376 protein-coding genes, 2 tRNA genes and 1 riboswitch (2 of these 379 only partly in view) are annotated in these 461,373 nt (G+C 50.0%); of the genes, 213 read left to right on the top strand and 165 right to left on the bottom strand.

Annotated features, from left to right (window positions below; genetic code table 11):
- Together IE117_RS17960 and IE117_RS17955 are read right to left on the bottom strand one after the other, a co-directional pair.
- A protein-coding gene (locus IE117_RS17960; protein WP_189565852.1) for an arylsulfatase crosses the window boundary here: on the bottom strand, positions 1-963 show its 5' portion. Its footprint begins 825 nt before the window's first position; 963 of the gene's 1,788 nt are visible here — the first part of the coding sequence; it begins with the start codon at positions 961-963; its stop codon lies off the left edge, out of view.
- A 47-nt stretch (positions 964-1,010) separates the two neighbouring features.
- The gene (locus IE117_RS17955; RefSeq protein WP_189565851.1) at positions 1,011-2,000 is read right to left on the bottom strand and encodes a 3-hydroxyacyl-CoA dehydrogenase family protein; all 990 of its coding nucleotides are present in this window, start codon (positions 1,998-2,000) and stop codon (positions 1,011-1,013) included.
- Positions 2,001-2,114: 114 nt separating this feature from the next.
- Between IE117_RS17955 and IE117_RS17950 the strand changes: the two genes are divergently transcribed.
- Both IE117_RS17950 and IE117_RS17945 read left to right on the top strand, forming a co-directional pair.
- A complete protein-coding gene (locus IE117_RS17950; protein WP_189565850.1) occupies positions 2,115-3,578 on the top strand; it encodes an arylsulfatase in 1,464 nt (487 codons plus the stop codon).
- 21 nt (positions 3,579-3,599) lie between these two features.
- The gene (locus tag IE117_RS17945; RefSeq protein WP_189565849.1) at positions 3,600-4,736 is read left to right on the top strand and encodes a hypothetical protein; all 1,137 of its coding nucleotides are present in this window, start codon (positions 3,600-3,602) and stop codon (positions 4,734-4,736) included.
- Between the two features lie 85 nt (positions 4,737-4,821).
- Here IE117_RS17945 and IE117_RS17940 read toward each other — a convergent pair whose 3' ends face one another.
- Positions 4,822-5,157: a LytR/AlgR family response regulator transcription factor gene (locus IE117_RS17940; RefSeq protein ID WP_189565848.1), complete on the bottom strand. Its 336-nt coding sequence runs from the start codon at positions 5,155-5,157 to the stop codon at positions 4,822-4,824.
- A gap of 175 nt (positions 5,158-5,332) precedes the next feature.
- On the opposite strand from IE117_RS17940, the gene IE117_RS17935 reads away from it, so the two are divergent.
- The 4 genes from IE117_RS17935 (at position 5,333) to IE117_RS17920 (ending at position 10,245) form a co-directional block, all read left to right on the top strand.
- Positions 5,333-7,081, top strand: a complete 1,749-nt coding sequence (locus IE117_RS17935) for a sensor histidine kinase (protein ID WP_189565847.1) — start codon at positions 5,333-5,335, stop codon at positions 7,079-7,081.
- Positions 7,078-7,812 carry a response regulator transcription factor gene (locus IE117_RS17930; protein WP_189565846.1) on the top strand — a complete coding sequence of 245 codons (735 nt, stop codon included), beginning with the start codon at positions 7,078-7,080 and terminating at the stop codon, positions 7,810-7,812. The genes IE117_RS17935 and IE117_RS17930 overlap by 4 nt, the downstream gene beginning before the upstream one ends.
- A 157-nt stretch (positions 7,813-7,969) precedes the next feature.
- Positions 7,970-8,491: a gluconate 2-dehydrogenase subunit 3 family protein gene (locus IE117_RS17925; RefSeq protein ID WP_189565845.1), complete on the top strand. Its 522-nt coding sequence runs from the start codon at positions 7,970-7,972 to the stop codon at positions 8,489-8,491.
- A 26-nt stretch (positions 8,492-8,517) separates the two neighbouring features.
- Positions 8,518-10,245 (top strand): GMC oxidoreductase, encoded by a 1,728-nt coding sequence (locus tag IE117_RS17920; RefSeq protein ID WP_189565844.1) that lies wholly within the window; start codon positions 8,518-8,520, stop codon positions 10,243-10,245.
- 360 nt (positions 10,246-10,605) lie between these two features.
- On the opposite strand, the gene IE117_RS17915 is transcribed toward IE117_RS17920, so the two are convergent.
- Positions 10,606-11,562, bottom strand: coding sequence for a phytanoyl-CoA dioxygenase family protein (locus IE117_RS17915; protein WP_189565843.1), 957 nt, complete (start codon positions 11,560-11,562; stop codon positions 10,606-10,608).
- A gap of 205 nt (positions 11,563-11,767) precedes the next feature.
- Between IE117_RS17915 and IE117_RS17910 the strand changes: the two genes are divergently transcribed.
- From IE117_RS17910 to IE117_RS17885, 6 genes are all read left to right on the top strand, one after another.
- Complete coding sequence (locus tag IE117_RS17910) at positions 11,768-12,364, top strand: RNA polymerase sigma factor (protein ID WP_189565842.1); 597 nt, start codon at positions 11,768-11,770, stop codon at positions 12,362-12,364.
- A gap of 21 nt (positions 12,365-12,385) precedes the next feature.
- On the top strand, positions 12,386-13,483 hold the full coding sequence (locus tag IE117_RS17905; protein ID WP_189565841.1) for a FecR family protein: 1,098 nt from the start codon (positions 12,386-12,388) through the stop codon (positions 13,481-13,483).
- 240 nt (positions 13,484-13,723) lie between these two features.
- Complete coding sequence (locus IE117_RS17900) at positions 13,724-17,017, top strand: TonB-dependent receptor (protein ID WP_229581096.1); 3,294 nt, start codon at positions 13,724-13,726, stop codon at positions 17,015-17,017.
- A gap of 55 nt (positions 17,018-17,072) precedes the next feature.
- Entirely contained in the window at positions 17,073-18,713 is a 1,641-nt protein-coding gene (locus IE117_RS17895) for a RagB/SusD family nutrient uptake outer membrane protein (RefSeq protein ID WP_189565839.1), read from the top strand.
- 134 nt (positions 18,714-18,847) lie between these two features.
- A complete protein-coding gene (locus IE117_RS17890) occupies positions 18,848-20,341 on the top strand; it encodes a sulfatase (RefSeq protein ID WP_189565838.1) in 1,494 nt (497 codons plus the stop codon).
- A 45-nt stretch (positions 20,342-20,386) separates the two neighbouring features.
- Positions 20,387-21,241, top strand: coding sequence for an alpha/beta hydrolase (locus tag IE117_RS17885; protein WP_189565837.1), 855 nt, complete (start codon positions 20,387-20,389; stop codon positions 21,239-21,241).
- A gap of 85 nt (positions 21,242-21,326) precedes the next feature.
- Here IE117_RS17885 and IE117_RS17880 read toward each other — a convergent pair whose 3' ends face one another.
- The 3 genes from IE117_RS17880 to IE117_RS17870 form a co-directional block, all read right to left on the bottom strand.
- Positions 21,327-21,488, bottom strand: a complete 162-nt coding sequence (locus IE117_RS17880) for a lmo0937 family membrane protein (protein ID WP_189565836.1) — start codon at positions 21,486-21,488, stop codon at positions 21,327-21,329.
- Positions 21,489-21,763: 275 nt separating this feature from the next.
- Positions 21,764-22,207: a GNAT family N-acetyltransferase gene (locus IE117_RS17875; RefSeq protein ID WP_189565835.1), complete on the bottom strand. Its 444-nt coding sequence runs from the start codon at positions 22,205-22,207 to the stop codon at positions 21,764-21,766.
- 36 nt (positions 22,208-22,243) lie between these two features.
- Complete coding sequence (locus IE117_RS17870; RefSeq protein ID WP_229581094.1) at positions 22,244-23,266, bottom strand: RluA family pseudouridine synthase; 1,023 nt, start codon at positions 23,264-23,266, stop codon at positions 22,244-22,246.
- A gap of 114 nt (positions 23,267-23,380) precedes the next feature.
- Here IE117_RS17870 and IE117_RS17865 point away from each other — a divergent pair, with 114 nt between their 5' ends.
- Positions 23,381-24,277, top strand: coding sequence for a 1-aminocyclopropane-1-carboxylate deaminase/D-cysteine desulfhydrase (locus tag IE117_RS17865; protein WP_229581092.1), 897 nt, complete (start codon positions 23,381-23,383; stop codon positions 24,275-24,277).
- Positions 24,278-24,368: 91 nt separating this feature from the next.
- Here IE117_RS17865 and sufB read toward each other — a convergent pair whose 3' ends face one another.
- Together sufB and rfaD are read right to left on the bottom strand one after the other, a co-directional pair.
- A complete protein-coding gene (sufB, locus tag IE117_RS17860; RefSeq protein WP_189565834.1) occupies positions 24,369-25,814 on the bottom strand; it encodes a Fe-S cluster assembly protein SufB in 1,446 nt (481 codons plus the stop codon).
- A 180-nt stretch (positions 25,815-25,994) separates the two neighbouring features.
- Positions 25,995-26,960: an ADP-glyceromanno-heptose 6-epimerase gene (gene rfaD / locus IE117_RS17855; protein WP_189565833.1), complete on the bottom strand. Its 966-nt coding sequence runs from the start codon at positions 26,958-26,960 to the stop codon at positions 25,995-25,997.
- 181 nt (positions 26,961-27,141) lie between these two features.
- Here rfaD and IE117_RS17850 point away from each other — a divergent pair, with 181 nt between their 5' ends.
- A complete protein-coding gene (locus IE117_RS17850; RefSeq protein ID WP_189565982.1) occupies positions 27,142-27,561 on the top strand; it encodes a 6-pyruvoyl trahydropterin synthase family protein in 420 nt (139 codons plus the stop codon).
- Positions 27,558-28,667: a lipid-A-disaccharide synthase gene (lpxB, locus tag IE117_RS17845; RefSeq protein WP_189565832.1), complete on the top strand. Its 1,110-nt coding sequence runs from the start codon at positions 27,558-27,560 to the stop codon at positions 28,665-28,667. Before IE117_RS17850 ends, lpxB begins: the two co-directional genes overlap by 4 nt.
- A gap of 84 nt (positions 28,668-28,751) precedes the next feature.
- On the opposite strand, the gene IE117_RS17840 is transcribed toward lpxB, so the two are convergent.
- Together IE117_RS17840 and purN are read right to left on the bottom strand one after the other, a co-directional pair.
- Positions 28,752-28,997: a DUF4834 domain-containing protein gene (locus tag IE117_RS17840; RefSeq protein WP_189565831.1), complete on the bottom strand. Its 246-nt coding sequence runs from the start codon at positions 28,995-28,997 to the stop codon at positions 28,752-28,754.
- Positions 28,998-29,132: 135 nt separating this feature from the next.
- Positions 29,133-29,708 carry a phosphoribosylglycinamide formyltransferase gene (purN, locus tag IE117_RS17835; RefSeq protein WP_189565830.1) on the bottom strand — a complete coding sequence of 192 codons (576 nt, stop codon included), beginning with the start codon at positions 29,706-29,708 and terminating at the stop codon, positions 29,133-29,135.
- 202 nt (positions 29,709-29,910) lie between these two features.
- Between purN and IE117_RS17830 the strand changes: the two genes are divergently transcribed.
- Both IE117_RS17830 and IE117_RS17825 read left to right on the top strand, forming a co-directional pair.
- Positions 29,911-32,844, top strand: a complete 2,934-nt coding sequence (locus tag IE117_RS17830; protein ID WP_189565829.1) for a DEAD/DEAH box helicase — start codon at positions 29,911-29,913, stop codon at positions 32,842-32,844.
- 23 nt (positions 32,845-32,867) lie between these two features.
- Entirely contained in the window at positions 32,868-33,857 is a 990-nt protein-coding gene (locus IE117_RS17825; RefSeq protein WP_189565828.1) for a glycosyltransferase, read from the top strand.
- A 10-nt stretch (positions 33,858-33,867) separates the two neighbouring features.
- On the opposite strand, the gene IE117_RS17820 is transcribed toward IE117_RS17825, so the two are convergent.
- The 3 genes from IE117_RS17820 to IE117_RS17810 all read right to left on the bottom strand — a co-directional run bounded on the left by IE117_RS17820 (position 33,868) and on the right by IE117_RS17810 (position 38,344).
- Positions 33,868-34,368: a phosphoribosyltransferase family protein gene (locus IE117_RS17820; protein WP_189565827.1), complete on the bottom strand. Its 501-nt coding sequence runs from the start codon at positions 34,366-34,368 to the stop codon at positions 33,868-33,870.
- A 153-nt stretch (positions 34,369-34,521) separates the two neighbouring features.
- Entirely contained in the window at positions 34,522-35,442 is a 921-nt protein-coding gene (locus tag IE117_RS17815; RefSeq protein WP_189565981.1) for a hydroxypyruvate isomerase family protein, read from the bottom strand.
- A 202-nt stretch (positions 35,443-35,644) separates the two neighbouring features.
- Positions 35,645-38,344: a PVC-type heme-binding CxxCH protein gene (locus IE117_RS17810; RefSeq protein ID WP_189565826.1), complete on the bottom strand. Its 2,700-nt coding sequence runs from the start codon at positions 38,342-38,344 to the stop codon at positions 35,645-35,647.
- 500 nt (positions 38,345-38,844) lie between these two features.
- Here IE117_RS17810 and IE117_RS26275 point away from each other — a divergent pair, with 500 nt between their 5' ends.
- Complete coding sequence (locus IE117_RS26275; protein ID WP_229581090.1) at positions 38,845-39,210, top strand: cupredoxin domain-containing protein; 366 nt, start codon at positions 38,845-38,847, stop codon at positions 39,208-39,210.
- A 22-nt stretch (positions 39,211-39,232) separates the two neighbouring features.
- Positions 39,233-41,740 carry a T9SS type B sorting domain-containing protein gene (locus IE117_RS17805; RefSeq protein WP_229581088.1) on the top strand — a complete coding sequence of 836 codons (2,508 nt, stop codon included), beginning with the start codon at positions 39,233-39,235 and terminating at the stop codon, positions 41,738-41,740.
- Positions 41,741-41,743: 3 nt separating this feature from the next.
- Here IE117_RS17805 and IE117_RS17800 read toward each other — a convergent pair whose 3' ends face one another.
- Entirely contained in the window at positions 41,744-42,787 is a 1,044-nt protein-coding gene (locus tag IE117_RS17800; protein ID WP_189565825.1) for a homoserine O-acetyltransferase family protein, read from the bottom strand.
- Positions 42,788-42,923: 136 nt separating this feature from the next.
- On the bottom strand, positions 42,924-44,228 hold the full coding sequence (locus tag IE117_RS17795) for an O-acetylhomoserine aminocarboxypropyltransferase/cysteine synthase family protein (protein WP_189565824.1): 1,305 nt from the start codon (positions 44,226-44,228) through the stop codon (positions 42,924-42,926).
- Between the two features lie 303 nt (positions 44,229-44,531).
- Positions 44,532-44,645, bottom strand: a riboswitch (SAM riboswitch).
- A gap of 211 nt (positions 44,646-44,856) precedes the next feature.
- Here IE117_RS17795 and IE117_RS17790 point away from each other — a divergent pair.
- From IE117_RS17790 to IE117_RS17730, 13 genes are all read left to right on the top strand, one after another.
- Positions 44,857-45,183, top strand: a complete 327-nt coding sequence (locus IE117_RS17790) for a DciA family protein (protein ID WP_189565823.1) — start codon at positions 44,857-44,859, stop codon at positions 45,181-45,183.
- Between the two features lie 92 nt (positions 45,184-45,275).
- Positions 45,276-46,256: an ion channel gene (locus IE117_RS17785; RefSeq protein ID WP_229581086.1), complete on the top strand. Its 981-nt coding sequence runs from the start codon at positions 45,276-45,278 to the stop codon at positions 46,254-46,256.
- Between the two features lie 11 nt (positions 46,257-46,267).
- Complete coding sequence (locus tag IE117_RS17780; RefSeq protein WP_229581084.1) at positions 46,268-47,188, top strand: S66 peptidase family protein; 921 nt, start codon at positions 46,268-46,270, stop codon at positions 47,186-47,188.
- Between the two features lie 63 nt (positions 47,189-47,251).
- A complete protein-coding gene (locus IE117_RS17775; protein WP_189565822.1) occupies positions 47,252-48,055 on the top strand; it encodes an SDR family oxidoreductase in 804 nt (267 codons plus the stop codon).
- A 468-nt stretch (positions 48,056-48,523) separates the two neighbouring features.
- Positions 48,524-51,739: a SusC/RagA family TonB-linked outer membrane protein gene (locus IE117_RS17770; protein ID WP_189565821.1), complete on the top strand. Its 3,216-nt coding sequence runs from the start codon at positions 48,524-48,526 to the stop codon at positions 51,737-51,739.
- Between the two features lie 82 nt (positions 51,740-51,821).
- Entirely contained in the window at positions 51,822-53,273 is a 1,452-nt protein-coding gene (locus IE117_RS17765) for a SusD/RagB family nutrient-binding outer membrane lipoprotein (RefSeq protein ID WP_189565820.1), read from the top strand.
- 462 nt (positions 53,274-53,735) lie between these two features.
- Positions 53,736-56,894, top strand: a complete 3,159-nt coding sequence (locus IE117_RS17760; RefSeq protein ID WP_189565819.1) for a SusC/RagA family TonB-linked outer membrane protein — start codon at positions 53,736-53,738, stop codon at positions 56,892-56,894.
- A 31-nt stretch (positions 56,895-56,925) separates the two neighbouring features.
- Positions 56,926-58,362 carry a SusD/RagB family nutrient-binding outer membrane lipoprotein gene (locus IE117_RS17755; RefSeq protein WP_189565818.1) on the top strand — a complete coding sequence of 479 codons (1,437 nt, stop codon included), beginning with the start codon at positions 56,926-56,928 and terminating at the stop codon, positions 58,360-58,362.
- Positions 58,363-58,526: 164 nt separating this feature from the next.
- Positions 58,527-59,636: an efflux RND transporter periplasmic adaptor subunit gene (locus tag IE117_RS17750; protein ID WP_189565817.1), complete on the top strand. Its 1,110-nt coding sequence runs from the start codon at positions 58,527-58,529 to the stop codon at positions 59,634-59,636.
- A gap of 58 nt (positions 59,637-59,694) precedes the next feature.
- Positions 59,695-60,051 (top strand): four helix bundle protein, encoded by a 357-nt coding sequence (locus tag IE117_RS17745; protein WP_189565816.1) that lies wholly within the window; start codon positions 59,695-59,697, stop codon positions 60,049-60,051.
- A 24-nt stretch (positions 60,052-60,075) separates the two neighbouring features.
- Positions 60,076-63,177 carry an efflux RND transporter permease subunit gene (locus IE117_RS17740; protein ID WP_189565815.1) on the top strand — a complete coding sequence of 1,034 codons (3,102 nt, stop codon included), beginning with the start codon at positions 60,076-60,078 and terminating at the stop codon, positions 63,175-63,177.
- Between the two features lie 294 nt (positions 63,178-63,471).
- A complete protein-coding gene (locus IE117_RS17735) occupies positions 63,472-63,756 on the top strand; it encodes a hypothetical protein (protein WP_229581082.1) in 285 nt (94 codons plus the stop codon).
- A gap of 88 nt (positions 63,757-63,844) precedes the next feature.
- The gene (locus tag IE117_RS17730) at positions 63,845-64,600 is read left to right on the top strand and encodes a methyltransferase family protein (RefSeq protein WP_189565813.1); all 756 of its coding nucleotides are present in this window, start codon (positions 63,845-63,847) and stop codon (positions 64,598-64,600) included.
- Here IE117_RS17730 and IE117_RS17725 read toward each other — a convergent pair whose 3' ends face one another.
- From IE117_RS17725 to IE117_RS17710, 4 genes are all read right to left on the bottom strand, one after another.
- A complete protein-coding gene (locus IE117_RS17725) occupies positions 64,601-65,848 on the bottom strand; it encodes an NAD(P)/FAD-dependent oxidoreductase (protein ID WP_189565812.1) in 1,248 nt (415 codons plus the stop codon).
- A 19-nt stretch (positions 65,849-65,867) separates the two neighbouring features.
- The gene (locus tag IE117_RS17720) at positions 65,868-66,869 is read right to left on the bottom strand and encodes a 4-hydroxyproline epimerase (protein ID WP_189565811.1); all 1,002 of its coding nucleotides are present in this window, start codon (positions 66,867-66,869) and stop codon (positions 65,868-65,870) included.
- Between the two features lie 106 nt (positions 66,870-66,975).
- Positions 66,976-67,890: a dihydrodipicolinate synthase family protein gene (locus IE117_RS17715; RefSeq protein WP_189565810.1), complete on the bottom strand. Its 915-nt coding sequence runs from the start codon at positions 67,888-67,890 to the stop codon at positions 66,976-66,978.
- Between the two features lie 165 nt (positions 67,891-68,055).
- Positions 68,056-68,229 carry a hypothetical protein gene (locus IE117_RS17710; protein WP_189565809.1) on the bottom strand — a complete coding sequence of 58 codons (174 nt, stop codon included), beginning with the start codon at positions 68,227-68,229 and terminating at the stop codon, positions 68,056-68,058.
- Between the two features lie 246 nt (positions 68,230-68,475).
- Here IE117_RS17710 and IE117_RS17705 point away from each other — a divergent pair, with 246 nt between their 5' ends.
- The 3 genes from IE117_RS17705 to IE117_RS17695 all read left to right on the top strand — a co-directional run bounded on the left by IE117_RS17705 (position 68,476) and on the right by IE117_RS17695 (position 76,653).
- On the top strand, positions 68,476-71,559 hold the full coding sequence (locus IE117_RS17705) for a SusC/RagA family TonB-linked outer membrane protein (RefSeq protein WP_189565808.1): 3,084 nt from the start codon (positions 68,476-68,478) through the stop codon (positions 71,557-71,559).
- A 58-nt stretch (positions 71,560-71,617) separates the two neighbouring features.
- Positions 71,618-73,171, top strand: coding sequence for a SusD/RagB family nutrient-binding outer membrane lipoprotein (locus IE117_RS17700; protein ID WP_189565807.1), 1,554 nt, complete (start codon positions 71,618-71,620; stop codon positions 73,169-73,171).
- Positions 73,172-73,296: 125 nt separating this feature from the next.
- On the top strand, positions 73,297-76,653 hold the full coding sequence (locus IE117_RS17695; protein ID WP_229581080.1) for a VCBS repeat-containing protein: 3,357 nt from the start codon (positions 73,297-73,299) through the stop codon (positions 76,651-76,653).
- Positions 76,654-76,668: 15 nt separating this feature from the next.
- On the opposite strand, the gene IE117_RS17690 is transcribed toward IE117_RS17695, so the two are convergent.
- Genes IE117_RS17690 through rpoN form a run of 4 tightly spaced genes read right to left on the bottom strand, consistent with a single transcriptional unit; the run spans position 76,669 to position 82,568 of the window.
- Entirely contained in the window at positions 76,669-78,111 is a 1,443-nt protein-coding gene (locus IE117_RS17690) for a hybrid sensor histidine kinase/response regulator (protein WP_189565805.1), read from the bottom strand.
- Positions 78,112-78,140: 29 nt separating this feature from the next.
- Positions 78,141-79,649 carry a sensor histidine kinase gene (locus IE117_RS17685; protein ID WP_189565804.1) on the bottom strand — a complete coding sequence of 503 codons (1,509 nt, stop codon included), beginning with the start codon at positions 79,647-79,649 and terminating at the stop codon, positions 78,141-78,143.
- A gap of 11 nt (positions 79,650-79,660) precedes the next feature.
- On the bottom strand, positions 79,661-81,088 hold the full coding sequence (locus tag IE117_RS17680; protein ID WP_189565803.1) for a sigma-54-dependent transcriptional regulator: 1,428 nt from the start codon (positions 81,086-81,088) through the stop codon (positions 79,661-79,663).
- Between the two features lie 25 nt (positions 81,089-81,113).
- Positions 81,114-82,568: an RNA polymerase factor sigma-54 gene (gene rpoN, locus IE117_RS17675; RefSeq protein WP_189565802.1), complete on the bottom strand. Its 1,455-nt coding sequence runs from the start codon at positions 82,566-82,568 to the stop codon at positions 81,114-81,116.
- Between the two features lie 224 nt (positions 82,569-82,792).
- Between rpoN and IE117_RS17670 the strand changes: the two genes are divergently transcribed.
- Both IE117_RS17670 and IE117_RS17665 read left to right on the top strand, forming a co-directional pair.
- The gene (locus IE117_RS17670) at positions 82,793-84,271 is read left to right on the top strand and encodes a sensor histidine kinase (protein WP_189565801.1); all 1,479 of its coding nucleotides are present in this window, start codon (positions 82,793-82,795) and stop codon (positions 84,269-84,271) included.
- Between the two features lie 33 nt (positions 84,272-84,304).
- The gene (locus IE117_RS17665) at positions 84,305-84,697 is read left to right on the top strand and encodes a response regulator (protein WP_189565800.1); all 393 of its coding nucleotides are present in this window, start codon (positions 84,305-84,307) and stop codon (positions 84,695-84,697) included.
- A gap of 1 nt (position 84,698) precedes the next feature.
- On the opposite strand, the gene IE117_RS17660 is transcribed toward IE117_RS17665, so the two are convergent.
- From IE117_RS17660 to IE117_RS17650, 3 genes are all read right to left on the bottom strand, one after another.
- Entirely contained in the window at positions 84,699-85,235 is a 537-nt protein-coding gene (locus IE117_RS17660; protein ID WP_189565799.1) for a hypothetical protein, read from the bottom strand.
- Positions 85,219-85,587 (bottom strand): phage holin family protein, encoded by a 369-nt coding sequence (locus tag IE117_RS17655; RefSeq protein WP_189565798.1) that lies wholly within the window; start codon positions 85,585-85,587, stop codon positions 85,219-85,221. Before IE117_RS17655 ends, IE117_RS17660 begins: the two co-directional genes overlap by 17 nt.
- A 113-nt stretch (positions 85,588-85,700) precedes the next feature.
- Complete coding sequence (locus tag IE117_RS17650) at positions 85,701-85,988, bottom strand: YtxH domain-containing protein (RefSeq protein ID WP_189565797.1); 288 nt, start codon at positions 85,986-85,988, stop codon at positions 85,701-85,703.
- A gap of 309 nt (positions 85,989-86,297) precedes the next feature.
- Between IE117_RS17650 and IE117_RS17645 the strand changes: the two genes are divergently transcribed.
- On the top strand, positions 86,298-86,639 hold the full coding sequence (locus tag IE117_RS17645; protein ID WP_189565796.1) for a response regulator: 342 nt from the start codon (positions 86,298-86,300) through the stop codon (positions 86,637-86,639).
- 56 nt (positions 86,640-86,695) lie between these two features.
- Here IE117_RS17645 and IE117_RS17640 read toward each other — a convergent pair whose 3' ends face one another.
- Complete coding sequence (locus tag IE117_RS17640; protein ID WP_189565795.1) at positions 86,696-87,874, bottom strand: AI-2E family transporter; 1,179 nt, start codon at positions 87,872-87,874, stop codon at positions 86,696-86,698.
- Between the two features lie 259 nt (positions 87,875-88,133).
- Between IE117_RS17640 and IE117_RS17635 the strand changes: the two genes are divergently transcribed.
- The 12 genes from IE117_RS17635 to IE117_RS17580 all read left to right on the top strand — a co-directional run bounded on the left by IE117_RS17635 (position 88,134) and on the right by IE117_RS17580 (position 105,606).
- Positions 88,134-88,559: a sll1863 family stress response protein gene (locus IE117_RS17635; RefSeq protein WP_189565794.1), complete on the top strand. Its 426-nt coding sequence runs from the start codon at positions 88,134-88,136 to the stop codon at positions 88,557-88,559.
- A gap of 153 nt (positions 88,560-88,712) precedes the next feature.
- The gene (locus tag IE117_RS17630; RefSeq protein ID WP_189565793.1) at positions 88,713-90,263 is read left to right on the top strand and encodes a sulfatase family protein; all 1,551 of its coding nucleotides are present in this window, start codon (positions 88,713-88,715) and stop codon (positions 90,261-90,263) included.
- 5 nt (positions 90,264-90,268) lie between these two features.
- Positions 90,269-91,702, top strand: coding sequence for a sulfatase family protein (locus IE117_RS17625; protein WP_189565792.1), 1,434 nt, complete (start codon positions 90,269-90,271; stop codon positions 91,700-91,702).
- A 107-nt stretch (positions 91,703-91,809) separates the two neighbouring features.
- A complete protein-coding gene (locus IE117_RS17620) occupies positions 91,810-92,472 on the top strand; it encodes an RNA polymerase sigma-70 factor (RefSeq protein ID WP_189565791.1) in 663 nt (220 codons plus the stop codon).
- Positions 92,473-92,552: 80 nt separating this feature from the next.
- Positions 92,553-93,551 carry a FecR family protein gene (locus tag IE117_RS17615; RefSeq protein ID WP_189565790.1) on the top strand — a complete coding sequence of 333 codons (999 nt, stop codon included), beginning with the start codon at positions 92,553-92,555 and terminating at the stop codon, positions 93,549-93,551.
- 28 nt (positions 93,552-93,579) lie between these two features.
- A complete protein-coding gene (locus IE117_RS17610; protein ID WP_189565789.1) occupies positions 93,580-96,999 on the top strand; it encodes a SusC/RagA family TonB-linked outer membrane protein in 3,420 nt (1,139 codons plus the stop codon).
- A gap of 89 nt (positions 97,000-97,088) precedes the next feature.
- Positions 97,089-98,543 carry a RagB/SusD family nutrient uptake outer membrane protein gene (locus IE117_RS17605; RefSeq protein WP_229581078.1) on the top strand — a complete coding sequence of 485 codons (1,455 nt, stop codon included), beginning with the start codon at positions 97,089-97,091 and terminating at the stop codon, positions 98,541-98,543.
- 64 nt (positions 98,544-98,607) lie between these two features.
- Positions 98,608-100,137 (top strand): sulfatase, encoded by a 1,530-nt coding sequence (locus IE117_RS17600; RefSeq protein ID WP_189565788.1) that lies wholly within the window; start codon positions 98,608-98,610, stop codon positions 100,135-100,137.
- A gap of 199 nt (positions 100,138-100,336) precedes the next feature.
- Positions 100,337-101,767, top strand: a complete 1,431-nt coding sequence (locus tag IE117_RS17595) for a glycoside hydrolase family protein (protein WP_189565787.1) — start codon at positions 100,337-100,339, stop codon at positions 101,765-101,767.
- Positions 101,768-101,851: 84 nt separating this feature from the next.
- Entirely contained in the window at positions 101,852-104,485 is a 2,634-nt protein-coding gene (locus IE117_RS17590) for a glycoside hydrolase family 95 protein (protein ID WP_189565786.1), read from the top strand.
- A 15-nt stretch (positions 104,486-104,500) separates the two neighbouring features.
- Positions 104,501-105,073 (top strand): Crp/Fnr family transcriptional regulator, encoded by a 573-nt coding sequence (locus IE117_RS17585; protein ID WP_189565785.1) that lies wholly within the window; start codon positions 104,501-104,503, stop codon positions 105,071-105,073.
- A gap of 89 nt (positions 105,074-105,162) precedes the next feature.
- A complete protein-coding gene (locus IE117_RS17580) occupies positions 105,163-105,606 on the top strand; it encodes an SRPBCC domain-containing protein (RefSeq protein ID WP_189565784.1) in 444 nt (147 codons plus the stop codon).
- Between the two features lie 3 nt (positions 105,607-105,609).
- Here the strand turns inward: IE117_RS17580 and IE117_RS17575 are convergent, their stop codons facing one another.
- From IE117_RS17575 to rho, 10 genes are all read right to left on the bottom strand, one after another.
- Positions 105,610-106,668 carry an NHL repeat-containing protein gene (locus tag IE117_RS17575; protein WP_189565783.1) on the bottom strand — a complete coding sequence of 353 codons (1,059 nt, stop codon included), beginning with the start codon at positions 106,666-106,668 and terminating at the stop codon, positions 105,610-105,612.
- Between the two features lie 3 nt (positions 106,669-106,671).
- Positions 106,672-108,135 (bottom strand): DUF1501 domain-containing protein, encoded by a 1,464-nt coding sequence (locus tag IE117_RS17570; RefSeq protein ID WP_189565782.1) that lies wholly within the window; start codon positions 108,133-108,135, stop codon positions 106,672-106,674.
- Positions 108,136-108,140: 5 nt separating this feature from the next.
- A complete protein-coding gene (locus IE117_RS17565; RefSeq protein WP_189565781.1) occupies positions 108,141-111,353 on the bottom strand; it encodes a DUF1553 domain-containing protein in 3,213 nt (1,070 codons plus the stop codon).
- Positions 111,354-111,429: 76 nt separating this feature from the next.
- Entirely contained in the window at positions 111,430-111,669 is a 240-nt protein-coding gene (locus tag IE117_RS26270) for a hypothetical protein (protein ID WP_229581076.1), read from the bottom strand.
- A gap of 141 nt (positions 111,670-111,810) precedes the next feature.
- Entirely contained in the window at positions 111,811-113,481 is a 1,671-nt protein-coding gene (locus IE117_RS17560; RefSeq protein WP_189565780.1) for a hypothetical protein, read from the bottom strand.
- A gap of 1 nt (position 113,482) precedes the next feature.
- The gene (locus tag IE117_RS17555; RefSeq protein WP_189565779.1) at positions 113,483-114,256 is read right to left on the bottom strand and encodes an ABC transporter ATP-binding protein; all 774 of its coding nucleotides are present in this window, start codon (positions 114,254-114,256) and stop codon (positions 113,483-113,485) included.
- 41 nt (positions 114,257-114,297) lie between these two features.
- Positions 114,298-114,864 (bottom strand): helix-hairpin-helix domain-containing protein, encoded by a 567-nt coding sequence (locus IE117_RS17550; RefSeq protein ID WP_189565778.1) that lies wholly within the window; start codon positions 114,862-114,864, stop codon positions 114,298-114,300.
- A gap of 19 nt (positions 114,865-114,883) precedes the next feature.
- Positions 114,884-115,486: a helix-hairpin-helix domain-containing protein gene (locus tag IE117_RS17545; RefSeq protein ID WP_189565777.1), complete on the bottom strand. Its 603-nt coding sequence runs from the start codon at positions 115,484-115,486 to the stop codon at positions 114,884-114,886.
- A 94-nt stretch (positions 115,487-115,580) separates the two neighbouring features.
- Positions 115,581-116,471, bottom strand: coding sequence for an OmpA family protein (locus tag IE117_RS17540; protein WP_189565776.1), 891 nt, complete (start codon positions 116,469-116,471; stop codon positions 115,581-115,583).
- Between the two features lie 162 nt (positions 116,472-116,633).
- Complete coding sequence (gene rho, locus IE117_RS17535; RefSeq protein WP_189565775.1) at positions 116,634-118,448, bottom strand: transcription termination factor Rho; 1,815 nt, start codon at positions 118,446-118,448, stop codon at positions 116,634-116,636.
- 543 nt (positions 118,449-118,991) lie between these two features.
- Between rho and IE117_RS17530 the strand changes: the two genes are divergently transcribed.
- The 3 genes from IE117_RS17530 (at position 118,992) to lptC (ending at position 121,704) form a co-directional block, all read left to right on the top strand.
- A complete protein-coding gene (locus tag IE117_RS17530) occupies positions 118,992-119,720 on the top strand; it encodes a type III pantothenate kinase (protein WP_189565774.1) in 729 nt (242 codons plus the stop codon).
- Positions 119,698-121,005, top strand: coding sequence for a BamG family beta-barrel-assembly machinery protein (bamG, locus tag IE117_RS17525; RefSeq protein WP_229581074.1), 1,308 nt, complete (start codon positions 119,698-119,700; stop codon positions 121,003-121,005). Before IE117_RS17530 ends, bamG begins: the two co-directional genes overlap by 23 nt.
- A gap of 144 nt (positions 121,006-121,149) precedes the next feature.
- Positions 121,150-121,704 carry an LPS export ABC transporter periplasmic protein LptC gene (gene lptC / locus IE117_RS17520; RefSeq protein ID WP_229581072.1) on the top strand — a complete coding sequence of 185 codons (555 nt, stop codon included), beginning with the start codon at positions 121,150-121,152 and terminating at the stop codon, positions 121,702-121,704.
- 54 nt (positions 121,705-121,758) lie between these two features.
- On the opposite strand, the gene IE117_RS17515 is transcribed toward lptC, so the two are convergent.
- The 3 genes from IE117_RS17515 to IE117_RS17505 are packed head-to-tail and all read right to left on the bottom strand — an operon-like array spanning position 121,759 to position 123,360.
- Positions 121,759-122,253: a c-type cytochrome gene (locus tag IE117_RS17515; protein ID WP_229581070.1), complete on the bottom strand. Its 495-nt coding sequence runs from the start codon at positions 122,251-122,253 to the stop codon at positions 121,759-121,761.
- Positions 122,246-122,893 carry an SCO family protein gene (locus IE117_RS17510; RefSeq protein ID WP_189565772.1) on the bottom strand — a complete coding sequence of 216 codons (648 nt, stop codon included), beginning with the start codon at positions 122,891-122,893 and terminating at the stop codon, positions 122,246-122,248. The genes IE117_RS17515 and IE117_RS17510 overlap by 8 nt, the downstream gene beginning before the upstream one ends.
- Positions 122,894-122,925: 32 nt before the next feature.
- Positions 122,926-123,360, bottom strand: coding sequence for a viral A-type inclusion protein (locus IE117_RS17505; RefSeq protein ID WP_189565771.1), 435 nt, complete (start codon positions 123,358-123,360; stop codon positions 122,926-122,928).
- A gap of 316 nt (positions 123,361-123,676) precedes the next feature.
- Here IE117_RS17505 and IE117_RS17500 point away from each other — a divergent pair, with 316 nt between their 5' ends.
- Entirely contained in the window at positions 123,677-125,209 is a 1,533-nt protein-coding gene (locus IE117_RS17500) for a DUF4394 domain-containing protein (RefSeq protein WP_189565770.1), read from the top strand.
- A 105-nt stretch (positions 125,210-125,314) separates the two neighbouring features.
- On the opposite strand, the gene IE117_RS17495 is transcribed toward IE117_RS17500, so the two are convergent.
- Positions 125,315-126,052: a cupin domain-containing protein gene (locus IE117_RS17495; RefSeq protein WP_229581067.1), complete on the bottom strand. Its 738-nt coding sequence runs from the start codon at positions 126,050-126,052 to the stop codon at positions 125,315-125,317.
- Between the two features lie 131 nt (positions 126,053-126,183).
- Here IE117_RS17495 and IE117_RS17490 point away from each other — a divergent pair, with 131 nt between their 5' ends.
- Entirely contained in the window at positions 126,184-128,670 is a 2,487-nt protein-coding gene (locus IE117_RS17490; protein ID WP_189565769.1) for a zinc-dependent metalloprotease, read from the top strand.
- A gap of 46 nt (positions 128,671-128,716) precedes the next feature.
- On the opposite strand, the gene IE117_RS17485 is transcribed toward IE117_RS17490, so the two are convergent.
- A complete protein-coding gene (locus IE117_RS17485) occupies positions 128,717-129,853 on the bottom strand; it encodes a cellulase family glycosylhydrolase (RefSeq protein WP_189565768.1) in 1,137 nt (378 codons plus the stop codon).
- A 254-nt stretch (positions 129,854-130,107) separates the two neighbouring features.
- On the opposite strand from IE117_RS17485, the gene IE117_RS17480 reads away from it, so the two are divergent.
- Both IE117_RS17480 and IE117_RS17475 read left to right on the top strand, forming a co-directional pair.
- Entirely contained in the window at positions 130,108-131,190 is a 1,083-nt protein-coding gene (locus IE117_RS17480; protein ID WP_189565767.1) for a Gfo/Idh/MocA family protein, read from the top strand.
- A 236-nt stretch (positions 131,191-131,426) separates the two neighbouring features.
- Positions 131,427-131,618 (top strand): cold-shock protein, encoded by a 192-nt coding sequence (locus IE117_RS17475; protein WP_189565766.1) that lies wholly within the window; start codon positions 131,427-131,429, stop codon positions 131,616-131,618.
- Between the two features lie 70 nt (positions 131,619-131,688).
- On the opposite strand, the gene IE117_RS17470 is transcribed toward IE117_RS17475, so the two are convergent.
- A complete protein-coding gene (locus tag IE117_RS17470; protein ID WP_189565765.1) occupies positions 131,689-132,480 on the bottom strand; it encodes a hypothetical protein in 792 nt (263 codons plus the stop codon).
- Positions 132,481-132,650: 170 nt separating this feature from the next.
- Here IE117_RS17470 and IE117_RS17465 point away from each other — a divergent pair, with 170 nt between their 5' ends.
- Both IE117_RS17465 and IE117_RS17460 read left to right on the top strand, forming a co-directional pair.
- Positions 132,651-134,885 carry a DUF5916 domain-containing protein gene (locus IE117_RS17465; protein ID WP_189565764.1) on the top strand — a complete coding sequence of 745 codons (2,235 nt, stop codon included), beginning with the start codon at positions 132,651-132,653 and terminating at the stop codon, positions 134,883-134,885.
- 69 nt (positions 134,886-134,954) lie between these two features.
- Complete coding sequence (locus IE117_RS17460) at positions 134,955-135,737, top strand: M90 family metallopeptidase (protein WP_189565763.1); 783 nt, start codon at positions 134,955-134,957, stop codon at positions 135,735-135,737.
- Positions 135,738-135,796: 59 nt separating this feature from the next.
- Here IE117_RS17460 and IE117_RS17455 read toward each other — a convergent pair whose 3' ends face one another.
- Together IE117_RS17455 and IE117_RS17450 are read right to left on the bottom strand one after the other, a co-directional pair.
- Positions 135,797-137,239 carry a SusD/RagB family nutrient-binding outer membrane lipoprotein gene (locus IE117_RS17455; RefSeq protein ID WP_189565762.1) on the bottom strand — a complete coding sequence of 481 codons (1,443 nt, stop codon included), beginning with the start codon at positions 137,237-137,239 and terminating at the stop codon, positions 135,797-135,799.
- A gap of 65 nt (positions 137,240-137,304) precedes the next feature.
- Positions 137,305-140,424 carry a SusC/RagA family TonB-linked outer membrane protein gene (locus tag IE117_RS17450; protein WP_189565761.1) on the bottom strand — a complete coding sequence of 1,040 codons (3,120 nt, stop codon included), beginning with the start codon at positions 140,422-140,424 and terminating at the stop codon, positions 137,305-137,307.
- A gap of 505 nt (positions 140,425-140,929) precedes the next feature.
- Between IE117_RS17450 and IE117_RS17445 the strand changes: the two genes are divergently transcribed.
- From IE117_RS17445 to IE117_RS17425, 5 genes are all read left to right on the top strand, one after another.
- Positions 140,930-141,655, top strand: a complete 726-nt coding sequence (locus IE117_RS17445; RefSeq protein ID WP_189565760.1) for a flavodoxin family protein — start codon at positions 140,930-140,932, stop codon at positions 141,653-141,655.
- A 61-nt stretch (positions 141,656-141,716) separates the two neighbouring features.
- Positions 141,717-142,004 (top strand): hypothetical protein, encoded by a 288-nt coding sequence (locus IE117_RS17440; protein WP_189565759.1) that lies wholly within the window; start codon positions 141,717-141,719, stop codon positions 142,002-142,004.
- Positions 142,005-142,201: 197 nt separating this feature from the next.
- The gene (locus IE117_RS17435; protein WP_189565758.1) at positions 142,202-146,044 is read left to right on the top strand and encodes a PVC-type heme-binding CxxCH protein; all 3,843 of its coding nucleotides are present in this window, start codon (positions 142,202-142,204) and stop codon (positions 146,042-146,044) included.
- Positions 146,045-146,072: 28 nt separating this feature from the next.
- Positions 146,073-146,963 (top strand): metallophosphoesterase, encoded by an 891-nt coding sequence (locus IE117_RS17430; RefSeq protein WP_189565757.1) that lies wholly within the window; start codon positions 146,073-146,075, stop codon positions 146,961-146,963.
- Between the two features lie 85 nt (positions 146,964-147,048).
- On the top strand, positions 147,049-147,813 hold the full coding sequence (locus tag IE117_RS17425; RefSeq protein ID WP_189565756.1) for a ThuA domain-containing protein: 765 nt from the start codon (positions 147,049-147,051) through the stop codon (positions 147,811-147,813).
- A gap of 3 nt (positions 147,814-147,816) precedes the next feature.
- Here IE117_RS17425 and IE117_RS17420 read toward each other — a convergent pair whose 3' ends face one another.
- Positions 147,817-148,659, bottom strand: a complete 843-nt coding sequence (locus tag IE117_RS17420; RefSeq protein WP_189565755.1) for a TlpA family protein disulfide reductase — start codon at positions 148,657-148,659, stop codon at positions 147,817-147,819.
- A gap of 148 nt (positions 148,660-148,807) precedes the next feature.
- Here IE117_RS17420 and IE117_RS17415 point away from each other — a divergent pair, with 148 nt between their 5' ends.
- Positions 148,808-149,311 (top strand): YdeI/OmpD-associated family protein, encoded by a 504-nt coding sequence (locus IE117_RS17415; RefSeq protein WP_189565754.1) that lies wholly within the window; start codon positions 148,808-148,810, stop codon positions 149,309-149,311.
- On the opposite strand, the gene IE117_RS17410 is transcribed toward IE117_RS17415, so the two are convergent.
- A complete protein-coding gene (locus IE117_RS17410) occupies positions 149,312-149,866 on the bottom strand; it encodes a hypothetical protein (RefSeq protein ID WP_189565753.1) in 555 nt (184 codons plus the stop codon).
- Positions 149,867-150,066: 200 nt separating this feature from the next.
- Between IE117_RS17410 and htpG the strand changes: the two genes are divergently transcribed.
- From htpG to IE117_RS17390, 4 genes are all read left to right on the top strand, one after another.
- Positions 150,067-151,896, top strand: a complete 1,830-nt coding sequence (gene htpG, locus IE117_RS17405; RefSeq protein ID WP_189565752.1) for a molecular chaperone HtpG — start codon at positions 150,067-150,069, stop codon at positions 151,894-151,896.
- Between the two features lie 553 nt (positions 151,897-152,449).
- Positions 152,450-153,226 (top strand): hypothetical protein, encoded by a 777-nt coding sequence (locus tag IE117_RS17400; protein ID WP_189565751.1) that lies wholly within the window; start codon positions 152,450-152,452, stop codon positions 153,224-153,226.
- 196 nt (positions 153,227-153,422) lie between these two features.
- Positions 153,423-154,616: a DUF4249 domain-containing protein gene (locus IE117_RS17395; RefSeq protein ID WP_189565750.1), complete on the top strand. Its 1,194-nt coding sequence runs from the start codon at positions 153,423-153,425 to the stop codon at positions 154,614-154,616.
- On the top strand, positions 154,562-157,018 hold the full coding sequence (locus tag IE117_RS17390) for a TonB-dependent receptor (RefSeq protein ID WP_229581064.1): 2,457 nt from the start codon (positions 154,562-154,564) through the stop codon (positions 157,016-157,018). Before IE117_RS17395 ends, IE117_RS17390 begins: the two co-directional genes overlap by 55 nt.
- Positions 157,019-157,083: 65 nt before the next feature.
- Here the strand turns inward: IE117_RS17390 and IE117_RS17385 are convergent, their stop codons facing one another.
- From IE117_RS17385 to IE117_RS17360, 6 genes are all read right to left on the bottom strand, one after another.
- Positions 157,084-160,392, bottom strand: coding sequence for a VCBS repeat-containing protein (locus tag IE117_RS17385; protein WP_189565749.1), 3,309 nt, complete (start codon positions 160,390-160,392; stop codon positions 157,084-157,086).
- On the bottom strand, positions 160,389-163,745 hold the full coding sequence (locus tag IE117_RS17380) for a VCBS repeat-containing protein (RefSeq protein WP_189565748.1): 3,357 nt from the start codon (positions 163,743-163,745) through the stop codon (positions 160,389-160,391). The genes IE117_RS17385 and IE117_RS17380 overlap by 4 nt, the downstream gene beginning before the upstream one ends.
- Positions 163,735-164,340 (bottom strand): hypothetical protein, encoded by a 606-nt coding sequence (locus IE117_RS17375; RefSeq protein WP_189565747.1) that lies wholly within the window; start codon positions 164,338-164,340, stop codon positions 163,735-163,737. The genes IE117_RS17380 and IE117_RS17375 overlap by 11 nt, the downstream gene beginning before the upstream one ends.
- Positions 164,341-164,414: 74 nt before the next feature.
- Positions 164,415-165,923 carry a RagB/SusD family nutrient uptake outer membrane protein gene (locus IE117_RS17370; protein WP_189565746.1) on the bottom strand — a complete coding sequence of 503 codons (1,509 nt, stop codon included), beginning with the start codon at positions 165,921-165,923 and terminating at the stop codon, positions 164,415-164,417.
- A gap of 23 nt (positions 165,924-165,946) precedes the next feature.
- Positions 165,947-168,883, bottom strand: a complete 2,937-nt coding sequence (locus tag IE117_RS17365) for a SusC/RagA family TonB-linked outer membrane protein (protein WP_229581062.1) — start codon at positions 168,881-168,883, stop codon at positions 165,947-165,949.
- 760 nt (positions 168,884-169,643) lie between these two features.
- A complete protein-coding gene (locus IE117_RS17360) occupies positions 169,644-170,201 on the bottom strand; it encodes a YcxB family protein (protein WP_189565744.1) in 558 nt (185 codons plus the stop codon).
- 272 nt (positions 170,202-170,473) lie between these two features.
- Here IE117_RS17360 and IE117_RS17355 point away from each other — a divergent pair, with 272 nt between their 5' ends.
- Entirely contained in the window at positions 170,474-172,537 is a 2,064-nt protein-coding gene (locus IE117_RS17355; protein ID WP_189565743.1) for a BatA domain-containing protein, read from the top strand.
- Here the strand turns inward: IE117_RS17355 and IE117_RS17350 are convergent, their stop codons facing one another.
- Positions 172,538-173,305: a S1/P1 nuclease gene (locus IE117_RS17350; RefSeq protein ID WP_189565742.1), complete on the bottom strand. Its 768-nt coding sequence runs from the start codon at positions 173,303-173,305 to the stop codon at positions 172,538-172,540.
- A gap of 205 nt (positions 173,306-173,510) precedes the next feature.
- Here IE117_RS17350 and IE117_RS17345 point away from each other — a divergent pair, with 205 nt between their 5' ends.
- Both IE117_RS17345 and IE117_RS17340 read left to right on the top strand, forming a co-directional pair.
- Complete coding sequence (locus IE117_RS17345) at positions 173,511-174,101, top strand: hypothetical protein (RefSeq protein ID WP_189565741.1); 591 nt, start codon at positions 173,511-173,513, stop codon at positions 174,099-174,101.
- On the top strand, positions 174,098-174,574 hold the full coding sequence (locus IE117_RS17340; RefSeq protein WP_189565740.1) for a hypothetical protein: 477 nt from the start codon (positions 174,098-174,100) through the stop codon (positions 174,572-174,574). Before IE117_RS17345 ends, IE117_RS17340 begins: the two co-directional genes overlap by 4 nt.
- 85 nt (positions 174,575-174,659) lie before the next feature.
- On the opposite strand, the gene IE117_RS17335 is transcribed toward IE117_RS17340, so the two are convergent.
- The 8 genes from IE117_RS17335 to IE117_RS17300 all read right to left on the bottom strand — a co-directional run bounded on the left by IE117_RS17335 (position 174,660) and on the right by IE117_RS17300 (position 186,437).
- Positions 174,660-176,423 carry a phospho-sugar mutase gene (locus IE117_RS17335; protein ID WP_189565739.1) on the bottom strand — a complete coding sequence of 588 codons (1,764 nt, stop codon included), beginning with the start codon at positions 176,421-176,423 and terminating at the stop codon, positions 174,660-174,662.
- Positions 176,424-176,539: 116 nt separating this feature from the next.
- Complete coding sequence (locus IE117_RS17330; RefSeq protein ID WP_189565738.1) at positions 176,540-179,260, bottom strand: MGH1-like glycoside hydrolase domain-containing protein; 2,721 nt, start codon at positions 179,258-179,260, stop codon at positions 176,540-176,542.
- 148 nt (positions 179,261-179,408) lie between these two features.
- The gene (locus IE117_RS17325; RefSeq protein ID WP_189565737.1) at positions 179,409-181,145 is read right to left on the bottom strand and encodes a D-alanine--D-alanine ligase family protein; all 1,737 of its coding nucleotides are present in this window, start codon (positions 181,143-181,145) and stop codon (positions 179,409-179,411) included.
- 241 nt (positions 181,146-181,386) lie between these two features.
- On the bottom strand, positions 181,387-181,653 hold the full coding sequence (locus IE117_RS17320; RefSeq protein ID WP_189565736.1) for a NifU family protein: 267 nt from the start codon (positions 181,651-181,653) through the stop codon (positions 181,387-181,389).
- A 56-nt stretch (positions 181,654-181,709) separates the two neighbouring features.
- Positions 181,710-182,816: an Mrp/NBP35 family ATP-binding protein gene (locus tag IE117_RS17315; protein ID WP_189565735.1), complete on the bottom strand. Its 1,107-nt coding sequence runs from the start codon at positions 182,814-182,816 to the stop codon at positions 181,710-181,712.
- Between the two features lie 94 nt (positions 182,817-182,910).
- A complete protein-coding gene (gene dnaJ / locus IE117_RS17310) occupies positions 182,911-184,068 on the bottom strand; it encodes a molecular chaperone DnaJ (RefSeq protein ID WP_189565734.1) in 1,158 nt (385 codons plus the stop codon).
- 179 nt (positions 184,069-184,247) lie between these two features.
- Positions 184,248-184,859 (bottom strand): nucleotide exchange factor GrpE, encoded by a 612-nt coding sequence (locus IE117_RS17305; protein WP_189565733.1) that lies wholly within the window; start codon positions 184,857-184,859, stop codon positions 184,248-184,250.
- 234 nt (positions 184,860-185,093) lie between these two features.
- On the bottom strand, positions 185,094-186,437 hold the full coding sequence (locus IE117_RS17300; RefSeq protein WP_189565732.1) for a sensor histidine kinase: 1,344 nt from the start codon (positions 186,435-186,437) through the stop codon (positions 185,094-185,096).
- Between the two features lie 164 nt (positions 186,438-186,601).
- Here IE117_RS17300 and queG point away from each other — a divergent pair, with 164 nt between their 5' ends.
- The 7 genes from queG to IE117_RS17265 all read left to right on the top strand — a co-directional run bounded on the left by queG (position 186,602) and on the right by IE117_RS17265 (position 197,592).
- Positions 186,602-187,546, top strand: coding sequence for a tRNA epoxyqueuosine(34) reductase QueG (gene queG, locus IE117_RS17295; RefSeq protein ID WP_189565731.1), 945 nt, complete (start codon positions 186,602-186,604; stop codon positions 187,544-187,546).
- Between the two features lie 208 nt (positions 187,547-187,754).
- Entirely contained in the window at positions 187,755-190,889 is a 3,135-nt protein-coding gene (locus IE117_RS17290) for a YCF48-related protein (protein WP_189565730.1), read from the top strand.
- An 85-nt stretch (positions 190,890-190,974) separates the two neighbouring features.
- A complete protein-coding gene (locus IE117_RS17285) occupies positions 190,975-192,231 on the top strand; it encodes a PQQ-dependent sugar dehydrogenase (RefSeq protein ID WP_189565729.1) in 1,257 nt (418 codons plus the stop codon).
- 91 nt (positions 192,232-192,322) lie between these two features.
- A complete protein-coding gene (locus tag IE117_RS17280; protein ID WP_189565728.1) occupies positions 192,323-193,168 on the top strand; it encodes a universal stress protein in 846 nt (281 codons plus the stop codon).
- Between the two features lie 54 nt (positions 193,169-193,222).
- Entirely contained in the window at positions 193,223-194,314 is a 1,092-nt protein-coding gene (corA, locus tag IE117_RS17275; protein WP_189565727.1) for a magnesium/cobalt transporter CorA, read from the top strand.
- Positions 194,315-194,351: 37 nt separating this feature from the next.
- Positions 194,352-196,823, top strand: a complete 2,472-nt coding sequence (locus IE117_RS17270) for a bifunctional UDP-N-acetylmuramoyl-tripeptide:D-alanyl-D-alanine ligase/alanine racemase (protein ID WP_189565726.1) — start codon at positions 194,352-194,354, stop codon at positions 196,821-196,823.
- A gap of 190 nt (positions 196,824-197,013) precedes the next feature.
- Complete coding sequence (locus tag IE117_RS17265) at positions 197,014-197,592, top strand: collagen-like protein (protein ID WP_189565725.1); 579 nt, start codon at positions 197,014-197,016, stop codon at positions 197,590-197,592.
- Between the two features lie 94 nt (positions 197,593-197,686).
- On the opposite strand, the gene IE117_RS17260 is transcribed toward IE117_RS17265, so the two are convergent.
- The 4 genes from IE117_RS17260 to IE117_RS17245 all read right to left on the bottom strand — a co-directional run bounded on the left by IE117_RS17260 (position 197,687) and on the right by IE117_RS17245 (position 205,638).
- Positions 197,687-199,840 (bottom strand): FN3 associated domain-containing protein, encoded by a 2,154-nt coding sequence (locus tag IE117_RS17260; protein WP_229581060.1) that lies wholly within the window; start codon positions 199,838-199,840, stop codon positions 197,687-197,689.
- A 133-nt stretch (positions 199,841-199,973) separates the two neighbouring features.
- The gene (locus tag IE117_RS17255; RefSeq protein WP_189565723.1) at positions 199,974-201,428 is read right to left on the bottom strand and encodes a DUF1501 domain-containing protein; all 1,455 of its coding nucleotides are present in this window, start codon (positions 201,426-201,428) and stop codon (positions 199,974-199,976) included.
- A 111-nt stretch (positions 201,429-201,539) separates the two neighbouring features.
- Positions 201,540-203,864: a PSD1 and planctomycete cytochrome C domain-containing protein gene (locus IE117_RS17250; RefSeq protein WP_189565722.1), complete on the bottom strand. Its 2,325-nt coding sequence runs from the start codon at positions 203,862-203,864 to the stop codon at positions 201,540-201,542.
- 202 nt (positions 203,865-204,066) lie between these two features.
- A complete protein-coding gene (locus tag IE117_RS17245) occupies positions 204,067-205,638 on the bottom strand; it encodes a glycoside hydrolase (protein WP_189565721.1) in 1,572 nt (523 codons plus the stop codon).
- A gap of 308 nt (positions 205,639-205,946) precedes the next feature.
- Here IE117_RS17245 and IE117_RS17240 point away from each other — a divergent pair, with 308 nt between their 5' ends.
- The 4 genes from IE117_RS17240 to IE117_RS17225 all read left to right on the top strand — a co-directional run bounded on the left by IE117_RS17240 (position 205,947) and on the right by IE117_RS17225 (position 210,718).
- Positions 205,947-207,191: a pyridoxal phosphate-dependent aminotransferase gene (locus tag IE117_RS17240; RefSeq protein WP_189565720.1), complete on the top strand. Its 1,245-nt coding sequence runs from the start codon at positions 205,947-205,949 to the stop codon at positions 207,189-207,191.
- 1 nt (position 207,192) lies between these two features.
- Entirely contained in the window at positions 207,193-207,993 is an 801-nt protein-coding gene (locus tag IE117_RS17235; RefSeq protein WP_189565719.1) for a queuosine precursor transporter, read from the top strand.
- Positions 207,994-208,149: 156 nt separating this feature from the next.
- Positions 208,150-208,896 carry a class I SAM-dependent methyltransferase gene (locus tag IE117_RS17230; RefSeq protein WP_189565718.1) on the top strand — a complete coding sequence of 249 codons (747 nt, stop codon included), beginning with the start codon at positions 208,150-208,152 and terminating at the stop codon, positions 208,894-208,896.
- Between the two features lie 49 nt (positions 208,897-208,945).
- Positions 208,946-210,718, top strand: coding sequence for a glycosyltransferase family 39 protein (locus tag IE117_RS17225; protein WP_189565717.1), 1,773 nt, complete (start codon positions 208,946-208,948; stop codon positions 210,716-210,718).
- 243 nt (positions 210,719-210,961) lie between these two features.
- On the opposite strand, the gene IE117_RS17220 is transcribed toward IE117_RS17225, so the two are convergent.
- Positions 210,962-211,717, bottom strand: a complete 756-nt coding sequence (locus IE117_RS17220) for an RNA methyltransferase (RefSeq protein ID WP_189565716.1) — start codon at positions 211,715-211,717, stop codon at positions 210,962-210,964.
- On the opposite strand from IE117_RS17220, the gene tamL reads away from it, so the two are divergent.
- The 6 genes from tamL to secG all read left to right on the top strand — a co-directional run bounded on the left by tamL (position 211,708) and on the right by secG (position 219,173).
- The gene (tamL, locus tag IE117_RS17215) at positions 211,708-214,191 is read left to right on the top strand and encodes a translocation and assembly module lipoprotein TamL (protein WP_445482618.1); all 2,484 of its coding nucleotides are present in this window, start codon (positions 211,708-211,710) and stop codon (positions 214,189-214,191) included. The two genes, IE117_RS17220 and tamL, sit on opposite strands and share 10 nt — an antisense overlap.
- Positions 214,192-214,336: 145 nt before the next feature.
- Complete coding sequence (gene miaB, locus IE117_RS17210) at positions 214,337-215,770, top strand: tRNA (N6-isopentenyl adenosine(37)-C2)-methylthiotransferase MiaB (RefSeq protein WP_189565715.1); 1,434 nt, start codon at positions 214,337-214,339, stop codon at positions 215,768-215,770.
- Between the two features lie 72 nt (positions 215,771-215,842).
- The gene (locus IE117_RS17205) at positions 215,843-217,192 is read left to right on the top strand and encodes a sigma-54 interaction domain-containing protein (RefSeq protein ID WP_189565714.1); all 1,350 of its coding nucleotides are present in this window, start codon (positions 215,843-215,845) and stop codon (positions 217,190-217,192) included.
- A 13-nt stretch (positions 217,193-217,205) separates the two neighbouring features.
- Positions 217,206-217,754, top strand: coding sequence for an LptE family protein (locus tag IE117_RS17200; protein WP_229581056.1), 549 nt, complete (start codon positions 217,206-217,208; stop codon positions 217,752-217,754).
- Between the two features lie 61 nt (positions 217,755-217,815).
- Positions 217,816-218,649 (top strand): DUF8458 domain-containing protein, encoded by an 834-nt coding sequence (locus tag IE117_RS17195; protein WP_189565712.1) that lies wholly within the window; start codon positions 217,816-217,818, stop codon positions 218,647-218,649.
- A 167-nt stretch (positions 218,650-218,816) separates the two neighbouring features.
- Positions 218,817-219,173, top strand: coding sequence for a preprotein translocase subunit SecG (gene secG / locus IE117_RS17190; protein ID WP_189565711.1), 357 nt, complete (start codon positions 218,817-218,819; stop codon positions 219,171-219,173).
- Between the two features lie 105 nt (positions 219,174-219,278).
- On the opposite strand, the gene IE117_RS17185 is transcribed toward secG, so the two are convergent.
- Positions 219,279-219,986 (bottom strand): hypothetical protein, encoded by a 708-nt coding sequence (locus tag IE117_RS17185; RefSeq protein WP_189565710.1) that lies wholly within the window; start codon positions 219,984-219,986, stop codon positions 219,279-219,281.
- A gap of 223 nt (positions 219,987-220,209) precedes the next feature.
- Here IE117_RS17185 and IE117_RS17180 point away from each other — a divergent pair, with 223 nt between their 5' ends.
- The 4 genes from IE117_RS17180 to IE117_RS17165 all read left to right on the top strand — a co-directional run bounded on the left by IE117_RS17180 (position 220,210) and on the right by IE117_RS17165 (position 224,855).
- Positions 220,210-220,509: a co-chaperone GroES gene (locus IE117_RS17180; RefSeq protein WP_189565709.1), complete on the top strand. Its 300-nt coding sequence runs from the start codon at positions 220,210-220,212 to the stop codon at positions 220,507-220,509.
- A gap of 100 nt (positions 220,510-220,609) precedes the next feature.
- Positions 220,610-222,247, top strand: coding sequence for a chaperonin GroEL (groL, locus tag IE117_RS17175; RefSeq protein WP_189565708.1), 1,638 nt, complete (start codon positions 220,610-220,612; stop codon positions 222,245-222,247).
- Between the two features lie 304 nt (positions 222,248-222,551).
- Positions 222,552-222,998: a DUF4174 domain-containing protein gene (locus IE117_RS17170; RefSeq protein ID WP_189565707.1), complete on the top strand. Its 447-nt coding sequence runs from the start codon at positions 222,552-222,554 to the stop codon at positions 222,996-222,998.
- 81 nt (positions 222,999-223,079) lie between these two features.
- Entirely contained in the window at positions 223,080-224,855 is a 1,776-nt protein-coding gene (locus IE117_RS17165) for a DNA polymerase III subunit gamma/tau (RefSeq protein ID WP_189565706.1), read from the top strand.
- Here IE117_RS17165 and coaE read toward each other — a convergent pair.
- From coaE to nusB, 6 genes are all read right to left on the bottom strand, one after another.
- Complete coding sequence (gene coaE / locus IE117_RS17160; RefSeq protein ID WP_189565705.1) at positions 224,852-225,466, bottom strand: dephospho-CoA kinase; 615 nt, start codon at positions 225,464-225,466, stop codon at positions 224,852-224,854. The two genes, IE117_RS17165 and coaE, sit on opposite strands and share 4 nt — an antisense overlap.
- Positions 225,466-226,086 (bottom strand): YbbR-like domain-containing protein, encoded by a 621-nt coding sequence (locus IE117_RS17155; RefSeq protein ID WP_189565704.1) that lies wholly within the window; start codon positions 226,084-226,086, stop codon positions 225,466-225,468. Before IE117_RS17155 ends, coaE begins: the two co-directional genes overlap by 1 nt.
- 49 nt (positions 226,087-226,135) lie before the next feature.
- Positions 226,136-226,435 carry a preprotein translocase subunit YajC gene (yajC, locus tag IE117_RS17150; protein ID WP_189565703.1) on the bottom strand — a complete coding sequence of 100 codons (300 nt, stop codon included), beginning with the start codon at positions 226,433-226,435 and terminating at the stop codon, positions 226,136-226,138.
- Positions 226,436-226,476: 41 nt separating this feature from the next.
- The gene (locus IE117_RS17145; protein ID WP_229581054.1) at positions 226,477-226,932 is read right to left on the bottom strand and encodes a DUF1573 domain-containing protein; all 456 of its coding nucleotides are present in this window, start codon (positions 226,930-226,932) and stop codon (positions 226,477-226,479) included.
- 26 nt (positions 226,933-226,958) lie between these two features.
- Positions 226,959-227,261 carry a YtxH domain-containing protein gene (locus tag IE117_RS17140; protein ID WP_189565702.1) on the bottom strand — a complete coding sequence of 101 codons (303 nt, stop codon included), beginning with the start codon at positions 227,259-227,261 and terminating at the stop codon, positions 226,959-226,961.
- Between the two features lie 77 nt (positions 227,262-227,338).
- Positions 227,339-228,502 (bottom strand): transcription antitermination factor NusB, encoded by a 1,164-nt coding sequence (gene nusB, locus IE117_RS17135; RefSeq protein WP_189565701.1) that lies wholly within the window; start codon positions 228,500-228,502, stop codon positions 227,339-227,341.
- Between the two features lie 265 nt (positions 228,503-228,767).
- Between nusB and IE117_RS17130 the strand changes: the two genes are divergently transcribed.
- Complete coding sequence (locus tag IE117_RS17130) at positions 228,768-230,552, top strand: ABC transporter ATP-binding protein (protein ID WP_189565700.1); 1,785 nt, start codon at positions 228,768-228,770, stop codon at positions 230,550-230,552.
- Between the two features lie 19 nt (positions 230,553-230,571).
- Here IE117_RS17130 and bla read toward each other — a convergent pair whose 3' ends face one another.
- From bla to IE117_RS17115, 3 genes are all read right to left on the bottom strand, one after another.
- Entirely contained in the window at positions 230,572-231,369 is a 798-nt protein-coding gene (gene bla, locus IE117_RS17125) for a subclass B1 metallo-beta-lactamase (protein ID WP_189565699.1), read from the bottom strand.
- Positions 231,370-231,529: 160 nt separating this feature from the next.
- Positions 231,530-234,340, bottom strand: a complete 2,811-nt coding sequence (locus IE117_RS17120) for a M16 family metallopeptidase (RefSeq protein WP_189565698.1) — start codon at positions 234,338-234,340, stop codon at positions 231,530-231,532.
- Between the two features lie 179 nt (positions 234,341-234,519).
- Complete coding sequence (locus IE117_RS17115; protein WP_189565697.1) at positions 234,520-234,984, bottom strand: DUF2147 domain-containing protein; 465 nt, start codon at positions 234,982-234,984, stop codon at positions 234,520-234,522.
- Positions 234,985-235,010: 26 nt separating this feature from the next.
- Between IE117_RS17115 and IE117_RS17110 the strand changes: the two genes are divergently transcribed.
- A complete protein-coding gene (locus IE117_RS17110; RefSeq protein ID WP_229581052.1) occupies positions 235,011-235,448 on the top strand; it encodes a hypothetical protein in 438 nt (145 codons plus the stop codon).
- A gap of 47 nt (positions 235,449-235,495) precedes the next feature.
- Here the strand turns inward: IE117_RS17110 and IE117_RS17105 are convergent, their stop codons facing one another.
- Positions 235,496-240,061, bottom strand: a complete 4,566-nt coding sequence (locus IE117_RS17105; RefSeq protein WP_189565695.1) for a translocation/assembly module TamB domain-containing protein — start codon at positions 240,059-240,061, stop codon at positions 235,496-235,498.
- 74 nt (positions 240,062-240,135) lie between these two features.
- On the opposite strand from IE117_RS17105, the gene tsaD reads away from it, so the two are divergent.
- The 3 genes from tsaD to IE117_RS17090 all read left to right on the top strand — a co-directional run bounded on the left by tsaD (position 240,136) and on the right by IE117_RS17090 (position 243,762).
- Entirely contained in the window at positions 240,136-241,134 is a 999-nt protein-coding gene (gene tsaD, locus IE117_RS17100) for a tRNA (adenosine(37)-N6)-threonylcarbamoyltransferase complex transferase subunit TsaD (protein ID WP_189565694.1), read from the top strand.
- A 58-nt stretch (positions 241,135-241,192) separates the two neighbouring features.
- On the top strand, positions 241,193-243,196 hold the full coding sequence (locus IE117_RS17095; protein WP_189565693.1) for a heavy metal translocating P-type ATPase: 2,004 nt from the start codon (positions 241,193-241,195) through the stop codon (positions 243,194-243,196).
- Positions 243,197-243,258: 62 nt separating this feature from the next.
- Positions 243,259-243,762 carry a C40 family peptidase gene (locus IE117_RS17090; protein ID WP_189565692.1) on the top strand — a complete coding sequence of 168 codons (504 nt, stop codon included), beginning with the start codon at positions 243,259-243,261 and terminating at the stop codon, positions 243,760-243,762.
- Between the two features lie 122 nt (positions 243,763-243,884).
- Here IE117_RS17090 and IE117_RS17085 read toward each other — a convergent pair whose 3' ends face one another.
- Positions 243,885-244,553: a hypothetical protein gene (locus IE117_RS17085; RefSeq protein WP_189565691.1), complete on the bottom strand. Its 669-nt coding sequence runs from the start codon at positions 244,551-244,553 to the stop codon at positions 243,885-243,887.
- 21 nt (positions 244,554-244,574) lie between these two features.
- On the opposite strand from IE117_RS17085, the gene IE117_RS17080 reads away from it, so the two are divergent.
- Positions 244,575-247,220, top strand: coding sequence for a DUF7133 domain-containing protein (locus IE117_RS17080; protein WP_189565690.1), 2,646 nt, complete (start codon positions 244,575-244,577; stop codon positions 247,218-247,220).
- 56 nt (positions 247,221-247,276) lie between these two features.
- Here the strand turns inward: IE117_RS17080 and IE117_RS17075 are convergent, their stop codons facing one another.
- Both IE117_RS17075 and IE117_RS17070 read right to left on the bottom strand, forming a co-directional pair.
- The gene (locus IE117_RS17075; protein WP_189565689.1) at positions 247,277-247,936 is read right to left on the bottom strand and encodes an HAD family hydrolase; all 660 of its coding nucleotides are present in this window, start codon (positions 247,934-247,936) and stop codon (positions 247,277-247,279) included.
- A gap of 30 nt (positions 247,937-247,966) precedes the next feature.
- Positions 247,967-249,496: a S8 family serine peptidase gene (locus IE117_RS17070; RefSeq protein WP_189565688.1), complete on the bottom strand. Its 1,530-nt coding sequence runs from the start codon at positions 249,494-249,496 to the stop codon at positions 247,967-247,969.
- Positions 249,497-249,667: 171 nt separating this feature from the next.
- On the opposite strand from IE117_RS17070, the gene IE117_RS17065 reads away from it, so the two are divergent.
- From IE117_RS17065 to IE117_RS17030, 8 genes are all read left to right on the top strand, one after another.
- Positions 249,668-250,960 (top strand): aminopeptidase P family protein, encoded by a 1,293-nt coding sequence (locus IE117_RS17065; RefSeq protein ID WP_189565687.1) that lies wholly within the window; start codon positions 249,668-249,670, stop codon positions 250,958-250,960.
- Entirely contained in the window at positions 250,960-251,592 is a 633-nt protein-coding gene (locus tag IE117_RS17060; protein WP_189565686.1) for an MgtC/SapB family protein, read from the top strand. The genes IE117_RS17065 and IE117_RS17060 overlap by 1 nt, the downstream gene beginning before the upstream one ends.
- 66 nt (positions 251,593-251,658) lie before the next feature.
- Entirely contained in the window at positions 251,659-252,540 is an 882-nt protein-coding gene (locus tag IE117_RS17055) for an EboA domain-containing protein (protein ID WP_189565685.1), read from the top strand.
- Between the two features lie 61 nt (positions 252,541-252,601).
- On the top strand, positions 252,602-253,561 hold the full coding sequence (locus IE117_RS17050; RefSeq protein ID WP_374757973.1) for a TatD family hydrolase: 960 nt from the start codon (positions 252,602-252,604) through the stop codon (positions 253,559-253,561).
- A gap of 96 nt (positions 253,562-253,657) precedes the next feature.
- The gene (gene eboC / locus IE117_RS17045; protein WP_189565683.1) at positions 253,658-254,527 is read left to right on the top strand and encodes a UbiA-like protein EboC; all 870 of its coding nucleotides are present in this window, start codon (positions 253,658-253,660) and stop codon (positions 254,525-254,527) included.
- A 12-nt stretch (positions 254,528-254,539) separates the two neighbouring features.
- On the top strand, positions 254,540-255,691 hold the full coding sequence (locus IE117_RS17040; protein ID WP_189565682.1) for a 3-dehydroquinate synthase: 1,152 nt from the start codon (positions 254,540-254,542) through the stop codon (positions 255,689-255,691).
- A 9-nt stretch (positions 255,692-255,700) separates the two neighbouring features.
- A complete protein-coding gene (gene eboE, locus IE117_RS17035; protein WP_189565681.1) occupies positions 255,701-256,900 on the top strand; it encodes a metabolite traffic protein EboE in 1,200 nt (399 codons plus the stop codon).
- A 134-nt stretch (positions 256,901-257,034) separates the two neighbouring features.
- The gene (locus IE117_RS17030) at positions 257,035-258,411 is read left to right on the top strand and encodes an alkaline phosphatase family protein (RefSeq protein WP_189565680.1); all 1,377 of its coding nucleotides are present in this window, start codon (positions 257,035-257,037) and stop codon (positions 258,409-258,411) included.
- Positions 258,412-258,414: 3 nt separating this feature from the next.
- On the opposite strand, the gene IE117_RS17025 is transcribed toward IE117_RS17030, so the two are convergent.
- The 7 genes from IE117_RS17025 to IE117_RS16995 form a co-directional block, all read right to left on the bottom strand.
- On the bottom strand, positions 258,415-259,032 hold the full coding sequence (locus tag IE117_RS17025) for an SCO family protein (RefSeq protein WP_189565679.1): 618 nt from the start codon (positions 259,030-259,032) through the stop codon (positions 258,415-258,417).
- Complete coding sequence (locus tag IE117_RS17020) at positions 259,029-259,661, bottom strand: toxin-antitoxin system YwqK family antitoxin (protein WP_229581050.1); 633 nt, start codon at positions 259,659-259,661, stop codon at positions 259,029-259,031. The genes IE117_RS17025 and IE117_RS17020 overlap by 4 nt, the downstream gene beginning before the upstream one ends.
- Positions 259,633-260,406 carry a YHYH protein gene (locus IE117_RS17015; RefSeq protein WP_229581048.1) on the bottom strand — a complete coding sequence of 258 codons (774 nt, stop codon included), beginning with the start codon at positions 260,404-260,406 and terminating at the stop codon, positions 259,633-259,635. The genes IE117_RS17020 and IE117_RS17015 overlap by 29 nt, the downstream gene beginning before the upstream one ends.
- 38 nt (positions 260,407-260,444) lie before the next feature.
- The gene (locus IE117_RS17010; protein ID WP_189565678.1) at positions 260,445-260,930 is read right to left on the bottom strand and encodes a periplasmic heavy metal sensor; all 486 of its coding nucleotides are present in this window, start codon (positions 260,928-260,930) and stop codon (positions 260,445-260,447) included.
- Positions 260,923-261,201 carry a hypothetical protein gene (locus tag IE117_RS17005; protein WP_189565677.1) on the bottom strand — a complete coding sequence of 93 codons (279 nt, stop codon included), beginning with the start codon at positions 261,199-261,201 and terminating at the stop codon, positions 260,923-260,925. Before IE117_RS17005 ends, IE117_RS17010 begins: the two co-directional genes overlap by 8 nt.
- 35 nt (positions 261,202-261,236) lie before the next feature.
- On the bottom strand, positions 261,237-261,773 hold the full coding sequence (locus IE117_RS17000) for an RNA polymerase sigma factor (RefSeq protein ID WP_189565676.1): 537 nt from the start codon (positions 261,771-261,773) through the stop codon (positions 261,237-261,239).
- A gap of 74 nt (positions 261,774-261,847) precedes the next feature.
- Positions 261,848-262,330, bottom strand: coding sequence for a DUF456 domain-containing protein (locus IE117_RS16995; RefSeq protein WP_189565675.1), 483 nt, complete (start codon positions 262,328-262,330; stop codon positions 261,848-261,850).
- Between the two features lie 194 nt (positions 262,331-262,524).
- On the opposite strand from IE117_RS16995, the gene IE117_RS16990 reads away from it, so the two are divergent.
- The 3 genes from IE117_RS16990 to IE117_RS16980 all read left to right on the top strand — a co-directional run bounded on the left by IE117_RS16990 (position 262,525) and on the right by IE117_RS16980 (position 268,338).
- Positions 262,525-263,742 (top strand): saccharopine dehydrogenase family protein, encoded by a 1,218-nt coding sequence (locus IE117_RS16990; protein ID WP_189565674.1) that lies wholly within the window; start codon positions 262,525-262,527, stop codon positions 263,740-263,742.
- A 214-nt stretch (positions 263,743-263,956) separates the two neighbouring features.
- Positions 263,957-266,992 (top strand): amidohydrolase family protein, encoded by a 3,036-nt coding sequence (locus tag IE117_RS16985; RefSeq protein WP_189565673.1) that lies wholly within the window; start codon positions 263,957-263,959, stop codon positions 266,990-266,992.
- Between the two features lie 47 nt (positions 266,993-267,039).
- On the top strand, positions 267,040-268,338 hold the full coding sequence (locus tag IE117_RS16980; RefSeq protein ID WP_189565672.1) for an amidohydrolase family protein: 1,299 nt from the start codon (positions 267,040-267,042) through the stop codon (positions 268,336-268,338).
- Between the two features lie 67 nt (positions 268,339-268,405).
- Here IE117_RS16980 and IE117_RS16975 read toward each other — a convergent pair whose 3' ends face one another.
- The 3 genes from IE117_RS16975 to IE117_RS16965 are packed head-to-tail and all read right to left on the bottom strand — an operon-like array spanning position 268,406 to position 270,975.
- Positions 268,406-269,236 (bottom strand): CvfB family protein, encoded by an 831-nt coding sequence (locus tag IE117_RS16975; RefSeq protein ID WP_189565671.1) that lies wholly within the window; start codon positions 269,234-269,236, stop codon positions 268,406-268,408.
- Positions 269,237-269,282: 46 nt separating this feature from the next.
- Entirely contained in the window at positions 269,283-270,506 is a 1,224-nt protein-coding gene (locus IE117_RS16970; protein ID WP_189565670.1) for a chorismate-binding protein, read from the bottom strand.
- A gap of 46 nt (positions 270,507-270,552) precedes the next feature.
- A complete protein-coding gene (locus IE117_RS16965; protein WP_189565669.1) occupies positions 270,553-270,975 on the bottom strand; it encodes a hotdog fold thioesterase in 423 nt (140 codons plus the stop codon).
- Between the two features lie 86 nt (positions 270,976-271,061).
- Between IE117_RS16965 and IE117_RS16960 the strand changes: the two genes are divergently transcribed.
- The 3 genes from IE117_RS16960 (at position 271,062) to IE117_RS16950 (ending at position 273,712) form a co-directional block, all read left to right on the top strand.
- The gene (locus tag IE117_RS16960) at positions 271,062-271,703 is read left to right on the top strand and encodes a histidine phosphatase family protein (RefSeq protein WP_189565668.1); all 642 of its coding nucleotides are present in this window, start codon (positions 271,062-271,064) and stop codon (positions 271,701-271,703) included.
- Positions 271,704-271,859: 156 nt separating this feature from the next.
- Positions 271,860-272,936 carry a sensor histidine kinase gene (locus IE117_RS16955; protein WP_189565667.1) on the top strand — a complete coding sequence of 359 codons (1,077 nt, stop codon included), beginning with the start codon at positions 271,860-271,862 and terminating at the stop codon, positions 272,934-272,936.
- Between the two features lie 38 nt (positions 272,937-272,974).
- Positions 272,975-273,712 (top strand): LytR/AlgR family response regulator transcription factor, encoded by a 738-nt coding sequence (locus tag IE117_RS16950; RefSeq protein ID WP_189565666.1) that lies wholly within the window; start codon positions 272,975-272,977, stop codon positions 273,710-273,712.
- A gap of 140 nt (positions 273,713-273,852) precedes the next feature.
- Here the strand turns inward: IE117_RS16950 and pafA are convergent, their stop codons facing one another.
- From pafA to IE117_RS16930, 4 genes are all read right to left on the bottom strand, one after another.
- Positions 273,853-275,454, bottom strand: coding sequence for an alkaline phosphatase PafA (gene pafA, locus IE117_RS16945; RefSeq protein WP_189565969.1), 1,602 nt, complete (start codon positions 275,452-275,454; stop codon positions 273,853-273,855).
- A gap of 212 nt (positions 275,455-275,666) precedes the next feature.
- On the bottom strand, positions 275,667-276,575 hold the full coding sequence (locus tag IE117_RS16940) for an FKBP-type peptidyl-prolyl cis-trans isomerase (protein WP_189565665.1): 909 nt from the start codon (positions 276,573-276,575) through the stop codon (positions 275,667-275,669).
- A gap of 79 nt (positions 276,576-276,654) precedes the next feature.
- Complete coding sequence (locus tag IE117_RS16935; protein WP_189565664.1) at positions 276,655-277,578, bottom strand: FKBP-type peptidyl-prolyl cis-trans isomerase; 924 nt, start codon at positions 277,576-277,578, stop codon at positions 276,655-276,657.
- Between the two features lie 110 nt (positions 277,579-277,688).
- Positions 277,689-278,717, bottom strand: a complete 1,029-nt coding sequence (locus IE117_RS16930) for a DHH family phosphoesterase (protein ID WP_189565663.1) — start codon at positions 278,715-278,717, stop codon at positions 277,689-277,691.
- Between the two features lie 186 nt (positions 278,718-278,903).
- On the opposite strand from IE117_RS16930, the gene IE117_RS16925 reads away from it, so the two are divergent.
- Entirely contained in the window at positions 278,904-279,323 is a 420-nt protein-coding gene (locus IE117_RS16925; protein ID WP_189565662.1) for a nucleoside-diphosphate kinase, read from the top strand.
- Between the two features lie 113 nt (positions 279,324-279,436).
- Here the strand turns inward: IE117_RS16925 and IE117_RS16920 are convergent, their stop codons facing one another.
- Together IE117_RS16920 and IE117_RS16915 are read right to left on the bottom strand one after the other, a co-directional pair.
- Positions 279,437-280,381 (bottom strand): alpha/beta fold hydrolase, encoded by a 945-nt coding sequence (locus tag IE117_RS16920; RefSeq protein ID WP_189565661.1) that lies wholly within the window; start codon positions 280,379-280,381, stop codon positions 279,437-279,439.
- A gap of 72 nt (positions 280,382-280,453) precedes the next feature.
- On the bottom strand, positions 280,454-281,407 hold the full coding sequence (locus IE117_RS16915) for a fasciclin domain-containing protein (RefSeq protein WP_189565660.1): 954 nt from the start codon (positions 281,405-281,407) through the stop codon (positions 280,454-280,456).
- Positions 281,408-281,601: 194 nt separating this feature from the next.
- Between IE117_RS16915 and IE117_RS16910 the strand changes: the two genes are divergently transcribed.
- The 3 genes from IE117_RS16910 (at position 281,602) to msrA (ending at position 286,070) form a co-directional block, all read left to right on the top strand.
- The gene (locus tag IE117_RS16910; protein ID WP_189565659.1) at positions 281,602-282,219 is read left to right on the top strand and encodes a 3-keto-disaccharide hydrolase; all 618 of its coding nucleotides are present in this window, start codon (positions 281,602-281,604) and stop codon (positions 282,217-282,219) included.
- Between the two features lie 109 nt (positions 282,220-282,328).
- Positions 282,329-285,268 carry a ligand-binding sensor domain-containing protein gene (locus IE117_RS16905; RefSeq protein WP_189565658.1) on the top strand — a complete coding sequence of 980 codons (2,940 nt, stop codon included), beginning with the start codon at positions 282,329-282,331 and terminating at the stop codon, positions 285,266-285,268.
- A 133-nt stretch (positions 285,269-285,401) separates the two neighbouring features.
- The gene (gene msrA / locus IE117_RS16900; RefSeq protein ID WP_229581046.1) at positions 285,402-286,070 is read left to right on the top strand and encodes a peptide-methionine (S)-S-oxide reductase MsrA; all 669 of its coding nucleotides are present in this window, start codon (positions 285,402-285,404) and stop codon (positions 286,068-286,070) included.
- 161 nt (positions 286,071-286,231) lie between these two features.
- On the opposite strand, the gene IE117_RS16895 is transcribed toward msrA, so the two are convergent.
- Complete coding sequence (locus IE117_RS16895) at positions 286,232-286,861, bottom strand: hypothetical protein (RefSeq protein ID WP_189565657.1); 630 nt, start codon at positions 286,859-286,861, stop codon at positions 286,232-286,234.
- A 290-nt stretch (positions 286,862-287,151) separates the two neighbouring features.
- On the opposite strand from IE117_RS16895, the gene IE117_RS16890 reads away from it, so the two are divergent.
- On the top strand, positions 287,152-287,349 hold the full coding sequence (locus IE117_RS16890; RefSeq protein WP_189565656.1) for a DUF2188 domain-containing protein: 198 nt from the start codon (positions 287,152-287,154) through the stop codon (positions 287,347-287,349).
- 198 nt (positions 287,350-287,547) lie between these two features.
- Positions 287,548-288,048, top strand: a complete 501-nt coding sequence (locus IE117_RS16885; protein WP_189565655.1) for a DUF4494 domain-containing protein — start codon at positions 287,548-287,550, stop codon at positions 288,046-288,048.
- 149 nt (positions 288,049-288,197) lie between these two features.
- Here IE117_RS16885 and IE117_RS16880 read toward each other — a convergent pair whose 3' ends face one another.
- The 3 genes from IE117_RS16880 to IE117_RS16870 form a co-directional block, all read right to left on the bottom strand.
- Positions 288,198-289,649, bottom strand: coding sequence for a hypothetical protein (locus IE117_RS16880; protein WP_189565654.1), 1,452 nt, complete (start codon positions 289,647-289,649; stop codon positions 288,198-288,200).
- Between the two features lie 32 nt (positions 289,650-289,681).
- Complete coding sequence (locus tag IE117_RS16875) at positions 289,682-292,024, bottom strand: GEVED domain-containing protein (RefSeq protein WP_189565653.1); 2,343 nt, start codon at positions 292,022-292,024, stop codon at positions 289,682-289,684.
- A gap of 221 nt (positions 292,025-292,245) precedes the next feature.
- Positions 292,246-292,989: a hypothetical protein gene (locus IE117_RS16870; protein ID WP_189565652.1), complete on the bottom strand. Its 744-nt coding sequence runs from the start codon at positions 292,987-292,989 to the stop codon at positions 292,246-292,248.
- A gap of 143 nt (positions 292,990-293,132) precedes the next feature.
- Here IE117_RS16870 and IE117_RS16865 point away from each other — a divergent pair, with 143 nt between their 5' ends.
- Positions 293,133-295,190 carry a histidine kinase gene (locus tag IE117_RS16865; RefSeq protein ID WP_189565651.1) on the top strand — a complete coding sequence of 686 codons (2,058 nt, stop codon included), beginning with the start codon at positions 293,133-293,135 and terminating at the stop codon, positions 295,188-295,190.
- A gap of 22 nt (positions 295,191-295,212) precedes the next feature.
- Here the strand turns inward: IE117_RS16865 and IE117_RS16860 are convergent, their stop codons facing one another.
- From IE117_RS16860 to IE117_RS16850, 3 genes are all read right to left on the bottom strand, one after another.
- Positions 295,213-296,613, bottom strand: a complete 1,401-nt coding sequence (locus IE117_RS16860; RefSeq protein ID WP_189565650.1) for an OmpA family protein — start codon at positions 296,611-296,613, stop codon at positions 295,213-295,215.
- 96 nt (positions 296,614-296,709) lie between these two features.
- Complete coding sequence (locus IE117_RS16855) at positions 296,710-297,468, bottom strand: LytR/AlgR family response regulator transcription factor (RefSeq protein WP_189565649.1); 759 nt, start codon at positions 297,466-297,468, stop codon at positions 296,710-296,712.
- Between the two features lie 27 nt (positions 297,469-297,495).
- Positions 297,496-298,158 (bottom strand): sensor histidine kinase, encoded by a 663-nt coding sequence (locus tag IE117_RS16850; protein WP_189565648.1) that lies wholly within the window; start codon positions 298,156-298,158, stop codon positions 297,496-297,498.
- A gap of 207 nt (positions 298,159-298,365) precedes the next feature.
- On the opposite strand from IE117_RS16850, the gene IE117_RS16845 reads away from it, so the two are divergent.
- Positions 298,366-299,184, top strand: a complete 819-nt coding sequence (locus IE117_RS16845; RefSeq protein ID WP_189565647.1) for a UDP-2,3-diacylglucosamine diphosphatase — start codon at positions 298,366-298,368, stop codon at positions 299,182-299,184.
- 84 nt (positions 299,185-299,268) lie between these two features.
- On the opposite strand, the gene IE117_RS16840 is transcribed toward IE117_RS16845, so the two are convergent.
- From IE117_RS16840 to IE117_RS16825, 4 genes are all read right to left on the bottom strand, one after another.
- Entirely contained in the window at positions 299,269-299,982 is a 714-nt protein-coding gene (locus IE117_RS16840) for a carboxypeptidase-like regulatory domain-containing protein (RefSeq protein WP_189565646.1), read from the bottom strand.
- A 125-nt stretch (positions 299,983-300,107) separates the two neighbouring features.
- Positions 300,108-300,941: a phosphatidate cytidylyltransferase gene (locus IE117_RS16835; RefSeq protein WP_189565645.1), complete on the bottom strand. Its 834-nt coding sequence runs from the start codon at positions 300,939-300,941 to the stop codon at positions 300,108-300,110.
- Positions 300,913-301,131 carry a putative signal transducing protein gene (locus IE117_RS16830; protein ID WP_189565644.1) on the bottom strand — a complete coding sequence of 73 codons (219 nt, stop codon included), beginning with the start codon at positions 301,129-301,131 and terminating at the stop codon, positions 300,913-300,915. Before IE117_RS16830 ends, IE117_RS16835 begins: the two co-directional genes overlap by 29 nt.
- A gap of 114 nt (positions 301,132-301,245) precedes the next feature.
- Entirely contained in the window at positions 301,246-302,379 is a 1,134-nt protein-coding gene (locus IE117_RS16825) for a Gfo/Idh/MocA family protein (protein WP_189565967.1), read from the bottom strand.
- A 238-nt stretch (positions 302,380-302,617) separates the two neighbouring features.
- Here IE117_RS16825 and IE117_RS16820 point away from each other — a divergent pair, with 238 nt between their 5' ends.
- Entirely contained in the window at positions 302,618-303,877 is a 1,260-nt protein-coding gene (locus IE117_RS16820; RefSeq protein ID WP_189565643.1) for an MFS transporter, read from the top strand.
- Positions 303,878-304,001: 124 nt separating this feature from the next.
- Here IE117_RS16820 and IE117_RS16815 read toward each other — a convergent pair whose 3' ends face one another.
- On the bottom strand, positions 304,002-306,407 hold the full coding sequence (locus tag IE117_RS16815) for an endonuclease MutS2 (RefSeq protein WP_189565642.1): 2,406 nt from the start codon (positions 306,405-306,407) through the stop codon (positions 304,002-304,004).
- A 108-nt stretch (positions 306,408-306,515) separates the two neighbouring features.
- Positions 306,516-307,034, bottom strand: coding sequence for a DUF7935 family protein (locus tag IE117_RS16810; protein ID WP_189565641.1), 519 nt, complete (start codon positions 307,032-307,034; stop codon positions 306,516-306,518).
- An 89-nt stretch (positions 307,035-307,123) separates the two neighbouring features.
- Here IE117_RS16810 and IE117_RS16805 point away from each other — a divergent pair, with 89 nt between their 5' ends.
- Both IE117_RS16805 and IE117_RS16800 read left to right on the top strand, forming a co-directional pair.
- Positions 307,124-307,489, top strand: a complete 366-nt coding sequence (locus IE117_RS16805; protein WP_189565640.1) for a HesB/IscA family protein — start codon at positions 307,124-307,126, stop codon at positions 307,487-307,489.
- A gap of 98 nt (positions 307,490-307,587) precedes the next feature.
- Positions 307,588-311,298, top strand: a complete 3,711-nt coding sequence (locus tag IE117_RS16800) for a sensor histidine kinase (protein ID WP_189565639.1) — start codon at positions 307,588-307,590, stop codon at positions 311,296-311,298.
- A 78-nt stretch (positions 311,299-311,376) separates the two neighbouring features.
- Here the strand turns inward: IE117_RS16800 and IE117_RS16795 are convergent, their stop codons facing one another.
- Positions 311,377-312,507, bottom strand: coding sequence for a 5-(carboxyamino)imidazole ribonucleotide synthase (locus tag IE117_RS16795; protein ID WP_189565638.1), 1,131 nt, complete (start codon positions 312,505-312,507; stop codon positions 311,377-311,379).
- A gap of 115 nt (positions 312,508-312,622) precedes the next feature.
- Positions 312,623-312,832 carry a hypothetical protein gene (locus IE117_RS16790; protein ID WP_189565637.1) on the bottom strand — a complete coding sequence of 70 codons (210 nt, stop codon included), beginning with the start codon at positions 312,830-312,832 and terminating at the stop codon, positions 312,623-312,625.
- A gap of 266 nt (positions 312,833-313,098) precedes the next feature.
- Here IE117_RS16790 and IE117_RS16785 point away from each other — a divergent pair, with 266 nt between their 5' ends.
- From IE117_RS16785 to IE117_RS16720, 14 genes are all read left to right on the top strand, one after another.
- Positions 313,099-316,332, top strand: a complete 3,234-nt coding sequence (locus IE117_RS16785; protein ID WP_189565636.1) for a SusC/RagA family TonB-linked outer membrane protein — start codon at positions 313,099-313,101, stop codon at positions 316,330-316,332.
- A 101-nt stretch (positions 316,333-316,433) separates the two neighbouring features.
- Positions 316,434-318,029, top strand: a complete 1,596-nt coding sequence (locus IE117_RS16780; RefSeq protein WP_189565635.1) for a SusD/RagB family nutrient-binding outer membrane lipoprotein — start codon at positions 316,434-316,436, stop codon at positions 318,027-318,029.
- A 160-nt stretch (positions 318,030-318,189) separates the two neighbouring features.
- Entirely contained in the window at positions 318,190-319,059 is an 870-nt protein-coding gene (locus IE117_RS16775) for an alkaline phosphatase family protein (protein ID WP_189565634.1), read from the top strand.
- A gap of 9 nt (positions 319,060-319,068) precedes the next feature.
- Positions 319,069-319,656: an HD domain-containing protein gene (locus tag IE117_RS16770; protein ID WP_189565633.1), complete on the top strand. Its 588-nt coding sequence runs from the start codon at positions 319,069-319,071 to the stop codon at positions 319,654-319,656.
- A 35-nt stretch (positions 319,657-319,691) separates the two neighbouring features.
- Positions 319,692-322,502 carry a bifunctional YncE family protein/alkaline phosphatase family protein gene (locus tag IE117_RS16765; RefSeq protein WP_189565632.1) on the top strand — a complete coding sequence of 937 codons (2,811 nt, stop codon included), beginning with the start codon at positions 319,692-319,694 and terminating at the stop codon, positions 322,500-322,502.
- Positions 322,503-322,627: 125 nt separating this feature from the next.
- The gene (locus IE117_RS16760; RefSeq protein ID WP_189565631.1) at positions 322,628-322,921 is read left to right on the top strand and encodes a type II toxin-antitoxin system HigB family toxin; all 294 of its coding nucleotides are present in this window, start codon (positions 322,628-322,630) and stop codon (positions 322,919-322,921) included.
- A gap of 1 nt (position 322,922) precedes the next feature.
- Positions 322,923-323,279 (top strand): helix-turn-helix domain-containing protein, encoded by a 357-nt coding sequence (locus tag IE117_RS16755; RefSeq protein WP_189565630.1) that lies wholly within the window; start codon positions 322,923-322,925, stop codon positions 323,277-323,279.
- Between the two features lie 303 nt (positions 323,280-323,582).
- Positions 323,583-324,140 carry a glutathione peroxidase gene (locus tag IE117_RS16750; RefSeq protein ID WP_189565629.1) on the top strand — a complete coding sequence of 186 codons (558 nt, stop codon included), beginning with the start codon at positions 323,583-323,585 and terminating at the stop codon, positions 324,138-324,140.
- Positions 324,141-324,430: 290 nt separating this feature from the next.
- Positions 324,431-325,657: an ABC transporter permease gene (locus tag IE117_RS16745; RefSeq protein WP_189565628.1), complete on the top strand. Its 1,227-nt coding sequence runs from the start codon at positions 324,431-324,433 to the stop codon at positions 325,655-325,657.
- 88 nt (positions 325,658-325,745) lie between these two features.
- Positions 325,746-326,159 (top strand): hypothetical protein, encoded by a 414-nt coding sequence (locus IE117_RS16740; RefSeq protein ID WP_189565627.1) that lies wholly within the window; start codon positions 325,746-325,748, stop codon positions 326,157-326,159.
- Between the two features lie 92 nt (positions 326,160-326,251).
- Positions 326,252-326,680: an SRPBCC domain-containing protein gene (locus tag IE117_RS16735; protein ID WP_189565626.1), complete on the top strand. Its 429-nt coding sequence runs from the start codon at positions 326,252-326,254 to the stop codon at positions 326,678-326,680.
- A 120-nt stretch (positions 326,681-326,800) separates the two neighbouring features.
- Complete coding sequence (locus tag IE117_RS16730) at positions 326,801-327,784, top strand: NAD(P)-dependent alcohol dehydrogenase (RefSeq protein ID WP_189565625.1); 984 nt, start codon at positions 326,801-326,803, stop codon at positions 327,782-327,784.
- Positions 327,785-327,898: 114 nt separating this feature from the next.
- Positions 327,899-328,705, top strand: a complete 807-nt coding sequence (locus IE117_RS16725; RefSeq protein ID WP_189565624.1) for a DUF3667 domain-containing protein — start codon at positions 327,899-327,901, stop codon at positions 328,703-328,705.
- Positions 328,706-329,042: 337 nt separating this feature from the next.
- Positions 329,043-329,471: a GNAT family N-acetyltransferase gene (locus IE117_RS16720; protein ID WP_189565623.1), complete on the top strand. Its 429-nt coding sequence runs from the start codon at positions 329,043-329,045 to the stop codon at positions 329,469-329,471.
- A gap of 36 nt (positions 329,472-329,507) precedes the next feature.
- On the opposite strand, the gene IE117_RS16715 is transcribed toward IE117_RS16720, so the two are convergent.
- Entirely contained in the window at positions 329,508-329,714 is a 207-nt protein-coding gene (locus IE117_RS16715) for a DUF4177 domain-containing protein (protein ID WP_189565622.1), read from the bottom strand.
- Positions 329,715-329,814: 100 nt separating this feature from the next.
- Here IE117_RS16715 and IE117_RS16710 point away from each other — a divergent pair, with 100 nt between their 5' ends.
- A complete protein-coding gene (locus IE117_RS16710) occupies positions 329,815-330,600 on the top strand; it encodes a hypothetical protein (RefSeq protein ID WP_189565621.1) in 786 nt (261 codons plus the stop codon).
- A 29-nt stretch (positions 330,601-330,629) separates the two neighbouring features.
- Positions 330,630-331,343, top strand: a complete 714-nt coding sequence (locus tag IE117_RS16705; RefSeq protein WP_189565620.1) for a TVP38/TMEM64 family protein — start codon at positions 330,630-330,632, stop codon at positions 331,341-331,343.
- 82 nt (positions 331,344-331,425) lie between these two features.
- On the opposite strand, the gene IE117_RS16700 is transcribed toward IE117_RS16705, so the two are convergent.
- The 3 genes from IE117_RS16700 to ruvB all read right to left on the bottom strand — a co-directional run bounded on the left by IE117_RS16700 (position 331,426) and on the right by ruvB (position 333,823).
- Positions 331,426-331,674, bottom strand: a complete 249-nt coding sequence (locus IE117_RS16700) for a hypothetical protein (protein ID WP_189565619.1) — start codon at positions 331,672-331,674, stop codon at positions 331,426-331,428.
- 29 nt (positions 331,675-331,703) lie between these two features.
- Positions 331,704-332,708 carry a hypothetical protein gene (locus tag IE117_RS16695; RefSeq protein WP_189565618.1) on the bottom strand — a complete coding sequence of 335 codons (1,005 nt, stop codon included), beginning with the start codon at positions 332,706-332,708 and terminating at the stop codon, positions 331,704-331,706.
- A gap of 98 nt (positions 332,709-332,806) precedes the next feature.
- A complete protein-coding gene (gene ruvB / locus IE117_RS16690; RefSeq protein ID WP_189565617.1) occupies positions 332,807-333,823 on the bottom strand; it encodes a Holliday junction branch migration DNA helicase RuvB in 1,017 nt (338 codons plus the stop codon).
- Positions 333,824-333,934: 111 nt separating this feature from the next.
- Between ruvB and IE117_RS16685 the strand changes: the two genes are divergently transcribed.
- The 3 genes from IE117_RS16685 to IE117_RS16675 all read left to right on the top strand — a co-directional run bounded on the left by IE117_RS16685 (position 333,935) and on the right by IE117_RS16675 (position 335,839).
- Positions 333,935-334,126, top strand: coding sequence for a hypothetical protein (locus tag IE117_RS16685; RefSeq protein WP_189565616.1), 192 nt, complete (start codon positions 333,935-333,937; stop codon positions 334,124-334,126).
- Between the two features lie 87 nt (positions 334,127-334,213).
- Positions 334,214-334,717 (top strand): very short patch repair endonuclease, encoded by a 504-nt coding sequence (locus IE117_RS16680; RefSeq protein ID WP_229581042.1) that lies wholly within the window; start codon positions 334,214-334,216, stop codon positions 334,715-334,717.
- Between the two features lie 156 nt (positions 334,718-334,873).
- A complete protein-coding gene (locus IE117_RS16675) occupies positions 334,874-335,839 on the top strand; it encodes a hypothetical protein (RefSeq protein WP_189565615.1) in 966 nt (321 codons plus the stop codon).
- Between the two features lie 46 nt (positions 335,840-335,885).
- On the opposite strand, the gene IE117_RS16670 is transcribed toward IE117_RS16675, so the two are convergent.
- Positions 335,886-336,917: a type II toxin-antitoxin system VapC family toxin gene (locus tag IE117_RS16670; RefSeq protein WP_189565614.1), complete on the bottom strand. Its 1,032-nt coding sequence runs from the start codon at positions 336,915-336,917 to the stop codon at positions 335,886-335,888.
- A complete protein-coding gene (locus tag IE117_RS16665; RefSeq protein WP_189565613.1) occupies positions 336,889-337,479 on the bottom strand; it encodes a hypothetical protein in 591 nt (196 codons plus the stop codon). Before IE117_RS16665 ends, IE117_RS16670 begins: the two co-directional genes overlap by 29 nt.
- A 108-nt stretch (positions 337,480-337,587) precedes the next feature.
- Between IE117_RS16665 and IE117_RS16660 the strand changes: the two genes are divergently transcribed.
- Positions 337,588-338,007 (top strand): hypothetical protein, encoded by a 420-nt coding sequence (locus tag IE117_RS16660; RefSeq protein WP_189565612.1) that lies wholly within the window; start codon positions 337,588-337,590, stop codon positions 338,005-338,007.
- Between the two features lie 109 nt (positions 338,008-338,116).
- Here the strand turns inward: IE117_RS16660 and IE117_RS16655 are convergent, their stop codons facing one another.
- Both IE117_RS16655 and IE117_RS16650 read right to left on the bottom strand, forming a co-directional pair.
- Positions 338,117-338,371: a hypothetical protein gene (locus IE117_RS16655; protein WP_189565611.1), complete on the bottom strand. Its 255-nt coding sequence runs from the start codon at positions 338,369-338,371 to the stop codon at positions 338,117-338,119.
- 75 nt (positions 338,372-338,446) lie between these two features.
- Entirely contained in the window at positions 338,447-339,109 is a 663-nt protein-coding gene (locus IE117_RS16650) for a hypothetical protein (RefSeq protein WP_189565610.1), read from the bottom strand.
- Positions 339,110-339,319: 210 nt separating this feature from the next.
- Here IE117_RS16650 and IE117_RS16645 point away from each other — a divergent pair, with 210 nt between their 5' ends.
- Together IE117_RS16645 and IE117_RS16640 are read left to right on the top strand one after the other, a co-directional pair.
- Positions 339,320-339,829 carry an NADH-quinone oxidoreductase subunit A gene (locus IE117_RS16645; RefSeq protein WP_189565609.1) on the top strand — a complete coding sequence of 170 codons (510 nt, stop codon included), beginning with the start codon at positions 339,320-339,322 and terminating at the stop codon, positions 339,827-339,829.
- Between the two features lie 72 nt (positions 339,830-339,901).
- The gene (locus IE117_RS16640) at positions 339,902-340,873 is read left to right on the top strand and encodes a lipid A deacylase LpxR family protein (RefSeq protein ID WP_189565608.1); all 972 of its coding nucleotides are present in this window, start codon (positions 339,902-339,904) and stop codon (positions 340,871-340,873) included.
- Here IE117_RS16640 and IE117_RS16635 read toward each other — a convergent pair.
- On the bottom strand, positions 340,870-341,079 hold the full coding sequence (locus IE117_RS16635) for a helix-turn-helix domain-containing protein (protein ID WP_189565607.1): 210 nt from the start codon (positions 341,077-341,079) through the stop codon (positions 340,870-340,872). The genes IE117_RS16640 and IE117_RS16635 overlap by 4 nt on opposite strands.
- Before the next feature lie 3 nt (positions 341,080-341,082).
- Positions 341,083-341,883, bottom strand: coding sequence for a DUF2975 domain-containing protein (locus IE117_RS16630; protein ID WP_189565606.1), 801 nt, complete (start codon positions 341,881-341,883; stop codon positions 341,083-341,085).
- Between the two features lie 58 nt (positions 341,884-341,941).
- Here IE117_RS16630 and IE117_RS16625 point away from each other — a divergent pair, with 58 nt between their 5' ends.
- A complete protein-coding gene (locus tag IE117_RS16625; RefSeq protein ID WP_189565605.1) occupies positions 341,942-343,483 on the top strand; it encodes a M20/M25/M40 family metallo-hydrolase in 1,542 nt (513 codons plus the stop codon).
- Between the two features lie 107 nt (positions 343,484-343,590).
- The gene (locus IE117_RS16620) at positions 343,591-343,905 is read left to right on the top strand and encodes an HPF/RaiA family ribosome-associated protein (RefSeq protein ID WP_189565604.1); all 315 of its coding nucleotides are present in this window, start codon (positions 343,591-343,593) and stop codon (positions 343,903-343,905) included.
- 58 nt (positions 343,906-343,963) lie between these two features.
- Here IE117_RS16620 and nfi read toward each other — a convergent pair whose 3' ends face one another.
- The 4 genes from nfi to uvsE all read right to left on the bottom strand — a co-directional run bounded on the left by nfi (position 343,964) and on the right by uvsE (position 346,641).
- Entirely contained in the window at positions 343,964-344,650 is a 687-nt protein-coding gene (nfi, locus tag IE117_RS16615; protein WP_189565603.1) for a deoxyribonuclease V, read from the bottom strand.
- A gap of 94 nt (positions 344,651-344,744) precedes the next feature.
- Positions 344,745-345,407 (bottom strand): endonuclease III domain-containing protein, encoded by a 663-nt coding sequence (locus IE117_RS16610; RefSeq protein WP_189565602.1) that lies wholly within the window; start codon positions 345,405-345,407, stop codon positions 344,745-344,747.
- Positions 345,408-345,418: 11 nt separating this feature from the next.
- The gene (locus IE117_RS16605) at positions 345,419-345,667 is read right to left on the bottom strand and encodes a hypothetical protein (protein WP_189565601.1); all 249 of its coding nucleotides are present in this window, start codon (positions 345,665-345,667) and stop codon (positions 345,419-345,421) included.
- A gap of 47 nt (positions 345,668-345,714) precedes the next feature.
- Positions 345,715-346,641, bottom strand: a complete 927-nt coding sequence (gene uvsE, locus IE117_RS16600) for a UV DNA damage repair endonuclease UvsE (protein ID WP_189565600.1) — start codon at positions 346,639-346,641, stop codon at positions 345,715-345,717.
- A 145-nt stretch (positions 346,642-346,786) separates the two neighbouring features.
- Here uvsE and IE117_RS16595 point away from each other — a divergent pair, with 145 nt between their 5' ends.
- On the top strand, positions 346,787-348,595 hold the full coding sequence (locus tag IE117_RS16595) for a M61 family metallopeptidase (protein ID WP_189565599.1): 1,809 nt from the start codon (positions 346,787-346,789) through the stop codon (positions 348,593-348,595).
- Between the two features lie 48 nt (positions 348,596-348,643).
- On the opposite strand, the gene IE117_RS16590 is transcribed toward IE117_RS16595, so the two are convergent.
- On the bottom strand, positions 348,644-349,603 hold the full coding sequence (locus IE117_RS16590; protein WP_189565598.1) for an MBL fold metallo-hydrolase: 960 nt from the start codon (positions 349,601-349,603) through the stop codon (positions 348,644-348,646).
- 210 nt (positions 349,604-349,813) lie between these two features.
- On the opposite strand from IE117_RS16590, the gene IE117_RS16585 reads away from it, so the two are divergent.
- Positions 349,814-351,100 carry a M20/M25/M40 family metallo-hydrolase gene (locus tag IE117_RS16585; protein ID WP_189565597.1) on the top strand — a complete coding sequence of 429 codons (1,287 nt, stop codon included), beginning with the start codon at positions 349,814-349,816 and terminating at the stop codon, positions 351,098-351,100.
- Between the two features lie 26 nt (positions 351,101-351,126).
- On the opposite strand, the gene IE117_RS16580 is transcribed toward IE117_RS16585, so the two are convergent.
- Entirely contained in the window at positions 351,127-352,116 is a 990-nt protein-coding gene (locus IE117_RS16580) for a c-type cytochrome (protein ID WP_229581040.1), read from the bottom strand.
- A 68-nt stretch (positions 352,117-352,184) separates the two neighbouring features.
- Positions 352,185-352,817 (bottom strand): autotransporter outer membrane beta-barrel domain-containing protein, encoded by a 633-nt coding sequence (locus tag IE117_RS16575; protein WP_189565596.1) that lies wholly within the window; start codon positions 352,815-352,817, stop codon positions 352,185-352,187.
- A gap of 160 nt (positions 352,818-352,977) precedes the next feature.
- On the opposite strand from IE117_RS16575, the gene IE117_RS16570 reads away from it, so the two are divergent.
- From IE117_RS16570 to IE117_RS16545, 6 genes are all read left to right on the top strand, one after another.
- Positions 352,978-353,718: a class I SAM-dependent methyltransferase gene (locus IE117_RS16570; protein WP_229581038.1), complete on the top strand. Its 741-nt coding sequence runs from the start codon at positions 352,978-352,980 to the stop codon at positions 353,716-353,718.
- 74 nt (positions 353,719-353,792) lie between these two features.
- Positions 353,793-355,754: a tetratricopeptide repeat-containing sensor histidine kinase gene (locus tag IE117_RS16565; RefSeq protein WP_189565595.1), complete on the top strand. Its 1,962-nt coding sequence runs from the start codon at positions 353,793-353,795 to the stop codon at positions 355,752-355,754.
- A gap of 25 nt (positions 355,755-355,779) precedes the next feature.
- Positions 355,780-356,412: a response regulator gene (locus tag IE117_RS16560; protein ID WP_189565594.1), complete on the top strand. Its 633-nt coding sequence runs from the start codon at positions 355,780-355,782 to the stop codon at positions 356,410-356,412.
- A 106-nt stretch (positions 356,413-356,518) separates the two neighbouring features.
- Positions 356,519-356,962: a hypothetical protein gene (locus IE117_RS16555; RefSeq protein WP_189565593.1), complete on the top strand. Its 444-nt coding sequence runs from the start codon at positions 356,519-356,521 to the stop codon at positions 356,960-356,962.
- A gap of 320 nt (positions 356,963-357,282) precedes the next feature.
- Complete coding sequence (locus IE117_RS16550) at positions 357,283-359,703, top strand: immunoglobulin domain-containing protein (RefSeq protein WP_189565592.1); 2,421 nt, start codon at positions 357,283-357,285, stop codon at positions 359,701-359,703.
- 242 nt (positions 359,704-359,945) lie between these two features.
- Positions 359,946-363,323 (top strand): ThuA domain-containing protein, encoded by a 3,378-nt coding sequence (locus IE117_RS16545; protein WP_189565591.1) that lies wholly within the window; start codon positions 359,946-359,948, stop codon positions 363,321-363,323.
- Positions 363,324-363,457: 134 nt separating this feature from the next.
- Here IE117_RS16545 and IE117_RS16540 read toward each other — a convergent pair whose 3' ends face one another.
- From IE117_RS16540 to IE117_RS16525, 4 genes are all read right to left on the bottom strand, one after another.
- The gene (locus IE117_RS16540; protein ID WP_189565590.1) at positions 363,458-364,510 is read right to left on the bottom strand and encodes a sugar phosphate isomerase/epimerase family protein; all 1,053 of its coding nucleotides are present in this window, start codon (positions 364,508-364,510) and stop codon (positions 363,458-363,460) included.
- Between the two features lie 72 nt (positions 364,511-364,582).
- A complete protein-coding gene (locus IE117_RS16535; protein ID WP_189565589.1) occupies positions 364,583-364,993 on the bottom strand; it encodes a four helix bundle protein in 411 nt (136 codons plus the stop codon).
- A 98-nt stretch (positions 364,994-365,091) separates the two neighbouring features.
- Positions 365,092-366,237, bottom strand: coding sequence for a Gfo/Idh/MocA family protein (locus tag IE117_RS16530; RefSeq protein ID WP_189565588.1), 1,146 nt, complete (start codon positions 366,235-366,237; stop codon positions 365,092-365,094).
- A 74-nt stretch (positions 366,238-366,311) separates the two neighbouring features.
- Positions 366,312-367,256 carry a CPBP family intramembrane glutamic endopeptidase gene (locus tag IE117_RS16525; protein WP_189565587.1) on the bottom strand — a complete coding sequence of 315 codons (945 nt, stop codon included), beginning with the start codon at positions 367,254-367,256 and terminating at the stop codon, positions 366,312-366,314.
- A gap of 238 nt (positions 367,257-367,494) precedes the next feature.
- Here IE117_RS16525 and dusB point away from each other — a divergent pair, with 238 nt between their 5' ends.
- From dusB to frr, 5 genes are all read left to right on the top strand, one after another.
- A complete protein-coding gene (gene dusB / locus IE117_RS16520; RefSeq protein ID WP_189565586.1) occupies positions 367,495-368,493 on the top strand; it encodes a tRNA dihydrouridine synthase DusB in 999 nt (332 codons plus the stop codon).
- Positions 368,490-369,425 (top strand): DMT family transporter, encoded by a 936-nt coding sequence (locus tag IE117_RS16515; protein ID WP_189565585.1) that lies wholly within the window; start codon positions 368,490-368,492, stop codon positions 369,423-369,425. The genes dusB and IE117_RS16515 overlap by 4 nt, the downstream gene beginning before the upstream one ends.
- Before the next feature lie 14 nt (positions 369,426-369,439).
- Complete coding sequence (locus IE117_RS16510) at positions 369,440-369,940, top strand: acyl-CoA carboxylase biotin carboxyl carrier protein subunit (RefSeq protein ID WP_189565584.1); 501 nt, start codon at positions 369,440-369,442, stop codon at positions 369,938-369,940.
- 61 nt (positions 369,941-370,001) lie between these two features.
- Positions 370,002-370,727 (top strand): UMP kinase, encoded by a 726-nt coding sequence (gene pyrH / locus IE117_RS16505; RefSeq protein ID WP_189565583.1) that lies wholly within the window; start codon positions 370,002-370,004, stop codon positions 370,725-370,727.
- A 96-nt stretch (positions 370,728-370,823) separates the two neighbouring features.
- Positions 370,824-371,384 carry a ribosome recycling factor gene (frr, locus tag IE117_RS16500; RefSeq protein WP_189565582.1) on the top strand — a complete coding sequence of 187 codons (561 nt, stop codon included), beginning with the start codon at positions 370,824-370,826 and terminating at the stop codon, positions 371,382-371,384.
- 177 nt (positions 371,385-371,561) lie between these two features.
- Here frr and IE117_RS16495 read toward each other — a convergent pair whose 3' ends face one another.
- The 3 genes from IE117_RS16495 to IE117_RS16485 all read right to left on the bottom strand — a co-directional run bounded on the left by IE117_RS16495 (position 371,562) and on the right by IE117_RS16485 (position 374,983).
- A complete protein-coding gene (locus IE117_RS16495) occupies positions 371,562-372,164 on the bottom strand; it encodes a DUF4136 domain-containing protein (RefSeq protein ID WP_189565581.1) in 603 nt (200 codons plus the stop codon).
- 424 nt (positions 372,165-372,588) lie between these two features.
- Positions 372,589-373,581 carry a UDP-glucuronic acid decarboxylase family protein gene (locus IE117_RS16490; protein ID WP_189565580.1) on the bottom strand — a complete coding sequence of 331 codons (993 nt, stop codon included), beginning with the start codon at positions 373,579-373,581 and terminating at the stop codon, positions 372,589-372,591.
- A 58-nt stretch (positions 373,582-373,639) separates the two neighbouring features.
- Positions 373,640-374,983, bottom strand: a complete 1,344-nt coding sequence (locus IE117_RS16485; RefSeq protein ID WP_189565579.1) for a UDP-glucose dehydrogenase family protein — start codon at positions 374,981-374,983, stop codon at positions 373,640-373,642.
- Between the two features lie 309 nt (positions 374,984-375,292).
- Here IE117_RS16485 and IE117_RS16480 point away from each other — a divergent pair, with 309 nt between their 5' ends.
- The 3 genes from IE117_RS16480 to IE117_RS16470 all read left to right on the top strand — a co-directional run bounded on the left by IE117_RS16480 (position 375,293) and on the right by IE117_RS16470 (position 378,048).
- Positions 375,293-376,435, top strand: coding sequence for an acyl-CoA dehydrogenase family protein (locus IE117_RS16480; protein ID WP_189565578.1), 1,143 nt, complete (start codon positions 375,293-375,295; stop codon positions 376,433-376,435).
- Positions 376,436-376,601: 166 nt separating this feature from the next.
- Entirely contained in the window at positions 376,602-377,519 is a 918-nt protein-coding gene (locus tag IE117_RS16475; protein ID WP_189565577.1) for an SPFH domain-containing protein, read from the top strand.
- Between the two features lie 91 nt (positions 377,520-377,610).
- Positions 377,611-378,048 (top strand): NfeD family protein, encoded by a 438-nt coding sequence (locus IE117_RS16470; RefSeq protein WP_189565576.1) that lies wholly within the window; start codon positions 377,611-377,613, stop codon positions 378,046-378,048.
- Between the two features lie 84 nt (positions 378,049-378,132).
- On the opposite strand, the gene radC is transcribed toward IE117_RS16470, so the two are convergent.
- From radC to IE117_RS16450, 4 genes are all read right to left on the bottom strand, one after another.
- A complete protein-coding gene (gene radC / locus IE117_RS16465; protein WP_189565575.1) occupies positions 378,133-378,834 on the bottom strand; it encodes a RadC family protein in 702 nt (233 codons plus the stop codon).
- Between the two features lie 144 nt (positions 378,835-378,978).
- Positions 378,979-380,493, bottom strand: coding sequence for a tetratricopeptide repeat protein (locus IE117_RS16460; protein ID WP_229581035.1), 1,515 nt, complete (start codon positions 380,491-380,493; stop codon positions 378,979-378,981).
- A gap of 158 nt (positions 380,494-380,651) precedes the next feature.
- Positions 380,652-381,404 carry a zinc ribbon domain-containing protein gene (locus tag IE117_RS16455; protein WP_189565574.1) on the bottom strand — a complete coding sequence of 251 codons (753 nt, stop codon included), beginning with the start codon at positions 381,402-381,404 and terminating at the stop codon, positions 380,652-380,654.
- A 70-nt stretch (positions 381,405-381,474) separates the two neighbouring features.
- Positions 381,475-382,575: a Nif3-like dinuclear metal center hexameric protein gene (locus IE117_RS16450; RefSeq protein ID WP_189565573.1), complete on the bottom strand. Its 1,101-nt coding sequence runs from the start codon at positions 382,573-382,575 to the stop codon at positions 381,475-381,477.
- Positions 382,576-382,740: 165 nt separating this feature from the next.
- Here IE117_RS16450 and IE117_RS16445 point away from each other — a divergent pair, with 165 nt between their 5' ends.
- On the top strand, positions 382,741-383,070 hold the full coding sequence (locus IE117_RS16445) for a hypothetical protein (protein WP_189565572.1): 330 nt from the start codon (positions 382,741-382,743) through the stop codon (positions 383,068-383,070).
- Positions 383,071-383,142: 72 nt separating this feature from the next.
- Here the strand turns inward: IE117_RS16445 and IE117_RS16440 are convergent.
- Both IE117_RS16440 and IE117_RS16435 read right to left on the bottom strand, forming a co-directional pair.
- Positions 383,143-383,216 (bottom strand) — tRNA-Asp (locus IE117_RS16440).
- A 144-nt stretch (positions 383,217-383,360) separates the two neighbouring features.
- Complete coding sequence (locus IE117_RS16435) at positions 383,361-383,912, bottom strand: DsrE family protein (RefSeq protein WP_189565571.1); 552 nt, start codon at positions 383,910-383,912, stop codon at positions 383,361-383,363.
- 173 nt (positions 383,913-384,085) lie between these two features.
- On the opposite strand from IE117_RS16435, the gene IE117_RS16430 reads away from it, so the two are divergent.
- Both IE117_RS16430 and IE117_RS16425 read left to right on the top strand, forming a co-directional pair.
- Positions 384,086-385,252 carry an AGE family epimerase/isomerase gene (locus tag IE117_RS16430; RefSeq protein ID WP_189565962.1) on the top strand — a complete coding sequence of 389 codons (1,167 nt, stop codon included), beginning with the start codon at positions 384,086-384,088 and terminating at the stop codon, positions 385,250-385,252.
- A 139-nt stretch (positions 385,253-385,391) separates the two neighbouring features.
- Positions 385,392-386,801, top strand: coding sequence for a hypothetical protein (locus tag IE117_RS16425; RefSeq protein ID WP_189565570.1), 1,410 nt, complete (start codon positions 385,392-385,394; stop codon positions 386,799-386,801).
- Positions 386,802-386,883: 82 nt separating this feature from the next.
- Here the strand turns inward: IE117_RS16425 and rpiB are convergent, their stop codons facing one another.
- The gene (gene rpiB / locus IE117_RS16420; RefSeq protein WP_229581032.1) at positions 386,884-387,318 is read right to left on the bottom strand and encodes a ribose 5-phosphate isomerase B; all 435 of its coding nucleotides are present in this window, start codon (positions 387,316-387,318) and stop codon (positions 386,884-386,886) included.
- A 274-nt stretch (positions 387,319-387,592) separates the two neighbouring features.
- Here rpiB and IE117_RS16415 point away from each other — a divergent pair, with 274 nt between their 5' ends.
- Positions 387,593-388,315, top strand: a complete 723-nt coding sequence (locus tag IE117_RS16415; protein ID WP_229581118.1) for an LOG family protein — start codon at positions 387,593-387,595, stop codon at positions 388,313-388,315.
- 39 nt (positions 388,316-388,354) lie between these two features.
- Here IE117_RS16415 and IE117_RS16410 read toward each other — a convergent pair whose 3' ends face one another.
- Positions 388,355-389,344 (bottom strand): ComEA family DNA-binding protein, encoded by a 990-nt coding sequence (locus IE117_RS16410; protein ID WP_189565568.1) that lies wholly within the window; start codon positions 389,342-389,344, stop codon positions 388,355-388,357.
- A 491-nt stretch (positions 389,345-389,835) separates the two neighbouring features.
- Between IE117_RS16410 and IE117_RS16405 the strand changes: the two genes are divergently transcribed.
- The 5 genes from IE117_RS16405 to IE117_RS16385 all read left to right on the top strand — a co-directional run bounded on the left by IE117_RS16405 (position 389,836) and on the right by IE117_RS16385 (position 399,312).
- Positions 389,836-391,326 carry a glycine--tRNA ligase gene (locus tag IE117_RS16405; protein WP_189565567.1) on the top strand — a complete coding sequence of 497 codons (1,491 nt, stop codon included), beginning with the start codon at positions 389,836-389,838 and terminating at the stop codon, positions 391,324-391,326.
- Between the two features lie 52 nt (positions 391,327-391,378).
- Positions 391,379-391,888, top strand: a complete 510-nt coding sequence (locus IE117_RS16400) for a SixA phosphatase family protein (protein ID WP_189565566.1) — start codon at positions 391,379-391,381, stop codon at positions 391,886-391,888.
- 30 nt (positions 391,889-391,918) lie between these two features.
- Positions 391,919-392,830: a ribonuclease Z gene (locus IE117_RS16395; protein WP_189565565.1), complete on the top strand. Its 912-nt coding sequence runs from the start codon at positions 391,919-391,921 to the stop codon at positions 392,828-392,830.
- A 303-nt stretch (positions 392,831-393,133) separates the two neighbouring features.
- On the top strand, positions 393,134-397,711 hold the full coding sequence (gene gltB, locus IE117_RS16390; protein WP_189565564.1) for a glutamate synthase large subunit: 4,578 nt from the start codon (positions 393,134-393,136) through the stop codon (positions 397,709-397,711).
- 80 nt (positions 397,712-397,791) lie between these two features.
- Entirely contained in the window at positions 397,792-399,312 is a 1,521-nt protein-coding gene (locus tag IE117_RS16385) for a glutamate synthase subunit beta (RefSeq protein ID WP_189565563.1), read from the top strand.
- An 84-nt stretch (positions 399,313-399,396) separates the two neighbouring features.
- Here IE117_RS16385 and IE117_RS16380 read toward each other — a convergent pair whose 3' ends face one another.
- The 6 genes from IE117_RS16380 to IE117_RS16355 all read right to left on the bottom strand — a co-directional run bounded on the left by IE117_RS16380 (position 399,397) and on the right by IE117_RS16355 (position 404,177).
- Positions 399,397-399,909: a DinB family protein gene (locus tag IE117_RS16380; RefSeq protein ID WP_189565562.1), complete on the bottom strand. Its 513-nt coding sequence runs from the start codon at positions 399,907-399,909 to the stop codon at positions 399,397-399,399.
- Between the two features lie 110 nt (positions 399,910-400,019).
- The gene (locus IE117_RS16375; RefSeq protein ID WP_189565561.1) at positions 400,020-400,442 is read right to left on the bottom strand and encodes an OsmC family protein; all 423 of its coding nucleotides are present in this window, start codon (positions 400,440-400,442) and stop codon (positions 400,020-400,022) included.
- A 222-nt stretch (positions 400,443-400,664) separates the two neighbouring features.
- The gene (locus IE117_RS16370; RefSeq protein ID WP_189565560.1) at positions 400,665-401,906 is read right to left on the bottom strand and encodes an ammonium transporter; all 1,242 of its coding nucleotides are present in this window, start codon (positions 401,904-401,906) and stop codon (positions 400,665-400,667) included.
- Positions 401,907-402,091: 185 nt separating this feature from the next.
- A complete protein-coding gene (locus IE117_RS16365; protein ID WP_189565559.1) occupies positions 402,092-402,430 on the bottom strand; it encodes a P-II family nitrogen regulator in 339 nt (112 codons plus the stop codon).
- Between the two features lie 342 nt (positions 402,431-402,772).
- Positions 402,773-402,856, bottom strand: a tRNA-Leu gene (locus IE117_RS16360).
- A gap of 76 nt (positions 402,857-402,932) precedes the next feature.
- Entirely contained in the window at positions 402,933-404,177 is a 1,245-nt protein-coding gene (locus IE117_RS16355; protein ID WP_189565558.1) for an ABC transporter permease, read from the bottom strand.
- 107 nt (positions 404,178-404,284) lie between these two features.
- Between IE117_RS16355 and IE117_RS16350 the strand changes: the two genes are divergently transcribed.
- A complete protein-coding gene (locus IE117_RS16350; RefSeq protein WP_189565960.1) occupies positions 404,285-405,547 on the top strand; it encodes an asparagine synthetase B in 1,263 nt (420 codons plus the stop codon).
- Between the two features lie 46 nt (positions 405,548-405,593).
- Here the strand turns inward: IE117_RS16350 and IE117_RS16345 are convergent, their stop codons facing one another.
- On the bottom strand, positions 405,594-406,625 hold the full coding sequence (locus tag IE117_RS16345) for a DNA/RNA non-specific endonuclease (protein WP_189565557.1): 1,032 nt from the start codon (positions 406,623-406,625) through the stop codon (positions 405,594-405,596).
- Positions 406,626-406,741: 116 nt separating this feature from the next.
- Here IE117_RS16345 and IE117_RS16340 point away from each other — a divergent pair, with 116 nt between their 5' ends.
- The 3 genes from IE117_RS16340 (at position 406,742) to IE117_RS16330 (ending at position 409,822) form a co-directional block, all read left to right on the top strand.
- Positions 406,742-407,983, top strand: coding sequence for a BaiN/RdsA family NAD(P)/FAD-dependent oxidoreductase (locus IE117_RS16340; protein WP_229581029.1), 1,242 nt, complete (start codon positions 406,742-406,744; stop codon positions 407,981-407,983).
- A 117-nt stretch (positions 407,984-408,100) separates the two neighbouring features.
- Positions 408,101-408,922: a purine-nucleoside phosphorylase gene (locus tag IE117_RS16335; RefSeq protein ID WP_189565556.1), complete on the top strand. Its 822-nt coding sequence runs from the start codon at positions 408,101-408,103 to the stop codon at positions 408,920-408,922.
- Between the two features lie 66 nt (positions 408,923-408,988).
- Positions 408,989-409,822: an SUMF1/EgtB/PvdO family nonheme iron enzyme gene (locus IE117_RS16330; RefSeq protein WP_189565555.1), complete on the top strand. Its 834-nt coding sequence runs from the start codon at positions 408,989-408,991 to the stop codon at positions 409,820-409,822.
- Here IE117_RS16330 and IE117_RS16325 read toward each other — a convergent pair.
- The 3 genes from IE117_RS16325 to IE117_RS16315 all read right to left on the bottom strand — a co-directional run bounded on the left by IE117_RS16325 (position 409,815) and on the right by IE117_RS16315 (position 411,646).
- Positions 409,815-410,171, bottom strand: a complete 357-nt coding sequence (locus tag IE117_RS16325) for a hypothetical protein (protein ID WP_189565554.1) — start codon at positions 410,169-410,171, stop codon at positions 409,815-409,817. The two genes, IE117_RS16330 and IE117_RS16325, sit on opposite strands and share 8 nt — an antisense overlap.
- Positions 410,172-410,356: 185 nt before the next feature.
- On the bottom strand, positions 410,357-411,283 hold the full coding sequence (locus IE117_RS16320) for a YihY/virulence factor BrkB family protein (RefSeq protein ID WP_189565553.1): 927 nt from the start codon (positions 411,281-411,283) through the stop codon (positions 410,357-410,359).
- Positions 411,284-411,316: 33 nt separating this feature from the next.
- A complete protein-coding gene (locus IE117_RS16315) occupies positions 411,317-411,646 on the bottom strand; it encodes a tetratricopeptide repeat protein (protein WP_189565552.1) in 330 nt (109 codons plus the stop codon).
- Positions 411,647-411,744: 98 nt separating this feature from the next.
- Here IE117_RS16315 and IE117_RS16310 point away from each other — a divergent pair, with 98 nt between their 5' ends.
- From IE117_RS16310 to IE117_RS16275, 8 genes are all read left to right on the top strand, one after another.
- Positions 411,745-412,482: an electron transfer flavoprotein subunit beta/FixA family protein gene (locus tag IE117_RS16310; RefSeq protein ID WP_189565551.1), complete on the top strand. Its 738-nt coding sequence runs from the start codon at positions 411,745-411,747 to the stop codon at positions 412,480-412,482.
- 86 nt (positions 412,483-412,568) lie between these two features.
- Complete coding sequence (locus IE117_RS16305) at positions 412,569-413,534, top strand: electron transfer flavoprotein subunit alpha/FixB family protein (protein WP_189565550.1); 966 nt, start codon at positions 412,569-412,571, stop codon at positions 413,532-413,534.
- A 128-nt stretch (positions 413,535-413,662) separates the two neighbouring features.
- Positions 413,663-414,262 carry a bifunctional nuclease family protein gene (locus tag IE117_RS16300; protein ID WP_189565549.1) on the top strand — a complete coding sequence of 200 codons (600 nt, stop codon included), beginning with the start codon at positions 413,663-413,665 and terminating at the stop codon, positions 414,260-414,262.
- Positions 414,263-414,545: 283 nt separating this feature from the next.
- A complete protein-coding gene (locus IE117_RS16295; RefSeq protein WP_189565548.1) occupies positions 414,546-415,424 on the top strand; it encodes a cell division protein FtsX in 879 nt (292 codons plus the stop codon).
- A 119-nt stretch (positions 415,425-415,543) separates the two neighbouring features.
- Positions 415,544-415,759, top strand: coding sequence for a DUF3098 domain-containing protein (locus IE117_RS16290; RefSeq protein ID WP_189565547.1), 216 nt, complete (start codon positions 415,544-415,546; stop codon positions 415,757-415,759).
- A complete protein-coding gene (locus IE117_RS16285) occupies positions 415,756-416,535 on the top strand; it encodes an undecaprenyl-diphosphate phosphatase (protein ID WP_189565546.1) in 780 nt (259 codons plus the stop codon). The genes IE117_RS16290 and IE117_RS16285 overlap by 4 nt, the downstream gene beginning before the upstream one ends.
- A gap of 2 nt (positions 416,536-416,537) precedes the next feature.
- Positions 416,538-417,248: a tRNA pseudouridine(55) synthase TruB gene (gene truB, locus IE117_RS16280; RefSeq protein ID WP_189565545.1), complete on the top strand. Its 711-nt coding sequence runs from the start codon at positions 416,538-416,540 to the stop codon at positions 417,246-417,248.
- Complete coding sequence (locus IE117_RS16275; RefSeq protein ID WP_189565544.1) at positions 417,245-418,174, top strand: bifunctional riboflavin kinase/FAD synthetase; 930 nt, start codon at positions 417,245-417,247, stop codon at positions 418,172-418,174. Before truB ends, IE117_RS16275 begins: the two co-directional genes overlap by 4 nt.
- Positions 418,175-418,212: 38 nt before the next feature.
- On the opposite strand, the gene pheA is transcribed toward IE117_RS16275, so the two are convergent.
- Positions 418,213-419,286, bottom strand: coding sequence for a prephenate dehydratase (gene pheA / locus IE117_RS16270; protein ID WP_189565543.1), 1,074 nt, complete (start codon positions 419,284-419,286; stop codon positions 418,213-418,215).
- 132 nt (positions 419,287-419,418) lie between these two features.
- Complete coding sequence (locus IE117_RS16265; protein ID WP_189565542.1) at positions 419,419-421,287, bottom strand: DNA topoisomerase IV subunit B; 1,869 nt, start codon at positions 421,285-421,287, stop codon at positions 419,419-419,421.
- A 256-nt stretch (positions 421,288-421,543) separates the two neighbouring features.
- On the opposite strand from IE117_RS16265, the gene IE117_RS16260 reads away from it, so the two are divergent.
- From IE117_RS16260 to IE117_RS16205, 12 genes are all read left to right on the top strand, one after another.
- The gene (locus IE117_RS16260) at positions 421,544-424,150 is read left to right on the top strand and encodes an SLBB domain-containing protein (RefSeq protein ID WP_189565541.1); all 2,607 of its coding nucleotides are present in this window, start codon (positions 421,544-421,546) and stop codon (positions 424,148-424,150) included.
- Positions 424,151-424,172: 22 nt separating this feature from the next.
- Positions 424,173-425,264: a GumC domain-containing protein gene (locus IE117_RS16255; RefSeq protein WP_189565540.1), complete on the top strand. Its 1,092-nt coding sequence runs from the start codon at positions 424,173-424,175 to the stop codon at positions 425,262-425,264.
- Positions 425,265-425,267: 3 nt separating this feature from the next.
- Positions 425,268-426,104, top strand: a complete 837-nt coding sequence (locus IE117_RS16250; RefSeq protein WP_374757972.1) for an ABC transporter permease — start codon at positions 425,268-425,270, stop codon at positions 426,102-426,104.
- 16 nt (positions 426,105-426,120) lie between these two features.
- Entirely contained in the window at positions 426,121-427,380 is a 1,260-nt protein-coding gene (locus IE117_RS16245) for an ABC transporter ATP-binding protein (protein ID WP_189565538.1), read from the top strand.
- Complete coding sequence (locus tag IE117_RS16240) at positions 427,373-428,449, top strand: DegT/DnrJ/EryC1/StrS family aminotransferase (protein WP_189565537.1); 1,077 nt, start codon at positions 427,373-427,375, stop codon at positions 428,447-428,449. The genes IE117_RS16245 and IE117_RS16240 overlap by 8 nt, the downstream gene beginning before the upstream one ends.
- Positions 428,450-428,459: 10 nt before the next feature.
- Positions 428,460-430,490 (top strand): ArnT family glycosyltransferase, encoded by a 2,031-nt coding sequence (locus tag IE117_RS16235; protein WP_189565536.1) that lies wholly within the window; start codon positions 428,460-428,462, stop codon positions 430,488-430,490.
- A 157-nt stretch (positions 430,491-430,647) separates the two neighbouring features.
- On the top strand, positions 430,648-431,331 hold the full coding sequence (locus IE117_RS16230) for a WbqC family protein (RefSeq protein WP_229581027.1): 684 nt from the start codon (positions 430,648-430,650) through the stop codon (positions 431,329-431,331).
- Between the two features lie 75 nt (positions 431,332-431,406).
- Positions 431,407-432,066, top strand: a complete 660-nt coding sequence (locus IE117_RS16225; protein ID WP_189565534.1) for an acetyltransferase — start codon at positions 431,407-431,409, stop codon at positions 432,064-432,066.
- A 37-nt stretch (positions 432,067-432,103) separates the two neighbouring features.
- The gene (locus IE117_RS16220) at positions 432,104-433,342 is read left to right on the top strand and encodes a glycosyltransferase family 4 protein (protein ID WP_189565533.1); all 1,239 of its coding nucleotides are present in this window, start codon (positions 432,104-432,106) and stop codon (positions 433,340-433,342) included.
- Complete coding sequence (locus tag IE117_RS16215; protein ID WP_189565532.1) at positions 433,339-434,322, top strand: glycosyltransferase family protein; 984 nt, start codon at positions 433,339-433,341, stop codon at positions 434,320-434,322. Before IE117_RS16220 ends, IE117_RS16215 begins: the two co-directional genes overlap by 4 nt.
- On the top strand, positions 434,322-435,074 hold the full coding sequence (locus IE117_RS16210) for a DUF5672 family protein (protein WP_189565531.1): 753 nt from the start codon (positions 434,322-434,324) through the stop codon (positions 435,072-435,074). Before IE117_RS16215 ends, IE117_RS16210 begins: the two co-directional genes overlap by 1 nt.
- Positions 435,071-436,048, top strand: coding sequence for a hypothetical protein (locus IE117_RS16205; RefSeq protein ID WP_189565530.1), 978 nt, complete (start codon positions 435,071-435,073; stop codon positions 436,046-436,048). The genes IE117_RS16210 and IE117_RS16205 overlap by 4 nt, the downstream gene beginning before the upstream one ends.
- A gap of 51 nt (positions 436,049-436,099) precedes the next feature.
- Here IE117_RS16205 and IE117_RS16200 read toward each other — a convergent pair whose 3' ends face one another.
- The gene (locus tag IE117_RS16200) at positions 436,100-436,666 is read right to left on the bottom strand and encodes a hypothetical protein (protein WP_229581024.1); all 567 of its coding nucleotides are present in this window, start codon (positions 436,664-436,666) and stop codon (positions 436,100-436,102) included.
- Between the two features lie 209 nt (positions 436,667-436,875).
- Here IE117_RS16200 and IE117_RS16195 point away from each other — a divergent pair, with 209 nt between their 5' ends.
- From IE117_RS16195 to IE117_RS16150, 10 genes are all read left to right on the top strand, one after another.
- Entirely contained in the window at positions 436,876-438,078 is a 1,203-nt protein-coding gene (locus tag IE117_RS16195) for a hypothetical protein (RefSeq protein ID WP_189565529.1), read from the top strand.
- Between the two features lie 282 nt (positions 438,079-438,360).
- Positions 438,361-439,683, top strand: a complete 1,323-nt coding sequence (locus IE117_RS16190) for an O-antigen ligase family protein (RefSeq protein ID WP_189565528.1) — start codon at positions 438,361-438,363, stop codon at positions 439,681-439,683.
- 31 nt (positions 439,684-439,714) lie between these two features.
- Positions 439,715-440,683, top strand: a complete 969-nt coding sequence (locus tag IE117_RS16185) for a hypothetical protein (protein WP_229581022.1) — start codon at positions 439,715-439,717, stop codon at positions 440,681-440,683.
- Entirely contained in the window at positions 440,683-441,837 is a 1,155-nt protein-coding gene (locus IE117_RS16180) for a glycosyltransferase family 4 protein (RefSeq protein ID WP_189565527.1), read from the top strand. The genes IE117_RS16185 and IE117_RS16180 overlap by 1 nt, the downstream gene beginning before the upstream one ends.
- Position 441,838: 1 nt before the next feature.
- Entirely contained in the window at positions 441,839-442,987 is a 1,149-nt protein-coding gene (locus IE117_RS16175; protein ID WP_189565526.1) for a glycosyltransferase, read from the top strand.
- 43 nt (positions 442,988-443,030) lie between these two features.
- A complete protein-coding gene (locus tag IE117_RS16170) occupies positions 443,031-443,957 on the top strand; it encodes a glycosyltransferase family 2 protein (RefSeq protein WP_189565525.1) in 927 nt (308 codons plus the stop codon).
- Complete coding sequence (locus IE117_RS16165) at positions 443,914-444,486, top strand: WcaF family extracellular polysaccharide biosynthesis acetyltransferase (protein WP_189565524.1); 573 nt, start codon at positions 443,914-443,916, stop codon at positions 444,484-444,486. Before IE117_RS16170 ends, IE117_RS16165 begins: the two co-directional genes overlap by 44 nt.
- A complete protein-coding gene (locus IE117_RS16160; RefSeq protein ID WP_189565523.1) occupies positions 444,476-445,219 on the top strand; it encodes a glycosyltransferase family 2 protein in 744 nt (247 codons plus the stop codon). Before IE117_RS16165 ends, IE117_RS16160 begins: the two co-directional genes overlap by 11 nt.
- A gap of 164 nt (positions 445,220-445,383) precedes the next feature.
- The gene (locus tag IE117_RS16155) at positions 445,384-446,592 is read left to right on the top strand and encodes a glycosyltransferase family 4 protein (RefSeq protein ID WP_189565522.1); all 1,209 of its coding nucleotides are present in this window, start codon (positions 445,384-445,386) and stop codon (positions 446,590-446,592) included.
- Positions 446,593-446,698: 106 nt separating this feature from the next.
- Positions 446,699-448,966: an NADP-dependent malic enzyme gene (locus IE117_RS16150; protein WP_189565521.1), complete on the top strand. Its 2,268-nt coding sequence runs from the start codon at positions 446,699-446,701 to the stop codon at positions 448,964-448,966.
- An 83-nt stretch (positions 448,967-449,049) separates the two neighbouring features.
- Here IE117_RS16150 and IE117_RS16145 read toward each other — a convergent pair whose 3' ends face one another.
- A complete protein-coding gene (locus IE117_RS16145; protein ID WP_189565520.1) occupies positions 449,050-449,934 on the bottom strand; it encodes an alpha/beta fold hydrolase in 885 nt (294 codons plus the stop codon).
- A gap of 205 nt (positions 449,935-450,139) precedes the next feature.
- Here IE117_RS16145 and epsC point away from each other — a divergent pair, with 205 nt between their 5' ends.
- On the top strand, positions 450,140-450,964 hold the full coding sequence (gene epsC, locus IE117_RS16140; protein WP_189565519.1) for a serine O-acetyltransferase EpsC: 825 nt from the start codon (positions 450,140-450,142) through the stop codon (positions 450,962-450,964).
- A gap of 22 nt (positions 450,965-450,986) precedes the next feature.
- Here epsC and IE117_RS16135 read toward each other — a convergent pair whose 3' ends face one another.
- Positions 450,987-451,580, bottom strand: coding sequence for a TetR/AcrR family transcriptional regulator (locus tag IE117_RS16135; protein ID WP_189565518.1), 594 nt, complete (start codon positions 451,578-451,580; stop codon positions 450,987-450,989).
- 170 nt (positions 451,581-451,750) lie between these two features.
- Positions 451,751-452,218 carry a redoxin domain-containing protein gene (locus IE117_RS16130; RefSeq protein ID WP_189565517.1) on the bottom strand — a complete coding sequence of 156 codons (468 nt, stop codon included), beginning with the start codon at positions 452,216-452,218 and terminating at the stop codon, positions 451,751-451,753.
- 102 nt (positions 452,219-452,320) lie between these two features.
- On the opposite strand from IE117_RS16130, the gene IE117_RS16125 reads away from it, so the two are divergent.
- The gene (locus tag IE117_RS16125) at positions 452,321-453,244 is read left to right on the top strand and encodes an ROK family protein (protein WP_189565516.1); all 924 of its coding nucleotides are present in this window, start codon (positions 452,321-452,323) and stop codon (positions 453,242-453,244) included.
- Between the two features lie 54 nt (positions 453,245-453,298).
- Here the strand turns inward: IE117_RS16125 and ppk1 are convergent, their stop codons facing one another.
- The 3 genes from ppk1 to IE117_RS16110 form a co-directional block, all read right to left on the bottom strand.
- Complete coding sequence (ppk1, locus tag IE117_RS16120) at positions 453,299-455,392, bottom strand: polyphosphate kinase 1 (protein ID WP_189565956.1); 2,094 nt, start codon at positions 455,390-455,392, stop codon at positions 453,299-453,301.
- Between the two features lie 95 nt (positions 455,393-455,487).
- Positions 455,488-456,132: an orotate phosphoribosyltransferase gene (pyrE, locus tag IE117_RS16115; RefSeq protein ID WP_308439292.1), complete on the bottom strand. Its 645-nt coding sequence runs from the start codon at positions 456,130-456,132 to the stop codon at positions 455,488-455,490.
- Entirely contained in the window at positions 456,133-457,434 is a 1,302-nt protein-coding gene (locus IE117_RS16110; RefSeq protein WP_189565515.1) for a hemolysin family protein, read from the bottom strand. It lies immediately after the preceding gene.
- A gap of 98 nt (positions 457,435-457,532) precedes the next feature.
- Here IE117_RS16110 and IE117_RS16105 point away from each other — a divergent pair, with 98 nt between their 5' ends.
- Entirely contained in the window at positions 457,533-458,216 is a 684-nt protein-coding gene (locus IE117_RS16105; RefSeq protein ID WP_189565514.1) for an NUDIX hydrolase, read from the top strand.
- 59 nt (positions 458,217-458,275) lie between these two features.
- Here IE117_RS16105 and IE117_RS16100 read toward each other — a convergent pair whose 3' ends face one another.
- Positions 458,276-459,163 carry a diacylglycerol/lipid kinase family protein gene (locus tag IE117_RS16100; RefSeq protein ID WP_189565513.1) on the bottom strand — a complete coding sequence of 296 codons (888 nt, stop codon included), beginning with the start codon at positions 459,161-459,163 and terminating at the stop codon, positions 458,276-458,278.
- 49 nt (positions 459,164-459,212) lie between these two features.
- Here IE117_RS16100 and IE117_RS16095 point away from each other — a divergent pair, with 49 nt between their 5' ends.
- From IE117_RS16095 to IE117_RS16085, 3 genes are all read left to right on the top strand, one after another.
- Entirely contained in the window at positions 459,213-460,250 is a 1,038-nt protein-coding gene (locus IE117_RS16095) for an App1 family protein phosphatidate phosphatase (RefSeq protein WP_189565512.1), read from the top strand.
- Positions 460,251-460,336: 86 nt separating this feature from the next.
- Entirely contained in the window at positions 460,337-460,762 is a 426-nt protein-coding gene (locus IE117_RS16090; RefSeq protein WP_189565511.1) for a PH domain-containing protein, read from the top strand.
- A 1-nt stretch (position 460,763) separates the two neighbouring features.
- Positions 460,764-461,373 carry the 5' portion of a trans-sulfuration enzyme family protein gene (locus IE117_RS16085; protein WP_189565510.1) on the top strand. It continues 551 nt past the right edge of the window, so 610 of the gene's 1,161 nt are visible here — the first part of the coding sequence; it begins with the start codon at positions 460,764-460,766; the stop codon falls past the right edge of the window.

Here is a 461,373-nt window from a genome sequence, read left to right as displayed (position 1 = left end):
AGGGCGGGCGGGCAGTTTTTTGGCGGGCCAATGCAAAAAGAAAGGGACGCGGTGGCCGCCTTCGTATTGAGAGCCTTTGGTGGCCCGCATTCCGGCGTTATACCCTTTGTCCACATTTCCTGCTTTATCGAACTTCACTCCGGCGGCGGTACCGTTGTCAGACATGAAAATAAAGATGGTATTCTCATACACACCCGCCTTTTTCAGATTTTCAATAAACACCCCCATTTGCTCGTCGGCATTGGTGATCATACCATAAAAGTCGGGGTTGGGGATTTTCGGGTTGTCCTTGTAAGGCTGACTGTATTTGGGAGCGACGTGGTACGGGCCATGCGGAGCATTCAGGGCAATGTAACACAGGAAGGGCTGACGCTTGTTCTTGTTGACGAATTTCGTTGCCTCCCGAAACCAGACATCGGTGCAGTAGCCCTGGTACTTTTCGGGCTTGCCGTTATGAAAATAGGTATCGTTAAAATAATCATTGTTCCAATAATCAGGGGTTTGGGTCACCCCGCCGCCACCGTGGATAAGCACTTCGTCAAATCCCCGATCCTGCGGACGGAAGGGGTAGTTGTCGCCCAGATGCCACTTGCCAAAAATCGCCGTGGAGTAGCCCGCCGTTTTGAATAATTCAGCCATTGTGGTTTCCCCGGCTCGCAAATATTCACGACCGATGATGGTATGCCATACACCGACTTTATTGCTGTTTTTGCCTGTCATCAGGCTCGCGCGAGTCGGGGCGCAGGTAGTTCCCGAATGAAAATTGGTAAAACGAACGCTGCTCGCGTGGAGCACGTCCATCGTGGGAGTTTTGATCCAAGGATTGCCATGACAGGCTATATCGCCGTAGCCCTGGTCGTCGGTCATGACGATGACAATGTTAGGAGAGGAAGCCGGGCGGGCTTCCCGGTTCTGAGCAATAGTGAGAACCGGCAACAACAGTAGCAAAAGAACAAAACGCATATATCAGAATTTGCAGCAAAAAAATTTAAATAAAAAATATGAATCAACTAGGCCTTACCTTCTTCCCGTTCTTTCAACTTCCTTTTCACTACGTCCCCCGGATATTTCAGGGCCAGTTTCCGGATGTCATAAGTGAACTCGGTAAAAGTTTCCTCCCATAGCTTTGCCTCTTCGGGCGTATACTCATGGAAACCGTGGGCATTGGCAACTCCCCGTCCCCCTTCGCGAACAATTCTATCGATCAGTTCAGGTACTTCAGTGCTGTTGTTAAGTGTGGGCAGCAAGCGCTGCATCACGGTATGGTAGGCCGGTACTCCCGTCAGATCCATCCAGCGGAATACGCCCGCGATGGTCATGAAATATCCGGCATTGTTGCGGCATGAGCGGTCGACATCCTCCACGGTGGCATAGCCGCCTTCCACCAGGCTGATCGCCTCGCGGTACATGGCATACATCAGCCGATTGGTTATGAACCCGGCGATGTCTTTCCGTACCAATATTGGCTCCTTGCCCCATTTGTGCGACAACTCATAGAGGTACTCGCCGTTCTTCAGGTCGGTTTCGTCGCCACAAATAATTTCCAGAAAACGCGTGGTGTGGGCGGGTTCCGTCCAGTGCAATCCCAGGAAACGAGCCGGGTGCTGTGTCAACTGCTGCAGGGTACTTATCGGGATGGCCGAAGTATTGCTGGTCAGCAGCGCATCAGCTGGCAGATGGGCCTCTATTTTTTTGTAGACCTGCTCCTTAATCAATACGTTTTCGATGGTACATTCAATGGCCAGGCGGCAGGTGGCTAGGTCCGCATAGTCTTCGGTGATGATCAGATTTTCAAAATAAAAATCGGGCTGTTCGTCTACCAAACCGTTTTCAACCGATTTTTCCAGATGCTCCCTAATGCGGGCTTCGGCGTGATCGAGATCGGCAGCGATGGGGGCTATTGCCACTACGGGGTGGCCGGCGATTAACAGGCAGGTTGCAATGCTGCATCCCATCAGGCCCAAACCCACCACGCTTACTGGAATTTCCTGGGTAATCATGCGTGTTAAATTGCTTTCTTTGGAAAGCCAACAAAACGCTGCATATACTGTCTCGGAGCCAGCCGCTCCTTTTTTGTATTATTGTCAATAAACAACTACCCCTTTCTACTCACAATGACCCGATTTTTCCTCCTTCTACTTTTCCATGCGGTGACCGTACTGTCGGCCCTTGGCCAGTCTGCCCGGCCTAATATCGTTTATATCTACGCTGATGACCTGGGCTACGCCGAACTTGGCTGTTACGGCCAGAAGAAGATCCGCACGCCCAATATCGACCGGATCGCCAAAGAAGGCATCCTGTTCACTGACTACTACACGAGCACACCCGTCTGCGCACCGTCGCGCTGCCAGCTACTTACCGGTAAGCACGCCGGGCATTCCTACATCCGGGGCAATTACGAACTGGGTGGGTTCCCTGATTCTACCGAACGCGGACAAATGCCCCTTCCGGCAGGCACGGTCACGATTGGCACTGTGCTCCAAAAGGAAGGGTACCGCACAGCCGCCATTGGCAAGTGGGGCCTGGGTATGGGGTATAGCAGTGGGAGCCCCAATAAACAGGGCTTCGACTATTTCTACGGCTACTACGATCAGAAACAGGCGCACAACTACTACCCTACCCACCTGTGGGAAAATGAAAAATGGGACACCCTCAACAATCCCGTTATTAACGTACACCGTCGGCTCGACCCTAAAACGGCGACCATGAAGGATTTTGACTACTACAAAGGCAACGACTACGCCATCGACAAAATGGCCGAAAAGGCGGTCCGCTTTGTACGGGAAAATAAGGACAGGCCCTTTTTCCTGTATCTTCCCTTCACTATTCCACACGTATCGCTGCAGGCGCCGGATGAAGCCGTGGCAGAATACAAGGGCCTCTTTCCTGAAAAGCCCTACTACGGCGGGCAGAGTTATGCCTCGACCCCCTACCCCCTCTCCACTTACGCAGCCATGATTACCTACATGGATAGCAAAGTCGGAGAAATAATGACTTTATTGAAAGAGCTGGGGATCGACGATAATACTTTGGTAATTTTCACATCCGATAATGGTACCACTTTTAACGGAGGCGTCGATGCCAAGTTTTTTGAAAGTGTGGGTCCGTACCGGGGCCTCAAAATGGATGTGTACGAAGGTGGTATTCGCATGCCGATGGTAGCCCGCTGGCCCGGGCGCATCACGCCCGGCAGCGTAACCGACCATGTGGGGGTGCACTATGATGTACTTGCCACCTTGCTGGACGTTGTAAAGACGGACCCCGTTCCCAGCGACGGAATTTCATTTTTACCCACCTTGCTGGGCAAGAACGATGAACAGGAAAAACACGAGTACCTCTATTGGGAGTATCCGGAGAAGGGCGGCCAACTTGCCATCCGGATGGGCAAATGGAAGGGAGTCAAGGTAGATATGAAGAAAAACAAAAATGCCAAATGGGAACTTTACGATCTGCAAAAGGACGAAAGCGAAACAACCGACCTCGCCGCCCGGCACCCTGAACTCATTACCCGATTCGACCAGATCGTAAAGAAAGAGCATAGCCCCTCGCATGTTGAGGCTTGGGAATTTGTAGAGTAGTTAGAATTCAATGAGAAAGTTATGAAAGCAACCCCTACGCCCCTGTTTTCAGGGCTGATATTTGGTATGCTATTGTTTTCCAAAAGCATTCTTGCCCAGTCCAATTGGAGGGTCGCCAGGGATTCTACTCAATTCAACCTGAATGATACGGCCAAAATCTGGCGAAGTGGGGCGGTTTCCATTTCTCAACAGCACAGTACGCCCCTTCGGAATATGGTGCTCGTCAGCACCAGGTACGATTCACTTCTTTCGCGCGGAATGTATTTAGGGGTTAATGAGCCCAGGTACGATCTTGAAACTCCTGACTCTACCGCGGTGGGCATGGTAGTTCGTCCGCAAGACAGCGCCCAGGGGCTGGTAGTTAATAACTACGCTAATTTCAAATCGGGTGTTGACTTCACCGACGTACACACCAGCGCGGGTGAATTCAATCTGTTCCGAGGCTTGCCGGATACCCTGGGGTACCGCGATGGAGGCAATGTAGCCAAGCTGGCAGCCGTGAAGGTATCGGGTACTTTTGGCAACAACGACCGTCCCTACCGGACGGATGACTTTGACTTCATCAATCTCAGGCTTTTTACCAGTAACGATGCGGGCAATGCCGCCCACATCGAAAACTTTTACGGACTCAGGCTCGAAGGTTTCCGCGGAGTCAATTCCGGCATAATAAAAAACGGCTGGGGAATTTATATTGCGCCCTCCCAGCTGAAAAACTATTTTTCGGGCCAGGTGGGCATCGGCACCACCGTCATCGCCCATGCGCTTACAGTTTCGTCCCCAGCCGACCCAATTCAGGTTAGCGGTCTCCAATACAGCAATGAGGATTCCGATGTGTTGACTGTGGACCAACAAGGGGTAGTTCACAAGAAATCGCTACCATCGATCCGGCAAAATTTTGTTACCACCCTGACCGACACCAATCTCTCGGCTGAGACTTCTATGTATATCCATAAGGGCGGGGATGCGTTCTTTACTTTACCACCCGCTAGTGAGCGAAAAGGCCAAAGCTGGCAAATCGTTAACATGGGTTCAGGAATTATCACGCTGTCGGAGCCCTTTTGTGTCGGCAATGAGTCGCGCCTCTATATTTTGAACACGCCTGGCCAGTATTCCTACGAGTTGTTTTCGGATGGGGAAATGTATATTTCCATCAGATAGATTGCACAGAATTAACAGCAGCGAATCGCTGATAGTCTTCGAGTTATCCAATCAACGCGAATTCAATCCGTGATATCGGCTAATTTCAGGACATATTCAATGATAAGTATACTTCATGCCGCCGCCGCCGGGCTACTTCAACGGTCTGGCCATTGCTGAGCGTTACTGAAGTACCATCGAAGTCACGGATATGATACTTATTTACCAACCAGCCGCGGGTAAGCCGAAGAAAATGACTTGATGCCAGCCTCGATTCCAAAACGCCTAATGTCAGTGATACCAAAACTTTCCGGTCGTTAGTTAAATAAATGTGTGTATAGTTACGATCGCCCTGACAGGAGAGAATTTCATTGGGATAGGCACGCTTGTAAGCGCCAATGGGGACTTGTTCAAAGGTGTTGAGTAGAGCAGTTACCGCCATGATAGAGGGGGTTAATTTGTGGAGGCTCCAATTTCCCAAAAGGTTATCCAAAGAGCAACGATGAACTCACGAGCTGGTACTATTGACTTGTGAACCAGCAAAAAAAGTTATCGAAAGCTACAGTAGGATTTTCCGAAATCGGATTATCTTTGTGAGTCAAGGTCCCACACACACTATGTTGAAACACCTTTCCATACAGATCGTATTGTACCTTGTGGCAATGCTATCCATAGGTCGGGTACTGGCACAGGATCCGGCCTTTCCGCCAATCGCCGAGAAGCGTCAACATGCACAAGAAGTAGAGCGGGAAGCACGGGCAAAAAATGACTCCCTCCTACTGGCTGAGGCTTATTACCTCTACGGCAAACTATATGCATTCGCCGGTGACCACGTCGCCTCCAAAACTGCATTTCTTAACTCCCTGCGGATTCTTGAACCCCGGGGAGATTCCTATGATTTGGGCAGACTTTACGTGAGGCTCTGTGAAAATTCCAGGCAGATTTCTCAAACACGGGATGAAATCCGATACGCCTACCGGGCCAAGGCGCTATTTGAACGCATAAAATCATTAAAGGGACAGGTACTGGCCAATGCAACCCTGGCGCAGGTCTTTGAGCGCAGGTACCCCTACAATCCAAAGAGCCAACGCCCTGACAGCGCGGTGATATTTCTCAAAACTGCCGAACGACTAAATCGTCAGATAGAGGATTCGCTGGGCATGGCCGATATTAATCTGAAATTGGGAGAGCTTTTTCTTTTTCGGCACGATCCGAGGGCTATTACCCATTTGCTGGAAGCGCAAAAATGGCTTCATGTTAAAAAAAATCTTCGAACCCGACTTAACACCCAAATTCTGCTGGGGCGAGCGTACATCGATGCGGGACAGCCAGAAAAAGGCCTGTCCGAAATCCAGTCAGCAGCGCAGCTGTACAAGACTAACGGACTTAACGATCATTTGCTGGACGTCACCATGGACCGGGCAATGCTGGACTACTATGAGCACACGAATCAATGGCAGAGCGCACACAAGCGATTTGGAGAACTTTATAGAAAGGAAAATCTGCAGTTCGCCGCTGAACGTGATGGGGTACTTGCCCGGCTTCAAGTGGAATATGAAACGGAGAAAAAAGAAAACCTGCTTAAAATCCAACAACTGGAACTGGATATCTCGAATCGCAATCACCGCCAGGATAGAATAGTCATTGGGGTCGTTTTATTCCTATTTTTAGTCGCGGGCGTTCTTAGTGTGTTATTTTTTCAGCTTTTCAAGAAATATCAGGGATTGAGCTTGAAAAATGAACACCTGGTTCGGGAGCAAAACCACCGGGCAATCAGCAACCTTCAGCAGATTTCAAGCCTGCTCAATCTGCAGGCCCGGCAACTGTCCGATATCGATGCCCGTCAGGCTATGGAGGAAAGTCAGTTGCGGGTGCAATCCATGTCCCTCATTCAGAGCAGACTCTTCGGTTCCATCGATTCGCCGCTCATCGACCTTACTGAGTTTATTCCGGCGCTTGCCAATGGTGTACTGCTTGCCTATGGGTACGCGAAAATTGACACCACCTACAGGTTCGACCCACTGCACCTCAGCCCGGAACAAACCATTCCACTCGGATTGATCCTGACCGAACTCGTTACAAATGCCTGTAAATATGCCTTTCCCGGCAGTATTGACCCATGCCTGATTATTGGTTGTCATCGCAATGCGAACCAAATCGAACTGACTGTGTCTGACAATGGCCCCGGCCTGGATTTTGATTCAGGCCCGGGAAATACTGCCACTACGATCACTCCCACCAATTCCTACGGCCTGGAAATGATCCGTATGCAGGTACGCCAGTTGCGTGGGAATTATTACTTTGCTGAATCAAAGCCAGGTAGTGGTACTCTCTTTACTTTGAATTTTACCGATTCTGTCGCATGACTCCGCTCAAGATACTACTCGTCGAGGACGACATTCTAACGGCTACCGATCTGGCTGCTCAGCTTGAAGACGCCGGCCACACCGTCGTTGGCTCGGCACGGGATGCTACCGAAGCGAAAAAAATCCTCAAAGTCAATCCTCCCGACCTGGCTGTCATCGACATCACCCTTGGCGGGATGTCTTTTGCGGGTATTCAACTAGCTCAGGATCTGCTGGCCCAGCACTGGATGCCCTTTCTTTACCTGACATCCAGCACCGATCAGTCTACCATTGACCGGGCAAGTGCCACTTTGCCTTCCGCCTACCTGCTGAAGCCTTTCCGGATAATGGAACTTTTGATACAAATTGACTTGGCCCACGCCAGATTTTTAAGACTAGAGCCGGGCTTGCCTTCCGGCGGCCAGGTACTTTTCCTCCCAATCGACAACGGCCATGAACAGATTTCGTCCAAGGACGTGCTGTACCTGCAGGCCGATGGCGCAAGCGTTTCGATCCGTCTGCGCCATCAGGAAAAACCGTCGAAGGTTTGGATGACTTTGGGAAAATTAACGCAGCACTTCGATGATCCGGATTTCTTTCGTCTTTCCCGATCCCTGGTTGTCAACCTGGCCCACCTGCGTCGCGTGGAGCGTCATGCTATTCATCTGGGCGATGAGCGAGTCACTGTCGATATTTCGGAAGCCAACCGCAAAACACTATTGCAGAAAATCCAGGTGATAAAGACAAAGTAATATTGACAATCTTACGCTTTTCTGCGCGTTTGGGGTATATCACTGCGATAATCACCTTTCTTTGCAGAGAAGTCAGATTCTCCTGAAAAGAGAATCCGTCAGCCAATTTCGTTTGAAAGAAATCAAGCCTTTTTATTAAAACCTATAAAATAAAACCATGCAAAGACGCACGGCTCTTAAAAACGTAGCCGCCTCCATGGGCGCGATGGTAGCCCTGCCCGCCTGGGCCAGCAATTGGAACCAAAAGAGTATAAAAAAAATCGGATTTCTGACAATTGCCGAGGATGAAATGCTGGCCGAAGTGGTCGAAACTTTTATTCCCGTTACCGACACGCCGGGTGCCAAAGAATTGAATGTCCACCGTTTTGTGCAAAAAATGGTAGCCGAATGCTACGAACCCGAAGTTAAAAAGACGTTGAACGATGGCCTTGCCTCACTGGATAAATACAGTCAGCAGACTTTTAAGAAACCTTTTGCTGCCGGTACTCCCCCCCAGCGCATTCATATTCTGGAAGGTCTGGAACTGAGCGACGATCCATCGGTGAGAGCATTCTTTCCGTTGGTAAAGAATCTTACCATTCAGGGCTACATGAACTCCGAGTATGTCATGACCAATCTTACGCACTACGAGATGATTCCCGGGAGATTTCACGGTTGTGTTCCCATTAAAGAAGCCTAAATTAACTTTCACCGATACTGGTACAAATGCCTTATTTTAACATTGATTCTCAAAAAGCCCGGACTTACGACGCTATCGTAATAGGTTCGGGAATCAGCGGTGGCTGGGCAGCCAAAGAACTTACCGAAAAAGGACTCAAGACGCTGGTGCTTGAAAGGGGCCGTGACGTAAAACACAATGTGGACTACCCTACGACCAACATGATGCCGTGGGAGTTTGAACACAGGGAGAAGATGCCCTTAGCGGCCCGGGAGCAAAATCCTATTCAAAGCAAATGCTACAACTGGAAGGAATCATCGTCGCACTTTTTCATCAAAGACAAAGACCAGCCTTATGTTCAGGAAAAACCTTTCGACTGGATTCAGGGCTATCAGGTAGGCGGTAAATCTTTGCTGTGGGCCCGTCAGACCCAGCGGTGGAGCAAGTATGATTTTGAGGGCCCCGGCCGCGATGGTTTTGCCGTAGAATGGCCCATTGGCTACGACGACATCGCGCCATGGTACAGCCACGTGGAAAAATTTGCCGGGATTACAGGCAATAAAGATGGCATTGACGCTCTGCCTGACGGCGAGTTTCTGACGCCCCACGAGATGTCCTGCGTGGAAAAGTACTTCAAAGAAAAAGTAGCCGGCAACTACAAAGACCGTCACATTATCATTGGCCGGGCGGCCCATATCACCGACCCGCAGCAGATCCACTACGACCAAGGCCGTGCCAAGTGTCAGCACCGGGTTATGTGCGAACGCGGCTGTCCGTTTGGCGGGTACTTTAGTAGTAACGCTTCTACGATTCCGTGGGCCATGAAAACCGGAAATATGATCCTCCGCCCCCATTCGGTGGTGCATTCGATTATTTATGATGAAAAGAGCAGCGGGGCCACGTCCGGCAAAGCCACGGGGGTGCGGGTAATCGATGCCAATACAAAGGAGATGATGGAGTTTTATGCCAAAATCATTTTTGTAAATGCCGCGGCTATTAACACCAACATGATCCTGCTCAACTCCACTTCGTCCCGCTTCCCCAACGGACTCGGCAACGACAGTGGTACTTTGGGTAAGTACTTCGCCTTTCACAACTACCGCGCCCGTGTTTCGGGCGAGTACGATGGATTTCTGGATATGACGACCGATGGCCGACGGCCCAATGGTAGTTATATTCCCCGGTTCAGGAATGTGTACAAGCAGGAGACAGATTTTCTTCGCGGCTACGCCGCTGGATTCAGCGCCAGCCGCACTTCCCGCTCGGATTATAGCCAGGAAGGTATTGCTTTAAAAGAAAGCCTGCTCAATCCACAACCGGGAAATTGGCGGGTGGGCTCCCACATGATGGGGGAAACGATCCCAAAGGAAACTAACTACGTAGCGCTGGATCCCAATCTGAAAGATCCCTATGGACTGCCGCAAGTCAGGATGTCGGTGGATTACGACGATAATGACGAAAAAATGGTAAAGGATTATCTGGAACAGCTGACGGAGATGTTTACCATGGCGGGCTTCACCAACATCCGCACCAGCGACAGCAAGCAGGCACCCGGTCTGGATATTCACGAAATGGGTGGTGTTCGCATGGGCAAGGACCCCAAAACCTCGATGCTGAATAAGTACCATCAGCTCCACGCCGTACCCAATGTTTTCGTGACTGATGGTGCCAGCATGACTTCCACTTCCACTCAGAATCCGTCGCTGACCTACATGGCCTTCACGGCCCGAGCAGCGGACTACGCGGTGAAGGAGATGAAGAAAAAGAATTTGTAAGCTAAGTACATGTAGTAATAGAAATGCCAGGCTTTTGATATCCTGGCATTTCTATTTAATACCTTTACAGCAGCGCAGGCATGTGAGGATGCCGCTAACTCCTGTATATACGAAAGTTTTGCAGTGTTTTCTAGATATATTTCGTACTTCTCTTATTTTTCATTGCCCTTTTGATGCCGTATTTATTTTAGGGATCGGAGTTTAATAATTCGTAATGCTTGCCGTTTAATACCTTTATCTTTTGCGAGATTTAGAGCATCGAATGTGCTTTTGATAGCATCGAGCGTTTTTTTAGCGATATGGAAATACGGAAAGGAAGTTTTTAACGAGCCCCCGCCACAGTCATCGTCCCCCCTCGCCCTACCCTCTCAACTTTTTGACCCACTGCCTTACGCCCGAAGGTACCAAGGATCGCATGAGTCCGGCAGGTAGGTACACTTTATAAGAATAGCCGATGTGATCAATGTCTTTTTCAAGATATTGGCTTTTCACTTCTTTCCCCGTAGCGATGTTGACGACTTTTTGAATCGAAATCCGTTCGATGGCCATGTCGGTGAGCATGGGACGGTAGTAGGCGCAGCCCTCGAAGTAGAAGTGATTCACCTGCGTAAAGCGGGTACTACCTGCATGCGAAATCGGCTCGCCACCGTGCAGCAGGTTCGCCGACCAGATCAGGGCTTGCCCTTTCTTGATGTTCAGTACCTTCTTGTCCAATTTCTTATTTTCCACCAGCTCAGCGATGAAATCCTCGTAGCGGGTATAGTACTTTGTGAGCATCTCTTCGATCGACTTGCTGGTAGAACCTTTCAAACCCAGAATCGACAAGTCGTAAAAGGGTAGTTTGTGGCTCTTGGGATAATAGTGCAAAGGTCCGTTGCCATTGTGGACGTCTTCCAGCGCCACCCACACGCCACACATAAACCGCTCGGGGATGGAATTGAAGTGGATGGAATCGCTGTGGGTCCGCTGCTGACTACCTGTGCTGAAATTCAGCGTCTGAAAGGGAATCGGTTCCCGGCGATAAAGCAATTTAAGCACTTCCAGCACCCGGGGCGCGGCGGCTATCTGCTTGACGGCATCGTTGTACTCCCAGGCATCCTGAATGCGGTTGGTGTGCTCCGCCTCAAACTTCGGTTTGAGACCATTTACCACGGCATCGATCACCGATCCATCGATTTGTGGGTCAAATACTACGTACCCATCTTCGGCGTAGCGGCGAATAAGTTCTTCGGTCGCGGAATCGTAGCCCGCCTGCTCAATTTCTTGCTCAAAAAACGGTGATTCCACCCAGGGGGTGTTGAGGGTAGTAGTGGCCATACGCAGTGAGAAGTTAAGGTTAAGATGGTAAAGATTCACAAAAAAGTACTCGTTCTCAATAGCTTTCGAAAATTTGAACACTAAGTCAAGGCATATCTCTGCGTATTTACTATTAGAAATTGCCCATTTTCAAAAAATATTTAGAAAAAATTGGATTAAAAAGCACTGATTGTGGCATTAGTATATAGAATACAACGCAAACCGAGTGGGTCAGGCACAAACCAGAAACCAGAATGTAGCTTTATGGAGTGCTTTTCGGGAGGGAAACCGAGAGGCGTTCAAGCGAATCTATGACTTACACGCCGATGAGTTATTGTGTTACGGGCATCAGATTACCACCAATGTTCAATTAATTGAGGACAGCATTCACGATCTGTTCGTTGAGCTATGGCAAAGTCGCGCCGGACTGAGCGACACGGATTCGATTAAGTTTTACCTGTTTAGGGCACTGCGCAACAAAATATTCCGTGTTTACAAACGGGATGAATTTTACAGAGCGACTGATCTTGAAAATTGCCAGGAGCTTGAAGAACAGGGAAATTGGAGGGAAAAGCAAATAATTCAAAACGACGGCCACGAAGAATTGATGCGACAACTCCGTGCCGGGTACCGTCAGCTAAGTCCCCGCCAGCAGCAAGCTATCGACCTTCGCTTCACGCATCATTTTAGCAACGAAGAAATTGCCCAGATCATGGGTATCAATTATCAATCAGCTTGCAAGTTCATTTATTCAGGGCTTAAAGTACTACGGCAGGTAGTGCGGATACTTTCGGTGGTTATTATACTTGGGTATTTATTCTGAGCTGGATTTCAACCTACATCAATGGCATACCATCAATATTTAGCGGAAGATTTTGCTGCGGATGACCGTTTCAAGGAGTGGGTCCACGCTCCTACTCCCGAGAATATTCGATTCTGGCACAACTTCCTGCACGAACATCCTGATAGGTTTGATTACGTAGAAGAAGGACGCCGTTTGGTTCAGGGGCTTCAGAGTATTCATTCCGCAGAAAGCGAAGAATCAAACTTTGCTGCTCTATTTTCAACGAGGGACATTTGGACACGGATCGAGGCTTCGCTTAGTGACTTGGAAAGTCCAGAAGGGAGAAAAATCAATTGGAATATCTCCCTCAAAATTGCTGCCTCTTTGGCACTGTTGCTTTCTATGGGATGGTTGGGATGGCGCTATCTGCCAACCAATACTATCACTTCCGACCCCAACCCCGTCTTAGTGGTGAACAAATGGAATGAATCAGTCAATTCCGCCAGCGTGATCATGGATATCCAACTCGCCGATGGCACCCGGGTAAAACTTGGGAAAAATAGTCATTTAAAGTACCCGCAAAAGTTCGAAGGAAACGAACGCATAGTATACTTAACGGGTGAAGCCTTCTTTGATGTAGCCAAAAACCGGCATTTGCCCTTCTTGGTATATGCTGGCAATACGGTAACGAAAGTGCTCGGCACGAGTTTCGAAATCGAAGCATTTGCCGATTCACCCGATGTTACTGTTTCCGTAAAAACCGGAAGGGTATCAGTGTACGCCGATGCCACAGATCACCCTCATAATGATCCCGAAGCGAGCGGCATTGTCCTCACGCCTAATCAAAAGGCCATTTTTAAGCGTAGTGATGCTACTATTCATAAAGCCGTAGTTGCAAAACCCCAGCTGGTAATTCCCACGATCGATAAATCGCTTTTTGTCTTCGAAGATATGCCTGCTGCTCAGGTTTTTGAAGCTATCAGAAAGGCGTATGGTATTGAGGTAATATATAGTGAAGCAGCATTTGGACAGTGCAGGCTCACGCTCAATCTGACCGATGAAGATATGTACCAAAAATTAGAAGTAATCTGCAAAGTGGTGAACGCCCATTATAAACTCGTTGACGGACAAGTGATTGTATACGGGACAGGGTGTTGATTAGTAAAGAATCGAGTTATTTCACTAACAATGAGTGATTAGAAAATGCCAATACCTGTCACCTAACCCGTAAAAAGGCATCGGCTGTGTTGCGACCACAACCGATGCTGAATCCTTGCTCCTGTGTAGAAAACTACGCCCAGACCGGGCGTGAAGAAGGAGTTTTTGCTCAATTATTCACAAAAACAACTAAAACTAATGAAAAAACCATTACGGTTCAATACGTTCATTTTACACCTTATGAAAATCTCATTGATCCAGTGTCTGCTAGGGATTATTCTTGCGGGGGTATCGATAGCTCATGATACCAGCGGGCAGGAATTACTTGACCAACGGATCACACTGCGGGTAGAGAACCGCAGCGTCAGAAAAGTACTTGGAGAAATCGAAAAGCAAGTCAAAGTACGGTTTGCTTACCGGCCTGTTTCGGTGCCCGCGGAGCATAAAATTTCGCTCGACGCCAACAACGAATCGCTGGGCATCCTGCTGGACAAGCTATTAGATCCCCTACGTTTGCATTACGAAGTTGTAGGAAGGCAGATTGTTTTGAGTCCAAGAGAAGCAGAAAATCTAGCCCTGAGGAGCCTGTCGAAAATTCAGGTTATCCCTATCGACCGAACTTTGACGGGTACCGTAACCGACAAAGACGGCGTAGGCCTGCCCGGCGTGAGCGTGGTGTTGAAAAATACCTCACGTGGTACGACAACTAACAGTGAAGGAAATTTTACGCTGGAAGCACCTGGAAACGGCCCTGACGTCCTGGTTCTCAGCTTTGTGGGATATATATCGCAGGAGGTCACGATGGGTAGTCGCACCCAGGTCGATGTCACATTAATGGAAGACACAAAAGCATTGGAAGAGGTGATTGTGGTGGGTTATGGTACCCAGAAAAAGCGAGATTTAACGGGTGCAATTTCCAGTATATCCAGTAAAGAGATCGCCGAAACACCTGCCGCAAACCTTTTACAAAACGCACAGGGTCGCCTTGCCGGCGTAGACATTGTGCGGGCCAATGGAAATCCCGGCTCTGAACCGGTAATCCGTATCAGGGGTAACCGATCCATCACTGCGGGCAATGGTCCACTTTACGTGATCGATGGCATACCAACAGACGTGAGCATCAATGATTTCAACCCCAACGACATTGAGTCAATGGAGGTACTGAAAGACGCCAGTGCAGTGGCAATCTACGGGTCGCGCGGGGCCAACGGGGTCATCCTGATTACGACCAAGCGTGGCAAAGCGGGGAAGGCTGTAATCAGCTACGATGGGTACTTTGGGATAAAGGAAGCTCAAAAGGATCTCAACCTTATGAACGGCGAGCAATTTGCGCGCTATTCGCGCGCGGCAAGAAATATAGATCCCACCGACGCCAGCCAGGATGCCACCTTTTTCGACCCGCTCGAGATCGCCAACCTTAACAACGGAACGGAGACCGACTGGCTGAGCCTGATTTTGCGCAACGGCCAGCAGCAGCAGCACCAGCTTTCAGCCAGTGGCGGCTCGGACAAAACTACCTACTACTTGTCAGGGGCCTTCTTCGACGAGAAAGGAATTATGCAAAAGAGCGACTACCAGAGGTACTCGTTCCGGGTCAATCTCGAAACAAAACTCACTAGTCGACTGCGCGTTGGAGTAAGCTCAACGGTATCCAGTGATTTACAAAATATAATGGCAAATGGTCCATACTCCGATGCACTTCGGTTCTCACCTTTGATAGAGCCTTACGATGCTGAAGGGAATTTTTTGGCTTACCCAAGCCCTCGTGAGGGTTTGCTTACCAGCCCTCTCCTGGAATACCAGCCTGGTCAGTATACAGACGAGCGTAAAAAGTACCGGATATTTGCCAATATCTTCGCAGAATACAATTTGGCCGAGGGGCTCAACTATCGCCTCAACTATGGACCGGATTTCAGCAGCTATCGGCAGGGGCAATATAATGGTACTTTGGCTGGTAGTGCTAATACTGCTGAGATCAATAATCGCCAGATCTTCGCTTTTACACTCGAAAATATTCTGACCTATAAAAAGAACTTCGGCAAACACGCATTGGATGTCGTGGGGCTGTTCAGTTCTCAGCAGAACCGAACCGAATTGTCTGGTGCACGGGCAAGAAATATTCCCGTCGAAACTTCTCTTTTCTACAATCTCGGTAGTGCACAAGATATACTGGGCATCAGTAGCTCATTGTCCAAATGGGGATTACTTTCGTACATGGGACGTATCAATTATAGTTTTAATAATCGCTACCTTCTCACACTGACTGGCCGCGCTGATGGCTCCTCTCGTCTGTCACCTGCCAATAAGTGGGCATTTTTTCCTTCCGTATCGGCTGGCTGGATATTGTCAGATGAAACCTTCCTCAGTGGCAACAAAACATTGTCATTCTTGAAACTTCGTGCGGGATATGGATCGGTGGGTAATACCGCCATTGATCCCTACCAGACACTGGGAGGGCTCGAACGCTCTATCTACGCTTACGGCAACGATCCGGCTTTTGGTTATGGACTAAACATCATTCCTAACCCTGATCTGCGCTGGGAGATATCCAGCACGCTGAATGTTGGGGTGGATTTCGGCTTTTTAAGCGATCGTATTACTGGTTCGCTGGAAGTTTACAAGACAAACACGAAAGATTTGTTGCTGGAACGACTGATCCCCATTACCTCAGGGTACGGGTCTGTTTTGCAGAATATTGGGGCTACCAGCAATCAAGGTTGGGAATTGACCCTGAACGGCAATGTCCTCCCTGCAAATAGTGCCTTTCGCTGGGAGGCCGGACTGAATGTGTTCAGTAATAAAGAAAAGATTGTTGAGCTTTTCAACGATAGTGACGATGTTGGGAACGGCTGGTTTATAGGGCAACCGATCCGCGTCTTTTACAACTATCAGCAAGAGGGTATCTGGCAGACCAGCCAAGCCGATGAGGCCGCCAAGGTAAATCAAAAGCCAGGAGATATTCGTATAGCGGATGTGAACGGGCGCGATGCCGACGGCAACCTGACGAAGCAGCCCGACGGACAGATCAATGCCGACGACCGCACAGTACTTGGATCAACAGTTCCGAAATGGAGTGGCGGGTTGACCAACCGCTTCAATTTCAAAGGAATTGACTTTTCTTTTCTGATTTACGCACGGCAGGGCCAGATGATCCGCAGCGATTTCCACAACCTGGGAGGAAACAACTGGCAGGGACGATATAGCGCAATCAACTTCGATTACTGGACACCGACAAATCCCGTCAACAAAATCCCCAAACCTTCTGCTGCCAGTGCTCCCCTGTATGATGATGCCGTTCAATTCTACGATGGCTCATTTGTAAAAATCCGCAATATCGTTTTGGGCTACACGATCCCTAAAACGCTCAGCTCAAAGATTGGTCTGAGCAGCTTGCGCGTGTATGCCACGGCTGACAATGCTTTCATATTTTCACCTTACAAACTAGTGGACCCTGAAACCTCAAACGGTGTAGTAGGTGGCTCATCTCCCATGACATCTGCCACTTACGTTTTTGGTTTAAACTTAAAATTCTGAATGGTTTTCCAGCTAAAACTGATATAGCTTTTGACTCATTGATATCCCGAAAAACATGAAATATTACAGATACTTATCCCTTTGTGTTCTCTCTTCCTTTTGCCTATCCTCTTGCCAGGGAATTTTGGAAGAAAATCCCGTCGGCCTAGCCACCGCAGAAAGCTATTACACTACCCCCAAGGGAATTGAGGATGGATTGAAAGCTGCTTACACTCCGTTGCGGGGATTTTATGGAAGGCAGGAGGCTTACTTCCTGACCGTAACGGGTACCGATATGTACACCAACGGCTTTGGTGGGGCCACGAACATTCCGGATATCAACAACTACTCCCCGAATTTTTTGGGGTCACACCCTTATGTTAGGGTAATCTGGGACAATTTTTACGTTGGCATCAACCAAACCAATGCTATAATAAGTCGCGCGCCCCAGGTACAGGGCATCAATGAAGCTACCCGTAGTCGCATTGTTGCTGAAGCTCGTTTTTTGCGGGCTTTGTATTATTTTCACCTGGTGCGGCAATTTGGGGATGTGCATTTTACGCTGGAAGAAACTCAAGGCGTAGAGACAGAGGCGCGGCGTACACCAGTGGCTACAGTCTACCAAGAGGGTATTGTACCCGATCTTCAGTATGCTGTGTCCAATTTACCCGCTAAGGCTCAGGAGTACGGCCGAGCAACTAAACATGCGGCTGAGGGTTTACTGGCAAGTGTACAGCTGACTCTGGGCAATTGGGCGGAAGCCGAAAAAATGGCGTCAGCAGTCATCAATAGTAATGACTTCCAACTGGTTAAAAATTACATTGATTTATGGGATATCAACAATGACGTTAATTCGGAGGTAATCTGGTCAGTGCAGTATACTGATGATCCCCTAACCAATGGGCCTGGAAACGAAGGTCACCTTTATTTTCAGTTTGACTATACCCGAAACCCGGCAATGATTCGAGACATCGAAAATGGGCGGCCTTTTCAGCGTTTCATGCCAACCAACTATACACTTAAACTATTTGATCTTAGCAAGGATAGTCGTTTCGACGGTTCGTTCAAAACTGTCTGGATTGCAAATCGCGAAGGCACCATCAATGGAAAGAAAGTTGTACCAGGCGACACTGCAATTAAGATTGTATTGAACCCGGTGTCCGACGCTGTGCAAAAAAGCGTTCCCTACTGGCTGATCGATTTTAATGATAAATGGGTGGCAGCAGTAACCGACCCTTTGGAAATCGGCGGGGCCAGTCGGCGTCAGTTCCCAACCTTGAGGAAATACTTAGATCCGCTTCGTACAAGTGTCAACGCCACCGATGGTCGTCGTGACTTCCTGGTCATGCGACTGGCCGAAATGTACCTCATCGCGGGCGAAGCCGCCTTTAAGCAAGGGAACAATGCAAAGGCCGCGGAGTACGTCAACGTAGTTCGAACCCGCGCCGCTCTACCTGGCAAAGTAGCCGACATGCAGGTAAAGGCTACCGATATGAGTCAGGATTTTTTTCTTGACGAACGGGGTCGGGAACTCGCTGGCGAAATGCACCGCTGGTACGACATCAAACGCTCGGGGAAATTTATCGAACGCCTCATGAAGTATAACCTCGATGCCGCCGAAAATGTAAAAGCGACACACATCGTGCGGCCTATTCCTCAGACTCAAATTGACCGTGTAAGCAATCCGGGCGACTTTTTACAGAATCCGGGATATTAGCTTTTAACGGTGGGTTATCAGGTCCCGCCCGATAATGAATCAGAAAAATGATAGATTCTGAGAACGCGCGACTTTGTACATTTTAGTGCAAGTCGCGCATTTCTTTTTCAAAACAGAGTATAATACCTAAACCAATGTTCAAAAAAAGTCTGTTACCAGGTTTGGTTTCTCTTGGAGCTGTTTTGTTGCTAAACAGTTTTTACAGCCACGAGCAATCCCCCGACAGCCAGCCTCCCAATATCCTCTTCATCGCCGTGGATGACCTGCGGCCTGAGTTGGGTTGTTATGGAAAGGAATACATCAAAAGCCCGAATATCGACAGGCTGGCTGCCCAAGGGCAGCTGTTCAAAAATCATTTCGTGGCCGTCCCCACCTGCGGGGCATCACGCCATGCGCTGCTTACCGGGCGGCATCCGCTATCGAAAAAGTACCTGAGCAATAACATATCGGCGGAGGTACTTTCAGGAAAGCCCGAAACGGAAACCCCGGAAACTTTTATCCACTTACTGAAAAGGAATCAATACTACACGGTCGGTATCGGCAAAATCAGCCACCATCCTGATGGACACGTGTACGGCTACCTTGATTCGCCGAAGGATGCCCCGCTGGAACTACCCCATAGCTGGAACGAGATGCTGCTCGATGATGAAAAGTGGGGCAGCGGGCACAATGCCTTCTTTGGCTATGCCGACGGTACCAACCGTAATACGCTCAAAGGCCAGGTGAAGCCCTACGAAGCTGCTGCCGTGGATGACGAGGCCTATGTGGATGGCCTGACTGCAAAACTAGCGGTACAAAAGCTGGGGGAATTGAAAAAACGCGAACAGCCCTTTGTGCTTGCCGTCGGTTTTTTCAAGCCCCATCTGCCTTTCACGGCACCGAAAAAATATTGGGATTTGTACGATGAAGATAAATTACCCATTTCGCCGACCCCTGATATTCCGGAAAATATCAATAAAGCCAGTCTGTTAAATAGCGGGGAGTTCAACAACTATCAGTTGGGTGAGGAGGAAGCATCGCTGGACCATCAGGTATCGGATGCCTACGCCCGCAAGTTGCGCCACGCCTATTTTGCCAGCATAAGTTACGTGGATGCGCAGATCGGGAAAGTACTGGACGAATTAGAGAAACAGGGTTTGGCCGAAAACACCATCGTGGTGCTCTGGGGCGACCACGGCTGGCAACTCGGCGACTATCGGGTATGGGGCAAGCACACCTGCTTTGAGCGCGCGCTGCACAGTCCGCTCATCATCAAAAACCCAAAAATGGAGAAGGGGATTAAGCACGAGCAGGTAGTTGGCACGGTGGATATTTACCCAACGCTCATGGAATTCTGTGGGGTCACTCCGCCAAAGAATGTCGATGGTTCTAGCCTGACAAATCTGATGAAAAAGTCTTCAGGCAAGGATTGGAAAAACGTTGCTTACAGCTACTTCAATAATGGAATTACGCTTCGCACACCGCGCTATCGCCTGACCAAGTACTTCCGGCAGGCACGGCCCGCAATCGAATTGTATGACCACAAGACCGATCCCTTGGAAAGCAAGAACATCGCTATGGGTAATCCCGCCACAGTATCCAGGCTTATGCCGTTACTGGAAAAAGGAAATACGGGATTGTATGATTGATCAACAAATGAAAGTACGTGACCTTCTGATAATGAAAACAATACCATGAAAATAAAAATCACATTGCTATTATTGTTAGGGTTCGCCACCCAAACAATTGCCCAAAAATCGCTGGAAGTAGTTTACAAAAAAGTAGACAGCACGTTACTCACCATCACCATTGACTACCCGCCGGATTACCAGCCGGGCCGTAGTTACCCCACAATCCTCTTCTTTTTCGGGGGGGGCTGGAATAGTGGCAGCATTGCTCAGTTCGAGCCCCATGCCAGGTACTTTGCCAGTCGGGGCATGGTGTGCGCCCGTGCCGATTACCGGGTCAAGGCCAGGCAAAAGACCACACCTTTTGAGTCGGTTGCGGACGCCAAATCGGCCATGCGATTCCTGCGCCAACATGCCGATCAGTTGGGGATTGATGAAGGTCGGCTTATAGCGGCCGGCGGCAGCGCGGGGGGACATCTGGCCGCTGCCCTGGCTCACTTACCCGGCTTGGACGATCCGAAAGATGATTTATCCATCAGCACTGCACCGCAGGCGCTGATTTTATACAATCCAGTGATTGACAACGGTCCTGAGGGCTACGGCTACGAGAGAGTTGGCGAACGCTACACAGCGTTCTCTCCTATTCACAATCTGGACACGGTTTCCCCACCCACCCTCTTTTTCCTGGGTACCGAGGATAAACTGATTCCGGTGAGTACTGCGAAAGCGTACAAGAAGAAAGTGGAAGCAAAAGGCGGGCGGTGCGATCTGCACCTGTATGAGGGCCAGCCTCATGGTTTCTTTAACTACAAAAACCTGGAATACTTTAAAGATACCGTGCTAAAAACGGATGCTTTTTTGCAGTCTTTGGGGTACCTTGAAGGAAAAGAAACGCTTACCCAATTCCTGAGCGAGCGATAGAAATTCGTGATTTTCTACAAATGAAAAACGCCACCGAACTATGTTTCGGTGGCGTCTGCATATTTAATTATCCTTAGCGTCAGGGCTAAATCCCGCCGCCTCTGATGAGACGAAGAACTACCGCTATCACCGCAATGACCAGCAAGATGTGAATAATGTTACCCATTCCGAAGCTGTCAAAGCCGAGGAAGCCAAGCAACCAGATAATGACCAAAATAACGGCAACCGTGTACAGGATGTTTCCCATTGTTGTGTTTGGTTAGAGTGAACGATCGTATTGGGTGATTGCCTTAAAAACAAAGTACCAGTGTAGTTATACTCGCAACTCCCGAGCGTTTCGCTCTCATTTCGCCCCAAACTGTTTATTGACTGGGGAATTAATACCCCTAAATAGTGGCAAATCCCAGTTTTTAAGAAAATAATTCTATAAAAAATTAGAAAAGCTTTATTTGCAATCTCCTCAGGCTGTATTATGCCTGGTCATGTTCAGGCCTGATCCGGTTATTCTCCCCTGTCAGAGTCCTAAAAATCCAGATGGCAATTCAACCATTCGTCGTCGAAGCGAGTACCGTATTTACGGTAGAAGCCTACTGCTGAGGTGTTCCAGTCGAGCACCTGCCACATCATGCCAGTGCAATCGGTGTCTTTGGCGGTTTTGACCACCGCATCGAAAAGGGTTTTACCCAGACCATTCCCCCGGATGGATTCTGTGATTACAATGTCTTCCAGATACAAACGCTTGCCTTTCCAAGTTGAATAGCGATAGTAGTACAAAGCCAACCCGACAGTCTCACCGTCTGATTCAGCCACGTGGAAATCATAAAGTTTATTATCATAATCCCTCTCCATGCGTTCGACGGAGTTTGAAACCTGATCGAGTGCTTTTTCGTAAACGGCTAATTCTTTAACCAATTCGAAAATAGCGGGGATGTCGGTGCGGGTGCCGGGGCGGGTGGTGATTGTCATAATTTTGAATGTCGGAGTGTATCTACTAATTCACAGTTAGCTGTATTGAACATAATTCCGCCACCTTTCCAGTACTTCCAGGAAATCTTCGGGCAGGTCGGTGTCGAAGGGCATGAGTTCTTTCGTCTTCGGATGAATGATTCCCAGCGACTTGGCATGCAGTGCCTGACGGGGCATAATTTTGAAACAATTATCGACAAAAGCCTTGTAGCTGCCACTGGCGGCCCCGCGACGGATGCGGTCGCCACCATAGGTACTGTCACCAAAAATGGGGTGCCCGATGTGCTTCATATGGGCTCGAATCTGGTGGGTTCGGCCCGTTTCCAGATTGCACTTTACCAAAGATACGTATCGCAGGTTTTCAAGCACCTCGTAGTGCGTTACGGCTCGCTTGCCTTGAGAACCGTCCGGATATACTTCCATCATCCGTCGGTCTTTGCTACTACGGCCAATGTGGCCTTCGATCGTTCCTCTGGAATCTTTAAGTTCACCCCACACCAGCGCATAGTAGGTACGCTCGATGGAATGGTCGGCGAATTGCTTCGCCAGATGCGTCATGCCATATTCGGAGCGGGCAATGACCAGCAGGCCTGAGGTGTCCTTATCTATGCGATGGACCAGGCCAGGGCGAATGTCGCCATTGCGGCCCGTGGGCAAGTTTTCAAAATGGTGGACCAGCGCATTGACCAGCGTTCCGGACCAATTGCCGAATGCCGGATGTACGACCATCCCGGCGGGTTTGTTGACAAGGGTAATTTCCTCGTCTTCAAAAATGATGTCCAGAGCAATATCTTCACCCACGATTTCGGTGCTGCGCGGTGGCTGCGGCAGGGCCAGCACAATCACATCCTCAGGTTTTACCTTGTAGCTGGCTTTGGAAGGGCTGTCGTTTACCTTTACAGCTTCAGCTTCAATGCCGTTCTGTATCTTCGTGCGTGTTGCATTAGGTACGTGCAGACTCAGAAATTTGTCGAGCCGCATAGGACTCTGCCCGGCATCGACTTCGATGCGGTAGTGTTCGTAAAGCTCTTCGTCTTCTTCTGTTTCCTCTTGATTCAATTTTGAATGGTAAAATGGGTGAATTTATTGCGGACGAAACCAATACTTGCTAGCACCTCGTAGCTTAGGCCTGTTGCTCTTAAAAAAATCAAAAATACCGAAAATTACCCGGACTTGCTTATCCCCAACCTACCCACCCCCTTACAGCCCTTGATCGATGAAGTCACGCTACGGGCAGATCTCCAACTTTTCATAAAGCGTGACGACCTGATTCACCCTACGGTATCAGGCAATAAATGGCGAAAACTGAAGTACGTCCTGGATGACGCCCGGAGAAAAGGCCATCCCGCTCTGCTCACATTCGGCGGGGCCTGGTCCAATCATTTGTACGCTACTGCCGCCGCCGGAAAAATGCTGGGTAAAAAGACGATCGGAGTCGTCCGTGGCGAAGAATATGAAGCCAAACCAACCGGTACTTTAGCCTATTGCAGGGAGCAAGGCATGGAGCTGCATTATATTTCAAGAGAGAATTATCGCAGTAAAGACACGCCCGATTTTCGTGAATATTTGAATCAAAAATTCAACTACCCTTACATTATTCCCGAAGGAGGCAGCACAGCGCTTGCCCTACCCGGAGTTGGGGAGGTAGTTTTTGAAACAGAAATTCAGTTAAACGCCAAACCTGACCACTTCGCCGTTGCCGCCGGAACGGGCGGAACGGCAGCAGGTCTCCTGGCCACTTCCTCGCCTACCTTGGCGTTCTCCGCGTTAAAAAATGGTAGTTTCCTGAGAAAGGAAATCCTGGACCTGGCCCAAACACCAGACGTTGAGGATAAACTACACCTCTTTACCGACTACCATTTTGGCGGATATGCCAGGCACCGGCCTGAATTGCTGACCTTCATGCAGGATTTTGAACGAAAACATAAAATCTTAATTGAGCACGTGTATACCGGCAAAATGCTCTTCGGTCTCTACGATTTAATAAAAAAAGGTTTCTTCAAAAAAGGAACGACCATCGTCGCTATCCATACCGGCGGCCTGCAAGGGCGCTCGCATGAAAAAGCCTAGCGATAAAAAAAGCTGCTGATTCCGGATTCAGCAGCTTTCAAGTATATTCAGTTGTCGTTACAAAATGGGCAAAAGTACCCAATATGAATTCTTATCCTACGCTGCCCTCCAAGCTGATTGCCAACAGTTTTTGTGCTTCTACGGCAAATTCCATAGGGAGCTGATTGAGCACTTCCTTAGCGTAGCCGTTTACGATCAGCGCTACCGCCTGCTCGGTACCGATGCCACGCTGATTGCAGTAGAAAAGGATATCTTCCCCAATTTTAGACGTCGTCGCCTCGTGTTCTACCGTGGCGGTTGGGTTACTGACCTCAATGTATGGGAAAGTGTGCGCGCCGCAACGATCACCCAGCAGCAGCGAGTCGCACTGCGAGAAATTGCGGGCATTGTCAGCGCGTTTCATCACATCCACTAAGCCCCGGTAGGAGTTTTGGCTTTTGCCGGCCGAAATACCTTTCGAAACAATGCGGCTTTTAGTATTCTTGCCAATGTGAATCATCTTGGTGCCCGTGTCGGCCTGCTGCATGTTGTTAGTAACGGCCACGGAGTAAAACTCACCGATGGAATTGTCGCCTTTCAGAATTACCGAAGGGTACTTCCATGTAATGGCCGAACCCGTCTCCACCTGAGTCCAGGATATTTTGGAGTTGGCACCATCGCATAGACCACGCTTGGTCACGAAATTGTAAATGCCGCCTTTGCCGTCCTTGTCGCCGGGATACCAGTTCTGGACAGTGGAGTACTTCACCTCTGCGCCTTCGTGTGTAAAAATCTCTACCACAGCGGCGTGAAGTTGGTTTTCATCCCGCATGGGGGCCGTACAGCCTTCCAGGTAGCTGACATAGCTACCTTCATCGGCAATGATAAGCGTCCGCTCAAACTGCCCCGTTCCTGCTGCATTGATGCGGAAATAAGTGGAAAGCTCCATCGGGCAGCGAACGCCCTTGGGGATGTACACGAACGATCCGTCAGAAAAAACCGCCGAGTTGAGGCCCGCGTAAAAATTATCTTTTGGCGGCACTACCGACCCGAGGTACTTCTTAACCAATTCAGGGTGGTCTTTAATGGCCTCCGTGATCGAGCAGAAGATAATGCCTTTTTCTTTGAGGGATTCTTTGAAAGTCGTGAAGACAGACTCCGAGTCCATTACGGCATCCACGGCCACGTTGGAGATACGTTTCTGCTCATCCAATGAAATGCCCAGCCGCTCGAAAGTATCGCGTAGTTGAGGATCGATTTCGTCGAGACTGTTGAGCTGCTTCTTTTTCTTGGGAGCTGAATAGTACTTTATCGACTGCAAATCGATGGGCGGGTAATGCACATTGGCCCAGGTCGGCTCGCTGGTTTTCAGCCAGGCACGGTATGATTTCAACCGCCATTCCAACATCCATTCCGGCTCATTTTTCTTGGCTGAGATGAAGCGGACGATATCCTCGTCCAACCCGGGAGGGGCTTCGTCGGCTTCGATGTCCGTTACAAATCCGTATTTATATTCAGTACTGGTTATTTCTTCCAACAATTCAGTTTCCTTACTCATATAGCTTTTTTTGTTACCTTTTTAGGATACGGTCAGATAACAACCGATCGCTTCGTTCAGTTTGGCAATCTTACAAAAATATAGAAAAATTCTAAATAAGTCCGCGTTCAGCCTCTATGCGGCCACCGGAGTCAAACCAAATAGGATTATTTCCGGCAATTCGGCAGCAGAACTACCCAATCAATAGTACGCGTCCGGAATAAGGTAATTCGTCACGTAATCCTCGATCCCCTGTTCCAGCGAATGGAAAGGCTTGTCATAGCCAATTGAACGCAGCTTATCCATCGAGGCTTCGGTGAAATACTGGTACTTGTCGCGGATGTCTTCGGGAGTGTCAACGTAATCTACGATCGGGCCGAGCTGCATGGATTGAAAAGTATCGCTCACCAGGTCTTTGAAAGTACGGGCCTGGCCGCTCCCGAGGTTATAGATTCCCGAGTTCTTGCGGTGATTCATCAGAAACAGACAAACGTCAAGCAGATCTTTGACATACACAAAGTCACGCATTTGTTCGCCATCCTTGAAGTCGGGATTGTGCGAGCGGAAAAGTTTCATTTTCCCGGTTTTCTTAATCTGGTGATAGGCATGAAAAATCACCGATGCCATGCGTCCCTTATGGTATTCGTTGGGGCCATACACATTGAAGAATTTCAACCCCGCCCAGAAAAACGGCTTTTTTTCCTGCTGCAGAGCCCAGATATCAAATTCGTTCTTGGAATCTCCGTAGGCATTCAACGGCTGCAGATTCGGGATTTGGGATTCATCGTCCACGTATCCCAATTCACCGAGCCCGTAGGTTGCTGCCGACGACGCGTACACGAGCGGAATTTGGTAGTCTACGCAACGGTGCCATATTTCTTTGGAGTACGAAACGTTCAGCTCTTCAAAAATGGCGCGGTCAAACTCGGTCGTGTCGGTGCGGGCACCGATGTGAAAAATAAACTCGACCTCCTCCTGGTTCTTATCGAGCCAATCGAAAAACGCATTGCGTTCCACACGCTCCTGAATGGTTTTCCCTTCCAGATTATGCGCTTTTTCGACCTTGGAGAAGTCGTCTACGGCGATAATGAAATTAAAACCTTCCTTATTCAGTTTGCTGACAAGGCAGCTCCCGATAAATCCTGCGGCACCTGTTACTACGATCAATTTGTTGAATGGATAATGGATAGCGGACAATGTCTGCTATCACGATAGTAGAAATAAACGAAACGTAAAGATAAAGACTATACTCCCTCCCTTGTCAAACAAATTGTATTTTTGCGCGATGGAAGTCAGCTGCTCAACCGTGGTAGCTTTTCCTGTTCCATTGCCCACTATCCGTTAAATGATGGTTTACGTTACCAGAAAAGAGCATTTCAACGCCGCGCATCGGCTGCATAACCCCAATTGGTCGGACGAGAAAAACCGGGAGGTGTTCGGGCCCTGCGCCAACCTTAACTTCCACGGACACAACTTCGAGCTGATTGTGACGGTGAAGGGTACGCCCGCCCCCGATACGGGCTTCGTGATTGATTTGAAGGTGTTGGGCGACCTCATCAAGCAGCGAATCATTGATAAGGTGGATCATAAAAACCTGAACATCGACGTGGATTTCATGGCGGGCAAAATGGCTTCCTGCGAAATTTTCGTGATGGAAATCTGGAAGCTTCTGGCCCCGGCCATCGCGGAAAAGGCACCCAATGCGCAACTGCACTACATCAAGCTGGTCGAGACGCCGAAGAACTTCGTGGAATACTACGGCGAATGAAATACTACCTCATCGCCGGTGAACGATCGGGCGACCTGCACGGCGCCAACCTGATGAAGGGTATCCGCCAGCACGATCCCGATGCGGAGTTTCGTGCCTGGGGCGGTGACCTCATGCAGGCACAAGGCGCAGCGCTCGTGATGTATTACACCGATCTTGCGTTTATGGGTTTCCTGGAAGTGGCCAGGAACATTACCACCATCTTGGGATTCCTGAAAAAATGCAAAGCCGATATCCTCGACTACCGGCCCGATGTCCTCATCCTGATCGACTACCCTGGCTTTAACCTACGTATTGCGGCTTTCGCCAAAAAGAAAGGGGTCAAAGTCTGTTACTATATTTCACCCAAAGTATGGGCCTGGAATCAGAAGCGGGCCTGGAAGATCAAAGCAAGCGTCGATCGGATGTTCGTGATATTTCCCTTTGAAGTGGACTTTTACAAAAAGTACGGCTACGAAGTGACTTACGTGGGTAACCCACTGATGGACGCCATCGAAAGTTTCACCCCGAACCCGGATTTCCTAAGTCAAAATCGTCTCGACAATAAACGAATCATTGCGCTGCTACCCGGCAGCCGCAAGCAGGAAGTAACAGGAATGCTGGATACGATGCTGAGCATCAAATCGGCTTTCCCCCAACACGAATTTGTGGTGGCTGGTGTGAATAGCCTGCCGGCTTCCCTCTACGAGCCATACCGGAATCTCACGAATGTCACCATCGTTTTTGAAGCTACTTATGATTTGTTATCGGTAGCCGAAGCCGCGCTGGTCGCTTCCGGGACAGCCACGCTGGAAACGGCCCTGTTTGCTGTACCGGAGGTAGTTTGCTACCAAACCAGCGGAATCTCCTATGCCATCGCCAAACGGCTCATACGGGTACCGTTTATTTCTCTGGTCAATTTGATTATGGAAAAAGAATCCGTCCGCGAACTTATTCAGGACGATTTTTCGGAGGAGAAGCTTACTACCGAACTGCAGGCCATAGTACCGGATGGTCATAAGCGTAAAGCCATTGAAGCGGATTACCGAATTCTCCGGGACAAAGTTGGCGCAGCCGGTGCTTCCCAACGAGCCGGAGCCGAGATCGTATCTTACCTGCGGGGGTAGTTTTCGGCAAAGAACACATTAAAAAATCCCGTCTGCGTTGGTAACCTCCAACGCAGACGGGATTTTTTAATGACTGGCCATGTCTTATTTCACCTCCTCATAGTCAACGTATTCGCCACCACGGAAGCGGGTGTCATTGTCCGATTTTTTGGCAGTCGGATCAACGCGGATACTACCCTCGCGCTGGGGTGGGCGACCGCCGTTTTGGTACTTGCGTTGCTCTTTCATCAGTTGCCGTCCCACCAACAGATGGAAAAGGAAACGCCGGAAAGGCGGCACGAAGGCGATAAGAAGAGATAAAATAAGAAATATATTAAATACAATTTTCATGGGTCTCAGGATATCAGTAGTCGGCTTGAATTTGAACGTTCACACGAATATAACGAAAAATTGTTGGTAGAGTTTCACGGCTTGCGGAAGAAAGGCCCTGATTGTTGACGGGCGGTGATCCGGTTTATAAAACAATCATTCCGTAAAATTGGAAATAAGTCTGTCGATAACAACGGGGTAATGCTCATGTTCCAGCGCCTGCACTTTTCGGGCAACGTCCTCGGGCGAATCTTTGGCTTCCAGGTCGCAGGTAGCCTGAAAAATCACTTCACCATCGTCATACACCTCATTCACAAAATGGATTGTAATCCCGGATTGGGGCTCTCCGGCGGCCACGACTGCTTCATGCACAAAGTGACCGTACATCCCCTTTCCGCCATACCGCGGAAGTAGCGCCGGATGAATGTTCACCATTTTTTCTGGAAAAGCATGAATGAGCTTTTCAGGGATCAGCATCATGAACCCCGCCAAAACTACCAGATCGATTTTCTGATTCACCAGCAATTCCAGAACACGGTCTGTTTCATAAAAAGCGTGTCTGTCGAATACTACCGCCGGAATGTGCAGCCGCCTGGCGCGTTTGATCACGCCCGCTTCGGGGTTGTTGGTCAGGATAAGCGAGATCTGCACATCGGTGCGCGCCTGAAAATGCCGGACGATGGCCTCGGCATTGGAGCCCGAACCCGAGGCAAAAATGGCAATGCTCTTCATGAATAGGTACTTTGTAGGGTTAGTCAATCGAAATGGGGTGGGGCAAAGATAGGAGCAGGGGCCTTACTCCTGTACCGGATCGGAAAATTTGTTTTCATTCTTCATCGGCCTATATTTGAAATTTTTCTTTTTGGCTTGTGGTCGGTAAGGGGCTCTTGTCAACCTTTTCCCTTATCAGCTTTTTGCACAACTCTTCCAGTAAATGAAGGTCTCTACTACGGAACCCTACCAGATCATCTATTCTTTGCTTCGGCATGAGTACCTCGGCTACCTGTTCGAATCCTTTGTCATTCAGCTCAATGAAAACAAAGAACTGACTTTTCTATACCAGAATATATCTTCAAAAAACGTCCAGGAATTTGCCGCCGGCCTGGACGAAACCGACTTTGAATTGGTAAAACTCATCGACGAGATGCAGCAGGAAGTCATCTTGCAAAAATTCGACGTCCGCAAACGCAAACCAGTTGATTTTTTTCTGAAAATATATGATCCCCAAAAAGGCGATAAGGGTTTACAAGGTGCGATCGCCGGTTATTTTGAAATGATAAAGGCCAAAATTCTGCCCCAGCTGGCGCAAAAAAGGCTGTTTATTATGGGGAATGACGGTAACCCTACCTGGCAACCCATCACCTGGATGCCCGCCCCTACCAGGGTGCGCTTCCATTTTGTGCGCAACGAGGAGAATACCCATTATTTCCCTACAATGCGGTACGAGGGAGAAAAACTGCATTTCAGGTACGCCGGGGGCATGGTACTTTGCGATGAACCCGCTTTTCTGCTCGTAAACGGCGGCTTGTATCATTTTGAAGAGGGGGTGGACGGGAAAAAGATCAGGCCTTTTCTGGATAAAAAATTTATCGCAATCCCGCGGGAGATGGAGGATGTCTACTACCGCCGGTTTGTGGCACCCCTGATTGCCGGTTACGACGTGGTATCGAAAGGCCTCGAAATTCGGCAGGAATCTTTTCCGGCGCGGCCCGTGCTCAACATTTCCGAAAATTTTAAGAAAAATGGTAATGCAGGAACAGCTAAAAACAGCTTAGTGGCAGACCCGGTCACGGACAGTGACGTAATTCTCTCCCTATCCTTTCAATATGGCCAACACGCATTTGCCTTCGATAGTCTGGCCCACGATGCTCACGTGAATCTGGAGAGAATCGGTAACGACTATGTGTTCCATAAGGTACGGCGCAGTCTGGCTTTTGAAAAACAAAGGGTCGATGACCTCCGGGAATGGGGGCTCGACCTACGAAACCACCGGGTGACCTGGCCCAAAGCGCAGGCGTTCGACTGGTTGAATGAGAACGTGGCCAGACTGAAGCAGAAGAATATCAGTCTGCAGCAAAACGTCGAAAACGAAAAAAGGTACTTTTTAGGGTATTCTTCCCTCGATCTCTCGATTGAGGAAGGTCGCGACTGGTTTGACATCCGCGCTAAGGTTAAGTTCGGGGATTTTGAAATTCCGTTCGTTCAGTTGCGCCGCCACATTTTGCAGCGAAAAAGGGAATTCACGTTGCCCAACGGCGAAATCGCCGTAATTCCAGAGTCATGGTTCACCAGGTATTCCGAACTTTTCAACCTGGTGGATGCCAATACTAAGGACGAGCAGATCCGGTTGAAAAAGTACCACATGATGCTCGTGCAGGAATTGGAGCGCGATAGCCTGGCGACGACCGTTTTGAGTCGCAAGCTTGAAAACCTCCGGGACTTTCAGGAAATAGAAACCTACGACCCGCCCAAAAACTTCCGGGGCGAACTGCGCCGCTACCAAAAGGCGGGCTACGACTGGCTGCGCTTCCTGAACCAGTACCGCTTCGGTGGCTGCCTGGCGGATGACATGGGATTGGGCAAGACCATTCAGACGCTGGCATTGCTTCAATCAGAAAAAGAGGCCGGGACTGACAGGCCTTCGCTGCTGGTCATGCCCACGTCGCTGCTTTACAACTGGCGGCTGGAAGCCGAACGCTTTACTCCCGGTTTGAGGGCTTTCCTCTACACCGGGACCTATCGGGAGAAGAACACGGATATTTTTAATGAATACGACCTCATCCTGACTTCGTACGGAATCGTTAGAATGGATGTGGATCTGCTAAAAAATTTTCGATTCAACTACCTTATTCTGGATGAATCACAGGCGATCAAAAATCCGACTTCCGGAGTCTCCAAAGCGGTTATGAAGTTGCAGGCAGCGCATCGTCTGATTTTAACCGGAACTCCGCTCGAAAACAGCACCATGGATCTGTGGACCCAGCTGACGTTCATAAATCCGGGGCTGCTGGGTACCCAGTCTTTTTTCAAGAAAGAGTACCTGATTCCTATCGAAAAGAAAAACGATGCCGATAAACGGCAACGCCTCTACGATCACATCAAGCCTTTTATTCTCCGCCGCCACAAGTCGCAGGTAGCTACCGATTTGCCTGAAAAAGTGGAGAGTGTCCAGTACTGCGACATGAGCGAAGATCAGGAGAAAAAGTACGAGGAGGCAAAGTCGTACTACCGGAATTTGATTCTGGAACAAATTGACAATGAGGGATTCTCACGTTCTCAAATGGCCGTTTTGCAGGGGCTGTCCAAGCTCCGCCAATTGGCCAATCACCCGCGACTGGTTGATGAAGGGTACGATAGCGACTCGGGAAAGTTTGACGATGTGATTCACAAATTGGAAACGGCCATCAGTGAAAATCACAAAATATTAGTTTTCAGTCAATTCGTTAAGCATCTGACGCTGCTTCGCCACCACCTCGATCGGAAGAAAATTCGCTACGCCTATCTCGATGGCTCTACCAAAGACCGCCAGCGGGAAGTGGAGACGTTCCAGAATGACCCGACGCTTAAGCTATTCCTGATTTCCCTTAAAGCGGGCGGTGTGGGACTCAACCTCACCGCTGCCGATTACGTTTTCATACTCGACCCCTGGTGGAATCCCGCTGTGGAGGCGCAGGCAATTGACCGCGCGCACCGCATCGGACAGGAGCAAACGGTTTTCACCTATAAATTCATCACCAAAAATACAGTGGAAGAAAAAATTCTGGCCTTGCAGCAATCCAAACGCCAACTGGCCGATGAGTTGATTTCCAATGAAGAGGGATTCTTCAAGTCGCTTTCCAGGGAAGATGTCCTGGGCCTGCTCGGGTAATACTTTTTAATAACTGGGTGTCGATGAAAATATTAATTGTCCATAAAGCGGTCATTCCTGTGCATCTATACGGAGGCATCGAACGAGTGATCTGGGATTTAGGAAGAGAATTGGTAAGGCTTGGTCACCAGGTGGTATATCTCGTGAAAAGTGGGTCTCATTGTGAATTTGCGGAAGTACTACCCATTGATGATGCGATCGATATAACTGCCCAGATTCCCGAAGCCATCGATTTGGTCCATTTTCATTTCGCTCCCAAAAACATCGATAGAGTCAGGAAGCCTTATCTGATCACGATTCACGAAAATATTATCACCTCAAAACCCTTTGACTTAAATACCGTCTTCATATCCCGAAATCATGCCGAAAGGCACGGATCGTCCGCATTTGTGTACAACGGCCTGGACTGGAACCAGTATTCCAAACCAAATTTCAACCGGAAGCGCGACTATTTTCATTTTCTGGGTAAAGCTGCCTGGCGCGTGAAAAATGTCAAGGGAGCTATCGATATCATTAAGCAAACCAAGTCGGAAAAGCTTAAAGTGCTGGGTGGCAAAAGATTCAATATAAAAATGGGGCTGAGGCTTACTTTTTCGCCCAGGATCAGTTTCTACGGAATGGTAGGGGGCAGGGAAAAGAATGAGCTATTGAACGGGTCAAAAGGCTTGATCTTTCCCGTTCGCTGGCATGAGCCATTCGGTCTGGCCATAATCGAAAGCCTTTACTTCGGCTGCCCGGTGTTCGGCACACCTTACGGTGCCTTGCCAGAGATCGTCGGTAGCGAATTTGGCGAATTGTCCAATAAGGCGAATGATCTTGTCGCTGCGATTGAAGCAAGCGGATCCTACAATGCAAAACACTGCCATGAGTATGCCTCAACTACCTTTAACAGCAACCAGATGACCCTTGCGTATCTGGCCAAGTACGAACAGGTTTTGTCAGGGAAAAATATAAATAAAGTACCCCCTGTGTTGGAAAATCTTCCCAAGGAGACGTTTTTGGAATGGCACTAATTTCTTCGCCCTATTTCAGATAAACCCCCTCCTCCCCTTCCCGGCTGAGTACTACCTCCACGTGTTCATTGAAAGTGGTACTCAGCGCGTAGCCGACGTAATCGGCAGAAACGGGAAAGTTGCGGTGGTCACGATCCACGATCACGGCCACCTGCAATTTTTTCAGGCGGTGCTGCAGAAAGGGCTGTAAGGCAAAGGCCAGAGTACGACCGGTGTTCAGGACATCGTCGGCCATAATGACGACTTTGCCGTCGGTCAGTACCAGTTCATTGCGAAAAGTAATCTCGCTTTTATGCGGTTTTTCCTTATCGAACAGCATTTCGGCCAGACTGGTCTTTATGGGCGAAATATCCTGCAATTCTTTGGCCAACAGCCGCGCAAACTCGTAGCCCTGTCCGGCAATACCGGCAAGGACAATTTCTTCCTCCTCGAAATTTCGTTCGTAAATTTCGTAAGCTATCCGCCTGATTTTCTGACGAGTCTGCTCGATACTGAGAATCTGCTGTCTCATGGTGGCAACGTTATTTCTTGGGCTAAAAGGATTAATAGTCAAAAGGCCAGCAGCAGGAAGATTTCAATCTCGTAAGTAGAAATTAAAATCAGAAAACGCCGCTCGACCTTTTGACTATTGACCGTTCACACTTTTTTAAAAACTACCTAATCCCTAAACGCTAAATCCGTCGCTCTCCTGGTACGCCTTGATAAGTTTCATTTCGCCTTCTTTTCCTGGGTAGAAATTGCCATGTTCCATACCCATGATGAAGCTTTTATTCTCCTTTTTACTGCGGTCGTAAATATGCTTGAAAATATTCTTGTAGTTGATCTCACCGGTAGTTGGCTCCTTACGTCCAGGATTGTCGCCGATCTGGAAATAGTCGATTTCGGACCAGGTCCAGTCGATATGAGGGATGATGTGGCCCTCATTTTTTTGCATGTGGTAAATGTCGAACAAGATCTTGCAAGAAGGACTGTTAACACCGCGGCAAATTTCATAGGTCTGGTCTGACGTACGCAGGAAAAGATTCGGCGAGTCGCTGAGCGGCTCAAGTACCATGACCAAGCCGCTTTTTTCCAAAATCTCTGATCCCCGACGCAGAGCGTCGATGACGTTACCCGTCTGCACACCAATGGGCAGATTACGCTCGAAATCGCCCGGTACCACGGTAGCCCATTTGGCATTGACGCGCTTGCCTACTTCCACCGCCCTGCGGCACCCATCCAGAAAAATATCGATGTACTCTTGCTTGCCTGCTGCCAGCGTGTTGGCACCGTTGCCGCCTTTGTCGATCACAAACACGCCCATCTCCATTCCCAGACGCGACATCTCCTTGGCAATTCGTTCCTGTTCTTCCACAGGACGTTTCATCATTCCATTGTCTTCAAGGGCCGTAAAACCCTGGTCAGCCATAAATTTCAACTGGTCGATCAGGTCGTTCCCGGCTGAATTTTTGAACATTCCAAAGTGAGGAGCGTATTTTAGATGGTAGTCAAACTTGGCGGTAGGATTGGCGGCAGCACTACTACCAACCAGAGTCGCTGCCCCGGCCAGGCCTAAGGAGGATTTTACAAAATTTCTTCGACGCATCATTTTTTATTGAGAAATTGACGGTAAACAATGAATGATTTTTGAACGCTGTCGGCCAAACCGGAAATTTTCACTCAGGTAGAAAATGCTAAGAGCGAGACAATCTGTGCCGACGCTTTTAATAAAGTACGTGGAGTAGAAAATATACCAGTGTTTTTCAGATGGTGAGGGACCCAGAGTTCTATTGTCTGATAATTCAGGGTTAGAAGACATTCTTGTTGGCCCCTCCATTGTTAAAATCAAGGTACTTGTCGGCTTCGTCGCGGATTTCCTTACGGTAGGCCTGACTGATGCCATCCAGGGCAGCCGCTTTCACTTCACCATTAAGGCGGTTTTCCTTCAACAATTTCAATACGAACTCCTCCCCTTCCCAACTACCGCCGAGATACCGGGCGGCCCGTAGCCGGACAGGGAGGGTATAAACCGAACCTGCGGCGACACTGGCTAGAACTGTGAGGGAATTCTGGCTACCAACGGCCTTGATGGAAGCCAGCAGGGCCAGTTGTTTTTCACTATTGCTATGCTCCAACTTGTACCAAATGTAAGAATTCGGGGCCTGCCGGAGCAACTGCCTGCCCGCTTCACGTCCCAGGTCGGTGTCAGGACGTTCGATGGCGAGTTGGTAAAGGCGTTCATTCTCAAAGGCGGGCTCATAGCGCGCTACCAGTTCCATATAGTCTTCAGTACCGTAGGTTTCATTCAGTAACCTGACCAGCGCAATTTTGCCCCAATAGGAATCCTGAATGAAATCTTTCCCCAAATGGTACAAGGCGTATTTGCTCACGGGGATATGATCAGGTATTTTTTTCTGGGTAATGCCCAATAGCGCCATTGACTTGTCGTAACTGGTAGGAACGAAATCGAAGGCGCGGAAGTACCGGAGCCTACTCTTAAGTGACGAATCAGACTCGGCCGTGAGGCGGGCCAGGTAGGGAATGGTGTACTTGGAGCGCGAACGCCAGACAATGTCGCGGTAAGCAGGATTTTTCAGCGGGTCACCGACTTTATTAAGCCATGCTTTAAACAATCTGTCCCATTGTTTGTAGCCTCCGATACCGAGCGCTTCCAGATACCAGCGGTCATTTCCCTCGTATTGATCAGCAAGCTGAAGCCACACGTCGAGGGCTTCGTAAGTATGGTTGCGGTAGATCGCCAGGGCACACTCACGACGCACCGCCGGGTCACGGTCGGTAGTGAGGCGCTTGATGTATTCAGTAGGGTCTGAGTTGCGCTGCCGCACCGCCCGAAGGGCCGTGATGCGCAGGTTGGGGTTGATATTTCGGAAAGAGTTTTCCAGATGCCGGCTACTAACCCCCTCAATATTGTTCAGTACCCACAATGCCCTGGCCCGCAGCCGGGGCTCGGCATTGTAGCGATGCAGCAATTCGCTCAGCGGCGGTTCGGCCTTGAAACTCATTTTCACCAGGGCATTCCAGGCCAGGTACCGGGTGGCCATGTTGGCGCTTTGCAGGGCGTCGGTCGCTTCCTGAGGCGAGGTAAGATCGTACTTTGGTGAAACATAAGGTGTTTTGGGTGGCGCGATCCGGTATATCCGCCCTCTGTTTCGGTCCAGAGGACCTATGTCGGCATCCGGTTCGCCGGGATCATACCAATCGGACACAATCAGCGAGCCATCCGGAGCGGCACACACGTCCGATGGACGAAACCACTTGTCTCTGGTGCCTTTCACCAGGTCAATGATAGTTGCCTTGTAGCCCGCACCATCCGGTACGGTCGGATAGCCGCGCACTACGTTAGGTCCCGCATCGGCGTGAATGATCTGGTTCTGAAACTGGCGCGGAAGCAATTGGCCTTCGTACACAGTCATTCCAGCCGGGGAACCCGAACCCGTGTGCAGCAAGTCAGGCACTACGCCGGGGTCATTCTGGTGCCAGTGGCGGCGGGCGATATCGTCTTCGAGGTTGGTGCGGTTGATCCGCCAGGTGGTACCGTCCATCTCGTCCGTATAGCCAAAGTTGCCGTTTTCCATTACGTAGTTGATGCGCACGCTCTCATTGCCATCTTCATCGTGATCTGACGTCCATACCGACCCGTAGCTATCCACCGCTACTTCCAGGCCGTTCCGGAAGTTATCACCCAACACTTCCAGATTCTTAAAATTCTGGTCGCAGCGAAACACCATGCCTTCACGGTAATTCCTGAAATTGATAGGCTGGTCGTATTTGTCATAGAAACCACGCCCTCGCGCATCAAGCAGTTGGCGGCCTTCGCTACCAAAGTTGAAGTAGAATTTTCCATCGGGGCCAAACACGAAGGAATGTACCCCGTGGTCGTGCTTGGAGCCACTGATGCCCCGGAAAATAATTTCTTTCCGGTCAGCTTTATCGTCGCCATCGTCGTCGGTGAACAGCCATACGTAGGGGCTCTGCGACACTATCACGCGGTTTCCCAGAACTGCTATGCCCAGAGGCGCGTCGAGTTCGGGGCCTTCATAAAAAACCTTTGTGAGGTCTGCCTTGCCGTCGCCATCGGTATCTTCAAGAATCAGGATGCGGTCACCGGTCAGGCGGTCCTGCTTTGAACGCGGCTGGGCATCGCCATGAATATTGGGGCGGAAGTTGTAGGCATCGCAAACCCAAACACGGCCCCGGTGATCCACATCGATGCTGGTCGGGTTGGAAATGGTTGGCTCCGAGGCAAAAAGAGTGGCTTCCAGCCCTTCGGCTACGTCCAGTCCGGCGATCGCAAACTCTGGAAAACGCTTTTCTTTTTCCGTCAGGGAATCATAAACAAAGGGTTTATCCACGACCGGAATCGTGTCACTCGGATAACTGGATAAAGGAGGAGGAGTAAGACGGAAAGCGCTGCTGCTGAAAAATATTCCTAGTGTGGCAAAAAAGGCAATGGTGCTTTTCTTGTAAAAGACTAACCTACGAAGCATAAATAATTTAGCGAATGCGGAATTTTGAATTTAAAATTAAGAAAAGTCTGGCACAGAACATCAGACTTTTTCTATAAATAGCTATTTCGTTCTCCTGCTTTCACTTGCAACCTTTAAATTTTCTTATCTGTCAGCCTCTCGCCAGCGATTAAATTAAAATCTGGCTTCTTGATTTCCACGAAACCAGATATCAGGTGCCGCCCAAACTCTTTCGATTAGTGATGAATTCCAGATTGTTCAGCAGTAGGAAAATCATAAGGTACCCAGGATTGCCTTCATGCAACCTTGCCAGACTCTATTTCTTAACGTGTACGACCTAAACTACCTTCGACGCCTATGCTAACGTGGCCTTTGGCGGCGACGATGAGAAATATTTCTAAGTGGGTAGTTATCAGAATGTCCATCTACTATAAAGCTAAATCAAAATTCCCCGATCGCACATTTTTTCAAACAGGTGATCGTTCAAAAAGGAGTATGGTTACCCTAATCCTTCGATCGCTATGAGAAAGTACCTACCCGCTGCGCTTCTTTTGACACTTATCGGAACAATTTATCACGATGTCTGCGCCTCCCATGTGCGGGCGGGTGAAATAACCGCCAGGCGGATTTCCGGCAGTTCGCTGACGTATGAGATTACCTTTACAGGCTGTTACGACCAGGTGGGTGGTTCTGATGCGGCCAGAACACAGAACTCTGTACGTTTTTACGTAGGTAGTGTAGGGCCCATTGAGGTTGCCCGAAAAACGCCCATCGCCAATATTGGCAATGGCACCAGCCGCAATGAATATGTTTTCACATATACTTTCCCAGCCCCCGGTACTTTCACTATTTCCACCTCTATTATTAACAGAAACATCTATTATTAACAGAAACAGAGGAATCGACAATTTGGGTGGAATAGGGTCAGGAGATATTGATTTCTTTGTCCGTTCGACCCTGGTGATCAATGCCGGTTTGGGATTGAATCGCACGCCCGTTCTTCTTAATCCCCCCATCGACTTAGCCGCAGTAGGCCAGCGGTACATTCATAATCCTGGTGCGTTCGATGCAGATGGCGATAGTTTGGCCTACCGCCTCATTGAACCCCAGCGAAGCCAGACTCCCGGCCAGGGAGTAAATATAACCAGCTATGTACAGCCTAATTTGGTACCACCCTTTGGCAACATTGAGGGCGGCTCCTCTCCTTCGACTTTCACACTCGACTCTATTACAGGCGATTTGGTTTGGGACGCTCCTGCCAAAACTGGCTTTTACAATGTCGCCTTCGTCGTAGAAGAATGGCGCAATGGGGTGCTGATTGGTGAGATCGTCCGTGACATGCAGATCATCGTCATCGACAGCCCTAACGACCGACCCAAACTGGCCGCCATTCCTGACCTTTGCGTGGAAGCCGGAACGCTCGTCCAGCAAAGCATCACGGCCACCGACCCAAACGGCGACATCCTGACGCTCACCTCCAACAGCGGTGTCTATCTCCCTGATCTGGTACCCGTTCAAAATGCGCAGTTTAGTGTGACCAATTCTAATAATCCGGGCCAAGTGACAGGGGTTTTCCGCTGGCAGACGGGCTGCGACCACATCCGGCTGGAACCATACGACGTGCTGGTGAAAGTTGAGGATGGCCCCGCCCCTACCCGCCCCAATCCTTCGCTTTTCCGCAAACTAGTGGACATCCGAACGTTTAAAATTCGCGTATACGGGCCCAAGCCGCAAAATCTGCGGGCCGAACCTGTGGCCGATGCGGCGGACCGCGCCTTCCGGCTGACGTGGAGCAGCTACCGCTGTCAGGTACCGGGAGCACAAATCGCGATTTATCGCAAAGTCGGCTGTTCTGACTTCGACGCCGGAGCCTGCCAGCCCGGCTTGCCGCTGGGGCTGGGTTATGAAGAAATTGCGCGCGTAGGTGTGGGGGAAACGTTTTACTTAGACTCCAATGCCGGGCAAGGTTTGCAGCCGGGCGTAAATTACAGTTATCGCATCGTGACGTTGTTTCCGCGTCGGGGGACTACGCCCAACGAGCCGGGGCGCCTGAATGGCGGCGGCAGTAGCCTGCCCTCCGCTGAGTTCTGCGCCGATCTGCCGCAGCTTGCCCCATTAATCACCAATGTAACGGTAGACTCTACCAGCCAGAGCAAAGGCGTCATCACTGTACGCTGGACACGCCCCGCCGGAGCTTTGCCAGGGCTTGTCGCACAATACCGTCTGCTGAGGGCTACGGGACTGGACGGTACTGATTTCACTCAGGTCGCCAGCATCAATACGACTTTTCAGCCCAACGTAGCCGACACGCTCTTTGTGGATCGGAGTCTGAACACAGAGCAAAACGCCTATCGTTATAAAATCGATTACTACGTCACTACGAATGGTACTTTGGGCAAATTGGACGAATCGCAGCCCGCCAGCAGCGTGCGCCTGGCGCAAGTCGGTGGGGCCAATAACCAGGTGCGGCTGACCTGGACGGCCAATGTACCCTGGAAGAACACCGATCGCATTCACCGCGTCTATCGCGAGGAGCGGGGGCGACCTGGCGTATTCAACCGCATCGCCGATGTTCCCGTGCAAGACGTGCAGTCGTTCACTTTTACCGACGATGGTACCGACCGCTATACAGCTGATGGTACGACCTCGCTCACACTATCACCCGACTCGACCTACTGTTATAAAGTAGAAACGGTGGGAGCCTACGAAAGCGCACGGCTACAATCACTGACCTTGTACAATTTCTCCCAAATCCTTTGCGCTTCGCCCAGCGACACCACGCGCCCCTGCGCTCCGCTGCTGGCGATTGATACGCTGGATTGCAGCAAACTTTCGCCTGATGCCTTTTGCAATCCATCGACCTTTACCAATAATCTTTCCTGGACCCTAAGTACCTCCAACCCCGCAATCTGCAATCCCAATGTGGTGGCTTACCGTGTGTACTACGCCCGCTATACCGACGAAAATCCTGCGTTCCTGGCCTCAGTCACAGCCCCTGTTCCTCCAGCCATGGCATACGCCCATATCGGGCTTAACTCTTTCGCGGGCTGCTACTATGTAACGGCCGTAAACCGTTTTGGCGTAGAGAGTGCGCCCAGTAACACGGTCTGTAAGGACAACTGCCCGCAGTACGCGCTACCCAACGTATTCACACCTAACAAAGACGGTAAGAACGACAGCTTTACGCCGCTCAACTGCCCGGAGTTTTTGGACAAAACGGAGTTTACCGTCTTCAACCGCTGGGGCGTGAAAGTATTCGAGACGATAGATTTGGGTATTAACTGGGATGGTCGAAGCAGTGCCGGACAAGACCTACCCGCCGGCCAGTATTTCTACGAAGCGAAGGTACGTTTCCAGTCAGTGCAACGCGACGCGGAGCCGCTGGCGTTTAAAGGATGGGTGCAGCTGCTTCGGTAATCATTATGCCACCTCCAGCTTCCCTTTACTCTCCTGCCAGGCTTTGATAATCTGAGTCAATTGCTTGTATTCAATCAGAAAGCCATCGTGGCCATATAGTGAATCGATTTCCTGATACTCCGCATCGGGAATATGGCGTGCCAGAAACTGTTGCTCCACAACCGGAAACAGCATGTCGGACTTAATCCCCAGAACCAGCGTTTTGGTTTTGACCTTACCCAAAGCATTGACAATGCCTCCGCGATTACGGCCCACATTGTGGGTGTCCATCATTTTCGACAACGTCCAGTAGGAGAAGGCATTGAATCGCTTCATAAACTTGTCGCCCTGGTAGCGCTGATACGATGAAGCCCGGAATTCGTCTGTCTGATCAGGATTATCGCGGGCCTGCGTGAAGTTGTAAGTGTCGTAGTTTCGGTAAGAAAGCAGCGCAAAAGAACGCGCGGCGGCCATGCCCAACAGCCCGGCATCGGGCGATTTTCGCTGCCAGGTTGTATCGGCCTGAATCGCCATGCGCTGTGATTCATTGAAGGCAATGCCCCAGGAAGAATGTACGGCGTTCGTGGCGATCAGGATAAGCTCATCGAACAAATCGGGTTGCTGAATAGCCCACTCCAACGACTGCTGACCACCCAGAGAACCACCCAGACAAACCTTGATTCGCTTGATTTCCAATTCCTGACGCAACAGGTCAAGCGCATTCACTACATCACGCACTGTTACGTTTGGAAAGTCATGGTAGTATGGCTGCTTCGTAAGCGGATCGACAGACAATGGTCCCGTTGAGCCATAGGCAGAGCCCAGCACGTTGGCACAAACCACGAAATGCCGGCTCGGATCGAAGTGCGTGTTCGGCCCCACCAGCCCGTCCCACCACTCGGAAGCATTGGCGCTGCCTGTCAGGGCGTGGCATACCCACACGATATTGTCGTCGTTTTCAGCGCGGGTGCCGCTGGTAGTATAGGCCAGCTCGAAGCCAGGCAATGTCTGGCCCGATTCCAGCGAAAAAGAATAGGGGTACTTAAATACTTTTTTCTCGGGCTGCATTTAATGAACAGTTGACAATGGAAGGTGACCAGGGTCCACTTTGTAAAGTAAGCTCCCGTCCCGGTCCGCTACTTTTTTGAATTCTGTATAAAAAAGAAAAATCAGTTCCGGCCATTTGCCGGAACTGATTTTCAAGCTAGGCTTGAACCGAAATTTGGGCAAATGCCTGCTCCATATCAGCCTTGATGTCATCGATGTGCTCGATACCAACCGACACACGCAGCTCACCGGGGATCACGCCGGCATTAAGCTGGTCAGCTGCGGTCAATTGCGAGTGGGTAGTGCTGGATGGATGAATGATAAGGGTCTTCGAATCACCCACGTTGGCCAGGTGACTGATCAACCCCAATGAATTCACAAAGTGATCCGCCGCCTCTTTTCCTGCCTTGAGCTTGAATGAAAGCACGGCGCCGGACCCACGCGTGAGGTACTTGGCGGCAACTTTGTGGTACTTGCTGCTTTCAAGACCCGAGTAGTTCACCGATTCCACAGCTTTATGAGTTTGAAGCCACTGAGCCAGTTTGAGTGCGTTTTCGCAGGCGCGTTCTACCCGGAGCGTCAATGTTTCGAGGCCTTGCAGCAACATGAAGGCATTGAACGGACTCTGGCACGGCCCCCAGTCGCGCAGTCCCTCCACGCGGGCGCGGATGATAAACTGGATATTGCCGAATGGTCCGTCCATACCAAAAACATCGTTGTACACCAGGCCGTGGTAGCTGTCCGATGGCTCCGTGAACTGGGGGTACTTTCCATTGCCCCAGTTGAACTTACCGGAATCCACGATTACCCCGCCCATGGAATTTCCGTGGCCACCAACCCACTTCGTAGCCGACTCGACTACAATGTGCGCTCCCCACTTGATCGGCTGACAGATTGCACCTCCCGCCCCAAAGGTATTGTCCACTATGATGGGCAGGTCGTGCTTTTCGGCCAGTTTGGCGAAAGCTTCAAAATCGGGAACGCTGAAACTCGGATTGCCGATCGTTTCGAGATAAATGGCCTTAGTTTTATCGTCGATCAGCTTTTCAAAGCTAGCGGGATCGTCACCGTCGGCAAAGCGGGCCTCGACGCCGATATTCTTGAACGAGTTTCTGAACTGATTGTAGCTGCCGCCGTACAAAAATGAAGTGGTCACGAAATTGTCGCCAACGCTGGTGATATTGTTAATCGCCAGGAACTGCGCCGCGTGGCCTGAGGCGGTAGCCAAAGCCGCTACCCCGCCTTCCAGTGCCGCCATGCGTTTCTCGAACACATCAGTGGTCGGATTCATGATCCGGGTATAAATATTCCCGAATTCTTTCAGTGCGAACAGATTGGCCCCATGTTCGGAATCATTGAAAGTGTAGGAGGTCGTTTGATAAATAGGCACGGCCCGTGATTTCGTCGTGGGGTCTGGTTCCTGGCCAGCGTGCAGTTGAAGGGTTTCGAATTGCTGAGACATTAGTGTTAAGTGTTTAATTGTTGAATTGTATTATCGTGAATTGTGCCGGATGAGCATTCATTTCTGCTCATCAAATTTCGAATTGTTGTCTGACCGTCTTTAGCTTTGATCGCATAGCGTCAATCTGCCACCTGTGTACAATAGCGGGAAAAGTACCTCAAAAAGGAAGTCTTCCGCGTTAGGCGCACATGCAACAAAAAATACCGTCGAGCCTGGCCTGAACCAGATTGAACGGTAGTGTGGGGTGGCAGTTAGCCACTCCGAAAACGGAATGCGGGTGATTCTGACTCATGCGCGGGTTTTGGTTTATATTTCCTAAATACGATTAGGTGGGAGTTAGCACCTTGTCCCGGTTGCGCGTGGGATAGGTTGCCAGAGGTTCTATGAGCCCATTCTCTAGCCTCTTCTCTATAAATCAACCGCTGTACTGCGAAGCAATTGACTTGATGGCACAATATTAAGCCCCAATCGAGGGAATTCCAAGCCCGACCCTGTTTTTTTGGCAAATCAGAAAGGAACAAAACCTTTCAAAGTTTAGGTTTTCCTATTCCCTACGTATAAATTCCGGCAGAAGCACATTGTTTCTATCTTTGTAAAAACCCATCGTAGGGCAGGAAATCTCCAGTGCATGGCTCAGTATTATAAATTCGATAAGGAACGGGCTTCGCGCAAGCCTGGCATTACGCCATTGAAGGAGGCAATCGAGCAGGTATTTGGCAGGCCCCACATGAAAAAGGGCTTTGAGGAGAGCTATGTCACGGCACACTGGGCAAAAATCATGGGGCATCCGATTTCGTCGCGCACTCAGAAGGTCTATGTCCGGGATCGCATTTTATTCCTGCAAATAGAATCCGCCCCACTACGGAATGAACTTGTACACGCCAAAAAGAAAATAATCGAACTCATAAACCGGGAAATGAACGTGGAACTGGTGGAGGATGTAGTCTTTATTTAACTGGGGGCGACTGGTTGAATTCACCATACGTTTTCCCGCGTTCAATCTATTTCTCTCAACAAACGGGTGCGCCCATCAACAACCAACCATACGTGGCTAAAAAACTACCTGTTGCCCACAGAAGCGCAATGCTCAACCAGGAGGAAAGCCGTAAAGACCTCGGGTTTGGCACAAAAATCACCAGTGAGCAAAGCCGCCTTATCAATAAGGACGGCAGTTTCAATGTGCGGCGTGTTGGCGATTCTTCTCTGAACAGCGTAAACTGGTACCACAGGCTGATCACCTTTAAATGGACGAAGTTTTTGGGATTGGTATTCCTTTTCTACTTCATTCTAAATCTGATTTTCGCCAGTCTGTATCTGCTCATCGGGGTCGAATACCTGGAAGGCATCAGCAACGATCACCAGCAGCACCCCTTTTGGGAAGCCTTTTTCTTCAGCGCCCAGACCCTGACTACCGTCGGCTACGGTCGGATCAGCCCGACAGGCTTCTGGACAAACGCCGTAGCTGCTTTCGAAGCTCTGGTAGGCCTGCTGCTCATCGCCCTGGCGACGGGTTTGCTCTACGGCCGGTTTTCGCGTTCCGTTCCCCGCATCCGGTTCAGTGGTCACGCTCTCATCGCTCCTTACCTGGACATTAACGGTTTGATGTTTCGCATCATTCACGAGCGCGACAGTGAGCTGATTGATCTCGACGTCGAAATGACCCTTTCGTGTCTGGACGTGCTGCCGAGCGGGGCCAAAACCCGCAAATATTACCCGCTGGAACTGGAACGCAGCCACGTCAATTACTTCCCGTTGAACTGGACTATTGTGCACCCTATTACGGAAGAAAGCCCACTGCACAACGCCACAGCGAAAAGTCTGAACGAGACAGATGCCGAATTCCTGATTATCATCCGGGCGACGGACGAGACTTTCATGCAACAAGTCCACGCCCGCTATTCTTATCATCACGAAGAAATCCTTTGGGGCGCCAAGTTCGAACCCATGTTTGATACCAGTGCCCAGGGCAATATAGCCGTGCGGGTTTCTGATATCGACCGGCATCGCTCAGCTTCCCTTAACACTTGAAATCCTGAATTTTGAATAACAATTTAATTCTCCCCCCCTACCTCAGGCCCGACGATATGGTAGGGGTAGTTGCGCCCGCCAGCCGGGTGCGCTATGAAGACTGTGAGGCGGGCCTGCAGGTACTTAGAAACCAATGGGACCTGGAAATCTTTGAAGGAACGACCCTGCACGAAGAGTACTTTCAATACTCGGCCCCCGACAATCAGCGCCTGGAAGATTTTCAGGCCCTGCTCAACAACCCCAATGTCAGGGCTATTTTAGCGGCGCGCGGCGGTTATGGCTGTTCGAGGATTGTGGATAAGCTGGACTTTACAATGTTCAAAAAATCGCCTAAATGGCTGGTCGGATTCAGCGACCTGACGGTTTTCCTCTCCCACATTAACCAACTGGGCTTTGCCGCACTACATGCTCCGATGGTTAAAACCATGACCAAGCAGGGGGGCGAAGTAAGTATGGAATCGCTGAGGAAAGCACTCTTTGGCGAACCGCTCTCTTACGAAATCCCCGGACACCTGTTTAATCGCTCGGGAACAGGACATGGCCGGATTACGGGCGGAAACCTTTGCCTGTTGGCCCATTTGATTGGATCTGACTCTGCGGTGAATACGGCGGGCAAAATCTTGTTCATCGAAGATATCAATGAATACCTTTATAATATCGATCGAATGATGATTCAGTTGAAAAGGGCCGGCCAATTGCAGAATCTTGCGGGTTTGATTGTCGGACAATTTACCGATTCTCGTGACAATCCTGAACCGGCCTTTGGGAAAACCGCCTATGAAATCGTGCTCGATCACACCTCAACCTACGAGTACCCGGTCTGCTTCGACTTTCCCGTAGGTCATGTGGCCGACAACCGTGCCCTGCCGGTTGGAGTGATGGCAACCCTGGATGTTGGTGAGAATGGCGCGCTTCTAAGTTACGCGACGTAAGTCCCGACATTCAACTTTTTCCCTTTTCAATTCCCATGATTCAAAACGCTAACCACCCTCCAATTGAAAAATTATTTTGCCGATAAAGTTGTCTGGATTACCGGAGCCTCTTCCGGTATTGGTGAAGCACTGGCGCTGGAATTGGCCCGGCAAGGTGCAAAACTCGTACTGAGCGCACGGCGGGCTGATGAACTCGAGCGCGTTAAGGCGGCGACCACTCTGCCCGCGGACAACGTGCTGGTGCTACCCATGGATGTTACGGACTTCGGCCTCGCTCCGGTCAGCGCGGCCAAAGTCATTGCCAGGTTTGGGAGGATAGATATGATGGTTCACAATGCCGGGATAAGCCAGCGCTCCTTTGTAAAGGACACCTCGCTGGAGGTGTATCAGAAGCTGATGGACGTCGACTTTTTTAGTACCGTAGCCTTGACAAAAGCAGTTTTGCCCTATATGACCCGCCAGAAAAGTGGGCATTTTATTGTCATCAGCAGCGTCGCCGGCAAAGTCGGGACACCGATGCGTTCGGGATACAACGCGGCCAAACACGCCTTACACGGTTTTTATGATTCTTTGCGTTCAGAAGTGTTTGACGATAATATCAGGGTGACGGTAGCCTGCCCCGGCTATATCAAAACAAACGTGTCTGTCAATGCCCTGGATGAAAAAGGCAATAAATACGGGCAAATGGACGCAAACCAGGCCAAGGGAATGCCCGCCGCCGAGTGCGCACGGAAGGTTCTCAAAGCTGCTCAACAAGACCGCAAAGAAGTATTCATTGGTGGTGTCACCGAGAAAGCAGCAGTGTACTTAAGACGTTTTTTCCCTTCTTTCCTATTTAAAATGGTTCGCAGAAACGTTCCAGAATAAAGGATACATATATTTTATTTATCAGCAACAGCCGCCGTGGTATACCTACGGCGGCTGTTTTCGTATCGATCCGTTTCAAACTACTTTTTTTTAGATAGGCACTTCACCCTCAACACTATTCACCATAACTGCTGGGTCATCCCATTTTGCTCCTCATCATTCGACGTATATATAGCTTTTCTATCTATCAGCCTGTATATGAATCTATTCAGTAGTTAATGTCCTCGTATCCCATATTCAGCTACAATAATGAAGAATAATCTAACATTTTGATGAATTTTTTGTAACTATGTATTGATAGCAAATAGTCACCGCTTTTCAAGATATAAGCACTTGTAACACACTAATTTTTAATTATATACCTCCTACAAAACATTTTACCAAATATTATCGTTTTGTTAAATAATGCAGAGGCAAATTCCTTTACCTTTGCAACTTTCTATTTTTTCCACATACCAACCTAATTGTATGAGAAAGTTTTTCGCATTATTCCTTGGCGGCTTGCTCTTCCTTGGATCGCAGGCTATTGCCCAGGACCGTACCGTGAGCGGTAAGGTAACGGCAGAAGACGGCTCGGTGCTACCGGGCGTCAACATTTCGATTAAGGGTACCACGCGCGGTACCAACACTAATGGAGAGGGTACATACTCGATAAGTGCCCCGGCTAACAGCACTCTTATTTTCAGCTTTATCGGTTTCAAGAATACGGAGGTGCCGGTGGGCAACCAATCCACGATCAATGTATCGCTAACTACCGATGTCAATCAGTTGAACGAAGTCGTGGTGACAGCCTTGGGCATATCGCGCGACAAGAAGGCGCTTGGCTACTCCGTGCAGGAGGTGAAAGGCGAAAACCTGACCGTGGCCCGGGATCAAAACGTAGGTAATGCGCTCGCCGGAAAGGTAGCAGGCGTGCAGGTGCTCGGGCAATCGGGCGCCAAATTTGGCACACCCAACATCCGGATCCGGGGTATCAACTCGCTGACAGGCAACGATCCGCTTTATGTGGTAGATGGTACGCCCACGGATATCAGCCAGGTAAACATGGATGACGTGGAATCATTGACTGTGCTGAAAGGTCCGTCAGCTACGGCCCTTTACGGAAACCGTGCTTCGGCGGGCGTTATTGTCGTCACGACCAAACGTGCCAAAGCGGGCGAAACAAGCCTGACTGTCAATCACAGCTCCACGCTGGATATGGTGGCTCTGCTCCCAAAGTACCAGAACGAGTACGGCGGTGGTTATTCCCAGGACTTTGAGACTTTCCAGTATGATGCCCGCATTCACCCCGCCGATTGGCAGGCATTCAACGGACAGCGTATCCTGGACTATTCGGCTGATGAAAGCTGGGGGCCCAAGCTAGACGGACAGCCACACCGCTCCGCAGCTTCATGGCTGCCCGGACCGCAGTTTGGTCAGCTGACACCCTATGAGGCACATCCCAACAACGTGCGTGACTTCTTTGAGAAACCTGTCAGCAGCAACACCAACTTTGCGTTCGCGCGGGGCGGCGAGTTTTACAACAGCCGTATTTCGTACACCCACATTATTAACAATGGTATTGTGCCTAACAGTAGCCAAACGAAGGACTACATAAGCGCAAAAAACTCGATTTCGTTTTCAAAGCGGTTGATTGCCGACCTGAACATTAATTATACTGCTACAAAGAGCAACAACATTCCCGCCGACCGTTACGGTTCTTCGGGAGGAACCGGTACGAGCAATAGCCTTTTCGGGGTTACCAATGCCACATTGAGCGGCTATAACCAGACGGTCGGTTCGTTTAACCAATGGTTCCAGCGTCAGTTATCCATTGAGGACCTGCGAAACTATAAAAATGAAGACGGTAGCTACCGGAGCTGGAACATCGGCGGTCCGCTCGATGCAAAGCCCAAGTACTGGGACAGTCCCTACACTCAGGTTTATGACAACACTAACCTGGCCAGGCAGCAGCGCCTGTTCGGTGACATTGGCCTGACGTACAACATTCTGGACAACCTGACGGCCACCGCCAAGGTTCGTCGTGACTACGGTTCCTATGTGAACGAGGGGCGCATAGCCTACGGGACGCTTAATGCGGGTGGCAAAGGGGCTTACGCTTTTCTGACGGGTCTTTCTTTGGAAAACAACTATGAGGGGCTGCTGAGCTATAACCGCGATTTTGCTAAAATCTCGCTGGTAGCTAACGGAGGGGGCAACATTCGCTACAACCGCACGGAAGGCAGCTTCCAGTCGACCGTGGGCGGATTGGCATCACCCGGTTTCTATAACATTGCGGCTTCTAACGATCGCCCCATCAGTAACAACTACTTGTTTGAAAGAAGGGTCAATAGTCTGTTTGCCAACGTGAGCCTTGGTTACGATAACATTTTATTCATCGAGGGATCGGTGCGTAACGACTGGTCTTCGACCTTACCCAAAGCCAACAATTCGTACCTGTACCCTTCCGTTTCAGCCAGCTTTGTGTTCTCGGAATTCATTCCTCAGAACAATATCCTTTCCTTTGGTAAGCTGCGGGGCGGATACGCACAAGTGGGTACCGATGTGGGACCATACCAAACAGCTCTTACCTATACGGTGGGAACGGTGTACGGGGCCAATTCTACCACCTTTCTTCCCAACTTGTTGCCTAATACCAACCTGAAGCCAGGCCTTTCGTCCTCTTATGAAGGCGGTGTAGATTTGAAGTTTTTCAATAATGCTTTAAGCCTTGAATTCACAGCGTATCAGAACAACAACAAAAATCAGATTATTCCATTGGCAGTATCACCCGAGAGTGGCTATACCAATGCCTACGTGAACGCTGGATTGATTAAAACTTCCGGTTTGGAACTGCACCTGGGGGCTACGCCGATCAGCAATAAAAACTTTACCTGGCAGTTGGACTTGAACGCCGATCGCAATAAATCGCAGGTAGTAGAACTGGCTGAAGGGCAGCAAAACTACCAAATTGATGGCCCGCAATGGCGCTCACTTACGCTCAATGCCCGTGTAGGTCAACCTTGGGGAATTCTGGAAGGCCAGGGCATCAAGAAAGATGCCAATGGCAACAACGTAGTGTATTCTCCCACGGCTGAAAACATTGAGGCAGGTTTGGCAGGGATGTATGTAAAGGAGAACAATGTCAAGTTAGGTTCGGTACTTCCTAAGTTTAAAGGTGGTTTGCTGAATACTTTCACTTACCGTGATTTCACCCTACGCGTCAACACTGATTTCGTAGTTGGTGGCAAGTTCTTCTCCGTTACCCGGATGTTCAATGCTTACTCGGGCTTGTCGGCCGAAACCGCAGGTCTGAACGAACTTGGCAATCCGAAGCGTGATGATCCTGCCAACGGAGGTGGAATCATTCTGGATGCCGTGACTCAGGATGGCCAACCCAACACCTATCGCGTAAACACGCAGGATTTGTACGAAGGCCAGTTGTTCGCCCTGAACGAAAATTGGATTTACGACAAGACTTATGCCAAACTGCGTGAGGTGTCATTTGGATATAATTTCCCCTCGCGGGTGCTGGGCCGCTTTATCAAAACGGCCAACGTATCATTGATCGGTCGTAACCTGCTGCTGATTTACAGCGCAGTGGGCGGCGGTATCGACATTTCCGAGACTGAAACACTCTGGTACGAAGGAGGCCAGTTGCCCCCCGTGCGCTCTATGGGTGTCAATGTTCGTCTGGGATTTTAATCTAGCCAGCGCCTGCCCGGGCTGACAGTAGCTATGAGGCAGGCCATTCAACAAAACATAATGAATTAACTATAAGATTGATATGAAAAATATTTGGTATAAATCAGCCACCGCATCACTGGTCATGCTGACCGTAGTGGGTTGTAATGATTTCGGGGACATGAACGTCAATCCCAACAACCCGTCGGTACCGGTAACGGCCAGCCTGCTCTCGGGAGCGGAACGTTCCGTGGGCACACTCAACGGCCAGGTTGGGCCCGGAGCCACCAATAGCGCACCAGCTTTGTACGTCCAGCAGATCTCCGACGTGACCTATATTGAGGAATCGCGCTATAAGACTATTAATTTTAATTATAGCGGCTGGTATACCGGTCCGCTGAATAGTTTCCAGCAGATTATCAACCTGAACTCCGATGCTGATACAAAGGTGGCTGCCGCCGCATACGGCTCCAACGCCAACCAGATCGCGACAGCGCGAATAATGAAAGCGTACGTGTTTCAATGGTTGACCGACCGTTGGGGAGACATCCCCTACTCGCAGGCCCTGAAGGGCGACGAGAACTTCTCCCCTGCTTTCGATAAGCAGCAGGAGATTTACAACGACCTGTTCAAGGAGTGGAAGGAAGCGGCAGCCCAGTTTGACAACGGGGCCAAAGTACAGGGGGACATTATTCTCAACGGCGACATCAGCCGCTGGAAAAAGTTTGCCAACTCGCTGCGCCTGATTGCCGCCCTGCGTATTTCGGAAGCCGATGCGGCAAAAGGTGCCACGGAGTTCAAGGCCGCAATGGCCGACGGCGTACTCGCATCGAATGCCGACAATGTTCAGTACAAGTACCTCACTGACCTGAACAACGAAAACCCGCTTTACAACAACTACCAGACTACCAACCGTAAAGACTTTGGGGTAAGCGATACGTTTGTGAAATATCTTCTGAAAGTGAATGACCCTCGCCTGCCTTTCATTGCATCCAAAAACAATTTGGGTGAGTACAAGGGTGTTCCTTACGCGGTATTCCCCGTGACCTGGAAGGCACAGGATATTTCATTGATTGCGCCTACGCTCAGTGCCCAGAATGCGCCCCTCAATATCTTGACTTACGCACAGGTTCTGTTTGCAGAAGCGGAGGCAGCCAGCCGCGGCTGGATCACGGATGACGCCAAGAAATTGTACGAAGCTGCGATTCAAGCCTCTATGAAACAGTGGATGGGTGCAAGCTACACCGATGCGGCCTACATGGCCTATATTGCTCAGCCCGAAGTAGCTTATGATAGTACTAAAGCGTTAGAGAGAATCGGGAACCAGCGTTGGATTGCTTTGTTCTTCCAGGGTACTGAAGCCTGGAATTCATGGAGGCGAATTGGCTTCCCAAAACTGACTCCGGCTGCCTCTCCGCTTAACGGAGGAACGCAAATTCCACTCAGATTGGCCTATCCGGTTACTTCGAATACCCTGAATCAGGCAAACTACCTAGAAGTAGTCGCCCGCCAGGGAGCGGACACCCAGTATACCCCCGTATGGTGGGACAAGTAGTATTTTTTGGTTTAGTTTAAATCGAAAAGGCCCGACGATCGTCGGGCCTTTTTTTGTTTTGTCCTAACGCCAGGATATACCGTAAAATAAGTTATAGAGAAGCTCTAAGGCCGATTTTATAGCGTTTCAGGTACTTATTCAGATCCCAAAATTGTGATTATTTTAAGTTTGATCTTGAAAGAGTCAGCCACTGCCAGAATAGCTGGGAATGGAAAATCATTTACAATGAAAAAGGGATTACTGCTACAAGGCAATGTCTGTAAAATTTTGGTTACAAATTAAAATATATCAATTTAAAAATTTTAACGATGCCTCCATAAAAAAAACTCCTTAAAAAATTCACTTTTTCTCAAAAAGCGGAATAAAATTCTGTCTTATATCACTACGATAGTTGTTTAAACAATTCGATTGGGTTATATTTGCATTTTATCAATATTTCATCAATCACCATAACCTAATCGTATGAGAAAGTTTTTAGCACTATTTCTGGTCGGGATTTTGTCCTTTGGGATGCAAGCCTTTGCCCAGGAGAGGACGGTGACCGGGAAGGTCACTGCCGATGATGGCTCATCTTTACCGGGCGTCAACATTTCAGTAAAAGGCACTACGCGCGGTACCAACTCCGACGTTAGCGGTAACTACACCCTCACAGCCGTACCGAATAACGCTACTTTGGTATTCAGCTATATCGGTTTCAAAGCACAGGAGGTAGAAGTTGGCAATCGTTCCACCGTCAATGTGACCCTGGAAACAGATGTGTCTCTGCTCAATGAAGTAGTAGTAACTGGTCTGGGAGTCTCGCGCGAAAGCAAGGCAGTAGGGCACGCACTTCAACAAATCGATGGTGAGAAACTCACTTTTTCGAAAGATGCCAACCTGGCCAACTCCCTCGCAGGTAAAATAGCAGGAGTACAAATTCAGGGTGCTCCGTCATCATCATTCCGTAGCGGCAATATCCGGATTCGCGGTGTCACCGGGCTTTCGATTTATGCCAACCCACTTTACATCGTGGACGGCACCCCCATCGACGACCTCAACGCCGTGAACATGGACAACGTCGAGACGATCACCGTACTGAAAGGAGCATCTGCCACAGCAATCTACGGCCAGCGCGCCTCGGAAGGCGTAGTGGTAATCACGTCAAAAAAATCTGTTCGTGGTAAAATACAGGTTGACATCAACTCCGCTACTACCATGGATGTGGTTTCTAACTTGCCCAACTACCAGAACAGTTATGGTGGTGGTTACGACCAAAGCTTTATTCCGTTCGAATTTAACCCGGCCATTCACCCCGCCGAGTGGCAGGCATTTCAGGGCCAAAACCTGATTGACTACTCTGCTGACGAAAGCTGGGGACCTAAACTGGATGGCACCCTGTACCGTCCGTATTATAGCTGGTTTCCTTCACACCCTGATTTCGGCAAGCAGATTCCTTTCTCGCCGCAGCCTGACAACGTGAAGAATTACTTTGACACAGGTCACACTTACAACAACAACGTATCAATCAGCGGTGGTAGCGACAAAGCCTCTTTCCGGGCGTCAGTTACCAATATCAAACGCAATCTGATAGTACCCAATACGGACCAGACCCGTAACTACATCAACCTGGGTGGCAGCTACGACATTTCGAAGAAGCTGACTTTCACAACCAACATCAACGTTGTGGACGAGAAAACCAAGGGACGCCCGCTCGAAGGGTACGGCCAGGGATTGACGGGTAGCTTTAACCAGTGGTTTCAGCGTCAGATCGACATTGACATACTCCGGGATTACAAAAACCCTGACGGATCGTTCAACTCGTGGAATATCAAGGGCCCCGAAGATACCAAGCCACTCTACTGGGACAACCCTTACTACGATGTGTATGAGAATATTTTTAATGCGGGTCAGAACCGGGTCTTCGGCGACATCGGCCTTACCTACGAAATCATGCCAGGTCTGAAATTGGGAGGCTGGGTACGCGACAACACCCTCAACAGCCGCTACGATTTCCGTATTGCCTCGGGTGGTCTTAATCCGGACGGCTTCTTTACGGGAACTGACAAGCGTAATGAGCGTAACTATGAATTCCTGGGTACTTATAACAAGACTTTTGGTGAGTTCAATTTCGACGCCAATCTGGGTGCAAACATTCGTCGGAACACCCGGGAAGTCCAGAATTTGAGCACCAATGGTGGACTTAGCATTCCTAACTTCTATAATATCTCTGCTTCCAAGGACCGCCCCAACACGCAGAACTTTACTTCGGAAAAGGAAGTTCGCAGCGTTTACGGAACGGTTTCACTTGGCTACCGTGGCTTTATCTATGTCGATGGGTCGTTGCGTAACGACTGGTCGTCCTCGCTGCCTGTTGCCAACAATTCGTACTTGTACCCCTCTATATCGGGTAGCTTCGTGTTCAGTGAATTCCTGAAGAACCAGCGAATCTTGTCTTTCGGTAAACTGAAAGCAGGTTGGGCAAAAGTTGGTAGCGATACCGACCCCTACCAGATCTTCAACACGTTCTCGGTCAACAATCCTTACGGATCACTACCTACGCAGTCGCTGCCTGGCCGCCTGCCCAATGCCAACTTGCTGCCCACCCTTTCTACTTCGTACGATTTGGGCATCGAGGTCAAATTCCTGGACAACCGGATTGGATTTGACTTCACGGTATACAACCGTGATAACACCAATCAGATTCTTCCTTTGAGTGTTTCGGCCGCGAGTGGCTACACACAGGCAATGGTCAATGCTGGTAAAATCAACAACAGCGGTGTAGAATTGGCCACTACTTTCATTCCCGTTCAGAAGGATGATTTCGACTGGACCATCAACGTGAACCTGGCTAAGGCCCGGACGAAGGTAGTTGAGCTGGCCGACGGCCTGGACAACTACGTGCTTCCCACTTTTGCAGTGTATTCAGCCGGAGCCAACCTTTCCGGTTCCAGCGTTGCTTTCGGACCGACTGTTAACGCTAAGGTGGGCGAGCCATTCGGTGAATTGGTCGGACGGGCGTTCCAACGTGATGAGAATGGAAACCGCATCGTCAACGCCGATGGTGCCTTCGTATTCGACAACAACGTGAACCTTGGTTCATTTTTGCCTGATTGGTCGGGTGGTGTCATCAACACGTTGAACTACAAAAACTTTGTCTTGAATTTCAGCGTAGATTTCCAGAAAGGCGGACTCGTGTATTCTGTTACTCAGATGTTCAATGCTTATTCAGGCCTAGGTGCAGCTACGGTTGGACCAAACGACAAAGGAATCGAGCAGCGTGATCCGGTAGCCGATGGTGGCGGAATTCGTGCCGACGGTGTCTTGGCTGATGGCTCTCAAAACCAGCAGTATGTCGAGGCTATCGACTACTACAAGTCGCTCTTCCGCCTGCACGAAAACTGGATTTACGATGCCAGCTATGCCAAGTTGCGTGAATTGAGCCTCGGCTACAAATTCAATTCCGAATTGCTCAATAAAGTTGGAATCCGTTCGGCTTACGTGGCCTTGGTAGGTCGCAACCTGTGGCGCATTCAGCAGCCTGTAAAGGGTCTTGATCCCTCCGAGATCGAGAGCGTATGGGCTGAGGGCGGACAATTGCCCGGCACTACGACTTTCGGTGTGAACGTAAAGCTTGGCTTCTAATTAAAGACACTTCCAAAAGACAACTATCAATATGAAAAAGAACTTGAAAATCTCAATTATGAGCGCCCTAATGGCCACCGCGATGGTGGCTTGCGATCCGGGCGACTTCGGGGATATGAATTTAGACCCCAACAACCCGTCGGTACCGGTAACCGCCAACCTTCTCACTTCTGCCGAGACTGCTTTGGTCGGACCCATCACCGATACGCAACCCACGCTGTACTCTCAGCAGATTTCAGAGAAGTTCTACACCGAAGCTTCGCGCTACGGCACGCTGAATTTCAGCTTCAATGGTTTCTACTCCGGCCCTCTGGTCAATCTGCAGGAAATCATCAAGCTCAACACGGATGAAGCTACCAAATCGACCGCCGCGCAGAATGGCCCCAATGCCAATCAGATTGCGGTAGCCCGCATTTTGAAAGCCTTCTTCTTCTGGCACATGACCGACCGCTGGGGACCAATCCCCTACTCGCAAGCCTTGCAGGGACGGGACAACTTCAAGCCTGCGTATGATACCCAGGAGGCGATCTATACCGATTTGTTTAAGGAGTTGAAAGAGGCGACAGCGCAAATGACTTCTGGTTCCATCGACGGAGATCTTCTGCTTGATGGAGACATGGATCGTTGGAAGACTTTTGCCAACTCCATGCGGTTGGTAATGGCGCTGCGCCTTTCTGAGGTGAAGCCTGACGTGGCCAAAGCGGAGTTTGTAAGTGCCATGCAAGCTGGCGTTATTTCCAGCAATGCCGGTAATGTGGTCTACGACTTTCTTGCTGACGAGAACAATGACAATCCCTGGGAGGACCGTTTTCAGACCCGTCTGGATTTCAATATCAGCAAGCCAATGGCCGATCTGCTATTGGCGACTAATGATCCGCGCCTGCCGGTTTTTGCCGATCCTGCGGTTTTGACTCAAAAGTATGTGGGCATGCCCTACGGACTCGAGCAGGGAGCGGCGGGAGCCATTCCTAATGGACAGGTTTCTTTTCTGGGTACGGATCTTCGTCAGCAGACCTCTCCTGGCTATATCATGACCTACGCCCAGATGCAGTTCTCGATGGCCGAGGCAGCCTTGCGCGGCTGGATCACGGGCAGTGCTAAGACTTTCTATGAAGAAGGGATTAAAGCATCTTTCCAGCAATACGGAGTTTACAATGAAGCTGAATACAAGGCATTCATCGCTCAGCCGGAGGTCGCCTACACTCCTGCCAAAGGACTGGAGCAGATTATCACTCAGAAGTGGGTGTCTCTTTACACTTACGGCTACGAGGCTTGGGCAGAATTCCGTCGGACGGGTTTCCCTAAGCTGACTCCACCGGCCAACCCGATCAGCGTAAGCAAGATCATTCCGTTGCGTCAGGGCTACCCGACTACCGAGCGTGACCTGAATGGAGGCAACTACGATGCTGCTCTCACAATGCTGGGCGGAAAGGATGAATTGGATATGCCCGTATGGTGGGACAAATAACCAAAAAGTCCATAAGGTTTTACTTAAAAAATGCCCGGCTGATGCCGGGCATTTTTTTTGTCGGAAAATACAGCTGTTGGTAGGTAAACATTCCGTTATTAACTACCCTTTCCCGACATTTATACACTAAATTTGCTACCAATAAAATATTCTTAAGACATTCAATGAACAAACCCACTAAACGCCTGATTACGGTCCTGATAGTTGTAATGCTTTTAGGCCTTGTCTTTTATCCACGTCTGAAAGAGTTTTTCAATAAGCCTGATCAGACTGAAGCATCGGCAGATGCGCCAAAGAAAGGAAGTGGCGGCAAAACAGTTGTGTCAGTGATGGTCGTCCAGCCATCATCGCTCGATGACGTAGTTAAAACTACGGGCAGTATCCTGGCCAACGAGGAGGTGGAAATCAGAAGCGAGGTTTCAGGGAAAATCACCCAACTGCTATTCAAGGAAGGTCAGTATGTTCAAAAAGGAGCAACCCTGCTGAAAATCTATGATGACGACCTGCAGGCTCAGCTGCAAAAACTGGAATACGCAAAGAAACTCTCCGAAGACAACGAGTTTCGTCAGCGAAGGTTGCTCGAAAAAGAGGCCATCAGCCAACGCGAGTACGACATTAGCCTTACGACAGTTAAAACCAATCAGGCTGACATCGACAACATTAAAGCACAGCTTACCAGAACTACCATCAAAGCCCCTTTTTCAGGGCGATTGGGGTTGCGGTATATCAGTGAGGGTAGTTACGTGACCCCAACCTCCCGCATCACCACCCTCACCAACACCAATCCGGCGAAGGTAGAATTTTCGGTACCTGCCAAATACGCGGATAGAATCCGGACAGGCAGCATGATCACATACACCACCGAAAGTTCTGATGTCGAGCATACGGGCCGCGTCTATGCCGTGGATCCCAAAATTGACCCCCAAACCCGCACGCTGCAAATGCGGGCGACCAGTCCAAACGGCAACGGTGCCTTGCTACCCGGGGCATTCGCCCGCATTGAGCTTGTCACCGGTTCAAAAGGTGCAGCAATTACGGTCCCCAACGAGGCGGTTGTCCCCGAGCAGGAAGGCCATAAAGTTTTCCTGGTGAAAGATGGCAAAGCTACCCCCAGGGAAGTTAAAGTCGGGGTACGGGGTGAGGCACAAATGGAAATACTGGGAGGACTTGCGGCCGGAGATACCCTGATCACCACAGGTATTTTACAGGTAAAACCAGGTGGTTCAGTAGAAATCCGTGAAACGATACGAGATAAGGTGAAAGCAGCGTTATGATTGAGTTCATGAGTTAGAAGTTTTTGAGTTTAGGAGTTCTATTAGATCAAGAACAATTATGCAATCCTACAAAACGCTAAAAGTCTGGCAGAAGGCACATGAACTCGTGCTTTGGATTTACGAAATGACTAACTCCTTTCCGAAGCAGGAAATTTTCGGACTTACTCCTCAGATCAGACGATCCAGTGTATCGATCGCAGCTAATCTAGCCGAAGGTTGTGGCAAGTCAACAAGCAAAGACATCGCCAACTTTTTTCAAGTATCACTCGGATCGCTTCATGAGACAGAGTATTATATACTATTGGCAAAAGACCTTGCATATATTTCAATTCAAGATTTCCAAAAGAGCGACGATAAAACACGAGAGGTAAAAGCTATGTTAGTTTCTCTAATCAAGACTGTTCGAAACTCATAAACTTAAAACTCATATACCCCACCTATGGCTTCATTATCAGACATTAGCATTAAACGCCCGGTATTGGCGATCGTGATGTCGCTGGTCATTATCCTTTTTGGTGTCATCGGCTTCCTGTATCTGGGCATTCGGGAATTTCCGAGCGTGGACCCGCCGGTAGTTACGGTAAGTACCAGCTACACGGGGGCCAATGCCGAGATCATCGAATCCCAGATTACCGAGCCGCTGGAAGAGTCAATCAATGGCATCGCGGGGATTCGTACACTCTCCTCCTCAAGCAGTGATGGCCGCAGTAGGATCACCGTTGAGTTTGACCTGGGGGTGGATATGGAAGCCGCCGCTAATGATGTGCGCGACCGCGTTTCGGGAGCTCAGCGCAATCTCCCCCCCGATGTGGAACCGCCCATTGTTTCGAAGGCTGACGCCGATTCTTCGCCGATCTGGTTTATCAACGTGCAGAGTAGCACCCGCCCCCTGCTCGACCTGAACGACATAGTCACCCGACAGTTTAAAGAGAAGTTCCAGACCATCAAAGGAGTAAGTAGCGTACAAATCTGGGGAGAGCAAAAATACTCCATGCGATTGCGCATCGATCCGGCCAAAATGGCGGCTTACCGGCTTACATCCATTGATATTTCATCGGCCCTGGCCCGCCAGAATGTAGAACTACCCTCGGGTAGTATCGAAGGGCAGATGATGGAGCTTTCGGTCCGTACCTTGGGCAGGCTCAGAACGGTTGAAGACTTCGATAACATGATCATTAAGGAGGAGACCAATCGCATTGTTCGCTTCCGGGACGTGGGTCGAGCCGAGTTGGCCGCGGAGAATGAACGCACCTCTTTCAAGCGGGACGGCATTCCAATGATAGCCGTGGCAGTTATCCCCCAGCCTGGCGCCAATCACATCAGTATTGTCAACGACCTGAATAAAAAACTGGAACAAATTGAGGCCGACCTACCGCCCGATGTGAAGGTGGAACTGGGCAGCGACTACACCAAATTTGTGAAAGCTTCCATCTCCGAGGTAGAGGAAACCATCTTGATTGCCTTTTTACTGGTGGCCCTCATTATTTTTGTTTTTCTCCGAGACTGGCGCTCTACCCTCATTCCCCTGACGGCCATTCCAATCTCTCTGGTCGGTACATTTTTCATCATGTACCTCTTCGGCTTCTCAATTAATGTTCTTACCCTTTTAGGAATCGTTTTGGCCATTGGCCTGGTAGTTGACGATGCCATTGTAGTACTTGAGAATATCTACGCCAAAATTGAGGAAGGGATGAATCCTGCTCAGGCTGCATTTATCGGCTCACGTGAAATTTATTTTGCAGTCATTTCCACCACCATCACGCTGGCGGCGGTATTCCTGCCCGTTATTTTTCTGGATGGCGTTACCGGTCAGCTATTCCGGGAGTTCGGGATTGTAGTGGCGGGAGCCGTTATCATTTCAGCTTTCGTATCGCTTACCCTGACTCCCATGCTGAGTTCCAGGCTCCTGAAAACCCGGCAGCGGCAACCCTGGCTCTATCGGAAAACCGAGCCATTTTTTGTCTGGCTCACGGAAGGATACGAGTCGGCATTAATGGGTTTCATGCGTTACCGCTGGATGGCCTGGATCCTCATGCTCGGCTTTATCGGCATCAGCTACTACCTGCTGACTGGCAAGCGGCTGCCTGCCGAACTGGCCCCACTGGAAGACCGGAGCAATATCCGTATCAACAGTACGGCCCAGGAAGGGGCGACATTTGAGTACATGACCCAATACATGAACGAGGTGAGTCAGTTTGTATACGACGAACTGGCCCCCAACGAGCGTGTGGGTGTCGTGGCCATTACTTCACCGGGCTTCGGGTCTGGCTCCACCAATTCGGGCTATTTGAGACTTACCCTTTCTACACCTGAGCAGCGCAGCCGTTCTCAGCAGGAAATCGTGGAGGACTTGACCACCAAGCTCAAAAAGTTTTCGGGAGCGCGCACCATCGTTTCTCAGGATCAGACCATCAACGCCGGGCGCTCACGGGGCCAGCCCATCCAATATGTAATACAGGCGCCCAATTTTGAGAAGCTGAAAGAGTACTTGCCTAAGGTACTTGAAAAAGCACAAGCCAGTCCGCTACTGGAAGGAGCCGATGCCAACCTGAAATTCACCAAACCCGAAATCCGGGTAGAAATTGATCGTGAGAAGGCGCAAAGCCTTGGTGTTTCTATTCAGGACGTTGGCCAAACCCTGCAGCTTGCCCTGAGCGGTCGCCGCTTCGGGTACTACATTCAGGATGGTAAGCAATACCAGGTCATCGGACAGCTGGAACGGGCCGAACGCAATGACCTGCTGGATTTAAAGTCCCTTTATGTCAAGAGCAAATCCGGCGAACTCATCCAAATGGATAACCTGGTGAGGTTAACCGAACAAAGTTCACCGCCACAGTTGTTGCGCTTCAACCGCTATATTTCGGCGACAATCTCAGCAAATACGGCCAAAGGCGTGACCCTCGGCGAGGGAATTGCCGAAATCGAACGCATTGGAAAAGAGGAGCTGGATGACACCTTCAATACCGCTTTAGACGGCAACTCCCGCGAATTCAAGGAAAGTTCCAATAGCCTCCTTTTCGCTTTTCTGCTATCGTTGGTACTTATTTTCCTGATTCTGGCGGCACAGTTTGAGAGTTTTATCGATCCCATTATCATTCTGCTTACCGTACCACTTGCCGTTTGTGGAGCCCTGCTATCCCTCTGGGATTTTGGACAGACCATGAATATTTTCAGCCAAATCGGCATCATTGTTCTTGTCGGTCTGGTAACCAAAAACGGTATCCTGATCGTGGAATTTGCCAATCAGCGAAAGGAAGAGGGCCTCGACAAAACGCAGGCTGCTATCGAAGCCGCCGTGTCGCGCTTCCGGCCCATCCTGATGACCAGCCTTTGCACGATTCTCGGCATCCTACCCATCGCTCTTGCGCTGGGTGCAGGTTCCGAGAGCCGCGTATCGATGGGTATCGCCGTGGTGGGTGGAATGCTGTTCTCCACTGCGTTGACACTGTTTGTCATTCCAGCGGTATACTCTTACATGTCTCGCAATTACGTGGCACCGCCCGTGGAAGAGCGGCAGGATGCGGAGCTGGTTGGGGTGTAGTGGACAATTGCTTAGTTTGAGATTGTGCCTGATTTTCCTTTATTTGAGGGGATGAAAAGTACCTTCGCTGATCTTTTCCAGAATTTCAAAAAAGCTACAGGGCTCAGAGTTGTACTTTTGGGCCTTGTGGCTTTTTTTTCATTTCAAGAAGCAAACGCCCAAACTCAATCGGCCAGCGATGTCTCTGAGTTGAATTCGGGATTTTATTCTGAGCTATTTAATAGAGTATCTACTAGCGAAAAGAACAAGCAATCGCTATTGAGTTATGCCGAGAAATGCATTCGCTGCCAGGAAATGGCTTTGCGGAAAAGCGATTCGGGCAAAAGCACGGCATTATCCGGACTGCTGGGAAAAGCACTCATATCGCTCATTCTTTCCTATTATTTTGCCAATGTTCTCTATAAACCCAACGAACTTTTCTCATTCGCAAATACCGAAAAACCCAAAAAGTATGCATTTCTGACAGGTAGTGTAGTGGCTGGTTTCTTCCTAGCATTAACGGTATCGTCCTATTTCCTTCAATTGGATGTTGCCGAAGCCCAGTACATCATGGATTTGACAAAGTGTCTGTGCGATTGATCTGTTGAGATTTCTCCCCTCTCGATTGCCCCATATTGACCCTATAGTATTAATTTCGCCGCCAACGTACTATTTGGGGATCAGTAAAATGGAGTTAGTAAAAGAGTTTGACCGCCAGGGCAACTGGCTTTTTAAGTATAGAGGTACCCTCCCCCTGGTGATTCTGGGGATGGGATTGGCGGTCTATGCTTACATGGTCTGGCAGCACGCCCAGGTTTCCGATCTACCGTATACCTCGACTGAATACCAGTTTTTGTGCCTTGCCGTGGGGCTGTTTGGTCAGTTGATCAGGATCCTGACGGTGGGTTTTACCCCAAAAAACACTTCGGGCCGCAATACGGAGGAGCAAGTGGCCGATACACTCAACACTTCGGGTATCTACTCGGTAGTACGGCATCCGTTATACGTAGGAAACTTCTTCATGTTTCTGGGCGTAGCCATGCTAACGGCCAACACCTGGTTCATCGTCGCCTTCGTACTGGCATACTGGCTGTATTACGAGCGCATTATGTACACGGAGGAGCAATTCATTGAAGGCAAATTTGGGGATAATTTCCGGGCCTGGGCCGGAGTGACACCCGCCATTATTCCCTATTTTGGCCAGTGGAAGAACCCGAATTTGGAGTTCAGTCTGAAAAAAGTACTTCGGCAGGAGAAGAATGGCTTTGCGGCTTTGTTTATTCTTTTTTTCATTTTTGATGCCGTAGGGGAATACATCCTTTACGGTGAGATCACCTTCCGCAATCGGCATTGGCTTATTCTTGGCGTAGCAGGTGCGGTACTCTACCTCATTTTAAAGGTATTGAAAAACAACACGAAGGTATTATCGGTAGAAGGACGATAACTAGTTGAACCTTCCTGGCGCAAAAGCTTCGACGCCTACGCTTGCTTTGTTTCCTGCAATGGTATCCGCTACTAATTTTCCGGTGGCCGGACCAAGACTGAGGCCCATCATGCCATGGCCCGTTGCCAGGGTAAGATTGTTGAAATTCTTCACCCGGCCAATGTAGGGTAAACCATCCGGCGAGCAGGGCCGCAGACCGCTCCACACTTTTTCTTCTTCCGGAAAATCAACTTCCAAATCTGGGTAGTATTGCCGGATTGAGTGATGGATGCCACGCACGCGATTCATATTAATCGTTTCGTCTGTCCCGGCGATTTCCAGCGTCCCGGCAAAGCGGACACCGCCGCCCATGGGTGTGGCGGTAGTACGGGCTTCCAGCATAATGGCAGGTATTTGCATTTTGGTTTCCAGGCCTTCCGCAAGAAAGCTATATCCTTTACCACCTTGGAGTGAAAGCGAAATGCCTAGTTTCTGGGTCAAAATTGGCGACCAGGCTCCGGCGGCAATAACGAATTCGTCGAAAGAATAGCTGCCGCTGTCGGTCTTTACCGACTTGACTTTTTCATTTTGGATTTCGAAATCTTCCACCACATTATCTTCCAGGAAGCGCACGCCACTCTTTTTCAGATAACTAACCAAACCGGCAATCAACTGATTGGGGTAAATATGGGCGTCGCCGGGATAAAATACAGACCCTTCCACAGTCAACTGAACGTGCGGTTCCAATGCCTGGGTTTCCTTACCCGACAATAGCCGCGCTTCGATGCCCGAACGGTTGGCCACAGCAGCTTCCTCCTCCATCTCGTGGCGGGTACCGGGATTTTTGAAGAGCATAAGCAGGCCTTTCTCTTCCCAGCCAAAAGCGAAATCATCCTGGCTGGCCAACTCCTGATACAGTTCTTTGCTTAGCAAACTCAGGTCGCGCAGGTGAGGGATGGCGTAATGAACGTGCTTTTCGGTCGACTTTTTCCAAAAAAGATAGCCCCATTTTACCAGAGCGCTGCTTATACGCGGCTTGACGTAAAAGGGACTTTGGGCATCCAGCATCCAGCGCATCCCCTTGGCAATCATCCCCGGCTGGGCTAGTGGAATAATGTGACTTGGTACAATCATACCCGCATTGCCAAAAGAGCAACCGTCGGCGAAGTTGCCCCGCTCGATAATGGTCACCTCGCAGCCTTCCTGCAAAAGATAATAGGCCGAAAACAATCCGCTTACTCCGCCTCCAACGATCCCTACACTTTTCATCTATTCCGATATTCAGAAATTAAATTACCTGAAAACCATGCACATACGGATCTTCATCATCCAGAATAAGATGGTTATAACCATGGATAATCGCCCAACCTTCGATGCTGGGGACGATGGCGGGATGGCCGTCCAACTCGGTTTCATCTTCAATTCGCCCAATGAATTTGGAGCCGATGATGCTCTCGTGCACAAATTCCTCCCCCGGTCGCAGCTTGCCTTTCGCGTACCATTGTGCCATCCGGGCCGAAGTACCCGTGCCACAAGGCGACCGGTCAATAGCCTTGTCACCGTAAAATACCGCATTGCGGGCAGTGGAACTGGCATCCAATGGCTCACCCGTCCAGAGAATGTGGCTCAGGCCATTGATCGAAGGGTTTTCGGGATGCACGAAGCTATGACTGGCGTTGATCCTCTCGCGCAGTGTCCGTGCCCAGGCGATGAGCTGCTCAGCTTTGAAGTGTTCCAGACCCGGAAAATTGGTCTGGACATCGACGATGGCATAAAAATTCCCACCGTAGGCCACATCGACGGTAAGCATTCCCAAATCAGGGCATTCGACCGTGATCCCTTCGGCGGCGAGATATGATTTGATATTGGTAATTTTAACAGATTTGACCTTGTTCCCTACCTGCGTATAGTCAGCTACGATCAACCCCGCCGGTACTTCCAGTCGCAAAGTACCCGGTACTTTGGGCGTGACCAGCCCCTGCTCAATGGCCACCGTGACCGTACCGATGGTTCCATGCCCACACATGGGCAGGCAACCCGACGTTTCGATGAAAAGTACCGCCGCGTCATTGGCCGGATCAGAAGGTTCGTACAATATACTGCCCGACATCATGTCGTGACCACGAGGCTCGAACATCAGGCCGCGCCGAATCCAGTCGAATTCACGCATGAAATGCAGGCGTTTCTCACTCATAGTTGCCCCCTCCAAATGAGGGATAGCTCCACCGGTCACTACCCGTACGGGATTGCCGCAGGTGTGGGCATCGATGCAGAAAAAGTGTTTTTGCAAAGGTCTGAAGCAGTTAAAGACAGAATGTTTTTATAAAATTTGATCGAATTTCCGGAAAGAAATTACGGCCTGAATTTCAGGATGCAGCTCGCCCGGTTCGGAAGCTTCATAAATATAAATAATCAGGTAAATTGGGCCGATTGGCCAAACCTGTCTTGATGATTCCTTCCACCCGGTTACGCTCCTCCCCTACCAGCGGAAGCCGTGGCGCGCGCACCCGTTCAGTACCAATTCCCGTATGAACTTCGGCGAGTTTGATATACTGGACAAGTTTAGGGTGAAGATCCAGTTCCAGAAGCGGCAGAAACCAGCGGAAAATCTGGCGAGCTTCTTCCAGCCTGCCCGCTTTGATCAGGCGGTAGATGGCCACAGTCTCACGCGGGAAGGCGCAGACCAGCCCGGCCACCCAGCCGTCGGCGCCCATGAGTAGTTCCTCAACGGCCAGAGTATCTACACCGCATAAGATTTTCAGACGGTCGCCGAATCTATTACGGAGGCGGGTCACATTTGTCACCTCACGAGTCGATTCCTTGACGGCTTGAATGTTATCAAGTTCAAGCAATTCTTCGAACATATCCGGGGTAGTTTCGATTTTATAGTCGACCGGATTATTGTAGATCATGATTGGCAGAGAGGTAGATTGGGCGATCGCTTTAAAGAAAGCAACCGTTTCCCGATCATCCGCCTTATAGCGCATGGGAGGAAGCAACATCAACCCGCTGGCGCCCAGGTCGGCAGCAGATTCTGCCACCTTTATTCCGTCTTTGGTTGATGCTTCGGAAATATTAAGGATTACTGGTATTTTACCCCCAACCTTACCAACGGCATGTTTTACCAGACTTTCCTTTTCTTCATGGGTGAGCGTACTGGCTTCTCCCAGGGATCCGCCAAGTATAATTCCGTCGACACCTGCCTCAATTTGGGCTTCCAGGTTATGATCGAAGGCCGGCAGGTCAAGGGTGTCATCTGGGGTGAATTTGGTAGTGAGGGCGGGAAAGACGCCTTGCCAATTGAATGTCATGGAGAAAGTGATTGATTGATGGATTCAATAAGTTCGAAAAGTACGAACCCCTGAGCCCAAACACAAAAAAGCCATCACTGGGATGGCTTGAAATTGATGCAATCGTAAGATATATTTTCAGTTGACTTTCCCATGGATTACCAAAACGGTACCCTGGTCAAAAAGTCAGGCTGATTTCAAATGACGGGAAATCCTCAGCAGGCGTTCAGTATTTGACTGGTTGTTTGGTTTTTTCTGAAAATGATAAACATCACTTTGTTTCTGGCGGTTCTGCTCAACCAAGTAGGCGGCTAACACACCGGCAATAAGACTAATAAAGAAGAAGATGAGCATTTCCATAGCAGATCGTGGTTTTGTTGATTTTCAAACCAATATCAAATTCCTGTACCACCGTATTTTGTGCCCTTTATACTGGGGAATTCCACAATTTGAGTGGTAAAAAGTTCCCCAATAAATTTAAGTATCATTAAATCATCCCTAAAAAGCACTATTTCGGCTTTTTAAACCGCAGGTTACCTATGCTAGATTTTATTTTGTACTTTGAAATCCAATTGAACCTCCTTTATCACCCTATTATCAAACTTTATGAAAAAACAGCTATTCACATTGCTTTCCATACTTATTCTATCGGTGGGAAGTGTTTTCGGTCAGGATCGCGCCCTGAGTGGTACGATCAACGATGAGAACGGCCAACCCCTCCCCGGGGCCAGCGTTCTTTTGAAAGGCACCACCCGGGGTACCAACACGAATGCGGAGGGCAATTTTACCCTTAATGTCAACGGAGCAGGTACTCTTACCATCTCCACTGTGGGGTACGCCACCAAAGAACTACCTTTTACGGCTAGCCAAACCACGGTAACTACCAATCTCGACACGGATGTTCGTAGTTTGGGTGAGGTAGTTGTGACTGCCCTGGGTATTACGAAGGAGGAAAAAACCCTCAGCTACGCCACCCAACAGATCGACACCAAGACCTTTTCCAAGGCAAAGGAGCTCAACGTAGCCAACTCGCTTATTGGTCGGGTGGCAGGTCTCGACGTGGCTCGTTCGGCTTCAGGCCCCGGTAGTTCATCCCGGATCGTTCTTCGCGGCGACCGCTCCATCTCAGGCAACAACCAGGCCCTGATCGTGGTAGATGGCGTGCCCATGGACAACAGCAATTTCAGCCCCGGCAATGCCAACGGCGGACGCGATGGTGGCGACGGCCTGAGCAGTGTCAACCCCGACGATATCGAAGCCATGAACATCCTGCGCGGTGCGGCGGCTACGGCCCTGTATGGTAGCCGGGCGTCGAACGGTGCTATACTTATCACGACGAAGCGCGGCTCTTCCCGCAAAGGTTTGGGAGTTAGCATCAATAGCTCGTTTATGGCAGAACAGCCCATGTACCTGCGGAAATTGCAAAACGAATACGGCCAGGGTAGCGCCGGACAGTACAGCCCCCGCTCGGAATTTAGCTGGGGTCCTAAAATGACTGGTCAGTCGGTGGCGCTGTGGGGAAACGATCCCGAAACGGCAGGTCAAACTTATAATATGACTCCGCAGCCCAACAACTACGAGGATTTTTACTCAACGGGTAGTCAGTTATCGAATTCTCTTGCCGTAACGGGTGGCAATGACAAGGCCCAGACGTACTTTTCCTACACAAACGTGGGGGCCAAAGGCATTGTGGATAATAACAAATTGAAGCGCAACATATTCAACCTGCGTTTGACCAATAATCTGGGTTCAAAACTGACGCTCGACTCGAAGATTACGTACCTTAACGAGAAAATCGACAATCGGCAGTTTACGGGAGAGGCATTTGAAAACTTACAGCGACACGTGCTCCGTCTTCCCCGAAACATCAGGACGGAGGACGCCATGAACTACGATTACATTGACCCAAGTACCGGAAAGCTGCGTCAGAACTACTGGAACCCCGGGTCGAATGGTGGCCAGAACCCCTATTGGATCAAAAATCGGGTACTTACCAACGATCAACGCGACCGGATTACTGGTTTTTCCAGTCTGAAGTACCAGATTACGCCCGCCTTAAGCATCATGGGCCGCGCCGGACTTGACCGGTATGTGGATAAGTACGAGGGCAAATATTACAACGATACCTACACGATCGCCGACAACGGAAACTACCTTACTAGCTGGCGCGAAATTTCGGAATTAAACCTGGATATTTTCGCCATCTATCGTAAGGAGATTACGCCTGATTTCTCCATCGATGCCACCGTTGGAGCCAACCGCCTCACTCGCGATCGCCTCGATCAGAACACTAACAACAGCGGCCTCAACCGTGACAATCTTTTCATCACGACCAATGCCCGCAGCCCTCAGTCCAATCGGTCGGTGATTCAGACCGAGAAACAGGGAGTGTTTGCTACGGCGGATTTCACGTTTAAGAACGCGATTACCCTCTCGGCTTCGGGTCGCAATGACTGGTCATCCACGCTGCCGAAAGACAATCAATCTTACTTTTATCCTTCGGTAGGTTTCTCGGCGGTCATTTCCAGTTTGGTCACCCTTCCACAGGCAGTGTCTTTTCTCAAACTTCGTGGTACTTACGCCCAAACGGGTAACGACGCTGCCCCCTACCTGCTGAATCAGACTTACACTTTTTCAACGGGTGGCCCGAACGGGTTTATCTCCCGTGATAACGTCAAGCCGTTTCCCAGCTTGAAGCCTGAGCTTACTACCTCCCTCGAAGCAGGGATCCAGATGAAGTTTTTTGGCGATCGGATTGGCTTTGACCTCGGCTACTACACCAGTGATTCCAAAAATCAGTTGTTCCGGGTGGCGATTCCTCCGGCTTCGGGCTGGTCCACGGAGTATATCAACGCGGGTTTGGTACGTAACTCCGGGATTGAGCTGACGTTCAACGTTACGCCATTGCGACTGGACAAGCTTCGTTGGGACATCGATGTCAATTACTCCGCCAACAAAAATAAGCTGATTGAGCTCACGCCCGATTTGAAAACATACACCCTGGCCGGCGACTTCATGAATAGCGTTCGCGCGATTGAAGGCCGTCCGTTGGGTGAAGTTTACAGCCGGGGGTATGAGCGCAACGATCAGGGCCAAATTCTGGTCGATCAATTCGGGCTTCCCCGCATCACCAGCGGTACTTCGGTATATATGGGCAACACCCGCCCGACCTGGATCGGTGGTATCAGCAACCGAATCTCCTACGGAAGCTTTTCACTCAACTTCCTCATCAGTGCGCGCATTGGCGGCATCGTGTCGTCGTTCTCCAACGCCGTCCTTTACGCAGATGGCATCCCGGAAGGTACTTTGGAGGGACGTGAGTCTTATATCTTCCCTGGTGTGCTGGAAGACGGCACCGCCAACAACATCACAACTACCGCCGAGAAATACTGGCTGCGCGTCGGCGGCAGAAACACGCCGGCGGGCGAGGTGTTCACATATAGCGCGTCTAATATTCGCCTTCGTGAGCTCACGTTGAGTTATGCTTTGCCGGCCGATTTGGTTCAGAAATCACCTTTTCAAGGTGCATCTCTCTCCCTTGTGGGTCGTAACTTATTCTTCCTGATGAACAAAGCCGATGGCTTTGACCCTGAACTGACGGCGGGCGCCCAGAATACTACGGTGGGATTAGAGTCCTTCTCCCTGCCATCTACCCGCACCATTGGAGTCAACCTCAGCTTATCCTTCTAAAATCCGTACTGTCTCTCTTAGTTAAGTCTAAGAATTGTCAACCCAAAAAATCAAGAAAATGAAAAGATTGAAATTTTTTACCATCCCGGCTCTGCTTTTGGTGATGACGATCTGCTTCAATGCCTGTACCGATGGCTTTGAAGAACTGAACACCGATAAGTCCAAGCTTACGTCGCTCGATGCGGCTGGCGTCGGAAACGCCTTTGCAGCCGCGCAGTATCGCTCCATCCAGGCCAGTTGGCAAACCTTTCAAAGTCTGTTTGCCGACCTGCAGTCCCAATTCTTTGCCAACACTGCTGTCAACTTCCCCTCCGACCGCAACGTGATGGTAGGTGGCTGGCTCAACGGCGCCTGGAATGGTTTCTACGGCAACGCTATTTCGCCCATGCTGGGCGTGCTGGAAAGTACCAGGCCGGGCGGTGCAAGCGAAAATGCGGCGGTTTACGCCATGATGAATATCTGGAAAGTACAGATGTTCCTTCCCCGAACCGACTACTGGGGGCCGATCCCCTATTCGCAGGTTGGGAATGGCGAAAAGAGCGTTGCCTACGATTCGCAGGAATCCATATACAAGGATTTCTTAAAGCTACTAAAAGAGGGAGCTGCCAGTCTGCAAGCATTTGAGGGAAAAAACGTTTTGGGCAGCAACGACCAGGTGTACGGGGGCAATGTCGATAAGTGGATCCTATTTGCCAATACTATGCGACTGCGGGTGGCCATGCGGATGTCCAAGGTAGAACCCGCCTTGGCTAAGTCTGAGGCCGAGTCGGCTGCCGCTGGCGGACTCCTGTCCACCAACGACCACGATGCATTTCTGACGGTAACCCAAAATTCCCTCAACCCGATGGCCCAGGCCACAGCCTGGAATGAGTTCAGGATGAGCGCGGCAATGGAAAGTACCTTGAAAGGCTATAATGATCCCCGCATGAGCAAGTATTACGCACCCGTTCCCGGAACCAATACCTTCAAAGGCCTGCGCAATGGCTTTTCGCAGGCCGAGCTGGGAAATGATTTGAATGCTCCCGGTAATAATTCGAATGTAAATGACCGATTCCTGCCAGACAATCAGTTCACGACCCCCTTCCTGATTATGAATGCCGCCGAGGCTCATTTCCTGAAGGCGGAAGGCGCCTTGAAAGGCTGGAACATGGGACCGGGGACGGCCAAGGAATTTTACGAAAAGGGCATTGAAACCTCCATGAAGCAATGGGGAATCACGGACGCCGCCGCCATTCAGGCTTACATCAATGGCACAACTACCCCCATCGCCCTGGACGCGGGTCACGCCGTGAAGTCGGCACCGGTATCGGACATTCCCGTAAAATGGGCTGCCACACCTGAGAAGCAGCTACAGCAGGTCATTACCCAAAAATGGCTCTCGCTTTACCCTAACGGCCACGAGGCATGGGCAGAGTATCGCCGTACGGGTTATCCCAAGCTTTACCCAAGAATTAATTCAGAAAATCCTGAAGTACCTGCCGACGCTGTCGTAAGGCGTACTCCCTACACGCAAGGCGAGTCTAATACGAATGCCCCTGGCGTGGAGTCAGGTATCAAACTGCTCGGTGGACCGGATAATTCGGCCACTCGACTTTGGTGGGACAAGCAGTAAATAACAGATTTGCGATGTTTTGCCATACAAGAAGAGCCGCTTTGTACTAAGAGCGGCTCTTCTTGTAATCATCTCCAATATAGACAAGCTATATTATTAAGTACGCCCTGGCATGTTTCGATAAAATGATGGTATTCAATAGCTTTTGGCGCAAATGTGCGATAATACTGTTTGGGGTCTCAGTTCTGGGCTGCCAGTCAGAAGAAAGTACGCGATTTTCATTACTCAATGGTACCGATACGGGGGTAGACTTTGTCAATACCGTGACCGAAACCGAACAGATCAACGTCCTGAAATACGGGTATTTTTATAATGGAGGTGGCGTGGCAGCCGGCGACTTTAACAATGACGGGCTGATTGACCTGTATTTTACCGGAAACATGGTAGCTGACCGTCTTTATTTGAATCAGGGAAATTGGAAATTCGAGGACGTGACGGCCTCAGCAGGAATCGAACATGGTGGCTGGAAAACGGGGGTATCGCTGGTAGATATAAATAGCGATGGCTGGCTTGATATCTATGTCTGTCGTTCTGCCGCGGATAATCCTGAACTACGCCGAAATCTCCTTTACATCAACCAAGGTGCGGCCTCATCTTCGCCCAACGAATCGGGAGGGTCAATTGCGCCAGTCCGATTTAAGGAAAGCGCCGCTGACTACGGCCTTGAGGACGACTCTTACTCTACCCAGGCTGCCTTTTTCGACTTTGACCACGATGGCGACCTGGATTGTTTCCTGCTGAATCACTCCCTTCAAGAGTACGCAGGATTCAGTAACCTTATCGGTGCTTTCCGCGAGAAAACAGATACACGATTTGGGAGCAAACTACTTCGCAACGACAATGGAAAATTCACGGATATTTCGGGCGATGCAGGTCTCAAGAGTAATGTACTGAGCTTTGGTCTGGGCTTAAACGTCAGCGACCTTAATAATGATGGGTGGCTGGACCTGTACGTTACGAACGACTACAACGAGAATGACTACCTCTACCTGAATCAACAGGACGGGACTTTTAAGGAAGTCGTCCGTGAGGCGATGGGACACACTTCATTCTATTCGATGGGTACCGACGCCGCCGATGTCAATAATGACGGTCTCATGGATATCGTCACCCTTGATATGCTGCCCGAAACGAATGATCGCATCAAGCTTACGGCAGGTGACGACAACTACGAAAAGTACCAAATGCTTCTCCGCTCAGGCTTCCACGACCAGACCATGCGGAATATGCTCCAGCTGAATCTGGGCAATGCAGAAACTACCATCGTTTCAGGCAAGACTCCGGTACCTGCATTTTCAGAAGTAGGTCAATTGGCCGGGATTTCCAATACAGATTGGAGTTGGTCCGCTTTGTTTGCCGATTTTGACAACGATGGCCTGAAAGATCTTTTCGTGACCAATGGCTACGCCCGGGATTATACTAATATGGAGTTTTTGAAATTTTCTACGGATAAGCAAATCGAAATCCAGAATGGTGCACCAATGCCCACTGAGATGGAAATAATAAACTCAATGCCGGCTATCAGCGTACCCAATTACATCTATAAAAATAAAGACGGACTGTCATTTGAGAAAATGACGAAGCCATGGGGTTTTAGTCAGAACAGCCAGTCCAATGGCGCTGCCTATGCTGACCTGGATAATGACGGAGACCTGGATCTGATTGTGAATAATATAAACGAGCAGGCATTTCTCTACCAGAATAACACCCGTTCGAACGAATACACACCCGATAGCACCCTATTCACCCAAATCACCTTGAAATCCCCAGTTGAGGCTTTCAAAATCGGGGCAAAAGTAAGCGTATGGGTGTCAGGAAAACCTTACTACCAGGAATTCCAGCCCGTACGTGGTTTTCAGTCGGCCACTTACGGGCCACTGCACTTTGGGCTGGGTCGGGCAAATAAAATTGATTCTGTGACAGTTAGCTGGACGGATGGCAAAAAGACGGTTTTATCTAATCCAGTAGCAAACCAAAAACTAGTCGTCGAGTATCAGCTGGCTAAGCTGTCGGGCACGAAGCATATTTCGCGCCCTCTTCCCTACTTCACGCTTGAAAACACCACTTATCAGCACGAGCAAATTCAAATCAACGATTTTGGAATCCAGCCTTTGCTGCCCGAAATGCGTTCCTATTCCGGACCATGTGTGGCGCAGGGCGATGTCAATGGTGATGGACGCTCCGACATTTACGCGGGAGGGGGGCGTGGTCAGGCGGCAGTATTGTTTTTACAAACTGACAACGGTTTCGAAAAATCTCCTCAGCTTTCCTTTGACGACGACCTGGATTTCGAAGACGGTGCCGCGCAATTTTTCGACGCTGATGGAGATGGTGACCAGGATTTGATAGTTGTTAGTTCTGGCTACGCTCTGGCAGTTGGTGATCCGCTATTACAGCCTCGCCTTTATCTCAATCATAACGGGAAATTTGTAAAATCCAATAAAATTCCTGTCTCCCCGGTGAATGCAAGAGCCGTAGTAACGGCCGATGTGGATGGTGACGGTGATGAGGATGTATTCATTGGTGCCAATTGTGTTCCGGGACGTTATCCCGAATCTCAGCCGTCATCCCTGTGGCTGAACGACGGACGCGGGAACTTTACCATTAGCGATGCTATCCGGTTCTCAGGATTAGTGACAGGTGTTGTTTTCACCGACCTCAATCGTGACCAACTACCTGATCTCCTGATTACGGGGGAATGGATGAAACCGACCGTTTTTTTGAATAACAAGGGCAGATTTAGCGAGAGTCAGAATTCTACGAAAAATTTGACTACCACCCTGAGCTACACGGTGTACAAAGCTGACCTGGATGGAGATGGGGACGATGATTTCGTTCTGGCAAACGCTGGACTAAATACCCAATACAATATCACAAGCAGCGATGGACTGAAAATGTACTACGGGGATTTTGGGCAAAACGGCCAGATAGTACCTCTAATGAGCCAGGTGATTGACGGGAAGGAATACCCTTACGCCAGCCGTGATGAAATTCTCAATCAAATTCCAAACCTGAAAAAGACATTTCAGAACTATATGGGTTACTCGAAAGCCACGATGGGGGATATTTTGAATACCAACCAGTTAGAGAAGGCACGCCAGATATCAGCTCACGAACTTCGGACGGGTATTCTTTGGAATGACGAGGGGCAGCTTACTTTTAAACCATTGCCTACTGTCGCACAATTCTCACCCGTACATGCCATTGCAGTAGGTGATGTAAACGGCGACGGCAAGTACGACTTGGTTTTGGTTGGTAACGTCACGCACACGCGGGTCCGGCTCGGCAAGAGTGATGCTAATAAAGGACAGGTATTTTTGAACCGGGGAGAGAAAAAATTCACTTTTCTCCCACAGACAGAATCCGGCCTTTGGGTGAATGGGGATGTCAGGGCAGCAACCATGACTAAGGGTTATCTGTGGCTGGGCATCAATGGAGGAGTATGGCATCAGTACTCACTGCAATCCAAATCTTTGCCGTGACCTGTCCCTGAAAACTTAGGTTGTTACTGCAATCGGGAAGCTTAGGGTAAATACCGTCCCGATTCCTTCCTGAGACTGCACATCTATGCGGCCGCCATGCGTCTGCACAATGTTTAAGGTACTTGCCAGCCCAATTCCCATTCCCGATTTTTTATCTGTGAAGTAAGGTTCGAAAACTTTCGTCATGTTTTCTTCGCTGATACCGGAACCGTTGTCAGCAACCAGAACCTGCACCTCATCGTCCACATTGCGGGTCGTTATTTTCAATATTCCGGAACCTTCCTCCATAGCCTCAATGGCATTCGTAATCAGGTTGAGAACCGCGATGCCGAGCATATCAGCATTCATTTCGATCTGGAAATCATCCGCTTCGTAGTGTTTTTCGATTTGAATTTTCTTCAATTTCAACCGATCGTGCGCGGATGCCAGTGTGGAGTCCAGAGCTTCATGCAGCGAGCCGCTTGTCAGCGCGAACTCACCGGGCCGGGAAGATTGGAGCAGTTGGGTGATAAGGTCATTGATGCGACCACAGTTACGCTTGATTATATCCGTGTAGAACTTCAGGTCCTCGTCTTCCAACTCTGACTCAAGCTGTTCGGCCGATAGATTGACATTGGTGAGCGGGTTACGCACTTCGTGAGCCAACATGCGTACCAGGCGGCTGGTTACAGCTAGTTTCTCCGAAAAAAGCCTCTCCCGCTCCGACTGCTTCTGATTGGTCGCATCGCGCAGCCGTCCCTGTACGTATGGAGCCAAATTTTCATTTTCAATGGTGGCAGAAAGCACGCCGAACTTTCGTTCCCCATCCTGATTAATGAATCTTATCTCTTGCTCCGTTACGTCTTTCTTGGCCCGAATGACTTCCCAAACCGGATTGATTTCGTACGGTTCAAAAAAAGCCTGAACTTCCCGGCCTCGCAACTCGCTCTCCTCTACGCCAGTAACGCTTACCGCCGCATCATTAAAATCCAGAATCCTGCCATCCAGATCGCTTATGAAAAGCATATCCTTCGATTCTTCGAAAATGCGTCGATAGCGACGTTCGCTTTGCCGCAACGCTTTTACGACTTTTGTTCTTTCCAGGGAATAGCGAAGGCTGCGCTCGAGCATAGGCGCATCCAGATCGCTTTTAACGAGGTAGTCCGCCGCTCCCAAACGGAGGGACTCAACAGCGATTTTTTCGTCGCCCTTGCCAGTCAACAAAATGATGGGTTCCTGACAATTGAGCGATACTGCTTCCTTGATTAAATCAATTCCGCTTTTTGAGCCCAGCAGGTAGTCGAAAATATATAGGTCATGTTTGCAGTGGGTCAGGCTGTCCACTGCCTTTTCGTAGGTAGGGCACCACTCCAATTTGAATGACCAGCCGGCCAACTCATTAAAACACGCACTTGTTAGAATAAAATCATCCTCATCGTCATCAACCAACAGGACATGGAGTGACTTTTCTTGCTTCATATTGGATTCAGATAGCGTTGCGTATAGTATCAGGACAATTGGGTGAGAGGAAGTATTATGGTAAAAGTAGCCCCTGCGCCGGGTCTGGCGGAGGCCATTATAATTCCAGCATGGTTTTCAACTACTTTTTTACAAACTGACAATCCGATACCGGCACCTTCATATTCCGACCGTCCTCTGAGCCGCTGAAAAATGGTAAAGATACGGCTGGCATCGTCGTCATCGAAACCAATGCCATTGTCACTGAATGTCAGCCGGATGTAGGCCCGATCGGACGGCAGTCCGTAGTTAATTTGTTCAGTTGGACTTAACTCCTCAGATTGAACGGTAATGACGGGAAGAATCGCTTCGTTGGTGAATTTCAAAGAATTCGACAGCAGATTCTGAAAGAGTTGCGCTATTTGGCTCGGAATAGCTTCTATTGTGGGCATCTCATCAATGCGGATCACAGCCTCTTTTTGTCTGGTGATCAGTTCAAGATCACTAAGTACCCCTTTGGCAATGATATTAAGATCCGTCTTTTCAAAGCCCTGCCGGGTCCGGGTAAGGCGGGAAAACTCGAGCAGATTGCTAATCATACTCTGCATTCTGCGGGTAGCATTAAGAATACGGTCGAGATACATTCCCATCTCTTCATCCAGCGTTTCCTTTCCTTTCTTTTCAAGACGTTCTCCGAAAGAAACGATTTTCCGAAGAGGCTCCTGAAGGTCATGTGAGGCTACGTAGGCGAATTGTTCCAGATCACCGTTGGACCGGTTTAATTCCTCGACTTTCTCCATCAATTGGCTCCGAACTCGCTTGATAGAGGTGACATCAACCACACAGCCGGTAATTTTAGGAGGATTTGCATCATCGCCCGGATGATATAGCGAACGGCTTTGGATGTACTTTTCCTGGCCCGTAAGTGTAATGACCCGGTATTCCAGCTCAGAAGGCTGGTCAATTTCAAAACTATCAGGCATACGCGCCAACACGCGCTCACGATCATCAGGGTGAATGTGTTCGATGTACCGATCGATACTCGCCGGGCATTGATTGGCCTCGGCTGGACTATAACCAAGCAAAACGTAGAGCCCTTCAGACCACTCTACCTGTTGACTGGTGTGATACCAGATATACGTGCCGAATTGTACTGTTTTCTCTGCATCACGCAGGATTTCCAGCACAATATCCTCCTTATTCTCAATTTCCTTGTAGCGGGTGATGTCGGTAAGCGTGCACAGAAAATGGTTTTCGTTGACGGGCGTATTGCTCAACCGGCACCAGGTACTTGTCTCAGCAAAGTAGGATTCAAAATCCAGCCCGGAAATCACGCCGTCTCCTGCAGCCATGTTTTCAGCCCTTTTCCCTGCAATGCTGTCCCAGCTTGCTCCATTAAGCTTTTTCAGGCCCGTCATCCGACGCGCCGATTCGTTTTCTACCGTACACTCGTACCCATCGCCATCGGCCTGTTTTTTGAATAGCAGGAGCCCGCTCGTAGATGCGTTCAAGAGGTGATTGATCCCGAACGAATGAAATATTTTTTTCAGGTCAGTCATGTCATTGTCCATTACTGCATGTCAAATTGCTTCATCTTATTGTAAAGTGTCTTACGATCAATATTCAACAACCGGGCAGCTTTACTCTTATTAAAATTTACCTGACGAAGCACTTGAAGTATCATGTCATATTCTGCTTCACTTGCTACTGTTTTCAAACTCGGATTAGGATCAAGATCAGAAACGGTCGGAAGCTCATCGGGTTCAGGACGTATCGTGAATTCCTCATCCATCTCCCGCAATTTCTGAAAATTTGCAATCTCGAAAGGGAGTGATTTTTCTTCGATGTAATCGCCCGCTGAAAGCAAAGTTGCCCGCTTGATCACGTTCTTTAACTCACGTAAATTGCCCGGCCATTCGTAATTCATGAAGTCTTCGACCACTTCCTTCGAAAAACCTTTGATTTTTTTTCCTAATTCCTGGTTGGTAGAATCGAGAAACGCATTGGCAAAAAGCATCAAATCGTCCTTGCGGTCGCGCAGGGCAGGTACTTCCATGCTGAACTCATTGAAACGGTAGTACAGGTCCTCGCGGAACTTCCCTTCTTTGGCAAGTTCCAGCAAACGCTCGTTACTGGCCACCACAATGCGCACGTCGAGGTCGATCTCCTTATTACTTCCTATGCGCCTCACTTTCCGCTCCTGTACGACGCGCAGCAATGCCATCTGAATTTCGTAAGTAAGGTTGGATACCTCATCCAAAAACAGTGTCCCGCCGTTGGCGAGCTCAAAGTGTCCGATTTTGGTTTGTAAAGCGCCGGTAAAAGACCCTTTTTCGTGCCCAAACAGCTCACTGCCGGCCAGCTCTTTGGAAATAGCGCCGCAGTCCATAGCCACAAAAGGCTTTTTGCTTCGATGTGATCGGTTGTGAATTTCGTGAGCGATGGCTTCTTTCCCCGCACCACTTTCGCCGTAAAGTATCACGCTAAAATTAGTGGGAGCCACCAGATCGATCTGGCGGTAGAGTTCGTTTGACACCTCACTGTTGCCGATGATATAGTCCGAAGAGAATTTCGACTTTCTTTTGGAGGTACTTTTGCCGGTAGATACCTGCCCGGTACTTTCTTCCTCTTCGTTGTCTGCATCAGCAAGCGCTTTTTTAACCGTAACCAAGATTTCGTCAGGGAAGAGCGGCTTGGTGATGTAGTCATATGCCCCCTGCCTCATCACGCTGATGGCAGTTTTGATATCAGAATAGCCGGTAATAATAAGAACCGGAACCTGGGGGAGTTTTTTCTTTATGCTGACGAGCAGATCGGCTCCTGTAATATCACCCAAACGAAAATCGGTCATCACCAGATCGGGCTTAAACTCTTCAACCAATTGAAGACCCCGTTTTCCGTTCTGAGCCGTCTCAACCTCAAATCCGCTTTTGGTAAGAAAGCGCTTCAACAACATGCAAATATCCGCCTCATCGTCAACTACCAGTACTTTTTTCATCAATAACTTTGTTTGGAATTATATTCTATATCTCTACACGTAGTCGCGAAGTCGGAATACCGAGTTGTTCGCGATATTTCGCCACCGTTCTCCGGGCTACCAGATAATCCCGCTTAGCGAGTAAATCAGTGATTTGCTGATCATTCAATGGGTGACGTTTGTCTTCCGCTTCCACAATTTCCCTGATAGCCTCCTGAATGGCCCGGTTAGACACCTCGGTTCCATCCTCCCTGGCAACTCCCTCAGTGAAGAGGTCTTTTAACAAAACAATGCCAAACGGCGTCTGCACATATTTATTCGTAGTGACCCGTGACACCGTCGAAATATCCATGTCAATAATCTCGGCCACATCCTTGAGGATCATCGGCTGGAGCTTCTTTACGTTTCCGGTCTGGAAGTACTCATATTGTAATTTCACAATGGCCTTCATCGTATTCAGCATCGTGTTTTCGCGCTGCTTGATGGCATCGATAAACCACTTGGCTGAATTGATCTTGTTTTTTAGAAACTGGCGGGTGGCCCGATCTGTTTTCTCTTCGGCCATTTTGGTAAACACCCGACTCATGCGCAATGCGGGGCTATTTCCCCAGGCAAGCTGCACCTCAATGTCGCCATCGTTAAGATAGCGCATCAAGAAATCGGGTTTGATGGAATGGTTCAAACTGGAATCACTGCGCAGCCCGGAAGCGGGCTTGGGATTGAGGGAAACTACCACCTGCAGGGCATCTTTAAGCTCATCCTCCTCGATCTCGAGCGTCCTTATAATTTTATCGTAATTACGGGTGCCCAGTTCATGAAAATAGTCGGCCACCAGTTTCCTGGCCAGTTTCCACTGAGAGGTATCGACATTGCGCCGGTCGAGCTGAAGCAACAGGTTTTCCTGCAAGTCGCGGGCCGCAATACCAGCTGGTTCAAGCTGCTGAATCAGGTGCAACATTTGCTCCACTTCCTCGGCCTTGATGTAAAGGCTGTTCGCGAAGGAAATATCGTCGGCAATGATGTCGCACTCCCGGCGCAAAAACCCGTCTTCGTCAAGGGAATCAAGAATAAAATCGGCAATGAGTTCCTGCCTTTCGTTCAGGTCCAGGAAATGGATCTGCTCTTTGAGTTCTTCCCGAAAAGACACAATCTCGACCATGGGACGAGTATACACTTCATCGTCAGGCGAGTAATTATTGGCATAAGTCTTATAATCGGGGATGTCGTTATCCCGAATTTCGTCCCAGTCATAGTAATCCTGCACTTCCGGAACTTCATCATTCCCCACCCCGACAGTTTCACCTAAGTCGGGTATATCTTCCAGGTCTTCCTTTTCTTTGGCAGCTTCATCTTTTCCCTCTTCAAGAACCGGATTTTCTTCCATCTCTTCTTTAATTCGGTTCTCTAATTCGAGGGTGGTCAGATGCAGCAAGTTAAGCATCTGAATCTGGAGGGGGGAGTACTTTAACGTCTGGCGTTGAACCTGCGTTTGTCTCTGCATATTGCTCAGTAGTAGGTAAGTTTTTAAGTTGGTTAGAAAATCTGGTTCCAGCACTTGTCTTCCGGGCCGTGTTTTTAACCCATTACTAACCGAAGTGTTTGAGTACAACCATCAAACGCGGCCTCGCTAGCGGATCGTAAACATTTTCAGAGCCGACACGATGCTGGACAATTTTTTGTAAGTTAAACAAATTGGGCAGGTTTTTTCCCAAATTGAGTAGTTTTGTGGAGAATCTCCGTCAGCATCCCACCTACATGAACATCTCCCCCGAAAGGCATTTTTTGAAACGTTCCCTTTCTGAGGAGCAACTCTCATGGGCGATCAGATTCCTTTTTGGCATCTCCGTTTTTCTGATCGTCATCCTGTCTATCAGCTACCATTCCATCAATCAAGAGCTCATTTTTTACTCTGAGAAAGTTGATCATACCCATGAGGTACTTGATAATGTGCAGGATATACGCACCAGACTTTATCAGGTGACTTACTATGGAAGGGGGTATTTGGTCATGATCGATTCGGTCAACCGCAGAAACATGCTGGAAAGGCTAGCCTCCGTACCCCACAGAATTGATTACCTATCCGAGCTGACCCAGGATAGCCCTACCCAACATGCCAAGGTCGATTCGCTCCGCCATTACTTTGCACTATATGAAAAATCGGTGGTGAATTTCGGCATGTCGGATCCTGCCAAATTGGATCTGAGCAGCAAACTGACATTGCTCAGAAACGGCACAAGCAAAACGGAGAATCTTAACGAAATTCTGGATCGAATAGCTTCTGTGGAAAACAAGCTTATGCAGGAGCGCATCATCAGCCGCGACAATTACAAGCAGCAGATTTTCCGGTTCAACTGGGTAATCATGGGTGTGGCCCTGGCCTTTCTGCTCTGTTCGTTTCTGCTTCTCGAACGCGAACTCAAACGCACGAAAGGGTACCGGATCGAACTCGAAAATCAGGTAGAAAACCTCAATCGCTCAAATGCCGAACTCGAACAGTTCGCTTACGTCGCCTCTCATGATTTGCAGGAACCGCTCAGGAAAATTCGTTCGTTTGCTGACTTATTGAAAACCAAGAATAAAGACAACCTGACAGAGGAGTCAAAGCAAATCGTGGGGAAGATAATAAAGTCAGCCTCACGTATGCAGCTGCTGATCGACGATTTACTGGCTTTTTCCCGCAGTATCGATTCTCCCAGGGAAATTGAGCAGGTCGACCTGAACGATATCCTTAGGGATGTGCGGGCAAACATCAAGGGCAAGATGCAAGAACATAATGCGGATATACGATCGGATACGCTTCCCACAGTGACTGGCTACGGCAACCAGCTTACTCAGCTTTTCGAAAATATTTTATCCAATTCCCTGAAGTACTGCAAGCCGGGTCTGTGTCCGGAAATAGTGATCACCAGTTCTGAAATTTCAGGGAGTTCGATTGCCGGAATCAGGGAGTCGCAGCTCGAAGATATTTTTCACCAGATTGTGATCAAGGACAACGGAATAGGATTCCGGAATGAATATGCCGAGAAAATTTTTGTGATTTTCCAGCGCCTGCACGGGCAGGACGACTACCAGGGATCAGGCATTGGGCTGGCTATTTGCCGGAAGGTAGTTGCCAACCACAATGGCTACATTATGGCCGACGGAGAGGAAGGAAAAGGTGCAAGATTTTACATATATTTGCCCCAAAATTCATCAACAGTGTAAAGGGTAAGAATGGAGGAGTTCAATATAATTTTGATGGCTGACGATGATGCAGACGATCGCTTTTTGGTACAGGCTGCCTTCGAGGACAACGACATTCATCATGAGATGATGTTCTTCGAAGATGGTGAGCAACTTCTCGAACACCTGAATGCCACACCCATCGAAGGCAAGACCCGTTTTATTCTTCTTGACCTCAACATGCCAAAAAAGGATGGCAGGGAAGTCTTGCGTGCTTTGAAATCAGATAAGATGCTGAGCAAAATACCAGTGATTGTCTTCAGCACGTCCAAGGCTCCGGACGATATACTCTCTTCCTATGAGCTTGGCGCCAATAGTTATGTCGTGAAGCCTTCCAGCTATGAGCACCTGAAGGAGGTCGTAAAAAAAATCAGTGATTTCTGGCTTAACACCGCCATTACCCCCTGACTCAGTTAACCGGAGGAATCATATCAGAGGGTGGGTAGGTATCTGAAACAGCGTTGGGCACGGGTTGATCTTCGACTGGCGTGGGAAGCGTTTCGACCGGCGGCTCCACTAAGACTGGGGGAATGGTTGACTCGACCAACACCAACTCCGTTGTTTCGGGAATCTCCTCGTCTTCTTCCGTAACGTCCTTGATCCAGTGTAATGCCTTGATCAATACTTCGCGGCCATACTTGTCCGTGTAGTTGAAGGCAAGATTCTGGGCCATGTGAGGAACAAACAAATTGAACGGAAAAGGCAATTTCTTCAAAACTGTCCTGGCAAGTACAGCATTGATTCCCATTTGCAATCCCATTCCAACCGGCCCCTTCTTACCCGTTTTACTTTTAACCATTTTCTTGGCTACCGAGGAAACAATCGCCAGTGGCTTTGCTTCTTCCTTCCATTCCCTTTGATCTGCGTCAAGCTGTGATTTGGCCAGCTGCAAATCATTATGAGCCTTGGCCCGCTGCGCCTTCAGATCATCATATGAGTTTATCATCTTTGTTTCGGTAAAGTTTTTTCAAAAAATTATTCATTAACGGCAGGAATAGCCAATTGTTACGATTAACAAACACCAACCCTCCGATCAAACCATACAACACCGCAACCAGCAAAAATCCCAACGCACTACTATCCGTCAATTCTCCTAACCACAACGCGAGCGAAATGCTGGCGAAGACCAGAAAGAACAGACCCAGAACCGCCAGTATGAGCCCCATTACAATAGAGGTAACAAGATTGGCAGTTTTATCAGAAACGTCCAGGGCAATCAGATTCCAACGAGCTTCGGCGTAATCGATCAGATGCTGATACGTGAGCTCCACTTTCTCTTTGGCATCTTTAAATATCATAGATCAGTTGTTTAGAGATGAGTAAATATTCCGCTAAGCTCTTACCAAAAGAGGTAACACTAGCTTGGCACTTAGTGTTACCTCTTTTTAATTGGCAAAGCTGCATACCAGCATTACTTCATCTTATTGACGGTGCTTTTGGCTTCGTCCATCTGCTCGTCAGCGGCATCAACAGCATCGTTTTTAAAGCTGCTTGCCTTGCTCACTACACGGTCAGCCGTATCCTGAACCTTGGCCTTGCCTTTTTCGAGCGCTTCAAGGGCTTCATTAGCCCAATCATTCGCCGATTTCTTTATTTTTTTACGAGTCTTGGTTCCGTCTTCAGGTGCGAATAGCATACCAACAGTGGCACCAACGGCGGCGGCGATAAATATGCTGAAGAAAACTTTGCTGTTATTCATGGTAATCCAGTTTAGATAAATGGGTGATTAAAAATAGAGGTGATAATTATCAAATTTACGTTTATTGGGACTAAAAACCTATACCAAACGCTATCGAGCCGTTTTGAACGGTGTTTATTACGAGAGTGTGTATTTTTTTACACACCGTGAAGATCAATTTGCTGAAACCAGGAATCAACGTCCAGCGATTAACAAATCCAGGGCTGGCAGGATTCTTTACTTATAGCAGGAAGTGGTACGCTTTTCTGTACAGAATGCGCAATTACTAGGGCAGTAATAAATCCACACCCACCTTTGTGCAGAGAAAATATGAAAGTCGTTATAATTGAGGATGAAGTAGAACTAGGTCAGTTGATTGGTAATTTTATTCGTCGCAAGGCAACTACCAACACTGTCAAGACAGCTACGACAATTCACGACGGACTCCTGTACGTGGAAGAATTCCACCCCGATCTGGTTTTCCTTGATAATAACTTGCCGGATGGTAAAGGAATTAACATCATCGGCGATATAAAGCGGATGGGCGATTTACGAATCGTCATGATGAGTGCCATGACCAACCTTCGGGAGGAAGCATTGAAAAAGGGGGTAGATTTCTTTATTGATAAGCCTATCAGCTTTGTAGAGATCCAGAAAATTCTTAATGAGTAGAAACCGTGAGCACTCAGGCAGGTAAGCCTTCGTGTCGATCATGCTCCATTCCTATCTCAAACTACCCCTACATCCAAAGATTCTTTCTCTCTTTTGAGGTCGTCAGATCCGACTACCTCGGCCGAACCCGCGTCTTCTGGAGTTTCATGCTCAGGCTCGACCTGGAATCGCGCGTCAATTTCATCTTTCTGAGGTTCTCCCAGTACATAACCGAAGGCTTTGAGCCGTTGGGAATGGTCGAATATGACTTTAAGAATGGCAATTGACGGAAGTGCCAGGATCATTCCCGGAATCCCCCACATCATTCCTCCCAGAAGCAAAGCCACAATGGCCATCAACGGATTTATGCTGATCTTGGAACCGACGATGTAAGGTGTAATGAAATTCCCCTCCAGAAACTGAATGCAGAGGAATACGGCCCCTACTCCTACTGCGTACATGGCAGAGTCTTTAGTAACCAATGCCATCATTATCGGTAGAGAGGAACCAATAATTACCCCCACATAAGGAATGAGGAGCAGCAGTGCGGCAAAAAAGCCAAAGAATACGGCATATTTAATCCCGAAAACAAGCAGGGTAATGGTGTTGAGCGTTCCGACAATAACCATCACCGTGAACAATCCGGCCAGGTAGTTGTGGATGACATCATAAATACGGAACAGAATCCGGTTCACTCTTTTTTTCTCCTTCTCGCCTAACAGGTTGTAGAGGAAGTTACAGAAAAAGGTACGGTAATAAAGCATGAAAAACATGTACAACGGGATAAGCGCGATGTCCGCGATAATCGCGGTTGTAGTCAGCAGGGCAGACGATCCCGTATTTTTAAGCAGGTTGGCCGACATATTTTCCAAATCATCGATCTGGGTAGTTGTCTGGAAACCGAAGGTTTGGCCCACCCATACTTCGAATTGCTGAAACATGATATTGGCTTTTTCGTAAAAGGTAGGCCACATATAAATCATGTCCGAAATCTGCATGAAGGAAACGTACAATATACCGGCTATCAGGCCCAGAAAAAGAGTGAGCGTGAGTACAATGGCCGGGATCCTTTTCAGGCCCCTGTCTTCGAGCTGCAAAGTAATAGGGGAAACCAGGATAGAGAGTAGCACGGAGACCAGCAACGGGACTAGAAAAGATTGCAGAATGATGAGCCAATACACTGTGATAGTGACGATGATCATCATGGCGCAAACCTGTACTGGTTTGGAACTCTCGGAAGTTTTGAAAGAAATCATTGGAAGAATATTCGCTCACGCCTGCTGACACAATTCCCACGCCAGGTTTAGTATCTGACCTGCGTTCGGTCACTTTACAAAGAAACGATCAAAATTGAGTAAATAGGTGCCCGTAAAGTAAATCTTCGTGAACTTCTTTCCACAGTTTGTCCTGACGGCGTAGGGTCGAGGCAATGGTTTGGTTTTGGATAGGCCGTTTGGTAATGAAAGTTAAAACAGACTTTCACTTTCGTAACTTTAACAATAACACTACAACAAAATGAAAAAAGTAACCCTACTAGTCTCCGCTCTGTTATTGGGAGCCTCCCTCACATTTACCTCATGCTCCGAAAAAGCGGAAAATGACGCTGAAGAAACCACCGAGCAAATCGGTGAGGACATGGACGACGCCGCCGACAACATGGGCGACGAGTTCGAGCAAGGTCGTAATGAACTCCGGAACGAAATAAACGACGGAGTGGACAAGCTGGATAAGAAAATAGAAGAAGTGGACGCTGAAATCGAAAAAGCTACGGCTAACGAAAAAGCGCGCTGGGAAAAGCGTAAAGCTGAACTTGAAGAGGAACGGCAGGACCTTAAGGCTTCATTGGACGATCTCGGCGATCGGACGGAAGCGAACTGGGAGGAATTTAAAAGCGACGTAGATCGTAAAATGGAGAAGATCAAGGCCGATCTGGAAAGCTAGACTTTCTTGATTCTCTTTTTTTAGACCGGGTTGGAAAGATTCCCTTTCCAACCCGGTTTTTTTTGGCCACATCACGGGAAAAGACAGGTAACAAAAATTTACCATTTGAGGACGAGCAGTAGGTATATTTTACGCTATTACTCTTTTATTGCCATGAAATCCCTGCATGCTCATTCTCTCTGCCTCTTCCTTGTACTGCTGCTATTAGGCGGATGCACCGCGAAAACCCGCTCGCTACGGCAGAAAGACCGGCCCAATATCCTGTTCATTATGTCTGACGACCATACCGCGCAGGCATGGGGAATTTACGGAGGCATTTTGAAAGACTATGTGAAAAACGACAACATTGAGTGGTTGGCTGCCCGTGGTGTCGTGCTGGAAAACGCCTTCTGCACCAATTCGATATGCGTGCCCAGCCGGGCGTCGATATTGAGCGGTCAATACAGCCATCGCAATGGGGTGTATGATCTGGACGACGTTTACGAACCCGACAGCGCCAACTTCGCCAAGCTACTCCAGACCAGCGGATATCAAACGGCCATCATCGGCAAATGGCACCTGAAAAAAGAGCCCACGGGCTTTGACTACTATATGGTACTTCCCGGACAGGGACGCTACCAGAACCCTGTCCTGAAAACGAAAGACAACTGGCAGGATGGTAACGAAGGCGGCAAGGAGTATCCGGGATTCTCGGCGGACGTCATTGCTGACCAATCCATCGCCTGGCTCAAAAGCAGAAACACGGACAAGCCGTTCTATCTCTCTACGCACTTCAAAGCCACCCACGAGCCATACGATTATCCTGACCGTTATAAAAACTACCTGGCAGATATCGAGCTCCCCTACCCTGCTAACTTTGAAGATTGGGGCGCCGCCACCACGCAACGCACCCACGACGGCTGGCCCCTTGACTTATTGGGAAAACGCTACGAGGAAGGCGCCGGCACCAAATATCCGGGGACACCTTTCTCCCTCGAAGGGCTGGATTCACTCGCTGCCCGTAAAAAGACCTACCAGAAATTCATCAAAGATTTTCTCCGTTCGGGCGCAGCCATCGACGACAACATCGGTAAGTTGATCACCTACCTGCGGGAGAGTGGCGAGTTAGAAAATACGGTCATTATCTACACCGCCGATCAGGGGTACTTTTTGGGAGAGCATGGCTTTTTCGACAAACGCTTTATATACGAACCCTCCCTGCGAATGCCCTTCGTGATTTCTTATCCTAAGGAATTCAAAGGGGGCAACCGGATCGACGACATCATATTGAACATAGATTTCCCTTCGCTCTTTATCGATTTCGCAGGTATGGAGCCTGTGAAAAACATGCAAGGCCGTAGCTTTCGGGATAACCTGGCTGGCCATACGCCAGCTGACTGGCGCAAAGACATGTACTACCGCTACTGGAGCAATGAACCTCGTCGCCCGGCCCATTTCGGCATACGGAACGACCGGTATAAACTGGCGCTTTTTTACGGGCAATCCCGCACTAAAATTCAGCGCGACAAAATGCAGTATCCGCCCGGCTGGGAGTTTTACGACCTTCAAAAGGATCCCGGGGAAAACCATAACGCTATTGCCGACCCTGAGTACCAGGACGTAATAAAAATCATGAAGGCTCGGCTCAAAGTGATCAAAGCCGAAAGTGGCGATGGCGTGGAAGCGAACGAAACAATCAGTCAAATAATCGAAAGTAATTGGTGAATAATATGAAGCGTAAACTAGTAGTTCTCTCACTTCTGGCAGTTGGTGCTGTCTCGTTGCTGGCCTTTAATTTCTTTGATGCTCCTAAGGCTGACCGCATGCCAAACATCGTGCTGGTGTATATCGACGACATGGGTTTCGGCGATCTGGGGCGCACAGGCGCAGTAGATTACACGACGCCTAATTTCGACGATATGGCCAGCAAAGGCATGTTCCTTTCGCAGTACTACACCCCGCAGGCCGTTTGCACCGCCTCGCGGGCCGGCCTCCTGACAGGCTGCTACCCCAACCGCCTCGGCTTTGCCGGCGCTACCGACCACTCGGCCAAAACAGGTATTAACGCCGACGAAGAAACGATCGCCGAGCTCCTCAAGGCCAAAGGCTATGCCACCGCTGCGTATGGCAAATGGCATTTGGGTTTTCAGAAGCAATTCCTTCCTTTACAGCATGGCTTCGACGAGTACTTTGGCATTCCGTACTCCAATGATATGTGGCCCAACCACCCTCTCAATAAAAACTACTATCCGCCATTACCCCTCATTGAGGGCAACGAAACCATAGCCACCAATCCCGATCAAAGCCAGTTTACCACCTGGTTCACAGAGCGCACCATGGGGTTCATTAAGAAAAACAAAGACAAGCCCTTCTTCGTATACCTTGCCCACCCCATGCCGCACGTGCCGCTGTTTGTTTCCGATAAGTTCAAGGGAAAATCAAAGCAGGGATTGTACGGTGACGTGATCATGGAGCTGGACTGGAGTATCGGTCAACTACGGAAGACTTTGAAGGAGCAGGGATTAGCCGAGAACACCTTGTTCATCGTAACCTCCGACAACGGCCCCTGGCTTACCTATGGCAATCACGCCGGTAGTTCAGGCGGGTTTCGCGAGGGAAAAGGCACCACATTCGAAGGCGGACACCGGGTGCCGTTTATCGCTGAATGGCCGGGCGTGATCCCGGCGGGCGTTGTCTCCAACAATTTGTCGGCCGGCATTGATGTTCTGCCCACCATCGTGGAGGCCACTGGCGCAAAACTACCCGTAAAACGCATCGATGGAGTAAGCCTGCTGGCCAACCTGAAAGGCGACCTGAGTGTGAAGCCGCGCGACGCCTTCTATTTTTATTACCGTCGGAACAATCTGGAAGCTGTGCGTCAAGGTACCTGGAAATTGGTTTTCCCACATCCCGGCCGCACCAATGAAGGCTTTGAACCCGGCAACGACGGCCAGCCGGGCCGGGCAAATGAAAACTTCAACCACCCCGGTGGACTTTACGACCTGCGCCGCGATCCGGGAGAGCGGTACAATGTCATGTTCGACTACCCGGAGGTAATGGCCGAGTTGACCAAAACTGCCGAAAAAGCCAGAAAAGATCTGGGCGACGATTTGACGGGGCATCCCGGCGAAAACCGCCGGCCTTTGGGACGGGTGTCTCAATAAAAGCCAAAAAATTCTTTTCGGCGACTACGTAGTTTAGCAGGTTCATTTGTCTGTATTTAAACGAATCTTGAATAATTTCAGGAAAAAGTAGTTTAAATCACCGCCCAATGCCCCAAAAACTACCTTCTGATCTACCTGCCTCTGTCGATCGTTCCGAGAACCTAAGCCTCAAATTGGCCCCTCTTTCTGCAAAGGAGGCCAGTAATGAGGTATCCGGGCATCCGGCGACCGACACAGAACTTTTTGTTCGTAAAATTTTTGAGGAAAACCCTAAAAAAGGTTGCGAACTGCTATTCCGGCTGTACTATCGGGCCATGTGCACTCACGCGGTCCGGTTTGTCTACTCCAAAGAGATTGCCGAGGACTTAGTCAGCGAGATTTTCTTCAAGTTTTGGGAAAAGAACACGTATCTGGCAGTAACTACCTCTTACCGTGCCTATCTCTTCCAATCGGTGCGCAATCGGGCCTACAACTACCTTTCAAACGATTTACGAAAATCCGACTCACTGTCAGCAGCCCAGTCCATCGAATCCCAGACGGCTGATTCGCCTGAGCAGATCATGCAGCTTGAGGAGCTACATCAGTCTATCGACAAACTCATCGCCTCTCTGCCACCCCAGTGCCGGAAAATATTTTTGATGAACCGCTTCGAAGGACGGAAGAGCCGAGAAATCGCCAATGAGCTCCACCTTTCGGTTCGAACGGTGGAAACGCACATTTTCAAAGCCCTAGGCATTTTAAAAAATGGCCTGAAAAATCACTGGCTGTAAATCCACCCTCACTATTTTCGACTATCCACTACGTAGGTCGCCCGGAAAGACTGTCTATTAAAAAAGCCAGCTAACAGAATATGGAACCATCGATCAACAAGCAACTTATTTTGGATCACCTGGCGGGAAAGAGCAGCCCAATGCAAAAGCGATCCATCGAGGTCTGGTTGCAGGACATCGGAAATCAGGAGCTTTTTTACCAATGGCTGGCCGAATGGGAGAATCAGTCACCGCAGTATTTTCCCGAATTGGAACATAAACTTTCCGATTACGTCAGATTTCTGGAAAAAGACCCGGAGTCGATCGAAACATCTGAAAAGGAAAATCAGTCTGTCGTTCATAAAAAGTCATGGCTTCACTGGCTCTCGGCGGCAGCATTGGTGCTACTACTTGGTGGGGCGGCTTGGTACGGACAGAACAAGCTGTTTTACAAAGCCTACCACACCAGCTATAACGAAACCCAGTCCATCGAGCTATCGGACGGATCAACGGTAGTTTTAAATTCAAATTCCTGTCTTCGCGTGCCGCGCTTCGGTTTTGGCGCCAAAACCCGGGAGGTGCACCTGATGGGGGAAGCAAGTTTCTCCGTGACCCACACGACAGACGATAAAAAATTCATCGTAAAGGCCGACAACAACCTAGATGTTGTAGTTCTGGGAACTGAGTTCACCATCTTCTCCCGTCCTCGCGGAGCGAAAATAGTTCTGAATACAGGAAAAGTCAGACTTCACTATGGCGAAGACAATGCCAGGAAGGAAGTCACGATGGCCCCCGGGCAATTAGTAACCTTGGATAAAACGGGCCACGCCAAATTCAGCAAAGCGACCAATCTGCAACCCCAGAAAGCCTGGGCCGCCCACCGGTTTGTGTTTGAGGGTACTTCCCTGGAAGAACTCAGCTACCTGTTTGCTGAAAACTTCGGCTTGAAAATAAGCATCGAGGATGAAGAGCTTAAGCAGTTGACCCTCTTCGGTTCATTCAGGGCTGAAACCGCCGAGCAACTTCTGAAAGAGTTGTCTGATGCAGCCAGACTCAATTTTACGACCAAAGGCGACACCATTGTCATCACCCAAAATTGATTTCACTATTCCTAAACCTATCCTTTCAATGAATAAAAAAATACAGTTCATTATTTCGGCCGGGCTATTCCTCGGAATGGCACAGCCGATGCAGGCGCAGCTACTGGCCAAAGCTACAAACCTTAACCGCGCCCAAGGCAGTACGCAAACCAGAATGATCAAGCTCAAAGACGCCCTGGCCGAGCTTAAGAAAATCCACAAGGTGGACATCCTGTTTTTTGGCAAAAACATCGAGCACTACGAGGTTCCGGCCCGACAGTACCGGCCCTCCCAATCCGTTGAGCATGATCTGGAACAATTGCTTGAACCAATGAACCTTAATTTCAAGAAGTCAGGGAAGGGCGGATACGTGATTACGGAAAAACGCGTGGAGCAAAAAAGCAGTCCTGACCGTAAAGAGACTTCGGGTGCCGAACCCAGCCAGCAGGCCGACCAGTCAGAACTACCGGCCAACTCCATCCAGCTATTGGCAAGAAGGGAGGTTTCAGCCGAAGTGGCCGAGATTTCTGTTTCTGGAAAAATTACGGCTTCGGACAACAATGAGCCGCTCCCGGGCGTGAGCGTGCTGGTGAAAGGTACTTCCCAGGGAACAACTACCAACCAATCGGGCGAGTATACGGTGAGCGTACCCAATTCCTCTGCGGTTCTCGTGTTTAGTTTTGTCGGGTATGTTTCGCAGGAAGTTCCCGTGGGCGGCCAAACCCGAATCAACCTTAGTTTGCAGCCTGATACCAAAGCGCTGAGTGAAGTGGTGGTGGTTGGGTACGGTACTCAGCGAAAGAGCGACTTAACCGGTTCCGTGGCTTCCATCGGCGAGAAAGACTTTACACAGGGTGTCAACAACTCAGCGCTGCAGCTATTGAACGGCAGGGCGTCAGGGGTGCAGATCAGCCAGTCCAGTTCGGCACCGGGTGGCGGCATCGCGATTCGTATTCGGGGCGCGGGGTCTATCAACAGCAGCAACGAGCCCCTGATCGTGATCGATGGATTTCCCGGCGCCACAACCACATCCATCAGTCCCGAAGACATTGAGTCCATTCAAATTTTAAAAGACGCCTCGGCGGCAGCCATTTACGGTTCCAGGGCCGCCAATGGCGTGGTACTTATTACCACTAAAAAAGGCAAAGCCGGCACACCGCGGGTCAATTACAGCGCTTATCTGGGCGTACAGACAGTGGCCAAACGGATGGATTTGCTCAATACCGAGCAGTACATCGAGGTGTTGAATGATCTCTCAGTAGAACAGACGGGCAAACCGAAGTTCACTCCCGACCAGATCAACGGTATCGGCAGCGGCACCGACTGGCAGGATCAGATTTTTCGCACTGCGCTGGCCCAGAACCACCAATTGTCGTTTTCGGGCGGCTCCGACAAATCCAATTACTACATGGGTCTCAACTACCTCAATCAGGACGGCGTAGTGCTGGGATCGGGATTGAAAAAGTATAACATCCGGCTCAACTATCAGGTAAATCCGACCGATAAACTTAAAGTCTCGCTCAACCTGAACGCGAACCGCTCCGCAACCACAAACATCCTCACGACCAACTCGGGTAATGAGAATGCCGGACCTATCAACGGAGCTTTGCAATTCGACCCCACTATTTCTCCCGAAAAAGACGAAAACGGCCAGTATCGGTTCAATCCGCTGATTTCCCTGGAAAACCCGTTGGCCCTCATCAATGGCTTCACGCAGAAGTACGTAAACAACCGAACCTTTGGCACCCTGGCAGCAGATTATACAATTCTGAAAGGCTGGACCACCACACTACGCCTGGGCGGTGACATCGCCAACGACCGTCGGGACAGCTACAATAGCACCATTACGCAGAAAGGCCTTTCTTCAGGGGGGATCGGCAGCATCAACGCGGGGGAAGACACGCACTGGATCAGCGAACTTTTCACTACCTACAATCACACCTTCAATGGCATCCACCAACTTTCGATTCTGGGCGGGGCTACGCTGGAAAAATATGACAATACCGATGTGGGTGCCTCCTCGATCGGCTTTCTGTCTGACGCCAGCCTTACCAACCTATTGCAGAGCGGCGACGGTGACCGTGGGGATAATGTGAGCAGCGGACGCTCCACCAACCAATTGAATTCGTATCTGGGCCGGGTGAATTACACCTTGAAAGACAAGTACCTGCTCACGGCCTCCATCCGCGCAGATGGTACGTCCCGCTTCTCTGATACGAATAAGTACGCCATCTTTCCCTCATTTGCACTGGGCTGGCGTGTCTCCGAGGAGTCGTTTCTGCAAAACAACAATCTGTTTAGTGACTTGAAGCTGCGGATGAGTTATGGACAAAGCGGCAACCAGGCCATCGGCAATTTTCAGACGCTCACTACTTTTATCGCGGGCGGCCGTGCCGTGCTCGGCGGCGGTCTGGTGCAAGGCGTGGAGCCCGCGCGCATACCCAATCCCGACCTTCGCTGGGAAACAACGGAAGAACTCGACTTGGGCCTTGATTTTGCAATCATTAATGGCCGGGTGAGCGGATCTTTGGAGTACTACATCAAAAGTACCCGTGACCAATTATTTAACAAGCCTTTGCCCACTACCTCCGGTTTTGGTAGCCTTCTGGTGAACTTTGGTAAAGTACGAAACCAGGGAATCGATCTTATGCTGGAAAGTCGCAACCTGGTCAATGACTTTAAGTGGAATACCAATTTCACTTTTTCGACCCTAAAGAACACAGTGGTTGAGTTGCCGGATTTTATCTCTCAGGTACTGACAGGCGGCGTGGGTTTCACGGGCAACTACGCCATCGTGCAGGAGGGCTCCGCAATGCGGTCTTTTTACGGTTATCAGGTCGACGGGATTTACCAGACGGCAGACGAGGTCAAGAACTCGCCTTCACCGACTTTCAAGCCAGGGTACCCCCGCTTTGTGGACCAGAATGGGGATGGAAAAATCACTCCCGATGACCGTGTGATTCTGGGTAGTCCTTTTCCGAAGCTTCTTTTCGGGTTGAACAACTCCTTCTCTTACCGGGGTTTCAACCTGGAAGCGCTCATCACGGCTGTACAGGGAATCAGTGCACTGGATAACAACATCGTCGAGTCCCTTTACCCAATTAACTTCGACCGCAATCGCATTGCAGAACACTACCTTGATCGCTGGACGCCAGACAATCCTGGCGCTCAGTACCCATCCGGCGTTAATCCGAGCGTGTATGGCGGTGCTTTGGCGGTTAACTCGCTTACGATCAACGACGCTTCTTTCGTGCGGTTAAAAACCGTTTCCCTCAGCTACGCCATTCCGGTCAGTAAGAAAATTCGCTCAGCGTCGGTTTATGTGGCGGCCGACAATTTGCTGACCATCACAAAATTTCTAGGTTTCGATCCCGACGCCAACGCCTCCGGTACGGGCATCGAACGCGCCAGCTACAACAGCTACCCGCTGAACCGCACTGTTCGGTTTGGGGTGAATCTTGGATTTTAAATCAATCAGGACCTCTGCCTCGGCTATTCCGGTAGCATGGAACGCCTGAAGTCACAGCTCGAGTCAAAAAAAATTATACTATTTAAAATATGAAAAAGGTATTAAATCTAGTCACAGGTATTGCTCTTGTAATCAGCTGTCTGGTACCCATGGGTTGTCAGGAATTCCTGGCCGAAGAAGTCTTTACCCAATACGATCCTCAAAGCTTTTTGCAAAGCGAGGACGGAATCAAAAAGGTACTTTACGGCGCTTACAGCCGCTCACAGGTAAACAACGGTATGCGGGAAGATCAGTGGACGCTTTCGGAATTTCCCACGGATATGACGCTGGAAAGCGGCGGGCAATTCGAAAAGGACGCTCTTCCCTACATTAATTTCCAATGGGACGCCTCCTCGGGCTTTCTGCGTAATATCTGGGTGCAGATGTACACTGCCGTACGGGACGCCAATGTGCTGCTGGAAAACATCGACAATGTAACGTCCATTCCGCCCGCCCGGCTGGCGCAGTACAAAGGAGAGGCGCAGTTCATCCGGTCGGAAGCTTTTGCCCACCTGTACCGTTACTTTGGCCCGGTTCCTCTGGTACTTACCACCAGCACCGACGACCTGCAGCCGGCCCGGCCCACCGATGCGGAATTCATTGCCTTTGTGGCTAATGAGCTGACCGAGGCCGCCAAAAACCTACCCGTCAATCAGGCATTGCGTGGCCAGGCAGACAAGGGCGCCGCATTGGCTGTGCTGACCAAATTCTATCTGAATACCAAGCAATGGCAGAAAAGCGCAGACACGGCCAAAGAGTTAATTGCCCTGAACAAGTACAAGCTCTATCCGCAGATTGAAAACCTGTTTGCCACCGAAAACGAAAACAACGACGAGTTCATTTTTATCTATCCCTGCCTCGCGCAGGGTCCCGGTAATGTGTACATGGCTCATGCTTTCCCGCCCAACTACCCCATTCTGCCTAATTGGATCAACTATGGGGCGCAGTTCAGGACCTACACGGCTTTTTACAAGACCTTCGACCCCACCGACCGGCGGCTGCGGATGTTTGTTACGGAATACACTGATACGAAGGGAGTCAAACAAAAATTGCTGGAAGACGCCAGCGGTAAGCCACTCGACAATGCCCGCAGCTTCAAATACACCCCTGACCCTAATGCTATTTCCCAGAATAATGGCAACGACATCCCGGTGATCCGCTATGCCGATATTCTGCTCAGCCGGGCCGAAGCACTTAATGAAGTGCAGGGGCCCAATCAGGAATCCATCGATCTGATCAACCAGGTAAGGGCACGCGCCGGCGTACCCGCTCTTAAGCTGGCTGATTTTGCGAGTAAAGAAAAACTACGCGACCATTTGTTAAAAGAGCGCGGATGGGAGTTTTTCACGGAAGGAAAGCGTCGTGAAGACCAGATTCGCATGGGCACATTCATTTCGAGTGCCGTGGCGCGCGGTAAAAACGCCCAGCCTTTCCAGGTTTTGTACCCCCTCCCCCAATCGGAAATCGAGGCCAATCCCAATTTGACGCAAAACGAAGGGTATTGATTTGGTTTCTTTAAGTTTGTGAAGTCACCAGTGCCCATACCTTCTTTTTAAATCCATTTGATTGATGAATACGAAAGCACCTGTTGCCGGTTTTAAGGTGGCGCTTTATTTCTCATGTCTTGCATTTTATTTGCTGACTGGCTGTGCCAAACAAACGAAAAGCTCAGAATCTGCCAGGCAAAACGCTACCCGCCAAAATTCCGCCCCACCTAATATTGTCTTCTTCCTGGTAGATGATCTGGGTTGGTCGGATATAGGCGCTTTTGGAAGCAGCTTTTACGAAACCCCGAATATTGATGCGCTTGCGGCCCAAGGAATGAAATTCACCAATGCCTACGCAGCCTGTCCCGTCTGCTCCCCCACGCGCGCCAGCATCATGAGCGGAAAGTACCCCGCGCGGCTAAATACCACCGATTGGTTCGGTGCGCCGCAGCCCACGACCGTGGGTAAGCACTGGACCAAAAACAAACCGTTGCTGCCCGCCGAATACCTGGAAAATCTACCCTTGGAAGAAACCACACTGGCCGAGGCCTTCAAAGCCAATGGCTACGGTACGTTTTTCGCAGGCAAGTGGCACTTGGGCGAGTCGCCGGAATACTGGCCGGAAAAACAGGGCTTTGACGTGAATAAAGGGGGGTACTGGGCGGGATCACCTCGCGGAAATCATTACTTCACACCTTACGACAATTCACGCCTCTCCGATGGTCCGTCAGGGGAAAACCTCACGCTTCGACTGGCGGACGAAACGGTCTCGTACATCGGGCAACACAAAAACAGCCCGTTTCTGGCCTACCTGTCTTTCTACGCCGTGCATAACCCGCTTGGTGCACCGGAGGCATTGGTAGACAAATACACCGAAAAAAAGAAGCGGCTGGGGCTGGAAGACCAATGGGGCAATGAGGGGGAAAGCAAAGTGAGGCTCAACCAGACGCTACCCGTGTACGCCGCGCTGGTGGAAACAATGGATCAGGCGGTTGGAAAAGTACTAGCTTCTTTAAAAGCCAACGGACTGGACAAAAACACGATCATCGTTTTCATGTCCGACAATGGCGGATTATCTACTGCCGAAGGCCAACCTACCACCAACCTGCCTTTGCGGGCCGGCAAAGGGTGGCTCTACGAAGGGGGTATCCGTGAGCCGATGGTCATTCATTGGCCGGGGGTAACGAAAGTAGGGTCAGTTACCGATCAGGTAATGATAAGTACCGACTTCTACCCTACCCTGCTTGAGATGGCCGGGCTACCCAGTTTACCTGATCAACATGTCGATGGCATCAGCCTGGTGCCAGCCCTGAAAGGAAAAAATATGAAACGTGGACCCGTGTACTGGCACTATCCGCATTACGGCAATCAGGGCGGTTCGCCCGGCTCGGTAGTCCGCGCCGGTGACTGGAAACTGATCGAGTGGTTTGAGGATGGGCGCGGCCTGGAACTCTACAACCTCAAGAATGACATTGGCGAAAAAAACAACCTGGCAGCCAGCAACCCTGGAAAAACGCAGGAACTACATACCCTCTTGCAAAATTGGCGTCAGGAGGTCGGGGCCAATATGCCAAGCAAGAATCCCATGGCGGCTCAGAATGCAGGGAAATAGCCATCGTCTCATGCGCATCGTGCTGTTCCGACGAGCGCTTTTTTAACTACCTCTGGCCCGGAAGCAATCAGGTCATTCCCGTAGTCCTCTATTCCGTAGCATCTTACTGGTTACTAATCAGAGTATATCTAACAATCACCCCTCTTCTAAAAAATGGAATGAGGGGTGATTTCTTTTTATTCGCAAAAACGACTTTACATTGATTTTAAGATTTCTGGTATTAGGTACTTTACTGATTTTGTCAACCCTGGTAATGGGCCAGAATCAGGGTTTTTCCAACGCCGCCGACTTTGGATTTTCGCCGGATGCCAGCGGCACAGAAAACGTGGCTGCTCTTCAAAAGGCAGTGGATCAGACGGGGACGATCATCGTAAGTAAACCCGGTACGTATAAGGTGGCAGGTACCACCTACATCGGCAGTAATACTACCCTCGATTTTGGCAATGGAGTCATATTGCAGAAAGTGAACGAAGTGGGGCCATTTTCCCACGTACTTCTTAATAAAGGAGCCCTGACAAAAACCTACGACGAGCACATCACCGTACGAGGTTTGCAGGTAAGTGTGAACGGCCTGGACTTGGTCTTCAACGAAGTTTTTGGTCTCAGGGGACAAATTGCATTCTTCTACGTTAAGGATTTAAAGATCGAAGGATTTCGGTGTAAGGACATCATGACCGCGCAATTTGGGATCCATGTATGCACTTTTGAAGATTTGATTATCGATGATACCATTCTCAAAGGCGGTAAAGACGGCATTCACCTGGGTCGTGGCAACCGGTTTCGTATATCCAATGCCGTTTTTGAAACCATAGATGACGGACTTGCGCTCAATGCGCACGATTACGCAACATCAAATCCTGAATTAGGATGGATAGAGAATGGGGTAGTTGAAAAATGCTGGGATTTGAGAGGGGATCAGAAATTGGTCGGTTATTTCTGCCGGATACTCGCCGGGGGCTGGATAGACTGGAAGGAAGGTATGGAGGTCCAGCAGGCCGACGCGGTAGTTTCCAACGGACGTGTATATCGGGTGAATGCGCAGCCGGATGGCACCGTTTATAAATCAGCAACCCGTCCTACGCACACCAAAGGCATTGTAGAGCTGGATGGCATCAAGTGGGTGATGGTACAGGAAGACGTTCAGTATGTAGCCGGGGTACGGAATGTTACCTTCCGGGATATCTACCTAGAAAAACCTAGAACGAGCTTTTCGATCCACTTTGATAATGGAAAGTGGAGTCGCTCTTATTATCCAGGTGCACAAATACCCATGCAGAAACAGTTGGTTTTTGATAACATCAGGGTTTTGCACGAGGGTACCAATGAGTTTCTGGGAGTCGACACGCCCATCGATGTCATCACCATCAGTAACTCCAGCCTGAAAAACGGGGGGATAAAGTTCCGGTCCAATAAAGCCATGACCGACTACCGACCCACGAAGATCAATATATATGGCACCGTGTTCAATGCCGAGAAGAGCATGAATTTAATCGAGAACACGGTAGAAAATAAAATCATCGATCTGAATACCTCCAACAACATTGAGGTCAGCGACGATTTTTCAGCAATTGTGAGCCCGGGAAATGGCAAGATCACCATCAATTCCGATCTTACTGGCCTGAAAAAGTAGCTGGTACTTCAGATCATCCTCAAACCAAGGAGTATGGGTACTTTCCGGGCTTTCTTTCCTATGAAAGTACCTTCCAAAACCGTCATGAGAAAAGCAATTTCCAACATCCTTACTTTCGGAATTTGTATAATTCCGCTACTTACGCAAGCGCAGAGTACAAAAAATAGCGGTATCAACATCCCGCAACAAGACCTCACCCTCTGGTACGACAAACCCGCCAAAGTATGGACCGAAGCCATACCCATGGGAAATGGGCACATGGGGGCTATGCTTTTCGGAGGAGTCGAGCGTGAGCACCTGCAGCTCAATGAGGTAACGCTGTACTCCGGCGATCCCAAGCGCACCTACACCAGTATCGACGTCAGGAAAAATTACCCGGAGGTGAGCAAGTTGATGGAAGAAGGAAAATACAGCGAGGCACAGCGTGTGGTAGCCGGAGAGTGGCTGGGACGAAACCATCAGTGCTATCAGCCGCTGGGCGATCTTTGGCTGGATTTCCAGCACGAAGGCCCGGTGACAAACTACCGAAGGTCGCTGGATCTGGGCAATGCCGTGGCGCAGGTTCAGTACCAGACGGAAGGCACCACCTATACCCGCCAGTACTTCGCCAGTTTTCCCGATAGGGTGATGGTGATTAAACTGAGCGCCCAGGGAAAAGGCAAAATCAACGGCAGTGTCAATTTTTCTACCCTCCACGAACCCGTTGCCAGGTACTTTTCCCAAAATAACCAGCTTATCATGACGGCCAAAGCACCGGGATTCGTGCTGCGCCGTACTTTGGATCAGGTCGAGAAAGCGAATGACCAGCACAAGTACCCCGAGGTTTTTGCCAAAGACGGCACACGTTTGCCCAATGCTGCTCAGGTACTTTACGGGGAGGAAGCCGATGGCCTGGGGATGGATTTTGATGCCCGGATAAGGGCTACCCACAAGGGCGGAACCATTACCCTTCAACAGGACAAAATCCTTATCAAAAATGCCAGCGAAGTCGTGCTGATTCTGGCGTGTGCCACCAGTTTCAACGGTTTTGATAAGAGTCCGGCAACCGAAGGCATAGATGCGTCGGCTCTGTCGGCCGGGTTCATCGCCAAAGCCGCCAGCAAAGGTCACTCCGCATTGTACCGAACCCACCTGACCGACTACCGACACCTTTTTGACCGATCCAGAATCCAGCTTGAAAGCCTCACATCGCAGTCTGCCCTGCCCACCGACCAGCGCATCGAGCAATTTGCCAATGGAAATGACCCGTCGCTGGCCGGGCTGTATTTTCAGTTTGGCAGGTACCTGATGATTGCCGGATCGCGGCCCGGCGGTCAGCCCCTTAACCTTCAGGGTATCTGGAACGACAAAATCATCCCCCCCTGGAACGGAGCCTATACGGTCAACATCAACGCCGAGATGAACTACTGGCCGGCTGAGCTGACCAACCTTTCCGAATGCCACGAACCATTCTTTAAAATGGTTAAGGAACTGGCAGTGAATGGAACCACTACCGCCCGTACCATGTACGGCAACGAAGGTTGGGTGGCCCATCACAACACCGACATCTGGCGGCATGCAGAACCAGTCGATATCTGCATATGCTCATTCTGGCCCATGGCAGCCGGTTGGATGGTCAGCCACTATTGGGAGCGGTACTTATTCCACGGGGATAAGGGTTTTCTACGAGATGAGGTGTACCCTTTGCTGAAAGGGGCCGTACTCTTCTACAAAGATTGGCTCCAACCCAACGAAAAAGGGTACCTCGTCACGCCCGTCGGACATTCGCCCGAGCATAATTTCAAGTATGGAGAAGGAAAGACGGCGTCCCTTAGTCCGGGCCCCACAATGGACATCGCCATAATTCGTGAGTCTTTTGAGCGGTATCTGGAAGCCGCCCGTCTCCTGAATATGTCAGACCCGCTGGTAACCGAAATCGGGCAAAAGCTGGCCAAACTACTTCCTTATCAGATAGGAAAATACGGTCAGCTGCAGGAGTGGCAGGTTGATTTCGAGGATGGCGAACCAGAGCACCGGCACATTTCTCATCTTTATGGGTTTCATCCCGGCAACCAAATCAACCCGCAGGCTTCCCCGCAATTGACAGCGGCAGTCAAGCGCTCCATGGAACGCCGGGGCGACAAGGCAACGGGCTGGTCAATGGGCTGGAAAATGAACGTCAATGCACGGCTGCTGGACGGAGAAAAAGCCTACACCCTGCTTTCCAATCTGTTGCACCTGATTCGGGAAGATGACACCAAGAACCGGGGCGGCGGCAGCTACCCCAATCTCTTCGACGCTCATCCTCCTTTCCAGATCGACGGCAATTTCGGGGCGACGGCAGGCATTGCCGAGATGCTGGTGCAAAGCCACGCGGGCGAACTATACCTCCTGCCCGCCCTGCCCAAAGCATGGAGCACGGGCAAAGTGAGTGGCCTGAAAGCGCGGGGTGGATTTGAGGTAGATTTAGAATGGGAGAATGGCCAGCTGACCAAAGCCGTGGTCCACTCGACACTGGGTGGCAACTGCCGGATCAGAACCAACACGGCCGTGCAGGTACTTGGCTCGAACACCCAACCCGCAACAGGCCCTAATCCCAACCCGCTGTTCACATTTATCGACCCCGGCAAACCCACAGTATCAGATGCCGCGCAGTCAGGAAATTTCCCCACCCTGCCACTTTCAGTCATTGATTTTGAAACAGTGGGCGGGAAATCGTACGTAATCATTGAAAAATAAAACAAGCCCTTTGTCGTGACAGAGCTTAAACGATATATAACCTCCTACTTCGGGATTCAGCCCACCAGTCTGGAAAGCATTGCCTCGTTATTCCAACCAGGGACGCTGGGCAAGGGAGACTTCATGCTCAAAACAGGAGAGCATTGCGAACACCTGAGTTTCATCCGTTCAGGTTTGGTGCGAATTTACGTACCCACCGAGAGCGGGGTTGAGGTTACCCAGTGGATTTCCAACCAAGGCTCCTTCATCACCGATTTATCGAGTTTCATTTTCGACACTCCGGCCCGCTGGACCATTCAGGCTCTGACCGACACTGAACTTTTTACCATCAGCCAGGCAGACTACCGATCCATGGGAAAACTTGTTCCGGAGTGGAACGCGCTTGAAGTACGGTTTCTTGCCCGTTGTTTTGCCACGATGGAAGACCGTATTTTCGCGCATCTCTCCATGACGGCTGAGGAAAGGTATTGGGCGTTTTTCGAAAACAACAAAGACCTCTTCAATCAAGTACCCCTGCAGTATATCGCATCGATGCTCGGCATGACACCCGAGACTTTCAGCCGGATCAGGAAAAAAGCCACGTTGTGATTTCTTGATATTTATCAAGAGCTTATGACCAGCGATGTCGGAATTTTGTGATGTTCTATTAACTCACTAAAATTCTTAACCGCTGGATCATGGCAAAAGAGCTCAAAACCCAAATCCGTATCGAGGCCGCGCCCGACCAGGTGTGGGATGTCCTCACAGATTTCGAAAAGTACCCCGCCTGGAACCCATTCATAAAATCGCTGACAGGCCAGGTTGCCGTTGGTCACACCATCAATGTTAGGCTCGAACCACCCGAAGGCAGCGGAATGACCTTCAAGCCGAAGGTATTGGCCATGGAAAAAAATAAAGAATTCCGTTGGCTTGGGCAGCTGTTTTTCAAAGGATTATTCGATGGAGAGCACCGCTTTGCGTTGGTAGATAACGGCGACGGAAGCACTACTTTTCTACACAGTGAGCGGTTTGAGGGCATTTTGGTGCCGCTTTTCAATGAAATGATTGAAGTAAATACTCGGAACGGCTTCGAGGATATGAATCAACAATTGAAGATCAGAGTCGAAGGCCTATATAAGTAGCCATTATACCCGCTCTAATTTGTAAGGGTAAACCCCACCCGCATTCCACTGGCAGACGTACAGATTTTTATCACGATCCACGCACACGTCGTGACAGTGCTTGAAAACGGGTTGCTCCTGCAAAAGGAGCTCAAGTTTACCATTCGTATATACAGGCGCATTGCCACCGGGATTGGAAACTACCCGGTTATCTTTATCCAAAATTGTCACGAATCCCCGGTCCAGTTTCGGATTGTAGTCGCCCGGCAGCATTCCGAAGCACACGCCGCTATATAGATGATCGTCGTCGAAAACTGGGCGGCTGACGTAGGCCCCTGGCAGGTAATACGTTTCGAGGTACTTGCCTTCCAGGGTAAATCTTTTGAAAGCGTTTTTCATGCGGGCCGTGCACATCAGAGTAGGATTGGCTTTGTCACGGTAGTCGATTGCCACGCCATGAGCCTGCTTAAATTTGGCGTCCTGCAAGTAGCTGTCCCCGCCGAATTTTGAGATAAAACTACCCTTGGCATCGTAACGCAATATAAACTGTGAGCCGTAGCCATCGGCCACGTAGATGTCGCCATTGGGTCCGATGGCCGTTTCGGTAGGAATATATTTACTGTTTTCGTCATAAATACCATCCGCCCGCGGGTTGGTCAATTCCATGACAACCTTGCCCTTCAAGGTACACTTGACAACCCTTCCCGATGATATATCCGTAATGTAGAGGAATTCTTCCCCGCCTTCGTCATGAAGTGTAAGACCGTGACCGCCTTTCAGATTCAGAGTCCAGTTATCCAGCAACTTACCGGACTGGTCGTAGATGAGAGTATTGTTCTTCGGTTCATCCGTAAGCATGAAGAGGCGCCCATCGCGAGCCTGCACCATTTCGTGACAATTAGTGACAGGGTACTTGCCGGCATCCAGCGTCCCCCACTGTTCATGCACTTTATACCGGAAATCCCCATGTCCGATAATTTCTTCAGAAAGCCGGGGTTTGGATTTCAGAATAAAAAACGGGGTGAAAGCCGCTGCCATCGCCCCAGTGCCGGCGGCTAAAAAATCCCTTCTGCTCTGCTGCATAATTCAAGAAAGGATATCGTGAACTACCTTCCCATGGACATCCGTCAGACGAAATCGACGGCCCTGGTGTTTGAAGGTCAGTTGCTCATGATCCACACCCAATATGTGCAGTAAGGTGGCTTGAAAGTCATGCACATGGACGCCTTTCTCAGCGACGTTGTAGCTGAAATCGTCGGTTTTCCCATAAACCAAACCCGCTTTTACACCCGCGCCGGCCATCCACATCGTGAAGCAACCGGGATGATGGTCACGACCGTAGTCGGTTGGCGTCAGTCGCCCCTGCGAGAAGCTCGTCCGGCCGAATTCTCCCCCCCATACGACAAGGGTATCATCCAGCAAACCTCTCTGCTTCAAGTCCTGAATCAAAGCGGCGTTGGCCTGGTCAGTGAGCTTGGCCTGGTTTTTCATCCCCCCGGGAAGTCCACCATGGTGATCCCATCCCATGTGATACAGTTGAATGAATTTTACGTCTTTTTCCGCCAGTTTGCGGGCTTGCAGGCAGTTGGCAGCGTAGGTTCCGGGAATACGTGCGTCCTGGCCGTAGAGGTCGTAGATGTAGTCAGGCTCGTCGGCGGTGGAGACGGCATCGGGAACCGACGCCTGCATTTTATAGGCCATTTCGTACTGACTGATTTTGGAATGAATCTCAGGGTCGCCCCAGATGTCGAACTGGTGCTCGTTCATAGATTTAATGAAGTCCAGTTCTTCGCGACGGTCATTTTCGTGCACGCCGTAAGGATTCTGCAGGTACAGCACCGGCTCATTCCCCGCCCGGAACTGCACGCCCTGATGGTGTGAAGGCAGAAAACCATTGCCCCAGGCCGCCGAGCTCAATGGCTGGGCGCCTCCTCCTTTTGAAATCATGACCACAAAAGAGGGTAAGTTCTGGTTGTCGGAACCGAGACCGTAGCTCATCCATGAACCAATGGATGGCCGTCCCGTTTGCTGCGACCCGGTTTGCACCAGCATCACCGCAGGTTCATGATTGATGGCATCGGTATACATGGAATTAACCACACACAAATCATCCACCATGGCGGCCGTGTAGGGAAACAGCTCGGAAACCCATGCTCCCGATTGTCCGTACTGCCGGAAATCATAGATAGACTTCACCAGCGGAAAGCTGGACTGACCAGCCACCATGCCTGAATTACGTTGGGTCTTCTTGATCGAGTCAGGAATTTCCTGTCCGTGCCATTTGGCTAGTTCAGGCTTATAATCGAAAGACTCCAGCTGAGAAGGCCCGCCGCTCTGAAAAAGGTAGATTACCCGTTTTGCGCGTGGAGGGAAATGGGAAGTGCCAAGGACACCCTTCCCGGCACTTTCGGCTACTTTTTTATTTCCGCTACCAAAAGTGGAGGAATGCAGCAAACTTCCCAACGCCAGCGAGCCGAAGCCCAGTGAGGCTGTTTTGAGAAAACCCCGGCGCGATTCTATCAGGTTGATTGTTTTTCTTAATTCATTCATTTTGGTCAGTTCCTGGAATACCCTTCCGAAGTATTCATTAATCCGTTGATTACAAAAGCCAATGCGGCTGTTTCTGCGGGATTGAGATTCTGATTTCTTTCAGAATCTCCCGTTTCGAGATAAGCGATGGCATCTTCTTTTCTCCGGGCATATTTCTCTTTTTGGCTCTTATAAAAATCGCCCATCATTTTCTTCTCCTTACTGTCCGGTTGCCGGCCGAGCAACGTACGAAAAGCCACCCTGAGTTGCTTCTCAGCGGTTGGTTCCGTCATTTTTATTTTTTCGGCAAGTACCCGGGCGGCCTCGATCATTTGCGGGTCGTTCAGCAATACCAGCGCTTGTAACGGCGTGCTAGTGGAGCGACGCTTCACGGTGCAAAATGTGCGGTCGGTCGCATCAAAAATCATCATGGTGGGGGGGGGGGAGGTGCGCTTCCAGACCGTATAGAGACTGCGGCGGTATAGTCCCTCGCCAGATTCCTGCAGGTATTTGTACCGCCAGGATTTGTTCGATATTTCGTCCCAAAGGCCGGGCGGCTGGTACGGATAGACACTCTTTCCGCCTTGCTTTTGTACCAGCAGCCCACTCACTGCCAGCGCATTGTCCCGGATCATCTCCGCAGATAACCGAAAACTCGGCCCGCGCGCCAACCAAACATTTTCGGGGTCTTTTTCGTAAAGATCAGGGCGAATGACAGAGGACTGCTGGTAGGTGGCCGATAGCATGATTTGTTTGTGCAGTTGCTTCATATCCCAGCCCGATTCTACGAAGGAAACCGCCAGATAATCCAATAGTCCGGGGTTGGTGGGAAGCTCTCCCTGATTGCCAAAATCATCCGGCGTTTTGACAAGACCGTTGCCGAAGTGCATGGCCCAAATTCGGTTGACGATGACACGAGCCGTTAGTGGGTTTTCTTCGTCGAATAGCCATTGAGTAAGGCCCAGCCTGTTTTTAGGGTACTTTTCGGTGTAAGGAAGTACTGAACTCAACGCCGCAGGTTGCACCTCGTCCGTCGGACTGTCGTAAACGCCCCGGTTCAACACAAATGTTTTGCGGGGTTTGGGCAAATCTCCCATAACCATAATTTCCGGAATACGGTCGAGTACCTGAGTCAGGCTATCGCGCCAAAACCTTACTTCCCGGTAAGCTGGATTTTGTATTTTCCTTTGCAGGGCGTAGTGATCGGTAACAAGGCCGGGTTTGATAGCTATTGCTTTAGAACTAGCCTTCGGGCTGTATAAATGAAGAACTTCCAAGGCCGAAAGTTCCTTGTCGAACAGCCGCAACTCGTCAATGCCGCCGTTTTCAAAAGTAATGATACGGCCCACTACGCCCAGTTGCAGACCACGAAAGCCATAAGTATGGATGTTGGGCTCGAACAATATGGATTTATATACCTCCTTTCCCAAAACCTCGACTGCAATCGGTAAGCCGTTAACGTAAATATGCACTCCATCCGCCCTCCCGGAACCATCATAGGTAATGCTCACGTCCGACCATTTTTTGATCGCCAAAGGTCGTTTCGCCACCACTTCGATTGCGTTTTGTGGCCAGGAATGAGCAATGACGAATCGTGGCTTATTGTCTTTCAGAAGCAGTGAGTACCCTTTCATACCCAGACGATCGTCCTCAGCGTGTACGAATACGCTGACATCTTTATACAGGGTATCCGGAAAAACCGAAAGACTCGTTGAGAAAGGTACGGTATGATCGTACCAACCAAGATTGTTAGGTAAGGCTGCCGTCGTAAATTCATTGATGAAAAGCGCATTTCCACGCCTGCCCGGTTTTAGCAAAGGTTCTTTGATTTCCAGCGCATTCGCTGCGCTCTTCACCTCAGCCGTCCTGAACACCTTATCTTTAACAGGCGAAACACTGTTAAAGGGATAATGCGCAACGGTACTGCGATCTAATTCTTGGTTTAAGTCTGCCAGAATCGCCTTTGCATCTTTTTTCACCGGAATTACTTTCTGAAGCCTGTTTAGCTTTTGCTCAGAATCCTCGATTTTATCTTTGATGAAATTAATGACCGATTCGTTTTTGTCACTGGTCAACAACAGTGAAGGGCCGGGCGTTTGGTCGGGCCCATAAACAGCCGTCCCGATTTCATTGGTACTGTTGAAGAACCCGAACATCCGATAGTAGTCTTTCTGACTGATGGGATCGTACTTGTGGTCGTGGCATCTGGCACATTCCACTGACAAGCCCAGAAAGGCTTTGCCAAGCGTGTTGGCACGATCGGCCACGTACTCTACCCTATATTCTTCATAGATGATGCCGGCCTCCGAGTTGCGGCGATGCAGACGATTGAAGGCCGTAGCCAGTACGCTCTCCTTGGTTTTGTTCTCTATCAGGTCGCCCGCCAGTTGCCAGGTTACGAATTGACGGTAGCTCATGTTTTTATTAAAGGCCTGGATAACCCAGTCGCGCCAGGGGCTTACTTCCCGGTGCTTATCGTCAAGGTACCCGTCGCTATCCGTGTAGCGGGCCACATCCATCCAGTCCACGGCCATGCGCTCGCCATAAGCGGGTGATGCCAGATAACGGTCGATCATTTTCTCGTAAGCATCAGGCGACTCATCGGCTACAAAGCGATCGATTTCGGCCAGGGTAGGCGGCAGACCGCAGAGGTCAAAACTTGCCCGGCGAATCAGCGTTTCCCTAGTAGCAACGTCGGCAGGTTCGATGCCCTTGGCTTCCAGTTTGTCGAGGACGTAGTTATCGATCGGATTTTTCGGCCAATCTCTGTCTTTTACCCTGGGTGCGTTCCCCTTTTCGGGTTTCATGAAAGACCAGTGCGGTTGGTATTCGGCACCTTCTTCAATCCATTTGACCAGGATGGCTTTTTCCTGCACAGTGAGCGAAAGGTGTGACTCCGGGGTTGGCATCACCATCTCGGGATCGTGCGAGAGAATGCGCTCGACCGCAGTGCTTTTGGCGGAATTTCCGGGAACGATGGCGTGGTAATCCTTGGCTTTGCCCAGTGCGCGATAGGCTTCTTCGGCTATGTCCAGCCGCAGGTCGGCCTTGCGTTTTTTTGCGTCCGGCCCGTGACAGGCAAAACACTTGTCGGAGAGGATTGGCTTGACGTCGTAGTTAAAGTCGAGGTCCGAAGGCAGGAGGTTGTAGGCTTGCTGTACCTCGTCCGGAAGATCAGGACTGCAGGAGAAACACAGTAATGCCAAAAGTACGCCCGAAGCTTGGAAAATTGTCTTCATGTCAGATATAGTCGAAGCCACAATTTACCAGTTTTCAGCGAGATAGTTCAACTACATATTTGAATACCTATACATTTCACTTTTTAGTTTTGTCTATTCCGTTCCTGAATGAGGTGATAAAATCTCTTATCCATTTCATTTCTGCGCCATACCCGACCTTTGAATCCAGGATGTATTGGCCTGTTTTGGTATCCAGGATAATGAACCCCCGTTCGCCGGCAACTCCCTGGTATCGACCAATGTCGTTATCGGCCAGCACCTTATCTTTTGAAATAAACCCAGCAATAGAAATGGCCGCCCCTAAGAGCGGCAACAAATAAAAACCTTTGGATCAAGTCCAATATTAATCTTTTTCATTTTCCGAATGCTTATTTTTTCAAGCAAGATGATGCTAATTTCATCACCCCTTTTCAAAGCAAGTGACTCAACCCCTACGCTTAATCATTCACTTTTTCTCTCAAACTTCCACTTTGTCCCAGCCTAGTTTTCTGATTTCTCTATTTAAAAACAACACCAGAAAAAACGCAAAAGGAACCATCACTAAGATCACATAGGAGGTTTGGCTTAACGCCCAGTGCGCCCAACCAAAGATTCCCACGAAAATGCTCAGGGCCAGCACCCGAATGAACTTCCCGCTCCCCGATTTGGTAAACTCGCGACTGAAAGGCAGCACGCTGCGGGTGGCCAGAATTTCTGTTTGCTGGAAAACCAGCACCACCAGAGCACCAAGGATTACATCGTCGAGACTATCCACCCCCCAAACGAAAGTTACCACCAGAGCCACAACGAGGTAGATGGGCAGAATGAATTTGGCCACCACCGACCACATCATGCCGCTGAGAAATTCACCGGGCCGAGGCATTGGAACCACGTGGTAAACCCAGGCCGCTTTAAATTGGTCGGAAAAAGGAAGGTTCTGGTTGACGGCGACCATCGTCAATGCGGAAACGTAAATCAACAGGATGCGCAGGTACTCTGATTGGGCAGTGGCTTCCATCATTTGTGTAAGTGTCTCCCCCGGCCGGTTAAAAAACATCAGGGGACCGATTATCAGGAAATAGGCCATACTTGGGTACACTCTTAGCTTAAATTTCCGGTCGCGGGAGCCAATTTTCCATACCAGCTCGAACGCGGCGCGTTCCGTGGCCGTACGAGTAAAAACCCCGGACAGAAGTTCAGGAACACTGCGCTTAGGACCCACCTCAACTTCTTCCTTTTTCTTTGTGTCTACTGCGTCAAGGTTGCCGACCTGGTTTCCGAAGCTTCGGACGAGGCCACCGCTCATGGATCGGACGGCCAGAATGGGAACCACCACTAAAAGAGCTGCAAAAAGTAGTGTCGGCACGCCAAAGTACCCGCCTATGGTGGCACTCATCACGTGTCCCACCCACATCGGCGGAGCCAGGTAGTGCCACCAGGCAACAGAAAGCGCCTTAGTGTTTGCAAAGTCCTCGAAATCAATCAGCCTTCCAATGAACTGATAGCCAACTGTAACCAAGATTACAACGATGATCTGTAAGCCGTTGATGATGTTCTGCATTCGCTCTACGGAAGAAAACCGCATGATCAATAAATACAGAACTGTGGTAAACAGCACCGATAAGATTGAAACCAGCAGCGAAGAAATTAAAAAAATGAGCCCCGCCCCCAGGCCAAATTTCAACAACGTGGCAAAAAAGCTTGGCAAAGCCACCGCTAAGGCTAATTGCAATAGGTACACTGCCGCGTGCACGATTCGGGAGGTGAACAGGGTTTTGCTGGTGACGGGCCGGGTCAGGATGATGAGGCCGTCGGAGCCATCGAGGATGACCTGAGAGAAATCAGTGATTAAGATCATCGTGACGATGATCATCCCGTATGCCGTGACTACGGCGTAGGCCTGAGCATGGGCGGGCCAAAAGTACACCAGAAGGGCAATGAAGCTGGACATGGCAAAAGTGATGACCAGCGTCCAGACAAAACCCCAGTTGCTGTTTTTGGTTTCCTGTCCGTTGAAGCCTGTCCGCGAGCGGCGGTTGTCCATGGTTAGCTTCACATCCAGAATAGCCCGAAGTTGGGGGTAGTCTACCCCCATCCGCCTGAACAAAGGACCAAAAAGATCGAGCAACCCAAGGATAAGTCGGTTCATATCATTCGCTGAGGATTTGGACAAACTCATCCGCCAGCGCCAGGTGCTCGTTGTTGCCAGTCAGCTGGTTGAAGAGCTGTTCCAATGTACCCGAGTGCTGCTGCTTCTGCAATTCCTGAAAAGTACCATGGGCAATTACCACACCTTCTTTGAGCAGCACGATCCGGTCACAGATTTTCTCAACCACTTCCATAATGTGCGAGCTATAAAAAAGTGTTTTTCCGGTTTGGCTCAGCCGTTGCAGGATTTCTTTCAGGAGAATAACCGAGTTGGCGTCCAGCCCGGAAAGTGGCTCATCGAGGAAAATAATCTGGGGGTTGTGGATCATGCCTGAAATCAGCAATACCTTCTGCTTCATGCCTTTGGAGAACGAAGTCATGCGGCTGTTACGGTTGTCATACAAGCCAAAAATCCGCAACAGCTCGCCCCCTTTCTGTTCTGTATCTCTACGATCCAAGCCGTAAAGACTCCCCAAAAACCGGAAGTACTCCGCCGGGCTCAGGGTGTCATACATTACGGCATTCTCGGGAACATAGCCGAGCATCTGCTTTATTTCAAGAGGATGCTGACTCACTTCCAGACCCGCAATTTTGGCCGATCCTCCGTATTCGGTCAGCAGGCCCGTCAGAATTTTGATTGTAGTGGACTTTCCTGCGCCGTTGGGGCCAATGTAGCCAATGATTTGCCCTGACTGCACGTCCAGGTCAATCCCTTTCAGCACAAGATTGTTGCCGTAAGACTTGGTAAGATTCTGTATCTGGATAATGGAGTCCACGGAAGCTGATTGAGGGTAAGAAACCTGGCCAAACTACCTGTTCAACCCCTCCCTCCCGTGAGCTGTTCCTGCAAGGCTTTCAGCTCATCCCACTTGCCATCGCGGGCGAGCGAGGCTTGCTGTGGCCAGGTCTTGGGGTTATGGATTTGGAAGCGTGCCCCAGCCGCCTGGAGTAATGAAGCCAAATGCCCGGAATCTGTTGCCGCCAGTTTGGCAAATGTCCGGATGCCATCGGCATTGAGCAATTCTTCAATCTTGGGACCAATCCCTTCGATTAATTTGAGGTTATCAGCCGCTGATTGGATGGGGGGCACTGTGGCCACCGTACTCACGGATTCGGTCGGCAAAGTCACCTTTGGGGCAACGGGCGCCGCATAACTACTCACTACCGGTGCAGCCGCCCCAACCGGGGTGGTTACGGCCAGGGTTGCCTGGCAATCATTGACCTCAGTACGACGCTCGGCAATGGAGGCACGCAGCCCGCTGATTTGTCCGGACAAAAGCAAGCGTGCCAGCAGCCATCCAATGAAAGCAGCCGAGGCTAACAGAATCAGGATTTCTGATATCGCGACCGGGCGGGTTAGAGGTTCGAGTTGTAGAAGAAACATACTTGGATAGAATTATTATTTAGGATTGGCGACCCTTGTTCAATGCTTCCTGTCGGGCTTTGAGCTCATCCCATTTGCAGTCGGCAGCCAGTTCAGCCTGCTGCGGCCATGATTCAGGGTCGTGCATATGAAACCGGGATCCTCCCGCCCGCAGAATGTCTACCAGGCGCTCATTGGTGGCTTCGCTCAAATGGCGAAATGTGATGATTCCCTCCTTGTTCAGCAACTGTTCGATTTTCGGGCCGATTCCCTCCACTATTTTCAGGTTATCATGTTTTAATGGTGCTGCGGGCAAATCGGCCACAGGGGCAACAATCGTATCCATTGGCTCAGGTGCAACCACGGCTGGCACTTCCATCACGGGAAGTGGAGCGGGTTGTTCTGCCTCTGCAGCAACCGGGGGAACAGTCACCGCCGGGCCTTCAGGCGGGGCAACGTTTTTCTGAGATTTCTGGCAGTCATCAAGCTGTTCATCCAGGCCTGCGAGTTCTTCTTCCAGTTCTGCAATCGTACCGCGCCGACTCCGGTAACCGATGATATAGCCGAGTATGCCGGCTCCAACCAGCATCAACACATGCTGCCACCAGGCATTGGAATTGTTAAGAGGGTTCAGATCAAACATAGCAGGGATGGTTTGTTAGTTAAGTGGTCGAGGCGGAGGGTCGTATTCGTGCGCAAATCATCTGATAAACTCTTCCACAGGTACAACACAAATTCTACTGAACTACAATATCGACGCGACGGTTGGCACGGCGCCCCTCCGGAGTGTCATTGGATTCTTTGGGCTGATTTTCGCCTTTACCGTCGGTCACGAGTTGCTGGGCAGAAATCCCCAGGCGAATCAATTGTCTTTTCACTGCCTCGGCCCGCTGTTTGGACAACTTCATATTCGTATCGTCGTCACCATCGTTGTCGGTATGGCCGGTGAGCAGAAGTTTCTTGCCTTGATTTGCGGCCAGGTACTTTTGGGCCTCCTCGACAAACTTCCGGTTGGCATCTGTCTTGATGTAGCTGGCACTAGCGGTCGGAAAGTACAAATCCATCGGCTTGAACACGCTCTCGTATTTCTGCGCATTGGCAAGGCCTTCTTCCGAGTCTGGAAGGGGATCTCTGACAACGAAATCAATTCCGCCACGCAAAGAATCAGCACCGAATCCCGTACCGTCCACGAGCTGGCTGCTGGTTGCGAGCACGTCTGCATTGGCGCCCTGGCTCACAAGGTATGCTTTGACATTTTCAGCGCGGGCGATACCCAAATCTGTAAAAGTTGTCGCGTTGGTTTCGGCAGAAGAATAGGAGCCGACGATGTTGAGTCTTTTGCCGGGATTAGCCGCGAGGTACGCCGCCAGCGAATCAAGTTCAGCCCTGACGCGGCTCATATCGGCCTCTGCACCGGACTTCGCAAATCCGAAATTACCATTCGCCCGCAAATCAAGTCCACCGCCATCCCTGATGTAAAGCGGATCCGTTTCCGGTGTCTCTACTACTACTGTCGTGGCAGGAGCCGGTTCGTAGCAGAGTTCCTTGATCTGGCAGACGTGCCAATAGGCAGCCAGGCCCATCCATACGACCAGCGCAATCCACCAGGGTGCATTATTATTTGACATAATTTTACAGGAAATCAGGGTAGCTTCTAAAGACGGGCAGTCTGGCAAAATGTCACCCAAAGAATTGAATTACTCCCTATAAAGCAAAGCATTGAGCGTATATAATCAAAAAAAGCCCGCTTCTCGAAGAAAAAGCGGGCTTTTTTTTGAAAAAATGGAAACTCAACGGTTCATCGAGATCAAAAACTCTTCGTTGTTGCGCGTTCCTTTCATATTATCGAGCAGGAAGTCCATGGATTCCATGGCGTTCATGTCCGACATGTGCTTGCGCAGTATCCACACTTTTTGCATGGTTTCTTTGTCGAGCAGCAGGTCTTCGCGGCGGGTGCCCGAGGCAACCACATCGATAGCAGGATATACTCTTTTGTTGGCAAGCTTGCGGTCCAGTTGCAGTTCCATGTTGCCGGTTCCCTTAAATTCTTCAAAAATCACCTCGTCCATTTTGGAGCCGGTGTCGATCAGAGCCGTAGCGATAATGGTCAGTGAACCGCCTTTTTCCACGTTGCGGGCCGCTCCGAAAAAGCGTTTGGGCTTATGTAACGCGTTAGCGTCCACACCACCCGAAAGAATCTTACCCGACGAAGGAACCACGGTGTTGTAAGCCCGCGCCAGGCGCGTAATAGAGTCCAACAGTATCACGACGTCGTGACCGCACTCCACCATACGTTTGGCTTTTTCCAGCACAATGCTGGCCACTTTCACGTGGCGATCGGCCTGTTCGTCAAACGTAGATGAGATCACTTCGGCCCGCACACTGCGTTGCATGTCGGTCACCTCTTCGGGGCGTTCGTCGATCAATAGTATGATCAGAAAAACCTCCGGGTGGTTGCGGGTGATCGCGTTGGCAATTTCTTTCAGAAGCACCGTCTTACCCGTTTTGGGCTGGGCCACGATCATACCCCGCTGTCCCTTACCTATGGGCGCAAACAGGTCGAGCACCCGGGTAGAGTACTGGTCAGGGCGCGTACTCAGATTAAGCCTTTCTTCGGGAAATAATGGCGTCAGGTACTCGAAAGGCACCCGGTCGCGGATTTCCTCCGTGGTTTTACCATTGACCAGTTCCACACGCAACAAAGCGAAATATTTTTCACCTTCCTTCGGTGGGCGAATCTGCCCTTTAATCGTGTCGCCCGTTTTCAAACCAAAAAGTTTGATCTGCGAAGGTGACACGTAGATATCGTCAGGGCTGGCCAGGTAGTTGTAATCCGCCGAGCGCATGAAGCCGTAGCCTCCATCCTGCATGATCTCCAGAACCCCCTCGTTGGTAATGAGGCCATCAAACTCACGCACATAATTGTTGTAGTTGCGCTTTATCTTGTTGGTTTGGTCCTCGCGGGATTGACTGTGTTGCCGGTCGTTACTACTCGGCCGATCGGCATTCGGTTGACGGTCGTTGTTTTTGTGACGAGGTACTTTGTCTGTATTGACCGTTTTTGCGTCTCCCTCTTTCGACTCCCCTTCCTGCTCATCAGCACCGGCACTGGGCCTGTCCTTTTTTTCTCTCGTTGGGACTTCTTTCGCTGGCGCTGCTTCCTGCTTTTTAGCTTTGGGTGGATCGGCTACCGGTGTAGGATTGGTTTCTTCCGGAGATTCCCCTCTTTCGGCGGTCACAGGTGTTGGTTCTTCCTGATCGGCAGCCTTTACCGAGCGTGAGGAAACCTTGACCGTTGCCTTGCGGCGGGCCGGCGCTTTGGGTTTCTTTCTATCATCAGATTCTTCAGAATCCGGCTTATCCGCCTTGTCTGACCCTTCGATGTCAGCTGCAGGCGGACGGCGGGCACGCTTTTTCTTGGGTTCGGCCACGGCGGCTTCAACCCCTTCTGACCCGATTTCACCAGGCATCACGGCCTGTTGACCAAGTATCTTGTAAACGAGTTCTTTTTTAGAAAGCTTGCCGTAGTCTTTAATGGCAAATTTTTCCGCGATCGTGCGCAACTCCGAGAGGAGCTTCAAATTCAATTCATCAATTGTAAGCATAGGGGAATTGGGAGTAAAGAAAGACTTTACCGGGTAGGGTATTAGTAATGATTAGATTGACTGTTTAATCGGTTGAAACAATGACTGTAAAAATCGCATCCAATACGGATGATGAAGTAAACGGGAGTGAATCAGGTAAGGAGGTAGGCAACCCTGGGGAAGTCCGCACGAGGGTTAGGGAAAAGTGTCTTGGGAATGGCAAATGCTGGAATCGGGTGCAATGATAACGCAATTTCGCCAAATTACAATTTTGGACGCTTTTGTTTGGATTGAAGTTGCCCCGAAAATTTAATGGATAACGTAAAAGAACGAAACAAGTTGTTTCAAAAACTAGATTTGGCTTCTTGGAATATAGGTGGGAGACGCTGGTCGCTAATATATGCTTATGTTTTCACAAATGCAAATCCCGCGTATTTCGTTCCGGGCTACTGGTGTATGTGGAATATCCCCTGCTCTGAAAGTGCTTGGGAATGGTTCAAATCCATATTCCTTTTACGCAATCAGTTAGTTTATGTCCAAATAAAAGGGGACTTTTGCGGAATTATGAACTTAGTGGTGGACGCAGGCAATACATTTTCCAAAGTCGGCTGGTTCGAAGGCAACGAACTCCGGCGCCATGAATCACAGCTGACTTTCCCTGAATTGTTGGATACACTTCGTTCGGTAGCAGTAAAACACGTGATTTTTTCGTCGGTGAGCCACGAAGTGGAAAAAATTCGGGAGGCGCTCCAACCAAATGTCCCTGTTTTGACTCTAAACAGCCTGACACCCTTACCCATTGTGAGGGACTATGACACTCCGGACACGTTGGGTGCCGACCGCATCGCGGCGGCAGTGGGGGCGGTAGAGATTTTTCCAGAGGAAGATTGTCTGGTGATCGACATGGGAACCTGCATCACCTACGACCTGGTGGATCGGGCGGGACGCTTTCAGGGTGGGGCCATTTCTCCGGGAATGCGTATGCGATTCAAAGCCATGCATTCGTTTACCCAGCGGCTTCCGCTTGTTGAACCGGAAAGGGCAGCACCGCTGGTGGGGAAAAGTACCCGGAAAGCTCTGCTAAGTGGTGTCATGAACGGCCTGGCTGCCGAATTGAACGGCCTTATTCTGGCGCACCGCGCCGCTACCCCCGAATGCCGGGTGGTACTTTGCGGCGGCGACGCTTCTTATTTTACCAATATTTTCCAGGTACCTGTATCGGTGGTGCCTGAACTGGTACTCATTGGATTGAACCGTATTTTAATTTATAATGTCAATTTACAGAAACAATAAGTCAATTACGGCCCTGGTGATAGGTGCCTTAATTTTTGTGGGTAGCAATGCAAGTGTCCAGGCGCAAGGGCTCGGCAACTCCCCCTACAGCGTTTTAGGGGTCGGAGAATCGTACAGCGATGCCTTCTCGACCAACCAGGGGATGGGAGGTGCCGGGGTCAGCACCAGCAACGGCATCCATATCAACAATCTCAACCCTGCGCTATGGGTGCGCAACCGGTACACGACTTTCGAGTTCGGAGCCATCAGCCAGTATAAGGAGATCAAAGCACCTAATGCCTCCCAGCGGGACTTCGGGGCCAACATCGGTTACCTGGCCTTATCGCTTCCGGCGGGAAAGCGCTGGTCGCTTGGTCTTAGCTTGAAACCTTACAGCTTTGTCGATTTCGAAAGCCGAAGCAGCGGCAAGGTGTCAGGTACCATTTACGATACTTATTACTATTACTCGGGCAAAGGCGCCATCAATCAGGTGTCGCTCACCAATGCCTTCCAACTGGGCAAATACGTCAGCGTTGGCCTGGAATCCTCTTACCTGTTCGGCAACGTGCGCCGGGCTTCTGAGTCGCAGTTACTCATCGGTGACGGGGCCGACTATCTGGTAAGCCGCACCGAACGCAACAGCTACTCGGATTTCTTCTTTCGTGCCGGAACGGCAGTAAGGATACCCATCAAAAAAGACAATAAGTTGAACCTGAACCTGGGGGGTACTTACAGCTTCGGCACCGATCTGAAAGCCCGGCAGACGACGAGTTTCGAGCTAACCAACAACAGCTTTGCCGTCGGCCTGCCCGATACCCTTTCCAATAACGCGAAAGGCGGCATTCATCTCCCCTCGCAGTACAGAATCGGGGCAAGCTTGGAGTGGCCCTACAAACTCACGCTTGCCGTGGACTATTCGCGGCAGAACTGGTCGCAGTACCGCAGCTTTGCCGGGAACAACGATGGGCTGGTCGATGCGGGACGCGTTCACCTCGGCCTGGAATACATTCCCGACCTGGTGGCCAGCGCGGGTTACTTTAAGAAAGTGGAGTATCGGCTGGGTTTCAGTACCGGAAGTATGCCGTACAGTCCTGATGGAGCGCAGTTGAAAGATACGAACCTGTCCATTGGCGGTACTTTCCCGGTGGGCCTGAACGGTAACTCTCCCAACTCGTTCACACTTTCGTTCATTGCGGGCCAACGTGGGGTCGTCAGCAACCAGGCTATTCAGGAACGTTACGGTAAGATAGTTCTGGGCATTACACTGGTCGATAATTCCTGGTTCTCAAAAGTGAGAATCGATTAAGGAACCACGGAGCGACAAAGCTCAGGGGAGTGAATGTTTACACCAATTTCCATAGTTCAGAAGCTTCAAAAACCCGGTCTGGTTTGGAAACCATACTTTATGCGGTCTAGTAACACAATAACGAAACTTAAGTACTCCGGCACTTTGCCGCTTTGGCGCTTTGGCGCTTTGCTACTTTGCAGCTTTGTCGCCGTGTCGCTTATTGGCTGTGCGGAGAAACCAGAACCCGAAGTGGAGTTGTATCAGGGGCCTCTGGAAGAAATCTTCGATGTACAATTGCTATACAGTGAAGAAGGTCAGCAGCGGGTAGAAGTCGAAACGCCCATTCAGTACCGGTATCAGAACGAGGACAAGGTTTTTCCCGACACGGTCAATATTAAGTTTTTTGATACCAAAAATGGACAGGTAGTTACGACTTTACGATCGGATTCCGGTCGCTTTGATAACGCTCGGAATCTGTACATCGTGAAAGGAAATGTAGTGGTAATCAATAAAGTAGAACAGCGTCGTTTAAAAACGCCGGAACTTTACTGGAACCCCACGACCCGCAAGGTTTTTACCGAGGAGAATGTGGTGATTGATAATCTGATCACGGGTTCTTACACAAAAGGGAAAGGTATGGATGCGAACCAGGATTTCACCGCCATGACCATCCGCAAACCCTACGGTATTTTCGACGTGGACCCCGGTTTGCAGTAGTGGCCAATTTAATTTGATCACTTCCGACCAGCATTCAAACTTCTCACAAACACCCTACTCCTGGTTGATTTCGCAGCGGCTGAGTATGGCGGTCACCGAATCCGTTGGCGTGTAGGTGGAATCCCCCCCCCAGGTAATGTTTACGTAGGTCACGATTTCGGCAATCTCGATGTCGGCTAGTTTGGGGTTGGCTGGCATGGGACGATTGTACGTCTTACCCGCCACCTGGATTTCACCGGCCAGGCCATTTTTGATGATACAGATTAAGTCAGCATTTCTGTCCAGGTAGCTAGACCCCTTAATGGGCGGATATAGATTGGCCAGCCCCGTACCATCAGCCTGATGGCAGTTGGCACAATTCGCCGTATACAGCTGGTATCCCTCCGAATAATACTGCTCCTTCTTTAACTCATCCGTACTTTGACAAGAAGAAAAGGCCATTATGAAGAAAGCTCCTGCAAAAAATCCTGACGAGCCTTTCAGCAATGAAGCAATGCATTGAGCAATGAGTCCACAAAGTACCTTGACAATCATAGAAGCGTTACTCATATTCAGCCAGCAAGACCTTAATATCCTGTATCAGTTTCTCAGTGCCTTCTTCACTGGTACCATCGTACATGCCTCTTACGCGGCGGTCTTTATCTACTAACACAAATGCCCCGCTGTGAATGTAGCCCCCCTCGGCGGCTTCATCTTCTTTGGCCGTCACGAGGTAGTGCCCCTGACCGATGTCGTAGATTTTCTCTTTGGGTCCCGTCAAAAATTCCCATTGGGTACCTTCCACGCCTAAATCCGAGGCATATTTGTTCAGGACTTCAGGGGTGTCATGGTCGGGATCTATGCTGTGGGACAAAATCATGAAGTCAGGATTGTCCTTATACTCGTCGTAAACCTTAATCATCTGCCGTTTCATTACGGGACAGATCGTAGGGCAGGAAGTAAAGAAAAAGTCCGTAACGTAGATTTTTCCCGCCACATCTCTCTGCGTAACCGTATCGCCATTCTGATTGACGAATGCAAAGTCAGGTATGGTATTGTAAATTGTGTCTGTAACCACTTTACCATCCACTTCTTTGGTCACAGCATCCCTCTCTCCCAAAATCGGCAGCCTCTTGGGTTCGTTATCGCACCCCAGGATTGCAACCAACATCACCAGCAAAGTCAAACTACCATTCAGTATTTTCTTCATCACGTATCGGCCTACTATTATTTTTTTAAAAATCATTTCAAAAAATCCCGTGCGGCTTCCAGGCTCTGGTTGGTTCTTTTCTGCACATCGGTGATTTTGTCTTTTTCCAAACGGAAGTACACCAGGGCATCGCCCGCCGGAAGCGCCTTGGCAGAATCCCCCCGGTATTGATACATCCACTCCATCATCAGGCTGTCCGCCGTGGTGAGTTCTTGGCTGAGCTCCATGGCTTTCATTTTTTGCTCAGCCAGCGTTGTGCTGCTCACGCCCTCCTGTTGCAGACTATCCAGCTCCACCATTTTGGCCGAAAGCTGTTTTTTCAAAGACATGATGTCGCTCATTTTTGGCATTACCTGATCGTGGATCGCCATCACCTCTTCTTCAATTTCTTTAACCTGTTCTGCGCTCTTATTGCAGGCGGCAAGTGAAACAATGAATAATAGAGCGGCTGAAAGTATGGTTTTCATTTTGATTGGAGAGAAAATTAGGTACTTACAATTCTGGTGCAAAGGTAACCCCCAAATCCCCGGCAGCCAAAGTTCTCTTAAAGCAACTTACATTATCTGAAATTGATCTCTGACGCTCTTCTAGTAAGAAGGAGCAACTCCCGCATACCGTCCGATCGCCTGGCAGAATACGCTCTTACCACCATAATTAGTCACCTTTATAATCGTACTCCGGCGGAAAATTTCAAAAAATGCCGATCTGAAAAATCCATTTTTAAACAATGTACGTATATCGGCGAACTACCATCTCTAAACACAATTAACTAACCACATTACTATGAAAAAATCCTTGCAAAAATGGGTTCTGACCCTACCGATTGGCCTATTCCTCATGGCCCTGGTACTCCAGTCGTGTGAAGACCACCGTCTCCCACCCGCTGCACCGACCCTTCCAGATCAGATTTTTTACGCGCTTACCGACAACAATCAACTCTACGAGTTAAACGTTCGGAACACTTCGGCTCCCCTGCGCACCCTTACGATTAGTGGCCTGCAGCCCGGTGAAACGATTCTGGGTATTGATTTTCGTCCCGCTACCGGACAGCTTTACAGCGTAGGCTCATCAAGCCGGCTTTATCACATCAACCTTCAATCCGGCGCGGCTACCGCACTTGGCACGGGCCCCTTCACGCCTGCCATTGAAGGTACCATGTTTGGTTTCGATTTCAACCCTACCGTCGATCGCATCAGGCTGGTTAGCAACACGACCCAGGATTTGCGTCTGCACCCCGAAACCGGAGCGGTAGTTTCCATTGACGGTAACCTGAACGGCTATCCAAACCCGATGGTGGCAGCGGTGGCTTACAGCAACAGCTTTGCCGGAACTACCACGACCAGGCTTTATGATATCGACGCAACTACGGACAGATTGTACCTGCAGGATCCGCCCAACGATGGCGGGTTGAAAGATATCGGCCCCCTGGGCATCGATATCAGCGCGGTCGGTGGGTTTGACCTTTCCGCTGATGATAACTACGGCATTGCATCAGTGATGTTTAACGGCAAATGGGAGCTTTCTTACGTTGATCTAGCGACTGGTAAACTTCAAAAATTGGGCGATCTGCCCTCAGGAACGATCACCGGAATTGCTATTCCAACGAACCCTGTGGCGTACGCTGTCGATCTTAACAATACACTTCATATCTTCAATCCTAAGAAGTTTCCGATAACCAGCCTCACCCGGAGCATCACCGGTCTGCCAACTGGCGTAACGATCGAAGGAATCGATTTCCGGCCCGTAAATGGCCAGCTCCACGCGCTGGGTAGCAACGGAAATTTGTACGCAATCAACCTGTCTAACGGTGCGGCCTCCATGCTGTCGGTACTTAGTGTGGCATTGGACGGCACTAGTTTCGGAGTGGACTTCAACCCCGTGGCGGATCGCCTGCGAATCGTAAGTAACACCCGCCAGAACCTGCGCGTGAACGTAACTACGGGAGCGGCTATCACAGATGGCACCCTTACGCCTGTATCGGGCACCGTTACACCATTTATCAACGGAGCCGCGTACACCAACAGCTTTGCCGGCACTACCTCAACGGTTTTATACGACATTGACAGCCAGACCAACAAGCTATATAAGCAAAATCCGCCCAACGATGGGGGTCTTGAGGAGATCGGCAGCCTGGGCGTGACAGTAGATGCAGCCAATGGCTTCGACATCGGAGGGACTACCGGGGATGCTTATGCGCTGTTGACCGTAGGTGGCGTTTCTGGCCTTTATAAGATTAACCTTACCAACGGTTCGGCATTCCGGATTTCTGATTTCCCAGCTGGCGTTAAAGGCTTTGCTCTCGGATTCGGCTTGTAAAATTTTGATTCTTAGTGGAAAAGGCGTTGGAATTCATCCAACGCCTTTTTTTGTTTTCTTCACTCCAAAAACAAACTCGCTTTCACTTAAAGTTGGGTCTATAACTTATTCAAACTGAAAAGCAAAGTAGGTACAGGCACCCTTACCGGTATTGCGGATGGCGTGCGGAACCTGCGATTGCAGGAAGATGATGTCCCCCACCCCAGCGGATATCCATTTTCCATTAATACTTTCCTCGGCCTCGCCTTCGATCAGCAGCAGGATTTCGGCGGCCTTGTGAGTGTGGGGAGGATGGCTCATCAGGCCCTCGTTCAATGTAGTGATGTGCATTTCAAAGCGCTCGGACTGCGGTGTGGCCATATCAAAAACATTACGGCGGCCTCCCTTATCATGTGCCTTATACTCCATGTCGTTCCAGTGCCTTACAAATGATTGCCCCGCATTGGCAGCCCGTTTGGGGTCTGGAGCCCTAGCCTCATAGCGCATAATGTAGTAGCTCACGGGCTGGTCTCCCCGATTTTCAAAGCCATGAAAGTCATCAGGCAAAATCAGGGCCACGCTTCCAGCTTTGAGGGTCTCAGTTTTTCCGGCGATAGTGACCGTGAGCTGGCCTGCTTTCACAATGATGAGCTCCTCATCGGGGTGGGCATGTCCGGGATGAGCGGCTTGTCCTGCGGGTACCGTAGTAGCGTGTACTTTCAAGTGCCGGAATGCGGGTGTAGTGCCTTCCAGAAAAGTACGTTGCTGCGAATGCGTGTTCCTGGTTACAGGAACCTCGTTCCACCGGTAGACATCTGCCGGGATCAGGTCAGGCTGGGCACTACCACAAATTGAAAACATCATGGTTACTAGGAATAAAAACAGACGCATGTGAAGTATAAAGCGAAAATTCATGGATTTTTTCGAGAAAGGCGACCTATATTTATCGCACCAAATCAAGTACCACTTTTTTCTTTAAATAACCCAAAAAACTCATGTCAATATTTTACCGGACAGCTAGTTTGGCCTGCTTACTGGCTTTGCTACAGTTTTCCTGTTCTACCACAAAGGCCCCGCAGACGGCCACGACTACCTCCGCTACAAAATCTGACAGTACGGATAAGGCTAAACCCAAAACGGGCATGAAGTCTTACAAAGCGGTCATTACCAAAGAGGCCGTATCCGATTCAGGCGTATTCACCATTCATAAAGTGGGTGAAAAGTACTTTTATGAAATACCGGACTCTTTACTCAAGCGTGACTTTCTCTGGGTCAGTCGCTTCGTCAACCTACCTTCCGGGCTGGGCGGCGGTTATGTCAATGCGGGTTCGTCGGTGAACGAGCAGATGGTGGAGTGGCAAAAATTTGGCGATAAAATTGTGCTGAAAACCAAATCGTACCGTTCGGTGGCCGCCGATTCGTTACCCATCAATCTTTCGGTGCAGGCCAACAACTACCAGCCAACGATCTACGCCTTTGACATCGCCGCGCTATCCAGGGATTCTTCCGCCTACGTCATTGATGTGACGAAGTTTCTGAGTAGCGATATAAAAACATTCAGCGGCCTTGATTCCGAGATGCGTAAGACTTACAAAGTGAGTAAGCTGGACGACAGCCGTAGTTTCATTCAGAGTGCCAAGAGTTTTCCATTGAACATCGAAGTGAAACAGGACTTCACTTTCGATGCTGCCGAGCCACCTACCAATTCCGAGACGGGAGCCATTAGTTTGCTGATGAATCAGTCGATGGTACTTTTGCCGAAAGTACCCATGCAGCCGCGCATTGACGATTACCGCGTAGGCTACTTCAACATCAGGCAAATCGATTACGGCTCCGAGGCCCTCAAAGCCGACGAGAAATCCTACATTCGTCGCTGGAATCTGGTTCCGAAAGACATCGCTGCCTACCGCCGTGGCGAGTTGGTGGAACCTGTCAAGCCGATCGTCTATTACCTCGACCCGGCCACGCCCGAAAAGCTGCGCCCTTACATTAAAGCAGGCGTGGAGCAGTGGCAGGAAGCTTTCGAAACAGCCGGCTTCAAGAATGCCATCATCGCCAAAGATCCTCCTACCGCAGCAGAAGACCCCGATTTCAGTCCGGAGGACGTTCGCTATTCGGTGATCAGATATGTAGCAAGTACCACCCGCAACGCAGTCGGGCCGAGCGTGTCAGATCCACGTTCGGGCGAGATCATCGAGAGCGACATCATCTGGTACCACAACCACCTTCGCTCCTACCGAAACCGCTATCTTTTGGAAACGGGCGCGGCCAATCCCTCCGCCCGCACCCTCGATACGCCGATGGACGACCTTGGCGAGATGATGAAGGAGGTTATTACGCACGAGGTCGGCCACGCTCTGGGCCTGCCGCACAATATGAAAGCCAGTTCAGCCTATCCCACGGATTCGTTACGTTCGGGAGCCTTTACCCAGAAATACGGCATTGCGGCTACCATCATGGACTACGCCCGCTACAACTACGTGGCGCAGCCTGGCGACAAAGGAATTCGCTTTGTCCGGCAACTTGGCCCTTACGATCACTACGTCATCAACTGGGGCTACCGCTATCTGCCCGACGCTAAAAGCGCCGAAGCCGAAGTACCGACGCTCTCGAAGTGGATCAATGAAAAATCGGGCGACCCAATCTACCAATTTGGCAGTGGAAGCGGAGGTTACGACCCGGAAAGTCAAACCGAAAATGTGGGAGCAGATCTGGTATTGGCCAGTACTTATGGCTTGAAAAACCTGAAACTCGTGGCTCCAAAACTTTACGAATGGACGGCTGAGAAAACGAATGATTACGATGATTTGGAAGAATTGTACGACGAGTTGCTGGGCGTTTGGAGCCGCTACATCGGCCATGTAGCGACCAACGTTGGCGGAGTACATGAAAATCGCCTGAAACCCAATCAGGAAGGATTTATTTTTGTTCCGGTGGATGCCAAAACGCAAACTACCTCCGTGAACTGGCTACTCGACAACGCCTTCTCTTCACCAGAATGGCTGCACGAAGCTAAAATTTCGCGCAATATTCATCACGCCAACTACGTGGACGAGATTCGGTCCCTCCAAGTGCGGCACCTGAACGGCCTGCTCTCACCCGATCGGCTGGCCCGGCTCATGGAAAACGAAGTAAACGATGTAAAATACAACGCGCTTGACATGGTCAATCAACTCCAGCGCGGGATTTGGAAAGAAGTGTATACAGGCTCAGCCATCGACATTTACCGCCGTAATCTGCAAAAGGCCTACCTCGATCGGATAAACTACCTGCTCAACGAAACACCGCCCTCTGGCCGCAGAACGGTCACCCCGGTGGATATCAGTCAATCGGACATCCGTTCCATCGCCCGCGGTGAACTGGTGAAGTTACAGCAACAGTTGAAGAGCGCCCAAAATCGCTACAAAGACGATCTTTCCCGCTACCATATTCAGGATGCATTGGTGCGGATTGACAACATTCTGAATCCTGCAAAAGGGTAAAAAGAGAGTGATGAGTGATGAAAGTTAAATCATTCATCACTCATAATTATTTACCCGTGGCTTTCTTGATTGCCGCCGTTTCCTCGGGATCAATGGCTGTCCCGTCGCTTTTCAGAATTTCGTGGAACCAGATTTTTGGCACACGGCCATTGGTGTACGGGTTCTGCCAGCTATCCCAGGGCAGGTAGGTTTGGGTTTTCCCGGCCACAAAGCCCCAGTTGATCATACCTACATTGTACTTTTTGGCAATGGGCAGGTGCGTCTGAAACTTGCTGCCGTTACCCCGCGCCATAAACTCAGTGCAGATCATCGGGCGGTTTTGGGTTTTCAATTGCTTGATAACCTGCTCAAATTCTGCGGGACCGTTATAATGATGGAAAGTCAGAATGTCGGAGTTTTCGTACTGAATTTTTTCCATGGCGCTCCAATTCTTCGGATCGCTTACATCGCGGTTTTTATTAAAAATCCAGGTGCCGGACGATAGCGGCTGCGTCGGGTTAACGGCGCGCGCCCAGGCAAACACGTCAGGTAGTAGCCTGGTGATGATTTCCCGCTTACGCTCGGGTTCCTGTTTGAGTTTGTTTTTGCCATAACTACTATCGTTGGTGTTATCGGGTTCGTTCCAAACATCCCAAAGCAATATTCGGGGATCATTGGCAAATGCCCCAACTACCCCTTGTACGTAAGCTTTCAAGCGAGGATATTGTGAAACATCGGTGAGCGCATCCGCGCCGGGGCTTTGCAGCCAGCCAGAATTATGCACGCCGGGCGTAGGCTCATGCTGCTTGCCCAGTTTCGGGAAAGGGTCCCAGCAGGAGTCGAAAAGTACCAGCATAGGTTTGATCTTATGTTTGGCGGCGATGTCCAGAAATTGATCAAGGCGCTTCTTGAAGCCCGTCGAATCCTGCCATAGCAGATCATGCAAATAGACTCGAGCGGTAGTTGCTCCCAAATCCTCCGCCCAACCCAGCTCTTTATCTATTTCTTTGGGATTGAAAGTTTCGGCCTGAAACATTTCCAACTGATTGATGGCGCTGGCCGGGTTATAATTGGAGCCGAACAGCCAGGGTTGTTTGGCGTACCAGGCCTCGGCTTTGGCCTGGCTCCAGCGTTCGGGCATTTTAGTTTGGGCAATACTTAGACTAACGGTGCAGACAAAGAATAGAACAAGTAGTTTTTTCATGCGATGGATTATAAAAATAAGGTTGCTACCTAATAAAAGCAGGATGCTATAAATTTCACCTCTTTCTTTAAAAAGAAGTTGACCTCAGCTTTTTGCATCATGAGCGATTGGGAGTTCCACCTGGATAACGACTTTTAAGTGGGCTTTTGATTTTTAGCTGAATATCAAGGAATGTTGATACATGTCGCATCAAGGCCGGGCAAGTATTAATCCATCTGCATGACCTTTTACAGGAAAGCAAATTTCCTTTTTTCATGAAAACACCTGCCATCCTGCTCCTCGCTATCCTTTCCCTCCCAACCTTTGCCCAAACGCCCGTCCGGCTCGCCGTGGCTGGCCTCAGCCACGGCCACGTAGGTTGGGTATTCAACCGAAAAGAGAAAAAAGACACCGAATTGGTGGGGATTTACGAAAAAGACAAAGCTCTGGTGGAGAAATTTATCAAACGATATAATCTGGACCCAAAGCTCTTCTACGATGATTTGGACAAGATGCTGGCCGAAACCAAACCGGTGGCTGTTTCTGCCTTTGGGCCAATTAACGAGCATATTACCGTCGCTCGCGCCGCCGCGCCGCGTAAGATTCATGTGATGGTAGAAAAGCCGCTGGCAACTACCTACAAAGACGCGCAGGAAATGGCTGCCCTGGCCAAAAAATACAACGTAAAAATCCTGACCAATTATGAGACTTCCTGGTACTCCAGCAACCAGCATGTACAGCAACTCTACACCGACGGGAAGCTGGGGGAAATCCGAAAAGTAATGGTGAACGACGGGCATCAGGGCCCACGTGAGATCGGTGTAAGCGATGAGTTCTTCGCTTTCCTCACCGACCCGGTACAAAACGGTGCGGGAGCTCTCACCGACTTCGGCTGTTACGGGGCCAACCTGATGACCTGGCTGATGCGGGGGGACAAGCCTCTTTCGGTCACGGCCGTTACGCATCAGAACAAACCAGAGATTTATCCCAAAGTGGACGACGAGGCCACAATTATCCTGCAATACCCTAAGGCCCAGTGCGTCATTCAAGCTTCCTGGAACTGGACGTTTGGGCGGAAGGATATGGAAGTGTATGGTACCAAAGGATACGCTGTTGCTGTGGATCGCACCACCGTCCGGCAGCGACTTGCCGAGAAGAGTCCCGAACAAACGCTGAAACTTGACCCCCGACCCGCGCCTTATGAAGATCCTTTTTCGGTTTTGGCCCAGGTTGTGCGTGGGCAATTGACTCTGGATCAGAACGACCTTTACGAACTACCTATCAACGTGACAGTGGTTCAGATTTTGGAAGCAGCCAAAAAATCAGCCGATACGGGGCGTCAGGTACTAGTGGAGTAGAAGTAAGAAAGGGCCGCCTAAGCGTGTAAAAATGCAATTATAGTATTTAAGTGTTCAATTTTTGTTAATTCTCCCAAAGACTAACATTGAACATAAATTACTGGCTTTCAAAGAACTGAGTAAATACTATAAATTAATTTCGACTGAAAGTCACCTAATTGTTAAATGATAATTTGGAATTTCAAACAATAATTCTCTCCTTTGTCGTCTAATTTTTATCTTATAATAACAATACAATGCAAGAAGGAACAGTTAAGTTTTTCAATGACACCAAAGGATTTGGTTTCATTTCCCCATCCGATGGAGGTCAAGACATTTTCGTACACGTTTCCGGCCTGGCCGACGACATCCGCGAAAATGACCGCGTGTCCTACGAAGTTGAACAAGGCAAAAAAGGTCTAAATGCAGTTAACGTAAAAGTTATCTAATATTTATCCCGAGTAATTTGAAGGGGCGTACCAATTCGGTACGCCCCTTTTTTGTGTCTTAAGTATTTTATTACCGCAGATCCTCCCGGAAACTATCCTTCGCCAGACGAACCTGCAGCCGGAGGTTCACCGAACGGTCATTTGGATTGTTGCGACCGCCGCCGGTACCGAGGCTGATGCCTCCGCCACCGAAGCCGCCACCGCCAAAGCCCCCACTACCCATCCCGATGCTTACGCCCGGAGCAATACCACCCAGCCCGTTGCCGCTGCCTTCGGTCTTGATGCCCACTTCCATCATCCGGGCCTGCCGGGGGTCTACGCCCAGCTGGGCGAAAGGAATACTGAATTGCTGAGTCAGTTCCTGGTTTTCATCCAATGCAATGCGTGCCCGAATACCCGCCTGATTTTCGACCAGGTTAATAAAACGCTCACCCTGCTTATCCTTCCAGAGGGCTTCCTTATTAAAGGCCTCCATCATCCGGCTCAGGCTAAGGCTATTGGGCAAGTCTATCTGCATTTTGCTTAGAGCTTTTTTGTCGTCACGAGTCACAACGGGGAATAAGATAGATCGATCCTCGCGGCTGTTTTCAGGACTGAACGTCAGGCGTATCCCATTCGTAAGAATTTGTTTTGTGGTCAGCGGATCTCGTGTTTTGAGGGTAATGTACATGAATTGGTCATCGTTGATCACTCCAAACCGCAACCGCGACTGTTGATCAAGGCCATCGAGCGTGCCCTGATCCACATAAGTAAAAGGCGCATTCCATTTGGCGTCATAAGGTACTTTCTTGGCTGAATTACAACCTGCGATTATCTGTGAAATTGCCAGCAGGAACAAGGCAGAAATTATGGTATTTTTCATTAAAGCATAGATTAATTTATTAGTGTAGAACTAACGTAATTTACCGCTCAACATTACAAATAATCTTAAAAATCAGTGCGAATCAGAACTAAAATACGGTCATTCTAAGGGAAATAGGCTATTTTTGGCTAAGGCTCGTTATGATGAATTTCTTACGCCGTATCCCTCATATGAAAAAAATTTACCTACTGTTTTTTTGGATTATTACCATTTGCACCCTCTCTTTTACTTCCAGGGCCCAGAAAACTTACCCAACCCCTTCCTTCAACCTGACTGCTACGGCATCCAAATACACCATCGACGGAGAGCTCAACGAAGCGGAATGGATTCAGCATAGGGTCATTGATCAGTTCTGGCAATTTTTCCCGGTCGATACCATTGTGGCGAAGCGGCAGACGGAAATATTCATGACTTACGACGAAAACTTTCTTTACGTGGCAGCCAAGTGTCATACCGAGAGCGACAAGTTCATTATCCCTTCCTATCGACGCGACTTCCGGGCAGGCGGAAACGATAACATAAGCTTTCTGTTCGATACGTTCCAGGATAAAACCAATGCCTTTCTGTTCGGCATGAATCCCTACGGTGTGATGCGGGAAGCCTTAATCAGCAATGGCGGCTCAGACACCCAGTTTTTTAATTCATATTGGGACAATAAGTGGGAAGGCGAATCGAAAATTTATGACAACTACTGGACCTGCGAATTAAAAATCCCGTTCAGGACGTTGCGCTATCTCGACGGTGGTACTACCTGGAACTTCATGAGTTACCGCTTCGATACTCAAAACAATGAGCAGTCGACCTGGGTCAGAATCCCCCAGAATCAGCTTATTTTTAATCTGGCTTTTTCAGGACCGATGGAGTTTGAGAAACCCTTGCGTAAGCCGGGTGCAAACCTGGCCATCATTCCTTACGTACGGGCCGGGCAAGCCCGGGACTTCCTGAAAGAGCCCACCGCCAAAACGCCTCTGAATTCCGTGGGTGCCGACCTGAAAGTAGGGATCACGCCGGGATTGATCCTGGATGCTACGATCAATCCCGATTTCTCTACCGTTGAAGCCGACCGTCAGGTACAGAATCTTACCCGTTTCGATATCTCACTTTCGTTCCCGGAACAACGCCAGTTTTTTCTGGAAAACTCTGATCTTTTTGGAACCTTCGGCAGTCAGGAGGTTTTCAGTTCCTCGATGGGCAACCAGAATTTCACGCCCTTTTATTCGCGGCGCGTGGGGCTGGAAGTGGACACCACCACCGGAACCTACACGCCCATACGCATTCTTTCCGGCGTGCGGCTCAACGGCAAAGTGAGCAAGAACCTGCGGGTAGGCCTCCTGAATGTGCAGACCGCCCGCGATGAGGAACGCGGTATTTCGAGCGCCAATACTACCGTGGCGGTGGTACAGCAAAAGGTGTTCAGCCGCTCCAACATCACGGGCCTTTTTATCGACAAGGAAATTTTCAATCCGGCAGCAGGCCGTGACCGCTTCAATCGGGTGGCCGGTTTGGAATACAACCACGCCTCCGCCAGCAATCAGTGGCTGGGGAAATTTTATTACCATCAAGCGTTTACCCCCACTGGTGGCAAGAATCAGTTTGCGTCGGGAGCATCTCTGACATTGAACAAGTACCGGTATCAAATCACCTGGAATAGCTATTATATCGGTGATGATTTTCAGGCCGAGGTCGGCGTGGTGCCGCGCCGGAACGTGTACCGGATCAATCCGATTGCGCAGGTAAATTTATACCCCAACAACAAAATCCTCAACCGCCACAGTGTGGGCGTCAGCTACGAGGAATACCGCAAGCCGGGCTTGGGCATTACAGATCAGGCTATTGGATTGGTGGGAGACATGACTTTCCAGAGCTACGCCCAACTCACCTGGCAGGTGGCCAGTACTTACACCTATCTTTTCACCGACTTTGACCCCACCCGAAGCGGTAACGAGCCATTACGACGCGGAACCGACTACCGCTACACGAATGCCCAATTCAACTTCCGTTCCGACCGCCGAAAAAAGCTAAATACGGAGATTAAGGGTACTTTCGGACAAAATTTCAATGGTACCATCGCCAGTCTTACCGGGCTCCTGCTTTACCGATTCCAGCCGTATGGCGATCTGACGATGAATTTCAGTTACAGCCGCATCACCACTTCCGAAGGCAAGGGGACGCTGTTTCTCATTGGGCCCCGCACGGACGTAACTTTTTCCAAGAAACTGTTCTGGACTACTTTTTTTCAGTACAATAATTTGAGTAACAACGTCAATATAAACAGCCGGCTGCAATGGCGTTTCCGCCCGGTTTCGGATTTTTTTCTGGTGTATTCAGACAACTATTTTGCGGATAGCTTTGTGGCAAAGAACCGGGCTATTATCGCCAAGCTGACCTATTGGTTCAATTTGTGATTTGGGGCGTTTCGCCACTACCCTACCCGGCAATCAATCTTACTGCTCTATTTCAACAGTTTCATTCCCATGTCCACGTACTGGCTCTTCATCGTTTTTTCGGCCTTAATCTTCGGATTTGTTATCTGGATGCTCTTTTTCAGAAAGAAAAAAAAGATGGACATTCCCCCGGATTTTCCGGAAGATTGGAGGAAAATCCTTACCCAGAAAGTGTCTTTCTATGAACACTTAGGCTCAGCGGAGCGGTCGCGCTTCGAAGAGGAAATTAGTCATTTCTTTGAGAAAACGGCCGTTACCGGTGTCGAAATGGAAATCGATGATACCGACCGTCTGCTGGTGGCAGCCAGTGCCGTCATTCCGTTGTTCGGGTTCCCGCAGCTGCGCTACCGGAACATCAGCGAGGTACTTTTGTACAGAGGCACCTTCAATGCCGACTACCAAACCGAAGGTGAGGCACGGAATATTTTGGGGCAGGTAGGTTCCGGCACTATGAATCGCCTGATGATTCTTTCATTACCCGCTTTGCACCAGGGTTTTGAAAACGAAAAAAGCAAAAGTAATGTCGGCATCCACGAGTTTGTCCACCTGATCGACAAAGCCGATGGCGGCACCGACGGTGTGCCGGAAAACCTGATGCAGAAGCAGTACGTACTACCCTGGCTGCAACTCGTTCATCAGGAAATTGAAAAAATAAAAGAGGACGAATCGGACATTAATCCATATGCTGCCACCAACGAAGCGGAGTTTCTGAGTGTGGCGAGCGAATATTTTTTCAGTCAGCCAGAGCTATTCGAAAATCGGCATCCCGAACTCTATGCGTTGATGACGAAAATGTACAGGCAAGAACCGTAAAAAAGAAATCCCCCTCATCTTTTCCGATAAGGGGGATTGGCAACTTTTCAACCAGTAGTTTACTTCGCAAACCACAGTTTCAACCGCATCGTATTCTGCCCGCCCTGGCGCGTCAACGCCTCCGTGAAATTGGCAAAATTCAACGATTCCTCCGAGCCGGGATATGCCAGGCGCGTGGGAACTACGTCGTTGTTGGCATTAGAAACCGGGGCTTTCAACGCAGGAATCCCTGTGCGACGGTATTCGGTCCACGCTTCGAGACCCTGGCCATAGAGCGCAATCCACTTTTGCTCCATAATCTGCGTGTAGCCATCGGCACCGCTTTTCAGCGCATTGGCCGCCAGATACTCGGCCGTCGGCGTGAGGTTGTACTGCTTGTAGGACGCTGTGATGGCATCTTTGTAATTAGTAGAAGCATCGCCCGCTGAAGCAATGCCCTTGCTGGCCAGTTCAGCTTTGATGAATAGCAACTCGGCATAGGTCATGATGACACCCGGCGCGGTGGCGGCAGTAAAATAAGCCCCAACTTTGGAGGTTTTCGACAAGCCAAGGGCGTTGGCGTCGGAATTGGAAAGCCCGTTGGGTACTCCTTTGTACTCACCACCGTCGGCGGGCAAATCGGCATATACCGCCAGCCGGGCATCGTTCAGACTTTTTAATTTGTTCACGATCGTCGCGCTGATCCGGTGATCGTCGCGGGTTTTGCGATTTTCATTTACCGGGTTATTGTTGGGCACACCGGACAGATAGGCAAGTTGGACGTTATCGGCGTTGGAAGCCAGTACCGGATACTGACTGGCGTCTCCAAGGATCCGATTGATGTCTGCGGAAACGTCCACTTTGCCATTCATGCGATTCAGAATGCGAAGGCTGAGCGAATTGGCAAATTTCTTCCATTTCAGCATATTGCCTGAAAAAAGTATATCCCCCGAAACAGCCAGATTGGTGTTGTTGAGCACGATCATGTCGTTAGCCGACTTCAAGGTTTTTACCAGATCGGCGTACACGTCTTTCTGCGCATCGTAGGTCGGCTTCAAAGTACCCTCGATTCCTTTGATCGCGTCGTTGTAAGGAATATCGCCGTACAAGTCGGTCAGCACACTGAACACCCAGGAGCGCAGGATCAACGCTACGGCTTTATAATTAGGGTTCTGAGTTTCGTCCGCAATCTTGATGATGCGCTGGTAGTTGGCCAGCGGCTCGACGTAGAAATCCCGCCAGCCATTGGAAATAACGTCGTTGGTCACGATGTAACGGTCAGCGTCAGTATACTGGATTCGGGCCCAGTGCTGAGCAAAAAGATTACCGACATCCTGCCCCAAAGAACCACCCACGTACATATCGACCGCGCTTTGAATGCCATACGGCAAAAAGAGGTCCGCCGATGCCGAGGTCGGGTTATTGGGGTTGGTGTTGATTGTTTCGAAGTCCTTCGTACACGAACCGAAGCCTACAAGCAGCAATGATAATAAAGCCGCTTTTTTAAAAATTGTTGATTTCATTGCGATTAAAATTTATGTTTTTGAAGTACCTGGTACTTTATTCTGATTTTGGCTTTGCCGCTTTTTTAAAGCTTGAAACTAACATTGAACCCTACTGACTTTGTCGTAGGAATCTGCCCGTTTTCGATGCCTTGCAGGTTACCATCGTTATAGTAGCTCGTCTCGGGATCGATATGCGGTACGTTGCTGTGCAAAATCGCCAGGTTGCGTCCCACGACCGATAGCGCCAGATCCCGGAATGGCAATTTCTTCACCAGTTTGCCGGAAATCATGTAGGTGAATTTCACCTCCCTCAATTTCACGTAACTACCATCGAAAATCGTCGTTTCGTTGTTGGTCAGGCCATAATAGCTGTGGTGCCAGGCCTCGGACGAAATATTGGTCGTATTGGGCACATAGTTGGGACTTTCGGCCGTGCCAGTGTTCACTACCCCCTCGCCAACAATGCCGTCTTCCCGACCAACGGTCGTTTCGGCAAGTACACCCGTGAAACGGCCAATATTGATAGACTGCGAGAAGATGTCTCCACCTTGTTTCATATCAATTAGCGAGCTGAGCGAGAAGCGCTTGTAGCTGAATGTATTCTGAATACCACCAATCCACTTCGGTGTAAAATTGCCCAGAATGCGGCGAACCGGATTGATTTGCGGCAGTCCGGCACTGTTATAGACGATGTTGCCGGATGGGTCACGCAGGAAGCCCTGACCAAAGAAAGTACCGTAGGGTTGCCCTACGCGGGCCTCCACTGCCATCCCCCGAATGTTGGTTGTGCCATTCAACTGGTAGACGTCCAGCCCCTCTGCCAATTCCACTACTTTGTTGCGGTTCTGCGCCCAGTTGAGATTAATGTCCCAGCTGAAATCTCCCGCAACGATCGGCGTAGCGCGCAACTGAACCTCGATGCCCTTGTTCTGAAGCCGCCCGGCGTTCAACAGCTTCGACGTAAATCCGGTGGCGTTCGAAATATTGACATTCAGGATCTGGTTGTAAGAATCTTGCTTATAGTACGTCACGTCCAGCCCTACGCGATTTTTCCAGAGACGCAGTTCAGCGCCCACCTCGAACGAATTGGTCAGCTCGGGCTTCAGATTGGCATTCAGGAGCGTGTTGCTCTCGGCCAGCGTGGGGGTACTTCCCCAGGCACTTTTGTAGTCGTAGGTTTGCGCCGTCCGGTAAGGGTCGGTATCGTTACCGACGCGGGCCGCACCCGCACGAAGTTTGGCAAAGGAAAGTACATTCGATTCGACCTGGAAAATGTCGGTAAGTACCGCGCTCACCGAAGCCGAAGGATAGAAATACGAATTATTGCCGGCGGGTAGGGTACTCGACCAGTCGTTCCGTGCCGTCAAATCCGCAAAAATGTAGTTTCTAAACCCAATGTTGGCCGAAGCGTAGGCACTGTTCACGATTTTTTCCGAAAACGAATTCTCTACGACTGGCCGCTGCCGGGAGTTGCCCAGGTTCCACACACGGGGAATGGCCAGCTCGGTAGCCCCCATGTAGTTGCGCTGGTAGTAGTTGCGCCGATGGTTGCCGCCGAAATTGGCTGTAATATCGAACTCACCGAATTTGTGCATGGCCGTCAGCAGGAAGTCTGAGTTTGACTCGCGCACGAAAATCTGTTCTTCGTTATAGCTGTCGTAGAGCTTGTTGCCATTGATATTATCCTTCCGGGCTGCACCTTTGGTTTTGCGACGATCTTCGTAGAAATCAGTTCCCGAGCGGGCGGTAAGCGAAAGCCAGTCGGTAAACTTGTAGGTAGCAGCCAGGTTACCGTAGAGTCGGTCGCGTTCGTTGGCTCTGGTGCTGTTATTCAGTACGTAATAGGGATTCGTCCAGTAGTTGTTGTTCCAGTTATTTTGATAAATACTACCCGGTGCGGTGTAGTTCACCAAATCCGCCATATCTACCTGACGGCCAAACCAGATGAAGTACAACCCCCAGTTGGAGCGATTGTCACTGCCGTCGTTCACGTAGTTTCCCGTGGCCCGGATATTCAGTTTCTTAGTCAGATTCCAGCCAGCATTAATTGACACCGTGCGGCGCTTGTAGTCGGTATTTGGCAGAATCCCCTTTTGGTTGAGATCAGTGTAGGAAAGGCGGAAATCGCCGTTTTCATTGCCACCCGTGATGGACACGTTATTGGTCAACGTGCGGCCCGTTTCGAAAAACTGGTTGACGTTATCAGGATGCGCCACCCAGGGAGTCGGTGTGCGGGTACCGTCAGCAGCAATCGGTGAATTGAACTGCGGAATCAACCGACCGTCCAGTTTTGGTCCCCAGCTTTCATCAACACCGTCGTTTACACCTTTGCCCGTGCCGTCTACGAATGAAAAAAGCCCTTTGGCTCCCTGCCCGTACTCGTTCTGCCAGCTAGGTAGTTTCAATGGTGATTCAAAAGTGGTATTCGTATTGAAGGAAACGCCGATCCCCTTACTGCCCTTGCCGCTTTTTGTGGTAACCAGCACCACGCCATTGGCACCGCGCGAGCCATAAAGGGCCGCCGCGCTGGGGCCTTTCAGCACGCTGATGTTTTCAATGTCATCCGGGTTGAGGGAAGCTGCGCCGTTGCCATAGTCTACGCCCGTTCCGGAGCCGTAGTTGCCGTTGTCAATCGGCATGCCATCCACTACGAACAGCGGTTGGTTGTTGCTGCCTATGGAACTGGAACCCCGGATAATCATCCGCGACGAAGCGCCCGGTGCACCATTGGAGCCCGTGACCTGTACCCCGGCGATTTTTCCGGTGAGGGCATTCACGATATTGGTTTCGCGGGCCTGGGTCAGTTGCGTACCTTGTATTTCCTGCACCGAATAGCCCAGCGCCTTTTTCTCCCGGGAAATACCCAAAGCAGTTACGACGATTTCGCTGAGTTGCGCGGCATCATCCGCTAGCGTGATTTCCAGCGTTTTCTTTCCCGCGACGGGGATCTCCTGCGAAACGTATCCGATAAAAGATACGACGAGCGTCGAATTGGGCGAAACCATCAATGTAAAATCTCCATCGGAATTGGCACTGGTCCCACGGTTGGTGCCTTTAATCAGCACACTGGCGCCCGGTAGTCCGGCACCATCCGTTTTCGAAACAATCTTACCCGAAAGGGAATAATCCTGAGACTGCGCATGGGACGTTGCTATAAGTAATACGCCCGCCAGCAGGTAAATGAATGCAAACGTTTTTTTCATAAAAATGTAGTTTTAAAAATTGTATAATTAGAAGTTTCTTTAAAACACAAAATTCATTTCATTGCCCTTAAATAGTGATAAGTACCTACAATATTCATATTTCTGGGACTTTGTTTCATTTGGCTGAATGCCTACATTTCATAATTTTATTTCAATGTTATGCATTTGTTAATTATTAAGTATCGCAAAGCATGAAAATTTTAAAATATATTTTTCAAAGCGTGAAAATTTATTTTATAAAACACATTAAATATAATTTTTCCAATTTCCAATATTAGAAACATGGATTTATACTCTCCGATTTTTCATGAATAATTATCCCACGCCAGCATCAAGTTTTGACCTACCGGGGTGACCAGCCCCCAAGTGACTTAATCTGAGTAAGCCTTTACGAAGTGACTTATAGTCAAAAATAGCTATGAGCTGGTGTGCCTATTTTCGTATAAAAGATACAATCGCTATCTTGGAGAAATCTGAGATTTACACCAGACCCGAAACACCAACCATGTCTGAGTCCAAAGCGCCCAATTTTTCCGGGCTGAAAGCATTGTATATCAATTGTACCCTCAAAAAATCCCCCCGGCAAAGTCACACCGCCGGTCTGATGGAAGTATCGCGCCACATCATGGATGCGGAGGGTGTCGGCACTGAGCTGCTCCGGCTTGTGGACTACGACATAGCCCCCGGTGTGCAGCCCGACATGACCGAAGTGGAAGACTCGGGAATCGAGACCGATGACTGGCCGAAAATCTATGAGAAAGTAAAGGCCGCCGATATTCTGGTAATCGGCACGCCGATATGGTTAGGTGAAAGATCCTCGGTGGCAACGCAACTCATTGAGCGGCTATACGCCATGAGCGCAATGCGTAACGATAAGGGACAATACGTGTATTATGGCAAAGTAGGTGGCTGTGTCATCACGGGCAATGAAGACGGCATTAAGCATTGCGCGATGGGGGTACTTTATGCCATGCAGCATGTCGGATACAGCATCCCACCTCAGGCCGACTGTGGCTGGATCGGTGAAGTGGGACCAGGGCCAAGCTATCTTGACCAAAAGGCCCATGCCCTTGACAACAGTTTCACCAATCGTAATACAACGTTTATGACCTATAATCTGCTCCATCTTGCCAGGATGCTGAAAGAAAATGGTGGCTATCCTACCTATGGCAACTCTGTAAAAGACTGGGAAGAGGGAGAACGCTGGGAATTTAAACAGGTAAATAAATAGAGGGCATGGTTTTTTCGCGAACGTTGTTTCAAACGATTTTCAACCACCAACCTTAACTGCTATGATTTACGACCAGAATTCCAATATACCCGCACCCGGCGTACCGACGCCCGGAGGTGTGCCGACGCCCGACATAACGCCGCCGGTCGGCCCGCCCGAGACGCCTGCCCAGCCCAACCTACCCGATACGCCACAGCCCGTCGTGCCGGATGAGAACCCTATAACAAATCCGCCTTCCGAAACGCCCGACCTCGATCCGGCTCCCGAGCGCGACCCGGTTGATCCGGGTATTCCTGAACTTGACCCCGATCCTATCCCGGGCACAGATCCTGTGTATCCGATGAAATAGAGAACGGCCAATGGAAACCAACCATTGGCCGTTTTTCAGTACAATCTCCTAGATCGACCTTTGCTAAATGCGTGCTCAATGGCTCCTACCCGAGTTTTTCCAAAAAGTTCACACCTCGCAGTGAATCAAGTCGAAGTCAACTAATAGCGGGTAAATAGCTCTATCAGAATACTTTTATTCACAAAAGTACCTCTGCTATGCGCTTACTTGTCCTCCTTGCCTTCCTCTTGACCGCAACCGGCTATTTCCTTGATTTTTCCGGTTCTGAAACGCCAATCGTTCTTGCCCCATCTGAAACGATGCTTACAATCCGGCAGGATGAGGCGGCGGGTACAATCGGAATCTTTCGTCAGGGCGAAGCCAAGCCCATCGTCACCCAGGTTGCCAGGGCCGACTTCCGGCCCTACCTCCACCCCATCATCGCGCCGGATGGCAAAGGGCTGCTTACAGAATACAGCCCCGGCCACCACAAGCACCAGACCGGGCTATACTGGGGCTTCACCCGCGTGAATGGCCGCGACTATTTTCACCATCCCACCGATGGCTACTGGCGTCGAGTATCGGCCAAAGTACTGGAAGGCAAAGGCGAGGAAGTGAAATGGCAGACCGTGTATGACCTTCTGGACTCGACTGGACATGCCACGCTCACTGAAACCCAAACCTGGACGATGCGCGAGGAGGATGGCAAGTACTTCCTGGATTTGACCTGGAATGGCGAAGCTAAAACCGACGTGACCATCGGAAAATACGACTACGGCGGGCTCTTTCTGCGGATGCCGTGGAAGGATGGCATCAAAGGCGAGGTAGTTAATGCCGCCCGGCAGCGCAACGAGAAAGCCGAAGGCCAGCGTGCGATGTGGGTGGATGCCGGTATGCAGGTGGAAGGCCGTAAGGATCTGGCTCACGTCGCTATTTTCGATCATCCTTCCAATAAAGGATATCCGCAGCCCTGGCGGGTGGACGGCCAACTCGGCATCGGTCCGGCCCGCGCCCGTAGTGGCGATTGGACGATCAAAAAAGGCGAAACCGAGACAATCCGTCACGGGATTGTGGTCTATACCGGCGAGCTCAACGATGTAGAGCTGACCCGGCACTGGGAAAAATTCACGGGTAAGGCAGGTACTTACTCCACCGCCGACCTTTGGAACCTGGCCCGGCAGGAAGGCCGCGACGCTAAGTTTCTGAGTCCCGACGAAGCTGTGGTAGCCATGACCATCAAGGACGGGTTTCAGGTGAACGCCTGGGCGGGCGAGCCGATGGTGACGCAGCCGATGGCATTCTGCTGGGATGATCGGGGCCGACTGTGGGTGGCCGAAAACCGGGATTACGAAAATCGAGGCAAGGGCTTTTCCAATGACGGGAACAGCCGCATCGTCATTCTGGAAGACACCGACCGCGATGGCAAAGCCGATTCTCGCAAAGTTTTTATGGAAGGCATTGCTTTCCCGGCAGCCCTGGCCGTGGGTTTCGATGGGGTGTTCGTGGGCGCGCCGCCCAATTTGCTCTTCGTGCCCGACAAAAACCACGACGATAAGGCCGAAGTGGAGGATATCGAGGTACGGCTCACGGGCTGGGGCATCCGTGACCGCCACGAAACCCTGAATAGCTTTCACTGGGGACCCGACGGCTGGCTCTACGGTTTGCAGGGCTTCGCCACGCCGTCCAAAATCAGGAAACCCAACGGCAAAGGGCGCATTTACCGCCACAATGACCCATTTCCCGAAAATATCCTGGAAGGGGAAGGCACCGACATCAACGGCGGCGTATGGCGCTACCATCCCACCAAAGAGAAATTCGAGGTAGTTGCGCACGGGTTCAGCAATCCCTGGGGCATCGACTTCGACGCCAGGGGGCAAATGTTCATCTCGGCTTGCGTGATTCCGCATTTGTGGCACGTCATCCCCGGCGGAATTTATCACCGACAGGGCGGGCAGCACTTTAACCCTTACATTTATGACGACATCAAAACCATCGCCGACCACCGCCATCGCTCCGCCCACGGCGGGGCACGGATCTATCAGTCAGATGCCTTTCCCGCAGCAGAAAAGGGCAAGATTTTCATGGCTAATATTCATGAACACGCGGTACTTTCGGACGTTTTGGAGCCCAAAGGCTCAGGCTTCGTTGGCCACCACGGCGACGACTTTATGCTGGCCAACAACGCGCAATGGGTTGGATTCAGCCTGGAAGTAGGGCCGGAAGGCGGTCTGTACGTACTCGACTGGCACGATGCCGACATATGTGGCTCCGACGTGCTGAACAAAGAATCGGGACGTATTTTCCGAATTATGCCTAAAACATCCCAAGCTAAGAACTGGCCGGACCGGTATGCGGATTTAGGCAAGATGACCGACGCCCAGCTCGTAGCCCTTCAAACCAGCCCCAGTGAGTGGCATGCCCGCCGGGCACGGGTGATCCTGCAGAATCGGGCCTTCAAGCGTCAGCTTTCCCCAACCGTATACGCTGATCTGAAAAAGATGTTTGAAAACCCGCAGAATTCCGATTGGCGACTAAGGGCCATGTGGACGCTGTACACTACGGGTGGATTCCAAAAGTACGAGATGGTCCGTGCCCTAACAGACAAAGACCCATACATCCGGGCCTGGGCAGTGCAAATGCTGGTGCAGGAGGGAGACTTGCCTTCCGACGCAATACCTCAGTTCACCCGTCTGGCCAGAGAAGACGCCTCGCCCGTTGTTCGGCTCTACCTGGCGTCTGCCCTGCAACATCTTGACTACCACGCGCGGCTATCCATTGCAGAAGGACTGCTACGCCATGGCGAAGACGCCAACGATCATAACCTCCCTAAAATGATCTGGTACGGCCTGGAACCGTTGGTAGCCGCGGGCAAAGGTCTTTCCTACCGTGCGCTGGAAATGGCTACCCGATCCAAAATTCCGATAGTCACGCAGCTTATGGCCCGCCGGGCCGTGGATGCCGACACTACCTCGGCACTCTCGTCGCTCTTTGTCATTCTGGACCTATCGCCGCCCAACAAGCTACACCTACTCTACGGAATACGGGATGCACTGGAAGGCAGGTACGACATGAAAGCACCAATCGAGTGGAAAAACCTTTATCCTAAACTCATTAAAAACAATGATGCTAGTGCTCAGGTAGCTCGGGAAATTAACCAACACTTCGGCGACACCGAGGCAGCGAAAAATCAGCTGGTAGTTTTGAAAAATCGAAAAGCTCCTGCCGCGGAACGCTCCAAGGCGCTGCAAGCCCTGAGTCGGCGCCAACGGCCTGAGCTGGCCGCCGAACTACCCGCCTTATTAAACGAACCGTCACTGCGCCAGGAAGCCATCCGGGCCATTGCCAGTTATGACGACGAACCCCTGGGTAAGTTGCTGCTCGAACGCTACCCTTCGCTCAGTCCAGCGGAGAAAGCCGAAGCCGTCCAGACCTTAGCCTCCCGGCCCAAGTACGGTTGGCTGCTGACCCAGGCGATTGCCAAACAAAGAATACCTAAAAGGGACATTCCGGCCTACATCGCGCGGCAATTACGCCGCGTGGTGGGTAGCGGCTTTGTGGAAGTCTGGGGTCCCATCGACCATGTGGCTTTCGACGAGAAAGCCTATACTAAGTACCGGAATCTACTGACAGACAAAACGCTGGCAACCGCCGATTTGGCAAAGGGAAAACTCATTTTCAAAAGTACCTGCGGTCCCTGCCACACGCTCTACGGCGAAGGTGGCGTCATTGGCCCCGACCTCACGGGCTCCAACCGCACGAATGTGGACTACCTGCTGGGCAACATCCTCGATCCCAGCGGCGAAATTCAGGACGACTACAAAATGGTGGTTGTCACGACCCGCGACGGCCGTACTTACGTGGGCAACGTCGCCAAGGAAACCGACCGTCAACTAACGTTGCGCGTGGTGGGGCAGGATGCCGTGGTACTTAACAAGTCGGACGTCCAGTCGCGGGAGGTAACGCCCACTTCCATGATGCCGACCGGACTTTTGGAGCCACTGTCAGATCAGGAGGTCACGGATTTAGTGGGGTATTTACGGACGCGGGAGAAAATCAAGTAGTTTGTTCAGGAGTTTAACCCGATTAGTCGTGAAATATTTAAAAGTCATCCTGGTGCTTGCCTCCGCACTGGTATTTGCTGCCTGTACCGCCAACAAGCCGATAGTAAGCCTGGGTTTGGTAGCCGATCCTCAATACGCCGATCAGCCCACCGCTGGTAAGCGCTACTACCGCGAGTCGGTCTGGAAGCTGAAAGAGGCAGTCGATACTTTCAATCATTATAAGGTAGATTTTGTACAAACGCTTGGTGATGTAATCGATACGAAATGGGAAAGCTACGATTCGATTCTTCCGGTGTACCGACGCCTGGACCCACACATCGAAAACTACCACTCCTTGGGCAATCACGATTTTTCAATAGACTCGACTCACATGCCCCAGTTGCTGGACCGCTTGTCCATGCCCGCCTTTTACTACTCCTACACCAGGAAAGGCTGGCGTTTCATTGTGTTAGACGCGACTGATTACGCCTTTTTCTCCAACCCTTTCCATAACTACCCGCTCGATGATGTAGATGGCTACTACCAAAGTACCCAGGGCCAACCCAACCATTATGCGTGGAACAGCGCCATTGGGCGAGCCCAGCAGGAATGGCTCAAAAGTGAGTTGGCTTTGGCCGAATCGGCCGGCCAGAAGGTGATTCTTTTTGCCCACATGCCTTTACTACCCGAAGAGGATTCCCACAATTTGTGGAACGGAGAAGAAATTTTGACTATCATCCAGCAAAATCCGAGTGTAGTCGCCTACATCAACGGCCACAACCATGCGGGTAGTTATCACTTTCAAGATGGAGTACATTATGTGACCGTCTTTGGGATGGTCGATACTGAAATAAGTTCTTATGCCATCCTAAATCTTTACAAGAACAGTATTGAACTAAAAGGTTTCGGCAACCAGAGAAGTTTCAGGCTGAAAATGTAGGTCTTGCTTTCTACATAATTGATTCATATTCAATTATGTATTCTAAACAACCGCACTCATAATTTTTACTAAGTTCCCCTATCCCATGATTTTGAAGAAAACGCTAATCACTTTCGCCTTTGTGGCACTTACCTCTGTGCACCTGATGGCCCAGGAAATCCTGATGGTCGCCGACGAATTTCCCGCGATGGAGGTACTTGCCAAATCTTTAAAACAAATGGAAGGCCTCTCTTCCCAGATTATTTCTCAGAAAGAATTGCCAAACGATTTGTCAGGTTTCCAGGCGGTGGTGGTATACATTCACAAAGATCTGGATGCGGGGCCCGAGGAGGCTTTCATACAATACGCCAAAGCCGGTGGAAAACTCATCTTGCTGCACCACACCATCAGTTCAGGCAAAAGGAAGAATAAGGATTGGTTTTCGTTCCTGGGCCTGGAACTACCCCTGGCGAACCAGACGGCCCCCGCTTACAAGTACATCGACGATATGAATATGGACATCGTCAACCTGGCCCCCAGCCACTTCATCACTACACACAAGGTAGTTTATCCCAAAAAAATCAAGTACCAGCCGGAAGGTACTTCAAAGCCCAAAAAACTTGCCGGCTTCAATTTTCCCAAAACCGAAGTCTACATGAATCATCACCTGGTAACTCCCCGCACGCTTTTGCTCGGTTTCAAATTCACGGATCCGGAGGGCAGGGAATGGACGCAGGACCGGTCGGCATGGTGCATGAACACCGGAAAAGGCTGGGTATTTTATAGCCAGGCCGGACACTATGCGCAGGATTTCGAAGACCCTACCTACGCACGGATTCTGGCGAATGCAGTAGTTTACAATCCCGAGTAGACGCTAGTATAAAGCAGCTTTTTCCGTTTCTTTTCTGAGGGCAGGGATCAAATCGTTTGCATGGTTAACGACTTTTACGATTTTTCCCTCTTTGTTGATCAAGAGGTGCGTAGGATACATCTTGATCGACAACTCCTTCTCCATGAATATAGCCTGATCCGATACCGTGGCATATTTGAAGGGCTTCTTTGTCAAAAATGATTCCAGTTGCGGTTTGGTGTCGGATGCCAAACTTACGAATTGAATGTCGGGATTTGCCCGGTATTCATCCACAAGCAGATTCAACTCCGGAAACTCTTTCACGCACGCCACACAGCCAATGAACCAGCATTTCAATACCAGTACTTTCCCTTTGGTCGAATTATTGTCGTACACGTTCCCCTCTAAATCCGTGAAGCTGAACGCTGGCATTTGTTCCCCTTCCCAACTCAGGTTTTTCAATTCGATGGAAGCCAGGTTTTTGATTGTCCGTTGCACACTGGGATCGTTACGGAATGATTTGTACAGGGTATAAACTGGTACCCCAGCCTTCACTTTCGTTTTGAGCGCGATGTAGTTTCCGGTGGCTAATTTTGTTAGAAAATCCTGTTTCGATAATTGGGTCGAATCCGTGTCGAGTGCCGTAAAATCCTGGGCTAGATGAATGGTTCGGTAGTGGTAGCCATACCAGGTCAAATAATCCTTCAAAAGGGCTTCCGCATCTACTTTAAAGTTCTGATCTGGCAAGGCCGGAACACCTTCTACCGTTCTCATTTCTTCCTGATGGTTTTCAGCTTGTTCATTTTGTTGGCAGGACCACAAAATCGACAGCACACCCAACACCAGAGAAACAGGTACTATTTTCATGATCAGGAAGATAAGAGTATGGAGTAAAGATATATATTTCTTCACTTTGTGCTGTTGCGAAATGATGAAAAATCTTTGTAGTTTCATGCTGTTTCCAAACCCCCCAGCCCCTCCCCGGTGTGGCTGGCCCGCCAAGCTGACCTAAACAATGATTTCATTTGAAGCCACTCTGCAGAAGTTTGAAGAAAAAGGCGAGAAGTCTGGCTGGATATTTATTGCAATACCCGTAAACGTGACCGAATCCCTTAATCCCGGTATAAAAACCTCCTTCCGGGTAAAGGGAAAAGTCGATGACCTTGGTATAATACAAACGGCCCTGATTCCGATGGGGGATGGTACCTTTATCCTGCCGACCAACGCCGGGATGCGTCGTTCCATTCGTAAACGCGAAGGGGCCAGGGTAAAATTGGCGTTTGAGCTCGACGACTCCCCAATACCAGTATCGGAAGATTTGGTTATATGCCTGGAAGACGAACCAGCCGCCCTGGAATTTTTCAATTCCCTGCCCAAAGGCCACCAGAACTACTTTTCCAAATGGGTTGAGAGTGCCAAAACTTCCGAAACCAAAGTCAAAAGAATAACCCAGGCCGTGCGGGGACTCGCGATGGGCCTGGGTTATGGCGAAACGATAAGGTACTTCAGAAAGCAGTGACTACTGCCCTCCCCCAACGCGACGGCCTTTTTGCGTCTCGTTCTGACGGTTGACCTGATTCAGTAAATCTTTGCTGACGAACAACCGGGAGCCGGTACCTGCCGGAATATCGAATACATTTCCGTTATAGCTGAATTTGTTCCCGTCCATCGTCTCGATGTAGTATTGATTGCCCTGCAGAATGAAGTGCATTCCCTGCTTGTCTTTCTGGGTATCGTCAAAAGAAACATTGATCGAACCCGCTGTGCTGCTCATCACCACTCCCGGCGTGAAAGGCCGCACGTTGATCGTCTGTACGGTCTTACCGTTCTGAATGCTGATCTGCCCCTCGGCGTCTACGCTGATGTCGTTGGCGTTAGTGCCCTGCCGCTTAATCGTAATGGGCTTATCGTTATAGAACTGCACCTTGGCCAGCGGTATACCCGCACTTTCCAAAGTACCACGCAAATCCTCGGTAAAGACGGTGAAGTTGGTGAAGGGAACGGTACTGGGAGCGCAGGCTGACAGACAGACCGCAAACAAAATGACTAATAAAGGGGCTTTGGCTAATTTCATTTTTTTCGAAAAAATTTTGGATAGTGCAATATTACTTAAAATGCGTCTCACATACCAACCGCTGGCTCATCGGAAAGCGTAGGCGCTGTCAATCTGTCAGCGAAGACGATTTTTTTGGTATTGGAACGCAATTTTCGGATGGCTAGTATCAGCAAGAAATTCATTTCCCAAAACAAAAACCAAGCAATTCAAAAAACAATATGGAAGCAGTAGCACAAGAAAAGGGGACACTCAGTATTCATACCGAGAATATTTTCCCGATTATCAAGAAATTCCTCTACTCCGACCACGAGATATTTTTGCGGGAATTGGTATCCAACGCCGTCGATGCCACCCAAAAGGTGAAGCAGTTGAGTTCTTACGGTGAGTTCAACGGCGAGTTGGGCGACCTGAAAGTGACCGTTAAACTCGATAAGGAAGCCAAGACGATCACCGTAAGCGACCGGGGCATCGGCATGACAGCCGAAGAAATCAAAAAATACATCAACCAGATCGCGTTCTCCGGGGCTACCGAATTTGTCGAGAAATACAAAGACAAAGAAGGAGGCAAGGAAAACATCATCGGCCATTTTGGCCTGGGTTTCTACTCCGCCTACATGGTGGCGTCTAACGTTGAAATCGTAACGCGGTCTTACAAAGAAGATGCTGAGGCGGTTCGCTGGGAATGCGATGGCTCCACCGAATTCGAAATCGGACCGGCAGAACGGGAACATCGTGGCACTGACATCATCCTCCACATTGCGGCCGATTCAGAAGAGTTTCTGAATGAACACCGCCTGAGCGAAATTTTGGAGAAATATGGCAAATTCCTTCCCGTCGAGATTGAGTTTGAGGATAAGGTAATCAACAACCCCAATCCGATCTGGACGAAGAATCCGGCCGATTTGACCGACGAGGACTACCTCGCTTTCTACAAAGAGCTTTATCCGTACAGCGAAGACCCGCTCTTCTGGATTCACCTGAACGTCGATTACCCATTCAACCTGACGGGGGTACTTTACTTCCCGAAATTGAAGAACGATTTCCAGATGCAGCGCGAGAAAATCAAGCTGTACAGCCGCCAGGTATTCATTACCGACGAGGTAAAGGACATCGTCCCGGACTTCCTGCAACTGCTGCACGGTGTCATCGACTCACCCGATATTCCGCTGAACGTGTCGCGAAGCTACCTTCAGGCCGATAGCAACGTGAAGAAAATCAACGGCTACATTACCCGCAAAGTAGCTGATAAGCTGTCTGAAATTTTCAAAAATGACCGCGAAGGCTTCGAGAAGAAATTCGACGACATCGGGCTGTTCGTGAAGTACGGCGTCATCAGTGATGACAAGTTTTACGATAAAGCCAAGGATTTTTGCCTGTTGAAAAATACCGAAGGCAAGTACTTCACTTTCGATGAGTACCGCGAGTCTGTCAAAGACAACCAAACCGACAAAAACGACACCCAGATCTGGCTTTACACCAATGATCCCGAAAAGCAGGATGCTTTCGTGGATACCGCCAAGAAACGCAGCTACGACGTGCTGGTGATGGATACCGTCATTGATCCGCACTTTATTGGTGTTCTGGAACAGAAACTCGAAAAGGTAAACATCAAACGCGTGGATGCCGATCCGGTGGACAAGCTGATCGAGAAGGACGTCGCGCTGGAAAGCGTGCTTTCCGACGAGCAGAAAGAGAAGGCAAAAACATTGTACGAAGGCCTGATCGGCTCCAAAATGGCCACCGTGCAGGTAGAGGCGATGCCGACCGACGAACTACCCGTCGTGATTACTTTCCCCGAGTTCATGCGCCGCATGACGGATATGCAGGCCACCTCGGGACAACCCTCGATGTTTGGCAACATGCCGATGATGTACACCGTTTCGGTCAATGCCAATCACCCGCTAACGCAGAAAATTCTGGACACGGAAGATGAGGCACAGCAAAAGACGCTGGCCAAGCAAGCTTACGACCTCGCGCTGCTGGCACAGGGAATGCTGAGTGGCAAGGCGCTGACTACCTTTGTGCAGCGGACGGTGGAGGGCTTGTAACATCAGTGAGTTATAGCATTTATTAAAAAGGAGTGCGATGATTATATCGCACTCCTTTTTTTATATTATTTCTTGGCATATTACTTAACTGTTTGAGAAACAGTTAAGTAATATGCCAAGAAATAAAAGATCAAGTAACTTGACTTTGAAATCTATTATTAGTACTATTGTCTTAATAAATATCTCATCCTAAACTCTTTAACCTCATGGGAGACATAGTAAAAAAGAATATTGCAGCTTTCACTTTACTATTAATGTGCGTACTTGCTACAAACCCGACAAGGTCGCAAGGACCTGACGGATTCATGTGTTGATGCTGCATGGATGGTCATTTTGGCGGCTTTTATAGCACGTACTGTTATTGTATGGCTTGCGTGCCACCTGCAGTTCCACCTGGCACAGCTGCCAGAGATGACTATTGGATGGGAAATCATATTAGTGGCCCTCATTGGATGACTGCCTCCAATGCTTACTACTTCTGCCAGCTTTGCTAAGCCAGTCGTCCAAAAACCTTCAAAGATTAATTAATCTCATCGTCTAATATTTCCAAATCATGAAACGAATCATAATCTTTCCGCTCTTGCTCGCATCAGTATTTTGTCTGTTTAGATGCAATCCCCCAAGCGATGGTGCATCTAACACAGCAAGCCCGAACTACGAGAAAGCGGCGCGCTTGGCAAATGCTTCATCTTACGATCCGCAATTTGAATTTCAGAATATCAATATTTCTACGAGCTATAATCTGCCTGGAGAAAGCCTTGACTTACCCGTAGAAGTATTCCAAGATAGGGTGATAAAACGCAAAGAATTTGTTGCTAAAAGTGGCCTCCCCCTCCTCGATCCTTTCCATCCGATTTCTCCTGAGGGTAGCGACTGGAAAAAGGCAGATAGGCAGTACCGTCAGTTTCTGATTGCCCAACAAGGTCACCAATACCTGCCCGTTTTTCGCCGTGTAGGCAGCACGACGATCCTAAAAGACTTTGCTCTACTTGCCGACAACAGCGAGGAAGGCAAACAGGCAATCGCCTTTTATACTAATGAGCTTTTCGAGTCGGGTGGACACACCACAGCGCCGCTGGTGTATTATTGCCTGGAAGCACTGGAAGGTACCTGGGGCGACGATAAAATAAAAGAATACGCACAGCAAGCAATTTCAGCAAGCACTCAAAATCCTGAACTGGCCCAGATGCGCGATATGCCAGAACGTATGGAGCGGGAAAAATCCACCGCAACCACCGAGGAGATCAAACAAGTGGAGCCCATGATGGCGAAATTGGCAGAAATTGTGGCTGAGCAGGACGAATACGTACAAAAACTACGTAATATTTGAACAGCTAAATTTATAGTCAGAACCTTCGGAATTTTGCCCGGGCGATTACGCCCGGGCTTTTTTGTTTCGATTTTCCAGCAGCCGTAAATCTGGAATTTCTGCCGTGATTATGCCAAAAATCGATTATCTTGCCAAGCTACAAGCCCGATGAATGCTGGTTCAACACCGAAGAATGCGTATGAATTTTTGTGAAAGAATGAAAGCTTCGGCACCCGTGATGGGTCTGGTGTTGCTGTCCGGCATTTTACTGGCCGCCTGTGTGGATCTTTACAAAGTGGAGATCGAAACCGACAAGTCGTATCTTATCGTTGAAGGTACCGTCAACAATCTTCCCGATCGCCAGGTAGTTTCCATTTTCCGCACCAAAACAGATGCTGTTTTCAAAAGCTCAGAATTCACATCCACTATCGTGGCTCAAAAAGGCGGCTCGGAACCCGTGGCAGAGGCCCGGGTCGTGGTAATCGAAAACGGCCAGACCCGCTATGACCTGACCGAAACAGAACCCGGTTATTACGAAATGCCCGCTTCCTTCCTCGGCCGGGTGGGAAGTACCTATCAACTCTCCATCGAAACCGCAGCGGGGCAGAAGTACCTTTCTTCAATTGAAACAATAAGTCCTGTGCCGCCGATCGCCCGTATTTACGATCGGTACAATGCTAAAGGAATTTTCGACCGAAGTACCAGCGTGGGCCAAATCGCCACTAACGACTTCTACGTTGATTTCCAGGACCCCGCCGACCAGCGCAATTTTTACCGCTGGACATCCATCACCTACGAAATTCAGAAGATTTGTGCTACCTGCCGGGGCGGACGGTACTACGTAACCACCAACGACGGAGAATGTCGGACGGACAGCGATCTTTCCGTCAACAACTTCTTCGACTACGAATGCAAGTCGCTTTGCTGGGATATTTTCTACGGTAGTTCACTCGATATTTTTTCGGACGTTTACACCAACGGTAAGTTGCAAAAAGACAAACTGGTGGCCCAAATTCCGGTGTACCAGTCAAACCCTGCCCTGGTCGTGGTGCGGCAGATGAGCCTCTCGCCCGACGCTTACCGCTACTACAAGCTGGTGCAGGATCAGTCGGTCAATACCGGCTCCCTGGCTGACACCCCGCCTGCCCCGATCCGGGGAAACATTTCCAATACTTCGGACGAAGCAGAACTGGTGCTGGGTTATTTTTCGGCTAGCGAAGTGGCTGAAAATAGGTACTGGCTCGAACGCAGGAATACAGTGAACGCTCAGCCCAACGGGCTTTTCGCTTCTAAAAATGGCCGAGATCCTAATTTCGAACTGCCTTCCTCTCTGCGGAGCGTCATTCCGTTGGCAGATTGCCTACCCAGCAATTCCCGCACCCCCAATTCACCTTCCGGCTGGCGATTTTGATGATTAGAATAACGATTCTCGGCTTCCTTCTGCTGTTCCTGCCCGTGGTTGTTCAGGCGCAAACAATCGTGTCGGTAAAAGGCCTGGTCACCGATTCCCTAACCAACCAGCCGTTATCAGGCGTGGCAGTCTCCACCAGCATCGACAGCGACATTTACGGGCAGATTACGGACGAAAACGGACGTTTCCAGTTGTTTTTCCCCGCAGGGAGGCGGGGGATTACCTTCAAGATGCTGGGTTATGTGCCGCAGTACTTTTTTCTGGATGAGAATTCTCAAAGTCAGAGCCTCAGCATTCGGATGGAGAAGGTGGAAAATCAGCTGGAGCAGGTAGTTGTAAGCACCAAGGGTTACGACGAAACGGTAAAAAAACCGTTACTGGGCGTCAATCAGATCAATATTAAGACCTTAAGTAAAATTCCTGCCGCCTTCGGCGAGTTGGATTTCCTGCGGGGCGTGCAGATGCTGCCTGGCGTGTCGAGCGTGGGTGAGGCATCCAACGGGGTCAACATCCGCGGCGGCACTACCGATCAGAACCTCATCCTGCTGGACGGAACGCCGATTTTCAACCCAACCCACATGTTCGGCCTGTTTTCAGTCGTTCCTCCTGACGCGCTGAGCAATCTGGATTTGTACAAAGGCAACGTTCCCGCCCGCTACGGGGGCCGGGCGGCGGCGGTAATGGACATCACGCTCAAAACGCCGGACGTGAATAAGTTCCGGCTGTCGGGCGGACTGGGCTTGATCTCCGAAAAACTCATGGTAAATGTGCCGGTGATCAAGGAAAAGCTGGCATTTTACGTCGCGGCTCGTGGTGCGTTTCATGACTTTCTGCTTCCTTACATCAGCCAGGATCTCGACAGCGTGAAGACCCGGTTCGGCGAGGTAGTCGGTAAGGTATTCTGGCGAATCAACACAAAGAACACCCTTTCGGCAATGGGGTACCTCAGCACCGATTACTTCCAGACCAATCTGCTGGCCAATTTGCCCAATGTGGTGGGAGAAACTACCTTTTTCGATCACCAAACCAAGAATTTTTCACTGAAATGGGTGTCCCTCATCAGCCCTAATCTCGACTGGCAAACGACGATTTCTTCGGCCAACTACGACCCCACGATTGGCACCATCGAAACTGCCACCCTCAACAAGGTGCGCCTTGAGTCGGGCATCTACCAGCATCAAGTCACGTCAAGCCTCAACTACCAGCGCAACCGCCAGAAATGGGAGGTGGGCGCAAGCATTACCAAGTACCGCATCAGGCCCGGCATCCTGAATCCGGGCAATAGTCAGAGTGTTAACCGCATCGCCGTACCTGACGAATTCGCTAATGAACTGGCGGCATTTGCCGACAATGAGATTTCCTTTACGCCTCGTCTGGCGGCGACTTTCGGTTTGAGATACTCGTACTTTCAGAACAGGGGGCCAACGACCGTACGATCCTACCAACCTGGCGAACCGCGCGACGAATTTTCGGTACTGGAAACCACTCGCTATGAAAAAGGGCAAACTACCAAATCTTATGGAGGGTTTGAACCGCGGGTCGGCGTACGTTACGCCCCCAATCCCGATCTGTCGTTCAAGCTTGGCTACAACCTTATGCGTCAGTATCTCCAGATCGTTTCTAACACAACTACCCCCATTCCCACCTCACGTTGGAAAACAAGCGATACGCACATTCGTCCGCAGATTAGCCACTTGATTACGGGTGGCGTTTATCAGTCATTTGACAGTAATATTTACGAAGTCACTCTGGAAGCGTATTTGAGGCAGTCCAAGAATATCATCGATTACAAGCCGGGGGCCGATTTCCTATTGCAGGAATTTCCCGAAACCCAGCTGGTACAGGGACGCAGCCTGGCCTATGGAATCGAAACCATGCTTTCGAAAAAGAAGGGAAACTTTACGGGTTGGGTCAACTACACCTACGCCCGAACCTTCAACCAGACCTATGCCGACCTGAATGTGCTCGAACGGGTTAACAACGGCAACCGCTACCCTGCCAATTACGATCGCCCCCACAGCTTCAACGCATCCGTCGACCTGGTGGCGGACAGCCGGAATTCCTTTTCATTCAGCTTCGTGTACTCCACCGGACGCCCCTATACGCAGCCGGTGGGCTTCGTGGAATACCTTAATAATTTTTACCCCTATTTCGACGAGCGAAACAATCAGCGTATCCCTGACTACCACCGCCTGGACTTGGCCTGGCATATCAAAAATCCCTCAAAAAAGGTAGACCAGCGGTGGAAAGGAAACTGGTCGTTCACGGTGTACAACCTCTATGGCCGAAAGAATGCCTATTCGGTTTTTTTCAAATCAGAATCAGGTGTGGCCCGTGCGTATAAGTTGCAGATTTTCGGCGCGCCGATCATTGCGCTTTCCTACAACTTTGTTTTTGAATAAGTTTTATTCGCCGCTCCGATGCTGTTTCGGCTGCACTGAATTATAAAACAGCCCCCGCAAATTCATCATTTTCTTGGCGCCAACGCCATCAGCGTATCGTTATTCCGCACGACAATGTACACGACTCGATCCCCTACCCGTATTTTTTTGATGCTGCGGACCTGGCCTTCCATCCTGGTGTCCAGCAGGGGTCGAGGTGTCAGCCAGCTCTTTTTATTTAAGTCAAACAGACTACCGTTATCAGCGTCGTAGAGCCCGAGCTGAATGTTACAATCGAAGAAATTTCCGAGCAATAAGAGTCCAGGCTGATTGGTTCGATTGTTTTTCACCAATTCGGCAGCATGGTACGATGTGTACTGCGCCGGGTCACCCAGAGTTTTCAGTTCAAAACTACCATTGCCCTTATTTTCGAGCCAGGCATTCTCAAAGTAATTGGCCTCAAGTACCGCCGCCTGCGCTATCTTTTCCTGGCCAAATACTTCCGCCAGCGACGCTTCGGCGAAGTCCTTGGCGCGAAGGATGCTTTTTCGGACGTATGGCAATTGCCGTTCCACTTCGCGCTTATCGGCAAAAATCGTCTCTTTACCCTGTAGATAATAGGTGACGATCTGGTCGGGGCGACCATTGTCGTCGAAATCGTTGACGTACATTCTGACAGGCTCCTTATCGGAGGCATGAAGGCGGCTATTAAGCCCCACGTTTCCACTTACCAAATCAAGATCGCCATCCTGGTCTACATCGATGGCTTTGATAAAATTCCACCAGCCTTTTTTATTGGTCAAAGGCTTCCTGACAAGCTTTCCATCCTGATTTTCAAAAAGTACAATGCTTCCCCATTCGTATGCTACCACTAAATCAGCATCCCGGTCGGCATCCAGATCAACCCATTGGGCATCTTTAACCAAACCTCCTGTTTTGAGTTCAGGGGCGGTGCCATCTGTTTTCTCGACGAGCTTCCCTTGGCCATTGTTGATGAAAAGGTACGATTCGGGCGTTTTGCCGTAGGCAAAGGGCACCGAACGCGCGCCTACGAAGAGGTCAGGCGAACCGTCTTTATTCACGTCCGCCACGCGGACGACCTGCGCATTGATGTATATTCCGGCAAAGGCGGTGGTGTCTTTTTGGAGTTTGCCCTTACCATCGTTCAGATACAGGCGGGGCCGCAAAAATTCAGATTTTCCGAAGTACTCGTTACCGCCCGAACCCACGATCAGGTCTGCCGCTCCGTCTCCGTTTACATCAGCCCAGGCAGCGTCAATATCCTCAAAATCAGCGTCGGCATCGAGAGCCGGTTGCGGTAGTTTTGTAAATTGTCCACCAGCCTGCTGGACATACACCTTTGGGGTAAACCCCCGTGATGCCCCCATAAAGACGTCATCGCGGCCATCACCATTGACATCACCTACGGCCAGCGCGGGCCCTTCGGTCGACATCATGTTGGGAATTAATGCTTCGCGGTCGAATTCGTTAAAGCGGTTTTCCTCGTGTTTGATGTCAAGGCCAATCTGCGGGGCAATATCTTCAAATTCTCCACGCTGGCTTTTCAGGTGTTCGTAGTTGAATTTGGGCAGATCCTGTGCGTAACTGACCGTCAGCGGTTTCTCCAAATTTGGATTCTTGATTGTTTCAAACCCATTGTCCGGCCAAACCACAACTACCGAATCCACTCGCGCTGAATCGCCAAGGCCAAACAGCAGCGGAATTTCGGTGCTGCTCTGAAAACCCCGCACCGGGAATTTTTCCTGGTATTGAACATTCCCATTGCTGTACACCATACACTTCGTACCGATGGCGTCACGATTTTCCGCCGCCCCTTTCAGGTCGATGACCAGGCTTTTGTTGGCGGGCGCGTAGGTTTCAGCCATATTTTCGTAAATAAAGACCGCCTCATTGATGTTATTTGTGATAATATCAAGGTCGCCGTCGTTGTCAAGGTCGGCATAGGTGGCACCATTGGAGTAGGAATCCACATTACCCGCGATGCGGTCCGACTGGTCTGTAAAATGCAATGATGGGGTATTGGAAAAAAACTTGTTCGGGATTTTCACTTCGGGCAGCAGATCACTGAGTGAGGCATCCGACTCGTCGAAGTTTTTCTCATTGATGCGCCGCTGAATGTCGTCAGAAGCCACGAAGTTGATGTAGTCCATATCGTTCATCCGCTTGTTGATCCCGTTTGAGATAAACAAATCCTTACTTCCGTCGTTTTCAAAATCCAGCAGTAGCGCCGACCACGACCAATCGGTCGAATAGACTCCCGAATACATTCCAACTTCCGAAAAAACGCCCTGCCGGGTATTAAGTTGAAGATTGTTACGGGCAAACTGCACGTTGTAGCCCTGATCGAGCTTGAATTTAAAATTATAGTAGGCATCCTCACCTTCCGACCGCTTCAGAATCTGCGGATCATAGGGCATCATGTCAAGTGACATGATTTCGGGAAAAATGTCGTTGTTCAGGTCGGCAATGTCCACGCCCATCGTAAAGCGACTGGTGTGGCGCGTGCGGGCATCGATTTCGTCGCGAAAAGTACCGTTCTGCTGGTTGATATACAGGTAATCGTTTTCATGAAAGTCGTTGCCAACGTAAAAATCAGGGTACCCGTCCAGGTTTACATCGCCCAGTGAGAGTCCCAGTCCGTAGCCGAGGGCAGATGAATTAATGCCGACTTTGGAACTACCTTCGACGTACCTGCCATTCTGATTCTCAAAGAAACGATCACCCGCCAATGGGTGAACAGTCCCCATGAACTGGTCTCGCTTGCCGAATGTGCCGTTCTGATGGACGGAATGGTTGAGCTGAAAAAAGTCCAGGTCACCATCCAGATCGTAATCGAAAAATGCGGCCTGCGTACCGAATCCCACCAAATCCAGACCATACTCCCGCGACCGCTCCACAAAATGCGGAATACCCTTATCATCGATTTCCTCACAGACATACAACAGATTGTGACTCCCCGCCCCACTGTACTTTGATACGCAACTCACATAAAAATCGAGCATGCCATCCTGATTGACGTCCACCACCGACACGCCAGTATGCCAGCCCTTGATCGAACCTAATCCCGCGGCCTCAGTAATATCCGTAAACTTCAAACCGCCCTGATTCAGGTAAAGCCGGTCGGTGGCCTGATTCGACGTAAAAAGAAGATCTACCAGGCCGTCATTGTTGAAATCGCCGGCCCCGACACCCCCGCCATTGTAGAAATACATATAACTGAAAATGTTGAACTCGGGCGTCGGTTGGACTTTGTTCACGAAATTGACACCCGTGCTACTGCCTTCCAATAGTCGAAACATAGGTTCCGGCGCGGAATGGCAGGCCAGTAATCCGCCCAGAATAACCCAAGAAAAGTATTTGATCCAAGACTTCATTGAAGGGATTGTCTGTTAACAAAAACGCTCGGTTTTTTGCCATTGACAAGGAACATTAGCGCGTCGGTATTTTTAAGCCGAAGTTTTACAATCTGCTTTAACTCCCCCGGCACATCAATGCCCGACGCAGCTGCGCCAACGGCTTTGAACTGGTCATTTTTCGAGTTGAGCAGCACCATACCCCGGCTGGCATCGAGCCGCCCCAGTTGAGGTATGAAGTTATAGGAGTTTCCTCCCGCCACGATATCCGGCAGGCCATCGTGGTTTACGTCTTCAATGAGAATGGCATTGACACAGCTTATCTGCGCCGCAAGAGGCAATTCCCGAATCGTAAAAGTACCCTTCCCGTCATTTACAGCGATGATGGACTTCAGGTAGTTGACCTGTTTTACCTGAGCCCCGCTCAGAGTTTCAGAATCAAACAGATCTGCCAGCGAACGCCTGGCATAATCGGCGTGCTTCAGATTTTTTGCTTTCAGGTAAGGAAACTGCTCCATCAGTTCCCGCTTCAAAAATACCGGCACATCCTGTCCCTGGTACGTTTTGGTAAGCACCTTGTCCAGGCTTTGGTTTTTGTCAAAATCACCGAGGTAAACTTTCATAGGCCGCTGCTGATCGATCGTCAGGCCGAAATTCTCGCCGATATTTCCAAGGACAAGATCCAAATCCTGATCATTGTCCAAGTCGGCGAAAGCCAAACTACCCCAGAAACCGGACAGATTTTCCAATCCTGACGGAACGCGTTCAATTTTATTTTTCTGCACCCGCAGAACCACGGGCGCCATCCAGTCGCCCACAACCACCAGCTCTTTTCCACCCTGTCCGTCAAGATCGACCCAGGCAGCATCGCGGACCATGCCTAATGCCAACTGATCGCTTGGAGCAGGAGTGACGCTTTTGAATTGACCTTTGCCGTCGTTTTCGTACAAATAACTGGGCGGAGCAACGCCATACTTCTTCGGGTAGCTGCGGCTGCCGACAAAGAGGTCCAGATCGCCGTCGCCATCATAATCATTGGGTGCAGCCACGGCTGTATTCATTGAATGGTTGGGTAGTTTTAGCGAGCCGATGCTGAAATTGCCCTGGCCGTCATTCGCATAGAGCCGATCCATGAGTTCCTGGGCTCCGGTTTCGTACTCATTACCGCCCGAACCCACATACAAATCCAAGTCACCATCGCTGTCGGCGTCGAAGAAAGTACATGCCGTATCCTCAAAGCGGGCGAAACGCTCCATGACGGGCTGCGTAGTTTTTGAAAACTGTCCGTTCTTCTGAATATACAATTGTCCAGCTTGGTCCCGGGCCCCGCAAATGAACACGTCTTCCTGTCCATCACCGTTCACATCACCTACGGCGGCCTTTGGTCCCTCAGCCGATAGTTTTACCGGAATGTTCTTTTCTCCGTAAAAATCTTCGTAATCGTTTTCAACCGGCAACTCAAAAGTGCCCTCGGTGCGACTGAACATCGGCTTGGAGAATTCAACCGGTGCGGGGACATTCATGGCTGCATCGCGTTGCACCAGCTTTAATGTCTGATTTGGCTTCACATTCCGCAATACAGTCATCTTGCGGTTTGGAAAAATGACCCTCAAAGAATCTACCTGGGTGAATTCTCCCAGTCCGAACGTAAGCGGGTACTCGGTGCTGGACTGAAACCCCCGGGCAGGATTTTGTTGGCGGCTAATGATCTGATCCGCGCAGAACAGCTCCACTTTGGCACCAATTGCCTTGGTGTTTTGCCCCTCGCCTTCCAGATTGATTTTGATGAAATTCTTAGGTTTAGGTTGCTCGCTGGCTTTGTTCTGATACACAAAGGCGGGCTGGTTCAGATTATTGACTACCAAATCAAGATCACCATCATTATCGAGGTCGGCATAGGCAGCCCCGTTGGAAAACGATGGAGTACCCAACCCAAACTCTTCCCCTTTTTCTGCAAACTTCAATTGGCCTTCATTGTGGAAAAAGTTGTTTGGCACAGGCGTCGAGGGCATCTGTCCGATGATTTTGTCAAATTTTTCCCGTTCACCCGACAGGACCATGCTTTGATTCACCTCATTCGCAAAGAAATCAATGAAGTCCTGATTGATGACATCGTGAAAAATGCCATTACACACGAAGATGTCGGTCTTAGCGTCGTTGTCAGCGTCGAACAAGAGGGCGCCCCAGCTCCAGTCGCTCGCCTGAACGCCCGCAAAGGCGGCTATTTCACTAAACGTTCCATCCTGATTGTTGAGTTGAAGGGTGTTTTGGGTGAACTGCTGATATAAACCACGCTTGGCCTTCATGTTGTGGACATAATGATTCTCAAAGGTCGTGGTAGTTTTGAGCCGGTATTCATCTCGAGGCAGCATGTCAGTCACGAAGATCTCCGGTTCGCCATCATTGTTTATGTCTGCCAGATCGGCTCCCATCGAGGCCATACTGCTATGGCCTAACCGGTTTTCAAGATCTTCACGGAAAGTACCGTCACGCTGATTGACGTACAGATAATCTTTCTCGAAAAAATCATTCGAAACATACAGGTCGGGGTAGTTATCGCCGTTGATGTCGCCTACCGTAACTCCCAGACCGAACCCGATCAGGCTGCTGTAAATCCCTGCCTGCTCAGTCACTTCGGTGAATCTCGGCACGAAAGGTTGCCCTTGGGTCGCCAGACGGCTGTCGTTACGATATAGTTTATCGCCACCGCCCTTGAAGAGTTCCGGCACGTCCCAATCGGCCGCCCGGCGATTGCGCTCGTTGGAATTATTCAATGAGCTGACGGGGATAAAGCTATTGTTCAGAACATACACATCGAGGTCACCGTCCATGTCATAGTCGAAGAATGCGGCATGGGTCGTATACCCATTATCAGCCAGGCCGTACTCGGCAGCTTTTTCGGTGAAAGTTAAATCGTGGTTATTGATATAGAGCGTATTTTCCTGGCCAACGCCTTTCTGATAGCCCGCATTGCAGACGTAAATATCCAGCCAGCCATCGGCATTAATATCTACCATCACTACGCCCGCCGACCACCTCGTACTATCCGCAATGCCCGCTTTGGTCGAGATATCCTCGAAACGGAGCCAGGCTTTTTCACTCTTACCTTTATTCAGGTAGAGTGTATTGGCGCCCATATTGGCCGTAAAAAACACATCGGCCAGGCCATCATTGTTTACATCCCCTATGGCTACCCCCCCCCCATTATAAAAGTTGCGGTAGTTGAAAATGTTGAAGTCCTCCGTATTCTTGACTGTGTTCTGGAATGAAATGCCCGTTTCCGCCCCATCCATTTGCTCGAACAACGGCTCAGTTTGAGGGCCGCAGGCAATCAGCATTAATGCAGAAACGAGAATTAAAAAACTACTTTTCATCAATTTTCTTTAATAGTTCGGCGGAACTCTGTTCAGTGTAGTCCGGCTCTTTTACCACGATCCAGCCTTTGACCGGGACGTAGTTTTCTTCGGTACTTGCCAGCCCGGGTTTCACAAGATTTCCCTCAAGCGCTATTGTAATGAACTGACGACTCAACTCCAGTACTTCGACTTTCCCATTAACCAGGAAATAGCCTTCACCCTGCATCGCCATTTTATCCCTCAGCCTCCCGACCATCACAATTACCTGATCGCCGCCAGTTTCACCTATGATATCGTTGGCAAGATTGAATGTCCGAGACTTCTGGTCAAACCAACCGTCCTTGATCATTTCCATTTCTACATTGCCTCCTTCTTCGTTTAAAAAACCGAGCTTGAGGGACTGAGGCAACATAAGCACGTTAGTTTTGAAGGCCAAATTATCCGAATAAAAATCCTGCCCCCCTACTTCAATCTTCATCAGTGCCTGGTCGGCACTGAGGTCGGCGAGGTTTCCTTTCAGTTCAGAGATTTCCGCTGTTTCCGAAGGGTTAGAATCGGCGCAGGAGAGCAAGAAGACCGACCAGAAAGCGAGCCAGAAAAAATTTTTTTTCATCAATACAATAGGGCTAAAAAAGGCAATGCCCGAAACATAACGTTCGGGCATTGCCAAGATTTTACTGATAATTATCAATACCCGGCGTTCTGCGTCAGGTTGGTGTTGGAAGCAATTGCCGTCGAAGGAATTGGGAACAATACTGTGTAAGGTTCCAGATTCACTATGTCCTGGTATTGGCGGTTAAATTTGCCAAAGCGTACTTCGTCAGTGCGGGCAATTCCCTCCCAGTACAACTCGTAGCCGCGCTCTTTCCACATCGCTTCATCAGTGAGTGAGGCCAAAGGAGTAGCCTTGCGCATTGTACGAAGATCATTGATCATCTTCAATGCTCCGGCGGCATCGCCACCGCGCATCATGGCCTCAGCCTTCATCAGATAGACGTCAGAATAACGCAGAATCAGGTACTTTCCGAAATCGGCCGGGTGGTACTTTATCGCCCTGATACCCTTATTGGTGGCGGCACCCGCAAGAGGCACATCCTTGGTGAACACCAGGGGCTCCTTGGAACGCGAGTCTATGATTGGGGTTTTGTCCTCTCTGAACTGAGGACCAATCAAAAATCCTTTGTGAACTCCACCGTATCCTGGGTTGAAACCGACTTCTTTAAAACGACGGTTGTCATTAGCCTCAAATTTTTCGTAAAACTCCGCAAGGGTAGTAAAACCGTTCCAAGGACCATCCCGCTCAGCAGGAAAGCCCCCCTGGTCATAGTGCATGGTCATCATCCACCGGTTCCGGGGCGTGCCCTGTAGGTCTGTGAAGATTTTGTCCGTGCTGGCTCCGGCAGTGAAGGGGTTGAAAAAATCCGCATCCAGTGCAAAGCCATCTGCCGCCACGGCATTGCAATACGCCACCACTTTATCCATATCGGCCTTGTCAAAAGTATAAGGGCCTTCGGGTTTCGCGGATTTGTAAACAGCTTTGTTCAGGTATAGGCGTGCCAACAGCGTGTTTGCCATGGCCTTTGAAGCACGGGCATTGATGGGAGCCGGGCCGAGTTTTGGCAAGTTGGGCAATGCTTCCTCTAGATCTTTGACGATGAAGTCAAAAGCTTCGGAACGGGTCATCACCATGGGCAGAGCTTCCACACCCTGATCTACAGTACGGCGTGGTACCTGACCCCAAAGGTCCATTACGTGGTGCATGAAGAGTGCTCGCAAAGCCTTGGTTTCGGCGGCTTGGACCGCGCTGGGATTGGAAGCAAGCAACTGTTCGCAACGGTAGCTGCGGCTATTCAACGTGTTCCAGGCGTTCAGGATCTGGGGGTGAGTAGCATCCCAAGTATGGGCGTGGAGGGTGCGCCATACGCCGTTATCACCCCAGTCCACCCCACGCGTTGGCGGAATCATTTCGCCGGAAGGATGCTGACCCAGAGAGTACAGGTTGGCCTGATCGTTGTAAAAGCCAAGGTCGTTGTAAAGCCCGTTGAGCAATTCAGTGGGGTTGCCGGCGGTAAAGCCGTCACCCGTCGATTCAATTACGATCGAGTCTTTCTCATTGACTTCCAGATCCGTGCAGGACGTCAGGACAAGCGCCCCGACCATTCCGCTGAATAGGAATTTTAAAGATGTCTTTTTCATATCAGATAGGTTCTTAGATGATTTTAGAATGATAAGCTGGCGCCGAAAGTTACAGTCCGTGCGCGTGGATAGGGGGTATAGTCAATACCTAGTGAAGGGACACCGTCAATGGCTTTGTTAGTGTTCACTTCCGGGTCTTGTCCTGAGTATTTGGTGAACAGCAGCAGGTTCTGCCCCGTGACAAACAGACGTACGTTGCGGAAAGCACTTTCTCCCGTATTTAACCGATAACTCAGGTTAAGGTTTTGCAGACGAACAAAATCACCCTTCTCGAGGAAGCGGGTAGATACGTCAGGTGCATTCAACGGTCCTTCCTGACTACCGACTACGTCTGTGGTTACGTTCCGGCCGTTGGCGAAAGATCCCTTGGTGAAGTAGGCGTTGGCGGTGTTGTTGTAGATGTAGTTGCCGAAGACGCCATTAAAGAACGTGCTCAAATCGAAACGCTTGTAGCGAAAGTTGAGGGTAAGACCGCCCGTAACTGTGGGGATGGGACTCTTGCCATCCAGGAACCGCTGGAAGTCGCCGCCCGGATAAATGGAGTTACCGGCCTCATCGTAACCACCAAATTCGCGAAGGAAGAAGGCATATAATGGCTGACCGCTGGCGATGCGCTGAGCGAAAGCACCAGTAAGCCCCTGACCACTGATTGCACCGGTGTCATAAGTACCTAGCAAATTTTTGACCGTGTTTTTGTTGAAAGCAACATTTGCGTTTACATCAAACCCAAAGTCATTTTTGTCCACTACGATCCCGTTGACGTTAATCTCTACTCCTGAATTGACAATGTCTGCGTCGAGGTTTGTCCAAACGAAGGGAGAAATGGCTGGCTGGGCCGATTGGATTTGAATCAGCAGGTCGTTAGTGTTCTTGGTGTAATATTCCAACGATCCCGACACACGGTTGTTAAGGAATGCATAGTCGAGACCTACATTGAGCTGAGCCGTAGATTCCCATTTCAAGTTAGGGTTGGGGAAAGCTACCGAACTCAGGCCACCATTGTTAATGTTTGTACCGCCGCCGCCAATGCTTGCGCCGCCGTAACGCTGCCGCTCAGTGTAAAGGTTATGAGGTATTTCCTGGTTACCCGTAATGCCATAGCCCACACGCAGACCCAAATCGGAGAAAACGTTCTTGGGAACGAAATCCTCTTCGATCAGACGCCATTTGGCTGCAAAAGACGGAAAATAACCGTACTTATTGCCCGAGCCGAAGCGGGTCGAGCCATCGGCTCGCAGGGTAGCTGTCAACAAATAACGATCATTGATGCCCAAATTCACCCGACCGAAGTATGATTGCAACTCGTTGAAATTGGAGTTAGATCCCTGGATGATACTTCCCTTGCCGTCTGCATTATCGGCAGATGAGATGTTGTTAATCATCAAATCCAAGTCACTCACCCGAAAGTTGGTAGCTTGAGAATTCTTGGAGTAGTAATCGAAACTTTGGTAAGAGTACCCAAGCAGCCCGTCGAAGCTAATATTACCAAACTTCTTGTTATAGGTAAAATAGTTTTCCATCAAACGGTTTTCCACCTCGATATCACTCAGGTATAGCTGCCCGTTGTTGGCAATGTCCTCCGCCACCAAAAGCCGCGAAAAGGCCGACTTGCGTCCCGAAAAGGACTGGTCGAGGCCAATCACCGTTTTGAACTTCAATCCTTCCAGAATCTCGTACTCAGCGTTGATATTTCCCAGAACCCGTAATGTATTGGTGAAGTCTTTGGTGTATTGAATGATCGCCATCGGGTTGGGTTCTACCGAAGTGGTCTGGAATGGGGTTCCGTCAGCATTGTAGACCGCATTGGTAGGATTCGTCTTCAAAATGGCTCCCAGCAGGTCACCTGAGAATCCTGCATTGTCGGTAACGGGCACTCCTGTATCAGTAGTTTTGGCAAAATTGACACTTGCCCCAACCGTCAGTTTATCATTTATAAACTTCTTGCCGCCACTAAATGAACCGGACAAACGCTTGATGCCAGAATTCAGGATAATTCCTTCCTGGTCAAAATAGCCCATCGAGAAACGATAGTTACTGCCATTTTCTCCGCCGCTGAAGGAAAGGTTGTGCTGGTTGGTCTTTCCCGTGCGAAATAGTTGCTCCTGCCAGTCTGTTCTGGCTCCATTATCAGTGCCACCCGCAGCTACATAGGCTTCCGGGCTTAACAAATCGTACTTTTTAGTAATGGTGCTTAGACCCAGCGAATAGGAATAATCGACCGAGCCTTTCCCCTTCCCTTTCTTAGTGGTAATGAGCACGACCCCGTTGGCACCACGCGCACCGTAGATGGCAGTTGCTGAAGCATCTTTGAGGATGTCCATGCTGGCGATGTCGTCAGGGTTAAGGAAGTTAAGCGGGTTACGAGCCGTACTGCTACCTAGACCACCGGCACTTCCGCCGCCCGAAACGTCGTTTCCGGCCAAGGGCACACCATCCACCACGAAGAGCGGACCATTGCCACCGCGCACTGAAGAAGTACCACGGATACGTACGTTGATTCCACTACCGGGTTCGCCACTGCTCTGGGTGACCGCTACCCCGGCCACGCGGCCTTGAAGCAATTGCTCAGTTGAAGTAATTACACCTTTGTTAAAGTCTTTGGCTGCGATAGCCGCCACTGCTCCGGTCGCATCACTTTTCTTCACGGTACCGTAGCCGATTACGACCACTTCTTCGAGCGCTGCGGCGTCCTCCTGCAAGGATACGCTTATAGATGTTCGGCCGTTCACCGCTACTTCCTGCGCTTTCATGCCCACAAAACTAAAAACGAGTGTACCATTCGAAGGCACATTGGCGACATTAAAACCACCATTGATATCAGAAGTGGTCCCTACGGTAGTTCCCTTAACCTGAATCGTGACGCCGGGCAGTCCACTCCCTCCTGTATCGGTCACTTTACCCGAAACCGCAATATTCTGAGCAACAGATACATAGGAGAAAAATATTGAAAGAAACGCCAAAATTGACGCTTTTTGTGAAAAATGGTTGGGCCATCTCTTGGGCCAACCTGAAAGAAGAACTTTTTCCATAGGTTTTTTAGGTTATTATTTAGAACGATTGCTTTATAAACGTACAAATATAGAAGTATGTTAGCATAACGCTTGAATTTTTTAAGATTATTTTGATCAAAAACAGACAAAACCATGTAGTATTTTTCCATTTTTTTCTAATGGTTTCGATTAGTTCCGAACCTGGATAATATGGTATTATATCTGCAAAAATGAATACTAGTATCTTGTATCATAGTTTATTAAAAAAAAATAATATATACGAGCATCTACGCTTTATATAACCGTTGTTATTCGATTAATACAATATTTTCTAATATGATCCTTTTCATATTAAATCTAACGAGTGCTGAAAGGGATAAGTAGTTCGGTCTGGTAACTGAAAGGGCCTGCATTTTTAATGAAGGAAAATAGCCTTTTGATTCAAATGATTCTAATCACCAGAGTCTCGTGGTAAATACGGTTTATAATAACTTTCTCTACTGCCAGCGGAGGCTTGAAAACCGGCAATAAAATACCCCTTCGAACACTTTTTAAAAGTACTCAAAGGGGCTGAGGGCCTGCACGAAAAAGGAAGTCAACTGTGGTTAAAACACAGTGTTCGTACCATCAAAGAATAAAAGGCTTTCGTAGCTTCGAAGCGCAGTTGCCTCGAAAATGTGTTTGTTGACCGATATTCAAGAGCATGAGAAATACTTGAAATAAATTTGCCCTATTTTCCATCCTCGACCAGTCCCTTCTGCCGCAAAATCCGGTCGAAAAGCTTCATGTCGTGATCAGAATTAAATATGGTGTACGGTAGATATATAAACTGACCACGTGACATGACAAGGACATAAGCCTCTTTATCCTTATAGGCCTCCTTAATCATGTCCCATTTCATGACGCCGCCTTCCTTGGCGTTGATTTTCATCAGAATTTGCCGCTGATCTATTTCGTAGATATACTTGTCGAACATCGGTTTGTATTGCTCCAATTGGGTAATTCCGGTAAATTGAATCACCCAGAATAATATATACAGAATTACGCCCACAAGTATGACTATATAAATCCAGATATTAGGGTAAACCCCTGTCAGGCTGATAATGGCGTTGACCATGAGCAGAAAAAGCGGGAGCAGCAGCCATTTCATTTGGGCCTTAAAGAACTGCTTCATCGCCAGCCAGATATATTTTTTGGTATCCAGGGCATAGCGCTTGGTGCGAATAGCTGCCGGATTGGCCGAAACCTGGGGATTGGACTGGTACTTATTGGAAGGCATTTTTGCCATTTGGTTGGTATTAAATTGTTAGTTATTAGGTTCTTGTACGCGGTTTACTATTCTCGAAAAGAGGGGTCTGTGCAGAGGGCAGGCATTTGTTCGCTTATGCGTGCATCCTGCTTTTCGGTGACTGCAAAGTTAGGAAAAAGCCCCCAACTTCGCCGAAACCGGAAGGATTTAAAACGGGATGACGTATTTTGGCGTTATTTGTATTTAAAACCAATTGTGAATGAGTGGCGGCGGGCGGCCTCGTCAATTTTTCACCTACTCAAAATTAGTAAATGAGTTTCCTTTTTCCTTCATTTCTCTGGGGTTTACTGGCGGTTTCGGTTCCCATTGCCATTCACTTTTTCAACTTTCGTCGCACCAAGCGCGTTTTTTTCACCAACGTGGCTTTTCTGAAAGCGGTCGAGACACAGACGAGTTCTTTCCGAAAGGTCAAGCATTGGCTTATTCTGGCTGCAAGGGTACTGGCAGTGACCTGTCTGGTGCTGGCCTTCGCCCAGCCGTTTCTACCTAGTAAGAGTGAATTAGGCATCAGCCGTCAAGGCATTACCAGCCTGTACCTCGACAACTCGTACAGTATGCAGAATGAGGAAAACAACAAACGCTACCTAGACATTGCCACGGGGCGTTTGGGCGATTTGTTGTCCGTCTTCCGAAATGCCACCACGCTGCAGCTCATGACCAATGATTTCTCGGCCCCCGAGCAAACGCTGGCTACAGCGGACAAAATCCGTGATCGCCTGACGACCGTAGGCCTGTCGCATACACCGCGAACATTGACGGAGGTTTACCGGCGCCAGCAGAACCTGATGGCACGCCACGCCACGGCTGGTGAAAATCAATTGTTCTGGTTTTCAGATTTCCAGAAAAGTACGGTCGGCGACCTTTCCAAAATTGAGGTAGACTCGACAAACCGATTGTTTATCGTACCGGTTCAGGCCACTCCCGAGAAGAATATTTACGTGGATTCGGTATGGCTCAACACCCCTTTCATTCGCGAACTGCAAAACAACATCCTCTATGTCAAGGTTAGCAATTCGGGGACCGAGGTGGCCGAGAATACCGTTGTCAAGCTGTACCTTGATGATGCACAGGTTTCGACCGCTTCGGTGGATGTTCCTGCCAATGGCTCGGCCAATGCCTCCTTCAATTTCAGTATAAAGGGCCGGGGCTACAAAAAAGGACGCATTACCTTCGACGACTTTCCTGTCACATTCGACAATGATTATTATTTTGTGCTGAATGCCTCGCCAGTGATCAATATTGTCCATGTGTACGGGCAGCCAACCGGAGGCAGGTACATTGAAAACGTTTTTGATAATGACAGTTTGTTTTCCACTCAGAGCTTCAGTGTCCAGAATGTGGACGTCGGCCAGCTCCGCTCCGCTGACCTCGTTGTGCTGGAAGGCGTCGAGCAACCATCGGGCTCAATACGGACGGCACTGGAAGATTTTGTCAAGAAAGGCGGCAGCCTGGCAATTATTCCACCAACGAGCCCAGATGCGGGTAGTTACAGCTCCTTTCTGGCTAATCTGCGAATAAACGGCTTGCAACCCCGCCAGGGTGCTCCGCAACCTGTACCCATGAACCTTCCGGACAGAGGCACCCCTTTCTTCAGCGATGTGTTCGAGGAATCTGTTCGTCAGGAAACCAACCTAAGCTTACCCTCCGCTTCGCCGACCTGGCAATGGACCAACAGCGGCAATACCCTACTTACCCTCCGAAATGGGCAAACCTACCTGAGCCAAACCTCAGTGGGGCAGGGAAAGCTATATCTTTTTGCCGCTCCCTTATCGGCGGCTTATGGCAATGTGGCGCAGCATGCGCTATTCGTACCTGTCATGTACAAGTTGGCTTCGCTGAGTGTCCGGGCCCAGCGTACGGCTTACTCATTCGATGAAAACAGTCTGGCCATGACAGTAAGCGACCCAAAACCCAATGCCGTCTATAAACTCCGCCGGGGCAAGACAGAGCTTATTCCCGTGCAGCGGCTCAATGGCAATCAGCTAGTGCTGGAACTCCCTAAAAGCAATCAACTAAGCGATGACCAGTCGGTGGATGCGGGCTACTACGAGCTCATGAATGAAGACAATACAGAGCAACTCCTGGCTCTGAACCATGATAATTCCGAGTCGAAGCTGGAATATTACACCCCTGATGAACTGCGGGCGGCATTTTCAGGCAATAAAAATGTGGAAGTATTCGACAAGATCGACGATGCAGCTTTCGCCCGCGAGTTTGAAGATCAGAATCTTGGCACCAGCCTTTGGAAATATTTCCTGATCGCAGCGCTGGTGTTTTTGCTAATGGAGATTTTGCTGATTCGGTTTTTGAAATAACTACCCATAAATCTCATTCAGCAATCCTGCCAGGTGAATCCCGGCTTGCATCAGCACCCGCTGCACAGTGTCGAAGTTATCGTAGGAATAGCGGTAGCTCAGTTTCTTGTCCTCGGGAAGGGTATATACCTGAGGCAAAAGCCCCTGCGATACGGCAGCCCATTCGAGCGTACTCATCGCCTGCCATTGCTTGATCTGGGATTTTGACGGCTCGTCGAGAAAACCTGCCAAGTCAGAATAGCTGAGTTGCTTGCCTTCGATCATGTCGCTGTCCCACACGCGGTGAAGGTTGGAGTTCTGGCCAAACCAAGTCACCCGCTCGCGGTTGCCACCCTGATCGTCGCGGTCTCCGACATGTAGCGGTTGATGTAAGTCACCCACCAAGTGAACCAGAAATTTCAGGTTTTCAGCCTCCTGCGCTGGCGTCAGCGTGTGGGCTTTAAGAGCGGCGGTGATTTCCTCAATTTTCATAAGAATGTCCCCCTTCGGATTTTTCACACTTTGTTCGTACGTCTGTCCTGGCAGGATCGTCACCCAATGCCAGTCGTGGGTGTGATTATAGGCCGTATCCGACTTTACATCATCCATGTAGTTGGAGACCTCTGCCAGCGAATTGCAATTCAGGATCGAGGCAATTTTACGCTTAGCCCTTTTGTCAAGGTGATTTTGGGCCACCAGTCCCACCACGCGGTGCCCCGTGACACCCCATGCTGCTGCTGGCAGGTTTAAAACGACTAAAACAAAGCATAAAGTGAAGTACTTTTTCATTTTTCCCTATAGAAAATTACGTGGCCATTGGCCTGTTTGTTTTTTTTGCAAAAGTACATTTCTTAACTGCCAATAGGCATGTCAGGATCTATTTTTTTAGTAAACCGAAGGCAGCCTAAGTTTGGGAACCGGGCGTTTTGTTTCAATCTTTGCATAGAAACCAACCTTGAGGTATCACACCTTAGGGTTCGCAACCAAGATATTCATGAACTCAGCCCGCATCAATGTCACTACCTTTCTGCTGATTGGCCTAGCAGCAGGGTGTGGATCTGCCGACAAAGATCAAGGTACTAATGATTCGATTTTCTCTCGAAGTACCACCGAAGCCTCCATCGCTGATGCCAATTCGCTGGATATCATCTCCCCAAGTTCTTTTCAAGGCATTTCGCCGGGAGATAAAATTGCCACGCATGAATCCAGATTAAGTAAAGGCGAAATGGTCAACGGTGAGGGAGACTTCAAGGTGTACTTCCTGATGGGAGAGCAAGGAAACAAAATGGGCTATTTGCTGCCTGATCCTGTTGACGAAACCAGGGTAGGCGATATTGTCATCACTTCTTCAATGCCCGAAACAACGGAAGGCATGAAAGTCGGTATGACACTCGGCGACCTCTTCGACCGGTACCGGAATCTGGAAATTCACGGTTCAGAGATAGAAGGTCGGACAAGCGCGATTAAAGGCCGATTGTCCTTTCGACTTGATATAAACACCTATTCCTACGAGGTAGATTCTGAGAAAATTCCACTGGATACCAAAATCACTGAAATAACCATTAACCGTTCTCCTGCCAAATGAAAACCTGTAAAAAATGGGTAGTCCTGCTTTTTGTTGTATTGGTCGCAGCCTGCAATCCGGCAGCTGACTCGCCTGAAACCGCCCGAAAGTACCTGCTTGCCTCGCCATCCTGGAAAATCACCGAGGTTTACGTCAATGATGCCCTAAGCTACAAAGATGGCAAGGTAGTAGAGAATTTTGGAGGCCCGGTGTTCAACCGCTATATGCAAAGCGTGCAATTCAGGGAAGATGGTGCTTTTGTCGGCCAGTACGAGGAGAAGGAAGAACCCAACGTTCTGCATTGGGAAATCGATCAAAAGGATGATATCATTCTGGTGACTGCTGCTGACAGCACCCAGGATAACAGAAGCGGCTGGTCGATTGCGCCCCGGGATGTACGCAAAGACTACTTTGAGATGACCACTGAAACCGCGGCATTCAGTTACCCAAATGTGCTGAGAATAAGGTTGGTGTTTGTAAACAAGGATTTATAAAAGGTTAAAGGTGAAAAGGTCCACGGTTCGCGGACTGTGAGGAACGGTACTTTGAATGAAACCCTTTGACCTTTAACCATTCGACCTAAACTAATCCTAATTCTTTCCCTATCGTCTGTACCTTCTCTTTTAGACCCGCGTACACCGCGTCAAAATCTGCGTTGTCTTCGAGATTGGCCCGCACACCAACGTAAAATTTGATTTTTGGCTCAGTACCCGACGGGCGGCAGGTGAACTTAGTGCCGTCGTTTGTGAAGAATTGCAGAACATTGGACTCCTCAATTCCCATTTGTCCGGCCGGGATATTGAATATTGCTCCGCTACGCGTATCCACGTTTTTCAAAGATTTATAGTCGTCCATCCGGATGACAGGGGCACCCGCCAGGGTTTTGGGCGGATTCGCCCGGAAGTCCGCCATCATCTGCTGGATTTCGTCGGCCCCGCTCTTTCCCTTTTTGGTAATGGAGATAAGGCCCTCGTAGTAGAACCCGTACTGCTTGTAAATCTCCATGAGCATGTCAAACAAACTGAGTCCTTTGTCCTTGGCATAAGCCGTAACTTCGGCCATGATTGCGCAGGAAGCAATCGCATCCTTATCGCGCACGGCATCGCCGATCAGATAGCCGTAGCTTTCCTCGCCGCCACCGATAAACTCCTCCTGGCCTTCCTTTTCGCGGATCACCTGGGCGATGTACTTAAAGCCCGTCAATGTATTGTAACACTTCACCCCGAATCCGTCGGCCATGTTGTCAATCAGGTCCGTCGTCACGATGGTTTTACAAACAAACTGATTCCCCGTAAGCTTTCCTGCTTCCTTCCAGGCCGATAACAGATAGTATATCAGCAAGCTCGCGGTTTGGTTACCGTTTAACAACTGCAATTCACCATGATGGTTTTTGGCACCAATGCCCACCCGGTCAGCATCCGGGTCGGTCCCCATGATCAGGTCGGCGTCTATTTCTTTGGCTTTCTCCAGCGCCAGACTCATCGCCTCGCTTTCCTCGGGATTAGGGTAAACTACCGTCGGAAACTGACCATTGCCATTGGGTTCGGCCTGTTTGTCGATCACCGTTACATTCGTGAAGCCCATCTCTTTCAGGACACGGGGCACCAATTTCACGCCCGTACCGTGAATAGGCGTAAATACAATTTTAGTGTCCTTTTGATTTGCAATGGCCTCTTTCGAGATGGATAACGAGAGTATATGATCAATGTATTTTTTGTCAATATCCTCACCGATGCTGTGGATGAGATCAGAGTTGCCCTCGAACTTGATTTGCTCCACTGATTCGATAGCGTTCACTTCATTGATAATGTTGCGGTCGTGAGGAGCCACCACCTGCGAACCATCCACCCAATAGGCCTTATAGCCGTTATATTCTTTCGGATTATGTGAGGCAGTCACAACTACCCCACTTTGGCAATCCAGTTCGCGTATGGCAAAAGACAACTCCGGCGTTGGCCGCAGCGAATCAAAGAGGTACACGGTTATTCCATTACCCGAAAAAATGTCCGCGATGATTTGGGAAAACTCATCTGATTTGATACGCGAATCGTAAGCAATTGCGACTTTTACTTCCTCGTCCGGGAAGTTCTTAGTAAGGTAATTGGCCAGCCCCTGCGTAGCCTTACCGACGGTATATCGGTTCATGCGATTGGAACCGATTCCAATGAGCCCCCGCAAGCCTCCCGTACCAAATTCCAAATCCTTATAAAAGGCATCCGTTAACTCGGTAGTACTACCTTCATCGATCAACTTCTGGATGGAGGCTTTAGTGTCGTCATCATAATTTCCTTCCAGCCAGGAATTTACCTTTTTTTCTACGTTTTCTTCGAGTTGTACAGACATTTTTCAGTTGAAAGTTGAATATGAATAGATGGCTCTGAACCTGACATTAAAAAGGTGCCAACCCTGGAATACCTGAAGCTGACACCAATTCAATAAAGGCATTGACTAGGTATTTCTCATCCTTTATCTACCGCTAAATTTTCTAATTCAGGTTCCGGGTCTTCTTTGAAAGTAGCAGCTGCACGGGCTTTAATTTGGGAAGTTTTCAGAATAATCTCCGCGATCAGGCCTGTCCAGCCCGTCTGGTGTTCGGCTCCACAGCCCCGGCCATTGTCGCCATGGAAATACTCATAAAACAGAATATTGTCACGGAAATGTGGGTCTTTCTGCATCTTCTCGTTATCGCCAAACACGGCACGCCGGTCGTTTTCGTCTTTTTTGAAAATCCCAATCAGTCGCTCACCAAGGGCCACAGCCACTTCGTCGATCTTCACCAGGTTACCTGAGTTGGTGGGATACTCAACCTCGTAGTCATCACCATAGTAAGAATGGAATTTAATCAGCGAGTCAAAAATCAGGAAATTCAGCGGGAACCAGATCGGCCCGCGCCAGTTGGAGTTGCCGCCCATGATATTGGTCAGCGCCTCAGCGGGCGTGTAACCTACCTGCAGTACTTCACCATTTATGTAGAACTTGTAGGGATTCTCCTCATGAAACTTCGACATGGCCCTAATTCCATAGTCTGAAAGAAACTCCTGCGCGTCGAGCATGCGTTTCAGAATCATCTTCATGCGGTGGCCGCGCAAAATGGCCAGCAAGCGGTTTTCACCTTTTCCAGACTCAAACCAGCGCGAAATCAAACGTGCCAGGTCGGGCCGGTTGGCTAGTACCCACTCAACACGCCGCTTGAATACCGGCATTTTTTCCAGCATTTGCGGATCAAGAATTTCGACGGCAAACAGTGGAATGAGCCCTACAATGGACCGCACTTTCAGCAGAATACTCTGTCCATTGGGGATATGAATTACGTCGTAGTAAAACTGATCCTCTTCGTCCCAAAGGCTGATCGTTGAATTCTTGTCGCCCATTGCCTCCATGGCTCCGGCGATGTAAAGGAAATGCTCGAAAAATTTCGAAGCCATGTCCTGATAAACGGGCTGTTTCAGTGAAATTTCAACCGAAATCCGCAACATATTCAGGGTATACATTGCCATCCAGCCCGTGGCATCAGCCTGTTCCAGCTTTCCTCCGAAAGGCATGGGCGTAGAGCGGTCGAATACCCCAATGTTGTCCAGTCCCAGAAAGCCACCACTGAAAATGTTATTGCCCGTGTCGTCCTTTTGGTTTACCCACCAGGTGAAATTGAGGAGCAGCTTGTGAAATATTTTTTCCAAAAACTCGATATCCCCCACTCCGTCATTTTGCTCGCGGTCAATTTCATACACTTTCCAAGTGGCCCATGCATGGACTGGCGGATTCACATCCGAGAAATTCCACTCATAGGCAGGAATCTGCCCGTTGGGGTGCATGTAGTATTCACGAAGCAAAATTTCCAACTGCCGTTTGGCGAAATCGGCATCGATCCGGGCCAGCGGTATGCAGTGAAAAGCTGAGTCCCAGGCCGCAAACCAGGGATATTCCCACTTATCGGGCATCGAAATCAGGTTGGCAGAATAAAGGTGTTTCCAGCCTGAATTACGTCCCCACTTCCGGGCGGGTGCAGGACCAGGGTGCGCCGGATCGCCTTTTAGCCACTCATATACATTGTAATAGTAGAACTGCTTGTTCCACATCATCCCGGCGTAGGCCTGCCGCTGAATTGACAATAATTCCTTATCCTTAACGTCGCGCTGAATCTCTTCGTAGAACTCATCGGCTTCCCGGATACGCTTGTCGAACATATCGTCAAAACCACCGAAAGGCTCTGAAATGCTATGGTTCACGAAACGCATCCGCACCGTGACACTCTCCCCGGCTTTAACGATGCGCGAAAATTTGCCCGATGCTTTGGTGCCTATCTGGTTCGGGTTAACCGTTTTGGCCTTACGCCCACTGACGATATAATCGTTGATGCCATCCTTAGGATAGGGCGAGGCATTGGGCGTACCGTAGAGTTTCTTGAAATTTGTTTCGTTCTCGCAAAAAAGTATTTCGTCGGTTTTATCCAGATAGTAGTTGAACTTCCCGTGTTTGCGGTGATTCACTTCGATGATGCGGTTGCCGACGCCATTCATCATCGGCTTGTAATCAAAATCGGGATAGCCCCATGACCAGGTATTACGAAAAGCGATAGTCGGCAAAATGGTAATCGGAGCGTCTTTCGGGCCACGATTGTGCGCCGTTACCCTTATCATGAAGTCCTCTTCGTCAGCCTTGGCGTATTCAATGTAAATATCAAAGTACTCGTCGTTATCGAAAACTCCCGTATCTGTAATCTCGTATTCCAGTTCGGATTTCCCACGCCGGGCGTTTTCCTGTCGTATTTTCTCGTAAGGAAAAAGATTCTGCGGGTACTTATACAGCATCTTCATGTACGAATGGGTAGGCGTGCTGTCAAGATAATAGTATAAATCCTTGACGTCCTCGCCGTGATTGGCCTCGGTATTGGTAAGGCCGAATATTCTCTCTTTCAGCAGTTTGTCCTTATGATTCCAGAAGGCAAAAGAAAGGCATATATGCTGTTTGCTGTCCGAAAATCCCCCAATTCCTTCCTCTCCCCAGCGGTAGGCTTTGGAACGGGCCATCTCATGAGTGATGTAGTTCCAGGCGTCACCATTCCGGCTATAATCCTCCCGCACGGTACCCCACTGCCGTTCCGTCAGGTAAGGTCCCCATTTTTTCCATCCCCTGTTTTCCTTCTGAAGGGTAAGTCTTACTCTTTCTGCGCTATTGGCCATGTCAAATCGATAATTTATATGGGGAGGGTCAAACTATTTTTAAATGCTCAGTCAAAGACTGACTCCAATTAAATCACCCGGATTGTGCAAATAAATGTGATTCTGGAAATAGTAGCACGTCTTACTACGGTTTAATCACTAAAATGGGTTATTTGCCAAGAATTATCCAATCTTCTACTTCACCAATCCCATTGAGCGATTCGAATCGGTGGACCTCTAAATCCACATCGCCCACATAAAACTCGGCCAACGCCCTTCCCTCTTCCGACGTCTGCACAAGCAGTGGGTCACGAGTTTTACGGCATTCCTGCAAAATATCTTCTACATACTCCTTGAACATCAACTGAACGGGCAATTGATAGTATTCTGCTTCATTCACTTTCAATACCGGAACCGCCCGGTACTTTCCAGCCGCATTAATCAGGCCATACACGCGCTGCGCTGCAGCATATTGGGTGTCGTCTTTGCCAAAAACGATGCCTTTCCGCGGTAGTTCTGCTTGCACGCCGGCCGTGATTTCAGCGTCCAGTTCGGCTAATAAAGCCCGCAACTGCCATACTTCTTTACCTGTGCGAATACGCTCTCGGATCGATTGGCGGATAAAATAGGTTAACGACTGCGTCACGTTTAAGCCTATTTCTGCCATTTGCTTAAAGATGAGCGAGGTCGGCGACATGCCCGGAATTGTATTGGGATCATGAAGCAAAATATCGCCCCCGGGCGTCAGGAACCCATCGATTCGGGCGCAAACGTTGATGCCCAAACGGTGGAACACCAATGCTATAACCTCCCGAATTTTTTGATTGTTTTCGAACGTCGTATCCACCGGAATCCGCTTGCGGGTAGCACCGGGCTTGTATTTGGAATTAAAATCGAACACTTCCACCACCTTGATGACTTCCGTTGGAGGGAGGGCGAGAGGAGTACCATCCGATAACTGAATACACCCGCAGGAGAATTCCTGACCGCGTACAAAGGTTTCCAGAAGTACCTGGTCTTCGGCGTTGTTGCTGGAAAGGGTTATTTTCTGGCTGTCTTTTGCAAATTCCTGATCCAGATGCTCTATCAGCAAGTCAGGCAGATAAAAAGTCTGGTCTCCGGATATTACAGGAAATCCGATTCCCTCGTCGAGATTAGCCAGGCTCTGCGCCCAGGCTTTCTTTTCGGTGTCTGAGCGTTTCAGCCAATCGTCCACATTTACTTCTACCTGAAAGAAGCACTGGTTAATAGCCTTCACAAACTCCCGAAGGTCGTCTTTCTGGACAATAGCCACACCAATAGAGGAGCCCTGATGCGGGGCTTTCACCACGATCGGCAAGCCAAGACTACTTTTCACCTTTTCAAATATCTCCTCACGATCCTGGCCCTGCCAGGTTTCATGCCGAAGCACATCCGTCTTTTTCTGCTGCCCGTTGGCCAGGGCAATCATTTCATTCTGCAGGATTTTGTCAATACCCACCGCTGACCCCATTAACCCAGGCCCGCTGTATGGGATGCGGTACCATTCGAGCAGCCCTTGAATCGCGCCATCCTCGCAGTCGGGACCGTGCATTGCCAGAAAGGCAAAATCAAAGTAGTGAGTAAATTCCGAGGGTTGAATCAGCTGGCCGACTTCGCTTTCAATTTCCTTAGTAGCCAATTCGGGAAATGATTCAGTGTACAGGCGGTAGCCTCCTTCATCCTGTTTGTAAGATGGAAAAAAATCTCTGATTTCCTTTTTATACAAAACCTCGGGCTGCACTTTGATAAAGCGGCCAAAGCTGTCTACGAAAACGGGTACTGCCTCAAAGAGCTTTTTGTCAAGATGTTCATAAGCTGTTTTGCCCCCGGCAAAAGAAATTTCACGCTCGCGGGAAGGTCCGCCAAAAAAAATACCTATTCTCATTTTGTGAAGAGTTATTGCAGGGAACGGCCCGTCATAGGAGTTGACAATTCGGGATTGTCGCAGCTGACGAGACAGTAAGTGCTTCCAGTCTCAAAAGTATATAATTCATTAACCTAACCGCAAGATAAGGTCCGTCAATTGAATTATATAGCAAGGATAGAAAAGATCGCAGGAAAACCGGCTTTTGAAGATTTGTCCCGGAGAGCCCGGAACAAGCGATATGAGCCTGGAAGTCTAGAATCTAGGAGGCAAGCGCTGGTACATTGATCGCTTCGACACGCAGAACATGCGGAACAGCTTTGCGAATAGACTCTTCAAGACCAGCGCGGAAGGTCATAGCATTCATTGGACAGGTTTGGCAGGAGCCTATCAGCTCAAGACGGACAATCAGATCATCAGTAACCTCAGAAAGTACGACATTACCGCCGTCGGCTTCGAGATAGGGGCGCACCGAGTCGAGCGCCTGCTCTATCAAACCTTCAATTCTTATTTTTTCGTCTACACCCATTATGTCAAAATATGCGCTAAAATGCACTATTTTATCCGAAATTCAAACTTCTGCCCTTATAACCGCATCTCGACAACTTTGGTTTTCTCAACTTTGGCATTCCTGATGGCGACCTGCTGTGCCAAGGCTTCAGCCGTCTCCCGAAAAGCTTCCGAAGCAGGGGTCTCCGTGGTCATTACCGCCGGACGCCCTTCGTCGCCTGCTTCACGGATACTTTGCACCAACGGAATCTGCCCCAAAAATGGAACATCATACCGCTCGGCTAACTTGCTGCCTCCTCCTTGTCCGAAAATATAGTATTTGTTATCGGGTAGTTCAGCCGGGGTGAAGTACGCCATATTTTCGATTACCCCCAAAATCGGGACGTTAATCTGGGGCTGCCGGAACATGGCCAATCCCTTATTGGCATCAGCAATGGCGACCTTCTGCGGTGTAGTGACGATGACCGCTCCCGTAACGGGGACGGTTTGCACCAGGGTGAGGTGAATATCGCTGGTGCCCGGTGGCAGATCAATCAGCAAATAATCCAGTTCGCCCCAGTCGGTATCGCCAAAAAATTGCTTCAACGCCTGACTCGCCATCGGGCCGCGCCATACCACAGCGCTGTCGGGCGGAGTAAGGAATCCAATGGAGATAAGCTTGATACCGTATTGCCGGATCGGGTTGATGTAGTTCTTGCCGTCTTTGGGCGTGATGGTCGGCTGCATCTCTTCTGCCCCAAACATAACCGGAATCGAAGGTCCGTATATATCGGCATCAATGATACCAACTTTCGCACCAGAGCGGTGCAACGCCATCGCCAGGTTGGCAGTGACGGTCGACTTACCCACTCCGCCCTTGCCCGAAGCAATGGCGATTACATTTTTAACCCCGGGTATTACAGCAGCGCCGCTTCGCGTAGAGGTGACATCGGAAGTCAGGTTTACAGTAACATCAATATCGGCAGAGAAATGGCTATGGATTGCCTCGATGCACCGGGAGCGAATCAACTCTTTCAAAGGGCAAGCCGGGGTCGTAAGCACCACGGTGAAGCTCACCTGGTTTACGCCTACCTCAACATCCCGCACCATGCCCAGAGTGACCAGATCTTTTTTCAGGTCAGGCTCTTCCACAGTACCCAGCGCAAGCAGTACCTTCTCCTTATTTATCGTGAATTCTCCCAATTCTTTCTATATATAACTTCGTGAAGCGACAAATCCACACGGGACAGCCCCGTACTTGGCGGATTGGCGCGAGAAAACTTGAACAACTACATTCTCAATGAAAAAAGTCTTTCATTTTATCGAAAAACCCTTTTTCATTCTTGCCGGGCTTGGGCTGGAAATTGGGCGAGTCCCGCAGGGCTTCAAGGGTACTGCGTTCATCACTTGACAGTTGCTGGGGAGTCCAGACGTTGACGTGAACGAGCTGGTCACCTCTTCCATACCCATTGAGATCCTTAACCCCTTTCCCTTTCAGACGCAGGATTTTCCCGGCCTGGGTGCCCGGCTCAATGGTGATGCGGGCCTTGCCATCAATAGTCGGGATCTCCATGGAAGTGCCCAGGGCAGCATCAATAAAACTCAGGTGCATATCGAAAACCACATTGTTGCCGTCGCGCTTGAGGTGTTCGTTTTCTTCTTCCTCGATGACAATCAGCAGATCACCCGCCACGCCGCCGCGCTGCGGCACGTTGCCCTTACCAGACATGGACAGTTGCATTCCGTCGCCCACCCCACCCGGAATATTGAGTGTGATAAGATCGTCCTGCATAAGGCGGCCTTCACCGGCGCAAACCTCGCAGCGTTCGATAACAGTTTTACCTTCCCCCTGGCAGGTTGGGCAGGTGCTGCTCGACACCATTTGGCCCAGCATGGTATTTACTACCTTTCTCACCTGACCATTGCCCTGGCAGGTTGAGCAGGTTTCCAGTGCCGTACCGTTTTTGGCACCGTTCCCGCCACAAGTATCACAGGCAACGTGGCGCTTGACTTTAATCTTTTTTTCCGCTCCATTGGCAACCTCGTTAAGGTCGAGCTTCAGCTTGATGCGCAAATCTGACCCGCGTCTTTGCCGACCACCGCCCCCAAACATATCGCCGAATGGACTGCCGCCGCCCCGGGCTCCGCCCCCGAAAATATCGCCGAACTGGGAGAAGATGTCCTCCATGGTGAAACCACCACTGAACCCGCCAGCGCCGGCAGAACTACCCACGCCACGATGACCAAAGCGGTCGTACTGGCTACGCTTGTTCTCGTCGCTAAGTACACTGTAAGCCTCGGCAGCCTCCTTAAACTTATCCTCGGCGGTAGGGTCGTCGGGGTTTTTGTCGGGGTGGAACTTGATCGCCATCTTACGATAGGCTTTCTTAATGTCCTCGACGGCGGCCTTGCGGTCTACGCCCAGTATTTCGTAATAATCTCTCTTAGTTGCCATGTTTATCTAAATAGACAATGGTAGCCAGAAAACTAAGAATGCTGATTTCCATGCTAACTGACGATTGTCTTTTTCTATTTTTCAGGTTCGGAAGGTTGCGCTCTGGTATAAATCGATTGCACCTTGAAAATATAAGATATGAAGAGCGGGAAAATTGTCCGCTATCCTTTGCCTATTCATTACGCTCCCACCACGACCTTCGCGTAGCGAATGACTTTGTCGTTCAGAAAGTACCCTTTCTCGACTTCATCTACGACCATGCCCTTCAACTCAGGATTGGGAGCAGGATACTGAGCGATAGATTCGTGCAATTCGGCGTCGAATGGCAATCCAACGGTTTTCATTGGCTTCAGCCCTTTCGATTCCAGCGTTTTATATAATTTTTGGTAAATCAAATCCACGCCTTCCTTCAAGGGTTTTACCTCGGTAGTTTCATCGAATGATTTGATCGCCCGCTCGAAGTCGTCCACAACAGGGAGAATATTCTTCATCGTGTCGGCATTGGCAGTACTGATCAGTTCCAGTCGTTCTTTGGCGGTACGGCGGCGGAAGTTTTCGAAATCCGCGTACAAGCGAAGGTACTTGTCCTTCATCTCGGCCAATTCGATTTTCAACTTTTCCTCAGCCGTCATCTCAAAAGATTCTTCATCTATTGCCTGATTCTCGGCTATCTCTTCTTCAGAAGCCAGCTTGTCGGCCTCGATTCCGTTGTTTATTTCTCTTTCCACTTTGTCAGAAAAGCCCATTGGCTCCTGCGACATATCTTCCAGATTTTCGTTGTTCTCTGCCATAGTTCACTGTGTGGTTTCGCGGGTAAATCAAAGTCATGGTTGAAAACTACCCCTTGATTTATTCACAAAAATCTAATAACCAATAAATTATATATGATTTGTCAGTATTTTTTAGAATTCAGTTCTGTAAAGTAAAATAAACCTGCCAGGGACCTGCGGCTGACAGATTGACATTTTGAATTCACTTCGAATTCAGAAACATTACACTAGCATGACGCGGAGTAGTATTACTGACTATGAATAGGCTTGCAGCTGACAGGTTAGGGTTGTGCTGGTGCCAGTGTTGCCATTCTTGCCAATGCAGAGCTGCCCGTTAAGCGATTCGGCGCGTTTTTTCAGGTTGATCAACCCGTTGCCTGTGTGTGGCAGCGCCGGGTCAAACCCTTTACCATCATCCTTTACGCATAAAAAGACGGTGGCATTCGAAAACTGAAATTGAACATACACATTGTTGGCCCCGGAATGTCGCAGAGCATTGTGCACAAGCTCCTTATATACTAAATACAAGTCGCGCCGCATGTGCGAGGGCACGGGTTGCCCGTCGGTATTGAATTCAAAATGGAGCTTTGCCGGGTGGTGCTCGTATAGGCTGAGGCCCGTCTCCCGAAGTCTGTCCGTGAACTGCTGAGCAGAATCGTGGGCCGAGTGCAGACTCCAGACAATCTCGCGCATGACCTGAATGACCTTCCGGGCCGTTTCACCAATTTGCTTAAGCGATTGCAAAGCCTGAGCCGGATCCGTGGTCATCTGATGGGCCGTCGCGTGACTCACCATACTGATACTGGCAAGGTCGGCCCCCAGCTCATCGTGCAGGTCGCGGGCTATATCGTCACGAATTCTCAAAAGTTTCTGATTTTTAAGATCGTTTTCCCTAAGCTGGGCAATCAATTGCTCCTGCACCCGAATTTTTTCCAGCTCGTTCTGCCGATTCCGAAGCGACATCCCCAATGTAAAGCAAAGTACCTCTCCCACTACGCCCAATTGCATGAAGGTAACTGAAAAGGTAAACGGGTTGTCGGGATTACGGTTGAAAACGGACGGGAAGTAGTTGACGACTAACGCCACCAGGCAACCTGCCACAAACAGCAATGAACCCGTGATGAAGTAGGAGACGACGGGCTGCCGCAGCCGCATGATGCGTGGCACGACCACAAGTGCTGCTCCCGCCACAGAAAAGCGGAACACGGCGTAACTCAAACTTTTGATTTCGTCGTTAGTCCCAAAGAGGAAAAGCAACCCTTCGAAAATGGTTTCTCCCGCCAGGAGCAAAGTCATTACGCGAAGAATGCGGTAACTTAGAGGATCGTTTTCCTGTATGCGGATGAGTTGCACCGCAAAGCTGATGTACATTACAAAAGCCAACGATTCCAAACTGGTAATCCAATAATTGGTGCCCGGAATGTATTCAGAGCTGGTGTCGGCGTCGTCGAGGTAAAAGGTGAGCGTGATGCAAACGATGTACACTGCATATTGCCAGTAAATGGCTTTTCTTTGCTGAAAGTAGCTCAGCAATGAAAACAGGGCCATCATGTAAAGCATCCCATCCAGGAAAAACCGCAGTCTCTCGTAAGATTGCATAATTATATGTGTGTGCGTTTTCATGCAAAGTAGCCACCATACCAGATATTCGCAATTGAAAGGCGGGGCAGTTGAGTAGAAAAGAACAAAAGTACCGGTTACATGCATCAACCTAAGAAAGTATCTTTTTCACGCTCATCATACTGAAACCTTCACTACCTAAAATGACCACCAACGACCTACTTCAACAAGAGCGCACAAACCTGATTAAAGTAAAGGCCCAGGAACTCGGATTTGACTTTTGCGGCGTGTCTCGGGCAGAATTTCTGGAAGAGGAGGCGCCTCGTCTGGAAGATTGGCTCAACCGGAATTGCCACGGTAAAATGGGCTATATGGCCAACCATTTTGATAAACGCCTCGACCCGCGCAAGCTAATGGACGGAGCCAAATCCATCGTGTCGGTACTTCTTAACTACTACCCCGGAGAACGCCTGCCCGAAGGATCTGACGACTTCAAACTTTCCAAGTACGCCTACGGCACCGACTACCATTTCGTACTGAAAGACAAACTCAAAGATCTTCTTGCCTTCATCCAAACCGAAATCGGCGAAGTGGCAGGCCGCGCTTTTGTGGACTCTGCCCCGGTTATGGACAAAGTGTGGGCGGCCCGCAGCGGCCTGGGCTGGGTAGGCAAGCACTCCAACCTACTCAACCGCGATATGGGTAGTTTTTTCTTCATCGGCGAACTCATCCTCGACCTTGATCTGGCTCCCGATGGCCCGATAGCAGACTACTGTGGCACCTGCACCCGCTGTGTGGACGCCTGCCCCACCGACGCCATCACCGAACCCTACGTGGTGGACGGCAGCAAGTGCATCAGCTACTTCACCATTGAACTCAAAGAAGCCATCCCTGACGAAGTAAAGGGTAAATTTGAGAACTGGATATTCGGCTGCGATATCTGTCAGGATGTCTGTCCGTGGAACCGCTTCTCCCGCCCTCATACTACGCCGGAATTCGATCTCTCGCCGGAACTGAAGGCTTTTACCAATTCAGATTGGAAAGAGATTACGGAGGAAGTTTTCAAAGAAGTCTTCCGCCGCTCACCCGTGAAGCGGACGAAGCTGGAAGGATTGAGGCGGAATGTAGGGTTTGTTCGAGGAGAGTAAAGAAGATTGTGAAGTATCGGGCTGCTTACCTTTTCATGTGTAGGCGGATATAGGGTGGCAATCCAGCAATATAAATTCTGGATTACAGCCATCCATTTTAGCAATCCACCTTTTTGCACCTGATCCGATGAATTTACTTTTTCCGCTCCATTTTTTTCGTTTGTCTTTCTTTACCTTTTGGGGCATAGTCCAAATTATTTTATGCTCTTTGCTCCTTGGGTTTCCTGCACACGCTCAACCAGGGCTGGTAGCACACTATTCCTTCAACGGTGTATTTTTCGATCAAACTACCAACGCCAACCACGCCATCGCTACGGGCAACCCGGCCTTTACCGCCGACCGCAACGGACAGGCAAACAGCGCCATCAACTTCGGCGGCTGCGGCAATCCGCAGTTTCTGCGCATTCCCAACTCCCCCAGCCTACAAGTTAACGACGCCATGACGGTGGCGTTCTGGGCCAAGGTCGATTTGAGCAGCGGTATGGACCCCGGAACAGGTACTTGCGATGCCAATGGGCGCCACGTATTTTTTGCCAAGGGGGGCGATGGTTACGGCGTGTCGCCACCGGGCATTTTGGGGATGACCTACCCGGCCGACGGGCAGCAAAAAGTCTCGTTTGAAGCCAACGCCGGCCAGGTCAACACGGTCATAACGAAGGAATTTCCCGGCCCTACCTGGCATCACTACGCCTACGTGCTGACCACCAACGAAGTAAAACTTTTTATCGACGCCCAGCTGGTGCATACTTCGAAAGGTACCCTGTCTTTCGCGCAAGCCAATCAACAGGACTTGTACCTGGGCGTGATGGGACCGAAATCGTCTCCCGTCCTGGGAATCACCTACTGGTACCCACTGAATGGGGCGCTGGACGACGTCAGGATTTTCAACCGCGGATTGGGGGCAACGGAGATTGGCACCGTGTTCGCTTCCGATGATGCGGGTAGTTGCGCCCCTGCTGCTACCACGATTCTCCCGGCTAGCAACACCCTGTTCTGCGACGGCCAACCGCTCACGCTTAAAGCGGCTTCCATTTCGCCGGGGGTGCAGTTGCAATGGCAGCGCGACGGACAGCCCCTCCCCCAGGCCACGCTCGACAGTCTCGTCGTCACTCAGCCGGGTACCTATCAGCTTGAAACTACCAAGCGGCAGGATATGTGGAAGAGTGATATCGGAGGTTTCAAGACGACGATGAACGATGTGCAGTTTGTTGGAAATACGGGTTGGATCGTGGGCGAGTACGGACTGGTGCTGAAAACTACCGATGGGGGCGGTACTTTCGATACGCTGGCGACGGGGCGGCAGGAAAAACTCACCACCGTTAGTTTTGTGAATGCACAAGTTGGCTACATTGGCGGGGCGAGTGGGTTGATACTGAAAACGGAAAACGGCGGCACGTCTTGGTTTCCGTTAAGTTTTCCGAGCATCGGTGCGGTCAGGAAAGTACAGTTCCTGAATGAGAATACTGGCTATGTACTTGCTTCCCAACCCGGCTTCGTTTCAGACAGCTTTCTGTACAAAACTACTAACGGAGGCACTGACTGGGTTCAGGTTGGCTTACCTAACGCCGACAAGATTATAGATATAGCCTTCGTGGATGCTGACTTCGGCTGGATCGCATCAGCAAAGGATATTCACTCGACCAGCGATGGTGGGATCAACTGGACGCTCAGGAAAAGAATATCCGATTGCTACTCCAAGCGTTTCAACATGATTCATGCCTTCGACAAGAGTACCGCTTGGGCCATGTACTACCCTGACGGATATTGTAACAATAGCACCAATACACTTATGAGAACGACCGATGGTGGCACAACCTGGACAGAGCATAATCTTTCGTTCCCTTACGCCTCCACTCCGCTGAGTTCATACTTGTCTCCCACCGATATTAATTTTCGTGACGCCCAGAACGGGTATGTTGTCGCACAGTTTTCCAGCAAAAGGGGTGGTTCAAACACCTGGGGCGGCAGCGTCATTTACCGTACCCAAAATGGTGGACAAACCTGGACAGACATCTACAACAGCATCCTTCAAGCTGACTTCTATGCCATAGACTTCACTAACTCACAAGCATTGGCAGTTGGAAAAGGAGGATTGTTGTTCGACATTTCAAGTACCGGAACTATTTCAGCCAAAAATCCCCAGAACCGAACCTACCTCCCGCTCAAAACCGTAGGCGGCAATTCGAACCGAGTATTCGTAGGCGGAGGTACAATCAACTTTCCCCAGCAGTATGTGAGTAATCCAAGGAGTGCTTTGCTCACTAAAATTCCAAATCAAGACTGGGAGAAGACAGAAACCGTAATTACCTACAGTACCGATTATTATGTGACTGGTACCGTATTCAATCAGATAAAATTCAAAGACGATAAGTTTGGTTGGCGGGTCGCCTACCAAACGTTAAGCACCACCCACGATGGCGGCAACACCTGGGCACCCATTTTTGACAATTCTGGTCAGCAAAACCCTCCCTGGTATTATTTTTATTCTATTGAAAAAGCTCACTTCCAGAATGATAGTACGGGTTTTGTACTGGCAGCCGTCCCACAAGCCGGACTTAGTCTGATAAGTTTCAAAGGAAAGTCGCGCAGCAATGTGGAAATTCCATTCAAAGATCAAGGTGCACCATACAGTTCGGGAATGCTCGATCTCCAATTCATCGACAACAACACCGGATTTATCACCACTTACAACGGCAAGCTCATCAAAACTACCGATGGTGGCAACTCGTGGAGCGTCCAGTTGGCTAAAGCTAGTACGCCACTCTATCGGGTCTTCTTTGTCAATGCCCAAACAGGCTGGGTCATTGGTGACGGTGGCCTGATCCTGAAAACAAACGATGGAGGAAGTACCTGGACGGAACAAACCTCTGGTACTTTGGCCGATTTGCGCGGGGTTTATTTCCATTCGGCGCAGGAAGGCTACGTAGTCGGAGGTAACGGCACTTTGCTAAAGACCTCAAACGGAGGTACTACTTGGATCAGGATAGTAACTGATACACGATACACACTCAGAGACATAAATTTTACCTCCCGTAACGAAGCTTATGCCGTAGGGGAATCGGGTACAATCCTCTCTTTTGATCCGACCCTCCTACCCGATTGCAAAACTACCTCGGCGGCAGTCAATGTGAGCCAAACTACCGGCATGGTTTGCGAATCAACGGCTAGTGGCGAGTGGAACAATGCTTCTACCTGGAGTTGCGGCCACGTGCCGTTGAGTTGCGACCAGGTCGTAGTCGGTCACGTCGTCACCCTGAGCCAATCCGTGCAGGTGCGGGCCGTCGAGATACGGCAGAACGGGCAGTTGGCCGTGCAGGGTGGGAATGTCCTGGTACAAAACTAGGGAAAGAGGGTTTGGCATTATTCTTTTCGCCTCAATCGGATTGAAAAATCAACCGACTTACCCATTTAAAGGCCCGAAAAGAACTATGAACTACCAACTCAACACCCTTGCTGTCGGAATTTTGGCGGTATCTTCCCTACTCAGCAGTTGCCAATCTCAGGAAAAGCAAGAGGCTGCCAATCAAGACCCTGACTCCGTGCAGACTCAGGTTGCCTCCCTTACGCTTCCCCCACCCTATGCTACCGAATCGGTACGAAACGAAGGAAAAGCCATTGGCTGGGAGGATGGGCAAATGCCTCAGGCTCCCGCTGGTTTCAAAGTGGAGAAATTCGCTGCTGACCTGGAACACCCTCGCTGGATTTACCAGGCTCCTAATGGCGATGTTTTTGTGGCCGAATCCAATACTAAAAAATCGGCCAACCGTATCACGCTTTTCCGGGGTGGTAATCCCGCAGCTAAAACCGCATTCCTGGAAGACCTCGACCAACCATTTGGAATGCTGGTCCTCGGCAACTACTTCTATGTCGCTAACACCGGAGGGCTGATGCGCTTTCCCTACCAGGCCAGTCAAACAAAAATGACTGCCAAAGGCGAGAAAATTCTCGATCTGCCCGCGGGGGGCTACAATAACCACTGGACCCGCAACTTGTTGGCGAGCCCTGATGGTAGCAAGATTTACATTTCCGTCGGCTCTGCCAGCAATGTAGCCGAGCACGGCATGGACGAAGAGAAACGTCGCGCAAACATCCTGGTCATCAATCCCGACGGCTCAGGAGAAGAAATTTACGCAAGCGGCCTGCGCAATCCTGTTGGTATGGATTGGGTTCCGGGCACCAGTACGCTATGGACGGCAGTAAATGAACGCGACGAACTTGGTGATGACCTGGTACCCGATTACCTGACGAGTGTCAAGAAAGGAGGGTTCTACGGATGGCCTTATTCCTACTACGGCCAAAACGTCGATCCACGCAGGAAGGATGAAGCTCCCGAGTTAGTTAAGCAGGCCATCGTACCGGATGTACCGCTCGGGTCGCACACGGCTTCGCTGGGGCTGGCTTTTTATGACAAAGACAAGTTTCCTTCCAAGTACCAGGGCGGGGCTTTCATTGGGCAGCACGGTTCCTGGAACCGCTCACAGCTTTCGGGATATAAGGTAGTTTTTGTTCCTTTCAAAGACGGTAAGCCAAGCGGCAAGATGGAGGATTTCCTGACAGGCTTCATTGCCAATTCTGAGGATAGCAAAGTATATGGCCGTCCCGTCGGGGTAACCGTGCTGGACGATGGCTCAATGCTGGTGGCCGATGACGACAGTGGGACAATCTGGCGGATCAGCGCTCAATGATTTTTTGTTTGATTATTCTGATTAACAATTTAGTAACAGCCCCTACGGCACAAATTTGCTAAATTGGGCAAAAAATCAACCTTCTGACCTCATGAAAAAAATCCTCATTCCCATTGACCTTTCGGAACATTCTGCCCGTCCGATCGCGGCTGCGAAGTTGCTTGCCGACCGTACTGACACCGAATTGCTGCTGCTGCACGCCTACCAGCCTTATGCGCCTGACATGCCCGACATGACTGTTCCGGGAGCCGTGGGCATGGTGCCACTTTCACCCGAATTAGAAAAAAGTTTCAAAAAACGCCTCAACGATCAGGTAGCCGCTCTGGAGAGCGAGGGGTTCCGCGTCGAGGGGTTATGGTCAGTCGGGGGTATTGAACCCGCCGTTACAGAAGCCATAGCTGAGTATCAGCCCGACCTGGTAATTATGGGACGTAGCGGCGAAGGAGGGTTCCTCGACAGTCTGATCGGTAGTTCGGCCACGGACATCGGACTCGATGCCAAGTGCCCTGTATTGATCGTGCCGCCTCAGGCATCACCAGCCAAATTCAAGGAAATCGTATACGCAACACAATTGGAGTACGATGAAAACGACGTTTTGCGGCAGGCCCTGCCCGTTTTCGAACGAATGGCCGGAAGGGTGACATTCCTGAAAATAAGCTCACCCGCTCAGCCTGATGTACAACCGGACGATCAATATATGGACCAGATCATGGGTGAGTTTGGCGTTCCCCGTCAGGCTTTTGTGGTGAGGGAATCCGGAGCGGTATTGCAGGGCATTGAGGATTATTGTGACGAAATCGATGCTGACCTGCTGGTGATGTCCACCCGCAAGCGAGGGTTTATAGAAGCCTTCATCACCAATCCCAGTCTTACCAAGAAAATGATTCTGCACACGCACATTCCCCTGTTGGTTTACCATATTGAGGATAGCGAGTAGGTTTGGTACCTTTGTCAGGTCGGGAAATTTCCTGACCTGACAAATTGAAGTAAAATGGCTACCCGAATCAGAACGCACCGGAAACAACGCAAAAATCTTCTTACTTCCCCCGGCACGCTTACCTACGTCGGCAAATCGGTCGACATCAAGACTCAGATCAAACGGATCGAGTATAATGCTTCATTCTACCACGAAGCCATCGATTCGAACCTTGACGTTTGTTTACCCCGAGCAGAATCCACCGACCAGCCATTCGTTACCTGGCTCAACGTCACCGGCATCCATGAACCCGACGTGATCGGACAAATCGGGAAGATGTACCAGCTACACCCCCTGATGCTGGAAGATGTGATGAACACCGACCAGAAGCCCAAGGTCGAAACCTACGAAAATGGCCACTTGTTCGTCACGCTCAAAATGCTGCACTTTGATGAAAACTCCCCTACTGAACTGTGGGCAGAACACATTTCCTTTGTTTTGGGAAAAAACTACCTGATTTCTTTCCAGGAAGAGCAGTCTGGCGACGTACTGACCCCCGTGATCGACCGACTGAAGGCATCGGTAGGCAAAACCCGCCGCAGCGGACCAGACTACCTGCTTTACGCGTTGGTTGATGTCATTGTGGACAATTATTTTCTTGTACTTGAGAACTTCGGCGATCAGCTGGATCAACTGGAAGATCAGGTCATTTCCGGCTACCAATCGCAATCGCTCTCTGAACTCTATTCAATCAAACGCGAGCTGACGTTCGCACGGCGGCTCATCTGGCCGCTTCGCGACATGGTAGCGCAGCTCGTTCGGCCCGACGACCCGCTGGTGTCCAAGCGCGTCCACCCCTACATGCGCGATGTGAATGACCATGTGATGCAGATCATCGAAAGCCTCGACGCCTACCGGGAACTACTGGCGAGCCTGGTCGATGTGCATCTTTCGACCATCAGCAACCGCATGAACCAGGTCATGAAAACGTTGACTATTTTCTCGGCTATTTTTATGCCCATTACCTTTATTGTCGGGGTTTACGGAATGAATTTTGACAATATCCCTGAGCTCCACACCCGGAACGGCTACTTTATTACCTGGGGAGTCATGGGCATGGTTACTTTGGGCATGCTTGGTTACTTTCGCTGGAAAAAGTGGCTCTGACAATTCCTTTCCTTCCTAGTTTTTCTAATACTTTTCCATGAGTCTAATCGACGCCCAACCTTCTGAAATCACCACCCAGGCTCATTACCTGCTTACCGACAGTCGCCAACTCAGCTTTGCAGCCCGCAGCATGTTCTTTGCCTTGACCGGCGAGCGCCACGACGGTCACCATTTTTTAAAAGAGGTACATGAGCGGGGTGTCCGGGAATTCGTTGTGGAAAAATCTTCCTTGACACCCGTCTTAAAATCAGAGATGGAAGCATGGAAGGATGCCACAGTCTGGGTAGTGCCCGACAGTCTGAAAGCATTGCAAAATATCGTCGCCAGGCACCGGGCCCAGTTCACCATCCCGATTGTGGGAATTACAGGCAGCAACGGCAAGACGATCGTCAAAGAATGGCTAGCGCAACTGCTCGCGCCCTCTGAGCGCGTGGTGGCTAGTCCCAAAAGCTATAATTCGCAAATTGGGGTTCCTCTGTCGGTTTGGAACCTGAACGATACGCACTCCATTGGCCTGTTTGAAGCGGGCCTGTCCCGACCTCACGAAATGGAGCAACTGGAACCGATCATCCGGCCCACGGTAGGCATTTTCACCAATATTGGCTCGGCCCACGATGAAGGTTTCCGCAGTCGCAAGCAAAAAATTACCGAAAAGCTCCGCCTTTTCACCCACGCCAGAAAGCTGATCTATCGCCATGATTATCAGGAGGTGGATGAGGAGGTTCGCCTTATTCTGCAGCGCGTTAATCCAGCGCTGCAAACCATTTCCTGGGGCACTGCCGATTCCGCCGAAGTACTTGTCCGATACGAGTCTCTGGAAAGCTTCACCCGGGTGTCTTTGACAGGTACCTTGGGTACGCATCAGTTTGATACCCATTTCCGGAATGAAGCAGCGCTTGAAAACCTGACGCACTGCCTGGTATTCCTGCTGGATTTTGGTCTCAAACCTGACGTGATTCAGGATCGTATCCGAGCATTACGGCCCGTTTCGATGCGACTCCAACTAAAAGAGGGAATTCATCATTCTTACGTCATCGACGATACCTACAATAATGATTTCCAGGGGTTGGTGATGGCGCTCAATTTTCTGGGCCAGCAGGAGAATCGAAGCCGACGCGCGGTAATTCTTTCCGATGTGCTGCAAAGCGGCCGACCTGCCGAAGAGTTGTACGGCACGATCAATCAATTGATTATTGAAAAGAAAATTGATCTTCTGGTTGGAATCGGCCCAGAAATTACTCGGCAAGCCGGACATTTTAAGATGTCGGAGAAATACTTTTTCCAAAGTACCGAGGCTTTTTTACAAACCTTTCCCCTCGATAAGATAACCGACAGCGTAGTTTTGGTCAAAGGGGCCCGGCCCTTTCATTTTGAAAAAATAGTTAACCGGCTCCAACAGAAAGTGCACGGAACCGTACTGGAAATTAATCTGGACGCCCTGACACATAACCTCAATTACTACCGCAATAAAGTGGGCTCAGGCACCAAAATCATGGTAATGGTCAAAGCCTTTGCTTATGGCAGCGGCAGCGCGGAAGTGGCCAATTTATTACAATTTCACCGTGTGGACTATCTGGCTGTAGCCTACGCTGATGAAGGCGTGGCCTTGCGCCAGAGCGGCATCACACTTCCCATAATGGTGATGAATCCCGATCGGAGCACTTTCGAAAATCTGCTCGAATACGGTCTTGAACCTGAACTTTACAGTCGTCGCATCCTGGACGAGTGGCTCAGTTTTGCCAATAATCAAAAAGAAGAAACCGTTTTTCCCGGTGTACACATCAAACTAGACACGGGAATGCACCGGCTGGGATTCGAGGAAAATGACTACGACTGGCTGGCGGAAAGATTGTCCAGCAACCCGACTCTCAGGATTCAAAGTGTATTCAGCCACCTTGTTGGTGCTGACGAGGGAGAACTGAACGCTTTTTCGAAGCAGCAATTTGAACGGTTCATCGTTGGAGCTACCCATCTGGAGACTGCGCTGGGTTATTCATTCATCAAGCATATCCTCAATTCTGCCGGTATCGTCCGCTTTCCTGAGTACAAATTGGATATGGTTCGGCTGGGCATCGGGCTGTATGGCCTTGAAGCCACCGGGCAGGACCAGCGATTCCTGCAAACGGTAGGTACGTTGAAAACTACCATCTCACAAATCAAGTACCTGAAAGCCGGCCAAACCGTTGGCTACGGGCGCCGCGGCCAGCTCTCCCGCGACGCAACCATCGGCACGATTGCCTTGGGCTATGCCGACGGGTATGATCGGGGTCTGGGCAATGGCGTAGGCCAGGTGAGCGTCAATGGCACGCTTTGCCCTACTATCGGAAACGTTTGTATGGATATGACCATGATCGATCTGACCGAAGCCAACGCTGAAGAAAGCGATGAGGTCATTGTTTTCGGTAAGGAAATTCCCATCACTGATTTGGCGCAACGTGTTGGCACGATTCCTTACGAGATCTTAACCGGAGTGAGCGAGCGCGTGAAGCGGGTTTTCTTTAAGGAGTAGCTGATACTCCCCGTTCCGTCAATCGTGCAGCATTCATTCTGGTTTATTTAATGGCTTTCGACTTTAAACCCACTTCTTCCGTAGGGGTCGTACCAGCAACAAATTGTCGCAGGAGCAGTTTTCAAGTTGTATAGTTTTTATTTACATGTCCCTTGTTATATTTTCATTCACCTCAAAATCTATTTAAGCTATGAAAAAGATCCTCATGTCCCTTTCGTTGTTGGCCACTGTATTCCTGTTAAGTTGTGATGGACCAGCCGGCCCGGCTGGTTTCGATGGCCCTCCCGGTCCCCAAGGACCACAAGGCCCCGCTGGTCCAGCCGGCCCCCAAACCCTCGGTACCGTATTTGATGTTACGGGAAACTTCACTACCGCTAACGATTTCCGTATTTATTTTGATTTTCCAGTTGATAAAATTGAGGTATTCGATACCGATGTCGTGCTGGTGTACCGTTTGTGGGAAATAGTAGATAATGATTTGCCGGTGTACCGCCCGCTACCACAAACGGTATTTATGTCCAACGGAGCCATGCAGTACAGTTTTGACCATACTTTTCGTGACGTCAGCATGTTTCTCGACACTCAGTTTGACCGTACAACGCTGGAATCCAAGTGGACGACCAACCAGACTTTCCGAGTTGTGGTGATTCCGGCCGACTTTGCTGCGAACGGTCGCCTGAGTGAACCAGTTGATTTTAACAATTACGATGAAGTCAGCGAACTGTTGCAAATCGGCCAGCGGAAAGTCGAAAAATATAAAGCCAAGTAAAAGGTAGCTGATAGTCAAAATAAAAGGCTTCGTGAAATGATTCACGAAGCCTTTTATTTTGACTGATCCAAGCGAGGCCTCAACCATTCCCTGGTCAGTTCACCAGGATTTCGTCCATAAACACCCACCCTTTGTTTCCTTTGTTGCCGTGCCAGGCCGGAATTTTGGCTAGTGGCACTGCTACCACTTTAAGGTACTTGACCTGAGTTGGGTCAAATTCGAAATCATAGAGCTTGTCTTCATTGCCAGGGTCTTTCTCACCGGGCATTTCTGGTTTCTGAGTACCCAGCAGTTTTAATTTATCAACTTCCATTCCGCCCCAGATTTCCATTTTTACGGGAGGGAATATGGATGAACCGACATTTTGAAAAATACTCAACGAAACTTTCCGGGCCGTTACGGGCCGATCGTAAGACAGCAATGCAATCAACGGCTCTTCCTGAATCCCAATCCATTTTTTGCTGTTCTGGTCGCGGTTGCTCTTGATGCCGTCGATCAGCACCCGGTTGCCGATCCCTTTGTAACGATCGCTGGGCTTGGTCAACAACCTCATACTATCGGGCGGGTAGGTAGTGCGATAGAATTTGCGGCTCATCACTTCGCTGCCGTACCAGCCCGGCGGCTTGAAGGCACGGGCTTTAAGAGTGGTCGTGTTATTTATCCTGATGCCGTCTTTATAAACGAGAGAATTGACGCTGTCGGGTTCGGTGTCGTCCAGGGTATACCGGATAACCGCGCCCTTAATCTGATGTTCGAGTTTGAGGACAGCTTCCCCTTTCAGGATTTGCTCTTTGTTAATAACATTGGGTGGGTTTAGCTTCAAAACTACGGTATCACTGCGAAAGCCCGATTCCAGCGACACGCCCCGCAACTCTTTCTTCAACTGACTGAACTCTTCCGGCTTTATGCCCGTATTCCAAACATAGAGGTTGCGCAATGCATTGGCATTTTTCAGTGCAAGGAGTTGAGTAGCTTTGACCGGGGTACCTGTTAAGGAAAGTTCGCGAAGGTGCGGGAGTTTGGCTAATTCGCCCAGGGTACTTCCGGTAATGTCGGTGAAGTTGAGCAGCAGTTTACGCAAATTGCCAAACTGCGCGATCAGCTTCAAATCTTCATCCCGAACCGGCATCTTGCTGGCGTCCAGTTCTACAATCTGATCTTTGATGGGAGTCAGGTCGCTGAGGTCGGAACTTTGAAAGGCGGATTCACTAAAAAAACTCACCGAAAGTGCGGGCGACTCCTCCGAAAGTGGTGTGATGACCCGATAATCCGTGTTTAGTTCTTGAATTTTCTTATCATCCGCCGCCGCAAACTCATAGCTATTTTCATCTTCTGCCACGGTCAGCCGATTGGAAGCAAAACGGTACAGGGGATCGTCGGCGGGAAACTCAACTACCCTGGCCGTGAAACTCGACCCTCGCCTGATCCAGCTTTCCAGTACCTGAATTTCATCATCGGTCAGCTGTACTTTACCTCGTGGAGGCATATGTTTCTTATCGTCCAGCGGAAGATGTGCCCGAGTCAATAGCAGTCCCAGGTCAGCCTTGGTAGTATCCCAGGGTGTCCCGTTTTTCCCGCCTTTGGCAAACAATTCGGTGGTGGTCATGATGAGTTCACCTTTGGCTTTCTGTGGGTTGTGGCAGCTGACACACTTTTCTTCCAGAATGGGCTGCACCACGTGTGCGTATACCAGCGCGTCGTTCATTGCCACCAGCGGGGCCTGATTGTCTGACATGAGTGGGGCCAACAGAAATTCTTCGCCATGAGTAATGTTGGCGCCCAGGTGTCCGGCGACCAGCAGCACAACCATGGTCAGGCCGGACAGTACCTTAGCGGGCAGAAGGTGCCTGGGCAGTCGGTTTCGGAAAGCATACCAGCCAAAACTTACAAAGGCGGTCGCAATTCCGGTCCATTTATGCCAGTAAAGGGCACTGGCGTCGTAGCCCGGCTCCTTAGAAAGCATAAAGCCCATCATGGCCGTAAGCGTAGCCGTAAACGCCCCCAAAAGCAGCACGTTATCCGCCCAGTACTTTACAGGGGAACCCGCTTCGGGCCGGGGCGCAATGATCACCCATACTCCATACAGCATCAACACTGTGATGGGAAAGTGCAGAAGCAACGGATGCATTCTTCCCGCCACTTGCAGCCACTGCGGCACGACCAATAGATTCTCAAAAACCAACAGAAAAGCCAGCAGGCAAACCAGAAAGAAAGTGGCGTTATAGACGAGGGTTATTAAGCGGCTCAATTTGGAATGATGGGATTGGTAGTGAATGTCGGAATAAGCAAATGCAGTATCGGGGATATGAAGCGAAAGCAATGTCCGTCGACCACCGCCTTGGGGCGATCCGCCGTTCGACATTCGCTCCTTCACACTTATTTTAAGCAATAATTCCCTTTACAACTTTTCCCGCCACATCGGTGAGACGATAGCGGCGGCCGAGGTGCTTGTAGGTAAGCTTCTCGTGGTCGATGCCCATTTGATGGAGGATCGTCGCATGGAAATCGTTGACGTGCACCGGATCTTTGACAATGTTATAGCCAAACTCGTCCGTTTCGCCATAAACACCCGGCTTGACGCCACCACCCGCCATCCAGACCGTGAAGGCACGCGGGTGATGGTCGCGGCCATAGTTGTCCGGAGCAAGCTTTCCCTGGCAATAGTTGGTGCGACCAAATTCACCGCCCCAGATGACCAGGGTTTCATCTAGCAATCCCCTCTGTTTCAAATCAGTAATAAGCGCAGCCGACGACTGATCCACATCCCTGGCCTGGCCCAGAATCTCGCGGGGCAAGTTGCCATGGGCATCCCAGCCCTGATGGTAAAGTTGTACGAAACGAACGCCTTTTTCGGAAAGTTTTCTGGCCAGAAGCACATTGGCGGCATAAGTACCCGGCACCAGACATTCGGGGCCGTAAAGTTTGATGGTACTTTCTGGTTCACGGCTGACATCCGTTATTTCCGGCATGGCGGTCTGCATGCGGTAAGCCATCTCGTATTGCTGAATCTTGGTATTGATCTCCGGGTCGCCGAATTCGTCATAAGTACCCTGGTTCAACTCGGCCAGTTTGTCAAGCATTTTCCGCCGCTCGGCCATATCCATGCCATCGGGATTATTGAGGTAAAGTACCGGGTTTTCGCCACTGCTAAACTGCACGCCCTGATGCACGGAATCCAGAAAACCGTTGGTCCAGAGCTTGGAATAAACCCCCTGCCCATTGCCCTTTCCACGTGACAGCAACACGCAGTAGGCGGGTAAATTCTTATTCTCACTGCCCAACCCATAACTTAGCCAGGCACCCATGCTGGGGCGGTTGCCTACCTGAGCTCCGGTCTGAAAAAAGGTCAGGGCCGGGTCATGGTTGATGGCTTCGGTGTGGATCGTTTTGATAAAACAAATATCATCGGCGACGTTGGCGATGTTCGGCAGCAATTCGCTCACCCACATTCCCGACTGGCCATGCTGCTTAAATTTGAAATAGCTACCCGCCAGCGGAAAAGAAGACTGGCCGGAGGTCATGCCGGTAAGCCGTTGCTCGCCCCGGATGGAAGGGGGTAGTTCTTCCCCTTGCATTTTGTTCAGCATGGGCTTGTAGTCAAACAAGTCCAATTGGGAGGGCGCGCCGTTTTGAAATAAATAAATGATTCGCTTGGCTTTGGGGGCAAAGTGCGCCAGGCCAGCCAAAGCGGCATCAGCGTCTGCCTCCGGGTCGCCCTTAAAAAGATCGGGCATGAGCAGCGAACCCAACGCCACGCTTCCCAAACCTAAACTTAGTTTGGACAGAAAGTGCCGACGATTCTGGTTGAGGCCGAATTCGAATATGTCTTTTTCCATTGGGGATCAATTTTGAATTAGTGAATCAGTAAATGTCGGAATCTCGCTTCCGGTCAATTGATGAAGGCCGTAATTGCAAATTCCGACATTCCTTGATTCCAAATTGTTTTCCTACGTCTTGGTAATCGCCTCTTCCATATTGTAAATCGTGCTTACAACCTGCATCAGGGCGGCCCAGGAAGCGCGGTCGGCGATTTTGGCCGCGGGGTACTCCCCTACGTCGAGGGTTTTGGCGGCATTCAATTTCTTTTGTCTGAAAAGGCTGGCCTGTTCATTATAGTAGTCTTTGAGAATTGCGAGCTCTTTTTCGGTGGGCTTGCGGCAGACGATGCGGCGGAAGGCTTCCGAAATTTTCGTTTCCGGATCACCTTTTTCCTGCATAAGTTTTTGCGAAAGGACGCGGGAGGCTTCCAGGACCGTTGGGTCATTCATCATCACCAAGGCTTGAAGCGGAGTATTAGTTTTGGAGCGCACCACTTCGCACTGGTCGCGGTTGCTGGCGTCAAAGATACCCATTGAGGGTGGTGGCACGGTGAGTTTGATGAAAGTATACATGCCACGGCGGTACAGGGCGTCCCCCTTGTCCTGAAAGTACTCCTTCAATTCGCCGCGCCCCGAGCTGGCCGATTCCCACAGGCCCGCTGGCTGGTAGGGTTTCACACTCGGACCACCGATTTTTTCCACCAGTAGCCCGCTGCTCGACAAGACCACGTCGCGAACGAATTCCGCCGGAATGCGGTAGCGCGCGCCGCGCGACAGGTAAATATTGTCGGGATCAATGGCCATTTTCTTCGGATCGACCTTAGCCGACTGGCGGTAGGTTGCCGAGGTGACGATCTGCTTTACGAGCCGCTTGATGTCCCAGCCATGCTCCATAAAATCCACCGCCAACCAGTCTAGTAGTTCGGGATGCGTGGGCAGGTCGCCCTGCATACCAAAGTCGCCAGTGGTCCGCACCAGGCCCCGGCCGAAGAACTGCTGCCAGGTATGGTTGACAAACACACGTGCGGTGAGAGGATTATTCTTATCAACCGTCCATTTAGCCAATCCGAGGCGATTACGGGGGTACTTTGTCGTATCGAACTTCATGACGGCAGGCAGCGGTTGGGCGTACACCTGCGTGGTAGGCGCATCGTATACGCCGCGGTTAAGAATGTAGGTGGGACGTAATGTGTCGCGTTCACCCAGAACCGACACGGTAAGAGCGCTGGTGTCCTGCCGGTTCAAAAATGAGAGCAGATCACTTGCATCCGAATTTGAAATAGTAACGATTGGCTTCTTTGCGGGCCTTGACTGGCTCACGTCCCCCTCATAGCCAACCTCAGGCGTATTGTTGAAGAACGCAAACATGGAGTAGTAGTCCTTCTGCGAGATGGGGTCATATTTGTGATCATGGCACTGGGCGCACTCGGCGGTCATAGCCAATATACCCTTGGTGTAGGTTTTGGTCTTGTCCAGGATGTACTCGATACGGTACTCCTCAGGAATCACGCCGCCTTCTTCGGTGTATTTGTGGTTCCGATAGAATCCAGTCGCCAGAATTTTCTCCTTATCCGTGTTTGGCAGCATATCCCCGGCCAGTGTCCAGGTCACGAACTTGTCATAGGAAAGATTTTTATTGAAGGCATGAATCAGCCAATCGCGCCATGGCCACTGGGTGCGGATGTTATCGTCCTGATAGCCGTAGGAGTCAGCGTAACGCGATACGTCCAGCCAATGCAGGGCCATCTTCTCGCCATAAGCCGGTTGCTTCAGTACTTCATCCACAATTTTGGAGTAGGCGTTCTCGCTGTTGTCGGCCATGAATTTATCCTGCAGTTGCAGCGATGGCACAAGTCCGGTCAGATCCAGCGATACGCGTTTGAGCAGGTACTCCTCATCGGCGGTTTCATTGGGTGCCAGCCCCTTTTCCTCCATTTTGGCCAGCACGAAGCGGTCGATTTCATTTCGGGGCCACTCCTCGTTGTCCACTTCGGGAAGTGGGGCCTTTTTAGGCGGCACAAAAGCCCAGTGCTTTTCGTACTTCGCCCCTTGCTCGATCCATTTTTTCATCAACTTCACCTCATGCTCGCTCAGCAGCCCCAGGTGTGATTCGGGTGTAGGCATTTGGTAGGCAGGATCGTCAGAAGTAATGCGCCGGTAGACCTCCGATTGCTCGGGCTTGCCCTCCACAAAGGCATAGGCCCCCTTGGTTTCGCGAAGGGGCAAAAACGCCGCCTCGGCCAGGTCAAGCCGCAGCCCGGCTTCCCGCTTCTTAGCATCAGGGCCATGGCAGGCAAAGCATTTGTCCGACAACATGGGCCGGATGTGGAAATTGTAGCTAACGACGTCGGGGATGCTTTCCTGGTTGGCCGGGCTATTTTTCTGAAAACAGGAACCAACGGCGAGTGCCAAAGCTCCTATAAAAGTCAGGAAAAGGATTAGTCGGATTTTCATAAGGTTCAGGCAGTTTCATGCTTTTTTAAAGTAATTTAAAAAAGCTATTTACTGATCTTTTAACGGTTTAGAGCCACTTTCCGTTCCTAAGCACTGATCATCAGCATAATAAAATACTCTGCCGATGGTAAAATCCCATGAAAAGGAAACGGTTCTCGAGCAGCATTCGTCATGAGTTTCGTACAGGTGTTGTCGCATCTGACTAATTGTAGTGTCCCACGAACGTTGTCACTGACTTGGGTTCCATTTGCAGCGTATTGCCGGACAAGGTATCCTTCGCCAGGTTTTTTTCTCGGCTGGTCGTATAGGTCGTGAAGGTTTGGTTTTTGAGCGATAGGCCGGAAAGCGGTAAAGCAACCGCTTGCTCTGTCATATTAACCCCAATAAAAACGATCTTGCGGCTGGCTTCCTCTTTATAAGCCGATACCATGTAAGTACCCGCTTGCGCAATGGGGTCAGGATGGTCTTTGAGCTGTACGTTCACCCGTTTCATTCCAGGCCGGACGAAGCGCGAAAAATTGCCGAAAGACCACAGCTGCTTGGATTCGACGACATTGCCTGACATGCGGGCATTGTCGTGATTTTTGAATTGTCCGTCGGGACCATTGATGTACACCAACCCGTCGCTGTAATCATACGGATTGATCGCCAGCCACCATTGCCACGAAGAAACGTTGGTAATGGTCAGGTCATTATGTATGACTTTGGCGACGTAAAGCCCGTAGTCGATACCGGTATTGCGCGGATAGCCATTGTATTGATCACAAATATTCCCCAGAATTCCGAACTCACTCTGCCACAACTCGGGGCTATCCACCGATTTTGCCGCCTGAATCGCTGCCCTTCGCGTGTTGACCAGATTGGCATCATCACAGGTTGTAAAGTAGCTGTGGAACGCCAGAATATTTTCCACCTTTGGCAGATCGTGCAGTGAATTACTTCCGGTATATAGCTGCTTCATTTGGTCACCCCGGCCTGACTCCGCCCGCTCGTAAAGAAAATTGAGCTGCGCCGTTTCCCCGTTTACTACCGTAGTATTTACATTTTGGGTGGACAGCGTTTTGGATAATGCCCTGGCCACATCCAGAATTTCGCTGTTTTGGGCGGGCGTACCTTCCTGGTTGGCTTTGCCGTTTTTGCCCGCTTTCCAGTCCCATTGAGGTTCGTTGAGCGGGCTGAGGTAATCAAAACCAAAATGCTCGGAGACTTTCGTTAGAAAATCGGCAAATGCGGGCATGAGTCCGGGCTTCAGGTTCAGCGAACCACCGCCCGGCGAGAAGGCTTTGCCGTTGACTGTCATGTGCACTGGGGGCGATATGGAAAAACCGAGCGTGTACCTGACGCCACGTTGTTTTGCCGCCCGCAAAAACCACTGGCTACCCGCTTGCTTGGTCCAATCGTATTGGCCCTTCGCATCTTGAAAACACTCTTCGCGGCGCCACGGATCCTTGATGTCGCTGGCTTCACCCTGCTCATAACTACCCGCGCCAATATTCATACGCCACAAGGAAAGCCCGATCCCTTTGGGCTGGCCATTCGTAAGTGTGTCCTGACTGAAAAGTAAATCGGCGATATGATTCTTTTTTGTTTCGTCTTCCCATTCCCCCACAAATTTGGCAGACCAGCAATCGGAGGCTCCGAAGCTATGGATTGTCTGGAACTCGCGGCTGAGATCAACCACGACTTTGGTTTGGGGCACCGGTACATCCGGAGTACCGCTTCTTTGAGTACAACACAGCAGTAAGGTTGCTCCGTACAAGAATAATTTATTCATAGTTTAGAGGATGATCTGGACCATCCGGATCGGTCTTCCGGTTCTAAAATAAAGAATCTGATAAACAACCCGACTTATCAGATGCGCTTAGTACATAGACCACACAGTGCTCGGGCAAAGAATGTGGACAAAAAGTATTCATTCCTGAGCAGATAGCGAACAAAACTGCTTCTCCGGCAAAGATTTGAGAGCATTCAGCTACTTCATGAAGTTTTGTACATTTGTCTTTTCAGTCAATAAATAAGGCGATGAAGCCAATATACTGTTGTACATCCGCATTAAGTAAGTATCCGTAGCCACCCACCTGCATGGAATTTCTAAAAAGTCACCGTCTCGATAATCTGAAATATGATATTCGCGGCCCGGTATACAATAAAGCCCAGGAGCTCGAAAGCCAGGGGTACAAAATCATCAACCTGAACATAGGCAATCCCGCGCCTTTCGGGTTTGATGCGCCGGATGAGATTGTTCACGATATCATCATGAATATCCGGAATGCTCAGGGCTACGCTGACTCGCGCGGATTGTTTGCAGCCCGGAAGGCGGTGATGCATTATACTCAAACACAGGGCATTCCCGGTGTCGAAATCAATGACATCTTTATCGGAAATGGCGTCAGTGAGCTGATTCTGCTCTCGATGCAGGCGCTGCTCAATACAGGAGACGAAATCCTCGTCCCTTCTCCGGACTACCCGCTATGGACCACATCCATTGCGCTAAGTGGCGGCAAACCTGTACACTACATCTGTGATGAAAGCAATGAGTGGAATCCCGATCTGGATGATCTGGAAAGTAAAATCACTCCACGCACCAAGGGCGTCGTCCTGATCAACCCCAACAATCCGACTGGGGCGGTGTACGATCGGGAAATTGTGGAGCGAATCGCCCGCATTGCCGAGGAACACGGTCTTATCATTTTTTCGGATGAGATTTACGACCGGATCCTGTATGATGACGCGGTACATTATCCCATCGCCACGATGGTGGAGCACACGCTGTGCGTGACATTTGGCGGCTTGTCCAAGAATTACCGGGCAGCGGGCTTCCGCGGCGGCTGGATGATTCTGAGCGGCGCGAAAAAGCGCGCCAAGTCCTATGTAGAAGGAATTCTGCTCCTGGCCAGCATGCGCCTTTGCGCCAATGTCCCCACCCAATATGCAATTCAGACTGCCCTGGGCGGCTACCAGAGTATCCACGATCTGGTACTTCCCACGGGGCGGCTGCACAAGCAGATGAATGCCGTGCATGACCGCCTCACCCAAATTCCGGGCATCAGCTGTGTGAAGCCAAGCGGTGCGCTTTACCTGTTCCCAAAAATCGATTTGGAATTGTTCGATTTTCAGGATGACAATGATTTTGTGTATCGCCTTTTGAGTGAACAGAAAGTGCTGGTCGTGTCGGGGACGGGATTCAATTATGTGCGCAACGACCACTTCCGCATTGTGTTCCTGCCCACGATGGACGAGCTTAACGAGGCGGTGGATCGGATTGCCCTTTTTCTGGAAGCGCACCGGGTTCCCGCGCTTCTAACGGTAGGAGAAGTCCTGAGTTAGTATGACCTCAATCGCCGCCACCGCCGATCAGAAAGGGCAACGACTGTTTCTTTTTCTGTGCGGACTTTTTCTGACCAATGCCCTGATTGCCGAGATCATTGGGGCCAAGATTTTCTCCGTGGAAAGTCTGTTGGGCATAGCTCCTGCGCAAATAGCTCTTGGCGGGCAGTTGCTGGACTTCAACATGTCGGCGGGGGTACTCAACTGGCCCATCGTTTTTATTACCTCCGACCTGATCAATGAGTACTTTGGCCGGCGTGGCGTACGACGGATTTCTTTCCTTACAGCGGGCTTTATCGTGTACATGTTCGGCACCATCTACATCACCACCATGCTGCCGCCCGCCCAGTTCTGGCTCGACCTCAATAGTACCGATACCGCCGGTAATTCTTTCAATATCAACGAAGCTTTTTCACTGATTTTCCGGCAGGGCCTGGGCATCATGATCGGGTCGATCGTGGCATTCCTGCTAGGCCAGTTGCTCGATATTTCGGTGTTTTCCTGGTTGCGCCGCCGCACGGGACCCAAGCACATTTGGCTGAGAGCTACGGGGTCGACACTCTTTTCCCAACTGGTCGACAGCTTCGTCGTGATTGGGGTGGCTTTTTACATTTTTGGCAATTGGAGCATTGCGCAGGTACTGGCCGTCGGTTCGGTCAACTACTTATACAAAGGTGCGGTGGCCATTCTGACTACTCCCCTGCTCTATGTGGCGCATTACTTTATTGATAATTATCTGGGAAAGGAGCACGCCGAAAAAATGGTAAACGACGCGGCAGCAACGGCCTACATCGGAGTCTAGCGCTCAAAAGATGGATGTACCTGTTTCAGCAATAGCATTTTGAGGTCCCAGAGTTAGATTTTACCACTCTGCACTATGACAAATTGGTCATAATTCGTTGTCTTTAGCCATAAACCTTATATGTTTGTCCTCTCAAAATATCATCAGACTAATTAAATGAGCACGTCACTTAAAGAGAACGTTAAAGCCTTCAACCAAAATGTCCAGGAAAATGAAGGTTTTCTGTACACCACTAATGCCCAGTTTTCTTCCCATGTCGCCAACAAGCGAATTTCGGATGAAATATTCAAATTCATCAAGCCTGAGTACCAAACGCTGATTGACATTGGCTGTGGGGACGGAGTGTACACCAATAATATCAAGCAAAATTTTCCGCATCTGGAAGTAACGGGCTTCGACCCGGCCGATAAGGCCATCGAAATCGCCTCCAAAAACTACCCTGATGTCACGTTCAGCACCCTTAATCTTCTGGACGAAAACCTGCCCGTCCCGGAGAAAAAGTACGACGTTGGTGTCATTCGTGGTGTACTTCATCACCTGGCTGACCAGCAACTGGCGTTGCGAAATGCCTTCAAGCTGGCGGATAACATCATCATTATGGAGCCCAACGGCAATAATCCCATCCTGAAACTGATCGAAAAAACCTCAAAGTACCATATCGAACACGAGGAGCAGTCGTTTTTTGAGTGGCAGCTTAAGAAATGGATTCGCCACGCCGGTGGACAGGTGGATCAGTGGTCTTATGTGGGTTTCGTCCCTTTCTTTTTCCCGACCGGCCCAGCCAAGATCATTTACAAATTGCAGCCCTTTCTGGAAAAAGTACCCATCGTCAAGCACGTGTTTTCAGCGCAGTTCATTATTGCCTGCTCTTTGAACAAGTTGCCCGTACATTCCAAAAAATAAGAAGGCCTGAATTGGCCCGGACTTCGCTGCCTCCCTCCTGTCTATACGGATGAAATTCCCACCAAAGTACCTCCTGCTCATTATCGTTGCGCTGGCTTTTGTCTTGCGCGTATACAAATCGGACAGCTACGGGGTATTTCTGGATGAGAAATACACGCTCGTCATTTCACAGGGAATCGTGATGGAAGGCGCGAATCAGAAGGACGTGTTCTTCACGCCGGGCAAGCGGTATTTTACTCCGAAAGAGTTCTGGAAAGAAAAAACGTTCAATGACTTCATCGAGGCCAACATCCGGGGAGATATTGGCAATAGTCCGGCCTATTACGGTGTGTTTTGGCTCTGGACGAAGCTGTTCGGACTTAGCGATTTTTCGGTCCGATTCCTTTCCGTTCTCTTCAGTACCGCCATCGTCGCCCTGGTTTACGTGTTCGTAAAAAGGCATTTCCGCTCCGAATCGCTGGCTTTGATCAGTGCGTCCATCACCGCGTTCGAGCCGTTTTTTGTCGCGTACAGCCACCAGGCCCGCAACTACTCCATGAGCTTTTTTCTGACTTTGCTGGCTACACACCTCTTTTTATTGGTCGTGAGGCCAAGAAGTAGTTCCACCTCAGAAAAAACCTCAGCGTGGCTTTACCTGGCCTATGGATTGGTATTCGTGTTGAGTTTACTCTCACATTACCTTACCCTTACCGTTTTTCTCTGTCACGGGTTGTATGCCCTGTTTTTTTTGAGGCCCTTCAAGCGCTGGATTCCTTTTGTAGCCACGGCACTGGTGGGTATCGGCCTTGTGGCGCTTTGGTTTGTGTTTGGTGGCGGGAAGTACACCTTTCAAACCCTGGCTTATCAGGCCAAGCTTTACGGAGAACTGGCCCAGACCCACCCTTATGATAATCCGTTCGCTATCATTCTGCCCGCCACGTTCGCGAATGTGGCCATAAAATCAGCACCGCTCTGGGCCGATTTACTGATGTTTACCAATGGCCTGGGCCAAATTGAATTCCTGGGTCTGAGGAATATTCTCCTGTCGCTCGTATTGGGAGGGGTAGCTGCCTGGTGCCTGCATAGGTACCTGACTTCCCAAAAGTACCCCGCCGTTTATTTGGCAGCTTTCGCGCTGCTGCTGGTAACGGGTATGCCGTTTTACACTGTCCCCAAGTTGCAGTACGTGGTTTTGGCAGCCGCTCCATCTTTCCTTTATCTTCTGGCTGGTTTCCTAAAAAACCATACTGCCGAAACTCCCCGTTCGCTGCTGTGGTTCATGGCCATGCTGGCCATCGTTCCGACGCTGTTTCTGGTGATTATGTCCTTCAAGAACAACCACACCTATGGACTAACCCAACGCTACTCCGGCTTCTCGTTCCCGTACTCCATTCTGTTTGTCGCGATGATGCTGAAGCAGTTCTGGAAGCTGCCTGCTGCGCCTAAGGCAATCCTCGGGGTAGTGCTAGGCATACAGCTGTACTTTATCGGGAATCTGCTGGTGCGTATTTATCAGGACCGCGACCCAAAGTACACTTACTTTGTGAACCCACGCGGTCCCAACCCTTACATGACCACCGCCGGAAAAATTGTTGAACAGTACGCTCCCGGAGATACCATTCTCTACCCCTCGGTCAAGCTTCATCCGCGCGATGAAATCGAGCGGACCCACTCGCCCTACGCTATTCAGGACGCTCAACTGACCAACCTCTACCTGCCCAAGGACGCTGAATATTACCAGCGCATGGACACGACGCAAACCGATAAAGTCATATTGATTAAAGGCGCCACCGGAAAACGGGAGGTACTTTTTGACTTTGAAGGCCGAAAATACCGGTACTGATAAAAAAAGTCCGGGACTTTCGGCGCTTTCGAACACAACTCCCCTTCTTTCAAGACGTTGCCGGTATTCTGCACTGGTTGGTCCCAAGCCTTCTGCTAAACCCTTTTTGTGGCATTGGCCCCGGCATTCCGGGTAAGGGATTCGCCGTTTAACGTCAGAGTGTTTGGTGCTCGGGGAAATTGAATTATTAATTGAAGAAAATAATTCAAACGCTGGCTTTTAAATTACAAATTGTGCGATCGACTACTTCATCCCCCGCCGCCATCCATCACACAACACTGCCGTGGCAATCCCTACGTTCAGTGATTCTGCCCCGCCGAAGCGGGGAATCGTGACGCGGTGCGTAATATGCTGAGCGACCTCCGGCCCAATGCCTCTTGACTCGTTACCCATCACGATGTACCCACCCTGCCTGGGGAACGAAAAATCGTACAAAGACTCTCCATCCAAAAATGCGCCGATGAGCTTTTGCTGGTCGGGCAGATCTTCAACAAACTTCGGTAAGTCAGTATAGTGAGCCTGCACTCGGGTAAACGAACCTTTGCTGGCAGCGATAACCTTGGGATTATAAAAATCGGTGGTACTGGGCGAGCAAATGATTTTCGTGATTCCGTACCAGTCGGCAATGCGGAGGATGGTGCCGAGATTGCCCGGGTCGCGCACATCATCAAGCATAAGGCCATATTCACCCAGCTGTACACGCAAAAAAACGTTTTCCTTCGTTTTGGCTACGGCCAGGCAGGCGTCATTGCTTTGGAAAGTACCCAGCCGATCCATCTCGGCGGTTGTGGCCACGATCCAGTTAGCGGCAGTGTGGGACGAATTACTTCCGTATTTTTGCAAAAATTCCTGAGTGGCAACCACGAATTCGGTCTGATAATCGGAGGCAAGCAGTTCTAGGACGCTCTTGGACCCTTCCACGACGAAAGCTCCGGACTGCTGACGGTACTTTTTGATTTTCAGCGAATTGATATACTTGATTTGATTTTTTGAGAGCATTGAACAGAGGGCGTGTTTTTTCAGGTATCGGATTTTTTTGCTTCGTCGCAGCAGTTTGGCTGTCGGGCTGCGTCCGGCTATCGCCTGGCAATGAGAAAAAATATTTGCTGGGGACAACTACTTTTAAAGGCAACAAAATTATTAAGGATAGCGAGTTTGAGGCCCTAATTCCGCAGAAACCGAACCGCCGTTTCCTGGGTTTGCCGCTTTATCCCTACCTAGCATTCTACCAGGCCGCCAGTGTGACCTACGACAGTGCCTACCATCACCGCAAGTTAGATTCTCTGACGCTGGAATACCAAAGAAAAAGCGATAGTCTTGAAGGCAATCCCCGCCAGCTGAAAATTGTACAGCGCAAATATGCCCGCAAAATTGCCCGTACCAGACGCCGATTGACCGAGGGAAACGACTTCATGCGTATTTTCGGCGAGCCACCTGTGTATTTCGACTCGTTAGCGATTACCAAAAACGCTGAGAAGCTGCGCGGCTACCTGTTTAACAACGGCTTTTTTGAAAATGAAGTCCGCTTTACCACTGACACTGCCTTCCGCCGCATAAGAACTACCTATTTAATACAGGAAAATCGACCAACCCGCCTGCGAAATGTACAGTACAGCATTTCTGACCTGCGGGTGGATAGCCTGGTGTTGTCTGCAAAAGACCAGTCTACCCTCAAAAGCAGCGCCCGCTACAAGGGAGATGCGTTTGAAGAAGAACGCATCCGGCTGGAAATCCTGCTCAGGAACAACGGCTATTATGGCTTTTCCAGGCAGTCGATTACGTATCTGATCAACGACACCATCTCGGCTCCGGCCACCGACAGTCTTTTCCGGCAAGTTGACGTTTTCGTAAGGCTGGAAGCACCCAATGGACAGGAATCTTTTAAAGCCTATCCCGTCGAATCCGTGCAATTCGAGGTTCTGCCACCGGACAATTCGCCCGATTCTTTGTTTCAGAGAGACACGACAAGGTTTCAGGATATTCGTTACGTTTTTACCGACAAAAAATTCTCACCCCGCATCCTGAACAGTAAGATGCTGATACGCCCGGGGAAATTGTATAGCCAGGAGGACGAACGCGAAACACAGAGGCAACTCTCGCTCACCGACCAGTTCCGCTTTGTAAACTACGGCTTCGATACCACCGCTCAGGGGCTAAAAAGCTATTTCCGTGCCATTCCGCTTGATAAGTACCAGGTTACGGCCGACGTGGGAATGAACGTCATTCAGCTCCAGCAGGCACCTGGGCCGTTTGCCAACCTTTCCTACAAAATCAGAAATATCTTCCACGGGCTGGAAAATTTCGAGGTCAACCTGCGCGGTGGTGTTGAAGCAGTGACGGGGTTCAACGACGGGAACCTCTACCGCAGCCAGGAAATGAGCGTAAACACCTCGTTGCTTTTTCCTCAACTACTGTTTCCGGGCAATTTTCGCTACCGGTTCGGACGTTACAACCCGCGGACTCAGGTCGGGCTGGGATTCAACTACGTCAACCGGCCGGAGTATGCCCGTTCGAGTGCCAAGGCGGCGATGACCTACACACTTCAGCCTTCCACCACAACGTTTATCAACCTCTCGCTCCTGGACCTGAATGTGCTGAACACAACCCGACTTGCTCCGGAGTTTGAGCGTTTACTGGACACGCTGCAGATGCAGGGCAATAATCTTTTCAACAGCTTCCGTCGCTCGTTCGTGTCTGACGTGAATTTCACCTTTGTCCGCAACACCAACCTGTTCATAGGCCCACCCAAAAAAGCCAGCTATCTTCGCGTAGCCCTGGAATCGGGGGGTACCAGTATCGGCATCCTACCCAAACAGCAGCAATTCATTGAAAACGTTTTTGGCAACAACCTCCAGTTTTTCCAGTACCTCCGCTGGAATGTTGACTACCGCCGGTACTTGCCCGTGGGTCGCCGCGCCTCTCTTGTGGCCCGTCTCAACACGGGTAGTGTGTATAGCTACGGCGTGAACTCGGTGCCGCCTTATGAAAAGTACTTCTTTGCGGGTGGTTCCAACAGCGTACGGGCGTGGCTGCCGCGCCGACTGGGACCGGGGTCCTCGCCACCACGCATCACCTCTGCCAACTTCACGGTGGAGGCTCCCGGCGAACTGCTCATGGAAGGGAACCTGGAATACCGGGGGCACCTGGTGCACTTTTTCGGCGATATCAACTACGCCATCTTTCTTGATGCAGGCAACGTATGGACGCTGCCCACTACGACAAGCGCAAAAACGGGCGAATATGCCGCGGGCGATTTTCGCTGGGACAAATTTGGCAAGCAGATTGCCCTGGGTACCGGCTTCGGACTCCGCTACGATCTGCAATATTTTGTACTTCGGTTCGATTTTGGTTTAAAACTCTACGACCCGAATCGCCAGGAGTTTGTCCTGGACGAATTCTCCTGGCGCAAGCCTTTCAACACCCGCCAACCTAATTATCTCAATTTCAATCTGGGTGTCGGATATCCTTTCTGATCAGCTGTAATGAGCAGGAATCCCTCCGCCCGGGTAAGCATTAATATTCGTTAAACAGCCCGTAAATTGAGTATCAAACTGCCACTTTGTCAGTTATTTTATTAATTTTGCTGTTTGAAATTACCTATCAACACATCGACCCCAGATGAGTATTGCCTTAAAAATATTGACCTCCGAAGACAAAGAAGCTTGTGAGACAGTCAAAGTGAGCGAAGAGGAGGTATCCCTGGATAAAAAAAAGCTGTTCATCGAGAGCTACGGCTGCCAGATGAATTTTTCGGATAGCGAGATCGTCGCCTCCGTGATGCGGGGCGCGGGTTTCGCCACGACTGCAAGCGAGCAGGATGCGGACCTGATTTTTCTTAATACCTGCGCCATTCGTGACAACGCCGAGCAGAAAGTTCGCAACCGCCTTCAGCAACTCAATCACCTGAAGAAAAAGAAACCCGGCCTGCTCATCGGTGTGCTGGGTTGCATGGCCGAACGGCTGAAAGCCAAGTTGCTGGAAGAGGAAAAAATGGTGGACATCGTCACCGGCCCTGATGCCTATCGGGACCTGCCTCGCCTGATCGAAGAAGCCGAAACGGGACAAAAGGCGGTAAACGTGTTGCTGTCCCGCGAAGAGACATACGCCGACATTTCGCCCATTCGCCTGAATTCCAATGGCGTAACGGCCTTTATATCAATCATGCGAGGTTGCAACAATATGTGCAGCTTCTGCGTGGTACCCTTCACACGGGGCCGCGAGCGCAGCCGCGATCCGCACAGCATCGTCCGTGAAGCAGAGGAGCTGTTCGCCCAAGGCTACCGGGAGGTAACGTTGCTGGGTCAAAACGTTGATTCCTACCATTACGGCAACGCCCAGAACGGTGAACAGTCCTACGATTTTGCCGAACTACTCGGGATGGTCGCGCGGGTGCACCCCGATCTGCGCGTTCGGTTCAGCACTTCTCATCCCAAGGATATCACGGATCGGGTACTCTACGCCATGCGGGATCACGAAAACGTTTGCAACTACATTCACCTCCCTGCCCAAAGTGGCAACAGCCGGATTCTGGAATTAATGAACCGCACGTACGACCGCGAATGGTACATGCAGAAAATTGATCGTATCCGCGCCATTCTGGGCGAAGACTGCGGGATTTCGCATGATATGATCACGGGCTTCTGCACCGAAACCGAAGCCGAACACCAGGACACGCTTACCCTGATGGAGTATGTCCGCTACGACTATGGCTATATGTTTGCCTATTCCGAGCGTCCTGGTACTCCGGCAGCCAAAAAGCTGCAAGATGACATACCCTACGACGTAAAGCTTCGCCGCCTCAACGAGGTTATCGCCCTGCAACAAAAGCATTCCCTTGAACGTAATCAACGGCTTGTGGGACGGGTTCACAAGGTACTGGTAGAAGGTACTTCCAAGCGTTCCGACGGAGACTTGCAGGGTCGGAATGACCAAAACAAAGTCGTCGTTTTCCCTCGTAAAGACTTCAATAAAGGCGATTACGTCCACGTCCTGGTCACTGAATGTACTGCAGCTACCTTAATCGGCCATTCAGTAGAAGAAGTGGCAGCGTGACGCTGCTTGTCCGCATTTGCACCGCCAACTGTTCACCTGCACCGGCGTACCGGTCAACTTTCCATCTACAACTTGGATTTATCAGAAATACAATCCGTCAAAAATCGCTTCGGCATTATCGGAGCCGCGCCTGCGCTTAACTACGCCATTAATGTAGCCATGCAGGTGGCGGCTACTGACCTTACGGTGCTCATAACGGGAGAAAGCGGCAGCGGTAAGGAATCTTTTTCCAAAATAATCCACAGCCTGAGCGTACGTAAACACGGAAACTTTATTGCTATCAACTGTGGAGCCATCCCCGAGGGAACGATCGACTCCGAGCTGTTCGGACATGAGAAAGGGGCCTTTACAGGAGCTTTGGATGCTCGTAAAGGGTACTTCGAGACTACCAACGGCGGCACAATCTTCCTGGACGAAATTGGTGAAATGCCCCTGGGAACGCAGGCCCGATTGCTACGGGTACTTGAAAATGGCGAATACATCCGGGTAGGGGCGTCAAAAACCCAAAAAACCGATGTACGGGTGGTGGCGGCCACCAATGTCAATCTTCTGGATGCGGTCAATAAGGGAAAATTCCGGGAAGACCTATACTACCGCCTTAACACTGTCCCGATCTACGTGCCGCCGCTGCGTGAGCGCGACGAAGATGTGCTGATGCTTTTCCGCAAATTCACCAACGACTTCGCCGAACGCTACCGCACCCGACCAGTCCGGTTATCCCCTGACGCGCGCCAAACCCTGCTATCCTTTGACTTTCCCGGCAACATCCGGCAGTTGAAAAACATTGCCGAGCAAATCACCATTCTGGAAACGGACAAGGAGGAACCCATCGATGCCGATACGCTCTGGCGGTATCTCAATCCTGTCAACCCGTCGTCGCGGCGAACGGTGAGCCAGGCACTGGTGCCATTGAGTCTGGGAGAAGATGCCACTTCTTTTTCGGAACGGGAAATCTTGTACAAGGTACTTTTCGAGATGCGCCGTGACGTGACCGAACTGAAAAAACTAGTGAGGGAAGTACTGAAAGACGAACAGTCCAATCATGAAATCCTGAAAAATCATCAGGACTTATTTGATAACATTAACCCTGCCGACGCTCCCGTAACGGAGACTTCACGATTGCTCGCAGCGCATGAGGAGCGCCTTTCGAACAATGCAAGAAACGACAGCTCAAGCCGTGAATATACTCCGGCTAGCCGGGTAGTCGACCTTGACCGCTATTCTCAGGCCCGCAGCCAAATCGAGGATGTAGAGCATATTGCCGAAGAGGAAGAATCGCTTTCTCTGGAAGACCAGGAAAAAGATCTCATCATAAAGGCGCTTCGGCGGAATAATAACAAACGAAAGTATGCTGCCCAGGCGTTGGGTATTTCGGAAAGAACGCTGTACCGGAAGATTAAGCAGTATGATATCGACGAGTAGGCAGACAGCAGTTATGAGAAATAAGATTTTGCCTAAAAAAACACTTTATGTGAAGTACCTGCGCTATCGCACTATGATGTCGGTTCTGTGCCTTTGTTTCATCAGTGTTGGCTGCGGAGTGTATTCTTTCACCGGAACCAGCCTTTCTCCTGATATAAAGACCTTTACGGTACTTAATTTCAGCACGGGCGTGGCGGGTGGTCCGGCGAACTTGCCAATTCAGGTGAATGAAAAATTGAAAGAATATTTTCAAAGAAACACCAACCTGACACTATTGCCGACGGGCGGGGATCTGATTCTGGAAGGAACACTGACAGGCTATGATGTGATCCCGGTAGCCCCCACGGCCAACGATCAGGCAGGCTTCAACCGACTGACCGTCACCGTACAGATCCGCTTTACCAATACGCTGGATGAAACCAAAGACTTCGATCAGTCCTTTTCTTTTTATGCCGACTTCCCGCAGGGGCAAACCCTAAATCAAAACGAGTCTCGGTTACTACCTGGCATTCTGGATCAGATCGTACAAAATATCTTTAACAAATCTGCCGCTGACTGGTAGGCTCCGCTCGTTTTTCGTAATTTTGGGGCTTTTCTCCTGACACCAAGCCCTACATACTTCAATGAACAAGGTCGATAAAGAAACCTTCGCCTATTGGGTGACGCACCCCCAGGACATCGGGTCGGGCAATCTCCTCCGACTGGAAGAAACGACCAAGGCTTTTCCGTACTGCCAAATCAGCTACGCCCTGCTCGCGAAGGCCGCCGCGGATAGTGGTTCCTCGCGCCTGACTGAGCTGGTGCCGCTCGCAGCAGCATATACCCTTAACCGGGGCGCATTGCGCCGATTGGTGGAAAACGATTCGGCCTGGTCGGGCGCATTACTTGATCGCCTCACAGAGCTGCCCCAGAGCAGAAACGGCTCACGTGACCGTGCCACCCCCTACGGGCGGGACAACCCCATTTCCCTGGTCCGCTTCGAAGATCGTTTTGTTAAAACTTCCGACCACGCCGGATTGCAGGAAGAAAAGCTTCCCGAAACTCCACCCGTGGACGAAACAGTACTGACCGAAAAATCGCTGGAAAACGACCTAACTTACAAGCGCCTCAAACCAACCCCAATGCCTACCATCGAGCTACTGCCGCTCCCCACACCACGCGCCGATGAACGTCGTAAACAACAGGAAATAATTGAGGCATTCATCCGGAAAGACCCTCGCATCGGCCCCATCAGGCCTGATGCCAACGCGCCCGACCCCGAAGTAACGGACCTGTCGCAACGCACTCAGGGTGTCGCCCTTGGCGGTTTGGTCACCGAATCATTTGCCAAAATCCTTATAAAACAAGGTAAAACGGATAAGGCAATCGAGATCTACGAAAAACTAATATTGAAAAACCCGGAAAAAAGCGATTACTTTGCGCAAAAAATCAAAGAACTGGGAGGAAGCAGCGAATGATAGCTATTGAATGACAATGGGGTGCCTGTCAATAATTCTATACACTCTGTCGTTCAAGAATTCACAATTGTCAGATTGACTTTTCGCTGACCTGATCCGGCGCTCTATTTTTTTTGTGTGAACGTTACGTATTGAAATTTTATCACTCATAATACATTATAACAGAAATGTACTTAGCTCTTGTAATTCTGGTGGCCATTATCGCCGTACTTCTCATTCTTATTGTTCTCGTGCAAAATTCCAAGGGCGGCGGTCTTTCCAGCGAATTTAGCGGTGGAGCAGGCGGCCAAATGTTTGGCGTCAAAAAAACGACCGACTTGTTGGAACAAGTTACCTGGGGAATGGCCGGAGCCATTATGATTATCTCCCTTGCGTCGTATGTCATGGTCGGCAATGGCTCCGATGCCAGCCAAACCATCAATAGTGTGAACGTGGAAAAAGCCCAGAACTCTGCTGTTCCCGGTGGCAATATCGCCCCGCTGCCTGCACCGGCTCCTGCCACAACGCCTGGCGACACCAACTGATAATCGACATCTTGTATTTATTAAAGGCCACGGGGTCCTTCGATTGTCGAAGGACCCCGTGGCCTTTTTCATGGCAGGTTTTGCCTCAAATATCCAATGAGGGCTTTACTCTTTACTCAAATACTTTGCCATCAAATGCTTAGCCGCTGGAAGCAGGGTTTCGTTGACTGGGTATTCCCGAGGTGACTCCACCATGTATGTGGCTGGGTTGGGCAATTGTGTATAGCGTCGGGTGAGCTCCACTTTCATGTTTTCAAATGTAGTACTAAGGTTTTTACGCATGGAATCGATTCGCTGAGTTTGGATGATTCTTTCGCGTCGGGCGTCAAAGAGCGTTACCTGATAGCGATAAATCGTTGCCTCGCGACTGGATTGCCGGTAAACAAAGAGGTAGCCTTCCTCCGTTCGCAGCGGTACGATGCCAATTGGCATTATCTTCAAACTGGCTTTCACTTCATCGTATCGCGATTGTCCTTCCTGCATAAGTTGGGAAAACTGCGGAATAGCAAATTCCAGAATATCACCTATCTCCTCCAAGTGCGCTCCGTCCTGGTGAGTATTTTGATAAATCCACCGCAATTGGGCAGGATCTACTCCGGTGAGATCCTTCGGAAATTGGGCACGCATCGAAATCTGCGACTCTTTGAGGGTGACGCTACTGTCATAATGTTCCCTGACCTGTACCAGGTGAGGAAACAGAACATGTTTGTTGAATTCCTCCCGCACATGCTGCAAATATGCCAGTAAGACATACTTTTTGTACTCAAAGTCAAGAATTCCGTCAGTGAGCCACTGGCTGGATAATTTTGTCATGTTATAAAAACGATGATTAACGACGAAAATTTAGTCATTTCTGGTAAAAAACAAAATCATATTTTCTCCCGGACGTTCAGAGGCCCATTTTCTTCTAGATATGATCAAAAATAGGATTGTCATATTCTCCCTGTAAATATGACAGACATTCCGGCTGGCACAAATTCTGCCTGTATAGTTCATGTCAAGAATATTTTGTGACAACTTAAAACTGTAAATTAATATGTCAACCTTAATCGAAGAAAAAGTGAGCGTACAACCCCTGGCCGACCGGGTGCTGGTAGAACCTGCCCCCGCCGAAGAAAAAACTGCATTTGGTATCATCATCCCAGATACCGCCAAAGAAAAGCCTCAGCGCGGTACCGTAATGGCGGCTGGTCCTGGTAAAACCGACGAGCCAATGACTGTGAAAGTAGGCGATACCGTCCTTTATGGCAAGTACTCCGGCACTGAACTGACCGTCGATGGCAAAGATTGCCTGATCATGCGCGAGTCGGATATCTTCGCTGTTATCAACAACTAATTGTGACAGGGCTTTCTGCCCATTCCATTAGAGAATTGTGAATGAGAGGATACTATCATTCACTCATTAAAAACAAAAACTACTTAAAAAGAAACTAGTTATGTCTAAGCAAATATTTTTTGATTCAGAAGCCCGCGATAAGATCAAGCGGGGTGTAGATACTCTGGCTGACGCGGTGAAGGTAACACTCGGCCCACGTGGTCGCAACGTCGTTATCGATAAGAAGTTCGGTTCACCTACCATCACGAAAGATGGCGTGACCGTGGCCAAAGAAATTGAACTGAAAGATGCCATGGAGAACATGGGCGCTCAGTTGGTAAAGGAAGTAGCTTCTAAAACGGCCGATTCGGCTGGTGACGGAACTACTACTGCTACCGTTCTGGCTCAGGCCATTTACACTATCGGTGTGAAAAACGTTGCTGCCGGTGCCAATCCAATGGATTTGAAGCGCGGTATCGACAAGGCTGTCAGTGCCATCGTAAAAAATCTGGAAGAGCAGAAGAAAAACATCTCTACTTCCAAGGAAATCGCCCAGGTAGCTACCATTTCTGCCAACCACGACGAGGAAATCGGTAAAATGATTGCTGAGGCGATGGAGAAAGTAGGGAAGGAAGGTGTTATCACCGTAGAAGAAGCGCGTGGTACCGAAACCGAAGTTAAAACGGTGGAAGGTATGCAGTTCGATCGCGGGTACCTTTCTCCTTACTTCGTGACCAACACGGAGAAAATGGAGGTTGAAATGGAGCGCCCTTACATCCTGATTTCTGAGAAGAAAGTTTCTTCCATGAAAGAATTGCTCCCTGTATTGGAGGCCGTAGCCCAGACGGGCCGTCCTTTGATCATCCTTGCTGAGGATGTGGACGGCGAAGCCCTTGCTACGCTGGTAGTGAACAAAATCCGTGGTGCTTTGAAAGTAGCCGCCGTAAAAGCTCCTGGCTTCGGCGACCGCCGCAAAGCTATGCTGGAAGACATCGCCATCCTGACGGGCGGCCAGGTTATCAGCGAAGAGCGTGGTTTCAAACTTGAGAACGCAACTCTTGAGTACCTTGGTAGCTGCGACAAGGCAATTATCGATAAAGACAACACTACCCTGATCAATGGTGAAGGTGCCAAGGATGATATCGACGGCCGCGTAAACCAGATCAAGGCGCAAATCGAAAACACAACTTCTGACTACGACCGTGAGAAGCTGCAGGAGCGTCTGGCTAAATTGTCAGGCGGTGTAGCTATCCTGTACATCGGTGCAGCTACGGAAGTGGAAATGAAAGAGAAGAAAGACCGCGTCGATGACGCCCTTCACGCTACCCGCGCTGCCGTTGAGGAAGGCGTAGTAGCTGGTGGTGGTGTGGCATTGATCCGTGCCGTAGAAGCGTTGAATGACCTGAAAGGCAGCAACGAAGACGAGAACACGGGTATCAATATCATCCGCATGGCGGTTGAGTCGCCGCTCCGTACGATCGTTGCCAACTCAGGTGGAGAAGGTTCCGTAGTAATCCAGAAAGTGAAAGAAGGTAAGGGCGCCTACGGCTATAACGCCAAGGACAATACTTACGAAGACTTGCTGGAGGCGGGTATCATCGACCCTAAGAAAGTGACTCGCCTGGCGCTTGAAAACGCCGCTTCGGTAGCAGGTATGTTGCTCACGACTGAGTGCGTGATTGCTGACGAGCCTGAAGAAGACAAAGGTGGCGGCATGGGCGGCCATGGACATGGCGGCGGCATGGGTGGAATGATGTAATTCCAGCCAAATACCGAATGCCGGGAGCGGCGCAGAATTAATTCTGCGCCGCTCCTTTTTTTATGCCCTGACTTTCCTTGGCGGGAAGTAAGCGTCTTTTTTTTTAAAATTTGGATTTCTCGATTTAACCAGACCCCGTAAAACCACAAATATATTACACTGATAATTAAATACTTAAAGAAAATATCTTATAGAATCTGTTCAACCACTCACCGAAAATGAGGCCTGAGATTTGTATTTGAGCTACACAATCGTTAAACTTAACAATAATTTAACATTGGCATAACATACAAGTAATACAGCTATGAAACTCTTCACACCTCTGTCGCGAATATTGATCATTCTCTCCTTCGTTTTTATTATGGTACCGGCCGCTTTTGCCCAACATCAGGACATTCCTGATTTCTTGAAAGAAAAACTGAGCTGGCAGGAGAAACTGGTGGTGATCTATGCTCCTGAGGATCAGAAAAACATTCTCAAAGAACAGATAGAAGCTCTCTACCCGTACATTGACACCCTGCGTCATGAGAAAATAACTGTCGTCCAAATTCCAATGCTGCTCTCAGCAAATAATCGACTGTACCTGAAGAACAAGTTGCGTTACCAAAAAAACCGGATGAACATTTGGGTGATCGACGAAAAAGGGCATTTGCGCATGAGTAGCACCAAGGCGGCCTCCGCGGAACAGTTTCTACGTATTTTAGACTCCGACACGCGCCCTGTTTTGGCAGGGAAGGCACGCTTGCTCTAAAAGCAGAGAACTACCCCGAATATGGATTGTAAGACAAACGGCCTCCTTTGAAAATCCTCCCCCTAGCCGTAACTTGCAGGCATGGAACATTTCGTAGTATCGGCCCGCAAGTATAGGCCCGTCACCTTTGATTCGGTGGTCGGGCAGTCGCACATTACTACCACACTCAAGAACGCCATTCGCACCAATCACCTGGCGCAGGCCTTCCTTTTCTGCGGTCCACGCGGCGTGGGCAAAACTACCTGCGCCCGCATCCTGGCAAAGACGATCAATTGCCAGAATCTCAGCGACGATGTCGAGCCATGCGGCGAATGCGAATCCTGCGTAAGCTTCCAGAATAACGCCTCCTTTAACATACACGAGCTTGACGCGGCTTCCAACAACTCCGTCGATGACATTCGCAATTTGATTGATCAGGTGCGTTATCCGCCTCAGACGGGCAAGTACAAAATCTATATCATCGACGAGGTTCATATGCTTTCTCCGGCGGCATTTAATGCCTTCCTGAAAACGCTTGAGGAACCGCCGAGCTACGCGATATTTATCCTGGCCACTACGGAAAAGCACAAAATTCTGCCAACGATTTTGTCGCGCTGCCAGATTTTTGACTTTAACAGGATCCGGACAAACGACATCGCCGACCATTTGGAGCAAATTGCGCGCAAGGAAGGCATCATTGCCGATCGTGAGGCGCTGGAATTGATAGGCCGTAAGGCAGACGGTGGCTTGCGCGACGCGCTTTCCATGTTCGATCTGAACGTGACGTTCTCGCCGGATAACGAACTGTCATATACCGATGTACTTGAAAACCTTCACATCCTGGACTATGATTATTACTTCAAGATCACGGATGCGTTATTGAAAGGCAGTATTGCCGAATCGCTGCTGTTGTTCGATGAGATAGTCCGAAAAGGATTTGACGGCCATTTGTTTATCATTGGTCTGCTGGAACATCTTCGCAACCTGTTGGTTACCAAAGATCCAATAACGGTGTCGCTTCTGGAAGTGTCGGAAGTAGCCCGAAACAAGTACCTCGACCAATCCCAGCGTTCAGGGATGAGCTTTCTGCTCTCGGCCATGAGTGTAGGCAGTCAGTGCGATATTCACTATAAAACTTCGAAGAATCAGCGACTGCACGTGGAGTTGTGCCTCATGAAAATGGCCAAACTACCTGATTTATTGTCGCTCCAGGCTTTGCCAATAAACGGAGAAACCGGTGCAGAAGTAAAAAAAAAAGCTGAGTCCGGAACCGAGTCTGGTGTAGCCTTAACTACCGAATCGCCGTCACCAGCATACGAAGCAAAACCAACGGCTCAGGTAGCTTCGGTAGATACACCTTCGGCAGCACCCACGGTCACGCCAAGTCTGTCTACGCATAGCAAGCTCCGCAGTACGGCGCATATTACGACGCCCAGCACTGAAGTACCGGCCATCACGACGCAAGTACTGGAAAAAACCGAATCGCCACAACCTGTGGAAAAACGGGAAAAGCTCCCGCTGACATATGATAACCTCTATGAATTCTGGGGGGAATTCGCAAGAAAAAGAAAGATAGAGCGTGATTCAGCTACCGAGGAGTTGATTTTCAATCGCGAATTCAAACTGGACGGTCAGGTAATCCGCATTGCCCTCGACAACGAATTGCAAAAGGAGGCAATGGCCGCCATCCGAAACGAGTTGATTCAGTTTTTGCGAGAAAGGATAGAAGCTCCCTTACTTTCGCTGGATTTTCCGGTCAACCAGCAGGCAGCCAAAAAAGTAGCCTATACCGATAAAGAAAAGTTTGCGGTAATGGCCGAAAAAAACCCCCATCTGCTGGAATTGCAGCAACTGCTGGGGCTGGACATTGAGTTTTAATTTGTCAGGCCGAGTAAGATTTTATGTAAGGCTAAAACTTGCGGTATCAAGGCTACATCCTCTCCATTGTCGACCACATGATCAGCCAGTGTCAAACGCTCCTCATCAGAAATCTGATTTTTGACAATCGCCTCAATTTCTTCTACCGACCGCTGGGGATCACGCCATTTTATCCTGTTGATTCTAAGTGACAAAGGGGCAGTGACTACTAGTACTTTGTCCAGCAGATTCCCCTCTCCTGCCCTGTTCATCAGGGCCGCTTCCCGGATCACGTAGGGATGCGACACATGTAGCTGAAGCCAATGGTTGCTATCGGCAAGTACGCGGGGATGAATGATTTGATTGAGTTTTTGAAGAAGCAGGGCGTCGGAGAAAACCCGTGAAGCCACATATTTTCGGTTGTAGGTACCGTCGGCAGTGAAGGATTCATCCCCCAACAGCGCGACTACTTCCTTCCTGATAACCGGGTCATGATTTGTCAGCCACCTGGCCCGGGAATCAGCCTCATAAACGGGAATCCCCAAACAAGAAAAAATCCGGCAAACGGTACTTTTACCGGAGCCGATACCGCCCGTTACCCCAATCTGTAAGGGCTTTTTAGGCACATTCATTATTGCAGAGCCGGAATGTTTCGCAATATCCGGGCCACCTCAAAACTTACCAGAACATTGGAATGGCTGACTTCAACAGACTGAACCTTGGGAATGTTGAGCGGGAGAATTTCGTCGTAGTTATTCTGGATTTTGCGGGTCGGAATGCGTACTACGATCGTATCGGGATAGGTATTCAGCATTGAAGCTGGGCCCTCGACTGAAATTAACGAAGGAGATACGTTTATCAGACTTGATATAACATATCCCTGCCGCATGTTGATGCCTGAACTATCCACTCGAACGGGAATGATACGAGTCTTTTTTCGCTCAAAATCCAGTTCAAGGGTATCGGCGACTACATAGTTGACCTGGATGCCAGGAAAATGCTCAGCCAGGTTGTCAGTCAGGGAAATCGTGTTGATGAAGTTAGCTTTTAGTGGATTGCTCACCTTATATTCAAGAGGGCGTTCAGCAAAACTTAGCCAGGATTTCCGCAGTAGATTCCAACCATTACCCGACACATTTACCGATACCGTTTTCGGCAATGGCTCTACCGGGACGAATTCCGTTTCATCATAGTCAAAATGAATTGGATAATCCAGTCGTAATGAATAGCCATCCTTATTTAGGGCGGTCATCAGCCAAAAAAAAGCTGCAGCCAAAAAACAGACGGCGAAGACCTTCATTTTATTTTACCGTGCGGCTTACGGCTGATTTGTCAAAAGTGAGCTTAACGCCCTTATCCAAGTCTAATGTCACGGTCGTTTCGTCAACCAGGAATACTTTGCCGTGCATACCACCGATGGTCACTACCTCATCACCCTTTTTAATTCCAGCTAATAACTCCTTTTGTTCACGAGCCTTCTTCTGCTGGGGGCGAATCATAAAGAAATAAAATACACCGATGATCCCGACCCACATTATGACCTGATATATCATGGCCTGAGAGCCGCCGGGTTGTGCTTGAGCAAGAATTACGTTTAACATTTAATTGAAGGAAGGTTAATAATGATAAGTAACAGTTCTACTTAAATTGAAGAGGTCGAATCGGGAGCTTCCGCCACCATACCCTGAATGCGTAATTCGGAGTAGGCGGGCTCGGTGTTGGCAAACACAGTAATAGTCTTCACCTGCGGACCGGGTTTGCCTTTGCTATTGAAGCGTACCTGAATCGAAGATTCAGCTCCAGGTGCAATGGGTTCGCGTGGCCATTCAGGAATAGTACACCCGCAAGATGCCGTTACGTTGTTAATGATCAATGGAAACTGACCATCATTTTTAAATTTGAATTCGTGTTCTACGACATCCCCTTCTGTAATGTCACCAAATTGATAAGTCGAATCGCTCAACATAGTGATGACCGGAATCTTGCTTTTCAAGTCATCTCTCCCTTCTTCGGCTTCATTACTCTTGGCACCGCAGCCAGCCAAGAGCGCCATTACAAACAGGGAGAAAAACAGTGTAAAGATTGAATTACTTTTCATAAGAAAATTATTCTTTAAACAATGAATCAATTACTCTGATTCTTGATTTGTGCCATAAGCTTGTCCACATCTTCAAGCAGACGCTCTGCCTTTTCTCGGGCATCACTCACGACTCTTTCTCCCTCGGCTTTGGCCATACTTTCAGGAAAATCATCGCGTTCCATCAGATCGGCAATTAGTTTTTCGATCTGTTCCTTGTATTTGGAAAGCCTGAAAGTCAGGCGATCGCGGGTGATCTCACCTTTTTGGGGAGCATACAGAATGCCTAAAAAAATACCCGTAGCGCAGCCCGTTATATAGAAGAATAAATTGCTGGTTGACTTGCTCATTGATCGTTTCGTTAGTCGTTATGTGTTGAGAATAGTTTGCCAAAAAGGCATAAAAAACGTGCCTATACGCAGCCGTTCTACTTATTGTCAATCAATCCCCGGCCACTTTTGCGAATTACACCTGTTTCGGCCAGCCGCTTGGCTAGTCGATCCAGGTTTCCGTTTACAAAACTACCACTTTTCAGGGTACTGTACCGCTTTGCTATCTCGATAAATTCGTTTATTGTCACTTTCACCGGGATTCCAGGAAAGTGAATCAGTTCGGCCAGAGCAGCTTTCAGGATAATCATATCCAATAGAGCGACTCGATCCAGATCCCAGTTTTTTAGCTGCTCTAGTATATAGCCTTCATATTCGGCATCGTTCTCCACCGCTTTCTTGAATAATTCTTCCACAAAAAAACGATCTTCGTCCCAATCTTCGGTCAGTTGGGCCAATTGTATTTTTCCGTCATTAGCCGACCGCAATGTTTTAATGGACATACTGCGGATAATATCGAAGTGTTCCTCCCAGTACAGGTCGTTTTGCTCAAAATGCTCGACGGGAATTTCGTGTTTCAGAATCACATTTCTCAGCACGTGCTGAGCCATTTTCTGGTCTTCTTCGGGTGTATGCGCTGGCTGCTCGCAGTAGTTAATGTAATCCTCGTCTTTACATAGTGCCTCACGGTATGTCTTTCGCACTATGCTCATGTCGTTCCCCCAGGAAATGCCCCGCCGGATGATCTCCACTTCCAACTCAGTGTCGGCGCGCATGAGCCGGACCACTTCGTTATCGTTCAAACCGGAGGCTGTCGGAAAGGGGTTGTCAGGATTACGGACAATGCGCTCCCGATCGAGCTCCGACTGGTGAGCGAGTTCCAGCATAAGCGCCAGAATGCGCAAAAATTCATCGTAGATTCCCTCAGTTTCCTGCAAGACCCTTTTTACGACCAATGGGCGATCTACTTTGTTTTGTTGCACAAAGTTCTGATAAGCCCGGTGAGCGGTCTGAATCACTTCGCGAGGCACCTGCTCGTCGCTGGCAGGCTGACCGTTTTCCACATACTCATCCAGTGTCAGCAACGCCAATCGCTTCAAGCCTTCCAGCTTTTCAAGATTTTGTGGCTGCATCGAGTTGAGATCGGGAACGTAGTAGGCTGCGATTTCATCTTTGGCAAGTTGCAAATTGGCATCCGCCGATATCCGGCTGGCGTAAAGTGCCTGCACAGCCTTGGAACGTAGTAATCTTCGGTTAAGCATATTTTGTAAGTTCGAAGTTTATGACGGGGCAGCCCGTGCTGTTCAATGTTTACAGTTCGGTGGGTGGCAGAGACTGTTTCAGCCGTTTACTATGCTAAACTCTAAACATTGAACCTTAAACTCCCTTTCGGGCTGCAAAATTAGACTATTTCTATAACAATAAGAAGCTGGTGGAGGAATGAGTGACGTCACGGTGCAACGTTTTGCCTGGGTGGTGTGTTAAAAGGCAAGCACAAATTAAAACCTTACCTACCAGCCTCTGCACGTGAAAGCACTCGCGTATCTCAACAAGTATCTCGTCAAATACAAGTGGTACCTCATTCTGGGGACGCTCTTTACGATCATCTCCAATCTTTTTGGCATTATACCGGCACAACTCGTACGCTACGCGCTCGATTTGGTTGGCGAAACCCTCGACATATACTATCTATTTGACGGTTCAGCCATTCAGGCTGACATGTACGAGGTCTTTACGAACACTATTCTGCTTTACGGGCTGCTCATTCTGGCGATGGCTCTCCTGAAAGGTTTTTTCCTTTTTCTGGTACGGCAGACAATCATCGTGATGTCCCGGCATATTGAGTATGATCTTAAAAACGAGATCTACGAGCATTATCAGACCCTTCCGATGAGCTTTTACCGTCAGCACAACACAGGCGACCTGATGGCCCGGGTATCGGAGGACGTAAGTAAGGTGCGGATGTACGTAGGTCCGGCGATGATGTACGGCATCAACCTGATTGTACTTTTTGTACTCGTGATATCCTATATGGTGTCCGTCAACGGTAAGCTGACATTTTATGTTCTTCTGCCATTGCCTCTGCTTTCGGTCAGTATTTACGTGGTCAACAGCATCATCATGAGGCGGTCGGAGGAAATTCAGCGACAGCTGTCCGCCATGTCCACTTATGTGCAGGAAGCGTTTTCAGGGATCAGGGTGATCAAAGCTTTCGTACAGGAGAAATATTCATTTCTCAATTTCCAGAAGGAAACAGAGGATTTCAAGACCAAGTCGCTGAATCTGACGAAAGTAGACGCGTTGTTTTTTCCAATCATCATGCTCCTGGTCGGTCTGAGCAACGTGCTGGTAATCTATGTCGGCGGACAAGAAATCATTAACGGCAATCTGACGCCCGGCAACATCACAGAGTTTATCATCTATGTAAACATGCTTACCTGGCCGGTGATGGCTCTGGGTTGGACAACCAGTCAAATCCAACGCGCGGCGGCATCTCAGGCACGGATCAATGAGTACCTGAATATAAAAACGCACATCACTTCCGACAAAAAACTGAAACCCGAGATCGAGGGGGCGTTACGATTTGAAAACGTCAGTTTTCATTATCCCGATTCGGGAATTCGGGCTTTGCAACATTTTAATCTGGATGTGAAACCCGGTGAAAGTATCGCCGTGCTGGGCACGACCGGCTCGGGCAAAAGTACCCTCGCCAACCTCATTTGCCGCCTCTACGACCCAACGGAAGGGAAGATCTACCTGGATGGTCAGCCACTGAAAGACTACGATGTTCAGTATGTCCGCCGTCAGATGGGGTATGTACCGCAGGATGTGTTCCTGTTTTCCGACACGATTGCCAACAATGTGCAATTTGGCACCGACGGTCTGCCGCAGGAAAAAATCGAGCAAGCCGTGCGTGATGCCGACCTATCCGCCAACATCGAAGAATTTCCGCAGGGCTACGACACCCGCCTTGGCGAACGTGGGGTGACGCTTTCGGGTGGACAGAAACAACGGCTCTCAATTGCCCGCGCCATTGCCCGCGAACCGAAAATACTTATCTTGGACGACTGCCTGTCGGCGGTGGATACGAGTACGGAAAACATTATCCTGAACAACCTCAAAAGAATTATGCAGAATCGCACATCGGTGATTATCTCCCACCGCGTGTCATCTGCCAAACTGGCTGACCGCATCGTGATGCTCGACGATGGTCATGTTGTCCAGCAAGGTACCCACGCGGAATTAATCGGGGTGGATGGCGCCTATAAGGAACTGTATGAGAAGCAGCTGGCAGTTGAGGAAATTGGCTAAATTATGAAAAGTACCCTTTTCACTTTTCGAAAAGCGTAGCTGTAAAATCGAACAATTCTTGCCCGCCCGCTTTGCCGTGACCTGGAATCACCACAAATGTTTGTGGGTATTTCGATTTGACCTTTCTGGCAGTTTCGGGCCAGGCAGCCACGTTGGCGTCTTCCAGATTTCCTTTTGTTGCCCCTATTTCCTTGATCAGGCAACCACCGAACAGCACTCTGTCGGTCGGGGAGTAGCCGATAACGTTGTCTTTGGTATGGCCCTCGCCGATGAATTGCGCATACACTTTTTGATCTCCTACTTCAAGCGCCAGAGAATCATTAAAACTGTTTTTTGGTAGCGGCGATCCCTTTAATTTCAGAAATTCGATTGTCCTTTCACTGGCGTAGGACGGAATATTGTTTTGGTGGAATGCGTCGATCCCACCTACGCAATCGGCGTGAAAATGGGTGGCTACGACACCTTTGATCTGACAACCCATTTCTTTGGCCAGAAAATCGATGAGTTCCTGAGAACCTCTATCGTCGGTTGGCGTATCGAAGACAACGGCTTCGTTTCCGTTCACAACGACCATCCCGTTGCAGGCGACTCGGCCAAAACTGTCCGTATCAAGGAAGGAGATGTGCTGGTAGGTATGTCCGGAAATTTGATTGACAATCAGATTTTCAGAGTTGTAAACTTCTTTTCCGCTGATCGAAAACTGGGTAATCTCTGATTTTACCGAATCTGCCGCCTGTCCCTGACTGTCATTTTTACTTTGGCAGGAAAGAAAAGTAAGCGCCACGAATGCGGCAATAAGTAAGGTTGGTTTTGTCATAGTTTTAGAAAATGATTGGTTTTCGGCAACCGGATCGGAATTCAATGAGTGAAAAAGGAAGATGATGACTGTTATCAGCAAAACAACATACTGCAACAATAGCAAACAAGCCCGACATCCATGAATGAATGTCGGGCTTGTCGTCACGTTTGGCTATTGGTTATTTTTTAGGGTTGCCGCCCATTGAAGCCGGCGAATTGTCCGTTTTGGGCTGTTCCTTCCGCGCTTTCTCAAAATCTCCGGCTTTAATGACCGTGATTTTATCGTAGTCGATGTACTTGGCAGCGGCGGCTTTCACGTCGGCGGGTGTAAGGGCTTCAATTTTTTTCTCGAAGTCAGCGTCCCAATCCATCGTGCGATCAAGGTACAAGTTGTTGCTGAGCGTTCCGGCCAAGGAGGCGTCCTGAGCCCGGCTAACCTGCCGCTGCTGCAGATAGCCCGATTTGGCCGCCTTCAGCTCATCGGCCGTAAAGCCCTCCTTCACGGCCTTTTCAATTTCTTCCTTGAAGGCCTGTTCCAGTTTCTCGGCGTTCTGCGGCGCGTAGATGGCATAAGCCAGGAAACTACCGTTTTTATCCAGCGAGCTAGCGTTGAACTGCGAACCTACACCGTAACTCAAACCTTCTTTCTGACGAATGCGGGTGGCCAGGCGCGAGTTGATAAAGCCACCGCCAAGCATAAAGTTGGCCATTACCAGCGCCGGATAGTCAGGGTCGCTGTCTTGCAGTGGCATATTCAGTCCCGCCACAAACATTGAGTTTGCTTTGTCCGGTGTTTCAAAGGATTTATTCTGAGGCTTTACCGCCTGGTAAGGCGATGCAATGCGGGTAAAGGGTTTGGCACTTTTCCATGAACCAAACTGGTTGTCGATGATTTTCTGAACCTCATCTTTATCAAAATCTCCTACCACGGCGATGGAGGCATTGTTGGCCCCGTAGAAATCTTTGTAAAACTCCTTCACCTGGTCGATAGTGGCAGCCTTAAGATCGGCCACGTCTTCGTCGAAAGTCGCTACGTAGCGAATGTCTCCCTTTGGATAGGGAGACGTTATCCGACGGTACTCGTTGATGGCAATGGCCTGCGGCTCGCTACGCTGCGCTTCGATTTGCGCCAATTCTTCCTGCTTCAATTTTTCAAATTCGCTGGCTTCAAACGACGGATTTTTCAGTACATCGGCCACCAGCTTCATCACAGCGGGCAGATTTTCGCGGGTAGTTTCGATATTCACCCCTGCCTGATTGTTACCACCGAAGAAATTCACACGGGCGTTCAGTCGGTCAAACTCATCTTTGATTTCCTGACGAGTCTTGTCCTTGGTTCCTTTGTTCAGCATTGAAGCAGTCAGGCTGGCAATAGTACCTTTTTTCATCAGACTCTTTTCATCCCCCAGGCGGAGGGTCATGCGGGCAGCGACCACGTTTCCGCGCGTTTGCTTGGGTAGCAAGGCGATTTCGATAGTGTTTGGCTTTTCGATGCGGGTAGTGCGCGTCTCAATATTTTCAGGAGAGGGATCAAATGCCTCTCCCTGCGCCATGGCAGCCTCACCTTTATAATCCTTTACAAGCGCAGCCACATCAGGTGCTTCCGGAACCTCGGTGCGGTCGGGCTTGGCGGTAGGAATGAAAGTACCCACGGTGCGGTTGGAAGGCTTCAAATACTGCTGGGCCACCCGGAACACATCATCAGCGGTTACCTTCCTTACATTGTCGCGAAAGAGATAAGCCAGCCGCCAGTCGCCCTCTGCGATGTACTCACTGATCCCCAACCCTACGCGCTCCGAACTACGGAATTGCAAATCCCAGTTTTTCAATATGGCCGCTTTGGCACGCTCCACATCTTCGCCCGAAGGCTTCTTCATTGCGGCGGAATCCAGCGTGGCCAGCATAGCGGCACGGGCTTCTTCCAACGAATTTTCCTTCAGTACCTCGGCTCCGAAATAGACAAAGCCGGGATCATGCAGGGCAAATCCAAAGCCATACTGACTCGATGCTTTTTTGGTGTCCACAAGATTTTTGTACAGTTTTCCATTGGGTTCGGCAGTCAGCACTTCCACCAGCACATCCATTGCGGGGTAGTCGGGGTGCGAGCCGGGCATGATGTGGTAGGCGCAGGCGACCATCTGTACATCGCCCGTGCGGCGCACGACCGTATTGCGTTCGCCATCCTGTACGGGTTCCACGGTGTAGCTCACGGGTAGTTGGCGGGTAGGCTTCGGGATCTTGCCAAACTTTTCCTGAATCAGAGCCAACGTTTTGCCCTCATCGATTTTACCGGACACCATCAGTACGGCGTTATCGGGCTGGTAATATTTCTGATAAAAGGCTTTCAAATTTTCAATGGGTACATTTTCGATATCGGAACGGTTGCCGATGGTAGTTTTGCCGTAGTTGTGCCACTCGAAAGCGGCTGAAGCTACCCGCTGCAACAGCACGCGAAAGGGGCTGTTTTCACCCGACTCGAACTCGTTCCGCACTACGCTAAACTCACTCTCAAGGTCTTTCTTGGCTATATATGAATTCACCATGCGGTCAGCTTCGAGGTCGAGCGCCCATTTCAGGTTTTCATCCGTGGCCGAGAAGGTTTCGAAGTAGTTCGTACGGTCGTACCAGGTGGTGCCATTTGGCCGGGCACCGTGCTCGGTAAGTTCCTGGGGGATATTGGGGTGGCCTGGCGTTCCTTTGAATACCATGTGTTCAAGCAAGTGCGCCATTCCAGTCTCTCCATACCCTTCATGTCTTGAACCTACCAAATAGGTGATGTTAACGGTAGCGGTCGGTTTGGACGGGTCAGGAAACATCAGGACTTTTAGCCCGTTGTCCATCTGGTATTCAGTAATACCCTCCACAGAAGTAATTTTCTTCATACCCTTGGGCACGTCCTGAGCCTGCGCATGGGGTGCAGCGATAAAGGCCAATAAACCAGCCCCAAGCGCGAGCCGCAAAGTTTTACATGTAAATTTAGCTAGGTACATAGATTGGGAATTAGGTTGTTTTGTCGATTTTGGTTATAAAAATAGCAAGTGGTTCAGTGGATGACAAATGCTTAGTGACAAACGGCAATGCCCGACTATGAGTGAGACCAATACCTGATCTCACTATTCAACCACCGAGGAGCCGGTCGCTTGAGGAAGTCCCGTCATGACTCGCTTTGTTATTGTTTGACCCGTTGCCAGGTTTCAGTTCGTCCGATGAGAGAAATACCTACATATCCCCTGACTTCGAGCGTATTGTTACCGCGCAAGGTCATTTTGCAGCTATATACCTTCCCACTTTCAGGATCATATATTTTTCCGCTATCCCAGACATTTTCACCATCGTAGCGAAAATCACGCAGCAACTCGAGGCCAAGCAGCGGCTGATTTCTTTTTTGGGGGTCGGGATTATTATTGTCAACTTTCGGACGTTTTGTCTGGGGATCGTTGGGCATATCCATCCAGACGAGCTTTCCACAATACTTATGGCCTTCTTTATAAATTTGAATTTTGCCATTTTTGCCACCGGTTAGCCAGGTACCCACTATCGCATCAGGATTGTCGGCCGGAATGAATGAGAAAGATGCGATAGTGACGCAAATCAGCGTTGAAATGATATAGTAGTTTTGTTTTCTAGTTTCCACAAGCACTCATTATTAACAGATAACAATTGGATTTTTCAAAAAACCAAACGAAAAGAAAGTACGATATGGTACGCAGTAAAGCAGTTAGTGGCGCTTGTGTGGCGCTATTGTTCCTTTTGATGGTGGCCTGTTTCCGGCCCAGTATCCCGATATCCACGGGTACCGTTTACCCCATCGACGTATTCATGGAGAACCAGACGCCCGATCGTCCTTATTCTGAAATCGAGTGGGTGGCGATCAGCCAGGACGACACGCTCAGTGCTAAGCAAAAGGCTGACAACACCCGGATGACAAGCCGGGGCAACGATGCCCAAACCAAGGACTTGCTCACCGCACGTCTTGTGCTGAAAGCGCAAAAACTTGGCGCGGACGCTATCATGAAGGTGAATTACCAATACTATACCTCTGCTACCATGGAGGGGTATACCATGAAAGGGCTGGCAATTAAATATCGGGGAGATTAAAAAAAGTACTGCGTGATGAGTTAGAAAAACCTATCTCGCAGCATTGATTACCGCTCCGATGTCAATCGCGAAGCGGGTTCCGGATTCTCGTTCGGAAAATTAATCTCTGGCTTAGGCAGTGGTTTGAAGCGATTGAAGCTGTGGGTGAATTGCATGCTCACGCCGCCGGTAGTGATAGCATTGTTCAACAAAAGGGCATTCTGAATATTCCGGTTGTAGGCTTTCAGGCGGACATTACCGCTCTGGGCCAGCCAGTATTCCAGAGTCCACTCTCCCAGCAAACTTGTGGCATTAAACTGGGTGGCACCAGCCTGCGAAGTACCATAGGCAAAGCGCCCATCGCGTGTGATACGGAAGCGATCATTCAAAAAGCGGTAGGAAAGCCGCAACTGAAGATTGGTCAGGGTACTTTGGTCAAGCGATAAGCCTGATACGCCCACTTCCAGGTTCTCGTCCAGAGCCGACGCCCAGCGGCTGATCTGGTTGGACACCAGCTCGCTCACGCTGTTACCCAGCAGAGTAGCCCCCTGATTGGCTTCGCCCAGTAGGGCGTCCTGCGGACTCAGTAGCTGGTTGAATAAAATCAGGCTACTGACCTGACGGCTCAATTCCTGTTCGTTGCTGCGCAGGCGATTTTCGAAAGCCGCCACCGCCGAGCGATACTCACCGGAAGAAGGGTATTGCTTCACTTCAAGATTGTAGGCAATCGTCGGTGTCATCAACCGATCAGTAAGCGTAATGGTAACTTCGACGGGATAGCGGCGCGATAATTCGCTGCTATTCCCTGTAGCGTTGCTCAGGACAGAGAGTTCGGGTAATACAGCCAGGGAGGCCATCTGGGTGTAGCTGGCCTGAACATTCAGCAGGGCATCGTACGGATCACCCGACCAGGTGATGCGACTGCCGGGGTTTATCGTGAATTTTTTATTCAGAGCGTTCTGAAAAGTAAAGGTGTAGTCTCCCCGATCGATCTCGTAGTTTCCGGTCATTGTAAAGTCGCCCTTGGTATCGACTTTCATGTTCAGCAGGCCCCTTCCATACGCTTTGATAATATCGCCGGCCTGGCGATCGAGCTGGATCTCGCAGTAAGCGTCGGGCGTGATATTGAAATTAAAATCCATCTTAACGCCGCCGATACTACCTCCCCTGCGGGCCACACCTTGCGCTTCAAGACTATCCTCGATTATCTTTTGACTTACGAATTGAATGTACTCCTGGGTCGCCACTTCGGTTGGCCCGTCAAGCGGGATATACATCCGGGTACCTTTGTTGCTCGTAACGTTGGCTTCAATGTTGAGGTTGTCGATCGGACCCGACAAGCCGGCCTTCCCTGTAACGTACGCGGTACCATAGAATAAATCATTATCGTTTTCCGTGGTGTTCAGGATTTTGAAATTGCGCATATCGGCGTCAAACCCCAGCGAAAAATCACGGAATCCCTCGTGGCGAACACCCCCGCTTACTGAGGCTATGTTCCCTTCTTCATCCCTCACTTCCATATTCTGCGCCGAAATCCCGGTTTCGCTAAAAGTGATCTCATCGCTGAATGACAAAACCGACTGCAGGTAGTCGATCTTTAATTTTCCGTCCTCCACCTTGACCTGACCTTTCACTACCGGATGCTTGGGGGTGCCGCTGATTGCCAATGATCCGGCGACCCGACCGCTGACGTCGCTCACCAGTTCCTGACTGAAAGGCTCTATCATTTTCAGGTCGGAGCGGTCAAAAATGGCTCTCAAATTGAGGGAATTCTCCGTTTTCTCGGGATTGAAAGTACCATTGACGGCAAAGACCCTCGATTGATTGCGGTCCAGATGCACTTCGAGATTGAATTGCTCAATCATTTCATCCCACTCGCCCCTTCCGCTCATGTTTCCCAGATCGGTGCCATCGTAACTCAGGCCAGTGACACTAAAATGACCGTTTACCTCGCTCAGGTTCTTGCGGTCGCGCAGGGTAGCGGCCCCCTCCATAGTACCCCCCAATTTTGTCTCAAGTACCGGATTGAGCGTGCCCAATTGCAGATTATCGATTTCAAATGAAAGGTTGCGGCTGGAATCGGCATACATTTCACCATCCAGCGAAACCCGCTGATTGTCATGGGCAAGGGCCAGATTTTCAAACCTGGTTTTTTGGTTGATAACCGATACAAGGTTGTTGGGGTTCACTTCCCATACCTCATCCAGAAGAACAAGATTTGACTTGGTCAGATGCAGGTTCAGGCCTGAGGGAACAAAACTGATGTCGCCGTTCAGATTAGCTTCATTTGTGCTCTTGGTCTGGTGAATATCGCTGGTGAAATGGATATGATCTTCATCCCAGGCCGCTTCGATACTTAGCCGTTCTGTGGGTGTCAAAACACTGATCTTGTGCTCTCTGGACGTCACCAGAGCCGAGGCAAGCACTTCGGCATTATTTACAAATTTAGAGGTCGTGACATCCAACTCGTTGCCCACAAACCGAGAATCCTGCACCCGGACCGTATCGGCCTGTGCATTGAGCGTGATAAAGGCCGTATTGCCCATGCGCAACACCCCTTCAACCTTGCTATTGGGTGAAACGTAGACATCGGGGCGCAGAAAATCCAGTAGTGGAGTCAGGTTATGACCATCTACCTCGTAGTTAATCGTGTATACCCGCGGCTGAATAGTCACCGTTTTCCTGGCGTAGTAGTTATCCCGTTCCGCCTGGTCCCTCATAAAATAGAGTTGATATTCTGTAAGCAGCCGATTCAGGTCATCGGCTGCCTCACTCAACAAGAAATCACCGTTCAGAGAAGCCGTCAGAACATCGCTCTGGACATCGATGGTCCGTTCACTGGAAATCTGGGAAGAAGTTATCAGCAAGCTATCCAGCAGAAGCGAACGCTGATTCTCCGGAGTTTGTAATGACGTGTTCTGAAAAAAAGCGCGGCCCACTAATTCATCCCCTGTATTTCCTTCCACCTGAACGTCAATCCGGGTACCTATGGTGAGGGGCTGCCGTGAAAAGCCCAACTCCTTGAGGTTAGCCTTCACCAGGATTCCCTGGAAGTCAAAACGATTTTTAGGATTGGAAAGGTCGATTTCTCCGTCAAGGATAAAGGTCAGGTTGTCGTCACGGGAACTGACTTGTCCGTTAAAGTAGGCTTTCTGCAGGTTACCCCGCATCTGTACATTCCGGTAATCATAGTTCCGGAACCCGAGCCGGTTGACCGTAGCATCCAGGTTGGCCGAGGCCGTGGAAATATCGAACCCCTTACCAATGACCTTACCCGAGAAGTCGAGCTTTTGGAATTTTTCCGGTTCCTCAAAAAGTACTCCCAGATCCAGATCAGCCGTCTTGAGCAGACCGTCGTACGTGGATGTGTAGCGGTCGGCGATGTGAAAAGCCATGTCGGTGTCCAGTTGCCCGATTTCGGTCCGGACTCGGCTTTTCAGATCAAAGTCCACCGCCGTCCCCCGGAATGTACCATCGATGGCAACCAGCCCAAACTTCTTGAAAGTTTCGTGCAGATCAGTTTCGGGGTAGTATTGCACAAGATCGTTGGTTTCGATCCGTGAGCTCACCAGCTTGAAATCCATGGTGGTGCGGCTGAATTCCGGCAGACCTTTAAATCCGAACTCTCCCGCCAATCGGCTCCCTTTGCCAAACCTCAGGTTGGTGTTGTTCACCCGAAAGTCGTGCACTGTCCCGTCAAAGTCACCCGAAACGCGCCAGGTTTCGGTAAGGGTCAACAGATATTCCTGAAAAAGACCAAGGTCATCGGAATACACCCGGCTATCGCGGAAGTGCGCTATCATCCGCACTTCTTCGTTAAAGTCGCCAAAGGCCGAGGGATGGTCGTAATTGAAACTGAGGTAGTTGGTCAGATATGATCCGCCAATGTAGGCACTCAACTCAGCAAGTTCGGTCTTCTTGGCGCAATACATGAAGCGCGTGTCAAGATCATGTACCTTCAGCGCAGACTGGCGGTCGATCGTCGTCAGGTCATTGGCGACGAATTTTATGGTATCCCCAAGGACCAGAAAATCCTGCAACTGAGCGCTCAGATGCCGCAGTTCAAAGTGGTAATAATCGAAAACACTGTTTTTTTTGTTGTAAGGTTCGCGCGGGTCGTCATAGTGAAACGCACCTTCCGTTAGAGTAGCCTTACCGATTGTGAAGGGGATATTCTGATCGGGCACATAGCCGGTGGTGTCGCCCGAGTTGGCCATTTCGTTGATGCGCGCAATGAACAGGTCCATGTTCGTATCGCCCGTACTGGTCTTCACCAGCCGCACCTCGGGACGATAAACATTCACTTCATCCAGATGAATTTCGTGGGCGAAGTTTTCAAGAATGTTTTCTATGTCGAAATTAATATCAAGTCTGGCCACGTCGATCATCTGCCGGTTGTCAGCATCTTTGATCGAGACCCCTTCTAATGAAATGACATCGAACCACTTAACGTTGATCTTCTGAACCGAGAGCGGGTACCCCATCCGGCCCGAGAGTTCACGCACCACCCGCTGCGTAGCCCAGGTCTGTACGGCAGGAAACTGGAAGGCGATGGTCGTGACACCGAGCGCGAAAAGCGCCAGTATCAAGACCATTACAAGGCCATTACCAATATTCCTGAGTACGTTCAGCATGTACGTTTTTGGGGGTGGGCTCTCGTCGGCCTTGCGTTAATTTAACTACTTTTGGGTAAATCTTCCCGCTTTACATGAATATTCTGGCCATAGAATCATCCTGCGACGAAACCTCGGCGTCTGTAATTTCAAACGGCAAAATTCGCTCCAATGTTGTCACCACGCAACTCATTCACGAACAGTATGGCGGCGTGGTGCCGGAATTAGCCTCGCGCGCCCATCAGCAGATGATTCTGCCGGTGGTCGAAAAAGCCTTGAAGGACGCAAAAATAGCGAAAAATGCGCTGCAAGCCATCGCCTTCACGCGTGGACCGGGCCTAATGGGCGCATTGCTGGTAGGAACCTCTTTCGCCAAGGCGATGGCCCTGGGCCTTGCTATTCCGCTGATCGAGGTCAACCATATGCAGGCCCACGTACTGGCGCATTTCATCGAGGAGCCACGGCCCTCCTTTCCCTTCCTCTGCCTGACCGTCAGCGGCGGCCATACCCAAATCGTGCGGGTGAACAGCCCCCTTGAAATGGAGATCATCGGCCAGACGCTGGACGATGCTGTGGGCGAAGCCTTCGACAAATCGGCCAAGCTGCTGGGCCTGCCCTACCCTGGCGGTCCCTTAATTGACAAGTACGCTAAGGAAGGCAATCCCATGGCGTACGATTTCCCGATTCCCGATGTGCCGGATTTGAATTTTTCGTTCAGTGGGATCAAGACTTCAATCATGTACTTTTTACAAAAACAAATCAGGCAAAACCCCGATTTCGTAAAAGAGAACCTCACGGATATTTGCGCCAGCATTCAACACACCCTGATCAAGATTTTATTAAAGAAGCTTACCAAAGCCACCCGGCAAACGGGAATTCGGGAGGTAGCCATCGCCGGTGGTGTTTCGGCAAACTCGGGATTGAGAAAAACCCTGGGAGAAGTGGGCCAAAAGGAAGGTTGGCAAGTGTATATTCCCCGCTTCGAGTACTGTACAGACAACGCCGCCATGATCGCGATGGCCGCGCACTTTAAGTACCTGGCAGAGGATTTTACAGACCAGACTGTGAGTCCGCTGGCGCGGATGGAATGGTAATTTTAGCGATGATCTGCTTTCCCTTCGTATCACCGTATATTCCCCTAGCATTAAACAAATGGCTCACGACCACGATCACTCCCATGGAGACGTTGAAATAATCGAGCAAGGCATCACGCCCGCGGCCGAAGCGCTGGCCCATAAAAAGACGCCCGTCCAACCCTGGCGGGAATACCTGCCGGTTTTTACCAGTCTGGTACTTTTACTGGTGGGAATTGCTTTGGATCAGTTCGGAGCGGCCTGGTTCGCTGATCCGTGGCGATTTCTGCTGTATGCCGCGGCCTACCTGCCCGTCGGCTGGCCCGTGTTGCGCCGGGCCTGGAGCCGGATACTACATAAAGATGTTTTCACCGAATTTTTTCTGATGGGCATAGCCACTTTGGGTGCTTTCGCCATTCGCGAATACCCCGAAGGGGTAGCCGTCATGCTTTTCTATACCATTGGCGAGTTGTTTCAGGAATCTGCCGTATTGCGGGCCAGGCGCTCGATCAAGGCGCTGCTCGACGTTCGTCCCGACGAAGTTACTGTGGTGCGCGACGGGAAGTACCAGGTTGTTAAGGCTGCTCAGGTACAAGTGGGGGAAATGGTTCAGGTTAAGCCGGGCGAAAAAGTGGGGCTGGATGGCATCATGCGCTATGATAGCGGATCATTCGACACAGCAGCCCTCACGGGAGAGAGCGTGCCGCGCACCATCAGGCGCGGCGAGGCTGTGCTGGCCGGGATGATCAACCGCCAGTCGCTGGTAGAGATGGAAGTAACTACCCCCTTTCAGGATTCCAAGCTGTCGCGCATCCTCAAACTCGTGCAGGAAGCCACGGGCCGCAAAGCCCAAACGCAGGAATTCATCGCCCGCTTCGCCAAAATCTACACGCCCATCATCTGTGCTCTGGCGGTACTGATTACCCTGCTTCCTTACTTTTTTGTGGATGACTACGTTTTTCGCGACTGGCTCTACCGCGGACTCGTATTCTTGGTTATCGGCTGTCCGTGCGCCTTAGTCATTTCCATTCCGCTGGGGTACTTTGGTGGCATCGGGGCGGCTTCGCGGCATGGTATTCTCGTGAAAGGATCGGTTTTCCTGGATTTGCTGACCCAGCTAAAAACCGTCGTGATGGACAAGACGGGCACAATGACCAAAGGGGTCTTCGCGGTACAGGATGTGCAGGCAATCGGCATTGAACCTAAGCAGCTCGCCCAGCTAACTGCCGCGCTGGAAACCAAATCGACCCACCCGATCGCCACCGCTATTATTGAATACGCCGGACGAGGGGGAGAAATTTGGGAAGAACAGAAGGAAAAGGAATACGAAACTTTTTCAGTTGAAAACGTCGAAGAAATTCCTGGTCACGGTTTGAAAGGAACTGTGGAAGGCCGGACAATGCTGGTGGGTAACGCCAAACTACTTCAAAAATTCGGTGTTGAATTCGATGAAGCCCTGACCAAAATTCCCTACACAATCGTCATGACCGCGCTGGACGGGAAGTTTTCCGGGTACTTCACCATTGCTGACGAGATCAAATCAGATGCGGCGGAAGTCATAAAACGATTGAAGAGCGAAGGCATCCGCACCGTTATGCTTTCGGGCGACAAGTCGGCGGTGGTGGAGGAAGTGGGCCGGGCAGTGGGCGTGGATGAATGGCACGGCGACCTGCTGCCCGAAGACAAAGTAACGCAGGTGGAGCGGCTGCAAAAATCGCTGGCCGAAAGCCCCAAAGCGAAGCTGGCCTTCGTTGGCGATGGCGTCAACGATGCCCCGGTGGTGGCATTGGCCGACGTAGGTATGGCCATGGGCGGCTTAGGCTCCGACGCCACCATTGAAACCGCCGACGTAATCATCCAAAACGACGAACCCGCCAAAATCGCGACAGCCATCGCGATTGGCCGCGCTACACGCCGCATCGTATGGCAGAACATCGGCCTGGCGATGGGCGTGAAAGCGATCGTGCTCATTTTGGGCGCGGGTGGCATCGCTACCATGTGGGAGGCCGTTTTTGCGGATGTTGGCGTGGCACTACTGGCCATCCTCAACGCTGTGCGCGTACAGAATTTGAAGTTTGACTAAGGAGACAACGCAAAAAGGACGGTAAGGCGATGCTCCCTCAGAAACCATTCAATACCCTGATCATGAAATTTACTGCTTTCCTTTTGTTGCTGCACATCTTCTCTGGTTGTCATCAGCAATCAGCTGATTCTGACGCTCAACCACCCGCTGAAACTTCCGAAACGCAGGAACCCACCCTATCCCAGAAAATCGTCAAATACGCCAAAACACTTCGTGGGGTTCCTTACAAATACGCTGCGAGCGATCCGAAAGTAGGCTTCGATTGCTCGGGCTTCGTCAATCATGTATATGGTAGCTTTGGAGTGGAGGTTCCGCGCAGCTCGGTCAACTTTAAGGACGCTGGCCCTACCATCCCGGTGACGGAGGCGATGCCGGGCGACATCGTGCTTTTTACGGGAACCAGTCCTGACAGCCAACAGATCGGACATTTGGGGATCGTTACAAAGAATGACCAGGACGGAATCAAATTCATTCATTCTACTTCGGGCAAGAAGTATTCCGTCGTCATTACGCCACTTTCGGGCCATTACGAAAGGCGCTTTGTGAAGGTAATCCGCGTGCTTTAATAAGTAAGGATTCCTGATGGCCTATATTAAGCATGTGCAGATGTGCAAAATTGGACAAAGGCAATCCGTCGTAATAAGCGTCAGACTGAGGTGTCATTTGGACCATCGGTTCGGGAAGTTGTTTACTGATTGACAATTTTGCGCTGCTTTACCACGACTTGAAATGCCCCACGCTCAAACCGCGCCAACCGTCCGGTACTATCCGCAAAAGTACCTTTAAAACGCCCTTCGACCAATCCGGTTTTAGAATCGTAACGTTTTACGCGCACCCATCCTGCCTTTCGATCTTCAAGAAAGAACGCTCTAACTAAGCCACCCGAGTATCCGCTCCAAAAATATAGGTAGTTTGTGAATGGCAGGCCGCAACGACTCAACCTGGTTATTTGGAATTTTCCTTTCTTGATCGGGATATTGAAAATAGTCAACATTTGGCTTGGCCGACATTCTCCAGTGCACCCCGTTATTGAATCTTGAATAAAACCTTTACCCAGAAACCCAGGGTAAGGAATATCAGTCTTAATGAAAAGATCGAATCTGTGTGAGATGCAAGGTTTGGCTAATGTATCAGTTTGCTCAACTGCTTCTCCGGTAGCAAACCAGATCGAATCATTGAGCATACTTGAAACGTTATATTCTGCAAAGGGCAAAATAGGCCGCTTAGAGCAAGCCATACAAGTCAATAGAAAAACCAGCAACAATAGAGGAATTTTCATGGTGAATCCAAACGGTAGTTTTGCCTCAGATTTTCTTTTGTAATCAGTGCAAAGCAAACAGCATTTTTTTTCTTTCAATATATTTAGTTCTCGATACCCATGCATAAAGTCTTTCTCAGTCTGTTTTTCGCCTTCGTTTTCCTGTATTGGAATAATTTAGGCCCGACGCAAGTACCTACCTCCGGTAAGTACGCACGAGTTTCGGTTGCAGACTCCCTGCCCAATGCCGCCAAATGGCCCGCCGAAATTACGATTACCAATTTCTCCAGCCCCAACATTACGCCCAGCCCGGCCTGCCTCGCGGTGGCGCCCACGGGTGAAGTTTTTGTCGGCGTGGACATGATCGGTTCCTTAGGCAAGAAGCCAGGTCAGGGCAGCATCATGAAATTGGAAGACACTGACAATGACGGAAAACTGGATCGCCACAGTACCTTCGCCATGATGGACAACCCACGCGGTATCATTGCCCAGGGTCATCAGGTTTTTGTGCTGCATACCGTGTTTGGCGAGGAAACTGGTATCGCGGAAGGAATGGATCTGGTCGTTTTTGAGGATAAAAACCAGGACGGTAAGGCTGACGGTCCACCAAAACCTCTAATTAAGCATATCAGCTCGCCCAAATTCCTGCAAAGTCGCGGGACCGACCACTCCACTAATGGTATCAGGATGGGTATCGACGGCTGGATTTATATCGCCGTCGGCGACTTTGGTTTTGTTGACGCCGAGGATCGCTCGGGCAAGAAACTTACGCAATTGGGCGGCGGTATTCTCCGCGTCCGGCCGGATGGAACCGAAATGGAAGTGTATACCCACGGGCTGCGGAATATCTATGACGTAGCCATTGACCCCTACATGAACATTTTTACGCGTGGCAACACCAATGACGGTGGCGGCTGGAATGTTCGCTTCATCCATCAAATTCAATCAGGAGAGTATGGGTACCCCGTTCTTTTCAAGCACTTTACCGAAGAAATATTACCTGCTTTGGTAGATGTCGGCGGCGGTTCAGGCACGGGAGCATTGTTCATGGACGACCCTACCTGGCCTGCCAAGTACAACCATGTCCCGATGATGTCGGACTGGGGTCGCAGCCAACTGTATATTCACCGTGTAACACCCGATGGGCCCAGCTATACACAACAGGAGGAAGAATTCGTCAAGCTGGCCCAGATTACCGACGTGGATATCGACGCCTCGGGCCGCGTATATATGTCGGCCTGGGATGGGGCGGGGTATTCCGGAAACCCGGATAAGGGTTTTGTGGTACGAGCCGTACCGAATGATTGGAAATACAAGGCTTTCCCCGACGTAAGAAAACTGTCGGTCAATGAATTGGCCGTGCTTTTGAAGTCCGAAAGCGGCGTGGCGCGGCTGGCAGCCCAACAGGAAATGCTCACACGCCCCGCCAGCCAGACCACGGCGGCAGCCTGGAAAATTGCTTCGGATAAAAGTAATCCTGATCATGTCCGGGTGGCCGCGATGTACACGTACGCTCAGGCCGCCAAGGCTGACGGAATCAGCAATTTGGCAAAACTTGCTACGGAACCTGCCATGCGCGAGTACGCCCTGCGGGCATTAGCTGACCGCAAGCAGTTTATGGACAAAGTCCCGCTGGCCACTTTCACGCAAGCTTTGAAAGACGGCACCCCACGGGTTCAGGCAGCAGCGATTATTGGCATGGGCAGGTTGGGCCGGAAGGAGGCTGCTCCCGCGTTGTTGTCGGTGAAAGTACCCTCCTCTTTTGTTGCCCCCACGGGTAACATCGAAGGTCCGCACGCGACGCCCAACTCAGCCATCGTATTGCCGCATTTGGCGGTGCGGGCGCTGGTAAGCCTTGACGCCGTGGACGCGAGTGTGAAAGCAGTCGGTTCGGGAAATTCTACTTTGGCATTATGGGCGTTGCGTTACATGCATGATCCCAAAGCCGTGAACGGATTGATCGGTGCCTATGGCAAAGCAACGGACAAAGCGCTGAAAACTCAGATTCTCAGCACCCTCGCGCGGCTGTATCATAAGGAAGCTCCTTACGACGGCTCTTGGTGGTGGAGTACCCGTCCCGACACGCACGGCCCATACTACAAAACGGTTACCTGGGAATCCTCGCCCGAAATAAAGAGTTTCCTGATGAAAGAATGGAAAAATTCTCCGGATAAGGAGTTCTACACATCACTGAATGACAAACTTCGACTGGATATTCCTGAATTCGGCACATACGAAGTTGCGGGGGTGAAGGAGGAAGTGAAAGTAGATTTGGATAAAATCAAAAGCCGAAAGGGTCAGGTTGGCGACGCCTCCATTGAGGATGTAATGCTGGCCATGGATGACCTGAAAGGTGATCCGGCTCAGGGTAAAAAATTATTTACCCGGCAGGGATGCGTCGCTTGTCACAGCATCGATAAGGGGGAGGTCATGAAAGGTCCCTTCATGGGCCAAATCGGCTCGATTATGAACCGTCAGCAAATCGCTGAGTCCATCCTGAAACCGAATGCCTCCATTTCTCAGGGCTTCGCGACGGTTATGATTACCGCCAAGGGCGACAGAACATTTATGGGCTTCGTCACGGAAGAGTCCGCCGATCAACTGGTGCTGCGTGACATTGCCGGACAGGTTTCCTACATCAAGGCTTCTGATATTCTGACGCGGAAGGAGATGGAGAATTCGATGATGCCCGAGGGGCTTGCCAATGCTTTGTCGTACGAAGAATTTGCGTCGCTGATTACGTTTTTGTCCCAGCAGAAGAAGTAGCGAATGTTGACTTCCCGAAGGTCATGCCGTTCTAAGTGGCCTTTCTTTCGGGAAGTTTAGTTAAACAGCGCCGCCACCCGCCCAAAAGACATTTCCCGGTAGTCCTCGATATAATCATCGCAGGGGGGTAGTTCTTCCTTAGTGTGCGAGCTAAGTACCCCAACTACCTTCATTCCCGCATTGATTGCCGCCGATACGCCCGAAAATGAATCTTCAAACACGAGGCAATTTTCTGGCTTTATGCCCAGCCGCTCGGCGGAAGTGAGATACACCTGAGGATCGGGTTTGTGTTTGGTAACATCCTCACTGGCCATGAAAGAGTCTATGGATGAAGGCAGGTCCAGTTTGCCTGAAATTAAATCAAGGTTGGCGCGGGGAGCAGAAGTAGCTACGGCGGTTTTAACACCGTGGTTTTTTAAATCCACCAAGAACCCAGAAAATCCGGCAATAGGATCTACGTAAGGCTCGTACAGTTCCCGGAACAGGCTCTCTTTCTCATCTTCCAATTGTGCGAATTCCTCGCCCACGATTTCGCGTTGCAGGAAATGCTTAAGAATATAGCTGTTGCTTTTCCCAAACATGTGCTGGGCAAATTCCCCGTCGGTGGGATTGAGCCCCCGCTTGGCAAAAAAGGCGCGGAAGGCGCGGGAGTGGTACGGGTTGGTATGGCAGATGACGCCATCCATATCGAAGATTACGGCAAATTCTGTTTTCATGCCGCAAAGGTAATCCACAAAAGGGAAACCTTACTCCCAAACTACCTCGATCGCGTGATCTTTCAGGTCAATGGTCGTGTGGGATTCGCCACTCTCTTTTTTCAACGCAACTTCGCCATCCTGCACCCTGACCACCCCCTGAGAGATGACGTCCTTCTGATTTTTCTTGTGATATACCACCAGCAATGATTCCTCCGTAGACACCAGAACAGTGAGTTTTTTTCCTTTTGTTTTGATCACGGTACTTTTTGCCGGGAGATAGGGGGCCTTTGCCAGAGTCATGGCTCGCTCCGCCGAGGGTACTCCATACCCCACATAGTTATTGCCGTAAGGATAAAGGTGCGCCGATTTTTCGATCAAAGACATTAACTCCTTGTTGGAAAGGGCAGGATTCGCTTCCATCAGACAAGCCGCAAAACCCGTAATGACCGGGGCAGACAGCGAAGTACCATACAGTGAAAAACAGGATACGTTGGGTTTGAGATAGGGCAAAAATTCCGGCCCGATGCTGCTGTACCCGATACGGTTCCAGAGCTTGCGATTGGTCGCTCCCACGGCTAATACCCCCTGAGCGTCAGCGGGCGTCGAAATAATGCGCCACTTTTTGTCCTCGCCTTCATTACCAGCCGAAACGACGAGCAGGATGCCCTTTTTGTCTACGGCGATCTGCGCGGCCTTACTGATGGCACTCGTTTTTCCATCCATTTGTTCAGGAAGGTAGTTTTCGTTAGGGTCGGTGAAGCCACGCGCGTACCCCAGCGAGGTATTGATCAGCCGTACCCCCAGGCTATCCATCCATTCCATCGCCGCGATCCAGTTATCCTCCTCACCGCGCCATTCACGGAGTGAGTAGTCCGTACGGGCCAGGTAGAATTTGGCGTTCAGCGCCATGCCGTATTGTGTCTGGTCGTCCGTATCCAGACCCGCGATGGCGGCCATTACCTCAGTGCCGTGCATATCGGAGTAAGATTCGGCCGTCGTGAAAAGCCACTCGCCGGGCTGATTGGGCTTCACATAATCCCGAATGCCGAGGATACGCTTATTGCCAAAAACCTGCCGCAGCGAGTGCGACGAGTCGGCACCATAAAATCCGGCATCGATGATGCCTACCGTCACTCCTTTGGCCGTAATGTTCGCTTTGGTAAATGCCTGTGAACGTACCTGCTCCATCACCGGAGCGAGTTCAGGTTTTGCATCAGATTGTGTCCTGGCAACAATGAAACCGGCGTCCATAGGCACTACCTCTTTCACAAATTCCAGTTTTTTTAACTCCTGAACTTGTTCGTAGGTTAATTTCGCGGAAACGGCATTGAGCCAGCGTGAGGCATAAACCGGCTCAACGTTATTCTTCTGCAATTGTGCGAGGTAACTTTTCCTTACGGGCAAATCCGTTTCTTCCCAAAGCGGCAAGCCTACCAATCGGCGGTTTTCTTTTGTGGTTTCCGAAATTGCCGGGCGGGCGGTGGCATCTTTATCTTTTAAGTATACCCAGTACTTGGGCTGGGCGGAGAGGGAAGCAGAAAAAATCAGAAGTAGCAACAGCAGTTTCGCGATGCGCATTGTGTCTAGGATTTTTAGTAATATTTTAACTTTGGCAAGATACAACGTAATTTTACGAAATGTGGTACGGACCTGGCCGCGTTCGGCTGCCAGCCCGTCTTCTCTATTAGCTAATAGTGTCATAACCTTATTTTCATTCTGCAAACGGGCGAGCCGCCCGTATCATAAGCAATGCGTTATTCTCCTATCGATACTGACCTCTTCATAGAAAACCGCCGCCGTCTCGCTAAGGTAATGGCTCCTAAGTCAATGGCTATTCTGCAGGCCAACGATATCATGCCTACCAACGCCGATGGCACGATGGGATTCCGGCAAAGCTCCGACTTGTTTTATCTTTCCGGCGTGGACCAGGAAGAGACCGTCCTGCTTATTTTCCCCGAGCATCCTGACGAAAAGTACCGCCAAGTTCTGTTCGTTCGCGAAACCAACGAGCACATCGCCGTCTGGGAAGGCGAAAAACTCACTAAGGAACAGGCGAGAGAGGTTTCAGGCATCCAAACCATCTTTTGGACGCACCAATACGAGGCCACTATGCGACAAATCGTTTTTGAAGCAGACCTAGTGTACCTGAACACCAACGAACACACCCGTAACGAATCGCCGGTGCAAACCCGCGACGCGCGCTTTATCGGGGAATTTCGGGAAAAGTACCCGCTGCATTCTCTGGCCCGCCTGGCTCCGCTCATGCATCAGCTTCGCGCCATCAAGCAACCGCAAGAGGTGCAGCTGCTGACACAAGCTTGTGACATCACCAAGAAAGGACTTGAGCGCTTGTTGGCTTTCGTGAAGCCGGGCGTAATGGAATATGAAATTGAGGCTGAATTACTGCACGAGTTCGTCCGCAACCGGTCACGGGGCTTTGCCTACACGCCCATTGTGGCTTCGGGGGCTAATGCTTGCGTACTGCATTACGTTCAGAACGATCAGGAGTGTAAAGACGGCGACGTCATTTTGCTGGACGTAGGAGCCGAATACGCCAATTATGGCGCAGACCTGACGCGCTCCATCCCGGTGAACGGACGTTTCACCAAAAGGCAGCGGCAGGTTTACGACGCCGTGCTTCGTGTTTTCAGATTCGCTTCCAGCCGCCTGATCGTGGGAAATATCTGGGATGAATACCACGCGGAGGTAGGCGAATTCATGGAAAAAGAACTGGTGGATTTGGGATTGATCAGCACGGAAGCTATCAAAAATCAGGATCCCGATTGGCCTGCTTACAAAAAGTACTTCCCCCACGGCACCTCGCATTTTCTGGGCCTGGATGTGCATGACGTAGGCAACAAGTACCGCCGTTTCGAACCCGGGATGGTCTTCACCTGCGAGCCGGGAATTTACATTCGGGAAGAGGGTCTGGGCATTCGCCTGGAAAATGACATCCTCATCATAGCCGACGGCAACCGGGATTTGATGGAAAATATTCCTATTGAAGCGGAAGAGATTGAAGATTTGATGAATCAAAGCTGATGGATTTCTTCTGGGACGATATTGTCAAATTATTGATCGCCTTCGGGACGGGAGCCATCATCGGCTTTGAGCGCGAATACCGAAGCAAATCAGCGGGTCTGCGAACAATGATCCTAATTTCTCTGGGATCCACGATGTTCACCATTGTCTCGGTTCGGATCGGAGCAGACCCCTCGCGCATGGCCGCCAATGTAGTCACTGGCATTGGTTTTCTAGGCGGGGGCATCATCTTTCGGGAAACCAACCGGGTCCATGGCACTACGACTGCCGCGACGGTTTGGGCGGTGGCTGCCCTGGGCGTAAGCATTGGGTCAGGACTGTATGACTTGCTGATCGTGGCCTCCTTTATGCTTCTTTTCGCACTGATCGTTATGAATATTTTTGAGAAAAGATTTATTCATTACAAAAACCAGGTACGCAACTACCGGATCGTATCGCCCTATCGGCATAAAATGCTGAAACAGTACGAAAAGCTCTTCGAAGAACACGGTTTGAGGGTAAAGAGGGGCAAGCAAAACCTAGCAGGTGAACGGATTTCGGGTAATTGGGTGCTGGAAGGTTCGGAGAAAGAACATGAAAAACTCATCAGGCGGCTCCTGAACGAACCCGACATAATCGAGCTTGACTTTTGAAGAAAGAGATAGTCTCATTTTTCAAGCCGTGCCGAATCTTATTCCAATCAGCATCGTTATTTTTTCATGGTACTTACAGAAGATATAAATCGGCTTTTTGCAGATCTGCTGCGGGCGCAGCTTACGGAGGCCGAATGGCGGTGGCTGGAAGAAAAAAGTACTGCTTCCCCACTCGAACTGATGACCGCCTTTGTAGCGGTGCCCCGTTTCATTGGGCGGCAGACAGTGGCGCTCTCGACCGAACAAGCCATTGAACTCGCTGAAACAGCAACGGGCCTTTCCCTGGAAAACTGGACAACCGTCCGCTTGAGCCGGGTATTTTTGTTAACGAGCCTGAGCGTCTCAGATGAAGCAACCTACATCCGCCATATCGAAACGCTGTTTGATACCGCCGAGATGAACGAACTGGTGGCGTTATACTCGGCACTGCCGATGCTGGCCTTCCCCGGGAAATGGCTGTTCAGGGCCACCGAGGCAGTGCGCTCCAACGTGGGCGACGTATTCGATGCGTTGGTGATGCACAACCCGTATCCTGCCAAACATTTCCATGAAGCTGCCTGGAACCAGCTGGTACTCAAAACGATTTTCAACGATAAGCCTATCCACAAAATCGTCGGGTTGGCCGAAAGAAACAACGCTGACCTGGCCCGGATGCTCTCCGATTTTGCCCACGAGCGCTGGGCAGCGGGCCGCGCGGTGGCTCCGGAAGTGTGGCGGCTAACACCAGGTTTTATGAATGATCGATTATTGGATGACATGAAACATTTGTTTGCTTCGAAGAACTCCGACGATCAGAAAGCAGCCGCACTGGCCTGTTTCCATTCAAACTACGGTCCTGCCCTCGCTTTGCTGGACAATCACGAAAACCTAAAGAACCAAGTCGGGCACGGACAATTAACTTGGGCCGATTTGGAATTCAATGATCTGAACACCTATGAATCAAAATAATAATTCAGACGAACGCAACCCTTCGCACTTTGAGGAAGGCGGCGGACTCGCTGCCCAGGAAATGCCCGAACACAGCGACCTGAACTGGGAAGAATACCGGGAGGCCATCCGCGGGATGCGTTTCTTCGACCCGCATATTCACATGACTTCCCGGACCACCGACGATTATCAGGCGATGTTCGATGCGGGCATCGTGGCCCTGATCGAGCCCGCCTTCTGGCTGGGACAACCTCGCACGGGCTTGTCGTCGTTTAAGGATTATTACAGCAGTCTGGTGAACTGGGAGCGTTTTCGATCGTCACAGTTCGGCATCAAGCACTATTGCACCATTGGCCTCAACTCCCGTGAGGCCAATAATGAACCACTGGCCGAGCAGGTGATGGAAATCCTGCCTCTTTTTCTATACAAGGAAGGCGTAGTGGGCGTGGGCGAAATCGGCTTTGACGACCAAACCGCCGCCGAGGAAAAGTACTACCGCGCCCAGCTTGAATTGGCCAAACAAGCCAAACTACCCGTACAGGTTCACACCCCGCACCGCGACAAGAAGAACGGGACCGAACGCAGCATGGCCATCGCGCTGGAACACGGACTGGACCCGGCCTGGGTCATCATCGACCATAATAATGAGGAAACGGTCGAGAGCGTCCTGGATCAGGGATTTTATGCCGGATTCACTATTTATCCATTTACCAAAATGGGCAACGAACGCATGGTGAAAGTGGTGGAACGCTACGGTCCCGAGCGAATCATGGTGAATTCTGCCGCCGATTGGGGTATTTCCGATCCGCTGGCTCTACCCAAAACCGCCGCTCTGATGAAAATGCGGGGGATTCCCGATGATGTCATCAAAAAAGTCACCTACCAGAACGCTATCGAAGCCTTCGGGCAAAGCGGCCAGATCGACGAATCTGTTTTTGCCAATGGCCTGGCAATCGACCAGAGTCAGAAGATGAACGGCAACACCATTCTGCGCGGCGGACAGCAACCCCGCATTGCCAAAGATTCGCTGTTGATTAAATGAGAACGTTAGACATTGGATACTGGATTCTGGATTCAACCCAGCGTCCAAAGTCCAGTAGCCAGCGTCCAGCATCCAAAATCTAACTAAACTCTTTTCGTGGGGAACATTAAGCCCTATCTACAACTTACCCGCCCGGCCAATCTGTTAACCGCTCTGGCCGATATTCTGGCAGGCATGGCCATTGCCGGATTTTCTTTCACGGGTGGTAATTACTTTTATTTACTACTCGCAACGCTGGGTCTGTACGGCGGTGGTGTGGTACTCAACGACGTGTTCGATGCCGAACTCGACGCCATCGAACGGCCCGAGCGCCCCATTCCCAGCGGAAAAGTACCCTTGCGGGCAGCCACTCTTTTTGGAGGAGTACTACTCGCGCTCGGAATACTTTGCGCCAGATTTTTCGCACTCGAAAGCGGACTCATTGCTCTCGGCATTGCGATGTTGGTAATTCTCTACGATCGCAATGCCAAGCACAGCAAAATCTGGGGCCCTATCGTGATGGGCATGTGCCGGGGCGGAAATTTATTACTAGGGATCAGTGTGTTACCTGCCGCTTTATCTCACTATTCATGGGTAGGCTTCGTTCCTATCGTCTATATTGGTGCTATCACCATGATCAGTCAGGATGAAGTGCATGGTGGTAAGCGACGAACCTTATATCTGGCAGGAATCTTTTATGCGACCGTACATTTGGTTCAGCTACTGGTAGCTTACGCACAAGGAAATCTTTTGCTGGCGATTCCATGGGTGGCGCTGCACGTGTTTCTGGTAGCCAGGCCACTGTGGGCTGCCATCCAGAACCCCGTCGGACCCATGATTGGCAAAGCTGTGAAAGCCGGGGTACTTTCGCTCATCGTTATGGATGCCGCCTGGTGCGTGGCCTTCGGGTATTGGCCGCTGGCCCTACTCGTCCTATTACTGTTGCCTTTTTCAATTTATCTAGCCAAAATTTTCGCCGTGACCTGAGTCACGAATACCATGCATACGATTCACCAGAAGTTTGAGATCTCATACTCCTATTCCGTTTTTTTTACCCAAAATATCTTTTCCCCCGAAAACCCCGTACTGGCCAACTTTCTGAATACCTTCGGAGCGGGCGATTTTCAGCGTAAGGCGCTGTTTGTTCTGGATGAAGGTTTTGTGAGCCATTATCCGCAGTTGCAGGAAAACATAAACCGGTACTTCACCCTTGGCAATACTTCCATCCGGCTCAGCGGTCCCATGCTGGTCGTCCCAGGGGGGGAAGCCGCCAAAAACGATCCGGCCCTATTCGACGAAATTGTCCGGGCAATCGACGAACAAGGCATTGACCGCCATTCGCTGGTCGTAGCCGTGGGCGGTGGAGCGGTGCTCGACCTGGTAGGCTATGCGGCAGCGGTTTCGCATCGCGGCATCCGTCACATTCGCATTCCTACGACCGTACTTTCTCAGAACGACTCCGGTGTGGGCGTTAAAAACGGCATCAACTACCGGGGCAAGAAAAATTTCCTCGGCACATTTGCGCCACCCGTCGCTGTATTCAACGACAGCACTTTTTTGAAAACCCTTGACGACCGCGACTGGCGGGGCGGTATTTCGGAAGCAGTCAAGGTAGCTTTGATTAAAGATGAAGCTTTTTTCACCTGGATAGAGCAAAACTCGGCTGCCCTGGCCAGTCGCGACTTGCCGACGATGGAGAAACTGATCCACCGTTGCGCCGAGATGCACACGGAACATATTCGCAGCGGTGATCCCTTCGAGTTCGGGTCTTCCCGTCCGCTGGATTTCGGACACTGGGCAGCGCATAAGTTGGAGTACCTGACCGACTTTCAAGTTCGCCACGGCGAGGCCGTTGCCATCGGCATTGCGCTTGACAGCGTGTATTCGTGGAAGGTTGGGGGCATCAAAGAGCCGGATTTAAAACGAATTCTGGACCTTTTTGAGAAGCTAGGTTTCAGACTTTTCAATGAAAAGCTCTCAGAAAATGACAAAATCAACCTGCGCCAGGGGTTATCGGAATTCCGCGAGCACCTGGGAGGCCGACTCACTATCATGCTGTTGTCCGCCATTGGCCGGGGCGTCGAAGTCCACGAGATGGACGATGCCCTCATCGCCGAATCGGTGGATTATCTGGAAAAACATTATTTATAAACCAATCGAATGAAAACCACCTACGGCCACCTGACCTACTGTAGTAACATCCATCCGGGCGAGGCCTGGAACGCGCATTTCAAGGAATTAAAGGACAACCTGCCCTACATCAGAAAAGAGCTGGCTGACGGTCAGCCCTTCGCACTGGGCCTGCGCCTGGCTAATGATGCTTCCATTGAACTGAGCAACCCCGACCGCCTACAGGAGTTCAAGGATTGGTTATCCGAACATGATTTGTATGTATTCACGATGAACGGCTTCCCCTACGGCGGCTTTCACGATACCGTCGTCAAGGATCAGGTGCACGCACCCGACTGGACTACCCTGGACCGCACCGAGTACACCAAACGGCTTTTTTCAATTTTAGCCCAACTTCTGCCCAATGGCATGGATGGCGGCGTGTCCACCTCGCCCCTCTCCTACCGTTTCTGGTGGAATGACGAAGGAGCCACGGATAATGCTTTCCAAACGGCCACCCAGAATATCCTGCAAATAGCCGATTACCTTGTCGAGATCAAGCGGGAAACGGGTAAACTCATGCACCTCGACATCGAGCCGGAACCCGACGGGCTGCTGGAAAACTCTACGGAATTTGTAAACTGGTACCGGGATCATCTGCTGCCAATGGGCATTCCTTATTTGCAGGAAAAGTACGGGTTCACTGATTCTCAGGCCAAGGATGCTTTGCTGGATCATATCCGGCTTTGCTTCGATGTCTGCCACGTTGCGGTGGCTTATGAAGAACCAAAAGAAGTACTCGAACGCCTGAATTCCGAAGGTATTAAAGTGGGCAAAATCCAGATTAGTTCGGCGCTGAAAATGGATTTGAAAGAAAATAAAGCGGAAAAGATTCAGTCACTCCGCTCGTTCAACGAGCCGGTGTACCTGCATCAGGTCGTAGCCCGCGCGTCCAACGGTACTTTTGAAAAGTACCCCGACTTGCCGGAAGCCCTGGCCGACGAAAGTGCGGCTAATGCCGACGAATGGCGCATTCATTTTCACGTGCCGCTCTTCGTAGATTCGTATGGAAAGCTGAATTCCACCCAGGCGGAAATCGTTAAAACGCTGGACTTACTGAAAGAAAAACCATTTACCCAGCACATGGAAGTGGAAACCTACACCTGGGGCGTACTACCCGATGAAATCCAGAAACCCATCGGCCAATCCATCGTCCGCGAATTGCAATGGGTGTTGGAGCGGTTGGGATGATATTGGATTTTCGGAAATGTAGCAGAACGAATATTGGAAATCCCTCAGTGAGTTGTGAACCGCTTCACTGTCTCCTATTCCGAAAGCCTATTGTTTAACGTCCAACGTCTAGAATCTAAAATCCAGAATCAACTATGCAAAAAACCGTCGTCATCGACATCGTGGGCCTAAGCGTCAACCTCATCGGCGAGCATACGCCTTTTTTGAAAAAGTACCTCGAAAGCCGTGTATTGACCCCCCTGAAGCCCGTACTCCCCGCCGTAACCACTACGGCCCAATCGACCTACGTTACGGGAAAATGGCCTGCTGAAAACGGCATCGTGGGCAACGGCTGGTACGATCGCGAAGATGCGGAGGTCAAATTCTGGAAGCAGTCGAATCATCTGGTGCACGGCGAAAAAATCTGGGATGCCGCCAAAAAGCGCAACCCGTCGTTTACCTGCTCCAAGATGTTCTGGTGGTACAACATGTACTCGTCTGCCGACTACTCGGCCACGCCCCGGCCACAGTACCACGCCGATGGTGTGAAAGCCCCCGACTGCTACACCCACCCGCCCGAGTTGCGGGACCGCCTGCAAAAAGAATTGGGACAGTTTCCACTGTTCAATTTCTGGGGACCGAATGCCAATATCAAATCATCCAAGTGGATCGCCGACGCTTCCCTGCTGGTCGACGAATGGCACGATCCTACCCTCACGCTGATCTACCTGCCGCACCTGGATTATTGCCTGCAAAAATTCGGACCCGATTTTGGCAAAATAGCTACTGAGTTGGGGGAAATCGACCATCTGGTTGACAGACTCGTTTCCTATTATGAGCAGAAAGGTGCCCAAATCATGCTGCTTTCGGAATATGGCATCAATCCCGTTTCCCGGCCCATACACATTAACCGTATCCTGCGGGAAGAAGGATTAATTAATGTACGGCAGGAACGCTGGTATGAGCTGCTGGATGCCGGAGCATCGAAGGCCTTCGCCACCGCTGATCACCAGATCGCGCACGTGTACGTAAACGATAAGATGAAGGTTGCCGAAATAAAAAAACGTCTGGAAAGTACCCCCGGTATTGCCCTGGTACTGGACGAAGCGGGCAAAAAAGAACATCACCTCAACCACGAACGCTCGGGCGACTTGATAGCCGTGGCCGAACCCGACAGCTGGTTCACCTACTACTACTGGCTCGACGACGCCAAAGCACCTGATTATGCCAAGCTGGTGGATATTCACCGAAAACCGGGCTACGACCCGGCAGAGATGTTCATGGACCCAAAAAATCCGTTGATCAAGCTACGGGCGGGCTACAAGCTGGGGCGCAAACTGGTAGGTATGAGGTACCTGATGGACGTCATCCCGTTGGATGCCACACTGGTGAAGGGATCGCACGGGAGTCATTTGGTGGATGAGCAGTACTATCCGGTTTTAATTACAGATCAAAAACCAGAAAAGAGCTCACTGGAAGCCACTGATATTTACGGGATGATATGGAACCGTCTGTTTCCCACAAATCAATAGTTTTCATTCCAGTTTCAGTACTTTGATGTCTGCGGTCAAGGCCTGCATGCTGTTCGGATCGAGACCATTATATATTCCGCGAATTCTCCTGTTTTGATCAATCAGGACAAAATTTTCGGTGTGCAGAAATACGTCATTGTCGCGCTTTAACCCTTCGTCTTCCTCCACGAAATAATACTTCCTGCCCAGTTCATAAATTTCATCCCGCTTGCCCGTAAGTAGTTTCCATTTGCTAAAATCCACCTGTTTGTCGGTAGCGTATTTTTGCAGAACTGCGGGCGTATCACGATCAGGCATCACGCTATGGGAAAGAAGCAGTACCTGATCGTCTTGCAGGAATTCAGCTTGCAAACCAGCCATACTGACGGCCAACTTGGGACATATCCCCGGACAGGACGTAAAGAAAAAATCCACAACACAAATTTTTCCTTCTATGTCCTGCTCCGTAAACTTTCCTTCCTTCTGGTCAATCAGAGCGAAAGGCCGAATCTGATGGAAAGTATCGGCAGAAATGTCCCAGCGCGGCGTAAAGTCAGCGGAATCATAATAGGGTAGTTTTCTATCGGCCTTATCGCAGGAAAGTAGTGGTATGGCTAGCAACACAGGAAGTAGGTACTTCATTTCAGTTTTTCGTCCTTAAGCGTGTAGCATAGCGCGGCCTTCTGCAGGCCATAACGGATTCCGTCTTTCACTTCGTAGTTGATGTAGGGCTTGCCATTAATGCGCCAGGCGCGCTGCATTCCCTCTTCGCGATCGTCCTTAAAACTCAGGAACGCGTACTGCTCACCGCTCTCATACCACTGTTTTTGCAAGCCTTCTCTTTTGTCGTTGTAATAGACAAAGTCGAACTTTCTGTTCCCATTTTCCCAGTAGCCAAAATGCCGCCCGTAGCTGACGTTTTCCTTGTACATCCTGCTATCTCGCAGTTTCCCGTTCGGATAAAAAGATTTTGAGACACCATGCTGCATTCCCTGAAAGTACGATCCGACAGAATTCACAGAGCCGTTCTCGTACTTTTTCAGGATAAAACCAGAGAAGGGCTCTCCCGCGAGATAATACACGCCGTTCTCCAATTTTAACCCGGCGTGATTCCATGACACCGTGTCTTTTGGTATTTGAGAAACATCCACTGTCCCAAAAGCCTGGCCCACGTCCCCCTCATCGGAATCGGTTAAGCCAACCCCAATAATGAAAGCGATAAAAAGCGCATCCACGATCATGTTAAAAAGTAAAAGTCCCCTTAGTCCCATGATAGCTGCCTGCCTTCAAAATGTAATAGCCTGAGTTTAGATAATTCATCGCCGAACTGTGGTAATGGTAAACCCCGTTGGGAAAATCGGCGGTGGCAGCCGTGTGCCCACCATTCGTATCCAGGTTGGATGGATAGCTGCCATCCATGTCTTTTCGACCATAGATTGGGAAACCATCACGCAAAAAGCCGATTAGTTTGGCATCGTCTTTTGAGGTAAAATCGCCGTCGAAATGGTAATGATATAGCCCGCCAGGTCCACTATGGGCGCCACCCCGGTCCATCGTTTGGAGCACTGCGGCATCCACGGGTACATTGCCTCCTTCGCGATCGTTATAGATGGCCACACCGTTCAGCGCCATACCAATCGGCCCCAGCGAGGTGGCTTCTTTAGTAGTCGCTTCCGTCGGCGTGGCGGTGAGCGTCATCACGAAGTTTTGCGAGCGCAAACTACCCGGAGTCAGGGCGCCATCACTCTTCTGGGCTTCGTACAGGGCATTACCCACTCCCCAATAGGGTGTGACGTGGTCCGGGACGCCTTCGGATTTTAGCGTGATGGTATTCCCACTGGTCGAAACGGTGACCATGCTTTTGTAATTCGCTTTGACTACCTCGGTAATGGTGGTAGTGCTTGCAGCAGGATCCACCGTGGTGGCGTCATCATTTTTCGTACAGGCGGCAATGAACGTTACGAAAGCACAAACGCCTAGTGCCAGGTTTGATTTAAACATAATTGTCTTATTCATTTGATTTATCGGTAAGTGTTCTTTGAAATTTGGGAAGCCTAATTCTGTCTGTGGGGAGGAGTATTTTTAGGCCCGCCAAAATACCCGGCTAGTTCCTGGGTCAATGCTTGAAATTGCTCCCGCTGCTCAGGCCGGCAAAGCCCTCTCAGATCGGTAAAGTGATTGTAATGCACTTGTTCAATTTGCTCCTGCAAGTCGCCCAGGCGGCTGATTAGGGAATCCTTTTTCGATTGATTTTCATCCGCCAGGGTGGAATAAAGATTATTCTTGGTATCCCCCGTTTCCCGGTTCAGCTCTTCCACCAGCTCTTGATGGCGACCAATCAACTGCTCATAGGCAGTCACCTGATCTTTATCAAAATCCAGTCTTTTTATAATAAGCATCTTCGGCCCCTCCTTTCCCGGCCCTGGCCCACCCCGACCCGGCGGACGCATTGGCTTGCTCATAAGCAGAAAAGCCAGGAGTCCCAGATTGACGATCAGCAGCCCTACCACAGCGGCGGTCAGCAGTTTTATTTTACTCATTGTAAAAGCTGTTTTGATTGGACAATTGCATCGAGGAGACAATCTCAGAAACACCGCTTTCTTGTTGGCTAGTCAGCTTTGCTACAAGTATTCCTGTATTGAGCGCCAGGACAATCATGGCAGCCGTCGCGAACGACCATCTCCATGGCAGAGGGGCTTCGGCTACTGGGTTTAGTGATTCTATTTGTCCTTTGATTCGCGTAAACAGAAAGGGCGGTGCGTCCACCCGGCTGATTTTTTTCAGTCCGTCAAGTTTGTCGTGGTTTTTCATGATCGGGTCTTATGGTTAGTGATACGAGATGAATTTCAAAATCCTTCGGTGCGTCCTGATTTTTTTGAAAAATTATTTTTTGCCCGCTGCACCAGTGACTCTACGGCCTTGGGAGTAAGGCTCATAATATCGGCCACTTCCTTGACCGAGCGGTCTTCAATCTTGGTCAGAATCAAGGCAGTGCGCTGATTATCGGGCAGCGTATCGATGATCGAAAAAAGACGTTGAACTTCTTCTTTGTCTTCCAGAGCCACGCCGGGATGGTCGAAATGACTGGCTTCGGCAATAGGCTCATTGGTGATCGGACTGAACAATCCGGTCAGGAAGCCGAATCGTTTTTGGGCTTTTTGCGCTTTAAGGAAATCCAGACAGTGATTGATCGTGATCTGGTAAACCCAGGTTTTTAGCGACGATTTATCAGCGTCATAACTTCCATAGCGCTGGTAAATCTTGACAAAAACTTCCTGCGTAATGTCCTGCGCGTCCTCCTGATTATGGATGTAGCTCAGCGCCAGGTTATAGACCAGCCCCTTGAATTCTTCGTAAATTTCCTCGAATCGGGCATCGTTCATCAATAGGGCGTTGGGAAAAGTGAAGCGTAATTGGAGTCAATGAGTTACGCCAGGAGCACGAGATTCATTGCAGGCTACATCTGCATATATAAACCGTAACCCGCGTAAAAGATCATCGCCAGGCAGAGCACTATCTGCACGAATACTCCCGAAACAAATCCCAGGAATGAACCAAAAGCGGCTCGCAAAGCCGCCTGAAATGTAGCTTTGCCAATCAACTCGCCTACCAAAGCTCCCAGGAAAGTACCGATAAAAATTCCAATGGCTGGAATGAAAAACAATCCGCCTAGTCCGCCCAAGATGGCTCCGATGCTACCGTAGCGCGTTCCGCCAAATCGCTTGACGCCCCAAATCGGAATGAAATAATCCAGAAAAACCAGCACGACCGTCAGCACCCCGAAGGTGACCAGGGTAGTTTGGCTGAATTCAGCATAATGACTGAAATGAATCAAAAGTAATCCGCCAAAACTAAGTCCAGGCCCCGGTAATGGTAGTATGGCCCCAGCCAGCCCAACGAGCAGACAAATAATTCCCAGAACTAGCAAAACGACTTCCATAAAATTTGTCTTTGAAGCTGGATTTTTAATATTGCAGTTGAGTAGTTGCAGTTCCTCAAGCCAGATAATTATCGGTTTGATTTACGGATAACCGTTTTAACGAATATATATACCTTTGTCAAGTACCCGCTATCTTTCAGAATTATCAATATAAAAAGTCCAATATCCAAAGTCCAGAATCTAAAATCCAAAAAATGAACAAAGTACTTATCATTGGCGCGGGTGGCGTCGGCAGCGTGGTGGCCCACAAGTGCGCCATGAACAACGACGTTTTCGGCGAAATCATGCTGGCCAGCCGTACCAAAGCCAAATGCGATAAAATTGCCGCCGAAATCAGGGAAATGCACGGCGTTGAAATAAAAACGGCTCAGGTAGACGCTGACATCGTAGCCGAAACGGTGATCCTCATCAAGCAGTTTCAGCCCAAGATGCTGATCAACGTGGCCCTGCCCTACCAGGATCTTACGCTGATGGAGGCCTGTCTGGCGACGGGAATCCATTACCTCGACACCGCCAACTACGAACCCAAAGACGTGGCGAAGTTCGAGTATAGCTGGCAGTGGGCTTATCAGGAGCGCTTTAAGGAAGCGGGTCTGATGGCACTGCTGGGCTGCGGCTTCGACCCCGGCGTGACGCAGGTGTTTACAGCCTACGCCAACAAGCACTACTTCGACGAAATGCACTACCTCGACATCATCGACTGCAATGCGGGCGACCATGGGAAGGCATTTGCCACCAACTTCAACCCTGAAATCAACATCCGTGAAATCACCCAGCCGGGCCGCTACTGGGAAAACGGCGAGTGGGTCGAAATCGAGGCCATGAGTATCCACAAGCCCATCGACTACCCCGGCATCGGCCCGAAGGAAAGCTACGTATTATACCACGAGGAACTGGAGTCGCTGGTGAAGCACTTCCCGACGCTGAAACGTGCCCGTTTCTGGATGACCTTCGGCCAGGCGTACATCACGCACCTCAACGTGCTGGAAAACGTGGGTATGACCAGCATCGCGCCGATCAACTTCAAAGGTATCGACATCGTGCCTCTTGAATTCCTGAAAGCCGTGCTTCCTGCGCCCGACACCTTGGGCGAAAACTACTCCGGCCAAACGTCCATCGGCTGCCAGATCAAGGGTATTCAGAATGGTGAAGAAAAAACCTACTACGTCTGGAATAACTGCGACCACGCCGAAACCTACCGTGAAGTACGCGGACAGGCCGTAAGCTATACCACGGGTGTCCCGGCGATGATCGGAGCCATGCTGATGTTGACCAACCCCGAGTGGATGCAACCCGGGGTGTGGAACACCGAGCAGTTGAACCCCGATCCGTTTATGGAGAAACTTAATGAGCATGGGCTGCCTTGGCATGAAAAAGTGAACGTAGAGCTTCCTCACGAGTACCCCGCCTGAAATTTGAAAGCTTAAACAAAAAGAGGCTTCGTATCATACGAGGCCTCTTTTTGTTTGTCAGATAAATACCCGGGCAGCAAATATTGACTGGAAGCTAAAGGCCGTAAGATTCATTTTTAAAAATTATTAATTCTGCAAAACTTCTATATTTGCCAGCATTATTAGGGCAACTATTGATTCACCAACTATTTTTATTACCAAACCTGTACATTTCATGAGAAAATTGGTTTGGACGTGGCTGTCCCTGCTGGCTGTTTCGACAGTTGGCATGGCTCAGCAAACGTTCCCTCGCAACGGCGCCTACGACGAACGGCCCGGACGCTACGCTTTTACAAACGCGACCATCGTCGCCGACCCACAGACAACCATTGCCAAAGGCACGCTGCTGATTGAAAACGGTAAAATCGTGGACATCGGCACGAACATTAAAATTCCCAAGGGTACTGTCGTGACGGACCTCTCGGGCAAATTCATCTACCCCTCCCTCATCGATCTCGATTCAGATTATGGAATGCCGGAAGTGAAGCGCGCCTCGGGCGGGCGGCGTAGCGGTCAGCAGTTGGAATCAAATAAGAAAGGGGCCTACGGCTGGAACCAGGCTGTACAGCCCGAAATGCGGGCGGCAGAGCTGTTCGTAGTGGATGGTAAGAAGGCTACCGATTTCCGCAAGTATGGCTGGGGTACTTTACTGGTGCATCCGCACGACGGCATCGTGCGCGGTACCGGAGCATTGGTAACCCTCGACGACGAATCGGCCAACAAGGCCCTGCTGCGCGATCAGGCTTCGGCGCACTTTTCTCTGGACAAAGGAAGCTCGTCCCAGAGTTATCCAAGTTCTGTGATGGGAAGCGTAGCGTTGTTGCGGCAGACCTACTACGACGCCGACTGGTTCGCCAAAGGCGGTAAGAATGCGGAGTCTAACCTGTCGCTGGCATCTTTCAACCAAATCAAAACGCTCCCCTCTTTCTTCGACAATTCCGACAAGCTGGGCATTCTTCGTGCCGATAACATCGGCGACGAGTTTGGCATTCAGTATATTATCAAGAGCGGCGGCGATGAGTACCAGCGTATTGGAGAGGTAAAGGCCACGGGTGCTTCATTACTGGTCCCCCTTAATTTTCCGGCGGCTCCCGATGTAGAAGACCCCTGGGATGCCGACATCATTTCTTTGGCCGAATTGAAAAGCTGGGAAATGGCTCCGTCCAACCCCGCCGCACTGGTGAAGGCTGGCATCCCCTTCGCCCTTACCGCCGATGGCCTGAAAAACAAGGGTGATTTCTGGACCAATCTCCGTAAAGCCATCGAGTTTGGCCTTTCTAAAGAAAAGGCATTAGAAGCTATCACGCTGGCCCCGGCCCGACTTGCCAGAGCCGACGATATGCTAGGTAGTTTGAAAAAAGGAAAACTCGCCAACTTCCTTATCACTTCCAGCGACCTTTTCGATGAGGATAACTTGATTCACGAGAACTGGATACAGGGCAAGAAATTCATCATCAATGACCTGAACGCTGCAGACCTCCGGGGCGAATACAAGCTTACCGTTGGTAGTAATTCCGCACTGCGGATGCGGGTCACTGGCAAAGCCAATAAACCAGAGTACCAAATCACCCAGGATACTCTGAAACTGGGCCCGAAAGTGACGCTCAACGGCGAGCAAGTCACGGTAACTTATCAGCCCGACAAGAAAAAGCCGGGCACTGTGCGTTTGTCAGGTTACATCAATGGCCGTGATATTCAAGGCCAGGGAACGCTGCCCGACGGAGCACCCGTCGAATGGTCGGCGACGCTGGACACTACCCGTGCGACTTCGTCTTCCGACACAGTGAAGGCGGGCAGGCCTACCCCCAAACAGCCCACATTCAGCGATATGGGCAAGCTGCTTTATCCATTTGTCGGATTTGGAAACGAAGAAATGCCCAAGTCCGAAACTATTCTGATCAAAAACGCCACCGTCTGGACCAACGAGGCGGACGGCGTCGTGACCAATACCGATGTTCTGGTACAAAAGGGAAAAATCGCGAAAATCGGTAAGAACCTCTCCGCCTCCGGCGCGCGTGAAATCGATGGCACCGGCAAGCACCTGACCAACGGAATCATTGACGAACACTCGCACATTGCGCTGTTTTCGGTCAACGAAGGCGGACAAACCAGTTCGGCGGAAGTGCGGCAGAGCGATGTTATCAATTCGGAAGATATCAATATTTACCGCCAGTTGGCCGGAGGGGTAACGACTTCGCAGCTGCTACACGGCTCGGCAAACTCGATCGGTGGTCAGAGCGCGGTGATCAAATTGAAGTGGGGCGCTGCTCCTGCCGAATTATGGATTCCCGAAGCAAAGTACATCAAGTTTGCGCTGGGCGAAAACGTGAAGCAATCCAACTGGGGCGACGCCGCCCGCTCACGCTTCCCACAAACCCGTATGGGTGTTGAGCAGGTTTTCTACGATCATTTCATCCGGGCCAGGGAATACGATAAGGCCATGAAGGCGTACAACAACTCACGTAATAAAAATAACGTGACGCCGCCACGTCGCGATCTAGAACTGGACGCGCTGGCCGAAATCCTGAATAACGAACGCTTCATCACCTGTCACTCCTACGTTCAGTCGGAAATCAATATGCTGCTGAGTGTAGCCGACTCGCTCGATTTCAAGGTAAACACTTTTACCCACATTCTGGAAGGCTACAAAGTGGCCGACAAAATGGCCAAACACGGCGCGGGTGGCTCAACCTTCTCTGACTGGTGGGCCTACAAAATGGAGGTTAAAGAAGCGATCCCCTACAATGCCGCACTCATGGCCAGGGAGGGCGTAGTAGTTGCTATCAACTCCGACGACGCCGAAATGGCGCGCCGCCTCAACCAGGAAGCGGCCAAGACGATGACCTTCGGCGGCATGAGCGAGCAGGAAGCCTGGAAAATGGTGACGCTCAACCCAGCCAAGTTATTGCACCTCGATAACCGCCTCGGTAGTATCAAAACCGGTAAAGACGCCGACTTAGTGCTGTGGAACGACCATCCGCTGTCGATCTACGCGCGCCCCGACTACACCATGATAGAGGGAACGATCTATTTCGACTACAAGGCCGATCAGGAAAAGCAGGAGCGCATTGCGAAGGAAAAAGCACGGATCGTGCAGAAAGCCCTATCCGCCAAATCAAAAGGTGCGGAGACGAAAAAGCCGGAGGGCAGATCCTCTAAGCTGTTGCAGTGTGACGATATCATTGGGGTACATGCAGAAGAGATAAAATAGCTCTTGGCTTAACGTATTCTTCTCCATCTTTATAGGAAAATCATATCATGAAAAAAATACTTTTCGCCTTCATCGCCTTACTGCCATTCGGTGGACAGGCGCAGAATTCGGCTCCGGCGAAGCCACAGGCAAAACCCATGGTGCTGACGGGTGCCACAATTCACCTGGGCAACGGTGTCGTTGTCGAAAACGGGCTGATTGCTTTTGACAATGGCTTAATTACGGCCGTCGGGCCTTCCTCCACCGCCGTAAACCGGACAGGAGCGGACGTCATCGACTTGGCGGGAAAGCATATCTTCCCGGGAGTGATTGCCATGGGTTCCACCATCGGAATTCAGGAAATCGCTTCCGTCCGGGCTACGCTGGATTTTGAGGAAATCGGCGAAATCAATCCGCATGTGCGATCACTGGTGGCGTATAGTACCGACTCGGAAGTAACCCCGACCCTGCGGGCCAGCGGCGTGCTGATGGCACAGTCGGTACCGCAGGGCGGACTGGTGTCAGGTTCGTCGTCGGTATTCAATACCGATGGCTGGAACTGGGAAGACGCCGTTCTAAGAAAAGACGACGGTATCTGGCTCTCCTGGCCATCGTATCTGGCGCGCAGCTTCAATTACGATGACTTCTCGTTCACTACAAAGAAGAATGAAAAACGCGCCGAAACGATCAGTCTTTTGGAATCGACATTTGCCGATGCCAAGGCTTACAGCGAGATCGACAAACCTGAAATGACCAATATTCGCCTTGATGCGATGAAGAACCTATTTACGGGAAAACAAAACCTGTACGTCAGAGCCAATTACGCGAAGGACATCATCGACGCGGTGAAGTTTGCGAAGAAAATGGGCGTCAGCAAGGTCGTCATTGTGGGGGGCAACGAAGCGGCCAAGGTAGCGCCGTTTCTGAAAGAGAATAATGTACCAGTAGTTTTGGGAGCTTTGCACAGCCTTCCCAGCCGCCCGGACGACGATGTGTATGCGGTGTACGAGCTTCCCGCCAAACTACACAAAGCGGGTGTGAAGGTTGCCCTGAGCTACGACGACGAATGGTGGCGGGTGCGTAATCTTCCCTATCAGGCTGGGACAGCAGCGGCCTTTGGGGATGTTTCCAAGGAAGAAGCCCTGATGTTCCTGACCCAGAACCCTGCCCAAATCATGGGTGTCGATGCCATGGTGGGTACTTTGGAAAAGGGCAAGCACGCGACGCTGATCGTGACCAACGGAAACATGATGGATATGCGCGGCAATGTGGTCGAGCACGCATTCATCAAAGGCGCGAAAGTGAACCTGGACAACAAGCAGAGTCGGCTGTACGAGAAGTACAAGGAGAAATACGGGCAGGAATAAAGCCCTGTTCAAAAAAAATAGAGTTTCCCGCAGTCCAGTGCCACTTGGTACCTGACTGCGGGAAATTTTATTTTAGACGTATTCCGGTTTCTTCAAACTGAATGACGCCTTTCTTCCAGAGATTCCCAATGGATTTTTTAAAATTCCGCTTACTCATGCCCAAGACTTTCGAAATTTCTTCGGGGTTGCTGTCATCGTGCAGGGGCAGGAAGCCGCCGTTCGCATTGAGAGCATCCACGATGCGCTGGATGAGTGGTTCGAAGCGTTCGACACCAATTTTCTCAAGCGTGATATCCAGCTTGTTTTCCTCCCGGATTTTTTTAACGTAACCCTTCATCCGGTCACCGACCTTAATCTCTTTGAATATATCGCTTTCGAAGATCAAACCCTTGTGAAATTCATTGACGATCACATTGAAGCCTAAGTCGGTACGCTCCCAGATGATGAGATCGACCTCGTCGCCCTCAGCGATGGTAAGGCGCTCGTTGTCAATGAATCGGTTAAGACGAGGCGAGGCTATCAAGCGGGAGGTCACGCGATCGAGATAAATGAAGACGAGGTACTTTTTCCCGCGCTCCATCGGCGTTAATTGCTCGCTGAACGGCACAAGGATATCTTTCGTAAGGCCCATATCTAAGAAAGCGCCTTTACTATTGACATCGACTGCCTCCAGATAAGCAAATTCGTCGCGCAGGGCAAGTGGCTTTTCGGTGGTAGCGACGGGGCGGTCTTCGGAGTCGTTGTAGACGAAGACGCGGATACGGTCGTCGAGCTGCATGTCGTCGGTGACGTAACGATTGGGAAGCAGCACCTCCTCCCCCTGCTGATCTTCAAGATAAAGCCCTTGATCCGTGTTGCGGGTGATGGTCAGGTCGTTGTATTTTCCTAAAAAAAGCATAGCGATGGGATTCGTAAAGAATCGCAAAGATAGGCTTTTTGGCGCATCAGCGAAGTACTGAAAGAAGCGTGTCGCACTTCATTTCGGTTTCGTCCCACTCACGCTGCGGGTCGGAGTCTTCGGTGATCCCCGCCCCGGCAAAGAAAGTAGCCAGGCCGTCGGCCAGCCTAAGGCTACGGAGATTGACAAAAAGCGCACTCTCTCCATCCACATTCACTGGACCCAGATAGCCGCTATAAAAGGAGCGATCATAGCCTTCCACGGCTTTGATGAATCGCAAAGCCGATTCTTTAGGCATCCCGCAAACGGCGGAAGTGGGGTGCAGGAGTTTCAGCATCACCGTACCCAGTTCAGGGAAATTGACATCATGCGTATTCACCGCGAAATCGGTGCGCAGGTGATACAGATTGCCCGCGCGTACGGTACGCGGACCTCGTTCCTGGTATTCGCGCAAGCGAATTTTCTTAAAGCATTCAATGATATAGCGGCTCACCAGCGCCTGTTCCTGAATTTCCTTTTGTCCCCAGCGGATATCGTGGGCCGAAACAAGCGCTCCGTTTTCCAAGGCCGACTGCGTACCCGCAAGGGAAGTCGTGCTGAAAGTACCCTCTCCATTTACCCCAACAAGCGTTTCGGGCGTTGCTCCCAGCCACATCTCATCGCGATCGGCCAGGTTTACCAGCGAAACGAAAGCCGAAGGATAAGCCACACAAAGCTTCTTGAAGGCTTTAAAAAACTGAAATTCCGGGGAATAGGTCAGCGTTTTGGTCCGGGAAAGTACAATTTTGGCAAAGTCGCCTCGGCTGATCGCCGCCACGGCTTCGGTCACGGCTTTTTCGAAGTGATTTTTTTCTTCGGGATCGACTTCAGGGTTCAAAGCAAAGCCTATCCAAGAGGAAGTACCCCCTGGGTTTTCGTCGGACATTTCATCCGCTTTTTCCAATAAACGCTTTACAAATGGATGTTCCTGTCCCAGGTTTCCGGCTACTTCTTTACAGGACCAATCTTCCGAAAAAGTAAAAATCAAGTCCCCTTCCAGCACAAATGCCTCGCCGCTTTCCAAAGGTTCGAAAGGATGAATGACAAAACAGGCAGGTAGTTCCTCCAGGTCGGGCAGCCTGCGCTGCATTCCATCCTGTAATGAAATCAGTAGGTTAACCTCATGGCTGTGGGGAAGCCGCCATACAGCCGCGGGAAAACCGAGGTTAAGGGCAGCCTCGAACAACGACTCTGCCTGAAAAATTCTGGTGGGATTATGTGTTTTTAACATCGGTTAAATAACACACCAAGTCCCCTAAATTGTTTCTTACAACGCATCATTTTGCATCAATAACTGCCACCGTCAGCCGACTTACGCACACAAGCTTTCCGGCTTCGTTGGTGATTTTGATATCCCACACGTGCGTCGAGCGGCCCACGTGCAGGGCCGTCACCCGCCCGTACACCCAGCCTTCCCGCACTGCCCGAATATGGTTGGCGCTGATTTCCAGCCCGACGGCCCGCTGCTTCTCGGGATCGGGCAGACTCAGCAGGGAGGCCACACTGCCAAGCGACTCCGCCAGTACCACCGACGCCCCGCCGTGCAGAATCCCGAAAGGCTGATGAGTGCGATGATCCACCGGCATTTTGGCAGTGATAAAGTCCTCGCCAATTTCGGTAAATTCAATACCAAGCTGTTTGTCAATGGTGTTTGGATTTAGGTTCCGGAGGAAGCCAAGATCAAATGATTTGTTAAACATTCTTTTTTTTGTCTAAATTTGTATGGGCAAATTACGCTAGAAAACGACTTTTTGACAAAATATTTATCAATAAAGTACAAATTCGATTGAAAAGGAAAACGATCTACCTCATCCGTCACGGCGAAACTGACCACAATCGCAACGGTATCGTGCAGGGCAGCGGTGTCGACACTACGCTCAATGAATGGGGCAAAGCGCAGGCCGAAGCTTTCTACGACGCTTACCAGCACGTGCCCTTTGACAAAATTTACACCTCCAAATTGCAGCGCACTGTACAATCGGTGCAAAATTTTATTGATTCCGGAATTCCCTGGGAAAGTCACGCAGGTTTGAACGAGATCAGTTGGGGCTGCCGGGAGGGCCGGATGCCCAATGATAAAGACCAGGGTTACTACCGGGAGCTGATTGTCGCCTGGCAAAATGGTGACGTTGACATGCCTTGCGAAGAAGGCGAAAGCCCCGCTCAGGTTCGACTCCGGCAAAAACCCGTCATGGATCTGATTCTCTCCCGCCCTCAGGAACGCACTATCCTGATTGCCATGCACGGGCGGGCCATGCGGATTCTGCTTACTTTGCTTTTTGATGAACCTTTGACCGCTATGGACAAGTACGAACACAGCAACCTGTGTCTATACCGTATCAATTACTCTTACGACGAACAAAAATTCGCCTTTGTCTCAGGCAATGACATTACACACCTCCTCTCACTCGACGTTCCGTACAACTGATTCCAACCGTCTGTAAAGGTTCTTTCCCTTTGGTGTAATTGGCCTCCCTTTTGCTCAGAATCTTTTCCTAGCTTGCCTGTTGTTCTTAGACATTGAGCGGCCATAGCCCCTTTTTGCTCTTTATCGCTAAAAATTCAAGTTATCAGGCAAGCTAAAATGTCCAAATCAAGGATATACTGGACGCTCCAAATTGTAGGCTGGACGGCCCTGATGATGTACGAATTTGTCATCTACACGGCCGAGTACGGATTCGATCTAGAGTACTTTCTGCTCAGCGTGGCCAATATATTCCTGGCTATCGGGCTTACGCATATCTATCGGCTTATTGTCCGGCGCTGGAACTGGTCCACACTGCCGCTTCCAAGGCTGGCCTTCAGAGTCATAGCTTCGGTCATTATTCTGGGGGCGATCATGTCGATGGTCAATATCCGGCTTGATCACGAAACCATTGCCTACAATCTGGCCAACCAGCCTTTTGCCTTCTGGGGGTACATTTCGGCCTGGTGTAAGAATATGCTTACATGGGTGCTTGCCTACACGGTGTATCACTATGTAGAGCAGACCCGGCTGACCGAGCTGGAAAAAATCATGCTGAAAACCTCCATGCGTGAGGCCGAAGCCAAGGTACTTCGCTCCCAGCTCAACCCGCACTTTACCTTCAACGCACTTAACAGCATCCGGGCTCTGGTGTCCGAAGATCCTACGAAAGCACAGCACAGTATCACCCAACTATCGAATATTTTAAGAAATTCTTTGCTGGCCGACCGTCGAAAGACGGTGGAACTCCGGGAAGAGCTCAAAACGGTGGAGGATTACCTCGAACTGGAAAAAGTTCGTTACGAAGAGCGCCTCAACTACAAGATAATCGCTGATCCGAAAACGCTTTACTGGCAAGTACCACCCATGATGTTGCAGACGCTGGTCGAAAACGGTATCAAACATGGTGTATCCAAACTTGCCAAAGGAGGCAAGCTGACTGTGGAGTCCTCCTTGGAAAACAATGAATTGATGATCTGCATCAAGAATACGGGTACCCTCGGCAACACCGATTCAGGGGGCGTTGGACTTTTGAACACTGCCGAACGGCTGTCCATTCTGTACGGAAAAGAAGCTTCGTTCAGAATTTACCAGGAAAAGGACGACATCGTTTGCTCCGAAATTATTATCCCTATGCTCTCCGAAGGCCTGATGCGCTACAATGGCCAGGTTCCTGAGCGAACCCAGGCAGAGTAACCAGAACCGTCTATCTTAAACCTCCAAATACATAAGCCATGAGAACCCTAATCATCGACGATGAGCGGCTCGCCCGCAATGAACTGAAACGCTTGCTTGAACCCTACCACAAAATTGAGATTGTGGGTGAAGCTGCTAATGCAGAAGAAGCCCTGGGTTTAATTACCGAATTACAGCCCGAACTGCTTTTCCTGGATATTCAGATGCCCGGAAAGAACGGTTTCGAACTACTTACTTCCATAGAAGGCAAAGCTCCTGATGTGATTTTCACTACCGCCTACGACGATTACGCTATCAAGGCGTTTGAGTTCAACGCGCTGGACTACCTGCTGAAACCCATCGATAGCGAACGATTGAAGGACGCTATTCAGCGGGTTGAGGAGGACCGCGAGCATCACGAAGAGTCCACCGCCGAAACACCCGAGCGCGCCAGTCGGGTACTGGGGCAGAACGACAAAGTTTTTATTAAAGACGGAGAGAAATGCTGGTTCGTGTTGTTGGGAAAAATTCGTCTATTCGAGTCGATGGGTAACTACGTGCGGCTGCACTTCGACGATCAGAAACCGCTTGTTCTTAAATCGCTCAACAGCCTGGAAGACCGGCTAGATCCCGAAAACTATTTCCGCGCTAACCGCAAACACATTATCAACCTGCAATGGGTTGAAAAAATTGAACCGTGGTTTAGCGGCGGCTTGCTTGTCACCCTCCAAGGCGGCGACCGTATCGAAATCTCCCGTAGGCAGGCGATTCGATTCAAAGACTTGATGAGTTTGTAGCGCTTCGCGTGTCCAAATGTCAAAGTAACAGCCCATAAGTACAGCAAGTTTGCTGTACTTATGGGCTGTTACTTTTTGGCCAGAAGGCCAGATTTATAGGTGAGTAAGAGCTTCGAATCTCAGGTTTTGCAGTATTTAGCTCATTTCAATGCTTCCGGGATCGGATTTCCCACCGTTCCGCTGGGCGCCAGAATATGCAGCAGGGCGGCTACTGTCGGCGCGATATCGGCAATAGAGGTACGGCGGAGAGTTTCGCCTTTCGGTATGCCCCAGCCGTAGAACAACAGCGGCACATGCGTGTCGTAGTTATAGGGAGAGCCGTGGGTAGTTCCGGTGGAGCGGCCGGCAAACCAGCCCGGCTGTAATACAATCTGAATATCACCGCTCCGCTTCGCATTGGTGCCATTCTTATACAATTCCAGCTGGAAGCTGTTAAGATGGCTTTCACCCAGGTCTTTAAGATTGATAACATCGGCAACACCGGACAGGGGCAACAAAGCCTCCCGCACTACCTCGTACACATCTTCCACCTCTATTTTTTTGTCTTTCAACGTAGTCTTGTTCAGGTAAAGCTGGTAATTGTCGTTAGCCCGAATGTAGTCTCCTTTGCCAAATGCACCTTCCAGTGCCTGTTTCAACGTGCTGTTCATATCGCCCGTATTCAGCAAGCCGGCAGGCAGGCGATGCTCCGTCCAAAAGCCGGGCACGTCCATCACGCCATGGTCTGCCGTCAGGAAAACAGTGTAGTTGCCTTTACCGGTCCAGCTGTCCAGAAATGCAAAAAACTCAGCAAACTCTCTGTCCAATCGCAAATAGATATCCTCTGCCTCAATCGAATTAGGACCAAAAGCGTGACCGACGTAGTCGGGTGACGAAAAACTCACCGCCAGAAAATCGGTTTGCTGGCCTTTCCCCATATTCTCGCCTTTAATGGCGGCGATGGCCATGTCTTTGGTAATCGTGTTGCCAAACGGCGTGGATGCCACCTGCCCAAAGCCGTTTTCTCCAAAATTATAAGGGAAAGCAGAAGTCTTGTTGCCCGCCATTTTGGTTTCATAAGGTTTGTCGTCGGGCGTACTTTCCACGTACTGATCGAGCGGCAGCAGCGTTTTCCAGCCTTCCTTCATGTAGGCAGCAGGCAGCTTTTTATCATTCATGTCCTGCACCCACTTGGGTAGTTCGTTGGTATAAAAAGTACTGGTGATCCAGTTCCCCGTCTTGGCATCGAACCAGTAGGCACCCGTGGCCGCATGGCCGGCTGGCAGGATAGCGCCACGGTCTTTAATAGCGATACCCACCGTCTTGGATCGGAAATTGGTACCGATCTGCAATTGATCAGTGATGGTGCTGGTGAGTAAGTTCTTGGGGGACATTTTTCCGGCGGAGGCGTTGGAACTACCCACAGTCGTCACGGTGCTATCTTCGGCGCAGTATACGCTCTGGCCCACAATGGGGTCGAACCACTCGTTCCCAACGATGCCGTTGATAGCGGGCACCGAACCCGTGTACACCGCGGAATGCCCCGCTGCTGTGACTGTGAGCGCATAGGGATAGTGGTTGTTACGGCAGTTGAAGCCTTCGTTCATCAGCCGTTTCAGTCCGCCTTCGCCATATTTATCGTAAAAGCGGTAGAGATAATCGTACCGCATCTGATCTACTACGATACCCACTACCATTTTGGGACGTGCCAGCGGGGCGGTCTTTTTAGCAGGACTTTGGGCAACGGCAGGGAGCGTCGCCATACTAAGCATAATGAGCACAATGGCTGATTTCAGACGGTCAATTGACATAAGGAGTAAGGACTAAAAGGCTTTTGGATTCTATTTTGGGCAAAGGTATTGCCAATTTATCGAATAAGCCCGGCTGAAAACCGCATTTTACACAACCATGACATATCTACTAACAAAAAAAGGGCTGCAAATTGCAGCCCTTTCACCAAAATCGTGAAGAATAGTTATTGCGTTTTGGAAAGTACCTCGACCTCAAAGTACAGGGCAGATAAACCAGGAATTCCTGCCTCTGGCCTTCCCGGGGCACCGTAGCCAAGCGAAGAAGGAAAAATCAGATTGGCTTTTTCACCCACACGCATCTTCGCAATGCCTTCTGCAAAACCCTTCACCGAACTGGAACTACCTATTGTTTCGGTGATGGTACCCGAGTCGAAAATCGTATTGTTGAGCAAACGGCCCGTATACTTGACCGATGCCTTGTCACCCGTTTTCAGCAGTACCGAATCAGGCTTCGAAACGGTTTTGCCAAAGCGAAGACCGCTTTCGGTCGTCTCGCTGATGAAAATCCCCTGCTCCCGAATGAAAGCATCGATCTGCTCAGCTTCTGTATTGATTGAAACTACTTTCAGGTCAACCCGTAAGGGAGTGTATGCCGGGAACAATAAATTTCCATCGATGCCCGCGGGTCTCTGTACCAGATGCGATGGTACCAGAAGAGTAGCCGAGTCACCCTCCGCCAGCAAAGGCGTGCCAAATACCAGCGCCATTGCCTCATCGGACAAATAGGGAAGTCTCGAAATGGAGTAAATGGCACGGGAAGGAATGTTCAGTCGCAGTTGGCTGCTATCCACCAATACCCCGTCCAGTCGCCGGGCGATGTACGATACCTTGATTTCGTCGCCAACTACTGCTTTCTGCCCGCTCGCACCTTTCGATACCACCTTATAATACAGCCCTTCCTTTGTGCTTTGCGCTGTGATGTTATTCGCAGCCAGATAGGCACGAATTTCCTCGTCGTTTTGCACTTTTTTGTCGTTACCGATCTGGTTAGACACATCTTTGCAAGCCGACAGGTAACAACCCAGCATCAAACTCAACCCTACAATCCAGCCGTATTTTCGCAATTCAAGCATTCAGCAAAGTAATTAAATAGTATTGGAGATTGGATCATTTCCAATCTCCAACGTCTAAAATCTAAAATCTGGTATCTCCTTATTGTGGCACACTGCCCGGCATTCCTGGTCCGGGGTTGGCACTCGGCGGAGGCGTAGAGAAATCGACCAGTTCGACATCAAACAGTAGTACCGCGTTGGGTGGAATACCCTGATTGCCTTCGGTGCCGTACGCCAGACCCGACGGGATAATCATCATCCGCTTTTCGCCTTTTTTCATCGACATGATGCCTTCTTCCCAGCCGGGAATTACCATACCTACGCCAACACGGAAGTCGATGGGTTCGCCATTGGTCTGCGGATTGCCCTTGGAGCTATCGAAGACAGTGCCATCAAGCAGCTTTCCGGTATAATGTACTTTCACGACGTCGCCTGCTTTGGGCGTACCACCCGAGCCGGGGCTTTCGACGACATAAGCCAGACCCGAGTCGGTGCGCTGAATTTTGTCGCCCAGCTTATTGTCGGCGATGTACTTGTCGATTGTCTTGGCGTCAATACCTTTCTGGGCAGCACTCAGTTCGCCCTGTTTTTTCTGAAATTCTTCGGAAGTCTGTATGTCCAGTACCTTTACCGTAAATGCCAGATCAGTGCCTTTCTTCACCATGGGAGGCATGGGTTGCATCATCTTGGCAAAAAGCGTATCGGCACTTACGTAAAATGTAGCACTGTCGCCAACTGCCAGCATGGCCAGCCCTTCCTCGAAACTACCTTTGAAGGGAGGCTGCTGAAGAACCAGTTTCACGGGCATATTTTCTTCATACGTGTTCCGCAGGGTGGAGTCCTCACTGTTTTTGAGAACGAGGTGGAAGGACATTATTTCACCCATTTTTGCTTTGCGGGCGTCTTCGTCGTGTTCGTGGAATTGGTACTTCAGGCCGTCTTCCGTTACCTGCATTCGGTATTTATTGCAGGCAGCAGCCAGGAAACAGATGCCCAGCAAGAGGCCGATCGATTTGAGGTTCATTGTTTTTTGGTTATAAATGAAATAGAGTGGTTTATGGGTTCTTGGCTAAAATAATACTTGCTATAACGCGCTTCCCCCGTTTTTTGTGCAAAGGAAGCAAAAAAAGGTCCTTATTTCTCTACACTCAGGAGTTGAGACTTATAAAAGGGTAAGAATTTCAGAAATTGCTCGACGGTGTCATCCAGCGACATGGTCGTACGCCCGCCCGAGGCATTGCGATGGCCACCGCCGTTGAAATGAGCATTGGCCAGATCGCGCACTGAGAACTCTCCAAACGACCGGAAAGAGATTTTCACCTCTCCCTTACGCTCGATGAACAATACGGACATCACCACATCTTCGACCTGAAGGCCGTAGTTCACGATTCCGTCCGTATCACCCGCACCGGATTTGTACTTTTCGAGTTCAGTGGCAGTCAAGGTCATGTAAGCCGTGCGGTACTCGGGCAACACATGCAGCTTTTCGCTCAGCACATGGCCCACCAATTTCATACGCAGCAGTGGCGAATTGTCAAAAATCATGCGATGCACCTTGTTTACCTCGAAACCCGTGCGCATCAGATCGGCCACGGCCAGGTGAACCTCCGGCGTAGTGTTTCCGTGCCGGAACGAACCGGTATCGGTCATGATGCCCGCGTAAAGACACTCGGCCATCGGTACATCGAAAAAGTCCGGACCGTCGATTTCACTGACAATCTTATAAATTAATTGCGCCGTCGCTGCTGCCTCTGTGTCCCAGACCATAATGTCGGCGAAAGTTTCGGGCTCAATGTGGTGGTCCACCAGCAGCTTTGCCCCCTGAGCTTCGTTGACCCACCGCCCAAGCTCCTTCAAACGGGAGAGAGCCGAAAAGTCGAGACAGCACACCAGGGTGGCATCCTGAATCAGCTCCCTGCAGACTTTGGGTTTTGATTTGTTCCCTTCGTACGTAAGTACCCGCCCGGCAGTAGGCATCCACATAAGATTAGGTGCGATATCGGTGGGGCTGATGACGTTCACGCTGTGCCCTTTCGCTTCCAGGTACAAAGCCCAGCCCAGAGAAGACCCCATGGCATCGGCGTCAGGGTCGCGGTGCATGGTAATGACGACTTTCTGAGGGGAGGTAAGCAGGGCGCGTAAAGCGTCGATTTGTTGATTCACAATGAGTTAAATTCGATAGGCAGAAGTACTTCCGGCTATTTTTGCAAAAGAGAGATAGCCAAAACCGAGGTAAAGTGCCCGTATTGGGCGCACAAAAGTAGTAAAACTACCGGGATTTGTGACGTCAAGTCCTTTTTGTGGAGAAATTGGATTAGTTTTGCGGCCGAATAAAATTTCGTATATAGAATGTCAGGAAACAAGACTTTTACCATGATTAAGCCCGACGCAGTGGCGGACGGCAACACGGGAGCAATTATTAAAATGATCGAAGAAGCGGGATTCAAGATCATTGCCATGAAAAAAACGCTGCTCACATCCGAGCGGGCGGGCGAATTTTACGCCGTGCATAAGGAGCGGCCTTTCTACGGCGACCTTTGCAAGTACATGTCATCGGGGCCCATCGTCCCTATGATTTTGGAAAAGGACAATGCCGTGACGGACTTCCGGACACTGATTGGCGCTACCAACCCTGCCAATGCCGATGAAGGGACGATCCGGAAATTGTTTGCCAAGTCCATTGAAGCCAATGCCGTTCACGGATCGGACTCAGACGAGAATGCAGCAATCGAAGGTAGTTTTTTCTTCTCCGAGACTGAGAAGTTCTAGTTTCCAGCCTGCACTGAAAACGATGTAAATTCGCAGAGGGGCAGCGACCCACGGTCACTTCGCCCTCTGCGAATTTCTGGTCAATCACTCACCGCCTGATAATCTCCTGGTGGTCAATTGCTAGCCAATTGATCCGCTTTCGGCTTCTTAAGCAGGTCCAATAAACTTTGTTTGATCAATTCCGGGCGGTCCCACATCAACGTATGTCCGACGCCGTTTACCGGAATAAGCGTGAACGACGGCGCATTGACGAGTTGTTTACGGGCAAACTCCGCATTGGAGAAATAAATCAGCTCGTCGGCATTGCCATGGAGCATGATAATGCGGGCCCTGATACGGTGCCATCCATCCTGAATATCTTCCAGCGCTTTCCGGTGATGTAGTTTTTCATCATTTGCCACACGCAAGATGGTCGGAAAGAACCACGCGAACCAGGGTGAGTCGATCATGTAGCTGATTGGGTAGGTATATTCTTCCCCGGGGGCTAAGGACGAAGAAATGAATAAAATACCTCCTACTTTGTCGGGGTTATCCATTGCCAGTTTGGCAATTACCGCACCACCGTAGGAGGACGCCGCCAGGTTGACCTTTCTCCCTTGCGTCGCATAGTGATTGATGAGCGGTTGCAGAATACGCGCCTGCTCTTTGACCGAAATGACCGACTTGCCAAAGCCCGAATATCCGTATCCGGGACGATCGACCCCGACAAGCATTGTATGGTTGGTAAGGGCCGTATCCGCATAGAGTGAACTGAAAAAGCTGAGCGAACTGGGGGCACCGTGTACCAGAATCGTCACCGGAAGGCTATCGCGCCCAAACTCCACGAACCGCACTTTCCGGTCTTTTACCTTATAACGATGGATGGCAATCGGTGTCATGTGCGACTTGAAGGTGACGGAAAGCTCCTTATCACTGATGCGCAGATCCACGCGCTGCGCCATCCACCAGCCGCCGGCCAAGAGGAGCAAAACTACCCCAATGAGCCACCGAAGCCAAATTCGCTTCTTCGATTCGTTCTCTTTTTCCTTCTCCTCTGATAATTCTCCCTCTTTCTTCATACTACCATCAACATAAAAAACGGACCACGAGTTGTCGCAGTCCGCTTTTCATCCCAATAAACAACTGGAACGTCAAGGGCGAAGCACCCGATCGGTAACGTGAATTACGCCGTTGGTGGCCAGGATGTTAGTCTGACCTACGTTCGTAACTTTTCCACCATTGCCATTGCCGGTTATCTTGATCCCATTGCTTGTATCGACTTTGATGGATTTATTGGCAGCGGCGGTAGCCAGAGTTCCCGTAGCAAAATTATTGGCCAACAGCCTGCCCGGTACAATGTTGTAGAGCAGAATATCCGCCAGAACCGAGGGACTTGCGGCACTGAGCGAGCCCGGAGAAGGGAATCCCAAGTCGATAAACGCCTGGTTGTTGGGCGCCAGAAAGGTGTACTGTGAACTGGAAGTTGTAAAAATATTCCTGAGCGTGCTGTTAGCTTCCGCCGCCCGTTCTGCTGCCGCCAGAGCAAAACTCAGGTCGGAATGCACTTTCAGCTCTTCCACCAGATTTCGCGAAATGGGTTGAAGTACCCGCTCGACCACGTGAATCGTGCCGTTGTCGGCCTTCCGGTCGGGCGTGATAATCCGTACTCCATTGATAAGTACCTCACCTGCTCCGTTGACCGTGACATAGGCGGGTTTTTCAGCCAAGTTGGCTACGGTTTTGGCGTTGGCGATTTCGGCCTGGCTTTGCGAAGTACTCAAGATGTGGTACTTCAGCAGGTCGCGCACTTCACCGGCAGGCCGGGCAGTAACAGCTGCAACGTCAGCAAAGCCCGACGCCCGGAAAGCGGCGTCGTTGGGAGCCAGTAAGGTAAGCGAACTTGACCGCAGGGCGTCGCTCAAGTCGGCATGGCGGATAGCAGCGGCCAGAATGGTAAAATCGCCGTCGCCCGCGATGACATCGGCGATTGTCATAGGCTTCACCCGATTTTTATCCTTGTCCTTGCAAGCCGTCACCAGGCCGAAGAGCAGCCCCACCATCACCAACTTCACCCACATCGTACCGAAGACACTCATTTTTTTCATAACTTAGATTTGTTTTGAATGGTAAATCCTATTAATAACTCCACTTTAAGGGTGGATAGTATTACCTTTCTGAATAAGCAAAAAGTAGATAATGCGCGGTTGGTCATTTTACTTTGCTCTGACTGATTTAGTTGAAACAAATATTTTCACATTTATTCACCCAAGATTTTTTTTCAATCCTCTAAACAAACAAAATGAAAGCACGTTTTCGGTTAGCTACCCTGATATTAGCAGCATTTGCGGCAGTATTTCTCATTTCGACCACTCCTGCAAAGAAAAAGGTAAAACTCTTCAACGGCAAGAACCTCGACGGTTGGAAAATTCACGGTACTGAAAAATGGTACGTGGAGGATGGCCTCCTGGTCTGCGAAAGCGGTCCCGACAAAGCCTACGGCTACCTGTCTACCGATAAATTTTACAAGAATTTCGATCTGACGGTAGAATTTCAGCAGGAGGCAAACGGTAACAGCGGGATTTTCTTTCGTTCTACCTTTGAAGGCACCAAAGTGAGTGGCTGGCAAGTGGAAGTGGCTCCGCCCAATCACGATTCGGGTGGCGTGTATGAGTCTTACGGGCGCGGCTGGCTCAAACAGATTCCTGATGAAGAAGAAGGGTACCTGAAAATGGGCGAGTGGAATAAGATGCGAATTCGCGTCGAAGGCGACCACGTCCAGACCTGGCTCAATGGTCACCCGATGGTGGATTTTGAAGACGAAAAAATCGGGAAAGGCGAAGGTGCCATTGCTTTGCAAATTCACGACGGTGGCGGAATCAAAGTACGCTGGAAGAACCTGATATTGACTCAAATCTAAATTTGAATTAGTGAATGTCAGAATGGGTGACTGGAAGGTACTTCGGCGAGTTCTGGGAATTTGCCAGGTACTTTTTTTCGCCCATTTTTTGGATCTGCATGGCCAACCCATGCAGATCCAACACCTGACCGTGCGTGACGGGCTTTCGCAAAGCTCTCCTTATCACATGCTTAAGGATTCACGCGGCTTCCTTTGGTTAGGTACGCAGGATGGTGTCAACCGCTTCGACGGCCATCGGTTCCGCGTATATAAGCCTGATGTCCACGACCCTCATGCGCTCAAAGGCGTAAACGTGGCAGGGATCGTGGAGGACAAGCAGGGCAACATTTGGGTTGGGACTGAAGAGGGCCTCAACCGTTACGACCGTGCCACTGACCGATTTTCCCTTTATCGTCCCTCGGCCCAAAAGCACCGCACCTCGCCCTTCCATGCGACCGAAACCGAACTGTGGTTCTCCTCCGAAGGGCAAGGGCTCATGGCCTATAATTTCAAAAGTCGCAGGTTGCGGCAGGTCGGTAGCTATGCCTACATCAACCGTGACTTCGATTTTGTCGACTGGACCACCTATACCGAATCCGGGGATATCTGGCTTCAATGCCCGAAGGGTATCGCGCAGTTCGATGTAAAAAGCCGGACGTATCACTATTATTTCTCCAATAATGTCCTGAACGAATATGGGGAAGTTTTCAATGTTTACTCTTTCGTCATTGACAAAGACGAAGTCGCCTGGTTAGGTACCGACCGTGGACTGCTGCGGTTTGACTACCGTAGAAAGAAGCATCAATTATTCGCCTGGGCATCGGAAGAGCGAGCCCTCGGCGTGGTGTTCAGCCTGGCTGCGGATCATAATGGACGGCTTTGGTTGGGAACGCAGCGGAACGGTCTGTGGCTTTTCGACAAAAAAAGTCAAACTTTCCGAGAAGTTCAGTACCGGGACAACTCTTCGGAAAGTTTCGATAACTACGAGTTTTACCGCGTGTATGTGGATCAGGCAGGCATCGTTTGGGCCAACAGCGATCCCGATGGCCTGGTCAAGATCGTTCCCAACGCATCAATGTTCGGCTACTTCGGACAGCCTGATCCATCACAGCCTGAGCGCAATCTAAGCGACCTGTCCGTTCGCAGCATGGCCGAGGACGGCCGCGGCCGAATCTGGTTGGGTACCGAAGGGGGACTGGACATTTTCAATCGCAAAAAAGGGATTGTCGAAGCAAGGTACTTTACCGAGCAGGACAACATTCTGAAATTTATTTTTCGCGACAGCCGACAACGAATGTGGGTAGGCACCTACGGTGGGTTGATGCTATTCGACCGTAAAAATAAACGGTTCGAGACCTTTTCTTTCCACAGTGACCCCGGCACCCGGGCCTATACGCGCAATATTCTGGAGCTTCCCGACCACCGTTTACTCCTGGGAACGCAGCTGGGCATGTGGATTTTTGATCCTGAAACCAGAACTTTCGAACGGGTGCCTCATCTGGGCGATCAGAACATCTTTGCCACTTTCCTTGACCATGAAGGCACCCTGTGGCTGGGGTCTTATTTTAATCGATTGTACGCTTTCAAAATAAAAAAAGACGGATGGCAGAGTTGTTTCAATGGTTTCAAAGATTACAATATCAATGCAATACGAGAAGACACCGCCCGAAACATCCTTTGGGTCGCGACGGAAAAAGGTCTGCTGGCATACTACAAGAATTTAAATAAATACCGCTTGTATGACGAAAGGGATGGTTTGGCTAACTCTTATATCTACGGGCTGGTGATAGCTCCGGACGGCAACGTTTTCGTAAGTACCAACCACGGCATTTCGAACCTGGAATTATCAACGGGGCGAATACGCAACTTCGACCTCTCCGATGGCTTGCAGGGGCTGGAATTCAATGGCAATGCCTTTTTAAAAACCTCATCAGGGGAGTGCTATTTTGGCGGCATCAAAGGGCTTAATTACTTTTATCCTAAACAATTTCAGACCCTTTCCTATCAGCCACGCATTCATTTATTCAACTTCCTGATCAATGAAGAGCCCTATGAATCGCCCCGCTATATCGACGAGATTGATATAGTGACGCTACCTTACAAGCAAAATACTTTTTCCCTGGAATTTGCCTCCATTGACTATTACAGCAATGGGAAAAACTTCTATAAATACCAGCTGGAAGGTCAGGACCCGGAGTGGGTGGAGGCAGGCGACCGCACCTATGCGCGTTACGCCAACCTCGCGCCCGGGCAATACGTTTTCAAGGTTAAATCAGCGAATCGCGACGGTGTCTGGAGCGACCAGGAAAGAAAGCTCTACATCAATATAGACTCTCCTTTCTGGCGCTCCTGGTGGTTTACCATTCTGTACCTCATGTTGATTGCCGGTGTCTCCTATTATCTGTCTAAAAAGAGAATTGAAGGCATAGCCGGAAAACAGCGTGATCGGCTCAAAATAGCCTTGGATGCGCAGGAACAGGAACGCCGCAACATCGCTCAGGATCTGCACGATGAGGTAGGTTCCCGGCTGGCCACGCTAAAGCTGTATGTCTCCTCGTTGACCAACTACCTGAAGAAAAGTCCTGAGGCAGAAAAAATCAAGAAGGAAGTATTTGATATTATCCACGTATCGCTGGTGGATATTCGTCGCCTGCTGCGAGAACTGAGTCCGCGCACGCTGGAGCAATATGGTTATGTGGCGGCAGTAGAAGAGCTGGTAGACAAGATCAATGCCACCGACCAGATTCATGTGACATTCGAGTGTCGTAAGTTGGTGGCCCAACTGCCCAAAAATATTGAAACGGGGCTGTATCGTATTACGCAGGAACTGCTCAACAACACGATAAAGCACGCCGAAGCATCCGAAATCATTATCTCGGTTGTCCCTTCCGGCAAAGCTATTTCTTTTTTCTATTCCGATAACGGCAAGGGCTTTGACTTTGAGAAAGCCAAAAAAGGCCTCGGAATAGGCAACGTGAGGTCCCGGGTTTCGGTGTTGGAAGGCCAGATGAAATGGTTCGCCAAACCTGGCGAAGGGCTTGAGGTGACGATTGAGATTCCCCTGAGTTAGTGGGTACCCAATGGTAGTGTTTCGTTTTTGAATCAGATAGCTGAGCAATGGGTTTTCATGCACGAACCAGCTACTGCAATGAAACACAAACCCACCGCATCGCGTTTACTCTCAAAAACCAATCTTTAAATAAATGAGACTCTACAAAATCATCGGCGTAGCCGCGGCCAGCTTAATGTTGGGTGCCGCTTCGTGCGAAACCACGAATAATCAACAGGGAAAAGATAACAGCGCCGTACGGGATGTGGCGCTGGAAAACTCGGCCGGGCAGGCCACGGCAGCTTTTGCCGAAGGCTGCTTTTGGTGTACCGAAGAAATTTTTGAAGCTGTCGTAGGCGTTGACTCGGTTATTTCGGGTTATGCCGGGGGCCACACGCAAAATCCGACGTACGATCTGGTCAATACTGAAACTACCGGGCACGCCGAAACAGTGCTGGTCTACTATGACCCTGCGAAGATCAGCTATGAAGAATTAGTGAACGTATTTTATCTTTCGCACGATCCTACCACGCTCAATCAGCAAGGGCCCGATCGGGGCACTTCGTACCGCTCGATTCTTTTTTATCAAACTCCGGAAGAAAAAGCGACCGCCGAGCGGCTCACAGCTCAGTTGAATAAAGACCGCTTCGATGGCAGAATCACCACGGAAGTAAAAAAACTCGACAAGTTCTACCGCGCCGAGGGGTACCACCAGGACTATATCGAGCATAACCCCGGAAACCCATACGTGCAAAACGTATCGATCCCCCGCTTCAAGAAATTCAAAGCCGCATACAAAGGAGCATTGAAAGAAGGGGTTTAAAGTTCTGATCAGGCAGAACAGGCTGTCACCAAAAGAAGAGAGGGACAAAGGCAAAGCCGTTCGCAGCTTTACCTTTGTCCCTCCCTTCTTTTAAGCGAAGAAAAGTCTCGACTGGAAACCGATTTCGCTGTTTCAGGACGAAACCATTTCCTTAGGGACTCTTATTTTCCGATGACCATGTTAGGAGTTATCTCCTGCTCGAAGGTGATGTACCCAGGGTAGTTCACGGCCTTATCGCCGACGGCGAGGGTGGGTTTGATTTTAACCGTGAGGACAGCAGGCTTGCTGTCATCTTTGCCTGAAAGTGATTGGATCATGGCCACGAAGCTATCGCGGGTCTGGTCGTTGGCGATCAGGTCGTAGGCATTGGTACTTAGTTGCACCGGAACCTGAGTACTTCCTGTACCGGGGTACACCTCGATGCGGCGATTCAGGACCCCTTTGAAAACCTCACTTTTGGAAAGCAACACAATGTACTCCAACTGATTGATGGCTGCCAGACGATTGGTCGGGTTAACGATATCCAGGTTGACGCGCAGATCGAGGGGTACTTTTTTGCGCAATAGCGCCAAACCCAATTGCGGGTACTTTGTAGGATCGAGATCCTTCACACTCTTTATATTCCTGAATTCGCGGACGTCGGTCCCGGCCAGGAAAATACTATCGACGGAAGAGATGGCATAACGGCAATCGCCGAAAGTTTTGGCTTCCTTTATTTGATTACTTACCCCACACTGGGTGAGAAACAAGGCTAGTGTAAGAAGACCGAGAGTGGCGGTTATTTTTTTCATGGGATAACTGGATTGATAGAAACTGGTGGTTAGCAATTCTGTAAACAGGGGATAGAACGTCTTTATGATATCATAACGTTCGTAATGCGTACATTTTCGTTCATAAATACACAGCTTCCCCGATCGGCAGCACCGTTCTGACCACAGACGCTACGAGCGGTTTAATACTTTGGCATAAAGTTTTAAACCAGGTTCAGGGACAGGCATGACGAGCAGACAAACCATGGAAGGGACCTACTGTTCCGAAGCCTGGTTCACTCAGTATCTACCATTATATAATCGATCGAACAATGCCCTGGACAAAGACCGAATATCCGCCATCGCTGAAAAACTTCATGGCGCCCGTACGCAACAAGGCCATCGAGATTGCCAATGCCCTACTGGATGATGGCTATGAAGAAGACCGCGCGATCCCCATTGCCACGGCCAAGGCCGAGGAGTGGGCCAAGAACCGAAATAAGAAAATTCGGAAGGACAAAGCACCGTAATGGTGAAAACTACGAGAAATTTCTCTGGTAAGAAAGTGAGAAAAAACGTACTTTTGCAATCATCGAAGAGGCAAGACGGCCAACCCCGCCTGCCTCTTTTTTATTGGTAAAAGGTGGGGTATCACACCAAGATTCAACCCACACTATCCATCATTCATCATCGCACGGGCGACCCCGTCATAATTCATCATCACCCACATGGCAAGCTGGTATTTAGGAAAAATACGTTATCAGAAAGAAGACGAAAACGGAAGGCTGAAAACAACCAATGAGGCGTATCTCGTGGATGCCCTGACATACACCGAGGCTGAAGCAAGGCTTTACGGGCAAATTGTAACAGGTGTAACGGATTTCACGGTTACGGCCATCACGCGGATGCGCCTGGCGGATTTGCTGACCTTTGAAGGCGGAGAAAAATGGTTCAAAGCCAAGGTAGTTTTCTATTCGATCGACGAAAAGAGCGGCAAGGAAAAAAAGGTGGTCAATTACGTGCTACTGAACGCCGAGGATATCACTCAGGCCCTGGAACGGATTACCGAGAGCCAGCGAACCATGCTGATTCCTTACGAAACCACCGACATGAACCTCACACCAATTCTGGACGTATTTCCCTACGAGGCGGGTGCGACTGAGGAAGCGGTCCCCCCCAATTTTCGTCCGTTGGCCGAAGTACAGGCCGAACAGGAAGCAAACGCCTGATCTCCTGGAAAACGAGACATTCGTGATTTAATCAAGATGTCCGCCAGCCCTGCCTTTTATGGGGGGCGGAAAAGATAAGGACGAAACAATCAGGGTCGGTCGATTGGTAAAGCAACTACCAATCGACCGACCCTGATTGTTTACAGTCATTATTTTTTGATAATAGCCACGGTCACCGGAACGCAAAGGGTTGTGCAGGGTTCACCATCCGGCAGCACGGTAACGGTAGCGGTTCCCGAACCAAGACCCTCGATGCAGGCATCTTCCAACGCAGTGAGGGAGTAGGTGGTTGTTTGAGTGGGGAATACAGGAATAGTAAAAGGATTGACCGAAGTAGTGAACTCACTGCCATCCGAAAGTTGGATTTTCCAGGGGCCTCTTCCAGTGAAGTTCACCGTAAGATTGGCCGAGTCCCCACTCGTAATGGTAGCGTTACCCGAAAGCGTGGCGGTGGGGGCATCCGCTATGACAAAAGGGGCCGACGCTGTGCCCGTGATGCCCGGCCCTGTGGAGACCACCCGCACGCGGTAACCCGCCCCCCCTGGCAGGTTGGCCGGAATAGTCGCATTGAGCGGACCAGGCGTGGCAGTGCCGGTGCTGGAAATATCCGTAAAGTTTGAACCGTTTGCGTCAGAAAGCTGAACTTTGAACGCATTGGCGGAATTGAAAAAAGCATTGGTAGTGAACGCAACCTGGATGTCACTCCCTAAGCAGACAGTATCGGCGGCAACATCAAGCGTGGCAATCGTATCGGCAGGTGGAACGGCCGCTATGGTTACCGTGGCACTCCCTGACACTGTTCCTCGCCCGCAGGCATTGCTGACAGAGTCAATAGTGTACGTGGTAGTTTGGTCGGGAAACACATTGATATTTAATGGACTCACCGACAAATTATTATAAACTACCCCGGCAACACTGATTGAAGTGGGCGGGCTGCCATCGAAACTGACTTTCAGCGTAGCCTGTTGGCCGCTATTAACAACCGTGTCTCCCGTGATGGTGGCTGTGGGGAGGCTGGCCGCAAAGGCACATCCAGCGGCATCGCCCAGCGTGCCCGAAATAGCCGGAACCTCTGTGGCCACTGGTCCTTCAATAACTACCTGCGAAACCCTGGCACTGGGAAAAGCACCCGGACCATTCCAGGTGGCAGTGTAACATCCATCAGTTCCCACCGGAATATCAAACGTCAGGTGTGCAATATCAGACCAGGAAGTAGTTACATTGACCGTATCATCAAAAGGGGCGCTACCATTATACAGCACATTGAGTGTAAGGACAGAACCCTGTGCGACTAAGGTTAGCAACCCGTACCTGCCACCAGAGTAGTTGTCGATGGAGGACAGGACGGGATTGGTGAGAGTACCCGGCGAAACTGTGAAGGGCAGATTTGATGTTCCTAAAATAAAGGCACTGTCAAGATTAGAGGCTTTGATTTGTGCCACGAAGGTAATCTTGCGGGTACCGCAATCCACGGATTCCTGAATCAGCCTGAGATCGTACTTTCCGTTTTGTGCTATGGCTATTCCACAGGAGCATACCAGAAAGAGTACAATAGTGCAGGTAGTCAGCCGCCAAAACATTCGAAAGGTAGAGTTTATCATTTTTATCAGATAAGAATCTTTGCTTGTAGCCGCTATTGTCTCCCGACCAGAGTGAACTTGCCATTGTTTGTATTCCAAACCAATTTATCGAAGGCTGAGATTTGGGCGTCCATGTCAAAATCAGCTTTGGAGTAGATGTCGAATGCCCCGTTGGCACTAAGCCACAGCAAATAATCGCTGGCGTTTATTACGAAATCTTCGTCGGGCAGGTTTTTGTTGCCGTCACAGCAATGCATCGCAAACACCATGCCGATTTGCTTCTGGCCGACGGAGATCGGATTCGTATCGGTATACGAATTCTGGGTGGTAAAGTCGTAGGAAAGCGTACCATTTTGTATTGGTACGGCTGTTTCTGAAAGTACCCCCAGATGATTACGATGCTCAATTACAATGTAATAAGCCTGTCCTTCCGGAAGATTAGGCGAGGTGCCAATCATAGCGACCTGGCCATTGTTCAACACCAGGGCAGCTGTTCTAAACACCGTATTGTTAACCGAAGGAGAATTGGCTCGCAAGGAAACAAGTACCCAATCCACCGCATTGGCCTGATAGTTGCTTACGCTCTCGCTGCCGGTATAATTCCACGGGCTGCCCTGGTATGGCTGCCCGGGAGGTGTCGCCGTAGCCGAGGAACCCACGGGAGTCTGACCAGGCAATAACCCACGCTGGTTGAGGGTGGTAATCATCAAGCCTGTATTCGCTCGATAGGCCCCTTCCAGCAGCACTTTGAGATCAAGGGTAGTTGGAGCTGGCCCGGGCGCCTGTATATTCAGCGTGTAATCTTCTGCCTCCCCAAATTGCAATGGCCCGCAGGGATCCTCTACCAACCCTTCGTCGCGAAAACGGGAGCGTACCCGCAGTCGGGTCGGGCCGATTGCCGCGGAGGCGGGAATACTGATGGATCCCGAAACATTTGGCGACATATTGTTGCTGCTTGTCGACTGAAACAGCAGCTCTGAGGCTTCAAATATGCCGTTCGCATTTGCATCCAGCCAAATGGACAAATGCTGTGGAAAAAACGTGCCGTTCCCACCTGAGACGGCGCGGGCTGTAAAACTATAATTCTGTCCTGCAACTACCGGTGCCGCAGCAGAAGTAAAATCGCTATAACTGGCCGTGCCACAACCGGAATTTAGGCGGGAAACGAGCGTCTCGGCGTTTTTTGTTAATAAAAAATCAGCAATATAAACGGGCGAACATGGTGAAGAATAGCTGGGTTTGCAGTAGAACAGATCAACCATCGCCGTATCCTCGGCGCTGTATTGAACGCCGTTGGCTACGCGTACTCTATAATAGTATAGCGTATTGGTACTCACGGTAGCGTCAAGATACGCGGTCACGTCGGGATTTAGGCCGACTATTGGAGTGTAAGACGCAGCATTCCCCACGGATCGCTCCAGAATAAAACCGCTTTCGCCGCTACCCGGATCGCTGAACGTTACCTGTACCCCACTGCTAGTCTGGGTAGCGATCAATTGAGTAGGGACTAAGGGCAAAGCAGGAAAATCAAGGGTGTATTCATTGTTACTGGCAGTGCGCAATAACAGGCCATCCTGTATTCGATCGTACTGACCCGCTGTAAAACTGTTGCCGCAGAGGTAGTAGTACGACATCATATTGTTGAGCGCAGGCTGGTAGAGATCCCCGTTGGCATCCCTGACGGTACCCGTATACGAACAACCTGAGGTATTGGCCCCCACCAGGCCGTATGGGTCGGCCGGGGTGTCGCAAAGCAAGTCACCTGCTGTGTCACAATTTGCTCCTGCTGTGCGTGTAACCAGTTCACGCAGCGACACGTTTGGATTGGTATTATTATAAAAAGTGTGCAGCAGATTGAAGTAGTGCCCCAGCTCATGAGGAAGTGTCCGTCCGTCGGCAAGGCGGTCAGCCCGGACAAAAACCCGGTTACTGCTAGCCAGCACGGATGGGTAGTAAGCATAACCGGTTACGTTGGATGACTGAAAGTTCAAGGTTCCTACCACATAGACATTGACGGCATCGTTGACGTCATTGACTTGCGTCAGGTCATCTTCTTCTGAGTATTCGTAATCGTAGAAAGTATTGCTGTTTATATAATGCGGCCCGCTACCCGCCAGATAGAACTGCAAACCGCTCTGCCTGTATTCCCGGTTAATGGCAAGCAGCGCATTATTCACGTCGCCTCCGGTAGCTCCGCCGGTTCCGTTACTCCGCCGGATCACATGAAACCGGATAGGTACAAAAGTGTAGTAATCAGACGTCAACCGTCCTCCTACCCTCCCTCTCTTGATCTCCTTGATCCTGGCCTCTCTTGCCGCTACCTCCTGTGGAGTTGGTTCCGGACTACGGCATTCCAGTACCTGCCCATTCCCATTGAAAGGCAATGATAAAAACATAAGCAGCCCAACGGCCACCCTACCAAGTCGGAAATGAAAAATAGCTAAAAAAATCACGGACGCTTCTGGTCTTTATCAGTTACAATAATGCAAACCAGAGCAAATAAAGTGCCATTTCTACCGCCTTGATTAAGGCGGCAGAAATTGTCGGGTATGAAGGATTTTTTTTATTTCGTACTTTTCAAACAAACCGGGTTATGCTCTTTCTCCTTCCATGCCTCTTAGTATTGTTTTGCGTACTGGTTTAAATCCAAAAACAGTGGATTAGGCTCATAGCTCAATAACTTCAACGAGCCATACTGGTCGTCCGATTCGGTGACGAGCTGGTTGGGACCAAGCAAATAAATGTAGCTGAATGAAACCGGCAACTGGGCGTCGCCCTCCCACTCATCGAAAGCATAAAGAGGATACACTTTGAAAGGTACTTCAGCCACCCACAGTTTGGTACTTTCATTGGTCTTTAGGTAGGACAATACGTATTCCTGGCTCTCCCAACCGAATTCCGGACGTTTGTTTCCGGTGGGCTTGCATTGCTCCCGAAATGTTTGCTGCTGATCCTTGACTTCATCAGGTTCGGGCTTTACCGAGCTATTCTGAAAAGCGGCCTGGATTTTTTTGCCTGATTCGGTCGTACCGCAGGCAATCATCTTCCCATTGGGCAGAGCCAGGATCAGCTCATTCATATCGTCGGTGGCTCCAAAACTACTTTCACGCTGGAAGCACATCGTGCCCGTAACCGGATCAATGAAAATCCATATCTCGCCTTTGGTCTCGTCGCGTTTGCGGGTGTACTCATAGATCAGCGCGTGACTGAAATAATACTTGCCCTTCTCAGGTTTCCACTGTGCATTCCGGTAAGCATCAGTGGCTGGCTTCGCGGCAGGTTTGGTTTGAGCGATGGCAGTTGAACGGACTGACCAGGTACCGATAGTGGCAAGTAGAATAAGTAGTTTTATTTTAGACATGGGAAAGTGGAAATTTTGTAGGAAGTACCAAATACTTTTCCAAAAATAAACAATTTGCCGCAAGGCCAAAGCAGAAAGTAACCAGCGAAAAACTGCGATTGCGTATATTGTGGTTCGAATCAATGAACGGAAGAAATCCAGTCATGCGGAAACTCTTATCTCTGACGCTCCTGCTCTTTTCTCACCAGTTTTTACTGGCTCAAACCGTTCCCACCATCAGGCTCTCAGAGATTGCGGGCGATCGCGACACGTCGCTGCACCAACTAGCAGCCAGGCGAGTTACCGCAGTACGCAACGCTCATGGCGACACACTTGACGCAGGGACATTCCACCGGACAGAATTCGACGGAATTGTGGGCAGGGACAGTGTACAATGGCTTCGTTTCGATCTATTGAATGACCTGGACACTCCGCAACGCCGCATTTTCCAGTCCAGCAGTCAGAACGATCTGGTGGATTTTTATTACTCCAAGGACAATTTCAACTCCTGGACACACCGGCAAATCGGTGCTTTTGCCTCCTACCACATAGCAGACTATCGCTTCGATAACTGCCGCCTGCCGGTGGATATGCAGGCGGGTGAGCGACTATCATTTCTGGTAAAATTGGAAAATTACTATTATCCCCAGTCTGACGCTAAAATTTGGCTTCAAACCAGAAGTGGCCTGAGAAACGATTTCTGGTCGATGTATTCAGGAAATTTCAACGGGGTTTACCTTAGCGTACTCATTCTGGGTTCGGTGCTGGCGATTTTCCTATTCGTCGCTTTCTTATACATCACTACCCGCGACTCACTCTACCTATATTATGGTCTGTACCTGGGTGGAGTAGCCCTGTATTTTTCTGCCAAAACCGATTCTCTGTTTTTTCTGGGATATTGGGTCGGAGGATTCCCCAAACTTGTAGCGGTACTTAACGAGCCTATTCAGATGCTTTATACTGCGCTCTACATCCGGTTCAGTATGGGGTTGTTAAGGATCCGGGATTATGATGCCAGGCTTCACCGCTTCCTGAACTTTTGCTGGAAAGCGCTTCTCACCTACGGTCTCTTTCTGATTCCGGTTTCGGCAATCATTTGGAAACGGGAATTCGAAGCGGGACTGCTCGCCTTCGACCGGGCAGTGCTCCTGCTCTTCACTCTGGTGATGCTGGCAAGGATTATTCAGAAAAATCGCTCACCGCTACTGGGGTATTTTTTGATTGGCAACGCGCTGTTCCTCATGGGTGTAGTCGTCTCAACGCTATTAAGTTTAGGGATAGCCGGCAATCCGGAATTCTCAACCCTCTCCCCGATCAGTTATTTTCAGATTGGTGTACTGGCCGAAATTATGTGCTTTTCATTTGCCCTAGGGTACAATGTGCGGGTATTGGAGCGTGAACGCAACGAAAACCAGAAGGCTTACGTCAGTCAGCTGCATCTGAATCAAGAAATAACAGAAACCGCCAACCGGGAACTGACCGAAAAACTGGAAGAACGCACCAAGGAGGTGATGGCCATGTCAGAGGCGATGCAGGTACAGAAGGAGGCGCACCTGCGTTCAGAATTTGAGTTTCAGCTAGGTGAAATGGAAATGCAGGCTCTTCGGGCGCAGATGAATCCACACTTTATTTTCAACAGTCTGAACACAATCCGGTACTTCGTACTGAACAATGAAAACGAAAAGGCGAGCGACTACCTCGGCAAGTTCGCCCGTTTACTACGAATGGTGTTGCAGAATTCACGTGAGAACACTATTCCATTAAGTGAAGAACTGGAAGCGCTGCGTCTATATCTGGAAATCGAAGCCCGACGCTTTGGTGAAAGTTTCAAGTACCGTATTATTGTTGCCGACGACCTGGACACCGACGGAATTATCGTCCCCCCCCTACTATTGCAGCCTTTCGCCGAGAATGCGATCTGGCATGGGTTATTGCACAGCGATAAACCCGACAAGCAGCTTACGGTCCGGATTTCGGAAGAGAAGGACGCCTGCATTTTCACCATTGAAGACAATGGCGTCGGCCGAGACCGGGCCCGCGACATGAAGAGTCGCTCGGCTACTCACAAGAAGTCGTTCGGGATGCAAATCACCAATAAGCGCGTTGAGCTTTTCAATAAAAACTTTTCCTCCCAAATCAAAATAGAAGTCCGTGACCTGGTTGACCCCGGCGGGGAAGTCGCCGGAACAGCCGTGGAAATTCGGTATCAGTTGCCGGAGTGAATGAACAGGCCGAATTCGCCCGTCACATTTTCACAAATTCCACCCGGCGATTGTTGGCCTTACCCTCAGGAGTGGTATTCTCGGCCGCAGGAGCAGTTTCGCCTTTACCATCGGTTTCGATGCGGCTCTTATCAATGCCAAATTCGCTCACCAGGTTTTCCTTCACCGACTCGGCGCGTTTTTTGGAAAGGGCCAGATTAGCGGCTTCTTCGCCGTCAGAATCGGTGTGGCCGATGATTTTGACCTTAACCGAAGCATTTTCTTTCAGAGTCTCGGCGATGTCTTTCAATACTGCGTAGGACTCAGGTTTGATATTGGCGGAATTGACATCAAAAGTAATACCCGTGGTAACGAATTTCCCTTCGGTGATTAGCTTGGAGCGAGTGTCGGGTGCGCCTACTGCCAGGCGAATATTCGAGAGAAACATCTGATCGTCGTCTTCAGAAAGTTCAGAGTGAAGCCGCAAGGCATTTAGATTTATGTCTGTCGGAAAAATGCGGGGCAAGTCGAACACCTTGAGTTCGTCCACGTAAACCCGCAGCCGCTGCTTCTGGCGCCACATGGCTATATGAAATACCTTGCCGTTGTTGTCTGGATTAATGATGTTGTCCATTTCCCTTTCTCCTGCCAGGTCGGTGCGGCCACCGGTCAAATTCGTCTGAAACAAACTCACTTTGCCAGATCCCATTGCGCCGTCAAAAACAAAGCCTGCCCCCCGGCCCGCTGCTTCGCTCTGGATTTTGGCATCGCTCTTTTCGGTTTCGTGCATTACCACGTAGAGACGCTGCTGGTACGCATACGCTTTCTCCCAGTTATTGTAGATCAAGTCAAACTCCAATGTAAAGTTCTCGGGCAAGTCTTTTATAAAATCCGGGATGTACGAGGTGTTTTTGGTTTGCTTTAGCATCAGCCACTTGCCATCGTAACCTTCGATGGTTACTACTTCTGCGGTGCCGTTGGTGTTCCATTTAGCGGGAAAATCCCCAACCGCATCCTGCGAAAAATCCTCAGAGGCTACCACCCTCTCACCCGGTACAAAATCAAACTTACTATATGAGGCAAAAGCCGCCTTCGCTGGCTCAGTTTCCGTACCACTACCAGAGTTCACATCTCCGCCCGACATTCGCCCACCACCGTTAGAATTGCCAGAATTACTTTCTGTTCCGGCGTTTTCACGGTTGTTCTCTTGCTCTTTATTTTCTTCTTTTTCTTTCTTGTCTTTTTTCTTAAAAATACTACCAATTCCTTCTTCCAGTTTATCAAAACCTCTGTCGATGGTTTGATCGATACGACGGTTGGCCCGGTTTTCAGCCTGCCGCTCTACGGTAGTTTTGGGGTTGCGGATCACTATCTGAGCCGATACTTCGACCACCGAACAAACAAGAACGAGAAATAGTAGCGTACTGGTTTCAAATCGTTTCATTATTGAATTTTTTATTGTGTCGATTATCAAATATAAATAATATCCGGTAGAATAGTGGCAGGATTCGAGTAAACGGCAAGTACTAAAACCATAAAGTCAATTCCGGAAAGACCTTACTTTCAACAGATTATTCAGCACATCTTTCCGGCTGCGGGAGATGGCGATCTCACTGCCATCGGACATCACGACGTAGCCGCCATCGGAGCGCACGTGCTTTTTGAGATGATCCAGATTAATGAGATGAGAATGGTGGATCCGGGCAAAATTGGCCCCTTCCAGCAGTTCCTCCACTTCCTTTAAGGTTCGGCAAATTAAAGTGGGATTGTCGCCAGCCTGGAATATCCGGGTATAGTTACTATCCGATTCGCAGCGGATAATCTCGGCAATCTCCACATATTCCAGCCCCGAGGTAGTTGGCAGCGCGATTTTCTGTGGTACCTGCTGTTCCCTCACCAGCACCGAACGCAGAAAATTGAGTTGGTCTTCAAGATCGCCCTGGCGTCGTTTCTCCCCAAGTTTGGCAACACACTCCTTCAATTCCGTCGAATCGATTGGTTTCAACAGGTAGTCGAATGCACTGTACTTGAACGCTTTGACCGCAAACTGGTCGTATGCGGTAGTAAATACCACATCGAAAGATTTGTTGGTGAGCCGATTGAGGAGTTCGAAGCCATTATATACGGGCATTTCGATATCCAGAAACAACACGTCAAAAGTCTCCCGATTGAGCACGGGCAGGGCTTCTTCCGATCGGTTGTATTTGCCGACCACTTCCACTTCGGGGCAATGGCTTCTCAAAAGGATAGCGAGGCTTTCGGTGCAATGTGTCTCGTCATCAACAAGTATAGCTCTCATGAATTCCGGAGGGTTAAATTGTAGGGTTCAGGGCAAAGTCTGGGACGCGAATGGTGAAAAAGAAAGATCGACTCCAATGATTTTGCGAAAAGCATCCTTTTTGGTCATTCTTAATTCCAGGTCAGTACCATGCCGTTCGTTCAGGAGCTGCAGCCGCTTCACAGTCAGCTCCAGCTTACTCTCCCGGGCGCCGGGCTTGGCACGCAAATCAGTAGTTTCAGAACTTGCTCCATTTGTTTCCAGTAAGATGTGAATCTTTCCTGACTTCTTTTGCACTGCCAGTGTCAATACGCCCCGGTCGGCACGCGCATCCAGATTATGCCAGATCATGTTTTCAATGTGGCTGTGCAAAATTAAGGATGGAACCAGTACCCCATCCGTTTCGATACCGGGCTCGACCGTAACCACCAGCTGAATGGCACGGGCGAAGCGCAACTTTTCGATCTGAACATATTGGTGGAGGGTCTCGATTTCATCAGTCAGTTTAACAAAATCCCTCTGCGAATGCCCGGCGATGCGTCTTAAAAACCGGGAAAATAGCGTAAGATAAGAGGATGCCTTCTGATTGTCGTTTTGAAGAATACAATAATTAATGGCATTCAAATTATTAAAAAGAAAATGCGAGTTGAACTGCGCCCGCAGCAACTTCACTTCCAGTTGAGCCATTTGCAAATCTAGATCGATGATCATTTCGGTGTTACAAGCCTCATCCTGTGGAACGATGAAGGCCTGGTGGTTTCTCCGAAACTAAGGCATATCTGCTAATTGTGAAACACCGAGTGAGCGATTTGCCACTCCGGGACAATAATCGGCGCCAGTGGGTTATCGCCCGGCTAATCGAAATTTGCGCGCGACCACCATAAACTCCTAACTTGCGGTTTCGTTTGGACGACCTACATGACTGCAAATTTCCCTACCGAGACCGTTTCGCTACAAGCCGGAAAGCGTATTTATTTTTCTTCTGATTTTCATCTCGGTGCCCCTGACACGGCTACGAGCCGCACCCGGGAGCAGACCATCGTCCGCTGGCTGGAACACATTCGGCCCAATGCGCAGGTGATTTTCCTGGTGGGCGACATTTTTGACTTCTGGTTTGAGTACAAGTATGCCGTTCCCAAAGGCTTTATCCGGCTGCTGGGAAAACTGGCCGAGCTCGCCGATGCGGGAATCGGGCTGGTTTTCTTTACCGGGAATCACGATATGTGGATGTCGAACTACTTTACCCACGAACTTGGCGCAGTGATCCATCGCGCTCCCGTACGCTATCGCATTATCGACGCGAAAGGCAACGAACGTACATTGTTAGTGGGTCATGGCGATGGTCTTGGGCCGGGTGACCACTTCTACAAAGGATTGAAAAAAGTCTTTGAAAATCCGCTGGCGCGGTGGTCTTTCCGGCAACTCCACCCTGATGTGGGGCTGCGGATCGCACACACTTGGTCGAAACAGAGCCGGATTTCAAATATGAAAAAAGGGGAAGAAATCTTTAAAGGCGAAGAGCAGGAGTGGCTATTGCTGTATTGCAGAGAAGTTGAACAAACCAGTCCGCATGACTACTACATTTTCGGCCACCGTCACTTGCCCCTTGACCTCAAAGTGTCGGCCACGAGCCGATACATCAATTTGGGCGAGTGGGTGAACCTGCAAACGTATGCGGTTTTCGACGGGAAGACGGTGGAGTTGTTGGAGTGGAAGGGTGGCAAAGTACCTAAGTGAAGGTAGGTTAAACAAACCTGATACCCTGACCGATGATGCAATTAGCCATGCTGTCACCGCCGGGCGTGCCCGTTACAGGGCCCCTTATTTTTCAATAAAATCCTGCCGAGACATACTTTCCCTGGGTGTTTGGTTCAATTCCTTGCGGTAGTCTTTCTTTTTGAGGTCGCCATCCTGTACTGACTTGATAAAACGTCCCCAGGCAAATGGGTTCAGGAATGGGAAAGTGGTAGCAAAGCCCTTGTTGGCGGCCGATTCCCGACCAAATAAGAGCTGATCCATCGTGTATCGGTAATTGGTTTGAGCGTTGTTAGGCATCTGAGCGGCCATTCGGGTGATGTATTCCAGATCAGTACTACGCGCCAGAGCATCGCGGTCTGCCTGGTCGGGTAGGCGAAGAGCTAGGAAAGCCTTCTTGAACTCTTCTTCGGTAGCATACGGGTACACACGTACCTCGGCCAGCATAGTCACAGATTCCTGCATCTGGATGATGGCCGAGTAGGTCGGCTCATTATAGTCCCGCGGAATAAAATGGTATTGCGTACGGTAGCCCACGTAGCTATACAATATACTATCGCCGGGAAACACCGGAATAGTAAAAACTCCCAAGTTGTTGGTCAGGGTACCTCGCCCCGCTCGAGGAATAAAAACGTAAGCTCCCGGCAGTCGCTCCGTGTTTTTTCCGGCTACTACCACGCCCGTAAACATAATTGCCTTTTGCTCACCTTGGGCAATGGCAATCTGACTACCTAGGCTTAGGGAGGCAGTTAAAAAGAACACAAGGAGAAAATTCTTCATTTATTATATAAATTAGCACCAGATCACCGATGCGATTGATAATGGGCATTGAGGAGAAACGCTACCTAACAAACGCTATGCATCCACCCTCATTGTTCCCTCTGGGGGTTAAAAGGTTGCCCCCTCTAGGAAAAAAGCTTTAAAAAGGTAACAATAAAAGGCGCGGAAAGCAGCAATCCATCAAAGCGATCGAGAAAACCACCGTGGCCGGGAATACTGCTCCCCGAGTCTTTAATGGCGATGCTCCGCTTGAAAAGCGATTCCACCAGGTCACCGTAGGTACCCGTTACGACGATAATGGCACCAATGCAAAACCACTGCCAGGGTTGGTAGGTCTGGAAGTACAACCCCAGCAGGAATGCAATAAATGCGGCAGAAAAGGCGCCGCCGACCGCGCCTTCCCAGGATTTCTTGGGCGATACCCGCTCGAACAACTTGCGGCGTCCGAACTTTGTTCCGGCAAAATAAGCCCCGATATCGGTCGCCCACAGCAGCAGCAGGCTGCCGAGAATAATCTCAGGATTGTAGTTTTGTCCCCGCATCGCCATCACGATGATAAGCGAAAACGGAAGGGCGACGTAAATGAGCCCTAAAAACGTGAATCCAATATTTGTAAAGGGTTTCAGATCATTCTTCTTATATAGTTTTATAAAAAAAATCATTGCCAGGAAAGGGCTTATCAGGAAGTAGTTCTCAAAGCCGATAAGCCCTTTTTCCACTACATAGGTCAGTACCACCAGGGATACACCGCAAATAGTGCCGTAATAAGTGAGCGGCAGATTACCATCCAACCCCAGCAATTTGTAAAATTCCAACTGCGTGAGCATACTCAGCAAGCCGATCATCAGCACAAACGTCAGGTCGCTGTAAAGGATCGAACTCACGATGACCACTACCCCGAATATCCCCGCAACAATCCGCTGTTCAAGATTATTGAGGCTGTTCAGGCGTGATCTCATTGGCTAGGAGGGTTTTGGCTGCTTCGGCATTCTCGGTCGGTACCCTCACTTCGACATACCCGAAGTGATTGGAGTAGTTATCAATCTTGTCCATCAAAACGGCGTTGATGCCATTCTGTTCCAAAATCCCCCGGGCAATCTCTGCCCGCGCAGAATTGTTGGTAGTCATTACGTTTATCCAGTTGTCCATTGGTGTTGATTTAGTTAGTTGTTGACATACTTGGTTGTTTATAGTTCAGGCGGTTGCATGCTGGCCTTTGAAACCTTGAATAGTAGCCAACCAAATGATTGAATACCTAAACTGCTAAACAAAATCGGTCCATTTTTCCCCCGACTTGTCCGAAGCCAGGACAGTATCTATGAATTTCATGCCGCGCAGCCCGTCGTGTACATCAGGGAAATCATAAAGTGGGTCTTGCTCTTTTCCTTCCCAATGGGCGCGAACGGCCATCGCAAAATTCCGATAGAGGTTGGCGAAAGCTTCCAGATAGCCTTCGGGATGTCCCGCCGGGAATCGTGTGTTGACCTGCGCTGCCTCCGATAGCTCGCCTACGCCCGTCCGTAAAATGCGCGTGGGACTGCCCTGTACTTTGTGAAAAAGCGTATTGGGTTCCATCTGATTCCATTCCAGGCCGCCAAGTTCGCCATAAACCCGGATATTCAGGTCATTTTCTTCGCCATTGCAGATTTGGCTGTTCTGCAGGATGCCTTTCGCCCCGTTGTCAAACCGCAGCAGTACGTTGGCGTCGTCATCGAGCTTGCGGCCTTCGACGAAGATCGTCAGGTCGGCGCAGACCTGGGTTATTTTCAGACCTGTAATGTACTCGGCCAGATTCTCGGCGTGAGTGCCTATGTCGCCCAGACCGCCCGCTGCTCCGGAACGTTCGGGGTCGGTGCGCCAGGAGGCTTGTTTTTGGCCAGTCGCCTCAACCAGCGTAGAAAGCCAGCCCTGGGGGTACTCCACAATGACTTTGCGGATTTCGCCCAATACGCCAGCCTCGATAAGCGCTTTGGCTTCCTTGACCATCGGGTACCCCGTGTAGTTATGGGTCAGGCAGAAAACCAGTCCGCTGTCCTCTACAATTTTTACCAGTTTTTCAGCATCGTCAGTCTGATGCGTAACGGGCTTATCGCATACCACGTGGAAGCCATTTTCCAGAGCCAGCTTGGCAGGAGCGAAATGCACATGGTTGGGCGTCACGATCGAAACAAAATCCATACGCTCCCCTTCCGGCAGTTCTTTCTCTTTTTGAATCATTTCCTCAAAGTTACCGTACACGCGGTCTTCGGGCAGATATAGGGCGGCGCCGGTAGCTTTGGATTTCTCGGGGCTGGAACTGAAAGCCCCGCAGACGAGCTCGATTTCGCCATCCATGATCGCGGCACGGCGGTGCACCGCCCCGATGAAGGCGTCGAGGCTGCCACCTACCATTCCCATGCGGATTTTTCTAGGCATTGCTTGTTGATTGTGGGTTTTAGTAAAAAGAATAATGGGGGAAAAGAGTAGCCTGGGCCACTCTTACTACTTACAAAGGTAGCAAGATAAAAAAATTGGCCCTAGCCTTCCCAAATATTAGTAGAAATGGGGGCGTTTCCGTTTTTTTACGAAAAAATTGCGCGAAACCCACTTACCCGAAACCATCTAAACTATCCTTTTCAACTAAATCCGTTTAACTATGAATCAAAATGTCAATGCGAATCGCCTATTCCTGGGCAGTTGCTTTGCGCTCATCACCACGGCTTTCTCTTTCGCCATTCGGGCGGGTATTCTGCCGCAGCTTGGCGAAGAATTCGGACTGAATGCCGAGCAGTTGGGCTTCATTAATTCCATGTGGTTTTATGGCTTCCCCATTGCTATGATTATCGGCGGATTGGTATATCATACGGTTGGCCCGCGCATTATCATGATGGTCGCCTTTGTCATGCACACACTCGGGATTATCCTGACCATCTATTCTGGCGGCTATAATGGTCTGTTGCTTTCCACTCTTTTCATTGGCATTGGCAACGGCTGCACCGAAGCGGCCTGTAACCCCATGATTGCCGACTCCTATGCAGGAGCGAAAATGAATAAGATGCTCAGTCGCTTCCACATGTGGTTCCCCGGCGGTATCGTGCTGGGTAGTTTGATCTCCCTGGCGATGACCAAAATGGAGATGGGCTGGCAGGCTCAAATCTGGATCATCATGATCCCGACCCTGATTTACGCTTTTCTCTTCTGGGGTCAGACTTTCCCCAAAGCAGTGGTGGAAGGAGCCACCTCGCTCTCTGCCAACTTCAAGGGAATGCTCAATCCGCTATTCCTTTTCATTTTTGTATTTATGGCGCTTACGGCCATTTCTGAATTTGGCCCGCAGCAGTGGACCGCCATTATTCTTAGCAAGAGCGGAGCAGAACCTCTGTTGATTCTAGCCCTGGTAACTGGTTTGATGGCCGTGGGTCGCTTTTTCGCCGGAGATGTCATTGGCAAGTTCGGCCAAACCGGCGTGCTGCTTGGATCGGCCGTTTTCGCCACGATCGGCATTTACCTGTTCAGCAGCGTGACTGGCCCGATGGCGTACCTTGCTGCCATTTGCTTTGCACTGGGAGTATGCTATTTCTGGCCGACTATGCTGGGTTTTGTAGCCGAAAAAGTACCCCTGAGCGGTGCATTGGGACTTTCGCTGGTCGGTGGCATGGGCATGTTCTCTACGGCCATTTTCCAGCCGATTATCGGTAGCTGGATCGACGACCATACGGCTGCTTTCAGGGCCGAAGGTCTCTCCGGCGATGCGCTGGAATTAGCGGCAGGCCAAGCCACGCTATTGAATATGACTACTTTTCCGATTATTCTGGTCGTAGCCTTTACTGTCCTGTTCTTCTGGGTAAAGGCACGGAAAGCAAAAGGGTTGCACAACCTTCCAGAGTCGGAAGTAATGCAGCAGCCGCAGTTGTAATTTGGGCGGTCGGCTATCAGCACTCGGCTTTTCTTTTTATTTCAACTTCCCGAAAGCTCCAAAGCTTTCGGGAAGTTTTGTTTCTGGTCAAAAGCATCCTACTGCCGGTAGCCGAAAGCTTCAGCTACCTCATCTTCACGACCGTCACACCCGCGCCACCACGGTCGGCGTGCTCGTCCTGCATGGTGGCCACCTGCTTGTAGCCCCGCAGATGGTTTCTGACCAGGGTACGGAGGATGCCGTCGCCCTTGCCGTGGACTATGCGGATTTCGTCGTAGCCCAGCATCACGGCATTGTCAAAGAATTGGTCTACGACCCCCATGGCTTCCTCGCCGCGTTTCCCACGAATGTCCAGATTGAAGCTAAAATTCTGCTGTCGCTCGTTCATATCTACCCCCGTCATGGAGGGGCGCGTCTTGGTTTCCCCCGTGACTTCCCGGTAGGTCTTGTTGGATACCTTTTCCAGGCGATTGAGCTTGATGTTGGATTTCAGTTCGCCAATGCGTACCTCGGCATCTTTGCCTTTCAGTGCCATTACTTCCGCAAGGGCAGTCTGGCCCTTGATCCTGACAAAACTACCTACCTCAATCGCCCCGCTTTCCGGCTCGATTTTCACCTTTGAAGGTAGGTCGGCCACGGGTTCAGGTTTGAGTTCTTTTTTGGTGAACCTTTCCAACTCGACCCGGGCCTGCTTGGTAGTTTCGCGCTCCGCTTTGCTTTCTTTTATTTCGCGAATAGTATTTTCAATGCGCTGGTTGGTGTCGCTAAGCAGTAGTTTTGCTTTCTGCTTGGCTTCGTTCAGGATACGTTTTTCGTTGTTTTCCAGCGTAGTTTTCTGAGCTGTGTACTCCGCGAGTTGCTGGGCGAGCTTGCGCTCTTTGATGCCCAACTCCATGTTTTTCTCGGAGAACACCCGACGCTCGATATCCAGTTCTTTCAGGAGTTTTTCAAAATTCACCTGCTGCGTTCCCAGCTTTTGCTTGGCTTGTTCAACTACCTCCCTGGGAAGTCCGATTTTTGACGCAATCTCGAAAGCGAACGAACTACCCGGCTTGCCGATTTCCAGCTGATACATAGGCTCCAGATGCTCACCATCGAAGCGCATAGCCCCGTTGATTAGTCCTTCGGTCTTGTCGGCCAGTACTTTCAGGTTGGTGTAGTGCGTATTGATGACACCATAGGCGCCCGACCGCGTCAGATTTTCCAGAATAGCCTCGGCGATGGCCCCGCCCAGTCCCGGCTCGGTTCCTGTGCCAAACTCGTCGATCAGGAAAAGGGTGCGTTTATTGGCCATGGCCAGGAAGTGCCGCATATTGGTGAGATGCGAACTGTAGGTACTTAGGTCATTTTCCAGCGACTGCTCGTCACCGATGTCAATGAAAATATTTTGAAAAAACCCCATCGTCGAGTCCTCCCGCATGGGCACCAGCAACCCGCACTGGTACATGTACTGAATCAGCCCGACGGTTTTCAGCGAAACAGATTTACCGCCCGCGTTCGGTCCCGAAATAATGAGAATGCGCTGCTTCGGGTTCAGTTCCAGGCCTAGCGGAACCACACTTTTGCCTTGTTTCTGGAAAGCGAGGTGCAGCAATGGGTGTCGCGCTGCCCGCCAGTCCACCATTGTTTTATTTTCAAACTTAGGGGCGATGGCGTTCATCTGCGAAGCCAGTTTTGCCTTGGCCCTCAGAAAATCCATTAAACCCAAAAACTGGTAGGCCTTGTGCAGTTCCGGCAAGAAAGGTCGCAGATGATCGGTCAGGCGGATGAGGATACGATTGATTTCGCGGCGCTCCTCGTATTCCAGCTCGCGGATGGCGTTGTTGGCTTCCAGTACGTCCGTCGGTTCTATGAATACCGTTTGACCGGTAGAGGATTCATCGTGGATAAAGCCTTTGAATTTACGTTTATGCTCGGCGGCAATCGGAATCACCAGCCGTCCGTTGCGAACCGTCAGCGACACGTCGTCCCCCACCCAGCCACTACTTTTGGCCGTTCGCAGCATTCCGTCCAGTTTTTTGCGGACGGCGATTTGCTCCGAAATAAGCCGTCGCCGAATCTGCGCCAATTCGGGCGAAGCGTTATCGCGGATCAGGCCGCGTTCGTCAATGATGCGGTCGATGGCGTCCGTCACGCTGCGCTCCACACGAACGGTGGCAGCGTACTCACCCAGCAAAGGGTAGGTTTCGGGAGGCTGATTGGCAAAAAACCGAAGACAGCCACTGATGGTATTCAGGGAAGATTTGAGGTTAAAAAATTCCTCCTCTACCAGCATAGTACCTTCGATGGCCGCGCGGCGCAGATAAGGTGTGACATCGAGGTAGTTTTGCGACGGAAAATCGCCGCCCGACTGCATGATGCGCTTCATTTCGGCGGTCTGTCCCACCAGTTTTTCAACCAGGCCGAAATTATCCGAGAAGCGAATTTTATCTACGAATGCACGACCCAATGGACTGATGCAAGCCTCTTTCAGCCATTCACGCAGCCGGTCAAAGCCGAGTTTTTGTTCTAAATTTATTGGATAAAGCAAGATATCAATGTGAAATTAGTGAATGTCGGAATTAGTGAATTTGGAATAGGACTGCCGGAGGGTTTGAAATAATTTCATTCCGACAATCCCCAGTTCACTAATTCAAAATTAAAATACTCGCTGCACTTCCTCTTTCACGATCTTCAACGCTACTGTGCAAGGCTGGGTTTCCTGCTGGATGACACGCTCAAAGATGCGCTTACCGAGTTCGTTGGCGGGAGCTTCCGCCTCCACATCCAATGCGGCCTGATTGATGAGCGACTGTACTTCGTTGACCGCTTTCTTGACCTGCTCCCAGGCGTCGTTGCTCATATATACTTGCTGGGCCAGGTTATGGTTGAACTCTTCCCGGATTTCCCGCAGCAGAATTTGCTGGAATTCCAGCGCGTTGCTGGCCGATCCTGCGGTGCGAAGCAGCAATTGATTGGGTGTGATACGTTCCAGAAACAGACAGATGCGCTCGTATGCCTGCAAGCGGAGGGGCAGAACGATCTCGGCATTTTTGGACTTTATGTCCCATCTTTGTTTTTCAAAAATCTTTTCGGCCAGTGTGGTCAGAATCAGGTAAAGTCCGAACATTACGACCAGTGCGACGGCCACAATGCCAAGGAGTGAATACAATGCCATGGTTTTTGTTTGATTACAAGTACGATATAAGGCGCAAAATTAGACTTTACACCCCGGGTATGATGCCGATTGAACAATAAAACTTAAAAATGGAAACGAAGGAATCCAGAAATACAGTGTCGAAAACGCCAGTGGTAAACAACATCGTGGCTGCCCCGGTTCACATTTCCGAACGGGCTCAGTTTGAAATAAGGGAAACGTTTCAAGCCAATAAAATTCCTGACGAATACGGCATACGTGTAGGGCTGCGCGGCGGAGCCTGCAGTGCCACCTTTCTGCTGGGTTTCGATGTACCTACCCCGGATGACCAGCTTTACGAAGTGGAAGGTATAAAGGTACTGATTGACCGCCGGCACCTGATGTATGTCCTCGGTGTTACGGTGGACTACGAGGATGGTACTCAGGGCGCTGGCTTCACCATTACGGCAGAAAGTGAGAACCCGACAGCTGAGTAGAGTTAGGTTACCTTTTTTTTGGCACGGTTTTAGGTCCATGGTCAGTTGTCAATAGCCCCACTACGGTGTCCGAATTCCTTAAAAAATATATTTTTCTCTTGGCAGCAATTTTGGCCTTAATGGCAGCGGGTGGGCTGTATTTCGCAGAAAAGGGTGGAGCAAACCGCGAGACCTACCTCGATGCGGTGCAGCATCGTGTAGCGGATAGGCTAGTTGAGGCGCAAGGAATAATGGACCAGGTCCTTGGCCTGTTGCCTCCTTCGGGCGATAAGCCATTTACAGACCTTCTGCTGGAAAGTCATCTTCCCTACTTCCTGTATAAAGATTCCACGTTGTTGATGTGGTCGGATTACCGCTACGTCTTTGACCAGCGAATGCTGGCTGCGCCCCCCAACGAAACAAGCGCCGTCACAACCCCGCAGGGGCAGTTTTTACTTTTAACCAAATACAAGGAGACGGGTGGCTCACGCTACAGGTTGTTTGCGCTGATACCGCTTCATTCGACTTTCGGGGATGACAAAAGCATCCCTGGCTTGGCTTACAACACCGACATTTTCCATGTTGCGCCACAATCGCTCAGCTTACAAACGGGCGGTGAGCCGGTTGTCGGCCCCAACGGTAACGCCCTATTTTATATCGTTAGTCCCGATGCAGCGATCTATCAAAGCCGCTCGGTGCCCCAACAAAGCTTATGGTTGGTTTCGCTGGCCATGCTTCTTCTTGGCGTGCATGTGGTACTTTCTGTGCGGTTTTTCAAAAATCGACACCGCTACGGACTTGGGCTGGCTCTGTTACTGGCATTTATGCTGCTGGTACGCTGGCTGATGCTGCGCTTTTCCATTCCCCTGGCCTTTCATGAGAGTACAATATTCAACCCCCAGAATTACCAGGGATCGCCTTTGGCTCCCTCGCTGGGTGACCTGCTGCTCAACTGCGTGTGTGTGCTGTTTGTGCTGATGTACGTCAATGGAATTTACTTCCGGACGATCACCTACCGGCTGCTCGCTCGCAGCGGTGGTGCTTTCCAGACCCTGTTCTCCCTGTTGATTCTGATGGTCGGCTACGTCGCCTATTATTTATACTACCTGGAATTAGTCAACATTTATGAAAAGTCACTTTTCACGCTCGACATTACCCTGAGCATCCATTTCAGCGCATTAAAAATTTCCTCTCTTGCGGTGTTCGTCATTTTGTCAGCCATCTATTTCATGGTGGTGCATCTGGTGGTGAGCCTGTTCATACGGCTCACCCCTAACCGAATTACCGGGCTGGCAGTCATCCTGTCAAGCGCATTGCTTGCCGCGCTCATGTCGTGGTTTCTCGGAATCCATTTTGAGTGGATTTTCCCTGCGCACCTTGCCTATATCCTCATTCTGTACCTTTCTCGTCTTACCCGCTCATTCTACGGATTCAGGTACCCCACTACGGTCTATTACTTTTTGGGGGCAATGGTATGCGCCGTAATGGCCACTTTCGTGGTGGAAAAACAAGAAGCCAGGAAGGACACGCTCAATAAAAAGGAATTTGGACGCCGGCTCGTAAGCGACAACGATCTGTACACGGAATTTCTGCTGGGGAAAACCGGGGATGTCATCGTTAAAGACCCTGAACTCATAACTCTGTTGTCGGGAAAAGTACCACTAGCCAGGGAAATCATCCGGCAGCGTGTCAAAACAAACTACCTGGACGATTATCTGAACCAATATGATGTTGAAGTCATTCCGTTTGACAGTGCCGGAAAGCCTTTGGATAGCGTCGATAAAGTCCAGGATTATGCCTACTACCGTAACAAGTACGCCAGGCCTGCCATTGCCACAGCGAACCCTACCGTTTTCCTGGCTTCCGATATGCCACCGCTTTCTACCAGTGACACGGTAAGTAAGACTGCTTTCAAACCGGGGAATCGGATGCACTACATTAGTTTCGTCCGATTTGGTGTTAGTGGGCAGCCGACAGGCTACATTGTCCTGGATCTTCGGCAGCGTCGATCAACACCGCTGAGCCGTAATCCCGAGTTGATTCTGGACGATCGCTTTATTCAGACTCACGAAACCCGCGAGTACAGCTACGCTATTTATGAGAAAGGACAGCAGCTTTACAGCAATGGTACTTTTAACTACGAGCGGAAATTCCCTACCAGCAATCTCAAAAATCCGGAACTCTATCAAAATGGATTGACCCTCAGCAACTACCGTCACGTGGGAGAAATGGGGACCCGTGACCGGGTAATCGTCGTGTCTTCCAAAGCCTGGGAATTACGCGGTTTGCTAGCTAATTTCTCGTTCCTCTATCTCATTCTGGTGGTTGTGGTGTCGCTGGTTATTTTGGCCCATGCGCTACGTTACGGGTTCATGAATCTGCCTCTTACCTTCTCCACCAAGATTCAGGTGTTGCTCAATGCCGCCTTCATTTTGCCTTTGCTGATCGTGCTTTTCTTCGTTCTTCGCGTAATCAGTGACAACTACAAAGAAAACCAGAAAAATGCCCATCTAGACAATAGCCGGAACCTTTCAGCCAATGTACTCAGCTTGCTCGACAACTACGAGCAAAGCCGGATGAGTCAGGCTTACTTTGGGCAGCAGATACAGCAAATTGCGCGTGATGCCGATCTTGACATCAACCTGTACGACACCACGGGGCACCTGATTCTGTCGTCTCAGCCACTGGTTTATCAAAGCGGACTAATCTCCAAACTCATCAATCCCCTTGCCCGCAAGCAGATTATCGAGCAGAAGGAATATCAGGTTCTGCTCGACGAATCCCTGGGCAGAAAAGAGTACAGCACGGCTTACACGGGCCTGAAATCTTACGACCAACAGTTACTGGGCATCCTCAGTATTCCCTATTTCGACGCCAAGCCCAGCCTCGACCGCCAGATTATTGACATCGTAGCCTCGGTACTGATCGTGTTTACGGTTATGCTCCTGGTGTTCCTGTTTGTGTCCTACGTGGCGGCCAACTTGCTGATCGATCCGCTGCGCGTGCTCACAAAAAAAATAAGCACCACCAATCTCGATCAGCTCAACGAGCCACTGCCCTGGCATTCCAATGACGAGATCGGCACGCTCATCAAGAAATACAATAAGATGTTGCTGAATCTTGACATGAGCAAGCAGACCCTATCTTCCACCGAAAAGCAGTCGGCCTGGCGGGATATGGCCCGGCAGGTAGCGCATGAGATCAAGAATCCTCTCACGCCCATGAAGCTCAAGATACAGCAGCTTCAGCGCACCATTCGGCGTGACGATCCCGAGGCGCTGGCCAAGGTCAATCTGGCAATGGAATCCATCATCGAGCAGATTGATAACATCGGATATATAGCGCAGTCGTTTTCAGATATTGCCAAGATGCCCCCACCCCAGAACGAGGTTTTTGAAGTAACAGGAGTCCTCAATAAAGCTTACGAACTGCATTCCAACGATAAGAGTCTGGCGATCAGCCGGGAGTTCGCCCCTGGTCCGCTCTTCGTAAGCGGCGATAGCAAACAATTTGGGGCTAGCATCAACAACCTCATCATCAATGCCCAGCAATCTGTCCCCGAATCGCGACTCGCCGAAATCGTTCTGAAACTTTACACGCACAATGATACGGTGATTGTGGAGGTAAAAGACAATGGTTCAGGGATTGCCCAAAACATCAGGAGCCGGGTTTTCCTGCCTAACTTCACTACGCGGGAAGACGGCACGGGCCTTGGCCTGGCGATGGCCAAACGAATTATCGAATATGCCGGAGGCAGCATCTGGTTTGAAACGGAGGAAGGCACCGGAACGACTTTCTTCCTGTCGCTGCCTTTGGCGGAGCCGATCTGAGAATTCCGGTAAACAAGCCTAAAAATCCTGCGTTTCCAGACCGGTGCCCGTACTGCCTGGCTAAAAAACAGCAGCAACCTACATGCTGAGTACTTTCACGCTGGATTTTACCAAGGCTACCTTATCCCGCAAACTTTCCAGGTTTTCGTCCATGATCGTCACGTGGCCCATTTTGCGGTGGGGTTTTGTCACGGCTTTGCCGTACAGGAATGGAAAAACCTGCTCCGTGGCCAGCAGCGTATCCATACCCTCGTAACGAGCCGGGCCGGTATGGCCTGCTTCGCCCAGTAAATTGACCATTGCTGCCGGGGCATACTGAACGGTACTACCCAGCGGCAGCCCCAGGATCGCCCGCCAGTGCTGCTCGTATTGTGAGGTGGCATTGGCCTGAATGGTATGGTGGCCGCTGTTGTGCGGACGCGGAGCCACTTCATTGATCAGGATTTCACCTGTCTTGGTCACGAACATTTCCACCGCCAGCACGCCCACGATCCCAAAGGCTTCGGCCGTGCGGGTCGCGATCTCTTCGGCCTTGAAGCGAATGGCTTCGGAAATTTCCGCCGGGGCAAATAGATAATCGACCAGGTTATGCTCGGGGTGAAAGACCATCTCTACAACCGGAAAAGTCTTGATGACCCCCGCCGGGTTCCGGGCCACGATCACGGCGATTTCTTTCTCAAAATCCACCGCTTTTTCCAGAAGTCCCGGTGCGTCGAAAGCTTTGTCCAGATCATTCTCTGATTCTATACGCTGTACGCCGCGCCCGTCGTAGCCATCTTTACCCAATTTGTGGAAAGCCGGAAGAAAATCGGCATGTTTCGCCACGTCAGCCCGGGTTTTGGTCAGACGGAATTCGGCCGTGGGCAACCCGTTTTCCTTGTAGAACTGCTTCTGAATACGCTTGTCCTGTATTTTCCGAATGACCGAAGGCTGCGGATATATCTTTTTGCCCTCCTCCGTAAGGGCCGCCAACGCGTCTACGTTGACTTTTTCTATTTCGATGGTAATGACATCGAGGTTTTTGCCGAAATTATAAACCGTGTCGTAATCCTGTAAAGAACCTTGCTGAAAATGCGGCGCAATGCTTCGGCACGGGGCTTCGGGATCAGGGTCGAGGATGTGGATATCGAGGTGCCAGTCGATGGCGGCTTGCAGGAGCATCAGACCGAGTTGGCCGCCGCCAAGGATGCCGATTTTTTGGGAAAACATTCTTGAATGATGAGGGGTCCGCCCCCGCGGTGGTGAGGGATGAATGATGAAATGTGTCATTCTCCATAAATAGCTTCTCCCGCAAAGTTGCGGGAAAAAGCGCAGACTTGAAACCTTACAGCCCCATTTCCGCCGGGTCATAACCGAAGCGCCGGGCGGAGTCCTTCATGATTTCCAGCATTTCGGTGTAGCTGAATAGCCGCCCGGCGAGGTAGTTGAGTTCCTCAGGCTCGGCGTAAACTTTCTTGCCCTGCAGGTCACAGATATTTTCATGAAGCGTGATCAGGATGTCTTGAAAAAATTCATGGCTATATGCGTTCGGCATATTCTATGTTTTGTCTATTATGGAAATGTTAAAATGTAATACGCTGAATTACAAGAGTACTTGGTCCTGTATTATCCCAAAGTGAAGATGCTATTACCCTGGTGTTACCTTAAAATTCCTTTTTTCTATAAAACTTAAAAAACTCTTGATATTCTCTTAACCGTCCCTGCGAGCGGGTTTGGCGACTTTTGCGGCGTGAAAGATTGGGGCCCTCCCAATGTTCCTTCACTTCGTAAAAATCACTCCAACCAAACCAACCGCAACGTATGCAACTACGTGTATCTCGCCCTCCACTCGGGTTCATCCGACTCCCGCTAATTTTGCTATTCCTCAGCCTGATTTGTTTGCAAAGCTACGCCCAAACGATCGTGAAGGGCACAGTCACCGACGTAGCCACGGGCGAAGCCATCCCCGGCGCGAGCGTGGTGGCCAAAGGTACTACCGTCGGCACAAGCACTTCAATTGATGGTACTTACAGCCTGAATGTACCTACTAATTCCAGCACTCTGGTATTTTCGTTTGTGGGTTTTGGTACCAAAGAAGTACCTCTCCAAAATCGCTCGACAATCAACGTCGAGCTTGCCACCGACCTTCGGCAGTTGCAGGAAGTAGTTGTAACGGCACTGGGAATCAAGAAAGACATCCGCCGCACAGGCGTTGCCATCCAAACCGTTGACGGCGCCTCAACCGTAAAGGCTCGCGAACCCAACGCCATTAACGCCTTGGCGGGCAAAGTGGCCGGCCTGACGGTTGGTGCGCAGCCCGAACTACTTCGCCGCCCCAACGTAATGCTGCGCGGCAATTCCGATATACTCTTCGTGGTCGATGGCGTGCCCGTGAATTCGGATACCTGGAACATCTCGCCCGATGACATCGAAACCTATTCCGTGCTCAAAGGAGCAACTGCTTCGGCACTTTACGGCTTCCGGGGCAAGAACGGCGCGATCCTGATTACGACCAAACGCGGTACGAAAGACAAGCGCGGCTTTTCGGTGGACGTGAATTCGTCCACGATGATCGACAATGGATTCTACGCGATTCCCAAAGTACAGGACCAATACGGCCCCGGCGACCATGGTCGCTACGCTTTCGTGGACGGGAAAGGCGGCGGCCTCAACGACGGCGACTACGACGCAGGTTGGGGGCCTAAGTTCGAAGGTCAGCCGATCCCGCAGTACGACAGCCCTATCGATCCCGCCACGGGTCAGCGCATCCCGACGCCCTATCTTGCCCGTGGTAAAGACAATTTGAGTCGCTTCCTGAATCCCGGCGTCCTTTCCACCAATAACGTTTCGATCGGTGCGACTAGCGATAAGTACAATTTGCGCTTTTCGACCTCGCACATTTTTCAGAAAGGTATTGTACCAAACACGAAGCTAAACATTACGAACTTTAACGTTACAGCGGATTATAATTTTTCCAAAAAACTAACCTTCCAATCGGGTTTGCAGTACAACCGCCAGTACACCCCCAATATTCCCGACATCAACTACGGTCCCAACTCGATCATTTATAACATGACGCTTTGGGGCGGGGCCGACTGGGATGTGGACGATATGCGCAACTACTGGCAGCCGGGAAAGGAAGGCATTCAGCAGATTTATGCGGAGTACCAACGCTACAACAACCCGTACTTTATGAGCTACGAGTGGCTGCGAGGGCACCAGAAAACGGATGTGATCGGGCAGGCTTCCGTGAATTATAAAATCACCGACTTCCTCGACGTGATGTTGCGCACCCAGGTGACGACCTGGAACCTCTTCCGTAACGAGAAGATGCCTTACTCAGCGGGTGCCTACGGCCGCGACGAGCGGCGCGGCGACTACCGCGAAGATCGTCGCAACCTGTTTGAAAACAATACCGATGTGCTGGTGAAGTTTGACAAAGATTTGTTCAAAGATTTCAACGCCAAAATATGGGCGGGCGGTAACATCCGCAGCTTTGAGTATAATTCGCAATATGGCTCGACGGACTACCTGAACGTACCTGGTCTTTACAATTTCAGCAACTCAGCCCGCCCGGTCATTACGTCCAACTACGCCTCGGCGATGCGCGTCAACTCAGCCTACTACTCGGCGGATTTCACCTACCGCAACCTTTTCACGATTTCGACCACAGGTCGGGTGGACAAGCTCTCGACGCTCCCCACGGGCAATAACACCTTCTTTTATCCCTCGGTGGCGGTTTCGACGGTACTTTCGGATTATTTCAAACTACCCGAAATCATTTCCTTCTTCAAGTTGCGCGGATCGTACGCCAATGTGAAAGATGCCCTTACCCGCTCGACCATCGGCACTACCCCCGCCCTGGGCGACGGCAATCCGCTCGGCTACGGTGACCAGTACTACTCACCTTACGACGGCCCTACCTACCAGAACGCGGCGGTATACTCCACGCCTTTTGCCTACAACAATACACCCGCTGCCTACTACACCAACACGCTGAGCAATCCTGATTTGCAACCTAGTTCGACCTCGCAGTCGGAGTTTGGTCTGGACTTCCGCGTTCTGGAAAACCGTATCGGTCTGGATGCGACCTACTTCGTTTCCAATGAAGGGCCACGCATCTTCTCGCTACCTGTTTCAACTACCACAGGCTATTCTTCGGCCCTGGTGAACGGAATCAAAACCCAAAAGACGGGTTGGGAAGTAGCCCTGACGGGTCAGCCGCTGCGCTCGGCTACGGGTCTGAACTGGAATGTGGTCGCCAACTACTCGACCTTCAAAGAGGTACTTACGGAGATTTACCCCGGCGTAGACGCCCTGAATACCTTCTTCAAAGTGGGTGATCGTCTGGATAAATTTTATGGCCGCGCCTTCGCTCATGCGCCCGACGGACAGATTATCAACGATGCCTCGGGTCGTCCGGTGTACTCGCCCGTGAATCAGTTTTTGGGCTACATTAACCCCAAGTTTGTCTTTGGCATCAACAACAAATTCAGCTACCGAGATCTCACTTTCAGCTTCCAGTTCGACGGTCGTATTGGTGGCGTGATTTCCAACTACGTACAGCGGCAGACTTTCCGGGGTGGTCGCCACATTGCGCTGGTACAAGGAGATATGGAAGAAGCGCGCTACCAGGATTATCTGGGTAATAAAACCTGGGTCGGCGAAGGCGTTCAGATTGTCAACGACGGGGTTCTCAACTTCGACGCCGACGGCAAAATCACGAACCTCAGCGAGCTGACTTTTACGCCCAACACCACGAAGCAGTTTTTACAAGACTGGGTAAGCCGCTATTACAACTCTGACGAAGGAAACCTGATGAGCCGCTCGTTCGGGATGCTGCGCGAGGTAGTTATTGGCTACGCCCTTCCGGCGGGCTTGCTGGAAAGAAGCAAATTCATCAAAACTGCCTCCGTCTCGCTGGTAGGACGCAATCTGCTCTATTTTGCCGAGAAGAAGGACATCGATCTCAACCAGTACGTTTCCGGCGGCGGATCGGGCTTGCAGACGCCTTCCACCAGAAGGTACGGGGTGAATTTGAGTTTGACTTTTTAGGAAAGTGGCAGAGAGACAAAGTTCCAAAGTGGGCTGCGCCAAAGTACCATTGAAAAGCCAAATGCTAGTGGTAAATCAAAAACTTTAAAATCATTTCAATCGTGAAAATATTCAATAAAATATTCTTTGCATTCCTCGCCCTTGGCTTGACGCTGAGTAGTTGCGAGAAATCATTCGAGGAACTCGAAAAAGATCCGAACCGCGCCATTACGGCTCCCGCCTCACTGGTGTTGCAGGGAATCGAGTACGATCTTTATAACAATACGGGCCGTCCGTTCAGCTCAGAGATGCGCTGGAACCAGTTTTACGCGATTAACTACAATTACTACGGCACCAACGAGTACCAATGGGGCGAGATGCCGAACCACTACTTTACGTTGAAAAACGTAGTGAAGATGGAGGAAGAAGCCAGGCGGGCCGGAGCCGCCGACGTAAACGGCTATTCGGCTTTGGGAAAATTCTTTCGGGCGTTTTTCTACGATCAGATGTCGGCCCGAGTGGGCGATTTGCCCGCGATGGAAGCCCTGGAAGGCAGTACCAACCTAACGCCAAAATACGACACGCAGAAACAAATTTATGTGCAAATCCTGAAATGGCTGGATGAAGCCAATGCCGACATTTCTACGCTCGTAGCCAAAGGTGAAACCTCCGTGCAGGGGGATTTCTACTTCGGCGGCGACCTGCGCAAGTGGCAGAAAGCCACCAATGCCCTGAAACTGCGCATCCTGATGCGGCTTAGCAAAAAAGCCGACGACGCCGACCTGAAGGTGAAAAGCCGCTTCGCCGAGGTAGTGGGCAATCCCGCGAAATTCCCATTACTGGAAGGCATGGGCGATAACCTGCAATTCATTTCCAACACATTTAACAAGTACCCGTCCAATCCCGACAACTTCGGCTTCGACGCCACGCGCCAGAACATGGCCAAGACCTACATCGACCTCGCCGTAGCCCGTCAGGATCCGCGCGTGATGGTAGTTGCCGAACCCGCCGGAGCAGAGTTAAAAGCGGGTAAGAAGCCCTCGGATTTCACTGCCTTCGCAGGAGCGAGTTCGGGCGAAGACCTGACCGACATGGCCGAAAAGGCTGGCCGCGACAATGGCGCGGGCTTCGCACCGGGTGCTTACTCGTTCCAAAGCCGCTCGCGCTACTACACTAATTACGTAGGTGAAGCAGTGTTCATTTTGGGCTATCCCGAGCTGTGCTTCAACCTGGCCGAGGGTATCAATCGCGGCTGGGCCGGCGGCGACGCCGAAACCTGGTATAAGAAAGGGATCAAAGCTTCGCAGGAATTCTACGGGGTGAAAGACGGTACGCTCACCATGCGCTACTCGCGCACCGGAGGCCGCGATGCCGCCGACTTCGGTACCTATACAATCGACTATGCCTTCGATACCTATTACGCCCAGCCGCTGGTGAAGTATGACGGCAACAACGCCGCCGGACTGGAAAAAATCCTGACGCAAAAGTACCTGGCCTTTTTCATGAACTCGGGGATCGAAGCCTATTTCAACTACCGGCGTACGAGTATTCCGAAGTTCTTCACGGGTGTTGGCACAGGCAATTCGGGCCGCATTGCGGTACGCTGGCTGTATCCGTTCTCCGAGCGCACAACCAACGAAACCAACTATAAAGAAGCTGTTCAACGCCAGTTCGGTGGCAACGACGGCATCAACGAATCACTCTGGATCTCGAAATAAAGACATTTCTCCCATCATAGGTTTGGTGATTTTAAAAAGCGGGAGTAGTTTACTCTCGCTTTTTTTTATTCATCAACCTCAGCCCAGCAAACTACCATCTCCTGCCCTTTTTGAGTCAAAAAGAGGCGGCATAAAAAATCCCCTTTAACTCTCTCCTCGTATGCGCTACCTACTCCTGTTAGTATTCCTCCCCTGTCTCGCCTTCGCTCAAACCCACGTCGTCGTCATCGGCCTCGACGGACTCAGCCCCGACGGTATCCAGAATGCGCCCACGCCCGTTCTGGACTCGCTTATGGAAAACGGTAGTTATTCCATGACGGCCAAGGCCGTGTACCCCAGCTCGAGCAGCCCCAACTGGGCGGCGATGATTACGGGTACTTCACCCGCGCACAACGAGATCTGGTCGAACGATTGGAAACGCGCCGACATCGCTGACAAGACATACTGTGGCGGCGCGAAAGGCCAGCTTTTCCCAACCATTTTCCGGGCCGTGCGCGAGCAGAACAAAAATGCCAGGATCGCCTGCTTTTACGATTGGGATGATTTTGGCCGACTCCTCGAAGACGACGTTTGCACGGTCAAAGTGGATGGAAAAGGCGAGGACGACACCGCCGACCAGGCCGCCAACTACATCGCTGCCAACGCGCCACTTTTCACTTTCGTCCATCTCGACCACGTGGACCACGCCGGGCATGATGCCGGGCACGGTACGCCCGCTTATTATCAATCGGTCAGCAAAGCCGACAGCCTGATTGGCAAAATCCTGGATGCCATCCGCGCTTCGGGGCAAGCGGATCAAACGACCGTTATCATTACCGCCGACCACGGCGGTGTGGGCAAAGGACACGGTGGTCATAGCGCGGCGGAAATGAATATCCCCTGGATTATTTCGGGCAAAGGCATCCGGAAAAATCACGAACTTAGCACGCCCGTCGATACCTTTGACACCGCAGTAACGGTAGCTAAGCTTTTGAATGTAAAGCCGTTCGAATGCTGGACGGGAAAGGCGATCGTAGAAGCTCTAAATTAATGATGAAGGATGAGCGATGAATTGTTAGGTACTTCCGCAGGATCTCTGACCGAGATCCGTAAATTATTCGAGCAGTTCGGAACCGAACCCTACTACGGCGAAGACGTATCGCAATTTGAGCACGCCGCCCAGGCTGCCGAACTTGCCAAACGCGACGGCTACGATGCTGAGGTCCAGATCGCCGCGTTCCTGCACGACGTCGGCCACATGCTGCCGACCGACGATCCGGACGAACTCATGGACGACTACGGTCGCCGCGACCACGAGGGCGTCGCCGCCGATTGGCTGCGTCGGCGAGGATTTTCGGATAAAGTGGGAGTTTTGATCGAAAACCATGTCAACGCCAAGCGGTACTTGACTTTCAAGAATCCCGCTTACTTCGCTGCCCTCTCCCCCGCCAGCGTCCAGACGCTCGCTTTTCAGGGCGGGCCGATGGAATTGGACGAGGCCGAAGCCTTTGAAAAAAATCCGTACTTTGACCTGATCATCCGCATGCGCCGCTGGGACGAAGCCGCCAAGCTGCAAAACTACCCCACGCCAGATTTAGCGCATTATTTAGGATTAATTGAGAATTATTTAAAAACCCATTCCGCCTGACTTTTCGAGATTTCTGAAAAGTTATCCTCTCTCTCATGAAAAAAATCGTCTCTCTCCTCTGTCTAAGTCTCCTTGCCTTTACTACCCAAGCCCAAAAATGGGTCGCCGGAACACCCGCCGGAACGGAGTACTTAACGATTGATAAAAACGGCACAAGTACTATTCCCAATGGCCGCCACATAACCCCTTATGGCCGGCAGATTAGCACCGCTCCGCATCCTTACGGTCTGGCGTTAAGTCCCGATGGCAGCGTGGCCGTTACGGCTAATTCCGGTACTGCCCCGATTTCAATCAGCATCATTAAAAATGTTTTGGCCAATAACGCCAGCGTGCAGCAGGTACCTGACAAGTCCAGCACTGACAAAGGCGTTCTGGAAGCCTGTTTTATGGGCCTGGCCATTACGCCCGACAACAAATCGGTCTACGTTTCGGGTGGGCAAACCAACAAGATATTCCTGTTTGATCTGGAAACGGGGAAGCAGAAGACTACCATCAACTGCGCTACCAAAGCCAATGGCATCAACTACTACCATGGCTACATCGGCGACATGGTCTTGTCCAATGACGGAAAAACGCTTTACGCCGTGGATCAGATTGGCTTCCGGTTAGTGGTCATCGACACGCAATCCGGGAAAATCCGGCATAACATCCCGACGGGCCGCTACCCTTTCGGAATATGTCTGTCGCCCGACGGGCAGCGGGTGTATGTGGCCAACGTGGGGGTGTTCGAATACAAGCCATTCACGGATCTGGACATGGACGACCTGAAAGAAACCGCCCACAAATGGCCCGCAACCAGGTACAATTCCAAAGAAATGAAGGAAGGTATTCCTGACGAAGGAGTACCCGCCCTGGGCGATCCGAACGCTCCTGAGGCCTTTTCGGTGTGGAGCTACGCGGTACAAAATGGTAAACCGGTGGTACAGGCCAAGATCAAAACCGGCATTCTGGTGGGGCAAATGGTGGAAGACTTCCCTGCCGTCGGTGGCAGTAGTCCCAATTCCGTGGTCGCCACGGATCAGTACGTTTTCGTGACTAATGGCAACAACGATTGCGTGTCGGTCATTGACATGAAGCAGGATACGGTCGTGAATACCATCTACCTCAACCCTGAACCGCGCCTGGGCAAGTTACGCGGGCTGATTCCCTTCGGCGTGGCAGTTTCGCCCGACCAAAAGCGGCTCTACGTCGCTGAAGCCGGGCTGAACGCCGTGGCGGTGGTCGATGTCCCTACCCTCAAAGTACTGGGGCATATTCCTACGGGCTGGTTTCCTTCCAAACTGAAAGTAAGCCCTGATGGGAAGCAGTTGATCGTGACCAACGCCAAAGGCTACGGCAGCGGCCCCAACGGCGGAACTACCTTTACGCTCGGGCCGGAAGGGAGCTACATCGGAAGCCTGATGAAAGGCACCGTATCGGTCATGGACATTCCAGCAGACGACGAACTCCCTGCTTTGACCCAAAAAGTACTGGACAACAACTACCGTTTTACGCAGGTAGCCGCCAGCGACGACAACCCGATCCCGCCCTACCCCGGTGCCTCCGAATCTCCCATCAAGCACATCGTTTTTATCTCCAAGGAAAACCGGACCTACGACGAGGTATTCGGGCAGTTTGAGGGTGCCAATGGCGATTCCACCATCGCCCGCTACGGCCTGAACCGGGATTTCGCGAGTCGGGATAAAAAACGTTCCGTGACGGGTGGCGACGTGATGCCCAATCACCACGCCCTGTCCCGGCAGTTTGCCATGTCCGACAACTACTATTGCGACTCCGACGTGTCGGCTGACGGTCACCGGTGGCTGGTAAACACATACCCCAACGAATGGGTCGAGACGGGTACCACGGCGGCTTATGGCGGACAGCGGAGTATGCGCGATACCTCACAGGCGCCCGGCAACCTTTCTTTCTACGGCTCGTCGGGTAGTATTTATCCTGAAGACTACAACGAGGCCGGCTCGATATGGGAGCATTTGGAGCGCAACAAAAAGGATTTCTTTAACTGGGGCTTTGGTGTGGAAATGGCGGCGGCTTATTCCGATAGTACCATGAAGTACATCGGTGAACTCTACACCGTAAACTACCCCCTGCCCGCGCCGCTGTTCGACAAATCGTCGCAGAAATTCCCGACCTACAATATGGCCATTCCCGACCAGTTCCGGGCCGATGTTTTCATGAAGGAATTCAACGAAAAATGGGGGGGCGATGGCAAAACCCTCCCATCGCTCCTGACGCTGATGCTGCCCAACGACCACGGTACCCGGGAGCGCCCGGCGGCGGGCTACCCGTTCGTGGAAAGCTACATGGCCGACAACGATCTGGCGCTGGGCCGGGCCATCGAGTTTCTTTCGCACACGCCCTACTGGAAAAATATGATGATTGTCGTGACCGAGGACGATCCGCAGGGCGGCGTGGACCACGTAGATGCGCACCGTAGCCTGCTGATGGTGATTTCGCCCTACGTCAAGAAGAATTACGTCGGCCACCAGCATTACAGTTTCGGTAGTATTTTCAAGACTTTCTGGCACGTGCTGGGTACCCCTTACCTTAACCAATACGACGCCACGGCCACGGATATGAGTGATATGTTCACGAACACACCCGACTTCACGCCCTACAACGCCATGCCCGCCGACCCGCGCATCTTCGATCCGCAAAAAGCCCTCGACCCCTTCGACGAGAAGTTCGACTGGAAAGCCTTCGCCGAATCTGAAGAACTCGACCGCACCGAAACCATGCAAAAACGCCGGGCGGAAGATGACGAAGATTTACGGGAGAAACGCGGGAAGAAGGTTAATAAAGTAAAGAAGAAGAAGCGGGTGAAGATCTCGCCGAGGGAGTTTTGAATGTGGAAAAGACCCCATTCCATGGTATATAAGCTATTCAGTTCAGCAACAAGAAATTGAGTAAATCTATGATCGTTCCCATATTGGTAACAAATTGAACTATATTTGTACAAATCCGCCCAAAGGTGAAAGTAATTGCCAAACGAACACTACGCGAATTCTGGGAAAAGCACAACGATTGCGAACAGCAGTTGAAATCCTGGTATCGGGAGACGGAAAAAACGGAATGGGCGAACCTCAACCAATTGAAATCCGAATACCCTAGTGCCAGCATTCTGAAAGACAACCGGATCGTTTTTAACATTAAAGGCAACCACTACCGACTGATCGTAAAATTCAGTTTTGAATACCAACTCTGTTGGATCAGGTTTATCGGCACCCACGCCGAATACGATAAAATTGACGCAAACACTATTTGATATGGAAATCAAACCCATAAGAAGCGAGGAGGACTTTCAGGCTGCACTCGAAAGATTGGAACTTATCTTCGACGCGAAACGAGGAACGCCGGAGGGGGATGAACTGGAAGTACTTTCGATTCTGATCGATAAGTACGAAAACGAGCATTTCCCCATTGGCATGCCAGACCCCATCGAGGCCATTAAGTTCAGAATGGAGCAGATGGATATGAAGCCAAAGGATTTGGCCGAAGTACTGGGATTCAAAAGCCGCGTCAGCGAAATCCTGAACAGAAAGCGAAAACTAAGCCTGGAAATGATCCGAAAGCTGAACGCCTCGCTTCATATTCCGACGGAAGTACTGGTGCAGGAATACTAGTTTGGCACTACTAACTGTAATTTAGAAATTCGCATCGAGGATGCAGCGTTTCACCCGATCGCTTTTGCGAGTCTTCGTGTTACAAACGTGAAGATATGACCGCGCCCGCTTACAAATCGGGGCGCACTTCGTTGTAGCGTCTGCGACGCGGCAGTCGGAAAGTTGCCAATGAGAAGAGCAGCCTTCCCTCATCAGGTTGAACAATCAACCACAGTCCGAGTTATTACTTTTTCAACAGTAGAGTAGTCTGTATATTCTATCACTGTCTGAGCTATGATGACATTATTTTCCTTTCTCTTTTTTATGTTTTCCACTTTTCTACAAGGCATATTTGCCGACAAAAAAGCATCCGATAACCGCACCGACCCTACCATGACTGGCACCCAGAACTTATACGATTTTAAAATGAAGGCCCTGATTGGCGATCAGACCATCGACCTCAGCCAATACAAGGGCAAGAAAGTGGTGCTGATCAATGTGGCCTCCAAATGTGGCTTCACGCCCCAGTATGCCGACTGGGAAGCCTTCCACAAAAAGTATGGCGGAGACATTATCGTGCTGGGCTTTCCGGCCAATAACTTTGGGGGTCAGGAGCCGGGTTCCGATGAAGAAATAGCCACGTTCTGCCAGAAAAACTACGGGGTTACCTTTCAGCTATTCGACAAGATCGATGTGGTGGGAAAAATGCAGCATCCGCTTTACAAGTGGCTGTCGACCAAATCACTGAATGGCTGGAATGACAAAGCACCTACGTGGAATTTCTGCAAATACGTCGTAGACGAGAAAGGACAGCTCACCCATTTTTTCGCATCCGCCGTTAAACCCACCGACCCAGAATTCAGGAAAGCGATTGGCATTTAATGACCTTCTATCCCGGCTTTGACAGCGTAGCTATAAACCTCTAAAAAAAGCTTTTCCCGCCCTAACGTGCGACACGATCTTTGCCCGGCCGGTTGAGGTAGCCGCTGTTGGAGATTTGCCTTGCATTTGTCTTTTTGCTGAATCCATGATCCCGTTGGTTACGTTTTAAAAGGACTAAATGGTAGAGCTGCTCACAGGTAGAATGCTCCATTTGTCCTTTTTCACTTGCTAATATCCGGTAGTTCGACGATCTAGCACTTCTATTCGTCCGTTCTCAGCAGCTCGTCACTATGTGGAAAAAGATTCTGATCTCCTTTTCGTCGGCTATCAACACCATTCGCTCCCGCTTTTTTCATACGGTACTTTCCGTGTTGGGTATCGTCATCGGCGTGGCCTCGCTGGTAGGCATTCTGTCGCTCATCGACGGAATGGAACAATATGCCAACGAGCAGATTTCCAAAACTACCTCGCTGAAAGCCATCGTCATTTACAACAAGCCGGATAAAGTAGTGAATGGCATTCGGGTTCGCAAAGACTCCTTTCCCCTGCTCAGCTACCAGCAAATCAACCGGCTTCACAGTAACTTATCGCTGCCCGTTGACGTATACATGCTCACCCGGCAGGGCCGGGAGGTGACCATGCAGGGCGATACGCAGCGGATCGGCACGATGATAAGCGGCGCACTTCCGCAGTTGGCTCCGAAAACCCAGTTCATCCGGGGAAAAAGCTTTACAAATAACGACCTGAATGAGCAGCGGCCAGTCGCTGTGGTGAACGAAACCTTTGTCCGCCGAATGCCCGGTAATACACAGGTTCCTGACCTCATCGGCAAAAAAGTGCAGGTTGGACAGCAAGTACTTACGATTGTCGGGATCACAAAGTCCGACACCGCCACCCCGGCCCAACTGTACTTTCCGATTTCGCTGCTCAGCGTGGACGATCTCCAAACCATGAGATTGGACTACGGCCTGGAAGCCGAAAATGTGGAGGATGTACCCGCCCTGAAAGCGCAGGTACTGGCCTGGATTGCCCGGAATGTTCCCAACGGCAAGGATGATTTCGAGGTATTTACCAACGAGTTTCGGGTGGAGCAAGCCGCTCAGGGTTTTCTGATCTTTCGTGTAATCATGGGATTTATCGTGGGTATTTCGGTGCTGGTAGGCGGGATCGGCGTCATGAATGTGCTGCTGATTTCGGTATCGGAACGCACCTCCGAAATCGGTGTTCGCAAAGCCGTTGGGGCCAAAAAGCAAGACATCGTATTGCAGTTTCTGTCTGAGTCGGTTACCATTTCCGTCTTTGGTAGTTTGCTGGGATTGCTCCTTGGCATCGGAGGTACTTTGATTATCGTTCCCATCGTAAAAGCCGTGGCCAAAGCTCCCTTTCAGGCAGCCTTTACCTTGAACACGATGCTGGTCATCTCGGTAGTAGCGGTGCTAATTGGCATCGTGTTCGGGACATACCCCGCTCTGCGGGCGGCCAGGCTGGATCCGGTGGAGGCCATTCGTCGCGAATAACTTTGAATTGGTTAATCAATTCAATTCTTCTTTCGGTTTACAACCTTTGAACGGAAAATTGGATCAGGAAAAAGAAAAACCAATTCCTATGAACCGATTCATCCAATTCGTATGCCTGGTATTTGCCTTTTCTTTCTGTAAAACACAAAACGATCCCCTGCCCGAAGTAGCCAATATCGTAGGCAAGTGGCTTTTGGTGGAATCGGCATATACCCGAAATGATTCGACCATTACAGAACAAGTACCGGGTAAAGATGCCCATACAATCGCCTTCCGATACGATGGTGTGCTACTGGATAGAGACGGCCAGCGGTCGTGCTGTGGTCCCTCTTCTTATTTCCTGAATGGTATTTTGTTTGAGGTAAAAACAAACGAAGTACTGCCCGGAAAGTGTGCAGCGGTTTCTTGTCTGGCTTGTCCTCGGTGGGAATTGGTCCAACAAGGAGACAGCCTCACGATAACAGCTTGCCAAGATGTGCGATTGAGGTATATCCGGCAATGAGTTTTTTCAAGTGTCGGGATCTGGTTGAAACAAGCGGCACAGATTTTTGATAGGTTGTTGCTTTTCCCATTACTAATCTGAAGAAAACTAACATGGCTAACGAACAATCAACCATTACCGCCGAAACCATCGTAGACGCTCCATTAGAAAAAGTGTGGAAAGCCTGGACGACGCCCGATGACATTACCCAATGGAATAACGCCAGCGACGAATGGTACACGCCCAGCGCCGATAATAATCTGACGGAAGGCGGAGAATTCATCTATCGTATGGAAGCACGGGACGGCAGTTTTGCCTTCGACTTCTCGGGTACTTACAAAAAAATAGTAGAGCATGAATTGCTCGAATACATCTTGGCTGACGACCGGAAGGTTTCGGTGGCGTTTGAAGAAAATGAAGGCAAAACCAAAGTGACGGAAACCTTCGAACCCGAAGAAGAAAATCCTGCGGAAGCCCAGAAGCAAGGCTGGCAGGCAATTCTGGATAATTTCAAAAAGTACGTGGAGGGCAAAGCCAGCTGATGATTTGGTTGGCGGACTCATATTTCCGCTGAGCGTATAGTGATAACCGTATATCAATTTCCGTGAAAACTACCTGCCGACAATCGGTAACTTGATCGTACATTTATACGAACAGTTACCATGAAAGCAATTGTATTTACAGAGTACGGTTCACCCGATGTGCTTCGCCATGAAGAGATCGACAAACCCTCGCCCGGCAACGGCGAGGTCCTGGTCAGGGTACTGGCGGCCTCAATCAATGCCGCCGACTGGCACCTGATTCGCGGCAAACCCTTAATCGCCCGCCTGTCACTCGGATTACTGAAACCAAAACACCAGGTACCCGGCCTCGACATGTCCGGACGGGTGGAGGCGGTAGGCCGAGACGTCAAGCAGTTTAAGGCAGGCGATGAAGTTTTCGCCGACTTATCGGCCAGTGGTTTCGGGGCCTTTGCCGAGTATGCCTGCGTTCCCGAGCACTTGCTGGCCCTCAAACCTGAAAACCTGACTTTTGAAGAGTCAGCTGCCCTACCCTGTGCGGCCATCACGGCTTTGCAGGCCCTTCGCGACGAAGGGCAGCTCAGCGCCGGGAAAAAGGTACTTATCAACGGTGCTTCGGGCGGAGTGGGTACTTTTGCCGTGCAAATTGCCAAAGCATTTGGAGCGGTAGTCACTGCCGTGGGTAGCACAGGCAAGCTGGATTTACTGCGCGCTCTGGGGGCCGATCACGTCATTGACTATACGAAGCAGAATTTCACTATCCTCGCAGCGCAGGAGAATGGGCCAAAGTACGACCTCATTTTGGCAGCGAATGGCTATCACCCAATCCTCGCGTACAAGCGATCTCTAAAACCCGGCGGGAGGTATGTCATGACGGGAGGCACCAGCGCTCAACTGTTTCAGGCTCTGTTCCTGGGACCGTTGTTATCACGAAAGGGAAAAAAACTGGGCGCGCTGCTGGCCAAACCCGGCCATCAGGATCTGTTTTTCCTGAAAAGTCTCATCGAGACTGGCAAAATAAAACCCGTTATAGAAAGAACGTACAAACTGGGTGAAGTGCCGGAGGCGATCAGGTACTTGGAAGAAGGGCACGCCCGGGGAAAACTGGTTATTACTGTCCAATAGCCTGATCTCCCAAAAAATGCGGCAATCATTTGGAAAAACGGTCGGAGCCTTTATCTTTGAAATTTGGGTCGATATTCCCCTTTCGACTACCGGCTTTTACTATCTCCCTCGCGTATGTCAGCCAACTGCCTCAACTGCGGTACCCATTTGCAGGATAGCTACAAGTACTGCCCCAGCTGCTCCCAAAAAAAAGACACGCACCGCATCCATTTCCACGACTTACTCCATGATGCGGTCCATTACGTGACGCACGCCGATAAGGGATTTTTGTACTTACTGAGGTCGCTGGCAACGAGCACAGGGGTAGTGGCAAGGGAGTACGTGGAGGGAAAGCGTAAAAAGTACTTTCCACCGCTTAACTTTTACCTGATCGTCGCCGGACTCTTCGTGCTGACCATGACTACCCTGGAAAAGCCCCCGACCGATGTCGAAAAGGAAAATCCGCGAATCAGTCAAATCACCGATCCAGTGGAAAAGCAACGGGTAATCCGCATTTACGAGCGAAAAGCCGTGGCGATGCATTTCACAGCCCAGTATTCCAATCTTCTGGCTTTCATTGCCATACCGATCATCGCGTTGATTTACTGGCTATTTTATATGAAAGCCAGTTACAACTACATCGAGCACCTGATTGCGGGCATGTACATGAACGGGTTCACCAACCTACTGTATATTCTGCTGTTTGTGCCCATCACCCGGCTGCTGGCGGGAGAGCAGAGTAGTCGGTTTCTGGGTGTCTATTTTCTGGGACAACTGGTCTACAGCGGTATATTTTATTACAAATTTATCAACCGAACGGGCAAGGCTGCGCTGGCTAAGGCTTTTGGTGCTACCCTGCTTACCCTTGTGGTGTGGGTTGCGGGCACTTCATTTGCGATCAGCCAATACATTTCCACTGGATTTTGGGGGTTGGTCAAGTAGGTACTTTCGCCCGGGCTGTGCGTTGGTCGGTTACTAACTACGCGGTCGGCTACCCCTATAAAGCAGCGCTATATCTGTTCCATCATTTCAGGTGTAGAAAAAGTAAGTGCCTGGTTAAGAACCCATTCAATTTGACTTTTGCAAAAAATTCAGCTATCTTTGAATTATACTATTTTAAACAGTACTCTATTGTAGCAGAATATTATTCAGAAGAAAAGCATTAAAATTGATCGACAAGCCTGATAAATTTATAATCAGCTGGCTTAACGCCTATTAAATGTATTTCGATAGGCTTATTTTTCAGAATAATAATTACAAATAAATAAAAACATTCTATATGACTAGTCAAGTATTAACTCCAAAAATTACAATTTCGGACAAGAAAGGAATTCGCATCGAAGATGTGCTGGCCCTTTACGAAGCTAATGGGTGGAGCGCCGCGCAAAAGCCGACCAAACTCTACAACGGACTTTTGAATTCCCATTCTCTATATACCGCCTGGGATGGCAATAAGCTGGTAGGTTTGGGAAACGCTATCTCGGACGGCCATCTGGTAGTGTATTATCCGCACTTCCTCGTGCATCCCGAATATCAGGGAATGGGCATAGGCAACCAACTGGTTGAGAAGATGCAGGAAAAGTACAAAGATTTCCACATGCAGGTACTTACTGCCGATGGTAATACCGTAGAATTCTACAAAAAAATAGGTTTCCAGCGCGCCGGCGACACCAAATCCATGTGGATTTATGATGGTGACGAACATTGATCCAGAGATTGAACTGAGCTTCGCGCCGATTCGGAATCAGAACGTTGCGTCCCTTTCAAAATATAAGTAGAAGTACATCGCGGAACCGAAATTAGTGGTAGTGGTCGAAACCAACCGCCAGCCATTTTTCGCATACTCGTTCAGTTTTTCCTGAATCTCCGTAGTTGACGAGTTGAGAAGGTGGTTGGGATCAAAGGTCAATTTGCTGTAGTAAATAAAACTTTCGAGCTTGTATTCTTTCATTTTGAGTTTGGTTCTTTGATAGGTAAGTGATTTTTTGCATGTTCATGCTAGCAATTATAGGGTTTTCTTATCACCCTCACAATAAAAACCTGACGTTATCATGAATCTGCTGGTAACTCTCCGCGAGCGCAACAAATTACTATGCTACGTTGGGATGGCGCTGCTGATCGGGGCGCTGCTCCTGCTGATTCCGATGGCTGCCGATGACACCCAAATCCTGGGCATTAATCGCTGGATCAAGCCTTTTAAATTTCTTGTTTCGTCAGGCATCTACCTTCTGACTTTCGCCTGGCTGTGTGGTGATTTGCCGCAAAGCCGGTTCATTCGTCTTTTTGCGAGCCAGATCACCCTGGCGGTGGTTATCGAAAACGTAGCCATTACGGTGCAAGCCGCACGTGGTGTCAAGTCCCATTTCAATATGGAGTCCGCGAGCGGAGGGATCGTTTTTGCCCTCATGGGCTTTTTTATTGTTTACAGTACAATCTGGGTGATGGTTTTTACCTATCGCTATATCAGAGCCAATCTCAGCAAACTTCCCGGGCCTTACGTGCTGGGTGCACGCCTGGGGCTACTGTTATTTTTAGTTGGTAGTTTTCTGGGGGGCTACATGTCAGCGCAGCGGGGCCACACCGTGGGTGGGCCGGATGGCGGGCCGGGGCTGCCGCTGCTCAATTGGAGCACGGGCTTCGGCGATTTGCGCGTGGCGCACTCTTTTGGATTACACGGTTTGCAAGTGCTCATGTTGCTGGGGGTATACGTAGCTTCCCTTTCTCTGAAAGCGAGTCAGAAATCGGCCTTGGTCTGGATTGCTTTTGCCGGCATCCTTATTTTTATCAGCTGGACTTACTGGCAGGCAACCCAGGGGGTTCCGTTGGTAGCTGCCTGATAATGTCCAACCAGTAGTCATACTACCCAATGAAAAAAAACAAAAGCGAAGCCTCCAGTCTGGTTAAGTACCTACCGCTTTTTGTTTCTGCTCTCATTTTGGGCGGTGGCTTGCTGGCCTATTTCCTGTCTTCTGAATTTCAGTCGTTTTGCCAGCAGGCCTGGCGCGTCCTCACCAGCGGACAGGAATCCCGAATCGCCCAATGGGTGGCGCAGTTTGGCTTTTGGGGACCGTTGCTATTGCTCATTTTGTTTTTAGTCCAGATGCTGGCCTTTGTTATTCCCTCTTGGCTGTTGATATTGGTATGCACCCTTGCCTACGGTCCCTGGTGGGGCAGTGGCTTGTCTCTGCTGGGTATCTTGCTGGCCTCCGCAACGGCCTACGTTCTTGGAAAGTCGCTGAGCGAAGATACCCTGCTCGCCTTATTGGGAGGAAAAGCGGAGAAAAAGATGAAATCCTACCTTGAAAACTACGGTTTTGGCACTGTCATGGTGTTCCGGATAGCGCCCTTTCTTTCCAACGACACGATTAGCTTTGTAGCAGGCCTCACCCGTATGGGCTTCTGGAAATTCATGGCCGCTACGGCGCTGGGCATCTCCCCGCTCATCGGCCTACTGGCCTACCTGGAAGGCAACTCCGAACGCCTGCAGCGAGGGCTCATCTGGACGAGCGTAGTTTGCCTGGTTGGCTTTGGAATCTACGTTTGGTGGGATAGAAAAAAAGGGGCGTGGGAAGCTTCCTGAAGACAAAATAGCCCCAGGTCATTGACCTGAGGCTATTCCTTTATCCATAAAACCAAAACTACATTATAGTCTTTAAGAGACGCTATGCTCTCTGAGCAGCCCATCCGGCTTCGCCGAGTTGCAGGATGCGTATGACCTGCTCCTGGGCATCGTTGAACGACGCTTCATCGCACGGGGTACATTCAAGTGCTGAAAGAAGCTTGTCATCGTAGGTCGTGCGTTCTACCGAAGGGTTGAATTCATACAGGCAGACGATCTTAACCCGCTCGCCTTCGCGTTTAAAATATTGTCCGCCACCTTTGCTTTTAAAAAATGCTGGGTTCGTATTCATGATAATTCGATTTAAGATTAAGTGGTTGATTAGCCAGCCATTTTGGACCATCTTGGTTCCAGCGGAATGACAGCCGCTTCGTGAGGGCTCTTTGGCCCGTCGCCCCCGAACTCCTCGCGAAGATAAGCTGGCAACGATTCCCTAAACTCGGCGTAACGCTCTGCTCCAATTGCTTTGGCCACATAGGCCTCGTGAATGGAATTGATATAGCGTACTGTCTCGAACAGACAATGGTGAAAAAGACGGAAATCGATGTCAGCTTCGATAAAACGCTCTACCTCGCGGTGGGTCGAAGAAATTTTCAACCGGGCAAACAGATCCAGGAAGCTCGTCGGACTTACCCGCTTCGTCACCTGTGTCCATTCTTTCGCACCGAATCGTGTCGAAATTTTTCCCGTCTTGGTTCGTACCGCCTTCTCAGGATCAGCCTGCAGGCGACGTCTTGCGTTCTGCATTTGGCGGGTGCGTGTGGTACGTAGAAATTGTCCCACCTGCGCCTGCCATTCGTGCGGCGTATCGGTCAAATGCAGTGAAGGCGTGGCATGCCCGGAAGGCAAACCCATCAGCGTGAACTTACCGGGGTAACCCATCGCTCCAAAAGCGAGAGGAGCCGGATACCAGTTGGCAGCAACCAGCCTGCCCACGCGCGCGCGCGCAACCCACTCGTTACTTGCAGTCCCGCCCTGTACGGTCAGAAAAGCCTTTGTGGCAAAAAATATGCTGTAATACGCCTGCGGGAAGGTCCAATAAAGTGCATTCCGGTGAAAAGTCTCATCGCCGTTCTCAGCAGTCTTGCGCAGGGCATACTCCGTATTCCAGGCCTGAACCAGAAGCTTCTTGGCAGCCTCCTCCTGCTTCTCGGTGATTCTGGTCTCGAATTCGCGGAAGTGCCATACCTGATCCAGACTTTTTGTGTGCCGCAAATGCTGGATGTGGCGATGCAAGCCGAAGAAATGATTCAGGAAGACCTGAGCGGGAATTGACCGCCGCCATTCTTCCTGCTCCTTATATGATTTTTCCAAGTTTTGTTCCATAGCTAAATTGGGCTTTTGACCTGTTACTAATAAACGCTATCCGGTCCTGAATGGTTCTCCAAATATAATATAATTATATGCTATATCCAAGCATTGTATCAGGCGGCCTGCTGGTACTTATTAGGCATCTCCACCCCCAGGTAACGGTAGGTCTTTTCGGTCACTTCACGGCCTCGCGAAGTGCGTTTAAGATACCCTTCCTGGATCAGGAATGGCTCGTACAATTCCTCGATGGTTTCGGCTTCGTCAGCCACTGCGGTAGCGATGGTTGACAACCCCACCGGACCACCCGAAAACTTCTCCACAATCGCCGCCAGAATACGGTTGTCCATCTCATCCAGACCATTCTCTCCAACTTCCAGAGCCCTTAGCGTGCGTTGTACCACATCAGTGGTGATGGAACCCGCAGCGAGTACCTGAGCGAAGTCGCGGGCACGTCGCAGCAGATTGTTGGCAATGCGTGGCGTTCCCCGGCTTCGGGTACCTAGTTCGAGGGCACCGTCTTCGCTGATCGGACAACCCAGCAATTCCGCCGAGCGCTGAATGATCGTAGATAACAGGCTCGGCTGGTAATACTCAAGCCGGCATGAAATACCGAATCGAGCGCGTAAAGGCGTAGTTAGCATCCCCGCACGCGTAGTGGCCCCGACGAGTGTAAAGGGACTAAGACCGATCTGCACCGAACGGGCATTAGGACCACTGTCCAACATTATATCGATCTTGTAATCCTCCATCGCAGAATACAAGTATTCCTCCACAACAGGGTTAAGACGGTGGATTTCGTCGATAAAGAGCACATCACCAGGTTGAAGATTGGTGAGGAGCCCCGCCAATTCATTGGGCTTGTCAAGTACCGGGCCGCTGGTAGTTTTGAGGTGCGCCCCCAACTCGTTAGCCAGGATACAGGCGAGGGTAGTTTTCCCCAAACCGGGTGGCCCATGCAACAACACATGGTCAAGCGGTTCCTGCCTTTCAAGGGCTGCCTGGACAAAAATCCGGAGGTTGTCCAATACCTTCTCCTGTCCCGAAAAATCATTGAAGCTCAAAGGCCGCAAGGCGCGTTCAAGCTCCACCTCCTGCACCGAATCGGGCAGCGTTTGTCTGACGATATTCATACTTGATTTCTAGTTTCATGTTCAATACAAATATACTGAACTTTTATCAATTATAATATAGTTGTATTATATATTTCTATCTTTGTAAAAAATGAAAAACAGGACAATATCATGAACGGTAAGCAAGGAATTATTTTGTACTTAAAACAGCAGACTGCCAGGCACGGCTCCCTTAGCAGCCAGTGTTATCAGTTGGCCCATTCCGGCGGACTCACCGCTCAGGAAATGCGCGATGCGATTAGGGCCGGCCTGGATTTGTACGACGAGCGGATAAGAAAATACGAAGGAAGACAGGCAGCCTGATTAAAATCCGGGTAAATGCACGAGCATATAAACAGGCACAAGCAATATCCTCTCATGCACTAAATCACCCATCAAAATTCAACGCGGTTGGACATTTTTGACAAGCAAAAGAGGCGGCAGATCATGCAGGCGATTCGGTCGAAGGACACGAAACCCGAGTGGACCGTGCGCAGGTGTTTACACCGACATGGTTTCCGGTATCGACTGCATGACCGTAAGTTGCCCGGCCGACCGGATATAGTGCTCAAGAAGTATGGATTGGTGGTATTTGTGCATGGGTGCTTCTGGCATGGGCATGATACCTGCAGGATCAGCAAACTACCCAAATCCAACCGCGCGTTTTGGCTGGAAAAAATCACCGCTAACCAAAAGCGTGACAGTCGAAATGTGTTTCTACTAGAAAAGCTGGGCTGGAAAGTTTGGAAAATCTATGAGTGTGAACTACGCACCGCTGCCGACCGCGCCCAGTCCCTTGGGCGTCTGCTGTGCTTTCTGCATCAACGCCACAAAGCGGAGTACGGCACGGCAGCAGAGGCGCCTGAGCGCTACGAAGCAGTAGCGGAGGAGCTTCCAAACTATGGCAAATCATAAGGCCAACAATATTCCCCACTGGTGCCCCCTCCTCTCATTCCACTCACATTCAGTAACTTCGTAATTCTCTTTCTGACGGCACTTCCCAAGCGTTAGTTTTCATGGATACAGATGATTGGGTATATTTACCTACCTCATAATCAATCCTATCCTCTCATGAAGAAGCTCATCCAACCCGCCAGCCTCCTACTTTATTTCCTCTCCATTCTAGTTTTTTTCGTCGCTGGACTGACCTACGCCGGACTAACGGAAGCGGGCAAAGGGCAAGGACTTGCCGGAGGAGCAATTGTTCTTAGTTACGGGGTAGTAGCCGCCCTTCTTGCGTTGGTCATTGCTCTGTTTGTCGCCTGTTACGCATCGCACGCTGCTATTGTAAAAATCAATCGTGTGTTTTCCCTATTGGCAGCTATTGCCATTTTGTATTTTGTGTACCGTTATTACAATCGGGAAGGTGCTGTGCAAGCTGATGCTCTCCTGCTTCCGCCCACCGGTGCTACTGAATCTGTAACCAAATTAACTACCAATGAAGCCGTTGATTTAGCAGGGAGAAACGATGAGACGCCCATGGGTCTGGGTTTTTTCGCCCCCCATTTTTACGAAAATCCCGTGCTGTATTTTTATGGCAATCCCAATCTTGATGAACCAGTAACAGGACATCCGCCCACAGACAGCATCGTTTTCAAACGATTGACGCGGGGCGGATTCGACATCGCCTATGCGCCCCCCTGGTTGGTGCCCGATTATCTCAAACTGGACTACGACATGCTGTATTTTCGGATGCAATCTGTGGGACGCGATTTTGTGGAAGTGACCGTCAACACCAGGAACCAGCAAATTGCTTATGTCAGACGGGAAGCGGGCAAGATCCTGTATTGGCCTGAATTTTTACTCAATGTGAATTCGGTGGAGTACCTGAGCGGTATGGATCAGGGCATTTGCGTAAAGCCATTAGTCCAGGCGGGCAAGGTAAATGCAAGTTACGTTTTCATGCGGCCCACGCTCATCAGAGATGACTGGATGAATGTTCATCTGCTGGACGAAGATTTTAAAAAGGTTGGGCAAGGCTGGATTAGGTGGCGAGCCGATGGACGGCTGCTGATTTCCTACTCTCTGCTAAGTTAATTTGCGGATACTGAGGCCTGTAAAAGGCAACGTAAACATTATACTCCTACCAGACTGTTTTCAAACCGTCTTTCTTGTAGGCATCATACCTCAAATCAGGAGATAAGATAGGTACGCCAAGTACAAGTGCCTGAGCGGCAATAATCCGGGTGGGGCGTTCGTCAGCATTCAGGCGGGTGCTGATGAAATCTTCGGGTTTTCTTTCCCAGCTAATGTCCACGAACGAAGGAGCTTTCAGAAAGATGTACTTGTGGTAGACTTCAGTCGTCGTTATCACGCTTTCCAGATCGAAACGGTCGAGAACTTTATCGAAAAAGCCATTTTCCTTATTGATGAGATACTGACCCGCGCGCATTTTATCGGCCCACTCGCGCAGGCTTTCCAGACTGACCAGACATTCGACACCTTCTTCATTCAACACAAGCCGTGCGTTGTGCGAAAGTCGGTCGGGACAGCGAAACAGGTAGTCCAGGGCAGGGGTGTCCAGCATGACCCGCGAGGGTAGTTTTCTCAGATCGGTAAGAAACTGGGAATTGTGGCTCAATTCTGAGGCATGGATATTCCATACATCGGGGCTCACGGCCACGACGGTGGCTTTCACCCATTTGTCCCAGCTGGCCTGGGTGGCCTTTTTCTTTTTCGGGGGTTTGGAAACCTCGGCTGGTATGGCTGGTTCGGCTGAGGAAGGAGCCTTACGCTTACGCGGCGACTTGGTCACCACTTCCTTTACCACCAAAGGTGTGGTCACATCTTTTTTAGTGGCATCCTCTTCCACTTTACGTTTACGTGAAACCTTTTCGGTAGTTTCCACTTTCGGAGGAGCCACTTCCAAAGTACTTTCTGCCTCAGTATCGACTTGCTCCTTTTTAGCCTTGCGCTTGCGTGTCGATTTGGTTGGCAACTTCTCCGTCTCGGGTGACACAAAGACTATTTCCTGTTCCGCAATAACCGCCTTGCGTTTGCGGGAGGGCTTGGCTGGCGCCTCTTCTTTATTCTCAAGTAGCGGCTCGGGTACTTCCGTCTCGAAAACAAGCTTCTTTTCTTTACGTTTACGCGGCTTCCTGACTGTTGTTTCCATTCGTTGGGTTTAGGTATCCGAGAAACCACCGCTCCGGCAATTTCTCCTTAAAATCGTTGGGCCAGGGATTCACCGCCGCCTGGCTGCGGGATTGGTGGATGGCTTCCAACTTGCTTGCCCGCCATTCCAGATAGTCCGTCATTACTTCCAGCAGGTCGTGGGCATACTTGCCCTGAGCCCGGCGGAAGGCGTACATCAGGTCGCGCATACTTTCGCACAAGTAGGTTTCATAAAGCCATTCTGCGGTCTGGCGAAGCCGCCAGGTGCCAAAGTTGGCTTCAGTATTTCTGGGTAGCCGGTCGAAGTATACCAGCACGGTTAGCCCGATCAGGCGGCAAATCAAATCTTTGCCGTGCTTTTCACCGAGTTGATTGAGTTTGGGAGACGATAGCGCCTTCTGCAGGTCCAACCCCAGCTCCGTGCTGCGGTACATATCCAACAGGCAGGGGTTTACGCCCGTTGCCAGTTCATCCCAACTCATTTTTTGTACTGTTCTGAACAATTCCCACTCGGGCGACACTTCGGGTCGGGTCCAGTCCGAGTACTCTTTCACATTTTCCATATACAACAAATATTTATTGAGAGTATATTTTACAAATAAGTTATTGGAAACCGGGAACTAATTGATATTTTTGTGAACCGCAGCAAATATAGCAAAATTATATTAGACATGAAAGACACACCACTTGACATTCACGAATGCATTGAATTTCTACTACAGGATAAGGGAATGACCGTTTATGGACTTAGCAAAGAGCTGGGATTTGACAAGCCCGCCAAGCTTTACACCATCCTGAACCGCCGTACCAAACCTAGCTATGATACGCTGGTAAGTATTACAAACCGTTTCGAAAACCTCAACGGCGACTGGCTGCTACGCGGTAAGGGTGAACCTTTTATCAATTCAAGTACCAGTGTTTCGAAAGACCAGCCTGACTTTCTCAGTGAGCGTAACAGGAATCTGGAAAAGCAGCTTGCTGACCGCAACGAAACCATCGAACTTCTGAAACAGCAAATTATGATTCTGCGGGAAGTAATCAATCATTCCCATCGTAACGGTGCCATCCGAAAAGGCGAACTGTTATCCTGATAGGTGATGCGGTTAAACCCACGCCCGTGCGGCTCGCTCGTCATTGGAGTTATTGACCCAAAACGAGCGAGCCGCTGGTACTTCAGCCGGACCGAACCGCAGGGCTAGATTAAAAGGGCAAGTCGTTGAGTCTGGGGTACAAATCCGAAGCCGCGTCTTCTTCTGTCTGGAACATTTCAGGCAGAGGCTCCTGACAAAGTGAGCTGAGTGCCGCCATATTATAGAGCGTCTCTACTTCAAGCGTATGGTAGGGCGTCACGATTTTCGTTTTGCGCTCTCCCATCTCCACTTCTTTGATGCTCTTCCGTTCCACCATGTGAAAGGAATGCTGCCCTCTCAGGGCTATGAATCCATTGTTTATCATGATCTTGGTTAGTTTGGAAAGAAAATGCGAACGCTGACAATTCGATAATCTGAATCAAAAGTCAGTGTTCACTAATCAAGCAGCCTGCTGCAAAGAGTAGTCATCCAGCGGGTCGATGGCCAGATAATAGCCCTGCGACACCAATTTATGCTGAGCACCAACGGTCAGCGTCTCATTACGGTACACGCGGTGATTCTTGACAAACTCCCGCATTTCGGCAATCCGCTCGTTCTTGGCGGGTTCGTATGAAAAGCGGGCGATGAACCATGACTTATTTGGATCGCTCTTACTCTGCACACGCTCGGGTTTGATCGTCAGCACCACATCGCAAAGTGACTTGCGCTCATACAGGATAGGCTCCAGCAATCGGTAAAGCTCATTGACCGAGGTGTTGTTGAACATGATGGACGACACGCAGTTATCTTCGTCCACGAAGAAAAGCTCGGCCCACAACTCGCGCAGCGACCGACCAAAAAGTCCGTCTTCAAATATGCGATAGGCAATTGGCTGAAACGAGAAAGTCGAAACTAGTCGGCCCGAAGCGTCCGTCAACACACGGTCACCATAGAGGTTAAACTGGCCATTCTGACCATTGAAGCGATATTCCCGCGGGCGCCCCTCGAAGTAGAGGTACTTCTGTTCGCTGGCCGCAACCAGAGCGCTATCGGTTTGTTGCATTACGCTCAGACTTGCGGGAGCGGCGTTTATATTTTGGTTTTCTTTATTGGTCGTTTCCATGTGTCATAAGTTTGTTATAATTCATAACACAAATATAAGACATAGATATGATATATTTATATCATAATGCAATTTTTTTTGCACTTTTTGTAAAACAAAATCAGTACGGGGGTGAGGAGCGGTGTTTTGCTATCTTTGTGCAATCAGAACGAATGCTAGAATTCGGCCTGTTGATGGGCAAACACTAAGGTTTACCGCTGCAACTAAAATATGCTGACAGACTTCGGAATAATTTTACTCTTCATTATTGCGGGCTTCGCACTGCTGGGCGTTGTGCTGGGGGTGGGGCGCCTGCTGAGGCCCGACAATCCAAATCCTGAGAAGAACTCTACTTACGAGTCGGGTGAAGATCCGGTGGGTAATGCCAATGTCCAGTTCAATGTGCGATTTTACGTCGTGGCCCTCATTTTCGTGCTGTTCGAAGTGGAACTGGTATTTTTGTTTCCTTGGGCGGTGGTCTTTGGCCGTGAAGACCTGATCGCGCAGACGGAAGGTCGCTGGGGTTGGTTTGCGCTTGCCGAAATGACTGTTTTCGTGGGCATTCTGGCTTTGGGCCTTGCCTATGCCTGGGCCAAAGGTTATCTGGATTGGGTGAAGCCTAAGCCGCATGTCAGCCAATTCGATTCGCCCGTGCCATCGGAGTTATATGAGCAGCTGAATGAGCGGTATGCCGGGAAAGCGGGCAAAGGAATGGAGGAAAAATCCAATCAACTACCGTAGGCGTTTGTCCGGGAAAGGCGGAACAAAACACTATCCTCAATCTTTCCAGCCTACCGGGACGTAACTGTGAGCATGTTCAAAATACATTTCTTACTATTGGTGGTAGTTTGTCCTTTTGCGGCAATGAGTCAGCGGATTGATCACACCGCTGTACAGAGATCACTGCAAGAAAAAGGCTTCTTCCGCTTTCACTACGACAATGACTTCTTCTCCCGCAACCGCACGGACTACTATTACACGCAAGGGTATAGTTTCGAGGTTGCTCATCCGGTTTTCAAGCGCAATCCTTTATCCAGGATACTTCTTCGCTACCAAGACACGCCCAGGGCTTATGGTCTGGCCTTAGAGCATTTTGGATTTACGCCTACCAGCATAAAGAGCAATGAAATACTGGCTGGCGACCGGCCTTTCGCGGGCGTCATCATGCTCAAATCTTATTCGATTTCCGTTGATACGGCTAGGCAACAAAGACTCAGCTCGGTAATGAGTCTGGGCATGGTTGGTCCGGCGGCTTTTGCCGGACAGATGCAGACGGCCATTCACCGCTGGTCGGGCGACCCGGAGCCGCATGGCTGGCAATACCAGATTCGGAATGACGTGGTCGTCAATTACGAACTAAACCACGAAAAACAATTGCTGGCTGTCACGGACTTTCTCTCGGTCAATACCAATGCACAAGTCCGGTTGGGAACACTTTCGGATAAAGTCCAGGCGGGTCTGACGCTTTCGCTGGGGTACTTTGACTCCACTTTCGAACTCCCCAACAAACCCAGAAAGAAGGATTTACAGATTTATGTGTATAGCCAACCGCTGGGTAGTTTGGTCGCCTATGATGCTACGCTGCAAGGTGGATTGTTTAATCGCAGCAGTCCTTACACCTTGACAGCTGGCGAAATCAACCGCTTTACTTTTCAGCACAATTACGGCGTGGTGCTGAAAGTCAGGAAACTTTACGCCGAGTATTACCGCACCTACCTGAGCCGGGAATTCAAGTCCGGACGTACGCACGTGTGGGGCGGAGCAAAGTTGGGTATTGCGTTTTAAGCCCCCTTTTCAAAATCCAGAATATCTCCCGGCTTGCAATCCAGCACTTGGCAGATGGCTTCCAGGGTACTGAAACGGATGGCCTTGGCTTTGCCCGTTTTAAGGATGGAGAGGTTAGCCATGGTCAGACCCACTTTTTCGGCTAGTTCGGTGAGAGACATCTTGCGTCGCGCCATCATCACGTCAAGGTTTACGATTATCGGCATGGATCAGACAGTCAGAGCGTTTTCCTGTTGTAATTCTACACCCCGGCGATAGACCTGGGCTACGGCAAGTAAAACCAAACCGAAAACCCAGGGCCCGTTTAGCGATAAACTATACGACAGTCCAGAATAAAACCCGGGTGACATTGCTTCGATATACGGTTTTGATTGCGACCATATCACATAGTCATAAACTTCTGAAAACAATGAGGAAGCAATAATCAGCAACCCCATTTGGCTGATGCGTCGGGCATTTTCAGCGAGAAACGGCAAGTCTGCACGAGTATGGTGAAAAATTTGCCGCAAAAGCCAGAAGAACCATACAGAGCCAATCAAAGCAATAAGGATAAAAAAAGTATAGGACAGCCCCAGTGTTGAGTGGATGGGTACTTGCAGCTCGCCTTTGCGCTCGCCGGGATTGAGCGAAACCAGGAACTCCTCTGGCAGCGTAAGGGTAACATCGCCACGCTTTTCCCAGTCTACCGGAATCGAGACACGATTGGGGAATTGTTCACCAAAAGTGAGTTGAGGTGGTTGCAGATTCAACAATCTTAAAACACTGATAAAAATAAATATTGCGGCTGCCAGCATCGTGAAGTAATAAACCAGATTCACGGCGAGACCTGCCGTAGTAAATACCCAGGTGGGCGATTGATTGGTCATGAATAGTCGTTTTTTAATGAAGTATAACATAAAGATAGCAGAAATATGTTGTTTATCAATAATTAATAATGGTTTATCAATAAATCGCACTCGCCTATCAGAGTCAAAAACGGTAGGGTACTTTGCAAATCCTGTTTTTAACAAGGTTTTCTCCCTATTAGCCGATATATTTAGCCCAACAACTAAAAAATCCCCAATTCACATGAAAAAGCAGTACAGTCTACTATTACTTTTCCTCGTCACCTTATTTTCTTTTGCTCAGGCACAAAATGACGTCATCGACAAGATCGTCAAAGAAGAAGAAACCAACTCCCAGCTTAAAGTCATTGCTCATGAACTGATGGATGGCATCGGCCCGCGCCTGGTAGGTAGCCCCGGTATGAAGAAAGCCCACGATTGGGCGGTAAAAAAATATGAATCATGGGGCATTCAGGCCCGCAATGAAAAGTGGGGCGAGTGGCGCGGCTGGGAGCGCGGCATCACTCACATCGACTTGGTGAGTCCCTGGGTCAAGACATTGTCGGGCACTCAGTTGGCGTGGAGTCCGCCCACCCCGAAGGGCGGCGTGAAGGCGGAGGTCATTATCCTCCCCGAGTTCGCCGATTCGCTGGCTTTCCTGAAATGGCTACCTAACGCCAAGGGCAAGCTGGTGATGATTTCGATGCTGCAGCCCACCGGACGTCCCGACTATAACTGGAAAGAGTTCGCAACTGAGGAGTCTTTCGATAAAATGAAAAAGGAGCGAGACGAAATGACTACGGCCTGGAATGAGCGACTACGCAAGTCAGGCCTGGGTCGCCGCGAACTACCCGCCGCCCTCGAAGAAGCCGGGGCCGTGGGCATCATTTCATCGTACTGGTCGCAGGGCTTCGGAGCCAATAAGATCTTCGGCGCTTACACCAAAAAAGTACCGACCATCGACCTGAGTGTGGAAGATTACGGTCTGGTTTACCGACTCGTTGAAAGCGGTGATAAGCCGATGATTAACCTGGTGGCGGAGTCGAAGGAAACGGGTGTGGTGCCGACCTTTAACACCATTGCCGAAATCAAAGGCACCGAAAAGCCTGACGAGTACGTGATGCTTTCGGCCCACTTCGATTCCTGGGACGGAGGCACGGGTGCGACCGATAACGGTACGGGTACCATTACAATGATGGAAACCATGCGGGTTTTGAAAAAGATTTATCCTAACCCTAAGCGCACAATCCTGGTGGGCCACTGGGGCAGCGAGGAACAGGGACTGAACGGCTCGCGGGCCTTCGTCGAAGACCATCCCGATATGATGCCGAAAATTCAGGCGCTTTTCAACCAGGATAACGGTACGGGCCGCGTAGCCAATATTTCGGGCCAGGGTTTCGTGGATGCTTACGACTACCTGGGCCGCTGGCTCCGCGAAGTACCTCGTGACATTAAGAAAGACATCAAGTATGATTTTCCCGGCAATCCCGGCGGGGGCGGTTCGGACTATGCCTCTTTTCTGGCGGCTGGCGTTCCCGCATTTTCACTTAGTTCGCTGAGCTGGTCATACGGCAACTACACCTGGCACACCAATCTGGACACTTACGATAAGATTGTTTTCGATGATGTGGAGGACAATGTGATCCTGGCCGCGATTCTGGTATACATGGCGAGTGAGGACGATAAAAGTACCAGCAAGGAAAGGCGTGTGCCCATTAGCCGGAACGGCGAGCCGACATCCTGGCCGGAGCAAAGGTCACCGACGCGGAAGGGGGGCGTTGAATGAGTTGAGTTTGGGTGGCATTGTTCTTTTAGCGGAAACAGACGCACGCAATGTGTTGTTAGCTCTTTTAAGGCTACCATTACTATTACATTCAACTATCCACTAAAAAGATGATCATTCAAATAAACACTGATAACCACATTACAGTCCACGAAGCGTTTGAAGCGGAACTTGATGCGCTGATTAATGATAAGCTGAGCCGATTCAGCAAGCAACTCACCCGCGTGGAAGTTCACCTTTCGGATGAAAACGGCGATAAAGAAGGCAGTCAGGATAAGCGCTGCCTGATGGAAGCCCGCATGGAAGGCATGGCACCCATCGTAGTCACCGAAAAGCAGGACACCATTATGCAAGCCATCAACGTGGCCCTGGATACTTTGAAGGCAACGCTTACTTCCGCCAAAGAGAAGGCGAGAAATTATTGATCTTCAGTTTTCCTAAAAGAAGCCCCGCCGAAATTCCGGCGGGGCTTCTTTTTTATTTTTACTCCTTTCCGCCTTTCTGACGCAACTCATTCACAAATAAATGAGCTCTTCGCGTGGGCTCGGGAAGACGATAGCCGCCATCGCAGCGAAGCGTCAGGTCAAGGGCTGCGGGTAGATCGATCAGATGGCCGGGCGAAATGAACACCGGATTGACTTTGTTCTTGGTCCTTAACGCCGCACCAATGGTTTCACCTTTGTGCATCATGGGCGACCAGTGGCCGCGTTCAAGAGCAGGTTCGGAGAAAGTACCAACTAATACCGATTTACCACAACCGAAAGTCGGACGATCGAGCCACAAGCCCATGTGGGTTGCAATGCCCAGGCGTCGTGGGTGCGCCAGGCCATGACCATCAAACATGACCACGTCGGGAACAGTTTTAAGCTTTTGCCAGGCTTCCAGCAGGGCCGGGCCTTCCCGGAACGTCAATAGTCCGGGTACGTAGGGAAACGATGCCGTCGTAACCACCCCCGCTTCCTCTATCACTTCCAGCGTATCTAGGCGCAACACCACTATACCAGCGTAAACGGTTTCCTCGTACTTGTTAAATGAAATATCACAGCCCGCAATCGTTTCGGGTGGGTTGGATAGTGGTTCTATAACGATATGCTGCCGCAGTTCTTCCTGCAACCCCACCGCTTCGGCGGGCGTAACGTTCCAGGGATGCAGAGTGAGGTGGAATGCCATTTTTTAGTGAGGAATAAAAATTATCAATCAACTACATATCAGCAACTTAATCTAAAACCAAAAACCAAACGCCGAAAGCCGATGGCCCATAGCCTCATCGGTGTTTCGTCACACCTACTTGCTCACAATAGGGCAGCACGGGACAGGTGGAACATTTTGGCAGATTACCCGTGCAGATGTGCTTGCCAAAGGGCATGAGGAGGCGGTTGATTTCAGTCCAGAGTTCTATGGGTACTTTTTGTTCCAGCACTTTCAGCGACTGCTCGGGCTGCTTGGTGTCAACATAACCCCAGCGATTGACGACGCGGTGGACGTGAACGTCCACGCTGATCGCCTGATGGCCTGCCGCCACGCCAAGGGCCAGGTTAGCGCACTTGGGGCCGACGCCTTTCAGGGCGGTTAATTTAGTAAAGTCGGCGGGTAGTTCACCGGCATATTCTTCGACGGCAGCTTTTGCGATCCCCAGGATTGTATTGGTTTTCTGCTCGGGATAGGTGCTGCCGTAGAGTAGCGTGGTAAGCCGTTCGGGGCCAAGATTCACTACCTCCTGCGGTGTACGGGCTTCGGCGAACAGCCGCAGCGACACGGGAATTGTAGTCTCATCAAGGGTGCGAATGGAAACTACGCAGGAAATCAATTGCTCAAAAAGCGAATCGTAACCCCGCTTCGACAACTCGAACATGGCAGCTTTGGGGAAGGGGCGAATGGCGTCTTCAATGAGGCTGAGGACTTTTCTCAGGTCAAATTTTTCTTTCATGGTCGGTGTGGCTAAACTTTCCCGTGGTTGTCCCAATGGTCTTTGATGACTTTGTCGGCTTGATCCCTTATGAGCGTGCGGACGAAGCGATGGCCTTTGATTTTTCCCTTATCATCTTTTTTACCCACAAATAGCAAGATGGGGTGCCCTGCTTCGTCAGTCTTCATAGCGGCATCGTAGCGCTCGAAAGTGAAATCAATCATGGTGGAGGGCGCATAGGTTTTTTGCAGCTTTTTAAGCAATTTATCTCCTATCTTCATGATATTCAGCTTTTATCATTTACAAAAACACAGGCAGAATAAGCCATTCAACGAGCAGTCTGCCTATCGATACGGGCAGGAAATTCTTTTAGATACCGCAGTACCGCTTGCTCCTTGGCCTTGGCTTCCAGCATGATGTCAGCCTCCCGACCGTACAAATCGATAAAATCGTAGACATAGTCGGCATGCGCGACCTGGCTCACCAGCGGCTCTTCGAAGGCGCGGCGCGAGCTGGAATAGTGCACGATGGGCGTAATGCCCGTCGGCCAGGTCGAGGTGGCGGCGGCCATGGCTCTCTCTTCGCCCCATTCACCAGGATTGAGTTGATGGTGGTGGTAGTCGAAAACTACCGGAATACCGCTACGCCGATGGGCTTCCACCAAATCTTCCGTTGTGAAGAGGTTGCCCCGATCGTCATTTTCGACTGTCAGCCGCAGGCGGGCGGTGTCGGATAGTAGCTGGTAGTTCGCGCAAAAGCGATCGATGGCCGAGGCTTTGTCACCATAAGCACCACCTACGTGCAGGTTGATTTTGGCAAAAGGACTGCGGGGTAGTCCCAGCATATCCATGATTTCGCCGTGCTGACGCAGTTCCTTGTTGGTTTTGCGCAGCACATCGGCGCTCTTGGACGCCAGTACGTTGAACGGGCCGGGATGAAACGTCAGCCGAAGGTCGGCGGTCTGCGCTTTTTTACCTATCCGCGAAAGTACCTCCCGGATGGCGGCAATGTCAGGCAGATCGCTGAATTCGTATTCACTCATCCAGGGAAACATATCGCTGCTCATGCGGTAAAGCAGTAGTTTGTTCTCGATGTTCCAGTCGGTTATATTTTCCAGATCGGTGACGTTTTTCAGCGCCAGCTCCGACGCGTAGGCCGGGCCCTTGGCCAGAAAAGTCTTCTTCACCATCGAGCGGTTGACGGTGATTTTGTTTTCTGCCAAGAACATATTGATGCAGGCGTAGCCGATGCGCATGAAAGAGAAAATTTGAGTGTTTGGAATTTCGCGGTGGTGATTGGTAGGATAAAAAACTGTGCCGCTTAACTTTGTCAGGATTCAGGGGCAAACCAAGCCCGATGCTCCTGCGTTCATAACTATCGATTTACCAATCCTGCCCTGTATGAAATTCATCTACTGCCTTTGTCCTCTCCTGCTTTCCTCCCTCCTGCTTATGGGCCAGACCGCCCACGAATACGAGATTGAGTTCCCCAACGCTGTTCACCATGAGGCGCGGGTATCCGCCACCTTTCTGGGACTGGAATCGGAGGTGTTGGCCCTTCGAATGAGCCGCACCTCGCCGGGCCGGTACGCCCTGCACGAGTTTGCCAAGAATGTGTATGATGTGAAAGCTACCGACGAGAATGGCAAGCCGCTTTCCGTCACCCGGCCTAACCCCTACCAATGGAATGTCAGTGGCCACAACGGAACCGTCAGGATTACTTATACGCTGTTCGCCGACCGGGGTGACGGTACTTACTCGCAGATCGACGAAACCCACGCCCATCTTAACATCCCGGCCACGTTCATGTATGCTCCCGACTATTCCCAACGGCCCATCCGCGTGCATTTCAAGCCGCGTACTGACCTGAACTGGAAAGTAGCCACACAACTGCGGCCGCTGGGCGGGGGCATGTATTCGGCCCCCAACCTCGACTACTTCATGGACAGCCCCACGGAAATCAGCAATTTCTCGATGCGGGAGTTTACCGAGACATCCAACGGAAAATCCTATACAATCCGCTTCGCGCTGCACCATGCTGGTACCGATGCCGAACTGGATACTTACATGGAAAGTGTCAAAAAAATTGTAGTCCAGGAAAAGGCCGTTTATGGCGAATTACCCGACTATGATTTCGGAACCTATACTTTTCTTGCCTGCTATATGGACAATGTTTCGGGCGATGGCATGGAGCACCGCAACTCGACGGTACTGACCAGCACCCGCAGCCTGGCCAACGGTGGCCTGAACCGCAACGCGGGAACGGTAGCTCACGAGTTTTTTCACGGCTGGAACGTGGAACGCATTCGTCCCAAGTCGCTGCAACCGTTCGATTATATGGAGGCCAACATGTCGGGCGAGCTGTGGTTTGCCGAGGGGTTCACGCAATATTATACAGGACTGATGCTCTGTCGGGCGGGGGTCATTTCGCAAAAGGAGTATGTCGACGGGCTGGCGGGCAGCCTTAACTACGTTATCAATTCACCCGCCCGCAAGTACTTCAACCCTGTGGAAATGAGTTACCAGGCCCCCTTCGTGGACGCCGCCGCTTCCATCGATCCCGTCAATCGCGAGAACACCTTCATTTCTTACTATACCTACGGCAGCGTGCTGGGCCTGGCCCTGGACCTTTCGCTGCGAGATATGGATGGAGGTTTATCACTCGACGGCTTCATGCAGTATGTTTGGAAAACCTACGGCAAGCCTGAGATACCTTATACCGCACGGGATTTGCAGTTGGCACTGGAAACCTATGCAGGCGAAAAATTCGGCAAGGAATTCTTTGCCAAATACGTCTTTGATTCCCAAATGCCGGATTACAAAAAACTACTGGAGTCCGCTGGTGTCCATTTTGAGCAACCGGGCAAAGGAAAGGCATACCTGGGTGCCTATCTGGATGTCCGTGATCGGGCAGCCACGCTGGTTGCTCAACCTATGGAAGGCAGTGCAGCCTATCAGGCTGGGTTGGCCAAAGGTGACAAAATTACTTCTATTGGTGGCAGGCCTGTTTCCGAGGACGCCAATCCGCAGAATCTGCTGGCGGCCTATAAATCAGGTGATAAAGTAAAGGTAGATTTCGAGCGATTCGGTCAACCCAGAACCACCGAGTTGACGCTGGGAGCGGACGCTTCGTACACTACCGTGTTGTTCGAGGGAAAATTGGCCGCAAAAGTTGGAGAAAAAAGGCAAAGCTGGCTAGGCGGGAAGTAAAAGTACTGCCAGCGACCAAAACGCTGGCAGTACTGAAATTAACATTACTCAGGCCGTTATCCGCCGCCGTCGCAAAAGCATCACTACCCCGAAAGCCACGACACCCGCTACGCCAGCCAGTATCAGACTCAATGTAGAATCTTTTTCTTTTTCTTTGGGTGGTATGAACACCAGTCCGCTGGCATTAACTACTGCCGGACGGTTCCGGTAGCGGCCTTGCGCGGGCAAAGCCTGACGATAAAAATTATCCGCCAATCCATCGAGCTGCCGCTGCATGGCCTTGCCGCGCATGGGTTGACCATGACCGGCTGCCACTACATTGGGCTTCAGATCGGCCAGTTTCTGAACAGATTTTTCGGCGGCGACCCAATCGTAATTAGCAAAGGCGGGCGGCCGGTTGATTGCCTGCTGCTGCGTAACGGTAGCCATGGCCGACTCCGCTTGTACGGTCGCCAGTGCGTCTCCCGCGATGAGTGTCTTATCGGCTTCACGCCACAAGCTCACATGCCCCGGGGCGTGGCCAGGCGTATGGAGCCATTTCCAGCCGTCCAGACCCGGAACGTGTCCGTTGGCAGGTAGGGCCACCACCCACCTGCGTATGTCGATGGGTGTCATCGGAAATGTCCACGAAAGAGTGGATATCAGTCCGCCTCCTACGGTCGGATCTGCAGGTGGATATGAGGAACGTCCTGTGAGATAGGGCATTTCCATTTTGTGGGCATACACCTGAATATTCCATTCCTGAGCCAGTTCCTTGACTGAACCCGCGTGATCGAAATGGCCGTGGGTTAGAATAATGCAGGCAGGACGGTTATCCTCACCGAAAAGGTCTGCGGCCATTTTCTTGACACTGCTGCCCGAAATTGGCAATCCGGTATCGATCAGCACCCACTTTCCGTCCGCTTCATTCTGCACCATGTACACATTCACGAAATATTCTTTCATACCCCAAATGCCATCCGCCACCTGAAAATAATCGCCTTTTCCAATCATTTTAGCCCAATCCATATCTGTATATAATTTGTTATTCTATGATCAAATTCAAATACAGTGCAGTTTAAAAAACTGTGCCGTCTTCACATCGAATTTTTGTCCAAACCTGCTTTTGATTCCTAAAAACAGCAGAAGGCGGTATAAACTTATTGTTCCAGGCTGATCAGGCTTCCTGATATTTCTTTATTTTTGGAAAAATTCCGATCGCCTTTTGACTCATTATTCATGAAAAAACATTTCCTCTTTTCGCTTCTTCTGCTGCCTTTTATTGTCTTCTCTCAAAATCTCAAAGCCCCTGAGGTCAATATTATCGCCAAGGTTAAAGCCGATATGCCTCAGACGCTGGACCTGCTGAAAGAAGTAGTGAACATCAACAGCGGCACGCTTAACCATGCGGGCGTACGGGCCGTGGGCGACGTCTTCAAGCGCGAGTTCGACGCGATGGGCTTTACCACTGAATGGGTCAAACTACCCGATTCACTCAATCGCGCCGGACATTTTGTAGCCACGCGGAAGGGGAATCAGGGTAAAAAACTTTTTTTAATCGGTCACCTCGATACGGTTTTTGAAAAATCCATGCCCTTCACGCCCTTTACCAAACTCAACGACTCCACCGCCACCGGGCAGGGAGCCAACGACATGAAGGGCGGAGACGTAATGATTGTGGCTGCACTGAAAGCCCTGCACGCCAACGGTTTGCTGGACAATACCTCAATCACCGTTTATTTCACGGGCGACGAGGAAAGTTCCGGCAAACCTACTTCGGTGAGCCGGAAGGATTATATCGATCGCGCCAAAACCTGCGACATCGCCCTGGCTTACGAGACGGCGCAAAGTTTCGGCATCGCGGCCACGGCCCGCCGCGGCGCAAGCGGCTGGGAGTTAACTACCCACGGCCAAACCGGGCATTCGTCCGGAGTTTTTGGAAAAAGAGCGGGCTATGGTTCGATCTACGAAGCAGCGCGCATTCTCAACGAGTTTCGCGAAACGCTGAGTGCGGAGCAGTATTTGACGTTTAATCCTGGCGTGATGGTAGGTGGTACCGAAGTCAACTACGATCCCAAAACTGCCAAAGGCGAAAGCGTGGGCAAAACCAACATCGTGGCCCAGAAAACCATCGTCACGGGCGACCTGCGTTTCCTGACTGAAAGCCAGAAAGAAAATGCCCGCACTAAAATGCGTGAAATCGTGGCCAGGAACCTGCCCGGCACCTCCGCCGAAATAGAGTTTTCCGATGGCATTCCCGGCATGGAACCCAAGCCGGGCAACGTCAAAGTACTGGCCGTGCTGGATCAGGTAAGTCGAGATCTGGGCATGGGTCCTGTCAAAGCAGGTGATCCGGGTTCGCGGGGAGCGGGAGACATTTCCTACATCGCCGAATATGTGGATTGCCTCGACGGACTTGGTGCTTCCGGCAGCGGTGCGCACGCGCCGGGTGAAACCATCAACTTGAAGGAATATCCGGCCTTGATCCAGCGGTCGGCGCTGCTGATGTACCGGCTGACGCGGTAGTTTTATTTCCCACCAGAACTTTGCTATTACTTATCAGCTTTTCTGGCCTCCACGATTGCCCGAAAAGGCCCATATTTATGTTGGCGCTCGGAAAATGAATCCGCATACGGACCGTATGGCGCATCAATCGGTTTTTTTGAAACGTCTTTCCAGTCGCCGTTCTGATCTTTGTGCGGATGCGGACGGGAATTGACGAAGGCGGCCAGGTCCCACGCTTCTTCGTCGGTAAGTTGGGGGGCCAGGTAAGTAGCGCCGAAGGGCATATTGTTCTTTACGTACCCGGCGAAGGAGCCGAGCCGGTAGAGACCTGCGCCATCGTTGTAGCTGTGTTCACCCCAAAGCGGCGGATATACATAAACCGCTGCGCCGGGCATAATCAGCCCTTCGCCGTTGGCCCCGTGGCAAACCTGGCATTTGGCTTTATAAATCAAACTACCCTTTTCAGGATCAGCGGCACGATCGAGAAAAGGTAGTTTTTCCAACCCCGTACCTTTGGGCGTCACGCCTTTCGGTACGTCCTGCCCAAGCCACCGCATGTAAGCCACCATTGCCCGCATTTCGCGACTGCTGCTATCGGGAGCGGTGCCGTTCAGGCTGCGCTCGAAGCAGTCAGATATCCGCTTTATCACAGACTCCACGCTGCCCGACCGCGTCCGGTACTTTGGATACGTGGCGAACACTGCCGCGTAGTTGTTGCCCATGATCTTCGTTCCGGCTTCCAGATGGCAATTCTGGCAGTTCATTCCGTTGGTGTTTTGCTTTACGCTGCCTTTCGGACCAAGGTACATGGCGGTCTGGGCAACCAATTCCCTTCCATAAAGGATCAAAGTACCTTCCGCGTTTTTAGGTATATCAGCCAGTTTGGGGGCGCGCCAAAGGCTATCCGACCCGGCAGACTCCACAAGCTGATACGCATTGGTAGTATAACCCGCCCGAAAATCAAATGCCACCAGAAGTCCGGCGGTGACAATCAGCATGAGGGTAGCGGTTTTGACGAATGGTGGCAGGCTGTTCATTTTCCTTGACTATTAGAATAAAAGTAAAGATAAGAAAGCCTGGCTCTAAGTAAAATTTGGGTACTTTTCTATTTGCCAATTAGAAAAGTACCGCCCAGTCGTAAGCCATCCAGGTCTGCAAAAGTGGTGGGCGTGGTATATCTGGTGAGGCTTTTGCTGTAAAGCAAGTCAACCGAGGCGCGTTTTCCTATCCTGAAACTCACACCCAAGGCAGCTTTGGCCGTAAAGCTGTTGTCCCTGATGTTGGTAGTTTCTCCATTTACTTCAATATACTCTCCCGTCGCCAAGTTCCAACCCGTTGAGGCTTGCACGAAAGGTTTGACCTTCCAATCTGTGAAGTAGTAGCGCGTGAAAAGTTCGGGTGAAAAATTGGATTCATTGCGTTTCCAAATCGGCTGCGGAAAGAAACTGCTGGCCCCAGCCAGATTATTGATGGAACGGTAATTTCCGTATGAAAACTGCAAACCAGTCGCCCAACGGCGAGCAATGAAATAGCCTAGCTGTCCGGTACCTGACCAGGTGGTACTTCTCAAACCTTCTCCCCGGCCCCCTCCCCCGGTCCCGTTGGCACCGATAAACAACTGTCCTTTTTGCATGGTTGCGCTGGCCGGATTGCTGCTGGAAGGAATCGCCGCCGGTGTTTGGGCCAAAACCGGTAGACAGAGTCCGCTAATGGTAAGGGCTAAAATGAAATTCTTCATGGGCAGATGAGTTTTCATTAAAATGGCGGAAGAAATTTTCCCGGGAGAAATCAACACAAATTCTCTCTCGCCGGGTTTAGAGTAGAGAGCCCCAACTATCTAAATGGTTGGAACAACCGACGAAGGAATTGTCTCACTACAAATACAAATGTTAAAAATCATGAAGCTTCATCCTCTATTTCTGGCTATTGCGTTACCCTTTCTGGCAAGCTGCACCACATCTTCTTCGCAACAAAAAACCGCCGCTGAAACCGCCGCCGACACCAGCGTGTACGGCCGGGTGACCGCCACCCGCGACGGTATCGGCAAAACCTACTATGGCCGGGAAATCGCCCACGTGATGGGCTTCGGCGGAGCAAGCTGGCTGGAACGCGACGAGCGGCAAGAGGAAGAAAACACCGCCCTGGCGATCAGCAAACTACCCATTAAGGCCAGCAGCGTAGTGGCCGACATCGGAGCTGGGACGGGCTACTACACCTTCCGGATCGCGCCCAAAGTACCCCAGGGCAAGGTGTTTGCCGTGGACGTTCAGGACGAGTCGGTGCAGTTTTTACGAAAAAAGGCCGGGCAACTGGGCCTGAAAAACGTGGAGGTCGTGAAAGGTGACGCCAAGTCGCCCAACCTGCCGGATGCCTCGGTAGACCTGGCGATCATGGTCGATGTGTATCACGAACTGGAATATCCGCACGAAATGCTGCAAAACCTGCGGAAGGTTCTGAAAGCTGATGGGAAAATCCTGCTGCTCGAGTACCGCAAGGAGGACCCGTCCATTCCAATCAAAGAACTTCATAAGCTCAGCGTGGCTCAAGCCAATAAAGAGATGGCCGCCAGTGGCTTCAGATTGATCCAGCGGGGCGACTTCCTGCCGATCCAGCACTTTCTTCTGTACCAGAAAGAGTGAGATCCTATTTCTTGCTTACTTTTGATAGTCAACGGTTAACCCGAACCTGGTATCAAATCGAACCCCAGACTATCATGAAAATATTGTATGCGGTGATGCTGACACTATTGGTCACGCTATGCGTTTACGGCCAATCGTCGCCCAGCCCGAAAGACACCACTTACGTTTTCAATCTGCTCAAAAAAGGAGAGGCTGTCGAGAAGAAAAATATTACTGACGCGCTTGCCTTTTATCGGAAAGCCTTCGCTTATTCAAAGAAAACCAACAATACCAAAGGATATTTCGATAGTGTGCGGTTGCTGGCTTATGCACTCAATAATCTGGGACAACACGATGAAGCTTTAAAAATTGCCAAAGGCGCTTTGCGCAAAGCCCGGCAAGACACCTCGAAACGCAATATCGGGTTGAGCCACTTTGCCATCGCCAGCACTTCTTTGTACACGGGGGATTATGAGACGGCCATTGCGAATTACAAAGAGGCAGCAGGCTATTTGCGGGCAACCGGGAATAAAGCAAATGAGGCAGCGATCAACCAAAACCTGGGCTACATCTATGCTGAGCAGCACATGTTTGGAAAAGCCATAGAGTACTACCGCAAGTCCCTGGCTTACGACACTACTGCAAGCGACAGAAGAGCAGTGGCTGTGGACTATTTCAGTATTGGCGTGGCATTGGACAGCGACGGCAAGATCAGCGAATCCAAAAAATTTTACCTGAAAGCGCTGGAATACGTCGATCAGGAAAATGATCTCGATTTCATGATCAGCATTTACAACAATATCAGTGGGCAATACAATCGGGAAGCCCGGTACGACTCAGCGATGTACTACCAGAAGGAGGCGCTGCGCATGAGTCGCGAATTAGGTAGTCCGCGGCACGAACTACACCTTCTGGCCATGATGGCAGAAACCCAAAACCTTTTGAAAAATTATTCAGAAGCTACGCGCCTGCTTGACCAATCCCACGCCATCGCTCAGAAAAGCAACGCAAGCCTGAGGGAGTTCCGGAATATTTATGCAGAATACGCCACCGCCAGCGAAGGTCGGGGCGATTATAAAGCTGCCACCCGGTGGCTCAACAAATACGTTGAATCAAACGACTCGCTCATTACTCAGGATAATAAAGAACTTCTGCAGGATTACGAAGTAAAGCTAAAAAAGGCGGAGAGCGCCCAGCAACTTGCCGAAAAGGAACGGCAAATCGACCAGCTCGAATTTAAAAGTGAACGCCAGAAATTCTGGCTCCTGGTGGCGGCCCTTGCCGGCTTCGTTGTCATGGGCGGGCTGCTGTTCGCTTATTTGTACGCACATCAACGGCGGTTGGCGGCCAACAGCGCCCTCGTAGCGGCTCAGCGTGAAAATGAGTTGGCTATTGTGCAATCCGAGCTTCAGGGCCAGAAAAAAGAGCGATTGCGTATTTCAAAAGAGATGCACGACGACCTTGGTGCGTCGCTGACGGCCATCGGCCTGCTCAGCGAGGTAGCCAAACGACGCATGGGGGCCGAAACTACCCCCGAAATTGAGAAGATTTCCAGTATTTCGGCCGAAATGGTTACCGCCATGAATGAGATTATCTGGTCTCTGAACAACAAGAATGACAGCCTTAACGGCCTCATCGCCTACACGCGTTCGTACGCCAGTGAATTTATTGAGAACACGAACCTGATATTGCGCACCAACGTGGAAGAGTCGCCCTACGAGCTCACGATGCGCGGAGCCGACCGCCGCAATGTGTTCCTGACGGTAAAAGAAGCCCTCAACAATGTGGTAAAACACGCGCAGGCTACCAAAGTGACGCTTACGATTCTGCCGGAAAAAGACAGATTACGAATCGAAGTTGCAGACGACGGCAGAGGCTTCGTCGCCAAAAGCGAGCCAGGTACCCGCAATGGGTTGGGGAACATGAAGGATCGGATGCGGGAAGTAGGCGGAGAATGCGAAATAATTCCTTCGACACGGGGTACTTGCGTAAAAATAACCTACCCTTACCCGCAGGCACCGAAAGATAAAATAATGCAAATGAAGTATAGCGAATGAGTCGGAAAACCGGGAGTTTTGCCCTATGAAAACTACCATCACCGTTGCCATAGTTGAGGATAAGGAGCCGATCCGGCAATCGCTGGCCATTTTGGTGGGCGGGGCCGAAGGCTTTTTCTGCCAGTCTACCTATGAGACTGCTGAGAAAGCCCTGGCCGAACTACCCCGGAATTGCGTCGATGTGGTACTTATGGACATTGACCTGCCCGGCATGAACGGCATTGAGTGCGTGCGGCAGTTGCGCCCCGTCTGCCCTGACACGCAATTCATGATGTGCACCATGTACGACGAAGACGAAACCGTCTTCGAAGCCCTCAAAGCAGGAGCCAACGCCTATATTCTGAAACGCAGCCCTCCTCATAAGTTATTGGAGGCCATTACTGAACTACATGAAGGCGGCTCACCTATGAGCAGCACCATCGCCCGCAAAATTGCCCTTTCCTTTCATCAGGATACTTCCGCACCCAGCGAGCTCGACGTACTGACACCCCGCGAGCGTGAGATTCTGGAAAAACTCTCCAAGGGACACAGCCATAAAGAAGTAGCCGTAGAGCTGTTCATCAGCCCCACCACTGTGCGCAAGCACATCTTCAATATCTACGAAAAGCTACAGGTGCACTCGAAGGTGGAGGCAGTGAACAAGTTTTTGGGGCGTTGATTCGTCAACAAAATCATACAAACGCCATATTGTGAGCGGCCTGTCAGCCCGGTAGTTTTGTCACGATGATTAATGGTAATCATTGACACGAAACCACCTTGCACTCATGAAAAAGCTAATCGTACTTCTATTCGTAGTTTCAGCCTTCACCTCCTGTAAGACAAAAGACCCTGAACCCAGGACAGCCGCCGAAGCCGTTTCAGGTACGTATGATCTCACCTCGTTCAAATTCGGGTCGGGGGCCGACATACTGGACATCCCCAAAATGCCCTTTACACAAAGTGGCAAAACCATATCGGGCACCATCGGCCTGATCAGAGTTGCCGACGATACGGTGGACATGAAAATCACGCTGGAATTCACGGGCGAACAACCCGAATCATTCGATCTGGATGGGCTGGAAGTCAGGAAAAAGAGCGAGGGCTACGGGCTGTATATAGATGGCGAACTGGTAGCTGATGCCGACGGCCAGAATATCATCTTCGATTATTCCGAAATCGATGCGGATACCGGTGCAACCATCGTGCTGAGATTTATCGCTGAGAAGTAAATCCGGCAAACATCCACACTTGTACTTGTCGATTCTTTTTTGATGGAGTTTCCTTCTGTGGAAACGCCATCTTTTTTTTAGAAGTCCTTTGAAAAAAATCGTATTCACGTCAAAAACTTGGCGAAAATGGCTTGATTATTGCTCACCTCCGCGTCTTCATTTCCATAGTGCTTAGCATGTATTTTGACCGACGTAAACACTTGACTATCAGACCAAAAACCAGGATATTATATTTTATGATAAAATAAATTTTTGGTTGATTATTGGAATTATTTTTGCTGGAAATAGCTGACCGTATCCACCATTTCCAACCATTGGTAATGAAGCTCTCTTTCTGGAATAATTTCCTCCCCTACTTCTCCTGGTATATTCCTTACGCTTTTACGATTGCGTTGATGATTCCGAATTTGGCCCAAGCCAATGTTCCGGAGGATGATCTTCCTACTCCATTGGCCAGTAATGTCGTGCGCTGCGGCTCTGGAAACGTCACTTTCACCGCTACAGGATGCACCACTGGCAATGGACCCAAATGGTTTGAAAGCAGTACTTTAAGCAACGAAGTAGGCTCAGGAATGACGTTCACGACTCCCTCGCTGGACAAAACGACCGACTACTTTCTTGCCTGTGTGAGTAATGATGACAGCAATCTCAAAAGCGCGGCGGTGAAGGTGACGGCTGTCGTTAAACCAGCGTTGGTTGTAACACTTTCCGGGATCGACTCATTGTGTGATAATAGCTTTCGCGCTTATTGGGGTTCGCCCACTGGTGGCACCTTCACACTTTCCGAAAATTTGAGTAAAGATTATTATTCTGTGTACGCGGGCAACTATCTGGTGCTGCTGGCAGGATCGGGTATCCCGACGGTTAACATTGACTACACATATACCGATCCAACCACTGGCTGCTCGGCCACGGCATCAAAAACCATTACTTCGATTCCAGCACCGACTCCCAGTGTCAACAGTCCTACGATCTGTGAAGGAGATACGGCCATCCTGACCATTGAAAATTGCTCCGGCACTATCGGTTGGTTCGGTGGAGGCATATATGGCGGCTCCAAAGTCATGCAGGTCGCCCCCACGGTGACTACTGACTACTACGCCCACTGTTTTAGCGGCGGATGTGACAGCTTGATGAATGCCAAAGTCACGGTCATTCCAAGGCCAACTGCTTTGATCAGTGGACCAGATGCAATCTGTCAAAGTGGATTACCCTTTTCCTTCGTGGGGACGCCAGCGGGGGGGAGTTTCATTTTGCCAGAGGGCTTACCATCCGGTGCGGTTACCGTATCCGAGAACCAGTTGACAGTCAATCCTGGCTTTGAAATAGCCCATAAAGCTTTTCGCTATCAGGTAGCCTACGCTTCTGCCGAGTGCGCGACGGTATTGACGGCGAATAAGTTTTTGACCATTACGCCTCCGATCAAACCAACTGTTACAGCGCCTGTCACGATCTGTGCCGGGGATAACGTTAATCTGAAAATTGATAATTGTCCGGGAAAAGCGTATTGGAGCAATGGGTATCAAGCATTTTACACCTATGTTTCTCCAACCGTCACGACGGATTACTCAGTGCGCTGCACTGTGGGAGGATGCGATACCACACTTTTCACCAAAGTTACTGTCAATGGGGTACTGCCCCCTATAAATTATGTCGATTCCAGTTGTGACCCCGCAAACAATACTGGCAGTTTACGTGTGATTACTTCCCAGGGTGCTACGTTGACAACTGATAGCGGCATCTTAGATGGAACCAGGATTTACGGGATACCTGATTACAAAACAGCAACTATCTCATCCACTATGAACGGATGCACGGCTCAACTCAAACTGACATTTAATTGCGGAGCGTATCCCAATGCCAACTGTTTTTACAATCGAATCGATACGATCTCAGCAACGGCCGCTACCTGCTCTGGTACTTCTCTGAACAGTGACGCCTCGATTTTGATCGATGCCGTTTACGCCGACCGATATACGTATGCTAAAACGCTGGCCGAATTGCTTCCTTACAGCAAATCAACTGAGGTTCTCAATTATAAAATTGCCATAACTGATTTACCTAATCCCGGCAGTCCGGCAGGGCAAATTTATTTCGTGCGCATTTATAACCGCAGTGACTCTTGTAGTTTTGACACCACCGTGGTAGTCCCTTTCCGCGATTGCCGTATTCCCTGCGCTAAACCTGATGCCGGGGGGGATTACTTTTCGACTGGAATGTGGTCCATCTTCCAACTACCAACTGCCGGACCTTTACAAAAATGGTCGGCTGCTCACAGCAATCCGTCTGGAACCATAAATGCCGCTACCGGATCAGTCAACGGGCTTTTCCTTGGCGGAAAATATTTGTTCATATTGTCGGACTCGGGACCGGGTGGGCCATGTGCCGATACCGTGGTTGTGTATAATGGTATACAGGAATTACCAACTATTACTATCTACTCAGACACCCTAACCCTTCCAAAGTACCTCATAAATCAATGGGATGGGAAAAAGCTCACGAACGTTTACGGTATTTGGTCGCCGCTGCCTGGGAATCCAGCTACCTTGACTTATTCGGGAAAAGCGAGCGGCTTGACAGTTCCCGGAGAATACAAATTTGTCATGAACATACCGTTCGACAAAAATTATCCTTTTGGGCAACCTAACACTCTAACCCTAACCGTCATCAAACTCGACGACTGCCCCCCGCAACAATGCATCCCTTTCTCCATAAAAAAGATAAAACTGGCAGCAAAGTAAAAAGGCTAAACCAAGCAAAAAAGCGGCTTCCCAATCAAAAGGGAAGTCGCTTTTTTTGGTGAAAACAGGTTCTGTCCCCAGAACAAATCCTTCTCCAGAAAACCATAAGAAATCCCCGAAACCTGACGTTTCCTTGTTACCTTTGAGGTTCGGCGGACGGACGGGTAGTTGTTGGTTTGGTTAAACCATTCGAGTATCCCGCTGTTTCTCTTACGTATCAATTCCTAATCTAATTTTAACCCATGTACATTTTGTGTAAAAAATTCATTCATAGCAGCTTGCTGGCATTGGCGGTTTGCTGCGGGCTGAGCATCGGGTTTGTCTCGGCGCAGTCCGGTGGCAAGCGGGTGCTGGTTTTCTCCAAAACCGAAGGCTATCACCACAATTCCATCGCAGTTGGCAATAAGCTTATTATGCAGCTAGGCAAGGAGAATGGCTTTGTCGTGGATACTACTACCAACTCTAATGCCTTTACCGATGACAACCTGAAAAAATACAGCGAGGTTGTGTTTCTGAGTACGACGGGTGACGTGCTGGACGATGTCCAGCAAGTTGCCTTCGAGCGGTACATTCAGGCTGGGGGCGGCTACGTTGGCATTCACGCCGCCGCCGACACCGAGTACGGCTGGCCCTGGTATAATCGCCTGGTTGGAGGCTGGTTCGCCAGTCACCCCAAAAATAATATTCAGACGGGCGAGGCTTTCGTCGTCAACCGCAATCATCCTTCGATGGAGGGCTTTCCCGACAAGTGGACGGTGAAGGACGAGTTCTACGACTTCAAGAACTTCAACAAAGATGTGACTGTGCTGGTCAAAATCGATGAGAACAGCTATAAGGAAGGGCAGATGGGCGACGACCACCCGATGGCCTGGTATCACGAATTTGAAGGCGGAAAAGCGTTTTACACCAACTTTGGCCACACCGACGAAATGTACTCCAACCCCGTGTACGTAAAGCATCTGCTGGGTGGTATGAAGTGGGCAATGGCCGGTAAACTGGATTACGCCAAATCACGTCCCGAAGAAAATCGCTTCATCCGCAAAGTGCTGGTGGATCATCTGGACGAACCCACTGAGCTGGTAGTACTTGACAACGGAAAAGTACTCTTCACCGAAAGAAAGGGAGCCGTCAAGCTTTATAATCCCAAAACCGGAATCACCGAACTTGCTGCTACCATCCCCGTCCATTTCCAGCGCGAATATGGTCTGCTGGGCATCAACATCGACCCGGACTTCAAGACTAATAATTGGGTGTACCTGTACTACTCGGCCGTCGATCCTGACAAAAACAATCGACTTGTCCGGGTGAAATGGGACGATGCGACCAACAAGTTGAAACTCGATACCGAGGAGCTTTTGCTGAATGTAGCTGAAAACCGCATCGGAGGCCAGGACGACTGCTGCCATACCGGTGGCTCCATTGCCTGGGACAAAGAGGGTAACCTGTACCTGTCGACGGGCGATAATACCAATCCCTTCCAATCGAATGGTTTTTCTCCGAGTGACCTGCGTCCAGGACGTGAGAAGTTCAGCGCTCTTAATTCGTCGAGCAACACCGCTGATCTACGCGGCAAAATCTTGCGGATTAAGCCCCGAGCTGACAAAGGCTACGATATTCCCGAAGGCAACCTCTTCCCCAAAGGAACCGAGGGTGCCCGGCCCGAAATCTACGTAATGGGCAACCGTAACCCTTACCGTATTGCTGTCGATCAGCGTACAGGCTATCTGTATTGGGGCGAGGTAGGTCCCGATGCCGGGGAAGACAATCCCCTGCGCGGCCCCAGAGGCCATGACGAAATCAACCAGGCTCGCAAAGCAGGGTACTTTGGCTGGCCATTATTCGTAGGGGACAACAAACCCTACCGCCTGTTCAATTTTGCCGATAGTACTTCCGGCCCTTATTTTGATCCGGAAAAGCCGGTGAATCCTTCCACCCAGATCAAAGGTCTCAAGCAACTACCTCCCGCCCAGAAGGCTTTCATTTATTATCCGTATGCCGATTCTCCCGAGTTTGGAGCTATCGTGGGCAAGGGTGGCCGTAATGCCATGGCAGGTCCGGTGTATTACTATGATGACTATGCCGACAGCAATGTAAAATTCCCGCGCTACTACGATGGAAAGCTCTTCGCCTATGAGTGGATGCGCGGCTGGGTCAATCCGGTAACGATGGCTCCTAACGGCGATTTCGTTTCGATGGAGCATTTCATGCCTTCTTCCACTTTCAACCATCCCATGGACATGCAGTTTGCCAAGGATGGCTCCCTGTACATGCTGGAATACGGCAGCAACTGGTTTGCGCAGAACGATGAAGCCCGCCTTACGCAAATCACTTACAATGCGGGTAACCGCGCTCCCGTGGCAATGACATCGGCCGACAAAAAAGTGGGAGCTACGCCCTTGAAGGTGGCATTCTCGTCCAAGGGCACAATGGATTATGACAAAGACGCCTTGAAATACGAGTGGACGTTTGGTCCTGGTTTGCCGAAAAGCACTGAGGCTAACCCAACCTACACCTACACCAAGCCGGGTGAATACACGGCCACGCTGAAAGTAACCGATGCCAAGGGCAATACTTCAACCTCCAATGTGTTGGTGAAAGCGGGCAATGACGTTCCCAACGTGGAAATCGCCGTAAAGGGTAATAAATCCTTTTACTTTGACAAAAAACCCGTCGCCTACGACGTGACGGTTAAAGATAAGGAAGACGGAACGTTGGCCAAAGGCGTCGATCAGAATGACGTTCTGGTAACGATCGACTACATGGAAGGTTTTGACAAAACTATGCTGGCACAAGGGCACCAGGTCAACACAGGCTTTGCCACGGGTAAGCGTCTGATCGAGCTGAGCGATTGTAAGGCTTGCCATAGCATCGATAAGAAGTCGGTCGGTCCGGCTTACATAGACGTAGCCAAAAAATACCAAAAAGACCGGAATGCAGTGAAGCAACTCTCGGAGAAAGTGATCAAAGGCGGTGGCGGTGTATGGGGCGAACAAGCCATGGCTGCCCACCCGCAGTTGAAGGCCGAAGAGGCGCAGGACATGGTGAAGTACATTTTGTCGCTGGCCGATGAGAAAAAGCAGGTGAAACGTGAGCCACTGGCCAGCACGTTCACCCCCGAAGCCAAGGATAAAGCGGGTTCTTACGTCCTCACGGCCAGCTACACCGACAAGGGCAACGGAACCATCGGTCCACTGTCAACTACGAAGAGCGTGGCCCTGCGTCCCGCAAAAATGAAGGCTAATTTACTTGACAGTGGCAAAGACTACATGAAGTACAAACTCCCGACGGGTTCGGAAGTAGTGGTAGCCACTGCTAACAATAGTAATATGGTCTTTAAGGATATTGACCTCACGGGCATCAGCAAGTTGAAAGCCAGCGTATTTACTACCGAAGGCATGACATCGGGTGGTACAATTGAGGTCCATTTGGATTCGCCCAACGGCCCGAGTATCGGCTCTGCGCAAGTGAAGCAGGGTACGATGGGAGAAGTGGACATCCCATTGGAAGTCCCCGCTGATAATCGGCAGCGAGATATCTACTTTGTCTTCAAAAACGCCGATCCGAAAGGAAAGCCGCTCTTTGCGGTGGACACCATCGAGTTCGTGAACGGAGCGATGTAAGTCGATGAATAGTGGAAAGTGGACAATTTAGTTTTTCCATTACCCATTGGTTGAAAAAAAAGCGGGCGCCGGGATTTTCCCGGCGCCCGCTTTTTTTACTGTTTGTCAGTCTGAGCGGAGTCGAAGACCTCCTTCTATATACCCAGAACCTTCCGGTTGAAGTCCTCGTCAGCCCCCGCGCTCGCGAAGTCGTCAAAGGCTTTATCGGTCACTTCGATGATGTGGCTTTCGATGAAAGGCGCCCCCTCGGCGGCACCCTGCGCGGGAGACTTTATGCAGCATTCCCATTCCAACACCGCCCAACTACCGTAATCATACTGTGAGAGTTTGGAGAAAATACCGGAAAAATCCACCTGCCCGTCGCCCAGCGACCGGAAACGGCCGGCGCGGTCGGCCCAGCCTGCAAAGCCGCTGTACACGCCCTGCCGTCCCGTAGGATTGAACTCGGCATCCTTTACGTGGAAAGCTTTGATGCGTTCATGATAAAGATCGATGAAAGCCAGATAATCCAACTGCTGCAAGACAAAGTGGCTGGGATCATAGAGAATGTTGGCACGTGCATGCCCATTGACCGCATCCAGGAAGCGCTCGAAAGTCGCCCCGTCGAACAAATCCTCGCCCGGATGTAGTTCATAACAAACATCGACTCCACAATCTTCAAAAGTATCCAGGATGGGTTTCCAGCGCTTAGCCAATTCCGCAAAGGCTGTTTCTACCAATCCCTGCGGACGCTGCGGCCAGGGGTACATGTACGGCCAGGCCAATGCTCCTGAGAAACTGGCGCAGGCCGTCAGCCCCAGATTCTGACTGGCTTTGGCGGCCATGGTGAGTTGATCTACTGCCCAAGCCTGGCGGGCCGAAGGGTTGTTACGAACCTCGGGTACGGCAAAGCCATCGAACATGGCATCGTAGACCGGGTGCGATGCTACGAGTTGTCCTTGCAGGTGCGTGGAAAGCTCAGTCACTTCCACGCCGATGTCTTTCAGCTTGCCCTTGTACTCGTCGCAATAGGTTTTGGACTCAGCCGCCTGCTTTAAATCAATGCAGCGAGAATCCCAGGTAGGAATCTGAATACCTACGTATCCGAGATCGGCCATGTATTTGGCAATACTTTCAAGCGTATTGAAAGGGGCTTCGTCGCCCATGAATTGGGCCAGGAAAATGGCGGGGCCATTTAGGGTTTTCATAGTTTTTAATATTGAGTTAGTGAATTTTGGAATGTCGGAATAAATTGTTCCGACGTCCAATAAGTTTAATAGTCAGGTATTAGAACGGGTTGAACTTCGAGCTTTGGAAAGAATTTTCAGAATTTCAAAGGTTTCGGCTTTGAGCGAAACGAGTTTCTTTTCTTCGACAATTCCAGCTTCTTCTAAAATTTCTAACCAAAATAAAGACTCATCTGCTTCCTCGATCGTGATCGAAAGTTTGGAAAAAAACTCGGCCTTACTCCTTGCTCTGCATGATGCCCGATAATTGGCACCCGTCGAGGTAGCTGAACGCAAAAGCTGCTTTCCAATTATGCGTGCTTCCTCATTTGAAGGCAAAGCTTGGTAAAGTTTGATGTGCCGAAGTACCAATTTTTTGGTTCTCTCACGCATTGCCTCAACAAAATCAGCTCTAGCCTGATATTCGTACTCAGCACTCTCTTCAACCCACCAATCTTTCTCCATAACAATTTGGAATGTTGGAAAGTGATTGTAGGAAAAAAGTATTAAATGATGACCTGCGAAAGCAACATTCCTTAATTCCGACATTCACTAATTCCAAATTATATCTCCACCCACTTCTCCCCCCGGGCGCTTTCCAGGATCTTTTCACAAATCAGCAACTCGCGGTAGCCGTCGGCGAAGGTGGGGAAGGTGGGGTTTTCGGGCTGCTTTCCGGCTTCGATAGCAGCATAGACTTCCTTGAACATCTGCTTGGAGGTATCGGGGAAGCCCTCGTTGTGGCCGCCGGGGAAAGAGATAACGGAACTGGCTTCTTTGTGAACCAGTGAAGGGTCGCGCATGAGTACCTCGTTATAGCCGTCGCGATTGCCGATCCAAAGTTCGTTGGGACTTTCGGAATTGAAACTAAACGTTTTTTTGGACCCCGAAATTTCAAGAGCCATGCGGTTCTTACGCCCCGCCGACACCTGTGATACGGTGATAACGCCCCGGTTGCCGTTATCGAATCGTAGCAGCACGTTAGCGTGGTCTTCGGTGTTGATGGGTACGTCGGCGTAGTCTTCGGGTTTCAGGATTTTGCCTGAATAGGTTTCTACTTCCTTGAGCGGCTTCTTCCGGGTTTTGTGGATGGTATTGAAATCAGCCATCACGGCTACTGTTTTCAGACCGGTAATGTATTCCAGAATGTCCATCAGGTGAGAACCGATGTCAGCAATAGCCCGCGAGTCGCCGGATTTGTCGGGTTCGAGCCGCCAGTTGTAATCGGTTTCGTAGAAAAGCCAATCCTGCAAATAGGAACCGATCACGGAGTAGACGTCGCCGAGTTCGCCTTTTTCCCGCATTACTTTCATTTGTCGGGCCAAGGGGTAGTACCGCAGGTTGAAATGCACGGCGTTGACCAGACCTGTCTTGGCAGCCAATTCTACCAACTCCTCAGCTTCGGCCAGGTCTTTGGCCAAAGGTTTTTCGCAAATTACATGCTTGCCAGCTTCCAAGGCTGCTTTTGACTGAGAATAATGCAGGAAGTTCGGAGTGCAGATATGGATGGACTGAATATCGTCCTGTTTCAACAATTCATCGAAGGTGTAGGAACGCTCGATGCCCAGCGACTTGGCTTTTTCGGCGGCCAGTTCTGCGGTAACTTCACAAAGTGCTACCACTTCTACATTAGGCAGGCGACGCAGCGCTTCAATGTGGGCGGGGCCGATGAATCCGGTTCCTACTACTCCTACTTTTACTTTTGCCATTGTTGTCAATTTTGACGGGGCAACCCCCGCTGTGAGAGAATTGTGAATTAGTGTATATTGAATTTTTTAGATAATCAAACGGTCCGCTTTTGCTTCCAGGCAGCATAAAGTAGCGCAGAGGTGGCCACCAACGATATCAGCGCCGCGCTCCACGGGACGGACTCATTGTCTTCTATGTTGTAGTCTACCATTTTCTGGTGATAGAGGTATAGCATCATCACCATGAATCCATTGTTGACGAAGTGGGCGAATATGGCGACCCACAAACTACCCGACCAGTAATACAAATACCCGAACAGGGCGCCCAACAGCATTCTGGGAATAAACCCGTAGAACTGCACGTGTATGGCGCTGAACAGCGCGGCTGCCACCCAAATCGCTAAGTGCGGGTTGAGCCATTCCTCCATCAGCTTTCGCTGCAACACACCCCGGAAAAGTACCTCTTCTCCGATGGCCGGGATAATTCCTATGACCAAAAGGGCTATTGCGAACTGGGTGGGCGAGTCGAAATCAGTCAGAAAATTGGTCAACCCCTCCAATTGTTCCTCTTTATCGCGCATCCACTGCTCCACTCCACTCAGGAAGTCGGGTAGCACCATACCCTGGTTCCACTCGATGATCAAACCGTTGAGCGGCATGAAGGCCAGCACGACAAGCAGCGTCAAGCCCCAAAACTGTGGGGGCGTCAGCGCCCGCGTCCGAAAATCCGGCAGACTGCGCCGCTCAATGTACGACCAATACAGAATCGGTGGAATCAGGTACGTAGAGACATGCGCCGTGGCTTGTAGGAGCATCAGGCCGTACCAGCCATTCGGTACAGACTCGGGCGACTGTATGAGCGTAGATACGATTTCGATCCCGGCCATTCCCTCACCACTCCCCAGGAATTTCATCAGAAAAAGCACGGCCAGCATGTTCCCTACTGACATTCCCACCAAAATAAAACCCACCAGAACCAGAAGGCTCCGCCAGGTGTTGGGAACGCGTGAGGATAAAGATAGGTGGGGATTGTGTTCCATAATTGGCGTAAATTTACGGGGAAATTGTTTAGTTGCGGGGTAGTTTAGAGGTTTAGTTAGTTATTTTTGCTGATGTTGAGCGACAGAAACGTTTGTTGGATCAGCGGTGAACCAGTCAGCTCCCGGACTCCGAATTATTCAAAACTACCTGATGAAGCTTATGCTATTTTAGGCCTCCCTCCTGCACCGTAATTTTACATCCGTACTTCGAAACAAAAACCGTCACCAAAACGGCAAAATGACAAAGATTGGAAATATTACGCTCCCCGACTTCCCGCTACTTCTGGCGCCGATGGAAGATGTAAGCGATCCGCCATTTCGGGCCGTGTGTAAAGAAAACGGGGCGGATTTGATGTACACGGAATTCATTTCGTCCGAAGGTTTGATTCGCGATGCCGCCAAAAGTGTGCAAAAGCTCGACATTTTTGAGTATGAACGGCCCATCGGTATCCAATTGTTTGGCAGCGACGTCGAAACCATGCGATCCTGCGCCGAAATCGCCACAAGGGCGCATCCCGACCTGATCGATATCAACTACGGCTGCCCGGTCAAAAACGTGGCCTGCCGGGGGGCAGGAGCTGCGCTTTTGCAGGATATTCCTAAAATGGTTCGAATGACTGAGGCCGTGGTAAAAGCCACGCACCTGCCCGTGACGGTGAAGACGCGGCTGGGCTGGGACGACAGCACGAAAAATATTCTTGAGGTAGCCGAGCGCTTGCAGGATATTGGTATTCAGGCCCTGACCGTCCACGGGCGTACGCGGGTACAGATGTATAAAGGCTCCGCCGACTGGACCCTCATCGGACGCATTAAGGAAAATCCCCGCGTCACGATTCCGATATTTGGCAACGGTGATATCGACAGCCCGCAGAAAGCCCTTGAATACAAAAACCGCTACGGGGTAGATGGCATCATGGTGGGGCGGGCCTCCATCGGCTATCCCTGGATTTTCAACGAAATAAAACACTACCTCGCTACAGGGAAAATGCTCGCTCCCCCTACCCTTACTGAACGGGTGGAAGTATGCCGCCAACATCTTGACTTCTCGGTGCGCTGGAAAGGCGAGATAACCGGGATATTCGAGATGCGCCGCCACTACACCAACTATTTTCGGGGGCTGGATCATTTCAAGCCCTACCGGATGAGGCTAGTGCAGAGCATGTCGTTCGATGAGCTCAACGAAATTCTGAACGAGATCAACGAAGTGTTTAGCGGGTCAGAAGCCCTGGCTTTATGAGCGACAAGACGACGACTTCCGAAAACTCAGCCCCGTTGCTGGCTTGGGGGCTGCTCGTTTTGCTGGCTTTGGTGTGGGGTAGTTCTTTCATTTTGATTAAGAAAAGCCTGCATACTTACTCTGTCACCGAAGTCGCCGCCGGTCGGGTGTTCCTGGCATTCGTATTTTTCATTCCGGTGCTGATCCGTAGTTGGAAAACAATCCCGAAATCGCTCATGGGTCTGTTTTTCATTTCTGGTTTGTTAGGTTATTTCCTGCCGGCATTTCTTTTTGCCAGAGCCGGAAGCGAGATTACCAGCGCTTTGGCTGGCACACTCAACGCCGTGAGCCCGATGTTCACGATGCTGATCGGGCTGCTCTTTTTTGCCAAAAGTACCAACCGGATGCAGATTCTAGGCTTGGTAATTGCCCTGGCGGGCGCACTCATGCTGATTTTCACCAAGGCTGGCATGGCCATTCCCGAAGTGAATTTCTACGCGCTTTTCATTGTGCTGGCCACAGTGTGCTATGGCACCAACATCAATATCGTGTCCAAGTTTTATAGTGGCTTGTCCCCCGTCGTGTCAACGGCCTGGATCTTTGCGGGCGTAGGGCCGCTTTCGCTTGGCATTTTGCTTTTCACCGACTTTTTCGAAAAAATAGCCGAACCCGCAAATTTGCTTCCTTCGGCCTACCTGATGAGCCTGGGGGTACTTGCCTCCGGGCTCATGTCCGTACTTTTCAACCGGGTCATCCAATTATCTAGCGCGGTTTTTGCGGCTTCGGTCACATACCTGATGCCCATTGTTGCCCTTTCGTGGGGTTTGCTGGACGGCGAACTCGTGGGCATTCAGCAATGGGCAGGAACGGCGGTCATCTTAGTAGGGGTATACATGATTAATCGGAAGAGAAAAACCAAAAGGGTAGTTTTGGAACCAAAGCACATTTTGTAATAAATCAATTCGAAATGCTGAAAGTCAAAGTCAACGAATCGCAGGAATACGAGGTCACTTCCAAAAAAGAGGGCTGGTATTTGAATGATGAACTATTCGACGGTGACCTGGTGCAGCTTGGTCCGCAAAACTACCATGTAATCTGGAAGGACCGATCCTTCAATGTGGAGGTCGTGGAATATGACGCCACTGCCAAGCAGGCCTCGCTGAAGATAAACGGGCACCTCCTTACGATCTCGGCCAAAAATCGTTTCGATCTTCTGTTGGAGAGCATGGGCATGAGCCAGGCCGTCAATAATAAGATCAACGAAATAAAAGCGCCCATGCCGGGACTTATTCAGAGTATCGCCGTGAAAGAAGGTGATGCCGTCCAGAAAGGCGACACCCTACTCGTGTTAGTGGCCATGAAGATGGAAAATGCCATCAAAGCCCCCGGCGAAGCGACTGTGAAAACCATCCGCACCGAAGCAGGCAGTAGCGTAGAAAAGAATCAGGTGCTGATAGAGTTTGCCTGATCGGCTTGTAATTATGCCCGGCTAGTCCTTATTTTGCGCGACCATTTCCCCAAATCTCCACATGTCCCAGCCCAAATACAAGCGAATTCTTCTGAAACTCAGTGGCGAAGCCCTCAACGGCGGCGACAAAAGCCAAGTAATAGATTTTAACGTATTAGATGATTACTCCCGGGAAATCCGCCGGGTGTATGATGCGGGCGTAGAGATTGCCATTGTTATTGGTGGAGGCAATATCTTTCGCGGAGCTTCCGTTGAAAAATCTGGCATCGATCGTGTTCAGGGCGATCACATGGGTATGCTCGCCACCGTCATCAATGGCATGGCCGTACAGAGTTCACTGGAAAAGCATGGCATGATTACCAGGCTGATGTCAGCAATCAAGATGGAGCAAGTGTGTGAGCCGTTGATCCGGCGCCGGGCCATCCGACACCTTGAAAGAAAACGGATCGTGATCTTCGGTGCTGGCACCGGAAATCCGTATTTCACCACCGACACCACGGCCAGCCTGCGGGCTATCGAGTCGGAAGCGGAGGTAGTTCTTAAAGGTACCCGCGTGGACGGCGTGTATACCGCCGACCCGGAAAAAGATCCATTGGCCATAAAGTACAAGCACCTTTCGTTTGACGAAGCTCTGGCCAAGAATCTGAAAATCATGGATATGACCGCCTTTGCTTTGTGTAAAGAGAACAATGTACCCATAATAGTCTTCGACATGAATAAGCCCGGCAACCTCTACAACCTGATCATGGGTGAAGAAGTGGGAACGCTGGTGTCGAGTGAAGCTTAGATAGTTTAATTTTGAATGTGTGATTGGGAGAATTAGTGAGTGTTTGATTCAGCTTTATATTCTTCCAATCACTCATTCGCTCATTCAAAATTGAAAATGGAAGAAATAGAAATTTATCTTGAATCGGCTCAGGAAACGATGGACGGAGCCCTTAAACATCTGGCCATCGAACTAGGTAAAATACGGGCGGGCAAAGCTTCCCCTCAGATGCTGGATGGTATTCAGGTGGACTACTACGGTTCCCCCTCTCCCTTGCAGAACGTGGCATCGGTTAACACTCCTGACGCCCGCACGCTGGCAATCAAGCCCTTTGAAAAACGGCTGATCCCAGACATCGAGAAAGCCATTCGTAATAGTAATATCGGCCTGTCGCCCAACAACGATGGCGAAATAATACGGCTGTCAGTTCCTCCACTGACCGAGGAGCGCCGTCAGGAACTCGTGAAGCGAGTTAAGCAGGAAGTCGAAACCGCTAAGGTAAATGTTCGCAACGTGCGGCAGGATGCCAACAATTCCATTCGCAAATTGACCAAAGAGGGTGTATCGGAGGATATGGTGAAAATCGGTGAGGACCGTGTCCAAAAGCTGACCGATGAGCACACTGACAAAATCGACAGAATTTTCGAAGCGAAAGAAAAGGATATTATGGAAGTGTAGAGATGCTATTGTCCCGGTGGTGTGAAAGTACCATTCGGGATCGTACTTTCTTTAAAACTTTGCTTGCCTCTATTTATGCTATCCATACAAAAACGCCCTTCTTTATAGGAAGGGCGTTTTTTATTTATGAGATCGGCAATTGCGTTACCACAAATTGTTGTTGGTCATAGCAGTCACTTAGGCCTCGTTCAATACGAAATCCAATTTGTCAAATATCAGCCTAACCGCCTTGGCAATGTGGTCGGGATTGCGGTCAAAGGTGTTTCCGTCGGTCAAACCGCTGGCATATCCCTGCCACACGACCACGCCTTTCTTGGCATCCACAAGCTGCACCATCACAGTACCTTTGTCCAGATAATATTCGGTGTCGTTCTCATTGATGGAAGAGGAGAATGGAATAATTCCCAATCGGTTGTTGGTGACTTCTTCCGTGCCCCAATAGTTGTCATCGTGGAAATAACCGTCGGCTTCATCGACGGTTATTGGCTTTTCGAAGACGCGGAAGTTCACCAGAACGTCAGGGTTATTCTGGTTCATGTTCATGTTGCGCGATTTCAATTCGTGCGCCACCGCATCCTTTATTTTGCTTTTCAACGTAAGGTCATTTATGGCATAGGCAAGGCTATTTGTGGTGGTCACGTGCTTGGCCCAAGCGTAATTCTTATAGCTGTCAAACGGTGCGGACAAATCCTTATCAGCCGTAACAGTATAGCGCTGAGCCAGAAGTGGCGTGGTGAGAAAAGCCAGCAGTACGATTAAGATTTTATTGAGTGGTTTCATGGTAGTGTATTGGTTTTATTATAAATTGATTAAATAACATAAAATATCAACACGTTCATTGTCAGATACTCATGTTGATTAAATCACCGAAAATAATGTTCCGAATACTTATTGACTGATTTTAGTACTATTTTCTTACGTATATGAGGAGAATACGTTACGGTTTGTTTCGGCTGTTCCACATCCTTCAATGAGAAAGATGCTGACGCCAGCCGGCCTGATTGAGTATAGTAAAATATATCTGAGCCTCATCTGCCGTGAAAACAAATTTCAGGATTTCACGTATTTTGTATTCGATTCAAAAAATACGGATAAAAGAGTGCTCATTCGACACAAAAAAGGCCCTTTCCGTTCTGGAAAGGGCCTTTAAAATTCTACGTAGGTTGAGGTAACTTCATCTCCTGACTCCGTACATCATGCCTCGTCAAACGCCTTTACTGAATGCCTCGAATTCCCGGTGTTCGGAATCCTCATAGAGGCGTTCTTCCGGCAAGTTTTTGAAGTAGTCGTACGTGATCCTCAAACCCTCGTCGCGCAGTACTTTCGGTTCCCAGTCCAGCAGTTCCTGGGCTTTTGAGATGTCTGGCTGGCGCTGCTTGGGATCGTCTTGCGGAAGGTCTTTGTAAACTACCTTTTGATCCGTTCCGGTAAGTTTGATAATTTCTTCGGCAAATTCTTTGATCGTTATTTCCGAAGGATTGCCAATGTTAACCGGATAGGGATAATCACTCAAAAGCAAACGGTAGATTCCCTCAACCAGGTCAGAAACGTAACAGAAGGAGCGCGTCTGTGAGCCATCACCGAAAATCGTCAGGTCTTCACCGCGCAGAGCCTGGCCAATGAATGCTGGCAGCACTCGTCCGTCGTTCAATCGCATTCGGGGGCCGTAAGTATTGAATATCCGCACAATGCGCGTTTCCAGGCCATGGTACCTGTGGTATGCCATCGTAATGGCTTCCTGATATCGCTTGGCTTCGTCGTAGCAACCGCGAGGCCCAATGGGATTTACGTGGCCCCAATACTCTTCAGTCTGCGGATGCACGAGCGGATCGCCGTAGACTTCCGACGTGGAAGCAATGATAAAGCGGGCTCCTTTGGCCCGGGCCAGACCCAGCAGATTGTGCGTACCCATAGCACCCACTTTCAAAGTCTGGATTGGGATTTTGAGGTAGTCGATCGGACTGGCGGGAGAGGCAAAATGCAGGATATAGTGCAACTCGCCCGGCACATGAACGAACTTCGTGACGTCATGGTGATAAAACTCGAAATTGGGGTGCGGCATCAAGTGTTCGATATTCCGCATGTCTCCTGTGATCAAGTTGTCCATCGCGATGACATGATGCCCCTCTTTGATAAAACGGTCGCAAAGGTGAGAACCTAAAAATCCCGCTGCTCCGGTAATAAGTGTACGCTTCATTATACAATTTAAAAGATGACCGGCGGTCATTCGCCGCCGTTGAGAGTGAAAAAGCTCCTTAATTACTGACTACTAATTGTTCGCTATCCAGTGAAAGAACGGCTTCCCGGCCAATACTGTAATAGGTATAGCCCATTTCGCGCATTACGTCCAATTCGTAGAGGTTACGGCCGTCAAAAACTACCTTATTTTTCATCAGTTTATCCATTTTCTCGAAATCCGGGGTGCGGAACTGCGGCCACTCGGTAAATATCATCAGTGCGTCGGCGTCGTCGAGGGCAGCGTAGGGCGTGTGGCAGAAAGTAACCTGATCGCCCAAAATGCGCTTCACGTTGTCCATGGCTTCGGGATCATAAACAGTAACCTTGGCCCCTGCAGACAGCAGGGCTTTGATGTTTTCCAGTGCCGGCGCTTCGCGGATATCATCTGTATAAGGCTTGAACGCCAGCCCCCACACGGCAATGGTTTTATCTTTCAGCTCTCCTTCGAAATAATCCTGTACCAAAGGCATGAGCCGTTTTTTCTGATCTTCGTTCACAGCCATTACCGAATTCAGAATACGGAAATCATAATCGTAATCGCGGGAAGTTTTTGCCAGGGCTTGCACATCCTTAGGGAAGCAACTACCACCGTAGCCGATCCCGGCGAACAGAAACCGCTTGCCGATGCGGCTGTCTGTACCGATGCCGCGACGGATGTCGTCCACATTCGCCCCTACCCTTTCACAAAGATTGGCGATTTCGTTCATGAAGGTAATTTTCATGGCCAGAAAAGAATTGGCCGCATATTTTGTCATTTCGGCAGAACGCTCATCCATGAAAATAACCGGATTCCCCTGCCGCACCAGCGGTGCGTAGAGCTTTTCCATCGTTTTCTGAGCTTTGGACGAGTTGGTGCCCACCACCACGCGGTCAGGTTTCATGAAATCCTCCACAGCTACCCCCTCCCGCAGGAATTCCGGGTTAGATACCACGTCAAATTCAACTTTCGCACTCTTCGCGATTGCTGCGCGAACCTTCTCCGCCGTTCCAACAGGAACAGTGCTTTTATCCACGATTACGGCATAGCGCTCCAACAAGGGACCAAGGTCATCCGCAACTTTAAGAATGTACTTCAAGTCGGCGGAACCGTCTTCACCGGGTGGGGTAGGCAAGGCCAGAAATATGATCTGAGCTTCCTTAATCCCTTCGGCCAGATTGGTCGTAAATTTCAAACGCCCCTCCGCTACGTTGCGATCGAAAAGAACGTCCAGCCCCGGCTCGTAGATCGGAATTTCGCCTTTATTCAGGCGTCCGATTTTATTCTCATCGATATCGACGCAAATGACCTGGTTGCCCGTTTCGGCAAAGCAGGTTCCTGTTACCAGACCGACATAGCCGGTCCCTACGACTGCAATTTTCATTTGATTGGAATGATTAGTGTAAGGTAATTGATCGTACTTGCTTTGACTGCCAGACCGCCCCGTCCGCTGAGCCGTTCAACTTGAGACGTAATTCAGAACTACGTCACGATTTGTACTTTGCGGAGATTAATCGCTGTGGCAGCTCAAAATTAGTTCTTTTTCCAAGAAAAAAAGAGTTGGGGGAGCGATCAATCGCTGGCTTTCAGCCCATAGTGAGCCTCCGGTCATAACTTTACTCTCTGGCTATCGTTTAAATACTGTAATTTGCCCAAAAATTCACACTTCATCATCTTTGAATAATTTACTGAAATGACTACTGAAACTGCCGAAAATCAAGCTTTAATTGAAGAAACCGTTCGTGACTTTGCCGAGAGGTACATTCGCCCCAATATTCGCGAATGGGACGAAGCGCAATTCTTTCCCACCGAAATCATGCACCAAATGGGTGAGCTTGGGCTCATGGGGATTTTAGTCCCTGTTGAGTACGGAGGTTCCGGACTGGGCTACCGCGAATACGTGGCCGCGCTCATTGAAGTGTCCAAGGTCGACCCGTCCATCGGCCTTTCCCTGGCTGCCCACAATTCTCTTTGCACCAACCACATCCTGATGTTCGGCAATGAAGACCAAAAGCAAAGGTACTTGCCGAAACTGGCTTCGGGCCAGTGGATAGGTGCCTGGGGATTGACTGAACCCAACACGGGTTCTGATGCGGGGAACATGCAAACCGTGGCCGTGAGGGATGGCGACCACTGGACACTGAATGGTTCTAAAAACTTTATCACCCACGGAAAAAGCGGTAACGTCACCGTCGTGATCGCCCGGACGGGCGAGCCAGGCGACAAGCACGGAGCCACGGCTTTTGTTATTGAACAAGGTACCCCGGGCTTTACCTCAGGCCGAAAGGAAGACAAACTGGGAATGCGCGCCTCCGAAACCGCCGAACTGATTTTTCAGGACTGCGTCATTCCCGACACCCAGCGCCTGGGCGAAGTGGGTGAGGGTTTTATCCAGTCACTCAAAATCCTGGATGGCGGACGCATCTCCATTGCCGCCCTGAGTGTCGGCACAGCGGTGGGTGCCTATGAGGCTGCCCGCGACTACGCCAAAGAACGCAAGCAATTTGGCCAGTCAATTTCAAGATTTCAGGGCATCGCCTTCAAGCTAGCTGATATGTACACCGACATTCAAGCCTCCAAAATGCTCACCTTTGACGCCGCCGACACCAAGGATCGCGGTGAAAAAGTGAGTCTGCAAAGCTCCGTAGCCAAGTACCATGCCTCCGAAACCGCCGTGCGCGTGTCCAACGAAGCAGTGCAGGTATTCGGCGGCTATGGTTTTACGAAAGACTACCCCGTCGAGAAGTTCTACCGCGATAGCAAGCTGTGCACCATTGGAGAAGGCACAAGCGAAATTCAGAAACTGGTGATTTCAAGAGAAATCCTGCGCGGCTAGCCAAAGTACCATAGCATAGTCATATCAGGCTTACCACTACTTTTGCTGCCATCCATACCGTCCCGCTGCCGATAGCCCTCACCGGCAGATCGTTTGTCCGACAAGTATTGCGGCGGGGCGGAAACCTTTCTACTTTCGTAGCGAACCTCTTAACCTCAATTCAGCTATGATCGCTCTAATTGTTCTCCTTGTATTGGTTGTGTTGGCCATCCTGATGGCTGTGAAAGTCGTACCCCAGCAGACTGCCTATGTCGTCGAGCGGCTCGGCAAATTTTACGCCGTGCTACAGCCTGGTATCAACTTTATTATTCCCTTTTTCGACCGCGTAGCCTACAAGTACACGCTCAAAGAATCCGCTATCGATATTCCTGAACAGATCTGCATCACCAACGACAACGTGCAGGTACGGATGGATGGAGTGATTTTCATTCAGGTTATAGACGCCAAGAAAGCTGCTTACGGTATCTCTAACTACACCTTCGCCGTAACGCAATTGGCCCAAACTACCATGCGGAGTGAGATTGGCAAGTTGGCTTTGGATAAAACTTTTGAAGAACGTATGACCATCAACCGCGCCGTAGTGGACGCCATCGACGAAGCCGCCACAGGCTGGGGTGTGAAGGTACTTCGTTATGAAATCAAGAATATCACGCCGCCCCAAAGCGTGCTTATGGCCATGGAGAAACAGATGCAGGCTGAGCGGGAGCGCCGGGCTGTAATTTTGCAATCCGACGGAGAAAAGCAGGCCGCGATCAATGTGGCCGAAGGCCAAAAGCAGAAAGTGGTGCTGGAATCGGAAGGCATCCGCGAACGACAAATCAACGAGGCACAGGGTGAGGCCTCGGCCATCCTTTCGGTAGCTCAGGCTACCGCCGAAAGTATCCGGCTGGTAGCCGCCTCTATCCAGAATGACGGCGGTATGGAAGCCGTGCAGCTGCGCGTAGCTGACAACCTTGTGGATCAGTTTGGCAAATTGGCCAAGACTAACAACACGCTGATTCTTCCTGCCAACTTTGCCGACCTTGGTTCGCTAATCGCGGCTTCGATGACGGTCGTTAAGAGCGAAATGCCTAAATCTAAGTAATCGACAGTAGATGACGCATGGTTTCCACGGACAGACTCTTGCGGGCCTGTTGTTGCCCACTCACCCGTTATCCACTCTAACTCCCTGAATCATGGATTTGTCACTGCCCCAAATATGGCTCATTATCGGGCTTCTGATGCTCGTGCTGGAATTGGTCAGCGTGGTGCTGGTGTTCGTTTTTTTTGCTGCCGGAGCACTGATCACGGCCCTGCTGGCCAGCGTTGGCCTCTTGCCCGACCTGAATACACAACTCTTCGCCTTCTCGCTTATTTCGGTACTGGCCCTGATTCTGCTTAGAAAGCATGCCAAAAACCTCCTGAAACATAGAGGCAACCACACGGAGTACAATGAGTTTGCGGGCGAAACAGCCATGGTAGTCAGGGACATTCCGGCCGTGGGAGAAGGCAAAATTTATTATCGGGGAGCTGAATGGAGTGCTGTCTCTGCCGGTAAGCTTCCCATTGAAGCGGGCAGCAAAGTCATTATCCGGGAGTCAGAAGGCATCAAGCTCATTGTGGAAGAGGCTTAGAAGAAATATATTGCCTTATCCAATTGTGAGTGCCGAATTTCTATTTTGACGCTGGTTTCCGTTTCAATATCATTCAGTAACGGGCTAGAGAATGCCCTCGTCCGCAAAACTGTAATATCCTCCATCCGTAAAAATGAGGTGATCGAGAACGGGCAGGTCGAGCATTCGACCTGCCTCTTTCAGTTTGCGAGTCAAGTCTTTGTCGGCCTGGCTTGGCGTGAGGTTGCCAGAAGGATGGTTGTGAAAAAGTATGATGGAACTGGCCAATTGTTCCAAGGCATGCTTGAAAATGAGCTTGGGATCGGCGACAGTACCTGCCACGCCACCTGAGCTTATTTGCACTGGACGAAGTACTTCATTCGCACGATTCAGCAGCAAAATCCAGAACTCCTCATGGGGTTTATCGAGCAAGTAGGGCCTTATTTCGTCGTAGGCATCCTTTGCACTCGTTATTCTTCGCTGGCGGAGTACCTCCGACTCCTTCCGACGTCGGCCAAGTTCCAGAGCCGCCATGATGGTAATCGCCTTAGCTTCGCCGATGCCTTTCACCTTCATCAGGTCTTTCAGACTGAGCTTAGCCAGCTCGTTGAGATTTCCTTTGGCGGCGTCAAGTACCATCTTGCCGACATCGACTGCCGAGTAATCCACCGTTCCCATCCCAATGAGGATAGCCAGCAGTTCGGCGTCAGTCAGAGCAGCCTTGCCCCGCTGCATCAATTTTTCGCGGGGGCGGTCTTCCTCAGCCCAACTTAGAATTTTACGGGGGTTGTAGGGGTTCTGTTCCATCCGGAGTTGCTTGCAAATATCGTATTTGGCAATAGGAAATGGTTGGCCGCAGCTATATTTTCAGTTGAGAGCCGCTACTGCTTCTAAAATCAGCAAAAGCCTCTTTTTGCGTATGAAACTACCTTTTCCTAACCGTTCCTGGCCCTAAGCGCCTAACTCAGATAGCGCGGCCCTTGCCTTGTTATCGATGCTGTTTTTGTACTCGTGCTTCTTATATGACATGGCCTTCTTAAAATAAGAAACTGCCTTTGGCTTATTACTCATGTCCTTATAAATATAACCCATCTGTAAGGCAGACGAAGGTCCAAAGTACAGGCCGCTGCTTTGGGTCAGTTGAATAGCACGATCAAAGTAAGGCATGGCTTCATTAGACTGGCCCATTTTCTGCAAGATACGGCCACGGCGATAATTGAACTCTGCCTGATTGGCAGCTTTTGAAAAAGAATCCTGCGAATATCCATTGAGTTTGGCCAATGCCTCACGAAGATATCCTCCGTCACTGGCATAGCGGGCTTCAAAAAGTACCTTTTGCTCATCATCGACCTGGCCGTCACGGTAATGTCCGGCAAATTTTTCGGCGTACCCATCCGACTCGGTAATCGTTTTGCCTACATTCGGAACCCTCGCGATGAGTTGGCGGGCCTCAGCGTCTCGGCCCGTAAGCCAACGGCAGAGAAACTGTTTGAAATAGCTGTCTTTTAAAAAATTAAATCCTTTGAAGTTGCGCTGAAATGTGTCGTAAAATCCGTAGGCTGCATCGTACTGACCTTTTTGGAGAAGGATTTCTGCCCGAAGATAATCCAGGAACGGAAAAGGGATATGGGCCGATGTACGAGGGGCTTTATTGAGAACGGCCAGGGCCTGCTCACTCCTACCCTCTTTCATCAAAACAGACGTGGTGAAAAAATGCAGGAGTAAATTGTCTGGTTGCTGGGCGGGCATGCTTCTCAGTTCGCGAAACTGGGCTTCATTAAGTTGCAGGGTGTAAGCATGTAGCAGAAGGTCGATCAATTGGGCCTCCTGTCGGAAAAGGGTTTCAGTATTCTCCACTTTTCTCAATTCCTTCAAACCACCTTGAATATCGCCCGACAGACCTAGTGTCCGAGTCACCCAGGTGTACTGCTCTGGGACGGAACCGATAAGTACATGCAGTAGTCCGAGCGATTTAAGGGTTGGCACGAAAGCAGGAAACTTCTTCCGGTTTTCTTCCAGCAACCTGTAAGCTTTGATGATGTCCCAGCATCCGCTTATTTCGTTTCCGAATTTCAATTTGGCGAAAGCCCACTGTAACCTCACCTCAGCCCGCAACAATCTCTGGTATGGAGAGTTGTCGGGTAATGACGCCAGCGCATCCAATCGCTCGTCTTCCTTCTTCGACAATGTGTTGTACGCCGCCCGATTTTCCGAAATCAGCAGGTAATACATATCGGCGTAGTTCTCCACATAGATCAAAGCGCCGTTATCCGGATTTTCCCGCCGCTCCTGTTCAAGCAAAGCGCGGGCTTTGTTAATCCGCAGTTTTTGCACCTCGAAATATGCCAGCTGTACCCTGGGGCTGAAATCCAGGCGAGCAGCCGTTTCATCCGCTTTGGCAAGCATGGAGATTGTCAACATCAAGCCAGGTAGTAATAACCGACTTACTTTTTCAATAAAATGCATACTCTAGAATCCTTTAGTCAGGTCAACCTACGTGGCCGTAGTTATCCCGGATGACAACGCTGCAAACCGAATTAGTCGTAGGATGCGGGGCAAAAAAATAAAAGTGGCTACCGATGGCAGCCACTTTTATTTTTTAACCCAACGATTTCTAAACCCAATTAGCGTTTGCTTTTTTCTGCCGCTGGTTCGGGCATCTCCACGCCGCCAAAAATCCGGCCGCAATGTTCGCAAACGATGATTTTCTTGTGTTCACGGATATCGGCCTGCCGCTGTGGTGGCACCACATTGAAGCAGCCACCACAAGCTCCACGCTGCACCGTAACGACTGCAAGGCCGTTCAGGGAGTTGTTTCTGATTTTCTGGTATGATTTCAGCAATCGCACCTCGATTTTTTCGGCTTGTTTTTCGCGCTCATTCAGCAGGGCCTTTTCTTCCTCCTGGCTCTCCCCTGTGATCACATCGAGTTCCGATTTCTTGGTCTTGAGATCTTCCTTGCGTCCGTCAAGTATACCCTGAGTGTTGGCAAGATCGTCTTCTACAAGGCGGGTTCTTGCTTTGGCTTCGCTGATGCGCTTGTCGGCCAGTTGCATTTCCAGTTCCTGCAACTCAATCTCTTTGGTGATGGCATCGAACTCGCGGTTATTACGCACGTTCATCTGCTGATCTTTGTACTTGATAATCAGCTTCTCAGAATCTTTTTGCCCGTTTTTCAGTGAATCGATCGTCTCGTTAAGGTTGTCGATTTCACTTTTAAATTTGGCGGTGCGGGTTTCAAAACCAACGATTTCGTCTTCCAGGTCGCTGACCTCTTCGGGCAGATCCCCCCGGATTTTCAAAATATTATCTAACTGAGAATCAATCTCCTGCAATTTCAGAAGGGCATCCAGCTTTTGGGCAATCGTGTTTTCCATGGGTTCAATTTTGAATTAGGGAATGCTGGTACTTTTTATAAAAAGGATCCGGCCTTCACTAACTCCGACATTAATAGTAATATGCTACCGGGTTGGTGTTTGTTTCAGATAAATGAAGCGCGAAATTACCAAATATTTTTGACAAATAGTCGTATAGCAGCTGTTTGGTAAATACTTCGCTCTCATAATGGCCTATGTCGCAGATCACGATTCGGTTTTCGGCGTCAAAAAATTCGTGGTATTTAAAATCAGCTGTCACGAATGCGTCCGCGCCGGCCGCCAGCGCGTTCGGAAGCAAGAAGCTCCCCGCCCCGCCGCATACCGCAACGCGCTCGATGATTGGCTTGGCGGAAGCAGTGTGTTTGATCACCGACACATTCATTCTTTTTTTCAAATGAGCCAGGAAGTCAGCCACAGGCAGAGGCTCGGAAAGTTCACCGATTGCCCCTGCGCCCACTTCCTGATTTTCGTTTTCGAGAGTGTGCAGGTAGTAGGCCACTTCTTCATAGGGATGGCTCCGGCGGAGAGCCTGCATCACCTTCCCCTCCACATGAGATGGAAACATGAGTTCCACTCGTTGCTCGCTGGCACGCTCCAGCCTACCGACTTTCCCAGAGAATGGCGTTGCACCATCGAGCGGACGGAATGTACCCTCGCCGTTCACCCGAAAGCTGCACTCACTGTAATTGCCAATAGTGCCGGCCCCCGCTTCATAAAGCTTATCGAGCACCTGGTCGGCATTGCTGAGGGGCACAAAAAAGGTCAGTTTCCGGAGCAGCTGCCGTTTGGGGGCCAGAATTTTAACATTTTTCAACCCAAGCCGGGAAGCGATCTCGCTGTTGACACCAGCAGTCACGTGATCCAGATTCGTGTGAATCGCATAAATAGCTACCTGATTCCGAATCGCCTTAATTACAGTGCGCTCCACGTAGTTCTTCCCATTGAGTCTTTTTAGACCCTTAAAAACTATAGGATGATGGGCTACAACCACATTGCAACCCCGGCGGGTTGCCTCTTCCACTATTTCCTCTGTGCAATCAAGAGAAAGCAGCACACCTGATATTTCGGTATTCGGGTCGCCTACGATCAGACCCGAGTTGTCATAGGTTTCCTGATATGCAGGAGGCGCCAGCGTTTCAAGGGAATCAATCAGTTCTTGAAGAGTTGACATATCACACTCAATAATTCAAACATTTGTTTTATAGAAAATATTATAAACGAACTTAGTCTGGCTTTCTATCCTGTATAAAACAGCAGAGTTCGGGCCCGGGCACTGTAAAATACATTTTATACGTATATTTATGACCGTTTAAATCCTTCTGACAAAAATTACTCTATGGACATCACCACCTCTGTTCTTAAAAGCCCTAGTAACAAACTACCACGCTGGATGGTTGCCACCGTTCCCAATGTCAAGAGCACGTCTGCTTTTATACTGAAAGGTACTTACCCTGCTTATCTATTCGAGATCATGCCGCCAAGGGACGATGAGAACTGCATTAAAGTCGAGTATAAGAAAAAGACCTATTGCGTGGCGGTAAAACTCGACATCGATGAAGCCGGTGAACCGCCCCACAGCTATCTCGTTGAGATGTTGGGCTGGTACGCCAGCCAAAAGGTAAAGCCTTACCTGTCGAAAATCCTCAGCTCATCGGAGGAAGACTAACCGTGACCGATAAGGAGGCAAAATGATATGGGCATAAAACGAAAAAAGCATCTCATTTGAGATGCTTTTTTGCGGTCCGGACGGGACTCGAACCCGCGACCCCCTGCGTGACAGGCAGGTATTCTAACCAACTGAACTACCGAACCACTTCCGTTTCGCTGATGATTCAGGTTAAACGTGGGGCAAAAGTAGGCGGCCGATATGTATTACGCAAGCATCGGTTTATATTTATTTTTCAGATAAATGTTAGCCAACTGATAATCAGTATTCATTCATTGAAATATTTTTTTTCAATTGCCCAATCCCAGCATAGCGTAGCCCTTCATCTGGTAGGTAGTGGTCGCGATAAGGGCCGCCTCGGTCACTTTGATGTTCGGGTTCCGGGGTGTATCCGTGTAGCCGCGCATCCGTAACGACTGCCCGCAGACGAAAAACTTCACTCCTTTCCCAGCCAATTCATCAATAAGTGCGGTGTTAGGATTGGCCACCCCAAATGCTTTTTCATAAGCTGCATCGTTCATGATAAGGGGCGTTCCCTTGAAGTGGACCACTACTACCATAGCAATATTTTCAGGCTTAATGCCCGCTTCGGCGTAGGCATTGAACAATCGGGCCACGCGCTCAAGGCCGGGATTCAGTTCTTCCGGCTTTTCAGAGCCCACCGTTAAATCACCCACAATTTTGTAGGCCATTTTTTTGTCAGCCACGGGCGTGGCTTCCGGAACGGGAAACACCCCTCCACCATTTTTTACGACCGGAAATTCTTTGGTTTGGCCAAACGATAGGGTAGCGACAAAAAAAACGGCCAGCCCGGCCAGGATCAGGGAAAATTTAGTTTTCATAAAAAGGGTAGAATGGATGAGTGTTAACTGATTTTTTAAAAGGGAAGATCATGAAATTTTATTTCAGAAATGTAAGGCAAAAATCCCGTCTTTCATCATTAGGGCCACGGCCAGCAAGTATTTTACCTGGCCGACCCCCTTTTATTCCAAACGCCCAGGCCACTATGGTACCAATGCAGTTGAACGCTGACGCCTTCAAAACCGAACTTTTCCGAATTCTGAGTTATTGGGAAAAATACGCTCCTGACATGCAGCGGGGTGGCTTTTACGGTAGTGTGTCGTTCAACAACGTCCCCCAGCAGGAAGCACCGCGCTCAGTCGTTGTCAATAGCCGAATTCTCTGGACCTTTTCAATGGCGCATCGGCTGTTTCCAAACCCCGATTACAAGGCAATGGCTGATCGGGCTTTTCAATATTTGATTCGTCATTTTTTTGATCCAGAATTCGGGGGTGTCTACTGGTCAGTCACTGCCAAAGGGAAGCCTTTGGAAACAACCAAGCAAATGTACGGTCAGGCTTTTGCGATGTATGGACTGAGTGAGTACTACCGGGCTTTTAAGGTGGAGAAAGCTCTCACACTTGCCAAAGGACTCTTTGATTATATAGAAAAGAGTGCCTTCGACGGGGAAGAGGGCGGTTATCTGGAAGCAATCGGCCGGAAAGGGGAACCGATCGACAACTACTTACTTAGCCAGTCTCCGTACTCAAAGAGCATGAATACGCACCTGCATTTGATTGAAGCCTATACCAATCTCTTCACGGTATGGCCCGATGCCAAGCTCAAAAAGCAGACCACCGCTATGCTGTTGGTCATTATGGATCGCATCGTGGACGACACTGATCGGATGAAGCTTTTTTTTACTAAAAAGTGGATACCCAAAGACAAGACCATATCCTACGGCCACGACATTGAGGCATCGTGGCTTTTGTACGAAACCGCCGAACTACTCGGTGACCACACGGTGACTGAAACCGTCCGGGACAGATGCCTCAAAATGGCAGAGGCCGCCACGGCGGGTTTGGGTAGCGACGGAGCACTTAATTACGAGTACTTTCCCGAAACCCACCACCTGCAGACCAATCGAAGCTGGTGGGTACTGGCTGAGCAGGTGGTGGGGTTCTATAATGCCTACCAGATGAGTGGAAATGAAAAGTACCTGAAAACAGCCGATAGAAGCTGGGAATACATTCAGCAAAAATTCATGGATACGAAACGTGGCGAGTGGCACACGACGGTACTTGAGAACGGGACGGCCGTCGACGGCGATAAAATCCATTTCTGGAAAGCGCCCTACCACAATGCGCGAATGTGCGTTCAAATGTGGCAGAGGCTTTCTTGACCGTCTGCTCGAAGCTGCTTTTTCGAAAGCCAAACCACTTTGTCCTTATTTTGTAAAAATTCTCCCTAATTTATTATAGTACAAAGGAGGGATGTAGTTTTGTGAAAAATCATTTCCTCTTTTTTACCCTTTCGCCCCCTTGCTGAGTTTTTTTAGAGTCAATGCGTCTTACCTGAATCTCAGCCTTGTGCTGTTTTTCATTCTGCTACGCCTACCCTTTCTGTGGAGCGAAGTACCGCTTCTGATACCCGAATTGAGCTGGATGCTGGTGGGTGAGCAAATGAACCGGGGTTTCATGTTGTACCGGGACGTTTGGGATAATGTCAGCCCGCTCTCCGGCATGGTCTATTGGGCCATCGACCGCCTTTTCGGACGGTCTCAGCTTGCTTTTCAGGTAACGGCGGGAGCCGTTTCCGTTTTTCAAATTCTGTATTTCAATTACATCCTTCGCGCCAGAGATGTGCTTCCCGAGCGCAGTCACATACCTGGTGCTATTTATGCGCTGTTGCTCAACATATCTTTCGACCTTACTACCCTTTCGCCAATGCTGATGGCCACCACCTTCCTCTTGTTGGCACTGGGCGTGGCCATCAAAATGCTGGAACGGCGGGAAATCACCAACGAAATTTTTGAGCTGGGGGTGTATATTGGGCTTGCCTCCCTGTTTTACCTGCCTGCTGCTCTTTTTATGGGCTGGGCTTTTGTGTCATTGCTCTTTTATTCAGGCGCCACTCTCCGGCAGCACCTGCTTGGTTTTTTTGGTGCTGTTTTCCCACTCGCGATGGTTACGCTGTATTTCTATCTCAACGACAGCGTCGCCAACCTCAACCGCAATCTGCTGACATCGGTTTTTGCCGTCAAGCAATATGCACTCAACGACTTCTCCACGCTCATTTTCACATTGGTTATTCCTCTGGTAATCGGCACCCTCGGTTTCATGAAAATGCTTACCAGTACCCGTTTGGTCAACTACCAGTCTCGGATTCAGCAAATGATGGCAATGTGGGTAATTACAGCAGCGCTCATGGTTCCCTTGATGGAGTACCTGGCACCTATGCAGTTTGTTGTGTTTTTGCCCGCCCTGGCCTATTTCGCAGCCTACTACTTCCAGAGTTTCCGCCGCATTTGGGTGGCGGAATTATTATTTCTGGGTGTTATTGGAGGAATCTCTTTTATCCAGTATCAAGGGCTCATGAATCTGGTGCCTGGCCTGGCGGTAGGCCGGCTGGATAACCTCCGGGCAAAACCCGCTTTGTTACCTGAGCCTATCCGTCAGAAAAAGATACTGGTCATTGGCGATGACGAAGGGGAGTATATGAACAACTACACCGCAACGCCCTATCTCAACTGGGATTTGTCTCGCTATGACCTAGAAAACCTGGACAACTTCGACAGCGTCATTCATGTCTACGACAATTTTCGACAGGATCCGCCCGATTATGTCATCGACAAGCAAGGCGTGATGCCGAAGTTGTTCGAGCGCGTTCCGGCTCTGCAAAAGCGCTACAAGCTCAGTCCCTGGCAGGGGATTTATGAGAAAACTGGATAAAAAAATAGCCGGTACATGGGCATGCTCATGTACCGGCTATTCTGGACGGGCTGACGCTGCGAAGGCTGGCGACCGTCAAAATTCAACAGGCCATTTTGCCTACACGCCGCTGGTGTCGCCCACTTTCAAAGTCGGTACTAAGAAATTTTTGCACGCTGATAAGGGCTTCTTCCAACTCGATGAAGCGCACGGGAAGGCAAATAATATTGGCATCGTTGTGCTGACGGGAAAGTTCCGCAATTTCCTTCTCCCAAACCAGCGCCGCCCGTATCCCGGCGTGCTTATTGGCAGTCATACATACCCCTTGTCCGCTGCCACACAGCAAGATACCCCGCTCGAATTCTCCATTTTCCACCGCGCTGGCTACCGGGTGTGCAAAGTCTGGGTAGTCTACCGATTCGAAGCTATCGGTACCATAGTCTACTGGCTCATACCCATTGGCTTCCAGCCATTCCTTGATGGGCTGTTTGTATGAAAATCCGGCATGGTCTGCGCCGATGGCAATTTTTTTCATCATATTTCTGTTAAGTATCTCCACCCGATAAGAATAGCCGAGGAAAAATTGTTAGTAATTTTGGATCGGAAATTTCACAAAGATAAAGATACTGACTTTACAATTTTAAGAAGGGAGTGAGCTGAGGTGAAATGTTGTTACAGCCCTGGCTATTTAGTTCTTGTCATTCACTCATTCCCTATTTCACCGGGCGGTGACCCGCTCAATCAACATTGAATTAATGAAAGAAGCACTTAAAGAAAATCCAATCACCACAGAACAGACTGATATTTCACTCATGAATCCTGCCGTGCCGGAAGACGAGGCACGGATCAAAGAAGCCTTTCAGGATCGTGACTGGAACGAAATCAAAAGCGCCGACTCCTGGGTCATTTTCAAGGTTATGGCGGAGTTTGTGGAAGGTTTTGACAAACTCGCCAAAATCGGCCCCTGCGTATCTATATTCGGCTCCGCCCGTACTACCCCCGACAACCCTTACTACGGCATTGCCGAAGAGATAGCGGCCAAACTGGTGCAGAAGGGGTATGGTGTGATCACGGGAGGCGGGCCTGGTATAATGGAAGCGGCCAACAAAGGTGCATACGAGCAGAATGGGAAATCGGTCGGTCTGAACATTCAACTGCCCTTCGAGCAGCACAGCAATCCATTTATTGACCCCGACAAAAATATGGACTATGATTTTTTCTTTGTCAGGAAAGTCATGTTCGTAAAATACTCGCAGGGATTCATCGTACTGCCCGGAGGCTTCGGCACACTCGATGAGCTTTTTGAAGCCCTCACGTTGATACAGACCAAAAAGATTGGCCGTTTCCCCATTATCATGGTAGGCCGGGAATACTGGACAGGCTTGATCGACTGGATCGAAGGCACCATGCTCGAAGCCCAAAACAACATTAGTCCCGGCGATTTGAAGCTATTCAGTGTTGTTGAAACTCCGGAGGAGGCAGTTCGCGTAATCGAAGAATTTTACTCCAAGTACTTGCTGAAGCCCAACTTCTAGAAAGAGAAAAAGGAAAGGTGACGCTGGCCTCTTTCCTCCCTAAAATGCCAGGTAGGGCATCCACTTTTTCAGTGTCGCATCGTCCAGAATTCGCACGGACTTCATAGCCTCGAACGAGGCGTACGGTCCGTGCTGCTCACGATAGCGGACTATAACTTCATTGAGTTTTCGGTTGCGAAAGTAAGGGTGTCGGGAAAGCTCCTCGATCGTGGCTGTATTGATGTTTATTTTTTGAGGTGGGGTCTGCACCCGGCCATACCGTCTCAACTCGGCAAGCGCCAGCGAGTCCAGGCCAAAAACTTCGGAGTACTGCTCTGTCGAATGGAAGCCTCCGAGAGCGTCGCGAAACTTGACGATACGCGCCGATAACTTGCTGCCGATGCCTCTGAGGGTTGCCAATTGAGTTGTATCTGCAGTGTTAATGTCGAAAGCTACTGGCGTCGGCCGGGCAAATGGTCTGGCAGCGTTGGGAGGAACAAAGGTAGTTTCACGTGTCGGATTTTCTTCAAATCCAGCATTGGGAAGGCCAGGTTGCTGTGTACTACTCGTCAGTTCGATATACGGTTCCAGCTTTGCGAAAAGCGCGGGCGGAAAATCGTAAATTTTCTGTAAATCTTCCTTTCGCCGGAACCTGCCGCCTTTTTGACGGTACTTTTCTATGCGTAGCGCAAGAAATCGAGGAATGCCTAACTCCTGAAGCTGGTCGGGAGAAGCCGTATTAGGGTCGAAAATAAAAAGGCGGGTTGGACGAGCCGGGGTTTCATCATTACCGCCAAAAGTACTGCGCGCAAAGTCTCTCTCCTGTCCAAATTGTGAACTCTGACCAGGAATCAGGGCGGCAGTACTATCCAGATACTCGATAGTAAAGGGGATCGTATCATCCTGAAAAAGCGGAAGTACCCACCACTTGTATACTGTCGGTGCCCACACCAGGCCAAAACTTAGTAGGATAAGCACCAATGCTCCGCGCGACTCGGCGGGTGAAATCCCGAAAAAGTCCTGGATGCGGCGGAGAAGTCTTCGGAGCATTTACTTGATTTGAAAGTTAAAGATTAACGTTGTAATTGCCGTAGGCTGGGCTGGTTTCTAAACCGGCAGGCACCGATTGCAGCAACACCCGTGCTATACTCGAGCTGAACCTAAGAGCGCATCGAAGTTGCGCATTTCATCTTAATCTCCATTCCATCCAGAGCCAAACGACTCAACAGTCGGCTACCTACTCATAGCTCTAAGGAGTTACTTCAGAGGGATTGATGATTTCTTGCCCGGACTCTTAATCACTTTTCATTTCTCTGGTCGGCCCCAAACTTTCTGTCATCGACCCTTACTGTCGTTCTTGTAGGACTTAAACTATATTTTGTTTCAAAAATACGAAAATTACTTCCGCCTTCAACGCTAACGCCAAAATGCCTAATTTTGCGCCCGTTCCCGATCTATTGGATCAGCAATCTATCTTAATCAAGTACTTAACTTTGCACGGTTCGCCAACAAACCAGAATCGTCTACTCTCTACCGAATAAATGAGCCAAGACTCAAATAGCACCCCATCACTGCAAGACATCATCGGCCACGCCAAGGAGTACGGTTTCGTATTCCCCTCCTCTGAAATCTATGACGGCCTTCAGGCAGTTTATGACTACGGCCAGAACGGCGTGGAATTGAAAAACAACCTCAAAGCAGCCTGGTGGAAAGCCATGACGCAGCTCCATGAAAACATCGTGGGTATCGACGCGGCTATTTTCATGCACCCTCTGACCTGGAAAGCGTCGGGCCATGTAGACGGCTTCAACGACCCGATGATTGACAATAAGGATTCCAAGAAACGCTATCGTGCCGACCAACTACTGGAAGGCAAGGCTGAGGAATACGCCGCCGCCGGACAAGCCGATAAAGGACAAGCCCTGCTGGCTGAGATGGGTCGGTTGCTATCGGCGGAAGACTTAGATGGAGTACGCGAGTTGATTATCGCCGAAGACATCAAATGCCCCGTGTCCGGCACTACAAACTGGACCGAGGTCCGGCAGTTCAACCTGATGTTCAGTACACAAATTGGTTCTGTGGCCGAAGACTCCAGCGTGATTTACCTTCGTCCCGAAACGGCCCAGGGAATCTTCGTAAATTTCCTGAATGTCCAGAAAAGCGGAAGAATGAAAGTACCATTCGGTATCGCCCAGATCGGTAAAGCATTCCGGAACGAGATCGTAGCGCGGCAGTTTATATTCAGAATGCGTGAGTTCGAGCAAATGGAGATGCAATTTTTTGTACGGCCCGGCACCGAAATGGAATGGTACGATAAATGGAAGGAAACCCGCCTGAAATTTCACCAGGCCATCGGCTTGCCCGCCGATAAGCTCAAATACCACGATCACGACAAACTGGCCCACTACGCCAATGCCGCTGTGGATATCGAATACGAGTTTCCTTTTGGCTTCCGCGAGATTGAGGGAATCCATTCCCGTACGGATTTCGACCTGCGCAACCATCAGGAACTATCCAGAAAGAAGCAGCAGTACTTCGATGCGGACCTCGACGAGAACGGGAAGCCATTTGGGAATTACATACCATACGTCGTGGAAACATCCGTCGGAGCGGATCGCCTTTTTCTGGCGACGTTCTGCAATGCCTTTACCCGCGAGATGGTGGGTGAGGGCGATAAGGTGAAAGAGCGTATTTATCTAAAACTACATCCCGCTCTGGCCCCGATAAAAGCCGCCGTGTTGCCTTTGGTGAAGAAAGATGGCCTGGCCGAGAAGGCACAGGGCATTTCTGATTCGTTAAAATCTACGTTCCGCACGGTTTATGACGATAACGCCGCCATCGGTAAGCGCTACACGCGCCAGGATTTGATCGGGACGCCTTACTGCATTGCCGTAGATTACCAGACGATGGAGGATGACACCGTTACGATCCGTCACCGCGACAGCATGGAGCAGGAGCGCGTAGCGATCAGCGAACTCAAAGCGAAAATCGGACAGGCTGTTGCCTTAGAGCGAATTTTGGAAGAGATTTAGTGAACCGGCATTATTTTTTTGCAACAACTGATTAAAAATCCTTAGACCCCAGATGCCAAAGACACTACTTTTACTCCGCCACGCCAAAGCAGAAGATCAATCACAAATGTTCAAGGACTTTGACCGTGAACTTACCAGTCGTGGCATTATGGATTCCGCCAGGATGGGACATTATCTCAAAACGCAGGCCCCTGGGATTGAGAGCATCAAGGCCAGCGCAGCAGCCCGTACCTACCAAACGGCCAAGGTGATTGCCGAGCAGTTGAAGTTTGAAGTAGACGACATCGAGACAGTGGATAAACTTTATAGTGGTGGTCCGCAGGCTTATTTGGCAACAATCAACGCAACGCCGGACTCAGTGCAGACTTTGTTGCTCTGCGGCCACAATCCCGACATCAGTTATTTTGCCGAGTACCTTACGAGCACCGATATTGGCTCAATGGGTAAGTGTAGCCTCGCGGTGATTACTTTTGAAAGCCAATCCTGGGCCGAAATTTCGGGCAAAACGGGAAGCCTTGCCAAATTAGTAACGCCTGACGACCTGAAACAATCTCCCGCCTAAGCGGTTTGTTTACCTAAACTCATTGTCTTCTTGACCTTTGCAGTAACCATTCTTGGAGCGGGTTCGGCCACGCCCACCCTTACTTCCCATGCCTCGGCACAGGTAGTGCACATGGGCAGCGACTACTACCTGATCGACTGCGGTGAAGGGACACAATACCGTCTACTCGAACAAAAGATACGGCCGGGTAGACTGAAAGGAATATTTATCACCCATCTTCACGGCGACCACTACTTTGGTTTGTTCGGGCTATTAACCAGCCTGAGCCTGGGGAGTCGCACTGAGGATCTGTTACTCTTTGGCCCGAAAGGACTAAGTGAAATTCTGACCGAAATCTTTCGCCAGTCCGACACCCGTCTATCTTATTACCTGAATTTTCAGGAAATCGACGCCGAGAATCCCGGCCTGATTTTCGACTCGTCCTTATTCAGCGTTAGTACTTTACCACTGAGGCACCGCATTCCGTGCACTGGCTTTTTGTTTAGGGAGAAAATCGGTGAGAGGAATTTGATTAAAAGAAAAATCCTGCCGGAAATGAGTCACGAAGCCTTGAGAATGCTCAAAGGTGGACAAGACGTGATGGATGGGGGGGGCAAGCTTCTGTATGCCTGCGAAGAATTCACGACTCCGCCCGCTCCTCCCCGTTCCTACGCCTACTGCTCCGACACCATTTTCAGGCCTGAACTGGTTCCTTACCTGGAAAAAGTTGATTGCCTCTACCACGAAGCAACTTTCAGAAAAGAAGAGCTGCCCCGAGCTACCAAAACGCATCATTCCACAGCGGGTCAGGCAGCCACGCTAGCCAAGGAAGCTGGGGTCGGGAAGCTGTTGATCGGTCACTTGTCCTCTCGCTATACCGAAGCTGGGCCGTCTCTTGAAGAAGCACGCAACATATTCCCGGAGACGTACTTTGCTGAAGAAGGGCAAACCTACACGATTTAAACATTTCGGCTTCACTTCTTTCATTTTGGCAATTCAGGTCGTTGCCTATACTAAGGATTTGCAACAAAGCGCACGTTTTATTGCGAATTACAATATCTTTTAGGACATAGTGCAGATTAATTAGTAAAATTATACTACGTCCATAATATTTTGTTTTCAGGGGCTTCTGCCCAATATCTTTTATTGTTATATTGCGTGAGTTTGCGGCAAAATTAACTCAACGGCGACACTACACTATTTTGTATTGCTCGCTTTGCCACCAAAGGGCTTGCAATTTTTCAATACCTATCCTCTACTCAATAGATGACCCCAATTTCTGAAGAAATAATCGAACAACCTGGACTTTATCGTTCTGAATTCGAGCATGATGCTTGCGGAATAGGCTTTCGTGCCCACATGAAAGGGCGCCGATCACACCAGATCGTGGCCGATGCAATCCATATGCTCGAACGAATGGACCACCGGGGTGCCTGCGGCTGCGATCCCAACACGGGCGACGGGGCAGGTCTTTTGCTCCAAATTCCACACGAATTTTTCGTGGAGGAATGTCTCGATATGGGCTATCAACTACCCGACAGCGGCGAGTACGGTGTTGGGATGATTTTCTTCCCGCAGGATAAAGAGTTGCGCGAGGAGTGCCGGGATATTATTAACCGGCGAATCAAAAAGCTGGGCATGTCCCTGATCTGCTATCGTGTGGTGCCCACGCTAAATGATACGCTTGGTGACGGTTCACTTTCTGTTGAACCCTACGTGGAGCAACTGTTTGTCAAACGCCCCGACCTGATCGAAGACGACCTTGCCTTTGAGCGCAAGCTATTTATCCTGCGGCAGGTAGTGAACAAATTGATTGCTTCTATAAAAAAGGCCAAGGATCAGTTTTACTTTTCCTCCCTTTCCAGCCGTACGATTTCTTACAAAGGTCAACTTACGACCAATCAACTGAAATACTATTTCCCCGACCTCGACAATGAATCCGTCGTGTCGGCCTTTGCGGTGGTGCATTCTCGTTTTTCCACCAACACATTCCCCTCCTGGAAGCTGGCGCAACCATTCCGGTATATTGCCCACAATGGCGAAATCAACACGGTAAAAGGAAATGTGAACTGGATTCGGGCCGGCGAGAAATCCCTGGAATCAGAGTATTTCACCAAGGAGGAAATGGAAATGATCCTGCCGATATGCGATATCAAGCAGTCGGACTCGGCCAACCTCGATAATGCCATTGAGCTCCTGTATCTTACCGGCCGCTCGCTGCCACACGTGATGATGATGCTTATTCCTGAGGCCTGGGCCGACAATGAGCAAATGGATCCCGTACGCAAGGCGTTTTATGAGTACCATGCCGCTATCATGGAACCTTGGGATGGCCCGGCCTCCATCTCGTTCACTGATGGTAAGATCGTCGGGGCAACGCTTGACCGCAATGGTTTGCGTCCGTCCCGGTACTGGGTGTTGGACGATGATACGGTAATCATGGCTTCCGAAGCCGGTGTACTGGAAGTAGATCAGTCCAAAGTGGTGATGAAAGGACGCCTGCAGCCGGGACGTATGTTCGTTGTGGACATGGAGGAAGGCCGGATCATCCCCGATGAAGAGTTAAAAGCCGAAATCTGCGCCCGTCAACCTTACCAGGAATGGCTCGACGAGTACAAACTCCACGTGGACGATCTCGATCAGCCCATCAGGATGTACCGCCAATATGACGACGTCGCCCTCATCAAGCGACAAATGGCTTTTGGCTTCTCGTCCGAAGACTTGCGGATGATTTTGGCTCCCATGGCTCAGTTGGGGAAGGAAGCCATCGGTTCCATGGGGACTGACGTACCACTGGCAGTACTATCAGAGCAAAGCCAGCATCTGTCCAACTATTTCAAGCAGCTTTTCGCGCAGGTCACTAACCCACCTATCGATTCGATTCGGGAGCGCTCGATTATGTCGCTTATCGGTTTTGTGGGGGCTAACGAAAATATTCTGACCGAAACGCCGGACCACTGCCGCCAGATTGAATTGCCGCATCCCGTACTAACCGTGCCGGAATTCGACAAGCTGCGATTTGTGGATAAAAACCATTTCCAGGCTAAAACCATCAATACCTATTTCTTCGTCGATCAGGGAGGCAAAGGAATGGCACGGGCTCTGGAACGAATCTGTCAATATGCCGAAGACGCTATCGAAGACGGTTTCGAAATAATTATCCTCTCCGATCGCGCCATTGACTCTGATCACGCTCCAGTTCCTTCCCTGTTGGTGACGGCAGCCGTACACCATCACTTGATTCGTAAAGGTTTGAGAGGGGCGGTGGGCATACTGGTCGAAGCCGGCGATATTTGGGAGACCCACCACTTTGCCACTTTGCTGGGATATGGCGCAGCTGGCATATGCCCTTATATGGCATTTGAATCGCTGGCCTTCATGAACCGCAATAAGCGTATCGATGGCGATTTTACCAACGAAGTACTGTTCGCCAATTACATCAAAGCGGTCAATAAGGAGTTGCTCAAGATATTTTCCAAGATGGGGATCTCCACTCTGCAGTCTTACCAGGGTGCGCAGATTTTCGAGTGCCTGGGTTTGAATAAAGAAGTGATCGACAAGTACTTTACAGGTACCATCTCCCGCATCGGCGGAATGGGCATCGATGAGATCGCCCGCGAGGTACTGGTGCGCCATAAAGTCGCTTACCCCGATACACCTGGCCTGAACCCCCATCTGGAAGTAGGCGGTTTTTACCAATGGAAGCAACGCGGCGAATCGCATCTATTCAATCCTCAGACCGTTCACTTGTTGCAGCAAAGCACCAAGATGGACGATTACAATTTATTCAAAAAGTATTCAAAACTCATTGACGACCAAAGCCAGAAGGCTATGACGTTGCGGGGTTTGATGCAATTCAAAAAGGGGAATCCCATTCCAATTGAGGAAGTAGAACCGGTAGAGAGCATTTTCAAGCGTTTCGCGACGGGCGCCATGTCATTCGGTTCTATTTCGTGGGAAGCGCACACGACGTTGGCCATTGCCATGAACCGTATTGGCGGTAAGTCCAATTCGGGTGAAGGTGGCGAGGACGAGCGCCGCTTCGAGACATTTCCGAATGGCGACAGCATGAACTCGGCCATCAAACAAGTGGCTTCGGGTCGCTTTGGGGTGACGAGTTACTACCTTACCAATGCCCAGGAACTGCAGATAAAGATGGCGCAGGGAGCCAAACCGGGCGAAGGCGGCCAGCTGCCCGGCCACAAGGTGGATGACTGGATTGGTCGAACCCGGCATTCTACGCCGGGCGTAGGCTTGATCTCCCCGCCACCGCACCACGACATTTACTCCATCGAGGACCTGGCACAATTGATTTTTGATTTAAAGAATGCCAATCGTCAGGCTCGTATCAGTGTTAAGCTGGTATCGGAAGCGGGCGTAGGCACAATTGCGACCGGGGTTACCAAAGCCCACGCCGACCACATCCTGATCGCGGGTTATGATGGAGGGACAGGAGCATCCCCGCTCAGTTCCATTCGCCACGCCGGACTCCCTTGGGAACTTGGCCTGGCCGAAACCCACCAGACGCTGGTCAAAAATAAGCTGCGGGGCCGCGTGACCATTCAAGCTGATGGACAAATCCGCACGGGCCGCGATATGGCTATCGCTGCATTGCTCGGGGCAGAAGAATGGGGGGTAGCTACTGCCGCGCTGGTAGCGGCAGGCTGCATCATGATGCGCAAGTGCCACCTCAATACTTGCCCCGTCGGGGTAGCCACACAGCGGCAGGAACTCCGGGCGCTTTTTACAGGCAAGCCCGAACACGTGGTCAATATGTTCCACTTCATGGCCACTGAATTGCGCGAAATTATGGCGCAGCTTGGTTTCCGTACGGTCAACGACATGATCGGCCAGGTGCAGTATCTGGAAAAACGACCCGATCTGAAGCACTGGAAATACAAAAATCTGACATTTGACGCCATTCTGTATAAAGAGGAAGGTGGTCTGGATGTAGCACAATTCAAGCAGGAGGAGCAAGATCACGGTATCGAGCACGTGCTGGACCGGAAACTGATCGAAACAGCTCAGCCTGCCCTGGAACGGGCTGAGGAAGTTTATTCTGAATTTCCGATTATTAACCTTAACCGCTCGTTGGGAACGATGCTTTCCAACGAAATTTCCAAACTCTACGCAGGTGTGGGTCTGCCGACCGGAACGATTCACTTCAAGTTCCGCGGAACAGCGGGCCAGAGTTTCGGTGCCTTCAATACCTCCGGCCTGCGTATGGAGCTGGAAGGAGATGCCAACGACTACTTTGGCAAGGGTCTGTGCGGCGCGGAACTGATCGTCTACCCTGACCGCGACGCTAAGTTCAAACCCGAGGAGAACATCATCATTGGTAACGTAGCCTTTTATGGAGCCACCTCCGGTGAGGCTTACATCCGTGGTACTGCCGGAGAGCGTTTCTGTGTCCGTAATTCGGGCGCCAAGGTAGTTGTGGAAGGCATTGGTGACCACGGCTGCGAGTACATGACGGGCGGCGTGGCGATCATACTCGGCGAAACCGGTCGTAACTTTGCGGCCGGAATGTCGGGTGGTGTGGCTTATGTCTGGGACAAGGAGAGCGATTTCAGAGAAAAGGTCAACCTCGAAATGGTGTCAGTCGATTTGCTCAGCGAAGAAGATGAAGGCATCCTCCGGAAATCCATCGATAAGCATTTCCAATACACGACCAGTAATGTCGCATTCCAAATCACCCAAAACTGGGACGAGGTTATGAAGCAGTTCGTCAAAGTCCTGCCCAATGACTTCAGAGACGCCCTTAGCAGCCGCAACATCACTCTTGCCCAGCAAGTCGCCGATAAGAGCGTAGTATATAGCGACATAGTTGTTAATGTTCAGTAAATAATTTTGGATGAGTGAGTCGGAGAATTAAGTCGATACTTTATTCTCCGACTCACCCATTCACTCATTCCAAATTGACTGTGGGAAAACCAACCGGATTTTTAGAGTTTGATCGTGAACTACCCAAAAAGCGACCCGTTGGGGAGCGGATTCACGACTATAAGGAAATTGAAAGTGCACATAGCGAGGAAGACTCCCGGACTCAGGCCGCACGCTGTATGGACTGCGGTATTCCATTTTGCCATAATGGTTGCCCTCTCGGCAACATTATTCCCGATTTCAACGACGCGGTCTATGACCAGAACTGGGCATTGGCGTACGACATTCTGGCTTCAACTAACAATTTCCCGGAATTTACGGGTCGTATTTGCCCTGCCCCCTGCGAGGCTTCCTGCGTCCTGGGAATCAATAAACCACCTGTGGCCATTGAATTTATTGAGAAATCTATCGCGGAGAAGGCGTATGAAATGGATTTGGTGAAACCCCGACTACCCAAAAAGCGCACTGGCAAAACCGTGGCTGTAGTTGGTTCCGGCCCGGCAGGTATGGCGGCAGCCTCGCAGTTGAATCAGGCAGGGCATACCGTCACGCTGTTTGAGCGTGCTGACCGCATTGGCGGACTACTACGGTATGGCATTCCTGACTTCAAGCTGGAAAAGCGCATTGTGGATCGCCGTTTGGCTATCATGGAACAGGAAGGCATTGAGTTTCGCACCAATGTGGAAATTGGTAAAAATATCAAAGCCGACGAACTACTCCGCGACTTCGACGCCGTGGTGCTTGCTACGGGTTCTACCGTACCGCGTGATCTGAAAATCGAGGGACGACATTTAAAGGGTGTTCATTTCGCGATGGAATTCCTTAGCCAGCAAAACAAGCGCGTATCCGATATTGCCGTAGAAAAAGACCATCAAGGTTTTGATTACAAGAATGGTGAACTTTGGGCCACCGACAAACACGTAGTTGTCATCGGTGGTGGCGATACGGGGTCCGACTGCGTGGGAACTTCAAACCGACACGGGGCAAAGTCAGTGACGCAAATCGAGCTGCTTCCCATGCCGCCGCAGGATCGCGACGCTACGACACCCTGGCCTAACTGGCCCATGATGTTGCGTACCTCTACCTCGCACGAAGAAATGGAAAAACCCGGCGATTCCCGTCAGTGGTCGATCAATACCAAGGCCTTTGTTGGCGATGAGGATGGCAATCTGAAAGCATTGAAAATTGTAAAACTGGACTGGCAGATGAATTCTGAGACGGGTCGCCTGAGTATGCAGGAGGTACCCGGCACCGAAGAGGAAATCCCCTGCGACCTGGCCTTACTTGCCGCTGGGTTCATTCATCCCCAACAAGAACATTTGCTCAATGATCTGGGCTTAGAGTACGATGAGCGCGGCAACATCAAAGCCAATAAGTATCAATCGACCATAAACGAAAAGGTGTTTGCGGCAGGCGATTGCCGCCGGGGGCAATCGCTGGTAGTTTGGGCTATCAGCGAAGGGCGGGAGGCTGCCCGCGCCGTGGATGAGTTCCTTATGGGCGAGTCGCTATTGGCGGCCAAAGCGGTGTCGATGCTTACACCTGAATTCGCCCACGTCTGAATCAGGGCTTCAGGATGAATAAACCATCCCTGTCAATCATTCTTTTTTAAACAGAAAATGAAGGCACATGCCTTCATTTTCTGTTTACTGAGTTCTTCCATTGCTATTCAATACTGCCACAGTTACCAGCAACTGTCCAACATGGCGCATACTGTGTTCAGCGGCATGAACATACAAACCAATGACGGTTGCAGGAATATTGGCCCTGCCAACGCCCCGGATTTCGGTTAAAGTAAGTTCATCGGTAGTACGAAGTTGTTCCAGAGCGCGATCAACTTGTTGGCTGAAATTTTCAACTAAGGATTTCACCGAAATTTCATTATCGGCGTTTCCTTCTGCCTTCAGCATTCGTAGTTGAATTTCAGACAACGCTTTACCCTGCGCATACGTGAACAAGCGGTCCAGCACGCCGGTAAGGTGCTGCAGATGAAAGCCTGCCGATGCCATGCCAGCGGGCCTGTTCCATAATTTTCCCTCATCAATACGTGTTGCCATCTCCAACACTTCTTCCCTGGCCTGAAGCAACGCATGAGCAACAGGCTGCAAAAGCAGTGGGATTTCGGGTAAAGGTCCGCGTAACCAAACTTCCTGTTTCATAAAAAAAAATTTGAAAATAAATACAGGTGGTACATTTAAAATTGGGGAGTCTGAAACGACAAAGCATCGTCTGGAAACGATGCTTTGACAAAAGAAAATTAAAAATCTGCTTAGGAAACTAACTCGGCGTCCAACGAAATCTCAGCATTAAGCAGCTTGGAAATTGGGCACTCCTTCTTAGATCCCTCTGCGATCGTCTTGAATTGCTCCGCGTCGATACCTGGTACTTTACCCTTAAGTACCAAATGACTCTTGCCAACTTCTCCTTTGCCGGGATCAAGAGATACTGTAGCTGTTACGCTCAGCTCGTCGGCAGTAAATCCAGCTTCATTCAGGTCGAAACTTAGCTTCATGGCAAAGCAGCCTGCGTGGGCCGCCGCAATTAATTCTTCGGGATTAGTACCCTTGCCTTCTTCGAAGCGGGTTTTAAACGAATACTGAGCGTTATCCAGTACGGTGCTTTGGGTGCTCACATTACCGGAACCATCTTTGCCGGTTCCTTTCCATACAGCAGTTGCCTTACGATTGATCATGCGTGGTTAAGTTTTGGTTTAATCAGAATTAAAGATTTAACAACACGTCTAGCCAAATAAGCGTTTCCTTGGGAGCAATAAAGTCATAAAGACGCTTTGGGAGCTTGCTGATTATCGCCAGCACACTCTGCCATATAAAAAAGGCCTTCCCGTAAATAAGGGAAGGCCTTGCTCCATTTTAATACTGTTACGAAATAGCCGCCTCTTGGCGGGAGACGTCAGCTACACCATGTTGTAAACAGTTTCGCCGTGCTCGTAGATATCGAGCCCTTCCTCCTCTACACGCTGTGATTCGCGTAGTCCAACTGTCGCTTTGATAACGTAGAACAAGATGAATGAAGTACCTACTACCCATCCCATGACGGTGAATACGCCAATGGCCTGAACACCAAGCAGGGCAGCCCCTCCGCCATTGAGCAGTCCGCCGTCTGTGGCGAACACGCCCACCAGCAAAGTACCTAATGCGCCACAAACGCCATGGACAGAAATGGCACCAACCGGATCGTCAATTTTAAGGGTACGCTCGATGACCTCCAGCGAGAACACCAATACTATGCCGGCAATCAGACCTATAATAGCTGCGCTTGCCAGAGAAACTGCGGCACAGCCTGCCGTGATAGCAACTAAACCAGCCAAAGCGCCATTGAGCGTCACGCTCAGCGATGGCCGCTTGTATCGCATCCAGGAAATAATCATGGCGGCCACTGCCCCCCCGGCAGCAGCCAGGTTGGTGGTGGCAAAAATATGCGCAATGGCAACGGCATTGTCTTTCCCTGACGCCGCCAATTGAGAACCAGGGTTGAAGCCAAACCAGCCCAACCAAAGGATGAACACGCCCAAGGCGCCCAAAACCAGGTTATGACCAGGGATAGCGCGAGCCTGACCATTGACGTATTTGCCACGCCGAGGGCCCAGCAAAGCAGCGCCCATGAGAGCCGCCCAGCCACCTACTGAATGAACAACCGTGGAACCAGCGAAGTCGACAAAGCCCATCTCCGAGAGCCAGCCTCCGCCCCAAATCCAGTGGCCGGAAATAGGATAAATGACAACGGTAATAATAATGCTATAAATCAAGTAGGCACCAAAGCGCGTCCGCTCGGCCATGGCTCCTGACACGATGGTAGCGGCAGTGGCAGCAAAAACGGTTTGGAACATCAGTTTAGTGATCTGCGGCAACCCGTCGACCTCATCAGGCCCGTAGAAAAGGTCGATCTGCCCGATGAATCCGCCAATATCCTCGCCGAACATGATACTATAGCCGATCATCCAGAACACCAATGAACCGATGGAAAAATCCATCATATTCTTCATGAGAATGTTAGCGGCGTTTTTGGCGCGGGTAAACCCTACTTCGACCAGGGCAAAGCCTGCTTGCATGAACATGACCAAACAGGTAGCGATAAGAACCCATACATTGTCCAGAGACATTGACAAGTCAGCTACGGTAGTAGAAAGCTCTTCCATATTATTTTAATGAGTGATTGAGGTAATGAGTGATTGAGTAAGTATTGGACGACACCAACCAGAAATATGGTGTCATGGGGAGAAAGTGGACAGAATGGGTTGGTAAATTCGAAGAGAGCCTGCGTGATACTTTGTTGCGTTTCTATTCACGCACGCTGCGCGGGCTGCCCTGTCAAAATTCACAATTAATTCAGCGCGTCCACGCCCTCATCGGCGTTACGGATTTTTATGCCCCGTTCTACGTCCGAAATGAAGATTTTACCGTCGCCGATTTCGCCCGTTTTGGCCGATGCCATAATGGCTTTGATAGCAGGCTCCACCATATGATCCTGGCAATAGAAAATCACCATGATTCGCTCAATGGTACTTGTGTCGTATACAATCCCGCGGTAGGATCTCTCCTCAACGGCTTTTCCAACCCCTCTGACTTCCCAATAGGTCATAAAGTCGATTCCCGCCCCATGCAGAGATTCCTGCATGTCGGTAAACTTGGTTTTGCGAATAATTGCTTCTACTTTTTTCATGAGGGTTTTTGACTGTTTGGTTAAATGAAAACAATAGATTACTTGGTATTTTCTCAGAATTCAAACTTTCCGTGAACGAAAACCCAGTTTGAATTCATAAACAAAGTACAAAATTATGCATCAACCAAATCTTATTGGGTATTAATACGAATCTTACAATTATTTTTCTGATTAATTATAAAATCATAGCTATTTAATTTTTTTTATTTAGTCAATCACCAAATAAACCACATGAAAAATAAAGTAATAATGATTAGAATCGATTATCGCCCTGATGAAGATTCAGGTTGCGCAGAGGGCACAAAAAAATCCCCGCACGTGTCGTGCGGGGATGTGTCCCTGTACCCGGAGCCGGAGTCGAACCGGCACGGGTGTAACCCCATTGGTGTTTGAGACCAACGCGTCTACCAATTCCGCCATCCGGGCCAATTGCTTGCGCTTTGGGAGGGCAAAAATAGGCAGAAAGCCAGATTTCCCAAGCAAGTGCCGGAAAATTATTTGTTTATTCGTAACGCAGTGCTTCGATGGGGTCTAGTTTTGAGGCTTTTATCGCTGGATAAATTCCTGAAATAACGCCTACGAACACACACACCACGATTCCCATAAACATCCAGAACCACGGGACGATGAAAACGCTATCAGTGCTGATGGAGTTAGAAATGATGTTGCCAATCATGATCCCCAAAAGCAAACCGGCTAATCCGCCCAGAATGCAGATTACAATTGCCTCCATCAGAAATTGAAAACGGATAACCCTGGGGGTGGCACCGAGCGATTTCCGGATACCAATCTCGCGGGTACGTTCGGTGACCGAAACCATCATGATATTCATCAGGGCAATAGAAGCGCCCAGAAGCGTAATGATGCCTATACCAAAGCCTCCCATACGAAGATACCCCGTAATATCTTCGAAATTTTTGGCCAGCGCGTCCGCCCGCTCGATCTCGAACGAATCAGGGTTGCCCAACTCGTCGCCTCTGACACGACGCATAAGACCCCGGGCCTCTTCAATTATATATTCGCTATCGTTGACTTCCGGAGCGGAGGCCGTTATTTGGAAAGTGAGCTGTCGGTTGGCCGCTAATGCGCGTCCCGTTTCCAGCGGCACCAGTATTATCCTGTCGGCATCAGTTCCACCGCCCAGAGACCCTTTTTTCTCCAGAACACCGATAATCTTGAATTGTCCGCCCATGAAACTGATAACTTTATTCATGGGGTCTTCCCTGGGGAAAAGTGTTTTGACAATCTCCTGACCTACGATGGCCACATTCAGCGAGTTTTCCAGATCACTTTTTGAGAAATTCCGTCCTTTGTCAATTTTATATCCCTTAATGGCCAGAAAATCCTCATCCGCTCCGGTAATGACAACGTTGGGGTTTGTTTTAGCTGAAAGGTACTTTACCTGAATAGCTCCACCAATTCGGGACGACAGCGAAACCATAGCTCCATAATCGTTCTTGAAATTGTTGGCAAACACGGTAGCCTCCCGGTAGTCGATGTCTTCGTACTGCTTTTGCTTACGACCACCCGACCTCCGGTTGTCACTCGAATAATTACTGACATCGAATGTGTTAGCTCCTAAATCAGCGAAACTACTGTCCACTGAACTTTGAATGCCGTCGATGGCGGTGAGGATCCCTACCAACGAGGTGATTCCGATGGCAATGATCAGGGCCGTCAGAACGGTACGGAGCATATTGGATTGGATAGACCGCAGTCCTTCCAGGAAGTTTTCTAAGATATTCATTGGCCCGAGGCTACGATTTGCACAATAATTGCTATATATTCGTTATGAAAAATATCAATAAATTCAATAAGGTAAATCTGCACAGGATGCGTCAGAGTATCAAGCCGATGATACGGCTGTTTGTTCCGCTTATCATTTTTTTAGCTATTTCATCTTATTCAATGGCCAATCGGCTGCTGATTCCGATGGACAATACCCAGAAAAACCATTTGAAAGCTTACGGGGTGGCCTTCTGGGTACTTAAAGCCTACAATACTGAAATCGACTGGTTACTCAATTACAGAGGTGGTAGTTTCATGGTCACTTACACCCAGAAATTCGCAACCGAAATGACCATTCGCGGTGTGAGTTTCGAAGTGATTTCTGAGGGCAATGCCGCCCAGATTCTCAACGAAATCGCTTCTCCCGATGCAAATATGGACGCCGTGAAGCTGCAAAAGCCCCCAACGATAGCGGTATATTCTCCCAAGTCCAAACAACCCTGGGACGATGCTGTAACGATGGTACTTACCTATGCCGAGATTCCCTACGATGTGGTGTTCGATGAAGAGGTATTGAATGGAAAACTTCCCGAATACGATTGGCTGCACCTCCACCACGAAGATTTTACGGGCCAGTACGGTAAGTTTTACTCTTTCAAGGATTACCCCTGGTACCGCGAGCAGAAACGGGAGTCGGAGCAAATAGCTGATAAGTTTAACTTCGCGAAAGTATCTTCCATGAAATTGGCCGTGGTAAAGAAAATACAGGAGTTCGTAGCCGGTGGCGGATTCATGTTCGCCATGTGCAATGCTACCGACACGTATGACCTGGCCATTGCCTCCTCTGGCGTGGACATCGTTGAGTCGCCCTACGATGGTGATCCCGCCGATCCCAACGCCAACGCTAAGCTCAAATACGAAGATACTTTCGCCTTTAAGGATTTTAAAGTTTATACCGATCCGTACATGATCGAGTTTTCTACGATTGACAATCAGCCACAGGAGCGCGGCATGAACGAAGACAACGACTACTTCACACTTTTCCAGTTTTCGGCCAAGTGGGACCCGATTCCGACCATGCTCACCCAGAACCATGAGACGCTCATTAAAGGCTTTCTCGGGCAGACTACCGCTTACAAAAATCAGTACATCAAGCCAGAGGTAGTTATTTTGGCTGAAACGAAACAGGCCCACGAAGCCCGGTACATTCATGGTACCTATGGCAAGGGACTCTTCACCTTTTACGGAGGCCACGACCCTGAAGACTACCAGCACCGTATCGGTGAGGAACCCACCGATCTGAATTTACACCCTAATTCAGCAGGGTACCGGCTGATTCTGAACAACATCCTATTCCCGGCAGCAAAGAAAAAGAAGCTCAAAACGTAGAGGGATATTGACTTATAAAACGCCAAAATCCTGACAATCCATAGCCTTACAGCCGATACCACTCCCCCGCCACGCTTCTGGCTTCCACTTTGTCTTCGATCGAGTCAGGTAGTTTCGGGAAGAAATCAACCCCGGTAAGCCTTTCCACCTCGTCGATGGGTACTACGAACTTCGTCAGGGGTTCTTTTGATGGTTTATTATCCATCAGGAAGGCGATCCCTTTCACGTAGGGCGGATTGACGTAAAGTACCACTTTGTAGAATTGCCTGGGTATGGCCACCTTGTTCAACCGGCCTATGGTGGGTAAGCCCGGCTGTAGTACCGGCCCCGTCACTACATACACTTTTTTGTATTTATAAGCCCAGGCCCGGACCATTTTTTCCAATTCGAGCCAGATTCCCCGGTTGAATTGTGGTTGCTGCGGGCATATGTTACTCATATAAAAGGTTTCTTTCATTACCTGATACGAGTTTTTGAAATCGGCAGCGGGAGCCAGGTGCCCTCGATCGTAGCCACTGCGGGTGTAGTCACTGCTTACCGCTGTGCCGCTTTCAACTGCCGGGTCGGGCATGAATTCATTTTCCCTCTCCTCTTTGCCATCAATTTGCTCTTGTTGTAAAGTATAGGCAACCCAGGCAGACAGCTCATACTTTTCCACATATTTCAAAGTATAACCCACCCGCCTCACGAGCTGGTCGTTGGAGCCAATGGCGGGCAGAAAAAAATCGCGTTGGTTGACGATGCGTGTTAATTCCGCGTCGGAAATTTCTGCTTCCTGTCGTTTTACTTTTTCTTTGAAGCCGGATGATGGTTTTTTTGCCTGATTTGAACCGGCCGGATTCGCTGGGGGTTGAGTATCCACTGCCAGAGTATCATAGTCAGTCGGCTCAGGCGCTTTGTAGGGATTGTTGTCTGGCAGATTCTGATCCGTGAATATGGACTTAACATTTTCCCAGAAAGCAACCACCGGTTGGCTTTTGCCTCCGTAATGAAGAAAAAGCCCAATCGTAAAAAAGATGATCAGGAGTAGTAAAGTATTGTTGGGCATTCTAAAACCCCGCCGCCGGTATTGAGCCATTCTGTGATTTTTTGCACAAAGGTACGAAAGCGAAATTCTCCGGTATCGGATCCCAGGATACTGTACCTTTTTTCTTGTTGGCGACGGCAATGGCTGCGCAGTCGACGCAATTTCAAATGCACACGTTAACTACCATGCGAATTGTTATTATTGGGGGCGGGGCAGCGGGTTTTTTAGCGGCAATTACAGCCGCTGAACACAGTCCGGAATCGGAAATAATCATCCTTGAAAAAAATCGAACGGTGTTGAACAAGGTGCGCATTTCTGGTGGGGGACGCTGCAACGTTACTCATGCCTGCTTCGATAATCGTTTGATGGTCAAGAATTATCCCAGGGGCGAGCGTTTCCTAAAACAACTCTTACCCCAATTCGATGTGCAATCCACCATAGATTGGTTTGCGGCCCGGAACGTTATCATGAAAACGGAAGGCGATGGTCGGATGTTTCCGGTTAGCAACTCCTCAGAAACGATTGTGAATTGCCTGATGAGCGAAGCAAGAAAAAATGGCGTGCAAGTCAGGACAAGTACGGCCGTCAAATCGTTTTGCTATCAGGAAGAGGGACGAAGTTTCGATCTCAACTTAACCGATAACACTACCTTGGCAGCCGACCGACTATTGATTGCCTCGGGCGGATATCCCAAGCTTGAAAGTTTTACCTGGCTGGCTGAACACGCTCATGAGGTTGAGCCTCCGGTACCTTCTCTGTTCACTTTCAATGCTCCCGGCAACTACCTGCTTCCCTTATCAGGTGTTTCGGTACAGGATGCCGGGGTCAAAATTATGGGCACTAAATTAGAATGGCGCGGACCGGTACTTATCACACATTGGGGATTTAGTGGCCCGGCCGTGCTTAAACTATCCGCCTGGGGCGCACGTGTGCTGGCTGACAAGCAATACGTCTTTTGCTGCCGCATCAATTGGGTACCTGGACAGACCGAAGCGGAGGTGAGGGAGCGGCTTATGCAGGAGAAGGCAGCAAACCCCAAGCAAATGGTGGCTACCTACGCCCGTTTCGGACTCCCGCTCCGCCTTTGGCGGGCTTTTCTGGAAAATTCCGAAATTGATACTGCGACTCGTTGGGCGGAAATTTCAAATAAGTCTTTGAACCGATTGACCAACTCTTTGACAAATAGCCAATTCGATATCCATGGTAAAAGTACCTACAAGGAGGAGTTCGTGACAGCGGGTGGCGTGGCTTTACACGAGGTGAATCAAACTACTTTGGAAAGCAGTCGTATTCCCGGATTGTACTTCGCAGGCGAAGTACTGAATGTCGATGGCATTACCGGCGGCTTTAATTTTCAAAATGCATGGACAACTGGTTATATTGCCGGGAAAAATATAGCTTTGGATTAATGCTTATCGAGCGTAAATCTGAATTACCCAGCCCCTTTTTCCTAACTTCGTTTTTAGCCGGATAGTACCTGGGGCTTTCGGCTAGTCCAATACCTTCACTTAGCTTACTGACAAATAATGACTTATCCTCAAATAAAGGAAACATCAAACTTCCTGAACGACCTTACCAATAAATTTGAACCCGAAATCGGTATCATTCTGGGCACCGGGCTTGGTTCTCTCGTTGACGACATTGAAGTTGCCTACGAGATTTCCTATGACGAGATACCCAATTTTCCGGTAGCCACCGTCGAATTTCATTCCGGCAGACTTTTCTTCGGCACCCTTACGGGCAAAAGAGTCGTATGCATGCAGGGCCGCTTCCATCATTACGAAGGCTATACCATGCAGCAGGTTGCTTTTCCGGTCCGTGTCATGAAGCTTCTTGGCGTTCACACACTGATGGTCTCCAACGCAGCAGGTGGAATGAACGACCTCTACAAGTTGAGCGACCTGATGATCATCAAAGACCACATCAGCCTCTTTCTCCCTCAAAACCCACTCACTGGTCCCAACCTTGATGAGCTCGGCGACCGTTTTCCTGATATGTGCGATCCGTATGATCCGGCCTTGGTTTCTATGGCTTTGGGTATCGCACGTGAAAAGAAGCTAAGCATTCACGCCGGAGTTTATGTAAGTGTCCCCGGCCCCCATCTGGAAACCCGGGCAGAATACCGGATGCTGCGTATGCTGGGCGCCGATGCCGTAGGCATGAGTACCGTACCGGAAATTCTGGCAGCCCGGCAGATGCACCTGCGCTGCTTTGGCCTGTCCGTTATTACGGATATGGGCATTCCTGAAAAACTGGAAAAAGCAGATATCGCCAAGATCATAGCTGCCGCGAAAAAGGCAGAACCAAACATGACATTGATAATAAAAGAAATGATTGGGCAGTTGTAGGATATTAGAATGCAGGCAACCCTGTCTTTCGTTTGTGAATTCCTGACTGATCACTCTGAACAAAAAATGAAATTTCTTTCTTTAAGACTACTTTTACTACTTTTCCCGATTGCGACATTTCTAAGCAGCTGTGATCGCAGGGATAACAAGCAGGCACCCGAAGTGGTCCCGGAGGGAATGGTTTTCGTACCGGCGGGTGAAAGCGAGGAAGGTGAAGAAATCGATGCTTTTTTCATTGACAAGACTCCCGTAACCGTAGCCGAGTTCCAGAAATTCGTGGAAGCTACTAAGTTCGTCACTCAGGCCGAACGGTTCGGCGACGCAGGAGTGTTCGATGTCAAGACAGGTACTTGGTCATTGGTCAAAGGAGCCAATTATTTACATCCCTTCGGCCCCGATGGTCCCGATGCTCAGCCAGACCATCCCGTTACCCAAGTGTCGTGGAATGACGCAACGTCTTACGCGGAGTGGGCGGGCAAGCGGCTTCCGGACGCCAAAGAATGGTTTCTGGCGGCCCGGTATGGTCTGGAAGCAAAAGAGATCTACTCCTGGGGGGGTGAAAACTGGATCCAGGACGGGGAATATAAAGCCAATTTCTGGCAAGGGAGTTTCCCTACCTATAACACCGTAGAAGACGGTTTTCTGTATACTTCACCCGTTGGCAAGTTCGGGGTGAACAAACTAGGAATGGCCGACATGGGAGGCAACGTGTGGCAGTGGACTACGAAGTGGAAAGATGCGTCGGTCACGGACGAAACGGGCGAAAAAATACAGGTAGGAGGTTCCTACCTGTGTGATCCGGCGGTATGCCATGGTTTCAAAATTGGAAACACCGCATCCTCAACAACTGAAACAAGCCTATGCCATGTAGGCTTTCGCTGCGTGAAAGCTCTTAACTAATCTTTACGACTTCGGCAGGTATATTATGTTGACTGATGACGTCACGGGTGTAGCGGACGTGGCCACGGGGGGCCATCAGATAAAGCTTTCCGCCTTTCATGCTGGCAAGTTCGCTCAGCAACTTCCACTTGGAGATATCCTTCATCATTTTGTCATTCTTGAGGGATACTTCAAGATAGTGCTTGTTGAACATGTTGGTCCCCGTTACATCAGGCGTAAACACCTGATTGTCTTGGGTACGCTCGTATGATTTTGGCGTGTCAAAGCCTTCAATATTCGCTTTGATTTCTTTAAATCCGTGGGATTGCGCCCATTTGACTACGCTTTCAATGAATCCGTCTTTTTCCATATAGGCATAAAATTATTCGCTCTCCTGGCTAATAAAGAAAGCGATGTGAATAAATAAAATCTCTAAGTATGAGGGTTTTTGCGAGAAAGAATCTGCTGCGAAACAGAATCAGAAAATTCGGTTATCGTGCAAGGTACCTCAAAAACCCCTAAAATGCAATTTATCTCTCAAATTCTTCGTCCAATTCAGTTCCCTTTCATCGTATCCTTTCCTACCACTCGCTTTTCAATTAGCACGGCATGAGCAGCAGGCTGGATGTGGGTACCGTCAGAATTGGCATAGATTTTAGTGAACTCCGCACCGAAATACAATATGATTGAGGAGTAATATACCCAGAGCAGTAGGATGATAATTGAGGCCGATGTACCGTAGGTGGCCCCCAGATTCGATTGACCTATGTAGAAACTGATTCCAAACTTACCGATTCCAAACAAGATAGCCGTAAATGCCGCTCCCACAAAGCACTCTTTCCAGCGGATTTTACCATCAGGCAATACTTTAAAAATTACCGCGAAAAGGGTAGTAATGACTAAAAGCGAAATGCCAAGGTTAAGGGTATAGAAAAAGATAACTGATGCCTCGGAAAAATATTTCTCCAGGCTTTGCCCTAACAAGTCGAGCAATGCGTTCACGCCAAGTGAAACCAAGAGCAAAAAGCCCAAAGTCAGAATTAGAGAAAAAGAAAGCAAGCGCGTTTTTAGATATTTAAGCCACCCTTTTTCAGGCCGTGCTTCAATAGACCAGATATAATTGATGGAACTCTGAATTTCGGCAAAAACTCCGGTAGCACCAATCAATAAAGTACCTATTCCGATTGCCGCTGCCACTCCCGATTTATCAGAAAGACTGGCATTTTTCAATATTTCTTGCAGCTGAGAGGCAGCTTCTGATCCTACAAGACCATTGATCTGGTCGAAAACCTGTCCCTGAATCGCATCTCGTCCGAAAAAGATACTAAGTACAGAAATCATGACCAGCAGCATGGGAGCCAGCGAGAATATAGTGTAGTAGGATAAAGCTGCACTCAGTTTCATGCCCTGATCATCCATGAACTGTCCTCCGGCGTCCTTAATAATGTTGAAGTACTTCTTTACAGGATCAGGTAAATTCATATTGCGCTGTTTATTTTTTGGTAAAGAAAATACTCACCACTCCATTTGCTCGTCTTCAAAGGTCCGGTAAGCACGACTTAATTCCAGGTGAGCTTTGCTGTTTTGCTGCTTGACAGCCAATTCTATCCCTTTTTTATAGATGGATTCTGCCGTTTCGTTCTCCTCCAATCCACTAAAAAATTGTGCCGCATGATAGTAAGTAGGCAAGTAGTCAGGGTGATCGGTCAGGAGTTGCCTGTAAAATTCCGCTGCTTTGGTGGCATCGGATTTCTGATACTCCAGAGCCAATGCATACAGGTTGAAGGGGTCGTCAGGATCTTCTTCGTAAAATGACAAGAGTTTTTCGAGGAACGATGTTTCCATACAAAAGTGTTATGCTTGCATACTATTATTATATTTCCGTATATTCGCAACCACTAGACCATTTTTAATAAAGTCAGCAATATATTGACTACCGAATTATGAAAATACTCGTTTGTATTACATCCGTGCCGGATACCACGGCGAAGATAAGCTTTACTCAAGACAACACGCAATTCAACAAAACTGGCGTACAGTTTATCATTGGTCCGTACGATGACTACGCTCTGGCTCGCGCCGTAGAGCTGAAAGAGCAGCATGGCGGCAGCTTAACCGTGCTGAACGTCGGTACCAGCGACAGCGATCCCCAAATCCGAAAGGCTCTGGCCATAGGTGCTGATGACGCTATCCGCATCGACACTGAACCTACTGACTCCTATTTCGTGGCTGCTCAGATCGCCGAGATTGCGCAGAAAAACTCTTATGATCTTATTTTGATGGGCCGTGAGTCCATCGACTTCAACAGCGGCGTAGTCCACGGACTGGTGGGCGAGATGCTGGGCATCCCCTCCTACTCCCCGGTAATGAAGCTCGAGATTACCGATGGAAAAGCTGAATTTGCCCGGGAGATCGATGGGGGCAAAGAATTCCTGGAAGCTGATCTTCCATTGGTACTAGGCTGTCAGGAACCAATCGCGGAATGGAAAATCCCGAACATGCGTGGCATAATGACCGCCCGCTCTAAGCCGCTGAACGTGGTGCCAGCTACGCCAATGGATGATTTGACAGTCCTGAAAAAGTACACTTTACCCGCTCCGAAAGGTGAATGTAAAATGATCGCAGCTGAGGATGCTGAACAACTGATAGCACTGCTGCGAACGGAAGCGAAAGTTTTATAACAATGAATGGTGTAGGGGCCATCTGGGCAATTTGAAAATTTCCCTGCACTCGTCATTCAGAATTCATCACTCAAGACTCAAAGAAAATGTCAGTAATCATATTTGTAGAACTCGATAACGGCTCCATCAAGAAATCTTCGCTGGAAGCCATTTATTACGGCTCGAAAGTCGCCGAAAGTACCCAAACCACGGCCACTGTACTCGCCATAGGCTCTGCCGAAGAAAGTGCTTTAAAGGAGGCTGGAAAGTTCGGCGCTCAAAAAGTGTTGCATGCCAATGACGGGAAGCTGTCACATGAAAACAGCCTTGCCTATGCAAATGTGCTTGCGCAGGCCGTGGAGCAAGAAGGAAGTAAAATTATCATCATGGCGAAATCGGGCCTAGGTGATGCCGTGGCGGCGCGTGTAGCTGCCAAGCTAAAAGCTGGAATTGTTTCCGGTGTCACAGAACTACCAGACACCAGTTCGGGCTTCACGGTAACCCGTGCCATCTATACAGGCAAAGCCTTCGCCAGCGTGGAGCTAAATTCCGATACTAAGGTGCTGGTTGTTCGTAAGAATGCGGTGGAAGCGGTGGCAACCGAAGCTTCGGCCAGCGTGGAGGTGTTCGCCCCTACCCTGCAAGACTCCGATTTTGCCGCAACGGTAAAGAACGTGGAGAAAGCCAGCTCCGAACTTTCGCTCACGGATGCCGACATCATCGTGTCGGGTGGGCGGGGTATGAAAGGCCCTGATCACTGGGACCCACTTTTGGAACTGGCTGATGCCCTTGGCGCGGCCACGGGCTGTTCCAAGCCCGTGTCTGACCTGGATTGGCGGCCTCACCACGAGCACATCGGGCAGACGGGGATCAAAGTAGCCCCAAACCTGTATATAGCCTGCGGCATTTCGGGAGCGATCCAGCACCTGGCCGGAGTTAATGGTTCCAAATGCATTGTAGTGATTAATAAAGATCCCGAAGCGCCGTTTTTTAAGGCCGCCGACTATGGCATCGTGGGTGACGTATTCGACGTTTTACCTCGATTGACAAAAGCTGTAGAAGCTGCAAAATAAGTACTAACAGTAAATTCAACCCGTCCGGCATTTTTTAATGCAGGGCGGGTTTTCTATTTTTGCGTTTTTATTTCCCTGGGGAGTCTAAGCCGATGTTCTCGCATCTCACCCGACTTCAACTTTGTCTAGTGAAAAAAATCAAGTTAGAAATATTGGGCCTTTCGCCCAGCCAGTCGCAGACAGGTTCTTTTGCCCTGGTGTTGGGTGAGGAGCTGGGCAATCGCCGGCTGCCGATTATTATTGGGGTATTTGAGGCACAGGCCATCGCGGTGCAAATCGAGAATATCGTGCCCAACCGCCCTATGACCCACGACCTATTCAAGTCATTCGCCGAAGGGCTCAACTACACTCTCAAAGAAATCGTCATTTCTGATCTCAGCGAGGGTATTTTTTATGCCAAGATTGTTTGTGGCGATGATCTGCGCGAGGTAGAAATAGATTCTCGCCCCTCTGATGCCATCGCCATTGGGCTACGCTTCGATGTTCCAATCTATACTTTTGAATCCATTCTTTCGGAAGCAGGAATCGTGGCGAGCGCTCTGAACGAGGAAGAGGAAACAGATGATGATGACCTGGTTCGTGAAACGTTGAAAACCAAAGGTTCCTTCAATGAGCAAATCCGTGATATGTCCAACGATGTATTGCAGAAAATGCTGGACGAGGCCCTTGCCAAGGAAGAATACGAAAAAGCCGCCAAGATTCGGGACGAGTTGGAAAAGCGGAATTAAGTTGTTATTGCCTGTAGCTTTGGCATTTGAGGTTTAGCAGAAGGTGTTTTGCCTTAAACGAATGGCCTATAAAAGCTTTGGCGGTCCGGCTTCCCGATCTCATCGTTTTACGAATCGTGTCAAAAAATAACGTAGGTCCAGACCCTGAGTATACTCCGATTGGGTCAAGTTCAAGGAATCGGATTCCAGGTAAGTTAAAAATCGTTAAGTCAGCCCGACTTCGCAGTGCCGACGAATTAAAATCAGTAGTTTTGCGATAAGTCGCCCACCGGGAATTGCATCAATGGCCAAGAAAAAAAAGATTGGGAGCTATCCCAACACCATGATTATCATCAGCCTTACGGCAGCGCTTTTCCTCATCGGGTTTTGCGCGATGCTGGTGATTCAATCCAAGAAACTCGTCTCGATTATCCGCGAAAACATTGACGTAAGCGTCTTTGTAGACAAAAGCTTATCTGAGGCCGGACGTGATTCTATTCTGATGGAAGTGCGACAAAAACCATACGTCCAGCCCCTTGGCGACAGTACAGACATTACCTTCGTTTCGAAAGAGCAGGCCGCAAAGGATTTCATGGAAGGTACCAAAGAGGATTTTACGGCGTTTTTGGGCGAAAATCCGTTGCGCGATAGCTACCGCGTCAAAGTGAAGGAAGATTACTTCGAGGAATCAAGGCTTAAAGCCATACAGCAGGATCTGGAAAAAATAAATGGTGTGTACGAAGTAGTGTATCAGGAAAACCTCGCTGATGCTATTAATAAAAACATCACCAAACTATATATTGTCCTGGCCTCCTTTGCTTTGGTGATGCTGATAATCATTGTTTTACTTATTAACAATACCATTAAACTCGCCATTTATTCCCAACGCTTCTTGATCAGAAGTATGCAGCTGGTAGGCGCGACGAACGGCTTTATTCAACGCCCTTTTTTAATGCGAGGTGCCACGCAAGGGGTAGTAAGCGCTCTGTTGGCCTCTTTCTTCCTGATCATCTTAGAGCAGATTGCCGTTAGAAACGTGGAAGGTATGGCGCAGTTGCAGGAATATGAAAAACTGGCTGTCGTTCTGGTTATGCTCGTTTTATTAGGCATACTCATCGGCATGGTAAGTACCACTCAATCGCTGCATCGCTATTTGAAAATGTCACTGGATGACCTTTATTGAATGGATAGTTGACAATGGATAATGGACTATTATTCTTCGTCCCATCAATAGGGTTTCTGCAAAAAGTTGACCGTTTCCTCATTATCCATTGCTATTTTTCCATTATCAATTGAATAAACATGACTCCCAACAAAGATCACCTACCGTTCCACGCGGCTAATTATCGCTTCATGCTCATTGGTTTGGGCATTATTTTACTTGGCTTTGTCTTAATGAGTCTGGATAAGGAAGAGTTTGGCTTCGGGGTACTGGGGCTGACGGTCGGGCCCATTATCACGGTAGCGGGTTTTATTTTTGAGTTTTGGGCTATTCTGCGTAAACCGGCGAATCAATGACCATTTGGCAGGCTATTATTTTAGCCATAATTGAAGGCATTACCGAGTTTTTGCCCATTTCCTCTACGGGCCACATGATCATCGCCTCCTCGGTCATGGGAATCAGCCATTCCGAGTTTGTTAAGATGTTCACCGTGAACATTCAATTTGGAGCTATCCTATCGGTGATTGTGCTCTATACCCGCCGTTTTCTGCAAACCACCGATTTTTACTACAAACTATTTGTGGCGTTTCTGCCCGCTGCCGTTATTGGATTCCTGCTGAACGATTATATCGACGCGCTGCTGGAAAATGTGGTTGTCGTGGCGATTATGCTTCTGGTAGGCGGCATCGTGCTGGTATTCATCGACCGCATCGCTCAGGACCACCCCAAGGACCGCGAGATAACTTACCCCGAAGCGCTGAAGATTGGATTTTTTCAGTGCATTGCCATGATTCCCGGCGTGTCGCGCTCGGCGGCAACCATCATTGGTGGAATGTTCCAGGGACTTACCCGCAAGCAGTCAGCGGAGTTTTCCTTCTTTCTGGCAGTACCTACAATGGCCGCAGCGGCGGGCTACAAGTTTCTGAAAACCTACGAAATCATTCAGGCAGAGGACATCAAAATCCTGCTACTGGGTAATTTGGTGGCTTTCATCGTCGCCATGGCTGCCATTAAGTTTTTTATCAATTTCCTGACAAAATATGGCTTCAAGGTGTTTGGCTACTACCGTATTGTACTGGGAATCATCTTATTGGTCTTGATTGCGATGGGCTATGAGTTGGATATCGTCTAGGCATGAGGCAAAATCCGCAAAATTCAGAAGCACCTGATGAGGGTGAGTTGATTCTGATCGACAAACCTCTGACCTGGACTTCTTTCGATGTGGTCAAGAAGTTAAAATGGGGGTGTAAATTTAAAAAAATCGGTCATGCCGGGACACTCGATCCGCTGGCCACGGGACTGCTCATCCTGTGCACGGGACGCATGACCAAGCAGATTGACTCCTATCAGGCTCAGGAAAAGGAGTACGAGGGTACTTTGGTGCTGGGCAAAACTACCCCTTCGGTGGATCTGGAAACCGACTTCGACCAGGAATTCCCCACTGAACACATCACCAAAGAAGATCTGGCTAACTGCGCCCGTCAGCTCACGGGTACTTTGCAGCAGCTACCGCCCATCTACTCGGCAGTGCGTGTGGATGGTGAGCGACTTTACAAAAAAGCCCGCCGGGGCGAAACCGTAGAGATCAAGCCTCGTGAAGTGACGGTATCGCTTTTTGAGGTCAATTCTGAAAATTTCCCCGAAGTCCAATTCAGAATCATCTGTTCCAAAGGCACCTATGTGCGTAGTTTGGTAAGAGATTTCGGGCAATTGCTGAACAGCGGCGCCTATCTCTCCGCCTTACGGCGCACCCGCATTGGCGAATACCGAGTGGACGAGGCGAGCCAGCTGGAAGAGTTTATTCAGAAAAAAAGAGCCGATCTTGGCTTTGATAAGACGTCATGAAGGTCTACCACTCCCTGGAATCTTTCACTCCTCTGAAAAATGCTGTGGTGACAAGCGGTACTTTTGACGGCGTTCATCAGGGACACCGTAAGATTTTAAGCCGCCTCTCGGAAGTTTCGAAACAACAGCAAGGCGAAACGGTAGTGCTCACCTTCTGGCCTCACCCGCGCATGGTAGTTTCGGAAGACAGCCACGGCTTGCAACTGCTTTCGACAATTGAGGAGAAAATTGAACTTTTCCGCGGGTTAAAAATCGATCATCTTATCATACTGCCCTTCACCCGCGCCTTCTCAGAACTGAGTCCCACAGAGTTTATTCAGCAGGTATTGGTGGAAAGTATCGGTACCAAACGTTTTGTCATAGGGTACGACCACCGCTTTGGAAGAAACCGTGAGGGAAGTTTCGAATTTCTTCAAAGGGTGGCACCAAACTACGGTATTCAGGTAGAGGAGATTCCGCGCCAGGACATTGATGAACTTGCCATCAGTTCCACCCGCATCCGAAAAGCCCTGCTGGCAGGTGACATAGCGGTGGCCAATGGACTGCTGGGGCGCCCTTATCAGTTTTCGGGAGTAGTGGTGAAAGGAAAACAGTTGGGACGCACCCTCGGCTACCCTACGGCTAATATCGATGTGAAGGAAAACTACAAGCTGATTCCGGCCAATGGCGTGTACGTGGTAAAAGTCAAACACCAGGAAAAGGTCCACCACGGGATGCTGAACATCGGTGTCAGGCCTACGGTGGATGGCACGAGCCGCACCATCGAGGTAAACCTTTTCAACTTTGATCAGGATATTTACGGAGAGAAACTGAGTGTCGAGTTGCTCGCTTACCTGCGCACCGAGTTGAAATTCGGGAACCTAGATGACCTGGTAGCACAAATAGCCGAAGACCAACAAAAAGCCATTACATACTTGAATGAATGATCAGGGGAATAAGAACCCTCCTGATCATTCATACGCAATCAACTTATCCGCACGTAGCTACCAAGTACTTTCATCAAACTACCGTACTTCTTTAAAATCTCCTGCACGGGACCATCTTCGTAATGCCCTTCGAATTCCACAAAAAACCAATAGCGGAATGACGAACCTTGTCGTAGCGGACGGCTTTCGATCTTGGTGAGGTTGATACCCCGATCGTAAAAATCTTTCAGGAAGTCAAAAAGCACGCCGGGCTTATTGGTATTAGGCAAGTTGGCGATGATGGTAGTTTTGTCCGCCTGGCTTTTCTGGTTCTGAAAATCTTTCGAGATGATCAGGAAGCGGGTCCGGTTCTGGTCGCTGTTGCCAATGTTGTCGAATAACACCGGAACACCATAAAGCCGCGCCGCGATGTGCGAGCAAATCGCGGCAGATTCGGGTTCAGTGAAAGCCAGTTTTGCCGCCTTTGAGGTTGACTCCACCGGAATCAGTTCGACGCGATTGTCTTCAAAATATTCCCGCAAAAACGTGCTGCACTGCCGGAAAGCGATATCCTTAGAATAAATCCGGCGGATCTGAGTCAGCGAGTCGTTGAAAGAAGCAAAGCCAAAATGGATGGAGAGAAGTACCTCCGCAGCTATGTGCAGCTCTTTTTCCCGTAGCAGATCCACGGTCTCCCCTACCATACCTTCCTGGTTATTTTCCAGGGGCACCACGCCAAAGCGGGCGCGCCCGGTCTCCACGGCATCAAAGATGGAATGAATCGTAGGCAGAACCAGGTATTCGCTCATACCGCCGAAGCGGCTTTCTGCTGCCTGATGCGTGAAACTACCCTCCGGCCCGAGATAAGCGATGCGTTCAGGTAATTCCAAGTTCCGCGCTACGGCGAAAATTTCCAAAAAAATCGCTTCGATTGCCGACCGCGACAACAGCCCATCGTTCAGCTTGCCAAGGCGATCCAGAATCTGCTTTTCGCGCTCGGGCCGGTAAATAACGGTCTTCTGGGAACGCTTCAATTCGCCCACGGCTTTCACGTACCCCATCCGCTCGTTGAGAAGCGACAGCAGTTCGTTATCCAGACTGTCTATGCGTTTTCTTAATTCTTGTAAATCCAAAATTCAATGTTAGAATGTCGGAATTAGGGAATGTCGGACGGGGGTGCCAGGCGATAATCTGAGCAGTTTGGCGAAAGCAGTATTCACCGCTCGGGCAGCCCTGTAAATCCACATGCACTAATTCCAAATTAATTAAGCAGCCATCTCTTCCACGTTTTTCTCCACCTTCAGATTGTCGATGATGAAGCGTTGGCGGTCGGGAGAGTTTTTGCCCATGAAATAAGTCAGGAGCTTTTGAATGGAGGTTTCTTTTTGCAGGATAATAGGTTCGAGCAGCATATCCTCGCCGATGAATTTACCGAATTCCTCGGGCGAAATTTCACCCAAGCCCTTGAACCGGGTGATTTCGGGTTTGCTGCCCAGCTTCTCGATGGCATTTTGTTTTTCTTCCTCCGAATAACAATAAATGGTTTCCTTTTTATTCCTGACCCGAAAAAGGGGCGTTTCCAGAATATAAAGGTGGCCGTTCCTGACAAGATCCGGAAAGAACTGCAGGAAAAAAGTCATGATCAGCAACCGGATGTGCATACCGTCCACGTCGGCATCGGTGGCAATCACGATGCGGTTGAAGCGCAGGTTCTCGATGCCATTCTCAATGTCAAGGGCGTGCTGAAGCAGGTTAAACTCTTCGTTTTCATACACCACCTTCTTGGTCAACCCGAAGCAATTGAGCGGCTTGCCTCGCAGACTGAAAACAGCCTGAGTCTGTACATCACGCGACTTGGTAATCGAACCGCTGGCCGAGTCGCCCTCAGTGATAAATAACGTGGTGCTGAAGCGAAGTTCATCGAGCTTAGCGTCGGTAAGGTGCTGACGGCAGTCGCGCAGTTTTTTATTATGCAGATTGGCTTTTTTGGCCCGCTCGTTGGCGAGTTTCTTGATACCTGCCAATTCCTTGCGCTCCTTCTCCGACTGTTCAATGCGCTTCTTGATGGCGTCGCGCGTTTCGGGGTGCATGTGAAGGTAGTTGTCGATGCGCTCTTTGATAAAATCATTGACGAACGACCGTACCGATTGGCTATTGGGGTCAGGCGAAAGTGTGTTGGAGCCGAGCTTGGTTTTGGTTTGGGACTCAAAAATCGGTTCCTGCACCCGGATGGCGATGGCCGCCACAATGGAGCTTCGCACATCCTCCGTCGCGTAATCCTTCCCAAAGTGCTCCCGCATCACCCTTACAATAGACTCTTTGAACGCATTAAGGTGCGTACCGCCCTGCGTAGTGTACTGCCCGTTAACAAAGGAATAATATTCTTCGCCGTACTGGTTACCGTGAGTCATGGCCAGTTCGATATCCTCACCTTTCAAATGGATAATCGGGTAGCGTATCGCCTCCTCATCGGAGTTATCGCGCAGTAGGTCCAGCAGGCCATTTTGGGAAAAGTACTTTTGCCCGTTGAACGAAATCGTCAGCCCCGCATTCAGGTAGCAATAATTGCGAATCATGCTATCCAGGTACTGCGGAATGTACTTGAAGTTCTTGAATATCTGTCCGTCTGGTTCGAAGGCTATAAAAGTACCATTTCGCTGTGAGGTAGTTTCTTCCTTGGATTCTCTGAGCAGTATCCCCTCCTCAAACTCGGCCCACTTTGTTTTTCCGTCCCGGTACGATTGCACCTTGAAATAATTGGAAAGAGCATTCACGGCCTTGGTACCAACACCATTCAGACCTACCGATTTTTGAAAAGCGCCGGAATCGTACTTACCTCCGGTATTTATTTTTGATACACAGTCGATGACTGCGCCAAGCGGGATTCCGCGTCCGTAGTCACGGACTTCCACCCGATGCTCGGAAATCTTGATCTCGATTGTCTTGCCGTTGCCCATCATGTGCTCGTCTATGGAGTTGTCCATGATTTCCTTGACCAGAACATAAATTCCATCGTCCACCGAGGCGCCATCGCCCAGTTTGCCGATGTACATGCCGGGGCGGAGTCGGATGTGTTCTTTCCAGTCGAGTGACCGGATACTGCTTTCGTCGTAGGTTACGTTATTTTCTGCCATAGAAGGCGTGGCCTTTTTATATTAATAAATTGAGAATAGATAATGATAAGGAATCCTGCTACGTTAACAAAGATAATGCGCCTGATAATTTCCAAAAAATAGAAAATCTTTATAAAAAGGAAAAATCTGCTTTACTTTGCCCTTTCAAATTTACACACACGTATTGTACTTTTAAAAGACCACCCGTTTTTCTTCTGCCGCCGGAATTCGTTTTACGTCTCTTTTCCGTCAGCCATTTCATCACGAATTTCCCATCATGAACCTGAACACTTTCGCAATGTATCAGAAAAATCTTCTGAATGTCACATTCGCGTTATTTTTAGCCGTTTCTGCCGCTTTCGGCCAAGGAACGACGCCCGCACCCTCAGCCCCGGCCGGTGCTCCGTCATCTACTACCCCTTCCGGCAGCCAGGGCAACGGCACTACCCAAGGACAATCCCAGCAACAAGGAAACACCCGAAGCGTAACACTTCCCAACGGACAAGTGAGGCAGGTTCCGGTCAATAGCCAGGGAAATGTAGTTGGCCCCGATGGCCAGGTAGTGCAAACTACCACCAATGCACAGGGAGAAGTAGTCCCTGTCGATCCGCAATCCCAGACAGAGAATTCTCTGAAAACGGCGGAAGAAACAGCCAATGATCAGAAACGGCAGGCAAGAATTCAGGCTGAATTCGCAAAGCAGGAACTCCGTCAAAGCATTTTCGGCTATTCGCTGTTTGCCGACAGCGCTTTTTCTCCCATTCCGGAGCAGTCGATCGGCACCCCCAGCGACTACACGATTGGCCCGGGGGATAACCTTACTTTATCCATATATGGGTATGCCCAGTACCCTGACCAGGAGCTGGAGGTGAACCGCGACGGGGACGTGAATATCCTCAGAGTAGGAGTGGTGAACCTGGCGGGAAAAACCATTCAGGAAGCCCAGAAAATACTGATGGGCCGCTTTTCCAAATTTGTTCCGGGCATGTTGGGTTCGGGGGGCAATGCCTCCCAGACCAAGCTGCTGCTCACTTTGGGTAAGATTCGGCCGGTCAACGTGTTCGTGACCGGCGAAGTAGTTCGGCCCGGCAGTTATACCCTCAACTCGCTTTCTTCGGCATTCAACGCCCTGTATTTCGCAGGTGGGCCTAATGAGATTGGTACTTTCCGGGAGATACGGGTCATCCGCAGCGGTAAGGTAGTTTCCACGTTCGACATCTATGATATTCTCCTTAATGGCACTTCGGAAGGGGCCATCCGAATACAAGACAACGACATCGTCAATGTGGGTTTTGTAAAAAAGAGAATAGAAATCACCGGAAATGTTAGGCGCCCCAAGCTATACGAGGCAAAAGGCAATGAAAAGCTTGGCGATATAATCCGCTATGCGGGCGGCTTTACAGATAACGCTTACCGGGCGCGGGTAACCATCAGGCGCATTTCCGATAATGGCGAACGCCGGATTCTGGATGTAAAAAACGCAGAATTTGATAATTTTGAACTGGTCAGCGGCGATGTCATTGAGGTTCAGGCCATCTTGAATCGGTTTGAGAATATTGTTTTTCTGGAAGGGGCAGTGATGCGTCCCGGTGATTATTCAATAGACAGCAATCCGACTTTGAAGACTCTGCTGGAAAACGCCCAGGGCTTACGTGAGGATGCCTTCACAGGTCGTATCACCGTAATGCGCACCCGGGCCGATCAAACGGTCCAGAATATCCCTTTGAATCTGAAGGATATAATGAATGGTGAGGCGGAAGATCTATTACTCACCCGACTGGACAGAATCATCATCCCGTCGAACTTTGACATGGTGCAGCCGTCATACGTGCAGATTTCGGGTGAGGTGAATAACATTGAGGAACCGGAAGCCAACGACCCGACGGTCGTTAACGGACCCGACGTTGCGGCAACTACAAACAGCCTGCGTTTTCCTTATATGTCCAACATGACACTGGAAGACCTGATTCTGATGGGGGGCGGCTTCAAAGAGTCGGCCAAGGCATCACAGGTGGAAGTAATCCGCCGAGTGCGCAATTCAGACGCCAAAGCCGCCGATGCCAATATTTCGGAACACTTTGAATTTGATGTGAGCCGGGATCTTAGCCTGGATGGTAACGATACGAACTTTCCATTGTACCCATTCGATGAAGTCATTGTCAGAAAATCGCCCAATTATCAAGAACAGCAATATGTGATTCTGCAAGGCGAAGTGTTGAATCCTGGTCAGTATGCGATTGTGAGCAAAAATGATAAGGTTTCCGACCTGGTGATGAGGGCCGGAGGGTTGACGGATTTGGCCTATGTGAAGGGAGCCACCCTCATACGCAGCCGGGAGATATCAGAATTTGAAGCCCAGCAAACAGCGAATGCGCTGGGTCAGATATCCACCGAGGTACGGAAGGGATCCTTTAACGTGGCCACGGGGGGAGAAATCAGGCAGGAGTTCGTCGGGATTCAACTCGAGAAAATATTGAAGAACCCCGACTCTGAAGAAAACATCATTATTCAGGAGGGCGACATCCTGAGCATTCCCAAGCGGCTCGAAACGGTGCGAGTACAGGGTGCGCTTCTGTATCCGAACACAGTCAAGTACAGCGATGATATGAATTTCCTCGACTACATTTCTCAGGCGGGCGGATTTACCAGAACTTCTTTACGGCGTTCGGCTTACATCAAATATCCAAACGGCTCCGTGGATCGTACCCGTCGTTTCCTGATGTTCAACGTTTACCCCAAGGTTGAGCCCGGCTCGGAAATCTACGTACCAGTGAAAGGCGCGGCTTCCCTGACGCCCCAGCAAATACTGCAGCAGGGTATCTCCATCACCTCCACTCTATTCACGCTCATTCTTTCGGTTCTTGCCTTCCGCAACATCCGGTAGTATCTAACACAACGCATCTAAAATGGCCCAAGAAATAATTCACGAGCGGTATCCTGAAAGTCTGCCCGAAGACCAAATTTCGCCTAAGTCGGTCGTATTGAAGGTAGTTTCAGCCAAGGATGCTCTGGTTAGAAACTGGAAAATCATTCTGGTACTGTGTCTGCTTGGCTATGGTATCGGCTATGCCCTCGACATTTATCTGAAAAAACCGCCTCAGTACGAGGCTAGCATTCTATTCAATCTGGGAGCGGGAAGTTCGTCCAATTCGCAGTTCGGCCAGATGGCTGGTATGTTTGGACTGGGCGGTGCTCCGGACGCCAATGTTTACACGGGCGAAAACTTCCTGTACTTCGTCAATTCCCGCCCCGTGATTGAGCGGGCCCTGATGAAAGAAGTTGAGGTTGGAGACAAAAAGATGCTGCTCGCAAACTTTGTGATCGACTCAAGTACGATCAGGGAAGAAGAGTGGAAAGATAATCCGAAACTAGAAAGCTTCCATTTTAAGAGTGACAGCATCAAAGGTTTCTCCGATTTTGAACACCGGGCGCTCAATACGGTGGTGGACGTGGCCAAAGTGGCTACCGCTGTTTACGAACCCGATCGTAAATCGTCCTTCCTGATGCTCACGGTACATTTCAAAAGTGAGCTGCTCGCCGAGCTCTGGGCTAATACGATGCTGGAAACAGTGGAAGAGGTCTACACCGAAAACCAGACTTCCAAAACCCGGAAGACGCTCAAACTGCTACAGGCTCGTGCCGATTCCCTGGAACGCATCCTGAATCGGACTGAAACCAACCTGGCCCGCCAAATGGACTACAGCACCAACATCGTGGTGCCCGAAGGCCAGGCCCGGGTCACAAAACTACAGCGAAACTCGACCTTTGTTACCCAGCTTTACGCCGAAGCGTTGCGTAATGTGGAGGCGATGAGGGTTTCGCTGGTTCAGGAAGCACCGCTGTTCACGATCATCGAACCCGTGAAGGAACCTCTGGACATGAAGGCCGATGAAGGAAAGCGGGCCCAGATCGGCCTTCTGATCGGTTTGGTGCTGGCATTTGTCATTGTGTACTTCAAGGGAGTATATGCTGATGTCATGGCTGACGAAAGAGTATAAACTATTATGGCATATCGTACTACAATAAAAGCGGGAGGTTCGGGTGCAGACTACTGGCTTGACCTATGGCGGAATCGGCAATTGCTTTGGATTCTCTCCAAGCGGGATATTTCTGTTCGTTATAAACAGACTTTGTTGGGCATCGCCTGGAGCGTGGTGCGTCCCCTGATGACCATGCTGGTAATGGCAACGGTATTCAGCCTGGTGGCCAAGCTTCCGCCCGACCCGAACATCCCCTACCCGCTGATGATTTTGGGAGGACTGACGATCTGGACTTTTTTTTCCGGCGCATTCAGTCAGGTCAGTAACAGCATCGTCCTCAATTCCAACCTGGTATCGAAAGTTTACTTTCCCCGCCTGCTCATGCCACTCAGCGCCGTGGCGGTCGGCTTTATTGACTTTTTGATTTCGCTGGTGCTTTTTATCGGACTGAGTTTTTTTTACAACTACCTGCCAAGCCCCAACATTATATTTTTACCGTTTTTTCTGGTACTTACTTTCATTTCTGCACTGGGCTTTGGGCTTTTCTTTTCGGTGATCAATGTGCGCTTCCGGGATATAGCCCAGCTTATCCCATTTATCGTGCAGGTAGGCATGTACGCCTGCCCGATTGCCTACAGCACACGGCTCGTCCGGGACTCTTTGCCGCAGTATTACAAGTACTACATCATGAATCCCGCCGTGGGGATCATCGATGGCTTTAAGTGGTGTTTGTTGGGTGACAATTCCTATTTCGACCCTAACAGCCTGTATTCTACATTAATTGTATCAATAATAGCATTGTTTCTCTCTGTTATGTACTTTCGCAAGCAAGAGAATACATTCGTAGATTATATTTGATACGCAGCGACTGTCTATGCACGTCATTACAGCTGAAAATATCAGCAAAAAGTACATTATCGATCACCAGGGCACCCGAAAGCCTACCAGTTTTCGGGATGCGGTGTCCGATACTTTCGATCAGTTTTTCACTAAGAAGGATAAGGACGCCGCCTCCAACCGTAAGGAGGAGTTCTGGGCTCTCAAAGATGTGAGCTTCAGTATCGACCAGGGCGACCGCATTGGGATTGTGGGTCATAATGGGGCGGGTAAATCGACCCTGCTCAAAATCCTGAGCCGCATCACCGACCCCACTACGGGTCAGGTTACCATTGACGGTCGGGTGGCTAGTTTGCTGGAGGTGGGTACTGGTTTTCACCCTGAACTTACGGGCCGTGAAAACATCTTCCTGAACGGCGCCATTCTGGGCATGAACAAGAGCGAAATCAAGCAATCTTTTGATGCGATCGTTGATTTTGCCGGAGTGGAAAAATTCCTTGACACTCCCGTGAAACGTTACTCTTCAGGCATGTACGTGCGGCTGGGCTTTGCTATCGCTGCCCACCTTGAGCCCGAAATCATGATCATCGATGAAGTACTTGCCGTGGGCGACGCTGAGTTCCAGAAAAAATGCCTGGGAAAGATGCGTGATGTCTCCGAAAGCGGCCGTACGTTGCTGTTTGTGAGTCATAACCTCACCGCCATTCAGGCGCTTTGCAACAAGTCATTTTACTTTGAGAAAGGAAAGTTGCTCGATCAGGGCGAAACCTCTCATATCGTCACAACCTACCTTAGCCGGGTGTCGCAGAAAAAGCTCGAACGCCAGTGGGACGATGTGAACACCGCCCCCGGCAATGACCAAATCCGGGTCAAGAGCTTCAAACTGGTGCCTGACTACCTCGACGACCTGATGCACATCGACGTCAGAACGTCGATGGAGATTCAGTTTGAGTTCTGGAATATGATCGATGATGCTCAGCTAAACCTGAGCTTGCACCTGTATTCGTATACGGGCGAATGCATTTTCAACGTCGGGACGGCATCGCAATCATTCGCGAAGGGACTGATATCCGGGACTCTGGAAATTCCCGGCCACTTTCTGAATGATGGATCTTACATGGTTTCGATCATGGTGGTGAAAGATACCAGCAGCGTGATTTACAACATGGAAGAAGCCCTTACTTTCGACGTGGAGGATTACCGCGAAGGTGTGACCTGGTACGGTAAGTGGCCAGGCTACATTCGTCCCCAATTGAATTTTTCCCTGAATCAGGCTGAATCCGTTGTGAATGGTTAATGTTACCAAGTCTTTCCTTCCCGACCGGGAAGAGTACATCAAGTATATCCATCAAATTTGGGATCGGGTACAGCTCACCAATAACGGCCCGCTTCTCCAGCAGCTTGAAGAGGAGCTGAAAGCGTATCTGGGCGTAGAAAACCTGTATTTCTGCGGCAACGGTACCATTGTGCTGCAGATTGCTCTCAAGGTACTTGAAATCACGAAAGAGGTCATTACCACACCTTTTTCTTACGTTGCCACGACCAATTCCATCTTGTGGGAAAATTGCACTCCGGTATTTGTGGACATTGACCGGGACACTTTTAACATTGATCCTTCATTGATCGAGGCAGCCATTACGCCCGATACGCAGGCGATCATGGCCACCCACGTTTATGGAAATCCCTGTGCGGTGGAAGAAATCGAGGCCATTGCCAGGCGGCATTCCCTCAAAGTGATTTACGATGCGGCTCATGCCTTTGGTGTGAAGTACCAGGGACGCTCTTTACTTTCTTATGGTGACCTGAGCACATGTAGTTTTCATGCAACCAAGGTTTTTCATACGATTGAAGGCGGAGCGCTCGTCTCCAACCATCCTGAATTACACGAAAAAATTCACTTGCTTCGTGCCTTCGGACACCGTGGCGACGAGGAATATTTCTACGCAGGAATCAATGGCAAGAATTCTGAGTTTCACGCTGCCATGGGTTTGTGCAATTTGCCTCATGTTCCGGAGATTATCGCGGCCCGGAAGAACGTTTTCGAGCAGTACGACGCGCAGTTGAACTGGGCAAAACTGACAAAGCCAAAAATAGACCCGAGCATCGACTATAATTATGCCTACTACCCGGTTGTGTTTGAATCATACGATGTCATGCGAAGGGTGCAGGGGGCCTTATTGGAAAACGAAATCGCTCCCCGCCGGTATTTTTATCCCTCGCTGAATACGCTTTCCTTTCTGCCCGAATACTACCCCTGCCCGGTATCGGAAGACATCTCCTCGCGGGTGTTGAGCCTGCCGCTGTATGTAGAACAGCCGGCTGCAGAGATCGAAAAAATCAGTCAGGTGATTAACCAAAACCTTTGACCCAGCCTTCGTGGAGTTGATCTATTGGATTTTCTTCTTTCTTTTCATCGGTGGCGCTGGCTATGTGGCTAAGCGCGTTTGCCAGCCTTCCCTTTCCGAGTGGCTGCTTTGCTCGTTTGTGCTTTTCGTGGCTTGCGTCATCCCCACCGGATTCATTCTTTCGGCCCTCGACCTTACGGCTCAAACCTTTGCCTGGATTTTTGGAAATTTTCTAGTGCTGGGAGCCCATTTTGTTCTGTGGCAGAGACTTATCGGCCAACAGGAAAAAATTTCCATCCGGGGCATCCTCCGGAACCGCACCGCTACTTTCCAAACCTGGTTCAGAGAACTTTCACCTTATCTCAAGTTTCTCTTTACGCTGATGTTGGGCACGCTGCTCGTCATCGGCGTCACCAATCTGCTGCTGGTACTTTTTACTGTTCCTAATGAATGGGACAGCATGACCGGGCACCTCAACCGTGCGGTGCGCTACATTCAGCGCGGAACAATGGAGCATTTCGGCGGTACCAACTGGAACATGGACACCTACCCGAAAAGCGTCACTGCCATCCAGATTTACAGCTATTTGATTTCGGGTAAAATTGAGAATGCGTTCAAGCTAATCCATCACACTGCTTACTGGATCACGCTGGTAGCTGTTTTTGGTACAGCTCAGCGTATTGGGCGCAACCTGTCGGCCAGTTTTTTCTGTGCCTTAGCCTACAGTTTGTTTCTGGATTTTCTCATGCAGGCCATAACTACCGAAACCGATATTGTTCTCACGGCTTATCTCAGTTGCCTGCTCTATTTTCTGTATAGCTACCACGCTACCCGGCAAGACAGGTACCTGTACCTGGCGGGTCTGGTCTTCGGAATCACACTCGGCCACAAGGTGACGTTCGTGCTCCTGCTGCCGTCGGTGTTCGTGATTATGATTTACACCGTCTTTATAGCTTCCGAGGTCAAGATCTTTTTTCAAAGGACCTTCAAGCTTGGGCTGGCTATTGCCTTGGCGGTTCTTATTTATGCCCTGCCGACGGGTTATATCAAGAATATACAGGTGTTTGGCCATCCCATCGGCCCACCCACCGCGTTGAAGCACCAATCTGTAGAAAGAGCAGGTAGTTTACAAAATTTGTTTGAGCAAGGTAGCCGAAACCTTGTGCGGTACAGCTATGATTTTTTCAACCTCGACGGCATTCGAAACGCCCAGTGGGGGTACGACCTCAACACCCAAATTCGCAAGCCAATCGTCCTGCTGGAAGACAAACTGGGTATGCGGCTGGACGAGGAGACAGATTTCTCCATCGTACCTTTCAGTTTTCAGCGTCGTTTCGAATTTTATAACGCCAATCCCTATTGGGGGGTGTTTGGCTTCGCGCTGCTCCTACCTCTTGTTTTTCTCACCTTCCTGAGGGTATTTCGCTCACGCCCGCATTGGTTTCTGGCAGCATCTATTGTGCTTCATTTCATGGCCATCTCTTACTCAGCGCCTTATGATCCTTTTAAAGGAAGATACTTTATCGAGACGGGTCTGTTCGGTTCGCTATTCCTATTGATGCTTTTTTCCAACCACCGGCTTTCCATTCTGAAGCCACGGCGGTTTATCTGGAAATCATACGTCGGCCTGATCGTGGTTTTGGCTTGCATCTCGGCGGTGATGTCGGTTTACCTTAATATCCGGTGCCTGCCACTACCAGCCTACGGTTACGAATCGGCTTTCACTACGGAGCGAATAAAATTTCAGACATTTGCCCGTCCTGACACTTACCGGCCCTACCTGAGGTTTGACTCCCTGGTGCCGCCCAATGCCACAGTGGCTTTGGGAACAATCAACGACGATTTCGAGTATCCTTTATATGGAAAGGATTTAACAAGGAGACTTATTTCAATCAATCCCTTCGAGCAAGGTGTGCAACCCATTCCGTCTGAGGCTGATTACTTGTTTTTCGACAAAAGCGTAATCTCTCCCCAAGCCGGTGACGTACGTCTCGGAACGGATACGACTATGACCGATCTTATAGTTAAAGGGGAAGATTATTATTTGCGAAAATTAAAATAAGCACGGCACACTATGAATTTGTCTTAGCTTTGCCGTTTTAAGGCATTACATGATATACAACACAACGCAAAGTACCCCCGAATAGCGGGTACATTATCTCAACTATCCACTTAAAATCACTCACTAGAAATTTGAAACAGACTTGAAACTTGCCATAATGCAGCCGTATTTCCTACCCTATCTCAGCTACTATAAACTGCTGAAATTGGTGGATAAATTCGTAATTTACGACGACGTCAATTTTATCAATCGTGGTTGGATAAACCGAAACAATATTCTGGTGGGCGGAAAAGCTCACCTCTTCACGGTCCCCCTGATCGATGCCAGTCAAAACAAGCTGATTTATGAGGTGCAGGTTTCGCCCGATCAGGTTTGGCGCAAAAAAATTCTCAAAACGATAAGTCAGGCCTATCGGAAGGCCCCTCAGTTCGAAACCGTTTTCCCCTTAGTCGAAGACATTATCACCGATCAGTCGGAAAGTGTGGCCGATTTCTGTTTGCAGAGCCTGGTTAAGACGGCGCGATTCATGAACATCGACACGGAAATCGTGAAAACATCGCGGCAATACAATAATAGCGATTTGAAAGGGCAGCACAGAATCCTTTCTATTTGCCAAAAAGAAGGGGCCAGTCACTATATCAATCCCATCAGAGGACAGGCTTTGTATGACAAACACTTGTTTTGCAACGAGGGAATCACCCTGAATTTCATCCACACTACCCCCCGGGCTTACCCCCAATTCAAAAACGACTTCGTACCTTTGCTTTCCATCCTGGATATTATGATGTTCAACAATCAGAAAGAAATTCAGGATTTGCTGGGCGAATACGATCTAATTTAGCACGGGACGAGTGCAAAGTACCCGTTGACCGTAGCGGCCACACGGCCTCAGACTTGTAAACTTAAACACCTCCCCATGGCAAAGGTCATTATTTTTGGCATCCTCGATACGGCAGAACTTGCTCACTATTATCTGGACAACGACTCCGAGCACGAGGTTGTAGCCTTTACGGTCAACCGGGAATATCTGAAGGAAGAGTCCTTCCGTGGCTTGCCGCTCGTGGCTTTCGAAGACGTCGAAACCCTTTTCCCGCCACAGGAATACTCTTTTTTCGCACCACTAACGGCCCGGAACATGAACCGGAACCGCGAGAAGATCTACTTGGAAGCCAAGGCAAAAGGGTACGCTTTCATTTCCTATATCAGCTCGCACGCCACGATTCTTGACCGGAGTGTCGTGGGAGAGAATTGCTTCATTCTGGAAGATAACACGATCCAACCCTTTACAACCATCGGCAATAACGTGGTATTGTGGAGTGGCAATCATATCGGCCATCACGGGACTATTCAAGACCATGTCTTTTTCACTTCCCACGTGGTGATGTCAGGCCACTGCACCATCGAATCGTATTCTTTTTTCGGGGTGAACAGTACGATACGCGACTACTCGCACATTGCGCAGGGTACGCTGGTAGGCATGGCTGCTGCCATAATGAAGAATACCGACGAATGGAGTATTTACGTGGGTAATCCCGCCAAAAAGGTGCCGGGCAAGAAAAGTTTTGAAGCTTATTAAAGCTGTTTAACTTTGTCGTTTGCCTAACCAATCCTTTGTGAGTTTGCAAAAAGTTCTCTTCATCTCCCACGACGCTAACCGAGCGGGCAGCCAATTGCTGTTGTTGCAACTTGTGGGTCTGTTAAAGGATAAGGGTATCCCAACGCACCTGCTGCTCTGTGAAGACGGTGATTTGGTTGCTGAATTCGAGCAGGTCACCTCGGTCACACTGGTCAAACCGATCCCGCAACATTCTTTTTTACAGCGACTTCTGGGAGTTGTATTGAAAGGTCGCCGTAGCTCGGTTCACGAAAATCCTGACTTCTCACGCGTCAAGGCAGAGCTGATGGCGCAAAATTTCGGACTGGTTTTCGTCAATTCAGTAGCCAATGCTGAATTCTACCATAAAAACCTCGAATATCTTCACCATCTGCCCGCAGTGTTGTTTGCCCACGAACTGCAGATGTCGGTAGCCACCTACTCCGAGCCTGAATCCCTGAAGTTTCTGCTAGCCAGATGCCGGCACCTCATCGCTGTTTCGAAGGCAGTAGCCCATTTTTACGTCAAGGAGTACCATTTTCCTCCCGGCAAGGTTAGCACATTTACGCTGATCAATACACTCGACATCCGACAACGGATTGCGTCGGTTGATCCCAAAATCCTTCAACAGGAACTCAATCTACCCGACGATGCCATTGTAATAGGTGGCTGTGGCAACGCGGAGTGGCGCAAGGGCAACGACATTTTCAACCTTGTTGCCCGGGAAGTCATTGAGCGGTTGCCCGAAAAGCCCATCTATTTTGTGTGGGTCGGAGCTGGCGATTCACAGCCTTTCTATGAACTGATAAAGTTTGATATCGAGCGATTTGGACTCGCGGACAGAATCCGGCTGATTCCGCCGACGCCCCGGGCATTGGATATCATGACGCGCTTTGATCTCTTCCTGCTCAGTTCTCGCGAGGACCCTTATCCTCTGGTGGTACTTGAAGCGGCTTTGCTTCAAAAGCCAATCGTGTGTTTCGATCAGGCAGGAGGTGCTCCTGAACTTGTGGAAAGTGACGCCGGGGAGGTGGTAAAGTACCTCGACGTCCATGCCGCTGCGGATGCAGTCATTTCGCTCATCGAAAACAAAGACCTGCGCCTCCGGAAAGGTAAGAAGGCGCACGACAAGGTACTGGATCGCCATGACACGGCATTGAGTGTACAGAAAGTAATTGATGTGATCGAAGATTCTACGGGTCAGGACACACTAACAGGTCAAAAGGTAAAAAGTACCGAAATCAGCCCTGCCGCATGACGATTGCTTTCACAATTTGCTCGGTCAACTACCTGGCGCAAGCCCGTACTCTGGGCGATTCGCTCCGCCGCACCAATCCTAATGTCCGGTACTTTATTGGTCTGGTGGATCGGCTGGACGATGTTACCTTCGAACCGGGCTACGAGCCGGACTACCCCTTGGTGGAAGTACACACGATTGGCATTTCTGGTTTTGCCGAAATGTGCGACCGCTACAACATCACCGAACTTAACACAGCGGTCAAGCCCTTTTTCTTTAGCTATTTTTTTGAAAAGTACCCCGAAGCGGATAAGGTCATCTACTTTGACCCCGATATAATCGTGTATCAGCCTCTCACCCGGCTACTTCACCATTTGGATAAGCATGAGGCGGTACTTACGCCACACCTTTGCACCCCGATTGAGGACCGAAAGACCCCGAATGAACTCCACCACCTGAATACGGGCATATATAACCTGGGTTTTTGCGCCTTCCGGCGTAGTGAGGCTATTGTTAATTATATAAAGTGGTGGGAAGAAAAGCTGCGCTACGAATGCCTTATCGCGCTTTGCGACGGGCTTTTTGTTGATCAGCACTGGATGGATTTCCTTCCTCTTTTTGTGGAAAACACCTACGTAGAAAAGCACCGGGGCCATAACGCCGCCTACTGGAATCTTCATGAGAGATATTTTTCCAAACAGGGTCAAGAGTACATTGTCAACGAAGAGGAGTCGCTTGTCTTTTTCCATTATAGCGGCTACGACCCACGTAAGCCAGAGTTAATCTCCAAGTACCAGGATCGCTTTGCCTTTGGAGAACGCCCTGATCTGGTAGCCTTGTTTGCCTTCTATCACGAGCAACTCGTGCAGAACGGCAACGAATACTACCGCCAATTTCCTTGCCGCTACATCAAGCCGGCCAAGATTTATAAGTACGTCCGCGTCAGAAAAGCGCTTACTGCCCCGTTACGGAAATTAGCGGAGGTCCTTGATACTTATTGATGAAGGAGCCCGTCACCATTCTTATTCCGGTTTTCAGTCTACCGCTCACGGCAGTAGCCATGAACTCGCTGGCAACGATCCAGGAACACCTGGGTGATTTTCCGATTACTTTCATCAAAGGCGAAAGCCTCACCCAAGTTGAAGAATTGACAGAGTTTTGTCCGACGGCAGACTACGTTTCCTTCGACGATCGCTATTTTTCCAGCCGAACCGGATACGCCAAACTATTACTGGGGACAGACTTATACTCGAATTTCGGGTGGAGCCGCTACCTTTTGATCTGTGAGATGAACACCGTAGTTACCCGGAATGAACTCGCTTACTGGTGCCGGCAGGGTTACGATTTCATTCAACCCCTTCCCGATTTTGCGGGACAGAGTCCATCGGCCATAAACATACAGGCACGGTTAAACAGGCGGGAGTTCTTCATAAAAAACAAAATCGAATTAGCAGCATTCGGGAATTCAAGCGGTATTTCTTTGCGGAATATTGAAGCTTTCCAAAAGTTGACCAAGCGCAAACGGAGGGTCATTCACCAGTACCTTGATTCGGCTACCAACCTGGAAAACGACGCCGTTTTCTGGGAATTTTACACCAACCGCTGGTGGCCGGAAATGAATACACCTACCGCGCTAAGCCGAAAACGTTTCGCTCAATCCGCTAACTTGGCCGCCGCATCCGGCGGATCTGCCGAAAGTCCTTTCGCTATTTCTGGACTTACGAAGCCAGTTCCCGCGCTCAAAGATTTATGAAAATTGCCTTCACGGTCTGTAACCGACACCAACTCAGCCATGCTCTCGTGCTGGCCCATTCGTTAAGAAAGCATAACCCTGACCATCGGTTTTTTCTCGGTTGGGTAGATCGGATGAAACTACCTAACCTCCCGGATTGGATAAGTATTGTGCCGATAGAATCGCTCGAACTGAACGACTGGGTTGGCATGGAGCAGCGCTACTGCGATTTCGAATTGGTTGCGGCCTGCAAGCCATTTCTTGCCCGGCATCTGTTGGCTCTGTTCCCCAATTGCGAAGAACTGGCTTACCTCTCCCCCACTACCCAGCTATACGGTTCGATCGACCAGGTTACCGACAAATCCGCTTTTCTACAACTCAGTCCGCAGCGACTACGGCCTATTGGCGGTTCAGGAAATGGATCAACTGCCGGGCTCGACGATAAACGCACCCTCAACACGGGCATGTATCATGCCGGAAGCTGGATCATGCACCCTGATGGCCAGGAAACAGCTATGTTGAACTGGTGGTGCGATCGGATGACTGATCGCGGCTTTTTCGATTTGTGCGAAGGAATGTGCCTTGATCAGTTATGGTTAAACTACCTGCCGATTTATCATGAGCGGGTGGAAACCTTGCGGAACCCCGGCTGGCACTATGGGCTGCACGCCGTTCCAGCCTCGAAATTGACCGTTGTCAACGGCAAGTACTATGTCGATGGGCTTCCCCTGATTGCTATTGATTTTGCGGGAGCCGAAACCTACCACCCCATATGGAGCGACCACATTGGTTTGGTCGATGGCCACAGTCATTGGAAGGCGTTACGACAATCCTACCGCCACTCACTGCGAGAATATGCTCTCCCTACCGACCAAACGCCCCTTCCTTACGGCCGGGTCTCCACTATAAAGTCAAACCGAGGCCTCCGCAAAATTATGGTGCGGCAGTTGCTCCGACTGGTGAAGCGAATTGAAACCTTCGACTGGACTTACTGAAACATTCCTAACCGGGGACATCGCGTCGCCCAGTTGACTTTCTGGCAACCCTCACCTTACTTCCACATCAAAGTCCAGGTTCACGTCGTCGCTGCCGGGTCCCGGCATGCCATTCTTGACGGGATTTCCGCCAACGGGTGACTGGTGCCGGAGCTGGACTTTTAGTTTTCCCGTTCCGGCGGTGCCTGCCTTTGCTGTCCCGGTCAATCCGATCGGAAAGTTGCGGGAGTCCTTATCGTCGTATGTGTAAGTGAGTAGCGACGCCGGGGCAGGCGTGAATACCAGCAGATGTTCGTCGGCTTCCTCTTTGACTTCCTTGGTGATGTCCTGCGCCGGACTTTTACTTTCATCCAGGAACTCCACCGTAACCTTATAGGATGTATTGGGTTTCAGCGTAATTTTCTCAAAAGCCGAGGGTGGGCTTCCGCCCTCACCATCCACATCACGGAAGGCAAAGGTTGTCGCCGTGCTGGTTCCGATTTCGGAAAAGTTTAGCCGAACCGTAGTAATTAATTCATTCTCGTCATTGGGCTCCACCTCTTTGGCCTTGTCGCACTGCGCCAACAGCACAATCATCATAAAAGCCCAGGAACCCAGCCATCTTTGATTCATTTTCATACTACTCGTTAAGTTAAAATCAGCAGAATACCCCTTCCCCGGGCTGCCTTGAATCTTGGAGATAATGCAACAACGTTGCAAATGCAAACTTAAAAAGTAATTCTGATAGATACGCATTCCGTCAAAAAAACTTGCAACAATGTTGCAAGTAGAAAATCAATCTTTACTTTTGCAACGTTGTTGCATTTAATACCAACTTAATCTTAAAAATGAAAAAAACTACGAAAAAAGTCGGCTGGGCATTACTGGGAATGATGGCGTTGGCCGCCTGTAACAAGGAAACCGAAGTGGATCCGACTGATGCCCGCGAGTACAAGTATGTGCGGGTGATGGTGAGCGATGAGGTCACTAACGAGATTTCAATCGTGGATCCCAGGAACGGCAAGGTAGAGACCTTTCAAGCAAAATTTCCCATGGGGGCACTATACACAACCGAATCCGGGCGTTTCGGAGTCGTGGTGCATCGGGACAATAACCTGGTACAGAATTTCGACACGGGCTTTGAGAACCACGGCGATCACGTGGACGTGAAAGGAACGCCCAAATGGGCGGCCATGGTGGGCGAAGGCAAACTACCCACGCACTTCAAGACCAAGGCGGACGAGGTGATACTTTTCAACGATGGGGACGGTACTTTGAGTGTGGGCAAGGAAAGTGACTTCCACGTGGCGGGCATGAAGCTTAAGACTATTGAGACGGGGCTAAAAGCGCACCACGGGGCGATGGCCAAATTCAGTAATGAGACTTATGCCATTACGGAAAAAGATGGGTCCGTCGCGGGTACTCTGCCCGAGCGCGTCAGGATCATGGACGCCAACGGAAAACAAGTGCACGCCTCCACCATCCAGACCAAGGGCATCCACGGCAACGCAAGCGACGGAAATGTGGCAGTGTTTGGCTCGGCTAGCGGCATCCTGATTGTGGAGGCATCGGGCAAGCAGCGACTCATCGCCCACCCCGCCGACTTCGGCACGGCCTGGTTCGGCACGATAATGGAAGCGGGGCAGCCGGGCAAGTTCGTAGGCTACACCGCCGCCAAGGGAGCGTACCTGATCGATCTGGCCACCGACAAGGTAACGCCCATCGTACAGACGGACGACATCATGCAGGCCAAGGTCGATTACGCAAACAACCGGCTCGTGATTCTGATGCACAGTGGCGAAGTGAAAATTTACGATCTGAAAGCCAATACGCTCAATACCAGCGGCAACATCCTGCCCGCCACGGCCAGGGATGAAAAACAAAAGCCGCAGTTGGCCGCCACTAGCAAGTACCTTTACGTGACCCAGCCGAAAACCGGCGAGCTACTCACCGTTGAGACAGACAACCTCACCAACACCAGTCGCATCAAGGTGTCGGGAACGCCTTTCCGCCTTAGTATCATGGGCATGGAGTCAAGTGAAGATCATTAAGAGAGCTTCCTGCTAGCCAAAAAGAGGAAGCTCACTTGAAGTCTCTGGCGCGGGCATCGCCGACAAACAGCCTTTTTGGTTTGTCGGCGATGTCTGCGCCAGTCATGGTAATTCCTATACGGTTAAAATCCGCAAAAACAGCCAAAACGTTTTCTGATCGGACCACTCAATCTATTCCTGCGCAAAATACCTTACCTTTGCTGCCGTTTTTAGAGAAGCCAGCCGGCAATATTTGCCCTAAGCTGTCTTTTTTATAGATTGAGGAAATCCGCCCGAGGAAAAATGAGTGCGACTTCACTTTGGAGAATTTTTAATTACCTGCGCTATTCAGCAGGTATTGCCCTGGTGGTCAACGGCTGGCCGTTGGTGTTTTTTATCCGAGACACCTTGCGCATCGGCCCTGCCAGCAATGTCTTCACGGCCTTTTTCTTTGGGTTCTCCTTGCTGTTAATGTTCCCGACCCACCTTTTCGTAAGGCTCTACAAGGTAAACTTTACGCTACTCAATTATGGCGTGTTGTTTCTGCTGGTGGCTCTGTACCACTTCTTGCTGTTCAATAATTCCGGAGTTGATTGGTTCGTAGAGATGGGGAACTACGTCTTGATTTTCGCCTTTCTGTTCCTCATTATCCATGTCCCCAATGAGATAAGGGACACTCTCTTACCTATCATTTTCCTGCTCACTTTCCTGTGTAATCTCACCCTGGTTTACTCTCTGCTGACCGACCCCAACTGGCATTTGGGCATGCGAGCGGCAGTGACCTTCGGCAACGAGAATGCCCAGGAGGGCGGAAACCCCCACGTGACGGCCCGCAATGGGTTGGTATGTATGATTTCCGGGATGGTTCTGGTGGGAAGATATAAAAACCCATTGATCAGAATTTTTCTCTTCGCTTCGGCCCTGTTTAGCCTGGCGCTGATTGTCCTCTCTCAGTCCCGTTCTGCCCTCATCGCTTTGGTACTCATGGGAGGGATGTTTTTCCTGTTCAATGCCAAAGCTGACAATGTGTCGAAAATCATGAAAGGCATATTTTCAGTGAGATCCCTCATAGTCCTTATATTCCTTTATGTCGGGTTGAGGGTTTTTCTTACTCAGTTTAGCGAACTTGAAGGGCTACTTTATGGCTACTGGTACACCTTCTACGATAAGATGATCAACATTGCCTATACGGCATTTGGTGTGAAGCTCACCGATACCGCCACTATCGACCATTCGGCGATGGGAAGGGTCACGAGCTTCAGCTACTTTAATGAGGCATTGGCCGCTCCGGCGCTTTTGCTGATCGGTGGCGGGTACAAGAGTAGCTATATGGACGTACCGGTCATGGAGTCCCTGGTCAATCATGGTATATTCGGGTTCATTTTTTTCGGAGGGTTGAACCTGTACCTATTTATCAACATGCTTAAAGAGGCCCGAAAACCAGCGAATAACCTCACGCTTTTCCTCGCCTACTTTTACGTCTATATCTTCGTGATGGTATTTACCAACGGGCGTCCCTACGATCTTTATTACTGGTTTCCTTTCGTACTGTTCATTCGTTTCTTAGGCATCAAGTACCTGGACGCCCAGCCACAGACACAGCGGACGCTTCAATACAGCCATTGATTTCAAATAATCCAGGTATCTGTTAAAATTTATGCTCAGAGTCTTTCTGTGGATACTTTCATTTTCAATTATAGCGCTGATTGCTACCGAACTTGTCTTACGCTATAAATACGGCTTTCTGAGTACTCCGCTTTACGTTTCCGACGCTGACTACGAATACATTTACGCCCCTGATCAGGACGTTTGGCGGTTTGGCAACCATATCAAGACTAACGAGTATTCTCTCCGGAGCGAGAAAATTTCACCCACAGATACGACCGTCATCCTGCTATGCGGTGATTCAGTGGTGCTGGGCGGCAGCCTTACGGACAACGATAGCCTGGCGTCTACCATTCTGGAGAAACGCCTCAGCAAAGAGCTGGGCCGACGAGTCAGGGTACTTAATATCGCAGCAGGTTCGTGGGGGCCCGACAACGTGGCGGCTTACTTGAAAAAGCATGGTTTGTTCCACGCTGATCTCCTGTGCCTGGTAGCCAGCAGCCACGACTACCACGACCACATGGACTTTCAGGATGTTGTCGGCAACGACATCAACTACCCCGACCAACAATACGATTTTGCGCTGGAAGAATTGTGGGATCGGTACATCTACCCACGCTATGTGAAAGACCTCATTCAGAGTACTCCCGCCGAAACACCGATCGAAGGCGCTCCCACCCAATCGGCGGCGGGGCCATCCACGATTCAAAAGCCGGGCACAGGACTGAATCCGGGCTTCGCGCAGTTGAAGCAGATTGCCCTGGCAGCTAACATTCCTTTTTTCATACTGCTGCACCCCGAAATTTCGGAAGTGGAATACGGCCATTACGACGATGAGGGTGAAGCTATTCTGCAATATGCCAAGGCTGACAGCGTGCGGCTGATTCGGGAATTGGACATGGGAATAAAACCGGGGTACTTTCGCGAAAATGATGTCGTCCACTACAACGACGAGGGGCAGCGGTTCCTGGCAGACCAGCTTTATCCTGTATTTCTGGAATATTTGAAAACCAGCAACTGATGCGTGTACTCATCATCCATAACCAGGCCTGGGCGCACTACAAATCCGTATTATTTCAGGAGATCAATCAAGAATTTTCGAAAAACTACCCCGACAGTGAATTGCTTGTCGCTCATATAGCCCTCCATGAACGCAGCCGGGCCGTAATGACCGACGACGAGAAAGTGACCTACGGTTATCCTCAGGTAGTGCTGTTCCGGCGCAGCCTGGACTCCGTTACTTTTTCGGAAAGACTACGGGCGTTATTCAAGATCTTTCGCAAGTTCAAACCCGATGTGCTTAATATCAACGGATGGTTTGATCCGGCACAGATCGTGCTGGCGCTTTATGCTAAGAAGTTGGGGGTAAAACTGGTAATCTCCTCGGAATCTTCCGCTCTCGATCGGCCCAGAAAAAACATAAAAGAATCGCTGAAAACGCGTTTTCTGCGGCAATCCGATGCTTTCTTCTGTTTTGGAAAAACATCGGTGGACTACCTGAAATCATTGGGGATCGACGAAGAGGTGATTCCTGTTAAAAAAGCTGCAGTAGTCGATAATTCATTGATCTCCAACGTATTTTCTGAGGCAGAGCAGTCTACATCGCGACAGAAAGAACGGCGAAGAAATTTTATTTATGTTGGAAGGCTCGCAAAGGAAAAAAATCTTTCACTGCTGCTTGCTGCCTATCGGCAGTGTCAGGACTCTTCAACGGCTTCCGACTGGGGACTGATTTTTGTTGGAGACGGCCCCCTGAAAGAGCAATTGGTTGACGAAGCAGCCACGGCTGGCCTGGCCACCGTTCATTTTACAGGGGGAATGCCATGGCATAAAGTACCTGCGCAGCTGGCACTGGCGGACATTCTGGTACTACCCAGCCTATCCGAACCCTGGGGGCTGGTAGTTAATGAGGCCATGGTGTGTGGCATGCCCGTCATTGCTTCCCGCAACTGCGGATGCGTCGACGATTTGGTACATGATGGGCAAAATGGTTTTATTTTCGACCCCACTGACAAACACGAGCTGGCAGACGCCATGCGCCACTACATCAGCCATCCGGGGGATGTAGCGCAACATGGTACCAGGTCCCGGGAATTGATTGCCCCTTTTTCGCCAGAATCCGTGGCGCGGGAAATGGCAGCTTCCTTTCACAAACTTATTCAACAACCCGCGTAACATGCGTATCCTGAATATCTGTGCATACACCTGGGAAATCGGTGGCCCGGCACGAATCATTTACGACCACACGACCGAGGCCCTGAAAATGGGCCACGAAGTCGACATTTTGAGTCCGATGACACCGGGAGATGATATTTACGAGATTCCGACGGGAGCACGGGTTATCCCTTGCCGTCGGAGCACTCCCGTCAGCAACTTCTACCGGGAATTTTCGGTGGATTTATACAAGCACCTGAAAAACCACGTCCACGAATACGACCTCATCCACATTCACGGTATCTGGCATTTTGGTAGTCTGGCCCCTTTTCTCATCAAAAATAAAGTCCCCAAAGTAATCACTATCCATGGGCTGCTGGATAAGTGGGCAGTGAATCACCATAAGTGGAAGAAAGATTTGGTGAGTTTTCTTTACCAAAAGAAAATTCTTGCGAAGGCCGACCTTATTCAGATTAATAATGCGGACGAGGAAGAAAACGTGATCGAGTACTTGGGCTATCGGCCAAAAAATCTGGTGACCATTCCGAATGGTATCAGGATGGAAGAATACCGGAATTTACCCGTACGCGGGAGCTTTCGGCAGCAGTTCGATATCCCCGATGACAAAAAACTTGTGCTGTTCATGGGGCGGATCAATATAAAAAAAGGGCTTGATCTGCTATTGCCCGCCTTTGCCGCCTATCTGAAAGTCAACAACGACGCCATCCTGCTCCTTGCCGGGCCAGAGGATGGCTACCTTGCTGAAACTAAAAAATTCATTGCTGACCATCAACTCACAGACCGCATCCGGTATGTGGGAATGCTAACTGATACCACCAAACTGGCCGCTTTGGCCGATGCCGATCTGTTTGTGCTCCCCTCCTACTCCGAAGGATTCTCGATTGCCGTATTGGAAGCCCTGGCGGCGGGAGTACCCGCGTTAGTCTCCGACCGGGTTGGCTTCGGGGAGTATATCCGCCAATACAATGCCGCCTACCTTAGCCCGCTTTCTGTCGAAGGGGTTGAAAAAGGGTTGTCGGATATGCTGGAAAAAGCGTCCACCCGGGCAGAGTTCGCACAGCGGGGCCGCGAGATGGTGGCTGAAAATTTTGACATTACCAGGGTTGCCCAAAAGATGCTGGAAGCCTACAATACCGTACTGCCTACTTAGGCCCAGCTTTTCTTACCTTTGCTTCATCATCAGGAAATACCTCATGGCCGATCTCTCGGTAATCATTCTCACCCACAACGAATCGCGGCACATTCGCCGCTGCCTTGAAAGCCTGCGGCCTGTCACCGACAAGTTTTTCATTGTTGACTCCTTCTCGACGGATGACACTGTGGCCATCGCAGAAAGCATGGGGGCTGTGGTTGTGCAGAACCCCTGGGTTTCTTACGCTTTTCAGTTTAATTTCGGGATAGAGAATAATCCCTTCTCCACTACCTGGCTCATGCGGATGGACGCCGACGAGTACCTTACGCCAGAGTTGGCCGCTGAACTAAATGAAAAATTAGGTGAGGTAAACTCCGGCACAGCAGGACTATACGTGAAACGGCGGGTATTGTTCATGGATAAGTGGATTAAATACGGTGGGTACTACCCCATATGGCTGCTGCGCTTGTGGCGGCGCGAGCAAGGGCGGTGCGAGGAATTATGGATGGATGAACACATTAAGGTCGAGGGCGGCATCACGCAAAACATGGATCATGACATTGTGGATCACAATCTTAACAACCTCACCTGGTGGACTCAGAAACACAACAATTACGCCATCCGGGAGGTAATCGACCTGTTGAACATCAAGTACAATTTTGAAGAAAAGGCAACGGTAACTCCGGCCTTTTTTGGCACCCAGGAACAACGCACCCGCTATTTGAAAATAAAATACGCCGGACTTCCGCTTTTCACCCGCCCATTCCTCTACTTTACCTACCGCTACGTTTTTAAACTTGGTTTTCTGGATGGCACAAAAGGGCTGATCTGGCATGTCTTGCAAGGTTTTTGGTACCGCTTTCTTGTGGATGCCAAGGTTTATGAAGTATATCGGGTGGCCGGACGAGATAAGGCCGACATTATCAATCATTTTTTGGTAGAATATGGAAAAGACCTCGCGGCCCCAAACCGATCTGTCAAAATATGACAATAGTTGGTACCGGCCCGGAGGCTGGTTCAAACGCTTTTTCTGGCATCTGGCTGGAAGGGTGTTCATCAATACCTACTTCCCGTTTCCAGTGGCAATAAAAGTTACTATTTTGAGGATATTTGGCGCAAAAATTGCTGCGAATGTGATGATTAAGCCTAAGGTCAATATCAAATACCCCTGGTTTTTGACCATCGAAAAAAATGCGTGGATTGGTGAGGAAGTCTGGATAGACAATCTCACTCATGTGACAATCGGGGCCAATAGCTGCCTTTCGCAGGGTGCTATGTTGCTCACCGGGAACCATGATTACAAGCGCCCTGGCTTCGAATTACGGCTGGCTCCCATAGTGCTGGAGGCAGGCGTTTGGATTGGCGCAAAATCGGTAGTCTGCCCAGGGGTAGTTTGCGCATCGCACGCTGTTCTGGCGGTTGGTTCAATCGCTACCAAGAATCTGGACGCTTACAGTATATATGGCGGAAATCCGGCTCAATTCATCAGAAACCGGGATATGACCCATGAAAATTAGCGTAATCACCGTCGCATTCAATGCTGAGAACACGATTCGTGACACGATAGAATCGGTTCTGGCACAAGATTTTGGCGAGGTGGAGTACATTGTTGTGGATGGTAAATCCACCGATGCCACTGCAGAAATAGTAAAGTCTTATGGCGACCGTATCGCCAGGTTCATATCTGAACCCGACCAGGGAATTTATGATGCTATGAATAAGGGAATTCAACTGGCAACGGGAGAGGTAATAGGCCTGCTGAATGCGGACGACCTATATGCCAGCATTGATGTCCTGTCGCAGGTAATGGACACATTTCTAAGCTCGGGATCTGACGCGGTTTACGGGGATTTGCAATACTTCGACAGCGGGACTGGCCGCGTTACCCGCAACTGGCGGGCGGGTGGGTACCGGTCGGGAATTTTCCTGTGGGGCTGGATGCCGCCACATCCGTCCTTTTTCATCCGACGTAGTTGGTATCAAAAGCACGGCGGATTCCGGCTGGATATGGGTACTGCTGCCGACTATGAATTGATGCTTCGAATGATCCACAAGTACAGTGCCAAACTAGCTTATGTACAAAAAGTATTAGTCCGGATGCGGGCGGGTGGGGTGAGCAATGTATCCGTTAAAAACCGACTTGCTGCTAACCGGAACGACCGTCGGGCCTGGCAACTGAACGGGATCCGGCCCTACCCGGTGACCATTCTATTAAAGCCATTTCGCAAAATTTTACAATTTATTCGCTAATTTTGGCTTTGTCATCCGCACCTTGCAACCATTTAATAAGTTTCTGAATCATTTGGCTGGTTTAGTTTGTGGATTTTCTTTAATTATTACCAACTTTACCACACACGAATTTCTGATCCCTAAGATTTTACACTTTTCTTAGAGAAGAAAACTCAGATCTTGCCATGGAACACACGATACTAAACGATGTCTTGCTAGGCGCGTATTTCGATCAGTTGGCTGACCGGCAGGTTTACCAGTGCATTCTTTCTTTTTTGATCTCCTGCTTTCTTTCTATTGTTTCGATTCCGATCGTCATCAATATGTCCAACTTGCTGAACCTGATGGCCAAGCCCGGTTTCAGGAGTTCGCACGAAACCAATACTCCAACCCTGGGCGGGGTTGCCATCTTTGCTTCCACACTCTTAGCCTATTTTCTGTGGCCTCATTCGGAAGAAATTGCCGACTCCAACCTCACCAACCTTTCGATGGTAGGCTTGACAATGCTCTTTTTCTTAGGATTGAAAGATGACATCCTGGCCCTGGATTCCACCAAAAAATTACTGGTGCAAGTACTCGCCACTCTCACTCTTGTGTTTATGGGGGGCTTTAAGGTGGACTACCTTTATGGAATTTTCGGATGGTATTACATCCCGGACATTATTAGCATTCCACTTACCTTATTCATTTTCATATCCCTGATAAACGCCATAAACCTTATTGATGGTGTGGATGGTCTGGCGGGTGGCATAAGCTTGATTGCCGGACTATGGTTCGGGATTTGGTTCATGCTCAATGGTCATTTTAGTTTTGCCAGTCTTGCCTTTGCGCTTTCCGGGTCGCTGCTTGGTTTTCTGCGCTTCAATTTTTCCAAAACCAGCAAAATCTTCATGGGAGATACAGGTTCGCTCATTGTCGGATTTCTGCTTTCGTTTTTCACCATTGAGTTTCTGAGGCTCAATGTGAGTTACCGCAACGATCCCAATGCGTTCTTCAATGCTCCCATAGTAGTTATGGTTGTGCTGATTGTACCGATTTTCGATACCCTGCGCGTATTCTTGGTGCGCCTGTTGAATGGAAATTCTCCGTTCACTGCTGATCGTAATCACATGCACCATATTTTGCTGGACAATGGGTTATCTCACCTGAACGTTTCACTGATCCTGTGGTCCGTGACGCTTATCAACACGCTTCTTTTCTTCGGTTTTCATGGCGATGTATCCAATACGTTTTCTATTTGTATTTACATCGCTATGTTCTTGCTTTACATGGTAGCTGCTTACCTGCTAAAAAAGCGAGCAAATTTTGTAAAAAGACGCAAGGGGATGCAGACAAGTCCATCCTATTCTGAACGCCCACAATCATTGACCAGAAAAATTCTGAAAGACCTCTAATTTCTTCCGTAACCCGGCGTACGTCTTTTCTCTCTAAATTCCTATTTCATCCGCTTACTTTCTGGTTTGTTCGTACCTTAGTGGTGAAACATCACCCTTCATCCCTATGAACCAAAAGATTAGAAAAGAAGACGCTCTCCACTACCACGCCAAGGGGCGCCCCGGTAAAATTCAGGTCATCCCGACCAAAGAGTACAACACCCAACGCGATCTCTCACTTGCCTATTCACCCGGCGTTGCCGATCCATGCCTGGAAATCGCGGCCAACCCCGAGGATGTTTTCAAGTACACTGCCAAAGGAAACCTGGTTGCCGTGATCAGTAACGGCACGGCTGTACTGGGATTGGGCGATATAGGACCCGAAGCCTCCAAGCCCGTAATGGAAGGGAAGGGGCTTTTGTTTAAAATTTACGCTGACATCGATGTATTTGATATAGAGTTAAATACCAAAGATGTTGATGAGTTTGTCAGAACGGTACAGATTCTGGAACCGACTTTTGGCGGGATCAACCTGGAAGACATCAAGTCTCCCGAATGCTTCGAGATCGAGACACGTCTCAAACGCGATCTGAAGATTCCAGTGATGCATGACGACCAACACGGTACCGCTATTATCAGCGGCGCAGCGCTACTGAATGCACTCGAAATTGTGAATAAAAAAATAGAGGACGTTCGCATCGTGGTTTCGGGGGCGGGTGCTTCTGCCATATCCTGCACCAAACTGTACTTATCGCTGGGCGCGACACCCGCCAACATTGCTATGTTTGACCGCAATGGTCACATCAATACCGGGCGCGACGACCTGGATGAAATGAAGGACATCTTTGCGACCGAGAAGGTCTACGACTCGATGGCCGACGCCATGGTAGATGCGGACGTTTTCCTCGGCCTGTCCGTTGCCAATATCGTTTCGCAGGATATGGTCAAGTCCATGGCAAAAGACCCGATTGTGTTTGCAATGGCCAATCCTGATCCTGAGATTTCATATCCCGAAGCCACCGAGGCCCGGCAAGATATAATAATGGCCACAGGCCGCTCCGACTACCCCAACCAAGTCAACAACGTACTTGGCTTTCCTTACATTTTCCGGGGCGCTTTGGATGTACGGTCCACTGAGATCAACGAAGCCATGAAACTGGCGGCCGTTCGTGCTCTGGCCGATCTGGCCAAGAAATCGGTTCCCGATATTGTGAATATGGCTTATAATCAGGAATCGCTGACCTTTGGCCGCAATTACATCATTCCCAAACCTGTCGACCCTCGCCTGTTGACCATGGTAGCACCGGCAGTCGCCAAAGCAGCTATGGACACGGGGGTTGCCAGGCACCCAATCACCGATTGGGAAGCTTATGAACAGCAACTTGCGACGCGACTGGGCCGTTATGAGCGATTGTCACGCGTGATCCTTAACAAAGCCAAGACAAGTCCAAAGCGGGTTGTGTTTGCCGATGCCGAAAACGTACAGGTTCTGAAGGCGGCACAACAAGTGCGGGACGAGGGCATCGCTTCGCCGATTCTGCTCGGAAACCTGGCGGCGATTCATGCCCTCATAGAAGAACACGACCTTGATTTGGGCGAAGTTAAGATTATTGACCCACGCGCCCCTGAGAACGAAGAGTCCATCGAGCACTACGCCCAGATGTACTACAAAAAGCGTCAGCGCAAAGGCATGACGCCTTCCGAATCACGTCGCACCATGTATTATCGCAACTATTTCGGGGCGATGATGGTGGAAAATGGCGAAGCCGATGCTTTCATATCCGGCCTGACCCGCAACTACCCTGATACAATTCGCCCGGCGCTGCAGGTAATCGGCAAAGAAGAGGGAGTGAATCGCGTAGCGGGGATGTATATTCTACTCACGCCGCGTGGCCCGTTGTTTTTCTCCGACACCACAGTGAACCTGGACCCCACCGTGGATGAATTGGTGGAAATTACCGAACTGACCGCTAAGGCAATCGAGCGCTTCAACATCAAGGCCCGAATTGCTATGGTAACTTATTCGAACTTCGGCAGCGCTCAGGGAAAGGACGCCGAAAAAATGAGTGAAGCGGTTTCGATTTTGAAAAAGAAGCATCCTGATATGGTGGTCGACGGAGAGGTACAGGCCCACCTCGCCTTTGACACCGAGCTCTTGCAGCAAAACCATCCGTTCAGCGAACTGATCGATGGTGGCGCCAACACACTCATATTTCCGAACCTTTCGGCCAGTAACATTGCCTACAACCTGCTTAAAGAGGCCGCGCAATTGGAAACCATTGGTCCGATTCTGCTGGGGCTGAAGAAGCCCGTTCACGTGCTGCAGTTGGGTAGTTCAGTACGGGAGATCGTCAATATGGTGGCGATTGCCGTAGTCGAGGCCCAAATGAAGTAATGGCAGAAGTATTGAAATTAAAACGGGCGGCAATTCGTGTTGAATTGCCGCCCGCTTTATCTGGCGAACCATAGTGGGGTGATTTACCTTCCTGCCGCAAGATCGACCGTCATCGTTTTACCCGTATGACGGTTCATGTTTATGACCAGTTGCTTGATCATATTCAAGTGCGAAAAAGTAAGCATATGACCGGCATCCGGGATCGTGATGTACTGTGACCTGAGGCTGGGAATCTGCTGTTTGGCAAACTCTATATTAGCGGGGTCCCCAATCCAGTCGTTCCCACCTTGTATCACGACAACGGGCATGGTCAGTTTCTTCCATACAGGCAGCATTTTGCGCAGTTCATCGGAATGCACATATTTTTCGGCCGTGGCGGTGTTAAATTCCTTAGGCAGGAATAGCTGGATCAACCTGTTTCGTCCGTACTTTGAAAACCAATAAAATTTTTCGTTGTCCGGATCGATTACCGGAGATACCATGATAAGCTGTTTTACCTTTTCGGGTGCCATAGAAGCCATAGTGGCCGCAATGGGCGCACCGTAGGAACGCCCAAGGATGATAGCGGGCTCTTTCGACTTATTAAGATCGAGCACACTCATTAAGGATTTCGCCTGCGTCGCAATGGAGCCTATGGGCTTTCGTCGCTTCAACCACGAATTTCCATAACCCAGCCGATCGACGGATACGATATGGAATTGTTTTTGCAGGACGGTATCATCAAGCATGTTCATATACCCCCACCAGGCACCAGGCGCGCCATGTATGAGCAACAGAAGGGGGAGTGTATCAGCTCCGGTGCTGGCAACCTGAATACAGAGTGTATCATTCTTAATACATTCCAGCTTAGGCTTCTTGATGCTGGCATAATGCTTGCGAACTTCACGCGGGGTTGTCCGGTACTTGGCAAAACAACCGGAGAGGAAGATGCAGCAGAAAAAAGTATATAGAAGATATTTTGAAAACATAAATAATTCAGGATGCAGGAATTTCAGATGAGCCAACCCATATTATACCTACGCATATATTAGTCATAGGGTTTCACACCAATATTACAAGAATTGTTCCATTAATTTTGCACAAGAAAGCTTTGACGATAAAATGTTTTTTCGAATTACTTTGTTTGCCAACGGAAACCATCCGTATCGTTAAAGTCCAATTGATCCAAATACCATGACCCAGCAGCAGCAGCAAGATTTTTTTGACCGAATCGCCGATCAGAACCAACAGTACAGGTACCGTCTTCCCTCCCGACACGAAGCGGGTCGGTTTTTACACCGGTTGCTCGACTTCATGTTTCCAATCACACAGGATTGTCGGGAGTTTGAGAATGAGCGAGATACTGCTGATATTTTTGGGGAAATTCGTCAACAATTAGATTGTTTGCTGCGTCCGCTCGGCCAAAAGCTGGAAACGACGCCCGCCGAGGTGACCGAGAAATTTTTCGAAAGATTACCGGAGGTGTTTGAGCTTTTACTTTTGGATGCAAACGAGATTACCGAGAACGACCCTGCCTCGGTTGGCACGGAAGAAGTGATTGCTGTATACCCAGGTTTTATGGCTATTGCCACCTACCGTATCGCACACCTACTCGAGGAATGTGACGTGCCGCTTCTTCCCCGGATGCTCACGGAGTACGCGCACAGCCTCACGGGCATCGACATCCATCCAAAGGCTATTATCGGCCATTCCTTTTTTATCGATCATGGAACGGGCGTAGTCATTGGCGAGACGACCGAGATCGGAAACCACGTCATGATCTATCAGGGGGTGACTCTGGGAGCCACGCATGTGGCAAAGTCTTTGGCGAGTCAGAAGCGCCACCCTACCATCGAAGATCGGGTCGTGATTTACGCGAATGCCACCATTCTGGGCGGAAGAACGGTGATTGGGCACGGAACAGTGGTAGGCGGAAACGCCTGGATTACCCAGAGCGTACCTGCCTATTCTCAGGTCTACAACCAGAGTGAAGTAGAGATTAAACCTCAGCCCGCCTAGGTGGGAGTGGTTGTCAAAAAACCTACATAATACTACGGATAAACCTTCTCACGCCTTCCATATAGATTGATTCTACCTTGGCAATTGCATGCTTGGGCTGAGTGGTCATGGTAATGGATATGAACCCGTAGGTAAGGCACCACCATTCATAGTACGTCATGCTCACTTTCTCCCCGGCTTTCGGACGGAGCCGGGCGATCATTTCCCAGACCGGATTATTGGTGATGTCCAGCTCCTGCTGGTATACTTTCTTGGACTGGACAAAAGCACCATCCTGATTAAACATCACCTGAAAGACTTCCGGTTGTTCGACGGAAAAGTTCCAGATCGACTGCGCAACCTCCACAAGTTGTTTTTCAGGGTCCCGGTATACTTCTTTGATCCGGTCAAACTCTCCTCTCAACTCCTCAAATCCTGCAATTCGAATCGTTTCAAGTAACTTATCTTTGCTATCAAAATATTCGTAGATGATCGGAGGACTGTATTCGATAACATCGGCAATCTTACGGATAGACACCCCCTGCCAGCCTTCCTCTCGGGCTATATCTCTGGCGGTCTTGAGGATGTCGCTCCGAACCTGCTTTTTGAGCCGTTCACGACGTTCTACAATTCCCATGTGTACTTATTGTTTTGATTTTATGAATGGATTAGAGCGATTGCTTTCAAATATAAGGGATAGTTCAGGTTTTCCAAACGCTGTTAGAAAAAAAATCAGGAGCGTTTACCTACCGGCATTTGCTCCTGACTCATGTTTTTTACCGAAAAGGCCTATTCCGGGTTTTCCGCCTATAAATTAGTCAACACCTCCTTCACCTTATCAAAATCGGGTAGTTTTCCGGCGTCTTCCAGAATTTCAGCGTATTGAACGGTGCCTTCTTTGTCAACCACGAAAGCAGCCCGTTTGGACACGCCTTTCAATCCAAGCGCAAACTCTTCGTAAAAGGCGCCGTATTCGGGAGACGCCTCTTTGTTAAAATCAGAGAGCAGATCGAAGTTGTATTTTTGCTCTTCTTTAAATTTTGCCAGGGTAAACGGCGAGTCTACCGAAATCCCCAACACTTCGGCGCCCAGATTTTTGTAACTGGACAAGTCGTCCCGCATAGTGCAAAGCTGTTCGGTACAAGTTCCGGTGAATGCCATCGGGAAGAAGTGGATTACAACATTCTTCCCTTTAAGGTCTTTGAGTGATACCTGCTTCTTCTCTGAATTGTACAGAGTAAAATTCGGAGCCTTACTTCCTTTTTCAATCGTCATAGTATTCTTGCTATTTTTAATTAAGTTTGAAAATAGGTGCTATACTAATATCTGGCCAAATCAATCGCAACCCGGCAGCGGGAATAAACATCAACATTTCGAATGAGTAATTATTGGGGAATCGACCTGGGTGGGACCAAAATTGAAGGAGTAATTCTTACGAAGCCCTCACCCGACTCGGTTATTTTTCGGCACCGCATCGACACGGAAGCTCAGCATGGGTATCATCACATCGTCAGCAGAATCATAACGATGGTCAAACTAATGCAGAGCGAAACGGGCCTGATACCCGAGAAGTTGGGCGTGGGTACACCGGGCACAGTGGACCCTTCTACGAGGACAATGAAGAACTGCAACACGACCTGCCTCAACGGCCAGCCCCTACTGGACGATCTGCAAAAAGCGCTGGGCTTTCCGGTAATGATTGCCAACGACGCCAACTGCTTCGCCCTGGCCGAAGCCCAAATGGGCATTGTGCAAGATGTGATCCCTAACTACCGCTTGGTTTTCGGTATAATCATGGGTACCGGGGTAGGTGGAGGCATTGTAATTCGGGGCAATGACGGAAAGGCGTTTGTACTGAATGGTTTACAGGGCGTTGGGGGTGAATGGGGCCATAATGTCCTGGAAGAGGGCGGTGATCCGTGCTATTGCGGAAAAAACGGCTGCGTGGAACAGGTACTTTCAGGCCCGGCGCTTCAACGATTCTATAAAAATCAGAGCGGGGAATCTTTGAAACTACCCGTTATTCTGGAAAGGCATTTGGCTGGTACGGACCCTCATGCGACAGCTACGATCGAGAGGCTTCTCGAAAAGTTTGGGCAAGGCCTTACCACCCTTACCAATGTACTGGACCCTGATGCCATTGTCGTTGGTGGCGGCGTGGGAAATATCGATCTTCTTTATACCGAAGGCCCCAAGAGGGCAGAGAAATACGTTTTCAATCCCACGTTCACTACTCCGATCCTCCGCCCCAAGCTTGGTGATTCGGCGGGTGTGTTCGGCGCAGCAATGCTGACGATGTGACAAGAATTCAACCCAACGTACCCTTCCAAGTCAATACTCCCGATAGTCAGGCCTTTACAAGTTGAAAAGCCTGGGCGTCCGGTGTTCGACCCGCTCCGTGAGGCGGTAGTTGGCTTCCTGAGCCCGAACTTTCTGGCTATCCGAAACAATAGGATGATTATTCTGGTAGGTGTCAAGTTTGACAGATTTCTGATTATCCGCCAGGTAGTTGCGAAGAACCTGCAATAGTTGTGACCTCAAATAATCGTCCAGAATCGGAAAACCAACATCGATACGGTGATGCAGGTTGCGGAATGTCCAATCACCGGAGGACAGAAAAATCTCCTCCTTGCCACGGTTATAGAAATAGAATATCCGGGAATTTTCCGCGTAACGGTCCACGAGGCGGGTCACGGTAATATTGTCACTGATTGTGGGTAGTTCGGGAATCAGGCAACAGCAATCGCTCACGATGATTTGGATTTCCACTCCGGCTTGTCCAGCCTGGTAGAGTTTGGCAATCATCGACTGATCCTGCAATTGGTTGATTTTGACGGTCACGGCAGCTTTCAAACCCGAACGGCTATTCTTCACTTCGCGGTCGATCAATTCGATGATCTTCTTGTTCATATTGAACTGCGACACCATCAGGTAGTTGAAAGGCAAGTATTTGAACTTGCTGGGCACGTCTCTGGTGACCAGATATCCAAAGAGCAATTCGAGTTCATTGGTGATTTCCCGGTGGCTGGTCAGCAGCGCGTGATCCACAAATTCGCGGGAGGTCATGCGGTAAAAACCTCCGGTTCCCAAATAAGCATACCGATCCCATCCTTTCTTGACCTTCCGCTTGATGAGAGCAATTTTGGCGTGTACTTTCAGTCCTGGCAAGCTAAAAATGATCTTCACCCCGGCATCCTTCATTTTCCTAGCCCAGTGAATGTTCTCATGGATGTCAAACTTGGGATTTAACTCCGCAAATGCCACCACCCGCTTGCCATTCCGGGCTGCGCTGATCAGCGAATTCACCAGAAAGGAATGTGCATGGATTTTGTACAGCGACACATAGATCTCCCGCACATAGGGGTCCACCGCAGCCTCGTTGAAAAAGCGCACCACCGGGTCGATGGAATGATAAGGGAGATGCAGCAGCTGGTCGCTGCGGTTGAGGACGTCGAAAATTGATTCACCCGCCCGGAGTTCCGCGTGCGGAACAGCCTTCTGATGGGTGTATTCCAGTTTCTTACCCGTCGAAGGAAAAGCTTTGAAATCCTGATAATACAGGTACTTCCCGCGTTCGTAGAACTCGGCGACCTGGATGCCCAGGCGATCCGAAAGATACGCTTTCATTTCTGCCGGCATACCCATCTCACAAAAGTACTGGTGGGGCAGGACATAATTCTTCTTCTCGAGCTGCCGGGTGATCCGTTGTGTTACGGCCGCCGGAAATTCGTCATCGACGGCGAGTTCAGACTCCCGTTCAACGCGCAGGGCAAAGCAGTCCTGTACCTCGTAACCCGGAAAAAGCATTTTCATGTTTGCCAGTACGATATCGTCCAGAAAAGCTACGTGCTTTTGACCATCCAGTTTAGGTAGTTTCACGAACCGCCCCACTTCTCCGACCGGAATATTCACATAGGCAAACCAGGGTTCGCCGGGCTCACCACGCCGCAACAGACGCAGCACGAAATAAAGTGCGTCGGGCTCGAAAAAAGTGATTTTCGCACTGCGCCGGCCTTCCAGAAATACGGGCTGCACGTGCCGGAATACTTTTTCGACAAAAAAACTGCTTACAAAGTCCCGGTGCTCTTCCCTGAAAGGCTCCTTAAAATATAAATGCAAATCCCCTTCGAGCAAGGCTGGCACCACGCCACTGGAGAGTATTTCATCAAACTTGGTGAGCTGATTTTCTACGGTTTCGAGAATATGTTCGAGCAGCGTATCGGGATACAGGTTGAGTTTGTCAAGGATATCCTTGCTCACCCCACGCATTGCATTCAGGAGCGGAATTCTGCTTCGGAAAAACTCGTCAATCTGATAGGAATAGCCGGCCAGGTGCCGCAATCGCTCGGTGGCAGGGACGGACTCGTCTTCCGCTTCCAGAAGCAATCGGTAATTGTAGGAGAGCCAACTCAGGTTGGTGTCAAAAAAGGGATGCGAAACATCAATCACGGCGATCGGCTTGGATTCAGAAATAAACAACCAAGTTAGCCACAAAAATAGGCTTCGGCAAAGCCGACCAGGAAAGTACGGCTAAGTTCCTGTAATTAACGTCCCCAGGATTCGGGCGATTTGCGCCAGTCAGCCAGCTTCTCCACCTCGTCCTGCCGGATGTGGCCTTCGGAAAGGGCCACTTCGATCAGGTGGCTGTAATCGCTCAATACTGCCAGATCCATGTTTTTACCAGCGAAATTCTGGGCAGCCACCTCGAATCCATAGGTGAATATAGCCACCATTCCCACAACCTCGACCTCTGCCTGCCGGAGGGCATCTACCACCTTGAGAGAGCTGCCACCTGTAGAAATCAGGTCTTCGACCAATACTACCTTTTGCCCTTTTTCCAAACGCCCTTCAATCTGGTTGCCCATCCCATGCTTCTTGGGTTCGGGACGGACATAAGCAAAGGGCAATTCCAGAAAATCGGAGATCAGGGCGCCCTGCGCGATGCCCGCCGTGGCCACCCCCGCTATCGCCTCTGCCTCGGGAAAACGGCTTTTAACCAAGGCAGCGAGTTGCTCTTTGATGTAGGTCCGGGCGGCGGGATACGAAAGGGACACGCGATTGTCACAGTATATAGGCGACAGCCAGCCCGAACTCCATTGAAAAGGGTTTCGGGGGCTAAGCTTGATGGCTTTGGCTTCCAGTAGCAGCGCGGCCACGCGCCGGGCAATTTGAGTGTCGATCGGCTTCATTTATTCTTCGGGTTCTATTATGTCGTTTTGCTTTACCAGGATCTTGTCGATACGGCTTTTGTCCATATCTATAATTTCAAAGTCGAACTCTTTCCAACTGAAGGTTTCCCCTGTTTCGGGAATGTCTTCCAACACATGCAGGGCAAAACCTCCCAGGGTGTTGAATCCAACCAGTTCTTTCCTTTCCGTATCGTTGACGGTCAGCTCAAAGTACTGAATAAAATCGTCGAATGGAAGCTGGGCATCAATGAGGAAAGTACCGTCTTCACGCTCGGTGATCTCCGCCTCAAACTCATCGATTTCTGAAATATCCCCTACCAGCGCATCCATGATGTCGTGCATGGTGACCACGCCCATCAAACCGCCGTACTCGTCCACGATCAGGCCAAAAAACACCCGGTGTTCCTTAAATTTTTCCAGCGCCTGATAAGCCCGGTTGCTTTCAGGAAGGTACAGCGGTTCTCTTTTGATTTTTTGCAGATTAGCCAGTCGTTCGTCCACATCCGCCCCGATCAGGTCTTTGATATAGACCAGGCCGAGTACATTGTCCACGGTTCCCTTACACAGCGGATACACCGCGTGCTTGCTTTCGAATACCTTTTCCTTGTTTTCTTCCACGCTGTCTTCCAGATCCAGCCATACTATTTCCTGCCGGTTGGTCATAAGGGAAGTTACGCGGCGGTCGCCCAGTTGAAAGACGTTGTGAACTATCTCCTGCTCGATTTCTTCGAACACCCCGCCCGAAGTACCTTCCTGAATCAGGCTTTTGATTTCTTCCTCCGTGACTGCGCTATCGTTTTGTTTGATATTCAAAATCCGGATCAACAAATCGCTGGCGAACCCGAGCAAAGAAATGAAAGGGGCCGTGATCTTGGAAAGGATGTTCATCGGCTTCGCCACCATTTTGGCAATGCCTTCCGGATTGGACATGCCGATGCGCTTCGGCACCAGCTCGCCAAGTACCAGGGATAAAAAGGTGATCAGCAATACGACCATCCCAACCGCCAGACTATGCTGGTAGGGAGCAAGGAGGGGGATTTGCCCCAGAAATGCTTCCAGATCAGAGGTGATCTTGTCGCCACTATATACGCCGGTCAGGATACCGATAAGGGTGATACCGATTTGAACGGTCGAGAGAAATCGGTTAGGTGAATTGGCCAGGGCCAGAGCTGCCTTGGCCTTTTTGTCGCCGTTGCGGGCGAAAGCTTCGAGGCGCGACTTACGGGAGGAAACCAGGGCGATTTCGGACATGGAGAAAACGCCATTGAGCAGCACCAGCAACAGGATGATCAGAAGTTCCAATGAGGATTGGGTTGATTTAAGCGCAAATTTATCAATAATACCTGCCCACTAAGAAAAGTCTTTACTTAATTTTGGCAAATTCATTGATCCCCCATACCATGATCCTGTTCTTAAACGACCGCCCTTTCTACATCATTCACCCGACTGAACTGGAAGAAGCGGACACCCCGCACTACGATCATATTGTAGATTTGCGGCTCTCCAAGTTCAAAGCTGCCGACTTCAGGGGTCATGTGCTGTTGCTCAACGCCACTTCCGCTTTGACTGTGCAGGTCGTCGAGCGACTTGACCAGCATCCCGAAGATTTGCTTTCGGTGACGATCGTGGGCAAGAACAAAAAAGAAATCGAGGCAAAAGTCAAAGGTCAATTCAAGGTGATCAAAGCGGCTGGTGGGGTCGTATTAAAAAACAACCAGTGGCTGCTGATGTTCAGGCGAAAAAAATGGGACTTACCAAAGGGCAAGCTCGATCGCGGAGAGAGCTCCCGCACCGCCGCTGTCCGGGAGATTGAGGAAGAAACAGGCGTGAAAGCAAAGGTGAAGGGGAAAATCTGCACTACCTGGCATACGTACACGTTGCAAAACAGTCGTATCCTGAAACGAACGAAATGGTATGTGCTGGAATGTCAAAACGATACCACGATGAAACCCCAGGCCGAAGAGGACATCGAACGCCTTGAATGGCTGGCTTATCCCGATGTACAGAAAGTGCTGGTCAACTCGTTCAGTTCGATCCGCTACGTAGCGGATCGCCTGCACCGCATGCAGGGAAATCTGAAATAGACAAAATAAATAATGTGCAGGGAGATACCCCCCCGTGCACATCATTTGTATTCAAAGGTTCATGATTCCCTATCGGGCACGGCTATGGTGAGTAAGGCAGGCAGAACCTGAGCCTTCACCCGATTGACCGAGCCGAGAAACTCCCCGTCCACCTGGAAAAGTACCTTTTGGTCGAGGCATTCGATCTCGGCGCGCGTGGCCCTGCTTATTTTCACGACCTCCGGGTCCAGCTCAGTGCTTCCAGCCAAGAGCTTGGCAAGTTCGATGAAATCGAAATGTGTGGCCGTGATAATTTCAAAGTGTCCGTCGCACATATCACCGCCGGGATTGACAACCACACCCGTACCGTACATGGTAGCGTTCCCAATAATAATTATGGTCGCCTCGGTCTCATACGTTTCAGTATCCGTCGTGATCCGCACCCTGAAAAGTTCATGCTCGCTGAGCGTGTGGATAACTTCCTTGGCGTACCCCCATTTGCCCCGCACACTCCCTTCTTCATAATTCTTGACGAGGCGGGCATTCAGGCCCAGGTCACTGAGGTGCAGACCGAGATGGCCATTGAGCAAAAGTCCATCCAGACAAAATGTATGTTCGCCCAGGGCTACCTCTATCCCCTCTTCAATATCGGTTGGCAACCCCAGGTTGGTGGCTAATCCATTGGCCGAGCCCAGCGGCAGCAATCCCATCACAGTGTCGTAGTCACGCAAGATATCGGCGATCTGGTTGATCGTGCCATCGCCGCCCGCCACCAGCACGCGGTCAGGCTGGAAGTCATCCATGATCTTTTCGATAGCCTTGCGATCGTTTTCACCATCGGTTTTGTAAACTTCCAGCGCAAATCCCCGGCTTGCCGACATTTCGCGGATGTTTTCAATCAATTCATCTTTATCCTCAGTTCCCGCAATAGGGTTGATGACGAGTAATACTTTTTTTGGGAATGGCATATCCTTTTTTTAGGTTAGGGGACGATTTACAAAGATTATCAACCACTGCATGAAATCCCACGAACTAAAATTGTACCGAGGCTATGCCAACGACCGCGAAGTGGTAGTGCAGGGTCACGTTTTTCGCAAATACCCTTCTTCCCAAAATCTGTATGATCGTGAAGGGTTTCGATATATTAAGTCGGTATTCCAGCTTTTCACGGTCAAGACGGTCCCCAACGCCAGGCTGATTTTCCGCTTCAATGGACAGGAGGTCGAGACACGTGCCCTCTTTGATGGCTATTTCCGCTTTGCTGTGCCTTTGTCCGAAAAACTGAAAAGCGGGTGGCACCCCTTCTCGGTGACGCTCGACGACCAGATCGATGGTCAAGCGGTCAATATCATGAAGGAAGATGATCTGCTTGTCCCAAGTCAGGGTGGCTATACGATCATTTCAGATATTGATGATACCTTCCTGGTTTCGTATAGTGGAAATGTGTTGAAAAAACTCTACGTTATGCTCACGCGAAATGTGGAAGCCCGCAAGCCGTTTGAGGGGGTGGTCAAGCATTACCAATTGCTGAGCCTGGCCGGAAGAAAAGCGGATGGTCAGGAGAAAAACACCTTTTTCTACGTGTCCAGCAGCGAGTGGAATCTGTATGAGTACATCAATCGGTTCATTATCAAGCAAAACTTGCCAAAAGCGGTTTTAAAGTTAAAAAAAATCAAAACCAGCTTATTCGATTTTTTCAGCACGGGTGGCGGATCTCATCAGCACAAACAGAACAAAATCGAACATATCGTAACATTCTACCCCCAACATACCTTCATTTTATTGGGCGATGATTCGCAGCGTGATCCCTACATCTATGAGAATATCGTTAAGATCTATCCTAGAAACATTAGGGCTATCTACATTCGTCGGACAGAGAAACAGAAAAAGCCGGAAGTAATGAATGTAATTGACAATATCGCGGGACTGGGCGTAAGTACCTGCTATTTTGAACACAGCAGCGAGGCTATAGAACATTCGGTTCGGGAAGGAATCATTTCGGAAGAAGCTTTGGAGGCATTTGGAAAGGAAAGAGCACTCTCAGAAGTCAGGTAGTTTTTGAATGCGCGAAACAGAAAAAGCCCTCTTGATTAAAACATACAAACCTGACTATTACCATTTTGTAATCTTTAATTCCCCCAATGCCCATAACTACGTCAACTACCTTCCGCTCAAAAATCGGCCTGGAAATTGCCATTCCGCTTTCGGTTGTATTGGTGGGCGTTATGGCACTGATGGTATACGACAATAGCTGGCCGGGCTTTTTCACTGTCCTGGCTACATCGGCCTTTATTATCCACATGTTCCTGACTACTTTTTACAGGATTGAGGGGAGTACTCTGATAATAAAGTCCGGTTTCTTTTATAATAAAAAGCTTGCTATCGGTTCAATAAAATCAATATCATCCACAATGAATCCATTGAGTTCTCCTGCTACTTCTATTGATCGGCTGGAAATAAAGTACAACACCTATGACAGTGTTTTGGTATCACCAAAGGAGAAAGGAAAATTCATTGAACATTTGCAGGAAATCAATCCAAAAATCGAATTAAATCTTAATAAATAACTTGGAAGAATCTTTTATTATCAACGAACTCGGCGAAGATCGCCAACACTATTATAACGCCGTTGCCCCACCCATTTTTCAGACCAGCAACTTTGCCGTTCAAACCTTTGCTGAGTTAAGGGCTGCCTTTGCCGACGAACAATCGACTTACCTCTATACCCGCACCATGAATCCAACGGTGGACATGCTGCGAAAAAAACTAGCTGCCTTGGACGAAGCCGAAGATGCCCTGGTTTTCAACAGCGGGGCATCGGCTATCTACGGAGCCGTGATGGCGAATGTCCAGGCGGGCGACCATATCATTTCGGTGGACAAACCCTACAACTCGGCCCTCCGGCTATTTAATGGAATATTACCGCGCTTTGGGATTACGGTTACCTACATAGATGGGACAAAAATTGAGAATTTCGAAGCCGCACTGCGTCCCGAAACCCGGCTGATTTTTCTCGAATCGCCCAACACGCTCACCTACGAATTGCAGGATCTGGCCGCGGTCGCGCAGCTTGCCCGTAGCCGCAACATTCTTACCGTTATCGACAACAGCTACTGCACCCCTCTCTATCAAAAACCACATTCCTTCGGCATAGATCTGAGCCTGCAATCAGCCACCA

The sequence above is a fragment of the Persicitalea jodogahamensis genome (assembly GCF_014651615.1).
Classification (GTDB): domain Bacteria; phylum Bacteroidota; class Bacteroidia; order Cytophagales; family Spirosomataceae; genus Persicitalea; species Persicitalea jodogahamensis.
This window is presented reverse-complemented; position numbering and strand designations above follow the sequence as displayed.

What these genes read in the sequence shown, in the direction of transcription:
- IE117_RS17955 (WP_189565851.1), bottom strand. Translation starts at nt 2,000, where the DNA reads ATGATTACCCAGGAAATTCCAGTAAGCGTGGTGGGTTTGGGCCTGATG.
- IE117_RS17950 (WP_189565850.1), top strand. Translation starts at nt 2,115, where the DNA reads ATGACCCGATTTTTCCTCCTTCTACTTTTCCATGCGGTGACCGTACTG.
- IE117_RS17945 (WP_189565849.1), top strand. Translation starts at nt 3,600, where the DNA reads ATGAAAGCAACCCCTACGCCCCTGTTTTCAGGGCTGATATTTGGTATG.
- IE117_RS17940 (WP_189565848.1), bottom strand. Translation starts at nt 5,157, where the DNA reads ATGGCGGTAACTGCTCTACTCAACACCTTTGAACAAGTCCCCATTGGC.
- IE117_RS17935 (WP_189565847.1), top strand. Translation starts at nt 5,333, where the DNA reads ATGTTGAAACACCTTTCCATACAGATCGTATTGTACCTTGTGGCAATG.
- IE117_RS17930 (WP_189565846.1), top strand. Translation starts at nt 7,078, where the DNA reads ATGACTCCGCTCAAGATACTACTCGTCGAGGACGACATTCTAACGGCT.
- IE117_RS17925 (WP_189565845.1), top strand. Translation starts at nt 7,970, where the DNA reads ATGCAAAGACGCACGGCTCTTAAAAACGTAGCCGCCTCCATGGGCGCG.
- IE117_RS17920 (WP_189565844.1), top strand. Translation starts at nt 8,518, where the DNA reads ATGCCTTATTTTAACATTGATTCTCAAAAAGCCCGGACTTACGACGCT.
- IE117_RS17915 (WP_189565843.1), bottom strand. Translation starts at nt 11,562, where the DNA reads ATGGCCACTACTACCCTCAACACCCCCTGGGTGGAATCACCGTTTTTT.
- IE117_RS17905 (WP_189565841.1), top strand. Translation starts at nt 12,386, where the DNA reads ATGGCATACCATCAATATTTAGCGGAAGATTTTGCTGCGGATGACCGT.
- IE117_RS17900 (WP_229581096.1), top strand. Translation starts at nt 13,724, where the DNA reads ATGAAAATCTCATTGATCCAGTGTCTGCTAGGGATTATTCTTGCGGGG.
- IE117_RS17895 (WP_189565839.1), top strand. Translation starts at nt 17,073, where the DNA reads ATGAAATATTACAGATACTTATCCCTTTGTGTTCTCTCTTCCTTTTGC.
- IE117_RS17890 (WP_189565838.1), top strand. Translation starts at nt 18,848, where the DNA reads ATGTTCAAAAAAAGTCTGTTACCAGGTTTGGTTTCTCTTGGAGCTGTT.
- IE117_RS17885 (WP_189565837.1), top strand. Translation starts at nt 20,387, where the DNA reads ATGAAAATAAAAATCACATTGCTATTATTGTTAGGGTTCGCCACCCAA.
- IE117_RS17880 (WP_189565836.1), bottom strand. Translation starts at nt 21,488, where the DNA reads ATGGGAAACATCCTGTACACGGTTGCCGTTATTTTGGTCATTATCTGG.
- IE117_RS17875 (WP_189565835.1), bottom strand. Translation starts at nt 22,207, where the DNA reads ATGACAATCACCACCCGCCCCGGCACCCGCACCGACATCCCCGCTATT.
- sufB (WP_189565834.1), bottom strand. Translation starts at nt 25,814, where the DNA reads ATGAGTAAGGAAACTGAATTGTTGGAAGAAATAACCAGTACTGAATAT.
- IE117_RS17850 (WP_189565982.1), top strand. Translation starts at nt 27,142, where the DNA reads ATGGTTTACGTTACCAGAAAAGAGCATTTCAACGCCGCGCATCGGCTG.
- lpxB (WP_189565832.1), top strand. Translation starts at nt 27,558, where the DNA reads ATGAAATACTACCTCATCGCCGGTGAACGATCGGGCGACCTGCACGGC.
- IE117_RS17840 (WP_189565831.1), bottom strand. Translation starts at nt 28,997, where the DNA reads ATGAAAATTGTATTTAATATATTTCTTATTTTATCTCTTCTTATCGCC.
- purN (WP_189565830.1), bottom strand. Translation starts at nt 29,708, where the DNA reads ATGAAGAGCATTGCCATTTTTGCCTCGGGTTCGGGCTCCAATGCCGAG.
- IE117_RS17830 (WP_189565829.1), top strand. Translation starts at nt 29,911, where the DNA reads ATGAAGGTCTCTACTACGGAACCCTACCAGATCATCTATTCTTTGCTT.
- IE117_RS17825 (WP_189565828.1), top strand. Translation starts at nt 32,868, where the DNA reads ATGAAAATATTAATTGTCCATAAAGCGGTCATTCCTGTGCATCTATAC.
- IE117_RS17820 (WP_189565827.1), bottom strand. Translation starts at nt 34,368, where the DNA reads ATGAGACAGCAGATTCTCAGTATCGAGCAGACTCGTCAGAAAATCAGG.
- IE117_RS17815 (WP_189565981.1), bottom strand. Translation starts at nt 35,442, where the DNA reads ATGCGTCGAAGAAATTTTGTAAAATCCTCCTTAGGCCTGGCCGGGGCA.
- IE117_RS17810 (WP_189565826.1), bottom strand. Translation starts at nt 38,344, where the DNA reads ATGCTTCGTAGGTTAGTCTTTTACAAGAAAAGCACCATTGCCTTTTTT.
- IE117_RS26275 (WP_229581090.1), top strand. Translation starts at nt 38,845, where the DNA reads ATGAGAAAGTACCTACCCGCTGCGCTTCTTTTGACACTTATCGGAACA.
- IE117_RS17800 (WP_189565825.1), bottom strand. Translation starts at nt 42,787, where the DNA reads ATGCAGCCCGAGAAAAAAGTATTTAAGTACCCCTATTCTTTTTCGCTG.
- IE117_RS17795 (WP_189565824.1), bottom strand. Translation starts at nt 44,228, where the DNA reads ATGTCTCAGCAATTCGAAACCCTTCAACTGCACGCTGGCCAGGAACCA.
- IE117_RS17790 (WP_189565823.1), top strand. Translation starts at nt 44,857, where the DNA reads ATGGCTCAGTATTATAAATTCGATAAGGAACGGGCTTCGCGCAAGCCT.
- IE117_RS17770 (WP_189565821.1), top strand. Translation starts at nt 48,524, where the DNA reads ATGAGAAAGTTTTTCGCATTATTCCTTGGCGGCTTGCTCTTCCTTGGA.
- IE117_RS17765 (WP_189565820.1), top strand. Translation starts at nt 51,822, where the DNA reads ATGAAAAATATTTGGTATAAATCAGCCACCGCATCACTGGTCATGCTG.
- IE117_RS17760 (WP_189565819.1), top strand. Translation starts at nt 53,736, where the DNA reads ATGAGAAAGTTTTTAGCACTATTTCTGGTCGGGATTTTGTCCTTTGGG.
- IE117_RS17755 (WP_189565818.1), top strand. Translation starts at nt 56,926, where the DNA reads ATGAAAAAGAACTTGAAAATCTCAATTATGAGCGCCCTAATGGCCACC.
- IE117_RS17750 (WP_189565817.1), top strand. Translation starts at nt 58,527, where the DNA reads ATGAACAAACCCACTAAACGCCTGATTACGGTCCTGATAGTTGTAATG.
- IE117_RS17745 (WP_189565816.1), top strand. Translation starts at nt 59,695, where the DNA reads ATGCAATCCTACAAAACGCTAAAAGTCTGGCAGAAGGCACATGAACTC.
- IE117_RS17740 (WP_189565815.1), top strand. Translation starts at nt 60,076, where the DNA reads ATGGCTTCATTATCAGACATTAGCATTAAACGCCCGGTATTGGCGATC.
- IE117_RS17735 (WP_229581082.1), top strand. Translation starts at nt 63,472, where the DNA reads ATGGCTTTGCGGAAAAGCGATTCGGGCAAAAGCACGGCATTATCCGGA.
- IE117_RS17730 (WP_189565813.1), top strand. Translation starts at nt 63,845, where the DNA reads ATGGAGTTAGTAAAAGAGTTTGACCGCCAGGGCAACTGGCTTTTTAAG.
- IE117_RS17725 (WP_189565812.1), bottom strand. Translation starts at nt 65,848, where the DNA reads ATGAAAAGTGTAGGGATCGTTGGAGGCGGAGTAAGCGGATTGTTTTCG.
- IE117_RS17715 (WP_189565810.1), bottom strand. Translation starts at nt 67,890, where the DNA reads ATGACATTCAATTGGCAAGGCGTCTTTCCCGCCCTCACTACCAAATTC.
- IE117_RS17710 (WP_189565809.1), bottom strand. Translation starts at nt 68,229, where the DNA reads ATGGAAATGCTCATCTTCTTCTTTATTAGTCTTATTGCCGGTGTGTTA.
- IE117_RS17705 (WP_189565808.1), top strand. Translation starts at nt 68,476, where the DNA reads ATGAAAAAACAGCTATTCACATTGCTTTCCATACTTATTCTATCGGTG.
- IE117_RS17700 (WP_189565807.1), top strand. Translation starts at nt 71,618, where the DNA reads ATGAAAAGATTGAAATTTTTTACCATCCCGGCTCTGCTTTTGGTGATG.
- IE117_RS17695 (WP_229581080.1), top strand. Translation starts at nt 73,297, where the DNA reads ATGATGGTATTCAATAGCTTTTGGCGCAAATGTGCGATAATACTGTTT.
- IE117_RS17690 (WP_189565805.1), bottom strand. Translation starts at nt 78,111, where the DNA reads ATGAAGCAAGAAAAGTCACTCCATGTCCTGTTGGTTGATGACGATGAG.
- IE117_RS17685 (WP_189565804.1), bottom strand. Translation starts at nt 79,649, where the DNA reads ATGACTGACCTGAAAAAAATATTTCATTCGTTCGGGATCAATCACCTC.
- IE117_RS17680 (WP_189565803.1), bottom strand. Translation starts at nt 81,088, where the DNA reads ATGAAAAAAGTACTGGTAGTTGACGATGAGGCGGATATTTGCATGTTG.
- rpoN (WP_189565802.1), bottom strand. Translation starts at nt 82,568, where the DNA reads ATGCAGAGACAAACGCAGGTTCAACGCCAGACGTTAAAGTACTCCCCC.
- IE117_RS17665 (WP_189565800.1), top strand. Translation starts at nt 84,305, where the DNA reads ATGGCTGACGATGATGCAGACGATCGCTTTTTGGTACAGGCTGCCTTC.
- IE117_RS17660 (WP_189565799.1), bottom strand. Translation starts at nt 85,235, where the DNA reads ATGATAAACTCATATGATGATCTGAAGGCGCAGCGGGCCAAGGCTCAT.
- IE117_RS17655 (WP_189565798.1), bottom strand. Translation starts at nt 85,587, where the DNA reads ATGATATTTAAAGATGCCAAAGAGAAAGTGGAGCTCACGTATCAGCAT.
- IE117_RS17650 (WP_189565797.1), bottom strand. Translation starts at nt 85,988, where the DNA reads ATGAATAACAGCAAAGTTTTCTTCAGCATATTTATCGCCGCCGCCGTT.
- IE117_RS17645 (WP_189565796.1), top strand. Translation starts at nt 86,298, where the DNA reads ATGAAAGTCGTTATAATTGAGGATGAAGTAGAACTAGGTCAGTTGATT.
- IE117_RS17640 (WP_189565795.1), bottom strand. Translation starts at nt 87,874, where the DNA reads ATGATTTCTTTCAAAACTTCCGAGAGTTCCAAACCAGTACAGGTTTGC.
- IE117_RS17635 (WP_189565794.1), top strand. Translation starts at nt 88,134, where the DNA reads ATGAAAAAAGTAACCCTACTAGTCTCCGCTCTGTTATTGGGAGCCTCC.
- IE117_RS17630 (WP_189565793.1), top strand. Translation starts at nt 88,713, where the DNA reads ATGAAATCCCTGCATGCTCATTCTCTCTGCCTCTTCCTTGTACTGCTG.
- IE117_RS17625 (WP_189565792.1), top strand. Translation starts at nt 90,269, where the DNA reads ATGAAGCGTAAACTAGTAGTTCTCTCACTTCTGGCAGTTGGTGCTGTC.
- IE117_RS17620 (WP_189565791.1), top strand. Translation starts at nt 91,810, where the DNA reads ATGCCCCAAAAACTACCTTCTGATCTACCTGCCTCTGTCGATCGTTCC.
- IE117_RS17615 (WP_189565790.1), top strand. Translation starts at nt 92,553, where the DNA reads ATGGAACCATCGATCAACAAGCAACTTATTTTGGATCACCTGGCGGGA.
- IE117_RS17610 (WP_189565789.1), top strand. Translation starts at nt 93,580, where the DNA reads ATGAATAAAAAAATACAGTTCATTATTTCGGCCGGGCTATTCCTCGGA.
- IE117_RS17605 (WP_229581078.1), top strand. Translation starts at nt 97,089, where the DNA reads ATGAAAAAGGTATTAAATCTAGTCACAGGTATTGCTCTTGTAATCAGC.
- IE117_RS17600 (WP_189565788.1), top strand. Translation starts at nt 98,608, where the DNA reads ATGAATACGAAAGCACCTGTTGCCGGTTTTAAGGTGGCGCTTTATTTC.
- IE117_RS17590 (WP_189565786.1), top strand. Translation starts at nt 101,852, where the DNA reads ATGAGAAAAGCAATTTCCAACATCCTTACTTTCGGAATTTGTATAATT.
- IE117_RS17580 (WP_189565784.1), top strand. Translation starts at nt 105,163, where the DNA reads ATGGCAAAAGAGCTCAAAACCCAAATCCGTATCGAGGCCGCGCCCGAC.
- IE117_RS17575 (WP_189565783.1), bottom strand. Translation starts at nt 106,668, where the DNA reads ATGCAGCAGAGCAGAAGGGATTTTTTAGCCGCCGGCACTGGGGCGATG.
- IE117_RS17570 (WP_189565782.1), bottom strand. Translation starts at nt 108,135, where the DNA reads ATGAATGAATTAAGAAAAACAATCAACCTGATAGAATCGCGCCGGGGT.
- IE117_RS17565 (WP_189565781.1), bottom strand. Translation starts at nt 111,353, where the DNA reads ATGAAGACAATTTTCCAAGCTTCGGGCGTACTTTTGGCATTACTGTGT.
- IE117_RS17560 (WP_189565780.1), bottom strand. Translation starts at nt 113,481, where the DNA reads ATGAACCGACTTATCCTTGGGTTGCTCGATCTTTTTGGTCCTTTGTTC.
- IE117_RS17550 (WP_189565778.1), bottom strand. Translation starts at nt 114,864, where the DNA reads ATGTTTCTTCTACAACTCGAACCTCTAACCCGCCCGGTCGCGATATCA.
- IE117_RS17545 (WP_189565777.1), bottom strand. Translation starts at nt 115,486, where the DNA reads ATGTTTGATCTGAACCCTCTTAACAATTCCAATGCCTGGTGGCAGCAT.
- IE117_RS17540 (WP_189565776.1), bottom strand. Translation starts at nt 116,471, where the DNA reads ATGTCAAATAATAATGCACCCTGGTGGATTGCGCTGGTCGTATGGATG.
- rho (WP_189565775.1), bottom strand. Translation starts at nt 118,448, where the DNA reads ATGCTTACAATTGATGAATTGAATTTGAAGCTCCTCTCGGAGTTGCGC.
- IE117_RS17530 (WP_189565774.1), top strand. Translation starts at nt 118,992, where the DNA reads ATGAACTTAGTGGTGGACGCAGGCAATACATTTTCCAAAGTCGGCTGG.
- bamG (WP_229581074.1), top strand. Translation starts at nt 119,698, where the DNA reads ATGTCAATTTACAGAAACAATAAGTCAATTACGGCCCTGGTGATAGGT.
- IE117_RS17515 (WP_229581070.1), bottom strand. Translation starts at nt 122,253, where the DNA reads ATGAGTAACGCTTCTATGATTGTCAAGGTACTTTGTGGACTCATTGCT.
- IE117_RS17510 (WP_189565772.1), bottom strand. Translation starts at nt 122,893, where the DNA reads ATGAAGAAAATACTGAATGGTAGTTTGACTTTGCTGGTGATGTTGGTT.
- IE117_RS17505 (WP_189565771.1), bottom strand. Translation starts at nt 123,360, where the DNA reads ATGAAAACCATACTTTCAGCCGCTCTATTATTCATTGTTTCACTTGCC.
- IE117_RS17500 (WP_189565770.1), top strand. Translation starts at nt 123,677, where the DNA reads ATGAAAAAATCCTTGCAAAAATGGGTTCTGACCCTACCGATTGGCCTA.
- IE117_RS17495 (WP_229581067.1), bottom strand. Translation starts at nt 126,052, where the DNA reads ATGATGTTTTCAATTTGTGGTAGTGCCCAGCCTGACCTGATCCCGGCA.
- IE117_RS17490 (WP_189565769.1), top strand. Translation starts at nt 126,184, where the DNA reads ATGTCAATATTTTACCGGACAGCTAGTTTGGCCTGCTTACTGGCTTTG.
- IE117_RS17485 (WP_189565768.1), bottom strand. Translation starts at nt 129,853, where the DNA reads ATGAAAAAACTACTTGTTCTATTCTTTGTCTGCACCGTTAGTCTAAGT.
- IE117_RS17480 (WP_189565767.1), top strand. Translation starts at nt 130,108, where the DNA reads ATGAAAACACCTGCCATCCTGCTCCTCGCTATCCTTTCCCTCCCAACC.
- IE117_RS17475 (WP_189565766.1), top strand. Translation starts at nt 131,427, where the DNA reads ATGCAAGAAGGAACAGTTAAGTTTTTCAATGACACCAAAGGATTTGGT.
- IE117_RS17470 (WP_189565765.1), bottom strand. Translation starts at nt 132,480, where the DNA reads ATGAAAAATACCATAATTTCTGCCTTGTTCCTGCTGGCAATTTCACAG.
- IE117_RS17465 (WP_189565764.1), top strand. Translation starts at nt 132,651, where the DNA reads ATGAAAAAAATTTACCTACTGTTTTTTTGGATTATTACCATTTGCACC.
- IE117_RS17460 (WP_189565763.1), top strand. Translation starts at nt 134,955, where the DNA reads ATGTCCACGTACTGGCTCTTCATCGTTTTTTCGGCCTTAATCTTCGGA.
- IE117_RS17455 (WP_189565762.1), bottom strand. Translation starts at nt 137,239, where the DNA reads ATGAAATCAACAATTTTTAAAAAAGCGGCTTTATTATCATTGCTGCTT.
- IE117_RS17450 (WP_189565761.1), bottom strand. Translation starts at nt 140,424, where the DNA reads ATGAAAAAAACGTTTGCATTCATTTACCTGCTGGCGGGCGTATTACTT.
- IE117_RS17445 (WP_189565760.1), top strand. Translation starts at nt 140,930, where the DNA reads ATGTCTGAGTCCAAAGCGCCCAATTTTTCCGGGCTGAAAGCATTGTAT.
- IE117_RS17440 (WP_189565759.1), top strand. Translation starts at nt 141,717, where the DNA reads ATGATTTACGACCAGAATTCCAATATACCCGCACCCGGCGTACCGACG.
- IE117_RS17435 (WP_189565758.1), top strand. Translation starts at nt 142,202, where the DNA reads ATGCGCTTACTTGTCCTCCTTGCCTTCCTCTTGACCGCAACCGGCTAT.
- IE117_RS17425 (WP_189565756.1), top strand. Translation starts at nt 147,049, where the DNA reads ATGATTTTGAAGAAAACGCTAATCACTTTCGCCTTTGTGGCACTTACC.
- IE117_RS17420 (WP_189565755.1), bottom strand. Translation starts at nt 148,659, where the DNA reads ATGAAAATAGTACCTGTTTCTCTGGTGTTGGGTGTGCTGTCGATTTTG.
- IE117_RS17415 (WP_189565754.1), top strand. Translation starts at nt 148,808, where the DNA reads ATGATTTCATTTGAAGCCACTCTGCAGAAGTTTGAAGAAAAAGGCGAG.
- IE117_RS17410 (WP_189565753.1), bottom strand. Translation starts at nt 149,866, where the DNA reads ATGAAATTAGCCAAAGCCCCTTTATTAGTCATTTTGTTTGCGGTCTGT.
- htpG (WP_189565752.1), top strand. Translation starts at nt 150,067, where the DNA reads ATGGAAGCAGTAGCACAAGAAAAGGGGACACTCAGTATTCATACCGAG.
- IE117_RS17400 (WP_189565751.1), top strand. Translation starts at nt 152,450, where the DNA reads ATGAAACGAATCATAATCTTTCCGCTCTTGCTCGCATCAGTATTTTGT.
- IE117_RS17395 (WP_189565750.1), top strand. Translation starts at nt 153,423, where the DNA reads ATGAAAGCTTCGGCACCCGTGATGGGTCTGGTGTTGCTGTCCGGCATT.
- IE117_RS17385 (WP_189565749.1), bottom strand. Translation starts at nt 160,392, where the DNA reads ATGAAGTCTTGGATCAAATACTTTTCTTGGGTTATTCTGGGCGGATTA.
- IE117_RS17380 (WP_189565748.1), bottom strand. Translation starts at nt 163,745, where the DNA reads ATGAAAAGTAGTTTTTTAATTCTCGTTTCTGCATTAATGCTGATTGCC.
- IE117_RS17375 (WP_189565747.1), bottom strand. Translation starts at nt 164,340, where the DNA reads ATGAAAAAAAATTTTTTCTGGCTCGCTTTCTGGTCGGTCTTCTTGCTC.
- IE117_RS17370 (WP_189565746.1), bottom strand. Translation starts at nt 165,923, where the DNA reads ATGAAAAAGACATCTTTAAAATTCCTATTCAGCGGAATGGTCGGGGCG.
- IE117_RS17360 (WP_189565744.1), bottom strand. Translation starts at nt 170,201, where the DNA reads ATGGCAAAAATGCCTTCCAATAAGTACCAGTCCAATCCCCAGGTTTCG.
- IE117_RS17355 (WP_189565743.1), top strand. Translation starts at nt 170,474, where the DNA reads ATGAGTTTCCTTTTTCCTTCATTTCTCTGGGGTTTACTGGCGGTTTCG.
- IE117_RS17350 (WP_189565742.1), bottom strand. Translation starts at nt 173,305, where the DNA reads ATGAAAAAGTACTTCACTTTATGCTTTGTTTTAGTCGTTTTAAACCTG.
- IE117_RS17345 (WP_189565741.1), top strand. Translation starts at nt 173,511, where the DNA reads ATGAACTCAGCCCGCATCAATGTCACTACCTTTCTGCTGATTGGCCTA.
- IE117_RS17340 (WP_189565740.1), top strand. Translation starts at nt 174,098, where the DNA reads ATGAAAACCTGTAAAAAATGGGTAGTCCTGCTTTTTGTTGTATTGGTC.
- IE117_RS17335 (WP_189565739.1), bottom strand. Translation starts at nt 176,423, where the DNA reads ATGTCTGTACAACTCGAAGAAAACGTAGAAAAAAAGGTAAATTCCTGG.
- IE117_RS17330 (WP_189565738.1), bottom strand. Translation starts at nt 179,260, where the DNA reads ATGGCCAATAGCGCAGAAAGAGTAAGACTTACCCTTCAGAAGGAAAAC.
- IE117_RS17325 (WP_189565737.1), bottom strand. Translation starts at nt 181,145, where the DNA reads ATGAGAATAGGTATTTTTTTTGGCGGACCTTCCCGCGAGCGTGAAATT.
- IE117_RS17320 (WP_189565736.1), bottom strand. Translation starts at nt 181,653, where the DNA reads ATGGGTGTAGACGAAAAAATAAGAATTGAAGGTTTGATAGAGCAGGCG.
- dnaJ (WP_189565734.1), bottom strand. Translation starts at nt 184,068, where the DNA reads ATGGCAACTAAGAGAGATTATTACGAAATACTGGGCGTAGACCGCAAG.
- IE117_RS17305 (WP_189565733.1), bottom strand. Translation starts at nt 184,859, where the DNA reads ATGGCAGAGAACAACGAAAATCTGGAAGATATGTCGCAGGAGCCAATG.
- IE117_RS17300 (WP_189565732.1), bottom strand. Translation starts at nt 186,437, where the DNA reads ATGCAATCTTACGAGAGACTGCGGTTTTTCCTGGATGGGATGCTTTAC.
- queG (WP_189565731.1), top strand. Translation starts at nt 186,602, where the DNA reads ATGACCACCAACGACCTACTTCAACAAGAGCGCACAAACCTGATTAAA.
- IE117_RS17285 (WP_189565729.1), top strand. Translation starts at nt 190,975, where the DNA reads ATGAACTACCAACTCAACACCCTTGCTGTCGGAATTTTGGCGGTATCT.
- IE117_RS17280 (WP_189565728.1), top strand. Translation starts at nt 192,323, where the DNA reads ATGAAAAAAATCCTCATTCCCATTGACCTTTCGGAACATTCTGCCCGT.
- corA (WP_189565727.1), top strand. Translation starts at nt 193,223, where the DNA reads ATGGCTACCCGAATCAGAACGCACCGGAAACAACGCAAAAATCTTCTT.
- IE117_RS17270 (WP_189565726.1), top strand. Translation starts at nt 194,352, where the DNA reads ATGAGTCTAATCGACGCCCAACCTTCTGAAATCACCACCCAGGCTCAT.
- IE117_RS17265 (WP_189565725.1), top strand. Translation starts at nt 197,014, where the DNA reads ATGAAAAAGATCCTCATGTCCCTTTCGTTGTTGGCCACTGTATTCCTG.
- IE117_RS17255 (WP_189565723.1), bottom strand. Translation starts at nt 201,428, where the DNA reads ATGGAAAAAGACATATTCGAATTCGGCCTCAACCAGAATCGTCGGCAC.
- IE117_RS17250 (WP_189565722.1), bottom strand. Translation starts at nt 203,864, where the DNA reads ATGAAAATCCGACTAATCCTTTTCCTGACTTTTATAGGAGCTTTGGCA.
- IE117_RS17245 (WP_189565721.1), bottom strand. Translation starts at nt 205,638, where the DNA reads ATGAATAAATTATTCTTGTACGGAGCAACCTTACTGCTGTGTTGTACT.
- IE117_RS17240 (WP_189565720.1), top strand. Translation starts at nt 205,947, where the DNA reads ATGGAATTTCTAAAAAGTCACCGTCTCGATAATCTGAAATATGATATT.
- IE117_RS17235 (WP_189565719.1), top strand. Translation starts at nt 207,193, where the DNA reads ATGACCTCAATCGCCGCCACCGCCGATCAGAAAGGGCAACGACTGTTT.
- IE117_RS17230 (WP_189565718.1), top strand. Translation starts at nt 208,150, where the DNA reads ATGAGCACGTCACTTAAAGAGAACGTTAAAGCCTTCAACCAAAATGTC.
- IE117_RS17225 (WP_189565717.1), top strand. Translation starts at nt 208,946, where the DNA reads ATGAAATTCCCACCAAAGTACCTCCTGCTCATTATCGTTGCGCTGGCT.
- IE117_RS17220 (WP_189565716.1), bottom strand. Translation starts at nt 211,717, where the DNA reads ATGCTCTCAAAAAATCAAATCAAGTATATCAATTCGCTGAAAATCAAA.
- miaB (WP_189565715.1), top strand. Translation starts at nt 214,337, where the DNA reads ATGAGTATTGCCTTAAAAATATTGACCTCCGAAGACAAAGAAGCTTGT.
- IE117_RS17200 (WP_229581056.1), top strand. Translation starts at nt 217,206, where the DNA reads ATGAGAAATAAGATTTTGCCTAAAAAAACACTTTATGTGAAGTACCTG.
- IE117_RS17195 (WP_189565712.1), top strand. Translation starts at nt 217,816, where the DNA reads ATGAACAAGGTCGATAAAGAAACCTTCGCCTATTGGGTGACGCACCCC.
- secG (WP_189565711.1), top strand. Translation starts at nt 218,817, where the DNA reads ATGTACTTAGCTCTTGTAATTCTGGTGGCCATTATCGCCGTACTTCTC.
- IE117_RS17185 (WP_189565710.1), bottom strand. Translation starts at nt 219,986, where the DNA reads ATGACAAAATTATCCAGCCAGTGGCTCACTGACGGAATTCTTGACTTT.
- IE117_RS17180 (WP_189565709.1), top strand. Translation starts at nt 220,210, where the DNA reads ATGTCAACCTTAATCGAAGAAAAAGTGAGCGTACAACCCCTGGCCGAC.
- groL (WP_189565708.1), top strand. Translation starts at nt 220,610, where the DNA reads ATGTCTAAGCAAATATTTTTTGATTCAGAAGCCCGCGATAAGATCAAG.
- IE117_RS17170 (WP_189565707.1), top strand. Translation starts at nt 222,552, where the DNA reads ATGAAACTCTTCACACCTCTGTCGCGAATATTGATCATTCTCTCCTTC.
- IE117_RS17165 (WP_189565706.1), top strand. Translation starts at nt 223,080, where the DNA reads ATGGAACATTTCGTAGTATCGGCCCGCAAGTATAGGCCCGTCACCTTT.
- coaE (WP_189565705.1), bottom strand. Translation starts at nt 225,466, where the DNA reads ATGAATGTGCCTAAAAAGCCCTTACAGATTGGGGTAACGGGCGGTATC.
- IE117_RS17155 (WP_189565704.1), bottom strand. Translation starts at nt 226,086, where the DNA reads ATGACCGCCCTAAATAAGGATGGCTATTCATTACGACTGGATTATCCA.
- yajC (WP_189565703.1), bottom strand. Translation starts at nt 226,435, where the DNA reads ATGTTAAACGTAATTCTTGCTCAAGCACAACCCGGCGGCTCTCAGGCC.
- IE117_RS17145 (WP_229581054.1), bottom strand. Translation starts at nt 226,932, where the DNA reads ATGAAAAGTAATTCAATCTTTACACTGTTTTTCTCCCTGTTTGTAATG.
- IE117_RS17140 (WP_189565702.1), bottom strand. Translation starts at nt 227,261, where the DNA reads ATGAGCAAGTCAACCAGCAATTTATTCTTCTATATAACGGGCTGCGCT.
- nusB (WP_189565701.1), bottom strand. Translation starts at nt 228,502, where the DNA reads ATGCTTAACCGAAGATTACTACGTTCCAAGGCTGTGCAGGCACTTTAC.
- bla (WP_189565699.1), bottom strand. Translation starts at nt 231,369, where the DNA reads ATGACAAAACCAACCTTACTTATTGCCGCATTCGTGGCGCTTACTTTT.
- IE117_RS17120 (WP_189565698.1), bottom strand. Translation starts at nt 234,340, where the DNA reads ATGTACCTAGCTAAATTTACATGTAAAACTTTGCGGCTCGCGCTTGGG.
- IE117_RS17105 (WP_189565695.1), bottom strand. Translation starts at nt 240,061, where the DNA reads ATGCTGAACGTACTCAGGAATATTGGTAATGGCCTTGTAATGGTCTTG.
- tsaD (WP_189565694.1), top strand. Translation starts at nt 240,136, where the DNA reads ATGAATATTCTGGCCATAGAATCATCCTGCGACGAAACCTCGGCGTCT.
- IE117_RS17095 (WP_189565693.1), top strand. Translation starts at nt 241,193, where the DNA reads ATGGCTCACGACCACGATCACTCCCATGGAGACGTTGAAATAATCGAG.
- IE117_RS17090 (WP_189565692.1), top strand. Translation starts at nt 243,259, where the DNA reads ATGAAATTTACTGCTTTCCTTTTGTTGCTGCACATCTTCTCTGGTTGT.
- IE117_RS17080 (WP_189565690.1), top strand. Translation starts at nt 244,575, where the DNA reads ATGCATAAAGTCTTTCTCAGTCTGTTTTTCGCCTTCGTTTTCCTGTAT.
- IE117_RS17075 (WP_189565689.1), bottom strand. Translation starts at nt 247,936, where the DNA reads ATGAAAACAGAATTTGCCGTAATCTTCGATATGGATGGCGTCATCTGC.
- IE117_RS17070 (WP_189565688.1), bottom strand. Translation starts at nt 249,496, where the DNA reads ATGCGCATCGCGAAACTGCTGTTGCTACTTCTGATTTTTTCTGCTTCC.
- IE117_RS17065 (WP_189565687.1), top strand. Translation starts at nt 249,668, where the DNA reads ATGCGTTATTCTCCTATCGATACTGACCTCTTCATAGAAAACCGCCGC.
- IE117_RS17060 (WP_189565686.1), top strand. Translation starts at nt 250,960, where the DNA reads ATGGATTTCTTCTGGGACGATATTGTCAAATTATTGATCGCCTTCGGG.
- IE117_RS17055 (WP_189565685.1), top strand. Translation starts at nt 251,659, where the DNA reads ATGGTACTTACAGAAGATATAAATCGGCTTTTTGCAGATCTGCTGCGG.
- IE117_RS17050 (WP_374757973.1), top strand. Translation starts at nt 252,602, where the DNA reads ATGCCCGAACACAGCGACCTGAACTGGGAAGAATACCGGGAGGCCATC.
- IE117_RS17040 (WP_189565682.1), top strand. Translation starts at nt 254,540, where the DNA reads ATGCATACGATTCACCAGAAGTTTGAGATCTCATACTCCTATTCCGTT.
- eboE (WP_189565681.1), top strand. Translation starts at nt 255,701, where the DNA reads ATGAAAACCACCTACGGCCACCTGACCTACTGTAGTAACATCCATCCG.
- IE117_RS17030 (WP_189565680.1), top strand. Translation starts at nt 257,035, where the DNA reads ATGCAAAAAACCGTCGTCATCGACATCGTGGGCCTAAGCGTCAACCTC.
- IE117_RS17025 (WP_189565679.1), bottom strand. Translation starts at nt 259,032, where the DNA reads ATGAAGTACCTACTTCCTGTGTTGCTAGCCATACCACTACTTTCCTGC.
- IE117_RS17020 (WP_229581050.1), bottom strand. Translation starts at nt 259,661, where the DNA reads ATGGGACTAAGGGGACTTTTACTTTTTAACATGATCGTGGATGCGCTT.
- IE117_RS17015 (WP_229581048.1), bottom strand. Translation starts at nt 260,406, where the DNA reads ATGAATAAGACAATTATGTTTAAATCAAACCTGGCACTAGGCGTTTGT.
- IE117_RS17010 (WP_189565678.1), bottom strand. Translation starts at nt 260,930, where the DNA reads ATGAGTAAAATAAAACTGCTGACCGCCGCTGTGGTAGGGCTGCTGATC.
- IE117_RS17005 (WP_189565677.1), bottom strand. Translation starts at nt 261,201, where the DNA reads ATGAAAAACCACGACAAACTTGACGGACTGAAAAAAATCAGCCGGGTG.
- IE117_RS17000 (WP_189565676.1), bottom strand. Translation starts at nt 261,773, where the DNA reads ATGAACGATGCCCGATTCGAGGAAATTTACGAAGAATTCAAGGGGCTG.
- IE117_RS16995 (WP_189565675.1), bottom strand. Translation starts at nt 262,330, where the DNA reads ATGGAAGTCGTTTTGCTAGTTCTGGGAATTATTTGTCTGCTCGTTGGG.
- IE117_RS16990 (WP_189565674.1), top strand. Translation starts at nt 262,525, where the DNA reads ATGAACAAAGTACTTATCATTGGCGCGGGTGGCGTCGGCAGCGTGGTG.
- IE117_RS16985 (WP_189565673.1), top strand. Translation starts at nt 263,957, where the DNA reads ATGAGAAAATTGGTTTGGACGTGGCTGTCCCTGCTGGCTGTTTCGACA.
- IE117_RS16980 (WP_189565672.1), top strand. Translation starts at nt 267,040, where the DNA reads ATGAAAAAAATACTTTTCGCCTTCATCGCCTTACTGCCATTCGGTGGA.
- IE117_RS16975 (WP_189565671.1), bottom strand. Translation starts at nt 269,236, where the DNA reads ATGCTTTTTTTAGGAAAATACAACGACCTGACCATCACCCGCAACACG.
- IE117_RS16970 (WP_189565670.1), bottom strand. Translation starts at nt 270,506, where the DNA reads ATGTTAAAAACACATAATCCCACCAGAATTTTTCAGGCAGAGTCGTTG.
- IE117_RS16965 (WP_189565669.1), bottom strand. Translation starts at nt 270,975, where the DNA reads ATGTTTAACAAATCATTTGATCTTGGCTTCCTCCGGAACCTAAATCCA.
- IE117_RS16955 (WP_189565667.1), top strand. Translation starts at nt 271,860, where the DNA reads ATGTCCAAATCAAGGATATACTGGACGCTCCAAATTGTAGGCTGGACG.
- IE117_RS16950 (WP_189565666.1), top strand. Translation starts at nt 272,975, where the DNA reads ATGAGAACCCTAATCATCGACGATGAGCGGCTCGCCCGCAATGAACTG.
- pafA (WP_189565969.1), bottom strand. Translation starts at nt 275,454, where the DNA reads ATGGCGACGCTCCCTGCCGTTGCCCAAAGTCCTGCTAAAAAGACCGCC.
- IE117_RS16940 (WP_189565665.1), bottom strand. Translation starts at nt 276,575, where the DNA reads ATGCTTGAATTGCGAAAATACGGCTGGATTGTAGGGTTGAGTTTGATG.
- IE117_RS16935 (WP_189565664.1), bottom strand. Translation starts at nt 277,578, where the DNA reads ATGAACCTCAAATCGATCGGCCTCTTGCTGGGCATCTGTTTCCTGGCT.
- IE117_RS16925 (WP_189565662.1), top strand. Translation starts at nt 278,904, where the DNA reads ATGTCAGGAAACAAGACTTTTACCATGATTAAGCCCGACGCAGTGGCG.
- IE117_RS16920 (WP_189565661.1), bottom strand. Translation starts at nt 280,381, where the DNA reads ATGAAGAAAGAGGGAGAATTATCAGAGGAGAAGGAAAAAGAGAACGAA.
- IE117_RS16915 (WP_189565660.1), bottom strand. Translation starts at nt 281,407, where the DNA reads ATGAAAAAAATGAGTGTCTTCGGTACGATGTGGGTGAAGTTGGTGATG.
- IE117_RS16910 (WP_189565659.1), top strand. Translation starts at nt 281,602, where the DNA reads ATGAAAGCACGTTTTCGGTTAGCTACCCTGATATTAGCAGCATTTGCG.
- IE117_RS16905 (WP_189565658.1), top strand. Translation starts at nt 282,329, where the DNA reads ATGCAGATCCAACACCTGACCGTGCGTGACGGGCTTTCGCAAAGCTCT.
- msrA (WP_229581046.1), top strand. Translation starts at nt 285,402, where the DNA reads ATGAGACTCTACAAAATCATCGGCGTAGCCGCGGCCAGCTTAATGTTG.
- IE117_RS16895 (WP_189565657.1), bottom strand. Translation starts at nt 286,861, where the DNA reads ATGAAAAAAATAACCGCCACTCTCGGTCTTCTTACACTAGCCTTGTTT.
- IE117_RS16890 (WP_189565656.1), top strand. Translation starts at nt 287,152, where the DNA reads ATGCCCTGGACAAAGACCGAATATCCGCCATCGCTGAAAAACTTCATG.
- IE117_RS16885 (WP_189565655.1), top strand. Translation starts at nt 287,548, where the DNA reads ATGGCAAGCTGGTATTTAGGAAAAATACGTTATCAGAAAGAAGACGAA.
- IE117_RS16880 (WP_189565654.1), bottom strand. Translation starts at nt 289,649, where the DNA reads ATGATAAACTCTACCTTTCGAATGTTTTGGCGGCTGACTACCTGCACT.
- IE117_RS16875 (WP_189565653.1), bottom strand. Translation starts at nt 292,024, where the DNA reads ATGTTTTTATCATTGCCTTTCAATGGGAATGGGCAGGTACTGGAATGC.
- IE117_RS16870 (WP_189565652.1), bottom strand. Translation starts at nt 292,989, where the DNA reads ATGTCTAAAATAAAACTACTTATTCTACTTGCCACTATCGGTACCTGG.
- IE117_RS16865 (WP_189565651.1), top strand. Translation starts at nt 293,133, where the DNA reads ATGCGGAAACTCTTATCTCTGACGCTCCTGCTCTTTTCTCACCAGTTT.
- IE117_RS16860 (WP_189565650.1), bottom strand. Translation starts at nt 296,613, where the DNA reads ATGAAACGATTTGAAACCAGTACGCTACTATTTCTCGTTCTTGTTTGT.
- IE117_RS16855 (WP_189565649.1), bottom strand. Translation starts at nt 297,468, where the DNA reads ATGAGAGCTATACTTGTTGATGACGAGACACATTGCACCGAAAGCCTC.
- IE117_RS16850 (WP_189565648.1), bottom strand. Translation starts at nt 298,158, where the DNA reads ATGATCATCGATCTAGATTTGCAAATGGCTCAACTGGAAGTGAAGTTG.
- IE117_RS16845 (WP_189565647.1), top strand. Translation starts at nt 298,366, where the DNA reads ATGACTGCAAATTTCCCTACCGAGACCGTTTCGCTACAAGCCGGAAAG.
- IE117_RS16840 (WP_189565646.1), bottom strand. Translation starts at nt 299,982, where the DNA reads ATGAAGAATTTTCTCCTTGTGTTCTTTTTAACTGCCTCCCTAAGCCTA.
- IE117_RS16835 (WP_189565645.1), bottom strand. Translation starts at nt 300,941, where the DNA reads ATGAGATCACGCCTGAACAGCCTCAATAATCTTGAACAGCGGATTGTT.
- IE117_RS16830 (WP_189565644.1), bottom strand. Translation starts at nt 301,131, where the DNA reads ATGGACAACTGGATAAACGTAATGACTACCAACAATTCTGCGCGGGCA.
- IE117_RS16825 (WP_189565967.1), bottom strand. Translation starts at nt 302,379, where the DNA reads ATGGGAATGGTAGGTGGCAGCCTCGACGCCTTCATCGGGGCGGTGCAC.
- IE117_RS16820 (WP_189565643.1), top strand. Translation starts at nt 302,618, where the DNA reads ATGAATCAAAATGTCAATGCGAATCGCCTATTCCTGGGCAGTTGCTTT.
- IE117_RS16810 (WP_189565641.1), bottom strand. Translation starts at nt 307,034, where the DNA reads ATGGCATTGTATTCACTCCTTGGCATTGTGGCCGTCGCACTGGTCGTA.
- IE117_RS16805 (WP_189565640.1), top strand. Translation starts at nt 307,124, where the DNA reads ATGGAAACGAAGGAATCCAGAAATACAGTGTCGAAAACGCCAGTGGTA.
- IE117_RS16795 (WP_189565638.1), bottom strand. Translation starts at nt 312,507, where the DNA reads ATGTTTTCCCAAAAAATCGGCATCCTTGGCGGCGGCCAACTCGGTCTG.
- IE117_RS16790 (WP_189565637.1), bottom strand. Translation starts at nt 312,832, where the DNA reads ATGCCGAACGCATATAGCCATGAATTTTTTCAAGACATCCTGATCACG.
- IE117_RS16785 (WP_189565636.1), top strand. Translation starts at nt 313,099, where the DNA reads ATGCAACTACGTGTATCTCGCCCTCCACTCGGGTTCATCCGACTCCCG.
- IE117_RS16775 (WP_189565634.1), top strand. Translation starts at nt 318,190, where the DNA reads ATGCGCTACCTACTCCTGTTAGTATTCCTCCCCTGTCTCGCCTTCGCT.
- IE117_RS16770 (WP_189565633.1), top strand. Translation starts at nt 319,069, where the DNA reads ATGAGCGATGAATTGTTAGGTACTTCCGCAGGATCTCTGACCGAGATC.
- IE117_RS16765 (WP_189565632.1), top strand. Translation starts at nt 319,692, where the DNA reads ATGAAAAAAATCGTCTCTCTCCTCTGTCTAAGTCTCCTTGCCTTTACT.
- IE117_RS16755 (WP_189565630.1), top strand. Translation starts at nt 322,923, where the DNA reads ATGGAAATCAAACCCATAAGAAGCGAGGAGGACTTTCAGGCTGCACTC.
- IE117_RS16750 (WP_189565629.1), top strand. Translation starts at nt 323,583, where the DNA reads ATGTTTTCCACTTTTCTACAAGGCATATTTGCCGACAAAAAAGCATCC.
- IE117_RS16745 (WP_189565628.1), top strand. Translation starts at nt 324,431, where the DNA reads ATGTGGAAAAAGATTCTGATCTCCTTTTCGTCGGCTATCAACACCATT.
- IE117_RS16740 (WP_189565627.1), top strand. Translation starts at nt 325,746, where the DNA reads ATGAACCGATTCATCCAATTCGTATGCCTGGTATTTGCCTTTTCTTTC.
- IE117_RS16735 (WP_189565626.1), top strand. Translation starts at nt 326,252, where the DNA reads ATGGCTAACGAACAATCAACCATTACCGCCGAAACCATCGTAGACGCT.
- IE117_RS16730 (WP_189565625.1), top strand. Translation starts at nt 326,801, where the DNA reads ATGAAAGCAATTGTATTTACAGAGTACGGTTCACCCGATGTGCTTCGC.
- IE117_RS16725 (WP_189565624.1), top strand. Translation starts at nt 327,899, where the DNA reads ATGTCAGCCAACTGCCTCAACTGCGGTACCCATTTGCAGGATAGCTAC.
- IE117_RS16720 (WP_189565623.1), top strand. Translation starts at nt 329,043, where the DNA reads ATGACTAGTCAAGTATTAACTCCAAAAATTACAATTTCGGACAAGAAA.
- IE117_RS16715 (WP_189565622.1), bottom strand. Translation starts at nt 329,714, where the DNA reads ATGAAAGAATACAAGCTCGAAAGTTTTATTTACTACAGCAAATTGACC.
- IE117_RS16710 (WP_189565621.1), top strand. Translation starts at nt 329,815, where the DNA reads ATGAATCTGCTGGTAACTCTCCGCGAGCGCAACAAATTACTATGCTAC.
- IE117_RS16705 (WP_189565620.1), top strand. Translation starts at nt 330,630, where the DNA reads ATGAAAAAAAACAAAAGCGAAGCCTCCAGTCTGGTTAAGTACCTACCG.
- IE117_RS16700 (WP_189565619.1), bottom strand. Translation starts at nt 331,674, where the DNA reads ATGAATACGAACCCAGCATTTTTTAAAAGCAAAGGTGGCGGACAATAT.
- IE117_RS16695 (WP_189565618.1), bottom strand. Translation starts at nt 332,708, where the DNA reads ATGGAACAAAACTTGGAAAAATCATATAAGGAGCAGGAAGAATGGCGG.
- ruvB (WP_189565617.1), bottom strand. Translation starts at nt 333,823, where the DNA reads ATGAATATCGTCAGACAAACGCTGCCCGATTCGGTGCAGGAGGTGGAG.
- IE117_RS16685 (WP_189565616.1), top strand. Translation starts at nt 333,935, where the DNA reads ATGAACGGTAAGCAAGGAATTATTTTGTACTTAAAACAGCAGACTGCC.
- IE117_RS16675 (WP_189565615.1), top strand. Translation starts at nt 334,874, where the DNA reads ATGAAGAAGCTCATCCAACCCGCCAGCCTCCTACTTTATTTCCTCTCC.
- IE117_RS16670 (WP_189565614.1), bottom strand. Translation starts at nt 336,917, where the DNA reads ATGGAAACAACAGTCAGGAAGCCGCGTAAACGTAAAGAAAAGAAGCTT.
- IE117_RS16665 (WP_189565613.1), bottom strand. Translation starts at nt 337,479, where the DNA reads ATGGAAAATGTGAAAGAGTACTCGGACTGGACCCGACCCGAAGTGTCG.
- IE117_RS16660 (WP_189565612.1), top strand. Translation starts at nt 337,588, where the DNA reads ATGAAAGACACACCACTTGACATTCACGAATGCATTGAATTTCTACTA.
- IE117_RS16655 (WP_189565611.1), bottom strand. Translation starts at nt 338,371, where the DNA reads ATGATAAACAATGGATTCATAGCCCTGAGAGGGCAGCATTCCTTTCAC.
- IE117_RS16650 (WP_189565610.1), bottom strand. Translation starts at nt 339,109, where the DNA reads ATGGAAACGACCAATAAAGAAAACCAAAATATAAACGCCGCTCCCGCA.
- IE117_RS16645 (WP_189565609.1), top strand. Translation starts at nt 339,320, where the DNA reads ATGCTGACAGACTTCGGAATAATTTTACTCTTCATTATTGCGGGCTTC.
- IE117_RS16640 (WP_189565608.1), top strand. Translation starts at nt 339,902, where the DNA reads ATGTTCAAAATACATTTCTTACTATTGGTGGTAGTTTGTCCTTTTGCG.
- IE117_RS16635 (WP_189565607.1), bottom strand. Translation starts at nt 341,079, where the DNA reads ATGCCGATAATCGTAAACCTTGACGTGATGATGGCGCGACGCAAGATG.
- IE117_RS16625 (WP_189565605.1), top strand. Translation starts at nt 341,942, where the DNA reads ATGAAAAAGCAGTACAGTCTACTATTACTTTTCCTCGTCACCTTATTT.
- IE117_RS16620 (WP_189565604.1), top strand. Translation starts at nt 343,591, where the DNA reads ATGATCATTCAAATAAACACTGATAACCACATTACAGTCCACGAAGCG.
- nfi (WP_189565603.1), bottom strand. Translation starts at nt 344,650, where the DNA reads ATGGCATTCCACCTCACTCTGCATCCCTGGAACGTTACGCCCGCCGAA.
- IE117_RS16610 (WP_189565602.1), bottom strand. Translation starts at nt 345,407, where the DNA reads ATGAAAGAAAAATTTGACCTGAGAAAAGTCCTCAGCCTCATTGAAGAC.
- IE117_RS16605 (WP_189565601.1), bottom strand. Translation starts at nt 345,667, where the DNA reads ATGAAGATAGGAGATAAATTGCTTAAAAAGCTGCAAAAAACCTATGCG.
- uvsE (WP_189565600.1), bottom strand. Translation starts at nt 346,641, where the DNA reads ATGCGCATCGGCTACGCCTGCATCAATATGTTCTTGGCAGAAAACAAA.
- IE117_RS16595 (WP_189565599.1), top strand. Translation starts at nt 346,787, where the DNA reads ATGAAATTCATCTACTGCCTTTGTCCTCTCCTGCTTTCCTCCCTCCTG.
- IE117_RS16590 (WP_189565598.1), bottom strand. Translation starts at nt 349,603, where the DNA reads ATGGATTGGGCTAAAATGATTGGAAAAGGCGATTATTTTCAGGTGGCG.
- IE117_RS16585 (WP_189565597.1), top strand. Translation starts at nt 349,814, where the DNA reads ATGAAAAAACATTTCCTCTTTTCGCTTCTTCTGCTGCCTTTTATTGTC.
- IE117_RS16580 (WP_229581040.1), bottom strand. Translation starts at nt 352,116, where the DNA reads ATGAACAGCCTGCCACCATTCGTCAAAACCGCTACCCTCATGCTGATT.
- IE117_RS16575 (WP_189565596.1), bottom strand. Translation starts at nt 352,817, where the DNA reads ATGAAGAATTTCATTTTAGCCCTTACCATTAGCGGACTCTGTCTACCG.
- IE117_RS16570 (WP_229581038.1), top strand. Translation starts at nt 352,978, where the DNA reads ATGAAGCTTCATCCTCTATTTCTGGCTATTGCGTTACCCTTTCTGGCA.
- IE117_RS16565 (WP_189565595.1), top strand. Translation starts at nt 353,793, where the DNA reads ATGAAAATATTGTATGCGGTGATGCTGACACTATTGGTCACGCTATGC.
- IE117_RS16560 (WP_189565594.1), top strand. Translation starts at nt 355,780, where the DNA reads ATGAAAACTACCATCACCGTTGCCATAGTTGAGGATAAGGAGCCGATC.
- IE117_RS16555 (WP_189565593.1), top strand. Translation starts at nt 356,519, where the DNA reads ATGAAAAAGCTAATCGTACTTCTATTCGTAGTTTCAGCCTTCACCTCC.
- IE117_RS16550 (WP_189565592.1), top strand. Translation starts at nt 357,283, where the DNA reads ATGAAGCTCTCTTTCTGGAATAATTTCCTCCCCTACTTCTCCTGGTAT.
- IE117_RS16545 (WP_189565591.1), top strand. Translation starts at nt 359,946, where the DNA reads ATGTACATTTTGTGTAAAAAATTCATTCATAGCAGCTTGCTGGCATTG.
- IE117_RS16540 (WP_189565590.1), bottom strand. Translation starts at nt 364,510, where the DNA reads ATGAAAACCCTAAATGGCCCCGCCATTTTCCTGGCCCAATTCATGGGC.
- IE117_RS16535 (WP_189565589.1), bottom strand. Translation starts at nt 364,993, where the DNA reads ATGGAGAAAGATTGGTGGGTTGAAGAGAGTGCTGAGTACGAATATCAG.
- IE117_RS16530 (WP_189565588.1), bottom strand. Translation starts at nt 366,237, where the DNA reads ATGGCAAAAGTAAAAGTAGGAGTAGTAGGAACCGGATTCATCGGCCCC.
- IE117_RS16525 (WP_189565587.1), bottom strand. Translation starts at nt 367,256, where the DNA reads ATGGAACACAATCCCCACCTATCTTTATCCTCACGCGTTCCCAACACC.
- dusB (WP_189565586.1), top strand. Translation starts at nt 367,495, where the DNA reads ATGACAAAGATTGGAAATATTACGCTCCCCGACTTCCCGCTACTTCTG.
- IE117_RS16515 (WP_189565585.1), top strand. Translation starts at nt 368,490, where the DNA reads ATGAGCGACAAGACGACGACTTCCGAAAACTCAGCCCCGTTGCTGGCT.
- IE117_RS16510 (WP_189565584.1), top strand. Translation starts at nt 369,440, where the DNA reads ATGCTGAAAGTCAAAGTCAACGAATCGCAGGAATACGAGGTCACTTCC.
- pyrH (WP_189565583.1), top strand. Translation starts at nt 370,002, where the DNA reads ATGTCCCAGCCCAAATACAAGCGAATTCTTCTGAAACTCAGTGGCGAA.
- frr (WP_189565582.1), top strand. Translation starts at nt 370,824, where the DNA reads ATGGAAGAAATAGAAATTTATCTTGAATCGGCTCAGGAAACGATGGAC.
- IE117_RS16495 (WP_189565581.1), bottom strand. Translation starts at nt 372,164, where the DNA reads ATGAAACCACTCAATAAAATCTTAATCGTACTGCTGGCTTTTCTCACC.
- IE117_RS16490 (WP_189565580.1), bottom strand. Translation starts at nt 373,581, where the DNA reads ATGAAGCGTACACTTATTACCGGAGCAGCGGGATTTTTAGGTTCTCAC.
- IE117_RS16485 (WP_189565579.1), bottom strand. Translation starts at nt 374,983, where the DNA reads ATGAAAATTGCAGTCGTAGGGACCGGCTATGTCGGTCTGGTAACAGGA.
- IE117_RS16480 (WP_189565578.1), top strand. Translation starts at nt 375,293, where the DNA reads ATGACTACTGAAACTGCCGAAAATCAAGCTTTAATTGAAGAAACCGTT.
- IE117_RS16475 (WP_189565577.1), top strand. Translation starts at nt 376,602, where the DNA reads ATGATCGCTCTAATTGTTCTCCTTGTATTGGTTGTGTTGGCCATCCTG.
- IE117_RS16470 (WP_189565576.1), top strand. Translation starts at nt 377,611, where the DNA reads ATGGATTTGTCACTGCCCCAAATATGGCTCATTATCGGGCTTCTGATG.
- radC (WP_189565575.1), bottom strand. Translation starts at nt 378,834, where the DNA reads ATGGAACAGAACCCCTACAACCCCCGTAAAATTCTAAGTTGGGCTGAG.
- IE117_RS16460 (WP_229581035.1), bottom strand. Translation starts at nt 380,493, where the DNA reads ATGCATTTTATTGAAAAAGTAAGTCGGTTATTACTACCTGGCTTGATG.
- IE117_RS16455 (WP_189565574.1), bottom strand. Translation starts at nt 381,404, where the DNA reads ATGGAAAACACGATTGCCCAAAAGCTGGATGCCCTTCTGAAATTGCAG.
- IE117_RS16450 (WP_189565573.1), bottom strand. Translation starts at nt 382,575, where the DNA reads ATGTCAACTCTTCAAGAACTGATTGATTCCCTTGAAACGCTGGCGCCT.
- IE117_RS16445 (WP_189565572.1), top strand. Translation starts at nt 382,741, where the DNA reads ATGGACATCACCACCTCTGTTCTTAAAAGCCCTAGTAACAAACTACCA.
- IE117_RS16435 (WP_189565571.1), bottom strand. Translation starts at nt 383,912, where the DNA reads ATGAAAACTAAATTTTCCCTGATCCTGGCCGGGCTGGCCGTTTTTTTT.
- IE117_RS16430 (WP_189565962.1), top strand. Translation starts at nt 384,086, where the DNA reads ATGCAGTTGAACGCTGACGCCTTCAAAACCGAACTTTTCCGAATTCTG.
- rpiB (WP_229581032.1), bottom strand. Translation starts at nt 387,318, where the DNA reads ATGATGAAAAAAATTGCCATCGGCGCAGACCATGCCGGATTTTCATAC.
- IE117_RS16415 (WP_229581118.1), top strand. Translation starts at nt 387,593, where the DNA reads ATGAATCCTGCCGTGCCGGAAGACGAGGCACGGATCAAAGAAGCCTTT.
- IE117_RS16410 (WP_189565568.1), bottom strand. Translation starts at nt 389,344, where the DNA reads ATGCTCCGAAGACTTCTCCGCCGCATCCAGGACTTTTTCGGGATTTCA.
- IE117_RS16405 (WP_189565567.1), top strand. Translation starts at nt 389,836, where the DNA reads ATGAGCCAAGACTCAAATAGCACCCCATCACTGCAAGACATCATCGGC.
- IE117_RS16400 (WP_189565566.1), top strand. Translation starts at nt 391,379, where the DNA reads ATGCCAAAGACACTACTTTTACTCCGCCACGCCAAAGCAGAAGATCAA.
- gltB (WP_189565564.1), top strand. Translation starts at nt 393,134, where the DNA reads ATGACCCCAATTTCTGAAGAAATAATCGAACAACCTGGACTTTATCGT.
- IE117_RS16380 (WP_189565562.1), bottom strand. Translation starts at nt 399,909, where the DNA reads ATGAAACAGGAAGTTTGGTTACGCGGACCTTTACCCGAAATCCCACTG.
- IE117_RS16375 (WP_189565561.1), bottom strand. Translation starts at nt 400,442, where the DNA reads ATGATCAATCGTAAGGCAACTGCTGTATGGAAAGGAACCGGCAAAGAT.
- IE117_RS16370 (WP_189565560.1), bottom strand. Translation starts at nt 401,906, where the DNA reads ATGGAAGAGCTTTCTACTACCGTAGCTGACTTGTCAATGTCTCTGGAC.
- IE117_RS16365 (WP_189565559.1), bottom strand. Translation starts at nt 402,430, where the DNA reads ATGAAAAAAGTAGAAGCAATTATTCGCAAAACCAAGTTTACCGACATG.
- IE117_RS16355 (WP_189565558.1), bottom strand. Translation starts at nt 404,177, where the DNA reads ATGAATATCTTAGAAAACTTCCTGGAAGGACTGCGGTCTATCCAATCC.
- IE117_RS16350 (WP_189565960.1), top strand. Translation starts at nt 404,285, where the DNA reads ATGATACGGCTGTTTGTTCCGCTTATCATTTTTTTAGCTATTTCATCT.
- IE117_RS16345 (WP_189565557.1), bottom strand. Translation starts at nt 406,625, where the DNA reads ATGGCTCAATACCGGCGGCGGGGTTTTAGAATGCCCAACAATACTTTA.
- IE117_RS16340 (WP_229581029.1), top strand. Translation starts at nt 406,742, where the DNA reads ATGCACACGTTAACTACCATGCGAATTGTTATTATTGGGGGCGGGGCA.
- IE117_RS16335 (WP_189565556.1), top strand. Translation starts at nt 408,101, where the DNA reads ATGACTTATCCTCAAATAAAGGAAACATCAAACTTCCTGAACGACCTT.
- IE117_RS16330 (WP_189565555.1), top strand. Translation starts at nt 408,989, where the DNA reads ATGAAATTTCTTTCTTTAAGACTACTTTTACTACTTTTCCCGATTGCG.
- IE117_RS16325 (WP_189565554.1), bottom strand. Translation starts at nt 410,171, where the DNA reads ATGGAAAAAGACGGATTCATTGAAAGCGTAGTCAAATGGGCGCAATCC.
- IE117_RS16320 (WP_189565553.1), bottom strand. Translation starts at nt 411,283, where the DNA reads ATGAATTTACCTGATCCTGTAAAGAAGTACTTCAACATTATTAAGGAC.
- IE117_RS16315 (WP_189565552.1), bottom strand. Translation starts at nt 411,646, where the DNA reads ATGGAAACATCGTTCCTCGAAAAACTCTTGTCATTTTACGAAGAAGAT.
- IE117_RS16310 (WP_189565551.1), top strand. Translation starts at nt 411,745, where the DNA reads ATGAAAATACTCGTTTGTATTACATCCGTGCCGGATACCACGGCGAAG.
- IE117_RS16305 (WP_189565550.1), top strand. Translation starts at nt 412,569, where the DNA reads ATGTCAGTAATCATATTTGTAGAACTCGATAACGGCTCCATCAAGAAA.
- IE117_RS16295 (WP_189565548.1), top strand. Translation starts at nt 414,546, where the DNA reads ATGGCCAAGAAAAAAAAGATTGGGAGCTATCCCAACACCATGATTATC.
- IE117_RS16290 (WP_189565547.1), top strand. Translation starts at nt 415,544, where the DNA reads ATGACTCCCAACAAAGATCACCTACCGTTCCACGCGGCTAATTATCGC.
- IE117_RS16285 (WP_189565546.1), top strand. Translation starts at nt 415,756, where the DNA reads ATGACCATTTGGCAGGCTATTATTTTAGCCATAATTGAAGGCATTACC.
- truB (WP_189565545.1), top strand. Translation starts at nt 416,538, where the DNA reads ATGAGGCAAAATCCGCAAAATTCAGAAGCACCTGATGAGGGTGAGTTG.
- IE117_RS16275 (WP_189565544.1), top strand. Translation starts at nt 417,245, where the DNA reads ATGAAGGTCTACCACTCCCTGGAATCTTTCACTCCTCTGAAAAATGCT.
- IE117_RS16265 (WP_189565542.1), bottom strand. Translation starts at nt 421,287, where the DNA reads ATGGCAGAAAATAACGTAACCTACGACGAAAGCAGTATCCGGTCACTC.
- IE117_RS16260 (WP_189565541.1), top strand. Translation starts at nt 421,544, where the DNA reads ATGAACCTGAACACTTTCGCAATGTATCAGAAAAATCTTCTGAATGTC.
- IE117_RS16255 (WP_189565540.1), top strand. Translation starts at nt 424,173, where the DNA reads ATGGCCCAAGAAATAATTCACGAGCGGTATCCTGAAAGTCTGCCCGAA.
- IE117_RS16245 (WP_189565538.1), top strand. Translation starts at nt 426,121, where the DNA reads ATGCACGTCATTACAGCTGAAAATATCAGCAAAAAGTACATTATCGAT.
- IE117_RS16240 (WP_189565537.1), top strand. Translation starts at nt 427,373, where the DNA reads ATGGTTAATGTTACCAAGTCTTTCCTTCCCGACCGGGAAGAGTACATC.
- IE117_RS16230 (WP_229581027.1), top strand. Translation starts at nt 430,648, where the DNA reads ATGCAGCCGTATTTCCTACCCTATCTCAGCTACTATAAACTGCTGAAA.
- IE117_RS16225 (WP_189565534.1), top strand. Translation starts at nt 431,407, where the DNA reads ATGGCAAAGGTCATTATTTTTGGCATCCTCGATACGGCAGAACTTGCT.
- IE117_RS16215 (WP_189565532.1), top strand. Translation starts at nt 433,339, where the DNA reads ATGACGATTGCTTTCACAATTTGCTCGGTCAACTACCTGGCGCAAGCC.
- IE117_RS16210 (WP_189565531.1), top strand. Translation starts at nt 434,322, where the DNA reads ATGAAGGAGCCCGTCACCATTCTTATTCCGGTTTTCAGTCTACCGCTC.
- IE117_RS16205 (WP_189565530.1), top strand. Translation starts at nt 435,071, where the DNA reads ATGAAAATTGCCTTCACGGTCTGTAACCGACACCAACTCAGCCATGCT.
- IE117_RS16200 (WP_229581024.1), bottom strand. Translation starts at nt 436,666, where the DNA reads ATGAAAATGAATCAAAGATGGCTGGGTTCCTGGGCTTTTATGATGATT.
- IE117_RS16195 (WP_189565529.1), top strand. Translation starts at nt 436,876, where the DNA reads ATGAAAAAAACTACGAAAAAAGTCGGCTGGGCATTACTGGGAATGATG.
- IE117_RS16190 (WP_189565528.1), top strand. Translation starts at nt 438,361, where the DNA reads ATGAGTGCGACTTCACTTTGGAGAATTTTTAATTACCTGCGCTATTCA.
- IE117_RS16185 (WP_229581022.1), top strand. Translation starts at nt 439,715, where the DNA reads ATGCTCAGAGTCTTTCTGTGGATACTTTCATTTTCAATTATAGCGCTG.
- IE117_RS16180 (WP_189565527.1), top strand. Translation starts at nt 440,683, where the DNA reads ATGCGTGTACTCATCATCCATAACCAGGCCTGGGCGCACTACAAATCC.
- IE117_RS16175 (WP_189565526.1), top strand. Translation starts at nt 441,839, where the DNA reads ATGCGTATCCTGAATATCTGTGCATACACCTGGGAAATCGGTGGCCCG.
- IE117_RS16170 (WP_189565525.1), top strand. Translation starts at nt 443,031, where the DNA reads ATGGCCGATCTCTCGGTAATCATTCTCACCCACAACGAATCGCGGCAC.
- IE117_RS16165 (WP_189565524.1), top strand. Translation starts at nt 443,914, where the DNA reads ATGGAAAAGACCTCGCGGCCCCAAACCGATCTGTCAAAATATGACAAT.
- IE117_RS16160 (WP_189565523.1), top strand. Translation starts at nt 444,476, where the DNA reads ATGAAAATTAGCGTAATCACCGTCGCATTCAATGCTGAGAACACGATT.
- IE117_RS16155 (WP_189565522.1), top strand. Translation starts at nt 445,384, where the DNA reads ATGGAACACACGATACTAAACGATGTCTTGCTAGGCGCGTATTTCGAT.
- IE117_RS16150 (WP_189565521.1), top strand. Translation starts at nt 446,699, where the DNA reads ATGAACCAAAAGATTAGAAAAGAAGACGCTCTCCACTACCACGCCAAG.
- IE117_RS16145 (WP_189565520.1), bottom strand. Translation starts at nt 449,934, where the DNA reads ATGTTTTCAAAATATCTTCTATATACTTTTTTCTGCTGCATCTTCCTC.
- epsC (WP_189565519.1), top strand. Translation starts at nt 450,140, where the DNA reads ATGACCCAGCAGCAGCAGCAAGATTTTTTTGACCGAATCGCCGATCAG.
- IE117_RS16135 (WP_189565518.1), bottom strand. Translation starts at nt 451,580, where the DNA reads ATGGGAATTGTAGAACGTCGTGAACGGCTCAAAAAGCAGGTTCGGAGC.
- IE117_RS16130 (WP_189565517.1), bottom strand. Translation starts at nt 452,218, where the DNA reads ATGACGATTGAAAAAGGAAGTAAGGCTCCGAATTTTACTCTGTACAAT.
- IE117_RS16125 (WP_189565516.1), top strand. Translation starts at nt 452,321, where the DNA reads ATGAGTAATTATTGGGGAATCGACCTGGGTGGGACCAAAATTGAAGGA.
- pyrE (WP_308439292.1), bottom strand. Translation starts at nt 456,132, where the DNA reads ATGAAGCCGATCGACACTCAAATTGCCCGGCGCGTGGCCGCGCTGCTA.
- IE117_RS16105 (WP_189565514.1), top strand. Translation starts at nt 457,533, where the DNA reads ATGATCCTGTTCTTAAACGACCGCCCTTTCTACATCATTCACCCGACT.
- IE117_RS16100 (WP_189565513.1), bottom strand. Translation starts at nt 459,163, where the DNA reads ATGCCATTCCCAAAAAAAGTATTACTCGTCATCAACCCTATTGCGGGA.
- IE117_RS16095 (WP_189565512.1), top strand. Translation starts at nt 459,213, where the DNA reads ATGAAATCCCACGAACTAAAATTGTACCGAGGCTATGCCAACGACCGC.
- IE117_RS16090 (WP_189565511.1), top strand. Translation starts at nt 460,337, where the DNA reads ATGCCCATAACTACGTCAACTACCTTCCGCTCAAAAATCGGCCTGGAA.